The sequence below is a fragment of the Paenibacillus tundrae genome, from assembly GCF_036884255.1.
In the GTDB taxonomy this organism is placed as follows: domain Bacteria; phylum Bacillota; class Bacilli; order Paenibacillales; family Paenibacillaceae; genus Paenibacillus.
The window spans coordinates 425,343-886,715 of sequence record NZ_CP145605.1; the positions used below are offsets into that span (position 1 = coordinate 425,343).

385 protein-coding genes, 6 rRNA genes, 3 pseudogenes and 7 riboswitches (2 of these 401 running past the window's edge) are annotated in these 461,373 nt (G+C 45.6%); of the genes and pseudogenes, 301 read left to right on the forward strand and 93 right to left on the reverse strand.

Going from position 1 to position 461,373, the window contains the following annotated elements; translation table 11 throughout:
• On the reverse strand, positions 1-1,039 hold the 5' portion of the coding sequence (locus V6W81_RS01985; RefSeq protein WP_338541380.1) for a hypothetical protein. The gene continues 395 nt to the left of window position 1, outside the view; 1,039 of the gene's 1,434 nt are visible here — the first part of the coding sequence; it begins with the start codon at positions 1,037-1,039; its stop codon lies beyond the left edge, outside the window.
• Positions 1,040-1,317: 278 nt separating this feature from the next.
• Between V6W81_RS01985 and V6W81_RS01990 the strand changes: the two genes are divergently transcribed.
• From V6W81_RS01990 to nfsA, 14 genes are all read left to right on the forward strand, one after another.
• Positions 1,318-2,349, forward strand: a complete 1,032-nt coding sequence (locus tag V6W81_RS01990; protein ID WP_056703775.1) for a BMP family lipoprotein — start codon at positions 1,318-1,320, stop codon at positions 2,347-2,349.
• A gap of 200 nt (positions 2,350-2,549) precedes the next feature.
• Complete coding sequence (locus tag V6W81_RS01995; protein ID WP_145050109.1) at positions 2,550-4,049, forward strand: ABC transporter ATP-binding protein; 1,500 nt, start codon at positions 2,550-2,552, stop codon at positions 4,047-4,049.
• Positions 4,046-5,113, forward strand: coding sequence for an ABC transporter permease (locus V6W81_RS02000; protein WP_128100003.1), 1,068 nt, complete (start codon positions 4,046-4,048; stop codon positions 5,111-5,113). Before V6W81_RS01995 ends, V6W81_RS02000 begins: the two co-directional genes overlap by 4 nt.
• Complete coding sequence (locus tag V6W81_RS02005; RefSeq protein ID WP_128100004.1) at positions 5,097-6,020, forward strand: ABC transporter permease; 924 nt, start codon at positions 5,097-5,099, stop codon at positions 6,018-6,020. Before V6W81_RS02000 ends, V6W81_RS02005 begins: the two co-directional genes overlap by 17 nt.
• A gap of 47 nt (positions 6,021-6,067) precedes the next feature.
• Positions 6,068-6,739 carry a sulfite oxidase-like oxidoreductase gene (locus V6W81_RS02010; RefSeq protein ID WP_056703787.1) on the forward strand — a complete coding sequence of 224 codons (672 nt, stop codon included), beginning with the start codon at positions 6,068-6,070 and terminating at the stop codon, positions 6,737-6,739.
• 1 nt (position 6,740) lies between these two features.
• Positions 6,741-7,526, forward strand: a complete 786-nt coding sequence (locus V6W81_RS02015) for a nucleoside phosphorylase (RefSeq protein ID WP_338541381.1) — start codon at positions 6,741-6,743, stop codon at positions 7,524-7,526.
• A 616-nt stretch (positions 7,527-8,142) separates the two neighbouring features.
• Positions 8,143-8,328, forward strand: a complete 186-nt coding sequence (locus V6W81_RS02020; protein WP_056703799.1) for a hypothetical protein — start codon at positions 8,143-8,145, stop codon at positions 8,326-8,328.
• 127 nt (positions 8,329-8,455) lie between these two features.
• On the forward strand, positions 8,456-8,950 hold the full coding sequence (locus V6W81_RS02025; protein WP_338541382.1) for a GNAT family N-acetyltransferase: 495 nt from the start codon (positions 8,456-8,458) through the stop codon (positions 8,948-8,950).
• 226 nt (positions 8,951-9,176) lie between these two features.
• A complete protein-coding gene (locus V6W81_RS02030; protein ID WP_186381009.1) occupies positions 9,177-9,587 on the forward strand; it encodes a metal-sensitive transcriptional regulator in 411 nt (136 codons plus the stop codon).
• Positions 9,588-9,820: 233 nt separating this feature from the next.
• Positions 9,821-10,021 carry a copper ion binding protein gene (locus tag V6W81_RS02035; RefSeq protein ID WP_056703804.1) on the forward strand — a complete coding sequence of 67 codons (201 nt, stop codon included), beginning with the start codon at positions 9,821-9,823 and terminating at the stop codon, positions 10,019-10,021.
• A 198-nt stretch (positions 10,022-10,219) separates the two neighbouring features.
• Positions 10,220-12,748, forward strand: coding sequence for a heavy metal translocating P-type ATPase (locus V6W81_RS02040; RefSeq protein WP_338541383.1), 2,529 nt, complete (start codon positions 10,220-10,222; stop codon positions 12,746-12,748).
• A gap of 275 nt (positions 12,749-13,023) precedes the next feature.
• Entirely contained in the window at positions 13,024-14,184 is a 1,161-nt protein-coding gene (locus V6W81_RS02045; protein ID WP_145408042.1) for a YhgE/Pip domain-containing protein, read from the forward strand.
• A 221-nt stretch (positions 14,185-14,405) separates the two neighbouring features.
• The gene (locus V6W81_RS02050; protein WP_338541384.1) at positions 14,406-15,011 is read left to right on the forward strand and encodes a TetR family transcriptional regulator; all 606 of its coding nucleotides are present in this window, start codon (positions 14,406-14,408) and stop codon (positions 15,009-15,011) included.
• Positions 14,995-15,738 carry an oxygen-insensitive NADPH nitroreductase gene (gene nfsA / locus V6W81_RS02055; protein ID WP_338541385.1) on the forward strand — a complete coding sequence of 248 codons (744 nt, stop codon included), beginning with the start codon at positions 14,995-14,997 and terminating at the stop codon, positions 15,736-15,738. Before V6W81_RS02050 ends, nfsA begins: the two co-directional genes overlap by 17 nt.
• A gap of 90 nt (positions 15,739-15,828) precedes the next feature.
• On the opposite strand, the gene V6W81_RS02060 is transcribed toward nfsA, so the two are convergent.
• The 6 genes from V6W81_RS02060 to V6W81_RS02085 all read right to left on the reverse strand — a co-directional run bounded on the left by V6W81_RS02060 (position 15,829) and on the right by V6W81_RS02085 (position 20,866).
• Positions 15,829-16,647 (reverse strand): TatD family hydrolase, encoded by an 819-nt coding sequence (locus tag V6W81_RS02060; protein ID WP_338541386.1) that lies wholly within the window; start codon positions 16,645-16,647, stop codon positions 15,829-15,831.
• Between the two features lie 149 nt (positions 16,648-16,796).
• Positions 16,797-17,564: an ABC transporter ATP-binding protein gene (locus tag V6W81_RS02065; protein WP_338543915.1), complete on the reverse strand. Its 768-nt coding sequence runs from the start codon at positions 17,562-17,564 to the stop codon at positions 16,797-16,799.
• Positions 17,565-17,771: 207 nt separating this feature from the next.
• Positions 17,772-18,530 carry an ABC transporter permease gene (locus tag V6W81_RS02070; RefSeq protein ID WP_056703820.1) on the reverse strand — a complete coding sequence of 253 codons (759 nt, stop codon included), beginning with the start codon at positions 18,528-18,530 and terminating at the stop codon, positions 17,772-17,774.
• The gene (locus V6W81_RS02075) at positions 18,530-18,823 is read right to left on the reverse strand and encodes a thiamine-binding protein (protein WP_056703822.1); all 294 of its coding nucleotides are present in this window, start codon (positions 18,821-18,823) and stop codon (positions 18,530-18,532) included. Before V6W81_RS02075 ends, V6W81_RS02070 begins: the two co-directional genes overlap by 1 nt.
• 213 nt (positions 18,824-19,036) lie before the next feature.
• Complete coding sequence (locus tag V6W81_RS02080) at positions 19,037-20,077, reverse strand: ABC transporter substrate-binding protein (RefSeq protein ID WP_338541387.1); 1,041 nt, start codon at positions 20,075-20,077, stop codon at positions 19,037-19,039.
• A gap of 213 nt (positions 20,078-20,290) precedes the next feature.
• Positions 20,291-20,402: riboswitch (TPP riboswitch) on the reverse strand.
• Between the two features lie 77 nt (positions 20,403-20,479).
• Positions 20,480-20,866, reverse strand: coding sequence for a VOC family protein (locus tag V6W81_RS02085; RefSeq protein WP_338541388.1), 387 nt, complete (start codon positions 20,864-20,866; stop codon positions 20,480-20,482).
• A 227-nt stretch (positions 20,867-21,093) separates the two neighbouring features.
• On the opposite strand from V6W81_RS02085, the gene V6W81_RS02090 reads away from it, so the two are divergent.
• From V6W81_RS02090 to V6W81_RS02110, 5 genes are all read left to right on the forward strand, one after another.
• A complete protein-coding gene (locus V6W81_RS02090) occupies positions 21,094-21,594 on the forward strand; it encodes a hypothetical protein (protein WP_338541389.1) in 501 nt (166 codons plus the stop codon).
• A gap of 54 nt (positions 21,595-21,648) precedes the next feature.
• Positions 21,649-22,278 carry a hypothetical protein gene (locus V6W81_RS02095; protein ID WP_338541390.1) on the forward strand — a complete coding sequence of 210 codons (630 nt, stop codon included), beginning with the start codon at positions 21,649-21,651 and terminating at the stop codon, positions 22,276-22,278.
• A 293-nt stretch (positions 22,279-22,571) separates the two neighbouring features.
• A complete protein-coding gene (gene serS / locus V6W81_RS02100; protein ID WP_338541392.1) occupies positions 22,572-23,870 on the forward strand; it encodes a serine--tRNA ligase in 1,299 nt (432 codons plus the stop codon).
• 273 nt (positions 23,871-24,143) lie between these two features.
• Positions 24,144-24,995, forward strand: a complete 852-nt coding sequence (locus tag V6W81_RS02105) for an aldo/keto reductase (RefSeq protein WP_338541393.1) — start codon at positions 24,144-24,146, stop codon at positions 24,993-24,995.
• 46 nt (positions 24,996-25,041) lie between these two features.
• The gene (locus tag V6W81_RS02110) at positions 25,042-25,518 is read left to right on the forward strand and encodes an HIT family protein (RefSeq protein WP_338541394.1); all 477 of its coding nucleotides are present in this window, start codon (positions 25,042-25,044) and stop codon (positions 25,516-25,518) included.
• A gap of 24 nt (positions 25,519-25,542) precedes the next feature.
• Here the strand turns inward: V6W81_RS02110 and V6W81_RS02115 are convergent, their stop codons facing one another.
• The 3 genes from V6W81_RS02115 to V6W81_RS02125 form a co-directional block, all read right to left on the reverse strand.
• The gene (locus V6W81_RS02115; RefSeq protein ID WP_338541395.1) at positions 25,543-26,388 is read right to left on the reverse strand and encodes an AraC family transcriptional regulator; all 846 of its coding nucleotides are present in this window, start codon (positions 26,386-26,388) and stop codon (positions 25,543-25,545) included.
• A gap of 149 nt (positions 26,389-26,537) precedes the next feature.
• Positions 26,538-27,173: a hypothetical protein gene (locus V6W81_RS02120; RefSeq protein WP_338541396.1), complete on the reverse strand. Its 636-nt coding sequence runs from the start codon at positions 27,171-27,173 to the stop codon at positions 26,538-26,540.
• Positions 27,174-27,495: 322 nt separating this feature from the next.
• The gene (locus tag V6W81_RS02125; RefSeq protein WP_338543916.1) at positions 27,496-28,515 is read right to left on the reverse strand and encodes an alpha/beta fold hydrolase; all 1,020 of its coding nucleotides are present in this window, start codon (positions 28,513-28,515) and stop codon (positions 27,496-27,498) included.
• Positions 28,516-28,658: 143 nt separating this feature from the next.
• Here V6W81_RS02125 and V6W81_RS02130 point away from each other — a divergent pair, with 143 nt between their 5' ends.
• From V6W81_RS02130 to sdaAA, 30 genes and pseudogenes are all read left to right on the forward strand, one after another.
• On the forward strand, positions 28,659-29,567 hold the full coding sequence (locus V6W81_RS02130; protein WP_338541397.1) for a LysR family transcriptional regulator: 909 nt from the start codon (positions 28,659-28,661) through the stop codon (positions 29,565-29,567).
• Positions 29,568-29,709: 142 nt separating this feature from the next.
• Positions 29,710-30,816, forward strand: coding sequence for an Ig-like domain-containing protein (locus tag V6W81_RS02135; protein WP_338541398.1), 1,107 nt, complete (start codon positions 29,710-29,712; stop codon positions 30,814-30,816).
• A 158-nt stretch (positions 30,817-30,974) separates the two neighbouring features.
• The gene (locus tag V6W81_RS02140) at positions 30,975-31,157 is read left to right on the forward strand and encodes a hypothetical protein (RefSeq protein WP_338541399.1); all 183 of its coding nucleotides are present in this window, start codon (positions 30,975-30,977) and stop codon (positions 31,155-31,157) included.
• A gap of 125 nt (positions 31,158-31,282) precedes the next feature.
• Positions 31,283-31,542, forward strand: a pseudogene (locus tag V6W81_RS02145) (DUF2809 domain-containing protein).
• Positions 31,543-31,599: 57 nt separating this feature from the next.
• Positions 31,600-32,160 (forward strand): GNAT family N-acetyltransferase, encoded by a 561-nt coding sequence (locus V6W81_RS02150; RefSeq protein ID WP_338541400.1) that lies wholly within the window; start codon positions 31,600-31,602, stop codon positions 32,158-32,160.
• 82 nt (positions 32,161-32,242) lie between these two features.
• Complete coding sequence (locus V6W81_RS02155) at positions 32,243-32,572, forward strand: DUF952 domain-containing protein (RefSeq protein WP_145050152.1); 330 nt, start codon at positions 32,243-32,245, stop codon at positions 32,570-32,572.
• A gap of 113 nt (positions 32,573-32,685) precedes the next feature.
• Positions 32,686-33,267 (forward strand): DUF1572 family protein, encoded by a 582-nt coding sequence (locus V6W81_RS02160; protein ID WP_338541401.1) that lies wholly within the window; start codon positions 32,686-32,688, stop codon positions 33,265-33,267.
• Positions 33,264-33,857: a histidine phosphatase family protein gene (locus tag V6W81_RS02165; protein ID WP_145050156.1), complete on the forward strand. Its 594-nt coding sequence runs from the start codon at positions 33,264-33,266 to the stop codon at positions 33,855-33,857. The genes V6W81_RS02160 and V6W81_RS02165 overlap by 4 nt, the downstream gene beginning before the upstream one ends.
• On the forward strand, positions 33,858-34,694 hold the full coding sequence (locus V6W81_RS02170) for a DUF2785 domain-containing protein (protein WP_338541402.1): 837 nt from the start codon (positions 33,858-33,860) through the stop codon (positions 34,692-34,694).
• A gap of 97 nt (positions 34,695-34,791) precedes the next feature.
• A complete protein-coding gene (pxpB, locus tag V6W81_RS02175; protein WP_338543917.1) occupies positions 34,792-35,586 on the forward strand; it encodes a 5-oxoprolinase subunit PxpB in 795 nt (264 codons plus the stop codon).
• Positions 35,583-36,617 carry a biotin-dependent carboxyltransferase family protein gene (locus tag V6W81_RS02180; RefSeq protein ID WP_338541403.1) on the forward strand — a complete coding sequence of 345 codons (1,035 nt, stop codon included), beginning with the start codon at positions 35,583-35,585 and terminating at the stop codon, positions 36,615-36,617. Before pxpB ends, V6W81_RS02180 begins: the two co-directional genes overlap by 4 nt.
• Positions 36,614-37,381 (forward strand): LamB/YcsF family protein, encoded by a 768-nt coding sequence (locus V6W81_RS02185; protein ID WP_338541404.1) that lies wholly within the window; start codon positions 36,614-36,616, stop codon positions 37,379-37,381. The genes V6W81_RS02180 and V6W81_RS02185 overlap by 4 nt, the downstream gene beginning before the upstream one ends.
• Positions 37,382-37,396: 15 nt before the next feature.
• Positions 37,397-37,858, forward strand: a complete 462-nt coding sequence (locus tag V6W81_RS02190; RefSeq protein ID WP_338541405.1) for an NUDIX domain-containing protein — start codon at positions 37,397-37,399, stop codon at positions 37,856-37,858.
• Positions 37,859-38,029: 171 nt separating this feature from the next.
• Positions 38,030-38,446 (forward strand): pyridoxamine 5'-phosphate oxidase family protein, encoded by a 417-nt coding sequence (locus tag V6W81_RS02195; protein ID WP_145050166.1) that lies wholly within the window; start codon positions 38,030-38,032, stop codon positions 38,444-38,446.
• 474 nt (positions 38,447-38,920) lie between these two features.
• A complete protein-coding gene (locus tag V6W81_RS02200) occupies positions 38,921-41,179 on the forward strand; it encodes a bifunctional 2',3'-cyclic-nucleotide 2'-phosphodiesterase/3'-nucleotidase (RefSeq protein ID WP_338541406.1) in 2,259 nt (752 codons plus the stop codon).
• Positions 41,180-41,358: 179 nt separating this feature from the next.
• Complete coding sequence (locus V6W81_RS02205; protein ID WP_338541407.1) at positions 41,359-42,387, forward strand: EAL domain-containing protein; 1,029 nt, start codon at positions 41,359-41,361, stop codon at positions 42,385-42,387.
• A gap of 198 nt (positions 42,388-42,585) precedes the next feature.
• Complete coding sequence (locus tag V6W81_RS02210; RefSeq protein ID WP_338541408.1) at positions 42,586-44,664, forward strand: methyl-accepting chemotaxis protein; 2,079 nt, start codon at positions 42,586-42,588, stop codon at positions 44,662-44,664.
• 151 nt (positions 44,665-44,815) lie between these two features.
• On the forward strand, positions 44,816-46,108 hold the full coding sequence (locus tag V6W81_RS02215; RefSeq protein ID WP_338541409.1) for an arsenic transporter: 1,293 nt from the start codon (positions 44,816-44,818) through the stop codon (positions 46,106-46,108).
• A 716-nt stretch (positions 46,109-46,824) separates the two neighbouring features.
• The gene (locus V6W81_RS02220) at positions 46,825-47,751 is read left to right on the forward strand and encodes a phosphate ABC transporter substrate-binding protein PstS family protein (RefSeq protein ID WP_338541410.1); all 927 of its coding nucleotides are present in this window, start codon (positions 46,825-46,827) and stop codon (positions 47,749-47,751) included.
• 138 nt (positions 47,752-47,889) lie between these two features.
• Positions 47,890-48,798: a phosphate ABC transporter permease subunit PstC gene (gene pstC / locus V6W81_RS02225; protein ID WP_307218310.1), complete on the forward strand. Its 909-nt coding sequence runs from the start codon at positions 47,890-47,892 to the stop codon at positions 48,796-48,798.
• Positions 48,799-48,800: 2 nt separating this feature from the next.
• Positions 48,801-49,688, forward strand: a complete 888-nt coding sequence (pstA, locus tag V6W81_RS02230) for a phosphate ABC transporter permease PstA (protein WP_128104270.1) — start codon at positions 48,801-48,803, stop codon at positions 49,686-49,688.
• A gap of 13 nt (positions 49,689-49,701) precedes the next feature.
• Positions 49,702-50,457, forward strand: a complete 756-nt coding sequence (gene pstB, locus V6W81_RS02235) for a phosphate ABC transporter ATP-binding protein PstB (protein WP_056703901.1) — start codon at positions 49,702-49,704, stop codon at positions 50,455-50,457.
• Positions 50,458-50,935: 478 nt separating this feature from the next.
• A complete protein-coding gene (locus V6W81_RS02240; RefSeq protein WP_145050180.1) occupies positions 50,936-51,646 on the forward strand; it encodes a response regulator transcription factor in 711 nt (236 codons plus the stop codon).
• Positions 51,643-53,109 carry a HAMP domain-containing sensor histidine kinase gene (locus tag V6W81_RS02245; protein ID WP_338541411.1) on the forward strand — a complete coding sequence of 489 codons (1,467 nt, stop codon included), beginning with the start codon at positions 51,643-51,645 and terminating at the stop codon, positions 53,107-53,109. The genes V6W81_RS02240 and V6W81_RS02245 overlap by 4 nt, the downstream gene beginning before the upstream one ends.
• Before the next feature lie 34 nt (positions 53,110-53,143).
• Positions 53,144-54,229 (forward strand): LolA family protein, encoded by a 1,086-nt coding sequence (locus tag V6W81_RS02250; RefSeq protein WP_338541412.1) that lies wholly within the window; start codon positions 53,144-53,146, stop codon positions 54,227-54,229.
• A gap of 36 nt (positions 54,230-54,265) precedes the next feature.
• Entirely contained in the window at positions 54,266-54,760 is a 495-nt protein-coding gene (locus V6W81_RS02255) for a PH domain-containing protein (protein ID WP_338541413.1), read from the forward strand.
• On the forward strand, positions 54,753-56,384 hold the full coding sequence (locus tag V6W81_RS02260; protein ID WP_338541414.1) for a PH domain-containing protein: 1,632 nt from the start codon (positions 54,753-54,755) through the stop codon (positions 56,382-56,384). The genes V6W81_RS02255 and V6W81_RS02260 overlap by 8 nt, the downstream gene beginning before the upstream one ends.
• Before the next feature lie 56 nt (positions 56,385-56,440).
• The gene (locus tag V6W81_RS02265; protein WP_338541415.1) at positions 56,441-57,715 is read left to right on the forward strand and encodes an MFS transporter; all 1,275 of its coding nucleotides are present in this window, start codon (positions 56,441-56,443) and stop codon (positions 57,713-57,715) included.
• A gap of 365 nt (positions 57,716-58,080) precedes the next feature.
• Positions 58,081-58,206: riboswitch (glycine riboswitch) on the forward strand.
• 4 nt (positions 58,207-58,210) lie between these two features.
• A riboswitch (glycine riboswitch) is annotated at positions 58,211-58,346 on the forward strand.
• Positions 58,347-58,458: 112 nt separating this feature from the next.
• Positions 58,459-59,148, forward strand: a complete 690-nt coding sequence (gene sdaAB, locus V6W81_RS02270; RefSeq protein ID WP_338541416.1) for an L-serine ammonia-lyase, iron-sulfur-dependent subunit beta — start codon at positions 58,459-58,461, stop codon at positions 59,146-59,148.
• Positions 59,138-60,076 carry an L-serine ammonia-lyase, iron-sulfur-dependent, subunit alpha gene (gene sdaAA / locus V6W81_RS02275; RefSeq protein ID WP_145050194.1) on the forward strand — a complete coding sequence of 313 codons (939 nt, stop codon included), beginning with the start codon at positions 59,138-59,140 and terminating at the stop codon, positions 60,074-60,076. The genes sdaAB and sdaAA overlap by 11 nt, the downstream gene beginning before the upstream one ends.
• Before the next feature lie 198 nt (positions 60,077-60,274).
• Here sdaAA and V6W81_RS02280 read toward each other — a convergent pair whose 3' ends face one another.
• The gene (locus V6W81_RS02280) at positions 60,275-62,029 is read right to left on the reverse strand and encodes an alpha-glycosidase (RefSeq protein ID WP_338541417.1); all 1,755 of its coding nucleotides are present in this window, start codon (positions 62,027-62,029) and stop codon (positions 60,275-60,277) included.
• 308 nt (positions 62,030-62,337) lie between these two features.
• On the opposite strand from V6W81_RS02280, the gene V6W81_RS02285 reads away from it, so the two are divergent.
• The 5 genes from V6W81_RS02285 (at position 62,338) to V6W81_RS02305 (ending at position 66,988) form a co-directional block, all read left to right on the forward strand.
• Positions 62,338-63,021 carry a response regulator transcription factor gene (locus V6W81_RS02285; protein ID WP_338541418.1) on the forward strand — a complete coding sequence of 228 codons (684 nt, stop codon included), beginning with the start codon at positions 62,338-62,340 and terminating at the stop codon, positions 63,019-63,021.
• A complete protein-coding gene (locus V6W81_RS02290; protein WP_338541419.1) occupies positions 63,018-64,559 on the forward strand; it encodes a sensor histidine kinase in 1,542 nt (513 codons plus the stop codon). The genes V6W81_RS02285 and V6W81_RS02290 overlap by 4 nt, the downstream gene beginning before the upstream one ends.
• Before the next feature lie 72 nt (positions 64,560-64,631).
• A complete protein-coding gene (locus V6W81_RS02295) occupies positions 64,632-65,546 on the forward strand; it encodes an ABC transporter ATP-binding protein (protein ID WP_145050203.1) in 915 nt (304 codons plus the stop codon).
• The gene (locus V6W81_RS02300) at positions 65,543-66,253 is read left to right on the forward strand and encodes an ABC transporter permease (protein WP_145050205.1); all 711 of its coding nucleotides are present in this window, start codon (positions 65,543-65,545) and stop codon (positions 66,251-66,253) included. The genes V6W81_RS02295 and V6W81_RS02300 overlap by 4 nt, the downstream gene beginning before the upstream one ends.
• The gene (locus V6W81_RS02305) at positions 66,254-66,988 is read left to right on the forward strand and encodes an ABC transporter permease (RefSeq protein ID WP_338541420.1); all 735 of its coding nucleotides are present in this window, start codon (positions 66,254-66,256) and stop codon (positions 66,986-66,988) included.
• Between the two features lie 221 nt (positions 66,989-67,209).
• On the opposite strand, the gene V6W81_RS02310 is transcribed toward V6W81_RS02305, so the two are convergent.
• Positions 67,210-67,773 (reverse strand): acyltransferase, encoded by a 564-nt coding sequence (locus V6W81_RS02310; protein ID WP_186381000.1) that lies wholly within the window; start codon positions 67,771-67,773, stop codon positions 67,210-67,212.
• Between the two features lie 100 nt (positions 67,774-67,873).
• Positions 67,874-69,013, reverse strand: coding sequence for an acyltransferase family protein (locus V6W81_RS02315; protein ID WP_145050208.1), 1,140 nt, complete (start codon positions 69,011-69,013; stop codon positions 67,874-67,876).
• 331 nt (positions 69,014-69,344) lie between these two features.
• Here V6W81_RS02315 and V6W81_RS02320 point away from each other — a divergent pair, with 331 nt between their 5' ends.
• Positions 69,345-72,047, forward strand: coding sequence for a PAS domain S-box protein (locus tag V6W81_RS02320; RefSeq protein WP_338541421.1), 2,703 nt, complete (start codon positions 69,345-69,347; stop codon positions 72,045-72,047).
• Positions 72,048-72,136: 89 nt separating this feature from the next.
• Here V6W81_RS02320 and V6W81_RS02325 read toward each other — a convergent pair whose 3' ends face one another.
• Entirely contained in the window at positions 72,137-73,090 is a 954-nt protein-coding gene (locus tag V6W81_RS02325) for an L-lactate dehydrogenase (RefSeq protein ID WP_145050211.1), read from the reverse strand.
• Positions 73,091-73,610: 520 nt separating this feature from the next.
• Here V6W81_RS02325 and V6W81_RS02330 point away from each other — a divergent pair.
• The 4 genes from V6W81_RS02330 (at position 73,611) to V6W81_RS02345 (ending at position 78,133) form a co-directional block, all read left to right on the forward strand.
• The gene (locus V6W81_RS02330; RefSeq protein WP_338541422.1) at positions 73,611-74,267 is read left to right on the forward strand and encodes a hypothetical protein; all 657 of its coding nucleotides are present in this window, start codon (positions 73,611-73,613) and stop codon (positions 74,265-74,267) included.
• A gap of 177 nt (positions 74,268-74,444) precedes the next feature.
• Entirely contained in the window at positions 74,445-75,266 is an 822-nt protein-coding gene (locus V6W81_RS02335) for a serine/threonine protein kinase (protein WP_145050215.1), read from the forward strand.
• 871 nt (positions 75,267-76,137) lie between these two features.
• On the forward strand, positions 76,138-76,884 hold the full coding sequence (map, locus tag V6W81_RS02340) for a type I methionyl aminopeptidase (protein ID WP_145050219.1): 747 nt from the start codon (positions 76,138-76,140) through the stop codon (positions 76,882-76,884).
• 235 nt (positions 76,885-77,119) lie between these two features.
• Positions 77,120-78,133, forward strand: a complete 1,014-nt coding sequence (locus V6W81_RS02345) for an NADP-dependent oxidoreductase (RefSeq protein ID WP_056703968.1) — start codon at positions 77,120-77,122, stop codon at positions 78,131-78,133.
• Between the two features lie 176 nt (positions 78,134-78,309).
• Here V6W81_RS02345 and V6W81_RS02350 read toward each other — a convergent pair whose 3' ends face one another.
• Entirely contained in the window at positions 78,310-78,798 is a 489-nt protein-coding gene (locus V6W81_RS02350; protein ID WP_186381001.1) for a CcdC family protein, read from the reverse strand.
• 262 nt (positions 78,799-79,060) lie between these two features.
• On the opposite strand from V6W81_RS02350, the gene V6W81_RS02355 reads away from it, so the two are divergent.
• Together V6W81_RS02355 and V6W81_RS02360 are read left to right on the forward strand one after the other, a co-directional pair.
• Positions 79,061-80,215 carry a HEAT repeat domain-containing protein gene (locus V6W81_RS02355; protein WP_338541423.1) on the forward strand — a complete coding sequence of 385 codons (1,155 nt, stop codon included), beginning with the start codon at positions 79,061-79,063 and terminating at the stop codon, positions 80,213-80,215.
• The gene (locus tag V6W81_RS02360) at positions 80,196-81,668 is read left to right on the forward strand and encodes a glycosyltransferase family 2 protein (protein ID WP_338541424.1); all 1,473 of its coding nucleotides are present in this window, start codon (positions 80,196-80,198) and stop codon (positions 81,666-81,668) included. The genes V6W81_RS02355 and V6W81_RS02360 overlap by 20 nt, the downstream gene beginning before the upstream one ends.
• Positions 81,669-81,843: 175 nt before the next feature.
• Here V6W81_RS02360 and V6W81_RS02365 read toward each other — a convergent pair whose 3' ends face one another.
• The 3 genes and pseudogenes from V6W81_RS02365 to V6W81_RS02375 form a co-directional block, all read right to left on the reverse strand.
• Positions 81,844-82,239 carry a TetR-like C-terminal domain-containing protein gene (locus V6W81_RS02365; RefSeq protein ID WP_260985491.1) on the reverse strand — a complete coding sequence of 132 codons (396 nt, stop codon included), beginning with the start codon at positions 82,237-82,239 and terminating at the stop codon, positions 81,844-81,846.
• 51 nt (positions 82,240-82,290) lie between these two features.
• A pseudogene (locus V6W81_RS02370) lies at positions 82,291-82,419 on the reverse strand (TetR family transcriptional regulator); the annotation flags it as partial.
• Entirely contained in the window at positions 82,416-83,141 is a 726-nt protein-coding gene (locus tag V6W81_RS02375) for an MBL fold metallo-hydrolase (RefSeq protein ID WP_338541425.1), read from the reverse strand. The gene V6W81_RS02375 and the pseudogene V6W81_RS02370, both read right to left, overlap by 4 nt.
• A gap of 419 nt (positions 83,142-83,560) precedes the next feature.
• Here V6W81_RS02375 and V6W81_RS02380 point away from each other — a divergent pair, with 419 nt between their 5' ends.
• The 4 genes from V6W81_RS02380 to V6W81_RS02395 all read left to right on the forward strand — a co-directional run bounded on the left by V6W81_RS02380 (position 83,561) and on the right by V6W81_RS02395 (position 86,746).
• Positions 83,561-84,025: an RrF2 family transcriptional regulator gene (locus V6W81_RS02380; protein ID WP_338541426.1), complete on the forward strand. Its 465-nt coding sequence runs from the start codon at positions 83,561-83,563 to the stop codon at positions 84,023-84,025.
• A gap of 332 nt (positions 84,026-84,357) precedes the next feature.
• On the forward strand, positions 84,358-84,975 hold the full coding sequence (locus V6W81_RS02385) for a nitroreductase family protein (RefSeq protein ID WP_430700983.1): 618 nt from the start codon (positions 84,358-84,360) through the stop codon (positions 84,973-84,975).
• Positions 84,976-85,202: 227 nt separating this feature from the next.
• Positions 85,203-85,913, forward strand: a complete 711-nt coding sequence (locus tag V6W81_RS02390) for a hypothetical protein (RefSeq protein ID WP_338541428.1) — start codon at positions 85,203-85,205, stop codon at positions 85,911-85,913.
• Positions 85,914-85,987: 74 nt separating this feature from the next.
• Entirely contained in the window at positions 85,988-86,746 is a 759-nt protein-coding gene (locus V6W81_RS02395) for a hypothetical protein (protein ID WP_338541429.1), read from the forward strand.
• A 457-nt stretch (positions 86,747-87,203) separates the two neighbouring features.
• Here V6W81_RS02395 and V6W81_RS02400 read toward each other — a convergent pair whose 3' ends face one another.
• Together V6W81_RS02400 and V6W81_RS02405 are read right to left on the reverse strand one after the other, a co-directional pair.
• On the reverse strand, positions 87,204-87,887 hold the full coding sequence (locus tag V6W81_RS02400) for an S-layer homology domain-containing protein (RefSeq protein WP_338541430.1): 684 nt from the start codon (positions 87,885-87,887) through the stop codon (positions 87,204-87,206).
• 128 nt (positions 87,888-88,015) lie between these two features.
• On the reverse strand, positions 88,016-88,867 hold the full coding sequence (locus V6W81_RS02405; protein WP_338541431.1) for an AraC family transcriptional regulator: 852 nt from the start codon (positions 88,865-88,867) through the stop codon (positions 88,016-88,018).
• Positions 88,868-89,158: 291 nt separating this feature from the next.
• On the opposite strand from V6W81_RS02405, the gene V6W81_RS02410 reads away from it, so the two are divergent.
• From V6W81_RS02410 to V6W81_RS02435, 6 genes are all read left to right on the forward strand, one after another.
• The gene (locus V6W81_RS02410) at positions 89,159-90,214 is read left to right on the forward strand and encodes a lactonase family protein (protein ID WP_145050238.1); all 1,056 of its coding nucleotides are present in this window, start codon (positions 89,159-89,161) and stop codon (positions 90,212-90,214) included.
• Between the two features lie 424 nt (positions 90,215-90,638).
• Positions 90,639-92,384: a rhamnogalacturonan lyase gene (locus V6W81_RS02415; protein WP_338543918.1), complete on the forward strand. Its 1,746-nt coding sequence runs from the start codon at positions 90,639-90,641 to the stop codon at positions 92,382-92,384.
• A 506-nt stretch (positions 92,385-92,890) separates the two neighbouring features.
• Positions 92,891-93,970 (forward strand): sulfate ABC transporter substrate-binding protein, encoded by a 1,080-nt coding sequence (locus V6W81_RS02420; protein WP_145050242.1) that lies wholly within the window; start codon positions 92,891-92,893, stop codon positions 93,968-93,970.
• A 78-nt stretch (positions 93,971-94,048) separates the two neighbouring features.
• A complete protein-coding gene (gene cysT, locus V6W81_RS02425) occupies positions 94,049-94,885 on the forward strand; it encodes a sulfate ABC transporter permease subunit CysT (protein WP_145050244.1) in 837 nt (278 codons plus the stop codon).
• A 127-nt stretch (positions 94,886-95,012) separates the two neighbouring features.
• Complete coding sequence (gene cysW / locus V6W81_RS02430) at positions 95,013-95,888, forward strand: sulfate ABC transporter permease subunit CysW (RefSeq protein ID WP_145050246.1); 876 nt, start codon at positions 95,013-95,015, stop codon at positions 95,886-95,888.
• A 190-nt stretch (positions 95,889-96,078) separates the two neighbouring features.
• Positions 96,079-96,321, forward strand: coding sequence for a YezD family protein (locus tag V6W81_RS02435; protein WP_145050248.1), 243 nt, complete (start codon positions 96,079-96,081; stop codon positions 96,319-96,321).
• Positions 96,322-96,587: 266 nt separating this feature from the next.
• Here the strand turns inward: V6W81_RS02435 and V6W81_RS02440 are convergent, their stop codons facing one another.
• Positions 96,588-97,487 carry a hypothetical protein gene (locus V6W81_RS02440; RefSeq protein ID WP_338541432.1) on the reverse strand — a complete coding sequence of 300 codons (900 nt, stop codon included), beginning with the start codon at positions 97,485-97,487 and terminating at the stop codon, positions 96,588-96,590.
• A gap of 107 nt (positions 97,488-97,594) precedes the next feature.
• On the opposite strand from V6W81_RS02440, the gene V6W81_RS02445 reads away from it, so the two are divergent.
• The 4 genes from V6W81_RS02445 (at position 97,595) to V6W81_RS02460 (ending at position 101,174) form a co-directional block, all read left to right on the forward strand.
• A complete protein-coding gene (locus V6W81_RS02445; RefSeq protein ID WP_338541433.1) occupies positions 97,595-97,777 on the forward strand; it encodes a hypothetical protein in 183 nt (60 codons plus the stop codon).
• A 120-nt stretch (positions 97,778-97,897) separates the two neighbouring features.
• Positions 97,898-98,311, forward strand: coding sequence for a GNAT family N-acetyltransferase (locus V6W81_RS02450; protein WP_056704025.1), 414 nt, complete (start codon positions 97,898-97,900; stop codon positions 98,309-98,311).
• 480 nt (positions 98,312-98,791) lie between these two features.
• Positions 98,792-99,424, forward strand: a complete 633-nt coding sequence (locus V6W81_RS02455; RefSeq protein ID WP_145050256.1) for an NAD(P)-dependent oxidoreductase — start codon at positions 98,792-98,794, stop codon at positions 99,422-99,424.
• Between the two features lie 82 nt (positions 99,425-99,506).
• Positions 99,507-101,174 carry an NAD(P)H-hydrate dehydratase gene (locus V6W81_RS02460; protein WP_338541434.1) on the forward strand — a complete coding sequence of 556 codons (1,668 nt, stop codon included), beginning with the start codon at positions 99,507-99,509 and terminating at the stop codon, positions 101,172-101,174.
• A 477-nt stretch (positions 101,175-101,651) separates the two neighbouring features.
• Here the strand turns inward: V6W81_RS02460 and V6W81_RS02465 are convergent, their stop codons facing one another.
• From V6W81_RS02465 to V6W81_RS02480, 4 genes are all read right to left on the reverse strand, one after another.
• Positions 101,652-103,304, reverse strand: coding sequence for a methyl-accepting chemotaxis protein (locus V6W81_RS02465; RefSeq protein WP_338541435.1), 1,653 nt, complete (start codon positions 103,302-103,304; stop codon positions 101,652-101,654).
• 29 nt (positions 103,305-103,333) lie between these two features.
• On the reverse strand, positions 103,334-104,341 hold the full coding sequence (locus V6W81_RS02470; RefSeq protein ID WP_338541436.1) for a BMP family lipoprotein: 1,008 nt from the start codon (positions 104,339-104,341) through the stop codon (positions 103,334-103,336).
• 652 nt (positions 104,342-104,993) lie between these two features.
• Positions 104,994-106,604: a gamma-glutamyltransferase family protein gene (locus tag V6W81_RS02475; protein WP_338541437.1), complete on the reverse strand. Its 1,611-nt coding sequence runs from the start codon at positions 106,602-106,604 to the stop codon at positions 104,994-104,996.
• Between the two features lie 395 nt (positions 106,605-106,999).
• Positions 107,000-107,899 carry a glucose 1-dehydrogenase gene (locus V6W81_RS02480; RefSeq protein ID WP_338541438.1) on the reverse strand — a complete coding sequence of 300 codons (900 nt, stop codon included), beginning with the start codon at positions 107,897-107,899 and terminating at the stop codon, positions 107,000-107,002.
• Between the two features lie 198 nt (positions 107,900-108,097).
• Between V6W81_RS02480 and fosB the strand changes: the two genes are divergently transcribed.
• Both fosB and V6W81_RS02490 read left to right on the forward strand, forming a co-directional pair.
• The gene (fosB, locus tag V6W81_RS02485) at positions 108,098-108,520 is read left to right on the forward strand and encodes a metallothiol transferase FosB (RefSeq protein ID WP_338543919.1); all 423 of its coding nucleotides are present in this window, start codon (positions 108,098-108,100) and stop codon (positions 108,518-108,520) included.
• A gap of 261 nt (positions 108,521-108,781) precedes the next feature.
• Positions 108,782-110,593, forward strand: a complete 1,812-nt coding sequence (locus tag V6W81_RS02490; RefSeq protein ID WP_338541439.1) for a S9 family peptidase — start codon at positions 108,782-108,784, stop codon at positions 110,591-110,593.
• Positions 110,594-110,706: 113 nt separating this feature from the next.
• On the opposite strand, the gene V6W81_RS02495 is transcribed toward V6W81_RS02490, so the two are convergent.
• The 5 genes from V6W81_RS02495 to V6W81_RS02515 all read right to left on the reverse strand — a co-directional run bounded on the left by V6W81_RS02495 (position 110,707) and on the right by V6W81_RS02515 (position 117,435).
• A complete protein-coding gene (locus V6W81_RS02495) occupies positions 110,707-111,741 on the reverse strand; it encodes a phosphotransferase family protein (RefSeq protein WP_338541440.1) in 1,035 nt (344 codons plus the stop codon).
• 20 nt (positions 111,742-111,761) lie between these two features.
• The gene (locus V6W81_RS02500) at positions 111,762-112,076 is read right to left on the reverse strand and encodes an Imm51 family immunity protein (RefSeq protein ID WP_338541441.1); all 315 of its coding nucleotides are present in this window, start codon (positions 112,074-112,076) and stop codon (positions 111,762-111,764) included.
• A gap of 59 nt (positions 112,077-112,135) precedes the next feature.
• Complete coding sequence (locus V6W81_RS02505; RefSeq protein WP_338541442.1) at positions 112,136-113,113, reverse strand: SMI1/KNR4 family protein; 978 nt, start codon at positions 113,111-113,113, stop codon at positions 112,136-112,138.
• A gap of 593 nt (positions 113,114-113,706) precedes the next feature.
• Complete coding sequence (locus tag V6W81_RS02510; protein ID WP_307221678.1) at positions 113,707-114,738, reverse strand: ribonucleotide-diphosphate reductase subunit beta; 1,032 nt, start codon at positions 114,736-114,738, stop codon at positions 113,707-113,709.
• Between the two features lie 363 nt (positions 114,739-115,101).
• Complete coding sequence (locus tag V6W81_RS02515) at positions 115,102-117,435, reverse strand: ribonucleoside-diphosphate reductase subunit alpha (protein WP_145050269.1); 2,334 nt, start codon at positions 117,433-117,435, stop codon at positions 115,102-115,104.
• 773 nt (positions 117,436-118,208) lie between these two features.
• On the opposite strand from V6W81_RS02515, the gene V6W81_RS02520 reads away from it, so the two are divergent.
• From V6W81_RS02520 to V6W81_RS02555, 8 genes are all read left to right on the forward strand, one after another.
• The gene (locus V6W81_RS02520) at positions 118,209-118,535 is read left to right on the forward strand and encodes an MTH1187 family thiamine-binding protein (protein WP_056704065.1); all 327 of its coding nucleotides are present in this window, start codon (positions 118,209-118,211) and stop codon (positions 118,533-118,535) included.
• Positions 118,536-118,858: 323 nt separating this feature from the next.
• The gene (locus tag V6W81_RS02525; protein ID WP_200956226.1) at positions 118,859-118,960 is read left to right on the forward strand and encodes a dihydroorotate dehydrogenase; all 102 of its coding nucleotides are present in this window, start codon (positions 118,859-118,861) and stop codon (positions 118,958-118,960) included.
• Between the two features lie 46 nt (positions 118,961-119,006).
• Positions 119,007-119,114, forward strand: coding sequence for a YjcZ family sporulation protein (locus V6W81_RS02530; protein WP_217363767.1), 108 nt, complete (start codon positions 119,007-119,009; stop codon positions 119,112-119,114).
• A gap of 364 nt (positions 119,115-119,478) precedes the next feature.
• Positions 119,479-119,604 carry a YjcZ family sporulation protein gene (locus V6W81_RS02535; RefSeq protein WP_222125999.1) on the forward strand — a complete coding sequence of 42 codons (126 nt, stop codon included), beginning with the start codon at positions 119,479-119,481 and terminating at the stop codon, positions 119,602-119,604.
• A 296-nt stretch (positions 119,605-119,900) separates the two neighbouring features.
• Complete coding sequence (locus tag V6W81_RS02540; RefSeq protein ID WP_338541443.1) at positions 119,901-120,878, forward strand: hypothetical protein; 978 nt, start codon at positions 119,901-119,903, stop codon at positions 120,876-120,878.
• Between the two features lie 714 nt (positions 120,879-121,592).
• On the forward strand, positions 121,593-122,189 hold the full coding sequence (locus V6W81_RS02545) for an RNA polymerase sigma factor (RefSeq protein WP_338541444.1): 597 nt from the start codon (positions 121,593-121,595) through the stop codon (positions 122,187-122,189).
• On the forward strand, positions 122,186-123,169 hold the full coding sequence (locus tag V6W81_RS02550) for an anti-sigma factor domain-containing protein (protein ID WP_338541445.1): 984 nt from the start codon (positions 122,186-122,188) through the stop codon (positions 123,167-123,169). The genes V6W81_RS02545 and V6W81_RS02550 overlap by 4 nt, the downstream gene beginning before the upstream one ends.
• Before the next feature lie 237 nt (positions 123,170-123,406).
• Positions 123,407-124,933 carry an HD domain-containing phosphohydrolase gene (locus V6W81_RS02555; RefSeq protein ID WP_338541446.1) on the forward strand — a complete coding sequence of 509 codons (1,527 nt, stop codon included), beginning with the start codon at positions 123,407-123,409 and terminating at the stop codon, positions 124,931-124,933.
• On the opposite strand, the gene V6W81_RS02560 is transcribed toward V6W81_RS02555, so the two are convergent.
• The gene (locus V6W81_RS02560) at positions 124,926-125,579 is read right to left on the reverse strand and encodes a phosphatase PAP2 family protein (protein WP_338541447.1); all 654 of its coding nucleotides are present in this window, start codon (positions 125,577-125,579) and stop codon (positions 124,926-124,928) included. The two genes, V6W81_RS02555 and V6W81_RS02560, sit on opposite strands and share 8 nt — an antisense overlap.
• Positions 125,580-125,821: 242 nt before the next feature.
• Here V6W81_RS02560 and V6W81_RS02565 point away from each other — a divergent pair, with 242 nt between their 5' ends.
• The 4 genes from V6W81_RS02565 (at position 125,822) to V6W81_RS02580 (ending at position 129,824) form a co-directional block, all read left to right on the forward strand.
• Positions 125,822-127,237 (forward strand): ATP-binding protein, encoded by a 1,416-nt coding sequence (locus V6W81_RS02565; RefSeq protein WP_145050278.1) that lies wholly within the window; start codon positions 125,822-125,824, stop codon positions 127,235-127,237.
• Between the two features lie 91 nt (positions 127,238-127,328).
• The gene (locus tag V6W81_RS02570) at positions 127,329-128,603 is read left to right on the forward strand and encodes an MFS transporter (RefSeq protein ID WP_338541448.1); all 1,275 of its coding nucleotides are present in this window, start codon (positions 127,329-127,331) and stop codon (positions 128,601-128,603) included.
• 95 nt (positions 128,604-128,698) lie between these two features.
• Complete coding sequence (locus V6W81_RS02575; protein WP_338543920.1) at positions 128,699-129,376, forward strand: oxidoreductase; 678 nt, start codon at positions 128,699-128,701, stop codon at positions 129,374-129,376.
• Positions 129,377-129,449: 73 nt separating this feature from the next.
• A complete protein-coding gene (locus tag V6W81_RS02580; RefSeq protein WP_128100087.1) occupies positions 129,450-129,824 on the forward strand; it encodes a RidA family protein in 375 nt (124 codons plus the stop codon).
• A gap of 181 nt (positions 129,825-130,005) precedes the next feature.
• Here the strand turns inward: V6W81_RS02580 and V6W81_RS02585 are convergent, their stop codons facing one another.
• Complete coding sequence (locus V6W81_RS02585) at positions 130,006-130,764, reverse strand: tryptophan-rich sensory protein (protein WP_056704102.1); 759 nt, start codon at positions 130,762-130,764, stop codon at positions 130,006-130,008.
• A 296-nt stretch (positions 130,765-131,060) separates the two neighbouring features.
• Here V6W81_RS02585 and V6W81_RS02590 point away from each other — a divergent pair, with 296 nt between their 5' ends.
• Entirely contained in the window at positions 131,061-132,008 is a 948-nt protein-coding gene (locus tag V6W81_RS02590; protein WP_338543921.1) for an arsenic resistance protein, read from the forward strand.
• Positions 132,009-132,012: 4 nt separating this feature from the next.
• On the opposite strand, the gene V6W81_RS02595 is transcribed toward V6W81_RS02590, so the two are convergent.
• The gene (locus V6W81_RS02595; RefSeq protein ID WP_338541449.1) at positions 132,013-133,641 is read right to left on the reverse strand and encodes a response regulator transcription factor; all 1,629 of its coding nucleotides are present in this window, start codon (positions 133,639-133,641) and stop codon (positions 132,013-132,015) included.
• Positions 133,642-133,646: 5 nt separating this feature from the next.
• A complete protein-coding gene (locus V6W81_RS02600) occupies positions 133,647-135,476 on the reverse strand; it encodes a cache domain-containing sensor histidine kinase (protein ID WP_338541450.1) in 1,830 nt (609 codons plus the stop codon).
• 140 nt (positions 135,477-135,616) lie between these two features.
• On the opposite strand from V6W81_RS02600, the gene V6W81_RS02605 reads away from it, so the two are divergent.
• Positions 135,617-136,498, forward strand: coding sequence for a carbohydrate ABC transporter permease (locus tag V6W81_RS02605; protein ID WP_145050288.1), 882 nt, complete (start codon positions 135,617-135,619; stop codon positions 136,496-136,498).
• Entirely contained in the window at positions 136,499-137,335 is an 837-nt protein-coding gene (locus V6W81_RS02610) for a carbohydrate ABC transporter permease (protein WP_145050290.1), read from the forward strand.
• On the opposite strand, the gene V6W81_RS02615 is transcribed toward V6W81_RS02610, so the two are convergent.
• Entirely contained in the window at positions 137,325-137,462 is a 138-nt protein-coding gene (locus V6W81_RS02615) for a hypothetical protein (RefSeq protein ID WP_338541451.1), read from the reverse strand. The genes V6W81_RS02610 and V6W81_RS02615 overlap by 11 nt on opposite strands.
• Positions 137,463-137,583: 121 nt before the next feature.
• On the reverse strand, positions 137,584-137,907 hold the full coding sequence (locus tag V6W81_RS02620; protein WP_338541452.1) for a hypothetical protein: 324 nt from the start codon (positions 137,905-137,907) through the stop codon (positions 137,584-137,586).
• A gap of 596 nt (positions 137,908-138,503) precedes the next feature.
• Between V6W81_RS02620 and V6W81_RS02625 the strand changes: the two genes are divergently transcribed.
• From V6W81_RS02625 to V6W81_RS02635, 3 genes are all read left to right on the forward strand, one after another.
• Positions 138,504-139,802: an ABC transporter substrate-binding protein gene (locus V6W81_RS02625; RefSeq protein ID WP_338541453.1), complete on the forward strand. Its 1,299-nt coding sequence runs from the start codon at positions 138,504-138,506 to the stop codon at positions 139,800-139,802.
• Positions 139,803-140,271: 469 nt separating this feature from the next.
• Positions 140,272-140,838 (forward strand): TetR/AcrR family transcriptional regulator, encoded by a 567-nt coding sequence (locus tag V6W81_RS02630; RefSeq protein WP_145050296.1) that lies wholly within the window; start codon positions 140,272-140,274, stop codon positions 140,836-140,838.
• 59 nt (positions 140,839-140,897) lie between these two features.
• Positions 140,898-142,895, forward strand: coding sequence for an alpha/beta fold hydrolase (locus V6W81_RS02635; RefSeq protein WP_338541454.1), 1,998 nt, complete (start codon positions 140,898-140,900; stop codon positions 142,893-142,895).
• Between the two features lie 427 nt (positions 142,896-143,322).
• On the opposite strand, the gene V6W81_RS02640 is transcribed toward V6W81_RS02635, so the two are convergent.
• Entirely contained in the window at positions 143,323-145,302 is a 1,980-nt protein-coding gene (locus V6W81_RS02640) for a methyl-accepting chemotaxis protein (protein WP_338541455.1), read from the reverse strand.
• 536 nt (positions 145,303-145,838) lie between these two features.
• Here V6W81_RS02640 and V6W81_RS02645 point away from each other — a divergent pair.
• From V6W81_RS02645 to V6W81_RS02670, 6 genes are all read left to right on the forward strand, one after another.
• Positions 145,839-146,270, forward strand: coding sequence for a chemotaxis protein CheW (locus V6W81_RS02645; RefSeq protein WP_145050303.1), 432 nt, complete (start codon positions 145,839-145,841; stop codon positions 146,268-146,270).
• Between the two features lie 261 nt (positions 146,271-146,531).
• The gene (locus V6W81_RS02650) at positions 146,532-149,744 is read left to right on the forward strand and encodes a DEAD/DEAH box helicase (RefSeq protein WP_338541456.1); all 3,213 of its coding nucleotides are present in this window, start codon (positions 146,532-146,534) and stop codon (positions 149,742-149,744) included.
• 54 nt (positions 149,745-149,798) lie between these two features.
• Positions 149,799-149,948, forward strand: a complete 150-nt coding sequence (locus tag V6W81_RS02655; RefSeq protein ID WP_338541457.1) for a hypothetical protein — start codon at positions 149,799-149,801, stop codon at positions 149,946-149,948.
• Positions 149,945-150,841, forward strand: coding sequence for a hypothetical protein (locus tag V6W81_RS02660; protein ID WP_338541458.1), 897 nt, complete (start codon positions 149,945-149,947; stop codon positions 150,839-150,841). The genes V6W81_RS02655 and V6W81_RS02660 overlap by 4 nt, the downstream gene beginning before the upstream one ends.
• A gap of 391 nt (positions 150,842-151,232) precedes the next feature.
• A complete protein-coding gene (locus V6W81_RS02665; RefSeq protein WP_338541459.1) occupies positions 151,233-152,207 on the forward strand; it encodes a M15 family metallopeptidase in 975 nt (324 codons plus the stop codon).
• A 253-nt stretch (positions 152,208-152,460) separates the two neighbouring features.
• Positions 152,461-152,856 (forward strand): RidA family protein, encoded by a 396-nt coding sequence (locus tag V6W81_RS02670; RefSeq protein WP_239293063.1) that lies wholly within the window; start codon positions 152,461-152,463, stop codon positions 152,854-152,856.
• 203 nt (positions 152,857-153,059) lie between these two features.
• On the opposite strand, the gene V6W81_RS02675 is transcribed toward V6W81_RS02670, so the two are convergent.
• On the reverse strand, positions 153,060-154,157 hold the full coding sequence (locus V6W81_RS02675; protein ID WP_338541460.1) for a copper amine oxidase N-terminal domain-containing protein: 1,098 nt from the start codon (positions 154,155-154,157) through the stop codon (positions 153,060-153,062).
• A gap of 356 nt (positions 154,158-154,513) precedes the next feature.
• Here V6W81_RS02675 and V6W81_RS02680 point away from each other — a divergent pair, with 356 nt between their 5' ends.
• A complete protein-coding gene (locus V6W81_RS02680; RefSeq protein WP_338541461.1) occupies positions 154,514-155,584 on the forward strand; it encodes a Gfo/Idh/MocA family protein in 1,071 nt (356 codons plus the stop codon).
• Positions 155,585-155,679: 95 nt separating this feature from the next.
• On the opposite strand, the gene V6W81_RS02685 is transcribed toward V6W81_RS02680, so the two are convergent.
• Entirely contained in the window at positions 155,680-156,048 is a 369-nt protein-coding gene (locus V6W81_RS02685) for a hypothetical protein (RefSeq protein WP_145050318.1), read from the reverse strand.
• A gap of 300 nt (positions 156,049-156,348) precedes the next feature.
• Here V6W81_RS02685 and V6W81_RS02690 point away from each other — a divergent pair, with 300 nt between their 5' ends.
• The 3 genes from V6W81_RS02690 to V6W81_RS02700 all read left to right on the forward strand — a co-directional run bounded on the left by V6W81_RS02690 (position 156,349) and on the right by V6W81_RS02700 (position 159,585).
• Complete coding sequence (locus V6W81_RS02690) at positions 156,349-157,167, forward strand: MerR family transcriptional regulator (protein WP_338541462.1); 819 nt, start codon at positions 156,349-156,351, stop codon at positions 157,165-157,167.
• 19 nt (positions 157,168-157,186) lie between these two features.
• Positions 157,187-158,365, forward strand: coding sequence for an MFS transporter (locus tag V6W81_RS02695; RefSeq protein ID WP_338541463.1), 1,179 nt, complete (start codon positions 157,187-157,189; stop codon positions 158,363-158,365).
• Between the two features lie 362 nt (positions 158,366-158,727).
• Positions 158,728-159,585, forward strand: coding sequence for a hypothetical protein (locus V6W81_RS02700; protein WP_338541464.1), 858 nt, complete (start codon positions 158,728-158,730; stop codon positions 159,583-159,585).
• 134 nt (positions 159,586-159,719) lie between these two features.
• Here V6W81_RS02700 and V6W81_RS02705 read toward each other — a convergent pair whose 3' ends face one another.
• Positions 159,720-162,290, reverse strand: coding sequence for a UvrD-helicase domain-containing protein (locus V6W81_RS02705; protein WP_338541465.1), 2,571 nt, complete (start codon positions 162,288-162,290; stop codon positions 159,720-159,722).
• 580 nt (positions 162,291-162,870) lie between these two features.
• Here V6W81_RS02705 and V6W81_RS02710 point away from each other — a divergent pair.
• Positions 162,871-163,656 carry a zinc ribbon domain-containing protein gene (locus V6W81_RS02710; protein WP_338541466.1) on the forward strand — a complete coding sequence of 262 codons (786 nt, stop codon included), beginning with the start codon at positions 162,871-162,873 and terminating at the stop codon, positions 163,654-163,656.
• 71 nt (positions 163,657-163,727) lie between these two features.
• Positions 163,728-164,534 carry a TrmB family transcriptional regulator gene (locus V6W81_RS02715; RefSeq protein ID WP_338541467.1) on the forward strand — a complete coding sequence of 269 codons (807 nt, stop codon included), beginning with the start codon at positions 163,728-163,730 and terminating at the stop codon, positions 164,532-164,534.
• Between the two features lie 240 nt (positions 164,535-164,774).
• Here the strand turns inward: V6W81_RS02715 and V6W81_RS02720 are convergent, their stop codons facing one another.
• Together V6W81_RS02720 and V6W81_RS02725 are read right to left on the reverse strand one after the other, a co-directional pair.
• Positions 164,775-164,984, reverse strand: coding sequence for a hypothetical protein (locus tag V6W81_RS02720; protein WP_338541468.1), 210 nt, complete (start codon positions 164,982-164,984; stop codon positions 164,775-164,777).
• 72 nt (positions 164,985-165,056) lie between these two features.
• A complete protein-coding gene (locus V6W81_RS02725; protein ID WP_338541469.1) occupies positions 165,057-165,500 on the reverse strand; it encodes an NUDIX hydrolase in 444 nt (147 codons plus the stop codon).
• Positions 165,501-165,576: 76 nt separating this feature from the next.
• Between V6W81_RS02725 and V6W81_RS02730 the strand changes: the two genes are divergently transcribed.
• The gene (locus V6W81_RS02730) at positions 165,577-165,879 is read left to right on the forward strand and encodes a hypothetical protein (protein ID WP_056695593.1); all 303 of its coding nucleotides are present in this window, start codon (positions 165,577-165,579) and stop codon (positions 165,877-165,879) included.
• A gap of 408 nt (positions 165,880-166,287) precedes the next feature.
• On the opposite strand, the gene mscL is transcribed toward V6W81_RS02730, so the two are convergent.
• Complete coding sequence (gene mscL / locus V6W81_RS02735; protein ID WP_145050331.1) at positions 166,288-166,782, reverse strand: large conductance mechanosensitive channel protein MscL; 495 nt, start codon at positions 166,780-166,782, stop codon at positions 166,288-166,290.
• Positions 166,783-167,043: 261 nt separating this feature from the next.
• A riboswitch (purine riboswitch) is annotated at positions 167,044-167,143 on the forward strand.
• A 313-nt stretch (positions 167,144-167,456) separates the two neighbouring features.
• Between mscL and V6W81_RS02740 the strand changes: the two genes are divergently transcribed.
• Complete coding sequence (locus V6W81_RS02740) at positions 167,457-168,044, forward strand: xanthine phosphoribosyltransferase (protein ID WP_056695590.1); 588 nt, start codon at positions 167,457-167,459, stop codon at positions 168,042-168,044.
• Position 168,045: 1 nt separating this feature from the next.
• Positions 168,046-169,398 (forward strand): nucleobase:cation symporter-2 family protein, encoded by a 1,353-nt coding sequence (locus tag V6W81_RS02745; protein WP_310141043.1) that lies wholly within the window; start codon positions 168,046-168,048, stop codon positions 169,396-169,398.
• 207 nt (positions 169,399-169,605) lie between these two features.
• Here the strand turns inward: V6W81_RS02745 and V6W81_RS02750 are convergent, their stop codons facing one another.
• Both V6W81_RS02750 and V6W81_RS02755 read right to left on the reverse strand, forming a co-directional pair.
• On the reverse strand, positions 169,606-169,944 hold the full coding sequence (locus V6W81_RS02750) for a DUF4870 domain-containing protein (protein ID WP_056695585.1): 339 nt from the start codon (positions 169,942-169,944) through the stop codon (positions 169,606-169,608).
• Between the two features lie 269 nt (positions 169,945-170,213).
• The gene (locus tag V6W81_RS02755) at positions 170,214-170,495 is read right to left on the reverse strand and encodes a hypothetical protein (protein WP_056695583.1); all 282 of its coding nucleotides are present in this window, start codon (positions 170,493-170,495) and stop codon (positions 170,214-170,216) included.
• 397 nt (positions 170,496-170,892) lie between these two features.
• Here V6W81_RS02755 and V6W81_RS02760 point away from each other — a divergent pair, with 397 nt between their 5' ends.
• From V6W81_RS02760 to V6W81_RS02830, 15 genes are all read left to right on the forward strand, one after another.
• On the forward strand, positions 170,893-171,081 hold the full coding sequence (locus V6W81_RS02760) for a hypothetical protein (RefSeq protein ID WP_017690840.1): 189 nt from the start codon (positions 170,893-170,895) through the stop codon (positions 171,079-171,081).
• Positions 171,082-171,253: 172 nt separating this feature from the next.
• Complete coding sequence (map, locus tag V6W81_RS02765; protein WP_338541470.1) at positions 171,254-172,015, forward strand: type I methionyl aminopeptidase; 762 nt, start codon at positions 171,254-171,256, stop codon at positions 172,013-172,015.
• A gap of 592 nt (positions 172,016-172,607) precedes the next feature.
• Positions 172,608-173,660: a cytochrome c oxidase subunit II gene (gene coxB, locus V6W81_RS02770; protein ID WP_056695632.1), complete on the forward strand. Its 1,053-nt coding sequence runs from the start codon at positions 172,608-172,610 to the stop codon at positions 173,658-173,660.
• A gap of 71 nt (positions 173,661-173,731) precedes the next feature.
• A complete protein-coding gene (ctaD, locus tag V6W81_RS02775; RefSeq protein WP_338543922.1) occupies positions 173,732-175,582 on the forward strand; it encodes a cytochrome c oxidase subunit I in 1,851 nt (616 codons plus the stop codon).
• Positions 175,579-176,205, forward strand: coding sequence for a cytochrome c oxidase subunit 3 (locus tag V6W81_RS02780; RefSeq protein ID WP_056695581.1), 627 nt, complete (start codon positions 175,579-175,581; stop codon positions 176,203-176,205). Before ctaD ends, V6W81_RS02780 begins: the two co-directional genes overlap by 4 nt.
• Before the next feature lie 3 nt (positions 176,206-176,208).
• The gene (locus tag V6W81_RS02785; protein ID WP_056695579.1) at positions 176,209-176,529 is read left to right on the forward strand and encodes a cytochrome C oxidase subunit IV family protein; all 321 of its coding nucleotides are present in this window, start codon (positions 176,209-176,211) and stop codon (positions 176,527-176,529) included.
• Between the two features lie 106 nt (positions 176,530-176,635).
• On the forward strand, positions 176,636-177,562 hold the full coding sequence (gene ctaG / locus V6W81_RS02790) for a cytochrome c oxidase assembly factor CtaG (protein WP_338541471.1): 927 nt from the start codon (positions 176,636-176,638) through the stop codon (positions 177,560-177,562).
• Between the two features lie 88 nt (positions 177,563-177,650).
• Positions 177,651-178,115, forward strand: coding sequence for a DUF420 domain-containing protein (locus V6W81_RS02795; protein ID WP_128104282.1), 465 nt, complete (start codon positions 177,651-177,653; stop codon positions 178,113-178,115).
• 111 nt (positions 178,116-178,226) lie between these two features.
• Positions 178,227-178,598 carry a hypothetical protein gene (locus V6W81_RS02800; protein WP_145050339.1) on the forward strand — a complete coding sequence of 124 codons (372 nt, stop codon included), beginning with the start codon at positions 178,227-178,229 and terminating at the stop codon, positions 178,596-178,598.
• Positions 178,599-178,944: 346 nt separating this feature from the next.
• Positions 178,945-179,658, forward strand: a complete 714-nt coding sequence (locus tag V6W81_RS02805; RefSeq protein WP_338541472.1) for a hypothetical protein — start codon at positions 178,945-178,947, stop codon at positions 179,656-179,658.
• A gap of 94 nt (positions 179,659-179,752) precedes the next feature.
• Positions 179,753-180,142 carry a GntR family transcriptional regulator gene (locus V6W81_RS02810; RefSeq protein WP_056695568.1) on the forward strand — a complete coding sequence of 130 codons (390 nt, stop codon included), beginning with the start codon at positions 179,753-179,755 and terminating at the stop codon, positions 180,140-180,142.
• A 16-nt stretch (positions 180,143-180,158) separates the two neighbouring features.
• Positions 180,159-181,055 (forward strand): ABC transporter ATP-binding protein, encoded by an 897-nt coding sequence (locus V6W81_RS02815; RefSeq protein WP_338543923.1) that lies wholly within the window; start codon positions 180,159-180,161, stop codon positions 181,053-181,055.
• Between the two features lie 20 nt (positions 181,056-181,075).
• Positions 181,076-181,978, forward strand: coding sequence for an ABC transporter ATP-binding protein (locus tag V6W81_RS02820; RefSeq protein WP_338543924.1), 903 nt, complete (start codon positions 181,076-181,078; stop codon positions 181,976-181,978).
• Positions 181,971-183,269 (forward strand): ABC transporter permease, encoded by a 1,299-nt coding sequence (locus tag V6W81_RS02825; RefSeq protein WP_310140957.1) that lies wholly within the window; start codon positions 181,971-181,973, stop codon positions 183,267-183,269. Before V6W81_RS02820 ends, V6W81_RS02825 begins: the two co-directional genes overlap by 8 nt.
• Positions 183,270-183,340: 71 nt before the next feature.
• Positions 183,341-183,523 carry a hypothetical protein gene (locus tag V6W81_RS02830; RefSeq protein WP_338541473.1) on the forward strand — a complete coding sequence of 61 codons (183 nt, stop codon included), beginning with the start codon at positions 183,341-183,343 and terminating at the stop codon, positions 183,521-183,523.
• A gap of 45 nt (positions 183,524-183,568) precedes the next feature.
• Here V6W81_RS02830 and V6W81_RS02835 read toward each other — a convergent pair whose 3' ends face one another.
• Positions 183,569-184,468 (reverse strand): AraC family transcriptional regulator, encoded by a 900-nt coding sequence (locus tag V6W81_RS02835; RefSeq protein ID WP_338541474.1) that lies wholly within the window; start codon positions 184,466-184,468, stop codon positions 183,569-183,571.
• 157 nt (positions 184,469-184,625) lie between these two features.
• Here V6W81_RS02835 and V6W81_RS02840 point away from each other — a divergent pair, with 157 nt between their 5' ends.
• From V6W81_RS02840 to V6W81_RS02860, 5 genes are all read left to right on the forward strand, one after another.
• Entirely contained in the window at positions 184,626-185,537 is a 912-nt protein-coding gene (locus V6W81_RS02840; protein ID WP_338541475.1) for a DMT family transporter, read from the forward strand.
• Between the two features lie 47 nt (positions 185,538-185,584).
• The gene (gene csaA / locus V6W81_RS02845) at positions 185,585-185,917 is read left to right on the forward strand and encodes a chaperone CsaA (RefSeq protein WP_338541476.1); all 333 of its coding nucleotides are present in this window, start codon (positions 185,585-185,587) and stop codon (positions 185,915-185,917) included.
• A gap of 114 nt (positions 185,918-186,031) precedes the next feature.
• Positions 186,032-186,346, forward strand: a complete 315-nt coding sequence (locus V6W81_RS02850) for an ArsR/SmtB family transcription factor (protein ID WP_338543925.1) — start codon at positions 186,032-186,034, stop codon at positions 186,344-186,346.
• A 119-nt stretch (positions 186,347-186,465) separates the two neighbouring features.
• Positions 186,466-186,900: a DMT family transporter gene (locus tag V6W81_RS02855; protein WP_235540523.1), complete on the forward strand. Its 435-nt coding sequence runs from the start codon at positions 186,466-186,468 to the stop codon at positions 186,898-186,900.
• A gap of 20 nt (positions 186,901-186,920) precedes the next feature.
• A complete protein-coding gene (locus tag V6W81_RS02860) occupies positions 186,921-187,388 on the forward strand; it encodes a DMT family transporter (protein ID WP_338541477.1) in 468 nt (155 codons plus the stop codon).
• A gap of 205 nt (positions 187,389-187,593) precedes the next feature.
• Here V6W81_RS02860 and V6W81_RS02865 read toward each other — a convergent pair whose 3' ends face one another.
• On the reverse strand, positions 187,594-188,064 hold the full coding sequence (locus V6W81_RS02865) for a hypothetical protein (RefSeq protein WP_338541478.1): 471 nt from the start codon (positions 188,062-188,064) through the stop codon (positions 187,594-187,596).
• A 223-nt stretch (positions 188,065-188,287) separates the two neighbouring features.
• Here V6W81_RS02865 and V6W81_RS02870 point away from each other — a divergent pair, with 223 nt between their 5' ends.
• On the forward strand, positions 188,288-189,310 hold the full coding sequence (locus V6W81_RS02870; RefSeq protein ID WP_338541479.1) for a stalk domain-containing protein: 1,023 nt from the start codon (positions 188,288-188,290) through the stop codon (positions 189,308-189,310).
• Between the two features lie 160 nt (positions 189,311-189,470).
• Here V6W81_RS02870 and V6W81_RS02875 read toward each other — a convergent pair whose 3' ends face one another.
• Positions 189,471-190,898, reverse strand: coding sequence for an MDR family MFS transporter (locus tag V6W81_RS02875; RefSeq protein ID WP_338541480.1), 1,428 nt, complete (start codon positions 190,896-190,898; stop codon positions 189,471-189,473).
• 149 nt (positions 190,899-191,047) lie between these two features.
• Positions 191,048-191,518, reverse strand: a complete 471-nt coding sequence (locus tag V6W81_RS02880) for a winged helix DNA-binding protein (protein WP_128100146.1) — start codon at positions 191,516-191,518, stop codon at positions 191,048-191,050.
• Positions 191,519-191,853: 335 nt separating this feature from the next.
• On the opposite strand from V6W81_RS02880, the gene V6W81_RS02885 reads away from it, so the two are divergent.
• Both V6W81_RS02885 and V6W81_RS02890 read left to right on the forward strand, forming a co-directional pair.
• Positions 191,854-192,120, forward strand: a complete 267-nt coding sequence (locus V6W81_RS02885; protein WP_338541481.1) for a CD3324 family protein — start codon at positions 191,854-191,856, stop codon at positions 192,118-192,120.
• Between the two features lie 158 nt (positions 192,121-192,278).
• Positions 192,279-193,361, forward strand: coding sequence for a nucleotidyltransferase domain-containing protein (locus V6W81_RS02890; RefSeq protein WP_338541482.1), 1,083 nt, complete (start codon positions 192,279-192,281; stop codon positions 193,359-193,361).
• A gap of 50 nt (positions 193,362-193,411) precedes the next feature.
• Here V6W81_RS02890 and V6W81_RS02895 read toward each other — a convergent pair whose 3' ends face one another.
• Both V6W81_RS02895 and V6W81_RS02900 read right to left on the reverse strand, forming a co-directional pair.
• On the reverse strand, positions 193,412-194,083 hold the full coding sequence (locus V6W81_RS02895) for a hypothetical protein (protein ID WP_338541483.1): 672 nt from the start codon (positions 194,081-194,083) through the stop codon (positions 193,412-193,414).
• A gap of 60 nt (positions 194,084-194,143) precedes the next feature.
• On the reverse strand, positions 194,144-194,698 hold the full coding sequence (locus tag V6W81_RS02900) for a stalk domain-containing protein (protein ID WP_338541484.1): 555 nt from the start codon (positions 194,696-194,698) through the stop codon (positions 194,144-194,146).
• Positions 194,699-194,942: 244 nt separating this feature from the next.
• On the opposite strand from V6W81_RS02900, the gene V6W81_RS02905 reads away from it, so the two are divergent.
• The 9 genes from V6W81_RS02905 (at position 194,943) to V6W81_RS02945 (ending at position 207,654) form a co-directional block, all read left to right on the forward strand.
• A complete protein-coding gene (locus V6W81_RS02905) occupies positions 194,943-195,704 on the forward strand; it encodes a kanamycin nucleotidyltransferase C-terminal domain-containing protein (protein WP_338541485.1) in 762 nt (253 codons plus the stop codon).
• Positions 195,705-195,842: 138 nt separating this feature from the next.
• Positions 195,843-196,337, forward strand: coding sequence for a hypothetical protein (locus V6W81_RS02910; RefSeq protein WP_338541486.1), 495 nt, complete (start codon positions 195,843-195,845; stop codon positions 196,335-196,337).
• 491 nt (positions 196,338-196,828) lie between these two features.
• Positions 196,829-198,370 carry an ABC transporter substrate-binding protein gene (locus V6W81_RS02915; protein ID WP_338541487.1) on the forward strand — a complete coding sequence of 514 codons (1,542 nt, stop codon included), beginning with the start codon at positions 196,829-196,831 and terminating at the stop codon, positions 198,368-198,370.
• Between the two features lie 147 nt (positions 198,371-198,517).
• A complete protein-coding gene (locus V6W81_RS02920; RefSeq protein ID WP_338541488.1) occupies positions 198,518-200,272 on the forward strand; it encodes a sensor histidine kinase in 1,755 nt (584 codons plus the stop codon).
• Entirely contained in the window at positions 200,269-201,843 is a 1,575-nt protein-coding gene (locus tag V6W81_RS02925) for a response regulator (protein ID WP_338541489.1), read from the forward strand. The genes V6W81_RS02920 and V6W81_RS02925 overlap by 4 nt, the downstream gene beginning before the upstream one ends.
• Before the next feature lie 171 nt (positions 201,844-202,014).
• Entirely contained in the window at positions 202,015-202,935 is a 921-nt protein-coding gene (locus tag V6W81_RS02930) for an ABC transporter permease (RefSeq protein ID WP_338541490.1), read from the forward strand.
• A gap of 121 nt (positions 202,936-203,056) precedes the next feature.
• Entirely contained in the window at positions 203,057-203,971 is a 915-nt protein-coding gene (locus tag V6W81_RS02935) for a carbohydrate ABC transporter permease (RefSeq protein WP_338541491.1), read from the forward strand.
• 41 nt (positions 203,972-204,012) lie between these two features.
• Positions 204,013-205,545, forward strand: a complete 1,533-nt coding sequence (locus V6W81_RS02940; protein ID WP_338541492.1) for an ABC transporter substrate-binding protein — start codon at positions 204,013-204,015, stop codon at positions 205,543-205,545.
• Between the two features lie 42 nt (positions 205,546-205,587).
• Positions 205,588-207,654, forward strand: coding sequence for a beta-galactosidase (locus V6W81_RS02945; RefSeq protein ID WP_338541493.1), 2,067 nt, complete (start codon positions 205,588-205,590; stop codon positions 207,652-207,654).
• A 162-nt stretch (positions 207,655-207,816) separates the two neighbouring features.
• On the opposite strand, the gene V6W81_RS02950 is transcribed toward V6W81_RS02945, so the two are convergent.
• On the reverse strand, positions 207,817-210,411 hold the full coding sequence (locus tag V6W81_RS02950; RefSeq protein ID WP_338541494.1) for a glycosyl hydrolase 53 family protein: 2,595 nt from the start codon (positions 210,409-210,411) through the stop codon (positions 207,817-207,819).
• Positions 210,412-210,702: 291 nt separating this feature from the next.
• Here V6W81_RS02950 and V6W81_RS02955 point away from each other — a divergent pair, with 291 nt between their 5' ends.
• The 6 genes from V6W81_RS02955 to cydC all read left to right on the forward strand — a co-directional run bounded on the left by V6W81_RS02955 (position 210,703) and on the right by cydC (position 218,129).
• Positions 210,703-211,560 (forward strand): DUF421 domain-containing protein, encoded by an 858-nt coding sequence (locus V6W81_RS02955; protein ID WP_338541495.1) that lies wholly within the window; start codon positions 210,703-210,705, stop codon positions 211,558-211,560.
• Between the two features lie 20 nt (positions 211,561-211,580).
• Positions 211,581-211,808, forward strand: a complete 228-nt coding sequence (locus tag V6W81_RS02960; RefSeq protein WP_338541496.1) for a DUF3221 domain-containing protein — start codon at positions 211,581-211,583, stop codon at positions 211,806-211,808.
• Positions 211,809-212,182: 374 nt separating this feature from the next.
• Positions 212,183-213,547: a cytochrome ubiquinol oxidase subunit I gene (locus tag V6W81_RS02965; RefSeq protein ID WP_338541497.1), complete on the forward strand. Its 1,365-nt coding sequence runs from the start codon at positions 212,183-212,185 to the stop codon at positions 213,545-213,547.
• Entirely contained in the window at positions 213,547-214,560 is a 1,014-nt protein-coding gene (locus V6W81_RS02970; protein ID WP_239293106.1) for a cytochrome d ubiquinol oxidase subunit II, read from the forward strand. Before V6W81_RS02965 ends, V6W81_RS02970 begins: the two co-directional genes overlap by 1 nt.
• Positions 214,561-214,575: 15 nt before the next feature.
• Entirely contained in the window at positions 214,576-216,402 is a 1,827-nt protein-coding gene (cydD, locus tag V6W81_RS02975; RefSeq protein WP_338541498.1) for a thiol reductant ABC exporter subunit CydD, read from the forward strand.
• Complete coding sequence (cydC, locus tag V6W81_RS02980; protein WP_338541499.1) at positions 216,399-218,129, forward strand: thiol reductant ABC exporter subunit CydC; 1,731 nt, start codon at positions 216,399-216,401, stop codon at positions 218,127-218,129. The genes cydD and cydC overlap by 4 nt, the downstream gene beginning before the upstream one ends.
• A gap of 173 nt (positions 218,130-218,302) precedes the next feature.
• Here the strand turns inward: cydC and V6W81_RS02985 are convergent, their stop codons facing one another.
• The gene (locus tag V6W81_RS02985) at positions 218,303-220,558 is read right to left on the reverse strand and encodes an alpha/beta hydrolase family protein (RefSeq protein WP_338541500.1); all 2,256 of its coding nucleotides are present in this window, start codon (positions 220,556-220,558) and stop codon (positions 218,303-218,305) included.
• Between the two features lie 271 nt (positions 220,559-220,829).
• Between V6W81_RS02985 and V6W81_RS02990 the strand changes: the two genes are divergently transcribed.
• The 4 genes from V6W81_RS02990 (at position 220,830) to V6W81_RS03005 (ending at position 225,663) form a co-directional block, all read left to right on the forward strand.
• Entirely contained in the window at positions 220,830-222,047 is a 1,218-nt protein-coding gene (locus tag V6W81_RS02990) for a TraB/GumN family protein (protein ID WP_338541501.1), read from the forward strand.
• 274 nt (positions 222,048-222,321) lie between these two features.
• Positions 222,322-223,521, forward strand: coding sequence for an MFS transporter (locus V6W81_RS02995; protein ID WP_338541502.1), 1,200 nt, complete (start codon positions 222,322-222,324; stop codon positions 223,519-223,521).
• 217 nt (positions 223,522-223,738) lie between these two features.
• Positions 223,739-224,749 (forward strand): ROK family protein, encoded by a 1,011-nt coding sequence (locus tag V6W81_RS03000; RefSeq protein WP_338541503.1) that lies wholly within the window; start codon positions 223,739-223,741, stop codon positions 224,747-224,749.
• 272 nt (positions 224,750-225,021) lie between these two features.
• Positions 225,022-225,663 (forward strand): sugar O-acetyltransferase, encoded by a 642-nt coding sequence (locus tag V6W81_RS03005; RefSeq protein WP_145053609.1) that lies wholly within the window; start codon positions 225,022-225,024, stop codon positions 225,661-225,663.
• A gap of 479 nt (positions 225,664-226,142) precedes the next feature.
• Here the strand turns inward: V6W81_RS03005 and V6W81_RS03010 are convergent, their stop codons facing one another.
• On the reverse strand, positions 226,143-226,742 hold the full coding sequence (locus V6W81_RS03010) for a DedA family protein (RefSeq protein WP_128100163.1): 600 nt from the start codon (positions 226,740-226,742) through the stop codon (positions 226,143-226,145).
• A gap of 766 nt (positions 226,743-227,508) precedes the next feature.
• Here V6W81_RS03010 and V6W81_RS03015 point away from each other — a divergent pair.
• From V6W81_RS03015 to rrf (V6W81_RS03025), 3 genes are all read left to right on the forward strand, one after another.
• A 16S ribosomal RNA gene (locus tag V6W81_RS03015) occupies positions 227,509-229,061 on the forward strand.
• Positions 229,062-229,365: 304 nt separating this feature from the next.
• Positions 229,366-232,291 (forward strand): 23S ribosomal RNA (locus V6W81_RS03020).
• A gap of 81 nt (positions 232,292-232,372) precedes the next feature.
• Positions 232,373-232,489 (forward strand): 5S ribosomal RNA (gene rrf, locus V6W81_RS03025).
• The 16S, 23S and 5S rRNA genes sit together here, the layout of an rRNA operon.
• A 538-nt stretch (positions 232,490-233,027) precedes the next feature.
• Here the strand turns inward: rrf (V6W81_RS03025) and V6W81_RS03030 are convergent.
• Entirely contained in the window at positions 233,028-234,056 is a 1,029-nt protein-coding gene (locus V6W81_RS03030) for a LacI family DNA-binding transcriptional regulator (protein ID WP_145052178.1), read from the reverse strand.
• A 510-nt stretch (positions 234,057-234,566) separates the two neighbouring features.
• On the opposite strand from V6W81_RS03030, the gene V6W81_RS03035 reads away from it, so the two are divergent.
• From V6W81_RS03035 to V6W81_RS03055, 5 genes are all read left to right on the forward strand, one after another.
• Entirely contained in the window at positions 234,567-235,910 is a 1,344-nt protein-coding gene (locus V6W81_RS03035; RefSeq protein WP_338541504.1) for an ABC transporter substrate-binding protein, read from the forward strand.
• A 421-nt stretch (positions 235,911-236,331) separates the two neighbouring features.
• A complete protein-coding gene (locus tag V6W81_RS03040) occupies positions 236,332-237,225 on the forward strand; it encodes a carbohydrate ABC transporter permease (protein ID WP_056697277.1) in 894 nt (297 codons plus the stop codon).
• Positions 237,225-238,043: a carbohydrate ABC transporter permease gene (locus tag V6W81_RS03045; protein WP_056697275.1), complete on the forward strand. Its 819-nt coding sequence runs from the start codon at positions 237,225-237,227 to the stop codon at positions 238,041-238,043. Before V6W81_RS03040 ends, V6W81_RS03045 begins: the two co-directional genes overlap by 1 nt.
• Before the next feature lie 100 nt (positions 238,044-238,143).
• On the forward strand, positions 238,144-239,532 hold the full coding sequence (locus V6W81_RS03050; protein WP_338543926.1) for a GH1 family beta-glucosidase: 1,389 nt from the start codon (positions 238,144-238,146) through the stop codon (positions 239,530-239,532).
• 282 nt (positions 239,533-239,814) lie between these two features.
• The gene (locus V6W81_RS03055; protein ID WP_430700994.1) at positions 239,815-240,171 is read left to right on the forward strand and encodes a FlxA-like family protein; all 357 of its coding nucleotides are present in this window, start codon (positions 239,815-239,817) and stop codon (positions 240,169-240,171) included.
• Between the two features lie 128 nt (positions 240,172-240,299).
• On the opposite strand, the gene V6W81_RS03060 is transcribed toward V6W81_RS03055, so the two are convergent.
• The gene (locus tag V6W81_RS03060; RefSeq protein ID WP_338541506.1) at positions 240,300-241,658 is read right to left on the reverse strand and encodes an MATE family efflux transporter; all 1,359 of its coding nucleotides are present in this window, start codon (positions 241,656-241,658) and stop codon (positions 240,300-240,302) included.
• 165 nt (positions 241,659-241,823) lie between these two features.
• Between V6W81_RS03060 and V6W81_RS03065 the strand changes: the two genes are divergently transcribed.
• From V6W81_RS03065 to V6W81_RS03110, 10 genes are all read left to right on the forward strand, one after another.
• A complete protein-coding gene (locus V6W81_RS03065; RefSeq protein ID WP_338541507.1) occupies positions 241,824-242,558 on the forward strand; it encodes a class I SAM-dependent methyltransferase in 735 nt (244 codons plus the stop codon).
• 167 nt (positions 242,559-242,725) lie between these two features.
• Positions 242,726-243,307 (forward strand): RNA polymerase sigma factor, encoded by a 582-nt coding sequence (locus tag V6W81_RS03070; protein WP_338541508.1) that lies wholly within the window; start codon positions 242,726-242,728, stop codon positions 243,305-243,307.
• Positions 243,304-244,656, forward strand: coding sequence for a hypothetical protein (locus V6W81_RS03075; protein WP_338541509.1), 1,353 nt, complete (start codon positions 243,304-243,306; stop codon positions 244,654-244,656). The genes V6W81_RS03070 and V6W81_RS03075 overlap by 4 nt, the downstream gene beginning before the upstream one ends.
• A gap of 57 nt (positions 244,657-244,713) precedes the next feature.
• Positions 244,714-245,172, forward strand: a complete 459-nt coding sequence (locus V6W81_RS03080) for a DUF523 domain-containing protein (protein WP_338541510.1) — start codon at positions 244,714-244,716, stop codon at positions 245,170-245,172.
• Between the two features lie 426 nt (positions 245,173-245,598).
• Positions 245,599-246,309: an NAD(P)H-dependent oxidoreductase gene (locus V6W81_RS03085; protein ID WP_251384497.1), complete on the forward strand. Its 711-nt coding sequence runs from the start codon at positions 245,599-245,601 to the stop codon at positions 246,307-246,309.
• 239 nt (positions 246,310-246,548) lie between these two features.
• Complete coding sequence (locus V6W81_RS03090) at positions 246,549-246,971, forward strand: MarR family winged helix-turn-helix transcriptional regulator (RefSeq protein WP_338541511.1); 423 nt, start codon at positions 246,549-246,551, stop codon at positions 246,969-246,971.
• A 162-nt stretch (positions 246,972-247,133) separates the two neighbouring features.
• Entirely contained in the window at positions 247,134-247,715 is a 582-nt protein-coding gene (locus tag V6W81_RS03095) for an NAD(P)H-dependent oxidoreductase (RefSeq protein ID WP_338541512.1), read from the forward strand.
• 107 nt (positions 247,716-247,822) lie between these two features.
• Complete coding sequence (locus V6W81_RS03100; RefSeq protein ID WP_056697254.1) at positions 247,823-248,134, forward strand: ArsR/SmtB family transcription factor; 312 nt, start codon at positions 247,823-247,825, stop codon at positions 248,132-248,134.
• 155 nt (positions 248,135-248,289) lie between these two features.
• Positions 248,290-249,324, forward strand: a complete 1,035-nt coding sequence (locus V6W81_RS03105; RefSeq protein ID WP_338541513.1) for an LLM class flavin-dependent oxidoreductase — start codon at positions 248,290-248,292, stop codon at positions 249,322-249,324.
• 303 nt (positions 249,325-249,627) lie between these two features.
• Positions 249,628-250,788 (forward strand): AI-2E family transporter, encoded by a 1,161-nt coding sequence (locus tag V6W81_RS03110; RefSeq protein WP_338541514.1) that lies wholly within the window; start codon positions 249,628-249,630, stop codon positions 250,786-250,788.
• Positions 250,789-251,407: 619 nt separating this feature from the next.
• Here the strand turns inward: V6W81_RS03110 and V6W81_RS03115 are convergent.
• Positions 251,408-251,779 (reverse strand): ArsR/SmtB family transcription factor, encoded by a 372-nt coding sequence (locus tag V6W81_RS03115; RefSeq protein WP_056697248.1) that lies wholly within the window; start codon positions 251,777-251,779, stop codon positions 251,408-251,410.
• Positions 251,780-252,263: 484 nt separating this feature from the next.
• Between V6W81_RS03115 and V6W81_RS03120 the strand changes: the two genes are divergently transcribed.
• The 8 genes from V6W81_RS03120 (at position 252,264) to V6W81_RS03155 (ending at position 260,522) form a co-directional block, all read left to right on the forward strand.
• The gene (locus V6W81_RS03120; protein WP_338541515.1) at positions 252,264-254,627 is read left to right on the forward strand and encodes a heavy metal translocating P-type ATPase; all 2,364 of its coding nucleotides are present in this window, start codon (positions 252,264-252,266) and stop codon (positions 254,625-254,627) included.
• Positions 254,628-254,744: 117 nt separating this feature from the next.
• A complete protein-coding gene (locus V6W81_RS03125) occupies positions 254,745-255,098 on the forward strand; it encodes an SdpI family protein (protein WP_145052213.1) in 354 nt (117 codons plus the stop codon).
• 199 nt (positions 255,099-255,297) lie between these two features.
• Positions 255,298-255,531, forward strand: coding sequence for a DUF6366 family protein (locus V6W81_RS03130; protein WP_338541516.1), 234 nt, complete (start codon positions 255,298-255,300; stop codon positions 255,529-255,531).
• Between the two features lie 121 nt (positions 255,532-255,652).
• On the forward strand, positions 255,653-256,120 hold the full coding sequence (locus tag V6W81_RS03135) for a MerR family transcriptional regulator (RefSeq protein WP_338541517.1): 468 nt from the start codon (positions 255,653-255,655) through the stop codon (positions 256,118-256,120).
• Positions 256,121-256,366: 246 nt separating this feature from the next.
• Positions 256,367-257,587, forward strand: a complete 1,221-nt coding sequence (locus V6W81_RS03140) for an MFS transporter (RefSeq protein ID WP_338541518.1) — start codon at positions 256,367-256,369, stop codon at positions 257,585-257,587.
• 18 nt (positions 257,588-257,605) lie between these two features.
• Complete coding sequence (locus V6W81_RS03145; RefSeq protein ID WP_338541519.1) at positions 257,606-258,028, forward strand: universal stress protein; 423 nt, start codon at positions 257,606-257,608, stop codon at positions 258,026-258,028.
• 197 nt (positions 258,029-258,225) lie between these two features.
• On the forward strand, positions 258,226-259,650 hold the full coding sequence (locus V6W81_RS03150) for an aldehyde dehydrogenase family protein (protein WP_338541520.1): 1,425 nt from the start codon (positions 258,226-258,228) through the stop codon (positions 259,648-259,650).
• Positions 259,651-259,709: 59 nt separating this feature from the next.
• Entirely contained in the window at positions 259,710-260,522 is an 813-nt protein-coding gene (locus tag V6W81_RS03155) for a MerR family transcriptional regulator (protein ID WP_338541521.1), read from the forward strand.
• A gap of 165 nt (positions 260,523-260,687) precedes the next feature.
• Here V6W81_RS03155 and V6W81_RS03160 read toward each other — a convergent pair whose 3' ends face one another.
• Positions 260,688-261,167: a GAF domain-containing protein gene (locus V6W81_RS03160; RefSeq protein ID WP_056697222.1), complete on the reverse strand. Its 480-nt coding sequence runs from the start codon at positions 261,165-261,167 to the stop codon at positions 260,688-260,690.
• Positions 261,168-261,351: 184 nt separating this feature from the next.
• Between V6W81_RS03160 and V6W81_RS03165 the strand changes: the two genes are divergently transcribed.
• The 3 genes from V6W81_RS03165 to V6W81_RS03175 all read left to right on the forward strand — a co-directional run bounded on the left by V6W81_RS03165 (position 261,352) and on the right by V6W81_RS03175 (position 264,253).
• Entirely contained in the window at positions 261,352-261,639 is a 288-nt protein-coding gene (locus V6W81_RS03165; protein WP_145052233.1) for a hypothetical protein, read from the forward strand.
• A 270-nt stretch (positions 261,640-261,909) separates the two neighbouring features.
• On the forward strand, positions 261,910-262,491 hold the full coding sequence (locus tag V6W81_RS03170) for a GNAT family N-acetyltransferase (RefSeq protein WP_370874929.1): 582 nt from the start codon (positions 261,910-261,912) through the stop codon (positions 262,489-262,491).
• Positions 262,492-262,699: 208 nt separating this feature from the next.
• Positions 262,700-264,253, forward strand: coding sequence for an MDR family MFS transporter (locus V6W81_RS03175; protein ID WP_338541522.1), 1,554 nt, complete (start codon positions 262,700-262,702; stop codon positions 264,251-264,253).
• Positions 264,254-264,355: 102 nt separating this feature from the next.
• Here V6W81_RS03175 and V6W81_RS03180 read toward each other — a convergent pair whose 3' ends face one another.
• The gene (locus tag V6W81_RS03180) at positions 264,356-264,817 is read right to left on the reverse strand and encodes a MarR family winged helix-turn-helix transcriptional regulator (RefSeq protein ID WP_056697214.1); all 462 of its coding nucleotides are present in this window, start codon (positions 264,815-264,817) and stop codon (positions 264,356-264,358) included.
• Between the two features lie 441 nt (positions 264,818-265,258).
• On the opposite strand from V6W81_RS03180, the gene V6W81_RS03185 reads away from it, so the two are divergent.
• The 5 genes from V6W81_RS03185 to V6W81_RS03205 all read left to right on the forward strand — a co-directional run bounded on the left by V6W81_RS03185 (position 265,259) and on the right by V6W81_RS03205 (position 270,892).
• Positions 265,259-266,599 (forward strand): hypothetical protein, encoded by a 1,341-nt coding sequence (locus tag V6W81_RS03185; protein ID WP_338541523.1) that lies wholly within the window; start codon positions 265,259-265,261, stop codon positions 266,597-266,599.
• 49 nt (positions 266,600-266,648) lie between these two features.
• Positions 266,649-268,208 carry a hypothetical protein gene (locus tag V6W81_RS03190; RefSeq protein ID WP_338541524.1) on the forward strand — a complete coding sequence of 520 codons (1,560 nt, stop codon included), beginning with the start codon at positions 266,649-266,651 and terminating at the stop codon, positions 268,206-268,208.
• A 164-nt stretch (positions 268,209-268,372) separates the two neighbouring features.
• Positions 268,373-269,107, forward strand: a complete 735-nt coding sequence (locus tag V6W81_RS03195; RefSeq protein ID WP_338541525.1) for an ABC transporter ATP-binding protein — start codon at positions 268,373-268,375, stop codon at positions 269,105-269,107.
• Between the two features lie 28 nt (positions 269,108-269,135).
• A complete protein-coding gene (locus tag V6W81_RS03200; RefSeq protein WP_338541526.1) occupies positions 269,136-270,395 on the forward strand; it encodes an ABC transporter permease in 1,260 nt (419 codons plus the stop codon).
• Positions 270,396-270,505: 110 nt separating this feature from the next.
• Positions 270,506-270,892: a hypothetical protein gene (locus V6W81_RS03205; RefSeq protein WP_145052254.1), complete on the forward strand. Its 387-nt coding sequence runs from the start codon at positions 270,506-270,508 to the stop codon at positions 270,890-270,892.
• Between the two features lie 252 nt (positions 270,893-271,144).
• Here the strand turns inward: V6W81_RS03205 and V6W81_RS03210 are convergent, their stop codons facing one another.
• Positions 271,145-272,413: an NAD(P)/FAD-dependent oxidoreductase gene (locus tag V6W81_RS03210; RefSeq protein WP_338541527.1), complete on the reverse strand. Its 1,269-nt coding sequence runs from the start codon at positions 272,411-272,413 to the stop codon at positions 271,145-271,147.
• Between the two features lie 295 nt (positions 272,414-272,708).
• Here V6W81_RS03210 and V6W81_RS03215 point away from each other — a divergent pair, with 295 nt between their 5' ends.
• The 3 genes from V6W81_RS03215 to nadE all read left to right on the forward strand — a co-directional run bounded on the left by V6W81_RS03215 (position 272,709) and on the right by nadE (position 276,125).
• A complete protein-coding gene (locus V6W81_RS03215) occupies positions 272,709-274,403 on the forward strand; it encodes a two-component system sensor histidine kinase NtrB (protein ID WP_338541528.1) in 1,695 nt (564 codons plus the stop codon).
• Between the two features lie 340 nt (positions 274,404-274,743).
• Positions 274,744-275,178 carry a BrxA/BrxB family bacilliredoxin gene (locus tag V6W81_RS03220; protein ID WP_056697197.1) on the forward strand — a complete coding sequence of 145 codons (435 nt, stop codon included), beginning with the start codon at positions 274,744-274,746 and terminating at the stop codon, positions 275,176-275,178.
• 137 nt (positions 275,179-275,315) lie between these two features.
• Positions 275,316-276,125 carry an ammonia-dependent NAD(+) synthetase gene (nadE, locus tag V6W81_RS03225; RefSeq protein WP_145052263.1) on the forward strand — a complete coding sequence of 270 codons (810 nt, stop codon included), beginning with the start codon at positions 275,316-275,318 and terminating at the stop codon, positions 276,123-276,125.
• A 199-nt stretch (positions 276,126-276,324) separates the two neighbouring features.
• Here nadE and V6W81_RS03230 read toward each other — a convergent pair whose 3' ends face one another.
• Positions 276,325-277,146 (reverse strand): alpha/beta hydrolase family protein, encoded by an 822-nt coding sequence (locus V6W81_RS03230; RefSeq protein ID WP_338541529.1) that lies wholly within the window; start codon positions 277,144-277,146, stop codon positions 276,325-276,327.
• Positions 277,147-277,494: 348 nt separating this feature from the next.
• Between V6W81_RS03230 and acpS the strand changes: the two genes are divergently transcribed.
• From acpS to V6W81_RS03250, 4 genes are all read left to right on the forward strand, one after another.
• A complete protein-coding gene (gene acpS, locus V6W81_RS03235; RefSeq protein WP_338543927.1) occupies positions 277,495-277,890 on the forward strand; it encodes a holo-ACP synthase in 396 nt (131 codons plus the stop codon).
• Positions 277,891-277,939: 49 nt separating this feature from the next.
• Positions 277,940-279,280 (forward strand): A/G-specific adenine glycosylase, encoded by a 1,341-nt coding sequence (gene mutY, locus V6W81_RS03240; RefSeq protein WP_338541530.1) that lies wholly within the window; start codon positions 277,940-277,942, stop codon positions 279,278-279,280.
• A 553-nt stretch (positions 279,281-279,833) separates the two neighbouring features.
• Positions 279,834-280,151 carry a transposase gene (locus V6W81_RS03245; RefSeq protein ID WP_111270792.1) on the forward strand — a complete coding sequence of 106 codons (318 nt, stop codon included), beginning with the start codon at positions 279,834-279,836 and terminating at the stop codon, positions 280,149-280,151.
• Positions 280,152-280,162: 11 nt separating this feature from the next.
• The gene (locus V6W81_RS03250; protein ID WP_338543928.1) at positions 280,163-281,026 is read left to right on the forward strand and encodes an IS3 family transposase; all 864 of its coding nucleotides are present in this window, start codon (positions 280,163-280,165) and stop codon (positions 281,024-281,026) included.
• 621 nt (positions 281,027-281,647) lie between these two features.
• Here V6W81_RS03250 and V6W81_RS03255 read toward each other — a convergent pair.
• Entirely contained in the window at positions 281,648-282,259 is a 612-nt protein-coding gene (locus V6W81_RS03255; RefSeq protein WP_056697187.1) for a superoxide dismutase, read from the reverse strand.
• A 530-nt stretch (positions 282,260-282,789) separates the two neighbouring features.
• On the opposite strand from V6W81_RS03255, the gene V6W81_RS03260 reads away from it, so the two are divergent.
• The 9 genes from V6W81_RS03260 to V6W81_RS03300 all read left to right on the forward strand — a co-directional run bounded on the left by V6W81_RS03260 (position 282,790) and on the right by V6W81_RS03300 (position 293,711).
• Positions 282,790-283,215 (forward strand): GNAT family N-acetyltransferase, encoded by a 426-nt coding sequence (locus tag V6W81_RS03260; protein WP_145052272.1) that lies wholly within the window; start codon positions 282,790-282,792, stop codon positions 283,213-283,215.
• Between the two features lie 306 nt (positions 283,216-283,521).
• Positions 283,522-284,127 (forward strand): signal peptidase I, encoded by a 606-nt coding sequence (gene lepB, locus V6W81_RS03265; protein ID WP_260985533.1) that lies wholly within the window; start codon positions 283,522-283,524, stop codon positions 284,125-284,127.
• 170 nt (positions 284,128-284,297) lie between these two features.
• Positions 284,298-286,199 (forward strand): tRNA epoxyqueuosine(34) reductase QueG, encoded by a 1,902-nt coding sequence (gene queG, locus V6W81_RS03270; protein WP_338541531.1) that lies wholly within the window; start codon positions 284,298-284,300, stop codon positions 286,197-286,199.
• Positions 286,200-286,214: 15 nt separating this feature from the next.
• Positions 286,215-287,246, forward strand: a complete 1,032-nt coding sequence (locus tag V6W81_RS03275; protein ID WP_338541532.1) for an HD-GYP domain-containing protein — start codon at positions 286,215-286,217, stop codon at positions 287,244-287,246.
• A gap of 177 nt (positions 287,247-287,423) precedes the next feature.
• Positions 287,424-287,687, forward strand: a complete 264-nt coding sequence (locus V6W81_RS03280) for a YneF family protein (RefSeq protein WP_145052283.1) — start codon at positions 287,424-287,426, stop codon at positions 287,685-287,687.
• Positions 287,688-287,742: 55 nt separating this feature from the next.
• The gene (folE, locus tag V6W81_RS03285) at positions 287,743-288,336 is read left to right on the forward strand and encodes a GTP cyclohydrolase I FolE (protein WP_036668229.1); all 594 of its coding nucleotides are present in this window, start codon (positions 287,743-287,745) and stop codon (positions 288,334-288,336) included.
• A gap of 270 nt (positions 288,337-288,606) precedes the next feature.
• Positions 288,607-289,464: a lipoate--protein ligase family protein gene (locus V6W81_RS03290; RefSeq protein WP_338541533.1), complete on the forward strand. Its 858-nt coding sequence runs from the start codon at positions 288,607-288,609 to the stop codon at positions 289,462-289,464.
• Between the two features lie 89 nt (positions 289,465-289,553).
• A complete protein-coding gene (locus V6W81_RS03295) occupies positions 289,554-289,778 on the forward strand; it encodes a hypothetical protein (RefSeq protein WP_145052288.1) in 225 nt (74 codons plus the stop codon).
• Between the two features lie 234 nt (positions 289,779-290,012).
• Positions 290,013-293,711, forward strand: a complete 3,699-nt coding sequence (locus V6W81_RS03300; protein WP_338541534.1) for an S-layer homology domain-containing protein — start codon at positions 290,013-290,015, stop codon at positions 293,709-293,711.
• A 187-nt stretch (positions 293,712-293,898) separates the two neighbouring features.
• Here V6W81_RS03300 and V6W81_RS03305 read toward each other — a convergent pair whose 3' ends face one another.
• Positions 293,899-295,179: a Fe-Mn family superoxide dismutase gene (locus tag V6W81_RS03305; RefSeq protein WP_338541535.1), complete on the reverse strand. Its 1,281-nt coding sequence runs from the start codon at positions 295,177-295,179 to the stop codon at positions 293,899-293,901.
• 215 nt (positions 295,180-295,394) lie between these two features.
• Positions 295,395-296,408, reverse strand: a complete 1,014-nt coding sequence (locus tag V6W81_RS03310) for an alpha/beta hydrolase (protein ID WP_145052297.1) — start codon at positions 296,406-296,408, stop codon at positions 295,395-295,397.
• A 344-nt stretch (positions 296,409-296,752) separates the two neighbouring features.
• Here V6W81_RS03310 and V6W81_RS03315 point away from each other — a divergent pair, with 344 nt between their 5' ends.
• Complete coding sequence (locus V6W81_RS03315; protein ID WP_056697171.1) at positions 296,753-297,496, forward strand: IclR family transcriptional regulator; 744 nt, start codon at positions 296,753-296,755, stop codon at positions 297,494-297,496.
• Positions 297,497-297,666: 170 nt separating this feature from the next.
• A riboswitch (TPP riboswitch) is annotated at positions 297,667-297,780 on the forward strand.
• Between the two features lie 413 nt (positions 297,781-298,193).
• On the forward strand, positions 298,194-299,951 hold the full coding sequence (gene thiC / locus V6W81_RS03320; protein WP_338543929.1) for a phosphomethylpyrimidine synthase ThiC: 1,758 nt from the start codon (positions 298,194-298,196) through the stop codon (positions 299,949-299,951).
• 94 nt (positions 299,952-300,045) lie between these two features.
• Here thiC and V6W81_RS03325 read toward each other — a convergent pair whose 3' ends face one another.
• From V6W81_RS03325 to V6W81_RS03345, 5 genes are all read right to left on the reverse strand, one after another.
• Positions 300,046-300,189 (reverse strand): hypothetical protein, encoded by a 144-nt coding sequence (locus V6W81_RS03325; protein WP_186381051.1) that lies wholly within the window; start codon positions 300,187-300,189, stop codon positions 300,046-300,048.
• Positions 300,190-300,500: 311 nt separating this feature from the next.
• Positions 300,501-301,190, reverse strand: a complete 690-nt coding sequence (locus V6W81_RS03330) for a hypothetical protein (RefSeq protein ID WP_338541536.1) — start codon at positions 301,188-301,190, stop codon at positions 300,501-300,503.
• Positions 301,191-301,500: 310 nt separating this feature from the next.
• On the reverse strand, positions 301,501-301,668 hold the full coding sequence (locus tag V6W81_RS03335) for a hypothetical protein (RefSeq protein ID WP_156395468.1): 168 nt from the start codon (positions 301,666-301,668) through the stop codon (positions 301,501-301,503).
• A gap of 530 nt (positions 301,669-302,198) precedes the next feature.
• Entirely contained in the window at positions 302,199-303,020 is an 822-nt protein-coding gene (locus V6W81_RS03340) for a zinc ribbon domain-containing protein (protein ID WP_338541537.1), read from the reverse strand.
• Between the two features lie 70 nt (positions 303,021-303,090).
• Positions 303,091-304,041 (reverse strand): helix-turn-helix transcriptional regulator, encoded by a 951-nt coding sequence (locus tag V6W81_RS03345; protein WP_338541538.1) that lies wholly within the window; start codon positions 304,039-304,041, stop codon positions 303,091-303,093.
• An 84-nt stretch (positions 304,042-304,125) separates the two neighbouring features.
• Here V6W81_RS03345 and V6W81_RS03350 point away from each other — a divergent pair, with 84 nt between their 5' ends.
• The 5 genes from V6W81_RS03350 (at position 304,126) to V6W81_RS03370 (ending at position 308,159) form a co-directional block, all read left to right on the forward strand.
• Positions 304,126-304,821: a response regulator transcription factor gene (locus V6W81_RS03350; RefSeq protein ID WP_145052313.1), complete on the forward strand. Its 696-nt coding sequence runs from the start codon at positions 304,126-304,128 to the stop codon at positions 304,819-304,821.
• Positions 304,814-305,902 carry a HAMP domain-containing sensor histidine kinase gene (locus V6W81_RS03355; protein WP_338541539.1) on the forward strand — a complete coding sequence of 363 codons (1,089 nt, stop codon included), beginning with the start codon at positions 304,814-304,816 and terminating at the stop codon, positions 305,900-305,902. The genes V6W81_RS03350 and V6W81_RS03355 overlap by 8 nt, the downstream gene beginning before the upstream one ends.
• A 336-nt stretch (positions 305,903-306,238) precedes the next feature.
• Entirely contained in the window at positions 306,239-307,102 is an 864-nt protein-coding gene (locus V6W81_RS03360; protein WP_338541540.1) for a M15 family metallopeptidase, read from the forward strand.
• Between the two features lie 63 nt (positions 307,103-307,165).
• Positions 307,166-307,717: a VanZ family protein gene (locus tag V6W81_RS03365; protein WP_338541541.1), complete on the forward strand. Its 552-nt coding sequence runs from the start codon at positions 307,166-307,168 to the stop codon at positions 307,715-307,717.
• A gap of 235 nt (positions 307,718-307,952) precedes the next feature.
• Positions 307,953-308,159 carry a hypothetical protein gene (locus V6W81_RS03370; protein WP_338541542.1) on the forward strand — a complete coding sequence of 69 codons (207 nt, stop codon included), beginning with the start codon at positions 307,953-307,955 and terminating at the stop codon, positions 308,157-308,159.
• A 160-nt stretch (positions 308,160-308,319) separates the two neighbouring features.
• On the opposite strand, the gene acnA is transcribed toward V6W81_RS03370, so the two are convergent.
• On the reverse strand, positions 308,320-311,034 hold the full coding sequence (gene acnA, locus V6W81_RS03375; RefSeq protein WP_145052328.1) for an aconitate hydratase AcnA: 2,715 nt from the start codon (positions 311,032-311,034) through the stop codon (positions 308,320-308,322).
• Positions 311,035-311,377: 343 nt separating this feature from the next.
• On the opposite strand from acnA, the gene V6W81_RS03380 reads away from it, so the two are divergent.
• The 14 genes from V6W81_RS03380 (at position 311,378) to V6W81_RS03445 (ending at position 326,927) form a co-directional block, all read left to right on the forward strand.
• Positions 311,378-312,397, forward strand: a complete 1,020-nt coding sequence (locus tag V6W81_RS03380) for an amidase domain-containing protein (RefSeq protein WP_338541543.1) — start codon at positions 311,378-311,380, stop codon at positions 312,395-312,397.
• A gap of 145 nt (positions 312,398-312,542) precedes the next feature.
• Entirely contained in the window at positions 312,543-313,643 is a 1,101-nt protein-coding gene (locus V6W81_RS03385) for a D-alanine--D-alanine ligase (protein WP_338541544.1), read from the forward strand.
• A 57-nt stretch (positions 313,644-313,700) separates the two neighbouring features.
• Entirely contained in the window at positions 313,701-314,024 is a 324-nt protein-coding gene (locus V6W81_RS03390) for a hypothetical protein (RefSeq protein WP_145052337.1), read from the forward strand.
• A 127-nt stretch (positions 314,025-314,151) separates the two neighbouring features.
• Positions 314,152-315,153, forward strand: a complete 1,002-nt coding sequence (gene uvsE / locus V6W81_RS03395; RefSeq protein ID WP_338541545.1) for a UV DNA damage repair endonuclease UvsE — start codon at positions 314,152-314,154, stop codon at positions 315,151-315,153.
• A gap of 108 nt (positions 315,154-315,261) precedes the next feature.
• The gene (locus V6W81_RS03400) at positions 315,262-316,125 is read left to right on the forward strand and encodes an inositol monophosphatase family protein (RefSeq protein WP_430701000.1); all 864 of its coding nucleotides are present in this window, start codon (positions 315,262-315,264) and stop codon (positions 316,123-316,125) included.
• 70 nt (positions 316,126-316,195) lie between these two features.
• Entirely contained in the window at positions 316,196-316,489 is a 294-nt protein-coding gene (locus V6W81_RS03405; protein WP_145052348.1) for a hypothetical protein, read from the forward strand.
• 230 nt (positions 316,490-316,719) lie between these two features.
• Positions 316,720-318,048 carry a stalk domain-containing protein gene (locus V6W81_RS03410; RefSeq protein ID WP_338541547.1) on the forward strand — a complete coding sequence of 443 codons (1,329 nt, stop codon included), beginning with the start codon at positions 316,720-316,722 and terminating at the stop codon, positions 318,046-318,048.
• 230 nt (positions 318,049-318,278) lie between these two features.
• Positions 318,279-320,066 (forward strand): sensor histidine kinase, encoded by a 1,788-nt coding sequence (locus V6W81_RS03415; RefSeq protein ID WP_056699760.1) that lies wholly within the window; start codon positions 318,279-318,281, stop codon positions 320,064-320,066.
• Positions 320,041-321,594 carry a response regulator transcription factor gene (locus V6W81_RS03420; protein WP_338541548.1) on the forward strand — a complete coding sequence of 518 codons (1,554 nt, stop codon included), beginning with the start codon at positions 320,041-320,043 and terminating at the stop codon, positions 321,592-321,594. Before V6W81_RS03415 ends, V6W81_RS03420 begins: the two co-directional genes overlap by 26 nt.
• A gap of 220 nt (positions 321,595-321,814) precedes the next feature.
• Positions 321,815-323,098, forward strand: coding sequence for an ABC transporter substrate-binding protein (locus tag V6W81_RS03425; RefSeq protein WP_338541549.1), 1,284 nt, complete (start codon positions 321,815-321,817; stop codon positions 323,096-323,098).
• A gap of 323 nt (positions 323,099-323,421) precedes the next feature.
• Positions 323,422-324,324, forward strand: coding sequence for a carbohydrate ABC transporter permease (locus V6W81_RS03430; RefSeq protein ID WP_145052359.1), 903 nt, complete (start codon positions 323,422-323,424; stop codon positions 324,322-324,324).
• A 2-nt stretch (positions 324,325-324,326) separates the two neighbouring features.
• A complete protein-coding gene (locus tag V6W81_RS03435) occupies positions 324,327-325,166 on the forward strand; it encodes a carbohydrate ABC transporter permease (protein ID WP_128100237.1) in 840 nt (279 codons plus the stop codon).
• Positions 325,167-325,210: 44 nt separating this feature from the next.
• Positions 325,211-326,440 (forward strand): rhamnogalacturonan acetylesterase, encoded by a 1,230-nt coding sequence (locus V6W81_RS03440; protein WP_338541550.1) that lies wholly within the window; start codon positions 325,211-325,213, stop codon positions 326,438-326,440.
• 64 nt (positions 326,441-326,504) lie between these two features.
• The gene (locus tag V6W81_RS03445; RefSeq protein WP_430701327.1) at positions 326,505-326,927 is read left to right on the forward strand and encodes a sensory rhodopsin transducer; all 423 of its coding nucleotides are present in this window, start codon (positions 326,505-326,507) and stop codon (positions 326,925-326,927) included.
• Positions 326,928-327,041: 114 nt separating this feature from the next.
• On the opposite strand, the gene V6W81_RS03450 is transcribed toward V6W81_RS03445, so the two are convergent.
• The 4 genes from V6W81_RS03450 to V6W81_RS03465 form a co-directional block, all read right to left on the reverse strand.
• Entirely contained in the window at positions 327,042-328,235 is a 1,194-nt protein-coding gene (locus tag V6W81_RS03450; protein ID WP_338541552.1) for a Ger(x)C family spore germination protein, read from the reverse strand.
• Entirely contained in the window at positions 328,232-329,701 is a 1,470-nt protein-coding gene (locus tag V6W81_RS03455) for a spore germination protein (RefSeq protein ID WP_338541553.1), read from the reverse strand. The genes V6W81_RS03450 and V6W81_RS03455 overlap by 4 nt, the downstream gene beginning before the upstream one ends.
• A complete protein-coding gene (locus V6W81_RS03460; RefSeq protein WP_338541554.1) occupies positions 329,682-330,788 on the reverse strand; it encodes a GerAB/ArcD/ProY family transporter in 1,107 nt (368 codons plus the stop codon). The genes V6W81_RS03455 and V6W81_RS03460 overlap by 20 nt, the downstream gene beginning before the upstream one ends.
• 201 nt (positions 330,789-330,989) lie before the next feature.
• Positions 330,990-331,931: a DMT family transporter gene (locus tag V6W81_RS03465; RefSeq protein ID WP_338541555.1), complete on the reverse strand. Its 942-nt coding sequence runs from the start codon at positions 331,929-331,931 to the stop codon at positions 330,990-330,992.
• A 123-nt stretch (positions 331,932-332,054) separates the two neighbouring features.
• Between V6W81_RS03465 and V6W81_RS03470 the strand changes: the two genes are divergently transcribed.
• The gene (locus tag V6W81_RS03470; RefSeq protein ID WP_338541556.1) at positions 332,055-333,434 is read left to right on the forward strand and encodes a PLP-dependent aminotransferase family protein; all 1,380 of its coding nucleotides are present in this window, start codon (positions 332,055-332,057) and stop codon (positions 333,432-333,434) included.
• Positions 333,435-333,572: 138 nt separating this feature from the next.
• On the opposite strand, the gene V6W81_RS03475 is transcribed toward V6W81_RS03470, so the two are convergent.
• Complete coding sequence (locus V6W81_RS03475) at positions 333,573-334,898, reverse strand: glutamate-1-semialdehyde 2,1-aminomutase (RefSeq protein WP_338541557.1); 1,326 nt, start codon at positions 334,896-334,898, stop codon at positions 333,573-333,575.
• A 105-nt stretch (positions 334,899-335,003) separates the two neighbouring features.
• Complete coding sequence (locus tag V6W81_RS03480) at positions 335,004-336,050, reverse strand: LCP family protein (RefSeq protein WP_145052386.1); 1,047 nt, start codon at positions 336,048-336,050, stop codon at positions 335,004-335,006.
• A gap of 204 nt (positions 336,051-336,254) precedes the next feature.
• Between V6W81_RS03480 and V6W81_RS03485 the strand changes: the two genes are divergently transcribed.
• The 4 genes from V6W81_RS03485 to bcp are packed head-to-tail and all read left to right on the forward strand — an operon-like array spanning position 336,255 to position 339,391.
• A complete protein-coding gene (locus tag V6W81_RS03485; RefSeq protein WP_338541558.1) occupies positions 336,255-337,301 on the forward strand; it encodes an ABC transporter ATP-binding protein in 1,047 nt (348 codons plus the stop codon).
• Complete coding sequence (locus V6W81_RS03490) at positions 337,302-338,096, forward strand: ABC transporter permease (RefSeq protein WP_056699805.1); 795 nt, start codon at positions 337,302-337,304, stop codon at positions 338,094-338,096. It begins immediately after the preceding gene.
• 4 nt (positions 338,097-338,100) lie between these two features.
• Positions 338,101-338,886: an ABC transporter permease gene (locus V6W81_RS03495; RefSeq protein WP_145052392.1), complete on the forward strand. Its 786-nt coding sequence runs from the start codon at positions 338,101-338,103 to the stop codon at positions 338,884-338,886.
• A gap of 34 nt (positions 338,887-338,920) precedes the next feature.
• The gene (bcp, locus tag V6W81_RS03500) at positions 338,921-339,391 is read left to right on the forward strand and encodes a thioredoxin-dependent thiol peroxidase (protein WP_338541559.1); all 471 of its coding nucleotides are present in this window, start codon (positions 338,921-338,923) and stop codon (positions 339,389-339,391) included.
• A 180-nt stretch (positions 339,392-339,571) separates the two neighbouring features.
• Here the strand turns inward: bcp and V6W81_RS03505 are convergent, their stop codons facing one another.
• The 6 genes from V6W81_RS03505 to V6W81_RS03530 form a co-directional block, all read right to left on the reverse strand.
• Positions 339,572-340,669: a GerAB/ArcD/ProY family transporter gene (locus V6W81_RS03505; RefSeq protein ID WP_338541560.1), complete on the reverse strand. Its 1,098-nt coding sequence runs from the start codon at positions 340,667-340,669 to the stop codon at positions 339,572-339,574.
• Between the two features lie 42 nt (positions 340,670-340,711).
• Positions 340,712-341,815, reverse strand: a complete 1,104-nt coding sequence (locus V6W81_RS03510; RefSeq protein ID WP_338541561.1) for a GerAB/ArcD/ProY family transporter — start codon at positions 341,813-341,815, stop codon at positions 340,712-340,714.
• Between the two features lie 18 nt (positions 341,816-341,833).
• On the reverse strand, positions 341,834-342,070 hold the full coding sequence (locus V6W81_RS03515; RefSeq protein ID WP_056699819.1) for a hypothetical protein: 237 nt from the start codon (positions 342,068-342,070) through the stop codon (positions 341,834-341,836).
• 9 nt (positions 342,071-342,079) lie between these two features.
• Positions 342,080-343,285 (reverse strand): Ger(x)C family spore germination protein, encoded by a 1,206-nt coding sequence (locus V6W81_RS03520; RefSeq protein WP_338541562.1) that lies wholly within the window; start codon positions 343,283-343,285, stop codon positions 342,080-342,082.
• Between the two features lie 15 nt (positions 343,286-343,300).
• Positions 343,301-344,827: a spore germination protein gene (locus tag V6W81_RS03525; RefSeq protein ID WP_430701004.1), complete on the reverse strand. Its 1,527-nt coding sequence runs from the start codon at positions 344,825-344,827 to the stop codon at positions 343,301-343,303.
• 335 nt (positions 344,828-345,162) lie between these two features.
• Complete coding sequence (locus tag V6W81_RS03530) at positions 345,163-345,819, reverse strand: DedA family protein (protein WP_338541564.1); 657 nt, start codon at positions 345,817-345,819, stop codon at positions 345,163-345,165.
• Between the two features lie 240 nt (positions 345,820-346,059).
• Here V6W81_RS03530 and V6W81_RS03535 point away from each other — a divergent pair, with 240 nt between their 5' ends.
• The 6 genes from V6W81_RS03535 to V6W81_RS03560 all read left to right on the forward strand — a co-directional run bounded on the left by V6W81_RS03535 (position 346,060) and on the right by V6W81_RS03560 (position 354,989).
• On the forward strand, positions 346,060-347,376 hold the full coding sequence (locus V6W81_RS03535) for a polysaccharide deacetylase (RefSeq protein WP_338541565.1): 1,317 nt from the start codon (positions 346,060-346,062) through the stop codon (positions 347,374-347,376).
• Between the two features lie 80 nt (positions 347,377-347,456).
• On the forward strand, positions 347,457-348,449 hold the full coding sequence (locus tag V6W81_RS03540) for an AAA family ATPase (RefSeq protein WP_310145278.1): 993 nt from the start codon (positions 347,457-347,459) through the stop codon (positions 348,447-348,449).
• Positions 348,446-349,732: a DUF58 domain-containing protein gene (locus V6W81_RS03545; RefSeq protein ID WP_338541566.1), complete on the forward strand. Its 1,287-nt coding sequence runs from the start codon at positions 348,446-348,448 to the stop codon at positions 349,730-349,732. Before V6W81_RS03540 ends, V6W81_RS03545 begins: the two co-directional genes overlap by 4 nt.
• A complete protein-coding gene (locus V6W81_RS03550) occupies positions 349,719-352,031 on the forward strand; it encodes a DUF4129 domain-containing transglutaminase family protein (RefSeq protein WP_338541567.1) in 2,313 nt (770 codons plus the stop codon). Before V6W81_RS03545 ends, V6W81_RS03550 begins: the two co-directional genes overlap by 14 nt.
• Before the next feature lie 331 nt (positions 352,032-352,362).
• Positions 352,363-353,901 (forward strand): glutamine-hydrolyzing GMP synthase, encoded by a 1,539-nt coding sequence (gene guaA, locus V6W81_RS03555; protein ID WP_338541568.1) that lies wholly within the window; start codon positions 352,363-352,365, stop codon positions 353,899-353,901.
• Between the two features lie 158 nt (positions 353,902-354,059).
• Positions 354,060-354,989 carry a tyrosine-type recombinase/integrase gene (locus tag V6W81_RS03560; protein WP_338541569.1) on the forward strand — a complete coding sequence of 310 codons (930 nt, stop codon included), beginning with the start codon at positions 354,060-354,062 and terminating at the stop codon, positions 354,987-354,989.
• Positions 354,990-355,291: 302 nt separating this feature from the next.
• Here V6W81_RS03560 and V6W81_RS03565 read toward each other — a convergent pair whose 3' ends face one another.
• Positions 355,292-356,668, reverse strand: coding sequence for a HEPN domain-containing protein (locus tag V6W81_RS03565; RefSeq protein ID WP_338541570.1), 1,377 nt, complete (start codon positions 356,666-356,668; stop codon positions 355,292-355,294).
• A gap of 814 nt (positions 356,669-357,482) precedes the next feature.
• Here V6W81_RS03565 and V6W81_RS03570 point away from each other — a divergent pair.
• A complete protein-coding gene (locus tag V6W81_RS03570; RefSeq protein WP_338541571.1) occupies positions 357,483-358,148 on the forward strand; it encodes a helix-turn-helix transcriptional regulator in 666 nt (221 codons plus the stop codon).
• Between the two features lie 129 nt (positions 358,149-358,277).
• The gene (locus V6W81_RS03575) at positions 358,278-360,227 is read left to right on the forward strand and encodes a hypothetical protein (protein ID WP_338541572.1); all 1,950 of its coding nucleotides are present in this window, start codon (positions 358,278-358,280) and stop codon (positions 360,225-360,227) included.
• Between the two features lie 96 nt (positions 360,228-360,323).
• Here the strand turns inward: V6W81_RS03575 and V6W81_RS03580 are convergent, their stop codons facing one another.
• A complete protein-coding gene (locus V6W81_RS03580) occupies positions 360,324-360,686 on the reverse strand; it encodes a helix-turn-helix domain-containing protein (protein ID WP_338541573.1) in 363 nt (120 codons plus the stop codon).
• Positions 360,687-360,832: 146 nt separating this feature from the next.
• Here V6W81_RS03580 and V6W81_RS03585 point away from each other — a divergent pair, with 146 nt between their 5' ends.
• The 17 genes and pseudogenes from V6W81_RS03585 (at position 360,833) to V6W81_RS03665 (ending at position 381,278) form a co-directional block, all read left to right on the forward strand.
• Complete coding sequence (locus V6W81_RS03585) at positions 360,833-361,024, forward strand: hypothetical protein (protein ID WP_338541574.1); 192 nt, start codon at positions 360,833-360,835, stop codon at positions 361,022-361,024.
• Positions 361,025-361,050: 26 nt separating this feature from the next.
• Complete coding sequence (locus V6W81_RS03590; RefSeq protein ID WP_338541575.1) at positions 361,051-361,890, forward strand: SHOCT domain-containing protein; 840 nt, start codon at positions 361,051-361,053, stop codon at positions 361,888-361,890.
• Positions 361,891-362,126: 236 nt separating this feature from the next.
• Positions 362,127-362,483, forward strand: a complete 357-nt coding sequence (locus V6W81_RS03595; RefSeq protein ID WP_338541576.1) for a hypothetical protein — start codon at positions 362,127-362,129, stop codon at positions 362,481-362,483.
• Between the two features lie 203 nt (positions 362,484-362,686).
• Positions 362,687-363,130, forward strand: coding sequence for a hypothetical protein (locus tag V6W81_RS03600; protein ID WP_338541577.1), 444 nt, complete (start codon positions 362,687-362,689; stop codon positions 363,128-363,130).
• A gap of 67 nt (positions 363,131-363,197) precedes the next feature.
• Positions 363,198-363,371: a hypothetical protein gene (locus V6W81_RS03605; protein ID WP_338541578.1), complete on the forward strand. Its 174-nt coding sequence runs from the start codon at positions 363,198-363,200 to the stop codon at positions 363,369-363,371.
• A 428-nt stretch (positions 363,372-363,799) separates the two neighbouring features.
• Positions 363,800-364,111, forward strand: a complete 312-nt coding sequence (locus V6W81_RS03610) for a hypothetical protein (protein WP_338541579.1) — start codon at positions 363,800-363,802, stop codon at positions 364,109-364,111.
• Positions 364,112-364,466: 355 nt separating this feature from the next.
• Positions 364,467-366,785 (forward strand): tetratricopeptide repeat protein, encoded by a 2,319-nt coding sequence (locus V6W81_RS03615; protein WP_338541580.1) that lies wholly within the window; start codon positions 364,467-364,469, stop codon positions 366,783-366,785.
• A 659-nt stretch (positions 366,786-367,444) separates the two neighbouring features.
• Positions 367,445-368,716, forward strand: coding sequence for a hypothetical protein (locus V6W81_RS03620; protein ID WP_338541581.1), 1,272 nt, complete (start codon positions 367,445-367,447; stop codon positions 368,714-368,716).
• Position 368,717: 1 nt separating this feature from the next.
• Positions 368,718-370,229 (forward strand): hypothetical protein, encoded by a 1,512-nt coding sequence (locus tag V6W81_RS03625; RefSeq protein ID WP_338541582.1) that lies wholly within the window; start codon positions 368,718-368,720, stop codon positions 370,227-370,229.
• Between the two features lie 333 nt (positions 370,230-370,562).
• Positions 370,563-370,766: pseudogene (locus tag V6W81_RS03630) on the forward strand (glutamine-hydrolyzing GMP synthase); the annotation flags it as partial.
• Between the two features lie 188 nt (positions 370,767-370,954).
• Positions 370,955-371,518: a hypothetical protein gene (locus V6W81_RS03635; protein WP_338541583.1), complete on the forward strand. Its 564-nt coding sequence runs from the start codon at positions 370,955-370,957 to the stop codon at positions 371,516-371,518.
• Positions 371,519-371,852: 334 nt separating this feature from the next.
• A complete protein-coding gene (locus V6W81_RS03640; protein WP_338541584.1) occupies positions 371,853-372,104 on the forward strand; it encodes a hypothetical protein in 252 nt (83 codons plus the stop codon).
• A 420-nt stretch (positions 372,105-372,524) separates the two neighbouring features.
• A riboswitch (purine riboswitch) is annotated at positions 372,525-372,624 on the forward strand.
• A gap of 183 nt (positions 372,625-372,807) precedes the next feature.
• Positions 372,808-374,184: an NCS2 family permease gene (locus V6W81_RS03645; protein ID WP_056699874.1), complete on the forward strand. Its 1,377-nt coding sequence runs from the start codon at positions 372,808-372,810 to the stop codon at positions 374,182-374,184.
• 747 nt (positions 374,185-374,931) lie between these two features.
• Positions 374,932-376,484, forward strand: a 16S ribosomal RNA gene (locus V6W81_RS03650).
• 308 nt (positions 376,485-376,792) lie between these two features.
• Positions 376,793-379,718: ribosomal RNA gene (locus V6W81_RS03655) — 23S ribosomal RNA — on the forward strand.
• Between the two features lie 82 nt (positions 379,719-379,800).
• Positions 379,801-379,917 (forward strand): 5S ribosomal RNA (rrf, locus tag V6W81_RS03660).
• A 365-nt stretch (positions 379,918-380,282) separates the two neighbouring features.
• A complete protein-coding gene (locus tag V6W81_RS03665; RefSeq protein ID WP_338541585.1) occupies positions 380,283-381,278 on the forward strand; it encodes a ketoacyl-ACP synthase III in 996 nt (331 codons plus the stop codon).
• A gap of 302 nt (positions 381,279-381,580) precedes the next feature.
• Here V6W81_RS03665 and V6W81_RS03670 read toward each other — a convergent pair whose 3' ends face one another.
• Entirely contained in the window at positions 381,581-383,518 is a 1,938-nt protein-coding gene (locus V6W81_RS03670; RefSeq protein WP_338541586.1) for an amidase family protein, read from the reverse strand.
• 427 nt (positions 383,519-383,945) lie between these two features.
• Here V6W81_RS03670 and V6W81_RS03675 point away from each other — a divergent pair, with 427 nt between their 5' ends.
• The 25 genes from V6W81_RS03675 to V6W81_RS03795 all read left to right on the forward strand — a co-directional run bounded on the left by V6W81_RS03675 (position 383,946) and on the right by V6W81_RS03795 (position 414,346).
• Complete coding sequence (locus tag V6W81_RS03675) at positions 383,946-386,075, forward strand: DNA topoisomerase III (protein ID WP_338541587.1); 2,130 nt, start codon at positions 383,946-383,948, stop codon at positions 386,073-386,075.
• A gap of 171 nt (positions 386,076-386,246) precedes the next feature.
• Complete coding sequence (locus V6W81_RS03680; RefSeq protein ID WP_200956133.1) at positions 386,247-386,384, forward strand: hypothetical protein; 138 nt, start codon at positions 386,247-386,249, stop codon at positions 386,382-386,384.
• Positions 386,385-386,488: 104 nt separating this feature from the next.
• A complete protein-coding gene (locus V6W81_RS03685; protein WP_338541588.1) occupies positions 386,489-386,752 on the forward strand; it encodes a DUF1294 domain-containing protein in 264 nt (87 codons plus the stop codon).
• Between the two features lie 238 nt (positions 386,753-386,990).
• On the forward strand, positions 386,991-387,425 hold the full coding sequence (locus tag V6W81_RS03690) for a universal stress protein (protein ID WP_338541589.1): 435 nt from the start codon (positions 386,991-386,993) through the stop codon (positions 387,423-387,425).
• 292 nt (positions 387,426-387,717) lie between these two features.
• Positions 387,718-387,819, forward strand: a riboswitch (purine riboswitch).
• A gap of 205 nt (positions 387,820-388,024) precedes the next feature.
• A complete protein-coding gene (purE, locus tag V6W81_RS03695; protein ID WP_145053238.1) occupies positions 388,025-388,510 on the forward strand; it encodes a 5-(carboxyamino)imidazole ribonucleotide mutase in 486 nt (161 codons plus the stop codon).
• Positions 388,510-389,709 carry a 5-(carboxyamino)imidazole ribonucleotide synthase gene (gene purK / locus V6W81_RS03700; protein ID WP_430701328.1) on the forward strand — a complete coding sequence of 400 codons (1,200 nt, stop codon included), beginning with the start codon at positions 388,510-388,512 and terminating at the stop codon, positions 389,707-389,709. The genes purE and purK overlap by 1 nt, the downstream gene beginning before the upstream one ends.
• Positions 389,706-391,004, forward strand: a complete 1,299-nt coding sequence (purB, locus tag V6W81_RS03705; protein WP_056693002.1) for an adenylosuccinate lyase — start codon at positions 389,706-389,708, stop codon at positions 391,002-391,004. Before purK ends, purB begins: the two co-directional genes overlap by 4 nt.
• A gap of 292 nt (positions 391,005-391,296) precedes the next feature.
• Entirely contained in the window at positions 391,297-392,175 is an 879-nt protein-coding gene (locus V6W81_RS03710; RefSeq protein ID WP_338541590.1) for a phosphoribosylaminoimidazolesuccinocarboxamide synthase, read from the forward strand.
• A 793-nt stretch (positions 392,176-392,968) separates the two neighbouring features.
• Positions 392,969-393,214, forward strand: a complete 246-nt coding sequence (gene purS / locus V6W81_RS03715) for a phosphoribosylformylglycinamidine synthase subunit PurS (protein WP_017690695.1) — start codon at positions 392,969-392,971, stop codon at positions 393,212-393,214.
• Between the two features lie 4 nt (positions 393,215-393,218).
• Complete coding sequence (gene purQ, locus V6W81_RS03720; protein WP_338541591.1) at positions 393,219-393,908, forward strand: phosphoribosylformylglycinamidine synthase subunit PurQ; 690 nt, start codon at positions 393,219-393,221, stop codon at positions 393,906-393,908.
• Entirely contained in the window at positions 393,886-396,129 is a 2,244-nt protein-coding gene (gene purL, locus V6W81_RS03725) for a phosphoribosylformylglycinamidine synthase subunit PurL (RefSeq protein WP_338541592.1), read from the forward strand. Before purQ ends, purL begins: the two co-directional genes overlap by 23 nt.
• Positions 396,114-397,592, forward strand: coding sequence for an amidophosphoribosyltransferase (gene purF, locus V6W81_RS03730; RefSeq protein ID WP_145053246.1), 1,479 nt, complete (start codon positions 396,114-396,116; stop codon positions 397,590-397,592). The genes purL and purF overlap by 16 nt, the downstream gene beginning before the upstream one ends.
• A gap of 12 nt (positions 397,593-397,604) precedes the next feature.
• Positions 397,605-398,042 (forward strand): immunity 26/phosphotriesterase HocA family protein, encoded by a 438-nt coding sequence (locus tag V6W81_RS03735; RefSeq protein ID WP_338541593.1) that lies wholly within the window; start codon positions 397,605-397,607, stop codon positions 398,040-398,042.
• A 243-nt stretch (positions 398,043-398,285) separates the two neighbouring features.
• A complete protein-coding gene (gene purM / locus V6W81_RS03740; RefSeq protein ID WP_338541594.1) occupies positions 398,286-399,326 on the forward strand; it encodes a phosphoribosylformylglycinamidine cyclo-ligase in 1,041 nt (346 codons plus the stop codon).
• Positions 399,326-399,943: a phosphoribosylglycinamide formyltransferase gene (purN, locus tag V6W81_RS03745; RefSeq protein WP_338541595.1), complete on the forward strand. Its 618-nt coding sequence runs from the start codon at positions 399,326-399,328 to the stop codon at positions 399,941-399,943. Before purM ends, purN begins: the two co-directional genes overlap by 1 nt.
• Positions 399,944-400,237: 294 nt before the next feature.
• Positions 400,238-401,785, forward strand: a complete 1,548-nt coding sequence (purH, locus tag V6W81_RS03750) for a bifunctional phosphoribosylaminoimidazolecarboxamide formyltransferase/IMP cyclohydrolase (RefSeq protein WP_338541596.1) — start codon at positions 400,238-400,240, stop codon at positions 401,783-401,785.
• Between the two features lie 360 nt (positions 401,786-402,145).
• On the forward strand, positions 402,146-403,411 hold the full coding sequence (gene purD, locus V6W81_RS03755; RefSeq protein ID WP_338541597.1) for a phosphoribosylamine--glycine ligase: 1,266 nt from the start codon (positions 402,146-402,148) through the stop codon (positions 403,409-403,411).
• An 852-nt stretch (positions 403,412-404,263) separates the two neighbouring features.
• Positions 404,264-405,604 carry a hemolysin family protein gene (locus V6W81_RS03760; RefSeq protein WP_145053258.1) on the forward strand — a complete coding sequence of 447 codons (1,341 nt, stop codon included), beginning with the start codon at positions 404,264-404,266 and terminating at the stop codon, positions 405,602-405,604.
• A gap of 89 nt (positions 405,605-405,693) precedes the next feature.
• A complete protein-coding gene (locus tag V6W81_RS03765) occupies positions 405,694-406,776 on the forward strand; it encodes a hemolysin family protein (RefSeq protein WP_145053260.1) in 1,083 nt (360 codons plus the stop codon).
• A 395-nt stretch (positions 406,777-407,171) separates the two neighbouring features.
• A complete protein-coding gene (locus V6W81_RS03770; protein WP_338541598.1) occupies positions 407,172-408,122 on the forward strand; it encodes a ring-cleaving dioxygenase in 951 nt (316 codons plus the stop codon).
• A gap of 8 nt (positions 408,123-408,130) precedes the next feature.
• Positions 408,131-408,736 (forward strand): alpha/beta hydrolase, encoded by a 606-nt coding sequence (locus V6W81_RS03775; protein WP_338543931.1) that lies wholly within the window; start codon positions 408,131-408,133, stop codon positions 408,734-408,736.
• Between the two features lie 231 nt (positions 408,737-408,967).
• Positions 408,968-411,259: a beta-glucosidase family protein gene (locus tag V6W81_RS03780; protein WP_338541599.1), complete on the forward strand. Its 2,292-nt coding sequence runs from the start codon at positions 408,968-408,970 to the stop codon at positions 411,257-411,259.
• A 237-nt stretch (positions 411,260-411,496) separates the two neighbouring features.
• Entirely contained in the window at positions 411,497-412,387 is an 891-nt protein-coding gene (locus V6W81_RS03785) for an alpha/beta fold hydrolase (RefSeq protein WP_338541600.1), read from the forward strand.
• Between the two features lie 67 nt (positions 412,388-412,454).
• Positions 412,455-413,741: a threonine ammonia-lyase IlvA gene (gene ilvA / locus V6W81_RS03790; RefSeq protein WP_338541601.1), complete on the forward strand. Its 1,287-nt coding sequence runs from the start codon at positions 412,455-412,457 to the stop codon at positions 413,739-413,741.
• The gene (locus V6W81_RS03795; RefSeq protein WP_338541602.1) at positions 413,741-414,346 is read left to right on the forward strand and encodes a GNAT family N-acetyltransferase; all 606 of its coding nucleotides are present in this window, start codon (positions 413,741-413,743) and stop codon (positions 414,344-414,346) included. The genes ilvA and V6W81_RS03795 overlap by 1 nt, the downstream gene beginning before the upstream one ends.
• 161 nt (positions 414,347-414,507) lie before the next feature.
• Here the strand turns inward: V6W81_RS03795 and V6W81_RS03800 are convergent, their stop codons facing one another.
• Positions 414,508-415,476: a hypothetical protein gene (locus V6W81_RS03800; protein ID WP_338541603.1), complete on the reverse strand. Its 969-nt coding sequence runs from the start codon at positions 415,474-415,476 to the stop codon at positions 414,508-414,510.
• A 328-nt stretch (positions 415,477-415,804) separates the two neighbouring features.
• Here V6W81_RS03800 and V6W81_RS03805 point away from each other — a divergent pair, with 328 nt between their 5' ends.
• Positions 415,805-418,939: a copper amine oxidase N-terminal domain-containing protein gene (locus tag V6W81_RS03805; RefSeq protein WP_338541604.1), complete on the forward strand. Its 3,135-nt coding sequence runs from the start codon at positions 415,805-415,807 to the stop codon at positions 418,937-418,939.
• Between the two features lie 265 nt (positions 418,940-419,204).
• Positions 419,205-420,116 carry an AraC family transcriptional regulator gene (locus V6W81_RS03810; protein WP_338541605.1) on the forward strand — a complete coding sequence of 304 codons (912 nt, stop codon included), beginning with the start codon at positions 419,205-419,207 and terminating at the stop codon, positions 420,114-420,116.
• A gap of 193 nt (positions 420,117-420,309) precedes the next feature.
• Here the strand turns inward: V6W81_RS03810 and V6W81_RS03815 are convergent, their stop codons facing one another.
• The gene (locus V6W81_RS03815; protein WP_338541606.1) at positions 420,310-421,065 is read right to left on the reverse strand and encodes a DUF1129 family protein; all 756 of its coding nucleotides are present in this window, start codon (positions 421,063-421,065) and stop codon (positions 420,310-420,312) included.
• Positions 421,066-421,491: 426 nt separating this feature from the next.
• Between V6W81_RS03815 and V6W81_RS03820 the strand changes: the two genes are divergently transcribed.
• From V6W81_RS03820 to V6W81_RS03830, 3 genes are all read left to right on the forward strand, one after another.
• On the forward strand, positions 421,492-421,728 hold the full coding sequence (locus V6W81_RS03820) for a hypothetical protein (protein ID WP_056692947.1): 237 nt from the start codon (positions 421,492-421,494) through the stop codon (positions 421,726-421,728).
• Positions 421,729-422,281: 553 nt separating this feature from the next.
• On the forward strand, positions 422,282-423,112 hold the full coding sequence (locus V6W81_RS03825; RefSeq protein WP_338541607.1) for an alpha/beta hydrolase: 831 nt from the start codon (positions 422,282-422,284) through the stop codon (positions 423,110-423,112).
• Between the two features lie 99 nt (positions 423,113-423,211).
• The gene (locus tag V6W81_RS03830) at positions 423,212-423,997 is read left to right on the forward strand and encodes a DODA-type extradiol aromatic ring-opening family dioxygenase (protein WP_338541608.1); all 786 of its coding nucleotides are present in this window, start codon (positions 423,212-423,214) and stop codon (positions 423,995-423,997) included.
• 128 nt (positions 423,998-424,125) lie between these two features.
• Here V6W81_RS03830 and V6W81_RS03835 read toward each other — a convergent pair whose 3' ends face one another.
• The gene (locus tag V6W81_RS03835; RefSeq protein WP_062836228.1) at positions 424,126-424,338 is read right to left on the reverse strand and encodes a hypothetical protein; all 213 of its coding nucleotides are present in this window, start codon (positions 424,336-424,338) and stop codon (positions 424,126-424,128) included.
• Between the two features lie 437 nt (positions 424,339-424,775).
• Between V6W81_RS03835 and V6W81_RS03840 the strand changes: the two genes are divergently transcribed.
• Entirely contained in the window at positions 424,776-429,563 is a 4,788-nt protein-coding gene (locus V6W81_RS03840) for an InlB B-repeat-containing protein (RefSeq protein WP_338541609.1), read from the forward strand.
• A gap of 277 nt (positions 429,564-429,840) precedes the next feature.
• Here the strand turns inward: V6W81_RS03840 and V6W81_RS03845 are convergent, their stop codons facing one another.
• Positions 429,841-430,380 (reverse strand): DoxX family protein, encoded by a 540-nt coding sequence (locus tag V6W81_RS03845; RefSeq protein ID WP_145053288.1) that lies wholly within the window; start codon positions 430,378-430,380, stop codon positions 429,841-429,843.
• A gap of 339 nt (positions 430,381-430,719) precedes the next feature.
• Here V6W81_RS03845 and V6W81_RS03850 point away from each other — a divergent pair, with 339 nt between their 5' ends.
• The 4 genes from V6W81_RS03850 (at position 430,720) to corA (ending at position 435,341) form a co-directional block, all read left to right on the forward strand.
• Positions 430,720-431,793: a DUF3048 domain-containing protein gene (locus V6W81_RS03850; protein ID WP_338541610.1), complete on the forward strand. Its 1,074-nt coding sequence runs from the start codon at positions 430,720-430,722 to the stop codon at positions 431,791-431,793.
• A 382-nt stretch (positions 431,794-432,175) separates the two neighbouring features.
• Complete coding sequence (locus tag V6W81_RS03855; protein ID WP_056692927.1) at positions 432,176-432,793, forward strand: DUF47 domain-containing protein; 618 nt, start codon at positions 432,176-432,178, stop codon at positions 432,791-432,793.
• Between the two features lie 14 nt (positions 432,794-432,807).
• Positions 432,808-433,797 carry an inorganic phosphate transporter gene (locus V6W81_RS03860; protein WP_056692924.1) on the forward strand — a complete coding sequence of 330 codons (990 nt, stop codon included), beginning with the start codon at positions 432,808-432,810 and terminating at the stop codon, positions 433,795-433,797.
• Positions 433,798-434,381: 584 nt separating this feature from the next.
• Positions 434,382-435,341 (forward strand): magnesium/cobalt transporter CorA, encoded by a 960-nt coding sequence (gene corA, locus V6W81_RS03865; protein ID WP_338541611.1) that lies wholly within the window; start codon positions 434,382-434,384, stop codon positions 435,339-435,341.
• A gap of 203 nt (positions 435,342-435,544) precedes the next feature.
• Here the strand turns inward: corA and V6W81_RS03870 are convergent, their stop codons facing one another.
• Positions 435,545-436,630 carry a DNA alkylation repair protein gene (locus V6W81_RS03870; RefSeq protein ID WP_338541612.1) on the reverse strand — a complete coding sequence of 362 codons (1,086 nt, stop codon included), beginning with the start codon at positions 436,628-436,630 and terminating at the stop codon, positions 435,545-435,547.
• Positions 436,631-436,831: 201 nt separating this feature from the next.
• Positions 436,832-437,467, reverse strand: coding sequence for a tyrosine protein kinase (locus V6W81_RS03875; RefSeq protein WP_338543932.1), 636 nt, complete (start codon positions 437,465-437,467; stop codon positions 436,832-436,834).
• A 454-nt stretch (positions 437,468-437,921) separates the two neighbouring features.
• On the opposite strand from V6W81_RS03875, the gene V6W81_RS03880 reads away from it, so the two are divergent.
• The 7 genes from V6W81_RS03880 to V6W81_RS03910 all read left to right on the forward strand — a co-directional run bounded on the left by V6W81_RS03880 (position 437,922) and on the right by V6W81_RS03910 (position 447,718).
• Positions 437,922-438,212, forward strand: coding sequence for a YerC/YecD family TrpR-related protein (locus tag V6W81_RS03880; protein ID WP_017690665.1), 291 nt, complete (start codon positions 437,922-437,924; stop codon positions 438,210-438,212).
• Positions 438,213-438,214: 2 nt separating this feature from the next.
• Positions 438,215-438,994 (forward strand): sirohydrochlorin chelatase, encoded by a 780-nt coding sequence (locus tag V6W81_RS03885; RefSeq protein WP_338543933.1) that lies wholly within the window; start codon positions 438,215-438,217, stop codon positions 438,992-438,994.
• A 317-nt stretch (positions 438,995-439,311) separates the two neighbouring features.
• Positions 439,312-441,690, forward strand: a complete 2,379-nt coding sequence (locus V6W81_RS03890; protein WP_338541618.1) for a GH36-type glycosyl hydrolase domain-containing protein — start codon at positions 439,312-439,314, stop codon at positions 441,688-441,690.
• A gap of 623 nt (positions 441,691-442,313) precedes the next feature.
• Positions 442,314-443,195 (forward strand): diacylglycerol kinase, encoded by an 882-nt coding sequence (locus tag V6W81_RS03895; protein WP_145053299.1) that lies wholly within the window; start codon positions 442,314-442,316, stop codon positions 443,193-443,195.
• An 831-nt stretch (positions 443,196-444,026) separates the two neighbouring features.
• Positions 444,027-445,796 carry a 23S rRNA (uracil(1939)-C(5))-methyltransferase RlmD gene (rlmD, locus tag V6W81_RS03900; RefSeq protein ID WP_338541620.1) on the forward strand — a complete coding sequence of 590 codons (1,770 nt, stop codon included), beginning with the start codon at positions 444,027-444,029 and terminating at the stop codon, positions 445,794-445,796.
• A gap of 224 nt (positions 445,797-446,020) precedes the next feature.
• On the forward strand, positions 446,021-446,983 hold the full coding sequence (locus V6W81_RS03905; RefSeq protein ID WP_338541622.1) for a helix-turn-helix transcriptional regulator: 963 nt from the start codon (positions 446,021-446,023) through the stop codon (positions 446,981-446,983).
• Positions 446,984-447,091: 108 nt separating this feature from the next.
• Positions 447,092-447,718, forward strand: a complete 627-nt coding sequence (locus V6W81_RS03910) for a type 1 glutamine amidotransferase family protein (protein ID WP_338541623.1) — start codon at positions 447,092-447,094, stop codon at positions 447,716-447,718.
• 231 nt (positions 447,719-447,949) lie between these two features.
• Here V6W81_RS03910 and V6W81_RS03915 read toward each other — a convergent pair whose 3' ends face one another.
• The gene (locus V6W81_RS03915; protein WP_338541624.1) at positions 447,950-448,789 is read right to left on the reverse strand and encodes a helix-turn-helix domain-containing protein; all 840 of its coding nucleotides are present in this window, start codon (positions 448,787-448,789) and stop codon (positions 447,950-447,952) included.
• A gap of 488 nt (positions 448,790-449,277) precedes the next feature.
• Between V6W81_RS03915 and V6W81_RS03920 the strand changes: the two genes are divergently transcribed.
• The 5 genes from V6W81_RS03920 to fic all read left to right on the forward strand — a co-directional run bounded on the left by V6W81_RS03920 (position 449,278) and on the right by fic (position 460,022).
• On the forward strand, positions 449,278-453,285 hold the full coding sequence (locus V6W81_RS03920; RefSeq protein WP_338541625.1) for an S-layer homology domain-containing protein: 4,008 nt from the start codon (positions 449,278-449,280) through the stop codon (positions 453,283-453,285).
• A 201-nt stretch (positions 453,286-453,486) separates the two neighbouring features.
• Complete coding sequence (locus V6W81_RS03925) at positions 453,487-455,637, forward strand: sensor histidine kinase (protein WP_338541627.1); 2,151 nt, start codon at positions 453,487-453,489, stop codon at positions 455,635-455,637.
• Between the two features lie 4 nt (positions 455,638-455,641).
• Positions 455,642-456,334 carry a response regulator transcription factor gene (locus tag V6W81_RS03930; RefSeq protein ID WP_338541628.1) on the forward strand — a complete coding sequence of 231 codons (693 nt, stop codon included), beginning with the start codon at positions 455,642-455,644 and terminating at the stop codon, positions 456,332-456,334.
• A 407-nt stretch (positions 456,335-456,741) separates the two neighbouring features.
• Complete coding sequence (locus V6W81_RS03935; RefSeq protein ID WP_338541630.1) at positions 456,742-458,607, forward strand: leucine-rich repeat domain-containing protein; 1,866 nt, start codon at positions 456,742-456,744, stop codon at positions 458,605-458,607.
• Positions 458,608-459,404: 797 nt separating this feature from the next.
• Positions 459,405-460,022 (forward strand): protein adenylyltransferase Fic, encoded by a 618-nt coding sequence (gene fic, locus V6W81_RS03940; protein ID WP_338541632.1) that lies wholly within the window; start codon positions 459,405-459,407, stop codon positions 460,020-460,022.
• Positions 460,023-460,334: 312 nt separating this feature from the next.
• Here the strand turns inward: fic and V6W81_RS03945 are convergent, their stop codons facing one another.
• Positions 460,335-460,541 (reverse strand): DUF2536 family protein, encoded by a 207-nt coding sequence (locus V6W81_RS03945; protein WP_145410194.1) that lies wholly within the window; start codon positions 460,539-460,541, stop codon positions 460,335-460,337.
• Between the two features lie 268 nt (positions 460,542-460,809).
• Between V6W81_RS03945 and V6W81_RS03950 the strand changes: the two genes are divergently transcribed.
• On the forward strand, positions 460,810-461,373 hold the 5' end (the start) of the coding sequence (locus V6W81_RS03950) for a response regulator (protein WP_338541635.1). 591 nt of this gene lie beyond the right edge of the window; the window shows 564 of its 1,155 coding nt (coding positions 1-564); its start codon is at positions 460,810-460,812; the stop codon falls past the right edge of the window.

The window sequence follows — 461,373 nt, forward strand, 5'->3', positions numbered from 1 at the left end:
CTGGCGTCTCTGTAGGCTCGCCCCACTCCTTGAGATAGATGAAGGCAGAAGTCTTCGGTTGGAACTGCACATCGGCCTCAATGCCTTCACTGCGCAGAAGACCAATCAATTGCACCGCATGTTGAATATCAGAATGACCGTAAGTTAGCGTCAATTCATCGATAAAGTTGGAATCAAAGCGACTGTCTTTCAGGTTATAACCAGTCACCAGATCATTACGCAATGCCTGATCCACGATCTCTCTCAGCTCAGGTGCTTCAATGAGATCGGCTGTGCGATAAGCTGCGTACAATTTGGAATAGATGTCCGCATCGCCTGAACGGCCAATTTCATTCTTGTAATTTCCTTGGCTAGATAACACGCGACCCAGTAGGATGTTAGCAAAATCAGTAGTCGCTACGCCACCTTTACGAAGGGCAGGATATAGACTTTCTGGAATCAAGCCTGTATCAACGGCTGCAGCTAGCTCTTGAGCAGCTAGACCTTGAACACGTCCAGCACCGATTCCAAGCTTAGCCAGCGCTTTCACTGTTTTCGCTTCAGGATACGTGTAAGCCAGCTCTTTGAAGCCCGCTGCTTTTACTGCGATAAATACGGCAGCATAGGTGCTGAGCTTGTCATTGGCACGAACTTCTGTGCCTGTAATAACGCCGCTATTGTATAAGGAAACGGCTGCATCATAAGCAGAATCACCCGATTTCAGATCGGTGAAGGCAGGAGCCTTAACTTCACTTGCTTCATCTGTGCTAGTGCTAGCTGCATCAGCTTCAATAATGGCTGCAATAGCCTGGATGAAGTCGCCTTTGGTAGGCTGCTGCGGCAATTTCACATTGTATTTCGCTTGCAGAAACTGTGCATAATCTGCTGCACTCTCTGTATAGACTGTTGGTGCTTGAGCTACTGGTCCTTTTACGGACACCGAAGGGGCAGAAGCAGGAGCGGCAGAAGCTGCAGAAGCGTAAGAAGGCAAGCTAAGGCTGCCAAGTGTAACCGGAGCAGCAAGCAAAGCCGCAAGTGTGATCTGGGTGATTTTCTTCAAATGAATAGCCTCCTTAAAATTGGTTGGTAAATAGAGTAGGTTTGCGATATAATTCTGACAAATCCTATCTGAATAAATAAGTTGGATTGACTCTAGCATGGAGCGTCTCTGCATGTCAACAGAAAAAAGCCTGAATTAGAGCGCTTTCCACAACCCTGCGGAATGCAAATCCACATTTGTATTCTAAATGAGTGTATACGCTCAAAGATTTATTGACAAGGATCGACACTTTCCGCTAGGATAATAAAAAAAGAATTTTGAAAAGGGGAATTTTCGAAATGAAAAGAGGTTTATCGTTCGTCTTATCGATCATTATGTTGGCTATTTTGTTGGCAGCTTGTGGAACTTCGGCTTCCAAAGACGAACAATCCGCTCAAGGTGGCGATTCTGAGAAATCCCTTCGGATGGCTCTGGTACTTCCCGAAAAAATAGGGGTTAACCCTTTCTTTGTACAGATGGATGAAGGCTTCAAAAAAGCAGGCGAAGAGTTCAAAGTAGATACGAAGACAATCGAATCAACAGATCCGGCTGCATTCGAGCAAAATCTGCGTGCTGCTGTTGCTGAAAATTACGATCTAATTATTACTGCGACGTTCCAAGCTGAGGATGCATTGAAAAAGGTTGCTGCTGAGAACCCAGACAAATCCTTCGCTATTGTTGACACAACTGTTGATCTGCCTAACGTTCGTAGCGTTGGTTTCCGTGAATATGAAGGAGCATACCTGCTTGGTGCAGCTGCTGGATTGTCCACAAAAACAGATAAAGTCGGCATGATCGCTGCAATGGACGTTCCACTCATTAAGAAATATACAGAAGGTTTCAAAGCAGGTCTGGAGTCCGTTAACCCGGATGCAGAATTCCTTGTAAACTATGTTGGTGGATTCAATGACCCAGCAAAAGCGAAAGAATTGGCATTGGTTCAATTCGGTAAAGGCGCTGACTTCATCGCTGGCGCATCCGCTGTAGGTGACCTTGGCGTATTCGAGGCTGCTAAGGAAAAAGGCTTCTATACTTCTGGACAAGATACGGACCGCACAGTTGAAGATCCAGAGCACATCGTATTGTCCCAGTTGAAATCAACGGATACCGTTGCTTACGAGACAGTGAAGGATTATGTAGAAGGTAACTTCAAAGCAGGCGCTGTAAACTACGGTCTGAAAGAAGACGGTGTAGGTCTGACATTCGTTACACGTGATAGCGAATCTCCATTAAGTGATTTTGTTGGACAAGAGGTCATTGACCAAGTTACAGCAATTAAGGATGATATCGTATCCGGTAAAATTGTTGTTAAAGATCCATTGCAACAATAGTCTACCGTGTTCTATGTGAATGTGTTGATTAGCCGGCTGCCCGTTCAGGCAGCCGGTTTTGCTGCTATTATAATGAAGCGTATATGTTCAACTAAACGTTTACTCGATAACAGCGATCGGAAAGCTATTCTGTCATCGTAGTGGCAAGAGTAACAGGTTCTTGTTGAACTTATATTAACTGAGAGGAGAGAACGCGAGATATGCTGCTGGAGATGGATCAGATTACGAAAAAGTACGGCGAATTCACGGCGAATCGGGATATCCGTTTTAATTTGCGTGAAGGGGAAATCCATGCCCTCGTGGGCGAGAATGGCGCAGGTAAAACAACTTTAATGCGCATGTTGTATGGGATGGAGCAGCCTACATCAGGCACAATTAAGGTTCGTGGACGTGAGGTAAGCTTCGCAACCCCGTCTCAAGCCATGGCCAGCGGTATTGGCATGGTACATCAGCATTTCATGCTGTTTCCTTCCTTTACGGTTGCCGAGAATATCGTCATTGGTCGTGAGCCAGCGTCTGCAGGGGTGTTCGACCGTAAACAGGCCGCTGCACAAGTGAATGAGCTGGGTAGAAAGTACGGGATGCCTGTTGATCCATGGAAAAAAGTAGCGGAGTGCCCGCTTGGTTTGCAGCAGCGTGTAGAGATTTTGAAGGTACTGCATCAAGGTGCAGATATCATTATATTGGATGAGCCTTCGGCGGTACTGACACCACTCGAAGTGAAGGAACTGCTGGCGAATATGAAATCACTCGCCAAGTTAGGCAAAACATTTGTTTTAATCACACACAAGCTACAGGAAGTTATGGACGTGGCGGATCGGATTACCGTTCTTCGCGATGGTCAGGTTACAGGCACGCTGGATGCCAAAGACACGAATATCGAAGAGTTGTCACGGTTAATGGTAGGACGTGAGCTTGTACGGATGAATAAACAACCGGCGGCTCCGACTGAAACGGTGCTACAGGTGGAGGATGTGAATCTATCAGGAGGCAAGGATCGTTCTGCGCTTCATCATATTCACATGAACATTCGAAAAGGTGAGATTGTCGGGATTGCTGGAATTTCCGGCAACGGACAATCTGAGCTAATCCAGATTATTGCCGGACTTCGGAAAGCGGAGCGTGGTCGTGTCCTATTGTCAGGGCAGGATACAACGAATTGGCCTGTGCGCCGCATTCGTGAACATGGACTAGCCCATATCCCTGAGGATCGTTATATGTGGGGAGCAGCTAAGGATGCAAGTGTTCGCGAAAATGGATTGATGGGACACCACCATAAGCTACAATCACGCGGTATCATCAAAGCAAAGGCAGCTCGTACGATGGTAGAGAGTTGGATCAAGCAGTTCAGTATCAAGACAGGTTCTGCGGAGACGAAAGCACAGTTCTTATCTGGGGGTAACCTCCAGAAGCTGATTGCTGCGCGAGAGTTTGCCCAGGATACTCCGTTCCTTATTGCTGCTGAGCCTACACGGGGTGTAGATATCGGAGCAATGGAGACGATTCATGCTGAATTGCTGCGTAAGCGCAATGAGGGTGCAGGAATTCTATTAGTATCTTCTGAGTTATCTGAGATTTTGCAATTGTCCGATCGTATTCTGGTGATGTATGAAGGCGAGATCGCTGGAGAGCTGCAGGCAGATGAAGCGACGGAAGAACAGATCAGCTTGTTAATGGCAGGAGGGAAAGAGCGGGTATGAATCGGGTAAAGGAAAGTCTTCGTGGGCTCGTACAGCCGCTGCTTGCTGTATTGATTGGTCTTCTGGCAGGCGCTATAGCCATTATGGTCGTTGGCGGGTCTGTGGTCGATACGTATGCGGAGATGTGGAAAGGAGCCTTCGGCAACTTCTACTTCTTCACCAATACATTGGCTCGTTCTACGCCGATTATCTTGGCGGGACTTGGCGTGGCGCTGGCATTCCGTGCGGGATTCTTCAATATGGGTGCAGAGGGTCAGATGATTCTAGGTGGACTTAGTGCGGCGCTAACGGCGCTCTATCTGCCAGGGCCAGGTTGGTTCGTATGTATCGCAGCCATTGTGGCAGGCATTATTGCCGGAGGCATCTGGTCTTTATTTGCAGGCTGGCTTGATGCACGGTTTGGCATGAATCTATTAATCACAACATTACTATTAAACTATATTGCCATTAACTTCGGCGGGTATATGGTATCCTATCCGTTTAAAGATACGACGGGTTCCGCGGCTATGGCGCAGACACCCATGATTGATCAGACGGTATGGCTACCGAAGCTGTTTCAAGGAATGAGCTTACATGCTGGTTTTATTATCGCCATCGTAGCAGCCATTCTAATCTATTGGTTCACTCACAAAACGGTCACTGGTTATGAGATTCGTATGTTAGGCAGCAACCCTTCATTCGCTACGTATGGTGGTGTTCGCCGCATTCGGATGATGATGCTATCCATGATTATTAGTGGTGGCCTTGCAGGCCTTGCTGGAGCAGGGGAAGTGCTCGGCACCCAATACCGTTTCCTTGATGGTTCATTGTCGTCAGCTAGTTATGCTTGGAGCGGCATTATGGCTACATTGCTGGCTCGCTCTCATCCACTCGGTACAGCGGTAGCAGCCGTATTGCTCGCTGCACTACAGACTGGAGCGATGGGCATGGAGCGGAATACGGATGTTCCGCTGGAAGTAGGCAGTGTAATTCAGGCTGTATTAACGTTATTTGTATCGGCTCAGATTGGATATTCATTCCTGAAGCGGAGAAAGGAGAAAAAGTCCAATGCAACAACTGTTTGATGCCGCCTTGTTCGGCTCTACCTTACGGATTATGACTCCGATCCTGCTCGCGGCGCTCGGTGGTGCTTTATGCTCCCGGGTTGGTCTGTTCAATGTGGGTTTGGAAGGGCTTGTGCTCATTGGAGCCTTCTCAGCGATCGTGGGTAATTACCTGTTTGGCAATGTATTGCTTGCCGTGATCTTTTCTATCATTATTGTTATGCTGTTCTCAGCGTTATTTGCCTTTATTAGTATTAATCTAAAAGCGAACGCCATCGTCGTCGGTATCTCGCTTAATTTCTTGGCCGCAGGGCTAACGACCTTTGCACTGCGTGCGATTTTCGACGTGAAAGGCGCATACTACGATAAAGACATGCAAGGTCTCCCGAAATGGGACATTCCTCTGATTAAGGATATCCCGTGGGTGGGGGATGTATTTTCGGGTCATAGTCCGTTAATCTATCTGGGCATTCTCATTGTGATTGGGCTCCAATTCTATCTATTTAAAAGCGTCTCCGGATTCCGCCTGCGCTCAGTGGGTGAAAATCCAGTTGCGGCACAGAGTATCGGTATCAAGGTGCGCGGTATCCAGTACGGAGCGGTTCTTATGTGTGGTGTGTTGTGTGCGCTGGCTGGAGCGCAATTGTCGCTTGGACAAGTGACCATGTTTACCGAAGGTATGACGGCTGGCCGTGGATTCATTGCACTCGTTGCTACGATGCTGGGACAGGCGAATCCGCTCGGGGTAATGGGTTCTAGCGTGCTGTTTGGTTTCATGGAGGCATTCAGTATTCGTCTACAGGGCTTCACGTTGCCAACGCATTTTACTCAAATGTTGCCGTATATCGTAACACTGGTAGCGATGTTCTTCTTCAAAGACCGTACCTATCAACAGGATGCATTGAAAGCGGGCGGAAGCTCGCGTTAATTCGTTAAGTTCCACCACGGAGAGTTTATGAAAAGGGAGGGAGCACGTTGCTAAATAAGGCTGAACGGTTGAAAAAGACGAAATCACCCGCACCCAAAGTAGGTGCTGAGCATGGAGATCGCCTGCCGCCGGGGCAGATGTTGACCGAGAAATTCCCGATCCTGCATGAAGGAGAAGTGCCCGAGTACGACCTGTCTACATGGGATCTGAAGGTGTTCGGTGAAGTTGAAGAGGAGAAGGTATTCTCCTTCGCAGAGCTTCAGGCGATGCCACAGGTGAATACGGTGAGCGATATCCACTGTGTGACCCGTTGGTCCAAGTTTGATACGCCATGGGAAGGCATTCGTTTCTCGGAATTCGTGAAGCTTCTTGGCGTTAAGCCAGAGGCGAAATATGTGATGGTTCATGCAGATCATGATTATGAAACGAATGTTCCACTGGAAGAGCTTATGCATGACGATGTACTGCTAGCTTTCAAATATAATGGCGAGCCACTTACGCCGAAGCATGGGTATCCATTACGGCTGGTTGTGCCGCAGTTATACTTTTGGAAGAGTGCGAAATGGGTACGTGGGCTTGAGTTCATGACGGAAGACCGCAATGGGTTCTGGGAAAATAATGGGTTCCATCATTTTGCCGATCCGTTCAAGGAGCAGCGCTTCTCGGGTGAGGATCTACCGATCCCAGAAGACGAATGGACGAAGAAGGAGTTTGATTGAGATGTTGATGCCGATTTTGCAAATTCACTCTGAGGACATGCCGTCATATGCCATCGTCTGTGGTGACCCGGCGCGTGCGGAGAAGATTTCTCGTAAGTTAGAACAGGTGAGAGAGCTGGCATTTAGCCGCGAGTATCGCACATTTGTGGGACAATTCGACGGTGTGCAGATGGCTGTGGTTAGTCATGGCGTAGGTTCGCCGGGAGCGGCTGTATGTTTCGAAGAACTCATTCGTGCAGGTGTGACCACACTAATTCGTGTAGGAACAGCAGGTTCGTATACTGCTGAGTATCCAGCCGGTAGCGTTATTGTCAGCACTGCAGCGGTTCGCACGGATGGATTGACTCGCCAGCTCGTGCCAGATGGTTTCCCGGCTGTAGCAGATATCGGTGTTACGCAAGCGCTGATTGAAGCTGCTCGCGGAAAGGGAAGCGGGAAGGATGGATTCTCTGTAGCTTCCGATGCATCAACAGCAGGTGCAACTAAGGTGGGAGTGGGCATTACCGTTACACTAGATGCCTTCTTCACCGGAGTAGAAGAAATTCCACATCGCAAGTACAAGCAGGCAGGTGCGCTTGCGGCAGAGATGGAAATTGCTGCGCTCTACATCATCAGCACCTTGCGTGGTGCTCGTGCTGGGGCAATCGTAGCGATTGATGGCTTCGCAGACAGTGACCTGGCTGCCGAGTATGATCCGCATACGGATGCGGTGGCGAACGCAGTGGAGCATGAGATCAATACGGCGCTACAAGCGCTGGCTACATTGGCGCGTCAGGATCAGGCGTAATTAGCAAGGCGCATTGCTAGAGATCGATCATGCAAAATCCAATACAGATATGCAAAGTGGGATAATCCCTTTTTGCATGGATGCATCAAAAGGCCGGACTCCTTCAATGGAGGTCCGGCCTTTGTTTGAGATTACATACTTTATTTGCTGTACTTATCAGAGTGCTTTTTCCATAGATAACAGTTTTTTATAATACCTGATATCGAAGTCAGAATACACAGTGTGATCAAAATAATAACTCCAGGTGAACTCCATTGTATCTGGAAAGCATTCAACGTATTGTTGAAACCGTAACTAAACATGTGCATAGCTACAATCAAAACGATACAAAATCCAAATGTATAAATTCCGACTAGAAAAGGTTTAAGAAAGCAAAATTTAAAAACACCAGCTGTCAGCATCTTATTCCAATTGTTTTGAGTGATGTCCATGTTTTCACCCCCTAGTAAACATTTGCAGATAAGCTAATATCTCTAATAAATATACCATCAATGCTTACCCTAAACCTGTGTTTCCTGAACAACGTAGACTTTCTCAAATGAATGATCCTGCCAATAGTGGGTACGTTATATAAAGGAACATCATCATGAATACAGAGATTAGGGAGGATTCCGACATGACACAGAACAATCAACCTCAAGATGAGGCGGCAATTCGTAACAAACTGGATGAAGATGGGGATTCTTTGATGGAGAAAAAGAAGATCCTAAGTGGTGTAGACATTGAGCCACAAGCAGATGAATGGGCAGCCAAGCCATCTCCTGTAGCCTTTAACAGTGTAAAGTCCTCTTCCAAAGAGTAAAACGAGCTATGGCTGAATTGTGGCGGATACCTTCAGGGTATCTGCCTTTTGATGTACAAGGATGTACAGTGGTCATACGGTAGATGTATAATACTGGGAACATCTTGAGCAAGGAGAGGGTATAGCAATGAATGAAGTGAGCATCCGCAGGGCTTTAAGTAGAGATTATCCAGGAGTGTCCGCGCTGATGGATGAACTGCACCGTATGCATGTCGAGGCACGTCCTGACATATATAGACCGCTACAGCCTAGAATGAGTCAGCAGGAATTTGAGGACTTGTTGAATGCAGAAGATCGCTACCTGTATGTAGCTGAAGCAGCGGAGCAGGGAGAAATCTGTGGGTACGTGAGTGCCCAACTCAATAAAATCCAGAAAGTAGAGCTATTGATGGATCGAGATGTACTCTTCATTAATGAGATTATTATTGATCCCAAGTATCGTGGACGTAGCATTGGACAGATGATGATGGCGGTGCTTGTTGAGCTGGGAAAAGAACTTCAAGCCGATCATCTAGAGCTAACCGTAGCTTCGTTTAACCAAGGGGCACAAGAGTTTTACGAAAAGTTAGGTCTGGTCGTCCGCAGCAGCAGAATGGAATACATACTAAATAAATTGAACTAAATATTTACACAAGAGCGGAGGGACAGAAATAACGTGAAGAAGCGAAGCGTTCGCCTTTATCTCCGGATTTTCCCCTTGGAAAAGGGAATCAAAAAATCTGGGGATAACAGCGATCGGAATGTTGTTCTGTCATCGAAGTGGTCAGTGTAAATATTTATAGTTTCTCTTGAATACCCCCATGGGGTATGTTATTCTGGAGTCAGAATGATGAAGAGGGGTGTTTATGATGGATCATCAGAGCCATCCCAAGGACGTAATGGAACCTTCCGGAACCGATGTACCTGAAGTATTGGAGCCGGATTCTGCACAAACGGCGAATTCATGCCATGCTCATGCTGATAACGATGACGGGAAGCAAGTCCGTAAGAGTCATCACTCACAAGAGATGAAGGGCAATCTGATTTCACGGTTAAATCGTGTTGAAGGACAGATTCGTGGAATTAAAGGGCTTATTGAGAAGGATACGTATTGTGATGATGTCCTGACACAGATCGCGGCAGCCCAGTCAGCGCTTAATTCAGTAGGAAAACTTCTGCTTGAAGGGCATATGAAGAGCTGCATCGTTGAGCGAATTCAGGCAGGGGAACATGAAGTAGTCGATGAACTGCTGGTTACGGTAAGGAAATTAATGAAGTGAATATTGTTACTTAATCTAAATAAGTTCAACTAAACTTTTTACACGAGAACGTAGAGGACGGAAATAACATGAAGAAGCGGAGCGCTCGCCTTTATCCCTGGATTTTCCCCGTTGACAAAGGGAATCAAAAAAATCTGGGGATAACAGCGATCGGAAGGTTATTCTGTCATCGGAGTGGTAAGTGTAACATTCTTTAATTGAACTTATACATTGCCCATAAGGAGGAATATATGATGTCTAATGTTACATTGAACGTAGCAGGAATGTCCTGTAATCACTGTGTGAAGGCTGTTGAAGAAGCCGTGAAGAATGCTGGTGCGAGTGGTCAGGTCGATCTGCAAGCTGGAACGGTAGCGGTAGAGTATGATGAGCAGAAGGTTAACGTGGATCAGATCAAGGCAGCCATTGAAGACCAAGGATACGATGTAGCTTAATTATTTTTTCTCAATTTTCGTCTGATTCATATGAATGATTTATGATGATCTGGCTTGAACAGAACTTCCTTGTGTAACTCAAGGGACGAGAAGAATCAGTAGATTTTTTTCGAATAAGTTCATCGTTTAAGCCTTATTTTTTCTAATGAATATACCCCCATAGGGTATTGGGGAACAAAATTGAACGGAGATGACGACATGGATAAGCCAGCAACAGACAACACTGCAACTGGCTCAGCATTACCACCCGTAGAGGGAGCATCTGGTTTACTCACCACATTCCAAATTACAGGCATGACCTGTGCAGCGTGTTCTTCTCGAATCGAGAAGGGGTTATCCCGCATGGAGGGGGTTAATCAGGCAAACGTTAATCTCGCAATAGAGCAGGCGACCGTTAGGTACGATCCCAAAGTCACTAATGTCAATCAACTGCGGGATAAGGTTGAAGCGTTGGGTTATGGCACAGTTACGGAATCGGTAGATCTGGATATAACGGGCATGACCTGTGCCGCTTGTTCGGCTCGGATCGAGAAAGGGTTATCCCGCTTACCGGGTGTATCTCGTGCCAATGTGAATTTAGCGCTGGAGACAGGGCATGTCGAGTATACAGCAGGCGTGCTGAAAGCATCGGACATCACGGCTAAGATTAGACAGCTCGGTTATGGCGCAGAATTACAACAGACGGGAGAGGAAACTTCATCTGCCCGAGAGCGGGAATTGCAACGTAAGAAGTGGAAATGGATGATATCTGCAGCACTTTCGATTCCTTTGTTATGGGCGATGGTAGGTCACTTCTCCTTCACATCGTGGATTTGGGTGCCTGATCTATTCATGAACCCTTGGTTCCAATTGCTGCTGGCAACGCCAGTCCAGTTTGTGATTGGATGGCAGTTCTATGTGGGAGCTTACAAAGCATTGCGCAGCGGTAGTGCCAATATGGATGTGCTCGTGGCTTTGGGTACAAGTGCGGCATTCTTCTACAGTCTCTATCTGACGTTATCTAGTGGTTATCTACCTGCGACTTCGATGGATCACGGTGCAATGGGGACGAGCACAGCCGCTATGCCTGCGGTGGAGCTTTATTATGAGACGAGTGCGATTCTAATCACACTGATATTACTCGGTAAATGGTTCGAGGCTGTAGCGAAAGGACGCTCATCCCAGGCAATCAAGAGCTTGATCGAATTAGCACCGCGTGAAGCCCGTGTCATTCGAGATGGGCAGGAGGTCGTTATCCCTGCGAGTTATGTTGCTGTGGGTGATCTCGTTCTTGTGAAACCAGGGGATAGTATCCCGGTGGACGGCATCGTGGAGGAAGGGCAATCTTCTGTAGATGAATCGATGCTCAGTGGAGAGAGTTTACCTGTAGATAAAAAGCCTGGCGATGCTGTTACAGGGGCTACTTTGAACAAAAACGGCATGTTACGCCTAAGAGCGACCCGAGTGGGTGCAGATACTGCTCTATCCCAGATTATCAAAGTCGTTGAACAAGCGCAGGGCTCTAAAGCTCCAATTCAACGGATTGCAGATGTGATTTCAGGTATTTTTGTCCCGATTGTTGTGGGCATTGCCGCCGTTACCTTCCTTGTCTGGTACTTCTTCGCAAGTCCAGGTGACTTCGCGGGGTCATTGGAAAAAGCAATTGCTGTCTTGGTTATCGCCTGTCCATGTGCCTTGGGTTTGGCTACGCCAACCTCGGTTATGGCTGGATCGGGGCGAGCTGCAGAATATGGTATTTTGTTCAAAGGTGGCGAACATCTGGAATCAGCACAGCAGATTCAAACTGTTGTATTGGACAAAACGGGTACAGTAACTCAGGGTAAACCTGTGCTTACAGACGTTGTAACAGCTTCGGGCTGGACGGAAATGGAACTATTACAACGAGTTGGCGCAGCAGAACAAAATTCGGAGCATCCACTCGCTGAGGCTATCGTGGAAGGAATCCGAGGTAAAGACATCGCTCTGAGTCCATCCGAGCAATTCGAGAACATACCTGGCTACGGCGTTCGAGCTCACGTTCAGGGACAAGAGATTCTCGTGGGAACCCGGCGCTTGCTTGCTGATGCTAAGGTGAATGTTCCAGATGGTACGGTGACTCAGATGAACCAACTGGAGGAACAAGGGCGTACAGCGATGTTGGTTGCGATTGATGGTGTGTGGGCAGGGATTGTTGCTGTTGCAGATACGATTAAGGAAACGTCACGCGAAGCGGTAAGCCGTCTGCAAGCGATGGGGATCGACGTCATCATGATTACCGGTGACAATGAGCGAACAGCACGCGCTGTGGCAGAACAAGCGGGAATCCGTAGCGTTTTGGCAGAGGTGCTCCCAGAGGGCAAAGCGGCAGAAGTGAAGAAGCTGCAGGCTAATGGTCGTAAGGTGGCTATGGTTGGAGATGGAATTAACGATGCACCAGCTCTGGCGACAGCCGATATTGGGATGGCCATTGGGACAGGAACAGATGTAGCGATGGAAGCGGCGGATATTACGTTGATGCGTGGTGACCTGAATAGCATTGCTGACGCGATTGAGATGAGCCGGCGAACAATGGGGAATATCAAGCAGAATCTGTTCTGGGCGCTTGGATATAATGTGATTGGTATTCCCATTGCAGCTGTGGGCTTTCTTGCACCATGGTTAGCTGGTGCTGCGATGGCGTTCAGCTCGGTGTCTGTTGTGTTAAATGCCTTACGTTTGCAACGAATGAAGCTGCAACATAAATCATAGAGCAACAACTAGAAATTGAATCAAGCTCATTGGGAATCGGTAGGATATCCATTAAATTAGGTGAGGCTTGTACGAAGAGATATGTCCTGAGTTATTTCTATAAATGATATGAAAAGAGAGTAGTGACTTTTTTCTAAAAAAAGTTACCCTCTTTCATTAATTTTCAGAAATTCCATTGACAATAATGACATATACACTTAAAATTTAAACATTCGTTTGATTCAAACAAATGTTTATATCAAATTCGAACTACTTTGCAATGGAGGATAAGATCTATGGTACAGGCTTTACGCGTTTTGTTTAAAAAACCACCAGTGATTGTTGGAATCGTGACGGCACTTATGTTCCAAGTGATTTTTAGCATCATCTGGATGACTGCATATTCAGGAGTGAATGATCGCACGAATGAGCTTACTGTTGCGATTGTAAACGAGGATGGAGAACTATCCCAAGGAATTGCCGAACGATTGGCAGAGACGTTACCGTTTCATACCGTATCCAATCTAACTTCGGAAGAAGCAATTGATCAGCTTAATCATCACCAAGTTCATATGGTACTCGGCATTCCGGCTGGCTTTAATGAATTGCTTCAAACGGCTGGATCAACTGCTGAAATTAAATACACAATCAATGAAGCTAACCCGGTGACGATCAAAAGCATGATGCAAGGTGTATCACAGTCCGTAACCAACACGATCAACAAGCAGGCTACTGCTCAAGGTGTGCAGACGGTGTTAACCGCAACAGGAACACCAGCAGATCAAGCCGCTAATGTGGCGACTAACCTGACTTCCCGTGTGGAAGGCGTAACAACGTCCATTAACCCGGTGAACGGAATGAATAATCAGATGGTACCGATGATGATGGTGCTGGCATCTTATGTTGGAGCTATGATCATGGGCATGAATCTGCAAACGGCTATGGGGATGTTGTCCGCAACGTTCTCTCGCTGGACGCTATTTGGTGCAAGAATTGTCATTAACGTAGGTTCAGCCCTAGTTGTATCCTTACTCGGATCTTCACTTATCGTTGCGCTTGGCGGGCAGATTGAACAAGGGTTCGTCGCATTCTGGTTATTCCAAGCCTTGTTCCTCTGCACGTTCATGTTCTTCTCGCAGTTCTTCTTGATCTGCTTCGGGCCTGCAGGAAGCTTGTTCAATGTTATCTCGCTATCCTTGCAGCTCGTATCCTCAGGAGCGATGGTACCACGTGAATTGCTGAATGGATTCTATAGTGGTGTAGGTCAATTTTTGCCGGCTACTTACGCAGTTCAAGGTATCTTGAGTGCTCAATTGGGCGGCCCAGGAATTCAGTCTGCTGCAGGTTCAATTGTTCTTATTCTGGCGATTGTGGTCGCACTCTCTCTGCTGGTTACCCTTGTGAAGAAACAGCGTGTACCCGCAGGTGCACCAAGCCCAGCACCATCTAACGCTTAATACCTAAGTTTATACAGATGAAGCAACACTGTATACTAACACCAAGCCCCCCATTGATTGCCGATGGGGGGCTTGGTGTAATAGTAGATGGAGGATACAACTTCACATATGCCATGCTGATTGGCTATGCCTTGCGCTTTGTTGCACAAACTTTCATAATAGATAATTATGTATAATTTCATTAAACATTTACAAGAGAACGGATTAGAGGAGCGAACGGAATGACGGAACCAGATTTGGACATTAAAACGAGGATATTGCTTGCAGCCAAGAAGCTTTTTGCAGGTCAGGGGTATGACGGGACGAGTGTCCGTCAAATCTGTGATGAAGCAGGAGCGAATGTGTCCCTGGTCTCTTATCACTTTGGCGGCAAAGAAAAGGTGTTTGAAGCATTGTTTGAACACTTCTTCCCTGGTCAGATGCTGAATGAGCTGGCTGCAGCGTCTATGTCTCCCGTGGAAGGTGTCCGGCGGATTGTGGGTCAAGTTGTGAAGTTTACCATGGTAGACACCGAGATGAGCGATATTGTGCAGCTTGAAATTACACTACGGACACATCGTACGCCGACGGTTTTTCGTTTCCTTGATCCAATCTGGACGAAGGTAAGAGATTTACTGCAAGAAGGTAAAGATCAGGGTATTTTTCGTATTGAATCCGTGTCGTATGCCACATTACAGGTGATGGGGGCAACTTTGGCGCATAAACGAGCCAAAAATTCACGTTTTCTAGCGGATTATCAGGGAATAACTACAGAGGAACTTGCTGAGCAAACAATTGAATTTGTACTTCGAGGATTAGGAGTGACGGACCATGAACGAAACGATTGAATTAATGATGAAGCACCGCTCTGTACGGAAATTCAAGGCAGATCCTATAAGTGAAGAACAGTTGGCAACGATCATTGCAGCTGGACAGATGGCGTCTTCCTCCAGCAGTGTGCAGGCGTATAGTGTAATTGCGGTCACGGATCTGGCTTTAAAATCGAAGCTTGCTGAGCTGGCAGGCAATCAGGCTTACGTGAACGAATGCCCCGTATTCCTAGTATGGTGCGCAGACCTCTTTCGACTGAAGGATGCGGCGAAGCAGCATATGCCAGACAAGGAAACCTACGCAGATTCGACGGAAAACTTTATGGTCGCTACCATTGATGTAGCACTTGCATCACAGAATGCAGCCCTTGCAGCGGAATCACTCGGCTATGGCATTGTCTATATTGGTGGACTTCGCACACGTATTGAGGAAGTTTCTGAGCTGCTGGGACTACCCGAAGGCGTATATCCGGTCTATGGCATGTGTATTGGTGTTGCCGATCAGGAGACAGGCATTCGTCCGCGCTTACCACTAGATGCTGTTCTTCATCAGAATCAGTATAATGCGGAGCAGACACTTGAAGGCATGGCGCGATATGATGAGACCACGGTAGCCTACATGAATGAACGGACGCAGGGCGCGAACAAGACCCCTTGGTCTGTATCGATGGCCAAACGTCTCACAGAGCCAGTGCGTTTGCAGATGAAGCCTTTCTTGGAAGGCAAAGGGTTCATGAAGCGTTAATGTGTGCGGGCAAATTGTATAGATAAGCACGTACGGATATAAGAAAGGTCAGTTAGGCTTCAAGCCTGACTGACCTTTTCTTACATAACTTTAGAGCGATGATACTGGCAAACCGTAGAACCGTTTCGCATTCTGGTAGAAAAGTCGTGCAGCGCGTTCGGTGCCCATCCCCATGACCTCGCACCAACTCTGAATAACTTGCCTTGTCATCGCTGGATGAGTCATCCGCCCTTGGAAAGGGCCTTCGAAAGGCCACGGTCCATCGGTCTCAGCCATAACCTGCTCCGATGGATACTGCCTTGCCAGTTCGCGGATCTCTTCCTCATACATAATATCAGGGGTGAAGGAGACAAAATAACCGTTATCTGCCATGCGTGCGATCGTCTGGCGTGAGCCTTTGAACCAGTGGAAATGGGCACGACGGAACTGATACTTCTCAAGCAAATCACAGGCGATATCAGCATCTTCATACACGGCATGAAGAACGAGAGGCTTGTTGTACTGCTTCGCAAGCTGAATGAACTGTTCCAGCAATTCAATATAGCCGCTCTGATCCCATGAGTTTCCTGCTTGCTCCGCTTCTTGTCTGCTGTAATAGGGTAAGCCCACCTCTCCAATGGCTACGGCTTGTCCTATATGCTGTTTGATCCAGCCAAGGAGTAGATGCAGATCCCCTGCAGAAGGGAGCGGTTGCTCTGGATGGTAGCCAAAGGCAGGAAATACCGTACGTGGGTTATGCTTGGCAAGTTCCAGATTGGCGTGGCAGGAATCCATATTCATGGAGACCGCAATGAGGGCTTCAACCTGCTGGGAGGAGAGGGATTGCAGTATAGACTGTTGTTGCGTTGTTGTATATTGATCCAAGTGGATATGGGCATCGATTAACGGTGCTATAGCACGAGTATCCATAATTTCCTCCTTATGATTAATAGAGTCTAACTATTCATGGTACGTCGTATATTTCAAGTCGGATCACCCATATTAGGTGAAAAAATACATTTTTACATAGCCTGCTTACCGCTCTGTTTGACACACGACAATAACTCTAAAAACCCGCGCTATATAGATAGGCGGGTTTTGTGCTGTTCTTCTCTCATCCACTGTGAAATTTGGCGTTTGCGTTCAAGGAAGGCAGAGTCCTCCGTAACCGATTCACGTCGTGGGCGATCGAATGGAACAATAACCTCTTGCAGCACGGTTGCTGGGCGGTTGGATAGAACATACACCCGATCCGCTAGCAGAAGAGCTTCCTCAATGTTGTGTGTAATGAATAACACCGAGCGGCGATTCTGTTCCCAGATCTCCAGCAGCCAGCGCTGCATATCACTACGTGTCAAGGCATCAAGCGCACTGAAAGGCTCATCAAGCAGCATAAGCTCTTGTGGACTGAGTAACGCACGCAGGAAAGCAACCCGCTGCTGCATTCCTCCTGAGAGCATATGTGGATAAGCTCGCTCGAAGCCAGCTAGACCAACACTCGCCAACCATTTGCGTGCTTCAGCAATCGCTTCTGTTCGGGGTAGAGCCGTCTTCGATACTTCGCCAGCTAACACCACATTATCTTCAATCGTTCGCCAAGGCAGGAGAGCGGGCTGTTGTGGCATGTAGCTGATTTTGCCCCGTTGTCCGGTAACGTCATGCCCTTGCATGAGAATTCGTCCAGCCTGCGGCTTAAGCAAACCGCCAATGATATGAAAAAGAGTACTTTTGCCACAGCCGGATGGACCGACAATGGCTACAAATTCGCCTTGCCCAACCGTTAGGGACAGATCATCCAATACGGAGAGTGTTTTGCGTCGCTCACGATATGAGGCATGAACCTGCATAACCTCAAGAGCTGGAGAGGCTTGGGTAATCCCGCTTGGTAGTAATGTAGAATCAGACTGTTGAATTGTTGTCTGTGTCGTTGAATTTTGGTTTGTCCCATGTTCATGTTCATTCATTAGGTTATCGGTAAGGTGATCGTTCAGTTTCTTCTGCTCGTCTCTCATCCCGGTTTCACATCCTTGCCACAAGGTTTTCCAGTGCCATTATTATCGTTTTTGTGGTCGCCAGCGCACGAGTAGCTTCTCAAGCAGTGCAATCAGTAGGAAGAGCAACAGACTGAGCGCCACAATAATCATAATGGCTACAAATAGTCGATCCGTTCGATATGCAGACTTCTGTAACATCATGTAGTATCCGATGCCCTTATCTGCTCCGATCCATTCTGCAATGATGGCTCCCATCACACTATATGTAGCGGCTATTTTGATTCCAGAGAAGACTGAGGGCAGCGCGTGCGGAAGCTCCAGTTTCCAGAATAGCTGTCCACGTTTGGCGCCAGCCATACGCATATAGTTCATCATCATGGCATCCGTACGGGTTAATCCATCCATGGCGGCTACGGCGACAGGGAAGAAGCAGACCAGAATGATGGTAATTAATTTGGGCAGCAATCCGAATCCGAACCAGATCAGCAAGAGCGGTGCTAGCGCGATGGTTGGAATGTTCTGGCTTAGGATAAGCAAAGGATAGAGCGCAGACTTTAGAAATGGGATCAGGTGAAGCACCATGGCAATCAGCAGTCCCACCAACGTTCCTGCGGCGAATCCGATGAGTGTTAACTGGATCGTTGCCCATGCATGCATACCAAGTCGATCCGCCTGTGAAGCTGCTTCACGAGCGATGTCCGAAGGGGCAGGTAGCATCCACTTTTCAATATGAAACAGCGAGACCGCTCCTTGCCATATCGCAATAAAGAGAATAACCGCCACAAGGGGCGGCCATACGCTTTTGAAATAGGCATGCATTAGCGATATTTCTCCGTTAGTTTATCCATGCTGAATCCGGCACCGCCGCTATGGGCGATTTTGATCTGGGAGATGATGCTTGGGCTACCAGCGTCCACAAGTGCTTCATGCATTTTGCGAACAACGTCCAGCAGTTCCTCCAGCTCACCTTCCATCGTTGTTTCTAGGGGATTGACCTGATATTTCACACCAGATTGTTGAATGACTTCAATAGCGCGATCTACATACGGATATGAGTCCTCACCATTTGGCGTCTTCGGGATGACTTGAATACTGAGTAATGTGCTTGCCATGGAGTTCACGGCTCCTTTCGAGTTAGGTTGTATAAGTTGAATCAGCGTTACACTTAACACTCCGATTGCAGTACCCTCTTACGATCACTGTTATCCCCGGATTTCATGAATGAATCTTAAATGGAGTAAATCCGGGTATAAAGGTGAGCGCTTCGCTTCTCCAGATGGGTTCTGCACTCTTCGTTTGTGTAAAAAGTTCAACTTAAACAATGATTATTGGGGTAAGAAATCGTTCGTATATGCCTTGCTCACATCGATCTGTTCATCCAGCAGCTTCTTGCTGAACATCCAGTCCGTATAGTTCTGCCATACTTCCTTTTTCTGTTCGCCCCAGCGTGGTGCATCGTCTGTGTATTTCGGGCTAAGCCACTTCTGGCTTGCGAGCACAAGATCCTTATCGAGATCCGGTACGGCTTTGATCAGAATATTAGCAGCGTCTTCGGGATGATCAATGGCATACTGATACCCTTCAGACGTGGCTTTCATGAACGCTTTAACCAGTTCAGGATCGTTCTGAATCGTGGTTTCATTCGTTACCAATACAGGTGTGTAATAGTCGAGTGCTTCGGAGTAGTCTTTGACATACAACATGTCGATCGGCTCTCCGCGAAGCTCAGCCTCAATCCCAGTCCATGCATAGAAGATCCAGGCAAAATCGATATCGCGTTTCACGGCAGTGAAGAAGTCGGCATCGCCCATGTTAATGTTTTTCACTTTGGACACGTCAGCGCCTTCGCCCTCCATAATGGATTGCATTACAGCTTCCTCCACTGGGGAGCCCCAGCCTCCATAGGTTTTACCTTCGAAGTCTTTCGGGGATTTAATGTTCCGATCCGTCGGTGCTGCAAATCCAGATGTATTATGTTGAATAACGGCAGCAATCGAGACGAGTGGTACACCTTGGGTACGCGCCTGAGTTACACTTTCCTGATAACTTACGCCAAAAGGAACCTCATTCGAAGCGACCATCGTGTCAGCGCCGCCAGCACCAGGTTGCACGATCTCCACGTTTAAGCCCTCGGCTTCGTAGAATCCTTGATCTACCGCTGCATATAAGCCGGTATGGTTCGTATTCGGTGTCCAGTCCAGTACAACTTTAACATCCCGGAGTGCTGCGTTATCACCTTCACTACTGTTCTCGGTGTTAGTATCTCCGTTAGATTGGGCAGGGCCAGCTTCCTTGCTTCCGCAAGCCGTGATTGCAATCAAGGTTACGCATAGGAGCAACAAGCCGATCATTTTACGCCATCTCATCTTCATTCTCTCCTTCATGTTGTCCGCCTAATTGGCGAGGGTTCTCCTTGGCTTCATATCCAAGCATCGTGCATAAATCAACAGAATTATACCGGCTATGATCTGGATGTCTTTTTTATGTAAAGTGATATGCAAAAGAACATAAAAAAAGCGCCCCGGATTCCGGGACGCGTGCAGGCGTTAGAGAAGTAGCGCGCAGCGATATAGCTGGGCCTATTCGATATACTCCGATTCCTACGCTGGCATGATCCAGATCAGGTCTAAGGGTTAGTATCTTGTGGGATACACTCTCAGCCGGCCAATTCCGACTCCCCTGGGAAACTATGAAGTTAAGGGTGTTACTAGGTGTAATTATAGGCGAGTGAGAACATTGTGTCTATATGTGACCGTCAAAAAGAAAGATTAACGCTGGAAGAATTCGATCCATTCCTTCTCTGGGCCATAGATGAAGAAGTAGCGGTAACCGTTCGGCAGGGTGATGATCTCTCCATCAATAAATTCGGCTTCCGTCGCTTGTATACGCTCATATTCAGCATCAAGATCCTCCACGTGAATCGCAAAATGATGCACAGTTCCTTCGGAGGGAAGTTTGTCGCTATATCCCTGAATCAGTTCAATTTCAGTTTCATCACTGCCATTGAATCCGAGGAAAGCAAGTTGGATCACACCATTGGTATGGGTAACGCGGTCTTTCAGCTCAAGGCCAACGATCTCGGTATAGAAACGAAGCGTGGTTTCCAGATCACGGACAGCGATACCGATGTGGTCGATACGTTTTTGAAAGCTCATTGTATAGTAATCCTCCTAACTGATTCGTGAATATGGTTTACATTTAAGCCGTATCATAGGGGGATAATTCTGGGTTGTCAAATGGGAAAATAATGAGTTTATCTAGATGAAATGTTCTATATTTCAATATAAACATAAGGTATCTTATTAAAGTTCACAAAGTGTTCACTTATGTGACCCTATTCCTCATCTTTATAATTGTCCAAGTAGAAGAGAGGATGAGAGAATTGCCAACAACAAAGAAAGAACATACGTATTTTGGATTGATGATGTGCACAGGAATGGTAGTCGTTATGATGACTTTCAATTTACTGTATAACGGATTAATGTGGAGTATGTCTCCGCTAGAGATCTTATTTCAGTTTGTCCTATGTTTTATTGTAGCTTTTGTGGTGGAAAGCTTTATCGTTGGGCCGGTGGCTCAGAAAATTGCCTTTGCATTGCCATTCAATAAATCGAATAAGGTGATCGGCATTTTGGCGATTTCTGTGTTCATGGTTGTGGGAATGGTGCTAATGATGTCGATGTATGGGATGCTTACGGCGTATCTTGCCAATCAATTGAATGGGAAGTCTCTCGTGGAAACGTATCTTCACACCATACTGCGGAACTTTAGCCTGGCGTTACCGTTACAGTTGCTCATCATTGGGCCGCTTGTTCGATATGTATTCGTTAAATTCATAAAAGCTAAAGAGAATGCGGCTCCCTTCGTTAATACAGGAGCATAATTGGAAAATAGAGGAGAAAAGTGTTAATATTTTTGCCATCAAGAATATTAACAGGTGGTGAAGAAACTGAAGCAAATATTACTGATTATTGTAGCCCTGTTGTTGATTACTGGGTGTAGAGATCAACAGGATGGAGAAGAATACGTCAATACTTCCTCTGATACTAGTACCAGTTTCACCCAACTGGATAGCGAATCAGAGATCAAAGCTAAAAACTTGCAAGAGCTAGTGGCTGTGGGTTTGGAGAAGAGATTAAACAGGGAAGAAAATTCTGAAGATATCACTATCGATGTCCCTTACGATGAAGGAAGTTCTATCTTTGCAACATACTATATCAACCAAGAGCCGGTAACAGAGGTGGGGATGATACAAGCAGTAAAGCGAGAGAACGAATATATATTGCAAAATATAGATCTTAGCCCTATAGATAAACAGGCACCCTTTTGGTTAGCTAAATTTGCAGGCACGACGATGGATGGAAAGAGTAATTTTAGGGTCAACTACGGTTACATTAATGATCCTTCGATAAACGAAATTCGAATTCGATACTCGAACGTCACAATGCACGGCATGTCAATGGATGATCGCAAGACATTTCTGGATGTAACAACAGATGAGAAGATGATCGAGACATCCGTTCAGGGGATAGATGGGGATAACAACCTGGTTTATAAGTATGATTAAAAATGTAAACGTTAGGCTCGTATCACTTGCATTTAAACGTTGCTTTTGTATATACTGATAAACAACAATTACAGATCGGAACATGCCGTTGAAGAGCATCCAACTCGGAGGCGTTTTCGCCAGGGGAGCGATATTTCCCCAAGTTAACCGGAACCGCCCGTTATCGCGGACCAAGCGGCTGGAGCAGTGAATGAACTGTTTCGGCAAGTTGGGTGGCACCGCGAGCAGAGCGCTCCTCGTCCCAAGGGATGAGGGTGCTCTTTGTATTTTTACAGCCAAAGGAGACGGTGACCATGCTTGAAATGAAGTGGATCAGAGCGCATGCAGATGAGGTGCAAGCGGCGGCAGATGGAAAGAAAATCAATATTAACATTCAAGAACTGTTAGAGCGAGACGAGGAACGCAGAGCGTTATTGAAGGAAATCGAAGAAGGCCGCAGGGTGCGTAACGCGTTGTCGGCGGATATTGGCAGGATGATGCAATCAGGTCAGCGTGAGCAGGCAGGGGGACTGCGTAGCGAGGTGAAACAACGGAATGAGCAGTTGGAACAGCTCAAAGCCAAGCTGGAAGCGATCCAAGAGGAATTTACGCGTATGCAGTGGCTCGTGCCGAATGTTGTATCGCCAGATACACCTGTAGGTACTTCGGATGCGGACAATGTAGAGCTACGCCGTGTGGGCGAGATCCCCGCATTTGAGTATAGAATGAAGGATCATGTGGAATTGGGTGAGATGCATGACCTGATTGACATTGCGCGTGGGGTGAAAATCGGTGGGACTCGCAGCTATGTGCTGAAAGGAGCAGGGCTACTACTCCACCGAGCTGTGCAGCAGCTTGCGCTCGATCTGCTCTTGAAGCAGGGATTCACACCGCTAGAGGTTCCGCTCATGGTAAGGGAGGATGCTCTGCTCAACACAGGCTTTTTCCCAACAGGACGAGACCAAGTCTATGAGCTTACCGGTGAGAATAAGTGGCTGGTTGGTACTTCGGAGGTGCCGCTCGTATCCTATTATGCGGATGAAGTCGTGGATGTGGAACAACCTATTAAGCTGGCTGCTGTATCGACGTGCTTCCGCAGTGAAGTAGGATCAGGAGGAAGGGATGTGCGCGGATTGTATCGTGTACACCAGTTTGCCAAGGTGGAGCAGGTGATTCTCTGCGCTCCAGATGCGGCAGAATCGGAACGGATGTTACAGGAGATTACAGGACATGCTGAGCAATTGCTGCAATTGTTAGAGCTTCCTTATCGCGTTGTAGCGGTATGTACCGGGGATATGGGGCAGAAGACGTATAAGCAGTATGATATTGAGACATGGATGCCTAGCCGGGAGGCATACGGAGAGACACATTCCTCGTCCAATTTGCATGACTTCCAGGCACGCCGTTCGAACATTCGTTGTCGTGATGCAGAAGGGAAGCTGGTATATTGCCATACCCTTAACAATACAGCCGTGGCTTCGCCGCGTATTCTCATTCCATTGCTGGAGAATCATCAGCAGGCAGATGGAAGCATTCGAATTCCGGCTGCGCTCCAGCCATATATGGGTGGGGCTGAGTTTATTACATTGCCACATCTGGCGGAAAAAGAGTAAGAGGAAATTGTAACGTTGGTATGCACATGAAAGAGCGGTATTGAACGTGAAATGCCAAGAACCCCTTTATCGCAATGTCACTGAGATAATAAACTTGATGACTTGCTAATCATAGGGGTTCTTTTTTATACAACTAGATATCATAGAAGGAGCATCAGTATATTTCTGGAATATAGTATTAATTGAAATTACTGAGATGGGGAGTGTATAGGATGGGCAAGCATTACGACTACCTCCTGTTAGCTTTTGAAGAAGCAATAGGAGGTTATGTTCATGCGATATCGTAAGCTAGGGAATACGAGTATAGACATTCCGGTGATTGGCCAAGGGACGTGGAAGTTTGGTGAAGATCCGAGGAAAGAAAGAGATGAAGTGGAGGCATTGCGCCATGGTATCCAAAATGGACTTACCCTAATTGATACTGCAGAAGAGTATGGAGGTGGGGGTGCCGAGAGAGTGGTTGGTCGTGCTATTCATGATGTCAGAAGTGATGTATTCCTAGTCACTAAAGTATCAGCCAAGCATTGTTCTTACCAAGGTGTTCTTAGAGCGGCAGAGGAAAGTATAGATCGTTTGAGAACGGATTACATAGATCTTTATTTGCAGCATTGGCCAAGCGCACACTACGAAGTTGCTGAGACGATGGAGGCTATGTCGGAACTCGTGAGTAGAGGAATAATCAAACATGTAGGCGTTAGTAATTTTACGCTCGATTTGATGAAAGAGGCTCAATACCATTTAGGCGACACACCGTTAGTGTGTAACCAGATAGCTTATCATTTACATGATCGAAGTGTAGAGAAGGAAATACTACCTTTTTCCAAAGAGAACAGCATAACTATTATGGGATATTCACCTTTTGGATATGCTCCATCTAAATTTGGTAATAAAGGATTCCCACAAGTGGGTTCCGCAGAGAGAAAGATACTCGATACCATCGGAGATAACTATGGCGTAACCGCATATCAGGTTGTGATGAACTGGATTATAAGGCAGGAAGGTATAGTTACCATCCCCAAAGCGGCGAGTATACAGCATATAGAAGATAATTTGAGAGCTCTAGATTGGGAGTTAGAAGAGGCGGACTTAGCAAAAATCGAGAGATGCTTTCCGCTGATGGACTAGGCTATAGCTAACTACCTGTAATACATATGATAGGAGCTGAACGGAAATGATGACAGCATCATTCTCACATAGACCCGAAGGGTACGAATGTCCATTTTGTTGTATATGGGGTATCGATGGGCCTAATCAAGGAACCAAGCAAAGGGAGATCATCTATCAGAACGAAAAGGTAACGGCATTTATCGCACGTAAATGGTGGCCGAACAATAAGGGGCATGTGCTCATCATTCCTAATCAACATTTCGAGAATATCTTTGACCTTCCTGCCGATTATGCTGCTGAAATCCACCGGGCGGCTCAGCTTACAGCACTTGCCATGAAGAATACATATGGATGTGATGGAATTTCTACGCGGCAACATAATGAACCTGCTGGCAATCAAGACGTATGGCATTATCATCTGCATGTCTACCCTAGATATGTGGATGATCAACTGTATCTGTCACAAGGTGCTAATTCTGATCCAGAAGAACGTGCTCTTTATGCTGACAAGCTGCGTTCTTGGATCAATGAGAATTCGTAAAATTCAGGAGAATACATCAACATATCATTTAATGGGTATCCAGATTTGAGGTGGTTGATTAGGCCCGGGATAGACCTCGAATTCGGGAATACCAGTATGTTCATAAGGGTTGGAGGGGAACCATTCTGTGATGATCTGTTTCCACAGCGCCTGCATACTTGCCGGCATCGGTCCTTGCACTTCAAATACGCACCATTTGGAAGCGGGAATTAGAAGCGCCGATAATCCTTCGGGTACTTCTCCATCGTATGAGGTAGCAATCCAGTATTCCATTTGTTTCTCATGAATCTCGTTCTGATCCACACAGACACCAAGAATTCCTTGAATCAATCCGTTATTTAATTGAAACAAGCGATCCTCAGCTCCACTGTGATATGCATCTTGCCACATCGTAGAGATTCCAGACAGGTGTTCTCCGTTTATATACGAAAAGGATTGTTGGATTCCTACCACCGAAAATTCATCATGTTCTACCATTTTATAATTCATGGGTTCTGCTCCTTTTAAGCTAAGCTGAATAACCAAGCGGTTATACGCCTTGATTGAGATCTTATTTCGACGGGCTTCACTAGGGGGGAAGCCATGTTGTCTGCGAAAAGCTTTGGAAAATGACTCTGGCGTGTCATAACCGTACTTGAACGCTAAATCAATGATTTTGCCATCGCTTTGCAGAAGCTCATATGCTGCTAATGTTAATCGTCTCCGCCTAATATACTCTGCAATCGTAACATCAGCTAATAAGGAAAATGTACGTTGAAAATGAAAGAGAGACAGGTTGGTTTCAGCCGCAATTTGTTCAATGGTCATGTCCTCAAGCAGATGATCTTCAATATATTGAATAGCTGTTTGTAAGGGCTGAATCCATTTCATGTTGTGATCACTCCTTGATGCATATCATACAGGGTTGTTGCTTCAGCAGCCTGTCTTTTTCTGCTTTCATTTGTCCGTTTGTATGTATGGTTTCTTCAAAAAGAAAAGTTTAATGAAAATCGGAGAGGTTGTTACCCTGCTCATTATGCTTAAGAAAACTGCCAAAAACCTGCAATGGGATGTTCAATCTCCTTACCTGCTTTGGCGAAAATATATAGTGAACCAAAATAAAAAGGATAACTGCCATCCTCTTGAATCAATGTGCCGGGATAACCGTCTTCATCTACTTGGAAAAAGAATGAAAATGACTCTTCCTTAAGTTTGGCAAAATAATAGTCCTCATTTTGAATCAGTCTCGGGGTGCCTCCCACTTTGATTAAAAAGGGTCGATCCATTGATTCTTCATCATTAGTTAGTTGACCAGCTGAGATGATGTGTTTGATAAGATTTGAGTTAGCAAAGGTAGTATGCATGCTTTCTGCTGAAATGGGATGCTCAATCACCTTGACCGCGCAGTTTGGATAAATGTTGTTCTCCAAATGCCTATCACGATCTTCTGGGATAAAAATTGAAATCATGCTATCTGGTATAAAGGGATGCTTGAGACTTAGATAGAAAACATACTTTTGGTCGAGTTCGTGGATGAAGTCGGATTGATCGTCAAAAAAAACGGGCGCATTCCCGCCAATCCAGCCTGCTCCGTGTTCGCTCGTTGAATCCAAATCCGCGTAATAAAGGATACAATCTGATCTCTCGATTAAAATATTCTTTTTGTTCTCCATCATCCTGTTCAACTCCTCTCAAAAACTAACATGATCGTCACTGCTTTGACAAAAAGGTGTTCGCTGAATTGAATAGTGCTGGTTCAAATTCGTATAGTTCTTATTTTATTATAATGAACGCTCGCAAACGAAGCGACTTCTCTCGAATGAATTCAGAGAGAAGTCGCCGGTTAAGCTTTTTTATATTGTGCAGCAGGATTCTTCCCCGTCCATGTCTTGCTTCGCTTTATTGGATGTTACCGAATACACGATCACCGGGTTAAAAAAGAGGTTAAACCAGTTCATTCTAGTGACCTCAAATACGATTTGTTAGGCTGAAGACATTTTATTTGTTTGCGCTAAGTGACAACAAGTGCTTCAGATTATCATCGATAAATTGATTGTCGGCACTGTTGATGCCGCGACCGGCAAAGTGACCCCAGATGGACTGAATTGGCCTAAAGGTAGCATTAGGGATACGCGCGGCCTCATATTCATTATCGTCTGCTGTACAGAAGAGATCGGTGCTTCCCGGCATGATGCAGGCAAGGGCTTGTATACTCTTAAGCGCTTGTTCAAAATCTCCGTTATAGGAAGGGTTGGCACTAATATCTGCATGCTGACCTGTCCATAACATGGTTAGAACATTATGCGGGTCCATATTCATAAAGCTATTCTCCCAGACACCAGCTACAAAATCCTCCAATGTGTCAAATCCCATCTCACGATAAAGCTCTTCTCTATAAAATGCATGGGACAGTCCCCATCCTGCATAAACCCGACCAACAGCACGCATGTCTGTGGAGGTTAGTTGATTTAGTTTGCTTGAGTCGAAGCCAACGGCAGATAGCAGTGAAGATTTTACGCCTTCCAGTACCACATATGTGTGAGGCCAAGGTTTGGCGATGCCTCCGAAAGGTGCGATTCGTTCGACCATCTCTGGGTAACTTGCACCCCATTGAAATGCCTGAATGCCGCCCATGGACCACCCGACGACAAGAGCAACTTTTTGAATACCGAATTTCTCAGTTAGTAGCTGGTGCTGGAATTGAACGTTGTCATAAATGGTTACCTGTGGGAAGTTAGCCCGATCGAATGGAGGCGGCGTATTACTTGGAGACGAAGATAGCCCATTGCCCAGCAAATTGGGAACGATAATAAAATATTTCTCTGGATCGAGTGCCATCCCGCTGCCAATGAGCCATTCATTCTGAATATGCTGATCTCCAAAAGCCGTTGGATAAACAATAACATTATCCCTTTGTTCATTTAATTTTCCGTATGTTTTATAAGCAAGAAAGGCATTTGGTAACGTCACTCCTGATTGTAAAAGTACATCACCCGAATTAAAAATTTCATAGTCCATCATGGATTCGCTCCCTTCAAAATGAAGACCACATGTTCACTGTGATCTCTTGTGCTCAGTATAGAGTCGTGATACCCTCAATAAAAGTGAATAGAATTCAATGTAGTGTTCAATAAAATTGAAGGTGGAAGGAGAAGTATCGGATGGAATTGCGTCAACTGAATACGTTTTGCACGGTTGCAACAACTTTAAATTTCACGCGGGCAGCAGAAGTGCTGAGCTACGTTCCTTCCAATGTCACGATGCAAATTAAAGCATTGGAAGATGAGTTGGGTGTTCGTCTCTTTGATCGGTTGGGCAAGCAACTCGCGCTCACAACTGCGGGGAAACGATTTTTAACACACGCCCAAGGCGTTCTTGAGAAAATGGACGAAGCTCGAAGTGTTGTCCATGATAATGAAAAACTAAGTGGTACCCTAACGATAAGTGCGAATGAGGTTATTTGCTCCTATCGGCTTCCACCCGTTTTCCAAAGGTTTCGTTCGCAACATCCCGGCGTTCGTCTGATCTTTCGCTCTGTTCCGAATCAAGAGCTTAAGCAAACGTTATTCGAGGGGACGACAGATATCGTGTATATACTGGATGAACCAATTCGCTCGAAGGGACTGGTGGTTGAATCACTTGTGGAGGAAAATTTCCGTTTGTTAGCGGCTCCTGATCACCCTCTCGCTAAGCGACCTGTGCTGCAGTTGGAAGATTTTCATGAAGAAGTGTTCCTGACGAATGAAAAGGGTTGTCCATATCGAATGATGTTTGATCGTTCATTTGAGAAAGAAGGCATGGATAGCATCACATATCTGGAGTTTCAAAGTGCTGAAGCCATTAAACAATGCGCGATCTCAGGCATCGGTATCGGCTTTCTTCCTGAAGTCGTCGTGCAAGCGGAAGTGGAACGCGGAGAACTTGTTGTTCTCCCATGGCAAATTCCGAACCTACAGGTGCACACACAAATGTTGTGGCATAAGGACAAGTGGCTTTCACCGATCATGCTATCTTTTATTGAAGCAACAAGAGATGTTTTTCGTTCACAGATGAAGGAAGAAGAAGTATAGTCTCCTAGATTAAAAAAGAAGAAAATGTCGATTTTTAATGTAGATGCTCCGCTTGGTTATATTACAATTCACTTTTGTGCATATAGATTCCGATATACTATAATAGAAGTAAAATACTGGATAGTAGGAGGATGAAAAGTTCATGATTAGTATGAAACAGGCGCTTCGCGGAGCACTTGCTCTAGTTCTTGTATTCGGGGTGCTAGCACCAACACTAGTCTTTGCCGCTACAGGAGATGTCACTTCGATTGAGATCACGAATGAGAGCCCACGGAAAATGAGTGTATCTGAGACAGCTACGCTTCAGGTCATGGCCGTTATTGAAGGTTTTGATAATAAACAGGATGTGACAGCGGGGGTTACGTGGTCAACCAGTAATGCAGCCGTTGCAACCATTGCAAAGGGGAAAGTTAAGGCTGTATCAGCAGGCCAAGCAACGATCTTTGCCCAGCTTGATGGAGCAAAGGCCGAGCTTGTAGTTCAGGTTCAGGACAAGATTAAGAGCATCAAGGCTTCGCCTAACTCCTATAGTTTTGTCAAAGGTAGTGAAGGTACACTGCCGAAAGTAACGATTACCCGTGCAAATGGCAAGTCAGAAGACGTCACGTCGGAGATTGTATGGACAGTGTCCAGTTCGTCGGCTGTGTTGGAAGACGGGAAGATCAGAGGTATTACACCTGGTCGCGTATTATTACAAGGGAAGTACGGTTCAACAACGGTGAAAGTACCGGTTGCGATCACGGACGTGATTACGAAGATTGATGTAACACCGAAGGCATTACAGCTCAACATCAAGAAGTCGAAGGCATTGAAAGTAGTTGGTACATATGCGAATGGCAAAACGATCAATCTTTCGAAACAGGTGATCTGGACCTCTTCAAATAATAGTGTAGCTACAGTCAAAAATGGTACCGTTAAGACGTTGACTGAAGGACAAGCAACCTTGACAGGAACGTATCAAGATCAGACAATAACCGTAGAGGTTACTGTCGTACCTTTGCTCAAAAAGCTGATTACAGGGCAGAAGAAACTGGTGTTATCTCCGCAAGGAAGCACAACACTCAGCTTGATGGCTCAGTATGACACGGGCAAAATGACTGTTGTAACCAACAGTGCAGTATGGACCAGCAGTAAGCCTGGTGTAGCGACGGTTACAAACGGGAAGATTCAAGCGGTATCTAAGGGCAAGACCTCCATTGTAGCGAAATGGGGAAATAAAAAGGTGAGCATACCTGTTACGGTAAAATAATCTCAGAACTACAACACGAGTCTGTAATACGATATGTATCTGGTGACAACTCGCGCTATATATGTAATATTTATACAAAAGCAAAGAAGCAGGGAGCGTAGATTATACGCTCCTTTCTTGTAATCTTTATCAGAATTTCAAGGATCGGATGTGATCATTTGAAAGGCTCCATTATAAGTTCGGATTGGAATTGGAATGATGTGGCTTATCTTCGATATCTCCTGTTATCGATTCTCTCGGTACTGACTTTTCAGATGAGTGACAAGATGGAAGGGATGAAACATCGTGCCTATACCAAGTACCTTGAAGGGTATCGATTGAAGAGTAAGCAGATCCAATGAGAAGCAGACTTGTTTATTTCATCGCAACGATCATCACGATGGGGCTAGGTCTTGCTTCGCGTCATTATGGAGATCAGCTACCCAAGTGGGTGAGTGAACATGCAGGAGACGCACTGTGGGCAGGCATGATTTATTTTGGTGTACGCATGGTATGGCATAGGCGTAGTACAGCTTGGGCAGTGATGATTAGTTTGCTGTTCTGCTGGATGATCGAATTCTCACAATTGATTCAGACACCATGGCTAATGAACTACGTTCGACGTTGTTAGGCGCACTTATTCTGGGTCATGGTTTCCTCGTGGTTGATCTCCTTCGTTACGCTGTTGGAATTCTGTGTGTGTATATGTTGGATCGTTATTTCCCGAGCAATATCAATCGCATGTAAGATGGGAAGCGGGTTTTAGATATAGGTACCGATATAGGTACGGATAAGGAGATGCTGATGATGAATGTGGACAAGCTGTTTAGTGAATCCCCGGAGTTTGAGACAGAGCGATTGTTACTAAGACGTCTGACCATGAGTGATGTTGAGGAGTATTTCCAATTTGCTTCCGATCCACGTGTGAGTGAACAGAGCTTGTGGAATTGTCATGAGACGATGGAGGACTCAGTTCAATATATTCAACGCGTCTTGGACAACTATGAGCGTAAAACAGTTTATCTATGGGCTTTTGTCTGGAAAGAGACAGGTCAACTGATTGGCAGGGGCGGGATCTTTGATCTGAACGAGTCTATGCAGAGCGCTGAGTTAGGATATGCTATATCTAGTTTATATTGGAATCAGGGTGTTGCATCTGAAGCAATGCAGCCGATTGTACATTATTGTTTTGAAGAGCTTGACTGCAATCGTCTAGGTGGTAGATGCAATGCAGGTAATATAGGATCTGCGCGGGTGATGGAGAAGATAGGTATGTCATATGAAGGTATACTGCGTAAGCAATTGAAAATCAAAGGTGTCTTCACGGATCAGAAAATATACTCCCGAGTTCGGGATGATCTATAATATATGAATGACGGATCGAACTTGTAATGGTATAACATTGGTTTTGCATTGAACTTTACATATGAATTCAGGAGGTATAGCGATGATCTACAGTATCATATCCCGCTCCACTTGGGAGCAACTATCGGGGGAGAGCTTCTATGCTCCTGACAGCTTGAATACAGATGGTTTCATTCATTGTTCTACGAAAGAGCAGATTCCGTGGGTAGCTGGGCAATATTATGAAGGACGTACGGATCTGCTCCTGCTTGGTATCGATGAGAAAGTATTACAAGCAGAATTAGTTTATGAGGATTTGTATAACTTAAACGAACTTTTTCCACATATCTATGGTCAGCTTAATTTGGATGCCGTGCACAAGGTTCTCGATTTTAACCCAAATGAAGATGGATCATTTTCTTTTCCGGAATAGTGAGATAAGTGTTGATTTTAATCATGAAGGAATCTTAACAGGATGAGCTTCATCATCTGATCGCTATGTGGAAATTGAAATTATCATTCTCATATCAGGAAAGGTGTGATGTTATGGATCTCAATCCAAGCTTTCTGGAGACTGCCGAGAAACAATTTTTATATTATAAACAGCTTGGGGACAAAGCCATGGCGCAACTTGAGCCTGAACAATTATTTCAATCCTGGAATGAAGATACGAATAGTATAGCCGTGATTGTGAAGCACCTATGGGGCAATATGTTATCCCGCTGGACAGATGTGTTAACGACAGATGGAGAGAAGGCGTGGCGGGAACGTGATGCTGAATTTATCAACGATCTGTCTACGCGGGAGGAAGTGCTGGACAAATGGGAGGAAGGCTGGAGCTGTTTGCTGAGCGCCATTCGTTCATTCACACCCGATCAATTATCCCATATCATCTACATTCGTAATGAGGGTCATACCGTTATGGAGGCAATCACCCGCCAGCTAGCACATTATCCGTATCATGTTGGACAGATCGTATATGTCGCCAAAATGCTCAAAGAGACGTCATGGGATAGCTTATCCATTCCGCGAAATGGGTCTACCCTCTATAATGGCGAGAAATTCGCCAAGCCTAAGATGACAAAGCATTTTACAGACGAGGAACTTAAAAGGGAGGAACCCAAATGACACAATTAACTCTAATTCGGCATGGGAGTACAGCTTGGAATAAAGAGAAGCGATCACAGGGGCAGACGGACAACCCGCTGGATCAAGAAGGTAGAGAACAGGCGTTATTGCTTGCCGCAAGACTTAGCTCAGATTCATGGGACGCGATCTACGCCAGTGATCTGGAGCGCGCCAGCGAGACCGCTCGAATCATCGGTGATCGATTGGGGATCAAGGAGATTCACCTCGATCCACGTCTACGTGAAATGGGCGGAGGTCAGGTCGAAGGAACAACAGAAGAGGAACGGGTATCACGGTGGGGCGCAGATTGGAGCAGCATAGAGTTAGGAAGAGAAACAGCCGATGCGGGAACGTCACGTGGCATGGAGGTCATTGAAGAAATCTGCCGTAAGCATCCACATGATCGAGTACTTGTCGTTAGCCATGGAGCGATACTCCGTAACACGCTTAGAGGATTGCTGCCTGAACTTGATGTAAGTGTTAAGCTGTCCAATACTTCCGTTACCCGGGTCGAAAAGAAGGCAGAGGTTTGGGGTTGTGAGTTGTACAACTGCAGCGTGCACCTGAATCCTTCGGAAGGAACGCGATAGATGGAAGCTTCAGCGCTTAAAGAACAGTTGCTGCTCTTCCGAAGAGATGATACATTGCCGTCTGGCGTTGAGAACCCTTATGAAGTGGCAATGCATATGTTACGACATATTGGGAGCACGGATCCAGTTCTGCGGGACGAACTTATCTATGTTACGTTTGCAACATGGATTGCGCATGGTGTGTTCTGTGCTGCTCAGCTAAGGGAAATATTGTATATAGCAATAGATGATGAACATCTCTTCTATCGTCTGGGTGAACAGGGAACGGACAGTGTGTTCACAAGAACATTTTCGGTGTTGCTCATACCCCCTATTCTTAGCATAGATCGGCAAAGCCCTTTTCTAAATAAGACAGATATCGAGCGTGTTCAGGAACGATTGATTACGTACTTGAAGGAAGAGAAGGATATTCGAGGGTACGTCGAGGATAAGGGATGGGCACATGCCCCAGCACATGGTGCAGATGCCGCCGAGGATCTCGCACAATCGTCTAATATCGATCGACCTGGCTTGAAGGAGCTAATGGCAGCACTTGCTGTGAAAATAACGGAGCCCAGTACAGTGTACATCTACGATGAGGATCAGCGGATCGCGCACGCTGTCGTAACGATTCTCCGCCTGAATATGTTGGAGTTACATGATATTGCAAGTTGGGTCGATGCTCTTCAACGTTCGGATTCTAGGGGAACCCAGACCCTGCAAGAGACCAGCCAGCAGGCGATGAATGTACGAGTCTTCCTGCAAACCCTATATTTTATGATTCGGACAGAAGAGGCAGAGCCGTTTATATTTGTTCGTCACGAAATTATAAAGGTTATTGATAAAGCCCGCCTTTGACGCGATATGCCTTCCGGCATGATCAGCATGCAATATGGATTCAAGCTGAAAGGTGATGACTAATCTGAGGTGAGGAGGAGAGAGCTTGAATACACCGATGTATTTATGGACAGAAGAGATGTTGTCTCCGATCAGCGAGTCAGCAATAGTTATACGTTGCGGAGATATGATCTCTGATGAGGTTCATCAACGGGTGATGTCCGTCTGCTCAATGTTGGATCATATGCATGTACCAGGATTAATAGAGGCTGTGCCGTCATTTGCATCGGTTACGTTATTCTATGATCCGTATCTTCTAATGGAATATGTGTCTAGCAATCTAGATTCTACATCTAGGACAATAGAAATAGGTGGATCATACCCACGATCACGAGCGGATTCATCAGCTACCTCCCCGTACATATACCTGCGTAACCTCCTCCTCCCCTCTTTACAAGGATTACAATCGGTAGCACCCAAACAAACCAGAACGGTTACGATACCCGTATGTTATGGGGGAGAGTTTGGGCCGGATCTTGAATATGTAGCGTCAGTGCATGCATTAACGCCAGATGAGGTAATTGCTATTCATACGGCGGGTGAGTATTTGGTACATATGCTTGGGTTTGCCCCGGGGTTTCCCTATCTGGGTGGACTATCTGCACGTATTGCCACACCAAGACGGGCAACGCCAAGACTTCGCGTGGAAGCTGGCACAGTTGGAATCGGCGGTGAGCAAACGGGCATATATCCGCTCGCGACTCCTGGGGGCTGGCAGTGTATTGGGCGAACCCCAATCGCATTGTTTCGTCCGAATGACAATCCACCTAGTTTATTGACTGCCGGGGATCGGGTTCGCTTCACACCTATATCCATTCAAGAGTATTACGAACATCAGGAGGCTAAGTCATGAGCATAGAAGTGATCCGCTCAGGTCTGTTATCCACCGTTCAGGATGAAGGTAGATTTGGACAGCGCCGATATGGGATTCATCCCGGAGGAGCAATGGATACCTTTGCTGCGAGGGTGTCTAACATGGTAGTGGGCAACACTCGGAATGCAGCCGTAATTGAGATGACGATGACAGGATCTGAGCTCCGATTCGAGGAAGATCAGTTAATCTCCCTATGCGGAGCCGATCTATCAGCAATGGTAGATGATATGGATATTCCCATGTGGAGACCCATTGTAATGCCTGCCGGAGCGGTCTTACGATTCGGACGATGTCGTTCAGGGCTTCGAACGTATATGGCGGTTGCAGGTGGCATCGATGTACCTGTGATCATGGAAAGCCGGAGTACGGATCTGAAGACCGGAATTGGTGGTATCGATGGACGTGCTTTGCATGTCGGTGACAAGCTGAGGATAGGTAAGCCTTCTGCAGAAGCGAGTATGATCTTGGATTTCTGGGGAACAAAACCGGAGTCTAATATTCATCGTGTGAAAGCACCTGCATGGTATTTCTCCAGTAATGAATGGCCTGGCTATCGCGCAGAGCCTGTTATTCGTATTGTACCGGGCATAGAGAATCGTGGATTTACGGAAGAAAGCTTACGAACATTTTACGAAGAGCCTTACCTTGTATCGCCTCAATCGGATCGAATGGGCTATCGTATGCAAGGTGCTGTCCTAGAACGGAAACGAGCCAAGGATCAGCGATTATCTGAAGCGGTCACCTATGGAACAGTGCAGATTCCTGCGGACGGTCAGCCAATCATTTTGATGGCAGATCATCAGACGATAGGCGGCTATCCTGTACTTGGTCAGGTTGCCAAGGTTGATCTACCTATTTTGGCGCAGGCTAGACCTGGAACAAGGGTTACTTTTAGACAGATCACATTCAGGGAAGCGGAGATGTTATGGCTCGAACAAGAGCGGCATCTACGATTGGCTGAGAATTTCATTCGCAGCAGGATGGTAGCGGGAATGGAGGAACTTCGGTGAAACAGGTGGATATGAACTGTGATCTAGGTGAAAGTTTCGGGATATATCAAATGGAATCGGATGAAGCGATATTGCCTTTGATCACTTCTGCCAATATTGCCTGTGGCTTTCATGCCGGTGATCCAGGGACGATGAGGCGTACTGTGGAGCTTGCCATGAAACATCATGTCGCTATCGGAGCCCATCCGGGTTTACCTGATCTACAAGGGTTTGGCAGAAGACGTATGGAGATCACGCCTCGGGAAGCCTATGATATGGTGGTTTATCAACTGGGTGCTTTGGATGCGTTTGTCCGTGCCCAAGGGGGGAAGATGCATCATGTGAAGCCGCATGGAGCTCTGTACAATATGGCTGCGGTGGATGCTGGCTTGGCAGATGCAATTGCGGAGGCTATCTATCAGGTTCAGCCTGAACTGTACCTATACGGTCTGGCAGGCAGCGCTATGATTGAAGCGGCAGATCACATTGGTTTGCGTAGCGTGAGCGAGGTATTTGCAGATCGAACCTATGGAGCAGATGGCATGTTGACCCCGCGTAGTCAGGCTGGGGCAATTATCCAGCATACAGAACAATCGCTCGCGCAGGTACTTCGTATGGTGAAGGAAGGACTTGTTGATACTACCGCAGAAACGAGCGTACCTATTAAAGCTGAGACGATATGCATACATGGTGACGGGGCACATGCCCTTACGTTTGCACGCCAGATTCGTGCTATGCTAGAGGCCGAGGGAGTTACCCTGTCTGCGATAGGAACAATTGGATGAGTAGGAGAGATAAACATGACTAAACCGATACGTAATTCGGCGAAAGCTGTGATTGTACAAGATGGACGATTGCTCGTGATTCGTGTGGAGGATCAGTACGGTACAGCGTATATTTTCCCTGGTGGGGGACAAGAGAAATATGAAGAGTTGAAAGACACCGTACTACGTGAATGTCTTGAAGAGATTGGACAGGCAGTTACGGTCGGGGACTTGATGCACATTCGGGAGTATATCGGTAAAAATCACGAGTTCGCCGAGTGGGATGCGGACTATCATCAGGTCGAATTTTATTTTGCATGTAGTTTAATCGATCAGGCTGCTACGAGCTATGAAGGCTCTAATCCAGACAATCATCAGGTTGGTGTGGAATGGATTGCACTTGAAGACCTGGCTAAGATCCGTTTATATCCGAAAAAAATCGGAGAGATGCTGCTCGCACAGGACTCCTCCAAGATCTATCTTGGCGATCTGAACTAACAGTAGCTAATCGAATAGATGCGCCCGTATTAATATGTAAACATTTTTATAAATAAAATTTCCAGTATTGTCACGTTTGCAATCCGGTTCATGGATTCACCAATGATGAGGTGGGTACACTATAAGTACAGGCTTATATACAACTCCCCAAACTCGAAAGGAGCAATTCCCATGAACCGGACTGAATTGGAACAGAACATTGTAAAGGCATTAGAGAATAATCCGTTTTGTAGCTTCTCAACAGTGGAAAATGGCAAACCCAAATCTCGTTACATGGCTCTGTTTAACGATGGAATGAACATTCATCTCGCAACGAATCGTCGTACTCATAAGGTAGAGGAACTGGAGAACAATCCGAATGTAAGCCTTCTGCTTGGATATGAGTCGGGTGGCTCCAAAGAAGTTGTTGAGGTTGAAGGAACGTGTGAAATTACGAAGAATGAAGCTTTGCGTGAGCAGGTGTGGAATGATGAATTGAAGGCATGGTTTGACGGTCCTCAGGATCCGAATTATGTCATTCTGGACATTACACCAACGCGGATTGAATATACAGGGAAAGATCATGAACATCAAGTGTGGGAACAATAAGATTCGTACTTATGAATCACCTTTTGCGAACGATGCGTGAATGCACTGTTTCGGAAGAGGTTTCAACCGTGAGGCCATGTGGCTTCGCGGTTTTTTGAGGTTAGACATAATCGTTCTAAAATGGATATACATGTAAGATAGGTGTAATATACGTATTTGGCACGGGGAATAAACTATTTTTACATAAATACGCGAGAAATTTGTCGAAATTACGCATGATTATGTAAAGTGATGCAGGTATGTGCGGATAACGTAAAAAAATAAAGCTTTTCAATGACTTCACATTGCGGTATTATTTGGAATGTAAACGACACGCACAGATATGAATAGATGTTCATGTGAGATAAACTAACCTGAGGTTTTGATGGGTTCATCAGAAGCTCAGCACGCACAACCCATGGAATCTATCTTGGTCTGCGCTTGTTCGTTTGCGTACTAATGCATGATTAATGTACATAACCGGGAGGGGTTATTTTGAAAAAGAGTAAGAAAGTATTATCAAGCCTGACTGCCGCTTTGATTGCATTTAACGTGCTTGCGGTATTTCCAGTACCTGTATCGGCAGCAGACGCTGCCAAAGTTAAATTGCGGATTATGGAAACGACAGATATTCACGTCAATCTGCACAACTACGACTATTATTCTGACAAGGAAACCGATCAATATGGACTGGCTAAGACAGCAACCCTGATCAAAAATGCACGTGAAGAAGCGAAGAACAGCCTGTTGTTTGACAATGGTGACTTGATTCAAGGGAACCCGCTGGGGGATTATGTTGCCAAGATTGATCCGCTGAAAAAGGGTGAGACTCACCCTGTATATAAAGCAATGAACCTGCTTGATTATGATGCAGGGAACATTGGTAACCACGAGTTTAACTATGGGCTAGATTTCTTGGATATGACGCTGGAAGGCGCTAATTTCCCTTATATCAATGCCAATGTATACATCGATGACGGTGATGATGATGAGACAAATGACAAGAACTACTTCACACCGTATGAAATTTTGGACAAAAAAGTAACGGACGAAGATGGCAAGGAGCACACGATCAAAGTGGGTGTAATTGGCTTTGTTCCACCGCAGATTATGCAATGGGATAGCGCTAATCTTGAAGGCAAAGTCATTGCCAAAGATATTATCGCTACTGCGAAAAAATTCGTTCCACAAATGAAAGCTGAGGGTGCCGACATTATTGTGGCTATTCCTCACTCCGGTTTCGAGGATATCCCTCAAACAGACCTGATGGAGAATTCCGTATTATATCTGAGCCAAGTTGAAGGCATTAATGCGATCTTGTTCGGACATGCCCACAAAATTTTCCCGAGTGCTGATTTTGCAGGCAAAAAAGGTGTAGACCTTGAAAAAGGTACAATTAACGGCGTTCCATCTGTTGAGCCAGGTTTCTGGGGAGATCATCTTGGCATTATCGATCTGGATCTGGAGCAAGTAGACGGCAAGTGGAAAGTAGTGGATTCTTCTACAGAAGCACGCCCGATCTATGACACAGCGAACAAAAAACCGTTGGTGGATGCTGACCAAGAGATCATTGACGCTGTTCACGAAGAGCACGAAGGTACACTTGAGTACGTTCGTGGCCCGGTTGGTGAGACAACTGCACCAATTAACAGCTACTTCGCACTGGTTCAGGACGATCCATCCATTCAGATCGTAACCAATGCACAGAAATGGTATGTGGAGAAACATCTGCAAGGAACAGAGTATGAAGATATTCCTGTGTTGTCTGCTGGAGCACCATTCAAAGCAGGCGGACGTTCAGGTGCTTCGTACTATACGAACATTCCTGCAGGAACAATTGCAATCAAGAACGTAGCGGATCTGTACGTATATCCTAATACGGTACATGCCGTTGAGATCAACGGCGCTGAACTTAAAGAATGGCTCGAATGGTCTGCGGGACAATTCAATCAGATCGACCCTGCCAAAGGTGGACAACAGCAATTGATCAATATGGACTTCCCAACGTATAATTTTGACGTTATTGATGGGGTGACGTATCAGATCGATGTGACACAACCGGCGAAATACGATGCCAAAGCAACAGTTATTAATGAATCTGCAAGCCGGGTTAAAGACCTGAGCTTTGAAGGCAAACCGGTTGATCCAGCGCAAAAATTCATTGTAGCTACCAATAACTATCGTGCTTCTTCATCTAAACTAGCAAATCCAGATGGTAAACGCATCGTTCTGGCTGCACCGGATGAGAACCGTCAAGTGATCATTGATTATATCCGTGAGAACAAAACGATCAACCCAACAGCTGATGGGAACTGGTCTTTGGCTCCAATCAAACCATCAGCAGGTGTAACTGCAGCAGCATTGAATGACCTTGAAGTGGTATTTGCTTCTTCTCCAGATGCGAAAGCTCTGGTTGAAGCTAATCCAGCGATGTCCTTCATCGGCACGAACGAGGATGGTTTTGCTGAATATGGTTTGAAATTGACAGGTGACGCTGCAACGACTCCTGGAACAGGAGTTGAACCTGCTCCAACGCCATCACCGGCACCTACGCCTACTCCGGCTCCAACACCTAAGCCACAACCTGAAAAACCTGCTAAGGACAACGTTGTATATGTGGTGAAAAAAGGAGATAACTTGTACCGCATCGGTTTGAAATATGGTGTGGACTGGCGCAAACTCGTAACGGCAAATGCAATTAAAGATGTGCACAATTTGAAAGTTGGACAGAAAATCATAATTCCTGCTTCCTAATATGCAGCATTGCGACCGACAGTCTTGAGACTGTCGGTCTTTCTGATTGCTCGAAAGTTCAATTCCCGTCATAGAGGAAGTCACCAAAACAGTAGAGATTAATTTCAACACCCGTGCTATAATATTTACAAACTTTGGGTATATACTAATAACATTAATGAATGGCAAGGGGGTCCTACATGAATTGCAGTGGCTGCAGTCCAATTTATCCGATTGAGGATCAAGGTACTCTGTATCTGCGTCCGTTTTCCCCCATGTTGCTGGAAGCGCTGCAAACGCAGGGGATGAGTATCGAGCATTCAGATCACTATATCTGGGTGCATTTTGACAATCTTGATATGCTGCAGAGTGAACTGGAGAAGATCGGGAGGCTGGATTCATCCGTATTGGAGGCTATCTCGTTTCAAGTGAGAGCGATGCGAGAGCAGGCAGACCAGGAAGACTGGATTAGTCTGGGGCTGCTGGAGAATCGGTTCAAGCATGCAGATATGGTTTCCGTTATTTTAGAGAAAAAATTCAGTAGCCATATGCAGCCCATTGTGGATGCTTCACAGCAAATTATTGGATATGAATTCCTCCTTCGTCCTGCTGAGAATGGAAGATCATTTAATGCCTATGAATTGTTTGAGATTGCTCGGGATACGGGCTTGCACTCCTTTCTAGACCGGACAGCACGGATCTCCGCCATCGAGACGAGTTCCGTTTTTTTGCCACAAGGAATTAAGCGCTTTGTTAACTTCTTGCCTTCCTCTATATACAACCCCGAATACTGCTTGACACATACATTTGAAGTGATTGAACGATTAGGACTTGACCCTAAGGACTTTGTCTTTGAAGTTGTCGAAACCGAGCCGATTAAGCATATGGATGCCTTACAACATATATTTCAGGTATATCGGAATCATGGGATGTCTGTAGCGCTGGATGATGTGGGAGCCGGATTTTCGACGATCGAGCTGATGAATCGGTTGGAACCGGATTTTGTCAAAATTGATCGGAGTCTCATAGATCATTGTGACGATGATCCTGTGAAACAGCAGAAAATCATACATATTGTCGAGATGTCTCGACGATTTGGCGGCCAAGTGCTTGCTGAAGGCGTGGAGCGCATCGAAGAGTTTGATTTTTGTCGTTCTGCCGGCATAGAGCTGGCACAGGGATATTATTTTGGGAAACCTTCAGCACAGCCTCCAACCTATTCGAATTGAAAATATGATCAATACTCAATATGCCCTTAAACCTCGAACAAGTCACTTCGTCTAGAAGCTGGCTTGTTTGGCATGCAACGTCCATTTTTATATCAAATAATTACCCCCATCTAGCCGATATATAATATAGGCCTTTAAGAGTAGTCCATACATAAAAGAGAATGAGGGCAATTCAGATATTTGAGGGGGAGAAACTTGATGAGCCAGGATCAAAAACAAACCAAAGCAGCTAAACCGGCTAAACCAAAAAATAATAAAAAGAAAACTAAGAAGAAAGGCTTTGTCTGGAACATAAGGAACAAACTATTGGTTTCGTTCTTGGCGGTTCTGATTCTGCCTAGTATAGCGATCGGCTTCGTGACGTTAATTATTGCTGAGGACAGTGTGCAAGAACAAATGATGGATAGTGCCGTGCAAAGTGTGAGTACAGCGAATTCCATCGTGGAGAGCCAAGTGAGTTATAAAATCAACGACATTAATTATTTTGCCGATTCTCTTGATTCAAGCTTAATTAAGGGAGAGAACGATAGCACTGAGCTTCAGGCGAAGTTGGAACAATACCTGGGTTTACACCCGGATGCAAATAATATTTTTGTAGGTACGACAGAGGGAGTTATGGTTCGGGGAAAACCGACGGAAAGTAGCTTGCGGGGCGATGCTTACGATCCAAGGGAACGGGAATGGTACAAGCTTGCGATGGCGAAGCCAGGCACTGCCGCTGTGTCAAATGTATCCCTTAATACGGATGGAAAAGCCGTTGTATTTATTTCCAAAACGTTGAGCGATCAATCTGCTGTAATTGGTCTCTCCATGGATCTGACGGATCTGCGTGAGCAGGCATCCATCAGGGTAGGTAAAGAAGGCTATGTCATTATTATGGATGCCAACAAAAATTATGTCGTTTCTCCAGTTGTGGAAGCTGGTACGCAGGAGAAAAGCGACACCTTAAATGAAATGTACGAGAAGCAAGAAGGACAGTTCGATTACGTGTACAATGATCAGTCGAAAATGATGATTTTCTCTACCAATGAAGCAACAGGCTGGAAAATTGCCGGCACGATGTTCAAGAGTGAAGTAACCGAAGCGAGTAAAGATATTCGCATGGCAACATTTATTGTCATTCTGGCTGCTACCTTCCTTACGCTCATCTTTATCATCTGGTTTACGCGCTCCATGCTGCGTCCAATCAAACGACTGCAAGAATCAGCTAGAGCTGTAAGTAAGGGTGATCTGACTGTCAAAATGGAAACAGGTCGCAAAGATGAAGTGGGCGACTTGGCGAAATACTTTGAACGGATGGTTGATAACCTACGCATGATGATTCTTGGTGTACAGGAAACGACAGAGCAAGTATCGGCTTCTTCACAGGAATTGTCCGCTAGTGCAGAACAAACAACCAAAGCGATTGAGCACTCTACGCTGGCGGTACAGGAGCTTGCCGAAGGTGCAGAGCAGCAAGTGAAGAGTGTCAAAGAAGGTTCAGGCCAAATGAGCCGTATGGCGGAAGATGTACGTCTTATGTCTGAACGTGTGCAATCTATTACTACGAATATGCGTCATACCTCTGGTGCGGCTCAATCAGGTAACGAGGCAGCAAGCGAAGCGATGGAGCAGATGAATAGCATTCAGGAAACGGTAGAACAACTGGCGACGGTGGTGCAGTCCTTGAATGCACGTTCCGTAGAGATCGGTAGCATGGTTGATGTCATTGCTTCCATCTCCAAACAAACTAACCTGCTCGCACTCAATGCATCCATTGAAGCGGCAAGAGCGGGTGATGCAGGTCGAGGCTTCGCGGTTGTAGCTGGAGAAGTGCGTAAGCTTGCTGAGGAATCCGGAAGCTCTGCGGCACAGATCGGGGAATTGGTTCATAACATCCGAACGGATATGGATGCAGCCCTTCATGCGATGAATGCAGCTCAAACTCGTGTAGGCGATGGTATTCAAGCGGTAAATACATCAGGACAATCATTTGCTCAGATTCGCACTGCCGTAGAAGACGTTGTTCATACACTTGATGATCTGTCCGAAACAACGAAACAGATGGAACACGGCGCATCTCAAGTCGCGCAAGCGATGAATGATATTTCCATCGTAACGCAAGAATCGGCGGCGAACACCGAATCCGTCTCGGCTTCGTCTCAAGAACAATTAGCATCTGTTGAAGAGATTGCTTCATCTTCTGCACATTTGAACAGCATGGCTGAACAGCTCCAAGGACTCTTGGGCATGTTCAAAATGGTAGAGGATACGCCGAAGAAAAGCGACAAATCCTAGTTGATAACGGATTAACGATCTACACCATCTACTGCAAGAAAATAAAGATAGACAATCCTCCTGTTGCCCTGTATAACTAGATCGTCTGGTTATTCCGTACCGGTTGCGGTGTAATCGTATAATAGAAGAATTTAGGGGCGCAGGAGGATTCATGACATATATAGCGATCTTAATATTTATTTTAACCATTACACTGGTTATCTGGCAGCCGCGAGGGCTCGGGATTGGTTGGTCTGCTATGGGTGGAGCGGTCCTAGCGCTGCTCTGCGGTGTTGTCAGCTTAAATGATGCATCGGATGTCGCTTCCATCGTATGGAACGCAACGCTAGCCTTTGTCGGCATTATTATGATTTCATTAATCCTGGATGAGACGGGGTTCTTCGAGTGGGCAGCGCTACATATGGCTAGACTTGCTGGAGGCGATGGACGCAGGTTATTCATATACGCGATCTTGCTTGGCGCGGCTGTGTCTGCACTCTTTGCCAATGATGGCGCAGCGCTTATTTTGACACCAATCGTCTTGGCTATGGTAAGAGCGCTCAAGTTTGATGAACGCATGGTGCTGGCTTTTGTCATGGCCAGTGGCTTTATTGCGGATACAACATCACTGCCTCTCGTCGTCAGTAACTTAGTTAACATCGTATCTGCTGATTATTTTGGCATTACGTTTCTGGAATATGCGGTGAAGATGATTGTGCCCAATATATTTTCCATTGTCGCGAGCACAGTGATGTTATTTTTGTTTTATCGTAAAAGCATACCGCTCCGTTATGACATCACCGCTGCGCGTGATCCAAAGGAAGCTATTCGCGACCCACGTGTGTTCCGCATTGCATGGTTCATGTTGGTGCTATTGCTGGTTGCGTATGCGCTAAGTGAGTTTCTTCCGATTCCAGTTTCGGTTATCGTAGGTGCTGTAGCACTGCTATTTGCTTGGCTTGCGCGTAAGAGCGAAGCCGTTAATTTGAAACGGGTAGTGATGGAAGCACCGTGGTCAATCGTTGTATTTTCCGTTGGTATGTATATCGTCGTATACGGGCTTCGTAACGCAGGTTTGACCGATCATCTAAGTCGCTGGCTTGATGCAATCGCAGAACATGGGGTGCTGGCAGCATCTGTTGGTATGGGTGTCATTGCTGCAGTGTTATCCTCGGTGATGAACAATCTGCCTACCGTACTGATTAACGCATTAGCGATCCATGGGGCGAATGCCGAAGGTGTTGTGCGAGAAGCGTTAATTTACGGTAATGTGATCGGTTCTGATCTGGGTCCCAAAATGACGCCGATCGGCTCGCTTGCAACATTACTATGGCTACATGTGTTATCGCGTAAAGGTGTGAAGATCACATGGGGATATTATTTCAAGGTTGGCGTGATCTTAACCATTCCAACATTGTTAATTACGCTTGCGGGGCTGGCATTATGGTTGTGGATTCTAGGTTAGTAAAAATGATTTTACATTAATAGCTTCTATACAATCTGATCAATTGTAAAAAAAATCAAAACAAAAACTGCTCATAGTTTGGTGCTGATGCACTCACTGTGAGCAGTTTTTTTTATTTTGCCGATTGGTGTCTGGAATAGCGCTAATTTTTGTGCGATTTCTCGTCTATTTCTTTTTGCTCTTATATAGAAGAAACAACTCTTACTCCGTTGTAATGAAATTTTACAAAGACCATCTAGATCAGGCGAGCATAATGCATTAAACAGGACCAGCCTCTCCTGAGTTCCATCGCTAATTGTTAAGCACCGTTAACAATGGGCGGTGGAGCAATTCATTGTAGGCCTGGTCTTTTCTGCCCTCCTCCTAGGCTGTAGATTGAGAGGTTTGGGAATCTCATCAGCGCTGACATAGCGCAGGGAACGGAACGATTGTGGAAAAGCGGAGCGTTCGCCTTTATCCCCGGATGTTTTCCTTGGAAAAAACAAATTATATACATCAGGGGATAACAGCGATTGAAACAACGTCCGTTCCCGGAGCGACCTACTCAGCGATGGAGTTTTCCAATTATTTTCCAATAACAGCCTACATTTTTAACATTGCGTTTACAAAACAATGATTTTGAGATGACATACCGAAACTACAATGATTAAAGAGTTGATGGTGAACACACAAATTCACAAAACGCCATCACCAAATTGGGGGAGGAAAACAAAACTATGTTTAAAAAGTTGCCGTTTATTTTGATGACCTTGTCGTTCGTACTCGTGCTCGCAGCATGTGGATCGAACAATAACGCTGGAACAGAGGGTTCTGCAAGCAATGGATCAGGCGAAGCTGCTACTGAACTTAGCGGTAACATTCTGGCTGTTGGATCTACAGCATTACAACCTCTGGTTGAGCAAGCTGGACAGAAATTTATGGCAGTTGACGAATATAAGAACGTAACAGTACAAGTGCAAGGCGGCGGTAGCGGTACTGGTCTGACACAAGTATCTGACGGACAAGCTACAATCGGTAACTCTGACGTATTTGCTGAAGAGAAGTTGGAAGACGAAGCAAAAGCAAAAGAATTGGTTGACCACCAGGTAGCAGTTGTAGCGATTGCTCCAGTTAGCAACAAAGATGCAGGTGTTGAAGACCTGACGAAGCAACAATTGATCGACATTTTCTCCGGTAAGATCACGAACTGGAAAGACGTTGGTGGCGCGGATCAAGCAATCGTTATCGTTAACCGTCCTGGTAGCTCCGGAACTCGTGCAACATTCGAGAACTTCGCACTGGGTACAAAAGTAGAAGATATCCAAGGTTCTATTCAAGAAGATTCCTCAGGTACAGTTAAGAAATTGGTTTCCGAAACGCCAGGAGCTATTGGATACCTTGCACTTTCTTACCTGGATGACAGCTTGACAGTCCTGAAATACGAAGGCGTAGAAGCATCCGTTGAGAATGTTGAAGCTGGAACATACCCAGTATGGGCTTACCAACACATGTATACAAAAGGCGAGCCGGATGCAGCTACAAAAGCATTCCTTGATTACATGCTGAGTGACGAAATTCAACTGACAGACGTTAAGGAACTGGGCTACATTCCAGTATCCGGTATGAAAGTTAAACGCGATGCAACTGGCGCAGTGACTCAATAATCTTTGAACTTGCTCATACAGCGAGAGAGGCGGACCTAGGTCCAGCCTCTTTGCGCGGTTTATGAAATAATCCCATATTTTACATTAATTCTACGATGAAGGATGGTTGTTATGGAACAGACCGAAGGGGGAACGGTAATGAACAGCAACATGAAACCTCGCCGGCCCTTGAGAGAGAAACATTACTGGGAAGATTGGACAGGTCGTATTTATACGTCGATTTGTGTCGTTTTTCTGATCGTTGTTATGTTTTCCATTGTGTATTTTGTGGCGTCCAAGGGTCTGACGACCTTTTTCCGGGATGGCGTGAGTTTACGTGAATTCATATTTGGAAGAACGTGGAACCCGTCTGCGGAACCATCAGCCTATGGAGCATTACCGTTCATCACGGGTTCCTTTACAACCACCTTGCTGGCGGCTTTGATTGCAAGTCCACTCAGCCTATGTGCAGCGCTCTTTATGACGGAGATTGTACCGGGCAAAGGGAAAAAGATCTTACAACCTGCGATTGAGCTGTTGTCTGGGATCCCGTCTGTTGTTTATGGATTTATCGGTCTGAGTGTAATTGTACCTTTGATGCGTACTCTTTTCGGTGGAGCCGGCGTCGGGATCGCAGCTGGATGTTTGGTTTTGGCCGTTATGATCTTACCTACAGTAACAAGTATTATGGCAGATGCGCTCTCAGCTCTTCCTAAAGGGCTTCGTGAGTCTTCTTATGCTCTAGGTGCTACACGTTGGCAAACAATCTATCGTGTCATCATCCCAACAGTTCTGCCAGCGTTGTTGACAGGGGTTGTATTGGGTATGGCTCGTGCATTTGGTGAAGCTCTGGCTGTGCAGATGGTTATCGGTAACGCACCACATGTACCGACATCCCTGCTTGAATCGGCTTCAACGTTAACAAGTGTTATCACATTAAGTATGGGTAATACGACAATGGGATCGGTTCATAATAATGCGCTCTGGAGTATGGCACTGGTATTGCTCGTAATGACCTTTGTATTCGTTATTCTGGTTCGCTTGCTTGAAAGGAGAAACCGGGTATGAGAATGAAGGCCAAAACAGTAGATAAAATTGCTACCTATGTCATCGTTGTGCTCGCACTGTTCATCGTTGCATTGTTGCTTGGGTTACTTGGTTTCATCTTGGCACGAGGAATTGGTCATATTGACTGGAACTTCCTGACTAGTGCACCGCAGATGCTCAAAGGTGGGGGCGGTATTGGTCCGCAGCTCTTCAACTCGATCTTCTTGCTCGTATTAACACTCATTATTACGATTCCGCTCGGATGGGGCGGAGGAATTTATATGGCGGAGTATGCCAAGCCAGGACGCATTACAAGCTTCATTCGCTTGGTCGTTGAGGTATTGTCATCTTTCCCGTCAATCGTTATCGGTTTGTTCGGACTCTTACTCATTGTAAATACATTTGGCCTGGGCTTCTCCCTAATCTCAGGTGCGATGGCGCTTGCGATCTTCAACTTGCCACTGATGGTACGGACGACTGAGCAGGCATTCCGTGCAGTTCCTAAAGAGCAGAAGGAAGCTGGATTGGCACTTGGCTTGTCCAAGTGGAAGATCATCACATCCATCTTGTTGCCTGTAGCTCTACCGAGCTTGATTACGGGTACGATTTTGGCTTCTGGTCGGATCTTTGGTGAGGCGGCTGCCCTCATGTTTACAGCAGGGATGAGTAGCCCACCGCTGGATTTCACAGATTGGAATCCAACGAGCCCTAGATCACCGCTCAATCCATTCCGCCCAGCAGAGACGTTGGCCGTTCATATCTGGAAAGTTAACAGTGAAGGCATTGGCCCAGATTCCAAGGAAGTTGCAGCAGGTGCATCCGCAGTCCTTGTCATTCTCGTGCTGGCTTTCAATCTAAGTGCACGCTGGATCGGTCGGGTTGTATACCGTCGCATGACAGCTTCGAAATAAGGAGGAATCCCACATGGCCATACCTTTTGGTACGGAACAGTTAAGCATATATTATGGGCATTTCCAGGCGGTTAAACAGATTAGTCTGGCATTCCCTGAAGCGAGCGTGACGGCCCTTATTGGTCCGTCAGGTTGCGGTAAATCGACGTTCCTTCGTTCGTTGAATCGAATGAATGATGAGATTGCCGGATCTCGTACAGAAGGCCATATCTGGATGGACGGTAATGACCTGAACGAGCCGGGTACAGATGTAATCAAGCTTCGCCAGAAGATCGGCATGGTGTGGCAGAAGCCCAATCCATTCCATAAGTCTATTTATAACAATATCGCGTTTGGCCCCCGCTATCGCGGTACGAAGAGTAAAAAGGCATTGGATGAGATTGTGGAAAAAAGCCTGCGCCGTGCAGCCCTTTGGGATGAAGTGAAGGACAGACTTAACGAGTCGGCCTTGTCACTATCTGGTGGACAACAACAGCGTCTGTGTATCGCGCGCGCACTGTCGGTTGACCCGCAGATTTTGCTGCTTGATGAGCCGGCATCTGCACTGGATCCGGTATCTACGGGTAAAGTGGAGGAATTAATTTCCGAACTGAAGAAAGATTTACGGATCGTTATTGTAACGCACAACATGCAGCAAGCAGCACGGATCTCAGATTTTACCGCGTATTTCTATTTGGGCAGCATGATTGAACACGGGAATACAGAGCATATCTTTACCAACCCAGACAATCGCCTGACACAGGAATACATTATGGGACGTTTCGGTTAATGACAACTGGAGTGGTTGGAGAACATCGGAACTAGCGTAGGATAGAACGTATAGAGAAATAAGAGGGCATAATTCTTGGGCGAACGCGCCAGGGGTTATGCTCTCTTTTACATCTATAGGATAGATATCTTCAAGATTTTAGGTGACTATATTATTGGGAAAGTTTGCCGCAGTCAAAACAATCATGCTACGATAATAAGCTGGAAAGAAGGGTATCTTTACCACTCAGGACTTGACCTGATTCGGAAGACGTTCGAGAATGGCAGTATCTTCTTGAATTATATATGTATAACACAGAGATGAAGACATCACGACAACATGCGTCAACCAATGTAATTGGGGCGTCCTGAACTCAGGAGGCTCTTTTTGCGTACGTATTGTTTCATATATTGAAGAACGCAATTATGAAGAAAGTATAAACTCTGCGGAGAGGTATATGGATTTCGCTACAATACAGTCATGAGAGGATGAAACAGCGATGAGAGACAATGTAAACATATTGCTGGTGGAGGATGATCCGGAAATCGCCCGCATTTTGATGGACCATCTTCGGCGTGAGGGGTATGGAGTGACTTGGGCTTCGAGCGGTCTGGAGAGCTGGGAAGATTTCAGGGAGGGAACGTATCAAATGGTCTTGCTGGATCTGATGCTGCCGGAGATGGACGGGTTCACGGTATGTAAAAATATCCGCCTGATCAGCGACATTCCGCTGCTTATGATGAGTGCGCGCATCGAAGAAGAGAGTAAGGTCAGGGGTCTCGGTCTGGGCGCTGACGATTATATTACCAAGCCGTTCAGCCTGGCAGAACTTACAGCCCGTATTAAATCCCACTTGAGCAGATATCGCAGATACCAGGGTGTCAAGCCGGAATCGACCCATCAACAATACAACGACGAGTTGTCGATCGACCCATTCAATCAACAGGTCCAGATTCGTGGGGAAGATGTCGTACTGACAGGCAAGGAGTGGGCTTTACTCACGCTATTATCCTCTCATCCAGGCCGTGCATTCACCAAAGCTGAGCTGTATGAACATGTGTGGAATCAGCCAGTTGCGGGAAGCTCGGGTACGGTTACCGTCCATGTAAAGAGCTTGCGAGCCAAGCTGGGTGACGAACCTCATCAACCACGCTGGATTCAGACTGTGTGGGGCAGCGGATACCGATTTGTAGGAGAGATAGTGGAATGAAGCTGAAGTACTGGTTGATGATTGCATTTCTTATTGTGATGCTGCTCCCTGTCGCTGCAGGATGGGCACTAATTTCCCTGTACAATTACCTTAGCGACCAGCGCTCCGTAGCGGAATATATAGAGTTATCCGGACGGCTGGCTCCCATTGAGCAGAGGTTATCTGACCCGGATCTATATCGGTTGCAATCTTCGGATGCCTATGCTTCGCTCTCTGGACTGGCTAGTGATCAAGTGAACGTAGACCTCTATTTACCTTCAGGTATCCGGGTGTACACATCCGGCGGGGATGCCTTGTCTGCTGGAGCCTATACCGTCAGGGGTTCGGAGCTATATCGCAATTTGTTCGACATGCAGATTCGTCATCGTACGTTTACGCTGAAAAAGCCAGTATGGGAAAAAGGCAAGCTGATTGGGATATACGAGATTACCATGCTTCGCAGAGAGTGGCTGGAAGGTATCTCGATTCGGACAACCTGGGTCATTGGGTTCGCCGGTGTTTTCTTTATCCTATTATATGGCACGGTGCTCTGGCTGCTATCCAGAAAGCTTTTTCGTCCGATGAGACATCTGATGGATCGAATGCATGCATTTGCACGAGGGGAAATTCCCATGGATGACGTACCGGCGGCACGTCGGGATGAAATGGGTATGCTGCTAGAGCAATTCGATGCGATGCAGGAGAAAGTCAGGCAGACTCAGACAGAGGTGGAGAAGGAACAAAAAGAGAAAGAGCTCATGGTCGCTTCGCTGTCTCATGATCTGAAGACTCCATTAATGTCCATCAGTGCCTATGCGGAGGCACTTAGTGTTGGTACTCCACTAGAACCTTCAGAGAGACGGGACTACCGGGATGTGTTGTTTGGTAATGTGAACCGGATGAAGCACATGATTGGTGAACTTGAAATGTATACGGCGCTGGGTTCCAGTGAACTGAAGATGGCCATGGTTGAGGTGGAAGGCGAAGAGTTTTTCGATATGCTTCTCGGAAGTTATGGGGGACTCGTCGAGCATGGACAGTTTGATGTGAAAACGGTTGTCCGCACAGACCGCCTCTACCGGCTTCATCCCGAGCAACTGATGCGTCTGACAGATAATTTAATTAACAATGCACTGCGTCACACAAGTACAAACGGTGTGGTGGGCCTGGGTGTTATTGCTTCAGATCAGCAGCTTCCAGAATGGATCATATCAACACTGGTGTTGGAGCTAGATAACTTCAGAACGGGATCAACATTAATTCTGGTGCAAAATGAAGGGCCTGCTATTCCCGAAGAACAGCTGAATCGTATTTTTGAACCTTATGTTCAACATCAGAACCAGGAAGAGAAGGCGTACGCGGGCAGTTCAGGTCTGGGATTAAGCATAGCCAAACGGATTGCCATCAAGCATGGAGGTGAGATGCGCATGTGGTCGGCAGAAGGATTAGGTACGCTGGCTGCATGCCGATTGCCTGAGATGTAAAGCCCTTAAACGAAATGAGAGAGGATGAATGACAATGATGAAAAAAGGATGGATGATGCTCGGTACAGCCCTACTTGCAGGGTCACTGCTCGGAGGTTGCGCGGAGAAGGATCTGGTTGGCCTGTCAGGAGATGAGATGATCGAGAAAGTTGTCCATGCAGAAACGAAACCCGCCTCATACTATGCCGAAGGTGTAATGAAAATGTGGTCGGATGACAAATTGAGTCACACGATGCACATAAAGGAATGGGTCGATGGAGAGACAGGACGTAAGCGCACAGAAACAGAGGAGAATGGCAATATCAGCTACGCGGTCAATGACGGAACGAACATTACCATTTACGAAAAAGAGACGGGCACGGCGTATTCAATGAACGTATCTGCCATGGGACAACAGCCTGAACAGACTCAAAAACAGATACTGGTGAATCAGCTGGAAAGGTTGCGGAATTCCCATGATGTGGATATGATGGGACAGGAAGAGCTTCATGAACAGGAAGTCATTCACATTAAGCTGACGCCGAAGGAAGAGGGTACCTTATCCATTTCCTCCGAGTATTGGGTAGACCCTAAAACATGGATGATTGTTAAAGTCATCAGCACATATGGTGATGAAAAGTCAGAAATGGTCTATGATCCGATACAATATGATCCGGAATTTTCTGAGGATACGTTCGTGATTGACATCCCCGAGGAAGTCGATGTGAAGGATCTGAACGATCTGACCCAGAGTTCGGAAGTGAGTCTGGAAGAAGCTGAGCAAGCTTTGGGACAACCCTTTTTGCAGGATCTGAACGGTGAGTTGGAGCTATCACGGATTGAGATGTATTCATCAAGCGGAGCGTTTGGCAGGAATGAAGTGACCTTGTATTACATTAACAACGACAAGGTTGAAGTGAGTCTAACGGTATTCAATGCGCCGGATGAAAATGTTGATAATACACTGCTGCCCGATGAATCCAAGGTGGAAATTCGAGGTACCGAGGGTTCGTATATGAAGAGCATACGAAACATATCATGGACTGAGAATGGATTGCGTTACTCCATTATGGGTGAGAACGAAGAATGGACGATGGAGAGGCTTCAGGCTTGGGCGAAGGAACTGAAGCTTTCCAATTAGATTTAATTTGAATTGTAGGAGAGTGTGAGTCACGCAATGGATAACACAGAGCTTAACAACAGAGAACTGCGGCGTCTCCACCCAAAAGTTAAACAAGCTACAGCCCTGACGGCCCTTATGGTCAATGGGCTGTTGACTCTTTTGGCCATTGGATATCTGATTGTCGCATGGGCTAGAGATTGGACGTTGTGGCCAGGCTGGGCTGCGCTCGGATTATTCACCTTGTCCTTCATGTGGTTTGGCTGGGCTCTGCCAGCTCTTCAATATCGTTATTTCAGTTTCCGAGTTGCTGAGGATGAGCTTGAAATTCATTCCGGCTGGCTGTGGATCACCGATACGATTGTGCCTATGACACGTGTGCAGCAGGTAGAGCTGGAGAGCGGCCCGTTGCTGCGTAAATATGGATTAGCTAAGGTCAGTATCGTTACTGCTGCAGCGACACTTGTGATCGCTGGTCTGGAGCGTGAGGAAGCGGAGCAACTCAAACGAAATATCGGGCATTTAGCCAAGGTGGAAGATCGAGATGAATGAACTGAATGAAACAAGGCGTCTACACAAAAGTTATATTTTGTTTCCATTATTCAGTGTCCTGAAATCGTTACTGCCGTTCTTCATTCTAGTAGTACTCAAAGGACTTAATTGGAGCGCAATCCCTTGGTATCTCTACGCAGGAGGAATTGCAGTTGTATTGCTGCCCTCTCTTCTATATGGCTGGTTGAAATGGCGGAAATTCAGCTATACCTTGCAAGAGGATCGCATCGTGCTACGGCGGGGGATGTTTGTAAGGGAAGAGAGATCTATCTATTTCAGCCGGATCCATGCTGTACAGACACAACAGCCTCTAATTCAGCGCATCCTTCGAATCGCACAACTTAAGATTGAGACACCCGGTGGCAGTAAAGAGGCGGATGGTGTGTTACCGGCGCTACGTGTTGATGAAGCGAAGCGAGTGGAGCGGTGGTTGTATCAGAAGCGGAGTGAGGCTGTGGTGAAAGAGCCTGCTGCGGTCACACCCGGACAACAGATGGAGACTTCTGGTACCGAGATAGGAATCCATGGTGAGTATGCCGGAATTAAAGGTGAGCATGGTACAGAACCCGGTCTAAGATCAGTTCATGAGACGGGTGCAGATTCTAGACCAAGCAGGGTGGAGGGCTTAGAAGTTCTAGAGCCTGTTGAAACGGAAGTGCCTGTGCAGCAGGAACAGCTGCTGCGATTGTCGGCCGGTAGACTGTTCGTGGGGGCATTAACAACCATGAATCTGCCGCTTCTTCTCGTTTTTGCCACAGGAACCTATTCTTTCGCAGATGATTTGTTACCAGATCATTTTTATCGACGTCTAGTGGAGGAAGCGGGGAGTTTGCCGGCCATATGGTGGCTAGGTCTTATTCCTCTCATGTTTTTACTCGCTTGGATTCTATCAGCGGTGTTATTTACAATTAAGTATGCTGGGTTCACGGTAGAACGCGAGGGTGGGAATATCTCCATTGTCTCGGGTCTGCTAGAACGCAAAAAGCATGTATTTTCACCTACCAAGGTGCAGGCAGTAGCTATTCGAGAAGGACTGCTGCGTCAACCATTCGGGTATGCGGAGGTTGAGATTTATGTACTGACTTCCGAGAAGGAGAAAAAAATGATGCTTCACCCGCTGCTACCCATGCGTGAAGTGAACGAACTGCTTGCAAGCATCGTGCCACAATATGAATTACAAGCAGATATAGCGAAGCCGCCGTCACGGGCGCTATGGCTGTTTCTCCGTTGGAAACTGCTGATTGCCATGCTGGTTGGAATCGCAGGAACGATATATTTTGGCATGGTGGGTATGGGGTTATTCTTACTACTGCCTGTGTTCGGTTTGTGGGGATATGCACGCTACAGGGATGAAGGGCTGAACATATATGGGAAGCAATTGTTGATCCGCCATCGGCAGATCTCCCGTTTAACCGTGTTAATGCGCCGCCCCCATGTGGTTACAGTGAATGCTATAGCAACATCCCGTCAACGTGCTAGGTCATTACTAACCGTAGAGGCAACATTAATGGTAAACCGTGGCGGCTGGAAGGCGACCTTCTTGGATCAAGCTCATGCAATTGCCGTCCAGAATTGGATGTATCAAGCTGCTCAGTACGCTGTACGCAGTAAGCCTAAGCCGTGACTAATCAACGAATAGGTACTTCTTCTTTCAATTAAAAGTCGAGGGGGAAACGACAGATGGAGAACAGCCAGGAGCGGATAGAGCAGCCTGGTAACAAGCCTGGTGGTTGGAAGCATGCTGGACTGTTATTGGGTGGGGTTGGCATATCTAATCTGGGTGATTTCATATACATTGTGGCTATCAACCTGATGGTGTTGAACATGACGCAATCTCCAGCGGCTGTAGCGGGATTATGGATCATCTCGCCAATCGCCTCAGTATGCACCAAGTTCTGGTCAGGCAGTGTTATTGATCGCTACGATCAACGCCAGTTGATGATTGGTGCGGATATTGTGCGGGCATTGCTGGTAGCCACACTTCCCTTATTTTCAAGTCTGTGGATGATGTATGCTGTAATGTTTCTAATTAGTATGTCATCCTCGATATTTGTACCCTCTTCCCAGGTGTACATTACTCGGCTTGTACCGGCTGAGCGGCGCAAGCGATTTAATTCGATGCAGGCACTCATTAGCTCGGGAGCTTTTATTACGGGGCCTGCTGTAGCTGGTGTATTATTGTTCTATTTATCCCCCGCAGTAGCGATCTACGTGAATAGTGTTTCGTTTGCCGTGTCCGCTCTGATTCTTATGCTGTTACCGAAACTGGGTATAGGTGAGCAGAGTGGTGGGAAGTCGAGATTGTCACCACGGATCATCGCTCAGGACTGGCAAGCTGTGCTGAGGTTTAGTCGCAAGAGCGGTTACGTTGTCGGGATATACGTCATATTTCAGATTGTTCTCGTCATTGGTATGTCGCTGGATGCACAGGAAGTTGTGTTTATTCGTCAGGTGATGAACTTGTCTGAATCTCAATATGGGGCATTGATGAGTGTTACCGGCATCGGTTATCTAGTCGGTTCGTTGCTTGTCACCCTGCTCGCCAAACATATTCCGATCCGTCATATGATGGGGATTGGCGTGCTTATGGTCTCGCTTGGTTATTTCCTATTTGCACGCTCGTTTTCCTTCGAGCTGGCAGCGTTCGCCTTTATCCTGCTTGGATTGTGTTCGGCACTTGCCAACACAGGTCTGGTCACCTTTTACCAAAATAATGTTCCAGTAGATCTCATGGGCAGGATGAGCAGTGTCATTGGACTGATGCTGAGCGCGCTTCAGGTAGCTTCTATTTTGATTGCAGGGGTAGTGGCAGAGTATCTATCTCTTCGTCTGGTGTATACGGTTGTCTCGGCAGCGATGATGTTAGTGGCACTTATTTTATGGATTACTAGTTTGCTTCCTTCAAGAAGTTCATATTATCAAGAGGCTGTGACAAAGAGTGCGACAATGAAGTAGGTTAGACTGAAGTTGAAGAACGAACGGCATAAGTGAGATAGCTCGACAAGAAAGAAAGAAAGTAAGTAAGTAAGTAAGTTGGAGCAGGGGTGTGTCGTATGGGGCGATTCAGAGAGAAGTTTGCCTGAATACCCGAACCTTAGGACACACCTGAACATACATAGAATTAACAACAGAGATGTAGATAAATGAGTAAGTTGAATACAACGATGTGACAAAAGTTCACAGTAGTTAACGCTTACATGTGGTGGAGAGACAACAAATCGTTAAGTTTATTGACATGAAACTTGCGGTCGATTACTCTTAATGAGTAAGATTATGTTTTCGTCGGATGACTAAATGTTTTATGATTTTAATACAGCGAATGATAACGAGCGGGAGAGACCTGTGCGAGCTGAGTAAGATGGCCTGCGATCAGGCACCGAAGGAGCAAGCTGCCTGCGCACCCGGCGCGGCGGTTAATCTCTCAGGTAAATGTACCATCGTTGGACGCAACTCTGGAGAGTGCGCATGATGCGCCACCCAAGGGGTATATGATTAAACAGCCTGGTACAGTATGTGTAAGAACAAGGCATGCACTGTATCGACTGAACGCTGTTGATCATGAAACTCTCAGGTATCGAGGACAGAGAGAGGGCTTAAGGCCTTCTTCTGTCCTTTTTTGATGTCATCATTCAGTAATAATGGAACATTATGGTTGAGTATCTGGATGGACATGACGAATACAAATGGAGGGTTTTTGGATGCGTTTTAAAGATGTTTTCTCAATTATTGGTCCGTCGATGACAGGACCTTCAAGTTCACATACGGCTGGAGCGGCGAGGCTCGGCAGAATAGCTCGTCAGTGGTTGGGTTGCACGCCAGAGCGCGCCCGGCTGACATTATACGGATCGTTTGCCGATACGTATCAAGGACATGGTACAGATCTTGCTCTCATTGGTGGATTGCTTGATTATGCGACAGACGATCCGCGAATACCAGATGCTGAAGAGTATGCAGAACAGGCGGGTATAGAGGTTGAGTTTTTCACAAGTGGCCTGCCTGCGCCCCATCCCAATACGGTCAAAATTGAGCTGTGGCACGGTGACCGTGAATGTTCATTGATCGGTGCGTCCATTGGCGGCGGCAGTGTATCGGTGCACGCGTTGAATGATTTTCGCGTCCAGATCAGCGGGGAGTTCCCAACATTGGTGTTGCGTCATGCTGACAAAGCAGGAGTGCTCGCATCTGTCACGTCTACGATTAGCTCCTCAGGCGTGAATATCGGCTATATGCAGGTAGACCGGAAAGCTCGGGATGGTGAAGCCTTGACTGCAATGGAGATGGATGGGGCACCAGACCCGGATATGTTAAGCCGTTTGAAGTTGCTGGATCATGTGCTGGATATTCGTGTAATAGATTTGAAGAAGGGAGTGAGTCCAGATGCGATTTAAGCATTTGCATGAACTGAATGCGATCTGCACGGCTGAATCCAAGACCATTGCTCAGTTGATGATTGAAGAACAAGTCCAAGAGACGAATACACCGGAAGCAGATGTTGTGCAGCAGATGTCGGAATATTATCAGGTGATGAAGGAAGCGGTTCATAAAGGGCTGAATGAAGATACGGTGTCCCGTAGTGGTCTGACTGGTGGAGACGGCAAGAGGATGGCGGAATACATTCGTAAAGGAGAGACTTGCTCAGGTGATGCTTCGGCACTTGCGATGGCGTATGCCCTGTGTGTCTCTGAAGTTAATGCATCCATGGGGCGAATTGTTGCTACCCCTACAGCGGGTTCGTGCGGCATTATTCCAGGTGTGTTCATCAGTTCCCAAGAGCGTTTTGGCTGGAGTGACGAGCACCTGGTCAACGGACTGTTCTGTGCTGGAGCGATCGGTTATGTAATTGCGAACAATTCGTTTATCTCCGGTGCTGAGGGTGGCTGTCAGGCTGAAGTGGGCTCTGCGATTGGTATGGCAGCGGGTGCTATGGTGGAGCTACGTGGAGGCACGCCAGAGCAGGTCGTTCATGCGGTTGGTTTGGCGTTAAAAAATACACTCGGTCTCATCTGCGATCCAGTCGCAGGTCTCGTCGAAATTCCTTGCATCGTCCGTAACGGACTAGGAGCCGTAACCGCTCTAGCGGCTGCTGATATGGCGCTTGCCGGAGTACGTAGCGCCATTCCGTCAGATGAAGTCATTGATGTCATGCTTGAAGTAGGTAGTGCTATGCCAAGCAGGCACCGGGAGACAGCTCAGGGGGGACTGGCTCAGACCCCGACAGGTCGGAAAATGATGGAGAAGCTTGCTAAACCGAAGGCAAAACGTGCACCGGAACCAGAGTTAGAAACAGACGGGGCAGCGGATTCTGCTTCAGAATAACATAGGAAGAGGCGCCTAGCAGCGTAGTAACCTTCTGCTGGCGCCTCTTTGGCGTACATGGGTTCGAAACGAAAAGCTGGCATAAGGGTAGTGTTGTACTGTGTCTAATTCGTACCGTGTGCCAATTGTAGCATCCGCCCCGTGCCGAGTGCTGACATCATGCAAGGCTTCTGGATGAAGCTTCGCCCGAACTCCATATTATTCCAGAGCCAGGCTTAACACCGCATATCCGTAGGCAGGAAGCTCGATCGCAAGTATGCCATCCTCTAACGCGATCCGGTGCTTCTCGCCAAACAGCTCATTCCAATCATCTGTTTCCGTCTCTAGCTCAACGATGGCAGTTTCTTCTGACCGATTGAACAAGATTAGAATGCGTTCTTCTTCATTCTGACGTTCCATGACAAGCTGGCTACCGCCTTCGCGTGCTTGTAGGAATCGAATGGTACCGTCTGCGCGTAGAGCGGGATGAGCGTGACGGAGTGCAATAAGTCTTTGATAAAAGTCGAACAGTTCGCGGTCTTGCTTCGTCTCGTCCCATTCCATACATTTGCGACAACCAGGGTCATGATCACCGTCTAGTCCAATCTCGTCTCCGTAATAGATACATGGCGCACCCATAAAACTGAATTGGAATAACGCAGCCAACTTCATCTTCCGTTGATCCCCTTCACAGAGAGTGAGCAAGCGGGGCGTGTCATGACTGTCTAACAAATTAAAAGCGACCTCGCTCGCCTGATGAGGATAGCGGGATAGTTGACGACCTATGGAATTGGCAAATTGCTCAGCATGCATTGTATTTTTGACAAAGAAATGATTGACCGCTTCGGTAAACGGATAATTCATCGATGCATCGAACTGATCGCCCTGCAGCCAAGCAGACGATTCGTTCCACACTTCGCCAAGGATATAGGCTTCCGGATTGGCAGCCTTCACGACCCGGCGGAAATCTCGCCAGAAGGCATCGTCTACTTCATCAGCGACATCGAGCCGCCAGCCATCGGTGCCTACCTCTTTGATCCAATACTCGGCAACCTCCAGCAAATAGGCTTTCACCTCGGGATTCTCTGTATTTAGCTTTGGCATATGGGCTTCGAAGCCAAAGGTCTCATACGTCGGAATGCCATCCTTCACATCCAGCGGAAACTCATGGACGTGGAACCAGTCCTTATACTTGGATTCTGCTCCGTTCTGCTGTACATCGACGAATGGTGCAAATGTCTTCCCAGCATGGTTGAACACCGCGTCTAGAATGACACGAATCTCACGATCATGGCACAGCTGCACAAGCCGTTTAATGGTCTCTGCATCTCCAAAGTGCCGGTCTACCCGCATATAATCTTCGGTATCGTATTTATGATTGGTTGTCGCTTCAAAGATCGGTGTGAAATAAATCGCATTAATGCCAAGTTCGCTGAGATAATCGAGATGGTCAATGACGCCCTGTAGATCACCGCCGAAGAAATTAAATGGTGTCGGCTCACCGCCCCAAGGCTCCACCTTCTCTGGATTAAGTTCAGCATTGCCATTCGCGAAGCGTTCGGGGAAGATCTGATAAAAGACGGCATCTTTCACCCAAGCAGGTGGCGTAAATACAGCACCTTCATGAATGTAGGGGAACTGAAACATTCGCCCCGGCTCATCCGGCTCTTCCTCTTGGAAGTCGGTTTCGGTCATCCAGATTTGTTCCGTTCCACTTTTGAGGAGGAAAGCATATTTCAGACGGTGATAAGGAGGGCGTACTTGCCCTTCGTAATAATCAAACATCGAATCCGACGTATACTTTGTTAGAGGAATTAATTCTTTCGTTTGTTCCCATGCGTATTTGTCCCCAGTCAAGGCGTGTGCCTCGGTGAGATCATTCTTTTTGGCGCGTAGACGCAAGCGAACAGTATCCTTGTCATAGGCGTAGGCCCAATTGCGTTTCGGTTGATGATAGATGGCTTCCAGCAGCATAGTAAGTATCCTCCCGTCGTAACACACAGCGTATGTTGGCATGTTGGATCGTAATCCCTCGAATGTGGTCGACTACTCTAAATGATGCAGAGCACCCCGTGCTTATGTAACATTTCCCAGATGAGTGATTAGGTTATAATGGAATGTAGAGGGGGCGCAGTACCCCGATGTCATGCATTTGTATTGATTGAATACAACAAGCTTGCCCTAATCGTGCAGGTTCAAAAAGCAGGCATGTTGAACATTCTTTAATATGCTTCAAATATATATTTAACCCAAAGGGTAAAGAAGGGAAACGAATCGAGCGTATGAAGCCGAAACTATTATACATTGAAGATGAAGTCGAAATTGCGACATGGGTTAGAGCAGACTTAGAAGAACGTGAATATGAGGTAATCTGGCTGGAAAGTGGTGAAGGTGCAACGGAGGCGGCGAAAGGCTGCTCTCTGATTATCCTTGACGTCATGCTTCCGGGTCTGGATGGATTTACGGTAGGACAGCGACTCAAAAAAGAACATCCTACTATTCCGATTGTGATGCTCTCGGCCAGAACGTCGATTGATGATAAGCTGCACGGGCTTGATTTTGCCGATGATTATGTCACGAAGCCCTTTCACCCGGATGAACTAGCAGCTAGAATCGAAGTCCAACTGCGTAAGGCTGGGACGAATATTATTGCGGATGAAGTTGTAAAACTCGATCATCTGTCGATCTATGAGAAGGATAACCGGATTGTGAATGAGCTTACGCAAGAGGAAGTCATTCTATCTGGGAAACAGTTTCATATCTTTGCGTACCTGCTTAGGCACATGGGCATGATTCGAACGAAGGAGCAAATCTATGAAGCGGTCTGGAATGAGCCCTATCTGGATGGGGACAAAACGTTAATGGTACATATTCGTCATCTGCGTGAGAAATTGGAGCGTGATCCAGCTAATCCGACCATCATTCAGACGATCCGTGGTGTCGGTTACCGCGTGAAGAAGCCATGACGTGGCGATTAGGCTCACGTAAGGTCAACAAGCAACAAGAGCAGAAGTCTGTGAAAAAGAAAAAGCTTCGTTTTGGACGATCCTTAATGTCCCGTTATATGTTTCTTATTTTGGCAGCCATTTTATTTGTGCCTGTCGTTCTTCCAATCACATCTATTATTTACGTGGTTGTGGTGAACAATGGCTATAACAATGATGCACCGTATGGTGACGTTAACCACATTAGCAACCTCTGGTCCAAAGAAGCGATGAAATTAGGCGATGCCAATTCAACCGAGGTTGATCAACGGATCAAGCAGCTACACAACAAGTATCCGAAGTCTTCCATGTATCGTGTGGATGAACGTGGGGATACGGTTTTTATGTTAGTCGGTGAGGGAGTAACGCTGTCAGAAGTGTCGGTAGGCGATATGGTCATGAAGACGCTGAGATGGACGATGGATGACGAGAAGACCATCGTGACGCAAGTGCCAACGGTGTGGGATGCGGCGAGTACGTTGCAATTTATGAAGGAAGCGACGTATCGAGATCCGCTCACGGTGGTTTCTTTTATTGAAGGCGGCGATCAGGATAAGGGGAAAGGCTTCATGGTAATTGAGGTTCCTCGTTACTTGATGCAGAAACAACAAAATAACTGGCCGATGGAGCTCCTGTACTTAGGGTTATTCATGGGCATCATCTTTCTGTTCTTCATTCTGATGTCGATTCTCTTCTTCGCTCGCATTCGCAAACGGTTAGTTCGCTTACAGACCGCAATGATGGCACCGGGGAAGGAAGGCATTCCGCTACCTGTCGATATCCGAAGAGAGGATGAGATTGGTCATCTGGAAGAGTCATTCAATGATATGGTGCGTCAGCTTACGGACAGTCGGCAGCGGGAGAGAGAAGAAGAGCAGCTTCGTAAACGTCTCATTGCGGGACTTTCCCATGATCTTCGCACACCGTTGACGGTTATTCGAGGGCATATGCACGCTCTGCACAAAGAGGAGCTAAGTCATACCGGCAATAGTTCATTACTGCGAATGGAAGCCAAGATGGAGGACCTTGGTGGACTTATCGACAACATGTTATCTTACAACCTGCTGACAAGTGGAAAGTATACGTTGAAGCTGGCAGAGAAGGATATGCTGCGGATTGTTAGGGAGGCGGCTGCGGCATGGTATCCAGTATGGGAAAAGGAACAGTTTGATATCGACATTGATCTACCGGACGAGCCTCTACTTTGGCAGGTAGATGAACAAGGCGTGCGTCGTATCCTCGATAATCTGTTTCAGAACATCGTCCGTTATGCAGCAACCGGCAAATATATTGGCATCTCGACAGAGCAGGTTCAAGGACAGACGGCTCTTCTGATTCAGGATCACGGCCCAGGTATGCTGGAGGATACAGGAACGAAGGGAACGGGGCTTGGTCTATCCATCGTTGATCTGCTGGTGCGTGAGATGGGTCTTCGCAAGAAAGTGGACAGTTCAGCTGAAGGGGTTCGAACCTATCTCTATAGCGGTTCAGGAGCGAAAGGCGACAAGACTCATTTTTAAACTAAACTTAAACTTCAGATAACGTTGATTTTAACCTTGGCGGGTTACGATGTTATCCGAGGTGATTAAACAGTGAGTGATAACATTATTCAAACGGCTAATCTATGGAAAACATATCGTAATCGTGCAGCAGTACGTGAGCTTGATCTGAATATCAAAAAAGGAGATATCTACGGCTTCTTAGGTCCGAACGGTGCGGGCAAAACAACAACGATTCGTATGCTACTAGGCTTAATTAAGCCAACAAAGGGCGTTATTCGAGTCTTCGACCAAGATATTCGCAAAGATCGCATGGATATTCTGCGGCGTATAGGATCACTTGTCGAGTATCCTTCGTACTATGGTCATCTGAATGCGGTGGAGAATCTGGAAGCGTTACGCCGGATCATTAACGTGCCGAAGTCGAGAATTGCGGAGGTACTTTCCATCGTTGATCTGACTCGGGATGCCAAACGTCCCGTGAAAGGATATTCCCTGGGGATGAAGCAACGTCTGGGTATCGCAAGTGCCCTATTGGGTGAGCCTGAGTTATTGATCTTGGACGAACCTACGAATGGGCTTGACCCAGCAGGTATTCAGGAGATCCGGGAGCTGATCAAACGCATGCCGCTGGAACACGGGATTACGGTTCTTGTATCCAGCCACTTATTAAGTGAAGTAGAGCAGATGGCGAGCCGAGTCGGCATTATTCGCGAGGGTAAAATGGTGCTACAGGATACCATCGCTAATCTACACAGTCAAACGGGTAGCTCAATTCAATTGACGGTGTCCGAACCGGAAGACGCGATTAAGCTCGCTAGAGAGCAAGGACAATTCGGTCAACGACAAGGTTCCGTGCTGACGTTCCCGTACATGGATAATAGCGCTATCGCATTGTTAGTAAGACGTCTGGTTGAGCATGACCATGCCATCTATCGTGTAGAGGAACATCGCCAATCATTGGAACACCTGTTTATGCGGGTGATTGGTGAGGGGGCGACCGTATGACGGGGCGTGCTTTATCATCGGATTGGCTTAAGATTCGTGGCAAGGGCATCTGGTTTCTTGTATTCCTAGCTCCGATTGGTCTTACACTGATGCAGGCGTTAAACTTTGGATTGCGATTGGACTATCTAAAAGGTATTTATGGCGGTGACCTATGGGAAGGTCTGCTAGAGAATGTCATCGTCTTTGTCCCCCTGGCGCTCATGTTAGGAGCAACCATTATCAGTTCCATGATGGCGAATGTGGAACATGAACAGGGCTCATGGAAGCAGCTATTGGCTTTACCCATTTCAAGACCAGCGGTGTACTTAGCTAAGTTCATTATGACATGTGTGCTGCTTATCATTTCTTGTTTACTGTTGTCCATTGGTACTGTCGGTCTGGGATTGATCTTCGGGTTCGACGCAAGTGTGATTCCGTGGATATCGATTGTTAAATTAGGTATTCTGCCGCTGGCAGGGGCACTGCCTGTATTATCGGTCGAGTTATGGCTGACCATGGTTTCTAAAAATCAGGCTTTACCTGTAACGTTTGGTATTGTTCTTGCAGTAACAGGTATGTTTTCTCTGACGATCTCACCACATTTCCCGCTGGCTTGGTCGATGATGGCATGGAAAGGCTCCTTGATCTATCCTGCATTGGGCTTAGGTGTAGGTATCTTGATTATGCTGATGGGCATGGTGCATTTCAGTCGGAAGGATGTGGCGTAGATGAGCTTTGCGACAACCTATTTCCGTATTCTGTCTTCTGAACGGTTAAAAATGGGGAAATCACCCATCTGGCTTCTGATTCTGCTGAGCCCACTAATTGCGCTGCTTATCGGGCTGCTTGCAACGCCTTCTGGGCAATGGGAAGCGTTATTGGGTGCGATGGTTCTCCTGCATGGCCTGCTGCTACTTCCAATTCTGACCGGCGTATTTACTTCATTTGTCTGCCGATTCGAACATTCGGGCGGAGGGTGGAAGCAGATGCTGGTCTTACCGCTTACACGCACTGGTGTATATGCTGCCAAGCTCACCATAGTGCTGTTACTCCTTGCAGCTACGCAAGTGTTGCTATTCGCAGCCATTATGCTGGCAGGTCTCGTTCATGGTATAACGGAACCAATACCGTGGGGACTAATTGCAGGTAAACTATCACTTGGGTTGTTCGCATGTGTGCCGCTCGCTGCTCTGCAACTGTTGGTGTCCTTGATCTGGAGTAGCTTTGCCGCCCCGCTAGCGCTGAACTTTGCTCTAACGGTACCGAATATTCTGATTGTGAACTCGGTGACATTTGGCCCTTATTATCCGTGGGCGCAGCCGGTCATTCTTATGGCACCGATGGAGGGCGGGGGATTTGGAGCTTACAACGTTCCACTGGCGACGATGCTGACGGTTGTTGGTGGAAGTGCTATTCTTTTTATCCTCGCAGGTATACTCTATTTCAAGAAAAAAGAGATCTGATGGAAGGTGCTCCCTTGCTCCTTCTCCGTATATATAAGTTCGACTAAAGAAGGTTTACACTTACCACTTCGATGACAGAGTAACCTTCTGATCGCTGTTATCCCCAGATTTTTGGATTCCCTTTTTTCAAAGGGAAATCCCCTTCAAGCACATCACGCAGACATGATCTACGTGATGCCTGAAGGGGATCTTTTTTTCATTTTATAGCACGAGCTTATGTTCTATCTTCTAATCCATCCGTCATGGATGGTTAGTTCCCGAATGACTTTGGCGGGTGCTCCCGCCACGAGGGTGTTATCAGGCACATCTTTGGTGACGGTACTTCCGGCAGCAACCACGGCATTTTTGCCAATTGTTACACCAGGAAGAATGAGAGCCCCTGTTCCGATCCAAGCATTATCCTGAATCGTAATCCGCTGTGCCATCTCACTCCCGTCATCCAGAGAATCAATTCGGTGATATGCACTATCAAATATACTTGTGCGTGGCCCAATCATTACATGGTTACCAATGACAACCTCAATATTGGCCGCTATTCCTACACCTGCGTTAATTAGCACATCGTCACCAATCGTTAGACGTGCTCCTTTGACTACCGTAAGCTGGGTTCCCCAAGGTTTCCCGATAATGTTCAGTCGTTTGCCTACCTGTAGTTCTCCCGATCTGTTCAAATACACTTTGCCTCTTATTCTCGGCAGTAATCCAAGTGTAGGTTGTATTTTTCCGAACACAGCCCATCCCCGCATCTTACCATATGCAATCTTCACCTTGTTCGGAAATACCATGTTCAACTTCATCCCTTCTAGAGGTTTATCAAAAAGTCCACTTTGGATTACGAAATATGCCTAATGGCATGATTGTCAGACCCAAATTGAAATTCTAAGCTTAGGCAGGTACTTCTCCTGTTGTGCTGCGCTCCACCTGAACAGGAGTAGCACTTCGTCCCTTCCCAATCTGACCGACCACGAATTTTCCAATGCGAACGCGATTGAGTATATACACAGTGAAGATGGAGAAAGTGAGAGCGCCTAGGAACAGAACAGGAATCGTGAAATACCCTAATGATAAGGAAGCAGCTTGCAGCAACTGTGCCACCAGATGAAGATAGAACCAGTGAACCAGATAGATCCCGAAGGAGTAATCACTGATGAGCAGTAAGCTTCGTGGAACGCGTTGAAGCCGGCTTGCGAATTGATATAGTCCGAAGAAGAGAAAGGTCGTGAGCAAGAGCATATCAATCCGTTTGGAATCAGAGACAGGAAGGACTCCGCTATGGTACAGGAATAATACAATTCCCATCAGAACCAATGGAAGCGTGTTGACCCAGATTTTATGTTTGGCAAGAAGAGTTTTGAATTGTTCTATATTTCGACCGCAGTAGTAGGCGAGTGAGAAGTAAAACAACCAGCCGACAAACGGCAGCCAATTAAAGCTACTCCAGATGATGCCAGATAGCGGGATGCTTTCAATTTTGCCTACAAAATTGAAAAATCCAAGATAAGCGATATTTATGATGAATGAGATTGTAATTACAGTTAAGGGGTTCCATTGGTCGAGATGTCTTTTGAACAGGTAGAACAGTATGTAGAATTGAAAGATAATCACTACAAAGTATCCGTGGAATCCTGCTAGGAAGATATGTTGGAACAGTACGCTGGGTAGGCTCCCGAAGCTCCGATTCTCGGCATCAAGAAATCCAGATACAGCAAGTCCGCTGTATATTCCACTGAAAATAAGAAATGGAATGAAGATGTACTTGAACCGTTTGAGGAGAAATCCCTTTCGAATTCCGTCGCGGTATGAGTAGGAGAGTAGGAGAATGGAGATAAAGACAAACATTGGCGTGCCGAATTTGAGAAGAAGGTTCAGACTATCCAAAATGTTTCTTCCAATGACGTGCGATGAATGTAATAGGTCGGTGTAAAATTTGGTGGAGAAACCGATCGAGTGTGTGAGTACGATGGCTAGACATGAGATACTTCGGAGAAAATAAATTTCAATTAATTTCTCTTTTTTCACTGACATATGCACATCCTTTTTTTGTATCCATTATAACTTGTTTGATACAAAATGTATCGTTAATTTTGTATAAATTTGGAACAATCTTTTCTTGAGCAATGAACGTCTGAATATGTAATGATACTGCATTGAATGAGTTTCCATTTTTTTATAGAGAGATTTTGAGAAATTAAGACGAGATATTAATTCAAAAAATACTGGAATCTGTTAAAATAAAAAAAGTTGTTTCTAGGCGTGTTTACATGGTTATTCGAGGGTAAGCCTAGTTATAACCAAATTGTTATTTGTCGTTGTTATAAGAAGCTTTAGGCTAAGAAAAGAGGGGTAAGCCTTGGAAATGAATAAAACGGAAACCCTAAAACGAATTATTTCTGAGGGAAGTTCACACCAATCCTTGTTTTTTAACCACCCGGATGCCATCTATGTTATGGATATCCATGGAAACTATATTGATGCTAATCCCTCCGTTGAGCGGATTTCAGGGCACACACTTGAAGACTTAATTCGCATGAACCGGGAACATCTCTGTCCACCGGATAGCGAGAAATCACGTCAACAATGTATTGATGAAGTGCTGGCTGGACGTTCAGTCAGTAACTCTCTCAAGTTCTATCATAGAGATGGCTCACTGAGACAGGCGGATATTACCTATGTGCCGATCACGGCAGAAGGGGAAGTCGTGGGCATATATGGCATTGCCAAGGATGTAACCGAGATTATTGAAGTGGAGCGTAAGCTTCACGAGACACAAGAAAAGTATCAGATTCTGGCTGAACATGCACAGGATCTCATCACGAAATGTTCGCTAGATGGAGAGTTGTTGTATGTGTCTCCCTCGGTGTATCCTTTGCTTGGTTATCGACCAGAAGAGGTGACGGGTAAGTCCTTCAAAGACTACTGTTATCCAGGGGATTACCCTGATCCTTTAGATGTATCCGTAATCGGGAATGGATGTACGATGCGTGTTATGCACAAAAAAGGGCACTACATCTGGATGGAAACGTTGGCGAAGCCTGTATCAGGCAGAGAAGGTGAAGATACGCAGGTTGTAAGTATCAGCCGAGATATCACACAGCATAAGGATGCAGATCGACGCTTAAGAGAGAGTCGTCAGCGGTACAAATCATTATTTGAGCATACCCCGGCGGCTGTATATTCGCTCGATCTGGAAGGTAGATATAGTTCGGTTAACCGTAATCTTGTCCAATTACTCAATATTCCGCGTAGTGAATTGATTGGGCGCTCCTTTCTGAACAACCTAGATAAAAGTGAAGTGCAGAATGGTAAGACCTACTTTGAACAAGTAAAGCAGGGGAAGCCACAGCACTATGAGACTTGTGTTGTGAATGCTAGAGGTAGGAAGATTGATGTATCGATCATGAATGTGCCTATTATTGTGGATCAGGAATTGGTCGGAGTATACGGTATATTATCTGACATTACAGAGCGGAAGGATTATACGGAACGAATTCAAGAGCTTAGCAAGCAGCATACGCTGATTCTGAATTCGGTAACCGAAGGTATCTATGGTCTAGATGCAGACGGGATTACAATGTTCATGAATCCTGCAGCGGCATCCATGTTTGGTTATGAAGTCAAGGAGCTTGTGGGTAAAAGCTCGCATCCGATCATGCATCATTCCCGTGCGGATGGAAGTTATTTTCCGGTAGAAGAGTGTCCTATCCATATGACTGTAATGGATGGACAGCGGCGGTTGATCAAAGAGGATGTGTTCTGGCGTAAGGATGGCAGTAGCTTCTTGGTGGAATACCAGGTGACGCCGATTATAGATCAAGGTCAGATTCAAGGGGCTGTTGTTGTATTTAACGATGTCACTGGTGAACGTGAAATTGTACGTGCCAAGGAGACAGCGGAATTGGCGGCGCAGGCTAAGTCTGAATTCCTCTCTATGGTGAGCCATGAGATTCGAACACCGATGAACGGGATTGTTGGTATGACAGAGCTTCTAATCGGAACAGATCTGTCTGAGGAACAACGTGAGTATGCCCAGATTATTCAAGAGAGCGGCGACGCATTGCTGAATATTCTTAACGATATTCTGGATTTCAGCAAGCTGGAATCGGGCAAGATGGCGCTAGCCTACAAACCTTTCTCGCTACGCAAAATGCTAGAACAGGTGGCGGAGCTGTTCAAGTCTCGAGCCGATGAGAAGCAACTAAAAATCAGATATCGCCTCAATCCTAGCATCCCGGAATTCATGGTTGGTGATGCGATGCGCATTAGACAGATTCTCGTGAACCTTGTTAGTAATGCACTCAAGTTCACGGACCAGGGAAGTATTGATGTCACCGTAGACATTATTAAGGGACGCAGGCCTGAATCCAGCGTGCTTGATTTTGCTGTAAAGGATACAGGTATCGGTATTCCGGCAGATAAGCTAGATCAGTTGTTCCAGTCGTTCTCCCAACTGCATCCGGTCATTAACCGGAAGTATGGAGGTACGGGGCTGGGACTCGTGATCTCGAAACGCCTTGTCGAGATTATGGGTGGTAGCATCAGTGTAGAGAGTGAGGAAGCAGAAGGTTCCACCTTCCGGTTCGCCGTCCCTGCCACAAGTGTGGATGTACCGCAAGAGGAAGTTGCACGCCAATTCTCACATGATCGTACACGTCAAGGTGATAAGATACCGATCAGTATACTGGTTGCTGAGGATCATCCGGTCAATCGGAAGATTCTAACTGAATATCTAGAGAAGCTTGGATACACACCGGATGTATGTACCAATGGTGTTGAAGCGATCGAGGCTATCTCTCAGAAAACCTATAATATTGTACTCATGGACATTCAAATGCCTGTTATGGATGGGCTTAAGGCGACAGACCTTGTACACCGATTGATTCCACAAGATCGCATTCCAACGATTATTGCGGTCACGGGCAATTCGAAGCGGGAGGATAAGGAGGCTTGCCTAGAGATTGGTATGCGCGACTTCATCAGCAAGCCCGTTATGCTCAGCGAATTGAAGAGGGTACTCCAGCAATGGGGGCCGGCCGATCAGCCGCAGCTTGCACCGAATTAATTGAGATAAATAGATAAGTATACAGATAAAGACGCCAGTGCATTCCTCTCGGGATGGTCACTGGCGTCTTTGGGTTTGTTTTCACTAAGTTACACCATGGTTAGGCGATCTATACTTCCGGATAACACAGCGCAGGAGCGTTCGAACTTCTCTCGTTCGGTTGGATCCAGGTTCAATTCGATGATCTCTTGGATGCCATTGCCGCCGATAATCGCGGGAACGCCTGCACAGACATTGTTCTGTCCATACTCTCCCTCTAGGATTGCGGAGACGGCGATAATCTTATGCTCGTCATTGAGGATGGAGCGTGTAATATAAGCAAGTGCATTACCGATGCCGAACTGGGTGGAGCCTTTGCGAGTGAATATCTCCCAGCCAGCGTCCTTCGTTTTACGAGCGATATCTTCCAGGTCGAGATGCTTGAAACGATCCTTGTGTTGCTCCATGATGTGCAGGATCGGCTTGCCACCAATGGTAACGTGAGACCAAGCGACAAACTGGGATTCGCCATGCTCACCCAGAGCATAGCCGTGCACGCTGCGAGGATCAATGGAGAAGACTTCAGACAATAGTGTTTTGAGTCTGGAGGAATCAATGGAAGTTCCTGTGCCGATGACGCGTTCACGCGGAAGACCAGACAGCTTCCATACCATATAAGTTACTATGTCAACCGGGTTCGCTGCGACGACAAAAATCCCGCTAAAACCACTTTCCATGATCGGCACAACAATATCTTTGGCAATGGATTCGGCTTCTTCTAGAATATCTAGACGTGTCTGACCAGGCTTAGGATTCGCCCCAGCCGTAAGTATGATCACATCCATACTGCCGCAATCAGCATAAGTACCTGCGTATACTTTGGTGCGATTATGTGTGAAGTCCATACAATGGGAAAAATCTAAAGCCTGCGCTACAGCGCGATCGTATGTCCGATCGACCATCATAATTTCCCTACAGATCGACTGATTAATCATTGAATATGCACAACTTGAACCAACAAGACCTGCCCCGATCACCGCTACTTTACCTGATTTGCCTAACACAGCCGTTCATCCCCCGTATCCTTTTGATTTTTCCGATTATCATGAGTCCTATGTTAAGTATTGTCCTACAATTTATGCTGAGAATGGCTTATACGTTACATAAGATAACACACGAAAAAGCATTACAGCAATGATATCCGTTATCGCGGGAGCGTATTGGAGTAATGGAGTTAACAAAATTGACATGAATATCGTGTTTCCAAAATTTTGACGGCATTTGCATGGACCGCATTCGACACGACACCATTCTTGTAGGTTGTCGGATCATCAGGGATTTATGCGAATAAGCGGTCTGACAAAAGTTCTTATGAATCCGCAGAAACAGAACTAAAGCGTCAAAGGGTTCGCAAGCAGAACTGACGAATACATAAGGGCAAGCGAATCATAATGCAGTACATGTGTAGATATTGTGCATGTATATGCAGCGTAGACAAGTTGCCCCGATCCGATGGTTGTTACACAAGGTAGACGCTGAAGTCACGACCTTGAATTTCAAAAGACTTCATTCCGGGAGGGAATAATGATGATTGAAGAAGTAGGAGCTACGACGGAAACGGCTAAGAGTCTGGGCATTGGAGCCAGTACACTTCGAAAATATGCAGCAGCACTTGAGGAGCAGGGCTACCGGTTTGAACGTTCTGCCAACAAATCTAGACTGTTTCGATCTGAAGATGTAGAATGCATCGAGCGGCTGATGACGGAGCTTAGAGAACATAATTTGCCCTTGGTGGATGCTGTGGTCACCGTTCTATCTCCAGAAGCATCCACAGTTGAAATAGGTGATACGTCAGAAGGCGAATGCGCGGCAACGAGTATGCCTGCGTTATTCCCGGAAGAAGCTGAGCTGCCGAATAGCTTGAGATCATATGAAGGACTAGGACAACTAGTGACTGAAGTGACGGCTGGTGCAGTTGCGCCGCAGGATGATCGAGTACAGCAGCTACAGCACCGAGTGGATGAATTAGAATTAACCCTAAAGCATCTTGCCGATACGCATCAGGCTCTGGAAGAGCAGATGGAGAAGCAGCGTGTATGGATGAATGAAAAGTTGGAGGAGGAGCGCGACCGTGAATTGGTGACCAATTTACGTAGCTACCAGGGAAGAAAGCGCAAGCCTAAGGGAACCACACTCCGCATGTTATTTGGTCTGTTGCCGAAGAAGCATAAAGAGGCATAAGAGGCGTAAAGAGGTATAAGTGCGCATAAAGCATCTGTCCACTACCGTTCTTGCTATGATTGCCCATCGCCCTGCTGTTATAATAAGTTCCATAACAACAAGAAAATAAGCAAACGAATCTTGCTCTGCATGATCATGATGGAGTGGTAGCAGTCGTATGCTAGTGGGGGAGAACAAGTGGAGCTGCAACGAAGCTGGCAAAGACTGCTGGGACTGTGGACAGATCGACCCTTGCCAAAAGGGGCAAAAATAGCAGAAAGATACACGATATGTGAATTGCTTGGTATGGGAAGTTACGGACTGACATACCTCTGTATAGATGAACAAACAGGAGATGAGGTTGCGTTAAAAGGTTCGAAGCCCAGCAAAGGTAAGTTATCTGCCCGACTGCTGAGTAGAGAAGCAGATGTGATGAGCCGGCTGCAGCACCCGGCGATTCCCAAACTTTTGAATGCATTTATATATAAGGGAAGAAGTTACATCGCCATAGAATATATTCGGGGAGAGACACTGGAGACGTATATCTTCGAACAGGGCCAGCGATATAGCGAACGAGAATGTATTGAACTGGCGAGCCAGTTATTATCTCCAATCGCTTATGTTCATCAGCAGGGATATATCCATGGGGATGTACGGATTCCCAACGTGATTATGAAGGATGGGCAATTGCATCTCATTGATTTTGGCCTGGCGCGGCAAATGGGGGAGCCGTTGTTGCCGGAGCTGAAACGGCGTATGCGCGAACTGCCTGCACCTGAAGATGAACCTGCAACGGCTGATCAGGATTTGCAGGATCTGGGTCATTTTCTTCTGTTTATGCTGTACTCCGCCTATGAACCGGAGAAAGGGAAAGCACCTGCAAGTTGGCAGGAGGAACTGGATCTTCAGTCGGATCTGGTCATTATGCTGGAAAGATTGCTGGGGCTTAGACCTGAATATGAGGCGGGGGCATCCGAGTTACAAGCTGAGATGCAGCGAATTCTGCCCAAGCTACATTGATGAGCGTAACATCGGATATAGGCGAAGATGGTGATGAATGACCTCTGTAAACATCATGGCGGAGGTCCTTTTTGTTGTCTACTTGTATGGATACATAACGCAATATATAAAGGGTGTCACGCTGGCATGAGAATATCACCAGCATGACACCCTTGTATTCGTTAGCACAACATTTCAAGTTTAGTTTTACGACCCCGACGTGGAGTTCTAGTGTGCATATTTTATAGTCTTATGGCGCGCAGCTCGATTAGCTTGAGCTATACTTTCTGCTCTTATAGTAACCAGAGCCATGACGGCTATCCCGGTATTTCATATCTGATGAGGAATGGCGTCTATAGGAACGTTTCCCTGATGAACTGCTGTAACGTTTATAGGAGCGTCGTTTGTCAGAAGAGCTATAGCGCCTTCGGTGTGATGAAGATTTGGAGTCGAGAAGTTTGCCAAGAATTTTTTTGAGCATGAGCTTTCATCCTTTCGTCTACCATCGTTTTTAGCATATACGCACAGCCGAGGAAGAGGGTTTCGGGTTTCTTCAGAAAAATATAATTCATAATGATCGAGCCAGGCGTATAATAGATTGTTGGTGTTTTCACGATTATGTACAAGGTTACTTATAGAGGTTGTTCAAAAAGCGAATATGGAATTCAGCTGAAATAAGTGAGTGCTTACGAAGTTTGTTTCCTTCGGAAACAATGTAGTTGCTCACGTAGCTCTATCTACGCTCCGCTACTCCATTTCTAGCTTCCTCCCATCTTCTTGGTACTGAAAATCGCCCTTTTTGAACATGTACTTATACTGAATTTCTTATTTTGAGTGTTTCGCGTTACAATAGAAGACAAGGTAAGATCTTAACGGACAAGGAGAAGTCGTCATGATTACATTGAAAACAAAAGAGCAAATTGAACAGATGAAAAAAGCTGGTGAGATTCTTGCCGCATGCCATAGAGAAATAGCGAAAATGATTCGTCCAGGGATCACAACGCAGGAGATTGACCAATTTGCAGAAGCATTTATGAAGAAAAATGGCGCAACGCCGGAGCAAAAAGGTTATAACGGATACCAATTTGCGACATGTGCTTCAGTAAACGACGTAATCTGCCATGGTTTTCCCGGGAAATATGTGTTGCAGGACGGCGATATCGTCACGATTGATATGGTCGTGAATTTGAACGGATGGCTCGCTGATTCGGCATGGTCTTATGCAGTAGGGCAAGTTACGCCAGAAGCACAACATCTGCTAGATGTGACCAAGAACTCGCTCTATAAAGGCATTGAACTCGCTGTAGTAGGCAACCGAATCGGTGATATCTCACACGCGATTCAAACGTATGCTGAGGGCGAAGGGCTGTCGGTTGTTCGTGAGTTTATCGGGCACGGCATTGGCGAGAAAATGCATGAAGAGCCACAGGTGCCTCATTATGGCCCGCCTCATCGTGGACCACGACTCAAAGAAGGCATGGTCATTACCATTGAGCCTATGTTGAACATCGGTACGTTCCGTAGTAAGCTTGATTCAGATGGTTGGACGGCGCGTACAATGGATGGAAGCTTATCTGCTCAATATGAGCACACCATTGCGATTACAGCAGATGGTCCAGTGATTCTGACGGCTCAATAAGGAAGTATGGCTGAGACTCAATCACTATAATTTTAGTAATTTCAAGGCGGCCCACGTTTGTGATCCGCCTGTTTCGGTTTAAAATATAAGAGTGTGTTCAAAAAGTCCCGTTTTCAGTATTGTGGACGATTTGAACCAATTTCTATGAAGAGGCAATAACATATCGTGCTGGTGGTAGAGTATGAGCGTAAGCGAGAGTTAATTCTGATCCACTGGTTACAAGGAGGTCATTAAGATGTCTGAAAATGAACAGATCGTACTTGCATCTCGTCCGGAAGGTGCACCATCCCGTGACAATTTCCAATTTATAAATACACCACTTCCTGAACCGGAAGCAGGACAGGTTCTGGTTCGTACATTATATTTGTCGGTTGATCCGTATATGCGAGGCCGGATGAAGGATACGAAGTCCTATTCGCCACCGTATGCGCTAAACGAAGTGATTAAAGGTGGAGCAATTGGTCAAGTGGTGGAATCCTCGGAGCCTAATCTGCGCAAGGGTGACCTTGTGACGGGAATGTGGGGCTGGCAACGTTACGCGGCAGTTAATACGGGAGATCTTTCACTGATCGATACCGAAGAAGCTCCATTGACTGCATATTTGGGTGCGGTTGGTCTTACAGGACTAACAGCATATTTCGGGATGGAGGATATCGGTAAACCTAAGGAAGGCGAGACTGTCGTTGTATCCGGCGCAGCAGGTGCTGTAGGGATGATCGCAGGGCAGATTGCCAAGATCGTAGGCGCTCGTGTCATAGGTATTGCTGGTTCTGATGAGAAATGTGCATACCTCAAAGACAAATTAGGATTCGACGTGGTATTGAATTACAAACAAGAGAGCGATATGTCCGCAGCCATCGAACGGGTATGTCCGGATGGCGTAGATGTATATTTTGATAATGTCGGCGGTGAAATTTCCGATGCGGTGTTACGCCACATTAACCGAAATGCACGTATTCCATTGTGTGGGCAGATCTCTTCCTATAACTTGGAAAAGCCAGATATCGGTATGCGTCCGCAGACATTGTTGTTAACCAATACAGCACTGATGAAGGGATTCCTCTTGGGAGACTACGCCAAGTCCTTTAAGGAAGGTCGTGCGAAGTTAGCCAAATGGATCAAAGCAGGTCATATTCAATATGAGGAAAATATTGTGGAAGGTTTCGAACAGACACCTGAAGCATTCATGGGTCTCTTCTCAGGGGATAACCTAGGTAAACAACTGGTGAAGGTTGCCGATCCGGAGTAATGTAGATGGAATAATGAGACAAAGTGTACGATCCATATTGGTTCTATAGCTGAATTCCGCTGGAACGCAGCCCTATAGAACACCACCCTTAAAAAAGACACGTTCTTCCGCATAACCATGCAGAGAACGTGTCTTTGGTGTGTTTGTATGTGTGAATAGAGCGGAGCAGAGAGAGTCTAGGCTTCCTCTGCACTAATCACTTCTTTATAGTGCTTGTACATGTACACACGCCAGCGGACGATCATACCGAAGGCGAGCAGGAAGAATAGTCCACCTGTCTGTGGAATGGATACATAACGCTGGATGACTTCATGCAATATGAGCCGCACAGCGAGCAGTCCGAGCAAGATAAAAGCAAAGCTGCGTGAGCGTGTTGCGAATATTTCGCCGTTAATGCGTTCGAAGCGAGTGCTGCGAATAAGCGGATACGAGAAAATAAACCAACCAACAAGCAGTGCAATGGCTGCCCACAGCAGTGGAACATGCGTTTCAGGAACGACAAACATGAGAAACCCTGTGCTCATGCCAAGTGGGGGGATCAGGATTTTACGAATAGTGACTGGGCGATGGCTGGCTTTCATGCGAATGAAAATGGCAAGCAACGCCATGATGAGCATCCCTAGAGTTGCACCGATCTGAAGGTAAAATGGACTAATTTGAGCCACGAAGATATCCCTCTTTCTGGAATAATATATTGCTGAATCCATTCGAATCTTTATGTGAAGTCTCAGAATTTTCTTTCCCTATTATATCACAAACGTAGTTTGCCGATAGAATGCTTAGTAAGCATTTTGACCGTATCTAGGGACGGCTAATAATCAGCAGATCATAAGTATATCGCACCGGTTGTAAGACGAACATTGTGCTATGGAAATGGTTACTAGTGTAACCAATGGTGGGCGGTTTATTCGATTGAGGGGATAAGTCATGAGTGAATATATGAGAGACAAAATGCAGGGGTTCGGGAGATCCATGTCCGGGTGGACGGAAACGGGAAGTAACTATTTGGTTCAGGTGACCGGTGTAATCTGTGGAGGCGTGTTCGTGACGCTTCTCATTATCTATCTCATCTTGTTGTGGAGAAATCAGCTGACGAAACGAACGCTAAAACTCCAAAAAGGAGCTTTCCGCGACCTAATTGCTGATGATTCTGCACTTCGTCATTATTTTGCAGGAGGAGAGATTACACCTAAGCTGCTGGATATGAGGAAAGTTCAGCAAGAAGCGCTACAGGAAGTGTTATTGCAACAATTAGAGGAAAGTACGGATGATCTCCAAAGGGAAAAGATTCGCCTCCTCGCAGGCCAGGCATTTGGTACGTTGTACCGAACCAAGCTTAGTTCAATGAAATGGAGTCAACGTATTAATACATTGCTCTACATAGAACAGTTCCAGATGACGGAACTTCTGCCTAGGCTGGAAGAGATGATGCGTTCTTCGTTATGCACGAATCAGGAACGATTTATTATTCTGAGAATGTACGCTAGGACAGGCTATGTACGTTTAGTGAAAGAGTTGCTTAGGAAAAACACAGCCATGTCAGATTCGCAATATCTGCAGATTATGCTATTACTTACAGATGAGATCTGGGAGAAGGTCATCGATCACTATGAGGATCTTCCTGTGCAGGCAAAGTATAACGTCGTGGATGCGATGCGCATTCGAAATGTGCAGTCGACGAGAGAGCTGGCATTATTAGAACGACTGCTATTCGAAGACCATGTAGAGCAGCGGATCTTTTCGCTTCGTGCTTTAGCCCAGATCGGTAGGCTGAGTGATGGAACCAAGGAAAAGCTACTGCTGGCTTGGCAAGAAGAGGGCGGTATTCGATCACGTCTAGAACGACTCATGTACGCTAGGTTGTTGGGACGTGTTCATACAGAGGGATTTATTGAGCATCTGAATGGACTTATGGGTGATCCTGCTTACGAAATAAGGCAGGAAGCTGCGAACTCTCTCGCTCAATATGATCAGGGAATCGAGAAATTACGCTGCGTAGCAAGGGTACATCCAGACAAATACGCGAGGCAGATAGCGGAAGAAACGCTGGAAAGGAAGCAGTATGAACGAAAGATGGCTTGAGCTGCTGCAGAGTTTAATTCTGTTATGTTATAAAGGCATATGGATCTACCTCGTTGTTGTGATCATCGCATGTATATGGTTATTTCTAGCGGCGGTTCGTACGATGATGCGAAAAAAGGATCTGGATCTGCTTCACTATGATGAAGTGCTCAATGAAGCACTCGCTCCCCCGGTGTCTGTACTTCTTCCCGTACATAATCGAGAGAAGACTATTATTGCGGACGTATCCCACCTCCTTGATATCCACTATGGATGCTATGAAGTGATTGTTATTAATGATGGATCAACAGACGGTACGATGGAACGCTTAATGGAAATGTATGAGCTGTCTAAGGTGAAGAGCAAGATCCATTATTCCAGTATTGGGCAGGCAGTTGGAGAGATTAGAGGTGCATACCGTTCACTGCGATATGACAATCTTGTCGTGGTCGACAAACAATACGGAGGACACTCCGATGCTTTGAATGCGGGAATACGTGTGTCTCAGTATCCGTATTTTGCATCCATTGGCCCTACGACTATTCTGGACAAATATGCATTTGTGAAAATGATGAAGCCCGTTATGGCTGCGTTGCCGGGTGAAGAGATTATCGCTTGTGGCGGGCGGTTAGAGCTTGCGGACTCACAGAGGGTGTCCTGCTCCAGATTTCATATTCAAGGAGAGAAGCCTGCCGCAGCTCTTCCAAGAAGTCCGCTACTTATGATGCAGAGGATTGAGTATATCCGTGCATTTCTCATCAGTGGATTGGGCTTGGTTAGATACAATATCAATACGTTATTGTTTACGTCAGAAGCTTTTGGTTTGTTCAAAAAAAGTTATGTTATGGAAATCGGAGGATTTAATCCTGATCCAAGAATGGCTCATCTAGAGCTGATCATGCGTCTTCATAAGCACATGAAACAGATCAAGGGCAGGGGACGAATCGTATATATTGACGACCCTGTATGCAGTATGAAAGCACCCGAGTCATGTACTGGGCTGCACCAGCAGCGTATACGCTGGCATCGTCAGTTGACCAATACGATGTGGGAGCAACGGGAGATGGCAGGCAATCCGAAGTACGGTTGGATGGGCATGGTGACGATCCCGTATTTTATCATGGTAGAGTTAATTGGGCCTGTCTTGGAGGTCGGGACGCTGTTGCTATTAGGGGTAGGTCTGCTGCTGCCATTTGTGGAGAACAGTCTACTGGTTGTGCTGGGTATGCTCTTAGTGCTCTATGGTTCACTTCTATCTGCGGCAGTCATTCTATTCGAAGTATGGCTGGCACGCAAAAGGTACACGGCACGTGAAGTCACGCGTCTGTTCTTGTACGCATTATCTGAATCGTTCTGGTTCAGACCGATGAATAACATCTTCCGTGTTCATGGACTTATTAAGGCGATTTGGAGTCTGAGAGGGCATGGAGGCTCAGGAGGTTCGGCTTATTCGGAGCTTCCGGCAGATAAGTAAACGGGTCATGCAGTGACACACTATAATGGAGTTGAACTGTAGGTATATCTTGTAGGACAAGGTCATGTGCCTAGAGCTTAAGAGACCACGATCATATACACGACCATATAGAAGAAGAGGGTTGCAGGGATTAGCTGCAGCCCTCTTGCGCGTTATGAGGTTATGGGCGGAACAGTTAACTGTCTTTACTGCGTTGTTTTAGCCCGTCTAGGAAGGATGAAATAGTGAAGTGCAGGCTCTCGCTAGGTTCAAAATTCATGGCAAACCCACCCTGTGCACCGATGGAGGCAAAGCCATGGCACAAACTTCGTAGTCCACGCACCGCATGCAGTGCATCGGCTTCGGACAGTCCATACGGCTGTAAGGAGTGCAGCAACAACTGTAGCGCTACAGTGCTGGCCGCGGCGAGCTGCGGCTCATCCCGATCAGGGGCATGGAAGGAAGCCTCGTAAAGCCCGGGATGTTGGCGTACAAAATCAATGTAGGCGGTAGCGATATCCTGAATGGCTTCGCTACCGACACGTCCTGCGGCGGCCACGGTTAGTGCCTGGCCGAGCTGCTCTACTGACATCAGCGCAAGCTCCTGGCGAAGCCCAGGTAGACCGCTGATGTGGTTATAAAGCGACGGGGAGCGCACATCGAGCCGCTGGGCCAATGCGGCCAGCGTCAGCGCATGGAATCCGTCGCTATCAGCAAGCTGGGCCGCGGCATTCAGCAGCATGCCGCGATCCAGCCCTTGCCGCGGGCTCATCGAAGCCCTCCGGCAAGGCGCAGCCGTTGCGCTGCGTCAGCCGTTGCCGCGCGCATCGCCGCTGCTGGCTGACGTAACATTCGTCCGTGGCCTACAGCCAGCACGGACGGCTCTAGCTCAGCCAAGCGCTTAGCGCTGGCAAGAGCAGTCTCGCGGTGCCATGTGGCTAGCGCGGGGAATGGAAAGAGGGGGCGCAGCTGGCCGGCAACGGCCAAGCCGCCTTGCAGCTGATAGGCATCGCCAACGATGAGGACACCGCTGCGCGTATCCATAAATGCCATGTGCCCTGGTGTATGACCAGGAGTAGCAATCGCCAGTAACGATCCAATGCGATCTCCATCTTCCAGCAGGCGGTCTGGACGGGTATTAATGTTCTTGGGTACACTGCCACGTACCGGCGTCTGTGGTTCATCAGGCAGTAGCGAAGCATCCCCGGTGAGTAGTGTAGCGTCCCGTCTAGAGATTAGCACCTCAACATTGGGGAGTGCATTCTTGAGACCGTCTAAGGCACCGACATGATCGCCATGGGCATGAGTTAGAATCACCTTGGTAATAGGTTTGTTAAGAGATTGGGCAGTGGCGAGAATACCCTTGAGACTGAACGGCATTCCTGCGTCGATCAGAGTTAATTCAGCATCCTCTTCAACAAGATAAACATTCACAGGAAAGAGCCGAGGTAGGAATGAAACTTGAATGACATTATATTCACGCGTAATACGCATCGTGATTCCTCCTTAAAACTAATGGTATTAGTAATATAACTAATGCCATTAGTTTTTGCAATACCCTTTGCAAAAATAACAGAAGATAAGAAAAGTTTATTTTAACAAAAAAAGCGTTTTCAAAATAAAGATTACCGATTATAATGATCAAGTAAGCCCTTTCATATGTCTATCTTATTGGAGCCTTTCGCGAAGCGGAGGGCTCACTTTTTTGTTCTCTTATATAGGTTAAGCACATGGTGACCAAGCAAAGGTTGGCTTGAATGGGAGGCTGTATATATAGACACATCAAGGGATATCCTGTGTTCAGGTACTACCGCAGAAGAAGTTGACAAACATAACTGTCATTCATATAATAACAGTTGTACTTACCTTGGATTGAAGTCCATCGGTGTTTTTTGCCGGGAAGGGAGTAAGTCATGAACAGCGAATTTACCATTGCCGTCCATTGTCTTGTGTTTCTATCCATGAAGGAAGACTGTATGGCCAATAGTGAAGATTTGTCTCATAGTGTGGGTACACACCCTGCCAGAGTTCGTAAGGTGCTAAGTGTGCTGCGGAAGCATGGGTATTTGACGACTAAAGAAGGTGCTCACGGAGGGTACCTACTTAACCGTCCAAGTGATGAGATCAAGCTTGGGGAATTGTACAGACTGGTTGCTGGAGGTTCACTTGGACCCAATTGGTGTTCTGGCGAATCAGGTTCGCCGTGTGTTGTGTCTTCTAACATGAGGGATGTCATGGGAGGCATATATGACGGAGGCGAGGAAGCGCTGAGCATTTATTTTGATCGCATTTCCATTGAGGATGTGAAGCATCGGATCGGGAAAAGTGAAGGGCTGTCCAAGTCCATGAATGAGTTACTGAGACAAGATAAGGATTAATTCTGGCTACAGAATTGATGTAGCTACAGTTTATATGTATATATTTCATATTTAGGCTTGGTTCAGATACCCTGTGATTACGGGGACACTGTAGACTGCTTATAGAACATAACAAGCGTTGCCCCGGTTTCACGATTCATGATGGCTTCAAGATTATTCCGGGCATAACGTGAACACAGATAGAGTTAATCTTCTGCGCTGATGTTATTTTCGGAAGGTGGATATATCACTACACCACTTATCATGGTTGTTGGATTAGAGCCTTGCGAAATTAAAAGCGAAATAAACAGCAATGATATTTACAATAATTAATATAATTAGGAGTGGAGAACATGTCTAACAATGAAACACTTCGCGTAATTAGCGAACGTCACGCTGTCAAAAAATACGAAAAAGGTTTTGTAATGCCTGAGGCTGATTTGAACGCAATCTTGACTGCAGCTTCCGAAGCACCGTCTTCTTGGAACCTGCAACACTGGAAATTCCTCGTGATTGAGTCCGAAGCGGACAAAGCTAAATTGCTGCCAATCGCTTATGGCCAAAGTCAAATCGTAGACAGCTCAGTTACAATTGCTGTTCTAGGCGACTTGGAAGCTAACCGCAACACCTTTATCTATGATCAGGCTGTTGAAGCTGGCACATTGCCTGCTGAGGTTCGCGATGCATTGGTTGGTCAAATCAACGGTGCTTACCAAAGCGCGCAAACTGCACGTGATGAAGCGATCCGTAACGCATCGTTTGCTTCGCAAAACATTATGCTCGCTGCACGTTCTTTGGGTTATGATACTTGCCCAATGGGTGGTTATAATCCACAACAATTGGTCGAAACGTTCAACATTCCTGCACGTTACATCCCAACTTTGTTGATTACTGTAGGTAAAGCTGCACAACCAGCTCGTCCAGCAGGTCGTTTCCCATTGTCCGAAACTGTAGTTAAAGGTTCTTTCTAAGATAGAGCCACAATAAGCACCGCCATATGGTGTGTATAAAAGCAGCCGCATGTTCCTCAAATGAGAGGACATGCGGCTGTTTTGCGTTTTAAATGAGTTGAATCGGGCAGGTACAGTTAGACGGTTCAATTGTCTCTATTTTTTAAATAATATAATACAATTTATAAACTTATTGGGTATCGTGCATGTGTATAGTTAGAACAAATGATTCAAATGGAGGATATATCTTGAGGAAGATCATGATGGTAATGGCGGGGGCATTGTTGTTGTCTGGGTGTAGTGATAATCAAGTTATACTGCCTAAGGAGAACTCAGTGGAAAATAGCTTGGAATCGGCGACAACCGCCCCAGATTTGCTTTTGGCTGAAAATAAGAATGATCAAGTTGCAATCTATGGTAGGGCACAGGGAGATGTGTTTTCTTCGCTCACTGTCCAAATAGATCAAGCGTCCCAAACGTATTCTTGGAGTAATGTTAGCAATCCTTCGTTTTATCCCGTCATTTATCGTGGTTCTCTTGGTACAGAAGGCAAGGACATGATTGTGATTGTATTAACCAAGGGAACGGGGACAGGTATACATGAATCAGAGGTACATGTGCTAAGACCTGATTTTACGGAGATTCCAGTCATTGATCCAAGGGAATTTGTGTTGAAGGAGATACAACTTGAGCTTCATAGGGAAAAGGCACTTCGCCACTATACACTGAAAGTGAATGAACGCGAATATTCTTATGATATCGATGACCGTGATTCAAGTGACTGGTTTGAGCAACCTTCTGTTCAAAATATAATTAGGTATGATGTGCGAGACCAAGAGCTCGTTGCCGAGTTGCCCATTCAAATTGCTATAGGTCAGTATTTAGGAAATGCCATAGTGAAGTATAGGCTTGTTAACGGAGAACTGCGGCCTAGCACGGTAGAATTGTCCGTGGAATAATCGAAAATGAATTGATGTGATGATGTGCTGTAGAACATATAGCTATTAGCTTCGAGATGAAAGGGAGATATGAGTTGAAGAAAATACTAGCCTTATTGACGTTGGTAAGTGCAGTTTGCTTATCGGGGTGCACATCCAATCAACTAGCAACCGATCTGAAGCAGGCGGACAAGTCTTCGAATGAACTGGAGGTGGTGCAGCAACAACCTGAGGTGCACCCCAAGTTCATTGCCGCTTCCGAAGATGGGCGTGTGAAGCTATATGCGATACAAGAATCCAAAGGTGAGATTGAAGGTGTGAGGGTCGATATCGAGGGCAGGCAGCAAGATTTTGATTGGAGTGTCCCGAATACGGGAACCGATATGAACCCCCAGGTCTTTTATACAGATCTTACGGATGACGGTAGAGAAGAAGCGGTAATTATCATTCAGACGGGGAAAGGTACCGGGCTGGATCACTTCGATATGCATGTCATTCGAGCGGAAGACTTCTCTGTGATTAAAGTACAACAATATGAAGAGATTGTGGCAGATCAGATCGAATCTCACGTGACGGCCAACGAAGACGGTACATCTGCTATTACGGTTAAAGTGCAAGGCCAAGAACATCAATTTAGTTCTAATGTTGAGCTAGCACCGAACTCCAATCAAAACGAGCTGGCTTTTGGCGGGGTAGTCATCTATGCCTTAGAGAATCAACGAATGATCTCTAGATTAGGTGCGAGTATTGGAACATCTCCGCAATATGTGTGTGATTTCAAAGTAACCTACACCTTCGATCGTGTTAAAAATGAATTTGTTGCCGATCAAATTGAGATCGGAACGTATGAGTGACATTTACTTTCTATCCAGCCAACATATGAGCCAACTATATAGGTTCAACTAAACTTTTTACACGAGAACGGAGAGGACAGAAATAACGTGGAGAAGCGTAGCGTTCGCCTTTATCCCCGGATTTTTCCCTCTGAAGAAGGGAATCAAAAAAAATCTGGGGGTAACAGCGATCGGAAGGTTATTCTGTCATCGGAGTGGTAAGTGTAAATATTCTTTAGTTGAATATATATAGCTAATCATTTTCCATCCAACCAGCACACTATGGCGACCAACCAAGCATTCGTCCATCCAACCAAGAACCCCCTTACCGTACAGACAACGATTAGACTAAGTGCATCTTGCTCACCAAAGTCTTCTCGTGATCTGTGATAAGGGGGCTTTTTAATATCTGAATAGACTTGAAAGTATAACGAGACTTGCCTGTTAGCTCATAACATTTACAGTAATAAGGATCGAGTTATTTTTCAGGTGTTTCCGGGACTACCGGTGCGTGAAAGTTATCCAGATGTTCAATCGCATTGAACATCATCACGGCAGCTTCTGCGCGAGTAATAACCTCTTTAGGGTGGAAATTACCTTCTGCATCCAATGTGTTAATCTTGAACGCTAACGAACGCTGAACTGCTCCTTGATACTCAGGCGTAAGCTCTTGCTCATCTGTAATATCTACAGGTTGTAGCTTGATCATCGGTAGGCCGCCTTTGGCTTCGATCCCTTGCATGATGAACAGAGTAAATTGCTCACGAGTCATCGGTTTGGATGGATCGATATCATCAGCCATCTGGATGCCATTATATTTTGCGCGAATGAAGGCATTGCTGTACCACACATGATCAAGCACCTTGGAGAAGGAATCACTTGGTAGAGGTTCTTTGACGAAACGGATCGTATCCAAATTCAGATCCAGGCCATCTGCAAGCAACTGTATACCTTGTGCCGTGTTTAATTGTTGTTCTGGTTTGAACAAGTTATCGCTCACGCCTTTAATCAAACCATCGTGATGCAATGCTTCGATTTTATCTGCTCCGGCCACTCCCTGAAGATCTGTGAATCCGCCTTGCGCAGCATGAGTAGGTGTAGCACCAAGAGATAAGGTAAGTAATGCTCCCGCAGTCATCAAAGCAATTATATTTTTTTTCATATCAAGTCGCCTCACTTTTCTAGGAAGGGTATCCCTTTGTATTAAAGTTATTTGCCCCTATAGACGACCCTTCCATGCAAAAGGTTGCTGCAATTTTCCATATATATTTTTGGATATATACAATAGAGCTATCCTTTGGACTTGTTCCGATAGTCGGTAGGTGATTGACCAATCATTTTACGGAACAGACGCGAGAAATAATAAGGGTCTTTGAAGCCAAGCTTCGAGCTAATCTGCTTCACCGTCCAATCTGTAAAATCAAGGTAGCGACAGGAATGTTGAATTTTAAGCCGCAGAAAATAATCAATTGGCGAATGTCCTGTTGCTTGCTTGAACAGTTGTGAATAATGCGGGGCGGAGAGGCTGGCTTGTGCAGCCAATTCTTTGAGGGTTACTCCGCTCTCCAGATGCTCCAGCATGTACTGTACAGACTGCTCGGCAGCTCGTTTACTGCTAATCATATTGCCCTCCGTACCATGTCCGTAAGCGAGCATGCCTAACATATATCCAACAATCTGTGAGGTGTACGTCATCGTTTGTAAGGAATAACCTGTCTCCAATGCTCCATAGCATTCATGATATAGTTCCAGCCACTTCTGAGCTTTCGCCGGAGCCATAGTCAACACACCTCCAGCGAGCAGTGGCTCCATATAGGCAGCGGCATGTTCACCACGTAAGTGAATCCAATAGATACTCCAGGGATCGGCTGAGTATGCACCATAGATATGCGCAACGTGGGCAGGAAGAACAACGAGACTACCTGCCTTAACATCCTGTCTTTTGCCACCGTCCGTGGCGTACCAACCTGTGCCTTCGGCACAATACATTAAAATATGGGAGGGGCAGCCCTCCGGTCGATCCCGGTAATGGTTCTCCGCCTCATGAAAGTATCCAATGTCGGTAACGTACAAACCGGACGTTACGGGATAAGCCGCGGCTTCCTCTAGTAGCGGGTCAGGTAATACGATTAGTTTTTGCATACGGAATCCGTCGGATTTGCGTAAGGTAGATGAGCTGTTATATGGTTTCATACTTGTATTATGGTGAGGTAGAATAAACGAGTCAATGATATATGCGCAGGGCATGATCAAAAAGGATTTTGGAAGGACGTCTTACGATTAGAAGCTGAAGCAAAGTAAGGGGAATTGGTTAAGTACATAACAGAGAGGCAATATGAACATGAGGTTTCGAGGTTAGAAACATGAGCGTTGAAGTTAGAATACAAGGAAATGCAAGCATACCTATTTGAAAGAATAAGGAGCGATGGAGGAATGGAACAAGCTATGAGCAAGGATACGTTTTTCTATGTCGGAACTTATACATCAGCAGATCAACCAGGTATTTATGTAGGTGCGCTGAATTCGGATACAGGCGAGATGCGGATTGCACATGATATTGCAGGGGTGGACAATCCATCTTACTTGGCTTTGAGTCCAGGTAAGAATTCACTATATGTTGCGAGTGAAACGGATGAGGGAGAGGTATTGGTCTATCGCCGGGATATGTCCACGGGCGAGCTGCACCTCATGGATCGCAAAAGCACCAAAGGGGCTTCGCCTTGTTATGTGTCCGTCACAGCGGATGGCAACTGGGTACTCGCATCCAATTACAGTAGTGGGAGTGTCAACGTATTTCCCGTAGGTGATCAAGATACGTTAGGTGAGATGAGCGCATTCATTGAGCATACCGGAAGAGGTCTGAACGACGACCGTCAGGAAGGGCCACATGCCCACTCCATTCAGCCAGATCCATCAGGGCAATATGCGGTCGTGTGCGATCTGGGATTAGATCAGATCATTGTCTATCGTCTGGAAGAAGGTCGATTGGTAACACACCGGGAGACGAACCAGCCTCCAGGTTCAGGACCAAGACATCTCGTATTTCACGAGAATGGCAAATGGGCCTATGTCATTAATGAGCTCAATAATACGGTGACTGCATTCATGTACGATGCACGTAGGGGAGAGCTTAGTACAGTGCAACATATATCCACTCTACCTGAGGGACATACGGGAGAAGGCACGGCTGCGGATATCCGAATCTCCCCTTGTGGACGTTTCCTATACGCCTCTAACCGTGGAGACGATAGTATTGTGCTCTATCATATTGATCAGGAATCCGGTGAGCTCGAAGCGGTGGATTGGACTTCCACATTGGGACAGACTCCGCGTAACTTCAATGTACTGCCAGGGGGAATATTGCTTGTAGCTAACCAGGACAGCAACAATATCGTTGCATTCCAGATGGATCGCGAGGACGGAAGACTGACACACACTGGCTTCAAGCTAGAAGTTCCACGTCCGGTATGTATTGTGCCTGTAGATTAAGATATTATCTGATGTAATCGACGAATACTGAACAACACATATAAGCTGTAAGATCATGTGTACGCACGTGATTTTACAGCTTTATTATGTATATGGTTGCCTATCTACCGTTCAACGATGGTGTCATTAGTGGGAGCGAAAAGAAGTTATTTTACGCAAAATAATCGAAAATTACTAATTAAGACCTATAGATGGAATTAAATGTTTAATTTAAAATGAATTATATTAAAGCGCTTACAAAATAGATGCGCTACAGATCATCGGGCTTACCAACACATTTGGGGAGGCTAGTCGTATGGTCAATCGATCGTCATGGAAGCGCACATTGCGAACGGCAGGCATTACATTATTGAGTTCAGCATTGCTTGTTACATCTCTAGGTCTAACCGCTCCGTCGGTGACTCATGCAGCAGGAGCACGTCAGATGGAATTTCTAGACCGCGGCGTTGTGGCGGTGAAGACGGGGAATGGGGTATTTGTAAGCTGGCGGTTACTCGGTACGGAAGGTTCGAATGTTTCTTTTAATGTATATCGAGATGGTACGAAGGTGAACGCCTCACCGATTACGAACAGCACCAACCTTCAGGATGCAAGTGGAACGAACAACTCCAAGTATACGGTTCGAGCAGTCGTGGGTGGGACAGAACAGGCGGCTTCCAAGGTAGCAAGTGTGTGGGGAAATAATTATCTGAACGTGCCTCTTAGTGTTCCCGCTGGTGGGACAACCCCCGATGGAGTTGCATATACCTACAGTGCCAACGATGCCAGTGCAGGTGATCTGGATGGGGACGGCGAGTATGAGCTCATTGTGAAGTGGGATCCTTCCAATTCCAAGGATAACTCGCAGAGTGGTTACACAGGGGAAGTATTTATCGATGCCTACAAATTGAATGGAACCCGACTATGGCGGATCAGTCTCGGCAAAAACATCCGCGCAGGCGCACATTACACACAGTTCATGGTCTATGACCTGGATGGAGACGGCAAGGCTGAGGTTGCGATGAAAACCGCGGACGGCACGAGAGATGGCGTGGGTACAGTCATTGGGGATGCCAGTAAGGATTATCGGAATAGCAGCGGATATGTGTTGTCAGGGCCAGAGTTCCTAACGGTCTTCAATGGACAGACAGGTAAAGCTCTCTCCACGGTCAATTATGAGCCTGCGCGAGGTAGTGTATCGAGTTGGGGGGATAATTACGGTAACCGCGTGGATCGTTTTCTAGCTACGATTGCTTATTTGGATGGAGAGCGACCGAGTCTAGTGATGGCACGGGGCTACTACACCCGGACAGTACTTGTGGCTTACAATTGGCGGAATGGTCAACTGACGAAGCAATGGACATTTGATTCGAACACTCCAGGCAATTCAGGTTACGCTGGACAAGGGAATCATAATTTAAGTGTGGCAGATGTGGATAACGACGGAAAAGATGAAATTATCTATGGTGCAATGGCAGTCGATCATGATGGCAAAGGGTTATACACCACAGGGCTGCATCATGGCGATGCCATGCATCTGAGTGATCTAGATCCAGATCGCCCGGGGATGGAGGTATTCCAGGTTCATGAGACACCGTCCAATGCAGGCATTGAATTCCGTGATGCTAGAACAGGCCAGTTGATCTGGGGCATACCAACAACGAAGGACATCGGACGCGGCATGGCTGCGGATATCGATCCAAGGTATAGAGGGGCTGAGGTATGGGCGAATGGTGCGCTGTATACAGCAAAAGGCCAAAGAATCGGGACAACCGTACCTTCGTCCACGAATTTTGGCATCTGGTGGGATGGTGATCTGCTCCGCGAACTGTTAGACAGTAACCGTATCGACAAATGGGATTATGCGAATGGACGAACGGTGAATCTGCTAACCGCCTCTGGAGCTTCCTCCAACAACGGAACGAAGTCAACGCCGAATCTTCAGGCTGATCTGCTGGGCGACTGGAGAGAGGAAGTAGTATGGCGAACCAACGATAGCTCAGCCCTCCGTATTTATACGACAACAGCACTCACGGACAAACGCATTCACACGCTGATGCATGATCCGGTGTATCGTCTGGGCGTAGCTTGGCAAAATGTAGCCTATAATCAACCGCCACATACCAGCTTCTATCTGGGAGAAGGTATGAATCCACCTCCGGTGCCCAATATCCGCATTGCTGGACAATAGGGACAAGCATCTCGGCGCATTGCATTCTGTCTGAGATTCTCATGATTCAGTTGTATCAGTAACGTCTGTAACGTAACGAATATGGCACGGAGATCGTGCGAAGGAATAGGGTGTGAGAACCCTATTCCTTTTGGCGTTTTTCCAGTTGTAAAATGAATTGGGCAAAAATCGGAAAAAACGTTTGACAGGTAAAAGGGCTGCCCTTATGATACATATAACTTACTAAACAGGTAGGAATAATTAAAAAGACTGTGTAACATGATGAACTTCTTCATGATTCAGTCCAGCAGCAGAGAATGTCATCTGAACAGAATAAGGTTCTCACCGTATCGACGGAGGAACACCGTAGCACATCGACCGAGACAAAGCATACACGGCAGCAAGCCGGCATGACTTTAGGAGGGAGAGGTGTGTACAGGTGTCCCTCCGTTATTTGTTTTCGACGGCGTTCCAAGCTGTTCAGCCTGTTCATGTAGTCACGCAGATCCACAGGGGGAGTGTTATTGATGAAAAAGAGAGTTCAAAAAGGTATTCTATTTGGTCTGGCACTGGTGTTGACAGGCGTGCTGGCAGGTTGCGGAGCAAATGGCGGCGATTCTAGTGCAACTGGAACATCTGGAGGGCAGGACAGTGGTGGCGATAGCCCGAAGGCCATTGAATTGCTGAATGTATCGTATGATCCGACTCGTGAGCTCTACGAGCAATATAACAAGGCGTTTGCGGCGTATTGGCAGAAGGAAAAGGGTCAGGACGTGACCATTAAACAGTCTCATGGTGGTTCGGGTAAACAGAGCCGCTCCGTCATTGATGGCTTGGACGCAGACGTGGTTACACTGGCACTGGGTTATGACATTGATGCGATTGAAGACAAAGGCCTCATTAACGAAGGCTGGCAAGATAAATATGAGCATAACAGCTCCCCATATACATCAACGATTGTATTCCTGGTACGGAAAGGCAATCCGAAAGGCATCAAAGACTGGGATGATCTAATTAAGGGTGATACACAGGTCATTACACCGAATCCAAAAACGTCCGGCGGAGCCCGCTGGAACTATCTCGCAGCTTGGGGGTATGCGCTCAAGAAGAATAACAATGACGAGGAAGCGGCAAAAGCCTTTGTAGGCGAGCTGTTCAAGCACGCACCTGTACTGGATTCCGGTGCACGCGGAGCCACTACAACATTTGTAGAACGTGGACTTGGCGATGTTCTGCTGGCTTGGGAGAATGAAGCGTTCTTGTCCGTGAAGGAGCTGGGTCCGGACAAATTCGATATTGTTGTTCCTTCCGTAAGTATCCTGGCTGAGCCTCCGGTAGCTGTGGTGGACAAAAACGTCGACAAAAAGGGAAGCCGTGAAGTTGCTGATGCTTACCTGAAATATCTGTACAGTGAGGAAGGACAGACGATCGCGGCTGAAAACTATTACCGTCCAACACTGGATACCGTGGCTGAGAAGTTCAAGGATCAGTTCCCTGACCTAGAACTGTTCACGCTGAACGATGTATTCGGCACATGGCGGGACACACAAGCGAAACATTTCAATGATGGCGGGGTATTTGACCAAATTTACGTTCCGGGCAGTTAAGTCTGGGCAATCTGTACTCGATCCTATGGCAAGGAGCCAACCAGCCTGACCGGCTGAAGGCAAGAGAGGATGACGTTCATGAGCAAGGTAATAGCAACCCGGAGGCGCACGCTTCCGGGCTTCGGGTTAACGATGGGATACAGCGTATTTTACCTCAGCCTTGTAGTATTGATCCCACTGACAGCCCTAGTGTTTAACTCCACAGGTTTGACCTGGTCTATGCTGGTGGAGACAGCCACCAATCCCCGCGTGCTCGCTTCATTTAAGGTCAGCTTTCTGACCGCAGGTGTGGCGGCTCTAATCAATCTGGGATTAGGGCTGCTCTTGGCATGGGTATTGGTGCGGTATGAATTCCCCGGTAAACGGCTCTTTGATGCCGTGATTGATCTACCCTTTGCGTTGCCAACAGCGGTGGCAGGGGTTGCTCTTACGGCTCTGTATGCCGGAAACGGCTGGATTGGGCAGCTTACGGAGCCGCTGGGCATCAAATTAGCCTATTCGCAGGCGGGCATTACACTAGCTCTGATGTTTATCGGTATTCCATTTGTCGTTCGAACGGTGCAACCGGTATTAGAAGAGCTGGAGGCTGAGGTTGAAGAAGCGGCTGCAACGTTAGGAGCAGGAAGGTGGCGGATATTCCGTACTATTCTCCTTCCAGATCTTATTCCCCCGTTGCTGACAGGCTTCGCGTTGGCGTTTGCCCGAGGTATTGGAGAATTTGGCTCGGTGGTGTTTATTTCAGGCAATATGCCGATGAAAACGGAAATCGCGCCGCTGCTCATTATGGCGAAGCTTGAACAGTTTGATTACGCAGGAGCTACGGCTGTCGCTTTGCTGCTGTTGCTGGTTTCATTTATCCTGTTGCTGGTCATTAACTCCTTGCAACGATGGAGCCGGAAGGCAGGCAGGGCGTAACCGATTCGAATCAGTACATTCTAATGAATGATATATCCACCGTGTACAAGATCCGCGGAATATCTAGGCATTCATTGGGGTGTTATTCGATGGTAGCTTTTCACTTCAACGGAAGGAGGTGCAGCGTATGGCGGGTTCTGTTCCGCTGAGTCCTGCTTCGCGCATACCAAGTAGCCCTGGGCCAAACCGTGCAACTACGGAGGCTCCATGGGTCAAATGGCTGTTAATTGGACTGGCAGGTCTAGTATTGTTATGGTTGCTTATTTTGCCACTGGTCATCGTCTTAATGGAAGCGTTGAAACAAGGGTGGGGAGTCTATATCGCCGCTCTGACTGAGCCTGATGCGATGTCGGCTCTGAAGCTGACGCTGCTCGTTGCAGCAATTACGGTACCACTCAATACGATATTTGGTGTGGCAGCAGCTTGGGTTATTACGAAGTTCCAGTTCCGGGGCAAAGGAATCATGATCACGTTAATCGACCTTCCTTTCTCCATTTCTCCCGTTGTCGGCGGGTTGATCTTTGTGTTGGTGTTTGGCTCTAATGGTTGGTTCGGCCCATGGCTAGCTGAGCATGATATCAAAATTATTTTTGCGCTGCCAGGCATTGTGCTGGCGACGCTATTCATCACGTTCCCCTTCGTGGCAAGGGAACTAATCCCGCTCATGGAGGATCAGGGAACCCGTGAAGAGGAAGCGGCAGTGACGCTTGGAGCCTCAGGATGGCGGATCTTCTGGAACGTAACGTTACCCAATATTAAGTGGGGACTGCTCTACGGTATTATTCTGTGTAATGCTCGCGCGATGGGCGAGTTCGGGGCGGTATCCGTTGTATCTGGGCATATACGTGGTGAGACCAACACACTGCCGCTTCATGTCGAAATTTTGTATAACGAATATCAATTCTCGGCGTCATTCGCCGTCGCTTCATTGCTGTTAATACTTGCTCTGGCGACATTGTTGGTTAAGAGCTGGCTGGGGCATAAGAATGTGAGTGAACGATGAGCGAAGGCTAAGTATGATAAAAAAGAATCCTTATCCTGTTAACGGAAAATACCGATTGACAGCTACTGGAAGCCCTGATATTGTATAATCCAAGTATATAGGTTGGATAAGAATGTTTTATAAGTCGGATGGATATAAGTGCGTGCTCAAGTAATATTGCGGGCACAGCCCGAGAAGAGGAGGCGGCTCTATGGCTAAGCCGTTGAAAGTGGATGAGGTATGGATGGACAGAATCGCTGGACAGCTCAATGACATGGAGTTTGGGTCGCTACACATCGTGGTACACGAGGGTCAGATTGTACAGATGGAGCGAACAGAACGCAAGCGTTTTGAAAATACACCGACAAGCAGCGCCTCCAAATCCGGCAGTGCTGCACGGAACAACACACCTCGTTCATTGCGCGGCTCGAATGCCAGCGGTGCAAAAGGGTAGAGTGTGTAGTGAGATGGAGTGTTAAGGAGGCACGGGTGATGCATGAGAAGATGCATCACTAGATTGTTTAAGATGTCTCCAGCAGAGCTGTTTCGCGCGAAGAACAGCAGTACGATAGGTAAAACAAAGAGAAGCCGCAGGATGCGAGCTTCTCTTTGTTTTGTTTACTATGGTGGACAATATGGATTAACCGTCCTTATAAGTCGGTCTATTGTTATGCAGTGGTGCTTTATAGATAGCTGTGAATGTACTCCAGCCAGCCCGCGCTACTCGTCCACTTTGGCACCGGATTTGCGTGTTGTGCTCACTTCGGTCTCCGTAGAAACTTCCTTAGCTGGCTCTAGCTCTGTATGCCCAGCGTAAGGACGTTCACTACGAGAACTTGTACCGGTCAGACGGAAACCGGATACGAACAATATGAGCTGCAAGCCCAGCGTGTAAGGAGCGGCTACAGGTCCAATGAGGTGCAGGAGAGAGCAGAGTGCAATGAGCGCATATAACACCTTGGTCATCGTGCCTGAAGCACCTGGTGTCCTGCGGCGAGGACTAGCCAAGAGCAGATAACCATAGAGCACCGTAATACATAGGGAGATGAAGCGAATCCAGAATAATGCGTTGACCCAGCCATGCCAGAACGGTTGATTCAGTCCTTGCTGAACAATGATGAAATCAGCGATCAGATACAGCAATGCCGCTACAGCAAGAGGCTCGACCGCAGGGCGAATCACATTCCAGACGGCTTCCCACCAATGCACTGAGTGTGCCTGGCTGCGGAGTTCTTCCGATAGGCTGGAGCTTTCTCGCTCTAGAGCTCTATGCATTAAGGTTAGCCGCGCAGGATCTGGGTCTTGAATGCAGCTACGAATCTGATCCTGAAGCTGTGGTGATAGGCTAACTGCTGTTCTACACGCCAGCATGGCGTTAAGTAATTCGTGCTGCTCAGCTTCCGTGCGTGTAGATTGTGTGTTTTCAATAAAAGTGAGTTGCCCGAGTAGTGGTGTCGTTATGTATAATGTATCTCGTATTGCTTGTGTTCTCCGGTCTCGGCTTCGTCTAATTTCGGTGGCAGACCATATGTATATGCCTAGGAAGATGGCAATGATTCCGAGCAATAAGGCTACGAAGCCTGGATATGAGAACAGAAATAGCATCCAACGTTGCAGCACAGTTGTTCCTCCTTTGTACGAAAGTTGGGCGTAGCGTAAACCCCGGTAATATAAGCTTCTCTCACTATTACACAGGAAGTAGTTGAGTTCAAGCAGAAAGATGGGAAATGGAAGAAGAGCAGCAACGTTTATATGATACGGCTCTGGAAGAGATTGAACGGAACAAGGGAGAAGAATATTCTTACGACGATGCACGCGAACTTGTAGATCAGGGGAAGACCATGGCTAGTGGATCGTGGAAGATGCAGGTGGATGATCAAGGGGTCGGTTGTGGCTCGGTCAGTTACTGATAGACCTATCCTATCAATGGATAATACCTACTTATATTCCACCTGTGTTATTGTTAAAATCATGGCATAAGGTAACAAGAGTACAACTGTAATTTAGTATATTGGGGAGGGGTTAATTTCATGGATCACGTTATCGTTGAACACGCACCACCAGCTGTAGCCGAGTATTTATCTTTGCGAGAGATTGCAGGGATGAGTCCGAGAAGCCGTGAGGGCGCTGAGCGAGGATTGCCGAACAGTCTATTTGCAGTGTGTTTGCGACAAGATGATGTGCTTATTGGTATGGGACGAGTGGTGGGAGACGATGGTTGTTTCTATCAAGTGGTCGATATCGTTGTACATCCAGATGAGCAGGGAAAAGGGTACGGCAAGCTGATTATGAACGAGATCATGAAGTATCTAAAAGAGAACGTACCTGCCCGTGCACTGGTGAGCCTACTTGCGGATGTTCCAGCCGATCGATTGTATGCTCAATTTGGCTTCGAATATACTAGCCCACAATCAGAAGGTATGTGGTGGAGACAAGAAGGATAGCTTGTTCAACACCATACATAATGAATGAGGTTACAAGATCACTATGGAAAACTATCTACAGTAATCCAGATACAGAATAGAGAACCGCTGTTTACTTGCAGGATTTCATTAAAATTGAGCTGGTGCATGGTGTGATTCAGCATGGGCTGGTTTGATTTTTTGAAATGAACGATCGCTAAATTAATGGATAGGCTATAGGAGGCCGCATATGCGGCTTTTTTTGTCATTACCGAAAGTATACTTCATTAAGTTATTGCAGTTTGTGCGAATTACCTTAGTTAGCATCCTTGGAATGTTCCAGGTTACGGGTGCTTGATGGGGCAAAAACAGAGGACTGGATGAATTCATCGCTATTCACCGTTTACAAGCGAGGCTGTTCGGTTTAAGATGGCGTGAGCCGTTTAAGGTTATAATAGTAGATTAGGTATCACAATAACGGTACATTCGCATAATGAAATATATAGAAAAGAGGGATTAGATATGAAAGTAGCTATTTTTGGAGCAACCGGAGCAATTGGAAAGACAATCTTGTGGGAGTTAATGGATCGTGGGCATGAAGTGACTGCGATTGTTCGTGACCCGTCGAAAGTTGAGATGAAGCATGAGCGTCTGCGTGTTGAACAAGGAGATTTGCTTAACCCGGATCAGGTGGCTGATTTTACAGCGGGTCAGGAAGCGGTAGTGAGTGCTTATGGTCCGAAATTTGGCTCCGAGGAAGAGTTGCTTGAAGTTACACGTTCCCTTATTGAGGGTGTTCGACGTGGTAAAGCGGCTCGTCTCGTGGTTGTTGGTGGAGCGGGAAGCTTGCTAACGGATTCAAATGTAATGCTGATGGACACACCAGGGTTCCCTGAAGAAGTCAAACCGCTGGCGAAGGCTCATGCAGATGCATATGGGATCCTTGCGGAATCGGATATTAACTGGACCTATATGAGCCCAGCAGCGACGATTACGACAGGACAACGGACAGGTCAATTCCGAATCGGGATGAATCGTGTTGTAACGGATGATCTTGGCGAGAGCACGATATCAATTGGTGACTTTGCGGCGGCTCTGGTGGACGAGCTGGATGATCCACAATTTATTCAATCCCGCTTTACGGTAGCGTACTAATTGTTGTAAGAGAGCACATCTAATGTAACAAAGAATACAGAAGCACGAATTCCTTGTAATATGCTTGGGGAGGGATGAGTTGTTGTATATCGTTACGGCAGAACAGATGAGAAGCATCGACGAGCATACGATTCATACACTAGGCATTCCTGCGGCGAGCCTGATGGAGAATGCGGGAAGAGCTGTTGCGGAAGAAGTCATTCGGCTGTGCCGAGAAGAGCAGACACATGTTAGAGCAGGACGTATGGATCAGTCCAAAAGAGGACAGACCCGGGCGCACACAGGGCCCGGGGATTGGCCTGGACGAGGTGGCGACATCACCGCCGATTCGGCGCTGGCGATGGAGCAACCGGGTGATCAGCAGTGGTACATGCTGATCGGCAAGGGCAATAATGGCGGCGACGGGCTGGTGGCGGCGCGCCATTTGTTTGGAGCGGGGCTCGGCGTGACTTTGGTCTACGCCGATGCACCAGAGGCACTGCGGGGCGAAGCCGCAGTGCAACGGGATGCCGCCGCGCAGCTCGGCATCCCTGCCCTTGTCCACGGGCGCGAAGCCGTGGACTTCAGCCGGTGCACAGGCATCGTAGATGCGTTGCTGGGCACTGGCTCGCGGGGGGCGCCGCGCGGAGCTTACGCGGCGCTGATTGAGGCGGCGAACGACAGCGGTAAGCCTGTCGTGTCTGCCGATGTGCCAAGTGGGCTGAATGCCGACACCGGGGAGGTATTCGAGCCCTGCATTCAAGCCCGGGTGACCGTATGTCTCGCGCTGCTTAAGCGCGGGCTGGTGCAGTACCCGGGCGCTTCTGCCGCGGGGCGCATTGTAGTGCGCGCCATCGGCATTCCCACGCGGCTTGCGCCAGAGCATAGCTCCTCGGTCCGTCTGCTGACGGACGAGGTGCTGCGCCGTGCGCTGCGCGTGGACACTAGCCGTCTCCGGGCACCGGACGGCCATAAGGGCACCTACGGCCATGTACTATTGGCCGCAGGAAGTCTGCCGATGAGCGGCGCTGGCCTGCTCTCGGCGAAGGCCGCGCTGCGCGCAGGCTGCGGGCTCGCCACATGGGCGCTGCCCGCGGCATTACTGCCGCATGTCATCGGCACCGTGCCTGAGCTCATGCTCGCCGCCGCTGCCGATGGCAACAGCGGCGAATGGAACGCGGCTTCCGCAGACGCTGTGCTGCACCTGGCGGAGAGCCGCGACGTGCTCGCGACCGGCCCTGGGCTCGGTCGCTTCAAGGGCGACACAGACTGGCTGCGCCGTCTGTGGCAACAGACGGATCGCCCGCTCGTTATTGACGCGGACGCCCTCAACATGCTGGCAGACGCTGGCCCACAGGGGCCTCGCGACTGGGGCAAGCGAAGTGCGGCGACAATCCTGACGCCGCACCCTGGCGAGATGGGTCGATTGCAGGGCATATCGACCCCGGAGGTGCAGCGTGATCGAATTGAACACGCTGCACGGTACGCCCGCGAGCAGGGCGTGACCCTTGTGCTCAAGGGAGCACGAACGGTCATCGCAACGCCATCCGGCGAGGCGTACATTAACACCACCGGACACGCCGGCATGGCGACTGGCGGTGCCGGTGACGTGTTGACCGGCATCATCGCCGGTCTGCTCGCCCAAGGGCTTGGCGCGGAGCAGGCTGCCGCGTTCGGCGTATATCTGCATGGTGAAGCCGCCGAACGAGCTGCCTTGCTCCGCGGTGATCCAGCGTCTCTTCTCGCAGGAGATATTATCGACGCACTGTGATGTGTATTTCCCAGCACATGTTGCCTTGCTTCATGGACAAGGGAGGTCAGGCACAAACACACGCTGGGTGCGATAATATCTTCTATCGTACGGGCATCACACCAGCAACCGACCGGATTACACGACCAATCACCATCAACAAACCGTAAACAAACGCAAATAAAACTTAAAAACCTCCCGTCTCTCTCATCAAGAGAAACGGGAGGTTTTCCATTATTCCATCATGTATACGCAAATCCTTCTAACGAACACAGCTTATCCAGCTAAACTAAACCAAGCCAAATCACGATCAGAAGAACCTAACTTAAACAAGCTTGCCATCACTTTACATTCAACCTGCTCGTTCACCCTAATCTTCAAGCTCAATGTTTAACCCCACACACGGAACCAATCCGAAAGGTACGATTTAAACTACCAAGCTATCTACCCAGCTGTACCAAATACACTTACTTTACGAACGTCTAATGTAGCGCCTACCTATAAACGAAACCGCTGTAATTCCTCATGCATCTCTGCACTGATCTCTCGGAGTGATTTCACCTTGAGACTTGCTTCAGCGAAGGAGCGCTGTTGCTCCGTCGTAGAGGCCGTAATCTCTTCACTGCTCGCAGCCGATTGTTCGGTGATGGCACTGATATTCTCAATGGCATGCTGCACTTGGGAACTAAGTTCATTCGAATGCTGCATCTCCTCGGCAAGCTGGTGGATACCTGTACTGATACGCTCTGCACTTTGGCGAATCGCAGCGAAGGATTCCCGCGTCTGTCCAGTGGCCTCTTCCTGCTGAGCAAAGAGCTGCATGCTTTGTGCTACAGAGCCCTTAACCTTCTCCATAGATGTCGTAATCTCATCCACAGCCGCATAGATCTGTTTCACTGACTGTGCGGACTGCTCGGCGAGCTTGTTCACTTCATTGGCGACAACGGCAAACCCACGTCCAGCTTCACCTGCCCGAGCTGCCTCAATGGAAGCATTTAACGATAGGAGCGTCGTCTGCTTCGCGATTTCCGAGACGTATCCAGTCATGGTGGTGATGCGCTCGGCGCTTTCCTCCAGTTCCAGTACCGTCTGTTCCACCTCAGACATCGCCAGACGATTCACCTCAGCGAGACGAAGTTGTTCGGCGATCGCCTTATTGCCTTCCTCAACAGTATTCAATACCTCACGGCCATCTATAGCTGATTGGGAAGTAGCCTCCAGGTTGCTATTGAAAGTGTGCTGCATCTTGTCTACGACCATCACGGTTTCGCTCAAGTCCTCCGCAATTTTCTGGCTGCCAATCGACAGCTCTTCGGTGGTACGAGAGACTTGTTGCACAATGGCCTGAGACGTATCATTGCCACGATCGATATCCTGCGCCATTTGATCAACACGGTTCCCGGCTGTACCGATCGATTGAATGATTCCGCGAATATTGCTGGTCATTAGGCGGAAGGAGCGACTGAGGTCATCAAGCTCGTCTTTGCCTTTGGCTTCGGGTAATTGTCCGGTCAGGTCGCCGTCGGCAATTTGTCCTGCGGCGACTTTTAACGTACCGATACGCTTGGCGATCTGGCGGGAAGTGTACATATTGAACAGCATGACCGCAACGAGCAATACGATGGCACCGCCGAGAGCGACCTGCCACGTTTGCTGAATGTTACGTTCCAGTTCAACAGTATATTGATCGTACCGTTCTCGGGTAATCTCATCCAACATATAGATATCATTCTGTATACCTCGAACTCGTGTACTGTAGCGTTTGGCTTCCGCACTATTCATACTGCTCATCGCTTCAGTGGCACCTTGACTAAGTGTTGCTAATTTTGTTTGGATCGTCTGAATGAGTTCAAGCTGCCGATCCGTTTCTAGCAATCCATCCGTAAGCTCCTGAATCATCGTTTGACCATCTTCGAGTAAACGGATGACCGCATCCTGATTACCTGCCGTCATGGAGAACGAATAGACATCCAGCGCTTGCTGGATCTGAATCTGATTGGCATTTAGTTCACTAACCTTGAGCATGGCAGGTACTAGATTTTGATTTTTGGCATTCATGCCAAGCAATTCCATAATGATATAAGCTACCAGCGCAAGGCATAGAAGTAGCGAGATTAGAGCGTTAAGTAACAGTTTCCCCTGTAATTTCATATGTGCGTACCTCCTCGAATCCGCTTGAGTTATTGATCCAGCTTAATTTTGATTTGACCGGATGAGATCTGAGTTTTCAGATCCTCGAAGGTTTGCTGCTCTTCATCACTGAGCGTGATATTATGTAGAGCGGTTAGGCCTACGGCGTTCTCAGCCAGACCCTCGACAATTTCCTTTTGAGGGAAGGCGTGTTTATTTTGAATGAACGTGTGAACGGCATTGTAGATGGATACATCCACATTTTTCAACATCGATGTCAGAATCGCTTTTTCCGCCAAAAAGAATTGATCTGTATCTACGCCAATCGCGTATTTCCCTAATTTCTGAATCTCCGTGAGTGCGCCGACCCCGGTTAAGCCAGCAGCCACATAGATCACATCAGCACCATTCTCCTGGATCAGTTGTGCAGCAAGTTCCTCACCCAGTTTGGCATTTCCAAAGTCTCCAGCGTAAATAATATCTACCTTTGCATCCGGGTTGGCAGCGAGTACGCCTTGTTCGAATCCCTGCTCAAAATTGCGAAGCACAGGAATCTCCATGCCGCCTAAGAAGCCAACATGATCTTCAGTGGTCGCCATCCCGGCAATAATGCCTGCGAGATAACTACCTTCTTCTGCCCGGAACGAGATGGAGGCGATGTTGGGCAGTTCGGACTGACTATCAATCAGCAGGAATTGCTGATCAGGGTACTTCGTCGCTACTTTCTCCATATCGGCTTGAATGGTATCGCTCAGACCGATAATCAGGTCGAATTTGGCTTCTGCAAATTGTTCAAAGGAAGCTTCAGCAGACAGCTTCTCATTAGGTTCACGATAGTCAAAGACAATGCTATTCTCATCCCTCGCTCGAACAAGCCCATCAAAGGCAGCATCATTGAAGGAGCGATCCCCCAGACCAACTTCCGTCATCACGATGCCAACCTTCGTTCTGGTTTCCGTTGCCGTTGATGTAGGATTTACTGAGCATGCTCCCAGAACGAACACCATTAGGATTAAAATCATGGTGAGCCCTACGCGGGTGGTATGGTTTGTTTTCATGTGTGATACCCTCATTTCTGTCATGACAAAGTTTGATTGTAGTGTCTTCTTGAACACATAGGAAAAACATCTAGCCGAGAGATATTGCAGAAATAATATGGATAGGGAGTATTTCCCCTTATCTATATCGGATAGAGATGCACTGTGTTTTATGGTAGGTGCTGAAAATTTACGAAAATATAACCTAATTTCATGAATTATACATTCAATTTACATTTCTTGATGTAACCATATGTATATACGCTTATACAAGTTGTTTGCTGATGTAAAACTAGGAAGTGTCTTACATCTCATTTAAGGATATCTTCCGCCACCCGTTTGCTGCTTGCTGCGTCACGTTCTCTAGACATAACCCGATACACTTGCGAGAAACTCTCTCGCCTACAACATAATTCCGACAAAATATGCTCCTTTCGGAGTGATAAGAGACACCTCAGGAAAACGAAAAAAACCAAGCGGAGATTATATGAATCTTCTCTACTTGGCTCTGATTGACAGTTTGCCTTATGAATATGATGTGCCATGTGTTATACAGCGTAATGAATGACTACAGCAGTACAAGCATATCCCATTAGAGGATCATATGGAGATGCGTACTCATTTTCTCACATTCATCATCCTGTGCCGTGAACACCGTGGTACCGAGGCAAGTCTACCAGGCAGCAATGGTGCCATCTGCTCGACTTTCCGTTCCTCCGCATAATACACCATTGTCAGGGTTACGCCAGATGATCTGACCACGACCGAACTGGGACGGATCGACCTGCACCTGGATATCATGCCCTTTACGGGCGAGTGCTTGTGCAATATGCTGCGGGAAGTCTGGTTCTACAAGAATGGTTTTGCCCTTGGTCCACTGCCAGCGAGGGGAATCCAGTGCGGCCTGCGGATTCAGATGGTAATCGACCGTGTTCATCACGACCTGCACATGACCCTGCGGCTGCATGAAACCACCCATGACACCAAATGGCCCAACGGCTTGATTACCCCGCGTGAGAAAGCCTGGAATAATCGTATGATACGTCCGTTTGCCAGGCTCTAGTGCATTCGCATGAGTCGTATCCAGTGAGAAATTATGCCCACGGTTTTGCAGCGCAATGCCTGTACCCGGCACAACGAGTCCTGAGCCAAAGCCCATATAGTTACTCTGAATAAAGGAAACCATATTACCCTCACCATCGGCTGTCGCGAGGTATACCGTTCCGCTTGCGCGCGGATCACCTGCTTCCGGTGCACGTGCTGTATCACCAATGAGCTTGCGCCGTTCTTCTGCGTAGGCATCAGACAACAGCTCTTCCACCGTTACACCCATTTTACGCTCTTCCGTAATGTACTTCTCTCCATCGGCAAAAGCCAGCTTCATCGCTTCAAGCTGTCGATGATAACCGAGAACAGATTCCTTCTCGTCAAAGTCATACCCTTTCAACAGGTTGAGCGCTGCAAGGGCAATCAATCCCTGACCATTCGGCGGGATTTCCCATACATCGTATCCCCGATACGAGACCGAGATTGGATCGACCCACTCTGGCTTGAACGCTGCAAGATCCTCTTTCGTCAGATAGCCACCATGCTCTGCTATAAAGTTATGGATGCGCTCTGCCAGTTCTCCTTCATAAAAGTCTCGCGCTTCGCTCTCGCCAATTCGGCGCAATGTTGCCGCATGATCCAGCGAGCGCCACAATTCGCCGGCGGCGGGTACGCGCCCGCCCGGAGCAAATGTCTCAAACCACGCACGCCCTGCCTCGGCATTCCCCTGGCGTGCATAGATGTCGGCTGCCCGTGCCCAGTGACGGGCCAGCCCTGGCGCAAGCGGATAACCTTCCTCCGCATAGCGGATGGCAGGTTCCAGCGCTTCCGCCAGCGTAAGCCGTCCAAAACGACGGCTTAGCTCAGCCCAACCCGCCGGTGCGCCAGGCACCGTCACCGGAATAACGCCCAGCTTCGGCATCTCCGTATAGCCTGCCGCTTGAAGCGCCTCAATCGAAATGCTCTGAGGCGCAGGACCACTGGCATTCAGGCCATGCAGCTTGCCCTCTGTCCAGACGAGGGCAAAGGCATCGCCTCCAATGCCATTGGAGGTTGGCTCCAGCACGGTGAGTGCTGCCGCAGTTGCTATGGCGGCATCAATGGCATTGCCGCCTTTTTTCAATATCTCAAGACCAGCCTGTGAAGCGAGGGGCTGCGATGTAGCAACCATGCCTTGTTTGGCATAGACAGGTACACGGTAAGAGGAAAACGGTTGATAGAGTGGATCAAAATGCATCAGACGTCAGCTCCTTGTCACAAGATGTCAGGTTCCGGTATAACCGAATAATCACTTCTAACCCTCTTCGCAACGGAACAAGGGATATCCTGCTGATGGAGCCAAATTCACTCTGACATCAATGTTACAGCATGCCAGAAGTACAGCTGTAGCATGTCCTATACGCACAACCAGAAGCTGTGCAATGCGCACAGCTCCCATCACGCATTACACAGCATTTATCCTTATCAAATGAATGAGCTACATACGGTGAATCCAATTTACCTCAGTTGTAATCAAATGATCTCACTTTATTCTATTGTTACACTTGTTCAGCTCTGAGTACATCGTTTTCCGCCTGCAAATCTACAGTGGCTAGACATACGGCGCGGATAATTTTTGCCTACGTGAATACCTTATGTGGTTACCATATCGCCGCCGTTCACATGAATGCACTCACCTGTAACATAGGAGGAATCACGGGATGCAAGGTAGACATAGGCAGCCGCAAGCTCGTAGGGCTGACCAGCCCGACCCATTGGTGTATCTGTCCCAAATACTTGCACATCCTCAGCAGAGAAGCTGGCAGGAATGAGCGGTGTCCAGATCGGCCCCGGGGCAACAGAATTCACGCGAATCCCTTGTGGAGCGAGCGATTGAGAGAGTACACGGGTCAGCGAGACGACCGCTCCTTTGGTGGAGGAGTAATCAATTAACTGCACGTTACCTTTGTACGCTGTAATAGAAGCTGTATTAATGATCGATGCGCCTTTACATAGATGGGGGAGAGCTGCTTGGATCAGAAAAAAGTAGGCAAACACATTCGTTTGAAATGTGTGGTAGAGCTGTTCCTCTGTAATATCGACAATGCTAGGCTGTACATACTGCACCCCATGGTTATTGACCAAAACATCAATTTTTCCGAACGTTTCCATCGTTGTGCGAATGACCGCTTGGCAGTTCTTTTTTAGCCTGAGATCAATCTCAATCAGCAGACACCGCTGCCCCAATTCCTCAATTCGTTCGCGGGTCCTCTCGGCATCGGTTCGTTCATATAGATAAGCAATGACGATGTCTGCACCTTCTTTGGCAAAAGCAATAGCTGTCGCTCTTCCAATCCCACTATCGCCACCCGTAATAATGGCCACTTTGCCGTCTAATTTGCAGCTGCCAATATAAGCGGGATCTTCGCTGATGGGTTCGGGTACCATTAAGGTTTCTAGACCGGGCTGTTGATCCTGATGCTGGGGGGGAAAAGCTAGCTTTTGTTCTTTACATACCGTTTTCTCACCATAAAAAGGATAGACGGGATTCATGAATGTACATCCTCCTCGAAAGTTCATTGATACGGCTAACCTATGCATTCGCCCAGAGGAAGGTGCGGTATTGATCAGGAATCATTTGTTTTTTACATGCGGAATATACCATAATAAGGATATCCACTCATTCCATATAGCTCCGCAAATGAAGTGTAAGATGAGATGTTGATCATACGATGGAGGTGTCAGGTGTCAATGAACATTCAAGGGATTAACCATCTGTGCTTTTCTGTATCCAATCTCGAAAAATCCATAACATTCTATGAGCGGGCGCTTGGTGCGCGCATTCAGGTGAAGGGACGTAAGCTAGCCTATTTTGAGCTGGCAGGCTTGTGGATCGCTTTGAATCAAGAAGATGTCATTCGCAATTATACTGAACAAACGTATACACATATTGCTTTTACCGTTACAGAAGAGGATTTTGATGCATCCTTACAACAGTTGCGTGAAGCAGGTGCGAACATTCTACCAGGTAGACCCAGGGATAAGAGGGACGCATTATCCGTTTATTTTACCGATCTCGATGGGCATCTGTTCGAACTACACACCGGGAATCTGCAGCGCAGACTGGAATACTACCGTGAGGACAAACCACACATGACCTTTTATACGGAATAATTGAACATCCAACACTTAAGTTCCAACACTCAAGAAGGATCTCATTTACAACTTGATAAAGACATGTAGGGATTACATTTAGTAGAACTGGATTGAAAATAGCTTACATATCTATTGTGTAAGTCATAGGTTCACCTATAATATGGAATCTATCACCTTATTTTACCACTGTTAAATACTTTCCATGCCACATGAAACTAGTTGCACATGTCAATGTCCGAGCTCAATCTCAATGTGTAAACATTCTCAAGGAGGTTTCTCATGATTGAATTTCCTAAACCAGATGTAGAGCAATATTTTCAGTCCTACCGGATTACCCATTTTGCCGTATCCAGTGATGAGACACGTTTGTATTTTGACAGCAACCTGAATGGTCAGCCCAATATCTGGGCGATGGATCTGCCGGGAGGATACCCCTATCCGCTGACATACTTGAATCAGAGCAGCATGTTTATCAAGCCTGACCCACTGGGGCGTTATATCTTAACTGCATTTGATCATGATGGGAACGAGAGTTATCACTTATATGCCATTCCGCCAGAGGGCGGGGTACCGAAGCCGGTAGTACCTGCAGAGCCGAATGATCGCTGTTACTTTGCTCATCTATCCGAAGATGGGGAGCGTCTGTACTATTTTACGAGTGCTGGCAATCCGAATTACCTGAATTCTCGTCGTCTTGATCTTGCTACGGGTGAGGACGTCTTGCTCCATAGCGGGGAAGAGGTGTCTAACAGCTTGGCTGCGGTGAGTCCAGATGAGAAGAGCTTTGTCATTGTGAAAATGTACTCGAATACATATCAGACAGCGCATCTGCATCGAGACGGTGAGATCGAGGACATTTTACCTGTGTCAGAGCGGCAGAGTCAGGTACCTTTTGTCATCTATGTGGATCATAAACGTCTATTGATGCTCACCAATGATAACGAGGCATATTCTTATGTTGCGGAGTATGATCTAGATACGCGTGAATTTCGTCCGGTATGTAAAATTGAAGGTGAGGATGTTGAGAGATTTCGTTGGCACAAAGAAACCGAAACGTTATACCTATGGACACTTACGGGTACGGAGAATCGGATGTATATCCTGGGCAAACAGGACACTACGCCTCGGCGGGTGGACATGCCTTTAGATACGATTGCGCAGGCGACCGTAAGCAAATCCGGTAATCTGTATATCCTTGGACGTGGAGCTATTCAGCCACATAACATTTATCGATTGCCTGCGGGCAGCGATTCGTGGGAACCCCTGACGAATAATCGGGTGACTGGGCTGAGTCCTGATGATCTGGTGTATCCAGACGTGATCCGCTATAACTCGTATGATGGGCTGGAGATTGAAGCTTTGTTGTTCAAAGCTAAGCCAGAACTGGCGAACGGATATACAGTATTTTGGCCGCACGGAGGACCTCAAGCCTCGGAGTCGAAGTTTTTCCGTCCGATGTTCCAGATGATGTTAGCTCAGGGCTACCATATTTTTGCACCTAATTTCCGGGGAAGTTCTGGTTATGGAGCTGAATTCATCAAGATGGTTGAACGTGATTGGGGCGAAGGACCAAGACTAGACTGTGTTGCGGGAATTCAATGGCTGTTCGATCAGAACATCTCTTCACCAGACCGTCTATTTGTTGTAGGTGGCAGTTATGGGGGTTACATGACCTTGCTTCTCGCAGGTCGCCATCCAGAACTGTTCCGAGCAGCCGTTGATATTTTTGGCCCAAGTAACCTGTTCACATTCCTGGAATCCGTCCCTGAGGATTGGAAACCCGTGATGGAGAAGTGGTTAGGTGATGCCGAGCGTGACCGCGAACGCTTAACGAAAGATTCGCCAATTACCTATCTAGATCAGATGGTGAACCCGATGCTGGTCATCCAGGGGGCTAATGATCCTCGAGTCGTGAAGGCAGAGTCGGATCAGATCGTGGAGGCATTGCAGCAGAAGGGTCTGGACGTCGAGTATCTGGTGTTGGATGATGAGGGACATGGCTTCTCCAGAAAAGAGAACGAGATTCTCGTGTATCGGCGCATGTTGGAATTCTTGCAGAAACATCAGGAAGCTCCGGTACAGCAAGTTTAATCAAAAAAACCGGCAGGACGTGAGAATCTCTCAACGTTCTGCCGGTTTTTCACATTTATTTTTCCAGACCTATTACTAACCATATTCTTCTGGTATATATACTATATTTTCAATTAGTCCAGCAAAGCAATAACCGAGTCAATATACTGCTGAGCCCATGTGGCAAAAGGTAGATCTGCATCCCAAGTGACTTGTTGAGTCGCTTTGGCTTCACCCCATACCAATATGCGCTGATATAGAAGATGGATTCGCAGTCGTTCAGCAAAATGCTGACACCGTTTCACATCGTCAGCGCAGATCAGCTCCCGGTAAGTACATAGAAAGCTTTGAGCTAGCTCAGGCTTATGATCCCGCAGATACATAGCCGTTATTTTGGTCAGATCAGCGGTGCCATCTCCAAAATACGAGGTTGTAAAATCAAATAAACCACTAATCTGCCATTCATAAGGAGCCTTCTGCTGCTTCTCCATGACCAGATTCTCGGACTTATAATCACCCATGACAAAACTATAGACCGACATGGATTCAAAAGCAGACCTAGCCTCACATAGCTGCTCGTCAACCCAGTCTACATCCTCCTTGGTAATCCTCGAATATTGGGTAGCATCCTGTAACCAGTAGTCAATCGTGCCATATAGCCAGTCCGAATACGTTCCTGCAAAAGGTACAATTCGCTCAGCTACCGGATCATATTCTCCTGCGTTAGGCACCTTCCAGTGGTGGAGTTCGATGAGTGTATGTGCCAGCATTTTGGTGATCTGCTGTTCCTCGTCTGAGCTTAGTGTTGTTTGTAGGGCAGTATCATGCAGGTGCTGTCCCGGGAGTTCCGGCATAATCGCATAACTCCAACCGAGAAGATCCGTCTCCTCATGAACCTGATAGGGAATAGGGACAGGAACCGTGGTGTGCTCTGCTAGCTGCTCTACGAAAAACTGTTCCTCCTGAAGCTGTCCTTTATATAACGGATTGCCTTTGAGGATGAATTCACCCTGGGAAGTGTGGATATGCAATGTCTGTCCCATAACCCCTTCAGCCGTTCGGCGGTAATGGATGAGTGTGCCAAGGTTGAAGTAGTCTAGTGCCTTCTGCAAATCCTTCTCCGCTACTTCCCCAAGGATATTGGTGGCAAAATAAATACGAGTTGTCATAGAAACCTCCTGACTACTCCTTAGTCCAGTTCAGCTCTAGAGAACAGGTCATGAATGAGATCATGCTGTTCACAGGCCTGTTTGAACCCTCGGGTGAACGTTATAAGGGCATCCTTGTTATCCGAGTAGACACAGAACATGTCAGCTTCAGGATCGAAATGAATTACAGCTACTAATTCGGGCATGTTCTCTTCAAGAAACACGGCTGCCAATGACGCCCAATCGTAACCATTGCCCTCGAAGCCTTCGTCAGCACGTGATTCGAAGACCTTTTGGTTATACGTACCTACATTTAAAATAACAGAATATGATCCCGTCTGTGCATCAATAAACATAAACGGCGCAAGTTCCTTTCTAGTGTCGATGGCATTAGCTGCCCCTCCTCAGGAATATGTTAGCTATCTTGTTCGCCTTCATCGATTTCGAATGTATCGGGATCAACCAGCCCACGCACAAATGCTTCAAAATTAGCAGCCAGGTATGTAATCTCATAGTCATCCTCTTGATCGACATGGACTACACAGGGCTCACCCTCCGGGCCACAGAACCGATAGTCCAGCATTACAACATCGTGACCCGCCGATGGACAATCACAGATCACGATTCCGAGATCAGGGTATCCCCAATCTTCAATCATGAACCGGCTTCCAAATTCCCCGCCTAGGGAGTACATTTTATCCCACCCAATGCCTAGGATGCTTGTAATCGCAATGTGATCATCTGCCCAGGAAGTTGCTCCTTGGGTAGGGAATGCAGTGAGCGTTGGAACGCCACCATTCTGGGTATTCATCAGCTGAATGTAGGAAGCAGGCAGCTTGTACCCTAATTCCCGCTCAATCGATATAATCATTTCCTCATCGAAAGGCTCGGAGACATGGTTATCTAACGCATAATCGCTCTGCTCCCAGAACGATGCAGGAGCATAGGTTCCAGAGGCGGCTCTAAGGTGATTCAATGTCCCGCGACGTTCCCATTCCGCTCGTTCCGCCTCATAGCGTTGCAGGTCTTGTTGCATCTTTTCTGCTTTGGGTCTGAGCATTTCGAGGAACTCTAGCGTAGAATCGTCATGTGGCAAAAGCTCGTTCGCTCGCTCGAAAGCCAGCAATGCCTTTTCATAACTAGCAATGTAGGCATATGCGTACCCTAAACGGTATTGCCAGAGCGGATCATAGGCTCCTTGCTCATGAACAGACAGTAACTGCTCAATCGCTTCACGGTATCGTCCCGTATTGTTATAAGCTCTCGCCAGTTGACCAACTAGCTCATAACTCCGGTCAGATTCCGGGATATTATGAATATGCTCTATAATGCGCTTGTACTCGTCCTGTTCATGCCAGGCGTTCAGCTGTTCCAGCAGTTCTCTTTCCATCATTACACCTCATCTCTATAAATGCGGAGTCTTCCTTAATTTGTATATGTACATTGTACAAGGTCTAAAGTCAAAAAAACACTCCCGTCAGCAGACAGCCGTGAAGGCTTCCACTAAGAGAGTGTTTTGGTCATGCCGTTAGGCATATTCGGGTGAATTCCATATTCGATGCTGATCATGCCGCTAGGCATGTTTCGTAATCAAAAGCGAACTTTATAAACTACCTCATAAAGATCAGGTTTAAAAAGGTCGGTTTTCAGTACCGAGAAGATGGAATAAAGCCAGAAATGGAGTAGCGGAGCGTAGATAGAGCTACGTGAGCAACGGACATTTCGGGTGAATTCCATATTCGATGCTGATCATGCCGCTAGGCATGTTTCGTAATCAAAAGCGAACTTTATAAACTACCTCATAAAGATCAGGTTTAAAAAGGTCGGTTTTCAGTACCGAGAAGATGGAATAAAGCCAGAAATGGAGTAGCGGAACGTAGATAGAGCTACGTGAGCAACGGACATTTCGGGTGAATTCCATATTCGATGCTGATCATGCCAATTAGGCATGTTTCGTAATCAAAAGCGAACTTTTTAAACTACCTCTTACAGATCGTCAAATCCGTTGTCGTCGCCGACTTTACCGTAATTCCGCGATTTAGCTTCGAAGAAGTCTGTTTTGGTTGCATTCAGCGCTTCATCGGAGAATGGCTTGATCCAAGGCATGCAGTTCACATCAACGCCTTCGTACGCTTTTTCCATACCCATCAGGCGCAGACGTTTATTAGCGATGTATTTGATGTAATCTTCCAGCTCATTCAGGTCAATGCCACGAACGTTGCTGAGAGTGTAGTGTGCCCAGTTGGTTTCGAGCTCAACCGCACGGTCAATCGTTTTGTAAACGTAGTCCATGTTCTCTGGTGTGTTCAGTTCTGGGAAGTCGATCAACAGTTGCTTGTACACTTCTGCGAAGAAGTAGCAGTGTTGGTTCTCATCACGCTGAATATAAGAGATCATCTGGCTAGTCGCCATCATTTTCTGGTCACGGGCCAGATTGTAGAAGAAGGCGAATGTACTATAGAAGAAGATACCTTCAAGGATCAGATCGGCAACCATCGCTTGGAAGAACGTCTGTGGAGACGGCTCATCCCGGAAGCTTTGATAGATGTCAGCGATAAACCGGTTACGATCCAGCAATACCGGATCATGCTTCCAGTATTCGAAGATTTCTTTTTGCTCTTGGTCAGATACGATGGAAGATAGAACGTAAGAGTACGATTGGTTGTGAACAACCTCTTGTTGTCCAATGATTGCAGAGATCGCTTCAAGTGAAGAATCGGTAAAGTAACGTTTAACATCACCAACAAACATCGTTTGCATGGAATCAAGAACAGCGAGTAGGGAGATGTTAATTTTGAATGTACGTTTCTCTTCCTCTTCCAGTTGAGCAAACTGGGAAGCATCTTTGGACATCGGAATTTCGTCCGCGATCCAGTGGTTAAGCAATAACACTTTGTACAGCTTGTACATGTGAGGCATACGAATGTCGTTCCAGTTCAAGATCCCTGAGCATTCCCCTTCAATGATACGTGTCGATTGGTTAGGGGCTTCGGTATTGAAAATTTTCTGTACTTGCATAATCCGTTCACTCCTTAGAAATATTCACTGTTAACTACGCTGACAGAACAACCTTCCGATCGCTGTTATCCCCAGATTTCTTGATTCCCTTTTCTAAGGGGAAATCCGGGGATAGCCTCTGCTTCCGATGTAGCTTTCTTTCAGAAAGCTTTTAGGCGAGCGCTCCGCTTCTTCAGGTTTTTTCTGTCCTCTTCGTTAATGGTGAAATTTTTAAATAATTGTTGTAGTAAAAATATCTATATCAACATCGAAAATGATGTCGTGATCATATTTAGGCAAAAAAGTACCAGAGCAACGCTATTTTGCATTCAAAACAGGATGCCCTGGTGGTCATCGTAAGTCTAGTAAATATTCTTTAGTTCATCAGCTTGCGCAAGAATCACATTCTTCAATCGTTAATGCACGGCTACGTACATAATACGTAGATTTCAAGCCAGCTCTCCAAGCGTGCAGGTGCAGTTCCAGGAACTCGGTCGCTTTGATGTCTGGACGAACATACAAGTTGAAGCTTTGGCCTTGGTCAACGTGACGTTGACGAGCAGAAGCCATATTAATGGAGGCATGTTGATCCACCAAGAAAGCTGTTTTGTAGTACCAGATCGTTTTGTCGGACAGATCCGGTGCCGGGTTCGCAATTTTGTACGTTGTTTTCTCTTCATAAGACAACAGTTCATACAATGGATCGATGCTGGCTGTGGAGCCGGCAATAATAGAAGTTGATCCGTTTGGTGCAATGGCGAACATCCAAGCGTTACGTACACCGTTTTGTTGTACTTCAGCTTGCAGGTCTTTCCATTGTTCTGTCGTTACGAATTCACCTACGCGCTCACCGGAAGTGTACTCACGTTGATCGAAGTATTTACCACTTTCCCAGTCAGAGCCTTTGAATTTCGGATAATGTCCTTTTTCTTTGGACAACTCCATGCTGGCTTTAACGAGCAGGTAGTTAATTTTCTCATACAGATTATCGTTATACGTAACAGCCTCTTCAGACTCCCAACGGATGCCCTCAAGCGCAAGCAAGTGATGAAGTCCGAATGTTCCCAGACCGACTGCACGATATTGGCTGTTCGTGTATTGGGCTTGGAGTACTTCAATATTGTTAATGTCGATGACGTTGTCCAGCATACGAACCTGAATTGGTACGAGACGCTCCAACACATTATGAGGCACGGCACGTGCCAAGTGAATGGAGTTCAGGTTGCAGACAACGAAGTCGCCAGGTACTTTGGAAATGACAATACGTGTTTGTCCGTCTTTCGTAACCAGTTCTTCCTTTTCTACTACAGTAGCAGATTGGTTCTGCATAATTTCAGTACAGAGGTTGGAAGAGTAAACCATGCCATGAGCACTGTTCGGGTTAGAACGGTTAACCGTATCACGGTAGAACATATAAGGCGTTCCTGTTTCCAACTGGGATTTCATCACACGTTTCATGATATCAATCGCTTGAACCGTAATCCGGGACAAGAGTGGGTGGTTAACAGCCTCTTCGTACTTCGCGCGGAATGTTCCTTCGCCGAAGGACTCGTCATAGAAGTCTTCAAGTCCGAGTGCACGGCCATTCTCGTCTTTCCAGCCCATAACTTTCTTCGTTTCGTGTGGGCAGAACAGATTCCACTCACCGCGGCTTGCTACACGTTCCATGAACAAGTCAGGCAGACATACACCGTGGAATACGTCATGCGCACGCATCCGTTCGTCACCATTGTTCAGCTTCAGATCGAGGAATGCCAGAATGTCTTTGTGGAAGACATCCAGATATACGGCAATCGCACCTTTACGTGTTCCAAGTTGGTCTACGCTAACTGCTGTGTTGTTCAGCTGACGAATCCAAGGAATAACCCCTGAACTTGTGTTTTTGTGACCACGGATGTCTGAACCACGGGCTCTGACTTTACCGAGGTACACGCCAATGCCGCCGCCCATTTTGCTTAGACGTGCCACATCTGTGTTGGAATCGAAAATTCCTTCAAGGGAGTCGTCCACCGTGTCGATGAAGCAACTGGACAGTTGTCCGGCTACCTTTTTACCTGCATTGGACATCGTAGGTGTAGCGGCCGTCATGTACATGTTACTCATTGCCCAGTAGGCTTCTTTAACCAGATCCATCCGTTTGTCAGCAGGTTCTTGGTGCATCAGGTACATCGCAATAACCATGTAACGTTCTTGAGGCAACTCCATCACTTTTCCATCAAAATCGTGAGCAAGGTAACGTTCTGCCAAGGTGAGCAAGCCGATGTAGTCGAACAACAGATCGTTGCGGTAATCAATGCATTCCGCTAGCTCGTCAATCTGTTCTTTGCTATAGCATTCGAGCAGTTCTTCGCGATAGATCCCTTTCTTCACAAGATCTACGAGGAGAGGATGGAATGCACCGTAAGGCTCGTCCGGATAAGATTTGTATCTACGGTTGGTTGCCGCTTTTTTGTATAGAGAAGTAAGTAGGGAGCGTGCAGCTGCAAACTTCCAGTTTGGCTCCTCTTTGGTTACGAGCTCCAGTGCGCTCATCATAAAAGCATTACTGATCTCGTCCCCAGTAACTTCATCACGGCGGAGCTTGCTCGTCACTCCTTTTACCAGACGTTCCTTGTCCAGCATGTCTAGCCCATCGAGAATACGGTCGGCGTATACAGAGATACGCATATCGTCAAAGGCAAGCTGGCGGTTGTTCGGCTTGGTCACAACTTGTGGCATGAATATTCCTCGCTTTCGCATGTTTAAGAGATAAATTGGAGAAATTCTTTATATAAAGAATTGAGTGTTTTCTTACGTTGATCGAACATATCGATTGCATACTGCGGACTTAGCGGCGGTAACAGGTCAAGGCGTAACGTGGTCAAAACAGAGTCAAAATGCAGCACAAATGCAAACCATGGTCATATAAAAAGCATTCTCCCTGCCTTGCGGCGGCTGAAAATGCCCATGGATGCTCTGACTTCCTGCTTGTCACATCTTGCTTCATTCGACAGAACAGGGTGCTGTATGTAAGCTTTGGTCTGATAGAGACGTGCCTGTAATTTGAGGTGCCGGGTGCAGTCCAAACAGCCCCGTTAACCTCTACGTCAACTCTGTTTCGAGAAAGCGATTTACACCTACAGGGACGTGCATTTGAAGGTGATTTCATCCTGTTTTTCACGAAGAGGCAGAAGATGACTAATCGAAGCGGGGTAATCCAGTTTCACTACATTTTGTTGCTGTTAGAATACTGTAACCCAACATATAGTGTTTGTAAACAGGGTAGACACCGTGAAACGTAATTCCGAGTATACCAAAAATGCTGAGATTCCGCAAAGGAAAAGGTCTGGAAGATTTGAAGATTCTTCAAAAAAAATTTTCGCTGAAATCGAATGACGTGAACACGTCAGTTTGAATTATTACGTATTCAACTGGTAGAATAAAATCAGTCAAAAATAGACTAAATTCAGCGGCAACGGTTGTTCACGGATGCCCAGAGGAGGCGAAGCAGCATGGCCATAGCAGAGGTAACAGTGATTCCAATTGGAACAGGCACGACGAGTCTGAGCAGTTATGTCGCAGACATGCAGAAGGTGTTGGAACATCAGCGGGGCATTACATATCAACTCACCTCTATGAGTACCATTATCGAAGGGCCGCTTAACGAAGTCTTCACAGCGATTGCAGCTCTGCACGAAGCTCCGTTTCTATCAGGCGCCCAGCGCGTCTCCACTTCCGTCAAAATTGATGATCGTCGTGATAAGCCAGATGCCTCAAGCATACAGAAGCTGCAGTCGGTGAATGACAAGCTTGCCTCTATGCCTCAGCGCCCGAATTAATTAAATACGTATATATGAATAGCGATGTTTAAAGAGCGAATGTTGCCGGATGACTGTGATCCTGCGGATTCGCTCTTTAATTTGCACAACAACATGAATCGTCAAGATTGAGAGATAGAATAAAGCGAATACGTATGAAACAGACAGGTGAATCAGGAGCTTGTTTATTTTGCAGTGTACTTACTATGGGTTTCACAAGTCCATAAGGCACGGAGCGCTACCGGAATGCCCATGGGGAGCAGCCCATTTTTACGTAGAGCCCGGTCTAGCGAGGCACTGCTGCATATAGTGAACTGTACCTCAAATCGAAGGAGGGGTTTTACATGAGTGGAGTTGTAGGTGGATACGGCGGCTGGACATCGACTGGCGCGATTCTGGTTTTGTTCATTCTGTTGGTTATCATCACTAAGGCGTTCCTCGTTTAAAACATTTCCATGATCCGAATATTCTAACCATAAGGGAGGGTTATCAATGAGCGAAGTAGTTGGAGGCGTAGGATACGGCGGCTGGACATCCACTGGTGCGATCTTGGTTTTGTTCATTCTCCTCGTAATCATCACTAAATCCTTCTGGGTATAATGATGAAGAACTCTACCGGGTAACCGGTGGAGTTTTTTTAGTGGACAAGCTTCGGTAGGTGACTTGATACATTAAACGGATATGGCCAAACAAAGTGCCCATTTTGTCAAAAACAAGGCTTTCGCCCGGTCCAGAGGTAGGCTAAATACATAGCTTAGGGGTGTAGGCAAATGCTAAGGAGGAATGAACGATGAGCGAAGTAAAACCAAACTCACCGAACGGACAGGGACACGTATATGGACAAATGGGAGGTCATGAGCATATGTACGGACAATACACAGGTCATGAAGCATATGGTTACGGATGTGGCGTACCTATGGGATATGGATATGGTTATGGTCACCAACCTAACCAAGCACCCGTAATGCAAGGATACCATCACGGCTATGGTACTCCTTGTAAGCATGGTGGCGGAAGCTGGGGTTCAATGGGAACAATACTTGTATTGTTCATCCTGCTTGTCATTATCTCCAAAACGATGTTCATCTAATTGACAAATAGGAAAGCTTCTTATAGAGAGGGAATAAAGTGTAAACGAAGTAATGCGGGTGCCGATTAGATCGGCGCCTTTTTTCTTTGGCTCTTATGCCCACAGACATATTGTAATCCAAACTTACCTTAGATAACAAAGCCGATGGAAGAGGATTATCGCCATACTTATGCCCTGCTCATGACCAAGACGTAGATTTAAAATGAACACAAGATACATGAGACGGGTAGATGGAAGGGGTAATTGAGATGTCAAAAAAGACAAACATAACAAATGGGTTAGGGAGAAGCAAAAAGATGAATAAGTCGAAAAGCATACATAAATCAACACAGAGCATGAGGATTCAGGAAATACAGTTACGACCAGTGTTTGATCTAACGGCTTATGAGGATGGGTTCGTGTTTGTATCTGCTTCATTTGGTTATGACGGCAACCTGTATATCTTATGGATTGATCAGATTCCGGAACGTGAGCGTGGGATGTTTGTCCAAAGTGATCTGCAGCAGAAACGGGACTATAAGGTACTTATCGTGGACGGCGTCCAGAATTGTGTAAAAGGGATAACTACGCTGGAATCGCATTTTAATCTGCACTATGTTCAGCCGCTAGGAGAAGATCTTCTGCTCGTTGGAGCACGCAGCCGCTATTATGGGCAGGATCGCTATGATCTGAATGGCAAAATTGTTGACCAAGAGGGTCAATTACTGCATGAATTGCTGCTGGGAGATGGGATCGAACGAGTACAGACAAGTGTCGAAGGGAACATATGGACAAGTTACTTTGATGAAGGAGTATTTGGAAACTTCGGGTGGCATGAGCCTGTCGGTGCACCTGGATTAATTGCGTGGAATAGACAGGGCGAGCAGATCTATGTGAACACCAAGGCCGATATTGCAGATTGTTATGCACTGAATGTGGTGTCCGATCAGAAGGTGTGGTTCTATTATTACACGGACTTCCAGTTAGGACGGATCACAGATCCGTATGATCAGCCACAGGTATCGTTAGTTGAGACAGGGCTGTCTGGTTCTCATGTCGTTGCTACGAATGGAACCTTTGCGTTGTTTCAAAGCGGATATAACCAGAAAGGGCAATATTCATTGCTACAGCAACATGGTGAGAATAAGCTAAGTCTTGCGCAGAAGTTTTCCTTTATTAGTGTCGATGGGGACGCGGATGAACTGAATGTACTGGATGGAAGAAAGGATCAGCTACTGTTCAAGGAACGGAGCTATCTGTACATGGTTTCATTGGATGAACTACCTAGAGCATAATAAGATCGGTAACGTTGCCACAAGCATAGGATGATCCGGATATTAATGGACATGGAAAAACACCCGGAACCCAATTCCGGGTGCTTTGTGTGTGTATGTTTTCAATCTTCTCAAGAATAAGTGACTTCCAAAACAACAAAAGCCCTACCTCTCTTTTGTCCTTGCGGCTCCGATGACCGCGCCAGTGTGAATGGGAAAATCTTGTGAAACTCTGTTATACCGGGTCATGTGATTCAGGTTCTTCAATCTCCATAGGTTAGTGAACAATTCGCTGCGGTCGCAGCATGAAGAAAATATTCCGGGGTTAAAAGAAGACAGAAAATCATTTGAGGTTTAAAACCAACTTTTAGAGTATACCACACTCTGTAATTTTTTGCAAGATAAAGGAAAGAGAGCTTGTGCCACAGCCATTGTGCCGTGCAAATATGATGATCTGAATAGGCATGGTTAGAGTGGAGTTGAGCGCCAGATGATATCATGATCTGAATCAATTTCATAACTCACTAAAAGGGAATAGATGTAACGAGATATAGACAAATTGAATCGTTTTGATCTATATGTCGTCTGGATTGAAGCAGCTAAAGTATTTATGAAATTGATTCACTTATGAAAATAATTCAGAAAATTTCAGGTTTTCTCTTCAAAAGAGTAATCCTCTTCAAAAGTTTCTACGTAGGTTATAATATGGGGGAGCATAATGAAAGGGGCCCTCGGATGACAGAATCGATGGATGACAGCAGATTAATGCGTCAGATTGCAGAGCGGGATGCTTCGGCGCTGGAGCTTTTATATGACCGCTACGAGCGGGCTGTATATTCCTTTGCTTATCGGATCGTGGGTGATCCCATGACGGCAGAGGAAACGGTTCAAGAGCTGTTCTTGCGTGTCTGGAATAACGCTGAACGATATGAGGCCTCACAGGGGAAGCTGACCACATGGATGTTTGCGATCACACGCAACATTGCCGTGGACATGCTGAGGCGTAAGTCCAAAGGGGCAGCCACAACGACGGTGGAGCAAGAGGCACTGACGGCGTATGCCGATGAATATACGAATACAGAAGCAGAAGTAGAACGTAAATGGGAAGGCACTCGAATTAAGGAAGCACTATCCCAGTTGAACGGTGATCAGCAACAGGTTATCGAATCGATCTACTACGCCGGGTTAACGCAACAAGAGGTATCCAGCAGATTCGGGATTCCGCTAGGTACAGTGAAGAGCCGTGTCAGGCTTGCGATGAGACAGCTACAGAAGCTGCTCGCCGATGCTGAATTGCATTCAGACACGGGAAGGGAGGGCATACATCCATGATAGAACGACATGAGGAGTGGTCTGATCTGGCACCGATGTATGTGCTAGGTGGGCTGGAAGCAGAGGAAGTGGAGACATTCGAAGCTCACTTGAAGGAATGTGATGCTTGCCGCCAAGAGGTGAAAGAATTGCAGGAAGTAACGGGTTTCCTGCCACTTGCGGCGGAACCTGTGGCACCGCCGCCAGGCATGAGAGCACGCGTGCTGAGCAACGTGCTCGGACAATCGCAGGAGGGAGCCGAGGCGAAGCCGGCCACCGCTCCTGTGCAGCCTGAAGCACCTGCTGTGCTTCAGGCAGATCTTGCGCCGCCCCGCAGAGAGGCGGCGCAGCCCGAGCCAGGCCTGCCGCCGGTGACGGCGGTGCCTGCGGCTCGGGCGGAAGAGGCTGCACAGGCACAGCCGTTGCAGCCTGGAGGGCGCGCGCGTCCGCGCGGCAGCCGCGCATGGCGCGTGGCGAGCGCTGGCCTTGCGGCGGCTGCGCTGGTGCTGGCGATCTACGCAGCACAGCTGCAGAGCCAGCTCAGCTTGCTGACGCAGCAAGCTGCTGGGTCAGCTACAGCGCAAGCGCAGCTCGCCGAGGCGCAGGCGCAGAATGCGCAGCTGCAAGAGCAGCTGGCATCAGCGTTAGCGCCTGCTCAAGGCATGCAGACAGGCGAAGCCGTCAAGCTTAGCCCTGCAACGCAGGACATTGTAGCGCAGGGTCTCGCAACGATTGTCATTGACAATAAGGGCACTCATCTGGTCGTGCAAGCAGAGAACCTGCCTCAGCTTGAGGGGAAAGAGGCATTTCAGGTATGGTTGATCAAAGGGGATACACCGCAGAATGCCGGAACGTTCCTAAGTCGCGATGGCACAGGAGCCGTGTATTACACTTTAGAATCGGTGAATGATTATGATACCGTAGCAATTACCCTAGAGCCGGATGCATTGGGTGATCAGCCGCGAGGTACGATGATTTTGGCCGCCAAAATAAAAGGATAACGCTCCCTTTATATGACCCAAAGGCTGCTTCTCAGGAAGCAGTCTTTTTGATGTGCATAGACTCTGATCCTTCAAATTGTCATTATGAAAATATTGTAATATTGCCCTGTCTTAGATTGTATTAAAATCATTAAGTTTTTGGACTCAAATAACCGATAATATGCTAAGAGCTATATCCTGAACTGCCTTAGGTTTATCGAGGTAGCGTGGGTTGCACAGAGAGAGTGAGGGGTTTGGGTGGAAGTTTACCGTTCCTTTATCTTACGTTTGCTACGAAATTACCTCATCGGTTCATTAGGGGCTGTTTTTGTCGTGGGTACTGTCGTTATGGTATCCACTTTGCAAATACCAAATATTCAATTTGTACGTTTACTAGCAATCGTACTGATTTCGCTTGTGTTTATGCTGAGTGCGGAGTGGATTGCTTTTCGTGTACAGCTTATGCCAATCCGGCGTTTTTTTGTCACAACCGAGCGCCATTCGAAGGCACAGATGGACAGCATGTATGAGAAAATTCATCGTTTCCCAGGACGAACCATCTACCGAATCATGATCCCACATCTATTAGGATTCTCACTGCCAGCTGCGGGATTAACACTATGGATGCTTAGTAGGGGCTGGGTGGAGTTTCCCACCTTTTATGTTTCACTCGCAGCAGCATGCGCCATTTTGATTGCAGTGATGCATGCGCTGATCGAATACTTCCTTACGGTTCGAGCGGTAAGGCCGCTGCTGCTGGAAATTCGTCGTCAAGGTAAGCAGCAGTTTGGGATCGAGCCCTCACTTGACGGGCGTGTGCTTGTATCAATTCAGCGTAAGTTCCAGCTTAGTACAGCACTGATCGGACTATTTCCCTTGTTTTTGTTTTTCCTGGCAACGTTTATTCGGTTACAGTACATGGATCCCGAATTTGCCAAAGAGTACATCGTATGGGCGGTGCTCGTTGTTGTGTTAGGAGCGGGCTTTGCGCTTGTGGGTAGCTGGCTGCTCATTCGCGATGTGCGGGATCCTGTTGCTGATTTAACGAAAGAGATGAATCGAATTCAGGAAGGTGATCTGGGGAGACGAGCTCCGGATTTGTATGCTGATGAGTTTTCTGCGCTGATATCTGGATTCAACATGATGATTAACCGGCTGGAAATGAGGCAGGAGCGTAATAGACAACTGCTTCAGAGCTATTTCTCGACGCTAGCTGCTGCTTTGGATGCACGGGATAAGTATACGGCTGGTCATTCCATGCGGGTCGCAGAATACTCGCTTCTCATTGGGAAGCTCAGTGGCATGAATGAAGAGCAGGCTGACTTATTGTACAAATCCGCATTGCTGCATGACATCGGTAAGATTGGCATACCTGATGAAGTTTTGTTGAAGGATGGCAAACTTAGTGATGAGGAATTCGCCATTATTAAAACTCACCCTGTGCTTGGTGAAAATATATTGCTGCAGATCGAACCGGTCGATGCCATGGCAGACTTCTTACCTGGCGTTAGATCACACCATGAACGGTATGATGGAAGGGGTTATCCGGACGGTAAGGCGGGACTAGATATTCCCCTCTTTGGCCGCATTATCGCGGTAGCGGATGCATTTGATGCGATGACCTCGGATCGGCCCTATCGGAATGGGATGAGCCATGAGAAGGCATTAATGATTCTAGAAGAAGGAAAAGGATCCCAGTGGGATCCCTATTTCGCAGGTTTGTTTATTGACGAGTGGAGACGGCAACAGCATCTTCAGAAACCGTCGGAGCAGGGGATCAGCTGATCCCTTGAGTCCATTTCGATTCTTTTCTGCGCCGGCGGTGGAGAGCTAGACCAGTGATGATTGTGAAAACGCATTCTCCGAGGATGACTGCACCCAGTGCGTCATAGATAACATGCTGTTTGATCAACAGCGTAGATACAATAATGAGAGCAGCTCCGCCAGCCACCCATCGTTTGATGGATTTCCGGATACTCGGAACCGAGAGTACAGCGCGCATGACCAGATAGGAATGAAGGGCATGAATGCTTGGGAAACAATTATATGGACGATCCTGGCTGTAGAGCCATCCAAGAATAGATGTACCGAGACCTGTACCGGTTAGCTCCGGGCGCGGCACCATGGTCTGAAAGTTAAAGTAAATGAGATAACAGATCCAGACACAGATGTTCATGGACAACAAGACGCGGTAATACATGAGTCGATCTTTGACACACAGATACGCCAATACTCCGAATACAAACGGATACCAGCCCAGATAAGGAATGGACATCGCTGGCATGAAGGGAATCATGCGGTCGATCGGGGAGCTCAGTACGACGAATCCGCGTTCTGGACTATTCAGAATATCATAGAACATTCCCATGACAGCCAAGGACAGCATTAAACTTAGCGACAGCCAGTAGGATTTACTTTTTAAGATTTTCACAGCAGGCTTTCTCCTTTCATTCATGTTCGCGCACGAACATGATCACACAATGTAACTAGTTCAAATTTAAACAACAATATATTCTACTACGTCCAGCCCACAAATTGAATCCTGATTTGTGTATATTTGTGTATTCTTTTGACGAATAAGAAATGCGGAAGCGGAAGTGGGCATGATATGATAGAGGTACATACGGACAGGCGGCGCTAAAGCCAGTAAAGTCGGACAACAGGAGTGAGCGAATGCAATTTTCAAAAATGTTCGTATTGAATATGGGGATGCTGATTACGATTGCATATCTCGCTAGTGTTTTCTATAAATATATCGTAATACGTACCTCTTCTCGGGTGAAACAGATCAGTTCGGTGCTTCTTCTCATTTTTGCAGGTTGGATCAGTACGGTTTTTGGATTCCAGCTCACGGAGGAAGTCGTCTTTGATCTCCGATACGTTCCTCTAATTGTTGCCGTTCTGACGTATAGGCAACCCTATAGCGTAATCCTCATTGGTGTGGGGATCGGACTATCGAGGCTAACGTTTGGCATTACAGATGCGACGTTGGCTGCCGTCATTAATATGTCGATGCTGGGCGTGATTTGCGCAGGTCTCAATATATGGATGAGGCGCAGCAATTACAGGCTGATTATTAAGGGCATTCTCGTTACACTCATCGTGAATGTGGTCAATAGTATCAATATCGCGATTGTTGGCGTTATTCCGGCGCCATACTTTTTCTCACACATCATGCCTTATACACTTCCTACAGGTATCGTGCTAAGTCTTATTTTTGCCTTCATCCTACGTGACTTCCAGAATGAACAGAATCGCATTTTACTTATACAGAGTACGAACCGATTGTTGTCTGTGCAAAAGGAAGAATTACAGAAAGCGCAGATCGTGCTGGAGGATCGAGCCAAACAATTGATGATCGCCTCGCAATACAAGTCTGAATTTCTCGCCAATATGTCTCACGAATTGCGTACCCCACTGAACAGTGTCATTAACTTTGCTCAGATGATCAGCGAGAATGCGGATACGATGGATCAGGAGGATATCGTACGTTTTGCCACGATGATTGATCATTCTGGTCAAGAGTTATTAACGTTAATCAACGATATATTGGATCTATCCAAAGTAGAGGCGGGCAGGCTGGACATCGTACTGGAGGATATTAGTATCGCCCAATTGACTGAGGATGTTATGAGTCATTTTCAATTGGTCGCGGAGAAAAAAGGCGTCGAACTTGTGATGGAGCGCAAAAAAGGTGTACCCGAAACATTATGGTCAGATCCCCAGCGTGTGCAGCAGATCTTGCGAAACCTGATGTCGAATGCCATCAAATTCACCCCTCAGGGCAAGGTGCAGTTGACGGTGAGTACTGAACAATCGAACAAGCTCTCAAGACCAGGCCGCTGGCTCGTATTTGCGGTCAAAGATACAGGGATCGGCATCTCGGAAGATCAATTTGAGTCTATATTTGAAGCCTTTCAACAAGCGGATGGCTCCATTAGTCGTAAATTTGGCGGTACGGGATTGGGTCTGTCCATCAGCCGAGATTTGGCACGTTTGTTGGACGGAAACATCCAGTTGGAGAGTGTGGAAGGCAAGGGAAGCACCTTCCGCTTATACCTTCCGTTGAATCGTGAAAAAATGGGTTGACAATGCTTGGACTGTGAGTAGAATTTGGGGTGACAACTAGCATTGGCCGGCGTTAAAAGCCTGGTCTAAGGAGTGTATCCCCATACAGAAGATGGTCAAAGTAAACCCTCCCTCGTTTGCAAGCAAACTACGGCGTAAGGGTTCGAAACAACGTACCAATTTAGCAATTGCAACGTGGGAGGGTGTACCGGCAATTATTTTACAGACTTTGCTGGGTGGCCCATTTTTAACGGGATTTCTGCTGTACCTTGGAGCCGGGTCAAGACAAATTGGTTTTGTGCTCGCAATTACGACGTTCGTAAACATTGCACAGATTGGTGCAGCCTATTGGATGCAGCGCATTCGCAGTCGAAAGCGTATGCTCCTGTTGTTCGTTGGGGCGCACCGTATCCTGTGGAGCGCAACAGGGCTTATCCCATTTCTTTTCCCGCAGGAATGGTGGGTATCCATTTTTATCGGGATGTATACTGTAGCGTTTATTGCCAATACAATCGGCGGTATGATCTGGACATCGCTCATTGGAGACATTGTGCCTGCCAAGGTCAGAGGTCGTTATTTCGGAATACGAAACACGATTCTGAACGCTCTTGGAAGCGTATGCTTATTCGTTGGAGGTATGGTTCTGGATCGTTTTCCAGGCGGGACGGGTTTCCTCATTTTGTTCATTCCCGTATGGATCTGTGCGATTGCGAATACCGTCATTTATTTCTTTTATCCGGATATGCCCTTTGAGCGTTCCACGGAAAAAGGTTTTTGGCGTATGTTCAAAAAGCCATTTCAAGATCAGTCGTTTCTAAAGGCAACGTTGTTCTTGGCGGCTTGGTTGCTCATTCAAACGCTAATTGTTCCGCTATATTCTTATGTCATGCTTGATTTGCTTAGCGTAAACTATCAGACCGTGTCCATCATTACCGTAGTACAGACCTTGGTTATGATGATGGGGTTCTACCTCTGGGGTAATCTCAATGCTAGATTCAGCAACAAAACGTTGTTGTTCTGGACGTTGCCGATCATCGCACTCTCCTGTTTATCCTGGGGATTGATGTCGTTTATGCCAGTTTTGGTAGCGCTATTTTGTTCTCATATCTTTCTGGGTATTGGCGTGGGGGGCTTCAACCAGCTTGCCTTTAACTTCACCATTGGAGATACACCCAAAAGCGAACGTCCGATGTTTGTGGCGGTATATTCGGCATTAACCGGGGTAACTTCCTTTCTGGGGCCATTAATTGGGGGCTCGCTATATGAGAAAATGGTGAAGTGGCCTGAAACGATGACATGGTTCTCGACCTATGGCTTTCAGATGGGTGTTGGTGCAGCGATGTTAATTTTAACGTTTACCCTGGGTCGTCGGGTTTTATTGCGATAAGAGTGATCGGAAGATTGTTCTGTTATTAGAGTCGCCTGTGTAAGATTCTTTAGTTCTTTTTAATATACAGAAGGGGAGGGATGATTATGGAGCATATCGAAAAGAAGGCCGTAGTGATCGGTGCTACCGGTCTTGTCGGCGGCCTATTAGTAGATCGTTTGCTTAAGCATTCATCCTACCGCGAGGTTCATGTATTTGTCAGGCGTCCATTGACGCTAGAGCATCCCAAGCTGAAGCAACACATCGTGGATTGGGATCAGCTTCATGAGGCTGCTGATTGGTTCACAGGTGTTTCGGATCTGTATTGTTGCCTTGGAACAACGATCAAGAAAGCCGGAAGTCAGGAAAATTTCCGCAAAGTGGATTATGACTATGTTGTGGAAGCAGGAAAACTTGCGAAGCAGCACGGTGTTACTCAGATGCTGGTGATCTCGTCAATGGGTGCGAATGCGGATTCGCGCGTGTTCTACAGCCGAACCAAAGGGGAGATGGAGGATGCCTTAACCGCCCTTGGCTTCAATTCATTGCAAATCTTCCGCCCCTCTCTTATTCTAGGAGATCGGAATGAGACTAGAATTGGCGAACAGTTGGGTGCTTACGCGATGAAGCTGCTGGATCGGTGGATGACAGGTAAGGCTGCTAAATATCGGGCGATCCCTGCGGCAACCATTGCTCAGGCGATGATCAATATTGCGCTTGTGGGTACAAGAGGTCATCACGTTTATTCCAACGAAGTTATTCATGTGCTTGGAACGGAAGCTTCCGTGGTATAATAGGCATCAAAATGAGTTCATCAACTTGCTGCCCTATGGTGGTATGAGAACGAACATAAAGGAGAGTTAATCCATGAAAAAACCAATTTCTACGGATCAGGCGCCAGGCGCTATTGGTCCATACAGCCAAGCTGTCGATGCAGGTGACTTTATCTACACGTCCGGTCAACTGGGGCTGAACCCGCAAACGGGAGAATTCGGCGCAGATGTACAAGAGCAGACTCGTCTTTCCTTGAGCAATGTGAAGGCGATCCTCGAAGCGGCTGGTACCACAATGGACAACGTTGTGAAAACAACCGTATTCCTGAAAGACATGAACGATTTCGTTCCTGTGAACGAAGTGTATAGCACATTCTTCACACAGCCATACCCAGCACGTAGTGCAGTTGAGGTTGCTCGTCTGCCGAAGGATGCACTTGTTGAAATTGAAGTTATTGCCCGCAAATAGGACAAGCTCAATCATACAACAATATCAATATAGAAATACATAAAAAGCCGATTCTCTGGTCTTGATCAACCAGGGAGTCGGCTTTTTGAGGATTACAATGTACTGTACAATGATATGCTTAAAGGAACCAGGCTTGCGTAATGATGATTGGAATAGCTCATCTTCGTGGTAAGTATATATGTTAATCCCGATCCTGATTACGGGCGAAGAACAGCCATACCGCGTAAAGGGCAATCACGATCGCCAAGGTGATCGCTGTATAATAGACGGAAGTGACGTCTTTTTGCTTCAATGCAATGGCAATGTATGCCCACGTGAAGACGAGTGGATATACGCTATCGCGATAAGGGAAGCTCACGAGGACTGCGAGAACAAGACCTACAATAAGCATAATAATCGTCCAAGTTGGTTCGCTGATGCCGAAGCCGTCCCAACCGATTTTGTATAATAACACCGCAACGTTGATAATGGTGGCTACACTCACCCATCCAAGATAGATGCTAAATGGCAGCTTTACAAGCCACATCTCCGCAGTTGTCGGTAGAGTGATGGCACGTGTTTTGAGATATAACACAATCAGAGATAGTAAGAGCAATACGATAATTAGTAGAGCGAGACCTGTCTGTAGGTTCTGAAAAGCGAAGATCCACGCCACGTTAAAGGCACAGCTGGCTAGAAACCAATATCCGAGCCGAGTGATCGAATCTCGTTTCCAAGATGCCGGGACAAACTGGTAGATGACGAAGCCGGCGAGCAAGAGGTAGATTAGTCCCCAGATGGCGAACGCGTAACCCGCAGGGGTTAGTAGGACAGGGTACATATCGGACACTTCTTTGTTGGTTCTACCGCCAATAGGCAGCGCATTCGAGAGGTAGTTCACAATGATAACAGCGATAAAACCAATAGCGTTTAACCACTTGTACGGATTATTACGTGACATGGTATTTCCTCCTTGGTTTAACAGAAATGAATGAACCACGGGTCAGTCTACAATGAATATACCCAGTTCTCCCCCATTTTAATAAGGAGCACGCAAAAAAATATCCAAGACTTCATGTGATTCTAGAAAAAGTCACGCATGGAGACACATTTAGTCCCAGTCTGTCCCAATGTACGCAAGTTGAATCCATAATATGTCCGATATAATGGACTTCTTGTACATTTATCTATAAAACATTAAATACGCTTTGCTAATCAATAGAGCTGATCGGGGGAAGAAGATTGTTTACAAGAGAGATGATGGAGAAGCAACAGACTTGGTTTTATGTAGCTGCTCTGCTTGTCGGGGCAGGCATTGGGCTGGGCATGCCCGATTGGGGGTCGGCTCTGGTGTATACCGTTTCACCTGTGCTCGCTTGTTTGTTATACAGCATGTTTGCGCAGATTCCTTTTCTGCAGCTTAGAGAATCGATATCGAATCTTCGGTTTATAGGCGCATTACTGGTTGCTAACTTTGTTGCCGTTCCTGTGCTTGTATGGGTACTTATCCTCGTATTCCCGCAGACGTCTGCTGTCTCGTTAGGAGTCTATCTAGTATTGCTAACTCCATGTATTGACTACGTTATTGTATTCACTCAGCTTGGGAGGGGAAATGAGAAACTCATGCTTGCTTCCACCCCCATGCTGTTCGTGGTGCAGATGATGATGTTACCCGTGTATCTATGGTTGTTCATGGGTGCAGAAGCAGCGCAGATTATGCAGCTTGGGCCTTTTGCCGAGGCGTTTCTGTTCCTGATTGTCATTCCGCTGTTGCTGGCGATCTGTACTCAGTTCGTATCTAAAGGCAGACCTATGGGCGAAGCCGTATTAAATGCCACGGCTTGGCTACCCGTCCCATTGATGGCTCTTGCGCTGATTGTCGTGGTTACCTCTCAGATCGGGCAGGTGTATGAGGAGTGGGCTATTATTGTTAACGTTCTTCCTGTATACATCGCCTTTATGATCGTAATGCCAGTATTGTCCCGTATCATTGCACGTATGTTCCGACTTGATGCGGGTGCAGGCAGGGCACTGATCTTCAGCGCCTCTACACGCAATTCCCTCGTTGTTCTTCCTCTGGCACTCGCGCTGCCAGCAGAATGGGCTGCCATAACGGCTGCTGTAATCGTTACGCAGACGATTGTTGAGCTGGCGGGAGAATTGATCTATATTCGTGTGGTGCCTGCCGTGATAATAAAGGATTGAGTCGTTATTGATCTAGAGATTTTCGATAATCCCCAGGTGTCAGTCCTTCCATTTTCTTAAATACTTTGCTGAAATATTTCTCGTCCTGGAACCCGACCATCTCTGAGATTTTGGCAATGCGCAGGGAAGGGTTTTGGAGCAGTAATTTGGCATTATTAATCCGCAGCTTCCCGAGATATTCCGACCAGTTCAGACCGAACTGCTGTTTGAATTTGCGAGAGATATATTCGCGGCTGAGATAGAAACGGGCAGAGATCTGTTGCAGGGACAAGTCCTCCTGATAATGAGCATCCATATAACGTGCAATCTCTTTCATCGGGTCATGGCTCGTATGGTGCTGTGCTGCTAGAGCCTTTCCAGCAGCGATGAGTCGCTGTTCCAACAAAGAGCGAAGGAGTGGAAGAGACAACATGCCTTCACGATCAAACGGCAGCTCAGCAAAAGGTAAGAATTGTTCATCCAGCTTATCCTGCTCATCTTCCTCTGTGGAAGACATACCTGCTGTATCGTCAAGCCAACGTCCCAGCATCCAGTCCATCTCTTGAATCCACTGGAGCACCTGCTCCGGTGTAACTGTATCAAGCCGGGTAAGTGGATCGATCCACTCGCCTACAGCCGTAGATACATTAGCGTCACGACCACTGATCGCTGCTAATCGCAAGGGTTCTTCCATTGTGGATAACCGAAGACCTTTAGTTGCTGTGGACGAGTCCAATGAAGCATGGAATTTATGGTTAGTCTGTAACGCATTTCGCCGCCACAGCCGCTGGCTCGCTTCCTGATATGCGTTGGGAATGCCAGATGGAAATACATCAGAAGAAGCAATACCATAGTGAAGACGACGCTGAATTGTCTGTTCCAGTCCGGTGTTCACACGTTCCAGAACGGCCTGCAAAGAGGCTGGCGAACCCCAATGTAGCATAACAACCTGGTCTGGCTGATCGAGCTGGCGGAACACAACTCCTTCGTTAGGAGTACTTAACATCTCTGCACAGATATTGAGCACGGAGAAAACGAGCAGATCAGGTTGGCTGCGATATTTCGCCTGACAACCAGCATCGAGTTGAGACAGACTCGTGACGGCAATGTTGCATGTACTCACGAGCTGGGAGAGGTTCAGCTCATTACGAATTCTCTCCATTTGAGTAGTGCTATTGCCACGCCCAACGACTAATTCAGTAAGCAAGCGGTCATGATAATGCGGGCGCATCGTATTCATGACCATAGATTGTTGCATCGTCTGCACGCGAAGAGTCTCATCTTCCTGCCAAGCCTTAATCGCTTTTAACAAGGAAGCATTGAGTTCCTCCGTTTCGACAGGTTTCAATAGATAGTCCATCCCGCCATAACGAATGGCGTGCCTAACGAGCTGGAAATCATCATAACCACTGATAACTAACACCTTGCTGTGTGGGGTATGGACAGAGATCCACTCCAGTAATTCCATGCCGTCCTTGCCCGGCATACGCATATCGCTCAATATAATTTGCGGCTCGTGTTCAGTGATGAGTTCAATCGCTTCATGGCCATCGGCTGCTTCCAATAACGTGTCTACTCCGACAACATCCCACTGCGCCAGTAGTTTAATTGCGTCGCGGACGTGTTTTTCATCATCGACAATTAGTACTTTCATGCTGCTCACTCTCCCGCGTAAATTTTAACGATGATCTGCACGCCATGTGGCTCCTTATTGTTGATATCTATGATTGCCGGATGTTCTGTAGAGGAGTTGAGCCGCAGTCTTTGACCGACGTTACGCAGCCCAATGGACTCGTTCTCGTCTGTCTCTTTTCCCACGATCTCCGATGTACTTAATTCCTCGCGGAACCATTCCCGGATCTCGATAAGTTTTTCCTCTGGAATGGACGGGCCGTTGTTCTCCAGATGAATTTTTACCCAATGATCGGTTGTCAGGTGACTATGGATGCTGATATATCCCTTGCCAGGCTGAACATCAGCTCCATGTTTGAAATAATTCTCAATCAGCGGCTGAAGTGTCATGCGCGGCATCTCCACAGACAGTGTATCCTCGGCAAAATTCAAATTCACCTCTAAGCGTTCACCAAAACGCTCCTGCTGCAGCTCCAGATATAATCGGGCATGCTCGGCTTCTTCCCGCAAAGTTACACAAGTCTGATCTCGCATACTATAGCGCAACATTTTGGATAAGGAAGAGAGCAGTGCATAAGCTCGTTGTCCTTGTTGTTGAAGGGCAAGTGTACCGATAGATTGGAGCGTATTGTATAGGAAATGTGGATGAATCTGAGCTTGTAAGGCTCTAAGCTGATTGGTTTTGTTGGCGAGTTCAAGTCGATACTCCCTCAAGATCAAGTTGTTCACAGTATCCATCATATCTCGGAAATGACGGGCAAGAACGCCGATCTCATCCCGACTAGTTAAGCGGATATCCACATGTAGCCTGCCTGCCTGAATCTGATTCATATAACGCATCAATTGTTTGAGCGGACCTGTAATTCGAATGGAGACAAACAGTGTAGCCACAATGACCATGACTAGTGCAGCGATTGCGATTAGAGCATTGTTCCACGTTAGTGTGTTCGCTCGTGCATATAACGTTTCATTAGGGATCTGTTTAATAATGGTCCAGTCTGCAAATGAACTGCCTATTTGTTGATAGACATACATGGAATGCTCTTGCTCGAAATGACCTGTACTTGTCTGAAAATGTACTTTCCCCGCACGAATATCATGTAATTCGGCGGCGACCTGCTTGTTCAATACAAGGCTATCACTAACCTGTGAATTTCCTTGATAGATGATCTGATTATGACGATCCACGATATAAATCTGTTCCTTCGCTGGGTCATATAGTCGGCTGCTGATCGTCGCAATGCTGTCCATATTAAGATCAATCGACAGTACACCCAGACGTTCGGTTGAAGGGATGTCCATGATAACGCGATGTAGCGTAATCACTGTTCTAGAAGGATCATCCGCAGAGGCTGCCTTGAATCCATACGTGTGGCTGGCGTGAGCTGATTCGATCCATATATCCTGACGGTTTCCATTCGTCTGTCCGTGAAGCGAATCGGAATAAGCCTGTTTACGTTCTTCCCGTTTCGGGAAAGGGTTCGTGATGAGTGTAGACTGATTTGCTGCAAATGAATGCAAGTAGAGCTGGAATACATCCGGAACAGCCGAACGGATCGTCTGTAGCGTGGTGTACACCTCTGCCACTGCGCGATAATCCCCAGGGATTTTGGCTAAATTGCGTAGAAAATGGGGATCGTTATACACCGCGAGCGAAGCCCTTGCTACATTATCGATGTAGTTATTCAGGTTGGTCGATGCCTGATAGATCAGGCGTTTGTTCTCGGCAACGGCCTGTTCCCGCAAGGCTGTCTTGGTCTGAATAAACGTCATACTCATGGACGCGAGCAGAGGTAGAGTTGTAGCAATCAGCATAAATGCGATCAGCTTGGTACGGATACTATAATATTTTGTCATCGTTGCACCCCTTCTGGTTGCAGGTTAGGAAAGGACAATATTTTCCCCCCAACTGTTCACAAGCATCGGTGTTTCCTTGAGCTTCATTGGGGTTTAATAGACGAAGAGACCAATTTCATCCAATAGAAGGGGAGAACGATATGAAGCATCGGCATTCATCCCAGCTGTTACAGCAGCTTGTGTTCGTGGGTCCCTCCATCGTCTTTTTTATTCTCATCATCGTAGTTCCTTTCCTGCTGGGAATGTACTATTCCTTTACAGACTGGAACGGGGTATCCGCTAGCATTAATTGGGTTGGGTTTGACAATTTCGTGCATATCTTTACGAATGATCCGAAGTTCCAAACTGCGTTCTGGTTCACCGTGCGCTTTACGGTGGTCGGTGTCATTCTGACCAATGTGATTGGTTTTTTCCTTGCGTACTTCCTGACCAAACCACTCAAGACGAGAAACATCCTACGTACCATTTTCTTCATGCCTAACGTGATTGGTGGATTGTTACTCGGCTTTATCTGGCAATTCATATTTGTGAAAGGGTTTTCAGCAGTTGGCGACGTGACTGGATGGTCCTTCTTCAACCTTCCCTGGCTGGGAGATGAACCGACCGCCTTCTGGGGTATTGTCATTGTATTTGTCTGGCAGACTGCAGGATATCTAATGGTCATCTATATCTCATCCCTGACCAATGTATCCCCCGACCTGCTGGAAGCGGCTGAGATTGATGGGGCTAGCCGGTGGCAGGTACTGCGCAGCATTATTTTACCGCTCGTGATGCCTGGTGTCACGATCTGTCTGTTCCTTGCCATTTCGTGGTCATTCAAAATGTTCGATCTGAATCTGTCCTTAACCAAAGGTGGACCGTTCGGTTCAACCGAGTCCGTAGCCTTGAATATTTACAATGAGGCCTTTGTGAACAATCGGTACGGAATCGGGACAGCAAAAGCACTTATATTCTTCGTAATCGTTGCCATCATCACGATGATTCAGGTACGTCTGACGAAGAGCAAGGAGGTCGAGGCTTAAATGGAAACGAAGAGTAACTACCGGTTAAGTACCATTGCTACTGAGATTATTATGGTGTTGCTTGGCATTCTGTTTCTGGTTCCGTTCTACTTCTTGTTCGTCAATTCAGTCAAGACATTCGGTGACCTGCTTACCAACTCAGCGGCATGGCCGGAGGTATTCCAGTGGAGTAACTATGCTAACGCATGGGAGAAAATAAATTTCCCTTCTGCGCTGATGAACTCGCTTATTGTGACTGTCGTGAGTAATCTGCTGCTCGTACTAATCAGCTCTATGGCAGCATACCGGATGGTTCGCAGCAATACCCTGTTTAACCGCATCCTGTTCGGGATGTTTATCGCTGCGATGGTAATTCCGTTTCAGTCTATCATGATTCCATTGGTTACCGTAACAAGTAATCTGGGTCTAATCGACAGTCTAGGCGGCTTAATCATCTGTTATCTCGGATTCGGTGCACCGATGTCGGTCTTTCTCTTCCACGGATTTGTTAAATCGGTTCCGCTTGAGATCGAAGAGGCAGCACGCGTGGATGGAAGCTCTGCATATGGCGTATTCTTCCGCATTGTATTCCCACTCATGAAGCCGATGTATGTAACCGTCATTATTTTGAACACCCTCTGGATCTGGAATGACTATCTATTGCCATCCCTGATTCTACAGAGCTCGAATCTACGTACGATCCCGATAGCGACCTTTGCGCTCTTCGGTCAATATACGAAGCAATGGGATCTGGCATTACCCGCTCTAGTTTTGGGCATCATGCCAATCATTATTTTCTTCCTGTTGATGCAGAAATACATTATTCAGGGGATTACTGCTGGATCAGTTAAGGGGTAGGTGCGAGGGATGGTCGCTCCGGGATCAGGTGCGCTTCCAATCGCTGTTGCTCCTCGGTGGCCTGAATGTATGAATGCAAAGGAAGCCACCGAGTATCAAAGGCGAGCGCTTCGCTTCTCCAGCGCATCCAGATCCCTCCGCTCCTGCCTCGCACGGAGGAAGTAGAAGGGGTTATGCCCGCAAACCTTGGGCATAACCCTGGGAAAGAGAAGGTCAAAAGCGGCTGTCTGAGGTTGGTCGCTCTGGGATCAGGTGCGCATCCGATCGCTGTTGCTCCTCGGTGGCCTGAACGTATGAATGCAAGGAAGCCACCGAGTATCAAAGGCGAGCGCTTCGCTTCTCCAGCGCATCCAGATCCCTCCGCTCCTGCCTCGCACGAAGGGAGTAGAAGGGGTTACGCCCCAAACCTTGGGCATAACCCCTAGGAAAGAGAAGGTCAAAAGCGGCTGTCTGAGGTTGGTCGCTCCGGGATCAGGTGCGCTTACGATCGCTGTTGCTCCTCGTTGCCTGAATGTATGGATGCAAGGAAGCCACCGAGTATCAAAGGCGAGCGCTTCGCTTCTCCAGCGCATCCAGATCCCTCCGCTCCTGCCTCGCACGAAGGGAGTAGAAAGGGGATTATGCCCGCAATCCTTGGGCATAACCCCTAGGAAAGAGAAGGTCAAAAGCGGATACACGAGGTTGGTCGCTCTGGGATCAGGTGCGCATCCGATCGCTGTTGCTCCTCGGTGGCCTGAATGTATGGATGCAAGGAAGCCACCGAGTATCAAAGGCGAGCGCTTCGCTTCTCCAGCGCATCCAGATCCCTCCGCTCCTGCCTCGCACGAAGGGAGTAGAAAGGGGATTATGCCCGCAATCCTTGGGCATAACCCCTAGGAAAGAGAAGGTCAAAAGCGGTTGCACGAGGGAGGTCGCTCCGGGATCAGGTGCGCATCCGATCGCTGTTGCTCCTCGGTGGCCTGAATGTATGGATGCAAGGAAGCCACCGAGTATCAAAGGCGAGCGCTTCGCTTCTCCAGCGCATCCAGATCCCTCCACTCCTGCCTCGCAAGGAGGAAGTAGAAGGGGTTATGCCCGCAATCTTTGGGCATAACCTTCGAAAAGGAATAAGGCAAGGCTCGCTATGCGAGGGACAATTCATTTAAACTACATTAGGGAGAGTGTATATATGAAAAAAATGACGAAGTTTACGCTGCTCATGCTCATTGCGTTTTCCGTTATGCTTGCAGGCTGCGGTAATGGCGACAAAAGTGGTAGTCCTATTAACACGGATCCGCAAGGCAGCGGAGAAGCCGCCACAGGCGATAAAACAATTAAAATCTTTCAATTCAAAGTGGAAATTGCGGAAGCGCTTAACCGACTCAAAGCTGAGTATGAATCAGCCCATCCTGGCATCAAATTGGATATTCAAACCGTGGGCGGTGGTAGTGACTACGGTGCAGCATTGAAAGCGAAGTTCGCCGCAGGTGAGCAGCCGGATATTTTCAACGTAGGTGGATATCGTGAGCTAGATACATGGCTGGAATACTTGGAAGATCTGTCTGACGAGTCTTGGGCGAAGGATACGCTGGAAGTAGCGAAGGAGCCTATGATGAAAGACGGCAAGCTCTATGGGCAGCCACTGGCATTAGAAGGGTATGGCTTCATCTACAACAAGGATCTGTTTGCCCAAGCAGGCATTACAGAAATTCCAACGACACTGGAGCAATTGGATCAAGCTGCACAGAAGCTACAAGCGGCAGGAATTACCCCTTTTTCTAACGGATATCAAGAATGGTGGGTACTCGGTAATCATAATGTGAACGTAGCATTTGCCAACCAAACGGATCCAGTAAAATTCATTGCAGGTCTTAATGAAGGAACAGAGAAAATTCCGGGCAACCAAGTATTTGCAGATTGGATCAACTTGCTCGATTTAACGCTGAAGTATAGTAACAAAAACCCGTTGACCACGGATTACAATACGCAAGTAACTCTATTTGCTACCGGTGAAGCTGCGATGATGCAACAAGGGAACTGGACGCAAGTACAGATTGACGGAATTGATCCTGATCTGAATCTGGGTATCTTGCCGATGCCAATTACGAACGAACCGAATGATAAATTGTTTGTAGGTGTGCCGAACTACTGGGTCGTGAACAAGAATTCGCAAGTAAAAGACGAAGCTAAACAATTTCTGGAGTGGCTCGTAACCTCTGATGTGGGTAAACAGTACATGACCAAAGAGTTCAAATTCATCCCAGCATTCAGTACGATTGAAGCATCTGAAGAGGATCTGGGCGATTTGGCTACAGACATTATGAAATACAGCCAGGAGAACAAAACATTAAGCTGGAACTTCAACCGTTTCCCTGAAGGTGTTCCGCAAGAATATGGTAGCACGATTCAAGCCTATGTAGCAGGCAAATCAGATAAAGACGGCTTGCTTGATGCCTTGCAGCAAAACTGGGATAGTCTGAAAAAGTAAACAGAAGCTATTCTAATGACAATACATGTACGAATGCGCTAAAAATTAAATATTATCCACAGAAAAAGGTTATCCACACCCGTTAACAAAATGAAAAAAGTAAAAGAATGCACAAAACACGAGTAAAGCCAGCCAGAATATTGTTTCTAGTTGGCTTTTTCTTGTGATCTGCCGGACAAATAGGAACAATGTCCATCTAGAACGGACAATAACTTAATTTGTCTTTATGAAATGTGGATAATCGCAATAAGGGATTCATACGATTAGGCACATGTTATCCAGTTCATCCACCACATGTGGATATCCTGTGACTAGAAACGACTAGATGTGGATATGTCTAACGAATGTATAGGGTTCACTATTATCCATATTGCATTTTATTGATTAGTACTATATAGTTCTAATTATGAAAGAACAACAACCCAAAACTCAGAATACTCAGTCTACCCGATCTAAGAGCTCAAGTCCATTGAATCGAACAAAAGCGGTGGAAGTTGCCGCAGAGCTGTTTTTGCGCCAAGGCTATAGCTATGTCAGCATGGATGAGGTTGTACGAACAAGCGGAGTATCGAAATCTAACATCTATTATCATTTCAAAAACAAGGAGGAACTGCTGCAAGCGGTTGTACAGCACTGGATCACACAGTATGAGTCGCAGCTATATCTGCTGCTCAGCCAGCACGAGCGAGGAGTCGAGGAACGAATCTATTCGTTTATCTCCATGTTGTCTGCAGGCATTGAAGCACGCAATTATGAGGGGAGCTGCCCTTTTATTACCCTGTACATGCAGACACCAGCGAGTGCGCCGGAGGTAAAAGAAAGCATATCCCGCTTCTTCCGTGAGATGCAGCCGATGGTCGAAAAGCTGCTGCAGCAAGGGCTTGATCGCGGTGAATTCCGAAAGGGAATTGAACCTCATTCTGCGTCCTCACTATTTATTGCAGCACTAGAGGGTTCGTTAGTTCTTGCAGAGACTGCCCGAGATACGTCGGTGATCGAGCAATCCGTGCGTACATTTTGTCAGATGCTTCGTTAAACGAAGCTCTTTTTTTAAATATAATTAGTACTAAATAGTACTACTCGAGAGGCTGATATATGTTAATGGAAACTCGTACATACACAACAGAAATGGGCATAACCAATCATGAAGCTACAACCATCTTACTTACAGGCAGCACTGGATTCATCGGTAAGGAGACCGTCAAACAACTCATCAATGAAAATTCGAATCTGATCCTGCTTGTACGATCCAAAGTAAGAGCCAAAGCGACACTACAAGCATACGGAATAACGGACTATAGCCGAATTACGTTTGTTCAAGGGGATCTATCCGTTTCGGGACTTGGGCTTAATACAGAGGATTATAAGCTAGCACTTGGAGCGAATGTCATCATTCATGCGGGTGGAACGATGGATGTGACACTGGAGCGAACGGTTGCAGAGCGCATTTTTATGAATGGGGCTAAGGAAATAGCAGCGCTTGCTGAAGAGATTCATCGTGCACACGGATTAAGACATTTAATCCACGTTGTTGGTTTTATGAGTCCGTATGGGAAAAGCGCTACAGAATCAGAGGGTTCTACTGGAGAAACGTCCCTTACTCCATCAGGGAATTGGCATAGCGCGAGCAGCAACATGTTGCATACCGAGAGTGCCTATGAACATATGAAATTCGAAGCAGACGCGTATATTCGTCAACACGCGGAGAGGTGTGCTTATCCTCTATCCGTTGTGAACCCAAGTACAGTTGTGGGTGCATATCCAACGGGAGAAACGGAACAAACAGGTGGCATTGGCATGCTTGTACAAGCAATGAGTAAGGGAAGAATGCCGATTATTCCTGGGGGAGCATCTCACTGGTTGCCTCTCATATCCAATGATGTGGTCGCACAAACCATTGTTTATCTATCCAGAGAAGTAGAATCGAACGGAGGTACTTACCCTGTATTATTGCCAAAGGAGGACAGTCCCAATATGAAGGAACTCATTCAACTTATGGCGACAACATTGGATGTACCTTCACCTCGGTGGTCAGCTCCTCTTCCAATGATTCATGCAGCGATGAAGGCTGGTGGAGAACGAATTAGTGGTATCCCGCCAGAGTCCATCTCATTTATTACGAAGCAGCGTTTTGACGTGGAACAGACGGAGCAGTTATTTCTTCGCATGGGGCAAAAAATACCTAATGTCGTTCCGTTACTACCCCATGTCATTGCTGATCTAGACTATCGTTTGACTAATCCGATCTTTGCAGCCGCAGCTCTACCTGAAGGTTGGGTGCGGACACGAAAAGGCAATCTAGCAGTGCTTGTCCACGAAGGTCACGGCGAGCCATGGGTAATCATTCATGGATTAATGAGTAGTGCAGATGAAATGTTACCTCTGGGGCAGGCGTTACAGCGTTTAACGGGGAATCCAATTTGGCTAGTGGATCTTGCAGGATTTGGTCGTTCTCCAGCTCTAAATGCAGTGCAAGATGAAGCAGGTTTTAAAGGTCAGGTTAAGGCGATTGCGGAGGTGTTGAATGAGATATCTGGTTCATTCAGACTCGTAGGGCACTCTATTGGGGCAAACTTAGCTGGAGCAGTCCTGCGAGAATATAATCGGAAGGATGTTCAACTGGCTGTGCTACAACCGGTGTGGACAGCTTCTGACGATGCCGTTCAACGCTTAGCGTCTAAGCTACCTAGAAGAATGCTGCAAAAACAACTCTCCCGAATGAGCCCACGGCGCCTAGTAAGGCAATTCAAACGTGCAGACTCCACTACGATAGACGAAACTGCACTTCTAGCATATGCCGAGAGAGTCTCTACTAGCTTGCGATCCCCTCGGATCGCTGGAGCCAGTGCCGATCTTCTTCGCTGGATTCAGCGTCCGGATCGAGCTGTCGTTCCAACCTATGATGAAGCAATAAGAACACTATTCGTGTGGGGCAGGGCAGATACCGGATACGGGCGTCCGCAGGAGCTTCCGACTACCTTGAAGTGTGCAGAGCTTCCTTATGGACACCAGTTTCCGATTTTTCATCCACAAGAGACAGCAAGGATACTTGCTGATTGGCAAACAGAGCAGGAATTGAAGACACATGCCTGAACCAAATGGAATCGTATACACAACCTATCCACAATCCGCAGCCCTTCTAGAGGCCGTGTAAATTCTTACGGTAGTTTATCCTACAAATACACAACATATGCACAACACACGAAAGGTTACCCACAGAATTGTGGGTAACTGTACACAGTCTGTGGGTAACTTATGCACAAGATATCCACAATCTGTTGAAAGACAATATATTACAGCCTAATTTTCGTCTTTTCTATTGATAACATGCAGATATCCACAGATGAATAAGGTTTTAATTGATGAAATGAAAAAACCTCCGTTCGGCAAGTGGAAGCCACTGTTGACAGAGGTTTCTTCCATTTGCCTACGAAGGAGTGTAAGTACTTCTAACGCAACATTACTTTCATAAATGATATTAAATGCCTTTTACAAGAAATGAACAGAGATAAGTCCATATTTATTTAGATTCTGTATTAAAACGACTAACCTCGCGTAGTAATTGATCCGCATGGTCCGACAAAGCCTTGGCTGCAACGGATATGTTGCCAATCGATTGGGATTGTTCCGTTGTGGAAGAAGCAGCTTCCTCAGTAGAGGCGGCACTTTCCTCGGCAACGGCTGCTAGCCCTGTCATAACGTCCGACACTTGAGCGGCACCTGATTTGATTTCGTTCATACCTGTCGTAATCGAGTTGATTTTGTGAATGATCTCATCAATAGATTGGCGAATACGCTCAAAGGATGCTGAGGTGTCTGCCATGGAATCGGACTGTGCCGCGCTATTCAGGCGGAATTGTTCCAGTTCGGTTGCACTCTGTTGACCTGCAGCGTGTAGATCCTTCAATAACTGATCGATTCCAGCTACAGACTGAGAGGATTGTTCCGCAAGCTTACGTACTTCACCAGCGACTACAGCGAAGCCTTTGCCATGCTCCCCAGCGCGGGCAGCCTCAATGGAGGCATTTAGCGCCAATAGGTTGGTTTGGGCTGCGATGTTCTGAATACTATTCGTAATGACTGAGATTTCACTAAGCTTACTTAATAACAATTGATTGGACGTTTCCACTCGATTGGTTGATTCATGTCCTGCTTGAGAGAGATCATTCTGCCTTGCGATCGCATCGTTTCCGCTCTCCATCGCATGATTCACGTCCAGAATGGTTTCGGATGCTTGGCGTGCCTCGTCTGTAATTTGATCGATCACTTGATTGATGCCTGATACCATCTCAGCTCCGGCTTGAATGGATTCGGCTTGTTCGCCTGCACCTTTGGCAATTTCATCAATAACGGTTGAGATCTGCCCCGCAATTTCATTACTGCCTGATGCATCCTTAAACATCGTCTGAGAGGAAGATTGCACTTGTTGTGCAGACTGATCGACCTGTTGAATCAGGGTGCGAAGTGAAGATGACATCTCATTGAAGGATGCTCCGAGCTGAGCAATCTCATCTTTTCCTTTAACGGAAACCTGCACGGTGAGATCACCTGCGGCCAATTGTTGTGCGCTGTTTTTCATCGCAATCAAAGGCTTAATCGTTTTTAAGGCTAAGAAATAGGCAAGAGCAGCCAAAATTAGAGTAAAGATCACGATAAATGCAATAAACAGTTGTCTCACCTTCGTGAATTCTGCCAAAGCAGCTGATTTGGAGATCGATGTCGCTGCTATCCAGTTAGTGTTCGGAATTTTCTCATAGTAGATGAGCTGGCGATCATTGTTGTATGTATACTCTGACATTCCACTAGGTTCTGCAAGCATTTTACCTACGACTTCTGTATAGTCACTCTGTTCAGCAAGCGGCGTATTCAGCAGATCGTGATTGGGGTGGGAGAGTACCACACCGGTTCGGTCTAACAAAAAGGTGAATCCATTATCGGTTTGGATGGAGCTAATCTCATCTTTGATCGAATTCAGAGAGATATTCTCCGAGATGGCACCTTGAAAGTTCCCATTTTCGTCATGCAGAGGTACCCCGATAAAAATAGACTGTACACCTGCTTGGGTTACATAAGCATCACTGAAAGTAAGCTGATTAGAAGCCTTGATAGCAAGGTACCACGGACGCTGACGCGCATCGAAGGATGCATCCGGTTGAAAACCTGCACCATCTAGATATGTACCATCCTCAAGTCCAAAATAAATCGTAGCGATATCTTCCTTATTACTTGGCAACTGAAATGCCTGGAGGTGCTCCATGCTAATTTCTTGAAGTGGAACAGTGTCATTGATGACCTTTCCGACGGTTTCAATCACTTTGGCTTGCGTCATCGCCCAGCCGTCGACCTCGGTTACAGCCTTTTGAACGGTGCTTTGCAGCTCATCATCGACCGATTCTGTAGCTTGCTTCTCAATAACGTAGAGAGAGATGTATCCAATGGGGGCTGCCAACAGGATACAGATAGCGGTGACGATGAAAATGACTTTGGTTTTTAGCGTCATAAAATTTACCTCGTTTCTGAAATAACACCCTGGGACTTTAGTCCTTGAACGAATGTTTGAATATACTATGTATATCGTCAATGTTTTGCTGTAATGTTACAGATGTGGAGTAGGTAATATGAACCATGTCGGTTGCCGAATAAAAAAGGGTGGCCTTGTTCTCTCAGCTAGATGGGGAAGAGAGGATTTTGCGGGTAAATGCTAGAATCTCAGATTCATATTACAGGGTAAAATTTCACCTGACCTAGACCGATATAATATGAATAAAGATTAGGGCGTGTCTCAAAACTCGCTGAAGTGCATCTTTTACCGTCTTTTCGCCCCCTGCTGCGTCACTTTCCCTTGACGTGCCCCGGCACGCCTGCGGAAAACTTTCTTGCTTGGAACGAAAATTCGTCAAAATCTGCGTCCTTCGGAGTTCTCAGACACGCCCTAGTTATGCCGAATCACGAAGCCTAGTGAAATTAATTCATCTACAGATGAAGTATGACGATGTAAGGTTCTAAAAATGGAAATGAGAAGGGTCTGAGGGATCTATGGATGAGAACATTCAATATATTAATTTCTCGGTAGGAGAGCAGTTCTTCGCACTTCGGATTGATGAAGTTCAAGAAATCATTCGAATGGTGCCGGTTACAACGGTTCCTTTTGGAAGTCCGGAAATTAGAGGATTCACTTCGCTATACGGGAAAGTTGTCTCCGTTGTAAGCTTGCGTGTGTTGTTAGGCATGCCGGATCAGGAGGACACTTCTGCCACACGGATTATTGTTGTACCGTACAAAGATGGGTTTGTACCTCTTATTGTAGATACGGTTGATTCGGTCGTAACATATGAACGATTCGAAAAACCTGCGGAAGAACACAAAAGCTTCATGAGTGGAATCTTCAATGAAATCGGGTACGGTGAAGATCATACAGCAGGTATTTTGAACCTTGAAGCATTGCTGGGCAGCTTAACCCACTCGTAATCGTTCCAAGGCTGGATCAGTTACTTGTTTCCGTTTAGTTCTCGCGTAAATTAGAAATTATTTATTTCTATTTCATGGTTCCGTAAAGACATGTGTGGTTGATTTCTCTAAATGCTCCTTATCCCCTTTCGGGGGGAAGAGGGGCATTTTTTGCATACCAAACGATGAAAATAAGCAATTTTTATAGGTAAAGGTTTTTAAATCGACTCGTTTTCGTATATGATGGAGAGTAACAATGCGAAGGGATGACGGGAGACTGTAATGATGCAATCGCTGTATGGTGTATGGCTTGGTGACGTGTTTTTTTGTTTTTCCGGTGAAACATCGGAACCACGTGTAGATGCTTGGAGTCACGTGGTCAGACGGCTAAATTTTGGCGACGGGGGTCGTCTATTTCAGCCTGCCGCTCTGCGCCTTGCGGAGTTGCGCTGGCCGAATCCGATGCGTAATGCTGCTGAAGCCAAGGGAACGAAGCGTCGCCAATTACTTGGAAGAACGCTCGAAGGACTGGCAATGTCGCCCAAAGATACATTTAAGCTGCTGCTTCATTGGGATGACAGCATACTGAATGCGGCAGGCATTCAAGCTGGAGAAGAGATTAAATATTGGGTAAAAGCAGCCGAATTTACACAGGAATTGTTGCTGCGTGGAGAGATTGCGCCAGCGGCTGAATTTGCTGCGAAGACAGGAGCGCGTCGGCGCACGGGGCAAGAAACGTTGACCGGTGTATGGCGCCCGCGCTTATTACATGAGGCGGACGTGGAGCGATTCCGAGAATTAGCTGAGGCTATGCCACCAATTGGCCTATCTGCGCCGGGGGCTTACGCTTCTGCGGAACCGGAATCGCGAGAAGAGGCAGGCGCGACTGTCTTATTTTCATTTATGAGCGGCATGGTTCATGCCGTTGTCACAGGTGAACTGGAGAGTATGGATAGTGAAATGTCACGGTACCGGACGCAATTCCGGCGTGGATCTTCTCCAGTATCAGAGCTGTGGTGGAACAGCCTAATCTCGATGTTCCGCCCTGTGACCGTACAGGGGGCAACGGAGGAACTGACTGAATTCATGGAGATAATTCAAGACGCAGGGGGCACATCCATGCCCTTGATGAGAACGGTAGAGATTGCTCCTACAGAAGGTGAAATTAAACTTGTATTACGGCTTGAGCCGCCCCTTGGCGAACTGGAAACATTATGGGGCATTACATTCTGGGTAGACAGTGTGCAGGAGCCAGGGCTGAGACTGCCCGCTCGTACAATCTGGGCTCATCCAGAGCGTGATTTAGATCGGGGTAAGGTTCAATATGCTGCTATTGCAGAACAACTATTAATGGCACTAGGGTACGCAACGGAGTTGGCTCCAGAGCTTGAGACTGCATTGCTTGAGCCACGTCCTGAAGGGATTAAGCTCTCACAGCAAGCCTTCTTCGAATTTTTAACACATGCCGTACCTCGTTTACAGAAGTCTGGGGTGACGGTACTCATGCCTTCTCGCTGGAGTCGAGCGGGCAAGCGTCGTGCCGGTTTACGTTTACAGATGCTGAATCGTGGCACAGAACAGACGCCGAGCGCTCCATCTGCACTGGGCATGGAACAGCTTGTGGCGTTTAAGGCTGAACCGATGATCGATGGTAAACCTGTGACGCCTGAGGAGCTTGCTGCATTGGCTGAAGCGACGGTTCCGTATGTGATGTTCCGCGGTGAATGGATTGAAGTGGATACGAAGGAAATTCGCCAAGTTCTCCGGTACATGAAAAAAGAAGAAGAACAATACATGCCTCTGTCTGAATGGCTGCACTTGGCCGCAGAAGAAGGCGAGGATGCCGCATGGAAAGGTCTGTCTGTATTTGGCGCAGAATCGGAAGGTCTGCTCTCCTTCTTACTGGATGGACAGGTGCTACGCAGTATTGAACCACGTCAGGTGCCCAAAGAGCTGCATGGAGAGCTTCGCCCTTATCAGGAACGGGGATATCAGTGGTTATCGGCTATGCGAGAGCTAGGGTTCGGCGTATGTCTGGCGGACGATATGGGTCTGGGTAAGACGATTCAGGTTATCACCTGTCTGCTCGACCTGAAGCACGAGGAGCAACTGATCGCGGCGCAGGAAGCGGAAGAGAATGATGGGCAGACATTAGAGACGCGAGCAGATGGCACATCGGAATGGGATGCCGCTGCGTATTCGCAGGGAGTTCATTTACCTGCATTAATTGTGTGTCCAACATCCCTTCTGGGAAACTGGCAGCGGGAACTGAAGCGGTTCGCCCCTGACTTAACCCTCTATATTCATCATGGCGGACAGAGACTGCATGGTTCTGCGTTCCAGGCAGAAGCACAGGCGCATGATATCGTGTTAACGACGTACCATCTAGCTGGACGGGATGGGCCTGATCTCGCGTCACTGCAATGGTCTACTGTGGTGCTGGATGAAGCACAGTATATTAAAAATTATCGTACGAAACAGGCGCAGAGCGTGATGCGTCTGTCTGCTCCCCACCGAATTGCAATGACGGGTACGCCGGTAGAGAACCGGCTGAGCGAGCTATGGTCCATTTTCCAATTCCTGAATCCAGGGTACTTAGGCACGGCTTCGTCGTTCCGCCAGCGCTATACAGGTACAGGAACCTCGGAAGAGAATGGGGCTTCTCTGCGGGAGCTTCACCGACTTGTGTCTCCATTTATGCTGCGTAGGCTCAAAAGTGATCCGGACATTCGTAAGGATCTGCCAGAGAAGCTGGAACTGAAATCCTACTGTTCCCTGACGCCAGAGCAGACGGTGCTGTATCAACGTGTCGTGGATGATCTGATGGGTGGATTGGATGGCAGAAATGGCATTGCCCGCAAAGGGATTGTGCTCTCATCGCTGACCAAATTGAAGCAGATCTGCGATCATCCGGTGCTGGCAGACAGCAATCGGAAGGATCACGCCAAAGTGGAGGCATCTGGCAAGATGGAACGCCTGTTGGAGCTTGTAGACGCCATTCGAGACAACGGAGAGTCTGCATTGATATTCACGCAGTATGTGGCTATGGGAGAGTTATTGGTATCACGATTAACACAGCGCTATGAAGAGGAGCCGTATTTCCTGCATGGCGGTGTGTCCAAAATACAACGGGACGAAATGGTCGAGACCTTCCAAAAAGGGGAAGGGCCTTCGTTATTTGTCTTATCTCTTCGTGCAGGCGGCGTAGGTCTGAATTTGACACGTGCAAGTCATGTCATCCATTATGATCGCTGGTGGAACCCTGCGGTGGAGAACCAGGCAACGGATCGGGTGTTCCGGATTGGACAGAACCGTAACGTACAGGTGCATAAGCTGATCTGTCAGGGGACGTTAGAAGAACGGATCGATGAACTGATCGAAAGTAAGAAAGCTCTCTCGGAGCAGGTCGTAGGTTCCGGCGAGAATTGGTTGACCGAAATGTCAGACGATGAGCTGCGTGGACTGATCTCGCTCCAGGGCGAGACATGGTTATAGAAATAAGATGAGACACGACTAGGGCGTGTCTGAATACTCTGAGGGGAACAAATTGTGCCGAATTTTCGTCTCTTGCAAGGAAGTTTTATGCAGGCTTACCGGGGTAAGTTAAGTGAAACTGACGTAGCAGGGGGAGAAAAGGCGGTGCAAGATGACCTTGAGCGGGGATTTAGACATGCCCTAAGTAAAGGGGGATTGTTGTGAGCGAAAAATGGAATGTCGAGCTGCATATGTCCCCCGTTGGATGGACAGCAGAAGTGAAGGCAGAGGTTCATGCACCTACAACTTTGAAGCCGAAAAAGGCTCATATAGATTCGGGTACAACAGATACGAGGGTCGCTGCATCTGATGCATCTGGGAAGGGTGTAAACCATGCTTCCGCAGGTGAAGGTATGTATACGGTAACCTGCACGCTGCCACAATTTAATGAGGCAGCACGTGAGGCGATTTTGGCGGAACTGCGCGAACGTCCGCTAGCGCTGTATGCACTGCTGCGCAGCAGTGCGGCTCAAGCCCAAGCTCCGGTTCCAGCGGAGCTTGCAGCGCTGTTGCCTACCGCGGTGGGCTTCACGCAAGCGGCTGAGCCTACCGCGCAAGCCACGCTCGGAGCTGCTGCCACGTGCAGCTGCGGCAGCCCAGGCTGCGCGCATGTCGCCGCGGCGGTGCAGGCCGCAGCCGCGCGCTACGCGGCCGAGCCGCTGCTGCAGCTAGCGCACGCCGGCTTGCCGCGCGAAGCGCTGCTTGCTGGCGTGCTGGGTTCATGGGCGGAGGAACTCGCCCTTGAACCCAGCGGCCCTGGCCGCGCAGCCGAGACGGCTGGCCGCCCGCAGGCGCGGGGCGGCGAAGGCGGCGCTGCCGTCGGCGAGTGGATCGCCGAGGCTGCCGCGGAAGGCGCCATGCACCAGCCAGGGCCGGGCTTCGGCGCCGTGCAGGTGCAGCTGGCGCAGCCGGGCAAGCCGCCGGCAACGCCGGAGCTAACGGCGCTGCTGCCAGGCGTGCCGGCCGTTGCGGGGCTTACGCTAATCCGCGAGCGTGTAGCTGCGCGGATATGGCAGGCTGTCCAGAAGAAGAACAAGGGCAGCAAGGCAACCAAGTGATGCAAGGCGTTAAGCGGGGAGATCGTAGATCATCCCTGCTTATTTGTCATGGTCATCGCTTAGGCTTTCATTTTGACACATCTATGGAATTACCAATCGCTTGCTTGGAACGACAGCAACTGGGATTAGGCAATAAAAGGCTGAAAAACGGTCTAATATGCAGATCATCCCATCTGGGGTAATAATGAGTTCGGGTGAAGGGAGTCTTTAACGGTGGAGCTTCGCCCGCATATAAGGTATACTGTCGCAGGGGCAGAATGCTTTGATATATATCCCCCTGAACATAACAGATTGCAATATAAAAGGTTGTTCAGAAAGTCCACCTTTGATTACGAAGGAACCACCCTTTTTGAACACGCACTATAAAATGGATGGCGATAGGAGTTTTTACATGAAATCACGTACAGGCAGACAACGGAGCATCACAGTGATGCTGTCCTCATTTATATTATGCGGCATGTTGCTATCCGCTTGTCAGGACGGTTCGAGTGCGAATGAGAGCCAGAATCCGAGCACAGCAGGCAACACACAGCAGGAATCGGACGGCACAACCATTCATTTTACAGATGATACGGGAACAGATGGCAGCACTCCTAATGAGGGGCAGGATACCCCAGCTACAGATAGCGGTGAGGACACAGATCACGGTTCAGATGCAGCGTCAGAAGGGGAGAACCAAGGTTCCTCTGCTGATGGGAATGAAGCGACAGCAGATGATCCTGTGATGCAGGAGCGTAGTGTCAGTGCATTGCAAAATACAATTGATAGTCAATCGGTCGTGACTAATGCAGAGGCGATGACTGTAATCGTCAACAAACAGCGTAGCTTGCCAGAGGGTTATGAGCCGAGTGATCTCGTTGAACCCAATGTGAAGTTTTCTTTTGACGAGCCACATGAGAAACGGCACATGCGTAAGGAAGCTGCCGGGGCGTTGGAGGAGCTGTTCGCAGGTGCAAAAGCGGATGGCATTGAGCTTCGTGCCGTGTCTGGCTATCGTTCGTATCAACGCCAAGTATCCATCTACAACAATAATGTCAAAACTAAAGGTGAAGCATACGCTTCGCGTGTAAGTGCCGTACCAGGTCGAAGTGAGCATCAGACCGGACTTGCGATTGATGTATCCAGCCCAAGTGTGGGCAATGTGCTTGAAGAAGTATTCGGATCATCCAAAGAAGGCCAATGGCTGGATGAGCATGCCGCAGAATACGGCTATGTGATCCGGTATCCCGAAGGCGAAGAGGATGTGACGGGTTATGTTTATGAGCCATGGCACATTCGCTACGTGGGTAAGGAACTAGCGCAAGACATCGTTAAGAGTGGATTAACCCTCGAAGAATACTTTGATGAGGCGAATATCAAGTTGTAATAGTGTAGCTCGGCTAAGTTAGAGGTTGATGTAGGCCCTAATCAAATGATGTAAGCTCCTGTACAAACATGGAATGATCCAATCTTTCCTGTTTGTGTGGGGCTTTTTTTTGATTTCATAGCGATTTTGAGTGTTCACATCGATTTTGTGTATGCACAGCGCGGAGTAGTTAGGCTTGAAATGAATGGTCTAGACCTACGAAAGTTGGTATAGTTAGGAAAATAAACTTGATGATAAAGCGAGGGAATAGAGCATGAGCAGACAGCAGGTGTTTACAGGTTCTCCTTGGGAGCCGCTTGTCGGTTATTGCCGGGCGATCAGAGTCGGCAATCGAATTGAAGTGGCAGGCACAACGGCGATGCAGGATGGTGTCGTGGTAGGTGCAGGTGATCCATATGCACAGACCAGATTTATTTTGCAGACGATTGAGAAGGCATTGCAAGAATTAGGTGCAGACCTGACCCATGTTGTGCGAACTCGAATGTTCGTTACGGATATCTCTCGGTGGGAAGAAGTAGGTAAGGCGCACGGAGAATTCTTTGGACAGATCCAGCCTGTTGCCACCATGGTTGAAGTTAGTGCACTTATTGACCCTTTACTTATGGTAGAAATTGAGGTTGAAGCTGTAATCGAGTCTGAGGAAGCATAAAAAACATATAAAATACCCTTACCCTGCCCTCAAAAGGACAAGCGGGTAAGGGTATTTTGTTTTTCTGACTAACACCAGCACTACTCATAATATTGCTTTTTAATCGATCTTCATGCTGGAAGTCGTCCGATTTTTCATCCTAGGAGAAGTTTATAGTCTACAGGCTTTACAGTCTACTAGCTTGGGAAGCGTACCAAACCGTATTACTTTGCTTGTTCAGCGTCTGTTTGTTCATCAGCTGTAGGTTGAGCGTCAGGTGTCTCTAATACCAGTTTCCAGGCTGTTCCGATCGGTGGCAGACTACGCGTCAGCGTAGGGCTATAGAATCCAATCACTTTAGCACCTTCTGTCAGTTCGGTTAACTGGGCAGGATTGCCCTCGTGATCTACGAGTTGTGTCGCATCCGTGATGTTCAAGATAACACGCTCTGGAGCTGTCTCTGTCAGGCGTGTGCCGGATATTTCGATCTGTGTTGTATCCGCTGTAGTCTGAACGCGTTCAACTGTACCTGCTGTACCCAGAACTTCTAGGGGTGGTGTCTCAGCTTCTGATCCAGCCACATCCAATACCGTAATTTGATAGGTTGGTGTCTGTGGTGGTAAGCTGCGTGTGGTAATAGCAGAATGCACAGCTTCTACATTCATTCCTAGGGTAAGATCATCGAGCGAAATCTCTTTACCTTCAGCGGATTTGAATACGGTATCATCATTGAGGTTAAGAACGATTCCATCCAGACCAGCTCCACCAATTTGCACAGATGGATAACTGCCGTCCTTATGAATTCTTGTAATAACACCGCGTTCGGTTATGTTCTTCACAGCTTCCTCCGATACGATGGTTACCGCGTTTCCGGTAGTCGTCACCTGTGCATGGAGAACTTTCTCGGCAAACGAAGCAGGAACGTACAATGTGCCATTGATAATTTCCGGAGCTGTTCCTAGCGTGAGCAGCATCTTATTCACGGAATATTGATCTTGGCCTGTAACTACGCGTGTCCATAAGTTACCTTGGGTCAATTCGGCAGACTTATCTTCTTTGTTCCACTCAAGTTCATAGCCCAGAGCTTCGGTAAGACTCCGTAGTGCCAGCATAGGCTCTTTATCCGCTGAAGTCTTGTAGCCATTAGCAGCAGGTGCGCCGTTTACGAGTACCTTAATTGTAGATGCCTGCTCTGTTTGAGCTGCTGCTGTAATCAGGGGTGCGGGCTGTATTGTGTTTGGTGCTGCTGCCAGTGCCGATCCTCCACCCAAAGCTAAGGATAGTGCCATAAGGGCGCTTATTTTTGTCGTGTTGTTGTTCATGGTTGATCTTCCCTTCTTATTTTAGATTGAGTCACAGTAATTGTTATGTTCAACCAGCTTTCGTGTTCTAGACGGGATATCTTGCTCCAGTGTTGCACTTTAGGACGCATTAGTAAGTGGCACTTGATTAATCTAGTGTCAACACGTCTGTTAGTTGAATCCAATGTTAACCAGCATGAATTGGATGTTTTTCTCAACTCGCAGGTTATGGCGAACCTGATCAGGTTAAATTCAAGTAAGTAGAAGTTCCTGTGAGAGCTAGTTGTCGCATGATCCGGTTGGAAACGGAGTATTGATCCAGCCTAACTGCGGGCACAATAGTGACAACAGGTTTGGAAAAGGAAGGGAGGATGAAGATGAGCACCAAACAAATGCTGCACATCGGTATGATCGGAACAGGCTCCATTTCAGATCTGCATATGAGGTGTTATGCCAAGAATCCTAACGCGGTGATCTATGCCATCTGTGATTTGAATGAACAGCGTGCAACAGCGGCAGCCCAGAAGTACGAGGCACAGTCGGTGTATACCGATTATCGTGAGATGCTGAAAGATCCACATGTAGAAGCGGTAAGTATCTGTACGTGGAATAATACACATGCTGATTTTGCGATTGCCGCCCTTAAGGCAGGGAAACATGTTTTGCTGGAGAAGCCGGTGGCAACCAATGTGGAAGATGCGTTACGGATTGAAGAAGCGGTGAAGAGCAGTGGATGTACCTTCGTTGTGGGGTTTGTCAGGCGATATGACAACAACATGCAGATGCTTCATCAATTTATTCAGGCTGGGGAGTTTGGCGAACTGTATTATGCGAAGGCGTCTATCCTGCGGCGTCTAGGTAATCCCGGAGGTTGGTTTGCTGACAAAAATAGATCCGGTGGTGGGCCACTTATTGATCTGGGTGTACATATTATTGATCAATGCTGGTATCTCATGGGATGCCCGAAGCCTGTATCGGTCAGTGGAAATACGTATTATAAGCTAGGGAATCGAGCGAATATTGAGCACCTATCCTTTTACAAAGCCGCGGACTATAGCTCTGCCGTGAACAATGTGGAGGATATGGCGAATGCCTTAATTCGTTTTGAGAATGGCGCTTCACTTGCTGTGGATGTCAGTTTCACTTTACATGCGCAGCGTGACGAGTCTTACGTTAAACTATATGGAGAACGGGGCGGGTTCGAGCTGGAGCCGGAAACGCTGATTGTTACAGAGAAAAATAATACAATCCTTAACATAGAGCCCCAAGCCGATAATCCAGGTTTGCATATGCACAGCGCGTTTCAGAATCAGATTGATCACTTTGTAGATTGTTGCCTGAATGGCACGGAGCCAATCAGCCCCATTGCTGACGGAGTTGCCTCCACTCGTATGTTATGCGCAATCTATGAATCTGCCGAGAAGGGGCATGAGATTCGTTTGGACTAGGGGACGCAGGGATGGAACGCCAAAAAGCATGCCACATCCGCTCGCTTGCGGAAAATGCATGCTTTTTAGGTGTTGATTCAGTCACTAGACTACTATTATTTATTCAACGGTGAATCCTCGTACCCGGGATCTTCATAGTCTGTATCCTGCAGCCGGGACAGCACATTCATGCTCTCAATGGACTGCCGAGTATCCGGCGTACCGTGGTCATATAGAAATGTGTATAACAAGGTCATTCCATCCGAAAATTGCGCTGTCGCTTCATCGTGATCTGCTGACTTATAAGGCACCGGAGCTCGCTGCAGTGTGTACGCATCATCATCTTCCAGTACCTTCATCAGATCCTTTAACTGAACAAGCTCTTCATCGTTCACCATGACTTCAAAAGGTGTTGATTCATGACGTTCACGTTCAATCAGATTGTGGCTTACCGAGACATAATAATGATCTTTGGCTTCCTGCATTCGTATAACCCCCATTTCAAAATGGAAATATCATCCTTCTACTGTTAATAAACAGCAGGTACCATCCTGAAACGAATAGCAAAGTATCGATACATCCCTTCAACCAAGGTCTGCCTTAATTGGTGTACTCTCTGAGAGTTTTGTTGAATTAGGATCGAAATACAGTCAGCTTTTTTAGCTTGAGTTCAGCTAGTATGTCTTCTATTATTTCTTCTATATTAACGATTAATTTAACCCTTGACTCTCCCCTATACGGGAAACTGTATACTCACATTATGTTGAAGATAGGAGGTGAACTTGTTGTTCAAAATCAGTGCGTTTTCCAGGCTAAGTAAGGTTTCCTTAAAAACACTACGTTATTACGACCAGATTGGCATACTTAAGCCGCGAAAGGTAGATCACGATACAGGTTATCGCTACTATTCGGCAGATCAGCTTCTTGAGCTTAACCGAATCTTGATGTATAAGGAATTGGGTTTTACATTGCCACAGGTCTCACAATTGCTTCAAGAGGATATTACATTGGAGAATATTCAAGGCATGTTCAAGCTGAAGCGAAGTGAGATTCAACAGATTATCGATACAGAGCAGGCTAAGCTCCTACGAATTGAGGAACGTATGCAACTGATCGAACAAGAGGGACAATTGGAAACAGGGCAAGAGATTAGAATTAAGGCGGAAGGTGCCCAATCGTTCCTTTATCAGAAGGCATATGGGCGGGAAGAGGATATCCCGAACCTGATTCGTCAGATGGATCAATCCATCACCAAAGAGATTCGTGGATGTATTCAAGGGACTCAGGTTGTCCTGTGGAGAGAAATCGATGGCAAAGAGGATGAGTTTGAGTTTGAAGTGGGTTACTTTTTGACCTGTGAGCTGCGTACAACTCCAGAGCCATTCGAGCTACGAACCCTTTCTCCTGAGCCAATGATGGCTACGATGGTTTTTCATTCAGATTCAACGTTTGATGGTGCTGCCTGTGTTCATTTAGCCAAATGGATTGAAGCCAACAACTATCAGATCAATGAGAACGAAGCGGGTAGGGAGCTATATGTACTGTTATCCCCAGAACAAGATGCAAAGTGTATAGAGATACAGATTCCAATACGAACGAGATAACGGAAGAAGGTGAAGTGAATTGAAGAACAAAGGCATTATCTATATTCTAGCCCTGGCTGTTTTTCTAATCGGAACGATTGAATATATTATTACAGGCGTCATTGAGATGATTGCAGCAGACTTGGGCGTACTAACCTCCGAAGCCGGGTTACTGGTAACGGTATTTGCTCTGGCAGCCGCTATAATTGCCCCGATTATGATCACACTTACGATCAATCTAGATCGTAAGAAATTACTAATGACGACCCTTGGTGTATTTATTGCGAGTAACGGACTTATGTTCTTGGATCTCACTTATGAAGCTATGCTGTGGATCCGAATTGTGCAAGGAGCAAGTGGTGGTATGGCTACCGTAGTAGCGATGGCCGTAGCGACACGGCTCGTTCAACAAGAACGAAGAGGCAATGCCATCGGGGTTATTCTGATGGGACTTAGCAGCTCGCTAGTGCTGGGTGTACCAATCGGTACATTTTTTAGTGAGATGTTTGGCTGGAGAGTTCTATTTATTCTAATTGGTGTATTAAGCATTGTTCCCTTGTTGATCATCTATAAGAAGGTTCCGTCCATCAAGGAAGAAGAGAAGGCTAGCCTCAGCATGCAGCTTTCTATTATGAGAAATCCGACTATTCTGACCGCTTTACTAATTACATTATTGTATGTCGGCGGTTACGCTACACTGTTCACGTATATTACGCCTTTCTTGCAGGCGACATCTTCACTTTCCATGACCGAGATTAGCGGTGTTCTCTTCCTTGCAGGCATTTGTAGCTTTGTTGGCTCTAAAGTAGGCGGGCAATTGGCCGATGCCAGAGGTGTGAAGTTCACTATTTTCCTAGGGCTGATTTTACAAGGAGTTACGCTGCTTTTATTTGCTCTAGCTGGAGTTAATCTAATCATATTAATCTTGGTTTTAATGATCTTTATGTTAGCAACGTGGAGCATTTCTCCGGCGCAGCAACTATATCTGGTTAAACTAGCACCTCGTAATCCGGATATTGCCCTGAGCGTAAATACATCGTTCATTCAATTTGGTTTTGCACTTGGATCGGGATTAGGCGGGCTTGTCATCAGCCGTACCTCTGTCCTGTATTTGAATTGGCTGGGTTTTGCCGCTGTGGGTATAGCCTTGCTTCTTGCTATCGTACTGTTCACGAGAAGGAGCAGAGCTGAAACTTCTATGGCTACGAGATCTCTATGATTCGACTGTGGTTGTAGGGTTCTACTCAAAATGGTAATATTAGTCATGAGATGCATACAAAGGAGCATATACCTGATCATGTGGACTACTCTGTAAAGATAATTATTCGAAAATATGCCGATAAGCGCTTGTTCAAAAAGCTTGCTGTACAACGTTTTATTTGGCATCTTTTCTATTCATCTTACAGGGTATGCAGGTTAAGGTATGACATAAACCATGCGCGGATACCTTCGGGTATCCGTTTTTACTTATAGAGGTGTTCAAATAGTCTGTCCTTTTGAACACGCACTTATATGGATAAATGCATCTCCATTGGAATCTTACCTGCCTATCCTCCTAAATATGAAATGGAGGAATATCGAATGCAACCAAAGTTAGTTCTCATTGAGGGTTTACCCGGCTTCGGCAAAACAACAACGGCTCAGCTCGTTCATGACATTCTCATTGATATGAACATCAATACGCAGTTATTTTTAGAGGGAAATTTGGAGCATCCTGCGGATTATGATGGTGTTGCCTGTTTTAGCGAGTACGAGTACCAGGAATTGTTACATGATCATGCGGAGTTTAGCGACTTATTGCGTACACATCTCATGAAGCATGGTAACCATTATTTTTTGGAATATCGCAAATTAATGAACGAAGATGGAGTAAGTATTCCAAAGGAACTGATCGATAACATCTTTCAATATGATATTTATGAATTGCCGTTAGCGCAGAATAGAGAGCGGATTACGGAAAAATGGGAGCAGTTTGCTAAGCATAGTATGAACGATACAGACACGTATATTTTTGATTGCTGTTTTATACAGAACCCTGTGACCATTGGGATGATTAAGTATGGTGCAGCTAATGAAGTAGTGATGAGTTATGTGAAGCAGCTAGCCTCCATTGTGGAGCAACTGAATCCCTTGTTACTTTACGTAGAGCAGGATGATCTTGATCATTCTTTTAGAAGAGCAGTCAAGGAGAGACCAGCAGCATGGTCAGAAGGTTTTATTGAATATTACACGAGCCAAGGCTTTGGCTTAGATCACGGCTATCACGGATTAGAAGGGACGCTTCAGGTTCTGAAGGCTAGAAGGGAATTGGAAGAGACCATATATAACGACCTAAGTATCGCTAAGGAAAAAGTAAATAACTCTTCGTATGATGTAGATGCATACAAGCAACGGCTATTGAAGATTTTGGCAACACATTTCAGCGAGAGCATGTCCTAAATTTAACTTAGGTTACAGTTTACGAACATACATCACTGCCTGTACGCCGCGAAAATAATGCATAAAGCAAAAGAAAGCAGCTCCTAGTGGGTCTGCTTTCTTTTGCTTGTCATATATAGTTCAACGGCTGTTATCTATCGCCCATATCTTCCTGTCATCGGAACCTGGCGAGTACTTGCCTCCATAGATCCTGAACACAAGGGGCATGGCGGTGGGCCTGGCTTGGTGTTTTTGGATGCCTTGGCAGAAGGTACGGCTGGTTTCTGACGCAGCCATGCTTTACATGTCGATGAGCTACATTTCCAGATCGCTACAGTCTCCATACGTTCTGAGTGACCTAAAGCATGTGATCCTGTACTTGAAGAGGATGAGCTCGGAGCTTGTTTAACACCTGCCGTGCTGAACGCTTTATGGTTACGAACTTCGCCGCTACCAAGCCGTTCGTTACGTGGGTGAAGCTCGTCTTTCCGGTGGCGACGCTCATCATGCCCATTAGAGTTAATTGGGCGACGATGAAGCACATCACTATCCTCATTGCGTGAACCGGATCGGTAGCTCTGACCTTGGTTCTTGCCATAAGAACGCGAATTCTCGGTTCGATTGCCCTCACTATTTTTACGTTTATCCGGAACCTCCATACCGAATGCTTCCAGCAAAAATCGGGATACATCGGCAGGTTTACCATGGTGGCTGGCTGGAGAAGTGACGTATAAGAACTGTTTCGCACGTGTGATGGCAACATAGGCAAGCCGTCGTTCCTCTTCCAAAGCCATATCCAGCTCGGTATCCGTCTGTTGTACAGACAAGGCGGCTTTCTGATCCTCAGGCAGATCCTGACGCAATGAAGAGCTGTGAGGAACGATACCTTCACTTGCACCAATCCAGTAGACACATGGGAATTCAAGACCCTTCGCACGATGAATGGTCATTAATTGAACCGCATCACTGTCTTGTGCTCGGCGTAGAGACTCCATCTCCCGATGTCTGCGCGAGAGCTCGTCGGCGAACTGAATGAAGTCTTCTACCGTTTCGAATTTTTTGGCGGCCGCTTCGAATTCATCGAGCGTCTCCAGCATCGTTTCCCGATAATGGGTGAAGATGCTAGGATCCCCGCTTTCCATATATTTATCATAGAATTGACGGCGCATCTCTTGAATAGCGATGACGGGTTTCAGTTTATGAAGTGATTTAATTAATTTGATACGTTCCTTGACCTGTTCCTGTTGAAATGGCTTCAGCTTGTCCCATTTCGCTAGATGAATTAGCGGATACTTCTTCGCTTGTTGCTGTTCACTGCGTTGAATCCAATCTAGTCCAGCATCCCGGGACACGTAGAGTGGGCCGAGTGCGCTTGGCAGAGCATCCGCAGACCGTGGATCGAGAGACAGACGCATATGATCCATCAAAGGTCTAATTAACGATTGGTCATAGAATACTGGTGATGCGCCGTGCTGGACAAAAGGGATATCCTTCAGCACAAGCTGCTCAAATACCGCCCGGCTACTACTGGCTGTGCGGTGCAGAATTGCGATATCCCGATACGTATGCAGACCTTCTTCTACCTGCTCACAGATCTGGTTTACAACCCATGCGGCTTCTTCCTCCGCATTGGACGGTGTGGCGAACCTAGGGGCGTCGCCTCGATGTCCTGCGGCACGCAGACGTTTGTCGCGTCTACGTTTGTTCTTCGCTACCAGTTCGCTGCCAAGCCCAAGGATGCGTGCATCACTGCGATAGTTAATATCTAGCGTCACAATGCGTGCGCCTGGGTATACTTTATCGAATTCTAATATGGATTCCTGCCGTGCACCATTAAACGTATAGATCGTCTGATCATCGTCTCCAACGACCATCAGGTTACGATGAGCCGAGGCGAGCTTCTGCACAATCTCATATTGCAAATGATTCGTATCCTGGAATTCATCCACCATAATGTATTGAAAACGTCGCTGGAGTGGCTCCAGTACAGCAGGATCACGTAACAATTCAGCGGCACGAAGCAGAATATCGTCAAAATCGATTTTGTTGCGTTCCTTTTTCCAGTTCTCGTAACCGAGAAGTACACGTTTCGCATCACGTTCTTCCTGCGACTTCTCGGGCAGATCAGTGGTCTGTGAACCTTGCATCTTCCACGCAGATAGCATAGCGAGTAGGCTCTCTGGCTGGAAGGCTTCGCTCATGCCGTACTGTCGTAGCAACATTTTGATGACCGTGTGCTGGGCACGAGATTCACCAAAAATCTCCTCCTGAACGCCGTAATGACGCAGTAGCGTCAAGGCGAAGGAGTGAAACGTACGCGTCTGCACTGCTCTTGCAGCAGCAGGACGTATACCTGGCAAGGCGGCAATACGATCTTTCATCTCGGCCGCCGCCTTGTTGGTAAAAGTCACAAGCAGGATGCTGCCTGCGTGAACACCGCTCACTTCCATTAAGTAGCCTGCTCGTGCTGCAAGGACTGTCGTTTTGCCACAGCCTGCTCCAGCCAAGGTTAATAGTGGACCTCTACCATGGCGAACTGCGGAGATTTGAGGTCCGTTCAGACGGATGCCAGCTTCCTCCAGAGAACGGAAGTAAGGCGCATCCAGTTCATCCTTGCTAACAAGCTGCCGACTGGTCTCCAGCGGAGCCGAAGGCGACTGGGGCAAAGATGCCGCCGGGGTAACCCCGAGCGGACGGGGGTAAAACGTTGAGTTCGGACTTAACATCATTCATCCACCTCTGTATACATTCAGGGATCGGCTATCCCGGTTCAAAAGTAATCCATTTGCCCTTTTCACAATCACATTGTAAATTGGTATGATAGGGTTAATCGCCTCAGTGTCGGCGATATGCCGGGACAAAGTTTCATTATACCCGAACATATGGTCCTAACGAAAGCCCCCGAATTCATCCAGCATCGGCATAATACGGGCATTCGCGTAGGATTTCGCAACTTTTTGGCTACTTATCGTATAAGTTATATACCGAGCAATTTGCATAGATTTTATAGAATGAACTTGTTCATTACACGGGAACGGAGAGGACAGAAATAACGTTGAAGAAGCGAAGCGTTCGCCTTTATCCCCGGATTTTTTCCTTGGAAAAGGGAATCAAAAAAAATCTGGGGATAAGAGCGATCGGAAAGTTATTCTGTCATCGGAGTAGCAAGTGTAATTTTCTGTAGATTATTTTATATAGTGAGCAAGTTGCCTATGAAAATGAAATGAACTTAACATGTATGCGTAATGAAGAGATTAGCTTGAATGAAATCATTTAGCGCCTGACGGGAATAGAGGAGGAGATGTCATGAAACTGCTTCAGCGAATTAAGAATGGAGCGAACAAAGCAACAGAACGAGCTCAGCATGCCGTGGAGATTGGAAAACTAAACAATCAGATCGTGGGCTTGCAACAGGAACAGGAAGTCCATTTTACAGATATGGGTCGAATTTTCTACGAGGGCTACCGTGCCCAAGATATGACGCGTGCGGAGAAAGATATGGTCGATTTGTCGCATCTGTGCGACGAATTGCAAGATGAGATTGACAGTTTGCGCAGTAAAATTGCTGAGCTCAAAAATGAACGGTTGTGCGAGTGTGGACACGTCGCTTCACTGGATGCGAACTTCTGTCCTAAATGTGGACGTAAGCTTGGTGACTTTAAACCAGCTTCTGCCGCGGCAGCTCCTACCGCCAGACAAGAGGCTGCTGTTGCACAGCAAGTAGGAGAACCGGTATACCAAGCACCTGTGGAAGAAGAGCTGGAAGAGAATGAGCCTTACCATACCGTTATTCCATCCATTGCTGATCTGGAGACGGATACTGAATACAACAGTACGGAATTTACCCAGGAAGAGAAGGAAGCGTTCGATGCAGAGTGGGAACGTCGCCGGGAAGAAGAGATGCTGCGTGAGCGTGAACGCCAGCAAGAGCTGGATGAGCGCATTCGATACTGGAAAGAGAATAACCCAATTGTAGACACCGTGGAAGTACAGACCGAAGTGCCGCGTGAAATGGTGAACTGTCAGATCTGTGCATCAGAGCTGCCCAAAGGCTCCAAATGGTGCCCACGCTGCGGAGCAGAACAGATCTGATGCAGTAGAGGCGCTGCCACATTATGAGTGAGTAGCAGTGCAGGTTGCTGACAGCATGGGGGGACGGGAATATGGACCAACTGCTGCATCATTTGCGTCATCTGGGATTTACGGAGATGGAATCGAAAATTATGGTGGAACTCGCCCGTCAAGGCTCAGCCTCAGGCTATGAGGTAGCGAAGCGACTGGGCGTGTCCCGTTCCAATGTATACGCGACCCTGCAAAGATTAGAGCAGCGTGGATTCCTGCGGTGTGGTGCAGGCGAGCCAGCCAAGTACAGTGTGCTGAAGCCTGAGGAAATGACTCGGATGATCTCTGGTCAGATGCGAGATTCCCTTGACTATGTACAGAGCAGCATGCCGCAGCATGAACCCGAGAAGCCAGCCTTTTACAATATCGAAGGCGATAAGAAAGTGTTTGAGACCCTGAAGCGGCAATTAGCTGAGGCGAAGCATGAGATTGTAATTGACGTCTGGCGCGAAGAGATTGAGTCGCTCCATGAGGATCTACAGCAAGCCGAAGAGCGGGGCGTACGTCTGTTGTGGTCTTGTGAAGAAGGGGAAGGTATGCTGGAACAGCCGCTGCCTTGGCCTGGAATGCCGGCCTATGCCGATGGTGAAGGACGGAAGTTCTCCCTTGTGGTAGATCGCTGCTGGTGTATGCTGGGGATGCGTGGTAAAGGGAGTGTTACGCAAGCCGTTGTCACAGAGCATCCTGTGATGACAGGACTACTGTTGAATCATTTTGCACAAGATCTGGTATTGTTCGAGTTGGAGCAGGATATGGGAGAAGTGCTGGAGGCTCGTTACGGGCGTCGTTATGAGCGTCTCTCAGCACGATACTGGTCTAAGCCTACGGAGGACAATGGATCGACGTGATCCGTATCAGAGTGCTATCATCTAAAGAATTTTGAATGCAAAACGAAAACCATAAAGCAGGCGTTGCCACACGGCAGACGCCTGTTTGCTTATCTGATCGTGAAGAGATCGAGATCGTTAACATTTGGGTCATTGGATCATTATGTTATTAAATCCTTATGAAATTACAAATGAAGGGTATGAAGCTATGCTGTTCTTGGGACAATGAAATAGGAAAGACGATGTTGATCTCATAACGTATTAGGTATTCGTCTGGCTAGAGGGTACGTCATACAGTGCCTCAAGAACACTAATATAATATTCCTCCCCATGAGGCACAAACTCATGAGCATGCACCGTAACAGTCTCGCGCACAGAGGATATGGCTGAATGCTTATCGTCGCTTGCGCCCAGTTCGGTATGTTCTTCTGTGCTTTGAGTCGTGGATGAAGCCAGCAAATCGATCTCCATACGGATTCCATTAGCCTCGATAACTTCACGTTCACCGCGAAATAACGCGAGCAGATCATCCAGAGCAACCTCTTATAAGCCATGTACTTCACTTGGCTGTAGGATGTAATCTTCAAGGGATTGATTCAGGCAGAGTCCATATACGGAGCTGAATTCCCGATCGATAAATGGCACCCCGCGAACTTCCCCTTGAAGCTCCTGGTTCGCAGTGAGTAGATAAGTCAGAGTTTCAAAGGCAGCCTGAACGCCCAGTTCTTCCTCTAATTCTCGACTCGCTTCATGAAGCTGTTCACCAGCAGTAAGGTGACCTGCGGCTGTAATGTCGTAGTAGAGGGGAAAAGTATCCTTGATATCACGTCTTCGTTGAAAAAGAACCATCCGCTGAGCGCCTTCGTCACGCACGATCCAACAATGGAATGAACGGTGCCAATATCCTTTGGCATGAACCTCTGTTCGAGGTGCCGTGCCTAACCAATTTTGCTGATTGTCATAAAAATCGAAACGTTCTGGGGTCATGAAACGTATCTCCTTATATAGCAAGTTTTAAAGTTCAAAATTTCACAAAGTTTTAATGAGAAAGGGGAACCACCACATGGAATGCATTGTACACTTTCAAGTCATTTATCCGCAACCTCAAGAACGTAAAAGCCTTAGAGGACTTATTTTTGTAGGGCAGGGACAGGAGCCGGCTAACAGTCAGTTAACGACGATGTTCAAAGACATGGGATTCAATGTACGTCTGGAAGATGAAGCACAGCTATTGTTCAAACCTGTGGATGCTTCGGCCAACTTTGAGTATATTCGGGTAACTGAGCTCGATACCGGGGAAGAAGTCTACAAGGAAGATAAGGATCTAAAATCGATTCTGGAACACCTGTTACCTCGCCGCTTCTAAGTTCAAAGTCATGTCTTAAATCCCATTAAACACGGTTCAGTCACTGTCAGCTTATGGTCTGTTTGTGAGGGAATGATGGGATGATCCCTTAATATTAAAGGCCCCACCGAATTGGTGAGACCTTTTTGAGAAGTAACCAGGAGCCGTTCTGCTCCGCCCCATCTGTCATATTACTTGAGAAATTAACGTGGATGGGGAATCGACACGGACAGACAAGCTGAAGTTTTTTTCATTACATAACCGTTGCACCGTAGAATTTATCCGAATATTGTGCAGTCAAGTAGAGATCGCACGCCCACGGGCAGCCCGCCTGAATGTTGGTCTGATAGAGATCGGAACATTCCTTGAAGTTGTGAATAGGCTTTCATGATGAAGTAAGTTCATTATGACGAGCCTACTTGCTTTTCCTTAAGCTGGATTTCCGCTGCCTTCAGCTTCTAACTCGGATGTACAGTGGGAGCAACGAGTAGCTGCTGCTGGAATTTCAGATAGGCAATATTTGCAAGCCTTGGTCGTTTTCTTCGGCTCAGGCTTTTTGTGTTCTTTGCTTTTGAGATAATTAATACCTTTGACCAGCATGAAGATACAGAATGCCACAATGAGAAAATCAATCATAACGTTGATGAATTGACCATATGCAATCACGGTAGCACCAGCTTCGTTCGCTTGAGCGAGCGTTGTGATGTCTTGTCCGTTTGCTGTTTTCACACCTGGATCAAGATTGATAATTTTCTGGCTGAAATCAATGCCGCCCATCAGTTTGCCAACCGGTGGCATGATGATATCATTCACGAGAGAAGTTACAATTTTACCAAAAGCAGCCCCGATAATAACCCCGACCGCCAGATCAATGACGTTGCCACGTACGGCAAATTCCTTGAATTCTTTAAGAACGCCTTTCATAGTTACATGTCTCCTTTGACAGATAATGTCGTTGCAAAGGTTGTTTTGAACCCGCGCTTCCGTTTTCATATTGTACATAAAAATGACGTTTCAATCACCCCTGTAATGCAAATTAAAACAACTTTCCGTAACTTCCATGAAAATACTTCTTTATTTCACGCGAGCAATTCGGTATACTTCTAACATTGTCAGTGAAGTTTAACTTATTTATTTACAGATTCACGATCATACATCGTTAAGAATCATGGAATTATCGGTTCAACAATTTAATACGCCGTTACTCGTATATGTGCAGGAATAGGCCTGTATGTCTCTACCCGATCACCGTAATGATCGGACTACGGGAAAGATCTGTTATATCGCTAATGTTATGGATGATGGAAATGCAAAATAGGCTAAGCACAGTGCTCATCGTAGGCATCTGTGTGAATCATGAAACGTGTTTCTTTTGCTCAAGCTCAACATGGGTTCGAAGAAAGAAACTAGAACCGTGTGATTCCATATGCCATCTCATTACGAAATTTCAGTTCCAATGGCTTGTCATATATGTACAAGTCTGTCTTTCCTGTCTCCGGTTCAGCCGCAGCGGTGAAAGGTGGGCTTTTTGTTTTTGGCAGCCGAAGGGGAGAGCATGCAGGGTTGCCTGTGCGAGAGGCACACAAGGAGAGAACAACATGCAATTGCTAAAAGATAAGGTAAGACAGGAAGGCATTGTACTGTCTGAACAAGTACTGAAAGTGGACTCATTTTTGAACCATCAGATGGATCCGGTTCTCATGAAGGAAGTGGGCAAGGAATTCATCCGCCGCTTTGAAGGAGAGAACATTACACGTGTGCTTACGATTGAATCCTCGGGTATAGCCCCAGGCATCATGACTGCATTGGAGCTTAATGTACCGCTGATTTTTGCACGTAAACAGAAGTCGCTTACTCTTACAGAAGATATTCTGGTCGAGAAGGTGTACTCATTCACGAAGCAGGAGACCAATGAGATTACCGTTGCCAAAAAGTTCATGCAGCCAGGTGACCGCGTACTCATTATCGATGACTTCTTGGCGAATGGTGAAGCGGCATTTGGACTAGCACGTATCGTAGAACAGGTTGGAGCCGAGGTAGTCGGCATCGGGATCGTAATTGAGAAAGCCTTCCAGCCAGGAGGACGCTTGCTTCAAGAAGCAGGCTACCGCGTGGAATCACTGGTTCGCATCGGAGCACTGTCAGATGGACAGGTTACATTTGCGGACGAGGAGGGCACGAACTAATATGGCACGCGAACGTATTTTTCAGCGGCATCGGCATCCTGTCCAAACATTCTCCTTAGGTCTTCAGCATGTATTAGCAATGTACGCAGGAGCTGTAATTGTGCCTCTGATCGTAAGTGAAGCCTTAGGCTTTACGATGGAGCAACTGACGTATCTGATTGCAATTGATCTGCTTGCCTGTGGGGTAGCGACATTGCTTCAAGTGTGGGGTAACCGTTATTTCGGAGTGGGGCTCCCCGTTATGCTGGGATGTGCTTTCCAAGCGGTATCTCCGATGATTATTATCGGCCAGAGTAGCGGCGTATCGGCTATCTATGGTGCGATCATTGCTTCCGGACTATTTGTTCTTATATTCTCAGGTCTATTCGGTAAATTGATTCGCCTATTTCCACCAGTGGTTACAGGCTCAGTCGTGACGATTATTGGTTTGACACTGATCCCTGTGGCGTTCAACGATCTTGGGGGTAGTACGAATTTTGGTAGTGCTCAAAATTTGATGCTCGGTTTCGGTGTACTGCTATTCATCATCCTGTTGACGCGGTTTACAACTGGATTTATCCGCTCCATCTCGGTTCTGATTGGTCTTCTCGCAGGGACAATTGCAGCAGCCTTTATGGGTGAAGTGAAACTTGCCCCTTTACGTGAAGCAAGCTGGTTCCATATGATAGAGCCGTTCTATTTCGGTAAACCAACATTTGAGATTGTACCGATTCTGACGATGATTCTGGTCGCTATTGTGAGTGTTGCTGAATCAACGGGAGTATTTATGGCTTTGGGCAAAATTTTGGATAAAGATCTGACTTCCAAAGATCTGGCTCGGGGTTACCGCGCAGAAGGTCTGGCGATTGTACTGGGTGGTATCTTCAACTCCTTCCCATACACGACCTACTCACAGAATGTAGGGCTTGTGCAGATGACGCGGGTGAAAACGCGTGATGTCATTGTTGTAGCGGGTAGCTTGCTTGTTGTGATTGGATTCGTACCTAAGATTGCTGCGCTGGCACAGCTTGTACCAGGTTCTGTATTAGGTGGAGCGATGGTTGCTCTGTTTGGCATGGTAGTATCGTCAGGTATTCGCATTTTGGGAAGCCAAGTGGATCTGAACCGTCATGAGAATTTGTTCATTATCGCTTGTTCTGTAGGCATGGGTCTAGGGGTAACCGTTGTTCCTGAGCTGTTTGCCAATACACCAGCCTGGGCACAAATCATGTTAGGTAACGGCATCATCGCAGGTAGTTTTACAGCAATATTTATGAATCTGTTGTTCAACGGCATTGGAACGAAGGCTGAGGCAGCTAGAATGGCAGAGAAACAAGCAGACGATATCATTGGGGAGTCTAAACATTCTGCATAAGTAGGTGTAAGAAACCAGCAGGAAGTTAGTTTCCGCCATGCATCCTATGTTAACTCTTGTCATGAAATACTTATGTCATGAATGAATGGTTTCATGGCATGAGTCATTTACGTGATGAATGATCTATCGCATGAATAACAACACAAACATCCGATTCTCTGCCTTGCAGGGAAACGGATGTTTTTTTTGGTTATGAGCCGTCAGGAATCATAAATGCCGCATCTGTTTTTCCGCAAAATCACCAATCCAAGGCAGCTTCAGCCATTTTCCCTGTAAGCTAGTGACAACCATCAGGAGCCATACAACCACACCAAGCAGGGATAACAGGGAGGAGACCAATGGGCCAAATAGCGGGAGAAATGTGCATAACACATGACCGACCATAATGAGGCCAAATACCGTTACCGATTGAAGCGCATGGAACATAACGAATCGACTCCGCTTTTCCACAGCGAGAAATATGATCCCACCAACAATGGTGAACAGATAACAGAGCATACCTGCAATATTTTCATCCAGACCGCTCGACGATTTAATGGGGGACATCCGGTCAAGCCTCCTTTGTCCTTTTTATATAGGCTATGAGGAGAAGGGACAGAACTGAACCGGAATGATGAAGGATTGAATGAATGGATAGATCTATGTATGTATGTATGTATGTATGTATGTTGTGTTGCTATATCTAGTGTATAGAAAGCTATTTACATTTAACATGGTGTTGGTGTAGCTATGGAGGAACAGACCCATTTGCGATACGGCTGTGTCTGCCCCCAGAGCTACTATTTAAGATTTTATCATTCTGGTTACCCTAAAGATTAATTATCGCCTTGCTCAAGCTGTCTACGTGGATTCGTGACTTTACCGATTTTGTCAGTATCATTCTCTTTGGGTACCAAACGTTCGTCCGTACGACCATCATGATGGTTCTCAAAGGCAAACTCCGTCAATTTCCACTCTGTCTTGCCAAGAATGGGATCGGCGGGAAAATGCTGACCTCTATGCAGATGCTCCTCGCGTCCTGCTTCGTTGATGTAAACTCCGTCCACTTCCACGACTTCATGCGAAAGGGGCAACATGTCCTGTTCTTTTCGTTCCATGAAACGGCGCCTCCTCAGAATCCAGAAATTTAACTATAATGGTTGTCCGTGATAATATCCCCCGAATAGTTACGCGTTATGCTGGATACATTAATTCCGTATACAATAGGCATATGCATTAAATATGATTCGGAATTAAACTTTTTCGGTATAAAAACCGTTATAAATATTAAGGAAAATCGTCAAGTCGTAACATACTTCCGAATATGCTACAATAAGATTATGATTCAACTTGAATCATATCGGGTATTTATAGTGTCAGGTACTTGCTTTTAGCGAGGTTCCCGACCTAAAGCTTGCTTTAAGCCGCGCACACAACTTCATGAATGGCATTTAAGACTTATTCGGCGTTCTCTAAACGGAGCATTCACTTTCAACGTTTTGGGAGGGAATTACAATGGCAACGAAAGGTCACAATGAGGTCAAAGAAAGTTTGAGGGAAATGACTCGGATTTTCCGTCCTAAGGATCCAAAAAAATTCGTGAAGGAGTACGTGAGAAAATACCGGATTACGGGTGGGTATGAAGAAGAATTGACTTCTGTGGTCGAGCATGAGCTTGTCAAGATGGATTCTTCCGTATCCTGAAGCACTTAACTTAGAATTTTACTGTTCCGATATGAATAGAACCGTCTTCCGGGCGTTAAGCTCCGGTAGACGGTTTTTTTTGCTTCAGCCTGAAGAGTTTACCATTACTTTTCGGGCTTTGTTGCGTGAAGCTTGCATATATATGGAAGTACACAACTTCCAGGAAGGATGTATGCATGTGGATCCTATTTTGAAAACAAAAGAAGAGATTAGCTACATGCAGGAAGCAGGGCGAATCCTGCACAACTGTCACAAGCTCATTGAACAGCGGTTAGCACCTGGTGTAACTACACGGGACATGGATGAATTAGTGGAAGAATTTCTAGCGAAGAACGGTGCAACGCCTGAACAAAAAGGATACAAGGGATACCCTTATGCGACCTGTGCATCTATCAATGAGGTGGTCTGTCACGGTTTTCCTAGTGAACGGGAATTGGCTGAAGGCGACGTCGTGACTATCGATATGGTTGTAAATAAAGACGGCTGGCTTGCTGACTCTGCCTGGACATATGGGGTCGGGGAACAGCGGCGGTCGATGCGTAAATTGATGAAACGTACAGAGAAGGCACTGCACCGTGCTATAGCCCAAGCTGTACCTGGGAATACGCTGGGGGATATCGGCAATGCCATTGAACGCTCAGCAAGGTTATATCGATATGGCATTGTGAAACCGCTCATTGGTCATGGAATTGGTCAATACATTCATGAACCGCCCAATGTACTACCCTATGGCAAACGTGGCACAGGGCAGATGTTGACCGAAGGTATGGTCATTACGATTGAACCGATCTTCACCAAAGGCAGCTCAGGAGTCGTGGTGTGGGACGAAGATGGATGGACTGTGCGAACGGTGGACGGGAGCTGGGGAGTTCAATACGAGCACACGATCGCGATCACGAGCAATGGCCCACGGATCTTAACAGATGGAACATAATATAGAGAATGTGTTCTAAGCAAGATCATTTATAGGATAGTTGGAAGTAGCGTTAAATTCAGAAAGGGAGGAGTGCTACTCCACGCCGCTTCGAATGGCTAATAGAACGGTGTGGAGTGAAATTTCCCTCCTGTATAACTGGAAGTTATCCTACCAGGGAGTGGTTCATTTCCTTTTGCATAATTTCGCATGTTTTGTGTGTGATAAAAGTCTGGTGAAAAATACGCTCAATCACCGAAATCTGGCAAAAATTTTCAAATTTATATTAATGGTTTTTTTACTGAAATCGCTTGCAAATCTAGTTGTGGTGCGGTTTTTTACATAAAGTGAACAAATTGTGAACATGTGTCCAAAGATTGACAAAATCATACCCTCAACTTATATTTAATATGTGATTGAACCATATAGAATGAATTGGAAGAATGCGTAGACATGCCCTTTGAAGGGAATTAAGGGGTCGATGGAAGCGTTATTTCTGGAAACCGTTCTATATGACGGAGAGGATTATACGTATTGTGCCAGAACGGAAGAGCAACATGTTTTTGGGACAAAGACGGTAATCTACGAAAACGTAAAAAAGTGGGGTAGATCAATGATGAAACAGTGGCAGGTTGCAAAGCGAATTCTCCCCTTGCTGGCGGTGTTCTCTTTGCTGCTATCCGCATGCGGGCGGGAAGACTTGTCTGTAATGAAACCTCAGGGTCCTGTGGCGCAAGGTCAATATGATCTGATGAAGCTGTCCATCGCGATTATGATCGTGGTACTCATCATTGTATTTGCCATTGCAGCCTATGTATTGATCCGTTTTCGCAGACGGTCTGGACAGAATGACATACCCGAACAGGTCGAAGGAAGTTTCAAGCTCGAAGTCATATGGACAGCCATTCCGTTACTGCTTGTTATTGTACTAGCTGTACCAACGGTTAAAGAGATCTTTGCTCAAGGCGCAGATCTGTCCAATGATCCAAATGCAGTACAGGTCAAAGTCACCTCGCATCAGTACTGGTGGGAATTTACTTATCCTCAATATGACGTAACCACCGCTCAAGACCTCATTATTCCTACCGACAAGAAGATCGCATTCGAATTGAAAACCGCTGACGTGATTCATTCCTTCTGGGTGCCGTCACTTGCGGGTAAAATGGACACCAACCCAGATGGAACACTGAATAAGTTTAGCTTCTCAGCACCGAATGAAGGCGTTTACCGCGGGAAGTGTGCCGAATTATGCGGTAGGTCTCATGCCTACATGGAATTTAAAGTAAAAGCGGTCAGCCCTGAGGCCTTTGACAGATGGGTCGCTGAAATGAAAGCACCTGCTGTTCTTCCAGAAGACACGCAATTGGCTGAAAAATTCAAAACAAATTGCCTTTCTTGTCATGCTGTAGGTGATCAAGGTGGCCCAGTTGCGCCAAATCTCACAGGAATTGGTGGCAAGGAATCCGTCGCAGGCATTTTGCTTAATCAACGCGAGGGACAAGAAGAAGGTAAACCTGTCTTGGATAACATGAAAGAATGGCTGCATGATCCACAATCCGTGAAGCCAGGCAATACGATGCCGAGTCCCAAAGACCTCGGACTTACAGATGAAGAGATCGACGGAATTGCCGAATATCTGGCCAATTATAAATTGGACTATGAATAGAACAGCAAGGACGATAAAGGGGGTACACAACCTTGGCTCAAGCTCATAGCGTCAAGCGTTACCGTGGCTTGATGGATTGGATCACTACCGTCGATCACAAAAAAATCGCCGTTCTTTACTTAGCTGCAGGCGGATTGTTTTTCGGCATCGGTGGGATTGAAGCTATTTTGATTCGGATTCAGCTCATGAAGCCGATGAATGATTTTGTCTCAGCACAGGTCTTCAATGAATTGATTACGATGCACGGAACCACGATGATCTTTCTAGGTGTTATGCCGATTATATTTGCCATTATGAATGCGGTTGTACCATTGCAGATTGGAGCACGGGATGTAGCTTTCCCGTTCGTTAACGCGCTGGGCTTCTGGACATTCCTGTTCGGCGGTCTGTTGCTTAATCTGAGCTGGATCATGGGTGGTGCACCTGATGCCGGATGGACATCGTATACGCCACTATCGGGCAGTGAATACAGTGGAACCCACGGTGTCGATTTCTATACGATCGGACTTCAGATTGCAGGTCTAGGGACACTCATCGGGGGCATTAACTTTCTCGCCACGATTATAACGATGCGTGCGCCTGGCATGTCATACATGCGGATGCCGATGTTTACATGGACCACATTTATTACTTCTGCTATTATCCTATTTGCTTTTCCTGCAATTACAGTTGGATTGGTATTGTTGACCTTTGACCGGATATTAGATGCAAATTTCTTCGATGTCGCAGGCGGGGGAAATCCCGTGTTATGGCAACATATCTTCTGGATCTTTGGTCATCCCGAAGTATATATTCTTATCTTGCCAGCGTTCGGGATTATCTCAGAGGTTATCCCAACGTTTGCACGCAAAAGATTGTTTGGTTACAGCTCCATGGTGTTTGCAACGATCCTGATCGCGTTCTTGGGCTTCATGGTCTGGGCGCATCATATGTTCACTACGGGTCTCGGAACGATTGCGAACGCATTGTTCTCCATCTCCACCATGCTGATTGCTGTACCGACAGGAATCAAGATCTTCAACTGGCTCTTCACCATGTGGGGAGGACGAATTCGTTTTACAGCGGCGAACCTGTTCGCGGTAGGATTTATTCCGACCTTTGTTATGGGGGGCGTAACGGGTGTCATGTTGGCGTCTGCTCCGGCTGACTTCCAATTCCATGATACATACTTTGTTGTAGCGCACTTTCACTATGTCATCGTAGGTGGCTTGGTGCTGGGTATATTCTCAGGTCTTCACTATTGGTGGCCCAAAATGTTTGGACGTATCCTCAGCGAATCGCTAGGAAAATGGACATTCTGGACATTTATGATTGGTTTCCAGCTCACCTTCTTCGTGCAGCATTTCCTTGGACTGATGGGTATGCAGCGCCGGATTGTATCCTATTTGCCAAATCAGGATTTCGACCTGCTTAACCTCGTGAGTACAATCGGGGCATTCTTGATGGGGGTTGGTGTCATCATTTTCCTCGTCAACATCGTTATTACGACGAAGAAACCGGTGAATGCACCGAATGATCCGTGGGAAGATGGCCGTACGTTGGAATGGACGATTCCATCTCCACCGCCAGAGTACAATTTCAAGCAAACGCCGCTTGTACGCGGTATTGATGCATACTGGAAGGAAAAGATGGCTGGGAACACAGAAATGACACCGGCTGAGCCGGTAGGGTCAATTCATATGCCATCTGCAACACCGTTACCGTTTGTCATGTCTGTTGGTATATTCATTGCTGGGCTTGGGCTGATGTTCAGTAAGGATGACTTTGGTAATGCGTTCATGAATGGACTATTTAACAATTACATTGTGCTCATTATAGGACTTGTCATTACATTTGGAGCCATGATGCTCCGTTCACTCTATGATGATCATGGCTGGCATATTGAGCCAGAGGATCAGGACGAGAAGGGGGCGAGAAAATGACAACATCACATGCTGAACCTGTGAACGGTAACTTGCCGCATGAACCGGAGAAGGCAACGCTGGAGGGACGCAATAAGCTCATCGGCTTCTGGTTGTTCCTCGGCGGCGAGACCGTGTTGTTCGGAACCCTTTTCGCTACCTTCCTTGCGCTCAGGAATCAGACCAATGAAGGGCCGACTGCGAATGAGCTATTCCATCTACCTCTGGTGGCAGCAGCAACCGTTATCCTCTTAGTCAGTAGTTTGACGAGTGTATTTGCCATTCAGGCGATGCATAGAGGTAAGGTGAAGGCACTCACGTTATGGCTCGGCATTACGGTTTTGCTAGGGCTCGGGTTCCTAGGACTCGAAATCTATGAGTTTTATGAATATGTGAAGCACAAAGAGTTCGGTATGACAACGAGTGCATTCAGCTCGGCATTTTATACACTAGTCGGATTCCATGGAGCTCACGTAGCCTTTGGTATTCTCTGGATCGGTCTTATTATTGGGCAATTGTTCAAAAAAGGTCTGACGGTCGTAACTGCACCTAAAGTGTACGTCTCTGCAATGTACTGGCACTTTATCGACGTTGTCTGGGTGTTTATCTTCACGGTCGTGTACTTGCTCGGAAAGGTGGGGTAACACATGTCGGTACAGGATAAAGCAGATCAGGAACCAGTGAAACATCGTCACCGGACGGAAGGGCCACAGAAACACGTCGTAGTGTTTATCTTTTCCATCATATTGACTCTGATCGCATTCGCAGCCGTTAAGGCCGGTGGTGTGAATGCAACGTTTACGATCATCTTGCTGGTCGTCATGGCCATCTTACAGGTGTTTGTACAGCTCGGTTACTGGATGCACATGAAAGACAAAGGTCATTTAATGCCTATTCTGTTCATGGCATTTGGATTTTTCGTAGCATTTACGTGCATTATTATGGCACTCTATTGGGTTTGGTGGTAAGAGGAGATGGCGGCGGCTTATTGTCGCCGTCTTTTCCCCTTTTTGGCGCACCAGCAGGATAGGCGTATAGGCACTAACCAAATTAGTTCACGGGGAGGTTTCCCGTATGCTCGGGTTGCAATATTTTAGTTTTAACGATCTGTGGAGCCCTACGATTCTGGCGTTATTTCTACTTATCGGAGCGGGTTATCTCGTGCTGGTAGGGCCAGTGAGTGAGAAGGTCAGTGGAGCAGAGCCAGCGACTGTGGGACAGCGAGTTTTATTTATTACAGGACTTATCGTTTTTTATCTAGCTCAAGCGGGGCCTTTCAACTTGTTGGGTCATGTCATGTTTAGCTTTCATATGGTCAGCATGGCTCTATCTTACTTGGTAGCACCACCACTGCTTATGAAAGGACTACCTAACTGGGTATGGCGTAAAATCGTAAGCTATCTGCCAACCAGGCAGTTATCTTTTCTAGCTCATCCGATCGTGGCAGCCCTAATGTTTAATGGGTTGTTCTCCATCTATCATCTGCCGGTAGTGCATGATTATGTCATGCTCAATTTCACGGTTCATCGTCTGTATTACATCGCGCTGTTCATCACTTCAATGCTGATGTGGTGGACGCTCCTTAATCCGTTACCGGAAGGCAGACAGGCATCTGGACTGTCCAAAGTTGGATTTATTTTTCTCAATATGGTGTTGCTTACGCCTGCCTGTGGTTTGATTATTTTCGCCTCCGAGCCTTTATATGCAACCTATAGCAATCCTGCTGTATGGGCTGAGGCCATGCGATATTGTGTATCAGGCGATACATCGGCATTGCTTCGATCCTTCGGAGGGCCTGCGTTCTTCAACTTTCTGTCTTCTGCCAAAGAGGATCAGCAAGTTGGTGGCATCATTATGAAATTCATTCAGGAGGGAATCTTCGTATCCATGCTTGCACTTGTTTTCTTCCAATGGTACCGCAAGGAGAAGCAGGAAGATGACGAGGATGATTCCCATAGAGCGGAGCCGCCGGTGGTACCACTTAACCCTGCTACAAAATAATAAATATTGCTATACAGTATTGTTTAAGAGTCTCCTAAGAAAACTAACTTATCCGAACTCGCATGATATGAATAAAGGGGGATACATGATGGATATGTATTTTCTACTGCCTACGATCAGCACGTCTTTCATTGTGATTAGTGCGGTGCTGGTGGGAATCGGCTGGATACTTATTATCCGTGGTAAACGGGAAGCGCATCAGTCCATGATGGTGGCAGGTGCAGTAGCGGCATTAATATTTTTTGTCATTTATATGTCTCGAACGATCTTTGTGGGCAACACAGCTTGGGGCGGCGAACCAGATATGGAGATCTTCTACCGAATCTTTCTGATCTTTCATATTATTCTCGCAACTGTGGCCGCAGTCTTCGGTATCTCAACACTTGTGCTTGGGTTCAAAAAGAAGTTCAAAACACACCGCCGCTGGGGGCGGTTCACATCTATGATCTGGTTCAGCAGTGCCATGACGGGTGTGATCGTGTACGTTCTGCTGTATATCCTTTATCCAGGCGGGCACACCCGACCTGTGTGGGAAGTTATTCTTGGCGTGTGAATGTACCGTGTAAACTGCGAATCTATGAAAATGGACGAATCTAGTGGAAGATTCGTCCACGCTTCCTCTTGAACACATTCATAGAATGAGTTTGAGAGGGGGATACAACAAATGAAAAAAACAGTCCATGTCAGTCAAACGTATCCACGTCTCACGGTGTACTCAGATGAGAACTTCACAGGAAGAAGCCGGATTTATCGTGGCAACACGGGTCTGCGCAACTTGGAGAACATCCTTGGAGGCGTTGAGAGTCTACGTTTCTTCTCGACAAGCTCCAATGCAACACTCGTTGTGTTCACAAGACCTAACTTCCAGGGTGGATTCCGTGTTTACCGTGGGAACACCAGCTTGAGAGACTTGGATGACTTGATTCGTGGCAATGATGTGGAGTCCTTAATCTCTACGAATGAACGCTTAACACTAGCTGAGATTCGTGCAATTCGCAGTAACCGTAGTTTGCCTAGCGGCTACAACCTCGTGTAATGGTTAGACCTCTTCTATAATCAGGTGATGGGTAAAATGAAAAAGCTGTGTCTGTAGTGTGTATATACACACTATGGGTGCAGTCTTTTTTTGTGCGCAAAATCATGGAATATAACCCCATTGAACATGAATTTATTCAAGTTCCAAATATGCTGTTTTTCCCGGAGTGGCGCTGTTTATTGCAGTTTGAGTAGTGCGTTCATCCTCCATGACTTCCTGATTCAGGAAAAAAAGTGTTGACGGGAAAAGTGTTAGGTCTGTATACTGTGTATATTGATATATACAGTAAACACAGTGAGCACACAGCACACATTACATGAATGAAAGTTGAAAGGCAGGCGTGCATATGAACGCATGGAAGCAAGCGTTGTGGTTGACCCGCAGTGAGATGAGTAAGGATCGATTCCAGTGGTTATGGAGTGCAATTTTTATGATTTACACGGGCAGCATGAGCGGTGTGATGTTGATTCAGCAACATGAGGTTAGCTTCATTAACCCTGTTGTAGATACCTTTTTTCTAATCATGGTGCCCTTTCAGGGATTCCTGTTCAGCAGACGTTCATTCCGTTACATACAGGAGGATTCCTATACACAGATGCTGGCCTTTTACCGCAGACTCCCGATCCCGAATGAAACGGTGATGTGGTCAAGACTTCAGCAGTCGATTATGACGTTTGCATACAATGGGATCTTTTTCTACGGATCACTGTATGTAGTCAGATTACATGAGGAAGCCTTCCGATGGGATCAATATCTGGCGTTTGCCATGACATGTACAGGATATGGACTTTTTATGACAGGCTTGTACATCTACGGAGAATTCCTCTTCAGTGGCAAAAAATACTTACTTCTCAGTGCGCTGCTCTTGCCACTTACCATCGGTTTATCTTTATTGATTCGATTGTCAGGTAGCTACGGATTATGGATTGTCATTGATCACAGTAAAAGATGGAGTCTATTATCCCCGATTATGTGGATTGCTCTGGTGGTTGGTTTAACCACACTATGGCTATTCAGTCGAGTGACATTGAAGAAGCTGGCTTGTCGGGATTTAAGTTAAGTGAACGAGAGAATGATGAATTGAGAATAGAGAAGGAACCGGAGCTACTAGCTTGTAACACGACGAGGTGTACCGGAGGGCGAGGTGCAAAAATGTGAAGATACCGATTCAAATCAATGAAAACAGCGCTGAACCCCTATATCACCAAATTGAGAATCAGTTAAGATCATTAATCATTACGGGTCAACTAGGAGAGGGAACGCATTTGCCGTCCATTCGTGAATTCGCCGGAGCGCTCAATTGTAGCGTGATTACAGTCAGAAGGGTCTATCAGGATCTGGAGAATGAAGGTCTGCTCCGTACGAAGCAGGGGACAGGTACATTTGTAGCCCAGGTTGAAGCCAATGATAGAGAAAATTATAGATTAAAGGCTGCGCAGGAGGCGATGCAGGCTGCGGTGCAGTCTGGCAAATCGGTCGGATGTACGGAAGAAGAAATGGAAGATTTGTTCCGAGAAGCCCTAAGAGTTATCTATCCGAAGTAGGGGAGGGAGTACCATGATGGAACCTGTAGCTGTTCAACTGAATGGCGTATCCAAAATGCGAAAACGCAGAGTGATTGGCCCGATTGATCTGACCATCCCGGAAGGGTATGTCATTGCAATCCTCGGTCATAACGGTTCTGGCAAAAGCACACTATTGAACATGCTACAACAAATTGTACTGCCAGATAGTGGACAGATCATATGGTTTGGAGAGGAACACAATGGTCCGCTGCCGATAGAACTGAGACAACAGATTGGTTTTGTGGCCGATAACAGCGGGCTTGAAGAGAACCAGCTTACAGCGGAAGAAGCAGTCCGGTTTCGCGCTTACTGGTATCCGCGCTGGGATATGAAGCTGTTTGACCAGCTGATGAAAGAGATGGACGTGCCGAGGGACGTGAAGCTGATCAAGATGTCCAAGGGAGAACGGCGTAAGTACGAGATTGCAGCTGCACTCGCAGCGCGTCCGAGACTTCTTCTGCTGGATGAACCGTCCTCGGGACTTGACCCTTTTGCCTGGAAAGTGATGGTTGAGCAGTTCCGGAACTTCATGGCAGGGGGAGATACCACGATACTGATTGCCACACATATCGCAGATGAGGTCAAGCGGCTTGCGGATTACATCGTACTGATGCACCGTGGTCAATCCTTGGGTATGGCGGAGAAAGATAGCGTGCTCGATCAGTGGAGAGAGGTCTGGTATGAAGGAGCCCTACGTCCAGAAAGTATCCCCGGTATTGTGGAATCTTCTATAGATGAGAATGGCCTAGTTCGGATTATTACAACCCGAGTTAGTGAAGCACAGGAAAGGTTGGAACTGTCCAGTAATCAGGTGCTGAAAATTCGTAACTTGGAGCTCGATGAAGTACTCGCATTCTGGATTGCAGGATATGCACCCATACAATGGAAATAACCGAAGGGAGACGATAAATGATGAACCGATTAGAATTGACGCAAGTCGTTAAGCAATATGCAGACAAAACAGCTGTTAATGGAGTCACGCTCAATGTAAAAGAAGGTGAGATTTACGGACTGCTCGGAGCCAATGGTGCAGGCAAAACAACCACGATGCGAATGGTGCTTGGCTTGATCCACCCGGATGGTGGAAACATCCTATATAACGGTAAGCCGTACAATACCGAGCTGCAACAAATTATGGGCTATCTTCCAGAAGAGCGCGGACTTTATCCGAAGGTGAAGGTTAGTGAGCAGATTAATTATCTGGCTAGACTTCGTGGCATGAGTGGTAAGGATGCAGATAAGAGCCTGAAGTACTGGCTTGAGCGTTTCGAGGTTCCTGAGTATTATGACAAAAAGATTGAGGAGCTGTCCAAAGGTAACCAGCAGAAAATGGGCTTTATCGCAGCTGTCGTGCATCGCCCTCAAATTCTTATTCTAGATGAAGCCTTCAGTGGACTGGATCCGGTGAACGTGGAATTGCTCAAATCAACCGTTAAGGAATTACGGGATGAAGGCACAGCTATTCTTTTCTCCACACACCGTATGGAACATGTTGAAGAGTTATGTCGTCAGATCACCATCCTTCATCGCTCTAACACTGTAGTGCAGGGTGAGATTAAGGAAATTAAGAGTCGCTATCCACGTGAGCAGGTCGCTCTAAGTACTGTAGGTCAAGTGGATGGTCTGGAGTTGTTAACAGGAGTAACGAAGGTAGAACAGAATGAGCGTGGCTACATGATCCATATCAGCCATGTTGATGCAGCTCAAGAGATTCTGAAACATGCGATGTCCCAGACAACAGTCGAGCATTTTGAGATTAAGGAACCAACGCTTAACCAAATCTTTATTCGTGAGGTAGGTGAGTCGAATGAATAAAATGGGAACGATTACGGGATTTACGTTCAAAAACAAAGTTAAAACGAAATCATTCATGGTAACGACGATTGTACTTGCAATTCTGATTACGATTGGACTCAATGTGCCATATTTCATTACTTTATTCAACGGTGGCTCAATTGGTGGTGGAGCTTCAGGTAATCACCCAGTAAACATCGGGCTTCTCACATCAGGACAGCCGGAAGTGTCAGAGAAACTGGAGAGCTTCTCTTCAGCTCAAGGAGATCAAGCTTACCGTTTCATCGCGGGTGGTGACAAGGATGAAGCTGCTCTAAAAGCTGATACAGAAGCAGGACTTACCGATGGTTACTTGAAGTTTGAAGCTGTAGCTGGACAGGAGTTCCCGCAGCCAATCTTGTACTCATCGGATGAGGTATCACCGCAGATCATTGCTTCCATTGAAGCGGCTCTGCAAAGTGTGAAGCTTGATGTGGTTGTAAAAGACGTGCTTACAGCGGAACAAAAAGAACTGATCACAACGCCAGTGAAGCTGACTCAGGAAAGCCTGAGTGCAGAAGAAGGGGCAGCCGGTGCAGAATCGGATAATGGTATGAGCCCGATTAACTACATTGTTGTTTATCTCCTGATCATCCTGCTGTTCACTTCAACAATGATGACAGGGAATATGATCGCTTCTGAAATTACAGCAGAGAAGAGCTCCCGGATCATGGAGATTCTAATCACGAGTGTGTCTCCGCTGAGTCAGATGTTCGGTAAAATCATTGGTATTTTCTTAGTAGGTATACTGCAGATCGGAATCTTCGGAGCCGTAGTTGCTGCTAATATGTTGCTTCCTCATAACGTTGATGTACTAGGTGATTTCAATATGAATCTGAGTGACATCAATACGGCTGTCATTGTGTATGGACTCATCTTCTACATCTTAGGTTACTTCTTGTATGCAGTGATGTTTGCTGCGATTGGTTCAATGGTAAGCCGTACAGAGGAACTTGGTCAGGCGGTTCTACCAATTACGATGCTGTCGCTCGTATCGTTCTACATCGCCATCTTCAGTATCGCTACACCAAACATTTTATTGTTGAAAGTAGCTAGCTTCATTCCATTTACGTCACCAACAGCGATCCTTGTACGGATCGGTGCAGGAGTTGCACCAACATGGGAGATTTTGACGTCACTTGTGATTCTCGCTGTATCTATTCTGATCTTTGGCTGGCTCGCAGCTAAAATCTATCGCACGGGTGTACTGATGTACGGTAAACGCCCAACCTTTAAAGAGCTCTTTAAAGCAATGAAAGCATATAAGATCTAAGTAATTGCAAAACAACAAAAAACAAACCAACCAACAACGTAACTCTTATAAAAATAATGGAGGCGATTAATATGATTAATCAATTAAATACAAAGTCCTATAAGTTAATGAGCACAGGAGTAGTTGTTCTATTGTTAGCATCAGTCATCAATGGAGAAGGTTCTGTAGTGAAGGATGCGGTTCAAGGGGCGATGATGGGAGCTGGAGCAGTTCTCGCAGCTGTAGGTCTCTGGATGGCTGGTAGCAAGAAATAAGAAGTTAATGAAGGGATAGGCGCTACTCTAGTGGAGTAGCGTCTATTATTTTGTTTTCTCCAGTTCACTTCTGAATTCCCTGAAACCTTTAGGGGTTCTTCCTTGATCCTTTTTGAAGGATTGTATGAAGTGATTCACATGATTGAAGCCCACTTTGCCAGCGATCTCGGTAATTGTATCATCTGAGGACACGAGTAGTTCGCAGCTTTTTTTAATCCTATATTTGATAAGGTACTCATATGGCGTCATGTGAACGGTCCTTTTAAAACTTCGTGTACATTCCGAAATGCTCAAATGCGCTATATCGGCAATCTCACGTAGCGTGATCGGACTTGAGTAGTTCTGATGGATAAAACTCAGCATAAGCTGCAGCCTTTCCTGATGTCGTTTTGCATGTTTTGGCGCATCCTCTTGCGGTAACGAAAGATTAGATATTAGATTAAACCAGAGCTGCACGGTCATAATCGAAATCTCATACTCCCAACCCCAATTTTTGTTCCTAATGAATACTCGTCTCATGTTCCAAAGCATATCCAAAGCTTGCTTTTCCCACTCGGTATTATCTGCGATCACGATTGAAACGAAAGAAGAACGAGTGTAGGGGAGCACATACTTCTCTTCCATGGTGCTGTCTGCGTGGAACGCGAGTAGCTTCTCGGGAAAGTTAAAACTTACATATTCCCCATCCTGGCTCAGCTGTGTCGTGACATGAAGAATTCCTTTGTTAATGAGAATCGCCTGCCCGGTCTTTAACTCATGGTCAATGCCGTTGACTTGAATGACGAGGGCTCCTTTTGTGACTAATGTGATCTGTAGTTCTTCATGCCAGTGCAGGTCGTTGAATCCTCTTCCTTCGGGAACACTTGTATAGAGCGTATGGGTGTACATGATATAGGGAAATGAATGATCGGGATATGCAATTGTCTCGTGCAGTGGTTTTGACATATTAAAGAAACCCCCTTCTCATGACGATATATCTATACTTTTCAGTGATATACTTGCACGTTTTATATAGAAACGGTGATATTATCATATCATAGCTATGGCTTATCACTGAAGCCTGTGCACAGATGATCGGATAAGACCTCTTGGAGGGTTTTAAGTGAAAGAACGTAAAACATCGTTATTACTTCATCCGTATGGACTTCTTTTTATCGCTATATTAGCCGTTTCCATTTCTTCGATTATGATAAAATCTTCAGATACACCAACCGCCATAGCAGGCATGTACAGGCTTTACATTTCAGCATTCATTATGCTCCCTTTTGTCCCTTGGAAAACGATTCGCTCCTTACGCTTGAACGGCAAGGAATGGGCGGCGCTTTCTCTGGCCGGTCTGCTCTTGGGACTGCATTTCTTATTCTGGATGGAGTCGCTCGTGTATACTTCGGTGGCAAGTTCTATGGTCATCTTAGCGTTGCAACCACTGTTTGTCATGATTGGTTCGTATTTTGTCTTCAGGGAAAGAGCCGGCGTACTGAGCGTACTCTGCTTAGTGACTGCGCTGCTTGGTTCCATCATAATTGCCTGGGGAGATATCGGTATATCTAGAGAAGCACTTATTGGGGATGGGTTATCTTTAATCGGAACTATATCTATTTCAGCTTATATGCTAGTAGGGCAAAAGTTGAGTAAACGAATTGATGCAAAATTATATAGTGTCGTAGTTTTCTTTCTTGGAGGAAGTGTTCTGCTCGTCTACAGCATATTAAGGGGCTTCTCCTTAAGCAACTATGCTTCTTCGGACTGGCTCTATTTTGTTCTCCTTGCGATTATTCCTACGATCTTCGGCCAATATATTTTCAATCGACTGCTTAATACGATAGGTGCTACAACGGTATCCGTAGGTATTATTGGAGAACCAGTTCTAGCAATTATTCTTGCGTATCTCTTCCTGGGAGAAACCGTCACCACTTTTCAGTCTATAGGTGGATTAATAACATTACTGGGGATGCTGATGTACTTTTGGCGAAAATCGATACAATATTCAGCGTCGAAGCGTCTATCATATTAATTATTTTTGAAAACAACAGGGGAATTCTACATTAGGAGGAATGATGAATGGCAACTTTTGATGACTTTCTAAAACTGGATCTTCGCGTGGGAACAATTATTAATGCAGAATTTTTTGCAAAAGCTAAAGTCCCAGCGATCAAACTGGAGATTGACTTTGGTTCAGAAATTGGTATTAAGTCCTCCAGCGCACAAATCACAAAAAGGTATACAGCTGAAGAAATTATCGGTAAACAGATTGTAGCAGTTGTGAATTTTCCACCTCGTCGGATTGCAGGATTTGATTCAGAAGTTTTGGTGCTGGGCGGAGTGCCGGAAGCAGGGGACGTTGTACTGTTAAAAACGGATTCTGATGTACCCAATGGAACACAAATCGGATAAACTAGCTGAAGCCCACCAAAGGATTACTTCCTAGGTGGGCTATTGAGTAAAAGTAAAAAGGCATATGAAAATAACTTGATTGACATATCGAGAAAAGACGATATACTAAGTTTCATGGAATTAATTGAAGTATTCAAAGCTTTATCAAATGAGACTCGTCTAAACATTCTGAAGTGGTTGAAGGAGCCGGAGAAGCACTTTCCTAAACAAGGCGCACACATTCCGAAGGAGGAGAATTTTGATGGTGGAGTGTGCGTAGGTGATATTCAAGAAAAAGCCAAGGTTTCTCAGTCTACGGTATCCCACTATTTAAACATAATGCAAAAGGCGGGTTTACTAGAGTCTGTACGTTATGGTCAGTGGACGTATTATAGGCGAAATGAAAGTTTTATTCGAGCAGTAATTGAATTTATGGAAATAGAAATCTAAAAAAATAAAAAAGCAACCATTTTTTTTGTTCTAATTTATCGATTATTCTCGATATCTAAATTAACAATAAGTGATCATGATCCAGTATGGATCAGGTTTGAAAACAGGAGATGACGTACGTGAAAAAAATAATTTTTTATATCATTGCTATTTTTACTGGAGCTTTACTCAGTCTTGAGGGAGCTCTGTATGGCAAGCTAGGGGAACAGGTTGGGGCGTTAGAGACGAACTTTTATAACTTCTTTATGGGAGCGATCATTGCACTTATCCTTCTTATTTTTTTTGGACGGGGTAACTTAAAGCTAATCAACACATTTCCTAAATGGAATCTAATTGGTGGTGTTTTGGGCGTTACGTACTTATTGACCTTGGTTATTGGTGTTCCTATCGTTGGTGTAGGAATTTCTATGATTGCCATCGTTGTAGGACAAATGGTTACCAGTATGTTAATTGATCATTTTGGTTGGCTCGGCAGTACTCGTAAACAGATTGGTTCTAAACGAGTGGCAGCCTTGATACTCATGTTGGCCGCACTGGTGTTTACTTTATTTTAAGTAAGAAGGAGAATTTTATTATGGGAATTGGATTATTAATTGTAATTGTGACGTTAATAGGTGGTGCTGTGCTTGGAGCCCAATCTTCCCTTAACGGTAAGATCAGTCGTACAATTGGACTGTTAGAAACAGTATTCTTTACCTTTGCTTCTGGCGCCTTAGTTTTAGCTGTGCTCGTTGTTTTTTTTGGAAGTGGACATCTTTTCGATCTCATTCATGCACCTAAGTTGCAATTGGCAGCTGTTTTCTTGGGATTTGGTTACCTGTTCTTATCAACATTTTCTGTAAATATGATTGGTGTTACTCCTGCCAACCTAACTGCAATTGTTGGACAACTGTTAGCAGGATTTGTGATAGATGCTATGGGTCTATTCGGTAGTGAAATCATCAATTTCTCGTGGCAACGGGGCGTTTCACTTGTACTGATGTTAGTTGCACTGGCGCTGATTTTTAGTGAAAAAACAGGTAGAGCAGAGAGCATAAGATAACATATACGAATATCTGTAGAGAGACGGAGGAGAAATTCGGAACTGCTGTAGGAGCCAAAGCGTCTGCCTTTGTCACTGGATTTTTATCGTGAATATCTGGGGAACAACAGCAGCGGGAAGTAGAAACATTTACTGGAGTCACGTTAATTCCAATATAAAAAATGGAGCCATTGTCGAAAACAATGGCTCCTTCTTTATGAAATGACTATTTTGATGAACTTGATGGAACATCAGGATCAGTCGGGTTTTCATCATTTAAGGTTTTACCTAAGAGCAACGAATTGGGATAATTTTTAAAAAATTCTGCTTCATCTACTTTTAAAAAAAACTTGCCTTCAAAAATCAGTTGATTCGTATTGGGTTCGATTTCATCTATAGTTCTTGCGATCTCCGATTCCTTAAAGATACTTTGTTCATCTGCTCGCACGAACATGCCATGAGGTGTATAGAATTGAGTAGAATCCCCGTTTGCGATTTTTGATTCTACGGATTCTACGTTTTTTACGGGTTCTTCGAATTTCACGTTATTTGTTGAAATATTCGTGTTAACAGGGATTTCATCTGTCTTATTAACGGTTTCCATTGCTGGATAGGTATCTGCTTGTGAATTGGATAGTAATGCTACTCCTGAAATAATAGTCATTGCAAAGGCTATTAAATATATTTTTTTGAACATAGTGTCCCCACCCTTCATACCAACAATTATTTCCTACTTTAAAACAGTATATTCACTACAATGGTAAGAGCCTATTTGGCTTTACTTGCTGTACAACTGGTTTTTCAAAGGACAATAACACAAAATCCCCATTACTCTTCAATACAACTTTTCTATGCAAATTGCGTCTTAATTCAAGCAACAATGGGCTAGTTTACACAGTAATTAGAGAGGAATGTTCAGAATGAAGAAATACCTTCCCGGATTATTAATTATTTTTGTCCTATGTTTGGGCTTACCAACTCAGGCTTACATGGAGGCGTCTAACCAACAGCCTTTGGCTTTTGAGGATCACAATCTAGAACAAGCGCTTAAGTCATTATTGAATAAAAACGATGATGAATCCCTAACAAAAGAGGATCTAGAGTCACTGACCGATGTTAATCTATCGGGTAAAGGAATTAAGAGTTTGCAGGGTTTGGAATATGCGGTCAATCTGAGCACGTTGTCCATAAGTTCCAACAAGATCACTGATCTAAAGCCGCTAACAGGATTGGTTAAGCTTAGGAGCCTCGAAGCTGCGAATAATAACATCAAAGATCTTGCTCCTTTGTCTAAATTAACTGCCTTGGTTACTCTGAATTTATCATCTAACCAAATATATGATTTGGAGCCGTTGAGAAATCTTCAAAGTTTGGCTTACCTCTATTTGAAGAACAATCGAGTCTGGGATTTAGAGCCGCTCCAACAACGTGGTTTTTTACCGTATTATGATACGGGTGCATTCATTGAACCACTTGCACTGCAAAATAACTATTTAGATTTAAGCAAGGGATCGAAAACAACTAAATTATTTGTGAAAATGGCAGGAAATGAGTTGCCTAGCGGTCAGCGTAAGACACAGCGCTTGGTGATCGGCAGCACGACTGCTTATGTTGGAGAAAGTGCTTATCGTATTACTGCAGCGCCATTTATTCAGACCGGACGTACCTATGTGCCGATCCGTTTCATCTCCGAGAAGCTTGGGGCAGCCGTGAATTGGAACCAGAGCACCAAAGAGGTAACGATTCAGAAGGATGGTAAAACGATTCGCTGGGTTGTAGGGAACAGGCAGGTAAAAGTAAACCAGCAAACGGTGATGCAAGATGCTCCTTTACTTCTGAAGAACGGCAGTGCGTTCGTTCCTGTTCGTTTTGTGGCCGAGCAGTTAAATACTTCCGTTGAATATATGGGAAGCAAGCATATGGTCGTGATTTTCAAAAAATAAGCAGCTATGTAGACCATCTTAAACGAACAATAGAAACGATAATTCAATAATAAAACCAAGAAAGCAGCTGATCGGAGTGATCGCTGCTTTTATTTAACTAATAACGCAATAGATAGCGACAACCCCAATCGTCTCCATTACATTAAACGCGTTCTTCACCTCATTCAAACATAGGTGTACTTTTGGCCTTTTTATTGGCGAGGAACAGGCTTGGGATGAAAATCAACGCTAGGATCATCGTAGCTACAAGGAAACCGATATGGTACCCCTTCAATTGATTTGCAATCGTTGGATGCAATCCTTGTATGGTTGTCGCAACAGCAGTAGCAATAATCGCTGAGCCGAAGCTCGAACCCAGATTTTCAATGATATTGATGCCAACACCTGCCTCAGGAAGCAGTTTACTGTCGAGTCCAGTGTAGGCTTCACTCATCAATGGAAGACTAATGCCTCCAACGCTGACGCCACGGATGAACAGGATGACCGAGATCCAGATCATACTTGTCGTATCCGAGATGAATATAAATGGAATAGATCCGATAAGGGAAAGAATAAGGCTGGCGAGCAGTACATATTTTGCACCCACTTTATCAATCATTTTTCCAATGAAAGGCCGAGTGACAAGCATACCAACGCCTTGGGGAATGAGTGCAACTGCTGTTTGAATCATTGTGAAGTCTCGAAAGGTTTGAAAGAACAGGGGGAGTATTAACATCGGACCCATAATAGCGATATGTGCTAAGAATAGCCCCGCGCTTGATGCTGCAAAGTTTCTGTGTGCAAACAAATTCACAGGTAGAACGGTCTGATTGCATTTAATCCGATTGTAGACGAAATAAATGATAGCCATAGCAAGACCAATTCCCATCCACAAGATCGTTTCGTCATTATTAAAAGTGGCATGATCTGCTGCTTTGGTAATTCCGTAAATTAAAGCCACACTCATCGAGGATAAAACGATAATTCCAACTAAATCGAGCTTGCTTTCTTTGTTGAAGGGTTCAAAGTCTGGAATCTTTCTGATCATTAATGGCGCGGAGATCAATACAATGAACACGTTAATGAAAAAGATCCATTGCCAAGAAGCCTCCTGAACGATGAATCCACCGATGATCGGTCCCAAGATAGGGCCAAAGATCATAGGTGTACTCACAATAGCCATGACTCTGCCTAAATATTGTTGCCCGGTTGTTTTAACTAAGAGGGTAAACATCAAGGTGGTTATGACTCCGGCACTGAATCCTTGAAGTAAACGGAAGAGGATGAAACTTGAAATATCCCAGCTAACTCCGACTAAGACAGAAATCACACCAAAAGCAATTACAGCCCCAACAAAGACCTTCTTGCCGTTAAATTTATTCATAAGCCATCCGGATACAGGAACTGCAATCGCAAGGGCTAAAATATATCCAGTAATGGCCCATTGGATGGTATCCAATGTTGTATGGAAATCTTTTGTTAGTTGATTTACAGCAATATTCACCATGGTAGAGTCAAGCATAGGAGCGATTGCTCCAAGGGCAATTGCCCAAGCTGTTATAAGAATATGTTTGGGTATTCCCGGTTCCTTTGCGTTGTCTGATGTCATGTTATGCTCCTTTAAATTGAATTTTGTTTCCTCATCAACTAAAAATCTACTCTTGTTTTGTTTCCTTGTCAACAATAAATGAAAAATAAAAAAAGCATCCGTTTCTCTAAAGAGAAGGTTGCTCTTGGTTTTAACTCATTTTATTGGTTTTACTTCGTTAGATCTAAACCTTGTTTGTCTATTTCCATATCCAAATGTTTGCTGTACACTTCAATGAAGTTCAGCATTTTATCATATTGTTCTTCAGTTACATGATTAAATACAGATTCATCTCTCTCTTGAAACTCTGTATGAAGTTTCTCATGAATGTCATATATGGTTCTGCCTTGCTCGGTTAGTCTAAAAAAGACTTCCTTCTTATTATTTGCTTTTTGATAATCTTCGATCAGACCCTTTTCGATGAGCTTCTTCGTTAATTTACTTATGGCACCCTTGGTCATATACAGGGATTCTGCCAGCTTGGTTACGTTGGAATCTACATTTTTCTCTATAAATTCAATGCAATGGACTTCAGAAGGCTTATATCCTTTAAGACTACTTTCCATCTTCGATTTATTAATCCAGACCAATTTGTTGAATAAGTCCCTGAAATCCATCATGACCTGTTCTTGCTTGTTCATGGTTAGTCACCCCATATGAGTTATTTCCTAAGATAAACTATAACCTTTTATCATTTAAAATCAAATCGTGTCACCCACATGAGCATGGATGGCAAACAATTCAACAACAAGCTCTGATATAATAGCAGTTAGCAGCTATCTATTTTCTGTGGAGGTGAGGCCATTGAAAACAATTGGGGTAGGATTCTTATATGCATGGCTCTATGCAAAGCCAGTGAAGGATATGGCAATGCTTTGCATAGAGATTAGCAACAACCCAATTGCCAACAACGAGTTGTAATATTCTACGAACTGGCTTTGCACCTTATTGATTTATTAAATAAGGAGTGAGGCACGTGAAATATTCAAAAGCCGAGTCGATTTTCCCGGAAGAATTGCTACGGATCATCCAAGAATACGTTCAGGGCGAATTAGTATATATCCCCAAACCTAAAGAGACACATCTCAAATGGGGAGAAAAAACACACAGTAAGAGTAAAGTCTCTGCTCGAAACGCTGAGATTAAATCCTTATTCCGTGATGGAGTCAGCATAAACGAGTTGGCGGAGCGGTATTTCTTGTCCTGTGAAAGTATTAAGAAGATTGTTTATACCAAGATCTAATGGAATCCGCTACATCGTCGTATCGACGGTATAGCGGATTTTTGTGCAGAGATGAATTAAATCAACTTATACATAGTAACTGCATCTCTAAATCGATAGACTCAAGTTAAGGTTGTTGTGATCCAAGGACGTCTGCATTAGGAGAAGGGGGCAGTGAAATGAACGAAATCATAATGAAACAGCTGCTGGACAAAAATGAACGGCTGATCAACATGGTGATCGAACGCGTAAAAAGAGATTACCAAGACGATATCGCCATTATTGGGCTTACGGGTTCATTTAGCACCGGGGACTTTCACGAGAAGAGTGATCTGGATCTAATTATCATTAATAATACCGATAAGGGCTGGGAGATATCCGATTGCTTCATCTTGGATGACGTTGGATATGACATCTATTGCACGCCTTGGGATACAAGAATACATGAGCAATCCACCTTGGAAAGTCCCAACGTATCGAGCCTAACCGAGCTCAAAGTACTCTACTATGCCAAACCTGAGGATTTGGAGAAATTAAACGGATTCAAGCAAAAGGCTCTTGATGCACTTGCGAACCCAATAGGAGAAGCGTGTCTTCAGCGAGCGAAAAAATGGATTGATCTGGCTAAGCAAGCCTACAGCGATACGATGCTGGGTGAAGATATTGGCTCCGTGCGACATGCATCTGCCGACGTTCTGTACAATCTAGTCAATGCGTTGGTTAGCATGAATAACACGTGCATTAAACGAGGAATCAAGCGATATTTGGAAGAGATATGTTCGTTGCGCTATGTTCCGGATGATCTCGAATCCCTTTACATGTCAGTCATTGAAGCGCATACCATTGAAGATATTCGATTAGCATCTTTCAACATATTGAAAAGCGTTACGAAGTTACACAGCACGATGTGTGATACGTTAATCGTTAGACCTGCTCCGACCTATGATAATTTGAAGGGAACATACGAAGAATTGTGGTGCAACTACCGCAACAAAATGTTGAACGGTGTGTTAACCAACGATGCCCCTTATGTATTTCTTTCAGCTTTTGGAGCACAAGGCTATCTTGATGAAATGGCTGCGAAGATCGGAACTAAGAAATTTGATCTTATGCAGTACTTTGATGCAAGTGATCTAACAGTTATGCAAGAGAAGTTCCTTGAAGTGATGGATGAGTATGCTCAGGAATATGGTAAGGTAGGCAGAGAAATCGAACGTTTTACATCCTTCGAGCAACTGTATGCCCATTTTATGAATCGTTGACCTTAAATTCTAGTTCGTAATAAGTCCCCTGAAAGGGGGACAACATACCATTAATCAATGGTATAGATGTCCCAATCTCCTTGTTTACTCTGCCGGATCGCATACATCATTCTTACTTGTTCAACCGAATCGGTTGTTGTATCCAGACGTTCACCAAGAACAGTAATATGTAATTGATTTTTGATCGATGCATGTTTCTCAATGCTCTCGATGCTTGAGAACTTATATTGGAACTGTTCACCATAATAAAAGTCCATAGCATCTGCCAGTTGGTCATCGACAAAACCAGATCGATAAAGTTTGCGATCATGCTGTACGAGAGCGATCAAATTTTCTTCGAGTATATCCAGCGCGGGACGATCGCTCTCTTCTAACGTATTCTTTGCTAACTCTAGGTCAATCTCCATTGGAGTGTTCGAATCTTCTGAACTCTCAAGTAGGAATTTTCCGATAATATTCTCATCGCTATCGTATAGGTTGATATATTTATCGACTTTTGGTTCGTTCATACTCTGAATAGCTTCCTCAGGGGTTTGTGGCAAATCTTGATTCATGTCTGAAGTCTTGATGTAACCTTCTTTTCCATCTACACCTATAGCCGCAACTAAATCCTTAGAGGGACTAGTATCAGCAGATGTGGCCGCCAAGCCATAGACACCCGCACCAATCCCTAAGGCAAGAGCCACACCAACTATAGTGAGTTTTTGTGATTTTGATCTCACTAAATTACCTCCATTCTAACCAGACCGCTCATATGAAGAGGCAGAATGATAAATACATGCTTAATCATTAAACTCAACAAAAACATGCATATACCCGTCTATTCCTCCAATACCGGTCGTTTGTTTAATATCCAAAAATTCAAGTTGTTTCTCCCATTCAACTCTTTCTTGATCTGAGTCATCTGCGTACACTTCAAATAGATAGGCTAAGACAAATGCATTAATGGATGAGGCTCCATTTTTCAATTGTAACCACTCTTTAGGGACAACGAGTTGATTCTCTCTAGGGATCACAGTCTTTGTAGAGAAGTTAAGGATTATTTCATGCCCTTGATTTGTAATAGTCGTTATCTTGTTCTTCCCATCCCATCGAATTGTTGCTCCGGAGGATTTAAAGACATCCTTTACTGGAATATAAATAGAGTTATACTCCGTTGTAGTTAACTTACCGGACTTCGAGACATTTAATACGGACTTTTTCAATGAAGAATTGTACGTATGAGCCGCGCGTTCAACAAAAGACAGATCCTCTAAAGATTGGTCATCTGCAGAAGCAACGGAAGCGACACTAACAACGAAAGATAACATCAACAATAGGGAAATAAACCGTTTCATCTTGATGTCCTCCTTACAAAATTTGGCGTGCATGTAATATAAACGCGTAAAGCTGGAGAAATGTTTCCTTTATAAACCAATGATCTATTAAACAATATAAATGGTTCTCTAGCCCTCTTCCTCGTCACGTTCAACTCTGAGGTATACAGCTCCAGATTAAATAGAGAGATAATCATGTTCTCCACGGGCAGGTTAGTATGATGGATGATAGAATGAAGGAAATCCAGATGCTAGGAGGATGCAAATGTTACCTTTTCCAGCTGAAACGAGTCGTAAAGTAAAATTTGATTTTATAGATGAGATTAAGAACAAGTTATTAGAAAAGTACGATAAGGACATTGAGGCTATCGGTATTTATGGTTCAGTTGCTCAAGATAGAGAGGGACCTTATTCAGATATAGAATTGCACATCATTAGTAGAGATGGAGCGGATATACCTACTCGTGAATTAATTTTTCATCCGTTCAAATTAGAGCTCTCTACCAAACAAAAATCCGAATGGTTTCATCAAGCAAGCGTAATCGACGATGGATGGGCGCTTAGAGCGGGAAGTTTCGTACATATTACCTCCCTGTACGACCCAAATGGCGTTTTTTCTAAGGCGAAGGAGATTGCGCTCTCAGTATCTGACGAAAGGTTTAGAGAAGTAATAGCAGAATTTATGATTTGGGAGCCATATGAGACTATGGGTAAGATCCGAAATGCCAAAGCTTCGAATAACCTCTCTTATCTGCCCCGTGCTGTATTTGATCTAACATGGCAAACGGCTAAATTGATTGGATTAATGAATAAACGGTATTACACCAGTAGAGCCGTAACTCTGGAAGAATCTATGGAAAAACCGATCAAGCCAGAAGGATATGTTGAGTTGGCGAGAAAAGTAATAAGTGGTGAGTTAGCTGATAAGGAAGAGCTTTATTTGCTTTGTGAGAACTTATGGTGTGGTTTGAATAGTTTGCTTGAGGATTTAAGAATAGAATATCGAAGTGATGTTCTAGATTTGTGAAAGCGTAAGATAACAGGAGCCGATCGCATCGTAAAACAAAGAAATCAGCTGATCAATATAATCAGCTGTTTTTGTTCAGCTAAGGGGCAGGATAGGTCTGGTATTAATTTTACCTTTGCGTTTGTTGGAATGATGTTAATGGCCACCACGGGTTATGCGGCAGTCCAGTATCATTCTTTGACGAATACAGATGGGGAAGTTGTATATGAGACTAAGTTGCGTGATACGATTACAGATCAATCAATTAAGGTTGCAGACAAGATCAATGGGGATTATACATACCAACAGGCGGATGTATTTTTCAAAACTGCGTATGATGTAAACCCACCCTCTTTGCAGGAAAAAGAGGAAATGACTACAAGACTGAGACAACAGGCCGAAAAGTCTAAGCAGGGTTATGCAATGATGCCGGTTGAAATGACAGATGAGGTTGCCCATCTATCTGTTACGTATCAAAACGGCGAAGATAAAATCGAGGCTATGATCCATAATCTGACGGGTAAGAGCGACCCGACATCGTATATCGACGAGAAAGTTGAATTTAAACAGGAAAAGGTATATGTGAAGGGTGTAGAAATGCTTCAAACAGAATTTGCTCCTTCGCGCGCAATCGAGTTGCAATGGATATACTAGAGCCCAGACAAAAAACAAAGATATAGTTACACCGTGCGGGCAAATTCAGATCAAGTAAGTAAAGAAACATTGACGAAAATTGCTGAAAGTTATTTGGATTACTAAAACAACAGAAATCTTCTCTAATGCTAACTCTGCCAAATGGGATCTTTCATAATTCATGCGGGAAGCACATAGCAAGCCTAACTCAAACAGTATGTTATTTGGGTTAGGCTTTTTAATGATTTTGCTTATTCATTTCTGAATGAAATCGTTGAATAAGTATAGGTTTTTGTTGCTTGAGTGAATGTTGGAGCATGTGATGTTTACCTATAATGGGGTTAAAGAGATGATCAAGTTGCCAAAGGGGGAAACGAATCTTGTTCCTTTTGGGAAGCGATTACATTCTCTTTGGAACAACGCATGAATCCATGATGATTCAGGGTTACCTGATTATCAATAGCTTGTCGAACAATAAATAATGCATGATCTAATCTAGGGGGAGATGTCAGATGCAGCAAAAGAAAAGGGGAGCCATGAGACTGTTAACACTCATGCTAATGGTCAGTCTACTATTAAACGCTTGTAGCAGTGGGAGTGGTAATGAGAGTAATGATCCACAAGGAACTGCTGATAATGGGGCCAGTGCATCGGAAGATGTCACACTGAAAATGTTACTCATAGGCAGCAAACCTGCGGATTATGACGAGGTGTTCGGTGAGGTAAATCAATTACTTAAGGAAAAGATTAACACAACGATTGAAACAGAGTTTCTAGATTGGTCAGATTGGTCATCGAAGTACCCACTGAAATTTGCCGCGAGAGATGACTTTGATTTGGTATTTACGGCGAATTGGGCGTTCTATCACAATCAGGCAATGAATGGCGGGTTCTATGAACTTACGGATGAACTTTTGCAAACCAATGCACCGATGACATGGGAAGCCATGCCGAAGGTTTCATGGGAGCAAGCGAAAATTAAAGATAAACTATATATGGTTCCGAATAATAACCAGGAAATAACGGACAAAGTTGTCATGATACGCGAAGATCTACGTAAGAAATATAACCTTGAACCCGTTACAAATGCTGAGACATTTGCTGCCTATACAAAAGCAATTGCCAAAAATGAGCCGGGGATGAGTGGTTTTGCAACAGCGGCCGGGGGCGGATATAAGTGGCATGAGTTAGATAATATGTTACTTGAACAGCAAAATGAATGGAAACTAATCGATCCCAACATGCCTTTTGCTTTTAAACTCGACGATGCAACTGGAAAAGTGTTCAATGTTTACGATACACCTGAGTTTACAGAGCTACTTTTGTATTATAAAGACTTAGCTGATAGTGGAGTTTGGTCTAAGAATGTTGTTAACAGTAAAAATGAAGTGTGGCAGGATGTAAAAGCTGGCAAGGCGGCATCACTTAAAGGAAATTTAGGTTCTCTAGGCTTCCAGTTTGTTGAAGCTCAGCGCGATCTCCCCGATGTGGAGATGTCTATCGTTGATCTTACTCCGAACCAAAAGAAAACAGCATCCATCTCGACGCAAAATGGTATGGCTGTTCATGCAACGTCAAAGCATGTTGAGCGTTCCCTGAAGGTCATTGATTTATTGCAGAATGATAAAGAAATCCATGATCTGACGATGTATGGTATTGCAGGCAGTCACTACGAACCAATTGATGAGGATAAATATAAACCGGGTCCAAACAGAGATAAATATACTGGATTCTCTAACTGGGGATGGAATTCGCCGCTGAACCGGACAGAGACCTCCTATCCAGAAGAAGCAGAAGCAATGGAGAAGTCGTGGGAAGAGAAAGTGTATCATTATCCGCTTGAAACGTTTGTGTTTGACGATCAGAAGGTAAAGAATGAACTGGCTAATATCGGCAATGTCATGGTACGTTATGGTGTTCCATTAGAATATGGTCTCATTGCAGATCCTCAGCAGGGACAGGCTGAATTAATCAATCAACTCAATACCGCTGGAATTGAAAAGGTACAAGCAGAACTCCAGAGCCAAATTGACACGTTCTTAGAGAAAAACTAATATCACAATAAAGGTACTATATTTGAAATGTAAATCCTATGAGGGTCGATCGATTTTGGATCGGCCTCTCAGGCGTCTTAAAAGAGTGACTGAGATATACTGCATTATATAAAGAACACACACATCCGATGAAACGGGAGACTACGTATGAGCCAAGCAACGCAAAAAAGAAAAATAATTCCCTATTCTTATAAAATGATGATCACTTACTTGTTGCTTGTTCTAGTAACGGATGCTGTCATTGGCTATGTTTCCTTTATGATGCTTACAAACTCACGCACAGAGATCGCCGAGACTAATATTAGGACGTCCATGGCGCAGACAAGTAATAACTTGAAATATCAGCTGGACGAGATTCAGCGTATTTCTGATACCTTGTTTAGCAGTGCCCCTTTTCAGCGAGCTTTGCAGAAGAAAGGGAAGCCACATGAGATGTATCTGACAATGATTGATGAGATTGTACCCAAAATGCAATCTCCATTGCAGCTATTTGGCAATCCTATACGGATTGTTTTATACACCAATAATAACGATCTGAACATTATTGAAGGCGATGATCTGACGACACCGTTGAAGGAAAGTGATTATTACATTCTTTCTACTCTTGAGATTAAGGACTCCACCTGGGCACAACAAAGCCTGGAGGGAGATGATAATCGTTGGATGCAAGTCGAATCAGATCGCGAGCTAAGTCAGATATCTCATGTACGTCGAATGATTTCCTTTGACGATTACCAAAACAGCGGTATACTCCGAATCACGGTTGGCTTTGCGGATCTGCTCGGGAACTATGTGACCTATCCAGAGGAGGATGGCATCTCCATGAGGCTGGTGGACGGAGTTACAGGGGCTGTCATGTATCAACGCGGTGGCACAGTTGCAGAAGCAGTCGATCTATCTTCCTACCTGACACTCAAACAAAGTGTCCCAGGGACAGATTTTATTATTGAAACATGGGTTCCGCATGATTATTTACAAAAAGATGCTCAGCGTCTTCAAAAAATTATTTTATCTGTCTGCACAATCAGCTTCGTTGTTATGATGTTGATTGGTTTCCTGGTGGCCAGGTTGTCCGGTCGCAAAATGAGAAAGATCATCTCATTAGTCCATACATTTGAAAACGGCAGCTTTGAGAAACGTCTTCGTTTTGGTGGAAATGATGAATTCAGTCAAATCGCCGAAGCATTTAATTCAATGGCTACCAATATCCAAGAGCTGATCAGCAACGTTTATGCTCAGGGGATACGACGTAAGCAGGCTGAGCTTGATGCGTTACAGGCACAGATTAATCCACATTTTCTATATAACACGCTCTCAACCATTAACAGCCTCGCTAATCTGGGGGAGACGGCTCAAGTTACGGAGATGGTTCAGGGACTATCTAAATTTTACCGTCTATCGCTGAATCAGGGGAATATTGTGATACCGCTTGTGAAGGAATTGGAGCAAGTCGAAACTTATATGAATATTCAAAGAGTCAAGTATGTCGATGCCTTCACCTTCAGTGTGGATGCCGATCCTCGTATTCTTGACGTTCCAGTTATCAAATTGATTCTTCAGCCTATTGTGGAAAATGTATTTAAGCATGCTTGGTATGGGGATACAATCACAATTCGTATAGAGGGGCGACAACGAGGCGATCTGATCGAATTAAGCGTAATTGACAATGGAGTCGGCATGAAGCCCGAACAAGTTCAATCCATGTTCAACCCAACAGGACAGGGATGTGGTTACGGGTTGAAAAATGTGAATGATCGAATCAAGCTTCGTTACGGCGATAATTTTGGCTTAGAAATAGGTAGCGTATATGGCGGAGGAACGACCGTTCGAATTTTGCTGCCTGCAGAGCCGACAAGCGACAGAGACTCGTGGTTAGACGGTCTGAATGGAGGAACAAAATGACGTTAAAGGTTATGCTCGTAGATGATGAGCGAATTGACTTGGAATGGCTTCGACGTAGAGTGGTCGCGAGTGGATTGCCACTTGAAGTTGTGGGAACGGCGAACAGTGGATTCGTAGCTCTTGAGTTACTACAAAGCAATGAAGTTGATCTTCTTTTGTCCGATATTCGCATGCCAATTATGACCGGAATAGAATTTGCGCGCAAAGCAAAGGAAATCAATCCTCGCCTAAAAATCATTTTTATTAGCGGGCATGAGGATTTCGAATATGCAAGAGAGGCGTTGTCTTTACACGCATCTGGTTATTTATTGAAACCAGTGGATAATGACGAGCTTCAACAGATTCTTGCTGAGCTATGTGGAGAGATTAGCCGAGAACAAGAGAGAATCAAGACCAATGATGAGGTACTGTCGCTAGCGAGCCAGGCGCTTCTACTTCGCTGGTTGAGCTCTAGAACAGGCGAGCAGATCGATAGCCATATGCAGCAACTCATACAACCACTTGTTCGCAACGGTGCGGCTGTGGCCATTATCGAGATGGACGATGTGGAATGGAAAATGCTTGATATGTCTGCGGATGACCGACGTCAATTGTCCAGTGACATGATGGTTTACATCGAAAAACTAGCTTCAGAGAGCGGACTAGGTACCATTATCGCAAGCCACTCCGATTATCAATTTATCATGTTGGCTAATGGAACCGAAGAGGAGAATGTCGCTCTGCTAGAAGAATTGATTTTGGCTGTAGCCAGTGCATTCCCTCTGACGGTTACTATAGGATATGGTAAGTCTACTGATGAGTGGCGAGAATTGCCTGAATCCTACCAGCAGGCAGTTTCTGCTCTGGGCGCCAAGTGGCTGATTGGCAAGAATCGGCTAATTCGCGATGTAGCAGAGTATCCCTTAGGTGATCAGAATTCGGAGAATCTTGAAGAGATGATCTCCATCATGATGAATGCGATTCTGTCTTATGATCTGGTTGGCATTGATGACTGCCTGTTACGAATCTTCGGGCGTGATCGTCCATTGCACAAGATGAATGATGTCTATAATTTGATCATTCGCATCACATCTAAGCTACACGCAGATTTACAGCAATTGAACGAGAACTTATACGAACTATTGCAATGGGAGTCACACCAACCGGAGGTTTTGTTCCATTTTGAGACAGTGAGCGATATATTATCTTGGTTAAGACGGCGATTCTTCGAATTGTCTGAGCGGCTGTTTACTGAACGATCAAAGACCAACCGTAAGCTAATTACAGATATTCTGAATTATGCGAAGGAGAGGATTGAATCTAAAGTAACTTTGAAGGAGGTAGCCGCCCATTTTGCTTTTTCGCCTAACTACTTGGGGCACCTTTTTAAGGAAGAAACAGGAATGAATTTTAGTGACTTTCTTCTGGATCTAAGGATGAAACGAGTATGCGAGCTGCTCAGTGATCCGTCGTTCAAAATCTATGAAATCGCAGAGAAGGTTGGGTACAAAAACATTATCTACTTCAATCGCCAATTCAAACAGTCAACCGGTATGTCTCCAGGTGAGTATCGGAAGAGACATCATATTTAGATTCCTAAAGCGCCGAGCATGTTATGCTCCGGCGCTTTTTCTATGAAATCGTAGATTGAATATTACTTTTAGTTGCTTCCCTTAATGTTGGGTGAACATGGGCACAGCCTATAATCAAAGTATCATTATGTTAACCGGATTACGGTTATAGAGACAGAGAGGGTGACGTCTATGAATCGAAAAGGCTTTCTGGGGGATTTGGTGAAATACCGAACCCTGTTGCTTATGTTATTACCGGCCGTACTGTTTTTTATCGTGTTTGCTTATATTCCTATGGCAGGTATAGTTTTAGCTTTTAAACAGTTCACGTATGAGGGTGGGATATTCGGAAGTCCGTGGAATGGCTTGGATAACTTTCGTTTCTTCTTCGAGTCAGGACAGGCGTGGCAGGTAACTCGAAATACGGCATTGTATAACATTGCCTTCATCGTGGTGAATAACCTGCTACAGATTACGATGGCGATATTGTTATTTGAGGTTGCACATAAGTGGTCACGCAAACTTTTTCAAACCATGCTATTCCTGCCTTATTTCATATCATGGGTTGTTGTCGGCGCAATCGCGTACAACCTGTTCAGCTATGACTTTGGTTTGATCAACGTTATTCTCAATACGTTTGGGATGGAACCCATTGATATCTACAACACAGCAGCTTACTGGCCTTACATACTCGTCATTGTATCGGCATGGAAAGCAGTCGGATATGGTTCAATCATGTACCTTGCTGCCATCACCAGCATCGACACGGAAATGTATGAAGCGGCGGAGATTGATGGTGCAAATGTGTTCCAACGTATCTTCAGGATTACAATTCCGAACCTAATTCCAACCGTCATTATTCTAGTACTGCTGTCCATCGGTAATATATTCCGAGGAGATTTCGGAATGTTCTACAATATGGTCGGAAATAACGGCTTGTTGTTCTCAAACACGGACGTAATCGATACGTTTGTATTCCGATCGTTGACTTCATCCAATGATATTGGCATGTCATCTGCTGCCGGATTCTATCAGTCGATTCTCGGTTTTGCCACTATTCTGATCGCGAACTACGTTGTACGCAGATACGACAAAGATCGAGCTCTATTTTAAGAGGTTGTTCAAAAAGTTCGCTTTTGATTACGAAAGACTTTCTCGGTACTGAAAACCGACCTTTTTGAACACGAATTTTAAGCCTATCGAGATCCAGAGAAATTGAAAGGAGAGGTACAATTTGAGCGCACAATTAACAAGCAAGTCACCTGGCCGGACAGGACGGGATGAAAAACTGCTTCAGATTCTCGGTTATATTCTACTCGCCGCGATTTCGCTTTTCTGTCTGGTACCCTTTATCCTTGTGCTCTCGTCATCTCTGACAGAGGAAAGCAGCATTATTAAGGATGGATATCAACTCTTTCCTTCGGTGTTTTCATTAGAAGCATACAAGTTGCTTTTTGAATTCCCAGGACAGTTAATCAAAGCATATATGGTAACAATCAGTGTTACGGTGGTCGGAACCGTTGTGGGTTTGTTCCTCACCTCTATGACAGCATATGCTCTCGCAAGAAAAGATTTTAAATGGCGTAATGGATTTTCGTTTTTCTTCTTCTTCACTACCCTATTCAGTGGCGGTTTAGTTCCATGGTATCTCATGATCGTCAATTACTTGCAGTTAAAAGACACGTTCCTTATATTAGTGCTCCCGATGCTGCTCAATGTCTTTTATATCATTGTCATGAAGTCATTCATGAATAGCATTCCTGATGCAATTACAGAATCTGCGAAGATCGATGGTGCGGGGGATTTTCTAATCTATCTACGACTTATTCTGCCTTTAACCAAACCAGCACTGGCGACCATTGGTCTGTTCATTGCACTGGGATATTGGAATGACTGGTACCACGCGATGCTGTTCATCACCAATGAGAACCTGATGCCGTTACAGTACTACTTGTATAAAATGTTGGGGAACATGGACGGGATGCGTAAAGCTATGGTCGCTTCAGGTGCTGTTGTGAATCTTCAGATTCCAACGGAGAGCCTTAAGATGGCCATGACGATTGTTGCGATTGGTCCTATCTTGCTCGTGTATCCGTTCATTCAGCGGTATTTTGTGAAGGGTCTTACGATTGGTGCTGTCAAAGGGTGATTATATGAAATTAATTCTTTATTCCATTGGGGGTTACAACGATGAAACACAGAAATAAATCAATTTTTCGTCTTCTTTCTTTGACTCTTGTTCTATCGGTTATATTAACAGCTTGCTCCGGTAATGGAGGCAACCAGAGTGCAGGGGATTCAAGCTCTAGTTCGGCGGGATCGTCGGATGAAGTTACGCTCAAAATGATTCTTCTTGGAGGCAAGCCTGTAGACTATGATCTCGTTTTCGGTGAGTTGAACAAGAAGCTGAAGGAGAAGATTAACACAACGCTTGAAGTCGAATTTCTTGACTGGTCTGATTGGAGCCAGAAATATCCGTTAAAATTTGCTGCCAATGAAAATTTTGATCTGGTGTATACATCGAGCTGGGCGTATTACAACGATCAAGCAATTAAAGGTGGTTTCAAGGAAATCACGGAGGACATGCTACAGCAATATGCGCCGCAGACGTGGGCCGAGATGCCAGAAGTATCATGGGATCAAGCCAAAATTAACGGCAAATTGTACATGGTGCCCAACAATAACCTAGAAGTAACGAACAAGGTCGTGCTTTACCGCGAGGATCTTCGTCAGAAGCATAACCTACCAGAGATCAATAGCTTAGAAACTTATGCAAACTACTTGAAGACCATTGCTGCCAATGAGGCAGGAATCACAGCGTTTGGAGCTAAAGCTGCTGATGGTTGGAAATGGCATGAGCTGGATCAGATTGCATTAGAGCAAAATAACAATTTCAAAGTTGTCGATCTACGTCTCCCGTTAACTTATAAATTAGATGATGCTGCAGGACAAGTATTTAATGTCTACGAGACGTCAGAATTCAAAGATTTACTTGGTTATTATAAAGATTTGGCTGATAACGGTGCTTGGTCGAAGAACGTTGTCACCAATAAAAACGACATTTGGCAAGACATGAAAGTTGGGAAGGTTTCTTCCTATGCACATAATCTGGGTACAACGGGATTCAATCTGGCTGAAGCACGTCGGGATACACCCGAGCTGGAGTTTGCAATAGCTGATATTACGCCAGACAGCAAGAAACTTGGCGCAATCTCGACGCAGAACGGTATTGCGATCCACTCCACATCCAAACATGCGGAACGAGCGTTGATGGTGATTGACCTCTTGCAGAATGATCAGGAAATTCATGATTTATCCATGTATGGGGTTGCGGGTACTCACTATACGCCAGAAGGCGATGACAAGTTTGTCTTAGAGGCTAGCTCAGGCAATTATACAGGCTTTTCGAACTGGGGCTGGAACTCGTATCTGAATCGACAAGATGCTTCTTATCCGAAAGAAGCTGACGATATCTTCAATAATTGGCAGGAAGATGTGTATCACTTCCCATTAGAAACATTTGTATTTGATGACTCGAAGGTGAAAACGGAAGTAGCCAATATTAGCAATATTATGGTTCGCTATGCAATTCCATTAGAGTATGGACTTGTTCAGGATATGAATAAAGGGCTGGAAGAGTTGAATGCCCAGCTCAAGGCTGCGGGCATAGATAAAGTCCAGCAGGAAATGCAGTCCCAGATCGATGCCTTTCTTGCGAAGTAATACAAGCTTTACAGAATAAATGACAAAGGAGATATAACAAAGATGGCAATAAAGTTCCCTCCCATTAGTAGCAAGCTGCCGGCATTTATGCACGGCGCTGATTATAATCCGGATCAATGGCTGCATGATCCCCAAATATTCGAAGAAGATATCCGGCTGATGAAGCTGGCTAACTGCAACGTTATGGCGATCGGTATCTTTGCTTGGGCGGCTTTGGAGCCGGAGGAAGGTCAGTTTAATTTTGAATGGATGGATCATGTGCTTGATACGTTCGCTAAGAATGACATCTACGCTTGGCTAGCTACACCAACTGGTGCTAGACCGGCGTGGATGGCTCAGAAATACCCGGAAGTGCTCCGGGTTGAGGCGAATCGAGTTCGTAATTTATTTGGTGTACGTCACAATCACTGTTATACCTCGCCCGTCTATAGAGAGAAAACAACGATTATGAATACAAAACTTGCTGAACGATATGCGAATCATCCCGCAGTACTCGGCTGGCATATTTCCAACGAATTAGGCGGCGATTGTCACTGTGATTACTGTCAATCCGCGTTTCGAGATTGGCTGAAGGCCAAATACGGATCCATTGACAATTTAAATCGTGCATGGTGGACAACGTTCTGGAGTCATACCTATAACGATTGGTCACAAGTGGAGTCACCTGCACCCCACGGAGAGAATGCGGTACACGGACAAAACCTGGATTGGCGGCGTTTTGTATCTGATCAGACGTTAGACTTTTATAAACACGAGGTAAGCTCACTGAGGAATGCGAACCCAGACCTTCCTTGTACAACGAATATGATGGATTGGTTCTACGGTTTAGATTATCATTCATTCGCGAATGAGCTTGATGTGATCTCATGGGATGCATATCCTAAATGGCATGAGGCTGATTCCGATCGTCATGTGGCGTCATGGTTCGCCTTCAATCACGATCTGTTCCGTAGTTTGAAGAAAAAGCCGTTCATGTTGATGGAGAGCACGCCAAGTCTGACAAACTGGCAGGCAGTGAGCAAGCTTAAACGCCCAGGCATGCATCGCCTATCTTCGTTACAAGCAGTGGCGCATGGTGCAGATACAGTACAGTATTTCCAGTGGCGTAAAAGTCGTGGTTCCAGTGAGAAATTCCATGGTGCGGTTGTGGATCATGTTGGTCACGAGCATACACGCGTGTTTCAGGATGTCGCTGACCTGGGCAGCACATTGGCAGGACTGTCGGATATTATCGGCACGCCTGTTCCGGCTGAAACAGCTATGTTGTGCGATTGGGATAATCGTTGGGCAATTAATGATGCACAAGGCCCGCGCAATAGTGGTCTGCATTACGAAGAGACAGTGGCGCAGCATTACCGTGCGTTGTGGGAATTGGGTGTGCCCGTCGATATTGTAGGTTCATATGACGATATCTTGAACTACAAGCTACTTCTTGTACCCATGGCGTACCTTCTTCGCCAGGAGACAGGGGAGAAGATTGAACAGTTTGTTAAAGCGGGCGGTACTGTGGTTGTGACATATTGGAGTGGGATTGTAGATGAAAATGATCTATGTCACCTTGGCGGTTTCCCAGGCCCATTGCGCACTACTGTTGGCATCTGGTCTGAGGAACTCGAAGGCCTTCATGATCATGACCGCAACTCACTTGTATTCAATGCTGAAAATCCGCTAGGGTTGGAGGGTGCACTTGAGGTTCATGAGTTGTGCGATTTGATCCATGTGGAGACAGCAGAAGTGCTTGCCGTTTATGGGGATGACTTCTATGCAGGACGTCCAGCACTTACCGTGAATCGTCTTGGTGCCGGGCAAGCCTACTATCTTGCAGCACGCGTTAGTGAAGACTCTTTCTATCAATCATTCTACGGTGAACTTGTAGAGCAAGCCGGTGTTAGGCGAACGATCAATTGCACTCTACCTGAAGGCGTAACTGCCCAACTGCGAACTGATGGCGATACGGATTATGTATTTTTGCTTAACTTCTCAGGTGAAGAAGCGTCGATCGAATTAGATCATGACGGATACGTGGATGCTGAATCAGGGGAAAGTAAAACAGGGAAGATTGAGCTGCCTATTAATGGTGCACTTATTTTACAACGTAAGAGTAATTAAATGTCGTAACTAAACCAGAGTAAATAATTATAGAAGTAGATATAAAAGTAAGTGATATATTGCTACTATAGAGATGTTCCTCCGCCTTCAGATGGAAGGCGGAGGTTTTGTTTTGCCTTTTTGCATGAACCAACTCTGGGGACCTCAATTGAATGAATACGACTATTGTTGCAGAAGAGCAGCAATTGCTTGCTCAGATTCAGCACGGCTCACGAAGGATTTCGGCATAAAGTTTTTGTCTGTAATACCGTCGAACAATCCGAGTGATACAGCTGTGGCTACATCTTTCTTGGCCCATTCACTAATCAGGTTAGCATCGGAGAAGGTAACGGATGGAGCAGCGGGTGCTGCCTTTCCCGTCTTGACTGAATAAGCTTTCACTAGAATGGCAGCCAGCTCTTGCCGGGTAACTCTTGCTTCGGGTGCGAAGTTGTTGGCACTATAACCTTTTACAAGACCGGCATGGTGTGCTGCGGCTACGTCACCGGCATACCATTTCGTTGAGTCAACGTCCGTGAACGGGTTAACAGCGGATGATGGTAGCCCAAGGGCACGAACGAGCAGGGATGCAAATTCGGCACGGGTGATATCATCTTTGGTGCGTACAAAAGTAATATCCTCCAAATAACCAAAATGCTCGTCGGAGCTTGTTTTTACAACAAAGCCTACCTCAGCAATACCATCGTCGCCTACATAAATATGCTTCAGAGTTAACGAAGCGGGCTTCTCCCAGGCACTCCCTTTATAAGTAAGCGGGATGGAATAGGTCTGTCCTTCGGTTACGGCATACATGACAGATCCTTGGTCAGGTTCACCTTTATCACCGAATACGTTGGCCTCCATTGTATAGGTTCCCGGTACAAGTCCGGAGATCTCATGATTAAGTGTAAAATCGATCGGTTTCTCGTCGCCATAGTTGAATGTTGTGGAGTTGAGACCATCGCCAAATGAAGTTGGCTTCTCTCCACTCAAATACCACGAAGCTGTATTGCCGTTTACGGTCAGGTTATTCGTTTCAATCGCATCTGCTTTCTTCACAAGTTTGAAGTCATCGATATTACCCCATTGTCCGCCGGAATACTTCAGGTTGGCTCCAATCGTTAAGGTTCCATCCGTAACTTCAATCATTTTAATTGTGGGATTAGACCACTGCATCCAGCCCGTATTGGTAAAGCTCTGCTTCTGTTCACCAGCAAAAATCTCGGCAATCTCTTCCTCGCCACCGCCAGAAACCCAAGCAGACAGTTCGTATGTCCCGTTCTCCAGCCCGGTAAGCTGCTGTGAAACCGTAAATTCAGTAGCTGGTGCACTCCAGTAATGCAGCGCCGATGAACCGGAATACATATCGGTTCCTGTGCTAACAGCGTCATTATTTTTATCCGTCACGTTCCAACCGCTTAATCCATTTTCAAAGCCAGGGTTCTTAATCGGATTGGAGCTTGGGATTACGACAACCTCTGCGGTGTCGGTGAATTGTCCTTCATAGGTACTGACTGTAATTGTTGCTTTTCCTTCAGCAAGTCCGGAAACGGTACCTTTATAGCGGTCTACCTTTACAACGTCCGGGTTAGAACTGGTATAGGTGACCCCTTGATAGGTAGCATTTTCAGGAGTAACAGTAGCCCGTAAACGATCTGTATCGCCTACTTCAACCGTAGTTGTACGCTTGTCTAGCTCTACGCCAGTTACCTTCTGGCGATTCACTTCTGTAGCGTTATCAAGGAAGGCATCCATGGCGAGGGAAGGGGTGCCATCCGAATTCCAGGCCGAAAGGGGATAACCGAAGAAGACTCCTTCTGGAGCCCAGTAGAACATACCGGTTCCCAGATTACTCGGCACGTCCTTTAGTTTCTTCTGTGTGGCTACCAGCATATTATAGACGTTATCTTCGTTTTTACTGACATTACCACCGATTTCGACAATCATGACTTCCTTGCCGAATTTCTTAGCGAGCGTATTCATGTTATCAGACAGTTCATCAATAGAGGTGGTATAGATCGAATCCGGATAATAGGACAGACCGATAATATCGTAGTCGCTTTCCTTAAGACCAGCCTCGACTAAACCATCGTAATAACCAATCACACCTTCATCTGCTCCATTAGCGCGGTGGATAATGACTTTAATGTCGGGAAAAACCTTTTTTGCTGCGTGTGAGCCTGACTGAAGCAGCTCTACCAGGTTAGTTGTGTTGCTATAAGCACCAATGGGATGCAGCATACCATTGTTAATTTCATTACCAATCTGAATCCATTCCGGTGTTACGCCGGCTTCCTTCAGACCTTTCATAACCTCAGTCGTATAATCGGAGACATGGGTTTTTAACTGCTCCAGATCCGAACCTTCCCATGCTTTTGGCGTATGCTGTTTGCCGGGATCAGCCCAGGAATCACTGTAATGCAGGTCAATCATGACTCTGAATCCAAAATCATTTACACGAGAAGCCAGCTCGATGACCTCTTCCGTGCTGCTGTGACCATCAGAAGGGTGATCCGAAGGATTAACGAAGGCGCGCAAGCGGATCGAATCCACGCCGTGATCCTTAATTATTTGGAGAAGATCTTCCTCTTTTCCTTTGTCATCATAAAACTTCTGCCCTTGAGCCTCCAATTGCGGTAGCCAGCTTACATCTGCACCTTTGGCAAAAGTTGGAGCTGAATCAGTGGTTGTGGCATTCGCCTTGGCCGGCGCGTTGAAGAGGGTAAAAGATACTAGTAGTGCAAGTGTAGCAGACATGATTCGTTTTCTTGTGTTCAAGTCGTGACCTCCTTAACATTCATTGTTTAATCGTGGGTTTCTGTATGTAACGCTCCTTTCCTTAATTTTTGTTATCATTATCCAGTTTATTGAAATGGAATACGCTTTCAAATTGTGCTATGCAACGAAAAGCTATACTTTTGCAATGTATGTATTGATTATTTCGACAGATACTCAGTCATCCGAATTGGAAGCCTGTCATGTTCTATGCATACATCATGAATGTGGTGGTAATTATAACCTTTACAAGCGTCACCAACACAGTTAATCCACAGGAATGGAGCATCCAACGTGCCAGAATGGTTAGAGGTCACATTTCGAACGTTATCTGCAGTCACAGTTATATTTTTCATTACGAAAATTCTAGGAAAGCGCCAAATTTCTGAATTATCTTTATTTGAGTATATTACGGGGATTACCTTAGGTAACTTGGTGGGGTATATTTCGTTAGATACAGATACGAAGTGGTATTTAGGTTTTCTTGCGGTATTTGTATGGGTTGCCGTGTCTGCAGGTGCAGAGTACTTAACGATGAAAAGTAAAAAGTTTCGAGATATTGTGGACGGGAAATCAACAATTCTTATTGAAAATGGAGCAGTGATCGAAAAAGCGCTAGCGAAAGAACGCTTGACGATTGATGAATTTCTGGAGCAGCTTCGTAAAAAAGATGTATTTCGAGTTGCCGATGTGGAGTTTGCCGTAATGGAACAGAGTGGAGATATCAGTGTCATGTTAAAAAATGAATACCAGCCCCTTACAGCCAATGCGTTGGGCTATCAGATTTCTGCTGAACAGGAACCAAGAACGATCATCATGGATGGGCATATCTTGCCAGATACTTTACAAGTAACAGGACATAACGAAGAGTGGGTACAAAAAGAGCTGCGCAAGCTTGGTTTGAATTTGGGACAAGTTTTTATTGGTCAGGTGGATAGCAAGGGTGAACTTACAATACAGACGGGTGCAGATTCGTTACCTAAAGCGGCAAATTCCAATCCAAAGGATCAAATAACGGAATTAGTTAAAAGACTACAGGACGATTTAATGATGAAAAAACAACTTGCCACCAACGATAAGGATCGCCTCAAATACCAAGAAGCACTAGACCAATTTCAAACGGCAATGCATGCTTATCAAAAACAACAATAATTACACCTTTTCAAAATGAAATGAAGGCAAAAGAAGATTTTGAAGCAGTCATTCTGGCAAAAGATCAGTCAACGATAACGATAGCTGTTACCACGAGTGATCATGCTGAGCAACAGTATAGACTTGTCACTTCAGGCATTAATTATCACGCTGAAGTTGGTGACGAAGTAAGGGTATGGACAACAGGTATGTATGAAGAGAGCAACCCCATACAAGGGAAAGCAACCAAAGTTGAACGAGTGAAGTAAACGTGTAAAGAGCCGCTAATCCTATGATTAGCGGCTTTTTTGTGCTTCAGAGATATGCCAAGCCCTGCGGATAAACAAGTCAATAGCTCTAAAGGGTAATTTAGTTCATTTTCATAGATTAGTTGAAAAGGGGTGACTGTTCCTTGTCTATTTCATGTCAAGGAAGTGACTGCAATTGTATCATTCACAATTGCAGATATAATAATTTTATATATTGGCATGGGATGTATAGGACTGCGAGAGTGGGATAATTTAAGCAGTAATCATGTTGATGATTTCGGAATGCATCCTTGCATCTTGATATGTGAAATTTTTCTCGTACTTTATCTGTATTGGGTTCTTAAGTGAAAAATGAAAACGGAGGTGACAGAGGTATGGAGTTAGATACGGTGTTATGGAGCAGGCTTGTGACAGGCTTAACGCTCGGATTCCACGTGATCTTTGCAACACTTGGCGTAGGTGTGCCTCTAATGATTGCTATTGCTGAGTTCATTGGCATTCGGAAGAAGGATAACCATTACATACTTATGGCGAAAAGGTGGTCACGAGGATTTGTCATTTCCGTGGCGGTAGGTGTCGTGACAGGAACAGCGATATCTCTACAGCTTGCCTTGGTATGGCCGAATTTCATGAAGTTAGCCGGAAATGTCATTGCATTACCATTATTTATGGAAGTGTTCGCGTTCTTCTTCGAAGCGATCTTCCTAGGCATTTATCTGTATACGTGGGATCGATTCAAGAACCCGTATATTCACTGGTTGTTAACCATTCCGGTTGTGGCCGGAGCAGGGATGTCGGCTGTTTTTATTACAACCGTGAACGGATTCATGAACCAACCTGAAGGATTTGTCATGGAGGCAGGCCAGTTCATCGCGGTTAACCCTGTGCAAGCGATGCTGAACACAGCAACGTTCTCCAAGGTATTCCATGTGTTAAGCTCAGCTTATTTGACGGGAGCGGCTCTGCTGGCCGGGATTGCTGCCCTTGCCATGCTGAGAAAAGGTGTTTCTGCGTACCACAAGAAAGGCTTGAATCTGATGATGGCTGTTGTTTTGGTATTCAGCTTGCTGAACACACTCGCTGGAGATGTATCTGCCAAATTTTTGGCTGAACATCAACCGGAGAAGCTTGCTGCAGCAGAATGGCATTTTGAGACAGAGAGCGGTGCAGATTTAATTTTACTCGGATGGCTGAACGCGGAACATGAGATTATAGGGGCTCTTCACTTGCCTAAATTGCTCAGTTTCCTCGCCTTTGGAGACTTTAACGCCGAAGTGACGGGGCTGAATGAATTTCCACCGGATGAACAGCCGCCACTGCTGGTGCATTATTTATTCGATGTGATGGCTGGAATTGGATTCGCTCTACTTGCGATCTCCAGTCTATATTTCCTGTTGGTGTTCTGGAAGAAGCGTAATCAGTTCAACCATTGGATGCTTCGCCTCGTCGCGCTGAGTGCTCCACTTGCGTTTCTTGCCGTTGAGATGGGCTGGTTCTATGCAGAGGTGGGACGACAGCCATGGATCATTCGAGGTTATATGCGGGTGGAAGAAGCGGCTACTACATCCCCAAGTGTGAGAGTATTATTTTTTGTTTTCCTACTGTTGTACATCGTGCTCGGAGTTATATGTGTTCTTGTATTAAGACGTCTGTTTAACAATAATCCTGCTGATCTTGAGATGGAGAAATGGATGAAGGCGAAACAGGATCAATCTGCGGATCAAGGAGGGCATGCCTGATGAGTTATGAATTAATCGGAATTTCGGTACTCTGGCTGTTCTTGTATGGCTATCTCATCGTAGCTTCTATTGATTTCGGCGCAGGGTTTTTTGCCTTCTATGCTCGTTTGACGAAGCAGGATCACTTGATTAATCGTCTGATCTCCCGTTATCTATCGCCCGTCTGGGAGATCACCAATGTGTTTTTTGTATTTTTCTACATCGGTATTGTCGGGTTTTTCCCGGACACCGCTTCCTATTATGGCGCCGCACTGATCGTGCCGGGGAGTATTGCCATCATTCTGCTTGCCATTCGTGGCTCGTTCTATGCTTTTGAGAATTATGGTTCCAAAAACAATATCGTGTACCTGTTCTTATACGGAGCTACCGGTTTGCTTATTCCTGCATCGCTGTCCGTGGCACTGACATTGTCGGAAGGTGGATTTATTTTGAAACAAGGCGAGACCGTTACACTGGACTATTGGGCGCTGTTTACCAACCCATTATCGTGGAGCATCGTTGGACTGGCGATTGTCTCTGTCCTATTTATCAGCGGATCGTTTCTAACCTTTTATGCATCACGGGCTGAGGATCAAGGGGCACTTAAGCTGATGCGGAACTATGCTTTGTTCTGGAGTACACCGACCATCATTCTCGCACTGACTGCATTCATATATTTGGGTCAACACAATGAGCGTCATTTTCAAAATATGATGGATCTATGGTGGCTGCTTGCACTTTCCGTTGCTTTCTTCATGGTTGCTATGTGGCTGCTGTATAACGGACGTAGATATGGACTTGCGTTTATTTGCATCATGCTTCAATTTTTCTGTGCCTTTTTCGCTTACGGGATTGGTCAATATCCTTATATTCTTGATCCCTATATCACGATTCAGAGTAGCGCGACATCACCAGCCATGGGCTTCGCACTTGTCGTTGTATTTATCGGGGGGCTGTGCTTGTTGATTCCATCTCTTATTCTGGTCTTCAAGCTGTTCCTTTTCGATGCGGATTACGTCAAAGGGAAAAAATAAAAGGAGGAGCGTACTGTGAAAAGGAAATCGAGTCTGATTGCTCAGCAAATGTCATTACATCGAAGAAGCAGGCTTCTCCTTGCGCTTATGTCTCTGGCATTGGGAATAGCGATTATAAGCCAGGCTACACTTATGGCTGAAGCAGTCCAGCGAATCTTTGTAGAGAAAGCTTCCTTTGCATCAGTAGTGATGCTGCTCGGTATATTGCTGGCTGTTATGGCTCTGCGCACGCTGTTATCGTATGGCAATGGAAAGGTCGGCTTGCATATGGCTGCCCAGGCCAAGACGCATATGCGAGCTAAGGTGCTGCAAAACCTGACCCATGCTTCCATGTCTTCAACCCTGCACGGACAGACGGGAGGGAAGGTCAGTGTTGCGCTGGATGCGGTAGATGAGGCGGATAGTTATTTCAGTCAGTACATGCCGCGCATGATGGAGGCAGCGATCATTCCGATTCTGATCCTAGTTGTTGCATTTACCCAACATGCTAACACGGGGTGGATTCTGCTCTGCACCGCTCCGTTTATCCCTTTATTTATGATTTTGGTCGGATTGCAGACCAAGAACAAGTCTGAGGAAAAATATGCGCAACTAGCTGAGTTTTCCGGTACATTCCTGGATTCGCTGCAAGGACTAGTTACATTAAAAATATTTGGTAAGGCTGATCGTCAGCATAAGCAGATTGAACGCAGCAGCCTGGGGTACCGTGATACAACAATGGGCATTTTGAAAATTGCGTTTACGAACACCTTCATGCTGGAGTCAATCGTCATGTTAGGCATCGGTATTGTCGCTCTTGAACTGGCTATTCAGTTGCTAGTGTTCAAGGCGCTAACGTTCCACACGGCCTTTCTGGTGTTGTTACTTGTTCCCGAGTTTTACAGCCTGCTGAAAAATACAGGAACCGCTTTTCATAGCGGTAGAACCAGTATGGGGGCGATTCGCAAGGTGGAGCAAATGCTTGCAGACACGAATACGACGAGTGCACAGAGCGATGGCGAAAAGGTAGCTCATAACAATAAGAGTGAGAATACCGATGTGATGGCTGAGGTTCAATTGGAACCCTTGTCGTCGACTGAACATCCAGTGCTGACACCTATGCCACCGTCTATCGATCTAATGGATACCCATTTTCGGTATGCACCGGATTCGTTTGAACTTGAGGCGAAGAGGATCTCCATTAAACCAGGAGAGCATATCGCGATTGTTGGCAAAAGCGGCTCTGGCAAAACGACTCTGCTACATCTGATCTCCGGATTATTAAAACCGACGTCAGGGGAAGTTCTGATTAATGGACGTCCGTTGTCCACATATGATGAGGCTGCCTGGTTCGAGCAGGTGAGTTATATTACTCAGCATCCGTATATTTTCGCAGGTACATTGGCTGAGAACATTGCGATTGGTTCGGGGGCAAATATATCTAGAGCCGACATTGAACAAGCAGCTGAGGAAGCAGGACTTGGTGTGGTCACTGCCCAATTGGAGCAAGGGCTGGATACCTATGTTGGTGAAGGAGGCAGGGGATTATCTGGCGGGGAGAAGCAAAGGCTTGCTCTTGCACGTGCTTTCCTGAAACGACCGGCTATCATCTTGTTTGATGAACCAACGGTGGGACTAGATGTTCACACTGAGCGAATACTGCAACGTTCGATTGCATCCCTGACAGAGAAGGCAACGATGATTACGGTAGCTCACCGATTATATACGATTCAACAGGCGGACAGCATTTTATTCATGGAGAATGGTGCATTAATAGACTCCGGACCACATGAAGAACTGCTAGAGCGACTACCTCAGTATGCTGAGATGGTTCATATTCAACGAAAAGGAGGGTTAACATGAATGAACTAGCTATGATGTCCAAGGCCATGATCCAGGAGCGCAAGGACATCTTACTCTCTATTTTGGGTGGATTTATTGCAGGCATAGCTGGTGTGGGTCTCTTTTCCGCCAGTGGGTATATGATTGCGCAAACCGTATTTGCGCCGCCTCTTTACACCTTGATTGTACTTACCTCCATGGTCAAATTGCTCGGTTTTGTTCGAGCGGCGAGCCGTTATGGGGAGCGATTGTACTCACACAGAGCGACGTTCTCCATGTTGAGCCGTTTACGCACCTCCTTTTTTGCCAAACTCATTCCCATAACACCAGGCATACTGAATAAAAACCGAAGTGGGGATCTGCTTGCACGAATCGTTGGCGATGTAGAAAGCTTGCAAAATTATTTTTTGCGTGTTGCGTATCCGCCGATCATCGTCGTTATGGTGTTTTTGTCTACCGTGCTGTTTACATCCGTTTATTCGCTCTGGGTTGCGTGCTTGCTCGTGCTAGGCATGTTAATTACGGCATTTGTTGTACCAGGTATTGTTTTGCTCGGGCAGCGTAAAATACATGGTCGTGTGCGCCAGCAACGGGCATTGCTATCTACAGAAGTAACCGAAGTATTGTATGGTTTCCGCGATCTAAAGGTATATGGGCAATTGGAGCAACGGGAGCAACAGCTCCAGCAGGCTTCCGCCGCATTGGCATTGGAGCAGCAAAGAGCAGCAGGGCATCTGCTACGTGGGCAATCTATGCATATTTTTGTAACCTATCTCGTGACATGGGGTGTGCTGGTCGTTGGTGCATGGCTGATTATGGGTGGGTCACTTGCTGGCGTTTATCTCGCCATGCTGATCCTGGCTACGCAGACGGTATTTGAAGAAGCAACAGCGATGGCTGTATTGCCCGTGTATAAACAGGATAGTGAACATGCAGCCAGACGACTCACCGAGACGGTTCAGAGTTCCGATGTGCAGCCTGCACAACCAGGTGGACAGTGCGCTACCGAACAGGCAGTTTCAGTCCAATTATCTCACGTTACCTTTCAATATGAGGGGGAGTGGAGAGCTGCATTGAATGATATTTCGATAACTTTTCCACCTGGCTCCAAAACAGCGATTGTCGGACCCAGCGGATCAGGGAAGTCTACCATTGTGGATCTGTTACTTAAACTACGCGAGCCAACGTCTGGTGATATCCAGTTGAATGATGTTTCGCTAAGTGAGCTAGATGAAGAGAGTATATGGCGGACAGCAAACGTTGTCTTACAGCAAAGTCATTTCTTTAAGGGAAGTGTTCGGGATAACTTGCTTCTGAACGGGGAAGAGCATACTGACGAACAATTAGCGGCTGTACTGAATAAAGTGCAACTGCCCAATATGTCACTCAGTGATCCAGTGTATGAAAAGGGTGAGAATCTATCCGATGGCGAGAAGCAGCGCCTGGCCCTAGCAAGAGTCATGCTGCGGAGCGGACGCATATGGCTTCTGGACGAACCAACATCCTCGCTCGATTATGTGACAGAACAACGCGTGTTGCAGCAGGTCTTCGCACAGGCAGCTGATGATACACTTCTTCTCATCTGTCATCGGCTTACAGGACTTGAGAAGATGGATCAGATTGTGGTCATGGATCGAGGTAAGGTTGTGGAGATGGGTTCCTTCACGGAGCTGATGGAACGTAAAGGCTACTTTTATGAGATGAAGAACATTGAGCTGCAAATGATTGGAGATCAACCGAGCACGTAGATTTGATGATTGTTTATGTTTATGAAGCCTATTCGTTGATAACGTTTAGTTGTAGGTGACTGAACGGACTTTATGAGCGCAAAATGAATAACACTCAACTCATTCACGGCACATCGCGAATAAGTTGAGTGTTTTTTTTATCCATAGGATACAGTCATACGCATAAGAAATGATTACCGAACACCAATATCCCGAATCATAATGCTACCTTTCTCCGTTTGATCGAACACAAAGCTAATCTTTCTGATCTGCTCCGGGTTGAGATCTGGGTTCATTGCAATGAAATCAGCCAGTTGGAAGGCATAGTTCTGGAACACCGGCTCCTTCGTTGTCTGGAACAATGCAAATGGTGACTTCGCCAGAGCTCCTTCGAACATTGGCAGTAGCGGAGAGACGCTACTCAGCGGTAAACGGCTAGTGTTACCGAGATCGTCTTCAACGACGATGGTAATATCCACCGGCGTATCCGCACCCTCTACATCATGGTCAGCTTCTGTATTAGCGATGGAGAATACAATAGAACTCTGATTCGAAATGTCAATGCCTTGATCAGGTAGAATTACCCTGTATACAGGAGTGGAGGACGTTGCTGTCTGATCCCATGCCAGAGCAACGGCGTTATATGGATCGGTTGTATGTCCCATCTCGACGTTCTGCTCTTTCCATGTCTTCAGTCCTTCTCCTTCTAAGCTTCCTCCTGGCAACGTGGTTGTCCCTGGATCACTGTCCTCATCATAGCTGCTAATGGTTAACGTATTTGTGTCCCAATAATTGCTGATATACATCGTCTCGGGAAGCCAGTCTCTGGCGTATCCGAGATCCTGAAACACCATCTGATATGAAGTGTTCTCCTGAAGGGTGGCTTCTAGAAAGGAGGAGATGAGCACCTTAGCAGCCTGTAATTGCTGATCCTGTGGTAGAAGCCCAGCTGTGTTGAACAACTTGTTGCCCAACCCGACACCGTCATGTTTGCCCCACTCGGTGTTGAATTGTCCATGATTTGCTCCATATATGTATACATAAGATTTGAAGAATTCACTACTGCGATCCGTAAATTCAGTCCGGTAGTACTGGCTCGTTCCGACAAACGAGGTGACGTCCATATCGTGGGTGCCATGCAGAGCCAGATAATTCACGTCTTTTAAGGACATGGGCTGTCCTGCCGGTTTATATTGCCCATCGGTACCAGCTATGGAGACAATGGATCGGATGTTGAAATTGTAATCAAACTTGATGTTGGCGTTCTCAGGATAAGATGTCATCTTGTTGTATGTCGCTGCTGTGGTTACGGCCTCAGCTCCCCGTGAATGTCCAATCAGAGCGATCCGCTCCATGTCGACTTTATTATAAAATGGATTATCTCGTGCATTATTCCATCCTTCCCACACCTTAAGGTGTTCCAGCAGCAGCCATCCCCGCGCCCGATTTTCCCCTTGTAGGGGTTTGAACACAAACAATTCGTTAAATGGCGAGGAGTTAAGAAAGTTTTCATCAATGGAAACGACAATATGTCCGCGACTTGCCAGCAATTCACCCAAATAGGCATAACCTGGATCTGAATATTTCGTCGCAAGGTGGTTGCCATGCACGATGAGCACCAGCGGGAAAGGGCCATCGCCTTCGGGATACCAGACTGTTCCGTTTAATGGCATTGCGCCAGCGCCAAAACCAAACGTGCTTGTGCGTCTTTTCGTCCAATCACCAACAAAGGCTGATCCATCGACAGATTTAGTAGTCAGCATCATTTCTATGCTCAGATCGTCGCGATACGTCGAATGGCTCCCGTAGGTTAGGGATTTTACGGAAGCTGTTCCGGGTTCTGCCGGATTGGTTAATAGGGTTGTGTAAGCTTCCGCAGGCTTGACCGATTGCAACGGGTAGGGCGCAGCAAATTCCTTCTGTCCTTCGCTAACGATCCAATAACCGAGCATGCAGACGAAGACGAGAGTAATTGCAGCACTTGAGGCCGCACGAACTTTCTTCCAAGTTCCAGCTTCCCGGTAGACACCATGGATGAATCGATAGAGTAGTGCGCCAAGCACGGAACAGGAAATGAGGATGCATACCGTAACAAGCAGCGTAAGGGGGATGGGACCCAGTAAGCTGATTAAAAGCAACAAGAGCGAAGTAAGCATGGCCCATACGTAACGTGAAGGTGTTTTTTTGCCCCAATGCAGAAGTCCTGTAAGGATTCCGGTCAATGCTAATGTTGCAAATAGGAACAGTAAGCTGCCAATCCAGTAGTCACTTGCACCTCGTGATCCCAAATAATAATAGGCTTGAACGAAGTACAACGACAGTGTCACTATTGATAGAGCAGTTACAGCGCCTTTCCAGCCTGGTGTGAGAGAAGGAATCCGCTTCTTTTTAATAGAGAATAATGGCCTCTTATTGGTTGTTTCTTCGGCAGTTACGCCGGTGTTCTCCATGGATGTTCCACCTTTCAATGCATATGTATGTCACACTTCAATCCAAATGTTGGTTGTCTTTCTCTCTGAGTTTAACAGAAGATTCTTGCTGTAGTCCGTCATTTTTCTTACGTTATTATTAATTATCGTACATCCATACTTTGCATTGAATAGGAGCTAATTCGGAAATATGATGGAACCTTTTCCCACCTGTGTCCGTATGAACTAAGTATGTCCATTCTATTAAATCAATGTTTGGCAACTATACTCATCCCAAAGGAGAATACATAATATGAAAAATTGGAAACGCATGCTCTTATCTCTTACCGTATCGGTAGGTTTGCTCGCATCAGCCGTACCAGCTATGGCTGCGCCTCAGGAGACATCCGTCAAGGTTAATGATCAGGCCGTACAATATGCTACAGGTGCACCAATCCTTGAGAAAGGAACGACTCTTGTTCCACTGCGTACAACGCTGGATGCGATGGATGTGAAGCTGACGACGGCAACGGATGATACGATTACGGCTGTAGTCGATGGCCGGACGATTACACTGAAAAGCAAGCTTACACGGATCGACGGGGTAACGTATGCACCAATTCGTATCGTTGGTGATGCAGCGGGTTATGAAGTTCGCTGGGATTCCTCTACCCGTACCGTATTGCTTGTATCCAAGGGTGGAGACACTGAGACGGTCCAAACTGGTGGACGCGGCTTTATGTGGGAAGTCGAGAAAAACGGTAATACCGTCTATCTCGTAGGTTCAATGCATGTTGCGGATGAAAGTTTCTATCCACTGCGTCCTGAATTTGAAGAAGCCTTTGCGGAAGCAGACTACCTGGGTGTAGAAGTAGATATTAGCACAGCTACGGATGAGCAGCAGAAGATGATTCTTGATCTCGGCACCTATCAGGATGGGACAACGCTGAAAGACCATATCTCCAGTGAAACCTATGCAAGTCTGGGTAAACTTTTGAAGGAAAATGGTATTGAACCGGACGCTTTTGATACATTCAAACCATGGGTGGTAGAAATTACACTCGGAGGACTGAAGTCAGTGGATGGTGGATATGAAGCATCGGAAGGTGTGGATTTGTATTTCATCCAGAAGGCAGTACAGCGCAAAATTCCAGTGATTGAACTGGAGTCCTATGAATCTCAGCTTGGAATGTTCGACAACTTCTCCAAAGAATTGCAAGAGGAAACACTCAAATCAACCATTGATAACTTCGATGTACTGGATACGAGTTTGAATCAAATGGCTGAGATGTGGAAAACAGGGGATGACGAGCAGCTGCTTGAGCTGACGAACAGCTTCTCGGACAATGAAGAGTACAACAAGGCTATGCTGGTTGACCGTAATATCGGTATGGCGGATAAGATCGACGGGTACCTGAAGAATGGTAAAGGGGAAGAGTACTTCATCGTCGTTGGCGCAGCCCACTATCTGGGTGAGCACGGAATCGTGAAGCTTCTTGAAGACAAAGGGTATACAGTAGAGCGGAAGTAGGGCGGAGTAGCAAGGTTGCTATATGATTTTAAAAGAATAAGCGTTCCCTAACATGAATGATCATTGTTAGTGAAGGTAAAGTGAGTGAAAGGCCGTGGGTGAATACCCCCGGTCTTTTATTCATGAACATACATAGTTAATGAATGTTGAACACAACCACAAGCAATCCAATGAATGGATATTGACAAAAGATTGTCATCACTCGCATACTTACAATATAAACTTTATAAAGAATATTTATTTAGTGTTTGTTTTAAAGAGGGGAGTTACATTCATGGCAACTTGGTTTCTGGTCATAATCTATCTAGCCTTCATTAGTCTGGGGCTTCCGGATTCACTTCTTGGCTCTGCTTGGCCTGTTATGTGGCCGGAGATTGGCTCTTCCGTAGGGTCGGCAGGATTAATATCCATGATTATTGCTGGAGGGACAATCGTTTCTAGTTTGGCAAGCGGCAGAATGATTCGAGCTATAGGGACAGGAAAGATCACCTTATTCAGCTGTTTGTTAACTGCGGTTTCATTGTTTGGTTTTTCGATGGCTCCTTCTATGGTTTGGTTTATGCTCTTGGCTATTCCTTTGGGTCTAGGGGCTGGAGCGGTAGATGCCGCATTGAACCACTATGTAGCCGAGAATTACCAAGCACACCATATGAACTGGCTGCATTGCTTCTGGGGCATTGGTGCTACCATGGGGCCGATCATCATGGCCGGTTATATCGCAGGCAATAACTCATGGAGGGGCGGTTATACAGCCGTTGCGATCATCCAATTGATACTTGTCGTTGTATTACTCGTAACCTTGCCTCTATGGAAACGTGTGGCTGCAACGCGAGAATCATCACAACCAGAGCATGTGGAGACAGAGCAACAGTCGCACACGAGTCTTCCGGTGAGGGTGCTGAATATACGGGGAGTTAAGCCGTCTTTGCTAGCTTTTCTATTATATTGCGGGGTGGAAACCACCGTTGGATTATGGGGAGCCAGTTATTTGGTAGGCACGAGGAGCCTTTCAGCGGAAGTAGCTGCAACGAGCATCTCACTATATTATGCAGGTATCACATTTGGCAGGTTGATTACAGGCTTCATTACATTGAAAGTTCAAAATCGTCTGTTGATTCGGTATGGACAATGGGTAACGATAGCGGGCGGAATCATCTTATTGCTCCCACTGCCTTCTACGTTTTCTGTAGCGGGATTTGTACTGGTGGGGCTTGGCCTCGCTCCGATCTACCCAGGGCTCTTGCATGAAACGCCTACGCGATTTGGCAAAGAAAATTCAGCGAAGTTAATGGGCTACCAGATGGCCGTTGCGTACAGCGGAACGACTTTGATTCCGCCATTGTTCGGAATTCTGGCGGCGCGAACAGGTACAGGAGCTTTTCCGATCGTTGTGTTCATTTTACTTGTACTTATGTTGCTTAGTGCAGAGACAGTGAATCGTCTGCTTCTTAAGCCGCACAAGTTGGGGAGGTGAGCAGATATGGTATACATTATTTTAGCGGCAATCATTTGGGTGGGTGCCTATGCGAGCTTGTCTATTTCGAAAGAACCTATTGAAGTGAAGCCGGTTCGGTCAATGGATGACTTGTTTGAGTAAAGGAGCAAAAGTGCTAAAATAAGTTTTACAAGTTGGAAGATATGGTACTGCTGTTTCTTCTTGTTTGGTGAAGAACTGAGGTGGGAACAAGCGGATGATGAAAAAAGCGAATGCAAAATTGATGAAACACATCAATCTAAATAATGTACGTGAAGTAATGCAACAGATTGAAACGGCGACCAAGCCGCAGCTGGCTTCATTAACGAAGCTTAGTGTGGTGACGATTAACGCTTTGGTGAAGGAACTATGTAATCGTGGAGAGTTATTTGAAGATAAAGTAGTTCCATCGAATGGCGGCAGACCGGCGCAAGCGTATCGATACAATTATAATTACAGACTTGCACTTGTGTTATATATCCGAGAAATGAAAGGTGAAGAACTAATCTCAGCAACCGTGATTAACTTGGAAAATGAAGTGCTGTCTAAGGAAGAGTGCATTCTTCCTGTCTTGGATAAACAACACATTCTTCAATTGATTAAACAATGCGTTACGTCATACCCTTCTATTCACCGGATCGGCATAGGTATTCCAGGGCAAGCAGTCGATGGCGATATTACGGTGAGTAGTCATGATGAACTTATTAATTCACGTTTGATTCAAGATATTCAGAGTGAATTCGGTCTGAAAGTTCTTGTCGAGAACGACGTTAACGCTGCGATCAGCGGGTACTGCATTCAGCATGAGGAGATGAAAGAGCAGTGTGTGACCGGAATCTACTTCCCTAATCGGTATCCACCTGGCCTTGGAATTATGTTGAATGGACAGATCATGCAAGGAAAGAATGGAATGTCTGGTGAAATCAAGTATCTGCCTTCTGCGCCGAATTGGAAGGCTAAGATGAACGATGACGAGTTTCTCCTGCAAGTTTGCCAGATCATCCAAACGATTAATGCTATTGTAGCTCCACATCAGACTGTTATTTATCAGGAGAGAGTGGAGATAGAGCAACTGGAGGCTGCATGGAAGCAGTATCAGATGGAACATCCAATGCCTACGTTTCCTGAAGTTGTGTACCAAGGGACATTTCAAAAAGATTTTGATGCAGGACTAAGATGGATGATTCTTCAAGAGTTAAGGGAGACGATCCTTGAGGAATCGATATAATCCACAGAAGATGTTCTGTGGATTTACGTCCTTTGTGCGGGCGATGAGTTAACTTTTTATAGTCATAGCAGTCATTGACATGAAACCAGTTACAGGAATTATGATGACCTCGTAGCTGAGAAGATGCTAGTCCGACCACTTAGTAAACACACATTACGAAGAATCTGTTTTTACAGGAAAGTGACTCGAATTCATTATCACGGCTGGTATTTAGTGCTGCAATGAAATAGTAACCTTATGACTAACATCAATACGCTGTGGAGGTTAGGAGTATGACAGAAGAAGAACGGATCAGGAAGGGAATTCTTTTTAGTCCAGGTAATCCAGAATTGAAGGAAATCAAACGCCGTTCACACAACCTAAGTCAACAATATAGCCTGACGTATGAGGATCAGAGTGAAGAACGGGAATTGATTTTGCAACAGTTGTTAGGAGCTAAGGGGGAAGGGGGATTCATCCAAGGTCCAATCTTCTTTCATTATGGGGTACACACTCGTATTGGGGATCACTTCTTCGGGAATTACAATCTGACAGTACAGGATGATGCACAAGTGACGATAGGTGACTATGTCAGCTTTGGACCTAATGTGACCATTGTGACTCCCGTTCATCCCTTTATTGCGTCTGAGCGCAGACAGATGTTGGATCAAAATGGAGATATCAAATCGTTATGTTACGCCAAACCCGTCACAATTGGTGATGATGTATGGATCTCTGCCAATGTTACAGTATGTGGCGGCGTTACGATTGGAAGCGGAAGTGTGATTGGCGCGGGGAGTGTGGTTACGCGTGATATTCCGGCAAACTCATTAGCTGCTGGTGTTCCATGTAAAGTCATACGTCCAATCACAGAAGCGGACAGCATGCGATACAAACCGGAGATTATGGCCGATTGTAAAGTGTTAGAACCTTAACCGTTTTGTAAGGTGAAACTAATTGAGGAAAGCGCGGCATATATGTCTTGACGTTATTCGCATGAGTTAAATCCATTGGGATGCAATGCGAGGCATTGATCAACATAATCTTGGTGGAGTCATATGATTGTAAAATAAGTTCCTATGTATTCGAGTAAATCGAATAATATAGTAAGGCATAAATTAAGCCCAGCCAACCGCTCATCACGGTTAGTCTGGGCTTAATTATTTCGTTGCGTTATTACAAATGGATGCATACACTCGTATTGGAGCCGCCCTATCATATGGAACCGCCAAATTGCTTATTTACCGAATATGCCAGGTGACGAGACGGAGTAGAGAAGCGAGACCGGGAGTTCAAAGATAATCCAACACCGTTGTTATCTCAGCAGGAGTTACCGAGATTCAGGTCGTAGGTCTCTAACGTTCCATCAATCAATATACTGGATGATTATCAAGTCAGTTAGTCGATCAATTGTTTACTGTGATACGCGTCCTTTTCTAAAGCGTTTAATAAGAACATAAAGTCCAAAACCAATAATAAAGATTGCCGCTGCCGGTAGGATATAAGGTTTGATAATTTCATCCACATGCTCCCACTGAGCGCCCAGCTTAAAGCCTAGATATACATAAAGCGATGTAATGGGCAGCATAGCTAAGAAGGTATACAGACTGAATTTGAAAACATTCATTTTGGTAACACCGCAAGGGATAGATATCAAAGTTCTTACCCCTGGCACGAAGCGCCCATAGAAGGCCACCCCACTGCCGTATTTCTCAAAGAAACGATCTGAAGCTTCTAAATGATGTGTGCGAATGAGAAAATACTTACCGTATTTCTCAACGAGGGGTCTTCCGCCAAACCGACCAAGCGCATACAGCGTTAGTGGACCAAATGTACCTCCAACCGTACCAGCTATAATCGTAAGAATAAGATTCATGTCCCCAAGGTAAACCCAGTAACCTGCAAGCGGGAGAACGAGTTCGGCAGGCACAAATTCAAATGATAAAGCAATGACCACACCTGCATACGACAAGTCTTTGAAAAAAAGGATAAATTCTGTGATCCATTGAGTCACGCTACGCCCTCCAAGAGTCTATCTTATTTTTTGGGACTACATTTTTATCTATATATGATATTGAAAATACTCACTTCTGCTATAAAGGTAACAATAGCGATAGTAGCTTGTCAAAACTCACATCATTTATATGAAGATAGTTACATTAATAGAAGAGACGATGAAATAACCATCGTGATAATCTATTGTATAGAAGTATGAATATAAGGTAGGGTGATATGACGGAGATTGGTGTTCTGCATAGCGTTCTCTATGGCTTTCTGCAATCAACAGGATTGAACGTTTAGGTATTTGAGTTGAATTAAAGGTTTATATACGGTTGATATAGTAGATATCAGGTTTAATGAGGATGTATTTATAATAGAAGAAAGGATATAATAATGGATGTAATCTAGGTATATAATTAAATGATTTGAAATTAACTCTTTACAAGTGGTTGTGATTCATGATATATTCTTATTCCGGCCAAGAAAACACGAGAAACACGGTGCGCCAAGCAAACATAATGAGCTTCGAAAGAAACTTAAAAAAAGAGCTTGCAAAGTTGGTTCGGACGTGATAATATATAAGAGTTGCTGAAGCGAACAACTTCGGTAGCAAACGAAAAGTTTGATCTTTGAAAACTGAACAACGAGTGAGTAACGATCTTGCTTGCAAGATCGACGCTGAGAAATCGTACACGTCTTCGGACTGGATGGTTTCGAAGCACAATTGAGATTTTTAATCTCGTCAGATTCAAAATGAGCTAATCGCTCTTTTCAATACTTTATTGGAGAGTTTGATCCTGGCTCAGGACGAACGCTGGCGGCATGCCTAATACATGCAAGTCGAGCGGACTTGAAGAGAAGCTTGCTTCTCTGATGGTTAGCGGCGGACGGGTGAGTAACACGTAGGCAACCTGCCCTCAAGCTTGGGACAACTACCGGAAACGGTAGCTAATACCGAATACTTGTTTTCTTCGCCTGAAGGAAACTGGAAAGATGGAGCAATCTATCACTTGAGGATGGGCCTGCGGCGCATTAGCTAGTTGGTGAGGTAACGGCTCACCAAGGCGACGATGCGTAGCCGACCTGAGAGGGTGATCGGCCACACTGGGACTGAGACACGGCCCAGACTCCTACGGGAGGCAGCAGTAGGGAATCTTCCGCAATGGGCGAAAGCCTGACGGAGCAATGCCGCGTGAGTGATGAAGGTTTTCGGATCGTAAAGCTCTGTTGCCAGGGAAGAACGCTTAGGAGAGTAACTGCTCCTGAGGTGACGGTACCTGAGAAGAAAGCCCCGGCTAACTACGTGCCAGCAGCCGCGGTAATACGTAGGGGGCAAGCGTTGTCCGGAATTATTGGGCGTAAAGCGCGCGCAGGCGGTCATTTAAGTCTGGTGTTTAATCCCGGGGCTCAACCCCGGATCGCACTGGAAACTGGGTGACTTGAGTGCAGAAGAGGAGAGTGGAATTCCACGTGTAGCGGTGAAATGCGTAGATATGTGGAGGAACACCAGTGGCGAAGGCGACTCTCTGGGCTGTAACTGACGCTGAGGCGCGAAAGCGTGGGGAGCAAACAGGATTAGATACCCTGGTAGTCCACGCCGTAAACGATGAGTGCTAGGTGTTAGGGGTTTCGATACCCTTGGTGCCGAAGTTAACACATTAAGCACTCCGCCTGGGGAGTACGGTCGCAAGACTGAAACTCAAAGGAATTGACGGGGACCCGCACAAGCAGTGGAGTATGTGGTTTAATTCGAAGCAACGCGAAGAACCTTACCAGGTCTTGACATCCCTCTGACCGGTACAGAGATGTACCTTTCCTTCGGGACAGAGGAGACAGGTGGTGCATGGTTGTCGTCAGCTCGTGTCGTGAGATGTTGGGTTAAGTCCCGCAACGAGCGCAACCCTTATATTTAGTTGCCAGCATTTCGGATGGGCACTCTAGATAGACTGCCGGTGACAAACCGGAGGAAGGTGGGGATGACGTCAAATCATCATGCCCCTTATGACCTGGGCTACACACGTACTACAATGGCCGGTACAACGGGCTGCGAAACCGCGAGGTGGAGCCAATCCCAACAAAGCCGGTCTCAGTTCGGATTGCAGGCTGCAACTCGCCTGCATGAAGTCGGAATTGCTAGTAATCGCGGATCAGCATGCCGCGGTGAATACGTTCCCGGGTCTTGTACACACCGCCCGTCACACCACGAGAGTTTATAACACCCGAAGTCGGTGGGGTAACCGCAAGGAGCCAGCCGCCGAAGGTGGGATAGATGATTGGGGTGAAGTCGTAACAAGGTAGCCGTATCGGAAGGTGCGGCTGGATCACCTCCTTTCTATGGAGAATCGTTTCCCGAGTGGAAACATTCAAATATGCAGCTTAGCTGCAAACTACTCACTCGTTGCTCAGTTTTGAGAGCTCAAACTCTCAAACAGCTTGCTTTTGCATGGAGCTTGTTCTTTGAAAACTAGATATCGAAACGAACGAAAATGCGAATTAGAACATTCCTTTAAGCTGATCTTGTGTAAACAAGTGAAGTGTTTTATAAGGTAGACTGCTGGAGCGAGTGATCGAAATGGAACGACTTTTGGCTTTGCGCAAGCAAAACAAGGGAAGTGACAGCTCGAACACGAGCGAATGGTTAAGCTACTAAGAGCACACGGAGGATGCCTAGGCGCTAGGAGCCGATGAAGGACGTGGCGAACAACGAAACTGCCTCGGGGAGCTGTAAGCAAGCTTTGATCCGGGGGTGTCCGAATGGGGAAACCCAGCTGGGGTAATTTCCAGTTACACCTAACTGAATACATAGGTTAGTGTGAGGCATACCAGGGGAACTGAAACATCTAAGTACCTTGAGGAAGAGAAAACAATAGTGATTCCGTCAGTAGCGGCGAGCGAACGCGGAGAAGCCCAAACCAGAGAGCTTGCTCTTTGGGGTTGTGGGACGTCTCACATGGAGTTACAAAGGAACCGGTTAAACGAAGAGGTCTGGAAAGGCCCGCCAAAGAAGGTAAAAGCCCTGTAATTGAAAGTCTGTTCCCTCCGAGACGGATCCCGAGTAGTGCGGGGCACGTGAAACCCCGTATGAATCCGGCAGGACCATCTGCCAAGGCTAAATACTTCCTAGCGACCGATAGTGAAGCAGTACCGTGAGGGAAAGGTGAAAAGCACCCCGGAAGGGGAGTGAAATAGAACCTGAAACCGTGTGCTTACAAAAAGTCAGAGCCCGTTTTAGGGGTGATGGCGTGCCTTTTGTAGAATGAACCGGCGAGTTACGTTCCCGTGCAAGGTTAAGGTGAAGAGCCGGAGCCGCAGCGAAAGCGAGTCTGAATAGGGCGACATAGTACGTGGACGTAGACCCGAAACCGGGTGATCTACCCCTGTCCAGGGTGAAGGTGCGGTAACACGCACTGGAGGCCCGAACCCACGCACGTTGAAAAGTGCGGGGATGAGGTGGGGGTAGCGGAGAAATTCCAATCGAACTCGGAGATAGCTGGTTCTCCCCGAAATAGCTTTAGGGCTAGCCTCGGAAAACAGAGTCGTGGAGGTAGAGCACTGATTGGGTGCGGGGCCCGCAAGGGTTACCAAGCTCAGTCAAACTCCGAATGCCATAGACTTACTTCCGGGAGTCAGACAGTGAGTGCTAAGATCCATTGTCAAAAGGGAAACAGCCCAGACCATCAGCTAAGGTCCCCAAGTGTGTGTTAAGTGGGAAAGGATGTGGAGTTGCACAGACAACCAGGATGTTGGCTTAGAAGCAGCCACCATTTAAAGAGTGCGTAATAGCTCACTGGTCGAGTGACTCTGCGCCGAAAATGTAACGGGGCTAAACACACCACCGAAGCTATGGCTTGATGCTTTGCATCAGGGGTAGGGGAGCGTTGTATAAGGGTTGAAGGTGTACCGTAAGGAGCGCTGGACATTATACAAGTGAGAATGCCGGTATGAGTAACGAAAAGATCAGTGAGAATCTGATCCGCCGAAAGCCTAAGGGTTCCTGAGGAAGGCTCGTCCACTCAGGGTAAGTCGGGACCTAAGGCGAGGCCGAAAGGCGTAGTCGAAGGACAACAGGTCGAAATTCCTGTACCACCGTAAGCCGTTATGAGCAATGGGAGGACGCAGTAGGGTAGTGACGCAGACTGATGGATGTCTGTCCAAGCAGTGAGGCTGATGTGTAGGCAAATCCGCACATCATAAGGCTGGGCTGTGATGGGGAGTGAAAATTACAGTAGCGAAGGTCATGATCTCACACTGCCAAGAAAAGTCTCTAGCCAGGTGATGGTGCCCGTACCGCAAACCGACACAGGTAGGCGAGAAGAGAATTCTAAGGCGCGCGGAAGAACTCTCGTTAAGGAACTCGGCAAAATGACCCCGTAACTTCGGGAGAAGGGGTGCCCCGGTAGTGTGAATAGCACGAGGGGGCCGCAGTGAAAAGGCCCAAGCGACTGTTTAGCAAAAACACAGGTCTGTGCGAAGCCGTAAGGCGAAGTATACGGGCTGACGCCTGCCCGGTGCTGGAAGGTTAAGGGGAGCGGTTAGGAGCAATCCGAAGCTGTGAACCGAAGCCCCAGTAAACGGCGGCCGTAACTATAACGGTCCTAAGGTAGCGAAATTCCTTGTCAGGTAAATTCTGACCCGCACGAATGGCGTAACGACTTGGGCGCTGTCTCAACGAGAGATCCGGTGAAATTTTAATACCTGTGAAGATGCAGGTTACCCGCGACAAGACGGAAAGACCCCATGGAGCTTTACTGCAGCTTGATATTGAATTTGGGTACGATCTGTACAGGATAGGTGGGAGCCTTTGAAGCCGGAGCGCCAGCTTCGGTGGAGGCACCGTTGGGATACCACCCTGATCGTATCTAGGTTCTAACCTGGTACCGTAATCCGGTACGGGGACAGTGTCAGGTGGGCAGTTTGACTGGGGCGGTCGCCTCCTAAAGAGTAACGGAGGCGCCCAAAGGTTCCCTCAGAATGGTTGGAAATCATTCGAAGAGTGCAAAGGCATAAGGGAGCTTGACTGCGAGACCTACAAGTCGAGCAGGGACGAAAGTCGGGCTTAGTGATCCGGTGGTACCGCATGGAAGGGCCATCGCTCAACGGATAAAAGCTACCCTGGGGATAACAGGCTTATCTCCCCCAAGAGTCCACATCGACGGGGAGGTTTGGCACCTCGATGTCGGCTCATCGCATCCTGGGGCTGAAGTAGGTCCCAAGGGTTGGGCTGTTCGCCCATTAAAGCGGTACGCGAGCTGGGTTCAGAACGTCGTGAGACAGTTCGGTCCCTATCTGTCGTGGGCGTAGGAAATTTGAGAGGAGCTGTCCTTAGTACGAGAGGACCGGGATGGACGTACCGCTGGTGTACCAGTTGTTCCGCCAGGAGCACCGCTGGGTAGCTATGTACGGACGGGATAAGCGCTGAAAGCATCTAAGCGTGAAGCCCCCCTCAAGATGAGATTTCCCAGTATGTAAGACCCCTTGAAGACGACGAGGTAGATAGGCTGGGGGTGGAAGTGCAGTAATGCATGGAGCTGACCAGTACTAATCGGTCGAGGGCTTATCCAATTAGCACGTTTGAATCGCAGACGTTCGTTTCGAATCTAGTTTTCAGAGAACAATACTCTGAAAGGTAAGCTAAGCTATGCGTTTGGTGGCGATGGCGGAGGGGTTCCACACGTACCCATCCCGAACACGACCGTTAAGCCCTCTAGCGCCGATGGTACTTGGACCGCAGGGTCCTGGGAGAGTAGGACGCCGCCAAGCAACAAAAGGCACATTCGAAATTAATCGAATGTGCCTTTTTTATTTAATTGTCTTTTTTATTATTTTCACGTGTTTACTTTAATCATTAATCAAATCTATTTTATATCTGCAAACGTATACGATATATATAGCCTTTATATGCACCGAGGCTAGCATTAACAAAGTTTGACCATTTATATCAGTTACCCTTTACTAAAAGCAATAAAAGCCACCTCCAGGCGCTATATAACACTGAGTGGCAAGAGAGATAGGTTAGATTATATTTTACTGGTTATTATTCATGGGGTTAAAGATTGTTAGCACGCTCGTAAAACTTACGTTGTGGAACCGTAAACTACCCAAAGAAGATCGTAAACGAATGTCGCGTTTATGATCTTCTTTTTAGTTATTTGTGGAGAATCGATAATGTCCTCAACGTGCATGAACATAGGCAAAGTTAACTTAACCTAGTTAGAGAATGATATGAATCCCCCAATCCATTATCAAGCGGGGCAACGCGTGTTGGGGTCACACACGGTGTCTTTTACTAGTATGAGCATCATGCTTCAATACCAGGAACCGCGACACCACAAGATTGGCGCACAACAAGCTCTGGCTCCACTTTGATGCATTGGTTATCCATCTGCTTATTCATTAGGTCAAAGAGGATCATGGCGGCCAGGCGGCCGATCTTGTCCGTATCTTGCTTAACTGTAGTCAGTGGTGGATCTGTATAGCGGCAAGCCTCGATATCGTCACACCCTGCAATGGCAATGTCTTCAGGAATACGAAGTCCTGCTTCCTTGAAGGCGCGCATGGCACCGAATGCCAGTAGATCTGTAGCTGCAAATACAGCACGAGGCAGCTCACCACGAGCCAGCATTTCTTTTGCAGCCTGATAGCCGTCCTCAGCAGCATAATCCTTGCTGTATACCATCCATTCAGGCTTGGTATCAAGACTAAACTGTTTTAGGGAGCGCTTGAAGGCATCCTCGCGCTGCTGCATGACGAGTGAAGCACGCTGTAGACCGATGAAGCCAATGTCCCGGTACCCGTTCATATAGAAATGCTCAACGACCTTTGGCGAGATTTTCTCGTTGTCTGACATGATGTAACAAGAGCCTTGTCCCGTTAATTCAATGTCAATACCAATGCAGGGGATGGGACTCGCATCCAGGTCGTACACACTACTTTCCACCTCATCACCCGCAATGATGATGCAGCCGTCGACTTGAAAATATTTGGATCTAGCTAAATAATCTTCTCCCTGATCAAGGAACTTTTCGTTAGAAAAAAAGAGCAGATCATAGCCGAGCAAGCCTATTTGCTTCTTGAACGTGTTAATGACTTGCACGAAAAATGGATGACTAAAATCAACATTGAGCTTGCCAGCGAACACTACACCGACAAGATTAGATTTCTTCGTGGCCAGCGTTTTGGCAGAGGAGGAAGGCCGATACCCGTTCTCATCCATAATTTTAAGTACACGCTGACGGGTCTCTTCGCTAATATCGGAATAGTTATTAATTATTTTGGAGACTGTCGCTACAGAGACGCCGGCTATATTGGCAATCGTTTTGATATTCATTAAACATCCTCCGGCTCCTAAACTGGTTTCGATAGATTGAGTTGTGTAAGTTTTCACTTTCCTGCCTGTATTTTATGCTACAATGCCAGCTGAGTCAACCGTTAGCCCTTATAAATAAAGGACAACACTCTACATATGCTTCAGATCTATGAATGCGAATGGCTATGTTATTCAGGAAAAATGATAGAACTCCACTAGAATTATAGGTGTTTTACGAAACAGCCATGTCGTTTTCAGTATTACAACAGAGTTTGTCTTCAAAAACGACTTCGTTAGAAGGCTTAATTTTGTATGACATCGTATGTGTTTAGATGAATTTTCGGATTTTACAACTCAATTTATCGTGGAGTGTTTAACAAAATAATCCTTATGATATAAGGGGTTTTGCTCATTTTTAGAAAAAAATAAAAATCCACTATTTACAAACTTTAAAGTCGCATTCATAATGAGTGAGTAATCAACGAAACTGATTTCGTTAACATTATCTCAAAATCATTGGGGGACACAGACATGTTCAAAAAACTTTTAATGATGTCATTTGTAACCGTTTTAATTTTGGTTCTTGCGGCTTGTAGCAATGCAGAGGAGACGGCAGGAGGCTCGTCAACGGACGGCGGCAAGGAGAAGGTCACACTTAAGATCATTCACTGGCAGCAAGAGAATATTAACAACTACATTAAGGAGTTCAATAAGAAATTCGAAGAAAAGTATCCTGAGGTAAAGGTTGAATACACGACGGTTCCAGCCGATGCAACGTATGATCAACTGATGCAGACGCGGATGAATGCTGGTGATTCAGGGGATGCGGATATTATCCCGTTGAAATCTAGCTTTGTTGGAGCACCACAGGACTGGTCTCCAGGAGCAGCTGATCCGATGTGGAAGCAATGGATTGATGCTGGGCTGATCGCTGATCTGTCTGACCAAGCATTTGTGAAAAATTACAATGAAATTGATGTGCAAAATGCCATGACGTACAACGATAAGGTATATGGCGTGAACATGGGTAAGGTTGCATTCACAGGTTTGTTCTACAACAAGGACTTGTTTGCTAAATATAACCTTCAAGTTCCAACAACGTGGACTGAGCTGCAAAATGTAATTAAGGTGCTTAAGGATAATGGCGTAGAGCCACTTGGCTTCGCAGGAAAAGATGTATGGCCAATTAACCTTGCGGTACAAGGACTGCAAGCTTCCATTCACGATGATCAATTGAGTTATATCCAGGGATTGTGGACAGGAGAGACTAAGCTGACCGATCCAGTACAGATCGAAGTGCTTCAGAAGTCCCAAGATCTGATGAACAGCGCAATGAACGGTTTTATGGGAATTGACTATGGTACACTGCCAACACTGTTTGCGACAGAGCGCGTTGCAATGATTGCTGATGGTACATGGGATGCAACGACGATCCAAACAGCGAATCCTAATCTGAAGTTCGGATATTTCCCTATTCCAGGTAGTGATGATGCAGCGAAAAACAAAGATTTGGCCGGTAAATATGATATGACTTGGATGGTTGTTGAGAAATCACCGAAGAAGGAATATGCATTGAAGTGGCTTGAGATGTTGTCTGAGAAACAAAACTACACGGACTTTGTCAACGTAGCAGGCTTCCTACCGACTCAACCTGATGTTGCTCTGACCAGTGAATTCATCAAAGAAATCCAGCCTTATCTGGACAACTTTAAGCTCTCATGGGATCAGCTCTTCATCAACCGTCAAAATGTAGGACAGTATATTGCTGAATCCAGTGTACACGCAGAGCTGTTGAAGCCAGCAGGACCACTTAACACACCTGAGGAGCTTGCAGCAAAATCCCAGGCAGACTGGGATGCGGCAGCGCCTAAATAAAGTAAAGGAATTATATAAGTTTAACTAAACTTTTTACACAAGAACGGAGAGGACAGAAATAACATGAAGAAGCGGAGCTATAAGCTTTCTGTAAGAAAGCTACTTCGAAAGGATACGCTTCGGCAGAAAGCTTTCTGAAAGAAAGCTGCATCGGAAGCATAAGCTATCACCGGATTTTCCCTTTGAAGAAGGGAATCAAAAAAAATCTGGGGATAACAGCGATCGGAAAGTTATTCTGTCATCGGAGTGGTTAGTGTAAATATTCTTTAATTGAACTTATAACGTTGAATTAGCACATCAGGTACGGTAATTGTGTCGAATGCGCCGGAATAGCGCTCAGGGTCAATACCTTCGGGTGAGCCGGGCTGTTATCCGGCGTTATTTGAATAGATCGTATCACCAGATGAAAGGTGTGAGTCATATGTATCCCTTTGGAAAAGGAAAAGCTCGCCTTATTCCGTACTTATTTTTGAGTATCCCCTTATTGCTATATATTGTGTTTGGCTTTGGGCCATCAGTTGTCACTGTGCTATTCTCGTTCACCGATGCTACGGGGGTGCGGGGACAGTCCTGGAACTTTATCGGATTAGACAATTATGCAACGTTCTTCGGGGCTTCGAACTCCGGTGATCGGCTGGCAGCGATTGGACGGTCATTGTACTTTGCCTTTGCCGTTGTCATTATCCAAAATGCTGTCGCATTGTTCATGGCCGTGTTAATCAACAAGAAGCTACGTGGTGACAATCTATACCGTGCCGTGTTCTTCCTACCAGTTGTGCTAGGGGTAACGGTATCAGGTCTGATCTGGCAGCTTGTTGCCAATCCACTTGGTGGACCTGCACAGTCCGTACTGAACTTCTTCGGTACGAGTTCGAACTTTTTCGGAGATTATAATATTGCCTTTGAATTAATTATCTTTGTGCAGATATGGATGTACATGGGCTACTCGATGACGATATTCCTCGCGGGCCTGCAATCGATCCCAAGTGACCTGTACGAAGCGGGATATATGGATGGAGCTTCTGGCTGGAAGGCGTTCAAGAACATTACCTTCCCCATGATTGCACCGGCATTTACAGTCAATATGCTACTCTCGATCATCGGTGCACTGCAAACCTTTGACATCATCTACGTACTCACAGGCGGTAAGTTTAACACGACTACACTAGCCTTTGACGTATATGCTACAGCGTTTGGCAGTGGAACGTCGGATTACGGTTTAGCGTCCGCAGTGGCTATGATCCAATTCTTGTTTGTATTTATTATCTCGATGGTGGCCTTGTTCTATCTTCGCAGAAGAGAGGTGGAGATGTAATGAAGCAGAGCAAATGGTCTCGAATCGTCAGCTATGTCATCGTACTGCTAATGCTGGCGTTATATATTTTCCCTCTGTTCTATCTATTTAACGTATCGATGAAAACGCAGACGGAATATTTGATTGATCCGGTTGCGCTCGCTCAGGGTTTCCGATTAGAGAATTTTACAGAGGCTTGGACACGGGGGAACTTCTCTCAGTACATGTGGAATAGCGTGCTCTATACGGGGCTATCAACGATATTGACCTTGATTCTATCCATTTTCGCGGCATTTCCGCTGGCAAGAAGATATGTGAAGTTCAGTACGTTCTTGTACGTTTTCTTCCTAGTCTCGATGTATCTTCCGAATCCGCTTATCCCGCAATTTTCGTTGATTAATAGTTTAGGTCTCTATAACACACAGACCGGTTACATTTTGCTAAAAACGACGGGAACGGGTATTGCTTTCCTCATGTTTGTTGGTTATATCAAATCGGTTTCGCGTGAATTGGATGAGGCGGCAGCTATGGATGGATGTGGATATACAAGATACCTGTTCACCATTCTTGTACCACTGATGAAGCCTATTTTGGCTACAGGTGTTATTTTGACAGCCATTGGCGTGTGGAATGACATCATAGGGCCGACGATTTATTTGTCCGATCCGAGCTATCAACCAGTTACCAAGGGGCTGTTCACGTTCTATGGTCAATATATGAATAACTGGCCGTTACTCGCTTGTGGTATTTTGATCGTAACGTTGCCACTTGTGGTTCTATATGTCGTGTTACAACGCTTTATTGTAGGTGGTGCGATGGCAGGAGCCGTGAAATCGTAATCCTGGTCTCCTAGTTGATCCAAATGACTGAAGTGGTGTGGACTGACTTTAGATACTGATGTAATTGATGATGATATACAGCGAAAGGGTGACCCGAATGATGAATAAGCAAGTACTACCGTTCCCAGCGGATTTTATGTGGGGGACTTCCACGTCCTCCTATCAGATTGAAGGAGCAGCTAACGAAGGTGGGCGTGTACCGTCTGTGTGGGATACATTCAGCCGTGTACCCGGCAAAGTCGTGGATGGAGATCATGGCGATATTGCGTGTGACCACTACCATCGATATCCGGAGGATATTGCGCTCATTCAAAAGCTTGGGTTCAAGCACTATCGCTTCTCCATTGCTTGGCCACGTATTATCACTGCACCTGGCGTAATCAACGAGGAAGGGCTGGCGTTCTATGAACGCCTACTGGATGAGATCGAGCAGGCAGGGCTTATTCCAATGGTTACCCTGTACCACTGGGATTTGCCGCAATGGATTGAAGATGAGGGAGGCTGGACGAACCGGGAGGTGTTGGCGCATTTCCGTGAATATGCGTCGGTCGTTATGGAACGTTTTGGATCTCGAGTAGGCTGGTGGAACACCATTAATGAGCCTTATTGTGCTTCCATTCTGGGCTACGGCACGGGAGATCATGCACCTGGACACCAGAACTGGTACGAGGCGTTTACGGCAGCGCATCATCTCTTGCTCAGTCATGGTATTGCGATGGAGCTTCACCGGGAGAAGCAGTTATCTGGTCAGATCGGTATAACATTGAACATGGAGTACGTAGATCCCGCTTCGGATGCTCCACAAGATGTTGCCGCCGCTGCACGGCGGGATGGCTTCCTGAACCGTTGGTTCGCTGAGCCGATCTTCCATGGAAGATATCCGCAGGATATGGTGGAATGGTACGGCGATCAGGCGCAAGGAATGGATTTTGTCCACGAGGGGGATCTCGAACGAATTCATCAGCCGGGTGATTTCCTCGGCATCAACTATTATGCGCGAAGCGTAATAAAAGCAGCTTCTGACCATAGTTTGTTGCAGGCAGAGCAGGTGCTGTTCACCGAGCCAGTTACCGATATGGGCTGGGAAATCCATCCCGATTCGTTATACCGCTTATTAACGCGGGTTCAGCGTGATTATACTCAAGGTCTACCCATCCTGATTACCGAGAACGGTGCGGCGATGAAGGATGAGCTGGAACATGGCGTCGTTAAGGATGAGAGCCGTCGACAGTATATCCAAGATCACCTGGTCGCTTGCCATCGGTTTATTCAAGAGGGCGGACAGTTGCATGGATACTATGTGTGGTCCTTTTTGGACAATTTCGAATGGGCATTTGGTTATAGCAAACGGTTTGGGATCGTCTACGTAGATTACACAACACAAGAGCGTACCCCGAAGGAGAGCGCGAAGTGGATCAGTAAAGTGATTCAAGCAAATAGTCTGGAAATAAGCGAAACCGAGACTCTTTCGAATGTAGAGACCAGGTAAAGTTTGAATGTGTAGGATGAGGTCATTCAGCAACCTTTCAGTTGACTTTAAGGTGTCTTAAAGCTGCAAGAGGTATAGTGAAGTCACTATAAGAGGTTGTTCATAAAGTCCGCTTTTGATTACGAAGGATGCCTGATGCATCTCAGCGTCGAATATGGGATTCAGCCGAAATATCCGTTGCTCACGTAGTTTTGCCTACGCTCTGCTACTCCATTTCTAGCTTCATCCCATCTTCTTGGTACTGAAAACCGACCTTTATGAACATACACTATAAGGAGGCGAATGACCTTGAACATCTCATCCACAACAAGCTCTAGCACATCGTACACATCAACATCTTCAAGCTCTAATAGCACCAGCCAGCTGGAGAAACAAAAGGCGAAACTCGAATCCGAACTGGAGAAGGTTCAATCCAGCAAGGATGATGAGCAGACGAAAGAAACCAAAACCAAGCAGCTAGAGCAGCAGATTAAGCAGATTGAGGCACAGATTAGCCAAAGCACTCAAAGTAGCGGTTCAACCGGGCAAATGCAAGCACCACCACCGGAGGCATCTGCCAATCGAATGACAGCCGCTTCGCCGCAACAAATTGCGAATGCTACAACAGACAGCAATGGTAGGTTTGATATTCGAATTTAGAGGATGTGTCTTGAGGTCATCTAATGGATAGCACAGCTTAATACATAGAAACAGGGTACTCCAGTGATGTGTGGGAGTACCCTGTTTCGTTAAAGTGGCACGGGCAAATGACTATTCATATCAATACATTAATTGTGGATGCTTAACTGGCTTAATCGTTCAGCCAATGAACGTTTTCTATAATAGATGGTTATTGAAATGAGAACGAGCAGCTCAGATAGCGGTACAGCCAGCCAGATCCCCGTAATGCCGAAGAACGCGGGAAGCAGTGCAATCAATGCAATCATAATGATCATCTCGCGGGCGGCTGTAATCCAGATCGCCATTTTGGCGTTTCCAATCGATTGAAAGTATGTGCTCATCACAAAGTTAATCCCCATGAAGAGGTAAGCAAACGTAAATATTCTTAAGCCGTAGATCGCATTATCTGTGACAGTCGAGCTGAAATTACCGAAGATTTGCACAAAGTAAGGCGCACCGATCTGTACGATGAGCAGTAACAAAACGCCCCATATCCCAGCCGTCCAGCCCGCCAAACGTACAGCCTGCTTTTCCCGATCTCTCTGCTTCGCACCATGATAATAACTGATGAGAGGCTGAGCAGCCGAAGCGAGACCCAGAAATGCCAGTAAGACAACCCCGTGAATATAGTTCAATACGGTAAATGATGCGACGCCATCTGTTCCTGCAATTCGTTCGAGTGATACATTGTGGGAAACGGAAAAGACGGACATACCGAGTTCAGCTAGAAAGCTGGGGAACCCAATCAGTGCAATGGCAGACAGCAACTTCCAGTTCCACTTGAAACGAGTGAAGGTGAGATGATTTGTTTTTTTGAAAAAGTGGGTTAACAGTACAAGTAAAGCCAGGAAAGCCGATATGATCGTCCCTAGAGCGACCCCTCGAACACCCCACTCCAGTATATATAACATCACATAATTGATGACGATATTCGCCACAGCAAAGGTGATCTGTGCATACATTGACGTATTCGGATTACCATCATTGCGGACAAAAATACTCAGTGCATTTTCTATCGTAAATACAAAGCCAAAAAGCAGCATAACATTCATATAATCCGCAGCATGAGGGAAAGTTTCTGCATTCGCGCCAAGGGCGTAGACCAATGCGTCTTTGAAGCTAAACGCTGTAAGTCCAATCACAAGGGTTGCCAGCAAAATAATGGTGATGGATTTGGAGAAGATCTGTTTGGCTTTCAGGAGATCCTTCTCACCCATATGTGTGGAATACAGTGTGGCACCGCCCATACCGATCCAGAGCGACATCGCAACAAATAACGTATAGACTGGAGAAGCAATTCCGATTCCAGCTAGAGCCGTGGAACCGAGCTTATGACCTACCATAATGCCATCGATAATAAAGTTGAAGCCAACGACTAACATGCCGAGAATAGAGGGCACAAGATAGCGTATAAAAGCTTGTCGTACAGTTTGTTGCTCAAGCGGGTGAGACCAGTTCGTATTCATGTTGACCTCCGTTAATATACTGAATGTTCATTCTGCATTTTGTTATACTGAACGTTCGTTCTGTATGATATCACAGGATGTGATTGTTTAGCAATTTCCTCTTTATATGTTCTACCTGTGGTAGAGTGGAAAGAGTATGTGCTGCATATAAGGAGGCACGATGAGATGAAACAAAATAAATACGATGAACCTGAATTTTTCGCTAATTATAGTCAAATGGCTCGATCTCAGCAGGGGTTAGAAGCAGCTGGTGAATGGCATGAGCTTCGAACGATGCTTCCGGATCTGAAGGACAAAGACGTACTGGATCTTGGATGTGGATTCGGGTGGCATTGTCGGTATTCTCGTCAGCAACAAGCAAAATCTGTAATAGGCATTGATCTGTCTGAGAATATGCTGCAGCGTGCCATTCAGATGACGGACGATCCCAAGATTGAGTATCGCCTTCAGGCAATTGAAGACATTGATTTTGCACCTGAACAATTTGATGTGGTGATCAGTTCGTTAGCCTTGCATTATCTCCAGCGACTCGATAAAGTTTATGCCAAAATCAATACTTGTCTAAAATCCGGTGGGACATTGGTTCTGTCCGTGGAACACCCGATCTTCACTGCTCGGGCCGAGCAGGACTGGCACTATGGGGCACAGGGTGAGATTCAGCACTGGCCAGTTGACCATTATCAACAAGAGGGCAGACGTGTAGCGCGTTTTCTAGACCAGGATGTGGTGAAATATCACCGAACTGTAGCAACTCATCTGAATGAACTGATTGATGCTGGATTCGTCATTCAGCAGGTCGCTGAATCTAAACCTTCAAGCGATATGGTAGAGCAAGTTCCGGGTATGCGGGATGAGCTTCGTCGCCCGATGTTTCTCATGATTGCAGCAAGCAAGGTATAGCTGGCTTCTAGCTGATTGGCATAGCAGCATGTTCAGAATATCTGGGCATGCTATTTGGTTTATTTTGATATCGAAGGCAGCTTGAATGAATGGTGTAAGGAAAAATTTAGGGAACTGGGGAACCAAACTCCATTGGGCTCAGTCTTATTATGTGAGGTGAACAACAGTTGGACTATCAATTTCTGGCACATGCCCAGACGATCGACAATTACACGTTAAGTCATATGATGGATGACTATGGTAATGATGTGTGGAATTATGTGTACTTTTTGACCAAAAGCACAGAGCTGGCAGATGAGGTGTCGCAGGAAGTATTTATCCGAGCTTACTCCGGGATTGCCCATTTTCGCGGGGAAAGCTCATTAAAGACATGGCTGCTGACAATCACAAGAAATACGACATTTACATACCGCAAATCGAGATTTTTTCGCAGCAGTTTATGGGGAGAGACCCTATCTATTCAGACAGAACAAGAGTATTCAACAGGCCGGGAAATGATCCCTGAGACGTATGCACACCCATCCGCTGAAGCCGAAGTGCTGAGCAAGGAGCATGTACATGAGATCTGGGATATCGTGATGGCTCTGCCGGATAAATTCAGGGAGATTCTGCTGCTACATCTCAAGTATGAGCTTCATACCAATGAGATTGCGGAAATGCTGCGGATTAGCACAGGTACGGTGAAATCTAGGTTGTCACGTGGGAAAGCCAAAGTACAAAAGCAATGGAAGGAGCGGAGCGAATCATGAAACATCCGAATGACGATTGGGAAAAAGAAATCCAAAAGGAGCCATTTGCGGAGTCTCCTTTTACAGAAAAACATAAACAGCATGTACTCCGACAGGTGTCTTGGAGCCAGAAAACTCCGAAACAGACGGGTGCATTACACCCTCCTGGTCGTATACCAAATGGTCGTATGAATCTACGTAAACGTCGTCTTCGTACAGGTTCAGTCATGGGTGGAATCGTGGTTGCCGCGTTAGCTGGTGCATTTATTCTCTGGAATGGGCAGATCGTTGAACCTGTTGTGGAGCGGTTCTATCCTACAGCTTCGTTACAATTGTCAGATGATCCTAGCATGAGCTTGCTAACGGACAAGATGAAAAGAACGGTTGCGATAACGATGAGAGACTATCTTGGTAAGCAATTAGAGGTGACCCTCGCGAAGAAGGGGCCTATTACCGGCTGGGTCTACGTCGAGGCAGGACAGGAGCTAGAAACCGATTATGCTCAGATGTGGCTGGATGGAGAGACGGGAGCCTTGGTTGAGCTGAATATGAGAGGTGAGATTCCGGGGGATCGGCTGGAGCATCGATTTGTACGCCAGATTCCAGGGTTATTGGCGGACATTGGCAGTGACAGCAGCATGAAGCCGGTAAGGGTGCTGCGGAGTGCGATAATGAAAAAAGGTCAGGCTATGCCCATCATGAATACATCATTAACACTGCAAAAGGATGAGTCCTATGGTGAGATTAGATGGAGGCAGGATCAGGCTATTTACGTCTCGGGAGATTTGACGTTAAATACAGCAAGAGTAACAGCTGAGATATTGGAGACTGCCCAAGAGGCCATTAAGGGCTTATCTGGTGAGTCAAAGTTGCCTCTGCGTGGGGTTAACTATACCCGAGATGATGATCTGTCTGAAGAATCAATTAATTTAACTTTTGGCGATCATTATTTTGTACGAAGTATCCAAGGCAAGGCAAGTACTCATTATATGGTGATGGATTACAAAGGGTATACACCCGAACTGAAGACCATGGAAGATCACGAGAGATATATTGAGGAATTGTTGGGTGTAGAAGAAGAGATAATCAGACAACATGCAGCACCAATAATCAAACAAATATTTAATATCGATCTGAATGACTACACATTTTATCGAGATTCTAGCAACCTGGGTATGGCTTCATTCAGACCAGAAAGTAATGAAGACCCAGAAGGTACTACAGATTCAGGAGGTACAACAGATTCAAAATCCACAACAGATTCAGAGGAACCATCGGGAACGAAGGATGAAATTCAGATTCGATACACTCAGGATGCACGTATTACGATGATCGAGAGAATCCAGCGCGAAGAGAACGGCTCACAATAATGCGATATGGTACAATCTTCTTCATAGTTCATGGAACGAGGAGAAGGGGTTAAGAAGATGAGGTATTTGGTGAGTTCATGTCTTGCAGGAGTAGCTTGTCGATACAACGGTACAGCAAGTTTGGATGAGAGAATTCGGGAGCTTGTGGCTCAGGATCAAGCCAAAATGGTCTGTCCAGAACTACTAGGTGGTTTCGTTACACCACGAGAGGCTGCAGAGATTATCGGCGGAACAGGTCAGGATGTGCTGGATGGCACAGCTAAGGTCATCGAGAAAGGTGGCAGAGATGTAACGGATCTATACATCAAGGGCGCCTATGAGACGCTCGAATGGGCGAGGAAACTGGAGGTAAGCTGTGTAGTGCTCAAGGAGTACAGTCCGTCATGTGGAACACAGATGATCTATGATGGAAGCTTTGATAATCACAAGGTAGTTGGAGAAGGGGTTACGTCAGCATTACTTCGACAAGAGGGATTTACGGTAATTTCCGAAAATGAGTTCATGGCGTTACTGTAGTTCCTCTAGATCCTCAATTGGGGGAACGAATCGCATAGCTACAACTATACTTACTTTTATAAACTAAGCAACATTATTGTGCGTACTTTCTATTTGGGAACATTAACACTAGAATAGTACCTAGAGTTCCAAGTCCCAAGATTATAGCTATATAAATTGAACTAAACATTTACACGAAAACGGAGAGGACAGAAATAACACGGAGAAGCGAAGCTAAAAGCTTTCTGTAAGAAAGCTACTTCGAAAGCATACGCTTCGCCTGAAAGCTTTCTGCAAGAAAGCTACATGAAAGCATAAGCTATCCTTGGATTTTCCCTTTGGAAAAGGGAAACAGAAATCTGGAGGTAACAGCGACCGAAAGGTTGTTCTGTCATCGGAGTGGCAAGTGTAAATATTCTTTAGTTCAATATATATGGATTAGGGATAATGAACAAAGTAGAGAAAAGGATGTGGATTGTTGTGGAGAATTCAAGCAAAGAAATCATGAAGGAAAATGTATTAAAGGCTTATCACTTCCGTCATGCGACAAAACAGTTTGACGCTACACGTACCATTCCAGCAGAGGATTTTGAATATATTCTAGAGACGGGACGTTTATCTCCAAGCTCTATTGGATTTGAACCGTGGAAGTTTCTGATTGTGCAGAATCCAGCTTTGCGTCAGCGGTTGTCCGAGGTGTCCACCGGAGCCCAGAAGCAATTAGCTACAGCAAGTCATTTCATGGTCATTCTGGCTCGAACGGATGCAGGTTATAATTCGCCGTATGCGGAGTACATGCTGAAGGAGATCAAAGGCATGCCTGATGATGTATTTGAACTGACAAGCGCAGCATATGGCAAATTCCAGAATAACCAACGGTTGTTCGAAACACCGCGTACCTTGTTTGATTGGGCATCTAAACAAACGTATATCGCACTCGGAAACATGATGACTGCTGCCGCTCTGATTGGAATCGACTCTTGTCCAATTGAAGGTTATGACTATGAGAAAGTGCATCAGATTCTGGAAGATGAAGGATTATTGGAGAATGGAGCATGGAATATCTCGGTGATGGCTGCATTTGGCTATCGTGAAGAAGATCCAGCACGGGAGAAGACGAGAAAGTCACTGGATAACATTACACAATGGATCGAGTAATGCGATAAAATAATCTTGTTTTAGATAGGCTGTATATATACTGACGTATGTATCTATGAACGATAATGAACCTAGTTATGCATCATGTATGCATTGTGCATCGAGCTTCTGTGGGAACCTGCGAAAGGAATACAGAGGCTCGTTGGTGTACAGTGCAGTTAATGTGCGGTAATTAACCATAATAGCGGCATAAAAATAATCTATTTGCAAATACATAGATATCTATGTATAATGGGCTCATGCCAAAATATAATGCAAGTGCCTTGATCGCAAGAATCAGGGATCACGTTAATAAACGAATCGTACATGAATTAGAACAGCATGAGGTGACGGGCATTGTCCCTTCTCATGGTGACGTCTTGATGTTTCTCTACCGCGAAGAGGCACTATCCATTAAGATGCTGGCTGAGCGAGTGCAGCGAACCCAACCCACGGTGACTGTGCTGGTGAACAAGCTGGAGAAGCTGGGATATGTCGAGCGGCATAAGAGTGCAGAAGACAGCCGTGTAACGATGATTCGCCTGACAGAGCAAGGGCGGAAGCTGGAACCGGTGTTTAACCAGGTCTCCAAACAGATCAATGAGATGATATACTCGGGTCTGTCTGACGAACAGGCAGAGCAACTTGAGCTCCTGTTGTCTAGCATCGTCCGCAAGATGTAATTATTTGCGGATGGATGCAAAGTATTTTTTTATACATAAACATAGATGTCTATGTATATGTGTTTATCCATGCACAGAAGCTGTAGATACAAAGTAATTGTAGCGAAATTTTGTAAGCAGGTTATAGGTAACTATACTCAACTTAAATTGGAGGAATTTTGAATGAAACATCTTATCGTATATGCACATCCACACGAAGGTAGTTTGAATAACGCGATCTTAAACACGGCTGTAGAGGCACTTGAAGCACAAGGCCATGAGGTTGTTGTTCGTGACTTGTACAAACTGGGCTTCCAGCCTGTACTTACTGAAGCAGATACGGCTTCGATGCGTGCAGGACAGACTCCGCAGGACATTGCTACAGAGCAGAAGTATGTTGCTGATGCTGAAGCCATTACGTTTATTTACCCGATCTGGTGGACAGGACTTCCAGCGATCCTGAAAGGTTACGTTGACCGTGTGTTCGCTTACGGATTCGCTTATGTAGCAGGTGAAGCAGGAATTGAGAAATTACTGACTGGCAAAAAAGGACTGATCATCAATACACATGGTACGCCAAGCGAGGTGTACGATCAGATCGGCATGACAGCTGGTTTGAAAGTTACTTCTGATGTTGGGATCTTCGACTTTGTTGGCATCGAAGCTGTCGATCACCTGCTGTTCGGAAGCATTGGTTATCTGGACACCGCGGCTTACGAGGCGATGTTGGAGCAAGTGAAACAGACTGTTAGCACTAAATTTTAAATAATTGCATAACAAGTTGCTTGTATATCAGGCCGATTCGTAATGGTACGAGTCGGTCTGTTTGTTCAATTATTTGCAAAACAGCAGAAAGGGGGTATAATCTACCCATGGAACCTATACTCATATTTAAAGCATTGTCCAACGAGACACGTAGACAGATTTTGTTGTGGCTCAAAAACCCGGAGCAACACTTTTCGCCGCTGGAATTATCCCAGCATCCGGATGGAGGGAAGAATGGCATCTGTGTCGGAACGATTCAGATGAAGGCTGGACTTGCTCAATCTGTCATATCCAGCTACTTACTGACCATGCTGAAAGCCGGATTGCTGCTCTCAGAGCGCAGGGGACAGTGGACTTATTATCGCCGCAATGAAGAAATCATTCGTCAATTTGCCGATTATGTGCAGCATGAGTTATAAGCCGTGCGCAAGGACGGAAGCAAGAATGCAACTGCAACGGGTATTCCGTCCGAAGTATACGGCTAATCATGAGTAATCCATATATTTTTATCGTCTTATTAATCTATATATCTGGATATACAAAAATATAATTCAAAAAGGAGTACATTCTCATCATGACTACTGAACACCAAGCAACATCTCATAAAGAACGGATTACCGACGTTAAGCTATCTATCTTGGATTTGGCTCCAGTCGTGGTAGGATCAACTCCTGCCGATGCTCTTCGTAACAGTTTGGATCTGGCGCAGCATGCGGAACGCTGGGGATACCACCGCTACTGGGTAGCGGAGCATCATAATATGCCAGGCATCGCGTCTTCTGCGACTTCGGTCGTTATTGGGTATCTAGCGAGTGGAACATCAACGATTCGCTTGGGCTCGGGTGGCATTATGCTCCCTAATCATGCTCCACTCGTGATCGCGGAGCAGTTTGGCACACTGGAATCACTTTATCCGGGGCGGATTGACTTAGGGCTAGGACGTGCACCAGGAAGTGATCGCCGCACATCGCTCGCTCTTCGTAAAGACCTGAACAGTGGGGAGGACTTCCCTGAATTGTTAGCAGAGCTCAGAGCTTACTTTGATGCTTCGGCTACTTCATATCATGCTCCGGTTCGTGCAGTGCCAGGGGAAGGGCTGAATATTCCGATTTACTTGCTCGGTTCCAGTGATTTCAGTGCCAGACTAGCAGGACAACTGGGATTGCCGTTTGCTTTTGCCAGCCATTTCTCACCGGATTACACACGAATTGCCCTGGAAACGTACCGAAACAACTTCCAACCATCCGATCTGCTGAAAGAGCCACATGTCATTGTGGGTGTAAATGCAGTGGTTGCTGATACGGACGAAGAAGCCGCATGGTTAGGAACAACGATGCAGCAGCAGTTCCTGAACATTATCCGTGGCACGACTGGACTGGTACAGCCGCCAGCGGATATGGAAGGCAAATGGACAGATCGGGAGCGAGCAGGTGTAGAACAGACGTTAAAAGCAGCCGTTAATGGTTCTCCTGAAACGGTGCGTGGGCAACTGGAGTCATTTATCGCGCAGACCCAAGCGGATGAACTTATCATCACATCCATGATCTATGATCATCAAGCGCGTCTACATTCGTATGAATTGATCGCCCAACTGGCTGGTAAAGCGTAAAGCCATCAATTGTGGATATTAGATAAAACAAAGAACAACCTTAACGTTTAAGTTGAGACGGTTCTGTTAACATATACTTTAGTTTTTTGATCAAAGGCTCGTCTCATCGGAGGCGAGTCTTTTTTTGGGATTAATTGCAAAAGTGCGCTTTGGGGCAGAAGGTTGTATTTCGGGTAAAATGAGTATACCGATCATTTATGAAACGACAGATTGAGTCGATACGTATAAATCGGGAGTGTCATACATAAGTTGGCTTGTACAGAGTTTGCGTACATCAGCAATAGAAGAAAGGAAGACAAGTCTATGGAACAACCGGAACAACCCCGAATTTGGCCGGATCGATTCAAACGATTTTTTTTGAATAATAAGTTTGTCCTATTCCTGTTGATTCTGTTATTGGTCGGGTTGAACGTTATGGTGATGACGAAGATATCCTTTGTTTTTCATCCCGTTGCAGTGTTGATCAAAACCATTGTATTACCCATCATTTTGTCTGGAGTACTGTACTATCTGCTGAATCCGTTGGTTGATGTGATGGAGAGGTGGAAAATTAAGCGCGGCTGGTCAATATTGATTCTGTATCTCGCTATAGGCGGTATTTTGACTGTTGTCGTGCTTGCTGTTATTCCTGTATTGCGTAACCAGATTATGGGTCTGATTGCGAACTTCCCAGCATATAGCACACTGGTGCAAGAGAAATTTGTGCAGCTCACAGGAAGTGAAATGTTCAACCAGGTTCAAGAAACTATCAATTTTAATTTTGAAGATCTATGGGCTACAATCTCTGCGCGCGCTACGGAGATTCTGAATCACACGTGGACGGGAATTGGAGATTTCTTAGGGGTATTCACAGAGACTGTACTGTCGATTGTGACGGTTCCGTTCATTCTGTTCTACCTGCTTAAGGACGGCAAGAAGCTTCCGGCGAAAATTTTGTCCTTTTTACCAATCAAGAGCCGTACAGGTGCGATGCATGTGCTTGAGGATATTAACCATCAGATCAGCTCGTTCATTCGTGGACAGATCATCGTCAGCTTCTGTATCGGTGTTCTGCTCTATATTGGTTACATGATCATTGGGCTGGACTATGCATTGATTCTTGCTATTATTGCTTCATTCACCAGTGTGGTGCCGTATCTCGGTCCTGCTATTGCCATTACACCAGCGTTGATCGTAGCGCTTGTTACATCACCGGTAATGCTACTCAAAATGATTGCTGTCTGGACGATTGTGCAACTGATCGAAGGCAAGTTCATCTCGCCACAGATCATGGGTAAAACACTGAAAATTCACCCAATCACTATTATCTTTGTTATTTTGACCTCAGGTAACCTGTTCGGCGTAGTCGGCATCCTGTTGGCTGTACCGGGTTATGCGGTATTGAAGGTATGTATTTCCCACATATTCAATTGGTTCAAGAGCAGTACAGGTCTATATGACCCGAACAAAAACAATCTATTGTAGAGGTAGTTCAAAAAGGACGCTTTTGATTACGAAGGATGCCTGACGGCATCTCAGCGTCGAAGATGGTTTTCAGCCGAAATGTCCGTTGCTCACGTAGATTACCTACGCTCCGCTACTCCATTTCTAACTTCATCCCATCTTCTCGGTACTGAAAACCGCCCTTTTTGAACATCTATTGTAGAGGTAGTTCAAAAAGGACGCTTTTGATTACGAAAGATGCCTGACGGCATCTCAGCGTCGAAGATGGGTTTCAGCCGAAATAAGTGGAGGCTTACGAAGGTTGTTTCCTTCGGAAACAATGTAGTTGCTCACGTAGGTTGCCTACGCTCCGCTACTCCATTTCTAGCTTCATCCTATCTTCTTGGTACTGAAAACCGCCCTTATGAAATAGAACCCCCGCCTGTCGGCTTCCTGCCGATGGACGGGGGTTCTTGTTTGTTCAGCAGGTTAGGGCGTGTCTGCAAACTCGCTGAAGTGCATCTTTTACCGCCTTTTCGCCCCCTGCTGCGTCAGTTCCCCTTGACGTGCCCCGGCACGCCTGCGGAAAACTTCCTTGCTTGGAACGAAAATTCGGCATAATCTGCGTCCTTCGGAGTTCTCAGACACGCCCTAGCTATACCTAGCCATGCTTAATATGCTGGAGCGTTTGCAGGAAGATCTGCTCAATATGTGTATCATCCAGGGAATAATACACTGTCTTGCCCTCTTTGCGCCGCTTCACAATGCGCATATTACGTAGTGACCGCAGCTGATGTGAGATGGCCGACTGTCCCATATCAAGCAACACCGTAAGATCATGCACACATAATTCCTTTTGCAACAGAGCATCAATAATACGTAGACGCGTCGGATCACTGAATGCCTTGAACCAATCTGCCATTTCGGAAGAAGTCTCCCGATCTATTAGAGATGTACGAATGGTCTGCACATCCGCCTCGGTACCTGAGCAGGCGACGTCGCATTCGGATACAGCTTTAACCGGTTGTTCCATTACCTATCACCGCCTATATTCAATCAACACTGGATAACTTGTTATACGATATACGCCTATTATATCCAAAAATCGTCTAAAGCGAAATGATTACTATTAGCATAATTTGTATGAAAAATCAATTGCGAATGTTGACACTTGTATTTAGGCATGCATATAATGAGGATAAATGAATACATGAATGATTGCTCATACATTATATTGAATGGATTATTTGACTATATAAGTTCGTTCAAACAAACTTTTTACACGAGAACGGAGAGGACAGAAATAACATGAAGAAGCGGAGCGTTCGGCTGAAAGCTTTCTGAAAGAAAGCTACATCGGAAGCATAGGCTATCACCGGATTTTCCCTTTGAAGAAGGGAATCAAAAAAATCTGGGGATAACAGCGATCGGAAGGTTATTCTGTCATCGAAGTGGTAAGTGTAAGCATGCTTTAATTGAACTGATATAGTTTCGCAACTGCAAAGGGGAGAATTCACATGGGAACTGGATCAGAACAGGTGAAGAGGGAACTGCTGCTAGATGGGTTAGATTGTGCGAACTGTGCGTTGAAGATTGAGAATGGTGTCAAAAAAATTAGCGGCATTACCGAATGCTCTGTTAATTTTGTAACCAAAACATTATCGCTGCACACAACATCAGATATGGATGAACAGATTGTGGAGGAAGCGAAGCGTAAAGTCCTGCGGTTAGAGCCACATATTCGTATCTCGGAAAAAGGCAAAACGTCTACCGCTGATCGCTCTACAGCAGGGACACTTCAACATCAGGGTCATGCTCATGGGCACGATCATGAACATAACCATGGAAGTCATGATCAGCATACTCTTGACCATGCGCATTCAACTGCAGGCAGTGGTCACGTTCATGAGCATAGCCACCATAGCCATACTCATAACCACGATCATGACCACGATACCCACGCTGAGCACCAGCACGGTCACGAAGGTCATGCTCATGCAGGTCATTCTCATGAACATGGAGCTGGGCAGACCAAAGTGCTACTCGCTAGGCTTACAGCAGGTTCGGTTCTTATGGCGGCTGCAATCTGGTCTCCTTTAGAAGGGTGGGCGCAGCTTGCGTTATTCATTGTTGCGTATTTGATTGCAGGAGGAGATATCGTTCTCCAAGCAGGTAAGAATATATTACGTGGTCAGGTATTCGATGAATACTTCCTGATGTCCGTTGCGACAATTGGAGCTTTTGCCATTGGTGAATATCCAGAAGGGGTCGCAGTAATGCTCTTCTATCAGCTTGGTGAGCTGTTCCAGGGTATGGCGGTTAACCGTTCACGAAAATCGATTCAGTCGCTGATGGACATTCGCCCAGATTATGCTCACATCCTGATCGGTACAGGGGATGAGACGAAGCGAGTATCTCCTGAAGAGGTTCGAATTGGAGATCGTATTCTTGTAAAAGCGGGAGAGAGAGTTCCGCTGGATGGTGTCGTGAAGGCGGGACACTCGATGGTGGATACGTCAGCTCTAACAGGTGAATCCGTACCGCGGGAATTGGAGCCTGGAAATGATGTACTCAGCGGTTTTGTGAACAAAAATGGGTTGCTGACAATCGAAGTGACCAAAACATTTGGGGAATCAACGGTTTCCAAAATCCTTGATCTCGTGCAGAATGCTAGCAGTCGTAAAGCCAAAACGGAACATTTTATAAGTAAATTCGCCCGGTATTATACACCGGTTGTCGTTATCTTGGCTGCGCTGATTGCATTGGTTCCACCTCTGCTCCTTAGTGGAGCTACCTTTGCAGATTGGATCTACCGGGCCTTGGTCTTCCTGGTGATCTCCTGTCCTTGTGCGCTTGTGGTGTCGATCCCGCTTGGATTCTTCGGCGGTATTGGAGCGGCTTCTCGTAATGGGATCCTGGTGAAAGGCAGCAACTATCTTGAAGCATTGAATGATGTAAAAGTTGTTGTTTTTGACAAAACGGGCACGCTAACCAAAGGCGTATTTAAAGTCACAGCTATTCACCCAGAGGGTGAGCGTACGGAAGAAGAGCTTATGCGGCTAGCTGCTATTGCAGAAGCCCAATCGAATCATCCCATTGCGGAATCTATTCGCGCTGCATGGGGACGAGAGATTCCAACCGAAGGTGTGAACGGATACGATGAAGTCGCCGGACATGGCATCAAGGTTAAGGTAGATGGAAGAGAAGTACTGGCAGGCAATGCCAAGCTGATGCAGCAGGCGAACATCTCCTACACTGCTCCGCAAACGTTGGGCACTGTCGTTCATATTGCCGAGGCAGGAATGTACGCAGGACACCTGATCATCGCTGATGAAGTGAAAGATGATGCTGCGGATGCGATCCGAGCATTGCGTAAGCTGGGTATTCGCAAAACGGTCATGCTCACTGGGGACGCGAAGGCAGTAGGTGAAGCAGTCGGGCATGATCTTGGTGTGGATGAGGTCTACGCGGAATTGTTACCTCAGCACAAAGTCGAGCAATTGGAGAAGCTGGAAGCAGCCAAGTCACCGAAGGAGAAAATGATCTTTGTCGGTGATGGGATCAATGATACACCGGTACTTGCCCGGGCTGATGTAGGTGTAGCTATGGGGGGACTCGGTTCAGATGCGGCGATCGAGGCTGCAGACGTTGTGATTATGACGGATGAACCGTCCAAGATTGCTGGTGCAATCCGCATTGCCAAGCGAACTCGCGTCATTGTATGGCAAAATATCGGATTTGCCCTTGGTGTCAAAGCCATCTTCCTGTTGCTCGGTGTATTCGGAATTGCGACCATGTGGGAAGCAGTATTCTCGGATGTAGGCGTTACGGTTCTTGCTGTTCTCAACGCGATGCGGGTACTGCGAGTACAGGAAAGCTAAGTTTTCGAAACGCTCCGGGGCGGCTCTTCGTATATACGTAGAGCCGTTTTTTTGTTTTTAATAGGTCGTGGTCATTTATGATGGGGAAGCTCAACAGAAGAAAGGGGAAAGGCAGTTTTGGCTGGATCGATTTTAGGGATAATATGTGGGGTGTGTTATTTTATACTGGGTTTCATGATGTTCAAGAAACCACCGAGAGCAATTAACGGAATCTACGGTTATCGTACACCAAGAGCGATGAGTGATCCGGAATTGTGGAAGGAAGCGCAGCATTATGCCTCGAATCTGATGATGCAGTTTGGCTTTATCATTCTGGTATTCGGGATTCTTGGATTTTGGTTTACTGAAGTACAAGCACTGGTACTGAGTCTGGGGTCATTAGCGTTCTATACGATTCGATTGTTTGTGAAGGTTGAAGGGCGTTTGAAGGAGTTACAAAGTAAACCTAAAAAGAAGCAGCAGGATGCATAATATAAATAGGCATAGCACCAACCGGGGGACTCGCACAAGCGGGTCTTTTTTTGTAACCATTAAAGTAGGTGTTCACGAATAAACATAGAATTATGCTGGTTATAAAATAGAGAGATGTTTATGGATGATTTAACCAGAAATGAAACATTTATTTAGTATAATAGGAGTACAACCCATTTTGAGAACAGGGGGAGCTAACATGACGAATCAAGAAATTCCACAGCCAGAAAGAGAAAGAGAAAGAGAAAGAGAAAGAGAAAGGCTAGCCCGTGAAGAATTAAAGAATAATCCAACGGGAACGATGAAGGATGCATATGATCGGGCTACAATTGGCAATCTAGGAGAACTAGTAAGCACCTTAGGATGGAAGGGCATCGGGATAATCATATTGATTATTTTGATGGGGATCGCAGTAAAGTCGATTTTCTTTTGATGTTTTAGAAGAGGAGGTTCATATCAAATTTCGTGCGATTAAAATCTAACGTTGACGTTAACGTTACAATTATATATAATTATGTGCATAACATTACAGACATATAAGTGAGGTGAAGGAAATGAGTTTGTATAAAATTGATGATGTGGCTAAGGAAAGTGGACTAACCAAGCGTACAATCCGGTATTACGAAGAGATTGGGGTCATGCCTTCACCTCAACGGACGGATGGTGGCACGCGATTATACACCTGGGAGGATATTACGTATCTGAAAAAGGTTGTTCGCGCCAAGGAGGTACTGGGTTTCTCGCTACAGGAGCTACATGCTTATGTCGCAACATCAGATGCGCTGAATGAACAGCGTTTTGACTATCAGCAGACGATTGAAGTTCAGGAGCGCATTGAGAAGCTGAGCAAGATGGAGACAACATTGAATGAACAACTGGAGTTGATTGAACAGAAACTTCATAGCATTCATGCCGTGCAGAGTGAACTGGAGGAGTTACGAGAACGGGTTCAGACAGGCATTCAGCGGTTGCAGGAACAGAATCAAGACCAAGGCGCTTCAGATCGAGTCCAAGACGGATAAATAGCAGTACGAAAGATAATGTGAATGTGATCTGAAAGAAAAAGGGCGACCAGCCACATGAAATAAAATATATATATATAGCTGAGAACATAAGCACCGCCCATGTCGGTGTTCTTTTGTTCCGTTTTGATTGCGTTTTTTATGAAAGTGAAATGTAATTTTCATCTGTTTACAAGGGCTAAAGCATTAAATAATGAACCAACCAAGCAACACGATTACACAGACCATCATCAGGAGGAATTAGTTATGAAAAGAGAACCATCGCTACCTGACGAATTACCGTCATCACGCGCAGGGCTGTTATCACAGCCGAGAGCCGTATGGGCCGTAGCCTTCGCTTGTATTATATCGTTTATGGGGCTCGGACTTGTCGATCCAATCTTACCTGCCATAGCGGATCAACTGCATGCATCCAAAAGTCAGGTTTCCCTGTTATTTACGAGTTACAACGCGGTCACAGGTATTGCTATGCTGATTACCGGTGTTGTATCCAGCCGGATTGGTGTGAAATGGACGCTACTGAGCGGTATATTACTCATTATCATTTTCTCCGCTCTTGGAGGAACCTCGGATACGGTAGGTGCTCTGGTAGGATATCGCGGCGGCTGGGGTCTTGGTAATGCATTATTTATCGCAACAGCATTATCTGCCATTGTTGGTCTATCCACATCAGGGACAGCCAAAGCGATTATTTTGTACGAGGCAGCACTGGGACTTGGGATCGCAGTAGGTCCGCTGCTCGGTGGTGAACTTGGCTCCATCTCATGGCGCGGTCCATTCTACGGTGTAGCTGTGTTAATGGCCATTGCGTTTATTAGTATTACATTTATGCTGCCTAAGGTAGCCAAACCGAAAACAAGAAGTTCCTTATCTGATCCGTTCAAGGCACTTCGTTATCCATCTCTCAAAACATTAGCGATTACCGCTTTCTTATATAATTTTGGTTTCTTTACATTAATGGCTTATTCACCATATGTCATGAATCTGGACGAGCATGGTCTAGGATACGTGTTCTTCGGTTGGGGACTGGCGCTGGCGATTACATCCGTATTCGTAGCTCCTAGACTGCAACGCCGATTCGGATCGGTTCCATCCATGAGTGTCATGTTAACCTTGTTCGCTATTGATCTGGTTGTGATGGCAATAGGTACAGTCATGGGCTCCTCTACAACCGTCATTGTGGCTGTTATTGTAGCGGGTATTTTCCTAGGCATTAACAATACGCTAATCACAACTGCTGTCATGGAAGCGGCACCTGTGGAACGTTCCGTAGCATCTGCGGCGTACAGCTTTGTTCGTTTCTTGGGCGGTGCGCTTGCACCGTGGCTTGCAGGTAAATTATCCGAGTGGTATATGCCGGAGACACCGTTTTATTTTGGCGCGATCATGGTGCTGATTGGTGTGGTTGTTCTATTGGTTCGCCGCAGCCATCTGCGTGAGATCGATTCGGCTATTTCGCATCATTGATATCGAGGAGGAAGCGACATGATTGAACGAATACTTGTAGCGGTGGATGGATCGGATCATGCTCATAAGGCGCTGGAGGCAGCGGTCGAACTAGCAGAGGGCATGCAAAAAAATCCGCAATTGCTCATTGTACATGTGAATCCATCAATATCTATCAATGAGCCTGCGCTGGGCGTTGATCTGGAGGCTAGAATTGCCGAAGAAGGCAGACATATCGTTGAGCCGGTTCATGCGTTCTTGTCAGGACGTTTTGTCCCAGCTGAGACACTTCTAGTAGCCGGAGATCCTGTGAATGAGATTTGCCGGGTAGCACGTGATCAAGAATGTGGGCTAATCGTCATGGGTGCGGGAGCCAAAGGTATGCTGGCTGAGATCGTACTTGGCAGTGTGAGTCACGGAGTCTTGAAACATGCTCATTGTCCTGTACTAACAGTTAAATAGCACTATAGCTGCATGATAAAGAGCTTATATATGAGCTTTACGTCTCAAGGCATCTGAGATTGTTGCTTAGATAAAATAAGCAATATTAAGCCGCTCTACTGGGTTGAGAATAATAAAATAGTGTATAAATAAATAGGGTGATCCCGTGTTAATTTATATGTTCATCTTGTAGTAATGAAGGGATGGAGGATACAGCAATGAAAAAACAACATCTGTTTATCGGGGGGAAACCTACCGAGTCTATACAATATAAAGAGCTGCAGGCACCTTATTCCGGTGAGACACTTGCGGAGGTTGCTACGGCTTCAGCAGCGGAGACGGAAGCAGCTATTGCTGCGGCAACCCAGGCTGGAGATACAATGCGCCGAATGCCCGCACATCAGCGTGCGGATATCCTATATAAGCTTTCAGCGCTGCTCCAGGAACGCAAGGATGAGGCTGCGCGAGTTATTGTTCTGGAGGCGGCGAAGCCAATTACAGCCGCATTAGCCGAGGTAGAACGAACCATTGAGACATACCGTTTTGCAGCAGAAGAGGCGAAGCGACTGACTGGCGAGACCGTACCCATGGATGCAGCCAAGGGCGGAGAAGGACGTGTCGGATTCACGATGCGCCAGCCGCTCGGTGTCATTGGAGCAATTACGCCTTTTAACTTCCCGATGAACCTGGTTGCGCACAAGGTTGGACCGGCGATCGCAGCGGGTAATACCATTGTGCTGAAACCAGCAGAACAGACCCCATTGTCCTCATACTATATCGCTGATCTACTTCAGGAGGCAGGCTTACCAGATGGTGTTCTGAACGTGGTTAGTGGAGATGGCAAGACGATTGGTGATGTGCTCGTGGCTGATCCACGTATTGCCCATATTACTTTTACAGGGAGTCCTGCTGTAGGGAAGAGCATTCGCAGCCAGGCTGGGTTGAAACGAGTGACGCTTGAGCTTGGATCGAATGCCGCGGTTATTGTGGATCGGGATGCGAATCTTGATAAAGTAATCCCTAGAAGTGTAACAGGCGCATTTACTTATCAGGGACAGGTGTGTATCTCTCTCCAACGGATCTATGTACACCGTGAGATCGCAGATGAATTTATTCGTCGTTTTGCTGAGGCAGCTAAGCAAGTCGCCATAGGTGATCCCTTGAATCCGGATACAGTTGTGTCTGCGCTAATATCAGCGAAGGATGTACAACGTACACAAGAATGGATAGCCGAAGCGAAGCAGGCAGGAGCTGAAGTGGTGGCTGGGGGCGAAGTACAAGGTGGGATTCTGCGTCCTACTGTGCTAGTCAATGTACCCCGCGACGCCAAAGTATCTTGTCAGGAGGTATTTGCTCCGATTGTGGTCATTAATACGATTGATTCGATTGAAGAAGGTATTGAGCATGTGAATGATTCCATCTATGGACTGCAAGCAGGTATATTCACGAATGACATTCAGACCGCTTTGTATGCGGCGGAACACATTGAAGCTGGCGGTGTCATGATTAATGATATTCCTACATTCCGGGTTGATCATATGCCATACGGTGGTGTGAAGCAGAGCGGTATGGGACGTGAAGGTGTGAAATACGCGATGGAAGAGATGACGGAATTGAAATTTGTCATGTTTAACAAAAATTAAGTACATCCCATAACATGTCTGAACTCCATAGTTGCAGACCAGGACAGGAGGTGTTTGAAATGGCATATACTATCGCTGACGTATCCGGTATGTCCGGAGTAAGTTTGGATGAGTTAAGTCAATATGTGGATGCTGGGCTGTTGACCCCGGCGTTTGTCGGAAGTGACCCGAACGACATGTATTATGAGAAGCCGGAACTGTTGAAGCTCCAGCAGATACTGTTCTGCAAGGAACTTGGTGTGGAGCAGGAAGAGATCGGCTCAATGCTACAAGAAGATCCGTATGACATGATTCAAATGATGCAGCAGCAACGTATTCAAATGCTAGAAAAGGCACTTCGCTTGCATGGTCTAATACAAACACTCGACAAAACGATATCCCATCTGCAAGGGGAGCAAGAAATTGAAGAGAGCGCACTATACGAGGGATTTGTTGAGCCGAGACAGCGTAATATGTTACTGCAACAACCTTCATCGCGTGCTGATGAGATGCAGCGTCCGAAGCTGGGTGAGATGAACTCAGACAAGCCTAGGCATAATCCGTCGCCTGAAAACACGCTCCAAAGTGTGCAGCTTAAGACGAAAAGAGACTATCTGGACTCCCAGGAGAAGATCGATGGAATCAATCGTGATCTGCATCAGGCCATCGAGGATGGATTATCTGCGGATAGTCCCAAGGTGCAGCAGATTATTAGTAGACACCTGGAATGGGTCAAAGGGTACTACACACCTACAGCCGAGATCTACCGGGAGTTAGGTAATCTGTACGTTGAACATCAGAATTTCCGCCAAATGTATGACGGATATCATCCTAAGCTTGCTGAATTCTTAAGGGATGCGATGATCATTAAGGCGGAACAAGAATTGTCTTAGATGCATAACATGTTGAAGGGCGAGCAGAACATGGGTGTATGAAGATGGCAAATGAAAAAGCACAGTCCAGTTGCGGACTGTGCTCTTTCATTTGTCGAATTTTCCGTTGGTATGAGGCAAGTGAGCCTCACAAGCTTCATGCGTAGAGAGTCGCACAAGACCTACTTACAGTTGGTCTACGAGAAGTTGCACTGCTTGCTCCAGGAAGATTCGGTCTTCGTCGTCAAAACGGTTCTTAATCGGACTGTCGATATCGAGTACTCCGTATAGTTCTCCATTTTTAATAATCGGTACGACGATTTCGCTGTTGGATGCAGCATCACAGGCAATATGGCCTGGAAAAGCATGTACATCGTCAACGACGAGGGTACGTTTTTCTGCAGCGGATGTGCCGCATACACCGCGTCCAAGTGGGATACGGATGCATGCAGGCAGTCCTTGGAATGGACCCAGTACAAGTTCTTTGCCATCATACAGATAGAAGCCGACCCAGTTGGTATCGGTCAAAAATACATTGAGCAGCGCCGCTGCGTTTGCCAGATTGGCAATGGCGCTAGGTTCATCGCGAATCAGAGCGCTTAACTGTCCCAGGACGGCGTTGTGCTGCTCGCTTCGTGTTCCTTCATAAGAAACAGCTTGAAACATGGTTAATCACCCTCCCGAGCAAAAATGGTACTTATTTTCAAGATAGTGTAGTGTATGTCGTTAGTCAAGCGGAGGATTTTGAAAACGAAGGAACTAAGCTGTAAATTCCTCCTGTTTCTCTGCTTCTTCACTGGGGTAATTACTTAGCAATCACAGAGGGCGAACCCTGGAAGGAGATTGACTTATGCACGCAGAGGTACAGAATCTTTTTGTACGGATTCATCTTCTATATTTGGCACAGCATCAGGATTTGACGGTTGGTGACGCATTGCCCTGGCTGGAAGAACGGGGATATCGTGTGGGAGAGCGGGAGATTAAGCAGGAGCTTGAACACCTGACCCAAGAGAATTTCCTGACTGCTCATGGAGACCAGTGGAGCCTTACAGGCACAGGCATTGAGGAGTATAAGGAAATTACGACTGTACTCGGCCGAGTCAGCAATGAATTGCTAGCGACAGGTACCGAAGCGTAGATACCTAATCGTGAAGACATCATTGGGACAAGCTCTATGGCTTGAATGTGTCCGATGAGTTGAGCAATATGTAGAGTAAGACCGGGAGCACGATGTGTCCCGGTTTTTTTTGATGTTATAATAGAGGCTGTTCAAACGGCATCCTTCTATCATCATCGTACTTTTTTTGAAATGTACGAATGAGGATTAAACCGTTGCCATCATGCGCAGGTTATGGTTAGATAATTAGTGAATTTTTATGGTCTTTAGAGATGGATCGGATCGGAGAGTATGTTGATGTATAAATGTAAAGGTAGAATCCCTGAGCTTGAGACGGGGCGGCTTCGATTGCGCAAAATGCGACGCCGGGATGCTGCTCAGATGTTCGCGTGCTGGTCAGATCGAGAGGTGACTCGTTATATGAATCTTGCGCCAATGGTTGGGGCAACCGAAGCCGCGGATATGATTGGTCTGCTTAACCAGATGGCGGGAGAAGAGGATGCGATCCGTTGGGGAATAGAGCTGAAAGAGACAGGACGCCTTATTGGAAGCTGTGGATTCAATACATGGCAACTTGAGGGCGCATTTCGCGGTGAGATCGGCTATGAGCTAGGACGTGACTACTGGCGGCATGGGTATATGTCGGAGGCGTTCTCGGTACTGCTGTCCTTTGGATATGAGACGATGGGACTTAATCGCATTGAGGCGCTTGTGGATCCACGTAATGCGCCGTCAGGTGGATTTCTGGAGAATATGGGATTTACGAAAGAGGGATTACTTCGTCAAATTCAACATACGTCTACAGGTTACAAAGATATGTTAATGTATTCTTTACTCTATGATGAATGGCTACGGGCGCGTAATAACAAATAAAAAGATTCAACTAGACCTTTTACACGAGAACGGAGAGGACAGAAATAACGTGAAGAAGCAGGGCGGTCGCCTTTATCACCGGATTTTCACTCTAAAGAGGGAATCCAAAAAATCTGGGGATAACAGCGATCGGAAGGTTATTCTGTCATCGGAGTGGTAAGTGTAAACATTTTCTAGTTGATATAGAAATGAAGAGAGAAGGGTTCCATTGAATACGACGGGAAATTCCAAACGCAGTCTCATTTTGGCGGGTTTGCTGCTAGCTACCTTTTTGTCCGCCATTGAAGGTACGGTCATTGGGCCCGCAGGGCCAACGATCGTTAGTGAATTGGGCAGTGTGCAACTGCTTAGCTGGATCTTTACAGCTTATCTGCTCACAATGGCGGTTAGCACCCCGATTTTTGGTAAAATCAGTGATTTGTATGGGCGGAAGCCTGTATTCTTAATCGGATGTGCTCTGTTTATACTCGGTTCGTTACTATGCAGTTTCTCGCAGAATATGGAGATGCTCATTGTTTTTCGTGCAATCCAGGGGATTGGCGCAGGTGCCGTAGTGCCTGTGACATTTACGATTATTGGAGATATCTATCCCATTGAGGAACGGGGCAAAATCCAAGGCTGGATTAGTTCTGTATGGGGAATTTCATCTCTGGCCGGGCCGCTATTAGGTGGTTATTTTGTAGATAATCTAGGTTGGCAATGGATATTTGGGTTCAATGTGCCGTTTGGTTTGTTAGCGATGTGGTTTGTATTTCGTTATTTGCATGAAAATGTGTCACCACGTACTGCCAAAATTGATGTTATGGGTGCGTTGACCTTCACTGTTGGGATTACAGCTCTGCTCTTTGTTTTGTCAGCGGGTGGACAGTATTATGCGTGGAGCTCTCCGTTGATTTTGGGACTCAGCGCGGTAGCTGTAGCTTTTATCGTATTATTCTTCATGGTTGAAAAAAGAGCCGAGGCTCCGATGGTTCCACTTCACCTCTTCCGCATTCAAGACATTCGTGTGGCGAATATTGCTGGGCTCTTAACGAGCTCACTGATGATCGGTCTTACGAGTTATCTGCCGCTGTGGGTGCAGGGTGTGCGTGGGGGAAATGCGACTGAATCCGGATTGTTGCTTGCACCAATGTCTGTTGGCTGGCTGATCGGCAGTGTGTGGGCAGGTCGACTCTTAATGAAGATTGGGTCGCGTATGACGTCTCTCATCGGACTGACTGGCATTGTGATTGGTTCAGGCGGATTATTCCTTGTCGGCGGTTCATCGCCGCAGTACGTGTTGTTTGTTCTGACCTTTATCTATGGGCTTGGTTTTGGTTTTGCATTCACAATCTTCACCATCATTGCACAGTCATCTGTAGGATATCGGGAACGGGGTTCATCCACAGCACTACATACGTTCATGCGTACACTGGGACAAACGATTGGTGCGGCAGCTTTTGGTACATGGTTGAATTATCGAATCTCAACATTATCCAGTGCACAAAATCTTGCAGCTGCCGGTATCTCCGATCGGGATCTGAATGAATTGCTGGCACCTCATACGGAAACGGTTTTGTCCGACGATCAATGGCGGTTGTTGCGAGGTGTACTTGAGGGAAGTTTGCATTCCTTGTTCATTATTATGTTTGTAATTGCGATTGTGTCTTGGGTTGCTACGCTGGCTCTGCGCAAACGTCTCATGGTTCCAGAAGACGCAGATGCCCCACAGCAAGTACAAGGCTCCGTGCAAGTGGCTGGTGTGAAAAAGGAGAAAAAATAGTGGGGATGGCTATCCATCGCTAAGCGTAATAAATAAATGAAGGCAGCCTAATGAGGCTGCCTTTTTGCTACTTGTTAAGTTTGCTATAACTATTTAAGTTAATTAGCTATTAGCTGATAACCGATCTGCGCCAATCGCCAGTCGCTCTAGTAAGTCAGCGAGCATCGTCTTGTCTTCTTCGCTCAAGCCACTGACAGCACGATCAATCTTGTGAGCATAGCCTGGATAGATATCATCCATTGTGCGCTGCCCTTCCTCTGTCAATTCCACAAATATAATCCGTCTGTCCTGAGGACAGTGTTTACGGTGTAAAAGTCCTTTTTGCTCTAACTTATCAATAACATACGTAACATTACCACTCTGTAAGAGAAGCTGTGCTCCAACCTGTTGAATAGGCTGTGCCCCCTTCATATACAGAACTTCAAGTAAACCATATGCTGTAGGATTGAATCCATGCACTTTGCTTCCAGATACAGCGTGTTCATTCACGCTCTTAAATGTCTTGGCCAAGGTGCGGTACAGATGAAGAGAACGTTCTGTTTCAATTTCTTGTAATTCTAGCATGCTGATCCCGCCTTTACAGTTAGTTATATGGGGTGATACGTTGACGTTTGACGATTTCGAATTGTCGCCATGACTGTATTGTAAACCTCTAATTCTACGAAAAACATGCGATATGTCACAAGATCTGCATTTTTAGCATTTAAAATTTAATCATTAATCAAATTCAAGAAAATACATATGTAGGTGATCCAATCTCCGATTTATAACGTAACAGAAAGAGAAGAAGGAGCTAGGAGTGCAATATTAAATAATGGCATTCCCAATAATGAAATGAAGGCGGCAAAATACTTTAAATTTAAAGTTTTTGCTACGATACCGTTTGAGTAAACGCCTTCACGTTTAATGAGGAGCAGGCACAAATCCCTGTATTCTAATTATTCCTAGGGGAAAACTCATATGCCTTGTCCCACCAACGCAACAAGCGAAAGGGGGTGAAGCAACTTGAAGGTAAAGCTACCCAAATCGATCGTACGTCTTGCCAGCATACCACTGGTTGTCATTACAGGAGCCTTGGTAATAAGTTTGGGTTCATCGCATGTTTATGCGGATGATGCTCAGGCCGCTTCAGAAAAATCCCCCAATGGATTGTCGTTGAATTTGTTTTCACGTGATTCAGATGGTGGGTTGAACTTGACTCCATCAGTATCGGTATCAACACCATTACTGGATGTTGAGGTTCCGTCGATCAAAGCGGATGCTTCGGCAGGCAAGCTGAGTGTATCTGAGCTTAAGGTAGATACACCGCTTGGATCGGCTGGAACATCGGAGATTGGTATCGATGCAAATAAAGGAACTGTAGAATTACCGTCCGTGCAGGCGGATACACCGATAATTCGGGCAGATGTATCAAGCAGTGAGGTTAACCTGAATGAAGGAACAGCTTCTTTGCCTAGCGTTACCGCAGAGGTACCCGAGGTCATTCAAGCAGAGACGTCTGCTCTGAAAACAGACCTTCGGCAGGGCAAGGTTGAACTACCTTCCGTGAAGGTGGATGTACCTGAAGTGACTTCGGTGGATGTCTCTTCCTCTGGTGTCGATCTGCGTAAAGGTACAGTGCAGCTCCCATCGGTGGAGGCAACAGTTCCAGCCGTAGGCATATCCACAAAACTCGATTCCGGTAAGGGATCGGGGGACATTCCTAAGGTGAAGCCGGAACAACCTGAGAATACATCAGAACAGCCAGTGGATGTGAAAACACCGCAAGCTCCAATTCCGAATACGATTGAATCTTCTGATCTGGCATCGTCCCCGGAAAACACGGAAGGACAAGATGTAGTGCAGGTTACAGGCAAGGTGACTGAAGTTACCCCTGAACCTCTCCGTCCAGAAGGTATTGTCCCGCAGGCATTGCCTGTGGAAAGAGCCGATCTGATTCAACACTCTGATGTGAATGTAGGATTGCCAGATAACGAGCAGTTTCTAATCGATCAATTATCTGTGAAACCGATTGTTACTGAGCAAGTACAGAGCAAGACAGATGCAAGTGTGAGTAAAGCAGACACACGTGTAGTGTCTCCCTTGCAACCACGTGCAGAGCAACCAACAAGCTGGAATGTTGCAGTAACTTCTCCAGCAGTTAGTGCTTATGCAGGTACAAGCTCCGGCTCGTCTGGTGCAACTGGAGGTGGAGCAACTGCTCCGGCCGCTGCACTTCCGGGAGCAATAACGAACCAAGTTTTGTCAGGTGATGATGTTGGCTTTCGAATAGAACAGCTCGATGGGTTCAGTCAATGGTCACAAGCGCCGCCAGGTCGGCCGCCGCAATATACCTCTTTCTCTTAGGCAACAATGGCGTTAATTCAACCAAAAATGAGAAGGAGTGTATATTATCATGAAAAAAGTGAATCGTTGGGTAAAATTGTCGGTGTTTTCGGGTACGTTGGTCGCTGGATTGCTGGGAGCTACGCAGGCAACTTATGCAGATAGTTATAGCAATAACAGCAATGGTAATCTGGATCTGAATGCAGGTTTGCGTCTAGAGTTAGGATCTCTACTGTCAGGACAACGTGACACAGGTTACGGCAATCAAGGCAGCTATGGAGGTTCATCTAGTGCAAGCGGAGCTTTGAACTTGGATCTAGGGCTGAATGCTGGTGTATCCTCTGAGAGTACAAGCCGTTACAATAGTCATTCTTCCGATTATACAAGTGAGCGCACTAGCTCAGGCAAGTTGGGTCTTGGCCTGAATGCCAATGTCTCGGGAGAAGGTACAACGATGAGCGATTATTCACGAAACGGCGATGAGCGTAATGTGAACAGCAGCTATGCGAGCGAAAGTCGTGGCGCGTTGGATCTCGGTCTGAACGTAAATGCGGAAGGTGAGAGTGCAACATGGGCTCAATCTGAACGCGACAACAGCGTGAATGACCGTGAACGTACGACGAACAACAGCTACGCGAGTGAAAGCCGTGGCGCGTTGGATCTCGGTCTGAATGCAAAAGCGGAAGGTGAGAGTGCAACGTGGGCTCAATCTGAACGCGATAACAGCGTGAAAGATCGTGAGGACAGCACGAACAGCAGCTATGCGAGCGAAAGCCGTGGCGCACTAGATCTGGGTCTGAACGCTAATGCAGAAGGCGAGAGTGCAACAATGGCTCAATCTGAACGCAACAACAGCGTGAATGACCGTGAACGTACGACGAACAGCAGCTACGCGAGCGAAAGCCGTGGTGCATTGGATCTCGGTCTGAACGCAAAAGCGGAAGGCGAGAGTGCAACGTGGGCTCAATCTGAACGCAGCAACAGCGTAAATGACCGCGAGGACAGCACAAACAGCAGCTACGCGAGCGAAAGCCGTGGCGCGTTGGATCTCGGTCTGAATGCAAAAGCGGAGGGTGAGAGCAACACATGGGCTCAATCTGAACGCGACAACAGCGTGAAAGATCGTGAGGACAGCACGAACAGCAGCTATGCGAGTGAAAGCCGTGGTGCGTTGGATCTGGGTCTGAACGTAAATGCGGAAGGCGAGAGTGCAACATGGGCCCAATCCGAACGCAATAACAGCGTGAATGACCGCAAAAACAGCACGAACAGCAGCTATGCAAGCGAAAGCCGTGGCGCACTGGATCTCGGTCTGAACGCAAAAGCGGAAGGTGAGAGTGCAACAATGGCTCAATCTGAACGCAACAACAGCGTGAAAGATCGTGAACGTACGACGAACAGCAGCTACGCGAGCGAAAGTCGTGGTGCGTTGGATCTTGGTCTGAACGCAAAAGCGGAAGGTGAGAGTGCAACGTGGGCTCAATCCGAACGCAACAACAGCGTGAAAGACCGTGAGGACAGCACGAACAGCAGCTATACAAGCGAAAGCCGTGGTGGACTGGATCTCGATCTGAACGCTAATGCAGAAGGTGAAAGTGAAACGATGACTGTGGTGGAGAACAATCGGTAATATGAGATTTTCACTGTAATAGGAAGAAGCAGGGGCTCCGGAACCCCTGCTTCTTTTTTTTCTATAATGAAATGCTTAAAATGATCAAACATTTAGCTCCATAACTGAATTACAATAATAAGAAAGATATAACCGAGCACCGAATTAGGATAGGAGTGAGTAGTATGGAGACAGCAAATGAAAGCATGATATCTCTTCAAGATTCTGTGTTAGATGTACATATTAGTGAAGCTGGTTATGAGGCAGGGCAGTCTACGATCCGAAACATCCATATTCATGTGTCATCAGGTGAGTTGGTGGGCATCATTGGCCCAAACGGAGCGGGTAAAAGTACCACGATTAAGACGATGTTAGGTCTACTTGAACATGCCAATTATGAGGTGAGGATTGGGGGAAAGGGGCGTTACGCGTATATTCCGGAACAGCCTGTATTTTACGAATATATGACGCTGTGGGAACATCTTGATCTGGCTGCTGCTGCATATGAAATGGAAGAGGATATATTCATTACTAGAGCAGAAGAGCTGCTGGTTCGATTCGGCATGGATCATGTTCGAGATGATCTGCCCGCCAGCTTCTCCAAAGGCATGCGTCAGAAAATGATGCTGATGATCGGATTTCTCTCCTCCCCGGATGTATATATTGTAGACGAGCCCTTCATTGGTTTAGATCCGCGTGCGACGAAGGATTTCCTGAAGCTACTGGACGAGGAACGCTTGCGGGGTGCAGGGGTTCTGATGTCGACACATGTGTTAGATACGGCGGAGCGGATATGTGATCGTTTTATCCTCATCCATGCAGGACACTCGGCTGCAGAAGGAACACTAGATGAGATTCGGGCTGTGGCAGAGCTGCCAGAAGCATCGTTATTTGACTGTTTTGACATACTGACTTCCTGATACCAAGGATGGAGAGGAGCTGATAGAGGTGGAGGAAGCAGCCAAATCTAGGCGATATACACCTTTAAGATTATATAGACGTAGGCACAAAGAGCATCTCAGAGAACAATGGAAGAACCTAAAGCTTGTGGTTGATTGGACCGTATGGTTATACCTGCTAATCCCGGGTGTGCTCTATCTAATTGGATGGTATGTCAGTCTGTGGAGCAAGCCTTTGCCGCTCTGGGCTTCTAATACACCCCTGACATTATTAACACTGATCATCGAAATCGTGATGTTGACGGGTGGTGTGCTTCTTTTTGTGGAAGAGGCCGATGTATTATTTCTAAAATCGCAGAAGCGTTGGATGCAAACCCTGATGTGTCAGGGGATGTACCGAGCGTATACACTCCATATAGGCAAAATGTTGATCGTTACTGCTCTAACCGCACCGCTATGGTACCGGGTATATGGCATGTCCGTTGCTGAGATCCTGCTTCTAAGCATCTGGTTTGGTACGGTTGCTTCGTTACAAGTCATTGCATTACATATGATCAAAGTTCGTTATAACGGATGGCGGCGCGGGATACGAATCATTCCTCTAGCGGTGGCAATGGGTATCATTTTTATCACAGTCACCTCATCCATTCATGCGCAAATTGGTTCTTTATTCATCGCATTGGTATGTGCAATCCTGCTGATCATTCTGCTCGGTCGTATCCGACTACAGATGCAAGGAACCTTTGAAGGTGATGTACGCGAGGACTTGCGAGCAAGGGTGAAATTAACAGCTATCATGATTAGTCAGGCCGTCAATAAACCGAAAGCTCCGCGTACCAAAACGATGATATTTCGCAAACCGCGCAAACTATTACGCCATCGTTCTATTGCGAACCGTACCGCAGAAATAGCATACAAAGCCTTTTTTCGCGAATCATCGACGTTGAAATTGTACTTCCAGATGGGTAGTTTATCGATTGCTGCTGTAGCTCTGCCTCCTTTCCCTGTGAATGTCATCGTATGTGGGCTGTTAATTATTATGCTGACAGTTATGTTTTATCGTTCATGGGATCACTTTGCTACTTCGGATTATGTACAACTGGTCTCATATGATTCAGATGCATTGCATCGGGCAGGGCTGATGATGGTACGGATGCTCTTTGTGCCGATTGGCATTCTTATGGGTTTAGCGCTTGGATTAACCTGGCTGGGATGGATGGCAAGTATACTTACCGCGGTGGGTGTCGTGGCAAGTGGGCTATTCGTTTTATCCGTGGCAGGGTGGATACGACTGACTCGCAGTAACTAAGTCATCTCTTCCTTACAAGAACCGCATATCAGGCTGAATATCTGACCATGCTATAGGAGATATATCTTATTAGTGGAAGATAAGACAAGCCAAACGTAAGGAGGAAAAAGATGATGATGAGTGATGGTGAAATTCAAGTGCAGTTTGCAGACCCTAATGCATTGCTTGCCGCACAAGCAACACTGAATGAGCTTGGTTATAAGCCTTATCAATCCGGGCCTCTCGAACTGTACATTCCTACGGATCGTCAAGATCCTCAGTCGGCTGTAGAGATTGTACAATCTCATGGGGGAAGCGCCGTATTTGCTTCTGCAGCAGATGCTGCTAACGCATTTCAGGAATTCTCAATTCCAGCACATATGGTGAATGAGGATTGGAGTGAAGGGTACGCAACTGGATTACAGGAGAGTCCTTCTGGACAGACTCAGCATAACCGAGATAACGATCCTACATTTGATGATTCAGTAGATGGATTCTCAGGCAGTGTGAAGGCCTAAAACGATGTCAAAATAAAAAAAATGAACTGAGCGACGAAATAACGCCTAACCGACTCATTATATCTCGAATCCGAGGAAATGAGAGCGAATAGCGTGTTCAGATTCATTCAATATAAAGCTAAAGGGGCTGTCACTCGTCATATTCATGACGTTGGACAGCCCCTTTAGGTTGTTTTGCGTGTAGCTCATTCGTTCATTTCATTAGATAGATCTATGATTTAAAGATCTTCAGCATCGGCTTACTGTAGCTCGTTAGGCACGAGCGTGTTTGTATTCAGCCGCATGCATACCAGCCGTGTAGCCTGTAGAGAAGGCAGCCGTGATATTATAACCGCCGGTGTAACCATGAATGTCCAGAACCTCACCGCAAAAGAATAGTCCAGGCAGTAGCTTGGATTCCATCGTTTTAGGGTATATCTCCTTTAAGTGGACTCCGCCGCCCGTCACAAAGGCCTCTTTGAGCGAGCGAGTTCCGTCTACACGGAAGGTAAAAGATTTCATTAACCCGCATAGTGTACTAAGTGTACCTTTAGGAAAATGGTGATAGGTGAGGTCGTCGCTGATCTCAGCACGTCTCATCAGTAAAGGGATCATGCGTTCAGGAACCCATGTTTTCAAGATGTTTTTGACGGCTTTGCGGGATTCTTGTTCCAGTACCTGCTGAACCTTATTTTCCAAAGCACCAGGAGATAAATCTGGGAATAGATCAATGCTCATCATGACTTGCGGATTCCCCGATTTCATCTGAACTTTACGAATGAACTGACTGCAACGAAGTGCAATAGGGCCGGATACACCAAAATGGGTGAAAATCATATCCCCTCGATGGGAAATGACAGACTTCCCTTTGGCATCGAGAACGGAAAGTCCTACGTCTCGTAGTGATAATCCCTGTAACTCTTTGGATTGAATCCAGCTCTCACCAGAGACGATGGGCACTTCTGTTGGATATAGCTCGGTGATCGTATGCCCAGCAGATTCAGCCCATGGATAACCATCACCGGTTGATCCAGTTTGAGGTACAGACTTCCCTCCAGTGGCGATAACGACAGAGCGTCCAGGCACAGTCTCCCCAGAAGCTAGCTTTACACCCTGAACCTGTTGACCATTATGAATAAGTTCTTTCACGGGTTCTTTGGTACGAATTTTTACACCGAGGGAGACGATTTTCCCTACTAAGGCATCAACGACCGTTTTGGCTTTGTCTGTTACAGGAAACATTCTTCCATTATCCTCTTCTTTGAGGGCAATTCCAAGATTCTCAAAAAAGCGCATAATGCCCTGATTGTCCAAATTTTGAAAAGAACTATATAAAAAGCGCCCATTGCCGGGAATATGCCCGATCAATTCATCTGTTTCCTTCGCGTTGGTCACATTACAGCGACCCCCACCAGAGATACCCAGCTTGCGCCCCAGTTGGTCGCCTTTATCCAGCAGAAGCACAGAAGCTCCATGCTCAGCAGCGGCAACGGAGGCCATCAGACCAGCAGACCCGCCACCGATTACGATTACATCATACATACAATAATTACCTTCTTTTTATATTGATTTTGTACAACCCATCTGCCATCTATCTACAGTGGAATTGCATACAGCCAGATATAGATTTAGATGACCTAGTTTATCTATATCTTGTGCCTAGAATGTTAAACATCGAATCATGCAGGATTATGCCTAAATGGTTCAGTTTTTTGACCATTCATGGTGTATTTCAAGTTCTATTATGCAGTTTTAAGGGATATATTGTAATATACTGTCGCCTATGTTTTAATCAGAAATAATGAGGGAATGTACAGGCGAGGAGGGAGATGGCATAGTGGTTGCTTTGAAAGACATTCTTTTACAAATGCTGCTGGCAGGTGCAGCAGTATTCCTAATTCCCTTATTTCATCTTGGGCTCATCAAGCAAACGATGACCAAGCTCGAACGTACCGGAATGATGCAGATCGGTCTTGCAATTACCAGCGCGTTAAGCATGCTGCTCTGTTTGCTCTTTGCTCTACATGCCAATATTGGAAATATTCCAATCTCCTTAAGTATTGTACCTCTTACACTTGCCATATTATACTGCAAACCCGCAATTGGCTTGACGTTATCCATTCTTCATTTATTATACTACTGCCTCTTTGCGCATTCCTATAATCTGTACGGATTTCTAGTTCAAACAGGTATTCTTCTCTATCCTATTGTATGGTTGTCAGCAGGACGATTCAAGCATTATACACGTACTCGCAAAATGACGATGGTCATCTCCATAACGGCAACAGGGCTAGTTGTAGCCAGTGTACTGTGCATTCTGCTGATAGACAGCAATTCTTCGTTACCCCTTTTTCCAAGTATATTGATTACACTAGGTTATACGCTAGGCGCCATTATGGTAGCAGCCTGCAGCGTCCTTTGGATTGAACATATGAAGCATTACCGTGGTCTCGAACATCACTTATCAGAAGTCCATCATCAGTACATATCGGAAACGGAACAACTTCATCAGATTCTCAACGCTGTGCCCTTATCCATTGCTACTGTAGATAAACAAGGAAATGTGAAATTCGTCAACGATACGATGGAACAGACCGCGAAGGAACAGCTCCCGTGTACCACAACGCCAGACCTAATCGGCCACCCAGCCAGTCAATTTGTAGAACAAGCTCAGGCTGACAAAATGGAGAGAAGCATTCACAAAGCCCTTGTTCATGGTGAAGTCGATGGATTAACAGTACGTTACGGTTCCCATGTATTTCAATCAAGAACGGTACCCATTTACGCATTTTCGACCGACCAGTCTAGAGAGGTCACTGGAGCAATGCTAATTATTCAGGATATTACTGAACTAGAGATGCTGCGAAGTGAGCTGGACAATGTAGACCGTTTGAGTTTAGTGGGACAGATGGCGGCGAGCATTACGCACGAAGTTCGGAATCCAATGGCGGTTGTACGTGGCTTCCTTCAATTAATGCAGGAGAAGAGTCCTGATACGCTGGATCACTATTATCGCATTGTGCTGGAGGAGCTGGATCGGGCGAACAGCATTATTAATGACTTTCTGTCGCTTGCTCAAGATCGTATTGCCGAGAAAGAGGAATATCAGCTACATGATATCATCCATGAACTCAGTCCGTTATTGTGGGCGGATGCGAATCTGAGAGGTCAGAGCATCGAGCTTATGTTAGCGCATAATGTACCGAAGTTACATTTGAATTCCAAAGAAATTAAGCAGGTTGTGCTTAATCTGGCTCGCAATGGGATGGAAGCGATGTGTGAGAAGGGGGTATTAACCCTAGAAACCCGTGTTGTGGATGATAAGGTAGAGCTTTGTGTACGGGATACGGGCTTAGGCATACCACAAGCAGCTCAGGAAAAGCTATTTGAACCGTTCTACACGACAAAAGCAAAAGGCACGGGGCTAGGGTTATCGATGTGTTTGAGTATTGTTGAACGGCATAATGGAACGATTACTGTTGAATCGGAAGAAGGCAAAGGAACGACCTTTAAAGTTGCATTTGAACGATAAGAGGAATCAATTTCATAACTCACTAAAATAGATTTACGAAACTAAATATAGACAAATTAAACCGTTTTGATCTATATCTAGCCTTGATTGAAGCAGCTAAAGGTATTATGAAATTGATTAAGCTATCAGCATATTTTGCCAAGAGAAGAGACATACTACAGATGGAGCAAGCCTTCCCGCAGGTCGTGTCTGAACCTTGCTTTCATTGCATAGCGATGTATAATAGGAATAGCACATCATGGAAACCGTTTTTGTATTGACGGAGAACATGTGAATGTGATTCTATGGTCTTTAATTTTCTCGACAATAATAGAATAATCATTTTTAAGGAGTGAAACGAATGTCTATGTCATTTGATCAATACATGAAAGATATGGTTCAACCGATGCGGGATGAACTGACTCGCCTGGGTATTCAAGAATTGCGTACACCGGAGGAAGTCGAAGCAAGTCTGCCAGATGCCAAAGGTACAGCACTGGTCGTAATCAACTCGGTATGTGGATGTGCTGCAGGTCAGTGCCGTCCAGGAGTTGCTCAAGCATTGCAAAATGATCTTACACCAGATCACTTGTATACTGTATTTGCTGGACAAGATAAAGAAGCTACAGCGAAAGCTCGTGAGTTTTTTGCACCATATCCACCGTCCTCCCCATCCATCGCACTGATGAAAGACGGAGAACTCGTTCACTTCATCGAGCGTCACCAAGTTGAAGATCGTTCCGCGGAGGAAATTGCTGCTGAGCTTACCAGCGTGTTTGATCGTTACTGCCGTTAATCAGCTCATAAAGCGCCCCGCCCTTCGGATGACCGATGCCGGGGCGTTTCATTTTGAGTAGATAAGGTTATTGAACCATTCGAACCTTTCAAGTGGAACATCAAATTTCATTCTTTAGAAACGGGGTGTGATGAACGATGAGTTTGCAACAACAGATCATCGCTGAATTGAAGGTTAAACCAAGTATTAATCTGGAAGAGGAAGTACGCACACGTGTGGATTTCCTGAAAACGTATGTGAAAAATTCCGGCACCAAAGGATTGTTAATTGCAATTAGTGGCGGTATTGATAGTGCTGTAGCGGCAGCGCTTTGCAAAAAAGCAACGGACGAGCTGACAGCGGAGAATAATCAAGAGTACAAAACGCTCGGCGTATTCCAGCCTTATGGCGAACAACAGGATATCGCTGACAGCTACGCGGTAGCCAAAGCGTTTGACCTGAAACATGTGGTGGAAACCAATATCGAGGATGCGGTTAACGAGATCGCACTTGAGGTAGAGCAAGGCTTCAAATCCATGGGCAGCCCACGTCATATGACGCACCAAGGCAAAGGCAACGTAAAAGCAAGAACACGTATGGTCATGCAATATGCGCTTGCTTTTGAAGAGAGCTTACTTGTAGTGGGTACAGACCATGCTTCGGAAGCTATCACAGGCTTCTATACTAAATGGGGCGATGGCGCGGTGGATATTACGCCACTTAGCACCTTGAACAAACGCCAAGTACGTCAACTCGCTGCGCATCTGGGTGTTCCACAAGAGATTCTGGACAAGGCACCATCCGCAGGACTATGGGAAGGCCAGACCGATGAGACGGAGCTGGGCATCTCTTATGAAGCGAACAGTGATTACCTGGAAGGCAAGCAGATTGATCCTGCTGCACAGGAGAAGCTTGAGGCGTTCTATACACGCACACATCACAAACGTAATGCCATCCCTGGCATCTAATAGAAGTTTGCGTATATCAAGTTTAAAGTTTAAGTAACGCTCTAACGATAAGATGTGTTACGTTTCTTCATGATGTTAATCGTTAAGCTTGTTAATCTAAGCCAAATCAAAGAAGACTCTGTTTCCACCATATACGTGGTTACAGAGTCTTTTTGTGGTGTTTCCTCGTTTATAAAAATACAATTATCATGAAATTCGGTTACTTCGAATGACTCCATTCATCGATCTGCCGAAGAGTTTCGGATATCGCTTGTTCAAGTTGCGGCGTTGTTTCTTGGAATGGATGTACGGTGTTGAAGGTATGGGTGCCTCCCGGAATCTGGAGCCACGGAATATCGTGACGGGCTTGTACCAACGTGGATGAGCCTTCACGAAGGCGTGCACTGTCTTCTGTCCCTTGAATGAGCGCGACGGGGAGTGTGGATTGGGTCAGACGTTCAATGATGTCATACCTTGACTTGTGTTGGTCGAGGTCATCCAGAATAGACACGTCCAGAGGCATCTGTTGTCCGGTTCTTCCATTCGTAACGTAGCTACGGCCGTGAGTACGCATTTCTTCTTTTTGCTCAGCAGTGAATAGGTCTAGGTTGGTTACGCCGTTCCATGAGCATACACCTGCGATCTGTTCAGGGTGATCTAACGCGTAGACAAGACTCACCCCAGCACCGCGGCTATGTCCAACCAGATATATAGGCATATTGCCAAGCTCAGGCTGCTTAGAGACATATTCCAGTACGGTAGCTAGATCACTGAGTTCCTGGCTATATGTGTTTACGGCGAACTTCTCAAGCTCGGTAAATTGCTGCAAATCTTCCCCTATACCATTATGAGAGAAATTAAAGGTAAGGACATGATAGTTTTCACTTAATTGGGAAGCAGCATAAGGGAACATGCCCCAGTCTTTGAAGCCTTTATATCCATGGACGACAATGATGATACCTTGAGCCGATTGACGGGCAAGAAACGTATCCCCGCGAATAACGGAACTGTCGCCTGTCGGTAGTTCAAACGCTGTAGACATGTAGCATTCCTCCTACGTATATTTAGTGGCTAATACTGCATTGAGTCATTCATTTGTGTATAGCGATATTAAACTAAATGGAACGCGAACGCATTTGTTCTCCAAATGCTCGTTGGTAATTATTTTATCATACGGATTATAAACGGATATACTCGCATCTAGGTTCTCCTCCTGCTACAATAGAATACGTGTTCGGATGTACCTTAAACTTTTAGATGTAATCTCCTTGGATGGAGAGATAGATTAGGGTAGCTGTTCGTCGAATTAGGTTACAGTAGCGAAGCGAAGTGAATACTTTAATATTTGGGCAACCTTTTATTGTATAAATGATTAAGCGGGTGAATCTTGATGATCGTTGGAATCGGAAATGATGTGCTGGAAATTGCACGGATGCATAAGCTAATGTCTGGGCGACATGCCGAGTCATTCATGGAGAGAATTCTGACCCCGGCGGAACGGGAAATTGCGAATCAGCGGGGAAAACGGTTGATTGAATTTGTGTCAGGACGATTCGCTGCCAAAGAGGCAATATCCAAAGCATTCGGTTGTGGTATTGGCGGTACGATGAGCTTTACCGATATTGAAGTGCTGCCTGATAGCAAAGGAAAGCCGGTAGCAACTTTATCTGCTCAGGCTTGGGAGCGCCTTGGTCTGCCCGCCGAGGATCGATATATGATTCATCTGAGCATCACGCATCAGACAGAGCTTGCGGCGGCATTTGCCGTGGTGGAGCGTATGGATTAAGAGAAGTAGTGTGAAAAGAGTAGTAAGGGAATCAGGAGAGGACGGGAACATGGGTTTAATTGAACAAAAGCAACATTTCAGTGTAAATCTGCTGGACTGGTATATGATCAATAGACGGGATTTACCTTGGCGTCGCCACAACAATCCTTATTTTACGTGGGTATCCGAAATTATGCTTCAGCAGACACGGGTGGATACTGTGATTCCATATTTCAATCGGTTTATTGGCAATTTTCCGACAGTACAAGCCTTGGCTGAAGCACCCGAAGAAGATGTCCTTAAGAACTGGGAGGGTCTGGGCTATTATTCTCGTGCACGTAACTTACAGGCGGCGGCTAGGCAAGTTATGGAGCTGCACGGGGGAGAAATTCCTCAAAATAAACAGGCTGTGTTTGCGTTAAAAGGGGTTGGCCCCTACACGGCTGGGGCCATTCTTAGCATTGCCTTCAACCAACCGCAGCCTGCGGTGGATGGCAATGTTATGCGGGTACTGTCCCGATACTTCCTCATTGATGAGGACATTATGAAGGGCAGCACCCGTGTTCTTATGGAAGAGCTCGCAGGAGAGCTCATTCCAGAAGGGCGAGCGCGTGATTTCAACCAGGCGCTCATGGAGCTTGGCGCGCTGGTGTGTACACCCAAAGCGCCGCATTGCCTAACTTGCCCAGTGATGGAGCAATGTTCAGGCCGTATCGCCGGCAGGGAGCTTACGCTGCCGGTCAAAACCAAGGCGAAGCCGCCGCGCCCTGAGCAGCGGCTGGTCGCCATTGTGGAAGGCCGCGGCGCACATCGCGGCCGTGTGCTTGTGCGTCAGCGCCCGGAGAGCGGCCTATTGGCCCGGATGTGGGAGCTGCCGCATGTACTAGCGGAGCCGCCTGCCAAAGCTGGCAAGAAGGCGGCGCCGCTGGCGGATGAGCCGGCGATGGCGCTGCTCGCCGGCAGTCTGTGGGCGGAGGGCTTCGCTGCCCGCCCAGAAGGGCTGGCTACTCATGCGGAGCATGTGTTCAGCCATATCGTTTGGCAACTGCAGGTGTACAAGTGCACCGAGCAGAGCCAGAGCAGTGAGCTTCCGCTGATTGCGGCGGAAGCGAGAGCCGCCTACGATGCACAGGCGGCAGCCAAGGATACCGTTGCTACAGATCCTGATGGGCAATCGGCATCCACATTTACATCCACATCCTCAACAACATCAGATCAGGCAGAACGAAGAATGCTACCAGATGATGTAGAGGTTCAAGACAATGCTTCTCAGACCTATATTGGTAAAGGCGATCAGCTAACATATCGCTGGATAGGGCCTGAAGATATGGACAAGATGGCATTCCCGAATATCTTCTTGAAGCTGCTTAGCAGTTATTTTGCTGGCGTGTATGATGATAGTAACGAGTAATGAAGAGTAATAACGAGTAATAAAGAGTAATAAAGAGTAATAAAGAGTGAATGGGGCTACACCTTACTCTTTGACGTAATAGGAAAAGCGCAGAGCACATCCAAGCGGACGGAAACATTCATGTGCCCGGGAGAGGGGATTTTTCATACATGGATGGTGGAAGAGGCGGTCAGGTATGTACAGGTATTGTACCGGAAGAGTAACAATGGCTTATTCCATATTCAAGGTTAACTGTCCGTTTGGATTGTGTAAGAGTGTAGTCGAGCAGGAGTGTTAACGAATAGTACTACCGAATGTACTACCGAAAGTACTAACGAAAGTACTACGGAATGTACTATGGTATGTACTTCCGAGAGTAATCTCAAAAGTATGAACAAAAGAACTACCAGGAGTACTACAAGAAGTACTACCAATAGTGGCTAACGAATCCGAAAGAGCTTATTATGGCGATAAACCTAAAATATAAGTTTTAACGAATCTGATGGAGCTAGAATAAAAAGTGGACACCCAATAACGGACAGAAGGATAATAAGGCTAACGGAGGTGTGTCCACATGGGAGAACAGCGGCAACGATACAATGAAGAATTTAAGAAACAAACGGTAAAATTTATCCAAGAACAGACCAAGACACTCGGAGACTTGGCAGAAGAACTCAACATTCCAAAAAGTACATTACACCAGTGGATGGGCAAGTATCGCGAACTTAAACATGAGCCCGTAGCTAGCGTAGATCGAGTGAAAGAACTGGAAGCAGAGCTTAAAGAAATGCGCCGGTTACTTCAAGAGAAAGAGCATACGCTTGCGGACACGCAAGAGGAACTGGCTATTGTAAAAAAAGCAGTGCACATCTTCAGCAAACCAAAGAGCTAAGGTTTCAGTTTCTGGAAAACCATCGCTCCCTGTTTTCTTTGGAGAAGATGTGCACTCTGTTACACGTGTCACGGAGCGGATATTACAAGTGGCGGATGGATCGAACAAGTAAACAGCAGCACCGGAGAACTGAGATCATGAAGCGTATTCGATTTCATTTCTACGACCACCAGAAGCGGTGTGGAAGTCCGAAAATTACGTATGCGCTCCATCTGGAAGGATACAGAATCTCTTCCCGTACCGTCAGTATATACATGCGTCAAATGAATCTTCGTTCCGTGCACACTCCTCGGTATCGTGTCCAAACGACGGATTCTAACCATCATCATCCCATTGCACCAAATACGCTGAACCAGCAATTTCAAACGTCCAAACCGAACACCGTATGGGTCACCGATATCACCTACATTCCCTGCCGAGGAGGCCGGTTATATCTCGCCAGTGTTCTGGATTTATGTACGCGTGAAATTGTAGGCTGGCGTCTGTACAACCATATGGAAACGAGTCTGGTGCTAGGTGCATTGAATGATGCTTACCGGGCCAAACGCCCCGCTCCAGGACTGCTACATCACTCGGATCGTGGCTCGCAGTACACGTCAAAAGAATACGTGGAGCAACTGAAATCGTATGGTATGGAGCTCAGTATGAGCCGCCGAGGAAACTGTTACGATAACGCATGTATCGAGTCTTGGCACAGTATTTTGAAGAAAGAACTCATTCACTGTAACCCTCGTTTTAAGAATCCAGAAGAGGCTTATAACACCATTTACCAGTACATTGAGTTCTATTACAACCGCAAGCGAATGCATGGTGCGCTAGGTTATCTTTCCCCTGCTCGTTTTGCGAAGAAATTTACGGACAAATCCGTCGCGTAAGTGTCTACTTTCTTGACATAGGTCCATGAATGACGCTATTTAAGCTGAAACGGTTAAAAACGGCGAAGGTCAAGTCCATATTTGGGATAATAGCGTGCCTAGGGTTCCTTAGATTCTCTGTGGTATGAAATATAGAAAGATAGCGTGTCCTCAGTTCGTTAGATTAAACACTGTTAGATGGAACACTAGAGAATAATCTGTGACCCGCGCACAGTTTGTGTCATGACGCAGGGGACAGAGCTATCGGGAAGCCTTCGTAGAGGATTAATAAACGGGTTTCGCACCTTAGTTAAACACATGAAAGCTATTATATAGAACTTAAGCTAGCGAAATTGTTAACCTTCGGCATGTTGACGAGCATCATCATCCGGTTCGATGATCTCGCTACCGCCAGAGATGAACAACATACCTGTGCTTTTCCTAAATCATGACCACCCGTCCACGGGTGGTTTTTTGTTTCCTTTCATTTTCTTACGTTTCACGCACTCAACTGGCCAAAGTCCTAACAAAAAAAGAGCCTTACTCGGTCATCAGACCAAGTCGGGCTCTTTTTTTATCGGATGAAACATCTATTTAGGATGAAGCATCTGTTTAGATGAGACGTATTTAAGTGAAACAAACTTATTTCGCAGCAGCGTAACGTTTGTTTACTTCATCCCAGTTGATTACATTCCAGAAAGCGCCAATGTAGTCAGGGCGTTTGTTTTGGTATTTCAGGTAGTAAGCGTGCTCCCATACGTCCAGACCCAATACTGGAGTCAGACCTTCGAAGAGTGGGCTGTCTTGGTTAGGCGTGCTAGTGATGGACAATTTGCCATCTTTGCCTACAACGAGCCAAGCCCAACCGGAACCGAAACGAGTTGTAGCTGCTTTAGCAAAATCTTCTTTGAATTTGTCAAAGCCACCCAGTTCGCTGTCGATTGCAGCTGCGATGTCGCCAGTTGGAGCGCCGCCGCCGTTAGGTCCGATGATTTCCCAGAACAAGCTATGGTTAGCATGTCCACCACCATTGTTGCGAACCGCTGTGCGGATGCTTTCAGGTACGCTATCCAGGTTAGCAATCAGATCTTCCAAGCTTTTTTCTTGCAGTTCAGGAGCGCTTTCCAGAGCTGCGTTCAAGTTAGTTACGTAAGTATTGTGATGGCGATCGTGGTGGATTTCCATCGTTTGTGCATCGATATGTGGTTCCAGTGCGTCGTTAGCGTAAGGAAGTGCCGGTAGTTGAAAAGCCATAGTGAAAAACCTCCTGATATTTTATGATTTTTGGTAATTCAGCACTTTGCATCCGTTCGATTCGAATCCTTCCAGGGCATGACATGGATAAGAAACGTACCCATCCACATCTTGCAGAAGTGGCTCGTCCGAATAAAATGCAAATTGCTCAGGTACATATGTATTAATACCCTTGCCACTAATATTAAACCGCATTCGGGCTAATTAAGCAACATTTTTGTTTATTAAGTCCCCCGGGGCGTTGATCTATTAATGGGTCAGAGATAACAAACATATTTTACCCTTTTTGAATATATTTATGTGAAATATTCTTAAAATTAAAAGAGAAACGTTCATATTTTGTTGAAAACGGTTACAATTAAGCGCTTTCAAAAGAAAATGCGTGTTTTATGGCGTAAAGTATGGTTTAATTGACGGAGAAGAGGTATTTTCTCGTTTTTTGTCATTATACGAACTTTGGGTTTTTGGTAAAAAGGGTAACCTTTCTATGTAAAAACCTCATCAAGCTAACGAAAAGGGAGATTTAAGACATGCACGTTCGTTCCTTTCAGTTGAGTGATGCAAGCCAAATGACGGAGCTTCTCCAGGTTGCGCTATCGGAAGAGTGTTATGAGAACACGATGGGCCCGTTTGCCCGTCAATTGTCATGGGATTCTGATCTGATCATGGTTGCAGAAGAAGAGGGAGACCTCGTCGGAGCCTTGATCGGTACGATTGATCAAAACCAGGGATGCATCTACCGTATTGCGGTTCATCCGGACTATCGTCGCCGCGGAGTCGGCAAAAAACTTGTCGAAGCTATGGAACAACGGTTCCAGCAGCGTAAAGTCAGCCAAATATGGGTTGCGGGAGATGAGCACAACAAAGTAGCTATGCCTCTTTATGAAGCAATGGGTTACGGTGCAAATCAGATTTTGAGCGCTTTCCAGAAACTGAGTATTTTGTCCAAAGCGTAACGGAAGTTCGGCTTCAAAGTGCGTGTTCAAAAAGGCCAGCAGTCGGTGTGCTTTGTAATCAAACGTGGACTTTTTGAACAACCTCTAAAACTAAAGAAAAAAAAGATTCTCATTTCATATTAGGCATATCCGTTTAGCGTAACCACGCTTGAGGATATGCCTTTCTATTTGTATGATATACATCCGCTCCATATTCCTCACAATTCAAGCTTATCTGCCACTGGTGGGCATAACCAATTGTTTCACTCTTCCAAATGAAGTAGACTTAAAGAGAATATGATTATTCTTAATAAACGAGGTGTCCTTTTGAATTCTGACAACCCTTCCACGAAGCAGGTGTCTTCCGAAGAGCGAACTGAACTGGCAACAGCGAATCATTCCGGTACCTCATGGGCAGCAGAGCTATGGGACTGGGCCAAAACAATCATTATCGCTTTTGTCGTTATGATGTTGTTGAATTTATTTGTATTTAACCTATCGATGGTTAAAGGGCAGTCCATGCAGCCTACGTTGGTCGAGCGTGACCGTTTGTTTGTGAATAAAATTGTATATGATTTTGGTTCACCTTCTCGCTTTGATGTCATTGTTTTGCGTGATCCAAGTGAGGGTCAGGAAAAGAAAGATTTTCTCGTGAAACGGATCGTAGGGCTTCCCGGGGATACGGTTGAAGTGCGTGAACACCACCTGTATGTGAATGGTGAGCGGCAGACGGAGACGTATACGGATATCGAGGTACAAGATCCCGATTTTGGCCCGATTACGCTGGAGGCGGATCATTATTTTGTCATGGGAGATAACCGTCATGAGGGCAAAAGTAAAGATAGCCGTGTATTCGGAAGCATCACTTCTGGCGAGATTGTAGGTAAGGCTGAATTCATCTTCTGGCCATTTTCCGAAATGAAGAAGCTGTAAAATGTTGAGGTAACAACAACTTCACTCGACGTTTTGCGTTTAACTATAATAAAGCTCGGGGCGAGTATGCCTGAGTTGCATATGCATATAGACGCCTGTCCTCCTTGAATGAGGCGGGCGTTCAATCGTTAAGGGAATAAGAGCAGGGAATAGAAAAGAGGGAAAGAATCATGACAAGCGTACAGACCGGGGCGGCACAGGCAGGTTCCGTATGGGAACAGTTAAAACAAGAGATTAAGGCGGCTGCCCCCGGGCTGGGCATTGATGATATTGGATTTGCTTCTGCAGAGCCGTTTGTATCACTTAAGTCGTTGCTAGAGCAGTCCCGGGACAAGGGCTACGCTTCGGGATTCGAAGAGCCGGATATTGAGAAAAGGGTACGGCCTGCGCTACAGGATGGTGAGCCTGCTTCTCTCATAGCCATCGCCGTGGCTTACCCGTCGAAGATGGTCAACCCACCGAAGTCGGAGCCGGGTGCATATCGTGGGATTTTGGCACGTTCAGCTTGGGGCAGAGATTATCATTATGTGCTGCGTGAAGCGATGGACAAGCTGGTAAATTTCATCCGTGAACGTGTACCTGAGGCGATGATTGAGAGCATGGTCGATACGGGAGCGCTCGTTGATCGGGCGGTATCCCAGCGTGCAGGGATCGGATTCAGCGGCAAAAATTGTGCCATTATATCCCCTAAGTTTGGATCATGGATCTATCTGGGTGAGCTGGTGACCAACATTCCATTCCAGCCGGATACACCCGTGACCGAGGATTGCGGAGAGTGTACGAAATGTATTGATGCCTGCCCAACCGGAGCGTTGGTGGGACCAGGGCAACTTAATGCACAGCGATGTATTTCTTTTGTAACCCAAACCAAAGGGTTTGTAGATGAAGAGTTTATGTTGAAAATAGGCAACCGGTTATACGGCTGTGATACATGTCAGATCGTCTGTCCGAAGAATCGGGGCAAAAATTGGGATCATCATCCTGATCTACAGCCTGATCCGGAGATTGTTAAGCCTTTGTTGCTGCCACTCCTAGACATTGGTAACCGTGAATTTAAAGAACGATTTGGCCAAAGCTCTGCCGCATGGCGGGGAAAGAAACCAATTCAACGTAATGCAGTAATTGCCTTAGGTAATTTCAAGGATAAGAGCGCTGTACCAAAACTCACGGAAGTATTGAAGCGAGACCCGCGTCCTGAACTGCGGGGAACCGCAGCTTGGGCGCTGAGCAGAATTGGAGGAGAAGACGCAATGAGAGTAATTGGGGAAGCTGCCGCTAACGAACAAGATGGGAACGTGCTAAGCATGCTGCAGAAGGCCAAGGAACGACTAAGCTCGTCCGAGACCTTACCCGATCAACCACAGGCTGGGCAAGCAAGTGAGAAGCAGCCGGTGGAACAGTCAGTGAAACAACCAGTAGAACAACAACAGTTTGATTCACTACACGAGTTACAGAAGAGTTTGCAATCGGAAATGGCCTCTGATCAGGGTGGTGAGCTACCTGTACAGCCGGCTAAACCGGAGGCAGCAGCTTGGAAACCTTCAGCAGTCACAGGGCTGCAGGGTACACCTGTGTATTATGATGAACTGCTGACACCGATAGGAACATTGACGCTATGTGCGACAGATGAAGGCTTGTGCCACGTTGATTTTGGAACATTTCATGTGCGCGAGGCACATCTGCAACAATGGGCTCGAACTTGGATCGGTGAATATCGTTACGAGAAGAATGAAGAGAAGTTGAGTGAGGCTGCGAAGCAGGTTCAGCAGTATTTTGCCGGAGAACGAAAAAACTTCGAATTAAAGCTAAATTTGCATGGAACACCGTTTCAGCTACAAGTATGGCATGTTCTATCCGATATATCTTATGGAGAGACCTCATCACACCAACAGGTTGCGGAAACGATTGGAAGACCGAAGGCGGTTCGTGCCGTTTCGGATGCTATCAGTAAAAATCCGATGCCGATCATTATTCCCTGTCACCGCAACAGTGACAAAGACGGTACCCTGTTGGGTTATGTAGGCGGTCTGCAAACCAAGGAGCAATTGCTCACATTGGAGCAGCAATCGTAAGAGCGGGGGACGTGCATGAAGTATGTAAACGTGGAGAGTGTGGAGGCGGGGGAGCTTCTGGGGAAGACCGTATATTCAGCTAACGGAACTGTTTTGCTGTCTGCCGGCGTCCAGCTTACCGTATTTATGGTTAATACGCTCAAGCGTATTGGCGTAACCATGCTGTACATCCAGGATGAAGCGTTTAAAGATGTGGAGACAGAAGACATTCTGGATGAAGCCACGAAAAGAGCAGTGATTAATGAAATGAGCGTTACCCTAGAAGCGGTTCGTTCCGGAAAGGACTGGAGTCCGAAGAAGGTAGCGCTTAGCATTGATAAACTGTTGAACGATGTATTGAACGGGCGTGAGCTGCTTGTTCAACTTACGGATATTCGCACGAAGGACAATGCACAGTATGTTCATGCGATGAATGTATGCTTGTTGTCGTCGGTAATCGGACTGAATATGGGACTTAACTACAATCAATTGAAGGATCTCGCTGTAGGCGCGCTTTTGCACGATATCGGCAAAGTTGGTGAGCCTCCGGGTGGTGGCTCTGCTGCCAATTCTTCGCTCCATCATACATGGCGGGGATTCGAAGTGATTAAGAACAAGCGGGAGTTCAGCTTGCTCGTCGCTCACACGGCTCTGCAGCATCATGAACATGTCGATGGTACAGGATTACCTAGGGGAATCCAAGGCAGCGACATTCATGTCTTTGCCAAAATCGTTAGCACGGCGAACATCTATGATAATCTAATTAACGGACTGTCTGGAAGTAGCATGTTGCCACACGAAGCTTGTGAAGAGATGATGGCGATGTCAGGCACGAGGCTGGATCGGGACATTCTGATTGAGTTTAACAAAAGTGTATCCGTATATCCGAATGGGACGGCTGTACGACTCTCAACCAAGGAGTCAGGCGTTATTGTAAGGCAGCATCGTGGATTGCCAGGCCGACCTGTTGTCCGGATCGCTCGGGGGAGCACACGCTACTCTCTCGATGTTATTGAAATTGATCTAGCGGAGCACACCACCGTTTTTATTGATTCGGTCATGTCGTAGAATTCGGATAAAGAATGAAAGCGAAAGCTGGAAAATCCGTTTGCTCCATGCGTGCGGAAATGCTATGATAACTTTCAGGAAATCCGGTCCGTGACACGTGTATGAACAGGCGTTAGGATGTTATGTATATGCGCGGATCATCATGCTTTTTAGATTGCATAAAGAGGTGTCTAAGAGATGGAAATTGTAATACCGATTATTACATTGATTGTTGGTCTGGTCGGGGGCTTCTTCATCGGGGTGTTCTACTTGCGTAAACAGCTTGAGAAAATGCAAAGCGATCCAGACGCACTTCAGAAGATGGCGAAGCAAATGGGCTATAACCTGAATGGCAAGCAGATGCAGCGTGCCCAGCAGATGATGAAGAATCAGCAGCCTGGCGGTAAAATGCCTCAGCCGCAACAACATCCTGCGCGTAAAAATTCGGGCCGCCGAAGATAATAGCAGTGTATGGTAACTGCTTTACACCATGTGGTTCGAAAGGAGGCGTTCGGCAGTGGCTGGCGTGAAAGATTATTTGAATTCAAAAGTATCCGACAATCGGGAGAAGATCGAGTACCATGTGGAACAGATCTTGAAATTGATTGGCGAGGATAGTACGCGGGAAGGGCTGCTTGAAACGCCTGCACGCGTAACCCGGATGTATGAAGAAATTTTTGGTGGGTATGAGGTAGATCCACGTGATGTACTGGGGGTAACCTTTGACGAGAATCATGAAGAGTTGGTTATCGTTAAGGATATCGTCTACTATAGCCAATGTGAGCACCACATGGCGCCGTTCTTCGGCAAGGTGCACATTGGGTACGTGCCAAGCGGCAAGATCGTTGGTCTTAGCAAAATGGCCCGTTTGGTGGAAGCGGTAACGCGTCGCCTCCAGGTGCAAGAACGTATTACGTCACAGATCGCTGATATTTTGACAGAGGCAGTTGAGCCTCACGGCGTTATGGTCGTTGTGGAAGGCGAGCACTTGTGCATGTGTTCCCGCGGCGTGAAGAAACCGGGCAGCAAGACGGTAACGTCTGCCGTACGTGGTTCCTTCCGTGAGAATCCAGCACAGCGTGCTGAGTTCCTGTCACTTGTTAAAGATTGAGGCTGAGCTTGGCTTAATAGACAAGCTGCATACTTTTGCCTACGTTCTATCATGTTGCTTCGCATTAGGACAAACTCGAATGTCTGTATGCGGAGCAGCGCAGTATAGAGCAAGCATCTGAGGTTGTACCATAATAAGCCGTGTTCCCTCAGGAACCCGGCTTATTTATATGAAATTATTTTATAATTGTGGTGTGAGTTATGGTTGGTTCGAGAATGTATAATGACTTGTAGGCTCTCATTCATCTATATATAACGGAGGCTGTCTTCTATGAGTGTACCTTCAACACCAGAGGATCGATTTGGAAAACCAATGGAGCAGAGTTCGTCGGAACATCGTCCTACCAGCCGTCTTCAGATCTGGGAGACACCGCTTATGGGATCAAATAGAAGTGTGCTTGAGGCTTTTGCTTGGGAAGAAGTGATGTGTCGACTTGTAGGACAGGGGCATGAACCGGTGGCTCATATTTGGCGGCATACGGATGCATTTGTAGCTGGTTTGCGTGATCGTAAACTGCCTCATGCAGTAGAGGCTATGGAACGTATCCGAAATGAGGGGATTTCCGTCTGTGTTCGACCTTCTGGCGGTGCGGCAGTCCCACTCAACCCAGGTGTGGTCAACTTGTCGCTAATCTTGCCTAATCCTAAGCACGCGATCAATATTCATGATGACTTCCGCCATATGGCTGCCTTGATTGCCCGTTCTCTGAATCCATGGTCCAATCAGGCTCAGACGGGAGAAGTCGAAGGTGCATTTTGCCCAGGGGACTATGATGTTAGTGTCGGGGGATTGAAATTTTGCGGAATCGCACAGCGAAGACAGGCTAAGGCTTACATTATTACTGCGTTTGTGATCGTGGAAGGCAAGGGCGATGTGCTTGCCGCAGAAGTAAGACGTTTCTATGAGCAAGCAGCCAATGGGATGAAATCAGGCTATCCGGATGTACATTCAGGTACGATGGCGAGTCTGCAAGAGCTAGCCGGTGTTCCCTCTGCGGCGGCATATACAGCTTCCTTGGTGCGCACACTACGTGACCAGTATCCTTCGGCAGAAACGAGCCGAGTATTGACTGTGAACCGGGAGACGGTTGAACAGACGATGCAGCAGATGAAATTACGATATGATTAGATTGATTTGGATTGTTTAGATTGGAATACACTGACTTGGAATTGGTTAATAGAGATGATATGATGTGATTTCGGAAGGAGAGTGACATAATGGAAACATTGAGATATACATTTGAATACGAGGTTGTTTCTTCGGGCGAAAAGTCCGAATTCAGTCAAATGGCTACAAGTAAAGAAGAAGCTGCTGCATTAATTATTGAGCGGATTGCTGACCTAGAGTTTACGGGTGAGGAAGATATTAAGCTGGGCGATCTTATCGCGATCAGTAAACAGGTTGGCGACAACTATGTTGCGTGTGAAGGTTGCGCTTCTTAAGTAATGTTATGCACGGATAGGTTTTAATGATAAGCAGGTCTCTGGTATAGAGGCTTGCTTTTTTTGTGTTGTAAAACGCGCGAAAAATGAAAAATCATTCATATTAGAAAATATTTTTTTGCAAAAATGCGAGAAAGGCTCTTTTTCGCGAAAAATGTCGAAAATGTTCAGAATCCGTTCAGAGCTGACAGGTATACTCTTCTCACAAAAAGAAAGAGAAGGGAAGATTTAAACATGCATAAAAAGGATCGCCAGAAACGTTTTAGGCTATTAAAACGAATAGGAATTGTAGCTTTAGCATTCCTTATGGTTTTAGGTTTGCTACCAGGTTTGTTCCAACAAGGAGTGGTACAGGCCAAGAGTTGTTATGATCAGACGGAAACAGATTCTGATGGTGTGGAATGGAATCTCATCAGTTCGCCTGAAGAATTGTATTGCGTGGGAGAAGACGCAAACGGTAATTATAAGCTGATGAGTAATATTACTGAAGCAGATATGAGCACTTTTTTAAACGGAGGATCTTGGACACCAATTTCCTATGAGATAGAAGATGAGTCTGAACCTTTTACAGGCAGGTTCGATGGAAATGGTTATTCCATTTCTGGTTTGAGAACAACAGATGAAACTCAGTATGATGTGGGGCTGTTCTCTGATTTATATGATGCTGAGGTTAAAAATCTTATATTAAATGATGTATCCTTCACAGGGAATGCGTCGGTAGGTGGGCTTGCAGGTAGTATATCAAATTCTTCTATTGAGGGCGTGCATATCAGTGGAGTTTTACAAGGCAATAGAAGAGTAGGGGGCATTGCAGGGTATTCTAATAATAGTGAATATATTAATAATAGTACTAACGTTGTGGTGAGCACTTTAGATGAGTATGGTGAATCTCTCGGGGGACTATTTGGAGAACTTTACGAGAGCACAGTCATTGCAAATGCTGCTGAAGGTACAGTGAGTGGTTATCAGACGATAGGTGGACTGATCGGAGAATCGAATGATAATACCATTCGTCAGAGCTACGCTTCAGGACAGGTAATAGGTAACTATCAAATCGGCGGTTTGATTGGCGAACTTAATTATGAATATGAACTTAACCAAACCATTGAAGACAATTATGTGATTGGTTCTTTAAAAACTTATGCTGCAGGTGAGGATGAATTTTCTGCTGAGACTATAGGAGGTCTGATTGGTGAAATAAGAAAAAATGGTAGTAATGATGACATCCAAGTAATCATTCAGAATAATTATGTTGCTGCATCTCTCGCAGTTGATCTTTCTAATGGTGTATCATCACCTATTGATCATCAGACGATAGGGTCAGTCATCGGCAAAGTGAAAGGTTCAACAGATCAAGTGACTATTTTCAATAATTATTTTGATTTGAACAAAATTAGTACGAACCAGCAGAATGGTTCTGATTATGCAATGGGTCTTACTACTGAACAGATGAAACAACAATCTAATTTCAGTGGATGGAATTTCGATGGAGTTTGGACATTCAGACAACGTATTAACGATGGGTATCCGATCTTGCAGTCATCCAAGCTGATGTATGCACCGATTCCACCACTACCTGAACCTACAATAAATTATCTGTATCCATATCCTATGAATGGAACAATTACACAGTCGACATCTAAAGTAAAGGTGAAACTTAATGAAGCGGGTAGATTTTATTTTGATAATCAGATGTATGATGAAAACATAGGACAGTCTGACGAAGATACTAAGTTACATGCCTTAGCTAATCAATCTTATGTTGATCTAGAAGCCAATGAAGAGATTTCGTTCTTGTTCACAGGATTGAACGAGAATACTTCGTATCGAGTATTCCTGGCGGTAGAAGATATGAATGGTCAGCTTAAGAATATGGGGCATCGGGGATATGACACTCCTGCCAACTCAACGCCTCTTCCACAAAACGTGGTAGCTACACCTGGTGATGGTCAGGCTGCCCTTGAATGGACTGAAGAACCAGAAGTAGAATATCGCGTGTATATGTACCAAGGTACGGAGGCACCAAAGGATCCAGATCTGTGGACAGATGTAACGGACAGTTACATCGACGGACATATCGGTGGGCTGACGAATGGTGAATCTTATGTGTTTGCAGTTAGATCGTATGCTTCTGAAGAGGTGAATTCAGATTATGTTGCATCTAACGTTGTGATCCCACAAGAGGAGAATACAGGCGGTGGTAATAATGGTGGTGGTGGATCTAATCCAGACCCAGACCCGAATTTTCCTGTACCGCAGCATGTAGTGGCAACAAAGGGCGATAAAAAGGTTACATTAACTTGGGATCCAATCACGAACGGGTATGCTTCAGTTTATATGTACGAAGGTTCATCAGCACCTATAGACCCATCACAATGGATTCTTGTTTCTACGGAAATTATGAATAATAGTTTGGAAATTAATGATCTTAGCGAAGGTGAAAAATATATTTTCGCTGTCAGAGCTGTATATGAAGACGGCATATCGGAATATGGAATTTCTAATTCAGTGAAGATTAACATTACTCCATCCAATCCAGAAACGCCAGGTAATGGAGGTGGCGGGGGAGTTATTACACCTACTCCTGTAACGCCAACACCGTCACCAGCACCAGGACCTGTGACAACGAGTCCTGTGCCAACTACTCCACAAGCTCCACAGAAAGAAGTAATTAAAGTGGATGTGGAGAATGGGGATCAAGCTTCAACGATCGCTTCTCTGGAAATTAGTCGTACACGGAGTACAGATGGTACGGCTAAGGATGAGTTACTGCTTGATCAGAGCAAAACACAAACAATTATCGACCAATTGAAACGGACAGGCTCCCGCACGGCGGTTGTCTTGATTCCAGATACCAAAGATGAAGTATCGCAGTGGGATCTTAATCTCTCTACACAATCGTCAGCAATGCTGGCTGAGCAAGGTGTGGATCTCGTTATCTCCAATCCAAACGTGAAGATTACGATCCCGGCAAGTTCCTTGCTCGGACGTACAGATGATATTTATTTCCGTCTTGTACCGGTGAAAAAAGAGACTGAACGTTCGGAAATCCAAACGAGAGTGCAAAGCAATGAGACAATAACTCAAGTTGTAGGCACAACGAATATCCAGATTCTCGGTCGTCCAATGACGATCGAAACGAATCTGCAGAGCAGACCTGTAACGCTCGTATTGCCTGTAGAGGCTAATCAGATCGCAGGCGTGAATTCTGAGGAGCTAGGCGTATATATTGAGCACAGCGACGGAACGAAGGAGCTTGTACACGGTAAACTCGTTACGATCAACAATGATAATCAACAAGGTATTGAGATTCAAGTCAACAAATTCAGTACGTTCTCCGTTGTTAAAGTGAAAGACTGGACGGACAACAGCTTGAAAGCTCAGCCATATATTCAAGGGTATACAGATGGTAGTTTCCGACCAGAGCGTTATGTAACCCGCGCAGAAATGGCAACATTAATTACGCGTATTACAGGAGCTTCTACGTTGGAAGGCAGTCATCCTTTTACAGACGTGAACTCCAGTCACTGGGCAGATGCGGCTATCTCAGTAGCAGCTCAATCCGGTTATGTTCAAGGCTACACCGATGGCAGCTTCAAGCCAGATCAAGCGATTACTCGTGCAGAAATGGCAGCTCTGTTACAGCCGCTAGTAACATCTGATCTGATGACTGCTGTGCCGTCAACATTTACCGATGTAAACGGGCATTGGGCACAACAGGCAGTAGAACAATTGAGTTCAGCAGGAATAGTTACCGGATATGCGGATGGCTCATTCCGTCCAAGTCAGCCGATCACTCGCGCTGAAGCCGTGACGATGTTGAATAAGCTGATTGGTCTTCAAACTGCAACAGATGCAGCAGGACAGTGGTCGGATGTACCTGCCACACACTGGGCTTATGCAGCAATTGAAGCAGCTTCTATCCGCAAATAGATCGTTACATTTATAGTTATGTTCAAATGCAAAGAGATATCTTTCAGTCATTCGGCTGGAGATATCTCTTTTTTACATTTATATTGTGAAGCATCAGGCTTAAAGAGGTCTGACTTATTTATTTATGTTGTCTCTTGCTGATGGAGTCGTTCTTAGAGTGGAAAAACTTTAAAAATCATAAGAGCCTTTAATAAGGTGGCCAAAGTAGCTTTCTTGCCGTCTCATATCGCTCAGCTACTGCAGGCCAGTAGACGACTTTCCACCAATCCTCAATATATTTTTTGCGTTCATTCTGGTGCTTCAGATAGTACGCATGCTCCCACACATCCAGAGGGAGGAGCGGAACAATGTCGGATTGAGATAGGTTCTGATGCTTTTCTGCTTGCAAAATTTCAAGACGATGTGCCCGTGGACTCCAGACAAGCATAGCCCAGCCACTGCCTTCTACTTTATTGGCTGCTTCTGTGAATTGGTTCTTGAATGCTTCATAACTGCCAAAATCACGTTTGATCTGTTCAGCAAGCATACCGGATGGTTTGCCGCCACCCTGAGGGCTCATGATCGTCCAGAAAATAGTATGCAGGTAATGACCTGCCCCGTTAAAGGCAAGCTCCCGTTCCCAGTGTTTTACGAGTTCGAAATTGTTCTTTTTCCTGGATTCTGCTAATTTTTTCTCAGCGGTATTTAATCCGTCTACATAGGATTGATGGTGCTTATCATGGTGAATACGCATTGTCAGCTCATCGATATGTGGCTCCAGGGCGTTGTATGCATAAGGCAGAGGTGGCAAGGTATGTCCGCCAATCGGTACAGGGCGCTCCTTAACAGGAGGTGTTGCAGCTACAGAAGTGCTGGTGCTATCACTTGTTTGTGTGGGGGCCGAGTGAATTGCTGGAGAGTTTTGGGTCTGAGTAGCAGATGCAGAAGCATTAGAGGTTTCTTTAGCCGATGTAGCTGCAGGCTTCTCTACGCTTTCTCGTTTGGATGATTGAAGGAGACTGTCCAGCGTAAAAGGGGCATCCGTTGCTGAGTCTCTCAAGAGTCCAGGCCCACGAAGTGTATCTAACACACCAAGGAAGTACTCTGATTCCCGGATGAAATGTAGAATGACGGTTTTGGCAGAGGGTACGGCCTGCACCGCAGCACTCTGCTCCAATAAAACATAGAGTTGCCGGATAAACTCTCTGGATTGTGCTATGCTCGTAGACACTAACTGTTCTACGCTACGAAGAATATAGGGGGCGGGAGAGTGAGTTCCGGGTAACACTTGTTTGATAAGCTGGTTAGCCGTGTGTTCACTGTTTGAAAATGCTACCTCCCATTCCTCCAGTAGTTTGACATATTCAGGCTCTAAGTTAGGTACAAGTATACGAATAACGAGGGTGTGCTCTTTCTCTTGCTCTTTCCAGAAACGAATTTCTTCGAGTATACGTAGGGGTAAGAGCGGCCCATATCCTTTCCATTGCATAACCAAGCATCCTCCCATCAGTGATATGATTCCGAATCCATTTTTAACATTGAAATTAGGCTAAAACTGCCCAGTCTCTGTATCCTCGAACATGTCGTGCATAGCCATCGCATCAATATATTCATAAATGATGTTGTCCTATGTATACAAAAAAAGAGCCCTATAGGGCCCTTACGTAGTTCGTAGTCAGAAGTTATATCTTCAGGACATAAATGTTAATATCTGTCCAGGTCGTCACTGGTGGTCTTCGTTACATGGCTCAGGAAAGTAGATACGCGGCGCAGGTATTCTTTGGGATGCTCACGGAAGATTAACTCATGATGGGCTCCGTCCACGATCCATTCCTCTGAATTTGCATTGGTCTGATTGGCGGCGAGCAGCTCCGCGATTGGATAAGGCGCCTTCTCATCTTCCGTACCGTGAATGAAGAAAATCGGAAAAGGATAATCCTCTTTTTTGACCTCTTGATACGGAATTTGCTGTAATCCAGTGCCGTTCAGAACCGGGAACAACAGCTTCATAATCTCAAGTGTAGGTTGGCGTGGCAGATTGATCTGATTATGAATGTTGTGATACAACGTATCTGGTTCAAGTAAGAAGGTACTGTCCAGAATCATCGCATCGACATCCTCGGTGAGAAGGCCTGTCTGTAATGCGGTGCCCGCACCCATGGAGAATCCCCATACGACGAGCTCCTCAGCCCCTCGTTGCTTGGCCGTTTGAATGGCACCTAGCAATTGTTGAGATTCCGCTTTGCCGCCTGTAGCGACAGCCTTGTTTACCTGAGAAGCAAAACCATAATCGAACATAATGACGTTAAATCCAAGTTGGTGCGCATAATGGGCAAGGTCATACATCGGAACCCAAGTTTCCTCACGGTTGGCACCATAGCCATGACTGAAGATGATCGTTTTGTTCACATCTTTGTCGGCCGGAATATACCAGCCCTGCATCGTTCGGCTTCCATCTGCCGCAGGGAACGTAATGTCTTCATACTTCATGTTCCTCGCTTGCATCGGATTAGAGAAGACAGGGGCTACCGTTGGGTTGGATAAAACCCAGGCAATGTAACCGTGTAGTGCAATGAAACAAAAGAGTAGAAAAAATACCACGGAGAGCAGCAACGCTACGATAATATGCTTGAACCGAATTAGCCTTGGCGATAACGAAGTAGGCAGATCGGACACTTTCGTTTGCAGCGGGGCTTCGCTCTGGGATGTCGAATACATGATTGCCCCTCCTTATAAATTCAGATGAAATTGAGGATAACAACGAGAACCATTCAGCTCATATACGTAGTTCCTAAGTCGCAGGAACGGATGATACAAATGCACAATATATCTTTATCGTATGTTCCTATATAACCAAAGTCAATTGATTGGCAGCATTTGTTACGCAATTGTTATATAGTTCTGAGAGGATCTGGTTAACATTTCCTAAGTGTACAAATCGCGGGAAATTCAGTCTTATAAAAAGGAGAATTTTGCCCCATTTTAGTTTACAGATGAGATCGTTTCTCATATAATTTATGTAACCAAGTTTCATGTGATGAAACATGAGGAGGCTTAGTGTCATGGAAGACCGCAAGTTGACCGTCAGGGCTGTGGAACGAGCCTTGGATATATTATTGTGCTTCACAACGCGGAGTGATCTGGGGCTTACCGAGATTGCCAGCCAGATTGGTCTGCACAAAAGCACGGTTCACCGGCTGATGGCAACCTTGGAAGAACGTGGATTTGTCATCCGGGATGCAGCTACCGAGAAGTATCGGCTTGGTATCCGGATCTGGGAGCTATCTGCTCATATGTCCCGTAGTGATGACCCAGCTATCCTTCTTCTACCTGCGATGGAGCGACTGAGAGATCGACTCGGGGAGACGGTTAGCTTGTATTTGCGGGATGGCAGTGAACGGATTCGGATTCAGGCTGTTCAGAGCGATCAGGCTATACGGCGTGTAGCTCCTGTTGGTGTGCGCCTTCCTTTATCCGTAGGAGCTTCCAGTAAGGTGCTGATGGCCTTTGCAACGGAAGAGGATCGTGAGGAACTGATGAATGGGCCGGAGTGGCCTGTCTTTATCGATCCTAAGGTCTATCTAGCGCAGATGAAGGATATTCTGGAGCATGGTTATGCAACGAGCTATGAGGAGCGTGAACCGGGAGCTGCGGCGGTATCTGTACCGATTATGGATCGCAAAGGCCAAATTGCTGCCGCATTGTCTGTATCAGGGCCTGTCAGCCGTCTATCACAAGAGACATTACATGAGTATGCGCCGGTGTTGAAGGAAGCAGCTGCTCAGATGGGCTTGATGTTATCTTAACGAGTTTGTTCAACCACAAGGCTCTTATGGAACATATATGTCATGATGAATCTGCTGATTCTGGAACATAAAGGTTGTTTTTCCTTCTCGGTTGAGCTATCCTGATATGGACAGCCCAGCGGGGCTTGATGAATTGAATATGACACTGCGGTATACTTGCCGCAACTTGTTAACGTTACTAGGGGAGTCCGAATTGTCCGGACTGAGACGGAATCGCATGAGATTCTGGACCCTTTGCACCTGATCTGGATCATACCAGCGTAGGGAAGTAATCGGCCAATTAACCATGAACATCAATGGGATGTAACGTATGGCTGGACTCGATTAGAGTTCGGTAGTCGGCACATCATTGGTGATGGACATAGCCGGTTCCCTCGGGAACCGGCTTTTTTATATACAGTGAGCAGAGACAGAATCTAGCTTGAGAGTTACTTTCGATGAAAGAACCGAGGCTGGAATCTGTTATGGAATCTATTCAAATGAGCTCGGTGAATGAATCGTTCTCTGCCGTATGATGTCTTACTGTATATTGTCTCTCTAGGGAAGGTTGTCATTGCTCCTTGTATGGATGGTCTCCAGGTTAGATGCGCCCGCATGGAAATGAAGTGATGCAGTCGTGAAGACCAATGAGGAGGAGACAAAGACGATGAGTACAGGACAACCGATGATGGGACAAGGCAATACAGAAGAAACACAGATGGCAAAAGAAACAGGTACGGCGGGAGGGGTTCAACCCTTCCCCGGTAGCCGCAAAGTATACATTCAGGGCTCACGTCCGGACATTGCTGTGCCTGAGCGTGAAATAGCCCTTCATGACACGAGTACTCCCCAAGGGGTGGAGCATAATGAGCCGCTGCGTGTGTACGATACGAGCGGCCCGATGACCGACCCTGATTTTCACGCAGATATCCGGGCAGGGCTACCGGCATTGCGCACGCGCTGGATTACGGAACGTGAGGATGTGGAGGCTTATGCAGGGCGTACGGTGAAACCGGAAGATAACGGACTGAAGGCGGGGAGCAGAAGAACCGGGGCTGAAGCCTACCCAGGCTTGCGTGGAAAGCCGCTGCGTGCTCAGGCTGGACGCTGTGTAACGCAGATGCACTATGCACGCCAGGGCATCATTACGCCAGAGATGGAGTTTGCCGCGATTCGTGAGGGAGTAGAGCCGGAGTTTGTGCGACAAGAACTGGCCAGTGGCCGAGCGATTCTACCATCCAACATCAATCATCCAGAAAGTGAGCCGATGTTGATTGGTCGTCATTTTCATGTGAAGATCAACGCGAATATCGGGAATTCTGCTGTCTCTTCCTCCATCGAAGAAGAAGTGGAGAAAATGACCTGGGCTGTACGCTGGGGCTCGGATACCGTTATGGATCTCTCTACAGGCAAGGATATCCATACCACGCGGGAATGGATCATTCGTAATTCTCCGGTACCGATCGGAACTGTGCCACTCTATCAGGCGCTGGAGAAGGTCAATGGGGAAGCAGAAGCACTAACGTGGGAATTGTACCGAGACACACTCATTGAGCAGGCAGAGCAGGGCGTAGACTATTTCACCATCCATGCAGGTGTCTTGCTGCGCTATATCCCGATGACAGCCAAACGCATGACAGGCATTGTGTCTCGGGGTGGATCTATTATGGCGGCATGGTGTCTGGCGCATCATCAAGAGAACTTTTTGTATACGCATTTTGAAGAGATATGTGAAATTATGAAAAGGTATGATGTGGCATTCTCGCTTGGAGATGGACTGCGTCCGGGGAGTATCTATGATGCCAATGACGAAGCTCAGATGGCAGAGCTGGCTACGCTGGGCGAGTTAACGCAGATTGCATGGAAGCATGATGTACAGGTGATGATTGAAGGACCAGGGCATGTGCCGATGCACAAAATTAAAGAGAATGTGGATTTACAGATGGAAATCTGTAAAGAGGCTCCGTTCTATACTCTGGGACCCCTGACAACGGACATTGCTCCAGGTTATGATCACATTACTTCAGCTATTGGAGCAGCGATGATTGGCTGGTTCGGGACATCCATGCTCTGTTATGTTACACCAAAAGAACATTTGGGGCTGCCTAACAAGGATGATGTACGCGAGGGTGTCATTGCTTATAAGATTGCAGCCCATGCCGCTGACCTAGCTAAAGGTCACCCACGAGCTCAACGCCGAGATGATGCACTGTCCAAGGCTAGATTCGAGTTCCGTTGGCGTGACCAGTTCAACCTGTCGCTTGACCCTGAACGGGCGCTCTCTTACCATGACGAGACATTGCCTGCTGAGGGAGCTAAGGAAGCCCATTTCTGCTCGATGTGTGGGCCGAAGTTCTGTAGTATGCGAATTACGCAGGATATTCGTGCATTTGCCGCAGACAAGGGGTTGTCCGAGCAGGAGGCAGTTGCTGCGGGAATGCAGGCGAAGGCTGAAGAATATCGGACACGTTCCTAAGAAAATTCGGAGATGACAGGCTTCCATAGCTTTAATATGAAAAAATGTTTAATGTTTTGAAAGGCCGAATTCCAATTCAACGTAACGTTTGGGTTCAATCCAACTTACGCCAAATCTGAAATAGGATGCCTGCGATGACAAACAGAACCCCGTCAGACAGCTTAAGATTACCAGCATGCAGAAGTGCAGAACAGATCATACCTACTATGAACAAGATAAGAGTATATAAAAATCGCATTACTTATTCACCTCTCTCGTTAATTAAAATGTGTAAAAGAGAACGATTTTTAAATCGTTCTCTTTTGTGAATTTAATTTTATATATTTTATTTTAGCTCAAACATATAAAATATTTATTAATAAGGGACTTATTAATAATAAAAATTCTTAAATACACCTCTGGAATCATTATCAGCTGAGCCTGAGAAACTAACTTCCAGAGCCCAAAACCTATGGAAATTTATTATTATAAGTTATACATATTAATATGGAATAGACTAGATATAAAAAGTATAAAACTAATGCCCTAATCTACTCCCCATTCCAACATTCAATGCGGTGCTATGCCTAGCTTCTTCTTCAAATACGTTGCAAGCAATGCCAAAGGGCTATGGATCGCAATACCCGTGTCTGCCTGGACAAGCGCAGCAGCAGGAGCCATGGATAATTGGGCTGCGACTACCGTTTTGCCGGGATGCTGCCCAGCAATATACTGTAATCCTTCACGTACTGCTGCAAGATAACCTTCCTTGTCACCGCGCATAATCAATTGAAACGTCCCAGGAATACACACTGCCTCTGGCTGAGGCGCCTCGGTGACACAGTTCGGCTCTTTCTCATAATCCTGTTGTAAAGCCTGATACACCCGTGCCATCGTACCTTCAACTGTAGCCGGGTTGGTAAAAGCGAATATGTATTCCTTGTTCTCGCGCTGTATCTCCGCTAACAGTGGGTCATCAATGCCGATGACAGGAATGGCAATCTCCCGTGCTTCCTGTTCCAGAACAGCAGCAAACAGGGTGCAGGTCACAAGAATGGCATCGGAATGGCAGCGTTCAATCCATTGCAGGGTTTGGGATACTTTGTCCTTCGTTATTGCGTCGGAGAAGCCTTCATCATGTTTAAGCCGATCCAGACCGGGATCAACATAATGCACGAGTTCCACCGCATAGGCTGATAGAGCTTCTTCGACCAAGGGAATGTTGGAATAGTGAGCGTGAAAACAACTGATGGTAAGCATAGTAATTTTCCCCCTAATGGCTTCAGCTGCCTGTGAGCAACTTAGGCTTGCCTGAGTAATTACCCATTATAGAGGGTGGGCAGGGCACTGTACATACTGTATACGCTTGTACATATGCCAAGTAAACCGTCACATGATGAAACTGACATCATATATGAAAAGACAAGGGAATCGCCTGGTAACAGTTTCACCATCCGATTTAACCAATGTGTACTCGACAACAGCGAATAACCGTCATTCCTAGCGTTCTGGAAGGACGGTAAGCTGATTGTAACCGAATAAGCACATGAGACGGTTAGGTCATAATATATTAGCGCATAGATGGCGTAGCGTTCTTATTGGCGATCTTTTGCTGCAAAATTTCATGAAAGGATAGGCCTTGAGTGCTCTCATTCTCCTTTTTTGGAGCATTGGTCGCCGTGTTGCGCGGATATTGGTGGTGATACGGGATCATTTGCTGAATAGGCATGCGGATCATCTTGGTTCCTCCTTTGATGCATTATTTATGTATTTATGTTTTATACCTATATAGGTATATGTGACTTGTTATATGAAATGAGCAAATTTATGATGTAATTCCAATTGGATTGTAGTGATTTTACCCGGTATTTGAGAGATGTAAACGTTTTTAGGGAAATTCAGGAATAAAGGACTGTATTTCGAAGGGGACATATGGGAGGATAGAATCGGTTGTTAAGTGAATAGACCCAATTTTAAATAAGTCAACCATGCCCTAATTAAGGCATATTGTCTGGTTGAATAGGTACGGGAATTGCTAAGTAACTTGGTACCTTAGACCGTTGTTTGAAGGGAAGCAAGGTTATCTGTTTGCGCAAATAATAAGCCCACTAGCGTTGATCTGACTCTAATAAGTGATCTATCATTGGCTGAAATTATTCGCTAAAAGTACACATAACAAAGAGCCATCGGATTCCTCCGATAGCTCACTCAATATGAATCTAGAGTATAAACTTATGATTAGTCATAGCTATCACATAAAATAACAATCTATTGCATGGATTGAACAGCAATATATACATCTACCTGAACATTCTCAGGGTCGATGCTACGTTCATCATACAATTCGAAGTCCCCTGTAAATATACGTTTATGCTGATCTGCCCAAGCCCATACTGCTCCCCATGCTTCACCTACAACTTCTGCCATAGGTCCTCTTCTGGAGGTGAACACGGCGTAAGTAGCCGGAGGCAGATGAACTGAATCCATATCCTCGGGCAAAGCTTCATCCACATTCACTTCGTGACCAACCAGAATGGTGTACTCCCCGGTAATACCGTCCGTATAGTCGCTGTAACAGCCATAGCGAGCTACCTCTGGTGCAGACAGTTGGTCGGAGGAGAAATACTGATTCCACAAGCTTTGAATGCAGCCTTTGCCACTGATCTCAATCGCATTGGTTGTTCTCGCTGACACACCCGCAAGTCGTTTCGCCGGGAGTGTGACATAACGAACAGGCTCAGACAATCCAAGAAGCGCACCGCCCAGACCATTCGACTCCGTAGATGTATCATTTGAATCGTCCCCTGAGCTTGCCAAGGTTCCTCTCTCTATAGTGCCATTCCATCGTTTCAAATATGGAAGCTGATTCCGCAGCATAGATCGTGCAGACTCCTCATCCATGCCTTCCTCCTTGAGAATTGCGGTGCACATTTCAATCATACCTTCTAGTGGAATGTTAGGCTGCTCGAATTGCCCTTCCTTATAACAGTAGATACAATACTCTCTCGTAGCCTTCCCATCAGCCTCTGTTCCGAACTGTGCTGGAGTTGTTAGCGGCATACCGCAGCTTTGGCATAACGTCGTGTTCATATCAATTCCTCCTCGATCGTTGTAACTGAATATATGGAAAGTATACCGAGAGGAACTAGACAGCAGTCTGTCAGGTTTGAGATGCAGAAGTATAATTTTGTACAATCTGTTCTGCCATTTGCCTTATTGTAACTCGGATATGCTCTGGCTCTAACACTTCGACATCTGCTCCAAAGCCTAAAATGAAGCCGTACAGCCAGTTATCTTCTGGAAAGGCGACTTGACTGATGTAATAACCGTTTCCATCGGGAATGACATTTTCAATGCCAAACCATTCTTCTGCTAGATGACGGGCACGAGCGTGGAATCGTAGGGTCAGAGGAGCCTGATTTTCGGGTGCCACCCATTCTTGCTGCCAGGGTCTGTCATGTGGTTGTATAAGTCTTCGCTCAAAATACCCTTGTGCAAGGGTTACATCTCGCATACGGACTAGCTTGAACATGCGGAATTGATTCCGCTCATGGCAGAATGCATAGAGATACCAAGAATGCCGTTTGAGCACCAGCGTGTGGGGTTCAACAGTTCGGATGGTCTGATTCCCTCCAGCACTGCAATAGGTGAAGGTGATGAGCCGTGACTGATCCATCCCCGATTCGATCAACTGAAGCTTGATCTGCAATGCTTCGGGATGTGTCCAAGTTGAATAATCGACAATGAAGCGGCTCGTATTAGACTGGAAATCTTCATTTTTGGCTTCAGGTACAATACTACTGAGCTTCTCCACCAAGAGATCACGTGCCACGTTGCTATGCGAAGTAGAGATACTACGAAGTGCGGTCACGATCGATGCCAGATCCTGATCTGTCAGCACGTTACGGTCAAGTCGATAGCCCTCTGCAAGACCAATTCCGCCGCTAGCGCCTTGATACGTGACGACAGGGATGCCAGCTTGACCCAGTGTGTCGATATCTCTATAAATGGTACGGATAGACACTTCAAACGTATCCGCTAGGTCCTTGGCCTGTACACGACCTCGATTGACCAGCAGAACCACGATAGCTAATAAACGATCCAGTTTCATGAGTGGGTTTCCTTTCGATCGTTGATTATGTTAGATTCAGATAGATTATACTGCCCACTATCACATATAGGAGTGGAATAGGCAATGAAACGTATTACGATATTGATCGCAGATGATGAAGTTGAGATTGCGGATCTGGTTGCTTTGCACCTGCAAAAAGAAGGATATCATATCATCAAAGCATTTGATGGCAAAACGGCGGTTCAGGCCGTTCAGACACAAGCGATAGATTTAGCGATTTTGGATATTATGATGCCTGGTATGGACGGATATGAGGTGACCCGCAAGATTCGGGAGCAGCACCATATGCCTATTATTTTTCTGAGCGCGAAGACCTCGGATATGGACAAAATTACGGGACTCGTGATGGGTGCAGACGATTATATGACCAAACCGTTTAATCCGATGGAGCTGGTTGCCCGTGTGAATTCACAGTTACGCCGTTCGCTTCAATTCAGTCAGGCACCATCTGTCCAGCGCTCTGTTCTCGAGAAAGGTGGGCTTGTGATCTCCCCCGATCAGCATAGTGTTATGCTCTATGGCAAGCCTGTAGAATTAACACCGAAGGAATTCGATATTTTATATCTGCTTGCGAGCCATCCCAAACAGGTCTTTAGTGCCGAGAGCATTTTTGAACAAGTGTGGGGAGAGGCTTATTATGAGAGCGGTAATACCGTTATGGTTCATATTCGAACTCTGCGTAAGAAGCTTGGTGAAGACGTAGACAAGAACAAGTTTATCAAAACAATTTGGGGTGTGGGGTACACATTCAATGAATAAACGTAGAAGTTTTCGAACAACGATGATTCTGTTACTTGGGCTGAGTATGCTCGCCTCTGGTGCGATTACCTATGGTGTGTACAAACTGATGCAATACTTCTATTCGGGAGTGCGGGCAGAAGATCAGCTTGCTGAATATCGCCATTTTATGAAGAGCATCGGGGATATTTATTTTTTCTTACTCCTGTTCATTCCACTTGCAATATTGTTCTTCTTCTGGTTTACCAAACCCTATGTTACCTACTTTAAAGACATCTCTGCAGGCATAAGACATTTGGCCAATGGAGATTTTCAGCATCGGGTGCAGATTTCCTCTAAAGACGAATTAGGAACCATTGCAGAGGATATTAATTTGGCAAGTCTCAAGCTCAAGGAAGTGGTAGAGCGGGGTGATTTTGCAGAGAACAGCAAGGATCAGCTGGTGGTGAATCTAGCCCATGATCTGCGAACCCCTTTAACCTCCGTGTTAGGTTATCTAGATCTATTGGTGAAGGATGATCAACTGACAGAGGAGCAGGTTAGGCACTTTACTTCCATTGCATATACCAAGTCCCAGCGTTTAGAGAAACTGATTGATGATTTGTTTGAAATTACAAGAATGAACTACGGCATGTTACCACTAGAGAAAAAACGACTCGACATTAGCGAATTGCTCCGACAATTGAATGAGGAGTTATATCCGGTATTTGAAAAGAACCACTTGGTAACTCGATTGAACATGGATCCCGAATTAATCATTTCGGGGGATGGTGAGCTGCTTGCGCGTGTGTTCGAAAATCTATTAATTAATGCAGCCCGCCACGGTAAGGACGGTCTATACGTAGATATTAACGGGCGTAATGAAGCGGGACAAGTCATCGTTCAGGTCATGAATTATGGAGGATATATTGATGCAGAAGATTTGCCCCATATTTTCGATATGTATTATACCGGGGATCGTTCGCGGACACCTCAGGAGGGTGGAACTGGTCTAGGGTTGTTTATCGCAAAGAATATTGTGGAGCAGCATGATGGAGCCATATCGGCTCAAAGTGATGTTGTACGAACGGTATTTGAGATTCGGCTGCCCGCGCTAGCGTGAAATCAAATTAAATTAAATCCAATTAAATCCAATGAAATATATAAGTTTAACTAAACTTTTTACACGAGAACGGAGAGGACAGAAATAACGTGAAGAAGCGAAGCGCTCGCCTTTATCACCGGATTTTCCCTTTGAAGAAGGGAATCCAAAAAATCTGGGGATAACAGCGATCGGAAGGTTATTCTGTCATCGGAGTGGCAAGTGTAAACCTTCTTTAGTTGAACCTATATAGTTGCAAGATACGCTCTAATTTAAGAAAAACTTTAGAATTGCCCTGCTTTTATTTAACTAGTTTCTTCTATCCTTGATTTAATGAGGAAAAGGAGGAGCGTGGAGATGAAAAAGTGGGGATTTTTGATATGTATCGTTGCCGTGGGTTATATTTTCAGCAGATCAACTGCTTGGTTACAAGAACCGACTGAGCCGATGATCGAGATTCAGTATACGAATGAGATTCATACACAATACGCCCAAACCATTCATGTAGATATGAAAAATGAAGTACATAAAGGTAATCTATTACTCGTTAATTCGGAGTATCCTGTTCATCCAGAGGGCATGAGAACGGATATTGTGAATTTAGCTGAACAGAACGAGTTGGTGCGTGGATACGGCTTGATGGATCAGAACATCATGTTATCACGGTACGTAGCCCAAGCGTTCGAGAAGATGGTTGAAGCCGCTGGCCACGATGATGTCCGATATTTTATTATAAGTAGTGGTTATCGGGACTTGGCAGAACAAGCACGATTGTATGAGCAAAAAGGGTTGGATTATGCGCTCCCTCCGGGGCACAGTGAACATAATCTAGGCTTGTCCGTAGATGTAGGCTCTACATTAGCCGCTATGAGTGAAGCACCAGAAGGGGCCTGGCTGGAGCAGAATGCCTGGAAATATGGTTTTATTTTACGGTATCCGAAGGACAAGGTACATATTACAGGGATTCAATACGAACCCTGGCACTTTCGTTATGTAGGTTTACCGCATAGTGCCGTCATGTATCAGCGAAATTTGGCTTTGGAGCAATATCTGGAGCTGCTTAAGGACAAGAAGAGCCTGACTGTTGATGTTGAGGGTCAGACCTATCACGTTCATTATTACACTGCTTCCCGAGAACAGGCGGTATACATCCCTGAGAACCGTTCATATGAGATATCGGGCGATAACATGGACGGCGTCGTCGTGACGGTAAAGGAGTAACATTACCAGTAACATCGCAACATTAGCATACTCGCAATCGTACAATATAATGGAGGTTCCATCATGAAAACCCAAAAAATATTAATCCAACTCTTATGGATCTCCGCTTTGGTCATCTATCTATATCTGTTAACTAAGCTTATCTTATTTAAAGGTAACCCGGTTGATATTAAATTGGTACTGACTCAACTTAAGTTGCTCATGCAAGAGCCAGACCTTATTCATACACGAATTGTCAACTTAACGCCATTTCAGGAGATTGCAAGAGACTGGCATAGTGTGTCGTTGGGTCGACCGGGTAGTGCCATTCATCTGTTTGGCAATGTGCTCGCTTTTATTCCACTAGGTATATTTATTCCTGTGCTAATGGGTAACAAGTTGTTGGCGGGGGCAAGCGTGTTGGTGTTATCTCTACTGCTCAGTCTGGCCTATGAGGTGACACAGCTATTGACCGGTATGGGTGTATTTGATGTGGATGATCTTATCCTCAATACTGCGGGTGGAATCATTGGGTATGTTCTCTTTGCGTTGGTTCGTGGGGTGAAACGGATGATAGCAGGTGAACCTGAGCGTACTGTGAAGAAACGATATGATGCAAACAAAAGTCACACCTAAAGAGGTTGTTCAAAAAGTCCGCTTTTGATTACGAAGGATGCGAGAGCGGCATCTCAGCGTCCGATATGGAATTCAGCCGAAATAAGAGGATGCTTACGAAGTTTGTTTTCTTCGAAAACAATGTAGTTGCTCACGTAGTTTTGCCTACGCTCCGCTACTCCATTTCTATCTTCATCCCAGCTTCTCGGTACTGAAAACCGACCTTTTTGAACACGCACTTAGAGGGGGGATTTACATGTTCTATATGGCTCTTCTGATCATTGGCGTAGGTCTTATGTTCATCGCTAGTCCGCGTTATGTAACGCATACCTCAAATCGTCGTATGATGGACCGTACGGCATCCCGATGGATTGAATACTCGCTCATCATGATGTCATGCTTATTTCTTATCATGGGAGTGCTGCAAATGCTGGATCAAGCCTCCCATCATATTGGTCATTAGTAAGCAGTCTTCAGGTCAGGATATAATTAATTCATTCATTACAGACATATCATCGGCCCGTAGATATACAATAAATCCAAAAAAAGCTCCCCATCTATGCCAACCGGCAACGATGGGGAGCTTCTTTTACATCACTTCATAGCACGAAAGGTTAATGCAATTAAGCTTTTTTCATCATTTGACGCAATACAGTTTGCAGGATACCGCCGTTATGGTAGTAATCCACATCAACCATACTGTCCAGACGAGCGATAACAGGGAATTCGAACTGTGTACCGTCTTCACGAGTTACAGTTACTTTTAACTCTTGTCCTGGTTTCACGTCATTGCTTAGGCCAGTAATGTCGTATGTTTCGCGTCCATTCAGACCCAGGCTAGACCAGCCGTGACCTTCTTGGAATTGCAATGGCATAACGCCCATGCCGACAAGGTTACTACGGTGAATCCGCTCGAAACTTTCTGCGATAACGGCTTTGACGCCGAGCAAGAATGTTCCTTTTGCTGCCCAGTCACGGGAGCTTCCTGTACCATACTCTTTACCTGCGATAACGATCAGGTTCTGTCCTTCATCCTGATACTTCATGGAAGCATCGTAGATGGACATTTCTTCGTCTGTTGGCAAGTATTTCGTAATACCACCCTCAGTACCTGGAGCCACTTGGTTACGAATACGGATATTCGCAAACGTACCACGCATCATAACTTCATGGTTACCACGACGTGAGCCGTAGGAGTTGAAGTCTTTGCGCTCTACGCCATGCTCTTTCAGGTACAATCCAGCTGGGCTGGACGGTGCGATATTACCTGCTGGCGAGATGTGATCCGTTGTTACGGAATCAGCAAGCAATGCCATAACACGTGCAGAACGGATATCGGAGATATCGTTCAGCTTGTCACCAAGCTCTTGGAAGAACGGAGGATTTTGAATGTACGTGGAGTTCGGATCCCACTCGTACAATTCGCCCTCTGGTACAGGGATGTTGTTCCAACGTTCGTTAGCTGTAAATACGTTCTCGTATTTGTTACGGAACATTTGAGCGTTCAGGGAGCTAGCAATCGCATCCTTGATTTCCTCAGAGCTAGGCCAGAGGTCTTTCAGGAAAACAGGCTCGTTATTCGTATCATATCCGATTGGATCGACTTCAAAGTCAATATTCACCGTACCTGCGAGTGCGTATGCCACAACGAGTGGTGGGGAAGCCAAGTAGTTAGCTTTAACTTGAGCGTGTACACGGCCTTCGAAGTTACGGTTACCAGACAATACAGCCGCTACGGTCATATCGTTCTCAGCAATCGCTTCGCTTACTTCATCCGGCAGTGGACCGGAGTTACCGATACAAGTCGCGCAGCCGTAACCAGCAACGTTGAATCCGAGTTGATCCAAGTAGTCGATCAGACCTGCTTTTTCCAGATACTCGGTAACAACCAGAGATCCTGGAGTCAAGCTGCTTTTCACGTAGCCTGGTTTAGTCAAGCCACGTTCAACTGCTTTTTTCGCAAGCAAACCTGCTCCAACCATAACGCTAGGGTTAGATGTGTTCGTGCAGCTTGTGATGGCTGCGATTACGACAGCTCCAGCAGCAAGCTCGCTTGTTGAACCATCAGGATGCTTAACAGGTACTTTTTGTTCAAGCTTCTCTTCAGTCAGTCCGTATCCACCTTTATCAACCGGTGTGCGGATGATGCTGTTGAAGCTTTCTTTCATTTGTGTCAGCTCGATACGGTCTTGTGGACGTTTAGGTCCTGCAAGGCTTGGTACAACGGAGCCGAGGTCAAGTTCAATAACATCTGTAAATTCAGGATCTACAGTTGAAGCAGTCCGGAACATACCTTGAGCTTTGTAGTAAGCTTCAACCAGATCCACTTGCTCATCGGAACGGCCTGTGCTGCGCAAGTAGTTCAGCGTTTCGCTATCTACAGGGAAGAAACCGATTGTTGCGCCGTATTCAGGTGCCATGTTAGCTACAGTTGCACGGTCAGCAAGACCGATATTAGCAAGTCCTGGGCCGTAGAACTCTACGAATTTACCAACAACGCCTTTTTTACGAAGCATTTGGGTAACCGTCAGCGCCAGATCCGTTGCTGTTGCGCCTTCGCTCAGGCTACCAGTCAATTTGAAACCAATTACGTCAGGTGTAACAAAGTAAAGCGGTTGGCCAAGCATACCTGCTTCAGCTTCGATCCCGCCAACACCCCAACCTACAACGCCAAGACCGTTGATCATCGTTGTATGGGAGTCAGTACCTACGAGAGAGTCTGGGAATACAACCGTTTCGCCGTCAACTGTTTTGGTTGCAGCAACGGAAGCCAGGTATTCCAGGTTGACTTGGTGAACGATCCCTGTGGACGGTGGAACCGCACGGAAGTTGTTGAACGCCGTTTGTGCCCAACGCAAGAAACGGTAACGCTCTTCGTTACGCTCAAATTCAACCTTGATATTGTAGTCAAGGGCATCGTTTGTTCCGAACGCATCTACCATGACGGAGTGGTCAATAACGAGGTCAACCGGTACGAGCGGGTTGATCTGTTTTGGATCGCCGCCTGCTTTTTTAACCGTATCACGCATTGCAGCAAGGTCAACGACAACAGGTACGCCGGTGAAGTCTTGCAGAACGATACGTGCAGGAATAAATGGAATTTCTTTGTTATTGTCACGGCCATCTGCCCAGCCGGTCAATTGTTTCACATGTTCTTCGGTAATTGCGTGTCCATCGAATTGACGAACTGCTGCTTCAAGCAGCACTTTAATAGAGAAGGGAAGCTTGGAAAGGTCGCCGTAGCCGCCTTCCTGAAGAGCATCTAAACTGTAGTAGCGGTAAGACTTGCCTCCGACCTCAAGACTGCGTGCGGCGGAGAAATGGTTCTTGGCTGACATACATGTACCTCCTTAAAAATGTGTCGGTGAGATGAAGAAGACATTCATTTAAATGAAGAACAGGCCTTCATCGCTCCGTGTTCTTGTTCGTTAGTTTCATTAGGTGAAACATAATTTCATAATCGTAACTTTAGTTTTAAGTATACCGTTTCAAGAGGTCTACGTAAAGGGCTTTTTGCCTGTGAAATCCTGCTTATCAAAAAGAATGAAGGCGTTTTCTCACAAAGAGCAAGTTTGTATCATTTGGATTTCAGAAGGCGTACTCATACAACCCGGTAGGTTCTCATAGATATAGAAGTAGTTTTATTGTGCATATCGGTGGGAGATCGTCCAAACACAGCTTATGCCGAAGGGGGACAACAGCTTGGAACGGGAATGGAAGAGTGCTTTATATACGTATGTTAACCAATATAATCGCTGCGAGATTGACTACCGCCCACAGACAAGCGAACGTATTGTAACCGATCCTGCGTTTGTTCTGGATCGGGGCGAGCGTATGGCGAGATTAGACGAGTGGTATCGTAGGCGGCGGGCTGTGCCATTGCGGAGTGAGACCAGCGCCAAAATCATACGTACGGTTACCGAGAGTCCGGAAGAATCCGTGGTGGATGTGCAGCTATACAGCAGGTTGTTTTATGAGAAAAGCGGCATGACTCATCGTGAAGATCGAATTGAGCGGGAACGGTTGACCTTTCTACGGCAGAACGGAGTTTGGACGATTACACGGGTAGAACGGGAGGTGCCCGAACGTCGCCCTCCTGGAGCGAGTCGACCTTTTCAGCAGGCTGATTTTGTACAGGCGATGAATCGACCTTTGCTCAATCATGATGTGCTTAGGCAGGGGCGCAGCTCCCGTCAACAATTGTATCGCAGAGATTTAGCGGTTGCGTATGCAGATCGTTGGTGGAATACAGGCAATCCGGCATTTGAAGAATTCGAGGTAGATTGCACCAATTACGTGTCCCAGTGCCTCTTTGCAGGGGAGGCACCCATCCACTATACTGGTAGAAGAGAAGCGGGCTGGTGGTATAAAGGTTATGTAAATGGCACGGAAATGTGGAGCTATAGCTGGGCGGTATCGAACAGTTTGGAGCGTTATCTGTCCAGTAGCATTTGGGGCTTGACCGCAACGGTAGTGGAGCGTCCTGAGCAACTGATGCTGGGGGATGTCATTCTCTACGATTGGGACGGGGATGGTCGCTTTCAGCATAGCACGGTGGTAACCGCCTTTGATGCTGGTGGCATGCCGCTTGTTAACGCACATACAGTCAGCAGTCGTCACCGTTACTGGGATTACCAGGACTCTTACGCTTGGACAGAGCGTACGGTGTATCGGCTTTTTCACATTGCAGACGAATTTTGAGTCTGTTCTCACAGGGACAGAACTTGTTTTCGGTGACGAGCCAAGCCCATTCCGTGTAAAATAAGATCAGTACAGAATAACAATGGTGCCTGTCGTGATTACGTTCATGATGAAGGCATGATGCACAGATAATCGGAGGTTACGCATGAGTATGGATAAATTAAAAGTAGGCGTCGTTTATGGCGGAAAATCTGGCGAGCACGAGGTATCGCTGCAAACGGCGTTTGCTGTAACAAATGCATTTGATTATGAGAAGTATGAACTAGTTCCTTTTTACATCTCCAAGCAAGGTACATGGAAAAAAGGTTCTGTGATGCATGCGCCATTCGCGCAGATCGAAGACCTGAAGCTAGAACAAGCTGCGGGCGGAACTCAGGAAGCGCTGAACGCGCTATTCGGTCGCCTGTACGGTGGAGAAGAAGCTTTGGACGTGATGTTCCCACTGCTGCACGGCACATTCGGTGAAGACGGAACGATCCAAGGTATGTTCGAGATGGCAGATATGCCTTACGTTGGTGCGGGTGTACTCGCTTCAGCAGGTGGTATGGACAAAGTGGTAATGAAGAAATTGTTCGCACAGGCGGGTATTGACCAATGTGCCTTCACTTATTTTAACGCGACACAATGGAAACAATCTGAGCATGAAATGATCGTTCAGGTTGAAGATCAGCTAGGTTATCCGTGCTTTATCAAGCCGGCAAACCTAGGCTCAAGTGTGGGCATCTCCAAAGCACGCAACCGGGATGAATTGAAAACAGCTGTAGAATTCGCACTTCGTTATGATACGAAGGTAGTTATTGAGGAGTTCGTTGAAGCACGCGAAGTCGAGGTGAGTGTGCTAGGAAACGATGAACCGATGGCTTCGGTGCCAGGAGAAATCGTATCCTCCGGTGAATATTATGATTATGCTGCTAAGTACATTGACGGACAATCACAGATGTTGATTCCTGCACCACTCGATCCAGAAGCGGCAGATCGTATTCGTGAAGCGGCGTTGCAGGCATTTCGTGCAATCGAAGGCAATGGTATCTCCCGCGCGGACTTCTTCATCCGCAAATCGGATGGCGCCTTGCTCATTAATGAAGTGAACACAATGCCAGGTTTCACACCGTACAGCATGTATCCTTTGCTGTGGCGTGAAACGGGTGTAGCGTATGCGGAGTTGCTGGATCGCATGATTGAGCTGGCTCTGGAGCGATACAACCGCAAACAAGCTCTAAACTACGAAAATGGAGTGCAAGTATAATTTCGGATTTTATAAAATGAACTTATTATTTACACGCTAATTTAAGGAGGGATAGGCATGGGATTTCAGACTGAATTCAATTCCGTATGCAAATTCAAAAGCGAACAAGAACTATTCGAGCTGCTTGAATATGGCCGTGGCAAAATGGTTAAACAAGGATTCCGGGTATTCCCTACCGGACAGAAAGTCATTGCGTACACACCGGACAATGTGGCGGTTGCCATCGTGAAGATTGTTGCTTCCATTGCGGAGATTAACTTCCAAAACCAAGAGGTGACCGAAGTAGAGATGCAACTCATCCGTAAATTAACGGAAGAAGAATCACGCATCCAGACTGCACTTGCCGACGAGATGTTCTTTGGAGAGCAGGCGCAGGGTTAATCAACCGATTTGGTGCCTGAGCGATTATGGTCTTTCGTTTAGGGTAAAACTTGGTTATATACAAGTTGGCAAAGCTCGGCGTATCAGAGTCGGGCAGAATTGCCGCCCATAGAGAGGAAGAACTTTCATGCTCGTGCGTTTTGGTTACGTGGCTATGTCTGTGCTTGTGGAGAATGCTTCACCATCGCGCACAATGACCATGGCCAGCTTCAAAAAGATCGACGACAGGCAAGCAGCCATTCGTAAGCTGGAACGGATCGCGGCTGAGAATCTACACAATACGTTACGATTACTCAGACATAATCGCGGGAGTCATATTCATGTCTACCGTTTCTCCTCCAAATTAATTCCACTCGCAACGCATGAGGATCTAAGTGATTGGGATCCATTTCCGGCACTAAAATCTGATTTTGCAGCGATAGGTGAATTTGTGAAGGAGAATCAGATGCGTGTATCGTTTCACCCTGATCATTTTACGGTACTCAGTACACCTCGTGAGGAAGTGCTGCGTAATTCGATCAAGGATCTGCGTCATCATGTGCGGATGCTGGATGCAATGGGTCTAAATGCAACTGCCAAGAACAATATACATATTGGTGGTGCATATGGGGACAAGCCTTCTGCAGCACTTCGTTTTGAAGAGAACTTTATGAAGCTGGACAGGGATATTCAAGAGCGGATCACGCTCGAAAATGATGACAAAACCTTCAATGTGCCCGAAACTCTAGCGGTGTGTGAACATTTAGGGCTACCGATGGTACTGGATATTCATCATCAGTGGGTCAACAACGAAGGGGAAAAGCCTTGGGAGCTGTGGCCTAACATTCTGAAAACATGGACGTCACCCCTTGCCCAGGCAGATTCACCAGCGGATCGCCCACTCGTACCTAAGATTCACGTGTCCAGCCCGAAGAGTGAGAAAGATCCGCGTGGTCATGCGGACGGCGTAGAGGTAGAGCCGTTGCTGGATTTTTTAAGGCACATTGCTGCAGATACTCCTGCGCTGGATGTTATGATTGAGGCTAAACGTAAAGATGAAGCGTTGGTTCAATTGATGCAGAAGTTAGCGTTCTATCACGAAGAGGGCGTGGAGTGGGTAGACGAATCAACGGTCATTATTCATCCCTAGTGCCAAAAGAGGCTTAGGCAACTAGAAACTTTACCTCCAAAGGGACGTATACTTCTAACAAGTATTTTAATTTTTTCGTAGATTGATATAGAAAGTAGAGTGAACGCTTTGAATGAGAAGGAAAAGACACCTTATGTCGTGACAAGCAAAAGCTATACTGCCGTCGCCATCAATGCAGCTTCCAAAGCTGGAGAGTGGATCAAGAGTCGCCTTGGAACGGTAAGTGAACTTGGAATCAAGTATTCTCCGCAAGATCTGGTAACCGAAGTGGATAAAGGAGCGGAACAGATGATCCGCCGCCTCATTCTTACCCATTTTCCTGAGCATGCTATTCTGGGTGAAGAGGGCGTGGAGCCCGGACCTGAGGCTTCTGCTAGAGCGCTCCAAGAGATTCAAGATGAAGAGTATCTTTGGATTGTTGACCCCGTGGATGGCACGACCAATTTCGTGCATGGATTTCCGTTCTTTTCGGTATCTATCGGATTAGCACATCGTGGTGAAGTTATTGTAGGTGTTATTTACGATCCTTCACGGGATGAATTATTTGTAGCTGAAAAAGGAAAAGGCGCCTACGTTCATGGTAATCGTATGGGTGTATCTGGAGAGCAAGAGCTGGCGCATAGCCTTGTCGCTGTTGGCTTCCCTGCTGATCCTAACTATACCCTGCCTATTAATATGGCTGCTGTACAAGCGCTTGCCCCACAGGTACGTAACTTACGTGCTGGCGGTTCAGCTGCATTACATCTGGCTTATGTTGCAGCAGGACGACTTAGCGCTTATACGGAAATCGGACTGAAACCATGGGATATTGCAGCAGGCGCACTACTCGTTGCAGAGTCTGGTGGCACAATTACAGATACGGTTGGAACACCGTACGATCTGTCCGTTAGCCATATCGTCGCGAGTAATGGCAAAATTCATGACGCCCTGACAGGTGTACTGAAGGAAGCCAAAGCTACGGGTATGGAGTGAGCGTAACTTATCCAAGCTTGAATAACTTGTCATCGTAATCATGTGAATTCAATCAAAGGAGCGAATACCAATGGATGAATCCAAAGAACTGGAACAACGGCTCAGAGATATGCTGATGGAAGGGGACATGGAGGACTCCGGCGACGCCGAACAGCGTGAACGTCAATTGATTCCTCCCAAATATGAAGTGCGGATCCAGACGGAGCGCGACCCCATTGTCGAAGAAACGTTGAAATTCCGTCAATTAGCACGTGAAGTAGACGATCGTTATGATCGTTATCTGGAACGAGCTGCCGGTAACAAACCGGATACTGACACAGTGGATCCCAATCATTCCAAAGGTGCAGATCCGTCGCAAACTTAACCAATGGCCAATGTGTGACTATAATTAGACATAGCCAACGAATAAGAATGAACGAAATAACAGGTTATCCCGTCCGGGAAACCTGTTATTTCATGTGTCCCATCTGTAGTGGGGACAACCTCTACTTTATAATGATAGAATAGAATGACACGCACTTATGTCATTAGAATGACGGATGTACTATATAATCGTGTAAAATGATAGATTCGCGAAAAGGAGTGTTAACGAGAATGAAGCGTAAAGTTACATGGGGAAATACAGCAGCAGGATTAACAGCGAGTATGTTAGCCGGAATGTTGCTCTTAGCATCATCTGCACTGCCTGCACATGCGGCAGAGGCAGGTACAAGCACATTACCAGCGAGCACAACCGAAGCATCGTTGCCAGCGAAGAAAGATGCAGTAGCGGTAACGAAGGAGTTTCGTATCGTAACCCTGGGAGATTCTATCACTGTGGGATACGAGCCTAATTTGAAAGAGCAAGAGCTACCATATGGCTATGTAGAACGTTTGCAGGAGCAAGGCTTGCTTCATGGTCGTACGCAAGTGGATAACTTCGGCATTGCTGGGTTGAAGAGCAGTGGTCTGAAGACGTTCACGACGGCAATTAAAGAAGGCAAAACGCTCACGTCTGAAGCGATTCAACCAAGTCTGCCAGACCCAAGAGCTGGACAGATCGGAGCGAATACCGCTGCCATTCGGGAGAGTATTGCTCAAGCGAATCTAGTAGCCATTACAATTGGCGGAAATGACGTATCGGAATTGCTCGGTACAGCCAACAAGCTGAGTGATCAGGAGCTGCAAGAGAAGGTAAAAGAATTACTTACAACATATACAGCGAATATTAGTGCAACGATTACTGACATTCATGAGATTAATCCAACCGCTCGAATTGTGATTGCTGATCAATATCAACCGATGCCAGAGGTAGCAGGCAAGGAGCTTTATGCTAAACTTATGGAGGCATCCAAAGCCTTCACAACAACGATTGATGGAATTGCTGCTCAATTCACTTCCCAAGGGATCGATGTACAAGTAGCTCACGTAGCGAAAGAGTTTATTGGTGGCGAAGGTACGATGACACATATGATCAGAGATCGTGATTTCCATCCGAATCAATTGGGATATGCATCGATTGCTGAAGTGTTTTCCAAAACCATCTGGGGCAACTATACGAAACTGACAGTTCCAGCAGCAGGCGAGCCAATGAACATTATCGTCGGCGGCAAAACGCTGGATACACCGTACAAACCGATCATCCGTAGCGGCAAGAACTTTGTAGCCATTCAGGATATCGTGAACGCGGTTGGTGCAACAACGGTTTGGGATAACAAAACATCTACAGCTACAATTACTTATGGTGATCGTAAGGTTGCTGTGAAGATCGGTGCGAATGCGGTTCTAGTTAATGGAGCATCGGTTAAGGTTGACACACCTGCCTTCCTGAACAAGGTAGGCAAAGAGTCCAAAACATACGTACCTCTTGCTATGGTAGCAGAAGGTCTTGGATTTGACGTGCAATATGTAGCGAAGCTGAAAACGGTATTCGTGAATCCGTAATCGTTACTTCGTATCCGAATAGGCAGAGGGTTCCTTCATTTCAGAGGGAATTCTCTGTCTATTTGTCTTTTTATTCGCGTACATCGTGAATAGATTGTTTCATGACTCCAAAAGTTGAATAAATATGACTTGTCATCTGACCATGGATGTGTAAATATGAAAATAACTTACAGTCGTTCTACACGCCATAAGAAGCATCGTACCCTTCTCCAGTCAAAGGAGCGCTTTGGATGAGGAAAATTAAGAACGCTTTCATGACGTTGCCAATACATCACAAAACCATCCTTCTCATCGGGCTTTTGATGTTGGTCAGCTTCACCTTTTATGTCTCCGTCCTGCGATATGTCTTCAGCATCTATGACCGTCAGATTTACGAGAAGTCATCACAGGTTCTTAATATGTCCTCTGTAGGCATCGAGAATCAGCTTCGGGAGATCACGAATCTATCCTTCAAAGTCATGTCGGACGAACCGCTACAGCAATATCTGCTGCAGTTGGAGAAGGCAGAGACGGGATACGAAAAGAACAGTGTACGCAAGAAGATCACCAATCGACTTGTCGCTTATGCAGGCTCGGAGAAATACGTGTATTCCATGATATTTATTGATAATGATAAAAATATTATGGCTGCGGGAAACCGAGAGGGTGTATCCGAAGCAATGCAAAATGAGCTGGTTGCGCTCGGTGAGCAGCATTCTGGTGCAAATGCATGGTATACCGGCGGGGATCGCCAAGCGAGATTGCTATCGGTAAGACAGGTGAAATCCTTCATTGGCGGTGCGTTTACACTGGATAAGCTGGGGACGTTAGTGATTCGTGTTCGATTGGATCGCATTGTCCAGGATCAGATGCAGCATCCGGCAGAGGATTCTCAGCTACTCATTACGGATGGTAGAGAAGTCATCTATCCAACTGAACCCTCAGTCAGTGAATCTGAAATTGAGTCAGAATTGAAGCGAATTCAGCCATATGGCATTGCTATGTTTGAACAAGGAAGGAATTTTGTCGCCCGAGCTCATTCCTCCTACACAGATTGGGTGTACCTGTATATGACTCCCTTTGATCAGATGTTTAAGCAGGTTCAGTTTGTCAAACAGCTGGTAACGGTTATTTTCATTGTCATATTTCTGGCGGCACTTATATTCGGATTCCGTTTCTCGCGTAGCATCACTCAGCCTATTGCCCATTTGATCAAGAAAATGCGCAATATTGAAAAGGGTGATCTCGACAAGCTGGAGGAAGCTGCACTTGGTGATATCCCGTCTTCCCCGCAAAATGAGGTTGGGCTATTACATCGAACCTTCAAAATGATGCTACAGCGCATCCGTGAATTGATTGATGAGAATTATGCCAAGCAGCTGGTGATTCGTGAGACAGAGTTGAAAGCGCTTCAGGCGCAGATCAACCCTCACTTCTTATATAACACTCTGGAATCGATCAATTGGCTCGCCAAAGTTCAGAAACAACGTCAAATCTCTGAAATGGTAGAGGCACTTGGGTTTTTGTTACGAAGCTCAGTGAATATGTCTGAAAAGTGGATTACGCTCGAAAGAGAATTGGATATCGTGCGCAGCTATGTGACGATTCAGCGTACACGCTTTGAGGAAAGACTTGATTTTGACATGGAGATTGCTCCTGAAGTGGGAACAGCACGGATTCCTAAACTGACATTACAGCCTTTGGTGGAGAACGCCATTCATTATGCGCTGGAACCAAGCATAGATCCTTGCCGAATTCGCATCCGAGCGAGGGCAGACGGGGATAAGGTGATTATTGAAGTGGAGGATGATGGTCCGGGAATGACAGCGGAATTCCTACAACAATTGCAGGAGGGACAGATTCAGACAAGAGGGCAGGGCATTGGGTTATCAAACATTCAAGAACGGATCAGACTGACCTTCGGTGATGAAGGCACAATGGTCATGAGCAGCAGCCCTGGATCAGGAACTGTAGTATCGATCAGCATACCTTGGATTAGAGAGGACGATGACGATGTACAAAGTGATGCTCGTAGATGATGAGCGTGTCATTCTAGAGGGGATTTCCCAGGTGGTCGATTGGGCCGCAGCAGGCACAGAGCTGGTGGATACGGCAAGGAACGGAATTGAAGCATTGGACAAAATTGGGCAATCCCGTCCTGACATTATCATTACGGATATTTCCATGCCTGGTCTAGATGGTCTTGGACTTATTGAGAAGGCATCCGAGGCCTATCCTGATCTACGGTTTATTATGTTGTCTGGTTATAAGGAGTTCGAGTATGCCCGCAGAGCCATGCAATATGGGGTGAAGCATTATCTGCTGAAGCCTTGTAATGAGAATCAGATCCATGATGCCTTATCCGAGTTGCTACAGGAACAGCAGGATGCCCAGGTGAAGGAGCATGTAGCCGGAGAGATGAAGCAGAGACTGCAACGGGTTCTTCCACATGTGAAAGAACAGTTTCTGCTTGAATTCATGACGAATCGAACCTATGGACCAGGTGACTTGGAATACTATCAAGAGCTGTTCGATCTGGAGCTTGAGGATACTGAAGTTCGCCTATTGCTGTTCCGAATTGCAGATGAGCATGATTACAGTCATTTATTTGCGATCAAGAATATCGCGAATGATCTTCTCCCACATGTCATGTTAAGTACAACGATTGAAGGAAAGCTGTTGATTTTGCTGAAAGATTCCGCTGATGCAGTTACATTACAGGAAAGTATTGAAGAAGTTCGGGCCACATTTACTCGCTTGTATAAATTACAGGTGACTGCTGCACTAAGCGAAGCAGATCGAATGATCCAGGCTCGGCGTCTGTTCCGTGAAGCACTGCAATGTCTGAACCATCGCTTTTTCATCGGAGAAGGGAAGCTAATAACGAAGAGCGACCTTGTATTAGCGGGCGAACGCGAAGGTATACATGTGGAACAGGATGCGGATCAGTTGTGTCAATTAATTAAGTCGGGAAATGCCGAAGAAGCAGCTTCTGAAGTGGATCGTCTGTTTGATCTGTTATCAGAGCATCAGCTGGAGATTGAGGTTACTCGTTCCTATGTGGTGCAATTGTATTCGGCAATGATTCAAGTCTGTCCACCCGAAGAGGCAACGGAATTCACTCAGCGGATGGCAGAGCTATCTCATATCGATACGTTATCTGGTCTGAAATCCTTTGTATCCAGCAGTGCAGCTCGGTTGACCTCGGGTTACTACAAGAACCATATCAGTCGCCAGTCTTCGGCGGTGGAGAAAATGATGGATATCGTAGATCGTCACTACGGTGAAGCAGATCTCTCGCTAAACGGCGTAGCACATCAGATGTTATATATGAATCCGGATTACTTAGGGAAAATTTTCAAAAAGGTGACCGGTGAGAATTTTTCAAACTATGTGAATCGACTTCGGATCGAACGGGCATGTGATCATATTCGCAGAGGCGGGGATGTAAAAGTATTTGAGCTTGCCGAATTATTCGGCTTCGGAGGTAACTCGCAATATTTCAGTCAGGTGTTCAAAAAGTGGACGGGAATGACACCTACTGAATTCCGTAGATCCGGCACGTAACAATTGGACACCGATCCTGTGGTGAAGATATGGGGAGGACGAACAGTGCCATGAGGGGCAATGTCGTCCTCCTCTGTTTTTTAAACCAACAAGACGGATTTGTGTATTCAACTATGCGCGTACATTTGCGAAAATGAATTATCAAGTTTGTGAAAGCGTTATCAGGAAAGAAAAGGTAACCCGTTCACACAACCATATCAACATAAAAGGGGAGATTGGCATGGTGAAAAAGGCAATATTCCTGATGATGGCTGCATTGCTGGTTTTTACAGCAGCATGTAGTTCAGGCGGAGGATCAGAGGGCTCATCCTCAGATGGATCGGTTAACCTACGAATCGCTTGGTGGGGTTCAGACGCACGGCATGAATACACACAGAAGGTCATCGACCTGTACAAAGAGAAAAACCCGAATGTCAAAATTGACGTGGAATATGCTTCATTTGATGACTACTGGAAAAAGCTCGCTCCACAAGCAGCGGCAAGTCAGTTGCCTGACATTGTGCAGATGGACATCTCCTATATCAGTCAATATGCACAGAATGGTCAGCTAGAGGATCTGGCTCCATATCTAGGCAACCAGATCAAAGTAGATGATGTCTCCGAGAATGTTATCAGCACTGGCGTAATTAACGGCAAACAGTATGGTGTGCCTGCTGGTGTTAACGTTCTAGGTTTCCAATACGATCCAGCATTGCTTCAAAAAGCAGGTGTGGATGCCATTCCGGACAATATGACTTGGGAAACCTACGAAGAGCTGGGTAAACAAGCCGCGGATAAAGGTCTGTATTTGGATGGTGGGGTAGCGCCGGATATCTTCTTCCACTACTTCCTGCGTACCAAAGGACTGTCACTGTACAATGCGGAAGGAACGGGGCTTGGCTACGACGACGATAAATTATTCGTTGAGTTCTTCGGACTTATGCGTCGCATGATTGAGCAAGGTGCAGCACCTACGCCAGATATTGCTAACCAAACCAAAGGCATTATTGAAGAATCCGATCTTGTTAAAGAAAAAGGAATCGGTGTATGGCAATGGTCGAATCAGTTCGTAGCATTGCAACAAGTAGCTAACCGTCCACTTGCATTCGCACCAATGCCAGGTCCTGATATGGAAAAAGGTCTTTATATGCAGCCAAGTATGTATTGGGGTGTAACGTCCAACTCGAAAGTAAAAGAAGAAGCTGCTAAATTCATCGATTTCTGGGTGAACGATGTAGAAGCTAACAAATTGATCAAAGGTGAGCGCGGTGTGCCTATCTCTGGAGCAATCAAAGAAGCGATTGCACCTGAACTGAGCGATGCAACCAAACAGGTATTTGAATTCGTAGCATCGATGGAGCCGAAAGCTTCTCCAATGAGCCCACCACCACCAGTAGGTTCACCTGAAGTAATCTCATCTCTAGCAGATGTTGTTGAAGAACTGAACTTTGGCAAAATCACACCAGAGCAAGCGGCAGAGACATTCCGCAAAAATGCTGAATCTGTCCTAGCCAACAATAAATAACAGTTGAATGATTGCTTGCTCATCCCGCGAATGGGATGGACGGGAACAGGGCTACTCGCTTCTGCGAGGGCCTTTCCCCGTCCAATCATTTTGAGAAACCAGTCGTAGCGCAAGCAGATCTATGAGATGTTGTTCAAAAAGTCCGCTTTTGATTACGATGGATGCCTGACGGCATCTCAGCATCGAAGATGAGATTCAGCCGAAATGTCCGTTGCTCACGTAGCTCTATCTACGCTCCGCTACTCCATTTCTATCTTCATCCCATCTTCTCGGTACTGAAAACCGTCGTTTTTGAACACGCACTATGAAGGAGGTTCGTTCCATTGAGACAGTATTCGTCGTTACGTAGAAACCTGACCGGATATGCGTTTATCAGCCCGTTCATTATTGGCTTTCTGGGCTTTACGCTGATCCCCATGTTTGTTTCTCTATATATGTCATTCACGAGTTATAACTTGTTCACTTCTCCGCGCTGGATCGGGCTCGACAACTACTACAAGATGTTTTTTGAAGACCCGAAATACTGGAACTCGGTTAAGGTAACATTCCTATATGTATTCATTGGGGTACCGTTAAGGTTGATCTTCGCCCTCTTCGTAGCGATGATCCTGAATACTGGCTCTCGCATGGTTGGAACGTACCGTACCTTGTACTACTTACCATCGATCATCGGTGGTAGTGTCGCTGTATCCATTATGTGGCGCAACCTCTTCAGTAACGAAGGTGTCGTTAACAGTGCACTCGTAGCAATCGGAGTAGGGCCAATAAGCTGGTTTGGTGATCCGGATGCATCTCTCGTTATGCTAATCTCGCTGTCCGTGTGGCAGTTTGGTTCCTCCATGTTGATCTTCCTAGCAGGTCTCAAAAATATTTCTCCTGAGATGTATGAGGCAGCGGGTGTGGATGGAGCGAATCCGATTCGTAAATTTTTCAGCATTACCTTGCCACTCCTCAGTCCAATTGTTCTGTTCAACCTGATCATGCAAACCATTGGTGCATTCATGACGTTTGTACCTGCCTATATCATCTCCAAAGGAGAAGGCGGCCCAATGGACGGTACGATGCTCTACTCCCTGTACCTGTTCCGTCAGGCGTTTATGTTTAACAACATGGGTTACGCTTCGGCAATGGCCTGGATCATGTTGCTGATGATTGGTTTGCTTACTGTAGCGGTGTTCCTGACATCTAAATTCTGGGTATTCTATGAATCCGAAGGAGGGAAGTAACGATGGTTTGGAGAAATGTTAAATGGCCCATATATCACCTGTTCGTTGCAGCACTAGCCCTCCTGATGCTCTATCCAGTGCTCTGGATGCTATTCAGTTCCTTCAAGGAGAGCCGTACCATCTTCGTCACGGCAGACACGCTCTTCCCAACAGAATGGATATGGAGCAACTATGTTGATGGCTGGAAAGGTGCTGGCGGCAGACCGTTCATGGATTATATTACGAACTCGCTTGTCATTGTTATCATCTCAACTATTGGTGCAGTGATATCGTCATCATTGATTGCTTTTGGTTTTGCCAGACTGAACTTCAAAGGACGTGCCTTCTGGTTCTCCATTATGATGTTGACTCTTATGCTGCCACATGACGTTGTACTCGTTCCTCAATATATCATCTTTACGAAGCTTGGTTGGTTGAATACGATATTGCCGATCGTTGTTCCTACATTCTTCGGGATGCCGTTCTTCATCTTCCTGATGGTGCAGTTCATTCGAACGATTCCTAAGGAATTGGATGAGGCAGCTACGATTGATGGATGTAACAAATTTAGGCTGTACATTCAGATTATTATGCCACTCATCAAATCATCACTGGCTACTGCCGCAATCTTCTCCTTCTATTGGAGATGGGAGGATTTGCTGGGTCCAGTATTGTACCTGAATTCACCGGATAAATATACCGTTTCGATGGCTCTGAAAATGTTCCTGGATAGCGAATCTGCCTCCAACTGGGGAGCGATGTTCGCGATGTCCATCGTCAGTCTCGTACCTGTTGTAGCTGTGTTCTTTATCTTCCAGAAACAAATTGTACAAGGGATGAGCACTAGCGGTTTGAAAGGCTAATTGCACGCGTTGGAACAGAACGCTGAACAAGGAGGCTATTTCCATTGAATAATGCTCAGGATCGTCATTCCGTTGCCTCGGGGGCAACGGTAGAGAACAACGAGAGTACAGTTACAGCATGGAAGTTTAAGTTTGGACCTGGAGAAGAAATAGAAGGATACAAGGCGGTATCTTCAAGTACAATCTATGAGGCTCAACAGGGATTCGGATTTGAACGAGGCTCCATCGTGTATGAGAAACAACGGATTCATGACAATGAGTCATCACGAGAGGCTAATCGCACTCCAGGTAATGGGGAGCCGGTTAACCTGGCCTCCCAATTACGTTCAAGCTTCTGTATTCCAACGAAAGCTGCTTTTGTCATGGATGTGCCTGATGGCACGTATCAAGTAATGATGATTGCAGGAGATGAGCTGGCTGAGACACGTACTCGTGTCAAAGCTGGAGAAGGCAGACTCATGGTGCCAACCATCCATACGTTGCCAGGACAATGTGCAGAGATTCGATTCTCCGTCGTTGTTCGAGGGGGCAAGCTGCGCTTATCCTTCTCTGGCTCAGCACCACGAATTAATGCATTGGAAGTAACACTTGCGAATCAGACCATGACGGTTTTTCTCGCAGGCGATTCCACGGTTACGGATCAACCAGAGAGTGGCTACCCCTACTGTGGTTGGGGGCAGTTGTTGCCGGCTCAATTCAAACACGATGTGGCTGTAGATAATCATGCGCAGTCAGGGCGCAGTTCTCGCAGTTTCATTAATGAAGGACGCTTAGACGCCATTCAGAAGAAAATCAAGGCAGAGGATTTTCTCTTTATTCAATTCGGACATAACGATGAGAAGCCAGACCCTAGTCGGGGAACAAAGCCTTTCACAACATATAAAGAGCATTTGAAAAAGTATATTGATGTCGCCCGTGAGGCGGGGGCTCGTCCAGTGCTGGTTACTCCTGTTCATCGTCGCTATTTTGCAGACGACGGTACGCTGACAGATACGCACGGTGATTATATCGTAGCCGTACGTGAATTAGCGCAAGAGGAGGAAGTACCGCTGATTGATCTTGCTGAGCGAAGCCGTCTTTTATTCGAGCAGACAGGCATCGAGGGCACCAAAGAGGATTTTATGTGGGTACTGCCTGGTGAATTTATGAACTTCCCTGCTGGCGTGGAAGATAATACTCATTTTCAAGAACGCGGTGCTCATCGTCTTGCCGAGCAAGTGGCAGAAGCCATCCGTGAGTTAAGATTACAGCCATTACAGATGTTCTTGCGTTAGGCGAGAGTTCTAGCATGAAGCAAGGGTCAATCGGAAGCACGCAGTTGAAGACGAGGAGGTTGGCATAGTGGGAACGAATCAGACAAATGTTACGAGCGATACTAAAGGAAACAGCGCAGGGGGAGCAAAAGGCCATACATATTGGGTAATCCCCGATGGATACATTCCTCCAGATAGTAGCGGTGCATTGGAGAGCCATGAGAGTATCTGTGTATTAAACACTGGCACAGAAGATGCTGAACTTGAGATCACCATTTTCTTCGAAGATCGGGATCCATTGGAGCAGGTATCGGCAAGGGTACCTGGGCGGAGAACCAAACACATTCGAACAGCCTCATTGCAAGCAAATGGTGAGTCGATTCCACTCGGAGTGCCTTACGCTATAACAGTGTCCAGCAATGTGCCGATCATAGTGCAGTACAGTCGTTTGGATACGACGCAGCCTGAATTAGCATTGATGAGTGTAGTCGCTTTTCCGATAGCTTAGATGAATAATGGTGGAACACCAACAATGTTAGAACATCAAAAGGATAGCACACTTTAGCGCACCAAAAGACGATGCATCTACCCACTGCTTACTGTAGGGGATATGGATCGTCTTTTATTTTGAAGCATTATATTTATAGGTGCTTGCATTCATAATGTCGACACGAACGTCCACCTGACCCAACTTGAAATGGGCGAGAGGATCAGCTCGTTTGTTGGCGTGTGTAGCCCACAAGGAATGGTCATGTCGGTATAGATACTCGACCAGGCCATAGGTATCTATTTTCATCGTCTGTGTATGTTGAAAGGTATGTCGTATTTCGTTCTGAATTTGCTGCGCAGCTTCTTGTTCCAGCATGCGTTTGGATTGATGTGTGCTATGGTCTTCAATGATCGTGCCTTTAACGATGGTCTTCAGATCAAACTGAACCCCGTTTCCATTCTTCTTCGCTCGTATCACGGTTCGTGGATCACGGAGCATGAGGGATAGACTGGGTGTTTTTTGCTTGTCCGAATAGACGTACAGAGGATACTGATAGACTTTGTTGTAGTTAACATACCTTGCTCCTGCCGCATGATCTGCGTCGACTTTTCCTTGATTCTGACCACCTGTGATAACGTAAAATCCATTCATTTGCACGAGCGGTGGCTTCCGATCCTGGTTTGTCCATGTGTGATTCGTATTCGTAACAGAGGGAACCAGAACGGTAGACGCGGGTTCTCGGAATCCATCTAGAAGCTGATGCATTCGAATAGGCTCAAACGCTGAATATTGTTTATATAGCTTAACCGGCTCGAATAACTCGATCGTCTGTTCAGATTGGTTCAGCAGAGCGGATGAAGAGAGCAGATCCTTCATATCGTCCGTCGTAGCGTAAATCCAAGGCGTATAACGAAGTTGCCCGGAATGCATAAGTGTATCGAAGATATCCTCCAGATGCCCGTTTAGCGAATTTTGAGTTAATACGATGGCCTTCACATGGGTCCACAACGTCTGCTGTTGAGAACTGCGGTACAGATCGTTGACAGCCATATTCAGTGTTGCGCCCTCACCTTGACCAATCCAGACCTGGCTTCCTTCACGTGAGGTAGGTCCATCTTGCTTCGCAATGCTCGAAAAATCAATGAGTTGCGCATAGGCGACATAGTGATCCTTAACATAATCAATACCCAGCGCAGTGATGAAATTGATGCTCTGGACTTCCTTCGAATCCCAGCATCCAGCTAGAGGAATAGCCATAATCATGGCGATCAGCCAGAGCCCTATTTTTCGGGTAAGGCATGTCATGAACTGCACAGTGTACTTCATGATTTCCCCTTCTTTCGGGTGGAATCTTGAGTATGCAGAGCCTTAGGGCGTTGTTTGCGTTTCAGTGTAGGCAGCATCGATACAGATTGAGTAAAGTCACCAGGAATATAAGGAGATACAGGAGACAGGTACGATACGCCGTAACATTCTAGTGACACCAAGTGTACGATTATGGCGAAGAAACCAATCATGAATCCAAATAGCCCGAGCACAGAAGAGAGAACCAGCATGAAAATTCGGATCTGTGAAGTGGCCCCCCCTAGCACGGAATTCACAAGGATGTAGCTAGAAATGACAGAGATTGCCACAGTCACAATGATGGTGGGGGAGGTAATTCCCGCTCGAATGGCTGCATCTCCGATAATGAGTCCACCGACGACACTAACCGTCTGTCCCAGCGCTCTGGGAAGTCTACGTCCAGCTTCATTAAATAATTCAAACATAAAGATCATTAAGAAAGCTTCGAGTGTAACTGGCATAGGTAATCCCATTCGGGTACCCGCAATGGTTGCGAGAAGAGGTAGTGGAATCTGTTCCAGATTGAAGCTTGTAAGTCCAATATAGAAGGCAGGAAAAAAGCAGGCGATTAATAACCCCGCAATACGAAGAATCCGCTCAAAGGTTACGATAAAGAACGGGGTGCTCTCGTCTTCGGGTGACTTCAGTTGATTGAATAAGGTAGTAGGTGCAATTGTTGCTACTGGAGAACCTTCGATGAGAACAGCAAAGCGACCGTTAAGTATGGAATCAACGACATAATCAGGACGTTCAGTGCTATCTGTTAAAGGGAAAATGCTTTTGATTCCGCCCATAACGGCCCTTTCGACAAGCGAGGTTCCGAGAACGCCATCGAGTTCAATCTGATTAAGATTGTTGCGGGCTTCACTTAGAATATCAGGGTTAATAATATCGCCTATATACAACAGTCCCATAGAGGTTTGTGTCCGGTCACCTTTAACGAATTTCTCGTAACACATGGAGTCACTTTTTAGACGTTTTCGAATCAGGGCAATGTTGGTGCTAAGCTCTTCGGTAAACCCATCGCGGGGTCCTTTGACTGATGTTTCAATAGCGGATTCCTCGGGTGTACGCCCAGGAATAGAGGCAATATCCATGCTATAGGCCGGATGTCCTTGCCCGAAGAAAAGGACAAGTTGTCCGCTAAATACGAGACGATTAATGTTGGGCACATCCTGTATATCCGGAATGGAGCTCATGGAGAACCCTAGTTGTGAAGGTAACGGCATGCCTGCATCTAATTCAGCCTGTTCTAGTCGAGGAACAACATATTGATTAATCTGTTTGGTATCTGTTAAGCCCTCACAATATACCAAAATGACAGATAATCCAGCGGGCTGCTTAGAAGGGTAGGCTTGAACAACAACGTCTGCACAGGACTTAAACAACTGCTGTAACGAAGCATGAAGGGAATCTGGGGACTCGGAGTTAATCAGTGTGTGCTCCATGTTGTTTCCTCCTCTGAGCGCGCGAACTGAACCACGCAGTGAAAGTGGCGACTACAGCAAGGCTGCTCAGATACAGCACGTTAACTGGGAAAATAACATGTACGAGCAAAAATTCGAACGTGATATCATCCAATGGATGTAACATCGTCATAATAAAAACGACAGTGAGCGCGCTAAAGGCAGCTTTTCTTGTATAGGCGTTTTTAATATTCCATATCTCCACCACAATATACATACCGAGGGATATCCGTGTAAAAGAGCCTGCGAGCCACTGGTAGATCGAAAAGAAATCCGTTTGGGCAATATATTTGCCCAAGGAAGCAATGCGCCACTCCTCAAAAGCAGGGTAACGCATTTTGGCCGCCTCATATGGGTCGAATTCCACAATGGCTCCAATCAGTGGGCCAAGCGTTAATCCTACGATAATGCAGGCCAGTAATAGATATTGCCACAGTCGAATACGAGAACGCAGATGAGGCTGTATATACCAGATAAACAGTAACTCAAACATGCCAGCCAGGCAGTACAATGTGCCATTCATGACAGGTAACCATCCATGCTCAAGCACAGGTAGCAAGCGACTGTAGTCCTTGTACTGCATATTAACGATAGCTACATAGAAGCCAAGCAGAACCACGAGTGGAAGAAGTAATCCGGCTGTGAACGCCAGCGTGCGTATGCCTTTATACGCGGTGTAGCCACAGACAGCCATCAAGGCGATGGTCGTCGCGATTACCGGAGTATCCTGCAGATAGTTCGTTTTGGTCCAAGTGGTCGTATCGTGCAAAGTGAAATAGATCAAGGACAGGAAGAAGAGGCTGTTCCCTATACGAAACAGCAGACCAATCGGTTTACCGAGATGATTCGATAACCAGTTATTGAAGGTTTGATGCTCAAGATGCCGGGAGACGTAGGCAAGCATGAGGGTGAATAAGAGGAAGGGGCCTACAGACAGCAGAACGGATATCCACGCATCTCGTTTGGCAGCCGTGAGAAGAGCCGGGATGATCAATACGTGACTGACAAGTCCCACCGTTAACATCATAAGCATTAATGCTTGCAAGAATGAAGGCTGGGTTGGTTTCATGCTGAGAGAACCTCCTTCCTAATAGAGGCTGTTCAAAAAGTTTTTAGCTTCATCCCATCTTCTTGGGACTGAAAACCGTCCTTTTTGAACACGCATTTATAGGATTATCTCAGCAGTGTTTACTTGAATCCTGTGCTTCATACAGGAGAGCGTTACGTAGTTCGATGTATTTGTTTAATCCTACAATGAATTAATGCTAACTCAGGCTCTAGGTTTAGCCTCTAGACGACGCTTTCTACCACTCATGTTGGTGCCAAGCACACCCGCAATAATGAGCAATGCTCCGATAAAATGATAGCCACTCACTGGCTCATGTAGAATCCATGCCCCGCCTGCAATTGAAATTAACGTGGACAGATTGCTGAATACACTCATCTGCGAAGCCTCCAAATGAGTCAAGGCGTAACTAGCAAGCAGGGTAGAGAACATTGTTGATAATATAGCCAGATAGGCGATCGAGCCCAGATAAGAACCATCCCCAAGTGGTTTGATATAATCCGACAATGTCCCGACTGAAGTATGGCGAATGACAGATGTGACGTTGAAGACTATGGCTCCAACCATTAAGGTTACCCACGTCAATTCCATCGGTTTATATTTTTGCGTCAAGGGTCGTGCAAGAACACCATAACCTGCAAAGCAAATGGTGGAGAGCAGAAGTAGTGCAATACCCTTAAAATTGCCGAGCGACATCGCAGTGCCTTTCATCAAGAAGATGTAGACAACACCAGCCACTGACAACATCAGAAATAGCTTTTGCAACGTTGTTGTGCTTTCCTTCAGAAAGACCGAAGCTAGAATGAGCGTGAATATAGGAGCCATTGCCTGAATAATGCCAGCTTCTGATGAATTCGACGAGACTAGTCCGAATGTCTGAAATGCGAAGAATAATACAGGAGATAGAAGCCCAAGTGGGATAATCCGTAATAGATCTTGCCATGTGAGCTTAATCCGAATCCATCCAAAAACAACAGGTATACTGACTACTAACAGGGACAACGCGAATCGGTGTGCTAACACATCAATCGGGTGGGCAATATTGACTGTCATTTTGGCAAATAGAAAGGATAAGCCAATAATAGCCGCATAGACAACGGCTGCCATATAGGCCAAACCTTGAGTACGAGTAGGGGATTGCTTCATGTCGATTCCTCCGCTTATTTCATAAGATCATGTTGACCCTATCAATATACTGCCGAGAATAACGTGTTACAATAAACATAAATACAGACTGTACCGGTACAATTGTGGAGGTGCGAACGTGGTATGAAGAAGAAATATGAAGTGATCGCAGAGTCCGTACAACGTTGGATTCAGGAGCAAGCTCGTGAGCAGGACACTCGGCAATGGATGGACAAAGGGATCAGGCTTCCGGCAGTTCGTGCCTTAGCCGAACAGCATCAATGTAGCATCAGCACCGTGATTAAGGCGTATGAATGGCTGGAGGAACGACATCTGGTGTATGCGATTCCTCAGTCTGGCTATTATGCTGTACAGAATGGAACAGATGTAGATGAGGCTGAATGGAATGGGCCACTGGATTTTGCTTCAGCTGCACCTGATCCACGGGTATTCCCGTACTCAGATTTTCGCCATTGTGTGGATCAAGCGATGGAGAAGAAACAGGCTGATTTATTTCTATATGGGACGGAAAGAGGTCTGCCTTCGCTCATCCAGCTGGTGCAGAGACAGTTTGCTGATTATCAGGTTTTTGCTCGTATGGATCAGTTCTTTATTACATCTGGTGTACAGCAGGCGCTTGCAGTGCTCGCGCTAATGCCCTTCCCAAACGGGAAGCAACGGGTTCTGCTTGAATTACCGACATATCACAATATGCCTTCACTTTTAAGTGGATTAAACGTGCCGATTGCGGGGGTTAAGCGTTCGCTGAATGGATTAGACTGGGATGAATTAGAATGCCAATTTCGTGAGGGGGATATCAAATTCTTTTATGTAATGCCACGCTTTCACAATCCACTTGGAACTTCCCTGACAACATCAGAGAAGAAGCATTTAATTCGGCTAGCCATCAAGTACGATGTTTACATCGTTGAGGACGATTATTTGGCCGATCTGGAGGATAATTCGAAGCAGGATCCTTTATTCTCCTATGATACAGAGGGGCGGGTCATCTATCTGAAGAGTTATTCCAAAATCCTGTTTCCCGGCCTGCGCATAGGGATAGCAATCCTGCCTCCGAAGCTTACCACTGCTTTCAATATGTATAAAAAGATGCTCGATATTGACACCTCCGTCCTTTCTCAGGCTGCACTAGAGGTCTATATCAGTAGTGGCATGTTTGCCCATCATGGCAAAGTGATTCGTAGCCGTTATGCCGCACGCATGCTTAAGGTTCATGAACAGCTAGACGCCTATCCTGAATTTACACCTTTTAAGGAAGCGCCGCGGACAGGAGGAGAACATACGGTGTTACCACTCCCATCGAACATTCCACTTAAGGCATTGTTGGCGCGTTTGGAGCAGCATGGAGTTATGGCAGGGACTACGGAGCGGTATTACCCGGAGGAGTTGCATGGGGATAAAATGCTGCGATTGAACATTTCGAATGTGCCGAAACAGCGAATTGCAGAGGGAATGCGAATAATCGCAGAGCAGATTACGAGGTTAAATGTAGTCCAGCATTAAAATGGATCAGGTAGAAACGAATAAAAAAGAGGCGTCGTAAACGGTCACCATCACCGTTTATCGACGCCTCTAAGGCGTGTCTGGGAATTCCGAAGGATGCACTTCAGCGAGTTTTCAGACATGACTTAGCGTCTTATATTACTCCTGAGCCATCGCTTTGAAGGAAGCTTCGGCTGCTTCTAATGTTGCTTGTACATCCTCATCGGTATGTGCAGTAGTCAGGAACCATGCTTCATATTTGGATGGAGCTAAGTTAATGCCACGGTTCAACATATGCCGGAAGAAGGAGGCGAACTGTTCTCCATCTGTATCCTGTGCCTGATCATAGTTCGTGACCGGGTGATTACAGAAATGGGTGGAGAAGGCGCCGCGGATTCGGTTGATCGTTACATCGATGCCATGGCGATCAGCTGAGGCCTTCAGTCCTGTGGTCAGATCGATTGCCAGGCGTTCCATTTCTTCGTACACACCTTCACCTTGTAACACTTCAAGGCAGGCAATACCCGCAGAGATCGAAGCAGGGTTACCCGCCATTGTTCCTGCTTGATAGGCAGGCCCGAGCGGAGCAACTTGTTCCATGACATGTTTACGTCCGCCATAAGCACCAATCGGGAGACCGCCGCCAATAATTTTACCTAATGCGGTCAGATCTGGTTCAATCTCAGCGTGATTATCCAGACCAGCATATGTCTGAGTAGAACCATAGTGGAAACGGAATGCGGTAATAACCTCGTCATAGATGACGAGTGAACCATTGTCTCGTGTCATCGCGCAGAGCCCTTCTAGGAAGCCAGGTTCAGGCATGACCATACCAAAGTTACCTACAATGGGTTCAACCATTACCGCGGCAACGTCGTCACCCCAACGCTCCAGAGCGTCTTTGAGAGCATCCAGATCATTAAAAGGAACGGTAATAACCTCATGGGCGATGCTCGTTGGAATACCTGCGCTATCGGGAATACCAAGCGTAGATGGACCAGAGCCTGCTGCGACTAATACGAGATCGGAGTGCCCGTGATAACAGCCAGCGAATTTTACAATTTTGTTGCGCTTGGTATATGCACGTGCTACACGGATCGTTGTCATGACAGCTTCGGTACCTGAGTTGACGAAACGAACTTTATCCATGGAAGGAATCGCTTCTTTTAACATTTTGGCGAGATGAATTTCAAGCTCTGTTGGTGTGCCGTACAGGATGCCATTCGCAGCTGCTTTCGTAATCGCTTCTGTAATATGGGGATGGGCATGTCCTGTAATAATAGGGCCGTAAGCTGCAAGGTAATCAATATATTTGTTGTCATCAACATCCCAGAAATGAGCACCTTGTGCCTTTTTCATAAATACGGGTGCACCACCGCCAACGGCTTTGAACGAACGTGAAGGGCTATTAACGCCACCAACGATATGTTGGAGTGCTTCTTCATATAAAACTTCGGAACGTGAACGAGATGGGAATGAGTTCATAGGATAACTTCCTTTCAATATGGTTTGCATGATATTTATTCATAAAACAACACAGCGAGAGGGCAGCGTGATAGCTGCCCTCTGCGTGTTTCTACTTCGAAGTTGTTACTGTGCTGGCTGTTCGGAGGATTTGGGTTCGTCACCACTAGCCGTTTTATCTTCCGTTACCGTGCCGTTGTCTTCAGGCTCAGCAGGCGGATGAATGATATCCTGAATATGCTGCTTGAGCTTCTCTTCGTTCGTAACCGTTAATACTTGTGCACCACCGGCTGTGCGCTCTTCCTTGAGCATGTTCATTGGTGGAATCTGCTCACTGCCGTTCATGCTGCTCTGATATCCGAGTCCACCTAGCTTCCACATGTCGGAAAGGGTGAGGTTCGTATCTACATAAGGGCTAACCTCTTCCAGAATGGAAGGCAGCTTTGCGATGGTTGTCGTCGACTGCATCTTTGCTGCAACCGCCTTGAGGAACTCACGTTGACGCTCTGAACGTGCGAAGTCTGACATGGCATCATGACGGAAGCGTACATACATCAGAGCGGTATTTCCATCTAAATGCTGATAGCCTTTTTTAAGATCAATGTCGTATTCGTTATTGTCTGCTTTACTTGTATAATGCATGTCCTTCTCTACATCAAAATCCACACCGCCAACGGCATCCACTAATTTAATGAATCCTTGGAAATCCGTATACACATAATACTGAACAGGAATACCGAGTAAGTCACTTGCGGCTTTCATTGCTGTGTTAGGGCCATGTGTAATCGCGGTATTAATCCGATCCTTACCGTAGCCGTCTATATTCATATAAGTGTCTCGCAGAATGGAGAACAGATTAATTTTTTTGGTGAGTGGATCAAGTGATACCACCATCATGCTGTCTGAACGAGGAACTTCGCCTTTGGCTAATCCACGAGCATCGACACCCATAACCAAAATATTTACGGTGTCGGTTCCTTCCCACTTCGGTGGGTCAGGTGTGTTCACTTTTTCAACATTTTCGATACCGGCAAACGGAGATTCGTCGCCTTCCTTTTGCAAACCATTCAACTGATTGAGAATAGAACCGAAATAAAATGCCGCAGCTCCACCAACAATCAATACGAAGGCGGCAAGAGAGATCCATATGGTTCTCTTCGTCTTTCTGGTCATGCTAGCTCTCCTTTGTATTCAAAATGAATTAAAAAATCAGTCCGATGATCATCTAGCCGAGGTTTTCCGAGCACGACCTCTTTCACAGATGCGAGAGAGGACGCTCCTCATACTATTTTAAAGCTTGCTGAATTTCGACTGATACTATTATAATTTCTTTTTGGGCTACAAGCAATTTCAACAAAATCCAAGTGAGGTATAATCATGCTGGCGATTGATGTCAAAGATTTACGCAAGTCGTTTAGCGTTCAGAAGAGCCGTGGAGGGCTCAAGGGCGCGTTTCAGGATTTGTTTGCGCGTCAATACCAGGAGGTATTGGCTGTAAACGACATTTCGTTTCAAATTCCGCAAGGCGAAATTTGCGGATATATCGGGGAGAACGGTGCCGGCAAATCAACAACAATTAAGATGTTGACCGGCATTTTAGTGCCTACTTCAGGCCAAATATCGGTTGGTGGATATGTTCCTTATCTGGAACGGGAGAAGTTTGTACAGAACATTGGCGTCGTATTTGGTCAGCGTAGTCAGCTCTGGTGGGATATTGGCGTTATTGAATCCTTCCATTTGCTACGCAAAGTATACCGCGTAGGTGAAGTAGATTTCCGTAAACGACTGGATGAGCTTGTTGAGCGGCTACAGCTTCAAGACCTGCTCAGCCGTCCAGTACGTAAGCTTAGCCTTGGACAGCGTATGCGCTGTGAGCTAGTAGCAGCCTTGCTACATAATCCAGGCATTGTATTTTTGGACGAACCGACCATTGGACTTGATATTGTCGTGAAGTCCGAGATTCGGGAATTTTTGAAAGACATGAACAAGCAGCATGGTACAACTATTTTGTTGACCACCCACGATCTTCAGGATATTGAGGCGCTTTGTTCGAGAGTAATTATGCTGGATGCAGGAAACATCATCTATGATGGCGGCTTGGATCATCTGAAATCCCAATGGGGAACTGAGCGAGAGATTCGCTTCAAGTTCGGCACTGCGCACACGATGAGCCAAATGGAGGAATGGACTGCCGCGATGCCTGTACGCTGGACAGTGGAGAACGAGCTCTCGGCTTCGGTCTGGATCCCATTGGAGCTTAATGTATCAGACGTGCTGGGAAGAGTTGTTGGACAGGCTGATATTACCGATATTCAGATTGTTGAGATTAATACGGACGAGATCGTACGTAGTATCTATCAATCTGGATCCGCTGAGCGCCCTGAGATTGTAGCGGCAAACAACGAAGCGGTGGGTGTATCTTAGATGAACAGTGCATTTATTGATTTCATGCGCATTCGTTTTCTAACGATGCTGGCATACCGGGTGAATTATTACTCCGGCATTTTGATATATACGCTGAATATCGGCGTGTATTACTTTACCTGGCAAGCCATTTACGGAGGAAGCGGAGAAATTGGCGGCTTTACGGCTGCTCAGATGACGACGTATGTTGCGGTGTCGTGGATGGCGAGAGCATTTTATTTTAACAACCTGGATCGGGAGATTGCGGCTGACATTCGGGATGGCTCCATTGCGATTCAATTCATCAGGCCGATTAACTATGTGATGGTCAAAATGATGCAAGGACTTGGTGAAGGTATATTCCGCTTCTTGCTGCTCATGATACCCGGCATGCTGATTGCCATTCTTCTCTTCCCGGTAGAGCTGCCTACTGCGCCTTCGGCGTGGATTGGTTTTCTGGTGATGCTGTTCTTCAGTTTCTTAATTAATTCCCAGATTAACGTCATTACGGGACTTGCGGCATTCTTTGTGGAAAATAACGAAGGTATGATGCGCATGAAACGGGTTGTCGTGGATCTGTTCTCTGGTTTAATTATTCCGATTAGCTTATATCCAGATTGGTTGTCAACCATCATGAAGCTGTTGCCTTTCCAAGCGATTACGTATCTGCCCGGTTCTGTATTTACAGGAAGAGTAGAAGGCACAGGCATATGGAATGTACTCGGTATTCAGGTGCTGTGGTTTGTTCTGCTGCTGATTCCGATGATGCTGATCTGGCGGCAAGCGCGTAAGCGTTTGTTCGTGCAAGGGGGTTAACGGAATGTATTATTTAAGTTTAATCGGCGAATATCTCAAAAATTACATGAAAACAAGGCTCACCTATCGTGCCGACTTCTGGGTTGAAATTATATCGGATCTGTTGTTTCAGGCAACCAACCTGATCTTTATCTTTGTTGTTTTCCGTCATACGGATAATCTAGGTGGCTGGAGTGAGAGTGAAGTTCTCTTCGTCTATGGATACTTTATGGTGCCGTACGGTATCTTTAGCTGCTTCGTTAATCTGTGGGGGTTCAGTGAACGTTATATCGTCAAAGGTGAGATGGATCGCATACTGACTCGGCCTGCGCATAATCTGTTCCAGATCTTGCTAGAGAATGTCGATCCGCCGGCGCTGGTTGGTTCGTTCATTGGTTTGATTATCATGGGGATAAGCGGAGCAGAAATGGGATTGGTACTGGAGTGGTGGCATATTCCGGCTCTGATCATTCTGGCACTAAGCTCAGTCATGATCTACACGGGTATTTATACAATCCTGACCTCGCTCTCGTTTTATTCTGACGCACCGACAGGAATTCTCCCTTTGATGTACAACATTCAAGGGTATGGTCGTTATCCAGTAACGATCTACAATCGTGCGATACAGGTGCTGTTAACTTGGATTATTCCATTTGCCTTTGTGGGCATCTATCCAGCAGCGCTGTTCCTGGAACGATCTGAGATGCATCGTATGGCACTGCTAACACCTGTGATGGGTCTGGTATTTGGCTCGGTGGGCTTAATTCTATGGAATTACGGCGTGAAACGGTATCGCGGAGCAGGTTCGTAATTTACATATCGCAATTGATTAGGGAGGAATTGAGATGACATTAACCGTAGGCCAGATGGCTCCTGATTTTGAACTTCCGTCGAGTACGGGAGAGAATGTTAAGTTGTCCGACTATCGTGGACAGCGGGTAGTGCTTTATTTTTACCCTAAAGATATGACTTCTTCGTGCACACAGCAGGCCTGTGATTTTCGGGATCGACATGAAGAGTTTCAAGGATTGAATACGGTCATTTTGGGTATCAGTATAGATCCGATGAAGCAGCACGACAAATTCATTTCCAAGCATGGACTGCCATTTACCTTGTTATCAGATGAGAAACATCAAGTAGCAGAGCAGTATGGCGTATGGCAGCTTAAGAAGATGTATGGCAAAGAATATATGGGCATTGTTCGCTCCACCTTTTTGATTGACGAAGAGGGGAAACTCATGAAGGATTGGTCGAAAGTGCGAGTGAAGGGACATATCGAAGCTGCACTTGAGGCTGTTCGGGAGTTATCGAGCTAGGATAGGCAGCAATGTTAACTGTAAAACTGATGAACAAAAATAAAAGGGCTGTGTTTGAGGAATGGACTATTCCTTGAAACATGGCCTTTTTTGGCTAGTTAGAGATCATCCAGAAAGCATGGACTTATCGCACATTCCTTATTCAATTGCTTGTAAACAACTTTTCATATAAAGCCATGTTTAACTCTGCTTGGACTTGCCGTTTCGAATTCGGTGAACCAACAACAACAGCAATGGAATGAGAAATCCTGTTGTGATATCCCACATGAGCCAAGTATCGCCGGTGATGACCAAATAGTACAGCACATTGGGGGCGAGCAGCACAGCCATGGAGAAAAATAACATGGAGGACGGTAGGATCAGCATTTTATGAGTTTTAAGTTGGAACAATTGAGCAACACCTGCTACAAACGAATACATGTACATGAGGCTTTTGAAATATGTAGAGATCAGCCAGGCGGAAGCCATCATTGCCTCAATCCGAAGAAACGAACCTCCGATGTTAATTTTTTTGGACAAGAAATAAGAGATATAGATGTTATGTTGGGTAATAAAAGACCCTGCAACTGCCAACGACAACAAAATAAGAAATGTGAGCATGGTACCCGCTGACAGAGATGACAACAACAAATCTCGCTTGAGATGGGTCTTCGTGCGGACATAAGGAATAACCATCATTAGTGCAAGTATGTCCCCAAAAGGAGAGAAGGCACCTATCGCAACGCCCTTCCAGAATTCGAGCATACTTGAGTTAAGTATGGGCTTGAGACGAGATAACTCGACTTGTGGCAAGAGACCAAGGAGCAGAATAAGCATGAACAACACAAAGATAGGAAATAGAATTTCACTCGTTGCTCCGATGGCACTAATTCCTTTGAGAAGAGCCCAGGTTAGAGCCGCCACCATCAGAATGATGATCGCTCGAATCGGAGTTGCAATGTAAATCTTCGTAGTCAAGAAATCTCCAACTTCCCTTATACACGTAAAGGCAATCATGGCAAAGTAAAATAAATACGCTATCGTGAAAATAGTTCCTATCCACTTCCCAAGGATTTTCATACAGATCTGAACAAAGTTCAACTCAGGGTGAGTGCGGTGGAGTTTATAGAGGACATACACAATCAGTAGACCTAGTGGTTGACTTACAATTGAAGCAAGCCACGCATCCTGCTTAGCAGAGGCAGCAACCATTGAAGGGTAGATCAAGGTCATGTCGCCAAGGATGACCAGGAAGGTGAGTGCTGTGAACTGTTTAAGTGTAATCGTTTCGTTGTTCATACCCGGACTCCTTTAAGCGCTCATGATTTTCTGGCTGACTGTTCATGATTTCTTTCGATGAGAAAGAGATTTAATCCAATGAATCATGAGAAGTAATCCTGGAAGGATAATGCCAATCGTAGTATCCCAATCTACCCAATAAGGTACGACAGTTATAATGATATACGTAATTCCAGGCGCAATCACATTGGAAAGTCCAAAAATCAGGAGGCCTGTTGGCAGGATAAGTCGACGGTACTGTTTCATGTTAAACAGTTCGGCCGTTCCCAACACGAAGACGTACAGATAGATACATGCTTTAAAATAAGTAGAGATTAACCAAGCCGAAGCCATAAAGGCTTCAATACGCTGGAAAAAGTCACCGATGTTAATTTTTTGCGACAAAATGAAAGAAGCATAGATATTATGCTGTGTGAGAAAAGCACCCAGAACAAGCATAGAGATCGTGACCAAAGATGAGAGGATAAGACTTCCAATGCCTGCAGCCAGGATGACATCCAGATTTCGATGAGAGGTTTTGGCTGTATAAGGAAGAAGCATAAGAATGGGGACAGCTTCTCCCACTGGGTAAATCATACTAACCAAGATACCTTGAGTTATGGTAACGAAGCTGTTCTCCCTGTAGGGCTTCAGATTGTTGATATCTACCTGAGGTAATAAACTAACAACTAGAACGATGATAAACACAATAACAAGAGGTAACAGAATTTCGCTAGTTCGTCCTAGTGACTCCAAACCATGATAAACAGCCCACACAACCGCGATGATAAATAGCAGAATGACCACCCTGATCGGTGTGAATAGGAAGATTTGGGTTGTCATGAAGTCCCCAACCTCCCGGGAATGGGTGGCAGCTCCGATTATAAAAAAATACAAATAAAACAGTGATAGCAATGTTCCTGGCCAATATCCCAGGATAGATCTGGAAATGGACACGAGGTTCTGACCCGGATAGGCATTGCCCAGTTTAAGAAACATGGCCATGAGACCCATCCCCAACGGGATACCGACCAAAGCACAGATCCACGCATCCTGCTTCGCATAGGACGTAATTACGGAAGGATAGATCATCATCATGTCGCCAACAACCATCATAATCGTTAACGTAGCCAGTTGTCTTGTTCCAAGCCGTCCTTGCTCAAGCATATCCCCACCCCCTTCTTGCTAAGTACCGGTCATCCGCGCCAAAAACTGATTGATTGGTTCGTATATCCAAATTATGAGTTTAAGTGGACTCGGAAATTCCCACAGATTGACCGCAATGACACTGAACGTGATACCAGCTAGCAGTAGAACGCTATATACCGCAGTTTCTTTCCATTGCTTACTCTTAAAGAGTGTAGGTAGGTCAATCCAGCCGATGATAATTCCAATCACTACCGCTAAAATAGAGAGCACCATATGATATTGTCACTCCTTTAGCTCATTTTGGAATGAGTCATCTAACGTTCCCACACGTCTGATTTGTGAATTAGCTTCATATTTAACTTCAAGATCTTCAAAATGTTGATCCCAATTGTTTTCTACTTTTTTGAAGTATTTAGGATTAGACTGATATATATCTTGTCCGAATCCGAAGATATCCACATGGAATTTGCGTCGCACAGCATTGACCGAATTCTTCATTAACTCAACGAGTCGCTCCTCTGATAGTTTCTCTAATTCATGGATGGCTGTCATAGAACCAATCTGAAATTTACATTCCACCGATCCAATGGAAGAGACATTTTTAACTTTAAGATTAATGACAGGTTCACCGTGCACAAATTTTACTTTGCGATCGGTAGATGTGCGGAGTGTCTTCATCGTTACCGTGCCCTCCGTCTTTGGACAATCCACATGACCTACGGTCGTTTTAACATTGCCACGGATGTAGTTGAATCCCTTGGATTCATTTTCGGTCAACCAACCGACCAGCTTGTCCTTATGGAAAACGGCGAGTCCTGTTGTATTGAGGTGTGCAGGCACGACAATACTTTCGATATTGCTTTGTTCCCCGCTTTTACTATGATCCCCTATAACCTGCACTCCAGTGATCACTGGCTGTATACCTGGGGATAACATCGTATCCATTAGCTCGTCTCCCGTTACTGTAGTTGTGGGTGACCAGATCTTGGAAGAGACATCTAGCGAATTGAATAACTTTTCGGCAGGAATGTTCTCAAGGGGTGTAAGCAGATCGAGAACGTTGGAAGCTTGGGTCTTCCTTGCCACCATAACGTAATAATCAGGACGAACGGTAGGCTCACGCATGAGTGCTTCCATAACATCATATATTCCTTCTTCACGCGCATATTCTTCTCCAAATACAAGTATGCGGACATGTGACATGAAGATCCGACGTGGACTTGTTTCGGTCAACTTCTGAATGGCTTCTAACATGGAGGCTGCTGTGGCCTGGTACTGAGTGACCGGTGTACCTCTTCCGCCACCGGATTTGGAGGAGATCTCGCTAGGTACAACAACTTGGGCACTAACCTTTACTTTGTCGCCATCCTTGTCTATACCAAGACCAAGCATAATGCCAAGCTCGTTAAGCTCCTGACGATCCCAACATCCAGTCAGAAGAGGAAGTATTACAAGAATGCAGGATATAAGGCGTAAGGAAGTCTTCATGTCATGTTCTCCTGACTATCGCTGTCTTTTCTTTTTTTTGGGAGGCTGTCTATTGATGTTCGGTGATTTTGTAGATTGTGGGCGAGTCCTCATATTAGGCCAAGGTACCCGGAACAACGTATCTTTTAAGTCACTCTGAATGAATGGGGCAAAAGGTGACATGTACGGTACGCCGAATGAACGTAGTGTGCACAGGTGAGTCACGGTAATTAACAGCACAATTAAGATGCCGTAGAAACCAAAGGCAGCCGCCAAAATCATCAGAACGAAGCGTAAAATTCGGACAGAAATAGATAGACCGTTCTCTGGGATAACGTAACTTGAGATTGCGGTAATGGAAACGATAATGACCATGGCTGCTGAGACGACCCCAGCATCAACCGCAGCCTGACCGATAACCAGTGTACCTACAATGGAGACGGCCTGTCCGACCGTTTTAGGAATTCGGATACCGGCTTCTCGTAAGATTTCGTAGGTTAATTCCATGAGCAATGCCTCAATGAACGCTGGGAAGGGGACACCTTCTCGTTGTGCGGCTAGGCTGATCAATAGATTGGTCGGCAACATTTCTTGATGAAAGGTCGAGATGGCAATGTAGAAGGATGGAGCCAACAAAGCGATAAAAAAAGCCAGGTACCGAATCATACGGATCAATGTGCTAATATCTGCCCGCTGATAATAGTCCTCGGGAGATTGAAAGAAATGTACGAACAAGGCCGGAACAAGCAGTACAAAAGGTGTACCATCCACAATAATGGCCACTCGACCTTCAAGCAGTGCAGCAGCTACAGAATCGGGTCGTTCACTGTTATAGACCGTCGGGAAGATGGTGCGTGTCTCATCCTGAACAAATTCTTCGATATATCCGCCTTCCAGAATGCCATCAATATCGATCTCATCCAGTCGTTCTCTAAGTTCCTCGACGACATCATTGTTAACCGTATCCTTGATATAGAGCACAGCGATTCTTGTTTTGGTGATCTGTCCAATTTCTCTTTCTTCAATCCAGAGGCGTGAATCCCGTATTCTTCTACGAATCATCGCTGTATTGGTACGTAAATTTTCGTTAAAGCCTTCCATCGGGCCACGGACAACAGTCTGTGATATCGGCTCGCCAACAGAGCGATCTTCCCACCCGGCAGCTCCAATCTTAAGACCACGCGCGGAGCCTTCAATCAATAGGATGGCAAAGCCTGCAATCATCGCATTTAATACATCATCCATGTCCTCAATAAGTAATACTTCACTGGCGGCAAGAACATCATTTTGCAGGTAAATGAGATGTTCATCATCTGCTGAAAAATCAGGGAGTTCCCGTCGCTGCAGCAGGGATTCCAGAATAGCCTGATTTAAGATTTGTACGTCAACGAGCCCATCGATATATAGAAGAACTGCAGGCCATTTGTGCAAGCATTGGAAAGGCCGGATCATCAGGTCATTGCTGTTTCCCATCATTTCTTTGCAGTACTCTATGTTTTGACTTAGATTCGGATTGATATGCTGCGTTGTATCATGACTCTGCGCATCGATGCTCATATTCATATCCCCCCAGTACAACCTTTATTTGCAAAGTAGTATGACCTGGATGAATACAGATTATGACAACAAAGTGTGTGGGTAATGAAGATGCTATATAAACTTACTTGAATCAAACGGATTACATATAGAATTTATATGAAGAGGCGATTGTTGAGTATTTTGGGAGAACGGGGGATGAGCTTCTCCAGTGTGGGTAGCGTATGTTTATTTCCCGTGTGCCAGGCTATTGTATAAGTTGAAAATAAAAAAAAGAGCTGCATCGTCTGCGGCTCATTATAATGGCATGTGTTAACTCGTTGTATTCGTTTCTTGTTATTTCGATCACATTGCAGACGACTTTAGTCTGCATTTTGTTTTTGTCTTTGGGGAACAGGGGCTTTCTTCTTCACATTACGTTGACTCCAGACAGTGCGGTAACGGTACATAACTGCAATTAACAGTAGGAATCCAACACCTGCTAGGAGGTACGCAGAGTACTGATGCGCGAGTTGAAATACGACGTTCCATTGAGGGCCGAATAATTTGCCGATGCCTAGAAATAGGACAACCCAGAATAGTGCACCCGAGTAAGCGTAGAGAGCGAATTTGCGAAAAGGAATCGCAGCGATGCCTGCAAAATAACCTGTAAAGTGCCGCACACCTGGAATGAAATAGCCAATGAAGATCAGACCGTTACCATATTTACCAAACCATTTTTGCGTTTTATCCAGCTTGTCCTGCTTCAATAAAAACCATTTTCCATAGCGGGTTATAAACGGCAGTCCTGCTTTAGCTCCAATAAAATACGTGATGGTCATGCCAATTGTCGTTCCTAGAAACGCAAGGATAAGAAGGATTCCGAAGTCGAGCTGTCCTTTGTATGATAAATACCCTGCGTACGCCATCGTTGTTTCACCTGGGAAGGGGAGGGCAATGAATTCAAGTAACAATCCAAAAAATAATACGCTATATCCATAGGATCCAAATAGATGTTGGATCTTCTCAAGCAATTCCAATACTTTTCACTCTCCTGAGGTTAAGGTGTGAGTTACGAAACGTACCATAACTCCCGGACTGTCTTGCTTAGGATATGCTACCTAATTCATGGCAAAGAATCAATCTGAATCCATACGATACGATCCGAAAAATTATAGTGAAGAATGACGTCTTTTTTTCACATGCCCTCCATATAATTCTAACAAATCCGCTGAAGTCTATCAGCAAATTTACTAGAAACGTTGGAGGTTGATTCATAAATGACGCAGAACATGGAAGCAAAGATCAGTGTAGAAGTGGATATGTCCGTGAATGGTGCTCAAAAACATACATGTAGGTTCCCCCAATGGATGACGTTCCTAGTAAGAATGGTACTAACGATAAGTTTATTTTCAACGTGCGCGGGGATAACTGACATTTCTTATGCTTCAGGTTCTAATGTACCCACTCCCAGCGAGAAAAATAATCAGAAGAAGACGGTCTATCTAAGTTTCGATGATGGCCCTGGATTGCACACTCAGGAAGTATTGGATATTTTGCGGAAAGAAGAGGTGCCAGCCACGTTCTTCGTACTTGGTGAGCAGGCACAGCGGAATCCTGAACTAATTCGAGCAATTGTAGAAGATGGACATGCTCTGGGGAATCATACATTCAATCATAATTACAAAGAATTATATAGTGATTTTAAAGAATTCTGGAAACAGATTAAACAGACAGAAGAAGTGATTCATGGAATCACCGGGCTCCGCCCTAATCTGTTGAGAGCACCAGGTGGAACCTATGGCCACTTTGATCAAAGCTATTTTGACCTGTTGAAGCAAGGTGGATACACCGTGATGGATTGGAATGTGGACAGTGGAGATTCGAAGCGTAAAGGTGTACCTGCGAGCGAAATCCTGCGTAATGCTACTAAGGTGCCTGCTGGAACTAGCTCAGTTATTGTATTAATGCATGATGGAGGAGCGCACGCCGAAACGGTAAAAGCACTGCCGGAAATTATCCGGTATTATCAGGATCAAAACTATCAATTCGATACGATCAAGGCTTCTGATCAGCCTGTCCAATTCCGTGTAAAGTCCGATGGGGCATATGCTTCTCGTAAGGCGCCCGGCAAAGCTTGGATTGCTGAGCATGTGGAACCCAATTCTGCCTTGTGGCTCGCAGGTAAGGAACTAAAGGTTGAAATAGGGATGGCTGCAGCGACCTTGCAATCAGGAGAATTTCGAATAGAGGAGCAGCAGATCATGGTGCCTTTGCGAAGCTTCATGAAGAAGTTCGGCAGTAATGCACGTTGGGATGCAGAAACAAGAACGGCTACAGTAGTCTGGAAAGACCGAACAATCTACGCAAGCAGTATCAGTGGAGAATTAACTTCAGGACGATTAGGTCAAACGGGCGAAACCGTGAAGGGGAAGGTGCGAAGTCAGGGCGGTACAACTTGGGTTCCGCTTCGAGATCTGTTAGAGCAGATGGGGCTGAGCATCCAATCCATGAAATCTAATAAATTGGAATGGACAGTGAAGGCGAACATTCCTGTAGCTGCTATAAGCAGGGGAAATCTTACAATCTACGTCTAATCTCTCTACTTCCGGGCAACACTGAAATCATAGATTACTATGACTAAGAAATGCCGATGAATGGAAGGAGAACGAGTGATATGACGTATATCCGGATAGAACATGAGCATGCGGTGGAGTTATTAAATAGAGTAATTAAACGAGTCGAGACTGCCATTATCGGTAAGAATCGAGAGATTCAGTATGTGCTTACGGCAATGCTCGGTGGTGGACATACACTTCTGGAGGATGTACCGGGCACAGGTAAAACGATGTTAGTTCGTGCTATGGCTTCTGCGCTGGACTGTTCCATGGGACGCATTCAATTTACTTCGGATGTCATGCCAGCAGATGTAATGGGTACCTCAATATATCATCCACCTACAGGGGAATTTACATTTCGTCCAGGTCCGGTGATGTCTAATTTCGTATTGGCCGATGAGATTAATCGCGCTTCGCCCCGAACCCAATCTGCTCTCTTGGAAGCGATGGAGGAACGCCGGGTGACGGTTGATGGCACAACCTATGCGTTACCGCGTCCTTTCTTTTTATTGGCGACGCAGAATCCATTGCAGTTTGAGGGCACCTACCGTTTACCCGAAGCACAACTAGACCGCTTCATGATTAAGATTGGACTCGGGTATCCTGAGCCTGAACAAGAAGTAGAGCTGTTAACGCGTATGCAAAATAGAGAATCTAGTTTGGCAAGTCCACCGGTCATGCTTGCGGAAGAGGTGGTAGCCATGCAGCGGGAGGTTAGACAGGTACATGTTGATGCGGTCATTAAGCAATACCTGGTTTCCGTCGCTGTAGCGACACGCAGCCACTCATCCGTGAGACTTGGGGTTAGCCCTCGGGGCACGCTTGCTTGGATGGTTGCCACACAGGCCTTTGCCTACCTTCGAGGACGCAGTTATGTGATCCCGGATGATGTCAAAGAGATGGCGATTCCTGTACTTTCTCATCGCATTCAGCTTAAGTCCCAGAATAGAACAGAGGGTTCATGGTCACAAGAGCAGGTGATTCATGAGGCTTTGTCTTCCGTTCCGATCCCAGTTCAGTTGTCGGCACAAGGAAGGGGACGGAGGCAATGAGCACATTTGCCGGCCGTCTAATCAATACAGCGCTCATCCTGGCTTTTGGCTCCCTCTTCGTGTGGTATGGAGGCAAATCGGCACTGTTTCTCTTCGTCATTACACTTCTGATTGGAGTTAGTGGAGTGCTTATCCATGCCTGTGGTCCACGCTACATTAATATTCGCAGATCTATGCAGTCCAACCGTATGTTATCTGGTGAAACCATTCATGTGCGAGTCGAGCTGGAATTCGAGAGTCGTATTCCGCTGTTATGGATTGTGCTGTGTGAGAATACACCTGCGGGTGTGCATCGAAAGTGTTTTTTTCCAGGAATGAAGAGGCAATTCACCTATCAGTATCAGTTGTCTAGTTTGAGAAGGGGCATCTACGAATGGGATAACGGCCGATTGTACTGGGGGGATATTTTCGGTTGGAATACGATATCTGCGGAGACGAGCGGCGGAACCTCACTGATTGTTGTACCTTCTGTCACGGTCACCGAATATGGAGAGAGCTACGTTACCACATTTACAGTTGCGGGAGAGGGACAGCTGTCCGAGCAGAGAAGTCTACAGGGGAGCCGAGGGCATGAGTTCCGCGATTATCAGCACGGTGATCCAATGAAACGAATCCACTGGAAAAGTACAGCCAAAACCGGGAGACTTCAGACGTTTGTCCCTGAAACGATGGAATCACCATCACTTCATATTTTGGTGTATGAAGGTCAGGCGGGTTATGGACAATCTTGGGATGATTCAAGCGATCATCCTGCATTTGAACGAGCCGTCAGTATGGCAGCAAGGTGGATTCATCAAGCGGATATGGATAGCATTCCGTATCAACTATGGTCAAGCGACAGAGAAGGTCTAGCTTATCAACAGACGCATAAATTTGGTGAGATGCAATCTTCTAGTGACTTGGAGCAATCTCTAGATCGGTTAGCGTTAGCACGGATTAACCAGTCTTCACAGGGTGGAGCCGGCATGATGAACCGGATGATGCTGGAGCAGATGTCGACTGGATCGCGGGTTGTTGTACTCAGTGGACGGATGGATGCGAATCTTCATCAATGGGTGCTGGATGCTGTAAATCTAGGCATTCAAGTAGAGGTGCAATTAACAGAGACAGCAGGGACAAATCTAACAGATGTAAGTTCAGCAGAATCAAAGCTACCTGTAACTCAATCCCAGTCCGTAGCGTGGCTAGAGCAGCTTCAGCACTGTGGAGTGCAAATTTACAACGTGGCAGATCACCCAATACCTCCTGTAGGAAAGGTGGTGGTTACGGATGTGGGAGCATAATCCGAACCGCCACTCACGATCCAGTGAATCGATTGGAGAGGGCTTGTCATACCTCAATCTGGACAACAGAACCAAAGAGGCAGAAGCAGAGCCTGTTAGGTATCGGTTGTTCATTTGCACACTATTGCTGCTATTGTCTCTGGAATGGATCTATCCGGTGACCTCGTCGGGTCAGCAGGGAAGTGAACGTTTTTTATTGGTCATGGCTGGATTAACCGGAGCACTGCTTGTGGTCGGATTATTTCGTACCGGTTGGGTTGCAGGCACGCTAATTCGGTTATGTATTGCTTTTGTTGCCCTATGTTGGATGTACGGCGGACAAGATCCGCTTGGATGGGGGATCACGTATCCTGAGATGCTAATGTCCGACTTGGATACCTTCATGCAGAGTGGGCATTTCTATAGTATAAGTACAGAAACAAGAGGATTCTGCATGATGTTAGGCTGGAGCATGTTGATTACCTCGGTGCAGTCTCTCGTTTTGCTGCGTCTAAGTGTCATGTTATTTGGTGGAGCTACACTGGTTTATTTGATGCTGCTGGAATCTCTGGCTGGGCTGGATGTCTACACATCCATCGTACGTTCTGTACTTTGGATTCTCCTGATCCAAGCGCTGCTGCAGCTCCTGCGTTTATCCGGTGGGGTTACGACACCACGTTATGCGCTGATTCCTTATGGACGCTGGAGTATAGTGACTGTGCTTGCCGCGATGGCGATGATTTCCTTCTCTGGATTACCAGGTCACTTTAGTTCAATCTCGCAGCCAGAGCGGATATCTCTAGATGAGATTGGTGAACGTCTGGCACACTGGGCAGGCTATAACTCAGGAGATAGCATTCCTGCCGCAGCATCTGTTACAGGATATAGCACTGCAGATGCTCCTATGGGTGCACCTCTGACCCAAGGGGATACGGTCTTTTTCGTAGCGAAAAGTCCAGAACCGACGTATTGGCGCGGGGAGACTCGCTCATATTATAACGGCAGTACATGGAGTGATCCTGCGCAAAGTTTCGAAACGGCTAGTCCATCCGGATTGCTACGTACAGATGGCTGGGAGAATCAGAACTATTGGACTCGTATACAGCAAACCGTTACGATGCAGTGGGAGTGGAAGGGGCCGAATCCGCTCTTTACGGGAGGAATGCCGCTCAATGTATCATTTCAGGATAGTGAAAGCGACAATGAGAAAACCATGCTCTCGCTTCTGTCGAACAGGGATTCAGCGACGCTGTGGCTATCAGGTTCAGGACGCCGTGTATCCGTTAAACGCTATACAGCAGAAGTTATGATTCCTACAGCCGAGCCAGAACATTTACGTCTTCTGGAAGCAAAACATCGGAGTAAAGATCCTGCCGAAATTCGTAGAACTTACCTACAGCTTCCGGACACACTGCCCGGACGTGTGCGCTCCTTGGCAGATGAGATTGTGAAAGGGAGCGAGACACGATACGATGCAGTACATGCAGTCCAGACGTATTTGGCTAGTCATGCTGAGTATACACTGGATACACGTATGCCTCCGCGTGGAACGGATTTTGTGGATGATTTTCTGTTTGTTACTAGGCAAGGGTACTGTAATCATTTCTCCACAGCGATGGTTATCCTTCTGCGTGCAGAAGGCATTCCAGCACGATGGGTCAAAGGATTTGGCACAGGGCAGCTTGACCCTAAGGTTCCGGGGCAGTACAGCATTACCCAAGGTGATGCTCACTCTTGGGTGGAAGTGTATTTCCCGGGCGCAGGCTGGATGCCGTTTGAGGCAACGCCCGGCTTTGTTATACCGCAAGCGACGGCAGGGACTGATGCCGGAGCTACGCTGCTCCAGGATGCAGGGGCGGAGCCGCAACTGGATCCGTGGTCTGGTGCGAGCGCTTGGCTGCTGGCTCGCGCCCAGGCATTTGTCGCGGCGCCTTGGCTCACCGCGACGGCACTTGCGGCAGCGGCGGCAATGTGCGCCGCTGTAGCCTTCGGCGTGCGGCGGCTACGCCACGCGCTGCCACTGAGGCTGCTGCTGGCTTGGCCGCGCAGCAGCTTTCCGGACCGGGAGCGGCTCCTACGCGCCGCCGCTCCGGTCTGGCCCGCGCTTGCGCGGCAGTACGGCCCGCGGCCGCCGGGTATGACGCTGCGGGAATACGCAGCGTCACCCGCCGTGGCCGCAGGCACGGACAGCGCGGACATCGCGCGGTTTGCAGCCGACTGGGAACGGCTGCTGTACGGTCCAGAGCGTCCGCTGCGCGCGGACAGTCTGGACTTCCTGCGCCGGGCACTTCGGCTCGCCCGGCGGTTGCCAAAGCGCTAGCTAAACGCCAAGGTGTACGTTTAGCCACCTGTTCACGGACGCCTCTCTTGCCTAGCGGCGAACGAGGCGTCTTTCCGCGCTAACCTTGATGCAATGGTTAGCATTGGTTAGAGGTGCTTTTATTCAACAAGTAGGAATGGAAAGGGTAGAAGAGGCGGAAAAATTGTGGGACGGACTTGAACATAAGTGCAGTTACACCATAAAAAGAAGCATTCTTTTGTTCTCCTTTCATGTTGTTCATAAATTGTCGAATAAAGGAGTTTAGCCTTTCCTTGACGGTATGTTTTGTCGTTGCGTATAATTAGTTTCATTAATTGAGGGAGGCACGGTAATGAATAAGCAGAATGAAATTGTGGTTGTCCTTGACTTTGGGGGCCAATACAACCAGTTAATCGCCAGAAGAATCCGGGATCTTGGCGTATACAGCGAGCTTTTGCCGTATAATACACCGGCTGAGAAAATCGCAGAATTGTCACCAAAAGGGATCGTATTCTCGGGAGGTCCATCCAGTGTGTACGCGGAGAATGCACCGCACGTAGATCCAGGTGTATATGATCTTGGACTCCCAATCTTCGGAATCTGTTATGGTATGCAGCTTATGGCTCAACAGCTAGAAGGTAAAGTAGAACGTTCCGAGAAGCGTGAGTACGGTAAAGCAGACCTTGAGTTTGCTGCAGGTGCAGCATTGGCACAAGGTATTGAAGGCGAACACACTGTATGGATGAGTCATGGTGACCATGTTGTTACACTTCCTCCGGGTTTCAAACTGGATGCAGGCACGGAAAGTGCGCCAATCGCTGCAATGAGTAACGATGAGCGCAAATTGTATGCTGTTCAGTTCCACCCAGAAGTACGTCACTCTATTCGTGGTAACGATATGATTAGCAACTTCTTGTTTAATATCTGTAATTGCGAAGGCAACTGGACCATGGAGACTTTCATCGATGACACGATCAGAGACATCCGCGAAAAAGTAGGCGACGGTAAAGTACTGTGCGCACTTAGCGGTGGCGTAGATTCTTCCGTTGTAGCTGCTTTGTTGCACAAAGCGATCGGTGATCAACTGACATGTATGTTTATCGACCACGGTCTGTTGCGCAAAGGCGAAGCGGAAAGCGTAATGGAGACGTTTGTTGGCAAATTCGACATGAAGGTTGTCAAAATTGATGCTCAAGAGCGTTTCATGTCCAAGTTGGCTGGTGTGGATGATCCAGAGCAAAAACGTAAAATTATCGGTAACGAGTTTATTTACGTGTTTGACGAAGAGTCCAAGCAGTTCGATGATTTCGAATTCCTAGCGCAAGGTACACTCTACACGGACATCGTGGAAAGTGGTACAGCTACAGCGCAGACGATCAAATCTCACCACAACGTGGGCGGTCTGCCGGAAGACATGAACTTCAAACTGATCGAACCGTTGAACACACTGTTCAAGGATGAAGTGCGTAAAGTAGGTACAGAGTGCGGCCTGCCGGACGAAATTGTACACCGTCAACCTTTCCCAGGACCAGGTCTTGCGATCCGTGTTCTTGGTGAAGTGACGGAAGAGAAACTCACAATTGTTCGTGATTCTGACTACATCCTGCGTGAAGAGATCGCCAAGGCTGGTCTTGACCGCGAAATCTGGCAATACTTCACAGCACTGCCGAACATGAAGAGTGTTGGCGTTATGGGTGATGCACGTACGTATTCCTACACTGTAGGTATCCGTGCCGTAACATCCATCGACGGTATGACAGCAGACTGGGCACGTATCCCTTGGGACGTATTGGAGAAAATCTCCGTGCGGATCGTGAACGAAGTGGACAACGTGAACCGTATCGTCTATGACGTAACTTCCAAACCACCTGCAACGATCGAGTGGGAATAAACTGAGTGTTTTTTAATTAATTGTTGACTGAGAAGCCTTGTTGTATAAGGATTTTTAGACAACGATTAAAGAGCTCATTTCATTCACCTGCAACTATTGGTCTTCAAAAATTACTCTCTTTTATTTGTGTTATTTAACAAATAGAGGGGAGTTTTTTTGTGTCAAAAATCAATGAATTGATTACTGACTTTAAGCTAAGCCAAGAAATCCAAGGAAGAAAAAAAGAATATATTACTGGCTGTATGTATCGGTTACATCGTTGGATGGAATTCACTAAGGAGCAACTAGAAATAGAGGAAGCGGAAGACGTGACTTCAATGCATATTAAGAAATACATTCAGCATTGTCAGAATAGAGGTAAAGAAGCGAATATTACAATCAATGGTCATATCGCTACGATTAAAGTTTTCTTTCAGACTCTTGTTGATGAAGAATATATAGATGAGAAGGATAATCCTATGCGAAGAATTAAGAACTTGAAGGAAGAGAAGAAGGTAATTATCACTTTCAATGATGAAGAAGTAAAGCGTATCATCAATGATGTCGATGAAGTAACCTACTCTAATCTAAGGGATAAATTAATGCTTATTATGCTATTTGATACTGGGATACGTGTTTCAGAACTGTGTAACATCAAGATTGGTGATGTATCAAGAGCACACATTTTAATCCACGGTAAAGGCTCTAAGGAGCGTCTAATATACATTAGCAAGATAATGAGAAAGTACATGCGAAAGTATGAGGAAGCGAAGCAGGAACGCTTTAAGCGCAGACTAGCTGACGAGGTAGAGGATTATTATTTTCTAGATCAGTCTGCTGAGCGTTTATCACGTTCACGTATTAACAAGATACTGAAAGAACGTTGTGAAAATGCAGGGGTAAGAAAGGAGGTGCGGTGTTCACCACATGATTGTCGTCATTATTTCGCTCAGAAGCAATTGAAGAATGGAATAGATGTGTATAGTCTGAGTAGACTTATGGGGCATTTTGATACACAGATTACTTCCAAGTATCTAAGAGGATTAGAGCAACATGATATATTGGAAATTGGAAAAGTGTACAGTCCACTGAATAGAATCCGATTATAAGTACTAAAACTTTGTACAAGCTGAATGACCAAAGTAACTTATGAGTTCCAAGCAAGATAAGAGTATCCATCTGGAGAATGAAATCAAGGAGCAGATTGATTGGTTTTAATACTCTTAGTTAAAGATCTAAAGTGAGTAATTATGCAAATTGCCTCAAGGGATCATACCTTGAGGCATTAATGAATATACCATATAATATTACAAGTGATTGTTTCCACTCATCCAGAGCGTTATTTAGCTCAAGTGATACCGCACTCTCTTTTATTCATTTGTTATGGTATTTATATCTAACTTAGTGACAATTATTCTGATAAGTAATTTGAAATTTCTTCTTCTAATTGATATTTTTCATTTATTAAGTCGATACCTACGCTCCTAGAATATTTAATTATTTGTTGATTAACTGCTTCTGTATCAAAGCCAATTTCATTTAGTAAGCAAGCTAACGTAAGGATTTTAAGTTCTTGCGTGGCGCTATGCAATTCTACTCCTCTTAAAGCCTTTTTCTCTAATTTAGTATTATAATGAGTATAAAAATTTCGTGTATTGACTACACTTGAGACAAATTTATCTTTTCTTTCACCTAAGTACTCCTCAATTAATTTAAAATCATTTATTAATTGGTTAATTCGATTTTTCAGAGAGATTTCATTACTAAAATCAAGTTTTCTTTTTATCCACATTAGATGTTCGTTATCTTTAAGATCCTCAAAAATTTTATTTAAGCGCTCCTCGTGCTGGTCTTTTGAGAGTTCTGTGCCTCCCTTAGTGCGTCTATGAAATACTTCTAAAGCATTTATTATATTTAGAAATTTCTTTTCAATTATAAGTTGTGGTCTTTGTACAAGTTCTAAGAAAAGACCATATACAGGTTTTAATATTTTCCCTTTAACTAGCCAGTTTGAAACTAAATTAGTAAACTGATCTTTTACCTCAGGATAAGTAAAAAGCATGTCGTGAAAGCTAATTTCTAAGTCATCTCTATGTGAATGTCTAAAATAAAGTTGAATTTTAGTGCCACTGGATCTACCAGTTATTTTGGTTGGATAAGCTAATTTACTTTTTGTAATCATTGAAAGTGTTAGAAAACTCTCCAATTCAAAACTAAGAGTTAGATAATCTTCTAAACTTAATGAATCGGACTGTATAAGTAGAGAAGTTTTTTGTACAATGCGTGCCTCACTTTGTACTGGATATATAGTAGGTGTTGATGCATTGAAGGAAATAGATAAATGATATTCTTCAGTTTTTAGAACTTCTATAACTTCTGGTAATATGTAATTAATGACAACTGATTGTTCAGTGTCGTTATGTTCAATTTTAAATCCGCTCTTCATAATCCAATCATTCAAGTTAGAATATTCTATTTCTAAAGAGTTTATTTGAACTTCTTCTTTGCATTTAAAATGTTTGCCTTCAATAATGAAGTTAGAGTAAAGTTTAGTAATGCTGTGTTCCGTTTCAAAAAAGGGATGACTAAACACAAAGCAATCAAGTAACGTTATTAAAGTACCATCTTTTAACTTACCGAGAATAACAACTTCTTCCGACTGAGTGAGGAACCCTTCAATTTCTAAAACTCCCCCACGCTCTTGAGAAAAACTAAAGCTTCCCTTGTAGTGTTCTTGAGGTTTATTAGTTATGAAAAAAGTACCTTTTTGTGGAGCGATTGTTTCCATACGCAGATCTCCTTTGTTAGTATGTTAATATAAGGATAATTATAGAGTGATGAAAAAGCAATTTGTATTTGGATAATAGTCTCAAAATCTTGTTACAGACTAACTTGTAATCTTTTTCTGAAAGAATGCATCTTAGCTTCAATTGAAGAAGTTAAAGGTATCATGAAATTATATCTTAAGATAAATTGGTCAATATGGTCACTTTGAGAAAAACACGATGAAAGGGTAGCTAAATGCTATCCTTTTTTTATTTCTCATAGTATTCTCACAGGATCAGCTCCTGAATCATTAGCTCTGAGGTACCGTAGAATGTGTTGAAACTGATGTGGTTATCTATCTGTTCAATTTTTGGGAGGCGATTTATATCAAAGTCTGTTTCTCTTTGCATTTAGTATGAACTGTTCCGAGAAAACTTCTGTGTCAATTATTTTGCGATACGAGAGAGAGGATCACACACTTAGATTAAGTACAATTGGATATCAAACTTATATTATGCTGAGTATTTAAGGGGAAATATGTTATTGAGCATGGTATTATAAGACTTTCATATAACTACAATTATGTGAAAACGCATGACGAGTGACGGGGGGATAGTTTACAGATGAGAGCTAATAATTTTGATTGTAATTATCCTCATACACATACATATAGTAATCCGACATCGATCTTCACACGATACGACTAACTTTACTTTAAACCTTTTTACGTAAAATGAATGAAAGGGAAGTGAAATTCTCATTTTTTTATAAAAAAACTTTACTTAACATTAAGTTAAGTGTATAATCTAGTTATTACATAATTAATGGAGGTAATTATGAAAAATAATTTAAAGCAAATTCGCAAAATTAAAGGTATTACTCAACAACAGTTAGCTGAGCATCTTGGTGTGAGCAAGGCAATGATAAGTATGTGGGAGAACAATCCTAATGAGAAGATTCCACAAAATAGAATAAAATCCATTTCAGTTATATTAAATATAGCTGAAAATGATCTATTTGCTAGGGTTCTCGATATTGAGTTAATTAAAAAGGATAAAGTCATTGAGGAACTGGAGCGATTTGCAAAACAGTATACTGATATGGATGAAGTTCGGAAGTTACAGAAGATTTCTAAACTTGATAAATATCAATTATTGATTCAAGAACAATTCGATAAGATGAACAATTATCCCGAAAAATTAGAAAGGATAAGTCGCTTCAGTAGAATTTTGAATAATCAGAAACTGGAGAATTTATTCGACAAGGAGATTAAAGAATTTGGACTGGAAAGAATGATAGATAAATTTCTGAAGATTAATGAAGAACAAGACCCCATAAAGCTGAACATTCTATACATGACTTTAGATTATTTAACTGAAATAAAAGAGGAAGAAGGATACTATTGGAGTGTTCAAAATCTTATATCCACAGATAATGAAGATTTTAAAACGGAGTTTGATGAATTAGTAGATAAGATGAAGTTAAAAAAAGCAAGTAACTAATATACAAATGCTTTTTAATTCTAAACATACAAATAAGACTTAAACATTAACGAAAACAATTAAAAGGAGAACTAAACATGAATAATCAAAAGGAATTAATACGTATGATACGAAGGGATATGAGTAGAAATGGATGTAAAACAATTTTTCGAGGACATATTTGGTGAAAGAGATATTAATTTTAGATGTATAAAAAACAGTGGAAGTGATAGACCGAAGGACGCGAATGGTCAATATAATGAAAATATATTGAAAATTCTACAGCAAATGAACAGTCAAGAGTTTGAAGTTTACTTTGCAGTTAACTCTGGTGGATATAAAGATGCAGACATTAGCCAGATTAATGCAGTTTTCGTGGATATTGATTGTGGTAGAGATGAAGATAAAAAATATTATAATTTAGAGATCGTTGAAAAATTCAAAAGAAATAAATTGGAGGAACTCTCTAGATTTGAACATCAGCCAACTTATGTGATTGAAACTAGAAATGGACTGCAATGTTATTGGTTAGTTCATGATAATGCAACGATTGATCAGTTTAGAGAATGTGAAGATAGAATAGTCTCATATTTTAATGGGGACGAAAGAGCTAAAAATCCAGCAAGATTGCTAAGAGTACCAAATACCTATTGGTGCAAAGATAGTAGTAGTAAGGTTCTCACTAAGATAATCCAAAGGAATGACTTAAGATACTACATACAAGATCTGATCGATAGTTTACCGCATATAGAGAAGGTGTCCGTGATAAAGAGTAATACAAAACATTCCTCTTTATCACGGACACCAAAACCTTCTTCACATGACATGCTGTACATGCTTCGAAACAAAGATATCGAAGGACTACAAGCAATAATTAAGCCTGATCCAGTAATACTTCATAGCCACGAACAAGTATATGATCATTTAAAGAAGCAAGACTTAAATCACTTCATAGGTATGGATGGTAATACATTTAGATGTATCGTTCATGATGACAATAACCCTAGTGCCGGTATTTTGGTGAACTTCGACACAGATCACTATATATATAATTGTATGAGTGCTAATTGTGGTTTTAAGGGTACAATTATTCAATTAACGGAAAGATTAACTGGATTGAGTAGAATTAATGCGTTACGCTTCTTGAGGAAGGTTTATAAAATTGAATACGCTGAAACTGACTGGCAGAAAGAACAAAAAGCTATTCTTGAAGAAAACCAACGTTTAATCCTTAGTACTGAATTTGAATTGTGTTATCCAGAAGTTCATGACAAAGTAAGGAGATATATATCTTTATTGTATCTTTTAAATAATATTGCAAAAGAACATGTCTTAACTGAGAACTTTATAGATGCTAATGGTAATTCAGTGTTCTTTGTATCCCTTACCTATTTAGCAGAAAAGTTAGGATATAAAGATCCAAGAAGAATTTGTGATCGTTTAGGCTTGATGTCATACTTAGGCTTGATTAATAAGCTTCCTGAAGAGCAGGTGCCTAAGCCTATGTTGGATAATGCTAAACACATAGCTAATAGTAAAAAGCAGAAGAATCTAATCGGTTTTTACTCTATTCCTTCTTATGGCGACCATATACTATCTTATTGTACACAAAAAGCGAAGGAATATAATGAAAAAGGATTCACTATGAAAGGTTGGAGTAGAGAGATGCTTCTAAGAGCATTGGGAGAAGAAGAAGCTGACAGAGTTTATCCGCAATTGAAGGGGAAGACAATATCGACAATCAGTGAAGAATTAACTACTTTGATAGAGAAGGTTACACTTACCTTGATTAGAGAGAATGGATGGACTACAGAAAAAGAAATTCTTCAGAATCAAGCTATAACCCCATTTGTTAGTAGAGCTTTTACCGAAAAACAGTTCAAGAGAATTATTGGAGAGTTACTAGATAAGTATGGATTAGAACGTGTCAGACTTAACAAGAAAATTAAGGGTGAACTTGATATTAGAATAGATACTTACCCAAAGATTATAAAATTTGTTACTGATGGCTCAAATGTAGAGAAAGAAGTAACTCCAATTATAATTGTTACGCCTAAGAAAAAGAAGAAATTAAATCCCCTGAAAGATAATTTATCTTAATAAAGCAAACCTACTACCGTTTCGGTAGTAGGTTGTTCCGATTAGTGTTAGATTCTTAATTTCAGACCAAAACTAAAACTAAGAAAAATGTTAACATCAATCTTTCATATAATCATATGTGCCTAACACATCTTTAGCAATACGAAGTACAAGCTTTACCTCCTCAATATTTCTGCCCGATAAGAACGAGTTAAGAGCATTAGTCAATTCTCGTCTACTAGACCTTTCCTCAAGACTTTCAATTCCCTCTATTCTGAATAGTTCAACTGGATTAACATCCAATGCATTTATTATCTTTTCGAGTGTTTCCATTGAAATATTTCTTTCACCCCGCTCAATGTCGGATATATAAGTAGAATGAATGTCTGCTTTTTCAGCAAGAGATTCCTGTGTAATATTTCGTTCTTTTCTCAAAGTTCTAATGCGGTAACCAACCATCTTCATGAGATCTGAAGTCACTAGCGATCACTTCCCTTCTATACAAGCGTATGGAAGGGGATGTTTGGTTTAAAGGGTCTCAGATTAGGATTTTATTCTAAAACTTATACAGGATTAGGGATTTTGTGATAGAATATAATAGAGTGGAACTAGGGAGGTTCAAACGCGTGAAAATAAAAAATTACATAGTAGGTTTTACATGTATTTGTTTTATTCTAATTGGTACAGCTTGTGAATCGGAGAGCGATAAAAGAAAGGCGAGACTGAAAGAGTTGGATAAAGAAAATAATCTTTTAAAGGAAGAGAATAATTTACTAAATGAATATCTTGATGTTTGTGAAAAAGTAAGCAAATGTTAACTATGCAGCTTAGGGGGGGAATGCAAATGTATCTCGGTGTTGGAGGTGTACTAGCAGTTTTTTCTTTTTTGATGCTCATCTTCGCCCTTAGTGGCGGTGGTGATTATCCATTTTTAATATGGATTCTACTAGTTGTATCTGGGCTTGGTTCGTGGCACTGCTTTCAGAGACATAAAGAACTTGAAGAAGAGAGAATGATACAGAAGCAAGATGAAATGGATCATAGATTAAAGCAAATTCCTAATTATAAACCATCTCAAAGGTACACCTCAGTAGATGGCGATGTTACATTATCAATAGACGAGAAAAACAAGCAAATATCATTTATATCCCTTACTACAACTGAAAATAAAGTATATAGCTATCACGCCATTTTAAAATCGGAGATTTTGACTGATGGCATTAGTGTTACTTCAACAAATAGAGCGAGTCAGTTGGGTGGTGCATTGTTAGGTGGCTTACTTGCTGGCGGTGTTGGGGCAATAATAGGAGGACTTTCTGGCTCTACGACAAGTAAAGATAAAGTGAAAAAGATTGAGCTAAATGTAATCGTTAATGATACTGTGAACCCAGTACATAAAATTACCTTCTTAGATTCAGAGTTTTCTACATTTTCAAAGGACAGTCAAGAGTATAAAGATGGTTACAATACAGCGTATCACTGTCATCAGCTAATGGGGGTTCTTATTAAACAAGCTGATAATGAAGATAAGCGAAAAGAGCAAACTAATTTAGATAGTGTTGTTAAGCAATCACAAGATTTTTCGGTTGCTGATGAACTGAGAAAGCTACAACAACTAAAAAATGAAGGTATACTGACTGAAATTGAATTTGATATGCAAAAGAAAAAGCTAATTGGAGGTTAAGGATGGAACAGATAATTCGAAATGAAGCATATTTTCAAAAATTCTATCCCAATCAATTTTTTCAGAAAGAGCGAAGTGGCTAATTAAGCCGCTTCGCTCTTTTTTTCTAATTTTAAGCCTGTACTTTATTCAGTTCTTATAAGAGGAGGTGAGTCTTGTGTGATTATTGTTGGTTGCGTTGTGTGTTGAATATCGCATTTGTTAATTAAACAATTATATATGAGAGGATGTTTAGAGTGATTAGAAATGATGATCAGAACAAAAAAAGAAGACAAGGTTCTAATATGCTTCTTATGAAGCCCAAAGAATTTGAAAAATATATTCAGCAGCTAAATGAAAAGTTCCAAAATAATTATGTTAATTTGAAGATCAATAATTGCGTATATTGTAATAATGTTGATGTGCCTAATGTGGAAATAGATGTTCCACTGTTTTCGGAGATAGAAACAGTAATTAGCCTAAAGGTGAAGGGTGCAAAATGCTCAGTTTGCCAAAGAGAATACTTCAGTAAAGGAAGCGAGATACTAATTGCTAGAGTAAAGGCGGCAATGGATGAACCTTTGCCCCATGTAACTGGAACTGGCATTGTATAGTATTGCACTCAGTTATGAATATATGAAACGCTGTTTTAGAAACTTCTTATAAAAACAGAATAGGGGTACTCATTGTGGGTTTTCCTAATCTATTCGCTGTAAGGATAGTGCTCATTTGAGCAAAATTGACGACATTTAACTTTTGTTGAATGTGGAAATCACAAGTTGAATAAAGTAAAAATATGAAATTGGAGGTAAGAACCTTGATTAATTTTCCATATTCAATTGAAGGCATTCCACTTTTCGAGTTAATTGGTAAAGAAGTTATTGTGAACTACGTTAATAATAAAAAACCAGCATATTTAAAGACAAAAAATGATTCTAAACGTTTATCTGGTGATCGAAAGCCTGAGATCCTTTTAGACATTGAAAGTATTCCACAAACTAATGATTACAAAATCATTATCCTTATTCTACATCAACATAAAAAGTATGATGATGGCACTATCAGCACCCCATACAAATATGAGTTTCGGAAGTATATATGTAACAACTCTGATGTGAAAATCAGCCAAGTTAAAGGTGGAAGAATTCTTAATATAATCACACCTGAATGGCATGAAGTAATTAATTTTTTTCGCTACTACACAGAGGAATCACAAACGAAACTTGATGAAATTTTGGAATCAGAATTAGCAGAAGAGTAATTTAATGAATACACTCAATGGAATCGATATTTTATTTACATTATCTTATAAGAAGGATTGAGTAATAATGAGTAAAGATAAAGAAAGATTACGAGAGGGTTTACTCATCAGTTTTGAAGAGGGGATCATGAGTGGAGTTAAAGACAGAGCTAACTATAAGAAGCGATTAGATGATTTCGTAAACAGACAAAATGCAATGTGTGGAAATGAATCGGAGGGTTTCGCTTTGTTGGAAGTGTAATGGTACTGAAGTGTTATATCAGAATTTGTGTTTACCTTTGATCACTAACAATAAAAGAATAAAAAGTGTTAAGCTAATCGCGGCTATTTGTTCAATGTGTGGTGAAGAGTACATTAATGAACGCGAGGCTAGGCAAATAGAAGAAACAGTGAAGTTAATTAATGCTCACTGTGGTGTAGGAGACAACGGTGATAGAGAAAGCATTAACCAATGTGATGTTTGTAAAAGTGACAATGTTAATAATACTGCATTGGAAGTATTCCTAATTTCGAATAACTCTAAAATTGTATCTATTACTTTACAAGAGGATTTATTGTTTAGACTGCAATACAGTTTATTATGCAGATGATGGAGATCAGCTAACAATGGAACATTTAAGATATTTTTACCTTACAAAGTAATTAAGAAAGCTTAAATGAGGTGAGGATTTGGATCGTGAAGATTTACCTGAAAATATAGTTAAGCATCTTGCTGAAGAAATAAAGACTTTTTCTGAGAATGTAAATTCAACTTTGTCCATTATGAATCACCGAATCATTGCAGTAGAAAAATTGATGTGGAAAATTGAAAGGAAACTGATAGATCAGGATAGATTCCTAAAGTTATTGTCCAGTAATGAACTCATAGATAGATTGGTAACGATGAAGTATTTTGATAGTAAAATTAAACCTTTCCATTTGCAAAGTGAAGAATATCAAAGGTCAAGTGCTGAGGCTATGCACGACAATGAGAATGATTAAGTATTAAGTATTAAGTAGGCATTCCTGTAAGCCAGAATAGTGGGAGTGCCTACTTTAATATGGATTAATGTTGTTGAAGTATGTAATCATAAGAAAAGTGATGTTATACTACTGAAGGATACGGATTTGAATAGTAACTACATATTTAAGAAAATGATGAAATAGAAATTAAGCTTTATTTGAGAGCGCTAACATATATGGGAGTGGTTGAATAAAGCGCGAATGTTTACTTAGTAATACTTTTACCCTGTATACCATAAAGAACTTTAATAATAATTAAAAATATTGAGCAATAATTAAGGGCTTAATATATACAGCAATTCCAATTCAAGTACTTACTAAAAGGATGAATGTAATGGAATTTCCTAAACAACAAATGGATATATTATTAGAAGAAAAGAATTTTGATGAAATGGAAAGACTTCTGTTAGATATGTTAAAAAAGGATCATTTTAATTCTGATGTTAATTATTATTTAGGGTTAATGTATTCTAATTATTATAATTCTAATAAGTCGGAAGAAAAAGCAAAGGAGTTTTTCCTTAATGTGATTAGTTCTGAGTATGTCTATGAATATGCTTATATTTATTTAGAAAGAAAAGAGAGGAACAAGAATAAGTCAATAAGATTATTAGAAGCGGGATTAAAGGTATTTCCGCATAGTGCTGAACTTAATGAACGACTATTAATTCAATTAGAAGGTGATTCTAAAGAGGGGTTCTATAAGAGGTTGATTTCTGCTGGGATATCTACAAATGAAATTAATTCTTATATGATGAACTACTATTATGATAATCAAAAATATAATGAAGCAATTGAAGCATCAAAAAGTATTTTAAAAAAAACCGATATGGAGATATTATTTATTAGATTACACAATGCCTACTGCTTTTACAAATTGGATGAAATTGGTGAAGCGATAAAGTATCTTGAGAATCTAATAAATATGGATATAAAGCATGATTTGAACTATGCTCAACATGTAGGACTGATCCTTTGTTATCTACATGAGGATAATAATGAGAAAGCTTTTGAAATCTTCGGAGAAATTCCAGAGGATTATGAGATTGGTTTGGACATAATACTTTACCCACACTTCTCCTTCTCTTTTGAAAAAGAGTTTAACGAGACTGTGTTTAAATTGGAGCAGTTGAATAATGATAAATTAGTATTGGCTAAATTGAAAGGACTCCGTGGTCTATCTCGATTGAGTAATGAAAATAGCAAGGCTGACGAAAAAAAAATAATTAAAGATTTAGGATTTGCTCAAAAATATCTGAAAAACAATCTTACGTATACTCAAAAACTAAAAGAGTTTGCAGAAGAATCAAATAAAAATTTAGAAGCCTTCAAATTAGCTATTTATACAATACGCCATGGATATGAAAAATATAAAGAGGATCTTGAAAATGAATATTATTGGGATTTTATAAATAACTGTAGAGAAGACGAGATAATAGGTATGAAAGAAAGTCTAATTCAAGTTTTGAGAGGTGCAGCCTATCTAAAAAATGACTTCTCAGGGGAAGTAATCACACAGTTGATTGAAAGACTTTATGATTTTAAAAAGTTTAAAGATATTACTGAGATTGCTGAAGAGTTAGGATATAAAAAATTAAACAAGTACATTTTGTTTGAGGTAGCGTATTCATATTCCAAAATTGATGAGATTGAGATATCTAAACAGTATTATGAGAAATACGAAGCGGAGAATGGAAAGAGTAATGCTTCTTCAAATAACATTGGAGTAATTCTGAGAAAAGAAGGATTACTTTTTGAAGCACAACAAAGATTTAAAATAGCAGTTGAATTAGATCCCAAGGACAAGACTGCTTTGGAAAATTATAAAAGTACAACTAAAATGATAAGTGAGAGGGAACATGAACAGGAAGTCTTAAGGAAAGCAGCCCAGCAATTTTCAAATGAGAACGCATGGATCAAAGGTAAACTACTTTCATTCTCAAAATATCAGGATAACGAAGGCTTTATCATATGTTCTTATAAAAAATTGCCTTATTTCCTAAATGTTTCTGAGATTAAAGCCAATGAATTACTAAAGAGTTTTCTTGAAAATAAGTATTTATTTAAAATTACTGACCATAATCTGAATACGACAAGTTCAGTTTATCGGATAAACTCAGAGATTGCATTCATATTAATAGATTTAGAGAAGGAAGGCGAAAAAGAGAGTGATTTAATCGGAATTGCTGAGAGTATTACGTTGAATAGTTTTCGGAATTTGGGGTTTGATGAAAAATTAATTTCAGCGCTCGATAAAATCTCTAATCCTGATTTAAGAGCTATGTTAGAACGAGATTTAAACGAAAATATCCTTAGTTTAAGTACAAAATCATTTAAGTCGGCGTTAATATTGAGTGGTAGCATTATTGAAGCGGTTCTTCTCGATCATATTTCAGCGAAAGATATCACTCAATATACAATGGAAAACGGGAGAAATAAGAAAGTAGCTCAAATGGATTTGAATGAGCTACTCTACATTTCTAATCAGGAAAACTTTATTGATATACAACTATACTATCTATCCCACGCAATACGTGGGTTTAGAAACTTAATACATCCTGGTGTTGAACAAAGAAAACGTTCAGTAGTAGTAAATGAAGAAAATGCAATGCTGGCATGGAGTATTGTTAAAAAGGTTATTTTAGAAATTTAACAACAATTTTTTACTCTAGCGATTTGTAAGGATAAATTAGATTGAGAACGGACACTCTCTTCGGCATGCTTATAAATTACACTTCACATAAGACGTTGAGGTAAATGTAATAAATTAAACGCACCTGACTGTTGAATAGCGGTCTAGTGTGTTTTTTTGTCTGTGACTCTTGGAAAGAATCTGATGGGGTAATTAAAATGAGTTCAAGAAATTGAAAAACCTTATGTTTTATAGGTTAACAAAGCTTCGAGATTGGCGATGATCATGATTGGATAATTTCGAATGGGTCGTCTTTAGTATATTGACAGGACAAGACAAATTTATTTAAAAGGTAATATTTATTAGGTTTGGAAAAATCAGAGGTTAAATAAAAAATGTGTTGAATGATGCCCTTAGAGAGCAGGTTTAGTGACTTGCGTATCCCACTTTGCTAGTCTGATCTGTTCTGGCAAATATCCCACTGCCATGCTTCCGATATGGCTAGTTGTACTTCTTAAGATAGTGGGGTTCTCATATTTCATTTAAGTAATTTCACAAAAACGTTTGTTGTAAATAGTTTAAAAGCTTGATATAGGAATATTGTAGAAATATATGTAATTCATATAGTATAATAGGCGTATTAAAAAGGGTGAAAAGAACCATATTCGGAGGTATTCAAAATGTCGAAAGACTTATATTCATTACGGTGTCAGGATTTGCATAATGCAGTTCATACGAATGTGGATTCTACGAGCGGTTATCTTACTGACTACACAGCTACTAGATTGACTGGTATGGCTGGTCAGGTAATTTCGACAATACATGGAATGGATGTTGTTGACTACCAAAAATTCCAACCGATTGCAGCCCACCAGTATGGCATTGATGCTATGTGGTTAACAAATGTTTTTGAAGTATTGCAAGAATGTGATTTAGTACAAGTAAATGGATCTAGGCTTAAACCTGAAAGTATACATGTCAAATCAAAATACTTCAAAAGCAATTATGATATTCTTTCCGCGCATCTAGTGGAGGACATGAAACCCCAGGAGATAGAAATCGGGACTGTGGACATACTGCAAAGATTGTCAGTTAGTCCACTAACATTAGACGATGTTAAACAGCATTACAATCTATCTGATGATGAAGCAGCGAAATTAAAGCTATTTGGAACGGAATCACAGTTATTTCAATTCACTGAAATTGAAGAGGGTAATCACATTATCAGCACACCGATGTACTGGGACGAGAATGCAACTATTGCACATGATATAATAAAACAAACATCGCCACAGATGTTTACTGATGCAATGACAGCAGTGAAAAAATATCAGGGATTTCCTGTTAGTACAAACAAAGATCCGGTTATGCAAGCTCTGGTCGCGAAGGGAATATTGCCTACGCCTACTATCTTAATGGATGGTACACAACACCCGTTTCTCTTTACACCATATAATACTTCTCCAGAAGAGAAAATAATTCTGGAAAAGGCTAGAGATATTTTGGCGTGTGTTAGATGTGGGCAGCACTTTGCTAAATATCCAATAAATAATCCATTTTATATCTTGAATGCACTCATTAACAGTGTTAATGATTTTTCCCTACGCTCGACTACAGTCGCAAGAGAACAATATTTTTTATTAGCTTCAAAAGGTATTGGAACTCTTACACACACAGGGAACAACTGGTATTCCTTTAAGCTTATCGATACACCTGAAAATATTAAAGCTGTTAAACTGGCAATACAACTCTTGGATCATGGTGAACAGGTTGAAAACGTTTCAAATGGAAAACATCAGATTCAGCAGTTTTTGGGCACAAGAGGTACAAGTTTAAGTAATTTCAAATCGATTAAAGAATCAAATAAAAAGAAAGATATTTCTCCTGAAGTTGCTAAAGAACTGATGAGTTGTATTCAAGGGGCATATACCTATAAAGGAGGGAAACGATAAGTTGGACAATGAAAAGGGGACTAGTAGGGATAGCGAAGTGGTCAAAAGATCTGGTTTTAAGCAGCTTGAGCTTCCTCTTGGCGATATAAAACCAGTGAGGAGATATTCAACAAAAGGGAGCAACAACTCATCGATTACCGGCGTCGATGTATCAAAAGGTTCAGAAAGTAAAGATCTTGCTGGATCCAAACCATCAGCGCCTAAAAGAATTGAAGGTAAAACTCCATTAAGAGATAAAGATGAGGTGACGGTATCTCCTCAAACTAATGTAGATGAAAAGGCAAGTCTACAAATAGAAGAGAATTTCAAAAGTCTTACTAGCCAACAGAAGAGTAATTCAACTTCCCCTAAAAGAAGTTCGAGTTACAGAAAAAACGCTCCTCCTACCCCTAGAAATAAACAACCTGCTGAGCTAGATATGGAGTTGAAGATAAGTTTCAAAAAAATTCTGTGGAACATGGGTTATTATGGACGGATCGATGTTAAAATGGCAAGTTTCGGGGAGTACGAGAATGTTGGCAGAAGAGATGGCATTGGAGAGATAACTGATATTGATGTCTGGGGTTTCAGTATTCAAGAAGATTTTCAAATAAGTAATCTAATAGTTGATTGCAAGAATGGGGAAAACGTTAGTCCTTCTAATAGAATCTTTTGGCTCAAAGGTATTATGGAGCACGTTGGCAACTCAAAGGGATATATGGTTATGGGCAAAAAAGTGATACCAACAAATTTACGCGAAATTGGTGATAGATTTAATATATCATTAATGGATGGCAAAAATATTACTGCTCTTGAAAGAATATATTCTATTGATTTAATTGAAAATACCGAAATTTTCTCTGAAGAAAACTTTCATAAACAAGAAAGAATATCGGAAAAATCAATTAATGAGCTTCTTGATTATCGTAAATATCATTATTGGATGGATGGAGACCACACGAAAATACACAATACTCTGAATCTTCTGACTAAATATTCTGAGAAACTATACCCTACGAATAAAAATCACCAAATGCTTTCTATTGACTTTGCTATTCTATTGACGATAGCAATCTTCAATTTATGTAGCTATATTATGAGAACCTCTTTAAGCGATGTCAGAACTGGAGCCTTAATATTTCTATATGATGGGGTCTACAATCTTGACAAATACAAGTCAGTATTAGAATTAGTGAATAACATTTTTAAATCAACAGTTAACAACTACGAGGAACTTAAACAATTCCTAGATTTTAAGCCTAGTTTTTTTGAATCTCTTGTTGAACTTTGCATAACAATCCTGAGACGACCAAGAGAATCAAAGGATTTATTGAGGTATATGGACGTTGTGATGTATTCAGTTATTATGCCTAAGAAGGAAGACAAGAAATCGATTAAGGATGTCTTTGGGGACGATTATAACGAAATTACTGTTAAATTAATGTTTGATATATTTGATTTTATTCAGGAAAATACAGGTTTAAATAAAATGATGTTTCCTAGGAATATTATAATGGGGATAAATGAATCATAAGCTGAAAAAACGGCTATAAACTGCGTAGTATAAAAAAACTGATATATGTCGTGTATGACGTGATATCCAAACTACCAGCAAACGAATGAGTAGGAGTATTTCTCATTGTTTATATTTCACAATAACAACTACTATATTGCTTCTGTAGCGGCAATGTTCTTGACTACTGAAGTAGCTGTTGGATATTTTATTAAGCTCCTATTACGCCAAGTTTGTTTTAAGTGTATTAGAAGTTTTTTTACAAAATTCAGCTTGTTTTTATTATGTTCACCCGCTACAATTGATCTATAAAATAACACAATAATAGACATGTAATGACCTAATATTAAGCGGTTAATGGGTGATGCACGTACGTATTCCTACACTGTAGGTATCCGTGCTGTAACATCCATCGACGGTATGACAGCAGACTGGGCACGTATCCCTTGGGACGTATTGGAGAAAATCTCCGTGCGGATCGTGAACGAAGTGGACAACGTGAACCGTATCGTCTATGACGTAACTTCCAAACCACCTGCAACGATCGAGTGGGAATAGTTAAATAAACACTAGAGAAGCTTGGAGAGCCTTATTTCGATAAGGTTTCTGCCAAGCTTTTTTTGTGTTATGGCATGAATTAAAAATAACAATTCTGTCTATTTGTTCAACGTCAAGGTATAGTATATGCATTGTTAATTAGCATTCTTTGTGAAGAAGGTTGTAGTTAAAACAGGAGGTATCTATTCATGAATTTTCAGTTTTATCCTAAGAATATAAGGATTACACCACATTTGAATAACGTGGTTAAAGTGTTTGAGAAAATGGAGAATGAAATAGCAACAGAATCTAGAAATTATAAAAGTAATGAAATCCTAGCGGCTTGTAAGAATGGTCTTACTACCATTGGCTATAAAGTTGAGGGGAACCATAACGAAGGAAGTAAACATATAGAGGTTCCTGTATTGTTTGGTAGAAACAATGTGATGGAAAAATCTTTTCGAGCTGATGCATATAATAGTGAGGCGAAATCAGTTATTGAAGTCGAGGCTGGACGAGGAGTTTTGAATAATCAATTTTTAAAGGATTTATTTCAAGCTTGTATGATGCAGGATGTAGAATATCTCACTATAGCTGTATTAAATAAATATAGGATTCTTAATAACAATAAGACTAAATTTAGGGAGAATAATGATTTTGAAGAAGTGTGTAAATTCTTTGATGCTTTATACTCAAGTGAGCGGCTTAAGCTTCCACTAAAAGGTATTTTGGTTATCGGATATGATACTCCATTAACAGAGATTGTAGAATAGAGATTGACACAGGGTGCTCTATGTTCCGCCAGAAGATTTGCAATTGAATCCTGATGACAAGTTAATAACGAAGGGAGTATCGAGCATTTTATTTAGGATGGATGTCATGCCTACAATTTTTATCGACTAAAAAGTAGGAGAGGATCCAATATGATTAAATGTTTGACTTTAAGTAAAAAATTCGGATGCAGTGAGAGTATAAGGAAGTACATCTGAGCTTGGTGTTATTTCTTTTCTTTATCTCCTTTTTAGGCTTACTTCAGATTCTTTTCAGGTTTGAGTTCTATACTGAGTACATACTAAGGCAATTGGCTACTGAAAGGAGATTGAGTGTATGCGTAAAACCGACAATATGAGCAAATGGAAGATGGGCATTGGAAGTGCATTTCTGATGGTGATGCTGGCAGGATGCGGTTCGGGTGTGCAGGATCTGGCTTCCGGTTCTGGTGACTTTTCATTTGTGAACTTAGAGGCGGCGGACGCATCTTCCGATCAGACCAGAAACCAGGAAGTACCCTCTGAAGTTACAGCGAGCACAGATCAGGATCAAAACAAGCTACTTGATGCTTCACAGACAGTAATATAATCGATGTAGGATTGGTTTGGATAAATAGCTGACTATGTCACATCACAAGTTATTTTACAGGCATAATATTAAATTTTGCTCTAATAAAAGACAGGTTTGTTTATAAAAGAATAATTGTATTGTTCATCTTCTGCTCATGTGCCTATGAACACAAGCTACCTTTATCGAAGCATTGGTTGTGCTTTGAAAAGGGTAGCTTTTTAGTATGCATTTAACTATCCGAAACGATATGAAGTCTGACAAAATGGACATATTCTACTAGAAAAACAGCTGAGAAACTCGAAGGTAAATGGTTTGTAAATCGCTAACTTGGTTCTTTCTGTTAAATAATACGAACGATATAGAGGTAGTGTAGAAATAACATTCGTTTTTATCATTGACAAAATAGAACCCGCCCTCCTAAAATAGTGATGGGAAACAAACAAATAGCGCATACTAATTCGTATAATCCTGGGGATTGGCCCGGGAGTCTCTACGAGATCACCCTAATGATCTGGCTACGAAGAGGAGCAGGCTAAGCACATAAATTCTACATGATTGCGTCTTACATCATGCACGCACATTAGAATTTTTTTGTTCTTGGTTAAAAGGCAGTAGTGTCGGCCGCTCCTAGTCAAGCTGAGCTCTGGGGATATAACATCTTCAGGGTCATTTGTCGTTTTTCAATATGGCTTCAACATCTCTAAGGGGGAGTAAGTGAATTATGGATCGTTTCTTTAAACTCAAAGAAAACGGAACAAATGTTAGAACGGAGATTGTTGCGGGTCTGACCACCTTTATGACAATGGCTTACATTCTTTTTGTAAACACGTTGTTTCTAGGTTCTAGCGGGGCGGGAATGTCCGATAACGCAGTATTTTTTGCAACGGCCGTCGGCGCTGGATTAATGACGATTATTATGGGCTTGTTCGTAAATATTCCGATTGCGCTCGCACCGGGCATGGGATTGAACGCATACTTCATGACAGTGGTTCTTAGCTCGAATGGTGCAATTACTTGGCAGGCAGCTCTTGGAGCTGTGTTCCTTTCAGGTATCGTGTTCATCATTTTGACCGTGACTAGAGTACGTCAAATGCTGCTCGTTGCAGTACCGCAATCGATTAAAATGGCTATCACAGTCGGCATTGGTTTGTTTATTACAATTATCGGTTTCAAATTGGCTAACTTAGTAGCGGTAACGGTGAACGTAGCGCCAGATGCTGATCTGAGCCAGCCGATTCCGGGTAGTAGCTTCAACCTTTCACTCGGTAACTTCGTAACACATCACGATGCGCTGCTTGCTCTTATTGGCTTGCTGCTTATTGCTATTCTGATGGTTATGCGAATCAAAGGCGCTCTCTTGATTGGGATCGTGGCAACAACGTTGATCGGGATTCCGATGGGAGTTACTAATCTGAGTGGGTTGACTGGTGCAAGCTGGCTGCCTAATTTCAGTGACCTGGCTGTAGGACAGTTGGACTTAAAAGGGGCAATTAGCTTAGGTTTGTTTGAAATCATCTTTATCTTTACCTTTGTTGAATTGTTCGATACGTTCGGCACAATGGTAGGGACAGCAACACGTATGGGTATTATGAAAGATAAGAAAAAAGGCGAGAAAACGATCGGTAAAGCGATGCTCGTCGATGCAGTTGGTGTCAGCGCAGGTGCTGCACTGGGTACGAGTACAATTACTGCATATGTTGAGAGTGCTTCTGGTGTTGAAGCAGGTGGACGTACAGGACTGACTTCTGTAACTACGGGTCTATTGTTTATCCTTGCACTGTTCATCGCTCCACTGGCACTGGTTGTTCCTTCTGCTGCAACTGCTCCAGCGTTGATCATTGTAGGTGTATTGATGATGAGTCAGGTTCGCAGTATTGAATGGGATGACTTCCTACAAGCTTTCCCTGCATTCCTTACTATTGTGCTGATGCCTTTCACAGGTGGAATCGCGAACGGAATCTCTGCAGGTATCGTATCTTATGTAATCTTGGCGGTATTCAGCAACTTGGTAACAGAACGTAAAGTGAAAATTCACTGGTTAATGTGGATCTTAGCGATTATCGTAATATGCCGGTATGTATTTATGGGCGGCGAATAGTCGGGCGATTAGCAGTGAATACGTATCGAAATTGAAGAAGAAGCTAATGCGATGGTATCTTGCCAGAGTGTTAGCTTTTTTTGTTTCCTTCTATATAAATAAGAAGGGATTAAACATCGTCGATATGGTATGTGCTTATACTTTCACTTCAATGCCGGCGATTAAAGAGTGAAATATACATGCAGAGATAGTTGTAGTGTAGTAGCCGGAAAAAGGCGGACTATGAAACGATGGAGATATGAACTTGCGATGAGAATAAAGAGAAGGAGTTAGGTTCCGAATGATTAGAGTGAACTCAGGGAACGTATAATATAGAAACAATCATACTTAGGAAACTATATATTATAGAAGAAACTTATCTTCTGAGAGGAAGCGATTAAGAAAACGTAATTTATTTCAAAAAAAAGCTTGCGTTCTAAATCTGTACATGGTATATTCTAATTCCGGCCAAGAAAACACGAGAAACACGGTGCGGCAAGCAAACAAAATAAGCTTCGAAAGAAACTTAAAAAAGAGCTTGCAAAGTTGGTTCGGATGTGATAAGATATAAAAGTTGCTGACGAGAACGAATGTCGGCGCTGAAATAAGTTTGATCTTTGAAAACTGAACAACGAGTGAGTAACGATCTTGCTTGCAAGATCGACGCTGAGAAATCGGTACATGTCTTCGGACTGGATGATTTCGAAGCATAAATGAGATTTTTAATCTCGTCAGATTCAAAATGAGCTAATCGCTCTTTTCAATACTTTATTGGAGAGTTTGATCCTGGCTCAGGACGAACGCTGGCGGCATGCCTAATACATGCAAGTCGAGCGGACTTGATGAGAAGCTTGCTTCTCTGATGGTTAGCGGCGGACGGGTGAGTAACACGTAGGCAACCTGCCCTCAAGCTTGGGACAACTACCGGAAACGGTAGCTAATACCGAATACTTGTTTTCTTCGCCTGAAGAGAACTGGAAAGATGGAGCAATCTATCACTTGAGGATGGGCCTGCGGCGCATTAGCTAGTTGGTGAGGTAACGGCTCACCAAGGCGACGATGCGTAGCCGACCTGAGAGGGTGATCGGCCACACTGGGACTGAGACACGGCCCAGACTCCTACGGGAGGCAGCAGTAGGGAATCTTCCGCAATGGGCGAAAGCCTGACGGAGCAATGCCGCGTGAGTGATGAAGGTTTTCGGATCGTAAAGCTCTGTTGCCAGGGAAGAACGCTTAGGAGAGTAACTGCTCCTGAGGTGACGGTACCTGAGAAGAAAGCCCCGGCTAACTACGTGCCAGCAGCCGCGGTAATACGTAGGGGGCAAGCGTTGTCCGGAATTATTGGGCGTAAAGCGCGCGCAGGCGGTCATTTAAGTCTGGTGTTTAATCCCGGGGCTCAACCCCGGATCGCACTGGAAACTGGGTGACTTGAGTGCAGAAGAGGAGAGTGGAATTCCACGTGTAGCGGTGAAATGCGTAGATATGTGGAGGAACACCAGTGGCGAAGGCGACTCTCTGGGCTGTAACTGACGCTGAGGCGCGAAAGCGTGGGGAGCAAACAGGATTAGATACCCTGGTAGTCCACGCCGTAAACGATGAGTGCTAGGTGTTAGGGGTTTCGATACCCTTGGTGCCGAAGTTAACACATTAAGCACTCCGCCTGGGGAGTACGGTCGCAAGACTGAAACTCAAAGGAATTGACGGGGACCCGCACAAGCAGTGGAGTATGTGGTTTAATTCGAAGCAACGCGAAGAACCTTACCAGGTCTTGACATCCCTCTGACCGGTACAGAGATGTACCTTTCCTTCGGGACAGAGGAGACAGGTGGTGCATGGTTGTCGTCAGCTCGTGTCGTGAGATGTTGGGTTAAGTCCCGCAACGAGCGCAACCCTTATATTTAGTTGCCAGCACTTCGGGTGGGCACTCTAGATAGACTGCCGGTGACAAACCGGAGGAAGGTGGGGATGACGTCAAATCATCATGCCCCTTATGACCTGGGCTACACACGTACTACAATGGCCGGTACAACGGGCTGCGAAACCGCGAGGTGGAGCCAATCCCAACAAAGCCGGTCTCAGTTCGGATTGCAGGCTGCAACTCGCCTGCATGAAGTCGGAATTGCTAGTAATCGCGGATCAGCATGCCGCGGTGAATACGTTCCCGGGTCTTGTACACACCGCCCGTCACACCACGAGAGTTTATAACACCCGAAGTCGGTGGGGTAACCGCAAGGAGCCAGCCGCCGAAGGTGGGATAGATGATTGGGGTGAAGTCGTAACAAGGTAGCCGTATCGGAAGGTGCGGCTGGATCACCTCCTTTCTATGGAGAATCGTTTCCCGTAGCGGAAACATTCAAATATGCAGCTTAGCTGCAAAACTACTCACTCGTTGCTCAGTTTTGAGAGCTCAAACTCTCAAACAGCTTGCTTTTGCATGGAGCTTGTTCTTTGAAAACTAGATATCGAAACGAACGAAAATGCGAATTAGAACATTCCTTTTTAGCTGAACTTGTGCAAACAAGTTTTAATAAAAACGGTAGATTGCTGGAGCGAGTGATCGAAATGGAGCGACTTTTGGATTTGGACGTAGTCCAAACCAAGCGGAGCGACAGCTCGAACACGAGCGAATGGTTAAGCTACTAAGAGCACACGGAGGATGCCTAGGCGCTAGGAGCCGATGAAGGACGTGGCGAACAACGAAACTGCCTCGGGGAGCTGTAAGCAAGCTTTGATCCGGGGGTGTCCGAATGGGGAAACCCAGCTGGGGTAATTTCCAGTTACTCACAACTGAATACATAGGTTGTGTAGAGGCATACCAGGGGAACTGAAACATCTAAGTACCTTGAGGAAGAGAAAACAATAGTGATTCCGTCAGTAGCGGCGAGCGAACGCGGAGAAGCCCAAACCAGAGAGCTTGCTCTTTGGGGTTGTGGGACGTCTCACATGGAGTTACAAAGGAACCGGTTAAACGAAGAGGTCTGGAAAGGCCCGCCAAAGAAGGTAAAAGCCCTGTAATTGAAAGTCTGTTCCCTCCGAGACGGATCCCGAGTAGTGCGGGGCACGTGAAACCCCGTATGAATCCGGCAGGACCATCTGCCAAGGCTAAATACTTCCTAGCGACCGATAGTGAAGCAGTACCGTGAGGGAAAGGTGAAAAGCACCCCGGAAGGGGAGTGAAATAGAACCTGAAACCGTGTGCTTACAAAAAGTCAGAGCCCGTTTTAGGGGTGATGGCGTGCCTTTTGTAGAATGAACCGGCGAGTTACGTTCCCGTGCAAGGTTAAGGTGAAGAGCCGGAGCCGCAGCGAAAGCGAGTCTGAATAGGGCGATGTAGTACGTGGACGTAGACCCGAAACCGGGTGATCTACCCCTGTCCAGGGTGAAGGTGCGGTAACACGCACTGGAGGCCCGAACCCACGCACGTTGAAAAGTGCGGGGATGAGGTGGGGGTAGCGGAGAAATTCCAATCGAACTCGGAGATAGCTGGTTCTCCCCGAAATAGCTTTAGGGCTAGCCTCGGAAAACAGAGTCGTGGAGGTAGAGCACTGATTGGGTGCGGGGCCCGCAAGGGTTACCAAGCTCAGTCAAACTCCGAATGCCATAGACTTACTTCCGGGAGTCAGACAGTGAGTGCTAAGATCCATTGTCAAAAGGGAAACAGCCCAGACCATCAGCTAAGGTCCCCAAGTGTGTGTTAAGTGGGAAAGGATGTGGAGTTGCACAGACAACCAGGATGTTGGCTTAGAAGCAGCCACCATTTAAAGAGTGCGTAATAGCTCACTGGTCGAGTGACTCTGCGCCGAAAATGTAACGGGGCTAAACACACCACCGAAGCTATGGCTTGATGCTTTGCATCAGGGGTAGGGGAGCGTTGTATAAGGGTTGAAGGTGTACCGTAAGGAGCGCTGGACATTATACAAGTGAGAATGCCGGTATGAGTAACGAAAAGATCAGTGAGAATCTGATCCGCCGAAAGCCTAAGGGTTCCTGAGGAAGGCTCGTCCACTCAGGGTAAGTCGGGACCTAAGGCGAGGCCGAAAGGCGTAGTCGAAGGACAACAGGTCGAAATTCCTGTACCACCGTAAGCCGTTATGAGCAATGGGAGGACGCAGTAGGGTAGTGACGCAGACGGATGGATGTCTGTCCAAGCAGTGAGGCTGATGTGTAGGCAAATCCGCACATCATAAGGCTGGGCTGTGATGGGGAGTGAAAATTACAGTAGCGAAGGTCATGATCTCACACTGCCAAGAAAAGTCTCTAGCCAGGTGATGGTGCCCGTACCGCAAACCGACACAGGTAGGCGAGAAGAGAATTCTAAGGCGCGCGGAAGAACTCTCGTTAAGGAACTCGGCAAAATGACCCCGTAACTTCGGGAGAAGGGGTGCCCCGGTAGTGTGAATAGCACGAGGGGGCCGCAGTGAAAAGGCCCAAGCGACTGTTTAGCAAAAACACAGGTCTGTGCGAAGCCGTAAGGCGAAGTATACGGGCTGACGCCTGCCCGGTGCTGGAAGGTTAAGGGGAGCGGTTAGGAGCAATCCGAAGCTGTGAACCGAAGCCCCAGTAAACGGCGGCCGTAACTATAACGGTCCTAAGGTAGCGAAATTCCTTGTCAGGTAAATTCTGACCCGCACGAATGGCGTAACGACTTGGGCGCTGTCTCAACGAGAGATCCGGTGAAATTTTAATACCTGTGAAGATGCAGGTTACCCGCGACAAGACGGAAAGACCCCATGGAGCTTTACTGCAGCTTGATATTGAATTTGGGTACGATCTGTACAGGATAGGTGGGAGCCTTTGAAGCCGGAGCGCCAGCTTCGGTGGAGGCACCGTTGGGATACCACCCTGATCGTATCTAGGTTCTAACCTGGTACCGTAATCCGGTGCGGGGACAGTGTCAGGTGGGCAGTTTGACTGGGGCGGTCGCCTCCTAAAGAGTAACGGAGGCGCCCAAAGGTTCCCTCAGAATGGTTGGAAATCATTCGAAGAGTGCAAAGGCATAAGGGAGCTTGACTGCGAGACCTACAAGTCGAGCAGGGACGAAAGTCGGGCTTAGTGATCCGGTGGTACCGCATGGAAGGGCCATCGCTCAACGGATAAAAGCTACCCTGGGGATAACAGGCTTATCTCCCCCAAGAGTCCACATCGACGGGGAGGTTTGGCACCTCGATGTCGGCTCATCGCATCCTGGGGCTGAAGTAGGTCCCAAGGGTTGGGCTGTTCGCCCATTAAAGCGGTACGCGAGCTGGGTTCAGAACGTCGTGAGACAGTTCGGTCCCTATCTGTCGTGGGCGTAGGAAATTTGAGAGGAGCTGTCCTTAGTACGAGAGGACCGGGATGGACGTACCGCTGGTGTACCAGTTGTTCCGCCAGGAGCACCGCTGGGTAGCTATGTACGGACGGGATAAGCGCTGAAAGCATCTAAGCGTGAAGCCCCCCTCAAGATGAGATTTCCCAGTATGTAAGACCCCTTGAAGACGACGAGGTAGATAGGCTGGGGGTGGAAGTGCAGTAATGCATGGAGCTGACCAGTACTAATCGGTCGAGGGCTTATCCAATTAGCACGTTTTAAGTCGCAGACTTTCGTTTCGAATCTAGTTTTCAGAGAACAACACTCTGAAAGGTAAGCTAAGCTATGCGTTTGGTGGCGATGGCGGAGGGGTTCCACACGTACCCATCCCGAACACGACCGTTAAGCCCTCTAGCGCCGATGGTACTTGGACCGCAGGGTCCTGGGAGAGTAGGACGCCGCCAAGCAAAGAACCACTGCCGATGTTATTCGGTGGTGGTTTTTATTTATGTTTTGTAACAGCCTGATCTTGGATTGGGCTGTTTTTTTGTATTTATGTTGTAAACCTCATGTCGGATTAGAAGACCGTGCAAGTACCCGTAACCATAAGATTAAATTCAAACTATCCCGAATCGGGTTATGAATGCTTAAGGGCTTTTTGAGATATAGTAACAAAATGGTTGGATTATAGATCAATAATGGTCGTTCTCATTTAAGATGAATAGCGCTTGTTCCATTCCATTTTGGAATGATCGCTGCAATTTATTATTTATTAGTACCAGATACTAATAGTAGGTGCTATAATAATAAAAACACTAACGGAGGTGCTAGTATGAATCAATCAAAAGCGATAATCACCGCATTCGGAACGTATGTGCCAGAGCGCATCCTAAGTAATGCTGATCTGGAGAAAATGGTTGATACGAGCGATGAATGGATTGTACAACGTACTGGCATGAGAGAACGCCGAATCGCGGATGAAAACCAATATGTATCTGATTTGGCTACAAAAGCTGTCGAAGATATGATCGGTCGTTACCAGGTTAACGTAAATGATGTGGATATGATTCTATTTGCAACCAGCACACCTGAATATGCCTTTCCAAGTTCAGCATCCAGAGTACAGGCCAATCTTGGCATTCCGCATACAGGAGTACTTGATCTAAATGCTGCTTGTGCAGGATTTACGTATGGTATGCAAATGGCAGATAGCTTAGTAACAAGTGGAATGTATCGCAAGGTGCTCGTGATTGGGGCAGAGACTTTATCTAAAATTACGGATTATACCGACCGCACAACCTGTGTGCTATTTGGGGATGGAGCTGGTGCTTTTCTAGTGGAGAGATCTACTGAGGAAGGTAACTTTATAGCAGCAATCTCCGGAACGCACGGAGAAGGTGGGGTTCATTTATATAAGAGTGGCTTGTCGTCCGAGATGAATGGTTTACCTCTGAAGGTAGAGGGGAGCCTTGTTCAAAATGGTAGGGAAATCTACAAATGGGCTGTACGCATGATTCCTGAACAATTAAGCCATCTCATCGCGAAAGCAGAATTAGAGCCTGAGCAGATTGACTGGTTTGTGCCACACAGTGCCAATATGAGAATGATCGAGGCAGTCTGCGAGCGTGGCCCGATTCCTCTGAAACGAACGTTAACCAGTATGGAATACCGGGGGAATACGTCTGCTGCGTCCATCCCACTTGCATTGCAGCTTGCAGTGGATGAAGGAAAGCTGAAGCAAGGCCAACGAGTGGCGTTGTTTGGATTCGGAGGTGGCTTAACGTACTCGGGTCTCGTCCTGAAATGGGGCGTGCCAGACAGAGCCTAATTTCAAGCAACAGTCATTACAGTATAACGAAGAAGCTGGGGTATCGCTCAATGTAGAGCAGTACCCCAGCTTTCTATTTTTCGGTTATACTTTTTCCGTGATATCATTTAACCCTAATTTGAAAAATGAGTTGATGATCAGACATATAGGGTAATGGATTAATCGCATGTTTTCATTATTATTTTTACTTTACCATGAGCCGTAAGTTTAGGATGTGAACCTTTTACATGATAAAACGGGGCATCTACATATGGCTGAATATAATGATAGCAGAGTAGCTACAGACTAAGTCGGTAAAATAATTACGGTGTCAGCTCAGGCGCTTGACGGTGATGAGTACCTTGCTCATAGCTATATGCTAGCTTGATCAGTGTACCTTCGTCGAACGCACGTCCCAGGAACTCGATCCCTACTGGCAAGCCGTCAGTTGTGAAGCCTGCTGGAACTGTGATTGCTGGGAAACCAGAGAACGGACTGAGTCGGTTGTTACCACCGGAAGTTTGTCCTTCACCAATAAGACCAGCAGCCTGTGTGGATGTAGGATAGATAATGGCATCCAGGTTATGATCTGCCATGACTTTCAACAGTGACTCACGTGTAACTTGAGTACGTTTCAGAACGATGTCCTTATATTCTGTCGTCTCTAATGTTTCACGTGCATCTCGCGCTTTCATGGATTGCTCCTGCGCTTTGTCGAATTCTCCAGAAGCGATGATCTCAGACAGACTGTGGTAAGGAGCCTCTTCCCCTAAAGAATCAAGGTAGTCATTCAACTGGAATTTGAATTCATATCCACTGAGGCTGGGGTATTTATTGATCTCCGTCAGGTTCGGGATGGAGATTGGAACTGCGGTAGCACCGAGTGATTTAAGTTCCTCCACTGCATTATGGATGACATCAGCGACAGCCTTTTCTTCTGCTTTGGTGCTTGGAATCAGTTCTGGAGCAACACCAATACGTGCACCTTTAAGCCCGTTAACATCAAGGAAGTCTGTGTAACTGGAAGGGATTTTGCCTACAGCGTAAGCGGTAGCCACATCCTTTTTGTCATAGCCTACAGTAGCATCCAACATAATCGCGGCATCACTTACTGTGCGAGCCATAGGGCCACCAACATCCTGCGTCAACGCCAGTGGAATGATACCTTCACGACTGGACAGTCCGATCGTTGGACGAATACCTACGAGACTATTAAAGCTCGAAGGAATACGGATGGAGCCACCTGTATCTGTACCCAAGCCGGCAGCAGCGAAGTTTGAAGCAATTGCAGCTCCTGTTCCACCGCTAGAACCACCTGGATAGTGATCCAGTGCATAGGGGTTAAGCGTTTGTCCTCCTAGTGAGCTGGATGTTGTGATGCCAAAAGCAAACTCGTGCAGGTTCGTTTTACCTAATATAATAGCGCCTGCTGCCTTGAGTTTTTTCACTTGTTCAGCATCGTGAGCGGGAATGGAGTCTTTCAGACAGATACAGCCTGCAGTAGTTGGCATGTCATTGGTATCGAAGTTGTCCTTCACAAGAACTGGAATGCCATGCAACGGACCACGAGCACCCTGAGCTGCCCGTTCTGCGTCTAATTGCTCTGCGATTTGCAGTGCATCTGGGTTTATTGTGAGGACAGCGTTAATGCTGACTCCCTGATCATCGTATTTTTCAATACGATCCAGGTATTGTTGTACGAGTTCTTTGGATGTCAGTTTACCTTGCGTCATTGCCTTCTGGAGATCCATGATTGTGGCTTCTTCCAGAACGAATGGTTTTATGTAGTCATGTACACGGTCTTTTAATACAGCAACATCGTTCTCAGTTAGAATGGCGTTAGGTAGGAAGAGAGCATCCGTATACCCTTTCATCAGCCCAGCAGCGTTTAAAGAGGCTACAGCATCAGCATAATCGGCCTGTTCAGGTACATCCTTGAAGGAGATTGTGGCAGGGTCAAGTTTAAGCCATTGTTGCAAGGCTACGGCAGCATCCTTACGCTTAATGGTAGTGCCGGAGAGCTTGTCCATAGTAAAAGGCACGCCTGCAAGCGTAGCCGCTTCTTCCATGGCTCCTACGAATGTTGCAGCACTAGCTGGTGTTTTGGCCAAGGTTATCGTTGCAGTAGAGGTTTTACTAGCTGGAGTTGCTGTTGCAGCAAACGCTGAAGGTACGGCAGATCCTCCCCAAGTTGCAGCGATGACAGCACTCGCCATTAACAATGCCCCACTTTTTCTAAATACAGATCCATGATTAGTCATGGTTCCACGCTCCCTTCCTGTGTCTCAGATGATGTGTGTAAGCAATCTGTGAACATATGCTTTTGCACATTCTATATGCATGTCAGGTAATCTTACAATCCTAATATTTATCCGAAAAAACGCATACATAGTGACTTTTTATTTGAATTACTTATGATATCTCTTATTTTCATCAGCTCTAAAAAGATATCTTCATTGATAAATCGACTAAATATGACCTATACATAACATATGTATTACATAAAAGATTAGCATTGAAGTTACATGAAGCATGAAGTAAGCAAGTTGATAAAGGAAGGGCAAAAAGCATATGACCGCTGTGAAATGATATAATGGGAAAATAGAAACAGCAGAACTTTAAGTACATGTTCAAAAGGGCCAGTTCGAACAACCTCTTAACGTTTTACCAGAAAGGAAGAGATATGAATTGAAGACATTGGTACTCGCTGAAAAGCCGTCTGTCGCACGCGAAATAGCAAGGGTTATGGGTGCGCGTGATAAACATAAAAGTTATATTGAAGGACCAAAATACATCGTAACCTGGGCGCTTGGGCATCTTGTAGGTCTTGCAGAACCAGAGGATTATGACAAAAAATACGCAACATGGAATCTTGAAGATCTACCAATTCTGCCGGAGCGTACCAAGCTTAAAGTGCTTCGGGAAACGAATCATCAATACAAAGCGGTACAGCAATTAATGAAACGTCAGGATGTCGGAGAATTGGTCATCGCTACCGATGCAGCGCGTGAGGGAGAACTGCTCGCTCGGTGGATTATGCAGATGGCGCAATGGAAGAAGCCGTTTAAACGGTTGTGGATTTCTTCTCAGACAGATAAGGCAATTAAAGATGGATTTGCATCACTGAAGCCAGGCAGTCAATTCGATCGTCTCTATGAATCTGCACGCTGCCGTGCGGAAGCAGACTGGATGATTGGACTTAATGTAACGCGTGCGCTGACTGTTCGTTTTAATGCGCAGTTGTCAGCTGGTCGTGTTCAGACTCCAACCTTAGGCATGATTATGGATAGAGAAAATGAAATTAACGGATTTCGCTCACAGGAATATGAGACATTAACAGCAGATTTAGGTAGTTTTCAGGCCGTTTGGCGGGCAAGTGGCGGGGATTCTCGGATCTTTGACCCACAGGAAATGCAACAACTGAAGCAACGGATTGAAGGTCGTAAAGGTACTATCTCTCAAGTGAAGAAAAGTGAAAAGGTAGAGCCGCATCCACTAGCATACGATCTGACAGAACTACAGCGAGATGCCAACAGAAAATACGGTTTCTCTGCCAAACAAACATCAAATGTTCTACAGCGCTTGTATGAACAGCACAAACTTGTTACGTATCCGCGTACAGACAGCCGTTATTTGACCTCTGACATGGTGGGTACGCTTAAAGAGCGGCTAGAGAGTGTAGCTATTGGACCTTATGCCTCTATCGCACGTCCTTTGCTACGCAAAAACCTGAATATCACTAAACGCATCGTGGACGACAGTAAAGTAACAGACCACCATGCTATCATTCCGACGGAGCAGACTGTGCTACTGAATCAGCTTAGTCCAGAGGAACGTAAGCTGTATGACCTCATTGTTCGTCGTTTCATCAGTTTGTTCTATCCAGCGGCTAGGTACGACTCTGTAGCGATCACCGTTCAGGTTGGCAATGATTCATTCCATGCCAAAGGCACAACCGTGAAAGACAGTGGATGGCGTGAAGTATATGGTGGGGATTATAGCGATGACGACGATGACCGTACAGATGATGATGCTAACCATGAGCGTGTGCTTCTGCCAGATGTGCAGCAAGGACAGTCTGTAACCGTTCAGCGTTGTCATGTTAAGAGTGGACGGACGATGCCGCCTAAACGGTACACCGAAGCAGCTCTGCTCTCTCAGATGGAGAAACATGGACTTGGCACGCCAGCTACACGGGCAGATATCATTGAGAAACTGGTGAGCTCCGATACGATTGATCGTCAAGGTAACAGCATGCACCCAACAGGTAAAGGGAAACAGTTATTTGAGCTTGCTGCTCCGCAGCTTCGCACCCCGGAACTAACGGCGCGTTGGGAAGCGGAACTCGAGCGGATTGCTCGCGGGCAAGGTAAACCAGGTCCCTTCCTGGACAGTATTCGTTCGATGGCGAAAGAATTGGTGTCAACGGTCAAAGGCAGCAAAGCTGAATACAAGCCTCATAATGTATCCAATAGTCACTGTCCTGACTGTAACGCACGATTGCTAGAGAAAAAAGGAAAGCGCGGCAAATTCTTAGTTTGTCCTACAGAGGACTGTGGTTATCGCCGCTCAGCAGAGAAGAGATTGTCGAACCGCCGCTGCGCACAGTGTCACAAAAAGATGGAGATCAAAGAAGGCAAAGCGGGATTATACGTGCAGTGCCTGCCTTGTGGAATCACGGAGACATTAGATAAAGACAAAAAGCATGTGAACAAACGCGAACAGCAGAAGCTGGTGAAGCAATATGCGAAACAGGAATCCATCGGTTCCAATCTCGGTGATTTGCTGAAGGCGGCTATGGAGAAGAAAGGGAACTAAAGGGATAGAAGTATCTTTTAATTCTAGAATACTGGATCAAAATCTTCAGAGCTTCTCCAGTCTCTTCCTTGAATTTTCTTAAACGAATGCGTACCACTTCCCAAGCGTAGGCACATCTTCGTATAAGATCCTCCTTTTTCAGGCAACGTAAGCCTAGGAGGTGATACCCATATGCCGCACAACAAACCAGAGAAACGCCATAATCAGCAGAATAAAGACAGTATCCGCGAAGAGAGTATCGCTGTGCGTCCGGAGAAAGCAGCGAAACGAGTACCAAGTCTAAACGGGATACCCAAACAGGAGTCCTAGATAGGCAGTATAATGCAGTCTCCTTTCCCGCGTTGAACATGTGCCAGTCTTAGGATTATAATGGAGACAGGGAGATGTCCCGGGATAGGGGGATTGCTTAATATATGCAAACCGGACTTATCTTGTGGTTTATATTTATTAATGTAGTAGGATATCTGGTGATGTCCGATGACAAGAGACGTGCACAGCAACGTCGAGATCGTACACCTGAACGTACATTGTTTTTGCTCGCATTCATTGGTGGTGCGCTTGGAGTCTGGATCGCTATGTATCGCAAAAGGCACAAAACGAAGCATCCGAGCTTCACGATCGGTGTTCCTCTGCTTTTGTTTCTGAATGCAGTAATGTATGGTTATTTTCTCCAGTAAAAGCATGGGATGAAATGCACTGGATCAAATTTTTTCTAGCTAATTATTCTTAGATCGTAGTGTATGTGTTCGATCTATCTCATAGGAATTGATATGTAAATTCATTCTTATGAATGGTTCATCTTAGCTCTGGAACGTTTAAAGAATGACATGAAGTACAAGGTTTTAATGTGCGTTAGGATATTACCCCGAGGCTTGCTTCGGATGTTCTACATATAAAGGAAGGGACGGGATTCACATGTTATTTTCCAAAATCTTAGTAGCTTATGACGGCTCCAAAGCTTCAAATAAAGCACTTGATCGCGCGATTGAATTCGCCAAAGTATCACCAGATGCAGTACTGGATGTTATTCATGCATTCGATTTCCCGCGTGTATTTATCGGGGAGGGATTGGCTCCACTGCCACCTTCTCTCAACAATGACTATTACAATCTTGCAGTACAAACAACGGATGAAGCCAAAGAGCGAATCAGGGCTGCTGGAGTAACGGCTAATGTAGATCTGATCCAAGGAGCTGCTGCTGAAGTATTGCTTGATTTTGCAAAAGAGAACGGTTCGGACATCATTATTATTGGTAGCCGCGGGCTGGGTGGAATTCGGGAGTTTGTTCTGGGCAGTGTCAGCCATAATGTAGTGCAGCATGCTCAGATTCCAGTACTTATCGTTAAATAGTGTAGAAGTGTACAACACTTCAATGGGAAAGCCGGTAGTCTTCGAGAGATTGAAGAGGAGCCGGCTTTCTTTTATGGAATGAAATGGTTAGTGAAAAGCCGTGAAATGAGTAATTCCCGAACATTATATTTGTCAATATGTTAAATGTTCGTCTTTAAGTTGACATTCGCTGTAGGGGATTGTTAAAATGTTAGATGTGTCGATCAGGTGAGAATAAGGTCGAGTAGGAACGAATGCTGTTGAAGATTTTATTAGATTATAAACGAAGTTTGCAAGAGACTGAACCTAGCATTTTGCAATATAGAGATTTGCTCGTATAACGCCGGGAATAGGGCTCGGAAGTATCTACCCGGGAACCGTAAATTTCCGGACTACGAGGAGATACGGCTGAGAGTCGCATGGAATTAAAGTGCGGACAGCAAGCCCCTTTTGGCATGCCCAAATGCGGGATACGTATTTCTTGGAGTCCGGTGTCCGGAGAAAATGTATGTTTTCGCGGGTAGCGGATTTTTTTGTTCCATGGGCATGAGGGTGGACACAAAAAGGAATGCTGGAACGTGACATTATCCAAAAAGCTCAGACGGGAGTTGAATGTATTCATGTCAGTGCAAGTTGCTGTAATTATGGGCAGTAAGTCAGATTGGGAAACGATGAAGCATGCGTGTGAGGTGCTTGATGAGTTAGAAATCGGCTATGAGAAAAAAGTGGTATCCGCTCATCGTACACCAGATTTGATGTTTGAGTATGCAGAGCAAGCCATTGATCGAGGATTCAAGGTCATCATTGCGGGTGCAGGCGGGGCGGCACATCTACCTGGCATGGTAGCAGCCAAAACGATGTTGCCAGTGATCGGCGTGCCTGTGCAGTCCAAAGCATTAAATGGTCTCGATTCCCTCTTGTCCATTGTTCAGATGCCTGGCGGAATACCTGTTGCTACCGTTGCCATTGGTAAAGCAGGAGCGACGAATGCAGGGTTACTCGCTGCTCAGTTCATCGGTGCTTTTGATAAGGAAGTTCGGAACCGTGCGGAAGCTCGCAGAGAACGAATTAAACGTGAAGTGTTAGAAAGCAGTGATGAGTTATGATGATGCCTAATAAGCAGTCTGAGGCGGCTAGTGAAGCCAAACGTGTACTGCTTCCTGGACGGACGACGATTGGTATTCTGGGAGGTGGCCAGCTCGGACGTATGTTAACGTTGTCTGGAACGGCGATGGGGTATCGGTTTGTAACGCTTGATCCTGTCGCTGATGCACCTTGTGGACAAGTTGCCCGTCAGATTGAAGCGGGTTATGACGACGAAGCTGCTGCTAGGAAATTGGCGGAGCAATGCGACGTAATTACGTACGAGTTTGAAAATGTGGATGCTGACGTTGCCGCTCTTCTGGAGCGTGAATCCTACGTGCCTCAGGGAAGTACATTACTTTATACTACGCAGCATCGTCTACGTGAAAAGCGGGCCATTGAAGCGGCGGGTGTGCGCGTTGCCCCTTATCGGGAAATTACCAACTTGGATACAATGCAAGCGGCTGTTCGAGAACTAGGTGTCCCATGTGTGCTGAAGACGGTAACCGGTGGGTATGATGGCAAAGGCCAACGCATTATTCGCGAGGTTAGCCAAGCGATTGAAGCTTACGAAGAGCTTGCCTCCACAGGTGCGGAATTGGTGCTGGAGCAGTTCATTAAGTTTGATTGCGAGATATCGGTAGTTGTTGCGCGTAGTACGCAAGGGGAGATCAAGACTTTCCCAGTAGCGGAGAATATTCATGTGGACAACATTCTGCATACATCCATTGTTCCAGCAAGGGTACCAACGGAGATTCAGCTGGAGGCACAGAGATTGGCGGCAGCCGTTGCAGAATCGATGCAGGCAGTTGGTTTGCTCGCGGTTGAGCTGTTTGTAGCAGCGGATGGAAGACTTTATGTGAATGAGCTAGCTCCAAGACCACATAATTCGGGGCATTATACGATGGAAGCTTGTGCGACTTCACAGTTTGAACAGCATATTCGTGCCATTTGTGGATTGCCGCTTGGAGACACAACACTGCTAAGTCCTGTGGTTATGGTCAATGTGCTTGGCGAGCACCTGGAAGGGGTCATCGATCGGATGGGTCAATCAGACACAGAAGCGATGGAACTCGGGGTTATTCCCAAGCTTCATATATATGGTAAAACTGAAGCGAAAACAGGAAGAAAGATGGGGCATGTCAATCTGCTCTGTCAGGATGTCGAAGAAGGATTGCAATGGATTGAACAAACTAATCTCTGGAGGAATATAAATTCATGATCGAACGTTATAGCAGACCCGAAATGAGAGCCATCTGGACGGAAGAGAACAAATTCAAGTCATGGCTGGAAGTTGAAATTTGTGCATGTGAAGCGTGGGCAGAGCTTGGAGTCATCCCGAAAGAAGAAGCAGCATTGCTTCGTCAGAACGCATCTTTTGACATCGATCGCATCTATGAGATTGAACAGGAAACACGTCATGACGTTATCGCATTTACACGTACGGTATCCGAAAGTCTAGGCGCGGAGCGGAAATGGGTACACTACGGACTGACTTCTACAGATGTAGTAGATACGGCATTGGGATATGTCCTTCGTCAAGCCAACGAGATTCTGGAACGCGATATCGTGAACTTCATTGAAATTTTGCGTGAGAAAGCACTAGCATATCAGCATACACCAATGATGGGACGTACACACGGGGTACATGCGGAGCCAACAACGTTTGGTTTGAAAATGGCATTGTGGCATGAAGAGATGAAGCGTAACTTGGAGCGTTTCCGTCATGCAGCAGACAATGTGCAGTTCGGCAAAATCTCCGGTGCAGTTGGAACGTATGCGAACATCGATCCATTCGTAGAAGAGTTTGTCTGCGAGAAGCTAGGCACGAAGCCGGCACCGATCTCCACACAGACATTGCAGCGTGACCGTCATGCGGAGTATATGGCTACATTGGCGTTGATCGCAACTTCTTTGGACAAGTTCGCTACAGAAGTGCGTGCACTGCAAAAGAGTGAGTTCCGTGAAGTAGAAGAGGCTTTCGCTAAAGGTCAAAAGGGATCTTCTGCAATGCCGCACAAACGCAATCCAATCGGTAGTGAGAACATCTCAGGTTTGTCCCGCGTAATTCGCGGACATATGGTGTCTGCATATGAGAACGTAACGCTCTGGCATGAGCGCGATATCTCGCACTCTTCCGTTGAACGCGTGATCTTGCCGGATGCAACGATGCTGCTGAACTACATGCTGAACCGCTTCGGTAATATCGTGAAAAACCTGACGGTGTTCCCAGAGAACATGAAACGCAACATGGAGCGCACCTTCGGCGTACCGTTCTCAGGCCGCGTTATGACGAAGCTGATCGACAAAGGCTTCAGCCGTGAGCAAGCGTACGATACGGTACAACCACGTGCGATGCAAGCATGGGAAGAGCAAAGACAGTTCCAGGACATCGTGAAATCTACACCTGAAATTACAGAAGTGCTGAGCGAGGAAGAAATTGCAGATGCATTCAACCCATCATGGCACCTGAAGCATGTAGATACCATCTTCAAAAAGCTTGGTTTAAACGACTAATTTATTAAGGTTTTGAATTATTATGCTCCCTAAAAGTATAGGTTGATTATGTGTTCACGCTGGAACGGAGAAGCAGAAAAAACCTGAAGAAGCGAAGCGTTCGCCTGAAAGCTTTCTGAAAGAAAGCTGCATCGGAAGCATAAGCTATTCCCGGATTTTACCCATTTGAAAGTGAGATCAAAAAAATCCGGGAATAACAGCGATCGGAAGGTTATTCTGCATTCGGAGTGGCTCCGCGTGATGAAGGGAATTGGACGTAAACTTTACATCTCCTGAAAGAAGGTGAGCCAACATGGCGTTGTCCACTGCGGCGGATCTCGTTGAAGCTCCTTTGTTATATAAAGGAAAAGTACGTGAATTGTACGATCTGGGTGAACATTTTTTGATCGTGGTTACAGACCGAATCTCTGCCTTTGACTATGTATTAGAACCTGCGGTTCCTGAGAAGGGCAATGTGCTCAATAAGCTAAGTAGTTACTGGTTTGAGCTGACGGGCGATATGATGGACAATCACGTCGTTCATACAGATGTAAATCGATTGGGTGACGTTGTAACTGACCCTAATCTGCTCAAAGATCGCATCATGGTTACCCGCAAAGCGGAGCGTATCGATATCGAATGCGTCGTACGTGGATATATCACCGGGGGCGGTTGGAGACAATATGAGAAAAGCGGTGAGGTCAACGGCATTACACTGCCGGAAGGACTTCGCAAAAACGCGAAGCTGGATTCTCCCATTTTCACGCCAGCAGCCAAAAACGACGTTGGGCATGACGAAGACATTCCAATGGATCGCATGAAGGAACTGGTTGGAGACGCGCTGGCCATCGAGCTTCAGGAGAAAAGCCTGCGCTTGTACGAATTCGCTCGTGATTACTGTGATCAGCGAGGTATCATTCTGGCAGATTGCAAGTTTGAATTCGGTATGGTGGATGGCAAAGTCATTCTGATTGACGAAATCTTTACGCCAGACGCTTCCCGCTTCTGGGCTAAAGAAAACTATGCGCTTGATATCGAAATCGACAGTATGGACAAAGAACCGGTTCGTACGTATCTTGCTGGTACAGATTGGGATAAAAACAGCCAGCCAGATCCATTACCTGAACAGGTTGTGGAGGCGACAACTGCAAGATACGTCGATATCTATAATCGTTTAACAAGTAGTGTTTGAGGCAAGCTACGGAAAAGTTTGGCTTTCGATCGCTGTTGCCCCCGGAATGCTTGGATTGTAATCCTTTTTTCAAAAGGAAGCATTCCGGTTGCAAAGGCGAAGCATATGCTTACGAAGCAGTTTTCTTCCAGAAAACTTTTAGCTTTCGCTTCTCCAGCTCAAATCTTTCCCTCCGCCAGTCTCAAACTGGGGAGAGGTAGTATTAAATAAGGCTTCCGTCAGGCAGGGAAGCCTGTAAAGAACAGAACATTCAGTTAATGTTACACATGTTATCTGTAACATTAGAGAACCACTTATATGTAAACGTAGTGGTTAAGGTCTCAACCACTACTAACCGTGCAACGTAAAAGGTTTAGGCCTTTAAAAAAGCGCCGTAGGATCAGGCGGAGGGGCGGAATTGTTCGTAAAGGAGCGAAGCGTTCGCCTTTGTCCCCGGGTTTTGACCGCAGAGCGGGCTAAACAAATCAGAAAAACCTGGGGACAACAGCGACCTGCAGAACAATCCGCCCCGGAGCAAGCTCCCAACTACTACCCACCGTGCAACGTAAAGGTTTAGGCCTTTCAAAAAAAGCGCCGCAGGATCAGGCGGAGGGGCGGAATTGTTCGTAAAGGAGCGAAGCGTTCGCCTTTGTCCCCGGGTTTTGACCGCAGAGCGGGCTAAACAAATCAGAAAACCTGGGGACAACAGCGACCTGCAGAACAATCCGCCCCGGAGCAAGCTCCCAAGGCCAATCATTTTTTTAACAGCATAAAGCATTTATCCCGTTCATTACTGAGGAGGAACATAAGGATCATGATTAAAGCAACCGTATATGTCACTATTAAGCAAAGCGTACTCGACCCGCAAGGCGTAGCAGTTCAAGGAGCCCTTCATTCGATGGGATTCAATGAAGTTGAAAGTGTACGGATTGGTAAAGTCATGGAACTGAACCTGGATACGACAGATCGTGCAGAAGCGGAGAAACGATTGAAAGTGATGTGTGAGAAGCTGCTCGCGAACACCGTTGTTGAAGATTACCGCTACGAATTGGAGGGTTAATCTCATGAAATTTGCAGTTCTTGTGTTCCCTGGCTCCAACTGCGACATCGACTGTTACAAGGCAGTAGAAGACGCGATTGGACAAGAGGTTGATTATGTATGGCACACGGCTACAGATCTATCGGCTTATGATTGCATTCTGGTTCCAGGTGGTTTCTCGTATGGTGACTACCTGCGTTGCGGCGCCATTTCCCGTTTCGCACCTGTAATGAACGAGGTAGCCAAAGCTGCTGAAGAAGGTAAATATATTTTGGGCATTTGTAACGGATTCCAGATCCTGACTGAAGCTGGTTTGCTTCCAGGGGCATTGATCCGTAATACATCTCTGAAATTCCGTTGCCATGATACCGTATTGAAAGTAGCCAATGCAGATACACCATTTACACGTGACTATACGCAAGGCGCAGAGATTATTATTCCAATTGCGCACGGTGAAGGAAACTATTATTGCGATGATGCGACACTTGCAAGCTTGCAAGCGAACAACCAAATCGTATTTACGTATGGTAGCAATCCGAATGGTTCCCTTGGTGATATCGCGGGAATCAGTAATATCGGCGGAAACGTGGTCGGCATGATGCCGCATCCAGAGCGCGCAGTAGATTCATTGCTCGGCTCAGAAGACGGCAAACGTATGTTTACATCTATTTTGAAAGCATGGAGGGATAAGCATGACGCAGCAGCTATCCGCTAAGGAACCGACAGCAGAACAGGTCGCAGAACATAAACTTTACGCCCAAATGGGTGTGTCGGACAGTGAATATGAGCTGATCTGTGAATTCATGGGACGTAAGCCAAACTACACAGAGATTGGTGTTTTCAGTGTAATGTGGTCTGAACACTGTGCATACAAAAACTCCAAACCACTCTTGCGTCGCTTTCCAACAAGTGGCCCGCGTGTCCTGATGGGACCGGGTGAGGGTGCGGGTATCGTCGATATCGGGGATAACCAAGCCGTTGTTTTCAAAATTGAAAGCCATAACCACCCTTCCGCGGTTGAGCCTTACCAAGGCGCAGCGACAGGTGTTGGCGGCATTATCCGTGATATTTTCTCCATGGGTGCTAGACCTGTGGCATTGCTGAACTCCCTACGTTTCGGCAAGCTGGAGAGCGATCGCGTTAAATATTTGTTCGAGCATGTCGTAGCTGGTATTGCGGGATATGGTAACTGTATCGGTATTCCTACGGTTGCGGGTGAAGTTATGTTTGACGAGAGCTACGAAGGTAACCCATTGGTTAATGCCATGTGTGTGGGTCTCATTGATCACGATAAAATTCAGCGCGGTGTAGCTAAGGGTGTAGGTAACCCAGTGTATTATGTTGGGCCGCCAACAGGCCGTGATGGAATTCACGGAGCAACCTTTGCTTCGGTTGAATTGACTGAAGAATCCGAATCCCAACGTACAGCGGTTCAAGTCGGTGATCCATTCATGGAGAAACTGGTTATGGAATCCTGTCTGGAATTGATCGATACAGGCATCGTGCTGGGTATTCAGGATATGGGCGCTGCGGGCTTAACATGTTCGAGTGCGGAGATGGCAAGTAAAGCAGGCAATGGTCTGGAATTGTATCTGGATCAGGTGCCACAGCGTGAAGAAGGCATGACTCCTTACGAAATGATGCTGTCTGAGTCTCAGGAGCGTATGTTGTTCGTAGTAGAGCCGAAGGATGAAGCACAGGCGATGGAAATCTTCGAACGCTGGGGTGTTATCTGTGCCAAGGTTGGTAAAGTTACGGATGACGGCCGTCTGAAACTGATCCACCATGGCGAAGTGGTTGGTGATATGCCAGTAACGGCACTGGTTGACGAATGTCCGGTGTATGATAAGCCATCTTCTGTACCTGCGTACTATGAAGCTAGTGCTTCCATCGACACGCTTCGTTACGACGAAGTGTCGGATCTCGGTGGTGCGTTGAAACAAGTGCTCGCTTCGCCAACGGTGGCAAGTAAGAAGTGGGTCTATGATCAATACGATTACATGGTGCGTACAAGCACAGCCGTTCGTCCAGGTTCAGATGCAGCGGTGGTAACAATCCGTGGAACACGCAAAGGTCTCGCGATGACAACGGATTGCAACGGACGTTATGTATATCTTGATCCAGAAGTGGGCGGAAGAATTGCGGTAAGTGAAGCTGCGCGTAACATTGTATGTTCTGGTGCAGAGCCACTCGCGATTACGGACAACCTGAACTTCGGTAACCCGGAGAAACCGGATATTTTCTGGCAGATGGAAAAAGCTGTAGACGGTATGGCTGAAGCTTGTCGCGTATTGGATACACCAGTCATCGGCGGTAACGTAAGTTTGTACAATGAAAACGCCAAAGGCTCCATCTACCCAACGCCAGTTGTCGGTATGGTAGGCCTCGTTCATGATACGGATCATATCACGACACAAGCATTCAAATCCGAAGGAGATGTCATCATTCTCCTCGGTGACACGAAAGCCGAACTGGGCGGCAGCGAGCTGCAATACGCCGTTCATGGTCAGACAGAAGGCCGTCCACCAGAGCTGAACTTGCAGACTGAAAAAGTGTTGCTTAGCACCGTGCTCGAAGCGATTCAATCCGGACTTGTTCGTTCAGCACATGACTTGTCTGAAGGTGGTCTAGCAGTTGCACTGGCTGAGTCTTGCATTAGCGGTAACGTAGGTGCACAAGTGAACGTGGAAACTACACTGCGTGGCGATCATGCACTCTTCAGTGAAAGCCAATCCCGTATTCTGCTATCGGCTTCGCCGGAGCAAGCAGGTAAGCTTGAAGCGTTTGTTCGTGAACGCGGTGTACCTGTAGCTGTGATCGGACGTGTAGAAGGAAGTAATCTTACGATTGAATTGAACGGAAGATCAGCTGTGAACGAACCCGTAGGAGGTTTGACTCAGGTCTGGGAGGATGCGATTCCATGTCTCATGAACTGATGACAGGGCCGTTGTGGACAGGTGATTATTATAATGAAGGGTCCGGCAAGGAAGGACTCGACAAATTAAAGGAAGAATGCGGAGTTTTCGGGGTGTTCAGACACCCTGAAGCCGCTTCGTTATCCTATTATGGTCTACATGCATTGCAGCACCGGGGCGAAGAAAGTGCGGGAATGTGTGTAAGTGATGGCAATCAGTTTAACTACCATCGCGGCATGGGACTCGTGAAGGAAGTATTTACGAAGGATCTGATGCAGACCCTTACCGGTGATATCTCAATCGGGCACGTTCGGTATTCGACTAGCGGTGATAGCAAGCTGACCAATGCACAGCCATTGGTATTCAAATATCGTGATGGTGATCTGGCCGTTGCGACGAATGGTAATATCGTTAATGCACCTACGATCCGCCGTGAACTAGAGCAGAGCGGTTCAATCTTCCAGACGACAAGTGATACAGAAGTTATTGCCCATCTGATTGCACGTTCTTCCAAAGGTTTGGTGGAAGCAGCGAAGGATGCATTTCAGCGGATCGTGGGTGGCTATGCGTTCTTGATTATGACGAACGATAAGTTGCTCGTTGCGTCTGATCCGCATGGTCTGCGTCCATTGACAATGGGTAAGCTAGGGGACGCTTATCTGTTTGCCTCCGAGACCTGTGCGCTTGAAACGATTGGTGCTGAACTAATCCGCGATATTGAGCCAGGCGAACTGCTTGTACTGGATGCCGACGGGTTGCATGAAGATCGGTTTGATCATCATAAACATCGCAAAGCGCTGTGTGCGATGGAATATATTTATTTTGCTCGTCCGGACAGTGACATGAATGGTGCGAACCAACACGCTGCCCGTAAACGGATGGGAAGCCGTATGGCGATTGAAGCATTTGTAGATGCGGACTTGGTTACGGGGGTACCAGATTCCAGTATCTCGGCAGCGATTGGATACGCTGAACAGACGGGGATTCCGTATGAGATGGGTATGATCAAAAATAAATATACAGGTCGAACATTTATTCAGCCGAGCCAAGAGCTACGGGAGCAAGGTGTGAAGATGAAACTAAGCGCCGTGCGCCGTGTAGTTGAGGGCAAACGTGTGGTTATGATCGATGACTCCATCGTGCGTGGTACGACATCCCGCCGGATCGTGAATATGCTACGGGATGCAGGGGCTACGGAAGTGCATGTGCGGATTACATCTCCGCCGTTCAAAAATCCATGCTTCTACGGGATCGATACACCGGATAGCCGCGAACTGATCGCTTCATCATTGTCTGTGGAAGAGATATGCCGTGAAATCAACGCAGACTCTCTGGCGTTCCTTAGCCCGGACGGGTTGATTACATCCATTCAGGGAGATAATCAGGATGACTACAAGGGCGGACTATGCCTTGCATGCTTCGATAATGATTATCCAACTCGTCTCGACTTTAATGGCGAAGAAAAATTCGGATGTAGTTGTTAGGAGATTAGGCTTATGGGAAGAAAAAGCTATAATGAGGGCGATATTTTTCTGATCCCGATGCATGATGGCCGTTTGGCTGTATGTCAGGTCGTAAGTGCATTGAGAGGCCGCTTCAAAAAGGCATTTTCATTCGGCGTGATGAGCATTCAGCATGACGAAACTGTAAGCTTTGAAGATCGCGAATTTCTTGTCTATCCTTATATGCAGCGAAAGAATAGCGTGATCTTCACGTCACCGGCATATCTCAAAGATGGAACATGGAGTATTATCGGTAACATCCCATTAACGCCAGCGAAAAAAGAACTGCAAGTATTTCAATGTGCGGGGCATTTGTACGATGGAGATGAGTATATCCGCAATCTCTCGCCGACAGAATACAGTCAGTATATTACGCTCGGCGTGGCAGGGTTTGAGTTGGTACAGAACCATTTATTAGAGATGAAACAGTAATATATTAGTTCAACTAAACTTTTTACACGAGAACGGAGAGGACAGAAATAACCTGAAGAAGCGAAGCGTTCGCCTTTATCTCCGGATTTTCCCTTTGAAGAAGGGAATCAAAAAAATCTGGAGATAACAGCGATCGGAGGTTATTCTGTCATCGGAGTGGCAAGTGTAAACATTCATTAGTTGAACTTAAATAAATACGATATTTGGAATGAAATATAGAACCAGATGAAGGGTGCGATGGTAGTGTCAGAAGCATACAAAAACGCCGGCGTCGATATCGCGGCAGGCAACGAAGCGGTAGAACGGATGAAAAAGCATGTGAAACGTACCTTCCGTCCGGAAGTCATGACAGACCTGGGTGGATTCGGTGCTCTGTTCGGCTTGAACAAGGACAAGTATGATGAGCCGGTACTTGTTTCCGGTACAGACGGCGTAGGAACGAAGCTGAAAATCGCGTTTGCTATGGATCGCCACGATACGATTGGAATTGACGCGGTAGCCATGTGTGTGAATGATATTGTCGTACAGGGCGCAGAGCCATTGTTTTTCCTCGACTATCTGGCATGTGACAAAGTCATTCCAGAGAAGATTGAAGCGATTGTTGCGGGGATTGCAGAAGGCTGTCATCAGTCCGGCTGTGCACTGATTGGTGGCGAAACGGCTGAAATGCCGGGGATGTACAGTGAAGGTGAGTACGATATTGCCGGATTTACCGTAGGTATTGTGGATAAAGCAAAAATCATCAACGGTACAACCATCGCTCCTGGCGATACGGTGATTGGACTTGCATCCAGTGGTGTACACAGTAACGGCTTCTCCTTGGTACGTAAGTTGCTGTTGGAGCAAGCTGGACTGAGTTTGCAGGACGAAGTGCAGGAGCTCGGTGGTAAGCTGGGCGATGCGCTGTTGGAACCTACGAAGATTTATGTGAAGCCATTGTTGTCCTTGCTGGAGAATGTAAAGGTAAAAGGTATGGCTCACATCACTGGTGGTGGATTTATTGAGAACATCCCACGGATGTTGCCAAGTAACGTAAACGTGGATATCGACTACGGCTCATGGCCAATCCTGCCGATCTTCAACCTGTTACAAGAGAAGGGCAATGTCACTAACCGTGATATGTTCACAACATTTAACATGGGGATCGGTCTTGTGCTGGTTGTTAATGAAGCTGATGCCGCGGAAGCTCTGCAACAACTGAAATCATCTGGTGAAGAAGCGTACATCATTGGCCGTGTTACCGAAGGAGATGTGCGAGTAACCTTCACAGGAGCGGATGTTTAATGACGAATTACCGGATTGCTGTATTTGCCTCGGGTGAAGGGAGTAACTTTCAGTCATTGGTCGATGCAGTGCGGAACGGGGGGCTGAATGCATCCGTTGAACTGCTGGTCTGTGACAAACCTGCTGCACGTGTCGTGCAGCGGGCACAGGATGCTGGCGTGGATTGCCATCTCTTCACCCCGAAGAATTATGATTCACGAGAAGCCTACGAGAAAGAGATCGTTGAAGTGTTAGAAACGAAAAATATAGATCTGGTCGTTCTTGCCGGATATATGCGTTTGCTCACTTCAGTCGTGGTGGATCGGTATGCAGGACGATTGATTAATATCCATCCCTCTCTTCTTCCAGCGTTCCCTGGCAAAGATGCTGTCGGGCAAGCAATAGAATACGGTGTGAAGATTACAGGTGTGACTGTTCATTTTGTGGATGGAGGTATGGATACAGGGCCTATTATTGCCCAGCATCCAGTACCGGTTTTGCTCGGGGATACGGCGGAAACGATCAGTCGTTCTATCCACGCTGCCGAACAACAGTTGTATCCAGAAGTTGTCTCTTGGTTCGCTCAAGGTCTGATCCAATTAAACGGACGCCACGTTACCGTTAACAAACCGGTTTGATATAAGTTGCCTCTTTTTACACGTTAACGGAGAAGACAGAAAAAACCTGGAAAAGCGAAGCGCTCGCCTTTATCACCGGATTTTTCCTTTGAGAAAAGGGAATCAAAAAAATCTGGGGATAACAGCGATTGAAAGGTTGTTCTGTCATCGGAGTGTTGCGTGTAAACACTATGGTTTAACATATATAACAGAAGTCGAATATTGGTACGCATTTTGTGATATTTCTCGGGAAATAAATCGGCTGTGTTTCGTCATGAAACGCGAAGCTATGGGACATTAAAGGAGGAGCATATTGTGAGTATCAAAAGAGCGCTGGTCAGCGTATCGGATAAAACAGGCATCGTGGACTTTTGCCGCGAGCTGTCGCAAATGGGTGTAGAGATTATTTCGACAGGGGGCACAAGCAGCCTATTGTCGAAGGAAGGCGTACCTGTTATCGGAATCTCGGATGTAACTGGATTCCCGGAAATTATGGACGGACGTGTCAAAACATTGCATCCCGCAGTTCATAGTGGATTGCTTGCTGTTCGTGACAACGAAGAACATACACGTCAGATGGAAGAACTCGGCTTAGGCTACATCGACTTGGTTGTTGTTAATCTGTATCCATTCCAGGAGACCATTGCAAAACCGGATGTGGCGTATGAAGATGCCATCGAGAACATCGATATTGGTGGTCCAACTATGCTCCGCTCGGCAGCCAAAAACCATGCTTTTGTCAGTGTTGTTGTAGACGCTGCTGACTACAGCCAAGTGCTGGAGGAAGTACGTAACAGTGGTGATACTACGCTGGAAACACGCAAACGGCTTGCGGCAAAAGTTTTCCGTCATACGGCGGCTTATGATGCACTTATCTCTGATTATCTGTCCAATGTGAATGGTGATCCACTGCCAGAGCGTTTGACCGTTACTTACGAAAAGCTCCAGGATTTGCGTTATGGCGAAAATCCACATCAACAGGCGGCATTCTACCGCAAACCGCTCGCTGCTCAGGATACATTAACGACAGCGGAGCAATTGCACGGTAAAGAATTGTCCTACAACAACATCAATGATGCCAACGCAGCATTGCAGATCGTAAAAGAATTCGAAGAGCCTGCTGTAGTGGCAGTAAAACATATGAATCCTTGCGGCGTAGGTGTCGGCGAGAGCATCTATGAAGCTTATAGCAAAGCATACGCAGCAGATCCAACCTCGATTTTTGGTGGGATTGTTGCAGCTAACCGCATTATCGATAGTGATACCGCGGCTAAATTGAGTGAGATTTTCCTTGAGATCGTCCTGGCTCCTGATTTCACACAAGAGGCGCTTGATATCTTGACGAAGAAGAAAAACATTCGTTTGCTCAAAACGGGCGAATTGAATGCGGCTCGCAATCGTGAGAGCCAATTCGTGGTGACATCCATCGATGGCGGTATGATTGTACAACAATCGGATGTACATTCCATTGAAGCTAGTGAATTGAACGTAGTGACAGATCGTGCACCTTCCGAAGAAGAGCTGAAACAACTGCTGTTTGGCTGGAAAGTGGTTAAACATGTGAAGTCTAACGCGATTGTACTCGCGGCAAATGACATGACTGTAGGTGTTGGCGCTGGACAGATGAATCGTGTTGGTGCAGCCAAAATTGCGATTGAGCAGGCTGGCGAGCAAGCTAAGGGATCAATCTTAGCATCCGATGCATTCTTCCCCATGGGAGATACCCTTGAACTGGCTGCCAAAGCAGGCATTACAGCCGTGATTCAACCTGGCGGTTCGATTAAGGACGAAGAGTCGATCAAAGTAGCAAACGAGTACGGTATCGCTATGGTGTTCACAGGCGTTCGTCACTTCAAACACTAAGATTACACGGTAATACCAACCAGGATGAACAAGCGAATCCGCTTGTTCATCCTCGTTTTGGGAGAAAAACGGATAGGATAATAGATCAGTTAACATATATAGATTGAACTAAACATTTACACAAGAGCGGAGAGGACAGAAATAACGTGAAGAAGCGAAGCGTTCGGCTGAAAGCTTTCTTTCTACAGAAAGCTACATCGGAAGCATAAGCTACCCCCGGATTTTCCCTTTGAAAAACGAATCAGAAAAATCTGGGGATAACAGCGATCGTAGGGTTGTTCTGTCATCGGAGTGGTCAGTGTAAATAACTATAATTCAATCTGTATTAACGAACATCATTCATGAGGGGGAAACGAAGTGATGGATATTCTGGTAGTTGGCGGCGGTGGCCGTGAGCATGCGATCATCTGGGCATTGGCGAAGAGCCCAAAGGTAGATAAAATTCACTGTGCTCCGGGAAATGCAGGTATTGCACAGCTAGCCGAATGTCACCCAATCGGGGTGCATGAATTCGATAAACTAACCGCGCTGGCTGTAGAGCTAAAGGTTGGTCTGGTTGTCATTGGACCAGATGATCCACTTGCAGATGGTATTGTTGATGCATTTGACGACACACGTATTCCAGTGTTTGGCCCACGTCGGAATGCAGCCGAGATTGAGGGTAGCAAAACATTCATGAAGGATCTGCTTCATAAGTACAACATTCCAACTGCGGCCTACGAGAAGTTCGATAATTATGAACAAGCACAGACTTATCTGAATGCGCAATCCATTCCTGTGGTGATCAAAGCGGATGGGCTTGCGGCAGGTAAAGGTGTAACTGTAGCTTATTCACGGGAAGAAGCGGATCAGGCGCTGCGCAGCATTATGGTGGACAAGGTATTCGGAGAGGCTGGTGCCAAGGTTATTATTGAAGAATTCCTTGCCGGTCAGGAAATGTCCATTCTCGCCTTTGTTGATGGGGAAACGGTTCGTCCCATGGCTGCAGCTCAGGATCATAAGCCTGTATTCGATAACGATCAGGGGCCTAATACTGGGGGGATGGGTACATACTCACCATTGCCACACATTGATTCTTCTATTATTGAAGAAGCGGTCGAGACCATTATCAAACCTACGGCGAAAGCGATGGTATCCGAAGGGCGTCCGTTCCAGGGTGTTCTGTTTGCAGGGCTGATGATCTCACCTGATGGTAAACCTAAAACGATCGAGTTCAATGCCCGTTTCGGTGATCCAGAGACACAGGTTGTATTGCCACGTCTGAAGTCAGATCTGTTCGACATTTTCTGGGCAACGGTTCATGGCAAGCTGGCTGAGATCGAGATTGATTGGAGCGATGAAGCGGCTGTATGTGTCGTACTCGCTTCAGGTGGTTATCCAGGTCCATATGCTAAGGCTGTACGGATTGAAGGGTTGGATGAAGCCAAGGATGCTATTGTGTTCCATGCAGGAACAGCACGCAATGAATCGGGTGAATGGGTAACGAATGGTGGACGGATCTTGGGTGTTGTTGGTCTAGGTGCAGACATTAGTGAAGCCAGAGATCAAGCATACGCGCAAGCCGAACTCATTCGGTTTGAGGGTAAACATCAACGGTCTGATATCGCTGCCAAAGCATTAGTTTAATAGAACAAAGGAATATTAAAGGCTCGTAGGAAATACGCTGATAGCAAAGTGTATGCATCCTGCGAGCCTTTTGTTGCGTATACTGATTATATGAAACTGGGAGAGACCACTCAGCTCACATTTAAACTCGTTATAGCAGGTTCAATGGTTCAACTGATATAGCATAATTAAAGGTGTTTAAGGAATAAATGTGTAGGGTAGTAATTGTATAAATAAACAATTAGGACGTGTCTCAAAACTCGCTGAAGTGCATCTTTTACCGCCTTTTCGCCCCCTGCTGCGTCATTTTCCCTTGACGTGCCTCGGCACGCCTGCGGAAAACTTCCTTGCTTGGAACGAAAATTCGGCAAAATCTGCGTCCTTCGGAGTTTTCAGACACGCCCTAGATGGATGAATCTTCATACATATAGACTATTCTGTGAACAATACATATGGTTAACTACGCCAAACCATAACGTGCAACTGGATGGTTGGGAGTGGAACGTGGTATACTTTTCTGAAACAGGAATGAACAAGAAGGGAGGTGGATATCTATTGGGAAGGCGATATTGTAAACTGTCCAAATGGAGAATTAAGGTGGAGTAAATCGGGGAAACCATTGACAGCATTAGGGTTAACCCTGTTTGGCGTACAAAGGTTTCTTGATTGGATTACGACATCCTTAGTTCCTGTTTTTGCAACTTACAAAGCCATGGTTAGCCTGTGTAAGTTCATCATTATCGATTTTATATACGCATGAAATTGCAGTGGAAAGAAGCATGTTAACAATATCAGCTGTTATGGAATTAACAAGGTTAATGGATAACGCTGTAACTATTTCTGGAGGTGAATCCCTGAGAATCGGGGAAATCATTGGACATAATTACCATTATTAATTTAGCATTACTAGTTATCTTGATTGGATTAACCGCATTTTTCGTTGCATCCGAGTTCGCAGTTGTTAAGATTCGTACGTCACGAGTGGATCAACTGATCTTGGAAGGCAATAAAAAGGCTGTTCTTGCGAAAAAAGTCGTATCCGATTTGGATTATTATCTATCGGCCTGTCAGCTTGGTATTACCGTTACGGCTCTGGGACTTGGTGCATTGGGTAAACCGACTGTGGAGAGACTATTATATCCGGTATTCGAATATCTGAGTGTATCGCCTGCCGTATCGTCGGTTGCTTCCTATGCAATCGCCTTTATTCTAGTCACATTCCTTCACGTTGTTGTTGGTGAGATGGCACCCAAAACACTCGCAATTCAATTTTCGGAAAAATTGACGTTGCTGCTCTCACCGCCGCTGTATTGGTTCGGTAAGATTATGTATCCTTTCATCTGGGCGCTAAATGGTACATCCCGTGTTATTCTTCGCGGATTCGGTGTAAAACCAGCAGGTCACGAACAGGCTTATTCGGAAGATGAGATCAAGATAATTATGAGTCAAAGCTATGAAGGCGACGAGACGAATCGAACCAAGCTTTCTTACATGGAAAATGTCTTTGTGTTCGATGAGCGCGTTGCTAAAGATATTATGGTACCGAGAACAGAATTGGTTACACTGGATCAGGAGATGGTCTACGATGAGATCATTCCGATTCTAGATGAACACAACTACTCGCGTTATCCTGTCGTCGAAGAGGGCGATAAAGACCGTATTGTCGGTATGGTCAACGTAAAGAAGATTTTGCCTGACATGGTTACTCGCAGAGAATATCAACTCTCGCATTTTGTTCGTGAAATTCCTTTCGTTTCGGAAATAACCCGAATCCAGGATGCGATGATCAAGATGCAGCAAGAACGAGTGCATATGGCTGTAGTCGTGGATGAATATGGGGGTACGTCGGGAATCCTGACGATGGAGGATATTCTAGAGGAGCTCGTTGGTGAAATTCGTGACGAATTCGATGCCGACGAAGTGGCAGATATCCAAGAGACGGGTGAGAACCAGTATCTCATTAATGGTCGTGTCCTATTAGACGAACTGGAGAGACAGTTTGGCTTGAATTTTGAGGGTAATGAAGAGATGGATACCGTTGCAGGCTGGATTCAGTTCCAAAAGGGAGTTCGCGTTGACAACGGAGATACCGTGGAGCACGGGGACTATGTCTGGACGGTCGTTGAAACCGATAATTATCAGATCAAGCAGGTACTACTGGAGCGTACTAACGGGGCAGAAGCTGAGGTTCCGACCAGCAGTGTATCTGATTAAGGCCATTTTAAAGTGAATGCTTGAATGATGGAGTTCAACACATGAAATATAAATTACTTGGAGGTGAATCCCTCATCTGAGGGAAATCATTGGACGGAATAATAGCCTTGAATTTATTTTTGGTCGCGGTATTTATCGGACTGACTGCATTCTTCGTAGGAGCCGAATTTGCAATTCTCAAAGTCCGAATGTCTCGAATAGATCAATTGATCTCTGAGGGAAATAAGAAAGCAGTTCTTGCTAAGAAGGTCGCACATGATCTGGACTACTACCTCTCTGCCTGTCAGTTGGGGATTACGATTACAGCTCTCGTGTTAGGGGCATTGGGTGAACCTACCGTAGAGAAAATGTTACATCCGTTGTTTGACCGCTTAGACGTACCAGCAGCGTTATCTACTGTGCTTTCCTATGGTATTGCGCTTGCGATCATCACGTTCTTACACGTTGTCATTGGTGAGTTGGCACCTAAGACGCTTGCAATTCAATTTGCTGAGCGCATGACTCTGTTGCTCGCACCACCTTTGTACTGGTTTGGTAAGATCATGAACCCGTTCATCTACGCACTTAATGGTGCTGCCCGTCTTCTGCTTGGTATTTTTGGAGTTAAGCCGGCAGGGCACGATACCGTTCACTCCGAAGAGGAGTTGAAGCTCATTGTAGCTCAGAGTTATGAGAGTGGAGAGATTAATCAGACTGAGCTCGACTATCTGAAAAATATCTTTGCTTTTGATGAACGTCTCTTACAAGAGATTATGATTCGCAGAGAAAAAATCGTTACGCTGGAAAAGGGAATGCCTATTGATCGCATGATCGAGGTTCTGAACCAGCATGAATATACACGTTATCCTGTTGTAGCAGGAGCAGATCAATCTCATTTTATCGGATTTATTAATACAAAAGAGATGCTGACAAGTGTGGCGGCAGGACGAGAGTCCAGCATGAATAATTTTGTTCATGATATGCCTAAATTCTCGGAGAAATCCCCAATTAAGGATGTTCTTATTCAGATGCAACAGAGCCGTGTTCATATTGCTGCCGTGCATAACGAGCAAGGTGAGACGGTTGGTATGGTTACGATGGAGGACATTCTGGAAGAAATCGTTGGCGATATCAAGGATGAATACGAACACAAGGATCTCGTAAATCCACCCAAAAGGCTGAAATTGGTCTAATTGAAATTCAAGATTTAACTTCTTTAGAACCGGGTATCCCGTAATTGAGAAGTAGTGCAAGCTAAGGCAGATTTCCGATTGAATCGGGAATCTGTCTTTTTTGTTTTGGACAAATTATATTGAAGAAGATGGACAACTAGCCCGAAGGATAGATATAAAAGTAATAAATCTTAAATTTAAAATAAATGCTTGCAATTTGGATGGGGATGGATTAATATAAATTTAAAGAATCTTAAATTAAAGATAAATAACAAAAAAAGAAACCATGAAACAGCAACAAAATTAAACAGTAAAACGCAATTAGAACAAATAGCAACAAAACAAATTGCAATGAGAATAAATGAATCTGCCAAGAAAGCTCAACCAAAACCAACTAAACTAAGGGAGTGGATGTTATGTTCAGAACTTCAGGAATTCACCATGTTACCGCTTTTGTAGACGATGCACAGAAAAATGTTGATTTTTACGCCGGTGTACTGGCTCTGAGATTGGTGAAAAAAACAATTAACTTCGATGCACCCGATGTGTATCATCTGTATTACGGGAATGAAGGCGGAGCGCCTGGAACGATCATCACGTTCTTCCCACAGCAGAATGCAAGAAGAGGCGTCATTGGTTCTGGTCAAACAGGGGTAACGGTCTATGCGATTCCGGTAGGCAGCTTGCCTTTCTGGAAAGAGCGTCTTGCTTCATTCGATATTCCTTTTGAAAATAAAACACGGTTTGGCGAGCAGTACATTCGTTTCTTCGATAAAGGCGGTCTGCTGCTTGAACTGGTTGAACGTGAAGAAGGTCAGCCTAGCCAGTGGACATTTAATGGTGTAACGCCAGAGCACGCGATCAAAGGCTTTGGAGGTGCGGTATTATTCACTCATGTACCTGAAAAAACAATTGATGTGCTGGAAACGATGCTTGGTCTGGAGCAAGTCGGTGAAGAGGATGGAATTATTCGTCTACGTGCCACAGGAGACATCGGTCAACTCATCGACATTCAATCGACAGGCATCCAGCGCGGGATCGGTGGAGCTGGAACGGTACACCATATTGCATGGCGTGCTAAAGACTACACAGAGCATGAACAAGTACAGAAAGATCTGGAGCAAGCAGGCTACTATCCAACGCCGGTCATTGACCGTCAGTATTTCAACGCCGTGTATTTCAGAGAACCAGGAGGTATACTGTTCGAGCTGGCTACCGATCCTCCAGGATTTGCACGGGATGAACCACAGGAGAGCATGGGTGAGAAATTAATGTTGCCTGAATGGTACGAACCACAACGTGAACAGATTGAACAGATGTTGCCACCAATTCAAGTACGGGAATGGAAAGGAGACGCAAAATCATGACCAATACAATGAAACATATTTACAAAGCAGGCTCACAGCCTGATGCACCTACATTGCTCTTGCTTCACGGCACAGGAGGCACGGAAAATGATCTAGTCGGCCTGGCTGAGATGATTGCACCTGGAGCTGGTATTCTGGGGGTACGTGGAAATGTATCTGAAAACGGTATGCCTCGCTTCTTCCGTCGTTTAGCCGAAGGTGTATTTGATGAACCAGATCTGATCGCACGGACAGCAGAACTTGGCGCGTTCATTGATGCAGCAGCTGTAGAATATGGCTTTGACCGCTCGAATGTCATTGCCCTTGGTTACTCCAATGGAGCCAATATTGCTGCAAGCCTAATCTTCCATCAGGCGGATGTGTTCAAAGGAGCCATTCTGCATCATCCTATGGTACCACTGCGTGGACTTGAGCTGCCTGATCTGAAAGGCTTGCCTGTATACATTGGAGCAGGAGAGAATGATCCTATCGTGCCTAAAAGGGAAACCGAAGAGCTGGCGAGCTTGCTAAGCGAAGCTGGAGCAACAGTCCACATGCACTGGGAGCGTCAGGGACATCAGCTTACACGTACCGAGGCAGAAGCTGCAGCAGCATGGTTTGCGTCTCAGGTATGAGGCTTTATTAGTATCGGTAATATCAGTATTTTCGGTAGTAGGAACTAATGCTCAGAGAGAGCGTTGATTAGACAGCTTGATCTTTAGAGATCAGGCTGTTTTTCTTTTTTGTACAAAAGAATAGGGATAACCGTTATGTAAACGTTGCGAATGGGGTAAACATTTGAAAGTGCATTACGAAAGGATGTATCCTTTATCTTATATAACAGATCATGAACTGGAGGGGTTATTATGGAACGAAACATCAAAGAATTGGTACAGCGGATGACTTTGGAAGAAAAAGCGGGCATGTGCTCAGGTCTCGATTTCTGGCATCTGAAAGGGGTGGAGCGTCTCGGTATCCCATCCATCATGGTAACGGACGGGCCCCATGGATTACGTAAGCAGGATTCCAGTGCTGATCATCTGGGACTGACAGCAAGTGTGCCTGCAACGTGTTTCCCATCCGCCGCAGGACTGGCAAGTTCATGGGACACCGAGTTAGCGCGTCAGGTCGGCGTTGCTCTAGGGGAGGAATGTCAGGCGGAGGACGTTGCCGTACTGCTTGGGCCAGGTGTTAACATTAAACGTTCACCACTAGGTGGGCGTAACTTTGAATATTTTTCCGAAGATCCCTTGTTGTCCACACGTATGGCCGCGGGTCATATTAAGGGAGTACAGAGTCAGGGTGTAGGCACGTCATTGAAACATTTTGCTGTGAACAATCAGGAAGAGCGACGCATGTCGATTGATGCCATTGTAGATGAACGAACGTTGCGTGAGATTTATCTTGCGAGCTTCGAGGGTGCAGTGAAGGATGCTCAGCCGTGGACGGTAATGAACTCCTATAACAAGGTCAATGGAACCTATGCGGGTGAGAATGAGTGGCTGCTTACGGATATTCTCAAAGACGAATGGGGTCATGAAGGCATTGTTGTGTCAGACTGGGGTGCTGTGAACGAACGTGCGGATGCTCTGGCGGCAGGAATGGAACTGGAGATGCCGGCAAGCGGCGGAATTGGTGAACGTAAGGTCATTGATGCTGTAGAGAACGGTGAACTGTCTCTGGAGAAGCTGGATCGGGCAGTGGAGCGATTGCTTGAACTGATCTTCAAAGCGGTGGATCATAAGAAGGAAAATGCAACATATGACAAAGAGGAGCATCATCAGCTTGCGCGGAAGGTCGCTTCGGAGAGTATGGTTTTGCTGAAAAATGAGGAGGGCATCTTACCACTACAACGCGAAGGTTCTGTTGCACTTATCGGTGCCTTTGCACGTAAACCACGCTTCCAGGGAGGTGGCAGCTCTCATATTAATCCAACCCAAGTGGATGATATTGTGGATGAGATGACGCGTGTGGCGGGTGAAGAGGTGAAGCTCACCTACGCACCAGGGTACCGAATTGAAGCAGATGATGTAGATGAGTCATTGATGGCTGATGCGATTCAGACGGCTCAGGCGGCGGACACGGCAATTGTGTTCGTAGGACTGCCAGACCGCTATGAATCAGAAGGGTATGATCGTTCGCATCTGCGCTTGCCAGACAATCATATCCGTCTCATTGAAGAGGTAGCTAAGGTACAACCACGTGTCATCGTCGTCCTAAGTAACGGGTCACCTGTGGAAATGCCATGGTTGCCGAAGGTACAAGCTGTGCTTGAAGCATATTTAGGTGGTCAAGCTGTCGGTGGTGCAATTGCTGTTCTATTATACGGTGAGGTAAATCCATCGGGTAAACTGGCAGAGACATTCCCTGCGCAGCTTAGTCATAATCCATCTTATCTTAATTTCCCGGGTGAAGGTGATCGGGTTGAATACCGTGAAGGAATTTTTGTAGGATATCGATATTATGACACCAAGCAGATTGATCCCTTGTTCCCATTTGGATACGGTCTGAGTTATACGACGTTTGAATATGCTGATCTCACCGTGAATCGGACGAAACTGACGGATCAGGATGAGGTACAGGTAAGTGTTCGTGTAACCAACACAGGGGACAGAGCCGGTAAAGAAATCGTACAGCTCTATATCCGTGATGTAGAGAGCACTGTTATTCGTCCAGCCAAGGAGTTAAAGGCATTCGCCAAAATTCAGCTGGAGCCAGGTGAATCGAAGGTGATTGGCTTCACCTTGGATAAGCGCTCGTTCGCTTATTATAATGTGGACATGCAGGATTGGCATGTAGAGACGGGAGAGTTCGAGATTCAGGTGGGAAGTTCTTCACGGGACATTCATTTACACACACGAGTGACCGTAGAATCGACGGCGACCTTTATCCCGACGTATACACGTAATAGTACACTTGGCGATATTCAGCGCGATCCTGCCAATAAGAAGCTACTGGAGCAGGCATTGAAGCAATTCCAGGAAGCAAGCGGCTTTGGCGGTGACGATGCTGGAGACCATGCAGATATGATGGATGCCATGATGAAATATATGCCGCTACGTGCTCTCGTTGCCTTTAGTGGCGGGGCTATGAGCGAAGAAGACATGAACGAGTTGTTGGAGAAACTGAACAACAAGGATCACGGCATTCGAGCATAATCGTTGTTGTGACAGCATGATATCCACGGATGAGTGGATGTATCATAAGGTTGAACCCGATCCGATGATGGATCGGGTTTTCTTTCTTTTTAAAGCAGTGAGCTGGATAATTTAGAAAAGAGAATGGTGAGCTGTGCTATGCTTGTCGTAAAGTGAAGAATATTTTATAATCAACTGATAATCATTTTCAATTAGATTCAGTTCAGGATAACTATACAGATAAACGGGAGGGGAAATATGGATCATCGTCCTAGCTTACATACATTTGGTTCAAGTGCATATATTCAGGCCCGTGATGGTCGCAAGCTACATTATATGTCCAAAGGAGCAGGCGAACTGACCGTGGTATTTGAATCCGGTATGGGGCTCTCGAGATCTACCTGGGGCTTGGTTGCACCAGCTATTGCTGAGCACGCACGAACAGTCGTATATGATAGAGCAGGGGCGGGACGAAGTGAAGTAGATTCTGCTCCGCGCAGTCTGAAACGAATGGCAGAAGATCTGGGGGATTTGTTATCTGCACTGGGGCCAGGGCCGTTCATTCTTGTTGGGCATAGCTGGGGTGGGCCAATTGTGCGAACTGCTGCAGCTGCGAATATATCCCAACTACGTGGAATTGTACTGGTGGATCCATCAGATGAGCATTGCGAGTTGTATTTCTCCAGCCTAGCTAAAAAAAGCTTTGCCTTGAATGGCTTTCTTATTCCAATTATGGCACATACGGGCTTATATCGCTTGCTCGGAAGTAAGGCTGGAAAGGTTCAGCCTGATGATGTTGTAGCAGATCATCTCCAAGAAGATTTCACTGTACAGGCAGCAAAAACGATGCTTGCCGAAGGCAAAACGTTTCTGGATGATATGACCGCACTATTGTCAAAACCACCCGTTCTAGGTGATCTGGAGGTCAGCGTGATCTCAGGTACGAAGCCAAGCAAGGGTGAAGGGAAGATTAGACCTGCTCTCATTGCGGCGCATCGTCAGACTGTGAGTAAGCTATCCAATGCGAGATGGATTGGCGCAGATCAGTCCGGTCATACGGTTATGTATACAGATCCACAGGTCATTATTGATGAAATTGTACGAATGATAAATAATGCGAGCTCAGGCGCAACAATAGAGCAAAAGTGATACAATAATAAAAAAAGAGAGCAGTGCAAGAGCATTGCAGCCAATATAAGTGGAGTGTGGAGATCAGATGAAACCAGTGGAACCAACGGGTACCGTGAGTCCCGGATATGTCGGTGTAGGCATGGAAGATATCGTACGCGCACATCATGTGCTGCGTGAAGTCATTGTACGGACACCTCTACAGCGGGATGCTGTATTGTCGGCCAAATATAATTGTAATGTGTATTTAAAAAGGGAAGACCTTCAAGTCGTGCGTTCCTTCAAAATTCGGGGCGCTTATAACATGATTCGTAGCCTTACTCCGGCAGAGATGGAGAAAGGTATTGTCTGTGCAAGTGCGGGGAACCATGCGCAAGGTGTGGCTTTCTCATGTAATGCACTTGGAATCCACGGCAAAATCTTCATGCCGAGCACGACGCCGAACCAAAAGGTAAAGCAGGTACGTCGCTTCGGAGGCAGCAATGTTGAGGTAGTCCTGATTGGAGACACGTATGACGATGCATATGCTGAAGCGATGCGTGCATGTGATGAACATGGCATGACGTTCATTCATCCGTTCGACCAGCCGAAGATTATTGCAGGCAACGGTACAGTGGCGATGGAGATTATGGAGAGCCTCGATGAAAATGCCGATTATGTATTCGTTACGATTGGCGGAGGCGGCTTGGCTGCTGGCGTAGGAACGTATATGAAGACAGTAAGTCCAGAAACGCGCATTATCGGTGTTGAACCTCTTGGTGCTGCATCGATGAGTGAAGCAATGTTCCGCAAACAAGTGGTTACACTGGATGATATTGATAAATTTGTGGATGGTGCAGCCGTTAAACGGGTCGGTGATCTCACCTACAATATCTGTAGTGGAACGCTCGATGATATTGTGAAAGTCCCGGAAGGTAAGGCTTGTACAACCATCCTTGAGCTATACAATGAAAATGCGATTGTTGTTGAGCCTGCCGGCTCACTGGCGGTTGCTGCACTGGATCAGTACCGTGAGCAGATCGCAGGAAAGACTGTAGTATGTGTCATTAGCGGCGGCAATAACGATATTGACCGGATGCAGGAGATCAAAGAGCGTTCCCTGATCTATGAAGGGTTGAAGTATTACTTCATGGTTAATTTCCCGCAACGTGCAGGAGCTCTGCGTGAATTCTTGGAAGAAGTTCTTGGTCCGGATGATGATATCACGCGGTTTGAATATACGAAGAAGCATGACAAAGAAAATGGACCAGCACTGGTGGGAATCGAACTGTTACACAAGGAAGATTACCAACCGTTAATTGAACGCATGAACCGTAAAGGCATTGCTTATACGGAACTAAACAAAAATCTTAATCTGTTCAACATGTTAATCTGATGAATGATTCCAATCTGTCGATCAATGCTGGTTCTGAAGAGGCGCGTTCCCTGATTCGACCAGCACGTAAAGAGGATGTAGATCAGGTCATTCCGTTACTGTACCAAGCTATAGGTGATATTGCTTATGCCTTGGCGGGTGAAGGTGAGCATGAAGAAGCGATGCGTATTTTGCGGCAGTTCTTCGTGCAAGAGGATAATCGGATCAGCTATCGTAATGTGACGGTCATGGAGCAAAATGAAGTTGTGGCAGGGATTCTAGTGGCCTATGACGGAAGCGAAGCAGACCTACTGGATGAGCCAATTCGGAATCGACCTGGGCGTAGCCAGGATGAGAAGTATGCTCTAGTCAAAGAAACACGTCCGGGAGAATACTATCTGGATACGTTGTCCGTAAGTGAAGCCTATCAAGGTCAGGGAATCGGGCGAGCGCTGATGGCTGCTTTTGAAGAGAAGGGGCGCACTCTCGGGCACAAGCAAGTCTCCCTAATTGTTGAGCGAGATAATGGTCGTGCCTTGATGCTGTACGAACGACAGGGCTACGTCAAGGATGATCTGCTTGTCATTGCAGGTCATGAGTACAGCCATATGGTTAAGCCGGTTTAGTAGTCAGGCGAATGGAAGAGCGAATTATTATACTCTAGTTAAACCGAATTAACCGTAATTAAAATTGAATTAAAAACTTTAAATTAAAACCAAAATCAAAACCGCGAAGGTCAAAGCCTGTCGCGGTTTTTTTGTGTACATTTAAGCTGAACGGAGCAAGTTTAGCGAATAGAGTCGTCTGTTAGCGGCACATTCATGTCCAGCCAAGCTTCAACGGCCGTCGTTTTCTCGTATTTGGCTTCACGTACCACATCCATGAAGGAGGCAAGCTTATCTAAAAAAGGGCTATCTGTGGTCGCCAGTCGCTGGATGACAGCTGTGTAACCTTTCTGCGCATTAGGTACCATTTTATTCGTCTCGTAATCAAATAACGGCGTGTTATTCAGACCATAGAAGGTATACATCGTGTAGCTATCCAACAGGTTCTGCACTTGCTTCACCCGATTCGATGTTGGATAGAGCTCTAGAAATAGCTCTTGATTACGAGCCCGTAGCAGTACTTCCTGATACCCGATAAGTAGTCCACCGTCTTCTGCTGGGATTTTCTTAGTTTCGGCCGCCATTATATTAATATAGCTCGAAATGTCAGGCTTCACGTTGGCATTATATTTCTGGAAGGAGGAGTAGTTCATGATGGGGTACAGAGAACCCTCAATCATAACGAGTTTGTAACCGCTATCGCGTGCTTCTTTTAACAAACTCTGTAGACTGGTATCCTGAGTGCGCCCCATTAAACTCGTAAAAGTATCGTTCCATTGATAAATCTTCATCATCTTGTCCTGCACATTCGGAACGAGCATGCGGTCTGTCATCGTCGTTAATGACTTCAACCGAGCGTTCTCTAATTGCAATACCATCAAGGTTAGATGATGAGACGTTACTTGTGTAATACGGTTCGTTAGATAGGCATCTGCAGCGATTAAGCCGTTTTTTTGCTTGAGTTTGGATTGAAATGTTGTATAAATTGCCTTGGAACTATTAGTCGTTACTTTGGCCTCGGTCTGAGTTGAAGCGGCGGCAGCGACTCCTGCTGTGCCTGCCATTCCGGATTGAATCAACAGTGCAAGAGCTGTTGCTGTCATGATGAAACGCAATCCGTTACGTTTGGCAGATGGGTACGAAGGTGTCATATGTGTAAACCTCCCGTAGATTAAAAAAGTTTAAATAGAGCTAAATCTTATCATTCCATTTGTTCTAACAGTAAACGATTTGAATGGAGATGTTGTTTCGGAATAGTGACAAAAAGTTCTGTTATTTTTAACCTTTGAGAGGTAGAAGGTGGAAGGGAATCTCTGTAAAAATATATTTTGGATGGGTGGAAACTTTTTCACTTGTCCAAACGTCATAGATGTACACAGGAAATTACAGGGATTAATTGTGATGAAATGAATACATTTTGCAGTTCACTAATGATAAGAATGGGGATATTGGGATATGAGGAAAGCGGGAGGAAATCAAGTGAAAAAGGTGATGTCAGCGTTGGCGGTATCAGCTATGTTGATGTCAGCACTACCAACGTCGGTTATGGATGCTGCTGCACGAATTAGCATTTATATCAATGATGCAGAGATATCTTCAGCTCAGGCACCTGTAATGAAGGCTGGACGTGTACTGGTTCCATTGAGATCGATCTTCGAAGGATTGGATGCCAAAGTACAGTATACGAACAAAACGAAAACCATTAAGGCGACGCGGGGAGACCAGGAAGTTTCACTGACGCTGGGTTCCAAGGTTGCTTACATTAACGGAGAAGCCGTAGCGCTAGATGTACCTGCCAATACGATTAAAGGAAGCACAATGGTTCCGATTCGATTTGTGAGCGAAGCTTTTGGAGAAAAAGTGTTCTGGAACTCCCGTATGCAGCGGGTAGATATCAAAAAGACGGTTGCACCGCCTGTAGATGACACACAATATTCAGCCTGGAATATTTACGGTTCTGTATCCGGAAGTAATGGAGATGGGCGCGATCTGACCGTAAGCTTCACACGCCCAACTTCGGAAAGAGCAGTATCAGCCTATCGTGTCATGCTGGTCAAAACCCGTGATGTGAATGGGTTCAACGAAACTTCGGCAACAGCCGTACCATCTGGAAACTATACATCCATAACACCGAATGGCAATAACCCTAAGTTGACACTCAACGCACAGACGCGAGATGTGAATGGAGATCTGTTGAACTCCAATGAAACCTATCGCTTGTATGTACTTACAGTGGGCAATAACAACAATAACTTCAAAAATACACTCAGCTGGTCTTCTCAAACGTTGAAATTATCCGCAGTGAAGACAGCCGTTCAATCTGTGACTAGCTTGCGTGCAGCAGACATTAGTGATTACGGCGATGGACGCGATCTGGAGATTAACTTTACGCAACCGAGCAATACGTCGAACATTACGTATTATCGTGCGTTCGTAGTGAAAGCGAAGGATGCTTCTTCATTTAACCTAGCTGCAGCGAATAAAGTGAGTAACTCCAATTCAACGATTATCTATAAAGCAAATACGCAGACGATGAAGAGCCAGTTCAGCTCATCCACACGTGATACATCCGGAGAAATCATCAAAAATGGTACAGCCTACGTTGTCTACATTCTGTCCGTGAGCACTAATGCGGCAACAACAGACAACAAGCTGTCTGCTGCGTCTGCATCATTAACACTGGGAGTTAACGCTACAACAGCTCCTGTCATTACACAGGTTAAAGATAATTCAGACTATGGGGATGGACGCGATATTCAAGTGAGCTTCAACCGCTCATCGGATGAATCCAAAGTGTCGAGTTACCGTATCTTTGTAGTGCGTAATGCTGTATCCAGCAGCTTTAATTTGACTACAGCAAATAACTTATCATCTAACTTCTATTATACGGTGAACAAAACAGGCAATAACATCACGACAACGCTGCCTTCTTCGATGAAGGATACGAGCGGCTATAATGTGACGAACCTGCAGGATTATCGGATCTATGTGCTGGCTGTAGGTAACAATGGTGCTGCCAATATATTGTCTTCTTCCTCAGCCGTGCTGAGATTGACGAACAACGGAAACGCAGGCGCGGTAAGTAACCTGACGGTTGCCGATGTAAGTGATTACGGGAATAGCCAGGATCTACGTGTTTCATTTACCAAAGCTACAGACGAATCAAGAGTATCATCGTACCGCGTGTTCGTTGTTCCTTCTGGTAATGTAGGCAGCTTTACGCTGAATGCAGCGAATGCTTCATCTTACTATCAACAAGTGAACAAAACAGGAGGTAATCAGACCTTCACACTATCTTCTGGTCTAAGGGATGTCTATGGTACAACCATTAGAGAAGGTGTAAGCTATCGTGTGTTTGTTTTATCGGTAAGCAGCAGCGGGAACGCTAGCCAGAACTCATTGTCCGGTTATTCTCTACCGATCACACTTACTAAAAATACTGCCCTGACAGCACCAGCTGGTGTTCAAGCAGCGGATATTGCAGATAATGGCAATGGTAGCGATTTGCAAGTGACGTTTAATAGACCAGCAAATGAGGCAAATATATACCAATACCGTGTATTTGTAGTTAAGTCAGGGAATGTAGGCAGCTTCAACCTTGCAGAAGCTAATCGGAATTCAAACTTTAAAATTATAAATAAAGCTGGAGGAAGCGGTAACTACAATGTTACGCTTGATAGTAACTCAAAAGCAACGGATGGTACTACGATTGGTAACGATGTAAACTATCGAGTCTTCGTTCTCGCAATGAGCAATAATGATTCTATTGCTAATGCGTTGTCTACAGGATTTGATGTGAAGTTGGCTACGACAAGTGCTGTTGGAGCAGTCAGTGCCGTGAAAATTACATTGAAACCTCAAGAACAAGCAGTAGGTAATAGCTCCGATTTGATGGTTAGCTTTGATAAGCCAAGGGATGCAAGTGGCATCTCAAGTTATGCTTTAATGATAGTACCTTCTGAGAATGCCAGTTCATTTATACCGAATACAGCTAAAGCTGTGTTGCAAGCAAATTACTATCAAAATATATCCAAAGATGCATCAAGTACGAATGTACCGTTCTTTGCAGTTACTCCTGATGTCAATGGAAATCAGATCGTAGTTGGTAAAACATATCAAGCGTTCATTGTTTCGGTATCAGAAACCAATTCGCGTTCAATCAGTTTGTCTGAAGCCTCAAATATATTTAAAGTGGAGCCTAAGAAACAAGAACCTGTTGAAGTGAAGACTGCTACACTGACTGCTACTGATGCAACTACAACGCAAGCAGCGAAAATTATGTTCACTCCTGCTACAGATGAAACAGGGATTTCAGAGTATAGAGTTTTTGTAGTTGAAGAAGGTAAAAGCTTTAATATTAATAAAGCTATAGAATTAAGTAATTCATCTGACCGTTCTCAAAAAGTTAATCAAGGAACAACTGCTGGAGAAATAAGTTTAAGCATTCAAAATGATACAGAAGGTAATGCGATTTCAAATGATTTGAATTATGGAGTGTACGTTCTGTCTGTTGCAAAAACTGATTATAAACATGCTCTATTTTCCCCTTCTAATTTAGTTAAATTAAAGGTGTCGGAACCTACACAAATACAATCTGATGAAACAACGCTATAAGTGCGGAATCAAATAAATATGATAATCTGCACTTTGCAACATTAAAATTGATTTTTTATAAAGTTAACAAAACTTTTTACGCTAGAACGGAGAAGACAGAATTTAGTGTTTAATAGTAATAGAAAGAACTCATCTCTTTATTGTGGATGAGTTCTTTCTATTTTTGTGGATGGCTTTTAAAAATCCTGTCGCCAAATAGGTTCCTTAGGCTGGTTGTCGAGTCAGACAAACAAAGGGATAATAGGAGGAATAGCACGAGAAGGACATGTCCGAAAGGAATGATGGAATGCTCGCATTTCGCTTGACTGGTTTGCCGGATTCCCGGTTGCCGCTGTATTTGTATTGCGTTGGGACACATGAAGAGAAGCCGCAGCTTAGACCTGATGGGTTTCCGGTGTATCAATTGTTTTTGTCACGCGCTGGCATGGGGAAATTGAAGATTCCCGGTAAGGGAGATTGGTCAGTGAATGCTGGGCAAATGTTTGTGATCGAACCTGGGGTAGCTTATGAGCATATGCCTCATGCCAAATCGGGTTGGGAACTTGGATATGTCGGCATCGGAGGAGAGTCCGCTGGATCAGTGCTTCATGCCGTTGGGCTCCTGCCTTCGCAACCTCGGAATCTGAAGGATATGGAGCAGTTTTGGTCACGAATGACCGATATTTGGACAGCGCTTGATCAAGGACGCACAGATGGATGGAACAACTCAGCCCTGATATATCAGCTTATTCTGGATATCGCACGTTGCATGGTATCTCATGAAGAAGCAGGCTCGGTAGAAGGGAGTCAAACCTCCACAATTACTGCAGAAAAGGAGAATGATCCGGGAAGTGAGGCATTTGCTCGTGCTATTGAGTTGATGCATGTACACTATCAGGAGGATCTCTTGTTGAAGCATGTTGCGGAAGCGGTAGGTTACTCCGTACAGCATCTTAATCGTTTATTTCATCAGAGGCATGGAGTAACCGGACATCAATATATGCAGCGTCTCAGATTGCAAAAGGCATCCCAATGGCTGCAAGATCACCCTCGATCTAGTGTAAAAGAAGCGGCGGAGATGATCGGTATGGAAGCGAATTATTTTATCCGCATGTTTAAACGTGAATTCGGGGAAACCCCTGGTAAAGAGATCAAGCAGCGCAATCAGTTGAAGGCTAATCAAGACAGTCTCGACTAAAAGGAATCGTTAAACCTCATAAACGATTTAGCCAGTTAAGCGTAAAAAGGGATATATCTTTATATCTCAAAGCTCATAAGCTGGTCATAATATAAAAAAAAATAAACCAAAAAGGAGCCATTACGGCTCCTTTACCTATCTGAACTAACAATACCAATATCAATCGGGTATCCGCTTTACATTAATAGCTAGCTTACGCCTTCTTTTGACCAAAGAGGGGACGCAACAAGGCCAAACCAATGATACCAATCACTAGACTAACCCACGGTGCGAGGTTAAACACAGGCAGGCTGTCACGCAATGGGTATCCCACAAACAAGACGAGCACGACAACAGCTAGGTAGATAACGATCCCGCGCAAATTAATTTTCGGTACAGCATTTCTGTCCGCACCTTGATCATCTGGTCGCTCAGCTAGACGGCGTAGCATCTCTACAAGAGCAATACCGCCTACAGCTGCCACGATGATCGAGAAAAGACTAATATGACTAAACGGCTCGATGTCACCATCTGTCCAACCGATAATTAAACCAGCTCCGCCTTGAATCAGCAGGATAAAGGACACAGATGCCCAAGCAATCATCGCATACCATTTTGGCGTGCGTGGTTGTTTCTGTTGCTGTGGTTGTATGTCATTCGTTTTAGGAGCTTCTGAATGCTCGGAGGCTTCTTCGCTATTTTCTTCCTCATTGAGACCAAGTCCAGAGCGTACAGCCGCCTCTAGGTCACTTCCATATAACTCCTTAGCAGAACGCCCATCCTTTTGCGCTTGAACGATCTCTTTTCCCGCAGATAAAATCCACTCTTCTTGTGTTCTCTCATCCGCAGTTGTGTTTCTAGCAATGGAACTAATCTGGTTAAATAATTTCACGTTATCCGGTGTCATCTGACTCAATTCGGTCATTTGCCGATTCTGTATTTCTCTTAGCTTCTTATAGGAAATCCCCACTGCTTGCTCCCCCTGTCTAAACCCATTTCCGTCCCCACTGAAGTAGAAACCCTAACGGTAATTTAGTATACGGGAAGGGCTGTCTTTTCGCAAAGTCATTCCTTATAAAATAGCTGCTCATGGTTCTTCCATATCCAAATGCAGGCGAGAATAACACAGGTGCATAATAACACCAGCTTACCGTGAGCACGGATCCATTCTATACACTGTTCCATAACATTCAATCCTTTCGCCAGAAGGCACGAGGGAGGTGTGAGTTGTAGCCATTTTTGTTATTTTTCCCATGGTACAGTATTGCTATGCGTATGCATGTCTGATCTCTCACCTCATATTATTGCGATTGTGTGAATTGTGAATAAAGGAAGCCTGATTCCACCACAATAGTAGCATTTCCAAACGAAAATCTAAGATGGGAGTGCGACTACGATGAATCAGTCCAACAATGATTTAACGCGAAAACTACTGATGAACAGTAATTCCCGCGGTGTGATGGATGAGGTTGTTCCACTGGAGCAACTAACGGAGGATACAGAGGTATCAGATGAACTTACAGAAGGAAATGAGCAAGAAGGAAGCTTCTGGGCGAGTTCTGATTTTGCACGTGAGCACGAGTGGCAGGGACAGACGGAGACACATGCTATGTTCCGGCGAAGTTACGAATAAATACAGTATAGATGAATGAGCTTCATTTAGATCCGTGTGACTCCAGGGGTTCCATCTCAGGCAAATCAGTTGCTGGGTTGGAACCTCTTTTGTATGTGTACATTTACGGAACGGACGACACATCCAACAGGAATTTGGCATCGGATGAACAAATGTACATTCATTTTTGCGGCGTGCATGTCGATAAAAAAACAATAAAGAGTAGCCGCTGTAGGCGCTATACTTTTCAATGAAAAGAGGATTGGACTCAGGTTGACGCGGAGGTTCTGAGATGATAATATACTATTACAACTTTAATGCACACTAAACTTATCGGATTTATATAATTAAAAACGATATAGGTTCAAATTAATAACTTACATGAGAACGGAAAGGACAGAAATAACCGGAAGAAGCGAAGCGTTCGCCTTTATCCCCGGATTTATCCTTTTAGAAAAGGAATCAAAAAATCTGGGGATAACAGCGATCGGAAGGTTGTTCTGTCCTTGGAGGGACTAATGTAAGTAATTATTATATGACATATATAGTCAGGGAACGGAAAGGGGAAATCGGCATGGAGCGTCAGATCAGCATTCGCCATGGAGAGGAAGAATTAACAGCCACGATACATTATCCAGTGGTTAAGGACATTAAGGAGGCGAACCACCAACAGCGGGTTCCTCTGGCTGTCATTTGCCATGGTTTCGTGGGTAGTCGGATCGGGGTAGATCGTCTTTTTGTCAAAACTGCTCGTGAGCTGGCTGAGGATGGATATCTGGTGCTGCGCTTCGATTATATCGGCTGCGGGGAGAGCAGTGGCGAGTATGGGGCTGAGGGACTGGAGTCTATGATTGCTCAAACTCGCTCTGTACTGGACTATGCTGTGAACTGCAGTGATGTAGACCCGACCCGAGTGACTTTGATTGGTCATAGTTTAGGTGGTGCAGTAGCGCTGCTGACAGCTGTTCGTGATAAACGCGTTAAGAATCTCGTGATGTGGTCTTCGGTAGGTTATCCATTCAATGATATTGTGAAGATCACTGGACGGGAAGTGTACGATGAAGGCGTGAAGCTTGGTGCAGCTGACTACCTAGGATATAAATTCACACCGAAATTCTTCGATTCATTGGCAGAACATCAACCATTTCAAGAGGCTGTCAAATTTGGCGGCGATGTGTTAGTCGTTCATGGAACGTCAGATGAGATCATTCCAGTCGATTACGCATTCCTGTATCAAAAGGTATTCTGGATGCGCCAGGAAGGCCGCTGCGATAAGGAGATTATTTTCCAGGGAGACCACACCTTCTCTTCTGGCAAGGAGCGGGAACAACTAATCACCCGGACAAGAGAATGGCTGGGTGAGCGTCAGAAGATCGAACAGGATTGGCAGCACTGGATGATCTAAGCAAAAAGTCAAAAGTCACGGGGAGTAACTTGGAAAAGCGCCTTCTTCGGGGTAAAATAGAGAGGTAAACATCCTATCCGTGTCTGGAGGTTGGCAGCAATGACATTACCCGCACTATTCATTGCGCATGGTTCTCCCACTCTGGCGTTGGAGAGCAGTGACTACACTCAATTTTTGAACGAGCTTGGAGACAAGCTGCCGGCTCCAAAGGCCATCGTTGTATTTACCGCACACTGGGACTGTCCCGAGCCTTCGGTGACGATGGATGAGTCCCATCAGACCCTGCATGATTTTTACGGATACGCTTCAGCCATGTATAACATACATTACCCTGCAGCTGGGCAGACCGATGTTGCGAGCGAAATTTGTGCGTTATTCTCACGTAGCAACTTGCCACATCGACCTGTTCGAGGACGCGGACTGGATCACGGCGTGTGGGTGCCGCTACTGCATATGTATCCCGAAGCCAACATTCCGGTTATTGCCGTATCGGTAGACTCGCTGCGTTCCCCACAAGAGCAGTATGATATTGGGCGTATGCTGGAGCAACTTAGGCATGATAACGTGCTGATCATCGGTAGTGGTGGAACGGTTCATAATCTGAGAATGCTGGCACAGGATGATGAGCCACAAGACTGGGCCGTAGAGTTCGATGACTGGCTTGGGGAGCGTCTAGAGCAGTGGAATACCAGAGAATTGTTTCTGTATGAAAAAAAAGCTCCTCATGCGCGGACGGCAGTTCCGTCCTATGGCATGGAACATCTGGCTCCATTGTTCTACGCGATGGGCACAGCGGATATGTCTCGCACAGCGAAGCGATTATTTCAATCGTATGCCTGCGGCACGTTAAGTTTGAATTGCTGGCAGTTTGGAGACGGCATATAACTTGGAGCAGATAAGAACAGACTAGAAACATGATTATAAATTAACAAATTAAATAAGCAAAAAGGTTCCTGCGGTCAGTTGGTTGACTGCGCGGAACCTTTTTTTGATGTTCAGTGTGTGTTATAGGACTATTTGCGAATTTCGAACAACTCACATTCGGTACGTGAGTGATAGGCCAGTTCACTGACACTGGACTGAACAACAACGGTTTTCTCGTCAAATCGGATGATGATACCTCCAGAATCAATCTGGTGGTTATCTTTAAATACCCGGATTTTATGTTTTGAGGTCATGGCTTCCTGAAAATCGGCGTCAGTTTCGAGACGGCGCTGCGTAGGCATAGAGAGACTCCTTTGTTCTGTTGGACTTTATACCATCATAATATGGGATTCTACAGGCGAGCAAGTGTATGCAGCTGGATATGAGCAACTTGCGTTGTAACGCTTTGGAAAATTAGAGTTATATTTGTGATTAATATCATTGCTAATGTAAAAATGTGCAAAAAATAAAGTCTGAAAAACTAACGTTTTGCTATATTATTTTCCTGATCTATAAAGTAAACTAAGCGTAATCATGTTATAGGCTATGAGAAAAAAATCGCATGGTGACGGGGATGATAGGCTGTTCTGAAAATGCAAGCTCATCTGGATCATGCAATAGAAGAGAGAGAAGGCTTTGCTTCAGGTCGCTAGATATCAGAGTACAAACATCATTTTACGACTTGGCGGGGTTGCATTGAGCATGAGAAAACATGAATGAACAAGGGGGAGATATTAGAGTGATTCATTATACCGGTCGTGCCTTATGGAAGATCATGCTGGTCTTTGTGCTAGTGTTTACTGCATTATCGGCAGGGCTGGGAACAACACGATCCGCACACGCGGAGATATGGTATGAACAGTATTTAGGGGAGATACAGCTATTTCCTTACGGGTTTGTGCCGCGTGGTTGGGAGTTTGCAGCTGGACAAAAGATGAGCTTACAGAACAATTCTGCTTTGTATTCTTTGCTTGGTACTTACTATGGAGGCGATGGGCGAACTGATTTTGCATTGCCGGATCTCACATCACTTCCCGTACCTGACGGGATGGGCTATTACATAGCTACTACAGGGTTATATCCTGCACGTGAAGATGGCGGGACTGCCATGGGGCACGCAGGCGAAGTGCGCATCTTTCCGTATAATTTTTCACCGGATGGCTGGCTCAAGCTGGATGGGGGTACACATAATGCGCAGAGTTATCCGCAGCTGTACTCCGTTATTAGTAATGTGTTTGGATCTCAGGATGGTCAAAAATTCACTTTGCCCAGGATCAGTGCACCGCTGCAAGACCAACCATTACACTTTGCTGTTGCGGCGAGACCGATAGAAAGTCAGAATGGAACGGAAATTAACAGTACAAAACGTGAAGTTTTAGTAGGGCAGACCATACCCTTTCTTGTTCCAATGCAAACGAGTTGGATCACTAGTGATGGAAGATCGCTGCGCATAATGGAGTATCAAGCTCTTTTTGCACTCGTGGGATGGAAATTTGGTGGCGATGGACAGAGTACATTTGCTATCCCGAATTTAAGAAATAATCCTTACAATTTTCAATATTATACTGTGGCTAGTTCAGGGATATATCCTACTCGTGGTGATCGAGGAGGTGGGCCTTCTGGAGTCGCAGGAACAAATACAATTTATACTGTAGCTACTGGACAGACGTTGCGAGTTAACAGCTCGGATATGATGGGCAATGTGCCTGATAGTGCGAATGCTAAGGGAGTTTCGCTGCGCACTCAGCCGCAGTATGGAACGGTTACGCAAGACAGTAACGGTTTTATTTATCAGGCTCCAAAGGACTATTTCGGTAATGATAGCTTTACAGTGAGGACTTACAACGATAATGGATTTGCTAACGGTTATTCGACGGTCCAAATCAAGGTGGAGCAACCTGTGCCACCTGTTGTAACCGGTGTTAGTGATCAGAGCATTTACAATCGTACGGTCAATCCGGTATTTACGACTGGCACGGCTATCCTGAATGGCCATCCGTTTACGAGCGGAACAGCGGTGACTGCGGAAGGCAGCTATACGTTAATCGCAATGAACAGTTACGGTTCGACACAGGTTCAATTTAGAATTGATCTTACGCCGCCGACGGTAAGCGGAGTGACGAACAGCGGGCGTTATACGGTGCCGCCGACGATTACGTTTAGTGATGGAACTGCCACACTAAATGGTACGGCATTTGCGAACGGAGGTCAGGTCAGTCAGGAAGGTAGTTATACACTGATCGTCACTGACGCGGCAAACAATAGTTCAACCATCACATTCAGCTACTATGCACCACGTCAGCTGACTTTCGATAGCGGCGGCGGAACGAGCGTAGCTACGCAAAATCTGTATTATGGCGATCATGGGGTTGAGCCAACTGCTCCGACACGAACCGGTTATACGTTTACCGGTTGGTATAGCGATGCGGCGCGCACGCAGCCATTTCATTTTACGAATACCACAATTACGACGAATACACAGCTGTATGCAGGTTGGATTACTACCCAGTATACCGTCAGCTTTGACAGTAGTGGTGGAACAGCCGTAGCGGATATTCCGGTGAACCATGGTTTGACTATTAGCGAACCGACAGCGCCAACACGAACAGGATATACGTTTAACGGCTGGTTCACGGATGTGGGTCGCATGCATCTCTTTAGATTTGAGAATACAGCAATAACACAAAATACGCAGCTGTATGCGGAGTGGTTTTTGAACCAATATACGGTTAGCTTTAACAGCAGCGGTGGTACGGCAGTGGCGGATGTTGCAGTGAATCATGGCTCTACGCTTAGCGCACCAACTGCTCCGTCGCGCACGGGTTATACGTTTACAGGTTGGTACACCGATGCTAGCCACACACAACTGTTCAATTTTTCTAGTACAGAGATAACGGGAAATACACAGCTGTACGCAGGCTGGAGTATCAATCAATATACCGTTAGCTTTAATAGCGTCGGAGGTACAGCTGTATCAGATGTTCCGGTTACGTATGGCTCCACGATTAGTGCACCAACGGCGCCAACACGTACAGGGTACAGATTTACTAGCTGGTATAGTGATGCGGCACAAACGCAGCTCTTCGATTTTGCGAACACACCGATCACGACAAATACACAACTGTATGCGGGCTGGAATATCAATCAGTACACCGTCAGCTTTGATAGTAACGGAGGTACAGCGGTAGCGGATCGTCAGATCGACTACGGTACGCTCATGAGCGAGCCAACGGCTCCAACGCTAACGGGTTATACATTTGGGGGTTGGTATACAGATGAGGCTCATACTCAGCGCTTTGATTTTGCAAATACGCCAGTTACGGTGGATACACAGCTCTATGCAAACTGGACGCTCCAATCCTATACGGTCACGTTCGACGTATATCAGGGAGATCATGCTAATGTGCCTGATCAGACGATAGAGTACGGCACACGGATTACGCGTCCTACAGATCCGGTACGTACGGGTTATACGTTTACCAATTGGTACGCAGATGCAGCACATACGCTGCCATTTGACTTCCAGGCGATCATTACTGACTCGGTTACCTTATATGCAGGTTGGAGCACCAATCAATATGTAGCCAGTTTTGAGAGTAATGGTGGTACTCTAGTGAGCGAGCAATTGCTCGACTATGGTAATCCAGTGCAGGAGCCACAACAGCCGAGCCGACTCGGCTATACCTTTACCGGCTGGTATAGTGATGCTAGCTTACAGCAACGTTTCGATTTTGCGACATCGTCCATTCAGGATCATGTTCAGCTATATGCAGGTTGGGAACGTATTCTCTATACCGTTAGCTTTGATACGACCGGAGGCTCGGATATACCGGATATGAGTGTCGGACATGGCGATCAGTTAACCTTAACAAATGAGCCAACTTCGGATACGGAAGGTCAAGTCTTTGCCGGTTGGTTTGCAGACTCACAGCTCACGGTTAAGTTTGATTTTAGTCAGCCGATTGAGTCGGATGTAACTTTGTATGCCAAATGGGCAGTTCAAGTACAGCAGATTACATTTGATACGGATGGAGGCACTGCAATTGCTCCACAGACCGTTGCTTATGGCGACCTTCTGTCTCGTCCAACTGATCCAGAGCGCACAGGTTATGCGTTTGCTGGCTGGTTTACCGATTCGGGGCAGCCATTCGACTTTGCAACAACGACAGTAGTGGCAGATATGACGTTGTATGCGAAATGGAATATAGCCGTGCGAACCGTCACCTTTAATACGGATGGTGGAACGACAATACAGGCTGTTGAAATGAATAACGGAGAGATGTTATCTCGTCCAAGCGATCCGGTGCGAACGGGGTATACGTTTACGGGATGGTACTCGGATATCGCACGCAGTCAGCCGTTTGATTTTGCAACAGCAGCCGTTAATGCAGATATGACGTTATATGCGGGTTGGACGCTTATACCACCACCAGGCAGTGGTAACTCCGGAAACAATGGAAACACAGGGAACAGTGGCGGGAGTGGAGATAGTGGAAGCAACGAAAGTGGAGGAGGCTCCAGCTCCAATTCCAGTCCGATCTCAAGTGGCAATCCTTCTAATGATAACAATGTTACGCAGGCGAGCGTGTCCATTCCTGCAGGGAAAGCTGGCGAGCTTCGGCTAGGCACAGGAGTGCTCCTTGAAGTTCCAGCTGGTACTTCAGATCAGCCATTAGAAATTAAAGCCATTGTGGTAGACACACCGGTGACTGGTTTAGCAAGTAATCAACGTGTTGTGAGTCAGGTGGTGGAGTTCACCAAAAATACGCAGGGTAATTTTAAGATTCCAGTGAAGTTAACGCTGACCTTTGACCCTACTTCACTTCGAAGCAATGAGAAACTTGCGGTCTTGTACCAGCAAGAGCCGAACACTCCATGGACAATGGTTGAAGACGGCAAAGTGGACGGCAATTCAATCCGCGTAGATGTGAATCACTTTACACGTTTTGCTGTGATGGCAGTTCCTGCAACGATAGCTACTCCTATAGCAGCCAATTTTAGTGATATTGAAGGTCACTGGGCAGCTGACAGTATTCGTGAAGCGGCAGGGCTTGGTATTGTAAATGGTTACTCGGATGGAAGCTTCCGTCCAGGGACACATGTTACACGAGCAGAATTTACAGCAATGCTTGTACGGATGCTGAAGCCGGTGTCTGAGCAAGAAGATGCAACAAGTCTATCTTTCACGGATGAGGCGCAGATTGGGAAATGGGCTCGTAAGGAGATTGCACAGGCAAGTGTGCTGGGTTGGATTCAAGGGGATGCAAGTGGCAACTTCCATCCAAATGCTCCAATCACACGTGCGGAGATGGCCGTTATGGTTAGCCGTGCGCTGACATTGACTGATGTTGCGACCGAGGCTTCCTTTTCTGATGCAGCCAGCATCCCTGCCTGGGCAAGCAAGGCAGCAGCTCACATGCAACAATCGGGTCTGATGAAAGGTCGAGTCAACGGTGCATTTGATTCTTCGGCGCTGACAACCCGTGCGGAAGCAGCGCAGGTATTAATGAGAGCACGAGTGAAGTAATCGCGATGTGATGGCGGAAGCAACGGACAATTCGCTCCGAACGCGGAAGCCACACGAGCGGAAATGGTGCAAGTGTTGATGAATGCACCCCGACACAAATGAACCCGATGCGGGGATTGACCTCTTGCCGTTTTACGATGTTATATCGTAAGACGGCTTTTTTCATTTTAATCGTAATTCACTACTCAGGCCGACTATAGAACATAGCATATTTGGACATAAAAAGCCCCACTCTCCGGGGGATGGAGAGCAGGGCAGCAGCGTTGTTTATTATTGGTTAAGCTGTTTTGTGATTCGCGCTAATGGTTGGTGTGTCTTTGGTGTTATTACCTTTGTTACGGCTGAACAATCCGCGAAGATAAGGCAGTACCCAGTGATCCAGACCGATTTTACCAGCATTGGCACCAGCGACTACGATGAAGATTTCCATGACTACGAGCTGAGCATTCGTGCTCACTGTGCCCGAGAAGAGGAACGCGAAGTTCATGACCATTGCCATCAGTGCAGCCAGTGTTGTGAAGCATCCAAGGATGAGACCCAGACCTACAAGGAATTCACCGAGCGGGATAATGAAGTCGAACAATCCAGCGTTTGGTACAGCGAATTTTTCTAGGAACGTTCCCCACCAAGCTTGAACTGCAGGATGGTCACCCGTTGTTTTTTCCAATGCTCCTGCAAGGAAGCCCCCAGCTTGGAATCCGCCAGTCAATTTGTCCCAACCATGCATCATCCAATCGTAACCGATGTATACCCGAAGTACTGTCAAAATCCACATTGCCACTTTGTTTTCTCTAAGCCATTGGTTGAAGCTGAACATATAAACCACTCCTTCATGGAATCTAGTGTGTGTTGTTTTTGTTTTTCTAAGTGATCACCTTTGATGTCTTTATTGTATAGTCCGGAGTCTGTTTTGTTTGTGATAAAAATCACAATCTAATTCAAATTTTAAGTAAGGTTTGAGAAGTTCACAGTTAGGACACATTTCGTTTCTTAACCATTGTTTCAAATGGAGGTTTTGGGGTAGAGAATTGCTCCCAAATCAAAGACAAACCACTGCTCTTGTGATTAAATGGAAAGAAAAACGTGAAATGGTCTTCTACATGAGATATTCGTCCACATCTTAGATCCAGCCATATCGTTCAGGAGGTACATTGAATTGAAGCTTTTCCCATGGAAACGAACTGCATCCGCTACGTCCCTACTTATCCTTGCCATCAGTCTTGCTGCGTGTCAGGACAAAGAGTTAGCCCAGATGCCAGAGCAGCCGAATAATGTTCCAGCACCCGTACAGGAGGAACAAGTCGTCGAAGAACCAGCCAAAGCTCTTTTTACTGCCCCACTTACAGGTTTACCTTCTAATGAAGCAATCACAAACAGACCCTTGGCTGTAATGATTAATAATGCTCCTGCCGCAAGGCCACAATCGGGTCTAAGTGCTGCAGATATTATTCTGGAGGTGCTTGCAGAGGGAGGGATTACCCGGTTCATCGCAATATTCCAGAGTGAAGGCGGCGCTGAGACAGTGGGGCCAGTGCGTAGCATTAGACCGTATCTGATCCAGCTTGGCGAGAGCTATGACGGAGTGCTTGTTCATGCAGGCGGTAGCCCAGAGGCGTATTCGATTTTGCAACGACAACAAAAACAACATATGGATGAAATATCAAACGGTGGGCCGTATTTCTGGCGTTCTTCCGATCGTAAAGCTCCGCATAATCTATACACCTCTGTGGACAAGCTGAGAGAAGGAGCCGATATTAAGGGTTACAGTCACGATAGTGTATCACCTGTCTATACCTATAATGAAGAAGGTTCTACTTCTGGCGGAGAGACAGCGAAGCAATTCGAAATTCATTATTTATTGAATAGTTACCTTGTGACGTATGATTATGATGAAGTTAGCGGACGATATATGAGATTGGTAAACGGTAAAGCCGATCAGGATATGGATAATGGTGAACAACTTGGAGCAGCCAACATCATTGTTGCGGGTGCAGATCACAAGGTGCTCGATGATGTAGGTCGATTGTCCGTCAATCTGGAGCAAGGCGGGGAAGCGATGTTATTCCAGAAAGGCAAGATGATCCGTGGACAGTGGGAGAAGAAGCAAAGCGACATCATTCGATTTGTGCAGGATGGCCGTGAGGTAGCGCTTGTGCCGGGTAAGACGTTTATTAGCATTGTGCCGAATCAGCCGAGTTTTGCCGACCACGTGAAGCTGAGTGAGCAATAAATAAAGTTCACCCGAATCGTGCAACAGCAGCAGATGACAATGAATGGAAAAACGGATGGAGAAATAGATGGGAAACGACATGGATCGACGAATTTAGATTCCGAATAGATGATGATTCAGGTCAGGGAATTTAGATCTAGTGTGAAAATGAGATTGCCATCACATCCGATTTTTGAGCCCATTTATAAACGCAGTGTAAAATCTAACCTTGAATTTGCCAGCCATACCAAATAATTAAGATTCATTTCAGATTAATGTGATAAGAATATAAAAAAGGATCACACCTTTTGTACAAACCATGAAACAAATATGATAAGATATCAAAGGTTGTCATTTCATGTTTCATCGGTTATCGGCAATTTCTCGTAAAGGGGATAGAGCTATGAAGCTTAAGAAGAAGAAGGATATATTTTTTGAAACACTGGAGAACATGGCAGATACGGTTGTTCAAGCGGCAGATTATTTCTCCCAGCATGTTTCCAACCTTCAGGATGTGACTCTTTTTGCCAATGAAATGAAGAAGTACGAGTCGAAATGTGATGATTACGTGCATACGATCATTACAGAACTCAACAAAACATTTATCACGCCGATCGAACGCGATGATATTATGGAGCTGACAACAACTCTTGATGACGTATTGGACGGAATCGAAGCAACGGCTTCCCGTTTCTATATGTACCAACTGACGGATCCAGACGAGTATATCGTTCAATTCGCTGACATTTTGCGCCAATCGGCTTACGAAATTCAGAAGGCAATTCATCTGCTGTCACAGAAAAAATTGCTCGCTATCCGTGAGTACACCATTCGTTTGAATGATCTGGAAAACCAGGGCGACGAAGTACTGCGCATGTGTATCAAAAATCTCTTCGCTACCGTGTCAGATCCAATTGAACTGATCAAGCGCAAAGAAATTTATGAGCGTCTTGAGACGACGACGGATGCTTGTGAACATGTAGCGAACGTGCTTGAGTCCATCATCATGCGTAATTCTTAAGGAGCCAGAGAATAATGGAAACAACGATTTGGGTATTAGGTATAGTCGTCTTCCTTGCACTGGCGTTTGACTTCATCAACGGGTTTCATGACACGGCTAATGCCATTGCCACTTCGGTATCAACACGGGCACTGACGCCGCGACGTGCGATTCTACTCGCAGCCGTGATGAACTTTGTCGGTGCAATGATGTTTACGGGTGTTGCGAAGACGATTGGGGGGAGTGTGACCGACCCCACCAAGCTAGATAACGGGATTGAGGTCGTCATCGTCACCTTGATCTCGGCGATTATCTGGAATCTTGTAACCTGGTGGTTCGGAATTCCTTCTTCATCCTCTCATGCACTGATTGGAGCGTTGGCAGGAGCTGTATTCGTAGGTGCAGGATCGGACAAAGTGAAGTGGAGTGGATTTATTGATATCGTCGGAGGTTTGTTGTTATCACCTCTGATTGCATTTGCCATAGGTTATGTGGTCATGATTATTCTCAAATACATTTTCGCCAAACGCAGTCCGCATAACGTGAACAAAGGATTCCGTACGGTACAGATCTTCACAGCGGCACTACAGGCGTTTACGCATGGTACGAACGATGCACAAAAAGCGATGGGGATTATCACCTTTGCTCTCGTTGCAGCCAAAGTACAAGACCATTTGGAGGTTCCGCTGTGGGTTAAAATCTCTGCAGCAACAGCCATGGCACTTGGTACTTCCATTGGTGGTTGGAAAATCATCAAAACCATGGGAACCAAAATCTTTAAAATCGAACCGATTAATGGTTTTGCTGCAGACTTGTCAGCGGCTTCCGTTATTTTCACTGCGACGTTACTACATCTTCCGGTAAGTACAACGCATGCAATCACATCCGCAATTCTGGGTGTTGGTTCTGCTAAACGTTTCTCTGCCGTAAAATGGGGACTAGCTGGACGGATCATTATTACCTGGTTCATTACGATTCCAATTACTGCAGCATTAGCAGGTTTGCTGTACTGGATCATTTTCTAATAGAAGTTGTTCAAAAAGTCCGCTTTTGATTACGAAGGATGCGCAAGCGGCATCTCAGCTTCGAATATGGGATTCAGCCGAAATAAGTGGAGGCTTACGAAGTTTGTTTCCTTCGGAAACAATGTAGTTGCTCACGTAGCTTAATCTACGCTCCGCTACTCCATTTCTATCTTCATCCCATCTTCTTGGTACTGAAAACCGACCTTTTTGAACACGCATTAATAAGAAAAAATGTTCCTAATCATGACGGACAAGCTAATCACAGTTGTTCATAACATTGTGAATATCGGGATATGTGGATAATTATACAACCAAAAAGAAGAGACGCCTGTGCATGAACGTGTGGACAGGCTGGATATGTGGATAGCCATCCGTGGAATGATAAACCAAAAGATATTTATCCTGTGGATACAGGAAACTGTGGATAGGGAATGAGAGAAGCCAACAGGGTTGGCTTTTTTTGTTGTCGTGTTCGCAGGAGCTTCTATACGTAGCAAGGACTAGCAGGCGGTTGCAGGAGACGATATGATGATTAAATTGTACAATAACGTAAAGGATACTAGGACAAGGACGTGGTCTATTTTATGATACGTACACTCGCGATAACACGAGATCATCAAGTCTCCGTAAATGTGCCACTTGCAGAGCTAGATTTGAACGATTATGCCTGGGTATGGGCAGATTTTAACCAGCCTACGGAAGAAGAAAGCCGTATGCTGGATACATATTTTCATTTTCACCCGTTAGCGATAGAAGATTGTTTGCATGTATTGCAGCGTCCAAAGCTCGACTATTATGATAATTTACAGTTTCTTGTGTTACATGCCTTGAATCCAGTCACGCTGGAAGCGGAAGAGGTGGACTTGTTTCTAGGAACTAACTTCTTAGTTTCATTTCACCACGGTGTACTTGAAGAGGTCGATGAGGCTTGGGAGCGGTTATTGCATCACGCACATGAACGAACGATCTGGGCTCGCGGCCCGGTAGCTGCAGCCTATACCGTGATGGACAAACTCGTCGATCATTATTTTCCGTCCTTGTTTGCCATTGAAGATGAGCTAGCAGATCTGGAAAACCGGGGTGGCAGGGAGTCGGTGGAGGATCTGATGAACCAGGTGTTCGACCTGCGTAGCCGGCTACTCAAGCTCAGACGGACAGTAGTCCCTATGAGGGATCTGCTCTACCGAGTGATTAATTCACAGCATGTGCAGCGGACAGGAGAGCATACAGCGTATTTTACGGATATCTATGATCATCTGCTCAAGCTGACGGATATGATTGAGGCTGATCGAGAGATGACAGCAGATCTGCGTGATAGCTACATCTCACTGAACTCCAATCGAATGAATCAGATTATGAAAACACTCACGGTGATTACAACGGTGTTTATGCCACTTACGCTGATCGCGGGTATTTATGGGATGAATTTTGCTTATATGCCTGAGCTACAGTGGAAATTTGGGTATGGTGCGGTACTGTTATTGATGTTTGTGCTAGGCGGAAGTATGGTGGCATGGTTTGTGAAGCGCGGATGGTTCAAGTGATAGCGTAAAATTCCGAACATTACATCAGTATAGGCCACAGGGCAAAATCTCAGACGGTATTAACGGTCAGGAGATCAGTTGCCAGGTGGCCTTTATGATTCTTGTTTACAAGGGAAATCAAATGTATCCACATGTGAATAAGTTTTCGGCAGCAAATAAGATGTGAATAACTTTTGGGTTTGCTGCCGCGTTATGCTGTGGCTCTATACTTCCACTACAAAAGAAGCGCTGGCTGTCTCTGCCCCGTTCACAATAATGGTTAGCGTATGCAGACCCGCATAATATTTTCTCGTTGTAATCACCTTGAACGATTGCTTCGTAGTTACTCGCGTTCTTCCTGGCGGGTATACCCTGTCAGAACATTTGAACCGTTTGGGTGCCTGTTTGCCATTGGCCTTCATATAGCCCATCTCGTATTCAATCCGCAGCATCTGTGCTTCACCGCTCTCATTTACCACATCGAACGAAAAATGAAGTTCCTCGCCGATGGCTACGGTCTCCTGCGCAAGCGATAGATGTTCAATATGAATGGCGTCCTGTTCAAGATAACCGAATAGACGCAGTGCTTGTACATGTCCTTGCTTGAGTAGGGAACGACACGCGTGACGTACAATCCAGTCGGTATGCTCATGCTGCCCGTACCAAGTGGATGCGAGATCGAGAACCAGATCAGGATGATCCTTCGAGATGTCATTGAGATGGTTTGCCACACTTTTACGTACATAGAGTGAATCGTCCTGTTTAAGTGCATGGAGAATAGGGAGTGCGGGTGAAGGATCGCTGACTAAACTTCGGAGCTTCGAGCCCCATGGTAAACGTGGGCGGCTGCCTTCGCTTGCTAATCTGCGGATATGCTCGTTCGGACTGCCTGTCCATTCCATCAAATGCTTCATCGTTTCAATGGGATAACGTTCAATAAACGGGCGTACCGCGAACTCCGAGCTGGAATAAGGTGTGAAGACGGTTAAGTACTTCATGGATAACGCATAGTGTTCTGGCTCAAGCCCATTAACTTCAATGTAATCGGGTACGAATAGATACTCAACGCCGCGCATGTCCGGTGCAGCCTGCTCAATGACTTGTAACGCATCCTCATAACGAGTTGGAAGTACTTCAGTTAATGCGAGGGTAATTCGGCGAATTCTTGCCTTGAACTCTAATGTATCCCAGCCTTCGGCAAAGACTAGATCGCGAAAACGCTGGGTATCCAGTGCGGGATGAAATTGCTGCAGTAGTTTACCCGTTCGTTCTATTAATGCAGGTGTGTATTTATCTTTAAAGAGTTCCATAGTCTGCCTCCTTGTTTCTTATGTAATGGCTAAGTTCAGCTATTGGTTATGTTCAATATGCCCGACCAATTAAATGTGTGCAATGGTTGGGTTAACATATAATAGTATACCTTAATTCAGCTAAATAAGAACATAGGTTCTTAATAAAAATAGAGAAAAATGAAGGCACCTTCTTTCTTCAAGAAGGTGCCAGAGCGAGCGTTAACGTTTGCTGCTTTTGGGACGACGTTTGGTGGAACTTGCTTTACGTTTTACCGTGTTGCTACGGCGACGAGGAGTTGTTGTCGTTTTTTTGCGGCGTTTACGTGGTCGAGGTGAAGAATATTCCTCATAATCCGCATCTGCCTCGCTGTTATTGTTTTTCCCTTTACCAAACGGTAAAATTCCCATCACCAGTTTCATCATTGGAGCCATTTGCTGAATACCGCCGACAACTTTTTGCATTTTGCCGATGCCGCTCATGATGCCATCAATACCACCGAAACGGTCGATCATTCCTTTTAATTCACCGATGTTGGCAAGTGAGAACCCAGAGCTACCAGATGATGCAGGCTCTTGAACCGGAATCGGGGCACTGACTGGGGCGCCTCCGGCATAAAAATTGGGGGCAGGTGCACCTTGCCCATAAGGAACCAGTCCAGATGCCTCCACTTCAGCGAAGTTTGGGTAATAGGGTTCCACGCCAGGATACATGGATTGAACCGGAGCCTCATTTAATGAACGTTGGATAACCCCTGGCGGTGCATAGGCTGAAGTATAAGCCTGCCGTTGCCGATGTGGATGGGAAGACGGACGTTGCCGTGGCGTAGGCTGGCGGTGATAATAATGCTGTGGCATAAACAATCACGTTCCTTCTATGTTGGATTTCGGAATTGCGTTCCCTCAGCTTGGTGTCAAAAGTACATAACAAGGCCGAGAAGGAACTCCCTTTTGCTATACTGTATGTCATTCGCGGAGAGACGGCGTAGGCGGGTATCACGGAAAACGGGATATTTGCGGATTTGGGCGCAGGGCATTAGAGGGGATTCTATGACGCATTCGGTAGTTCAGACACAAAATTGTAACATTTAGGATGGTTAAAATCCTACATATTTAATCGGGAATATACAGGCGAAAAACTGGGTATACTGCGGGATTATCACGAGATGTACGCGGTGGGAGGACAATAGTTCTTTTGAAAACGGTAACATGTATTTTTATTCTGCACTGCGTGAAATCGTTAACGCTTGAAATACCAACTCAGGATGCGTACAATGGGGGTACACAGTAACCGCTAGGGGATGATGATAAAATGCAGCTGAAAAAGCTAAATGATAAAAGTATTGAGCAATTATTCGAAGCTATCTTAACACTGAAAGATATTGAAGAATGTTATGTGTTCTTTGATGATCTATGCACAGTAAATGAGATTCAATCGATGTCTCAACGTTTGGAAGTTGCCCGTATGCTTGGTAAAGGCAACACGTATAATCAGATTGAAGCGGAGACAGGCGCAAGCACTGCGACGATTTCCCGCGTTAAACGTTGCCTGAACTATGGTAATGATGGATATAAAATGACCTTGGAACGTCTGGGACGCTAATGATGAAGAAGCCGGGTGTACTTATCATTAGTCACGGCTCTCAGGAGCAGACCTGGGTAGACTCCGTCGATGACGCGATCGCTCAGTTAAACCTACCTGAGGCTATGCCTGTTGAAGCCGGTTTTCTTGAACTTGTGGAAGGACGCCTGATCCAGGACGGTATCGACCGACTGGAAGCACAAGGCGTTACCGATCTCTTAGTTGTACCTCTATTTGTATCTTCGGGCAGTACGCATGTGGATGAGATAGAGTATGCGATTGGCGCCAAAGACGCGCCAGAACGTGAAACTGATCTGGAACCGTTCCATGTCACAGCCAAGGTATACTTCGGCTATCCGGTCGATAACGATCCTGATATCGCTGTTATGGTGTGGGATAAAGTGAAGTCACTGTCACAGAAGCCTGAACAAGAAACGATTCTGCTGGTGGGTCATGGAAGTATCCGTGATGGATTCCGTCAGCGCTGGGAAGCAGGTATTGCTTCACTTGCGGAACGGGTTCGTGAGGTTAGTGGTGTAGCACACACAGATTATGCTTTGCTTAACCCGGAGAGCGTGTACGATAAGGCAAAGTATTGGGGTGAAGAGCGGGGGAGCCGAGTGATCGTGGCGCCGCTGTTTTTGAGTGCCGGTTATTTCACCATGAACGTTATTCCGGAGCGCCTGAAGGATCTGAATTACGCATATCGCGGTGAGACGTTGCTTCCACATCCGCTCTTAGGTCAGTGGCTGGAACGGCAGATCCGTATTTTGTTAGACCGATGTCGTGCGACTGAGGTGTAAAGCTTTCTTTTGAAGAAAGAAATGTTAGAACTCCCTTGTGTCCATGAACGATAAGAAAAATGAAAAACTAAGATTTCTGATATGCTCCCATCATAGTATAGCGTAGATAACCAACACGTCTACGGTAACTGTGATGGGATTTTTTGCAATGTCCATATAAGTTCAAGTGGTCCCAAGGCAAATGTTATGATAGCAACTTGTTCTTGAAATTACGATTTATTGTAAGCGTTCCCGTGTTATAATGGACGAAGTTGTATACAAGTTGCCTAAAACGTTTTCTGTATTATGATTTCATACTCTGAAAGTGAGGTTCAGTGATGATTAAAGTAACGGAAGATAATCAATATGTTGAATTGACAAGCCCGACGATTCTACCGAAGGCATCCGGATTTTTGTGGAATGAGAAGATGATGATCCATGTGAATTGCCGGGGGTATGCTGTGGCTCAATTTATGCAACCGGAACCTGCCAAATACTCATACGCGCCCAATCTGGAAGCCAAAACGTTTATGCAACCGGAACAGCCATATTTTGCTCACCATCCAGGACGATTTGTATATATCAAAGACGAAGAAAGTGGCGAACTTTTCTCAGCACCATATGAACCAGTTCGTAAACAGGCCGACCAATATACCTTCGCTGTAGGTAAAAACGATATTCATTGGAGAGTTGTTCAAGACGATATTTGCATCGAAATGTCCCTGCGTCTACCGAAGGAAGATGTGATGGAGCTATGGCGAGTGCGAGTGACGAACCTGTCTTCGAGAAAACGCAAGCTTAGTATCTATCCGTATTTTACGGTCGGCTATATGTCATGGATGAACCAATCCGGTTCATATGTAGAGAATCTGCAGAGTATCGTCTGCTCGGCGATTACGCCGTACCAGAAGTATCAGGATTATAGCAAAATCAAGAACTATAAGGACAAGACCTATCTGCTTGCAGAGCATAAACCAGTCTCTTGGGAAGTGAATCAAGAGAGCTTCGAAGGCGAAGGTGGACTTCATGCTCCTTCGGCTCTTCAATCGGATACACTACGTGGTGGAGATGCACGGTATGAGACGCCTGTGGCTGTGCTGCAATATAGATTGGAGCTGGATGCAGGCGCGGAGCAGGACTATCGATTTATCTTTGGCCCGGCTTATGATGAAGCAGAGATTGAGAGCGTCCGCCAGCACTACTTTTTGAGCAAAAATGAAAAGGGACAGGACGGATTTACCGCAGCCGAGCAGGAATATGCGGATTATGTTGCTGCAGGGCAAGGCAATATCCAGATCGAGACGCCGGATGGTTGGCTGGACAATATTGTGAATCACTGGCTACCTCGCCAAATGTACTATCATGGTAAGACTAATCGTCTATCCACCGATCCGCAGACACGAAACTATTTGCAGGACAATATGGGCATGAGCTATATTCAGCCACAGATTGCGAGGGCTGCCTTCCTAACTGCCATGTCTCAGCAGCAGATCAGCGGCGCGATGCCGGACGGTATTATTTTGCACCCGGACGCAGAGTTGAAATATATTAACCAGATTCCTCATACCGACCACTGTATCTGGCTTCCGGTCTGCCTCAAGACGTATTTGGATGAAACGAATGATTATAGCATTTTGGAGGAACAGGTTTCTTTTGCAGACAGTGAGCAGCAGGCATCGGTATTGGAACATATGAATCTTGCGATGCGCTGGCTGATCCATGAGCGGGATGGCCGAGGGTTGAACTACATTAACCAGGGTGACTGGTGTGATCCGATGAACATGGTAGGATACAAAGGCATTGGGGTGTCCGGTTGGCTAACCATTGCAACGGCATATGCATTTAACGTGTGGGCAGATATTGCTGAACAGGCAGGGCATGCTGAGGTTGCAGGAGAGTTCCGTCAGGAAGCCACGCAGACTAATGCAGTAGCGAATGAGTACCTCTGGGATGGTAACTGGTATGCGCGGGGCATTACGGATGATAATGTCGTGTTTGGTGTAAGCACGGATGTGGAAGGACGCATCTATATCAACCCTCAGAGCTGGGCACTCATGAGCGGGGCTGCGGATCAAGAGAAGCGGGAGAAGTTAATCCGTGCGGTAGAGGAGCAGTTGGAGTCCCCATATGGTGTCGAGAAGCTCGCGCCGTCCTTCACAGCTATGCGTGAGGATGTGGGACGGGTTACGCAAAAGCATCCCGGAAGCGCAGAGAACGGAGCGGTATATAACCATGCTGCAGCATTCTATATCTATTCGTTGTATCTGGTCGGAGAGAAGGAGAGAGCCTATCGTTTGCTGCGTAAAATGATACCAGGCCCCAATGCCGAGGATATAATCCAGCGTGGACAACTACCTGTATTTATTCCCAATTATTATCGCGGAGCCTATCGCCAATTCCCACGTACAGCCGGACGATCCAGTAATCTGTTCAACACAGGTACGGTACCTTGGGTCTATCGTTGTGTGATTGACGGTCTGTTCGGATTGCAAGGTCACCCGCGAGGGCTTCTAGTTCGCCCACAACTACCTGAGGATTGGAACAAAGCTTCAGTTACACGGTTGTTCCGCGGGGCTGAGTTGCGCGTAAACATGGAGAAGGATGCATCTGTTCAGGCGATGGAAGTTCATGTGAATGGTCAGCGGATTGATGGCGATATCATCACAGATATTCAAGCTGGCACAACATATGATGTACTGGTGAAACTGCCTTTGTAGAACTACCTTTGTAGAACTGCATTTAATAATAATCCGCAGTTATCTTTGTAGAACATGGCATGCAGTAGATATTCAACGGTCTTTATTTTCATAAATATGAGTAGTATCTAGTGCTCTGAAGAATAGCTCATATTAAAACTGTCTCCTTGATGAGGGGGCAGTTTTGCTATATAGATAGTATTCGATATTGTTAATGACCTTCGTCTATCGGACTTATCAGAGATAATGAGCAGGCCTATGTCCGATTTTTCATGTGGAGAAGCAAGGTTTGTAGGTACTGTAGTAGATTAAATTTTGCGTAGGCGGGCAGAATGGTAGTTTATATAATCGGTTTTGAAAAACATCGTGTGTTATGTAAAAGGAACCATTTTCATCGAGGACTAGGGTGGTTGCACTCTATAGGCTAGGACAAGTTCACATTTGATGATATGATGTAATATAAAGGCTTAGGGAATGAGACGGAATTCCTTAAGCATAGATATAGGATAACAACATTGTTAAGGCATGATTAACGGATAGGATGAGTTGGGTAAATTCTGGATAGCGCAAGAGGCTTACAATGAAAGCTAATGAGAATGAGATCGTACAGACTCATGCATAATGTGGAATAGGTGGCGTATGAGATGAAAAAAGCTCGTTTAATATATAATCCGACCTCAGGCCGGGAAGAAATGAAGAAACGTCTGGCTGATATTTTGCAACGTTTGGATCAGGGTGGTATTGAAGCTTCATGTCATGCAACAACGGGTGAGGGAGATGCAACCCGGGAAGCGGAACTCGCCATTGAACGTGGATACGATATGATTATTGCTGCTGGTGGCGATGGGACGCTATATGAAGTCATCAACGGTATGGCTGAGCGTGAGAATCGTCCACCATTAGGCGTGTTTCCACTCGGAACGACCAATGATTTTGCGCGTGCACTGGGAATTCCAAGGCAGTGGGAGGATTACGTCGATCTGGTGATTAACCAACAGCTTCGTCCTCTGGATCTTGGGAAGGTGAACGATAAATATTTTATCAACATCGCAGGTGGAGGTTCATTGACTGAGCTGACCTATGAAGTGCCGAGCCGTCTAAAAACGATGATTGGGCAACTAGCCTATTACATGAAGGGCATTGAGAAAATGGCGAGCCTGTCTCCGCAGGAGCTAATTATCCGCGCAGCAGGTCAGGAGGAAATTCATGACGAATTCATGTTATTCCTGATCGCTAATACGAACTCCGTTGGAGGCTTCGAGAAGCTTGCCCCAGGTGCGACGATTGATGATGGACTGTTCGATGTCATTGGTGTGCGCAAATGTAACCTGGCTGACATGATCCGCCTCGTGACGCTTGCATTACGTGGTGAGCATCTGAACGATAAGAAGGTTGTTCACTTCCAGACGGATTATATGGAAGTGACTTCGCCAGGCTATGTGCAATTGAACCTGGATGGAGAGCTGGGCGGTACGCTCCCGGCAACGTTTAAGAATCTGCGTCACCATTTGATGCTGTATCGTTGATTCGAGTGGGAGCTGTAACTAGAAGAGCCGTAAGGAGCGGAGGTTACAACTAGAGTTTGCAAGAGGTGAAGGCTGTACTCGGAAATGGTACGAAACCGAGGAAGCTGGCTGGCACCAAAGGCGACGGATAAAACTAGAAGTGCTACAAGAGCGGAAAGATACACAGAAGTTTGAGTTGTAACTAAACGTGCTACGTTACTTGGAAGCTCCAATCAGAAATGGTGTTAGACGTGGACGTTGCAAATTGGAAATAGAATAAGGTAGTCAAGCGACAACCAGAGTGGCACAAAGAGCGGAAGATGTAGTCGGAAGTGCTACAAGACGGGCTAGCTTCAACCACAATTGCTGCAAGACGCGAAAGTAAACATAAGTCAGCAGGAAAGAGAGCCTCAACTGGGACTCGATCCAGATACGGAGAAAAGTTCTTGCCACCGCTATCATGAATTGAGGTACCGTGTGCTAGAGCTGTAAGCGGTAGGAAACACTCTTCTGTTGAGCAAGATGCTACATGCATGAGTCTATAGACGGAGTGGTTAAACGTAGAGCTTTTCCAGTTGCGGCGATTGCTGAGATCACGTATAATCTCATGGGGTTCGTGCTAACGAACCCAAGAAGCCTTATTCTGGCGAAATGAGTAGAATTCGAAATCTAACGAATCTCAGCGTCGCTATTTAGGCTGAAATGACCCAAAAAGATATGGAAACGCCATTGTAGAATGAAATAACGTCTCTGAAGTTCGTTAGAATTTTGGAACGTTATTTTTGATGTAAATAAGGTGTCTAGGGTTCGTTAGAGTTGATTATATATTAAGAAGAAAGAAGTGAATGTACGTTGTCTAATACGAACCGCAGCGGTCGTGGAAAAAACCGCCGGAATTCGGCTGCCTCTCAGGGGCAAGGGAACGCATCAGCATCCCGTCAGTCGAGTCAATCATCTCGTCCATCTACACGTCAGCAAGGGAAAGGGGGACGGCCACAAGGTGCATCTCTTTCTACCGTTCGTCCGCAGGGGCGTGCGCGTGAATCTGCGTCAATCGAAGGATTACCAGTTAGCAAAAACGAAGAGACGGTCATCGACATTATTGGCATGAACCATGATGGTGAGGGCGTAGGCCGTGCCAATGGATACACACTCTTTGTGCAAGGTGCACTTCCGGGCGAAACTGTACGTGTGCGTGTGATGAAAACCAAGAAGCAGTATGGCTATGCTAAGCTACTGGAGATTGTGAAGGCGAGCCCGGATCGAGTATCTGCGCCATGTCCAATTTATGATCAGTGCGGTGGCTGCCAGATCCAGCATATGAGTTATGCTGGACAGCTTGCGTGGAAACGCCAGCTCGTGGTGGATAATTTGCAGCGGATTGGTAAGCTGAATGTGATGGTGGAGGACGCGGAGACACTGGCATCCAACTTGCAGGAAGATGTATCAGTGGATGCGGCGAAGCTTGAGGGACAGTTGGAACAGGATGCGAATCAGACAACTGGACAGGCTACTTCCGATGCTAACAGTAACGAAAGTAACCGCATCCGTCTGCGACTAGAAGGTATCGCAAACGAAGAAGACACAGCGCATGGTATTCGCGTACTCCCTACGATGGGCATGACCGAGCCTTGGCGTTACCGCAATAAGGCACAGGTGCCGATTGGTGTAACGGAAGGTGGACTAGTGGGTGGATTTTATGCAAAAGGTAGCCACCGGATTATCGACATGGAAACATGCCTCATCCAGCATGAGCACAACGACGAAGTGGTTGCGAAGGTGAAGGAGATCGGCAGTCATTTTGGAATTAGTGCGTATAACGAAGAGACTGGCCGTGGACTGTTGCGTCATGTCGTTGTGAAAAAGGCGTTCCGTACAGGCGAGATGATGCTCGTGCTTGTTACCAATGGTCGAGATATTCCGTACAAGGACGAATGGATTGGCAGTATCCGTGAAGCGATCCCGCATGTGGCGAGTATCTGCCAGAACGTGAACAAGAAACAAACGAACGTGATCTTCGGGGATGAAACCCGCGTCCTATGGGGCCGTGATGTAATCTATGACTTTATTGGCGATGTGCAATTTGCGATCTCAGCTCGTTCATTCTATCAGGTGAACCCGGTTCAGACGGAAGTGCTGTATGGGAAAACGGTAGAGTACGCTGGACTCAGCGGCAAAGAAACAGTTATTGATGCCTATTGCGGCATCGGTACAATTTCTCTTTTCCTCGCACAGCATGCGGATCAGGTATATGGGGTTGAAATTGTGCCTGAAGCTATCGAGGATGCTCGTAGCAATGCGATGTTGAACGAGATGAAGAACGTGAAGTTCGAAGTTGGTGCATCTGAAGACGTGATTCCACGTTGGAAAGAGCAAGGTATCGAAGCCGATGTCATCGTCGTCGATCCACCGCGTAAAGGCTGTGATCCTCGTTTGCTAGATACCATTCTGGAGATGAGGCCAGAGCGCGTGGTGTACGTGAGTTGTAACCCAAGTACGTTGGCACGTGACCTGCGTGTGCTGGAGGATGGCGGATATCGCACGGTGGAGGTTACGCCGGTTGATATGTTCCCGCATACCGTGCATGTGGAGTCTGTAGCGATGCTCACAAGAAATGCTTAATTAAAAAATTCACATTTACCAATTCGATTCGGACTCAAGCATCTAATGCTTGGGTCTTTTAACGATTCTATACTAATTATTTTTTTCTAATTCTGCGATCAATAATGATGTAATGTGCTACAATCTCCTGAGATTGGGTATTATGCGTTCAAAAAGCATGTTGCTGAGCCTATCAGTCCTCGTTGAGAACAATAGCTTCGCATAAGTCAAAGGTGGGTTTTGTTATGTCCAAAAATGATAATATGCTAACCATACTATGGATGTTGAATTCGGGAGAGAAATGGACAGCCAAGCAAATATCAGAAAAGTTAGAGATAAGTATAAGAACCGTTTATCGGTATATTGATGCATTATGTGCCAGTGGGGTTCCGATCATATCTGACTCAGGCCACAATGGCGGGTATAGCTTGCTGCACAATTTTATTAAGTCCCCCCTACTATTTAGTATGGATGAAAAAAAGACATTGCTTCATGCTGCCCTATTTGCCAAAGAAGCCGGATATCCGTTGAGTGAAGCATTAGAGAATGCAACATCCAAGTTGAAAATGTATTCGAATCAGGAGCAGGAAAGGTTACTAAGCCATCAATTAGCCGGGTTTGAAGTGATAAATCGGAAGGGCTACCCCGCTGTTCAGCCGGTATTGCAAGAACTAGAGTATGCTGTAGCAAATGAAGAGTCTGTAGAAATTTGTTATCGCAAAAAACATGAAGAGCAGTCGCAAAATAGGGTGATTGACCCGTATGGCGTGGTGAATTGGAACAATAAGTGGTACACGATTGCATTTTGCCACCTTCGGAATGAGATCCGAAGCTTTCGGGTAGAACGAATTCTGAACATCACACGCACGCCATTCTCTTTTAGTCGTCCCAAAGATTTTTCAGCGCGTACTTTTTTTATAGGAAATCTACTGCCAGATGTAGCAGGTAAACCCGGATTAATCTCTTTAATTGTTGGTGGCAGGGCAGAGGCGTTGGATGATTTATGCTTACACTGGTTTTTGGAGCATCATTTACAGGAGCGAACAGCAACGCAAGCCACTTTTTTACTTGAAGAAGATTTACTGTATACACATGTTCCTTATATCATTTTTCCTTATGGGAAATCCATTCACGTTATAGAGCCACAGAATCTCAAGAATAAACTCGTGGCGGTAGCATCAGAGTTAATGGAATATTATCAAGCTTAATAACTTCACTGACAGCAGTTGTCAGTGAAGTTATTTTATTATAATGATAACCACTCATGAAAGATGAATGGTTGCTGTTACTAATAACTTTATGAGGAGCACTTAGAAATGAATAATACCGTATATCTTTATGTGTTTGATACCATGTCCGATTGGGAGATCGGTTATTTAACCGCCGAATTGAACTCTGGAAGATACTTCAGACAGGGGCTGTCTCCAGTAAAAATAGTCACTGTTGGAATAGCAAAGACGCCAGTAACAACCATGGGCGGATTGAAAATAATACCTGAAGTTACAGTGGATGAATGCAGTATTAAAAGCATAGATGCACTTATTTTACCTGGTGGAAATACATGGACAGAAGCTGTTCACGAGCCCATATTAAAAATAGCCAAGATATGTTTAGAGGAAGGGATCGTCGTTGGAGCAATTTGCGGTGCTACCATAGGACTTGCTCAAGCAGGTTTGCTAGATTCACGTCGGCACACAAGTAATGATATGGCCTACCTTAAAATGATCTGCCCCTCTTACACAGGCGAAGAATATTACAATATGGAATCTGCGGTCACCGATGGGAAATTGATCACTGCATCCGGAGTAGCTCCATTAGAGTTTTCCGTTCATGTGTTAAAAGAGTTAGATGTGTTTTCTCCCAAAACGTTGGATGCTTGGTATCGTCTTAATAAAACTCATGAACCTACATATTTCTACGAGTTAATGAATTCAATCCAATGACAGTTTAGAGATATAGCCATGTAGAATCGGTGGTGTTGTTGGTGAGAAATTATGAATGATAAGGATGCATCGGTGTTAAGCCCCTGCTTTGATTAGTGGGGGTATTTTGCATGCTACGAGCAGTAATAGAACGTACGTAATGGATACTTCTAACTTAATTCCAGCAATGGGCTTTGATCGATGTTGGACAGACAGGATGCCCCATAGAGGAACTAATTTGTCCCTATTTACTTACTCCTGTTCCTGATTGTAAGAACTATGTTGTTGAGGAACCGTCAATTCGGTCATTTTTTTGTCCAATAGGATTTTGGAGGGTGGATATCCTTTGATTTTTTTGAATAGCTTGCTGAAATAAAAGATATCTTCAAAACCGCATTTATATGCGGCATCCATTACGGTAAACTCACCGCTAAGCAGAATATTCTCCGCATTGCTAATCTTCATTTTATTAATATATTCTTTTACAGAAGAGCCTGTACACTTCTTGAAAAGTGTTCCGTAATATGCGGTTGTTACGCCGGCAATATTAGCAAGTTCTTCTACTTTGATCGGATGGTGGAGATTGTTCAGGATATATTTGATGGTTTTCTGGATTCTGCTGTCTATGTTCTGAACGTTAATTTTATAATAGAAGCGCTTGAAATATTGATGAAGAATCATCAAGAGCAGCGCACGAGCTTTTATTTCAAATCCCGGCTCTTTCTTCAACCACACAAGTGTCAGTTCATTATATAAAGATAATAATTCTTCGGAGAAGCCAATATGGGTTATCAACGGAAAGGGAAGCTCCACATGATTGCCCTTAATATCATATAACTGAAAATTAATAGCAAAACTTTCGATCGGATTGTTCGCATCCGTAGTTGCGCTTCGCCGACTGTCTTGTGGAATACATATGAGATCGCCCTGATTGACTTCAACATATTCATCATTCACTTTGTAAACAGCTTTCCCACTTGTGAAAAAGGATAAATCAATAAAGTTCGTTGTCGCATCTTCAATAATCCAATTCGGAGTGGAACGCCTATTGATGAAATATTCGATTTGCGGATTGATTTCTTTGTAGTCCATAATCATCTCCATTTTTCGTTACAACATAGTGATCTAGAATTGGAGACCTCCAAAAAAGAGTAGACGTGAGCTGTAGGAGGGGATTTAGTGTAACCGCTTTCGAAAAAAATACAAAGCATCTCAACTTCATCCATGGAGTTAATTATAAGGAGTGTATATCATATTATCAATCATCAACTCAGAGTGGCAGAGAGAGAGTTTACAATGTAGGTGGGGAACTGCTGAGCTTCACTCAACTGCCGTCAATCGTAAGGTTGTAGACAGTTGAGAGCGTATCGTCATTCACTTTTGTAAATACGCTTTCAAAATATTTTTTGGTCAACATCAAAGGGAGGTGTGTATTGTTCGTTAAGCCAGGGATGAGCTAATCAAGGAAAAATACAGAAAGATAAGATATCTAATATCCAATCCATCCATCATCCATATTACTCTATTAGGCAGCTCTAAGACGAGTTTAGAAATTGCCTTGAGAAAAGGAGAAAACGAAGATGAATCGTGAAAAATGTTTAAAAAACGTTTCCCGCATGCTCGTAGTCATCATGTTGCTCTCCGTATTTACATTTGCTCCTGTCCAAGCTGATGCGGCTGAAGACGAAATGACCGTTGATATTAATATGACTGTGGAACTGAACGATCTCATTGCTCAAGCTGAGGCTCTCAAGGTTGGCAACCAGGAATTCCCGCTTCAAGTTAGTCAGTCTGGCGATGGCTCTGATGTGAATCAAGCTTTTCCCTGGGTTAATGTCAATGAACTTCAAGATCTTGATCATGCGCTTGAGTATGCGCGTGATGCGCTGACTCCCACAAGCGAGGCTATAGCTAGCCTTCAAGAAGCCATAGTGAATTTCACTGAAACGATCAAATCGGACGGCTCAGATCCCTATTTTCGTCTTGATCCAGGTACGGGGAAGCTACCTGTAAAAATTACAGAGCCCACCAATGATTGGTCTGCCAAAAATCCACCACTCGATAATCGTGTTCCCGCAGACTTTGCTGGAGGCACATTCACAATGATTCCGTATCCTTTTGCAGATTCCCAAGGTAAAGCTGATGTTCTTCAGATCAATTACGTCCATGACGGGACAGGCAACTTCGGCGGGATGTCCATTCAGTCCCCCTTGTCACCGAGTGTACATGTCCCTGAAGGCGCAACGATTGATTTTGATGTGTATTATCCCAAGAGCGCTCAAGGTAAATTTATGAGATGGAGGCTCAGAAATGCTGGCTCTGACATCGATGCATACCTCAGAGATTACGATTATAACAACCTTAACCCTGACTGGACTGGTAGCTACAACGGTGAAACCTGGTTGTTGAAGCACCACAGTATTACCGCTACCACAGGCATGTCCTCTAACTTCATTCTTGAGCTCCATGGTGAGAACGGACGTCCTGCAGAAACCAGTATGCTTCTTGTCGGCAATATCAAAATAACCGAACCCGACCCTAACGGAGTTCCACTTCCGAGCGTAGTCAACAAGGAAAACCAGAGTGCAGTAACGCCTTTAAAGGATATTTACAATAGGGACAATGGCAAGTTCATGGTCGGTACGATTGGAACCGGAGCAGTAACCGGAACGAGAGCCAATCATTATGAAATCTTTGTCGATGGCAATAATCTCAAAGCCGATGCTACGCATCCCCGCGGTCCAAGCTGGTTGAAAAGTGTTACTGACGAGGCTCTGATCGGCGCAACCACCACTCCTGGTATAGGAGAATACAGTTTTCCGACCAACTCTTATCAAGCAATCAGAGATTCTGGAACTCCCGGACAGTACAAGTCCCACGGCCACGTTCTAGCATGGTATAACCAGGCTCCTGCATGGATGAGACAAATGATTCCTGCGACCATTACGTTGGGATACAATGGCACAACCGATTACTACGGATTGGGTAACGGTGTTACAACCACGGTTAAAGTAGACAAAGAAATGGCCAGAAGAGTGCAGTTTAACCACACCATGTATGTAATGCGGCACTTCCTGACTACAGATACGAAGTATGGCTCAAGCATATCCCGAGGAGTAATTCCGTTTCATTCATGGGATGTACTCAATGAAGAGGTTCACGAAAGCCGTCACAGCGAGACGATTCCTGAGGACCCGAACAGCTGGAGACAGACACTCAAAAACACCAACTGGCTTGCTGCAATGTCGGATGATGTGATTGGCGGCGATATCTCCGAGCATTACATTTACTTGCTGTTCAAATACGCGCACATCGCCGCACCTAATACCCAGATGGCGGAGGCTTACAAAGCCAATTACGCTGACCTTCCCGAGTATATGAAGCTCGATGGAAATGACGATGCAGGAAGTATTGACGCGTACATTGTCAACGATCCTCCAAAGCTGACTTACAACGATTACGATATCTCTAATCGTACCAAGGCGAGAACGGTATACAACATGGTTCGCGCGCTGAACACCGCATGGCTCTCTGATCCACTATATGACGGAAGACCTCTTATTGAAGACGTTGGTATTCAAGGACATGATTCGATTGGGAAGACCCTTGCAAGCGATAACCAATATGCCGTAGCTCTCTATGCTTCTCTCATTGACCAAGGTCTTCTGTCCGGGATCGCGTATTCAGAACTTGACCTTAAGATGCCAACGACTACCCCAGGTGGTGGTGCCGTTGCTCCTGCAACGCTTAATGTCAGACAATCGGATGCCCTGGGTTATCAGTATGCGTTGCTGTACAAAATGTTCGACAAGTTCTCTCCGTACATGGATCATATTATCAGTTGGGGCGTGGCTGGTTCAGGATGGCAGGGAAGCTATGTACTGTTTGACAGTCAGAGCAATGCCAATGCCGGCTACTATGGAGCCGCGAATCCAGACAGATTTATTCTTGGACATTCATATCTGGATGAATTCTATGAAGGTGAATACGAGAAAATCCAGAACAATGAAATCGATCTTGGCGATCTCGGAATCTATACACCCCGCGATAATGTGAATGTGAACCTTAATCTCAGCGGATTGACACTGAGTAGTGGAACACTGCAACCGACTTTCGACGCAGCAACGACCCAATACGCTGTTTCCTTGCAGGATGCTAATAACATTAACGTAATTGCGACAGCAGCGGACAACAGGGCAACCATTAAAGTGAATGGTACAGTTGTTGCTAGTGGTACAGCTTCCGAAGCCATATCACTGACACCTGGTACAGTAACAAACATCAATGTAGAGGTAACAGCTGCCAATGGTACGGTAAATACGTATACGATAAAAGTAACAAATGGCAAGACGGAGACTCCGTCTATCCCGTCTAATCCATCGAACCCATCGAACCCATCGAACCCATCAAATCCAAATACACCTTCAACGCCGGCACCAGCACCAACAGTTGTTCAGAATGAGACAGTGACCCCGCAGACAACGGTGAAGAATGGAACGACAGCTGTTTTAACACTGGATCTGGCCAAGGCAAAGGAGCTGCTGGCGCAAAATGCCACCATAGACATACCTGTGGCGCAAGGCGTGAATGCATATGAGGTGGGTTTGCCTGCTGTGGCACTGACAGGTGGAACAAAGGATGATAAGCTGACGCTTTCGACTGAATTAGGTGACGTTATAATATCAGGCAACATGTTGACCGGCATAGCTGAAAGTAGCAAGGAAGTGACTCTGAAAATTGCAAAAAGCGACAAGTCGAAGCTCCCGGCGGAAGTAAAGGAGGATCTCGGAGATAGGCCGTTCATACAGCTTACGCTTACGGTTGACGGTGAAGAAACCGTCTGGAATAATCCAAGTGCGCCTGTAACGATATCCTTACCTTACAAGCTGACTGCGGACGAACAGAAAAATCACGAAATGATCGTTGTATGGGACATCGACGGAAATGGTGATGTGGTTACATTACCGAGCGGACGTTATGATCCGAAGACGGATCGGGTAACCTTCACAACAACTCATTTCAACAGTTACGCGGTAGCTTACGTATCCAAGACATTCACTGATCTCGGAAAAACCACATGGGCAAGAAAGGCAGTCGAAGTCCTTGCTTCCAAGGAGATTCTCAAGACAGAAGGAAATGTATTCAATCCGTCAACCGATATAACAAGAGCAGATTTCTTGTATTCTCTTGTTAGGGCACTAGGATTGACCGCAAAGGTAAATGGCAATTTCAGTGATGTACAGGAGAATGCTTACTACTATAATGAAATTGCAATCGCCAAAGCCCTTGGTATTGTGAATGGCCTAGACAATGATAGATTTGGTGGCGATAACAAGATCTCAAGGCAGGACATGATGGTTTTGACTGAAAGAGCCTTGAAACTTGAGAAAAAGCTGAATAATCAAGGGACAGCTGCAAACCTGGAGAAATTCTCCGATCAGTCCCAAATTGCTCCCTATGCGGTGGATAGTGTAGCTACCTTGATTAATGAAGGGTTGATCGAAGGCAGCAATAACAAAGTCAATCCGCGAGGAAACACAACCAAAGCGGAAGCTGCGGTATTCCTTTACAGGCTCTATAACAAATAAGAAATTCGTATTAGGATTATGAACCACGCTAACAATTGTTGGCGTGGTTTTTGCCGTGAACGTCTGGTGACAGGCGATGTATCGTGATGTTCAATCTCAACCCCTCCTAGAAATTTGCAGGGTACATTCTGCTGTAATGATGATATTATTTGGATGATCAACTTACTTATTGCGCTCTTGTAGATTGGGGTTGAGTACATAATGAGAGAGAGTCTTAGAATGGGTTCTCGTGCGATCTGGCTTTATATCGTTGCGGCCATTGTTGTGGGCTCGGTTGCAGGTTACTTCGTTCTCTCTGTGCCGGACTCTCCTAAGTTCCAAAGTGAAGCAGGTGTTCTGGATTTAACGCAGGTTCAAGTCAGTACGAATCCGCAAAAGTTAACAGGGGAGTGGGCGTTTTACTGGAAAGAGCTTTTGTCGCCTGAGGATATCCGAGTTCGTACAGAAAGGGATGGGAACCAGGATCACTGGATCAGCATCCCGAGTTCCTGGCTAGGCTATCCTTTAGAGGGTCAGCAGCTGAGCGGTACAGGATATGCAACCTATCGCCTGGTCATCCAACTGAGCGAGCAGGATCGGAATCAGCGCCTTGCTCTGCGACTACCTTCGATTTTCCATGCCTACAAATTATGGGTGAACGGAGAACTGTTGACTGAAGTTGGTGAGGTAGGCCAGGACAAGCGTAGCATGACTCCGCATCTGGGAACGAAGCTGCTGTTTTTTCAACCTGAAAACGATACGGTAGAACTGGTTATGCAAGTGGCTAATTTCAATCATAAGCGTGGCGGTATAACTAAGGTTATAGAATTAGGTGGCAGTAACGTATTAACGGTTAAGACAAATCTGAAAATCGCTGCAGACATGTTCATCACGGCAAGCCTGCTGGTCATTGGCATATATAATCTGCTGTTGTTCATGCTGCGACGTAAGGACAAGGCTCCGTTATATTTTGGTCTGTTCACTGTGTTGTTTGGTATTCGCTCTTTGTTAGGCGGAGAGATCATGATTACACAATGGTTTCCGCAGTTTCCTTGGGAATTGCAGTTCAAGATGGAGTATCTGATTCTTTGCGTTAGCGGTTATATCATCACCATGTATTTTGATTGTATTTTTCCGCATTATGTGTCGCGATGGTTTCGTCTGAGTACCCGAATCGTAACTGGCGCATTCTGTATTCTTGTTGTGATAACTCCTGCACTGATATATACAAAATTATTGCTGGCGATCGGTGTAATGGTTGTTTTACATATGGTTTATCTGATGGTCGGGCTGGTTCAAGCAGCTATGCGACGTATGGAGGGAGCATTGATCTTTCTCTTGGTGTCGATGGTTACGTTGGTCACGGTTGTAAATGATTTTTTATATTACAGCGGATGGTCGGTGATCGGAAATACAGCCCCGCTTGGCTTATTGATATTCACGTTCGCACAGATGATTTTACTCTCTTCGAGATTTACGAAGACAGCAACGAATGAGGAGAGAATTGCACGTGAATTGCAGAATGCGAACGACAAGCTAGTTGAAATGAATATGAATTTGGAACGAACCGTGCAGGAACGCACTCAGGCTTTATCTACAGCTCATGATGATCTGCGTACTTCGTATGACCGGTTACTTCACTCTGAGCAAGGAAGGAAGAAGCTACTCGCCTATATTACGCATGACCTGCGTATGCCGCTGTCCAGCATGCTTGGGTACGTAGAAGCTGTGCAGGACAGAGTCAAGCCGGAGCGGAATGAACAATATCTGAAGTATATTCGGGAGAACACGATCAGGATTAACCGCATGATTGAGGAGTTATCCTTCTTATCACACTTGGAGACTGGACAAGTCTCATACCGAATGGAGCCGGTTCAGATCATTTCCTTCTTGCGTCATTTCTATGAACAGTATGAGCTGGTAGTGCGTGATGCAGGATTGGATTTTATAATAGATTTCGGAGATGTGGAAGATCAATTCCCTAACTTGCCTATTGTCGAGATGGATGCAAAAAGAGTAGATCAGGCCTTATTTAACCTAGTGTCGAACGCCATGAAGTTCACCTCCAGAGGAGGGCAGGTGCGTATTGCCCTAGCTGTGAACGAGGTGAATCAGACTGGGCAGGCGATCATTAGCATACAGGATTCTGGAATAGGTATTCCTCCGGATCAGCTGGAGCAAATTTTCGAACGTAACTACAGATACGATCAACCGGGGTTGGGTAAGGGCACTGAGGGTACTGGACTGGGGCTAGCCATTTGCAGAGAAATCATACTTGCACAGGGCGGAACAGTTCGAGCGGAGAGTGACGGTAAGTTGGGAGCGACATTCTATGTAACGCTTCCTTGTATTGAGAGGGAAGGAAGGGGATGATAGGATGGGCACTTACAAAATAATGATCGTCGATGATGATCCCCATATATGCGAGATTGTTCAGGTATATTGCGACAGGGAGGGGTTTATCTCCACCTTCAGTCATAGCGGGACGGAAGCGATGAAGCTGCTTACAACGTTTGAGCCGGATTTGATTGTACTGGACATATTGCTGGCTAATGAGAACGGTATTGATTGGTGCAGGAATGCGCGTAATTTTACGAGTGCGCCGATTGTTTTCCTGAGCAGCCAGGAAGAAGACGAAGTGAAAATTAGCGCATTAACCTATGGTGGAGACGATTATGTGACCAAGCCGTTCAGTCCAGGTGTGCTCATGGCCAAGATCAAGGCGCACCTCCGTAGAGTGTCGTCAGGCAGAAGGGAGCAATTGCTAGAATTGCCCGGTCTGACCTTGGATTTCTATACACAGTCTGTCAACATAGGCGGGAAAGCGGTCTTTTTGTCCAAAAAGGAATTCAGTCTGCTATCCTACATGGCACAAAACGTGAATCGTGTCATCAGTGTGGATACATTGTTTCAAATCATCTGGGGCATGGAAAGTCTGGAGGATACGAGAACGGTCGCAGTACACATTAGTAATTTACGCAAAAAAATCGAGAATGACCCAGCCGAGCCTGAGCGGATCATTACAGTTCGGGGGAGCGGGTATATGTTGGTTGCTAACAATGCGTCATAAGCATGAGTATAATGGCAGATGGATAAAGATAGATAACTACAGATATAGGTAGACTCATTAGAAATAGCGGCTATTTCAATTCTTCGATTCACTAAAGGCAAAGACGGCAATCTTTCTATCATGTTTAAAGAGAGAGCTGCGAGAAGAACGAACTGTCCCAAAGCCACAGACATGGCTTGGACAGTTCGTTTTTGCGTTAGCAAGGCAAGGGACATAAACATAACATCAAATAAGAGTTGAATCTACATGAAGTAAGGCTGTGTTATAATTTAGTTGTTTTGTGCTAGTAAGATGGCTCCGTTCTAAGGTGCCAAAACGGACAATTCACTTTAGAGTGCTTGTTACCTACTGTGGATTACTGCGTATAAGATGAAAACTTGATTTTTTATAAATGCAGGAGGTGTACCGTGGCATTTATTCAACTGAAATGTCCGAATTGCAATGGTAAGATAGAGCCTAAAGGGGAAAGGTTGTTCAAATGTCCGTTCTGTGAGACGGAACTGCTGCTCCAGGAAAATAACGTATACCATGTAGATCAATCCGTCCACCATTATCACGGGACAGCTGTTCCAACCAGACCTGTCAGGTCAAAACCAAAACGGAACGGCTTGCTAGCGGGTTTGCTGGTTCTTGCTCTTTCCGTCTATTTTATATGGATTTTCGCCAATCAGGGAAGTGGAGGAGGGGTAAGCCAATCTCATGTTGTACGAACAGAGCCTGAAAGCGAGGTGCTGCAACTCTTCTTGAGAGACATCTTTGATAAGACGGAGACTGCGCCGTCGTCAGAGGAACTTGCTAGCATTCGTTTTTTATCCGTGGATAAAGCGGATGACCGATGGCGGTTCAGGTACAGCTTCGACGATCCCTTCACAAACGAGCAGCCAGAATGGAAAGAATATGTCGTGACAGATAAAGTGCTGAATACCCAGCGAATGGAGCAGAAGGATTTCGAAGCGTTTTCGGGTCTGACGGGGCTGGACTTAAATGGGGAGTATGAAATAACCCAGACGAGAGACATGAGCTTCAGTCATATGAAGAATTTGAAAAGTTATTCGTCTGGCTTCAACGAATCGTTCCATGTATTCGCCTCTTATTTCGGTGACAAGAGCCGCATTCAGCAATTAACGACTCAGATACGCAGCAATGAAGAAATGGCGCAATTGCTTGAATTTTCCAATCTACAGAATTTAAGCATTACATACGTTGATGAATCGGTTACCGATTTTCAAATACTGCAGCAGCTACCACTCCGTTCACTTGCGATTACAACTATAGACGATCTGGGCTGGTTGTCCACGCTTCCTTCTCTGGAATCATTAAGTATCGGCACCAGTGAAGCGACTGACTTCAGCAGTCTGTATGCACTCAGCCAAATGGAAGAGTTAACGTTTGACAACGTGCGGAATTTGAGGACGCTCGATTTTGTAGCCAGCATGCCTAAGTTGCATACTCTGGATGTAAATCAGGCCAGCCTTGTTAGTCTGGAGCCATTGCGGAACAAAGCATCACTCACCAGGCTGAGGCTTGCGGATGCAGGAGCTCAGGAGACGCTGCAAGTAATCAACAGCCTGAGTTCGTTGTCTTCGCTTACGGTGTCTGGTTACTACAGCACGGCGCCAGAGCTCAATCTCCCCCGTGTAACGGAGTTGGCGCTGCCTTCCTCCTTCGTGCCGCTCCTTCATGCACCCGTGGTTAGTCACTTAACCGTTAATCTGAACAGCAACGGGATCAGCGGTGGCGATGTGATACGGTTCCCGCAGCTAGAGGAGCTTTCATTGTTGGAGTCAGGCAGCTTTACTCAGGTGAAGGCGTTGAATTGGCTGCCGAAGCTGCGCATATTGAACGCTAGCGAGACATCCTTTTACGGGGAAACGCGGGAACTTTTTCAACTATCGAATCTTACATCACTTGAATGCTTGGAGTGTACGTTCCAGCTGGAGGGAGAAGCTCCTTATGATAACGGCGTACTGGAGCAGTTGAATTTAAATAAATCGTATTTCTCTCTCGATAACAATCATGTTGACGATTTGGAACGGATAACGCCCTACCTGACAGGTTTAACAGAGATACGTTCCTTTACTCTACAGGACAGTTCCATCCAAACGCTTGATTTCGTAAAACGCTGGAAACAGCTGGAGATACTACACGTAGAGAATAATGCGATATCCAATCTCAACCCGCTAAGCGCGCTTACCTCTTTAAGAAAGGTCTACATCGCGGGTAATCCAGTTCAGAACAAGACGATCTTGGGGGATAGGATTGCCGTCTATTAGGCTATGCTAGGCTGTGCAAGTCACTGGAAGTTTAGCTTTAACCGTTTATGTGTAGAAACCCGGACTGGCATGGGAGCCTGATCCGGGTTTTTGTCTGTTTGCAAGATTCTCTGTCCCATCAATCTACGGCAAAATGCACAACGGCACTATATAACATTTTGTTGAGAATTAGGTGGTACGTCACTTGATGCTGAACTTGCTTCAATACGGTAACTCCTTTTTAACACAAGGATGCACGATGTCTCTATTTTTGTGTTTTACAGTTTATGTTTAAGATTCAAGAAGCAATGGCTAAAGTTATGGATATTGGGGAGATACATGAAGATGGATCAAATTACCATTCATTATCTGTTGGAGGCATTCGTGGCTTTTATACAAGATGCTTATCTAAAATGAAGTGTCACAATGGATTGTGTGACGCGATTTATAAACTGGACTGGCAGACCCATTGGTTGAAAGCTAATAGAGTCTAAAAGGTTTAATCATGTGTATAGATGGGAGAACCTGATGAAAGAAATCAAATTTTTGATGTATGATGGGGATGAGAAAGTAGAAGTTCTTGTGAAGACGAGATGATATGGGTCAATCAAAAGGTTATTATGGGAAGTGTTAGATGTGGACAGAACATCGATTTCCCGTTCATTTGAAGAGCATTTTTGATACTGGGAGCTCGATGAAAAAGTGGTATATGCAGAAATTGCACATACCACTCAACATGGTGCATTCTCCATGGCGCTATCATTCTGCATCAGCACAAGCTAACTTCAACAAATGTTTGTTTGATCGGAGGTTAAACTATGGCTTTGGAAAACAAGTTAGGTATTACCGATTCTGCGGAGCTTGCTCGTGTGGAAGAAAAACTCAGTAAGAAAAAAGCGATTGAAATATTCGAGACGGGTTTGCTGGATACGTTAGAAATCGGAACATTTAAGGCATTATCCCATATTCACATGTGTTTGTTTGAAGAAATATATGATTTTGCCGGAAAAGTGCGTGAGGTTAACATAGCCAAGGGTGGCTTTCGATTCGCACCTGTGATGTACCTTGAAGCTGCGCTTGAGAATGTCTCCAAAATGCCGCAATCCACCTTCGAGGAAATCATCGAAAAGTATGTTGAGATGAATGTGGCTCATCCTTTTCGAGAGGGAAATGGGAGAAGTGCAAGAATATGGCTTGATTGCATGTTGAAAAAGGAAATCAGGCAAGTTATCGATTGGAGTAAGGTTGATAAAGAAGACTATCTGCTTGCGATGGAGAGAAGTCCTATTAAAGATGTCGAGATCAAGGTTCTACTTCAAGCAGCACTTACGGATCAGATCAATGACCGTGAGATTTATATGAAAGGTATCGATGCAAGTTACCATTACGAGGGTTATTACGTGTATAAGACAGAAGATCTCTATAACGAAAAGTAAATGGAGCAATAGCATATCTATCAAGCATTGGGAGCTATATCTGGTTGGAAATTATATTCTGCATGTTGCAGAAGGTACCATTCGCCAAATCTAATTGATAAAGACTATCCTGATACCGTCATAGAATTATCAACTAACTTATCTTACGATGTATTAATTCCAACTACGATTTCTATTAGAGCAAGATCGAAAAGAAATTGCTGAACTTGAGACTAAGAGATTGAAAAAGAGTATTATCACAATACAGCGAAAACCCGGATTGAGTAGATCAATCCGGGTTTTCGCTGTTCCCATCGACTTAGCTATGTATCATCAATCCATTGCAAAATGCACAACGGCACTATATAACATCTTATTGAGAATTGGGTGGTACGTCACTTGATGCTGAACTTGCTTCACCCGTAGCATCAGCGCTTTGTTGATTCCGATGCGGTCCTCAATCGTTCGCTCTAGTTCATTGAAGTCATAAGCCTGCAAGCATTCGACTTTGTCTTTGATCATATCCAGTGAAATTTCCATATATCGTTCAGGCCTCCTCCAAATCTTAATTTGCAGGTTAAGAGCCTGCCGAGCTTCATTGTAGAGCAGCTTCTCCAGTTCGACAAGAGTAAAGACACAAAAAATGAACGACGAAACGTAGTAGTTTGGAACCACTTTATCGCTGAGAATGAAAAGAGTCTAACGAGACGAAGCTACCCGCCCGATAAATATATAAATCATCATCGAATGTGAACATGGACTCGAAGCCCTAGCCTTTAGCATGAACCGAAAAGGAGATCAGAAGCCAATGATACGTGTCATGTTAATTGACGATGAAGAAGATGCATTGAATTTGCTCGAAATATTGCTTGGTCAAGTGGGGAATGTCGAAGTTGCCGGAAGGTATCTCAATCCCATCCAGGCAATTGATGCTCTAAGCCAAACGATGGTCGATGCAGTGTTCTTAGATATCCAGATGCCGGGTATGAAGGGGACTGAAGCTGCGCGCCGCATCAGAAATATCTCTCCTGAGTTACCCATCATTTTCACGACAGCCTACGCGGAATATGCGCTGGAAGCGTTCGAGATCGATTCAACTGACTATTTACTTAAGCCTTTTACGGTAGGCAGATTACAGAATACAGTTGCACGGATAACCAAAAACCTTTACAAAGAAGCAGACACAGTGCGGCCCAATCAGGCTCCTGTTCCATCGGTTCATTCTCTTGGAGGGTTCCATATCATATCACCGATTGAGACCGACAAAGAAGTCGTGTGGAAAACCAAAAAGGAGCGAGAGCTCTGTGCCTTCCTGATTCATCATGAAGGTAAGCGCGTGAATGCCGGCGTCATTATTGAAGCGTTATGGCCG

Excerpts from the sequence above, each read along its gene's own strand:
- V6W81_RS01990 (WP_056703775.1), top strand. The coding sequence starts at position 1,318 with ATGAAAAGAGGTTTATCGTTCGTCTTATCGATCATTATGTTGGCTATT.
- V6W81_RS01995 (WP_145050109.1), top strand. The coding sequence starts at position 2,550 with ATGCTGCTGGAGATGGATCAGATTACGAAAAAGTACGGCGAATTCACG.
- V6W81_RS02000 (WP_128100003.1), top strand. The coding sequence starts at position 4,046 with ATGAATCGGGTAAAGGAAAGTCTTCGTGGGCTCGTACAGCCGCTGCTT.
- V6W81_RS02005 (WP_128100004.1), top strand. The coding sequence starts at position 5,097 with ATGCAACAACTGTTTGATGCCGCCTTGTTCGGCTCTACCTTACGGATT.
- V6W81_RS02015 (WP_338541381.1), top strand. The coding sequence starts at position 6,741 with ATGTTGATGCCGATTTTGCAAATTCACTCTGAGGACATGCCGTCATAT.
- V6W81_RS02020 (WP_056703799.1), top strand. The coding sequence starts at position 8,143 with ATGACACAGAACAATCAACCTCAAGATGAGGCGGCAATTCGTAACAAA.
- V6W81_RS02025 (WP_338541382.1), top strand. The coding sequence starts at position 8,456 with ATGAATGAAGTGAGCATCCGCAGGGCTTTAAGTAGAGATTATCCAGGA.
- V6W81_RS02030 (WP_186381009.1), top strand. The coding sequence starts at position 9,177 with ATGGATCATCAGAGCCATCCCAAGGACGTAATGGAACCTTCCGGAACC.
- V6W81_RS02035 (WP_056703804.1), top strand. The coding sequence starts at position 9,821 with ATGTCTAATGTTACATTGAACGTAGCAGGAATGTCCTGTAATCACTGT.
- V6W81_RS02040 (WP_338541383.1), top strand. The coding sequence starts at position 10,220 with ATGGATAAGCCAGCAACAGACAACACTGCAACTGGCTCAGCATTACCA.
- V6W81_RS02045 (WP_145408042.1), top strand. The coding sequence starts at position 13,024 with ATGGTACAGGCTTTACGCGTTTTGTTTAAAAAACCACCAGTGATTGTT.
- V6W81_RS02050 (WP_338541384.1), top strand. The coding sequence starts at position 14,406 with ATGACGGAACCAGATTTGGACATTAAAACGAGGATATTGCTTGCAGCC.
- nfsA (WP_338541385.1), top strand. The coding sequence starts at position 14,995 with ATGAACGAAACGATTGAATTAATGATGAAGCACCGCTCTGTACGGAAA.
- V6W81_RS02060 (WP_338541386.1), bottom strand. The coding sequence starts at position 16,647 with ATGGATACTCGTGCTATAGCACCGTTAATCGATGCCCATATCCACTTG.
- V6W81_RS02065 (WP_338543915.1), bottom strand. The coding sequence starts at position 17,564 with ATGCAGGTTCATGCCTCATATCGTGAGCGACGCAAAACACTCTCCGTA.
- V6W81_RS02070 (WP_056703820.1), bottom strand. The coding sequence starts at position 18,530 with ATGCATGCCTATTTCAAAAGCGTATGGCCGCCCCTTGTGGCGGTTATT.
- V6W81_RS02075 (WP_056703822.1), bottom strand. The coding sequence starts at position 18,823 with ATGGCAAGCACATTACTCAGTATTCAAGTCATCCCGAAGACGCCAAAT.
- V6W81_RS02080 (WP_338541387.1), bottom strand. The coding sequence starts at position 20,077 with ATGAGATGGCGTAAAATGATCGGCTTGTTGCTCCTATGCGTAACCTTG.
- V6W81_RS02085 (WP_338541388.1), bottom strand. The coding sequence starts at position 20,866 with ATGAGCTTTCAAAAACGTATCGACCACATCGGTATCGCTGTCCGTGAT.
- serS (WP_338541392.1), top strand. The coding sequence starts at position 22,572 with ATGCTTGAAATGAAGTGGATCAGAGCGCATGCAGATGAGGTGCAAGCG.
- V6W81_RS02105 (WP_338541393.1), top strand. The coding sequence starts at position 24,144 with ATGCGATATCGTAAGCTAGGGAATACGAGTATAGACATTCCGGTGATT.
- V6W81_RS02110 (WP_338541394.1), top strand. The coding sequence starts at position 25,042 with ATGATGACAGCATCATTCTCACATAGACCCGAAGGGTACGAATGTCCA.
- V6W81_RS02115 (WP_338541395.1), bottom strand. The coding sequence starts at position 26,388 with ATGAAATGGATTCAGCCCTTACAAACAGCTATTCAATATATTGAAGAT.
- V6W81_RS02120 (WP_338541396.1), bottom strand. The coding sequence starts at position 27,173 with ATGATGGAGAACAAAAAGAATATTTTAATCGAGAGATCAGATTGTATC.
- V6W81_RS02125 (WP_338543916.1), bottom strand. The coding sequence starts at position 28,515 with ATGGACTATGAAATTTTTAATTCGGGTGATGTACTTTTACAATCAGGA.
- V6W81_RS02130 (WP_338541397.1), top strand. The coding sequence starts at position 28,659 with ATGGAATTGCGTCAACTGAATACGTTTTGCACGGTTGCAACAACTTTA.
- V6W81_RS02135 (WP_338541398.1), top strand. The coding sequence starts at position 29,710 with ATGATTAGTATGAAACAGGCGCTTCGCGGAGCACTTGCTCTAGTTCTT.
- V6W81_RS02150 (WP_338541400.1), top strand. The coding sequence starts at position 31,600 with ATGATGAATGTGGACAAGCTGTTTAGTGAATCCCCGGAGTTTGAGACA.
- V6W81_RS02155 (WP_145050152.1), top strand. The coding sequence starts at position 32,243 with ATGATCTACAGTATCATATCCCGCTCCACTTGGGAGCAACTATCGGGG.
- V6W81_RS02160 (WP_338541401.1), top strand. The coding sequence starts at position 32,686 with ATGGATCTCAATCCAAGCTTTCTGGAGACTGCCGAGAAACAATTTTTA.
- V6W81_RS02165 (WP_145050156.1), top strand. The coding sequence starts at position 33,264 with ATGACACAATTAACTCTAATTCGGCATGGGAGTACAGCTTGGAATAAA.
- V6W81_RS02170 (WP_338541402.1), top strand. The coding sequence starts at position 33,858 with ATGGAAGCTTCAGCGCTTAAAGAACAGTTGCTGCTCTTCCGAAGAGAT.
- pxpB (WP_338543917.1), top strand. The coding sequence starts at position 34,792 with ATGTATTTATGGACAGAAGAGATGTTGTCTCCGATCAGCGAGTCAGCA.
- V6W81_RS02180 (WP_338541403.1), top strand. The coding sequence starts at position 35,583 with ATGAGCATAGAAGTGATCCGCTCAGGTCTGTTATCCACCGTTCAGGAT.
- V6W81_RS02190 (WP_338541405.1), top strand. The coding sequence starts at position 37,397 with ATGACTAAACCGATACGTAATTCGGCGAAAGCTGTGATTGTACAAGAT.
- V6W81_RS02195 (WP_145050166.1), top strand. The coding sequence starts at position 38,030 with ATGAACCGGACTGAATTGGAACAGAACATTGTAAAGGCATTAGAGAAT.
- V6W81_RS02205 (WP_338541407.1), top strand. The coding sequence starts at position 41,359 with ATGAATTGCAGTGGCTGCAGTCCAATTTATCCGATTGAGGATCAAGGT.
- V6W81_RS02210 (WP_338541408.1), top strand. The coding sequence starts at position 42,586 with ATGAGCCAGGATCAAAAACAAACCAAAGCAGCTAAACCGGCTAAACCA.
- V6W81_RS02215 (WP_338541409.1), top strand. The coding sequence starts at position 44,816 with ATGACATATATAGCGATCTTAATATTTATTTTAACCATTACACTGGTT.
- V6W81_RS02220 (WP_338541410.1), top strand. The coding sequence starts at position 46,825 with ATGTTTAAAAAGTTGCCGTTTATTTTGATGACCTTGTCGTTCGTACTC.
- pstC (WP_307218310.1), top strand. The coding sequence starts at position 47,890 with ATGAACAGCAACATGAAACCTCGCCGGCCCTTGAGAGAGAAACATTAC.
- pstA (WP_128104270.1), top strand. The coding sequence starts at position 48,801 with ATGAAGGCCAAAACAGTAGATAAAATTGCTACCTATGTCATCGTTGTG.
- pstB (WP_056703901.1), top strand. The coding sequence starts at position 49,702 with ATGGCCATACCTTTTGGTACGGAACAGTTAAGCATATATTATGGGCAT.
- V6W81_RS02240 (WP_145050180.1), top strand. The coding sequence starts at position 50,936 with ATGAGAGACAATGTAAACATATTGCTGGTGGAGGATGATCCGGAAATC.
- V6W81_RS02245 (WP_338541411.1), top strand. The coding sequence starts at position 51,643 with ATGAAGCTGAAGTACTGGTTGATGATTGCATTTCTTATTGTGATGCTG.
- V6W81_RS02250 (WP_338541412.1), top strand. The coding sequence starts at position 53,144 with ATGATGAAAAAAGGATGGATGATGCTCGGTACAGCCCTACTTGCAGGG.
- V6W81_RS02255 (WP_338541413.1), top strand. The coding sequence starts at position 54,266 with ATGGATAACACAGAGCTTAACAACAGAGAACTGCGGCGTCTCCACCCA.
- V6W81_RS02260 (WP_338541414.1), top strand. The coding sequence starts at position 54,753 with ATGAATGAACTGAATGAAACAAGGCGTCTACACAAAAGTTATATTTTG.
- V6W81_RS02265 (WP_338541415.1), top strand. The coding sequence starts at position 56,441 with ATGGAGAACAGCCAGGAGCGGATAGAGCAGCCTGGTAACAAGCCTGGT.
- sdaAB (WP_338541416.1), top strand. The coding sequence starts at position 58,459 with ATGCGTTTTAAAGATGTTTTCTCAATTATTGGTCCGTCGATGACAGGA.
- sdaAA (WP_145050194.1), top strand. The coding sequence starts at position 59,138 with ATGCGATTTAAGCATTTGCATGAACTGAATGCGATCTGCACGGCTGAA.
- V6W81_RS02280 (WP_338541417.1), bottom strand. The coding sequence starts at position 62,029 with ATGCTGCTGGAAGCCATCTATCATCAACCGAAACGCAATTGGGCCTAC.
- V6W81_RS02285 (WP_338541418.1), top strand. The coding sequence starts at position 62,338 with ATGAAGCCGAAACTATTATACATTGAAGATGAAGTCGAAATTGCGACA.
- V6W81_RS02290 (WP_338541419.1), top strand. The coding sequence starts at position 63,018 with ATGACGTGGCGATTAGGCTCACGTAAGGTCAACAAGCAACAAGAGCAG.
- V6W81_RS02300 (WP_145050205.1), top strand. The coding sequence starts at position 65,543 with ATGACGGGGCGTGCTTTATCATCGGATTGGCTTAAGATTCGTGGCAAG.
- V6W81_RS02305 (WP_338541420.1), top strand. The coding sequence starts at position 66,254 with ATGAGCTTTGCGACAACCTATTTCCGTATTCTGTCTTCTGAACGGTTA.
- V6W81_RS02310 (WP_186381000.1), bottom strand. The coding sequence starts at position 67,773 with ATGGTATTTCCGAACAAGGTGAAGATTGCATATGGTAAGATGCGGGGA.
- V6W81_RS02315 (WP_145050208.1), bottom strand. The coding sequence starts at position 69,013 with ATGTCAGTGAAAAAAGAGAAATTAATTGAAATTTATTTTCTCCGAAGT.
- V6W81_RS02320 (WP_338541421.1), top strand. The coding sequence starts at position 69,345 with ATGAATAAAACGGAAACCCTAAAACGAATTATTTCTGAGGGAAGTTCA.
- V6W81_RS02330 (WP_338541422.1), top strand. The coding sequence starts at position 73,611 with ATGATGATTGAAGAAGTAGGAGCTACGACGGAAACGGCTAAGAGTCTG.
- map (WP_145050219.1), top strand. The coding sequence starts at position 76,138 with ATGATTACATTGAAAACAAAAGAGCAAATTGAACAGATGAAAAAAGCT.
- V6W81_RS02345 (WP_056703968.1), top strand. The coding sequence starts at position 77,120 with ATGTCTGAAAATGAACAGATCGTACTTGCATCTCGTCCGGAAGGTGCA.
- V6W81_RS02355 (WP_338541423.1), top strand. The coding sequence starts at position 79,061 with ATGAGTGAATATATGAGAGACAAAATGCAGGGGTTCGGGAGATCCATG.
- V6W81_RS02360 (WP_338541424.1), top strand. The coding sequence starts at position 80,196 with ATGAACGAAAGATGGCTTGAGCTGCTGCAGAGTTTAATTCTGTTATGT.
- V6W81_RS02365 (WP_260985491.1), bottom strand. The coding sequence starts at position 82,239 with ATGTCAGTAGAGCAGCTCGGCCAGGCACTAACCGTGGCCGCCGCAGGA.
- V6W81_RS02375 (WP_338541425.1), bottom strand. The coding sequence starts at position 83,141 with ATGCGTATTACGCGTGAATATAATGTCATTCAAGTTTCATTCCTACCT.
- V6W81_RS02380 (WP_338541426.1), top strand. The coding sequence starts at position 83,561 with ATGAACAGCGAATTTACCATTGCCGTCCATTGTCTTGTGTTTCTATCC.
- V6W81_RS02385 (WP_430700983.1), top strand. The coding sequence starts at position 84,358 with ATGTCTAACAATGAAACACTTCGCGTAATTAGCGAACGTCACGCTGTC.
- V6W81_RS02400 (WP_338541430.1), bottom strand. The coding sequence starts at position 87,887 with ATGAAAAAAAATATAATTGCTTTGATGACTGCGGGAGCATTACTTACC.
- V6W81_RS02405 (WP_338541431.1), bottom strand. The coding sequence starts at position 88,867 with ATGCAAAAACTAATCGTATTACCTGACCCGCTACTAGAGGAAGCCGCG.
- V6W81_RS02410 (WP_145050238.1), top strand. The coding sequence starts at position 89,159 with ATGGAACAAGCTATGAGCAAGGATACGTTTTTCTATGTCGGAACTTAT.
- V6W81_RS02415 (WP_338543918.1), top strand. The coding sequence starts at position 90,639 with ATGGAATTTCTAGACCGCGGCGTTGTGGCGGTGAAGACGGGGAATGGG.
- V6W81_RS02420 (WP_145050242.1), top strand. The coding sequence starts at position 92,891 with ATGAAAAAGAGAGTTCAAAAAGGTATTCTATTTGGTCTGGCACTGGTG.
- cysT (WP_145050244.1), top strand. The coding sequence starts at position 94,049 with ATGAGCAAGGTAATAGCAACCCGGAGGCGCACGCTTCCGGGCTTCGGG.
- cysW (WP_145050246.1), top strand. The coding sequence starts at position 95,013 with ATGGCGGGTTCTGTTCCGCTGAGTCCTGCTTCGCGCATACCAAGTAGC.
- V6W81_RS02435 (WP_145050248.1), top strand. The coding sequence starts at position 96,079 with ATGGCTAAGCCGTTGAAAGTGGATGAGGTATGGATGGACAGAATCGCT.
- V6W81_RS02445 (WP_338541433.1), top strand. The coding sequence starts at position 97,595 with ATGGAAGAAGAGCAGCAACGTTTATATGATACGGCTCTGGAAGAGATT.
- V6W81_RS02450 (WP_056704025.1), top strand. The coding sequence starts at position 97,898 with ATGGATCACGTTATCGTTGAACACGCACCACCAGCTGTAGCCGAGTAT.
- V6W81_RS02455 (WP_145050256.1), top strand. The coding sequence starts at position 98,792 with ATGAAAGTAGCTATTTTTGGAGCAACCGGAGCAATTGGAAAGACAATC.
- V6W81_RS02465 (WP_338541435.1), bottom strand. The coding sequence starts at position 103,304 with ATGAAATTACAGGGGAAACTGTTACTTAACGCTCTAATCTCGCTACTT.
- V6W81_RS02470 (WP_338541436.1), bottom strand. The coding sequence starts at position 104,341 with ATGAAAACAAACCATACCACCCGCGTAGGGCTCACCATGATTTTAATC.
- V6W81_RS02475 (WP_338541437.1), bottom strand. The coding sequence starts at position 106,604 with ATGCATTTTGATCCACTCTATCAACCGTTTTCCTCTTACCGTGTACCT.
- V6W81_RS02480 (WP_338541438.1), bottom strand. The coding sequence starts at position 107,899 with ATGAATCCCGTCTATCCTTTTTATGGTGAGAAAACGGTATGTAAAGAA.
- fosB (WP_338543919.1), top strand. The coding sequence starts at position 108,098 with ATGAACATTCAAGGGATTAACCATCTGTGCTTTTCTGTATCCAATCTC.
- V6W81_RS02490 (WP_338541439.1), top strand. The coding sequence starts at position 108,782 with ATGATTGAATTTCCTAAACCAGATGTAGAGCAATATTTTCAGTCCTAC.
- V6W81_RS02495 (WP_338541440.1), bottom strand. The coding sequence starts at position 111,741 with ATGACAACTCGTATTTATTTTGCCACCAATATCCTTGGGGAAGTAGCG.
- V6W81_RS02500 (WP_338541441.1), bottom strand. The coding sequence starts at position 112,076 with ATGTTTATTGATGCACAGACGGGATCATATTCTGTTATTTTAAATGTA.
- V6W81_RS02505 (WP_338541442.1), bottom strand. The coding sequence starts at position 113,113 with ATGATGGAAAGAGAACTGCTGGAACAGCTGAACGCCTGGCATGAACAG.
- V6W81_RS02510 (WP_307221678.1), bottom strand. The coding sequence starts at position 114,738 with ATGCAAGTACAGAAAATTTTCAATACCGAAGCCCCTAACCAATCGACA.
- V6W81_RS02515 (WP_145050269.1), bottom strand. The coding sequence starts at position 117,435 with ATGCCACAAGTTGTGACCAAGCCGAACAACCGCCAGCTTGCCTTTGAC.
- V6W81_RS02520 (WP_056704065.1), top strand. The coding sequence starts at position 118,209 with ATGGCCATAGCAGAGGTAACAGTGATTCCAATTGGAACAGGCACGACG.
- V6W81_RS02525 (WP_200956226.1), top strand. The coding sequence starts at position 118,859 with ATGAGTGGAGTTGTAGGTGGATACGGCGGCTGGACATCGACTGGCGCG.
- V6W81_RS02530 (WP_217363767.1), top strand. The coding sequence starts at position 119,007 with ATGAGCGAAGTAGTTGGAGGCGTAGGATACGGCGGCTGGACATCCACT.
- V6W81_RS02535 (WP_222125999.1), top strand. The coding sequence starts at position 119,479 with ATGCAAGGATACCATCACGGCTATGGTACTCCTTGTAAGCATGGTGGC.
- V6W81_RS02540 (WP_338541443.1), top strand. The coding sequence starts at position 119,901 with ATGAATAAGTCGAAAAGCATACATAAATCAACACAGAGCATGAGGATT.
- V6W81_RS02545 (WP_338541444.1), top strand. The coding sequence starts at position 121,593 with ATGACAGAATCGATGGATGACAGCAGATTAATGCGTCAGATTGCAGAG.
- V6W81_RS02550 (WP_338541445.1), top strand. The coding sequence starts at position 122,186 with ATGATAGAACGACATGAGGAGTGGTCTGATCTGGCACCGATGTATGTG.
- V6W81_RS02565 (WP_145050278.1), top strand. The coding sequence starts at position 125,822 with ATGCAATTTTCAAAAATGTTCGTATTGAATATGGGGATGCTGATTACG.
- V6W81_RS02570 (WP_338541448.1), top strand. The coding sequence starts at position 127,329 with ATGGTCAAAGTAAACCCTCCCTCGTTTGCAAGCAAACTACGGCGTAAG.
- V6W81_RS02580 (WP_128100087.1), top strand. The coding sequence starts at position 129,450 with ATGAAAAAACCAATTTCTACGGATCAGGCGCCAGGCGCTATTGGTCCA.
- V6W81_RS02585 (WP_056704102.1), bottom strand. The coding sequence starts at position 130,764 with ATGTCACGTAATAATCCGTACAAGTGGTTAAACGCTATTGGTTTTATC.
- V6W81_RS02590 (WP_338543921.1), top strand. The coding sequence starts at position 131,061 with ATGATGGAGAAGCAACAGACTTGGTTTTATGTAGCTGCTCTGCTTGTC.
- V6W81_RS02595 (WP_338541449.1), bottom strand. The coding sequence starts at position 133,641 with ATGAAAGTACTAATTGTCGATGATGAAAAACACGTCCGCGACGCAATT.
- V6W81_RS02600 (WP_338541450.1), bottom strand. The coding sequence starts at position 135,476 with ATGACAAAATATTATAGTATCCGTACCAAGCTGATCGCATTTATGCTG.
- V6W81_RS02605 (WP_145050288.1), top strand. The coding sequence starts at position 135,617 with ATGAAGCATCGGCATTCATCCCAGCTGTTACAGCAGCTTGTGTTCGTG.
- V6W81_RS02610 (WP_145050290.1), top strand. The coding sequence starts at position 136,499 with ATGGAAACGAAGAGTAACTACCGGTTAAGTACCATTGCTACTGAGATT.
- V6W81_RS02615 (WP_338541451.1), bottom strand. The coding sequence starts at position 137,462 with ATGCGCTGGAGAAGCGAAGCGCTCGCCTTTGATACTCGGTGGCTTCCT.
- V6W81_RS02620 (WP_338541452.1), bottom strand. The coding sequence starts at position 137,907 with ATGCGCTGGAGAAGCGAAGCGCTCGCCTTTGATACTCGGTGGCTTCCT.
- V6W81_RS02625 (WP_338541453.1), top strand. The coding sequence starts at position 138,504 with ATGAAAAAAATGACGAAGTTTACGCTGCTCATGCTCATTGCGTTTTCC.
- V6W81_RS02635 (WP_338541454.1), top strand. The coding sequence starts at position 140,898 with ATGTTAATGGAAACTCGTACATACACAACAGAAATGGGCATAACCAAT.
- V6W81_RS02640 (WP_338541455.1), bottom strand. The coding sequence starts at position 145,302 with ATGACGCTAAAAACCAAAGTCATTTTCATCGTCACCGCTATCTGTATC.
- V6W81_RS02645 (WP_145050303.1), top strand. The coding sequence starts at position 145,839 with ATGGATGAGAACATTCAATATATTAATTTCTCGGTAGGAGAGCAGTTC.
- V6W81_RS02650 (WP_338541456.1), top strand. The coding sequence starts at position 146,532 with ATGATGCAATCGCTGTATGGTGTATGGCTTGGTGACGTGTTTTTTTGT.
- V6W81_RS02665 (WP_338541459.1), top strand. The coding sequence starts at position 151,233 with ATGAAATCACGTACAGGCAGACAACGGAGCATCACAGTGATGCTGTCC.
- V6W81_RS02670 (WP_239293063.1), top strand. The coding sequence starts at position 152,461 with ATGAGCAGACAGCAGGTGTTTACAGGTTCTCCTTGGGAGCCGCTTGTC.
- V6W81_RS02675 (WP_338541460.1), bottom strand. The coding sequence starts at position 154,157 with ATGAACAACAACACGACAAAAATAAGCGCCCTTATGGCACTATCCTTA.
- V6W81_RS02680 (WP_338541461.1), top strand. The coding sequence starts at position 154,514 with ATGAGCACCAAACAAATGCTGCACATCGGTATGATCGGAACAGGCTCC.
- V6W81_RS02685 (WP_145050318.1), bottom strand. The coding sequence starts at position 156,048 with ATGCAGGAAGCCAAAGATCATTATTATGTCTCGGTAAGCCACAATCTG.
- V6W81_RS02700 (WP_338541464.1), top strand. The coding sequence starts at position 158,728 with ATGCAACCAAAGTTAGTTCTCATTGAGGGTTTACCCGGCTTCGGCAAA.
- V6W81_RS02705 (WP_338541465.1), bottom strand. The coding sequence starts at position 162,290 with ATGTTAAGTCCGAACTCAACGTTTTACCCCCGTCCGCTCGGGGTTACC.
- V6W81_RS02710 (WP_338541466.1), top strand. The coding sequence starts at position 162,871 with ATGAAACTGCTTCAGCGAATTAAGAATGGAGCGAACAAAGCAACAGAA.
- V6W81_RS02715 (WP_338541467.1), top strand. The coding sequence starts at position 163,728 with ATGGACCAACTGCTGCATCATTTGCGTCATCTGGGATTTACGGAGATG.
- V6W81_RS02720 (WP_338541468.1), bottom strand. The coding sequence starts at position 164,984 with ATGGAGATCGATTTGCTGGCTTCATCCACGACTCAAAGCACAGAAGAA.
- V6W81_RS02725 (WP_338541469.1), bottom strand. The coding sequence starts at position 165,500 with ATGACCCCAGAACGTTTCGATTTTTATGACAATCAGCAAAATTGGTTA.
- V6W81_RS02730 (WP_056695593.1), top strand. The coding sequence starts at position 165,577 with ATGGAATGCATTGTACACTTTCAAGTCATTTATCCGCAACCTCAAGAA.
- mscL (WP_145050331.1), bottom strand. The coding sequence starts at position 166,782 with ATGAAAGGCGTTCTTAAAGAATTCAAGGAATTTGCCGTACGTGGCAAC.
- V6W81_RS02740 (WP_056695590.1), top strand. The coding sequence starts at position 167,457 with ATGCAATTGCTAAAAGATAAGGTAAGACAGGAAGGCATTGTACTGTCT.
- V6W81_RS02745 (WP_310141043.1), top strand. The coding sequence starts at position 168,046 with ATGGCACGCGAACGTATTTTTCAGCGGCATCGGCATCCTGTCCAAACA.
- V6W81_RS02750 (WP_056695585.1), bottom strand. The coding sequence starts at position 169,944 with ATGTCCCCCATTAAATCGTCGAGCGGTCTGGATGAAAATATTGCAGGT.
- V6W81_RS02755 (WP_056695583.1), bottom strand. The coding sequence starts at position 170,495 with ATGGAACGAAAAGAACAGGACATGTTGCCCCTTTCGCATGAAGTCGTG.
- V6W81_RS02760 (WP_017690840.1), top strand. The coding sequence starts at position 170,893 with ATGGCAACGAAAGGTCACAATGAGGTCAAAGAAAGTTTGAGGGAAATG.
- map (WP_338541470.1), top strand. The coding sequence starts at position 171,254 with ATGCATGTGGATCCTATTTTGAAAACAAAAGAAGAGATTAGCTACATG.
- coxB (WP_056695632.1), top strand. The coding sequence starts at position 172,608 with ATGATGAAACAGTGGCAGGTTGCAAAGCGAATTCTCCCCTTGCTGGCG.
- ctaD (WP_338543922.1), top strand. The coding sequence starts at position 173,732 with ATGGATTGGATCACTACCGTCGATCACAAAAAAATCGCCGTTCTTTAC.
- V6W81_RS02780 (WP_056695581.1), top strand. The coding sequence starts at position 175,579 with ATGACAACATCACATGCTGAACCTGTGAACGGTAACTTGCCGCATGAA.
- V6W81_RS02785 (WP_056695579.1), top strand. The coding sequence starts at position 176,209 with ATGTCGGTACAGGATAAAGCAGATCAGGAACCAGTGAAACATCGTCAC.
- ctaG (WP_338541471.1), top strand. The coding sequence starts at position 176,636 with ATGCTCGGGTTGCAATATTTTAGTTTTAACGATCTGTGGAGCCCTACG.
- V6W81_RS02795 (WP_128104282.1), top strand. The coding sequence starts at position 177,651 with ATGGATATGTATTTTCTACTGCCTACGATCAGCACGTCTTTCATTGTG.
- V6W81_RS02800 (WP_145050339.1), top strand. The coding sequence starts at position 178,227 with ATGAAAAAAACAGTCCATGTCAGTCAAACGTATCCACGTCTCACGGTG.
- V6W81_RS02805 (WP_338541472.1), top strand. The coding sequence starts at position 178,945 with ATGAACGCATGGAAGCAAGCGTTGTGGTTGACCCGCAGTGAGATGAGT.
- V6W81_RS02815 (WP_338543923.1), top strand. The coding sequence starts at position 180,159 with ATGGAACCTGTAGCTGTTCAACTGAATGGCGTATCCAAAATGCGAAAA.
- V6W81_RS02820 (WP_338543924.1), top strand. The coding sequence starts at position 181,076 with ATGAACCGATTAGAATTGACGCAAGTCGTTAAGCAATATGCAGACAAA.
- V6W81_RS02825 (WP_310140957.1), top strand. The coding sequence starts at position 181,971 with ATGAATAAAATGGGAACGATTACGGGATTTACGTTCAAAAACAAAGTT.
- V6W81_RS02830 (WP_338541473.1), top strand. The coding sequence starts at position 183,341 with ATGATTAATCAATTAAATACAAAGTCCTATAAGTTAATGAGCACAGGA.
- V6W81_RS02835 (WP_338541474.1), bottom strand. The coding sequence starts at position 184,468 with ATGTCAAAACCACTGCACGAGACAATTGCATATCCCGATCATTCATTT.
- csaA (WP_338541476.1), top strand. The coding sequence starts at position 185,585 with ATGGCAACTTTTGATGACTTTCTAAAACTGGATCTTCGCGTGGGAACA.
- V6W81_RS02850 (WP_338543925.1), top strand. The coding sequence starts at position 186,032 with ATGGAATTAATTGAAGTATTCAAAGCTTTATCAAATGAGACTCGTCTA.
- V6W81_RS02860 (WP_338541477.1), top strand. The coding sequence starts at position 186,921 with ATGGGAATTGGATTATTAATTGTAATTGTGACGTTAATAGGTGGTGCT.
- V6W81_RS02865 (WP_338541478.1), bottom strand. The coding sequence starts at position 188,064 with ATGTTCAAAAAAATATATTTAATAGCCTTTGCAATGACTATTATTTCA.
- V6W81_RS02870 (WP_338541479.1), top strand. The coding sequence starts at position 188,288 with ATGAAGAAATACCTTCCCGGATTATTAATTATTTTTGTCCTATGTTTG.
- V6W81_RS02875 (WP_338541480.1), bottom strand. The coding sequence starts at position 190,898 with ATGACATCAGACAACGCAAAGGAACCGGGAATACCCAAACATATTCTT.
- V6W81_RS02880 (WP_128100146.1), bottom strand. The coding sequence starts at position 191,518 with ATGAACAAGCAAGAACAGGTCATGATGGATTTCAGGGACTTATTCAAC.
- V6W81_RS02890 (WP_338541482.1), top strand. The coding sequence starts at position 192,279 with ATGAACGAAATCATAATGAAACAGCTGCTGGACAAAAATGAACGGCTG.
- V6W81_RS02900 (WP_338541484.1), bottom strand. The coding sequence starts at position 194,698 with ATGAAACGGTTTATTTCCCTATTGTTGATGTTATCTTTCGTTGTTAGT.
- V6W81_RS02905 (WP_338541485.1), top strand. The coding sequence starts at position 194,943 with ATGTTACCTTTTCCAGCTGAAACGAGTCGTAAAGTAAAATTTGATTTT.
- V6W81_RS02910 (WP_338541486.1), top strand. The coding sequence starts at position 195,843 with ATGGCCACCACGGGTTATGCGGCAGTCCAGTATCATTCTTTGACGAAT.
- V6W81_RS02915 (WP_338541487.1), top strand. The coding sequence starts at position 196,829 with ATGCAGCAAAAGAAAAGGGGAGCCATGAGACTGTTAACACTCATGCTA.
- V6W81_RS02920 (WP_338541488.1), top strand. The coding sequence starts at position 198,518 with ATGAGCCAAGCAACGCAAAAAAGAAAAATAATTCCCTATTCTTATAAA.
- V6W81_RS02925 (WP_338541489.1), top strand. The coding sequence starts at position 200,269 with ATGACGTTAAAGGTTATGCTCGTAGATGATGAGCGAATTGACTTGGAA.
- V6W81_RS02930 (WP_338541490.1), top strand. The coding sequence starts at position 202,015 with ATGAATCGAAAAGGCTTTCTGGGGGATTTGGTGAAATACCGAACCCTG.
- V6W81_RS02940 (WP_338541492.1), top strand. The coding sequence starts at position 204,013 with ATGAAACACAGAAATAAATCAATTTTTCGTCTTCTTTCTTTGACTCTT.
- V6W81_RS02945 (WP_338541493.1), top strand. The coding sequence starts at position 205,588 with ATGGCAATAAAGTTCCCTCCCATTAGTAGCAAGCTGCCGGCATTTATG.
- V6W81_RS02960 (WP_338541496.1), top strand. The coding sequence starts at position 211,581 with ATGAAGGCAAAAGAAGATTTTGAAGCAGTCATTCTGGCAAAAGATCAG.
- V6W81_RS02965 (WP_338541497.1), top strand. The coding sequence starts at position 212,183 with ATGGAGTTAGATACGGTGTTATGGAGCAGGCTTGTGACAGGCTTAACG.
- V6W81_RS02970 (WP_239293106.1), top strand. The coding sequence starts at position 213,547 with ATGAGTTATGAATTAATCGGAATTTCGGTACTCTGGCTGTTCTTGTAT.
- cydC (WP_338541499.1), top strand. The coding sequence starts at position 216,399 with ATGAATGAACTAGCTATGATGTCCAAGGCCATGATCCAGGAGCGCAAG.
- V6W81_RS02985 (WP_338541500.1), bottom strand. The coding sequence starts at position 220,558 with ATGGAGAACACCGGCGTAACTGCCGAAGAAACAACCAATAAGAGGCCA.
- V6W81_RS02990 (WP_338541501.1), top strand. The coding sequence starts at position 220,830 with ATGAAAAATTGGAAACGCATGCTCTTATCTCTTACCGTATCGGTAGGT.
- V6W81_RS02995 (WP_338541502.1), top strand. The coding sequence starts at position 222,322 with ATGGCAACTTGGTTTCTGGTCATAATCTATCTAGCCTTCATTAGTCTG.
- V6W81_RS03000 (WP_338541503.1), top strand. The coding sequence starts at position 223,739 with ATGATGAAAAAAGCGAATGCAAAATTGATGAAACACATCAATCTAAAT.
- V6W81_RS03005 (WP_145053609.1), top strand. The coding sequence starts at position 225,022 with ATGACAGAAGAAGAACGGATCAGGAAGGGAATTCTTTTTAGTCCAGGT.
- V6W81_RS03030 (WP_145052178.1), bottom strand. The coding sequence starts at position 234,056 with ATGAATATCAAAACGATTGCCAATATAGCCGGCGTCTCTGTAGCGACA.
- V6W81_RS03035 (WP_338541504.1), top strand. The coding sequence starts at position 234,567 with ATGTTCAAAAAACTTTTAATGATGTCATTTGTAACCGTTTTAATTTTG.
- V6W81_RS03040 (WP_056697277.1), top strand. The coding sequence starts at position 236,332 with ATGTATCCCTTTGGAAAAGGAAAAGCTCGCCTTATTCCGTACTTATTT.
- V6W81_RS03045 (WP_056697275.1), top strand. The coding sequence starts at position 237,225 with ATGAAGCAGAGCAAATGGTCTCGAATCGTCAGCTATGTCATCGTACTG.
- V6W81_RS03050 (WP_338543926.1), top strand. The coding sequence starts at position 238,144 with ATGAATAAGCAAGTACTACCGTTCCCAGCGGATTTTATGTGGGGGACT.
- V6W81_RS03055 (WP_430700994.1), top strand. The coding sequence starts at position 239,815 with ATGACCTTGAACATCTCATCCACAACAAGCTCTAGCACATCGTACACA.
- V6W81_RS03060 (WP_338541506.1), bottom strand. The coding sequence starts at position 241,658 with ATGAATACGAACTGGTCTCACCCGCTTGAGCAACAAACTGTACGACAA.
- V6W81_RS03065 (WP_338541507.1), top strand. The coding sequence starts at position 241,824 with ATGAAACAAAATAAATACGATGAACCTGAATTTTTCGCTAATTATAGT.
- V6W81_RS03075 (WP_338541509.1), top strand. The coding sequence starts at position 243,304 with ATGAAACATCCGAATGACGATTGGGAAAAAGAAATCCAAAAGGAGCCA.
- V6W81_RS03080 (WP_338541510.1), top strand. The coding sequence starts at position 244,714 with ATGAGGTATTTGGTGAGTTCATGTCTTGCAGGAGTAGCTTGTCGATAC.
- V6W81_RS03085 (WP_251384497.1), top strand. The coding sequence starts at position 245,599 with ATGAACAAAGTAGAGAAAAGGATGTGGATTGTTGTGGAGAATTCAAGC.
- V6W81_RS03090 (WP_338541511.1), top strand. The coding sequence starts at position 246,549 with ATGCCAAAATATAATGCAAGTGCCTTGATCGCAAGAATCAGGGATCAC.
- V6W81_RS03095 (WP_338541512.1), top strand. The coding sequence starts at position 247,134 with ATGAAACATCTTATCGTATATGCACATCCACACGAAGGTAGTTTGAAT.
- V6W81_RS03100 (WP_056697254.1), top strand. The coding sequence starts at position 247,823 with ATGGAACCTATACTCATATTTAAAGCATTGTCCAACGAGACACGTAGA.
- V6W81_RS03105 (WP_338541513.1), top strand. The coding sequence starts at position 248,290 with ATGACTACTGAACACCAAGCAACATCTCATAAAGAACGGATTACCGAC.
- V6W81_RS03110 (WP_338541514.1), top strand. The coding sequence starts at position 249,628 with ATGGAACAACCGGAACAACCCCGAATTTGGCCGGATCGATTCAAACGA.
- V6W81_RS03115 (WP_056697248.1), bottom strand. The coding sequence starts at position 251,779 with ATGGAACAACCGGTTAAAGCTGTATCCGAATGCGACGTCGCCTGCTCA.
- V6W81_RS03120 (WP_338541515.1), top strand. The coding sequence starts at position 252,264 with ATGGGAACTGGATCAGAACAGGTGAAGAGGGAACTGCTGCTAGATGGG.
- V6W81_RS03130 (WP_338541516.1), top strand. The coding sequence starts at position 255,298 with ATGACGAATCAAGAAATTCCACAGCCAGAAAGAGAAAGAGAAAGAGAA.
- V6W81_RS03135 (WP_338541517.1), top strand. The coding sequence starts at position 255,653 with ATGAGTTTGTATAAAATTGATGATGTGGCTAAGGAAAGTGGACTAACC.
- V6W81_RS03140 (WP_338541518.1), top strand. The coding sequence starts at position 256,367 with ATGAAAAGAGAACCATCGCTACCTGACGAATTACCGTCATCACGCGCA.
- V6W81_RS03145 (WP_338541519.1), top strand. The coding sequence starts at position 257,606 with ATGATTGAACGAATACTTGTAGCGGTGGATGGATCGGATCATGCTCAT.
- V6W81_RS03150 (WP_338541520.1), top strand. The coding sequence starts at position 258,226 with ATGAAAAAACAACATCTGTTTATCGGGGGGAAACCTACCGAGTCTATA.
- V6W81_RS03155 (WP_338541521.1), top strand. The coding sequence starts at position 259,710 with ATGGCATATACTATCGCTGACGTATCCGGTATGTCCGGAGTAAGTTTG.
- V6W81_RS03160 (WP_056697222.1), bottom strand. The coding sequence starts at position 261,167 with ATGTTTCAAGCTGTTTCTTATGAAGGAACACGAAGCGAGCAGCACAAC.
- V6W81_RS03165 (WP_145052233.1), top strand. The coding sequence starts at position 261,352 with ATGCACGCAGAGGTACAGAATCTTTTTGTACGGATTCATCTTCTATAT.
- V6W81_RS03170 (WP_370874929.1), top strand. The coding sequence starts at position 261,910 with ATGTTGATGTATAAATGTAAAGGTAGAATCCCTGAGCTTGAGACGGGG.
- V6W81_RS03180 (WP_056697214.1), bottom strand. The coding sequence starts at position 264,817 with ATGCTAGAATTACAAGAAATTGAAACAGAACGTTCTCTTCATCTGTAC.
- V6W81_RS03190 (WP_338541524.1), top strand. The coding sequence starts at position 266,649 with ATGAAAAAAGTGAATCGTTGGGTAAAATTGTCGGTGTTTTCGGGTACG.
- V6W81_RS03195 (WP_338541525.1), top strand. The coding sequence starts at position 268,373 with ATGGAGACAGCAAATGAAAGCATGATATCTCTTCAAGATTCTGTGTTA.
- V6W81_RS03205 (WP_145052254.1), top strand. The coding sequence starts at position 270,506 with ATGATGATGAGTGATGGTGAAATTCAAGTGCAGTTTGCAGACCCTAAT.
- V6W81_RS03210 (WP_338541527.1), bottom strand. The coding sequence starts at position 272,413 with ATGTATGATGTAATCGTAATCGGTGGCGGGTCTGCTGGTCTGATGGCC.
- V6W81_RS03220 (WP_056697197.1), top strand. The coding sequence starts at position 274,744 with ATGTCTATGTCATTTGATCAATACATGAAAGATATGGTTCAACCGATG.
- nadE (WP_145052263.1), top strand. The coding sequence starts at position 275,316 with ATGAGTTTGCAACAACAGATCATCGCTGAATTGAAGGTTAAACCAAGT.
- V6W81_RS03230 (WP_338541529.1), bottom strand. The coding sequence starts at position 277,146 with ATGTCTACAGCGTTTGAACTACCGACAGGCGACAGTTCCGTTATTCGC.
- acpS (WP_338543927.1), top strand. The coding sequence starts at position 277,495 with ATGATCGTTGGAATCGGAAATGATGTGCTGGAAATTGCACGGATGCAT.
- mutY (WP_338541530.1), top strand. The coding sequence starts at position 277,940 with ATGGGTTTAATTGAACAAAAGCAACATTTCAGTGTAAATCTGCTGGAC.
- V6W81_RS03245 (WP_111270792.1), top strand. The coding sequence starts at position 279,834 with ATGGGAGAACAGCGGCAACGATACAATGAAGAATTTAAGAAACAAACG.
- V6W81_RS03255 (WP_056697187.1), bottom strand. The coding sequence starts at position 282,259 with ATGGCTTTTCAACTACCGGCACTTCCTTACGCTAACGACGCACTGGAA.
- V6W81_RS03260 (WP_145052272.1), top strand. The coding sequence starts at position 282,790 with ATGCACGTTCGTTCCTTTCAGTTGAGTGATGCAAGCCAAATGACGGAG.
- queG (WP_338541531.1), top strand. The coding sequence starts at position 284,298 with ATGACAAGCGTACAGACCGGGGCGGCACAGGCAGGTTCCGTATGGGAA.
- V6W81_RS03275 (WP_338541532.1), top strand. The coding sequence starts at position 286,215 with ATGAAGTATGTAAACGTGGAGAGTGTGGAGGCGGGGGAGCTTCTGGGG.
- V6W81_RS03280 (WP_145052283.1), top strand. The coding sequence starts at position 287,424 with ATGGAAATTGTAATACCGATTATTACATTGATTGTTGGTCTGGTCGGG.
- V6W81_RS03290 (WP_338541533.1), top strand. The coding sequence starts at position 288,607 with ATGAGTGTACCTTCAACACCAGAGGATCGATTTGGAAAACCAATGGAG.
- V6W81_RS03295 (WP_145052288.1), top strand. The coding sequence starts at position 289,554 with ATGGAAACATTGAGATATACATTTGAATACGAGGTTGTTTCTTCGGGC.
- V6W81_RS03300 (WP_338541534.1), top strand. The coding sequence starts at position 290,013 with ATGCATAAAAAGGATCGCCAGAAACGTTTTAGGCTATTAAAACGAATA.
- V6W81_RS03305 (WP_338541535.1), bottom strand. The coding sequence starts at position 295,179 with ATGCAATGGAAAGGATATGGGCCGCTCTTACCCCTACGTATACTCGAA.
- V6W81_RS03310 (WP_145052297.1), bottom strand. The coding sequence starts at position 296,408 with ATGTATTCGACATCCCAGAGCGAAGCCCCGCTGCAAACGAAAGTGTCC.
- V6W81_RS03315 (WP_056697171.1), top strand. The coding sequence starts at position 296,753 with ATGGAAGACCGCAAGTTGACCGTCAGGGCTGTGGAACGAGCCTTGGAT.
- thiC (WP_338543929.1), top strand. The coding sequence starts at position 298,194 with ATGGCAAAAGAAACAGGTACGGCGGGAGGGGTTCAACCCTTCCCCGGT.
- V6W81_RS03325 (WP_186381051.1), bottom strand. The coding sequence starts at position 300,189 with ATGCGATTTTTATATACTCTTATCTTGTTCATAGTAGGTATGATCTGT.
- V6W81_RS03330 (WP_338541536.1), bottom strand. The coding sequence starts at position 301,190 with ATGCTTACCATCAGTTGTTTTCACGCTCACTATTCCAACATTCCCTTG.
- V6W81_RS03335 (WP_156395468.1), bottom strand. The coding sequence starts at position 301,668 with ATGATCCGCATGCCTATTCAGCAAATGATCCCGTATCACCACCAATAT.
- V6W81_RS03340 (WP_338541537.1), bottom strand. The coding sequence starts at position 303,020 with ATGAACACGACGTTATGCCAAAGCTGCGGTATGCCGCTAACAACTCCA.
- V6W81_RS03345 (WP_338541538.1), bottom strand. The coding sequence starts at position 304,041 with ATGAAACTGGATCGTTTATTAGCTATCGTGGTTCTGCTGGTCAATCGA.
- V6W81_RS03350 (WP_145052313.1), top strand. The coding sequence starts at position 304,126 with ATGAAACGTATTACGATATTGATCGCAGATGATGAAGTTGAGATTGCG.
- V6W81_RS03355 (WP_338541539.1), top strand. The coding sequence starts at position 304,814 with ATGAATAAACGTAGAAGTTTTCGAACAACGATGATTCTGTTACTTGGG.
- V6W81_RS03360 (WP_338541540.1), top strand. The coding sequence starts at position 306,239 with ATGAAAAAGTGGGGATTTTTGATATGTATCGTTGCCGTGGGTTATATT.
- V6W81_RS03365 (WP_338541541.1), top strand. The coding sequence starts at position 307,166 with ATGAAAACCCAAAAAATATTAATCCAACTCTTATGGATCTCCGCTTTG.
- V6W81_RS03370 (WP_338541542.1), top strand. The coding sequence starts at position 307,953 with ATGTTCTATATGGCTCTTCTGATCATTGGCGTAGGTCTTATGTTCATC.
- acnA (WP_145052328.1), bottom strand. The coding sequence starts at position 311,034 with ATGTCAGCCAAGAACCATTTCTCCGCCGCACGCAGTCTTGAGGTCGGA.
- V6W81_RS03380 (WP_338541543.1), top strand. The coding sequence starts at position 311,378 with ATGCCGAAGGGGGACAACAGCTTGGAACGGGAATGGAAGAGTGCTTTA.
- V6W81_RS03385 (WP_338541544.1), top strand. The coding sequence starts at position 312,543 with ATGAGTATGGATAAATTAAAAGTAGGCGTCGTTTATGGCGGAAAATCT.
- V6W81_RS03390 (WP_145052337.1), top strand. The coding sequence starts at position 313,701 with ATGGGATTTCAGACTGAATTCAATTCCGTATGCAAATTCAAAAGCGAA.
- uvsE (WP_338541545.1), top strand. The coding sequence starts at position 314,152 with ATGCTCGTGCGTTTTGGTTACGTGGCTATGTCTGTGCTTGTGGAGAAT.
- V6W81_RS03405 (WP_145052348.1), top strand. The coding sequence starts at position 316,196 with ATGGATGAATCCAAAGAACTGGAACAACGGCTCAGAGATATGCTGATG.
- V6W81_RS03410 (WP_338541547.1), top strand. The coding sequence starts at position 316,720 with ATGAAGCGTAAAGTTACATGGGGAAATACAGCAGCAGGATTAACAGCG.
- V6W81_RS03415 (WP_056699760.1), top strand. The coding sequence starts at position 318,279 with ATGAGGAAAATTAAGAACGCTTTCATGACGTTGCCAATACATCACAAA.
- V6W81_RS03420 (WP_338541548.1), top strand. The coding sequence starts at position 320,041 with ATGTACAAAGTGATGCTCGTAGATGATGAGCGTGTCATTCTAGAGGGG.
- V6W81_RS03425 (WP_338541549.1), top strand. The coding sequence starts at position 321,815 with ATGGTGAAAAAGGCAATATTCCTGATGATGGCTGCATTGCTGGTTTTT.
- V6W81_RS03435 (WP_128100237.1), top strand. The coding sequence starts at position 324,327 with ATGGTTTGGAGAAATGTTAAATGGCCCATATATCACCTGTTCGTTGCA.
- V6W81_RS03450 (WP_338541552.1), bottom strand. The coding sequence starts at position 328,235 with ATGAAGTACACTGTGCAGTTCATGACATGCCTTACCCGAAAAATAGGG.
- V6W81_RS03455 (WP_338541553.1), bottom strand. The coding sequence starts at position 329,701 with ATGGAGCACACACTGATTAACTCCGAGTCCCCAGATTCCCTTCATGCT.
- V6W81_RS03460 (WP_338541554.1), bottom strand. The coding sequence starts at position 330,788 with ATGAAACCAACCCAGCCTTCATTCTTGCAAGCATTAATGCTTATGATG.
- V6W81_RS03465 (WP_338541555.1), bottom strand. The coding sequence starts at position 331,931 with ATGAAGCAATCCCCTACTCGTACTCAAGGTTTGGCCTATATGGCAGCC.
- V6W81_RS03470 (WP_338541556.1), top strand. The coding sequence starts at position 332,055 with ATGAAGAAGAAATATGAAGTGATCGCAGAGTCCGTACAACGTTGGATT.
- V6W81_RS03475 (WP_338541557.1), bottom strand. The coding sequence starts at position 334,898 with ATGAACTCATTCCCATCTCGTTCACGTTCCGAAGTTTTATATGAAGAA.
- V6W81_RS03480 (WP_145052386.1), bottom strand. The coding sequence starts at position 336,050 with ATGACCAGAAAGACGAAGAGAACCATATGGATCTCTCTTGCCGCCTTC.
- V6W81_RS03485 (WP_338541558.1), top strand. The coding sequence starts at position 336,255 with ATGCTGGCGATTGATGTCAAAGATTTACGCAAGTCGTTTAGCGTTCAG.
- V6W81_RS03490 (WP_056699805.1), top strand. The coding sequence starts at position 337,302 with ATGAACAGTGCATTTATTGATTTCATGCGCATTCGTTTTCTAACGATG.
- V6W81_RS03495 (WP_145052392.1), top strand. The coding sequence starts at position 338,101 with ATGTATTATTTAAGTTTAATCGGCGAATATCTCAAAAATTACATGAAA.
- bcp (WP_338541559.1), top strand. The coding sequence starts at position 338,921 with ATGACATTAACCGTAGGCCAGATGGCTCCTGATTTTGAACTTCCGTCG.
- V6W81_RS03505 (WP_338541560.1), bottom strand. The coding sequence starts at position 340,669 with ATGAACAACGAAACGATTACACTTAAACAGTTCACAGCACTCACCTTC.
- V6W81_RS03510 (WP_338541561.1), bottom strand. The coding sequence starts at position 341,815 with ATGCTTGAGCAAGGACGGCTTGGAACAAGACAACTGGCTACGTTAACG.
- V6W81_RS03515 (WP_056699819.1), bottom strand. The coding sequence starts at position 342,070 with ATGGTGCTCTCTATTTTAGCGGTAGTGATTGGAATTATCATCGGCTGG.
- V6W81_RS03520 (WP_338541562.1), bottom strand. The coding sequence starts at position 343,285 with ATGAAGACTTCCTTACGCCTTATATCCTGCATTCTTGTAATACTTCCT.
- V6W81_RS03525 (WP_430701004.1), bottom strand. The coding sequence starts at position 344,827 with ATGAATATGAGCATCGATGCGCAGAGTCATGATACAACGCAGCATATC.
- V6W81_RS03535 (WP_338541565.1), top strand. The coding sequence starts at position 346,060 with ATGACGCAGAACATGGAAGCAAAGATCAGTGTAGAAGTGGATATGTCC.
- V6W81_RS03540 (WP_310145278.1), top strand. The coding sequence starts at position 347,457 with ATGACGTATATCCGGATAGAACATGAGCATGCGGTGGAGTTATTAAAT.
- V6W81_RS03545 (WP_338541566.1), top strand. The coding sequence starts at position 348,446 with ATGAGCACATTTGCCGGCCGTCTAATCAATACAGCGCTCATCCTGGCT.
- V6W81_RS03550 (WP_338541567.1), top strand. The coding sequence starts at position 349,719 with ATGTGGGAGCATAATCCGAACCGCCACTCACGATCCAGTGAATCGATT.
- guaA (WP_338541568.1), top strand. The coding sequence starts at position 352,363 with ATGAATAAGCAGAATGAAATTGTGGTTGTCCTTGACTTTGGGGGCCAA.
- V6W81_RS03565 (WP_338541570.1), bottom strand. The coding sequence starts at position 356,668 with ATGGAAACAATCGCTCCACAAAAAGGTACTTTTTTCATAACTAATAAA.
- V6W81_RS03570 (WP_338541571.1), top strand. The coding sequence starts at position 357,483 with ATGAAAAATAATTTAAAGCAAATTCGCAAAATTAAAGGTATTACTCAA.
- V6W81_RS03575 (WP_338541572.1), top strand. The coding sequence starts at position 358,278 with ATGGATGTAAAACAATTTTTCGAGGACATATTTGGTGAAAGAGATATT.
- V6W81_RS03590 (WP_338541575.1), top strand. The coding sequence starts at position 361,051 with ATGTATCTCGGTGTTGGAGGTGTACTAGCAGTTTTTTCTTTTTTGATG.
- V6W81_RS03605 (WP_338541578.1), top strand. The coding sequence starts at position 363,198 with ATGAGTAAAGATAAAGAAAGATTACGAGAGGGTTTACTCATCAGTTTT.
- V6W81_RS03615 (WP_338541580.1), top strand. The coding sequence starts at position 364,467 with ATGGAATTTCCTAAACAACAAATGGATATATTATTAGAAGAAAAGAAT.
- V6W81_RS03620 (WP_338541581.1), top strand. The coding sequence starts at position 367,445 with ATGTCGAAAGACTTATATTCATTACGGTGTCAGGATTTGCATAATGCA.
- V6W81_RS03635 (WP_338541583.1), top strand. The coding sequence starts at position 370,955 with ATGAATTTTCAGTTTTATCCTAAGAATATAAGGATTACACCACATTTG.
- V6W81_RS03640 (WP_338541584.1), top strand. The coding sequence starts at position 371,853 with ATGCGTAAAACCGACAATATGAGCAAATGGAAGATGGGCATTGGAAGT.
- V6W81_RS03645 (WP_056699874.1), top strand. The coding sequence starts at position 372,808 with ATGGATCGTTTCTTTAAACTCAAAGAAAACGGAACAAATGTTAGAACG.
- V6W81_RS03665 (WP_338541585.1), top strand. The coding sequence starts at position 380,283 with ATGAATCAATCAAAAGCGATAATCACCGCATTCGGAACGTATGTGCCA.
- V6W81_RS03670 (WP_338541586.1), bottom strand. The coding sequence starts at position 383,518 with ATGACTAATCATGGATCTGTATTTAGAAAAAGTGGGGCATTGTTAATG.
- V6W81_RS03680 (WP_200956133.1), top strand. The coding sequence starts at position 386,247 with ATGCCGCACAACAAACCAGAGAAACGCCATAATCAGCAGAATAAAGAC.
- V6W81_RS03685 (WP_338541588.1), top strand. The coding sequence starts at position 386,489 with ATGCAAACCGGACTTATCTTGTGGTTTATATTTATTAATGTAGTAGGA.
- V6W81_RS03690 (WP_338541589.1), top strand. The coding sequence starts at position 386,991 with ATGTTATTTTCCAAAATCTTAGTAGCTTATGACGGCTCCAAAGCTTCA.
- purE (WP_145053238.1), top strand. The coding sequence starts at position 388,025 with ATGTCAGTGCAAGTTGCTGTAATTATGGGCAGTAAGTCAGATTGGGAA.
- purK (WP_430701328.1), top strand. The coding sequence starts at position 388,510 with ATGATGCCTAATAAGCAGTCTGAGGCGGCTAGTGAAGCCAAACGTGTA.
- purB (WP_056693002.1), top strand. The coding sequence starts at position 389,706 with ATGATCGAACGTTATAGCAGACCCGAAATGAGAGCCATCTGGACGGAA.
- V6W81_RS03710 (WP_338541590.1), top strand. The coding sequence starts at position 391,297 with ATGGCGTTGTCCACTGCGGCGGATCTCGTTGAAGCTCCTTTGTTATAT.
- purS (WP_017690695.1), top strand. The coding sequence starts at position 392,969 with ATGATTAAAGCAACCGTATATGTCACTATTAAGCAAAGCGTACTCGAC.
- purQ (WP_338541591.1), top strand. The coding sequence starts at position 393,219 with ATGAAATTTGCAGTTCTTGTGTTCCCTGGCTCCAACTGCGACATCGAC.
- purL (WP_338541592.1), top strand. The coding sequence starts at position 393,886 with ATGACGCAGCAGCTATCCGCTAAGGAACCGACAGCAGAACAGGTCGCA.
- purF (WP_145053246.1), top strand. The coding sequence starts at position 396,114 with ATGTCTCATGAACTGATGACAGGGCCGTTGTGGACAGGTGATTATTAT.
- V6W81_RS03735 (WP_338541593.1), top strand. The coding sequence starts at position 397,605 with ATGGGAAGAAAAAGCTATAATGAGGGCGATATTTTTCTGATCCCGATG.
- purN (WP_338541595.1), top strand. The coding sequence starts at position 399,326 with ATGACGAATTACCGGATTGCTGTATTTGCCTCGGGTGAAGGGAGTAAC.
- purD (WP_338541597.1), top strand. The coding sequence starts at position 402,146 with ATGGATATTCTGGTAGTTGGCGGCGGTGGCCGTGAGCATGCGATCATC.
- V6W81_RS03770 (WP_338541598.1), top strand. The coding sequence starts at position 407,172 with ATGTTCAGAACTTCAGGAATTCACCATGTTACCGCTTTTGTAGACGAT.
- V6W81_RS03775 (WP_338543931.1), top strand. The coding sequence starts at position 408,131 with ATGAAACATATTTACAAAGCAGGCTCACAGCCTGATGCACCTACATTG.
- V6W81_RS03780 (WP_338541599.1), top strand. The coding sequence starts at position 408,968 with ATGGAACGAAACATCAAAGAATTGGTACAGCGGATGACTTTGGAAGAA.
- V6W81_RS03785 (WP_338541600.1), top strand. The coding sequence starts at position 411,497 with ATGGATCATCGTCCTAGCTTACATACATTTGGTTCAAGTGCATATATT.
- ilvA (WP_338541601.1), top strand. The coding sequence starts at position 412,455 with ATGAAACCAGTGGAACCAACGGGTACCGTGAGTCCCGGATATGTCGGT.
- V6W81_RS03795 (WP_338541602.1), top strand. The coding sequence starts at position 413,741 with ATGAATGATTCCAATCTGTCGATCAATGCTGGTTCTGAAGAGGCGCGT.
- V6W81_RS03800 (WP_338541603.1), bottom strand. The coding sequence starts at position 415,476 with ATGACACCTTCGTACCCATCTGCCAAACGTAACGGATTGCGTTTCATC.
- V6W81_RS03810 (WP_338541605.1), top strand. The coding sequence starts at position 419,205 with ATGTCCGAAAGGAATGATGGAATGCTCGCATTTCGCTTGACTGGTTTG.
- V6W81_RS03820 (WP_056692947.1), top strand. The coding sequence starts at position 421,492 with ATGAATCAGTCCAACAATGATTTAACGCGAAAACTACTGATGAACAGT.
- V6W81_RS03825 (WP_338541607.1), top strand. The coding sequence starts at position 422,282 with ATGGAGCGTCAGATCAGCATTCGCCATGGAGAGGAAGAATTAACAGCC.
- V6W81_RS03830 (WP_338541608.1), top strand. The coding sequence starts at position 423,212 with ATGACATTACCCGCACTATTCATTGCGCATGGTTCTCCCACTCTGGCG.
- V6W81_RS03835 (WP_062836228.1), bottom strand. The coding sequence starts at position 424,338 with ATGCCTACGCAGCGCCGTCTCGAAACTGACGCCGATTTTCAGGAAGCC.
- V6W81_RS03845 (WP_145053288.1), bottom strand. The coding sequence starts at position 430,380 with ATGTTCAGCTTCAACCAATGGCTTAGAGAAAACAAAGTGGCAATGTGG.
- V6W81_RS03855 (WP_056692927.1), top strand. The coding sequence starts at position 432,176 with ATGAAGCTTAAGAAGAAGAAGGATATATTTTTTGAAACACTGGAGAAC.
- V6W81_RS03860 (WP_056692924.1), top strand. The coding sequence starts at position 432,808 with ATGGAAACAACGATTTGGGTATTAGGTATAGTCGTCTTCCTTGCACTG.
- corA (WP_338541611.1), top strand. The coding sequence starts at position 434,382 with ATGATACGTACACTCGCGATAACACGAGATCATCAAGTCTCCGTAAAT.
- V6W81_RS03870 (WP_338541612.1), bottom strand. The coding sequence starts at position 436,630 with ATGGAACTCTTTAAAGATAAATACACACCTGCATTAATAGAACGAACG.
- V6W81_RS03875 (WP_338543932.1), bottom strand. The coding sequence starts at position 437,467 with ATGCCACAGCATTATTATCACCGCCAGCCTACGCCACGGCAACGTCCG.
- V6W81_RS03880 (WP_017690665.1), top strand. The coding sequence starts at position 437,922 with ATGCAGCTGAAAAAGCTAAATGATAAAAGTATTGAGCAATTATTCGAA.
- V6W81_RS03885 (WP_338543933.1), top strand. The coding sequence starts at position 438,215 with ATGAAGAAGCCGGGTGTACTTATCATTAGTCACGGCTCTCAGGAGCAG.
- V6W81_RS03890 (WP_338541618.1), top strand. The coding sequence starts at position 439,312 with ATGATTAAAGTAACGGAAGATAATCAATATGTTGAATTGACAAGCCCG.
- V6W81_RS03895 (WP_145053299.1), top strand. The coding sequence starts at position 442,314 with ATGAAAAAAGCTCGTTTAATATATAATCCGACCTCAGGCCGGGAAGAA.
- V6W81_RS03905 (WP_338541622.1), top strand. The coding sequence starts at position 446,021 with ATGTCCAAAAATGATAATATGCTAACCATACTATGGATGTTGAATTCG.
- V6W81_RS03910 (WP_338541623.1), top strand. The coding sequence starts at position 447,092 with ATGAATAATACCGTATATCTTTATGTGTTTGATACCATGTCCGATTGG.
- V6W81_RS03915 (WP_338541624.1), bottom strand. The coding sequence starts at position 448,789 with ATGGACTACAAAGAAATCAATCCGCAAATCGAATATTTCATCAATAGG.
- V6W81_RS03920 (WP_338541625.1), top strand. The coding sequence starts at position 449,278 with ATGAATCGTGAAAAATGTTTAAAAAACGTTTCCCGCATGCTCGTAGTC.
- V6W81_RS03925 (WP_338541627.1), top strand. The coding sequence starts at position 453,487 with ATGAGAGAGAGTCTTAGAATGGGTTCTCGTGCGATCTGGCTTTATATC.
- V6W81_RS03930 (WP_338541628.1), top strand. The coding sequence starts at position 455,642 with ATGGGCACTTACAAAATAATGATCGTCGATGATGATCCCCATATATGC.
- fic (WP_338541632.1), top strand. The coding sequence starts at position 459,405 with ATGGCTTTGGAAAACAAGTTAGGTATTACCGATTCTGCGGAGCTTGCT.
- V6W81_RS03945 (WP_145410194.1), bottom strand. The coding sequence starts at position 460,541 with ATGGAAATTTCACTGGATATGATCAAAGACAAAGTCGAATGCTTGCAG.